The 461,373-nt window shown below is 70.5% G+C and carries 411 protein-coding genes, 9 tRNA genes, 1 other RNA gene, 21 pseudogenes and 1 riboswitch (2 of these 443 only partly in view); of the genes and pseudogenes, 219 read left to right on the forward strand and 223 right to left on the reverse strand.

What is annotated here, in order from left to right:
• Together OG900_19950 and OG900_19955 are read left to right on the forward strand one after the other, a co-directional pair.
• Positions 1–1,256: the final stretch of a SpoIIE family protein phosphatase gene (locus tag OG900_19950; protein ID WUH92158.1), read on the forward strand. Its footprint begins 1,711 nt before the window's first position; 1,256 of the gene's 2,967 nt are visible here — the last part of the coding sequence; its start codon lies off the left edge, out of view; the stop codon is at positions 1,254–1,256.
• An 84-nt stretch (positions 1,257–1,340) separates the two neighbouring features.
• Entirely contained in the window at positions 1,341–1,775 is a 435-nt protein-coding gene (locus OG900_19955; GenBank protein WUH92159.1) for a MarR family transcriptional regulator, read from the forward strand.
• Positions 1,776–1,911: 136 nt separating this feature from the next.
• Here OG900_19955 and OG900_19960 read toward each other — a convergent pair whose 3' ends face one another.
• Together OG900_19960 and OG900_19965 are read right to left on the reverse strand one after the other, a co-directional pair.
• A complete protein-coding gene (locus OG900_19960) occupies positions 1,912–2,487 on the reverse strand; it encodes a TerD family protein (protein WUH92160.1) in 576 nt (191 codons plus the stop codon).
• A gap of 422 nt (positions 2,488–2,909) precedes the next feature.
• Positions 2,910–2,996, reverse strand: a tRNA-Leu gene (locus tag OG900_19965).
• Between the two features lie 412 nt (positions 2,997–3,408).
• Between OG900_19965 and OG900_19970 the strand changes: the two genes are divergently transcribed.
• From OG900_19970 to pknB, 6 genes are all read left to right on the forward strand, one after another.
• Positions 3,409–4,335: a DUF3662 and FHA domain-containing protein gene (locus tag OG900_19970; GenBank protein WUH92161.1), complete on the forward strand. Its 927-nt coding sequence runs from the start codon at positions 3,409–3,411 to the stop codon at positions 4,333–4,335.
• Between the two features lie 10 nt (positions 4,336–4,345).
• Positions 4,346–4,870, forward strand: coding sequence for an FHA domain-containing protein (locus tag OG900_19975; GenBank protein WUH92162.1), 525 nt, complete (start codon positions 4,346–4,348; stop codon positions 4,868–4,870).
• An 87-nt stretch (positions 4,871–4,957) separates the two neighbouring features.
• Positions 4,958–6,496, forward strand: a complete 1,539-nt coding sequence (locus OG900_19980) for a Stp1/IreP family PP2C-type Ser/Thr phosphatase (GenBank protein ID WUH92163.1) — start codon at positions 4,958–4,960, stop codon at positions 6,494–6,496.
• 22 nt (positions 6,497–6,518) lie between these two features.
• Positions 6,519–7,901, forward strand: a complete 1,383-nt coding sequence (locus tag OG900_19985; GenBank protein WUH92164.1) for an FtsW/RodA/SpoVE family cell cycle protein — start codon at positions 6,519–6,521, stop codon at positions 7,899–7,901.
• On the forward strand, positions 7,898–9,358 hold the full coding sequence (locus tag OG900_19990) for a penicillin-binding protein 2 (protein WUH92165.1): 1,461 nt from the start codon (positions 7,898–7,900) through the stop codon (positions 9,356–9,358). Before OG900_19985 ends, OG900_19990 begins: the two co-directional genes overlap by 4 nt.
• A 222-nt stretch (positions 9,359–9,580) precedes the next feature.
• Entirely contained in the window at positions 9,581–11,563 is a 1,983-nt protein-coding gene (gene pknB / locus OG900_19995) for a Stk1 family PASTA domain-containing Ser/Thr kinase (protein ID WUH92166.1), read from the forward strand.
• Between the two features lie 70 nt (positions 11,564–11,633).
• Here pknB and OG900_20000 read toward each other — a convergent pair whose 3' ends face one another.
• The 5 genes from OG900_20000 to OG900_20020 form a co-directional block, all read right to left on the reverse strand.
• Positions 11,634–12,338, reverse strand: coding sequence for a class E sortase (locus OG900_20000; GenBank protein WUH92167.1), 705 nt, complete (start codon positions 12,336–12,338; stop codon positions 11,634–11,636).
• 71 nt (positions 12,339–12,409) lie between these two features.
• Positions 12,410–13,660, reverse strand: coding sequence for a class E sortase (locus tag OG900_20005; GenBank protein WUH92168.1), 1,251 nt, complete (start codon positions 13,658–13,660; stop codon positions 12,410–12,412).
• Positions 13,657–14,295, reverse strand: coding sequence for an aminodeoxychorismate/anthranilate synthase component II (locus OG900_20010; GenBank protein ID WUH92169.1), 639 nt, complete (start codon positions 14,293–14,295; stop codon positions 13,657–13,659). Before OG900_20010 ends, OG900_20005 begins: the two co-directional genes overlap by 4 nt.
• Positions 14,292–14,468 (reverse strand): hypothetical protein, encoded by a 177-nt coding sequence (locus OG900_20015; GenBank protein WUH92170.1) that lies wholly within the window; start codon positions 14,466–14,468, stop codon positions 14,292–14,294. Before OG900_20015 ends, OG900_20010 begins: the two co-directional genes overlap by 4 nt.
• Before the next feature lie 132 nt (positions 14,469–14,600).
• Positions 14,601–15,320, reverse strand: a complete 720-nt coding sequence (locus OG900_20020) for a DUF881 domain-containing protein (GenBank protein WUH95846.1) — start codon at positions 15,318–15,320, stop codon at positions 14,601–14,603.
• A gap of 221 nt (positions 15,321–15,541) precedes the next feature.
• Between OG900_20020 and crgA the strand changes: the two genes are divergently transcribed.
• Positions 15,542–15,796 (forward strand): cell division protein CrgA, encoded by a 255-nt coding sequence (crgA, locus tag OG900_20025; GenBank protein WUH92171.1) that lies wholly within the window; start codon positions 15,542–15,544, stop codon positions 15,794–15,796.
• A 269-nt stretch (positions 15,797–16,065) separates the two neighbouring features.
• Here crgA and OG900_20030 read toward each other — a convergent pair whose 3' ends face one another.
• Both OG900_20030 and OG900_20035 read right to left on the reverse strand, forming a co-directional pair.
• A complete protein-coding gene (locus OG900_20030; GenBank protein WUH92172.1) occupies positions 16,066–16,920 on the reverse strand; it encodes a rhomboid family intramembrane serine protease in 855 nt (284 codons plus the stop codon).
• Positions 16,921–17,011: 91 nt separating this feature from the next.
• Positions 17,012–17,542, reverse strand: a complete 531-nt coding sequence (locus OG900_20035; protein WUH92173.1) for a peptidylprolyl isomerase — start codon at positions 17,540–17,542, stop codon at positions 17,012–17,014.
• A 215-nt stretch (positions 17,543–17,757) separates the two neighbouring features.
• Between OG900_20035 and OG900_20040 the strand changes: the two genes are divergently transcribed.
• Entirely contained in the window at positions 17,758–18,537 is a 780-nt protein-coding gene (locus OG900_20040; GenBank protein WUH92174.1) for a DUF5324 family protein, read from the forward strand.
• A gap of 48 nt (positions 18,538–18,585) precedes the next feature.
• On the opposite strand, the gene OG900_20045 is transcribed toward OG900_20040, so the two are convergent.
• The 3 genes from OG900_20045 to OG900_20055 form a co-directional block, all read right to left on the reverse strand.
• The gene (locus OG900_20045) at positions 18,586–20,172 is read right to left on the reverse strand and encodes an MFS transporter (GenBank protein ID WUH92175.1); all 1,587 of its coding nucleotides are present in this window, start codon (positions 20,170–20,172) and stop codon (positions 18,586–18,588) included.
• A gap of 78 nt (positions 20,173–20,250) precedes the next feature.
• Positions 20,251–23,646 carry a winged helix-turn-helix domain-containing protein gene (locus tag OG900_20050; protein WUH92176.1) on the reverse strand — a complete coding sequence of 1,132 codons (3,396 nt, stop codon included), beginning with the start codon at positions 23,644–23,646 and terminating at the stop codon, positions 20,251–20,253.
• Positions 23,647–23,792: 146 nt separating this feature from the next.
• Positions 23,793–24,299, reverse strand: a complete 507-nt coding sequence (locus OG900_20055) for a MarR family winged helix-turn-helix transcriptional regulator (protein WUH92177.1) — start codon at positions 24,297–24,299, stop codon at positions 23,793–23,795.
• An 84-nt stretch (positions 24,300–24,383) separates the two neighbouring features.
• On the opposite strand from OG900_20055, the gene OG900_20060 reads away from it, so the two are divergent.
• The 4 genes from OG900_20060 (at position 24,384) to OG900_20075 (ending at position 26,556) form a co-directional block, all read left to right on the forward strand.
• Positions 24,384–25,028, forward strand: coding sequence for an NAD(P)H-dependent oxidoreductase (locus OG900_20060; protein ID WUH92178.1), 645 nt, complete (start codon positions 24,384–24,386; stop codon positions 25,026–25,028).
• Positions 25,029–25,133: 105 nt separating this feature from the next.
• The gene (locus OG900_20065; protein WUH92179.1) at positions 25,134–25,439 is read left to right on the forward strand and encodes a hypothetical protein; all 306 of its coding nucleotides are present in this window, start codon (positions 25,134–25,136) and stop codon (positions 25,437–25,439) included.
• Entirely contained in the window at positions 25,436–25,933 is a 498-nt protein-coding gene (locus OG900_20070) for a hypothetical protein (GenBank protein WUH92180.1), read from the forward strand. Before OG900_20065 ends, OG900_20070 begins: the two co-directional genes overlap by 4 nt.
• Before the next feature lie 89 nt (positions 25,934–26,022).
• The gene (locus OG900_20075) at positions 26,023–26,556 is read left to right on the forward strand and encodes a GNAT family N-acetyltransferase (GenBank protein ID WUH95847.1); all 534 of its coding nucleotides are present in this window, start codon (positions 26,023–26,025) and stop codon (positions 26,554–26,556) included.
• A gap of 172 nt (positions 26,557–26,728) precedes the next feature.
• On the opposite strand, the gene OG900_20080 is transcribed toward OG900_20075, so the two are convergent.
• Positions 26,729–26,801, reverse strand: a tRNA-Ala gene (locus OG900_20080).
• Positions 26,802–26,904: 103 nt separating this feature from the next.
• On the opposite strand from OG900_20080, the gene OG900_20085 reads away from it, so the two are divergent.
• Together OG900_20085 and OG900_20090 are read left to right on the forward strand one after the other, a co-directional pair.
• Complete coding sequence (locus OG900_20085) at positions 26,905–27,459, forward strand: DNA-binding protein (GenBank protein WUH92181.1); 555 nt, start codon at positions 26,905–26,907, stop codon at positions 27,457–27,459.
• A 36-nt stretch (positions 27,460–27,495) separates the two neighbouring features.
• Complete coding sequence (locus OG900_20090; GenBank protein WUH92182.1) at positions 27,496–28,764, forward strand: serine/threonine protein kinase; 1,269 nt, start codon at positions 27,496–27,498, stop codon at positions 28,762–28,764.
• Positions 28,765–28,775: 11 nt separating this feature from the next.
• On the opposite strand, the gene OG900_20095 is transcribed toward OG900_20090, so the two are convergent.
• The 14 genes from OG900_20095 to dnaA all read right to left on the reverse strand — a co-directional run bounded on the left by OG900_20095 (position 28,776) and on the right by dnaA (position 45,626).
• Complete coding sequence (locus OG900_20095) at positions 28,776–30,128, reverse strand: hypothetical protein (GenBank protein WUH92183.1); 1,353 nt, start codon at positions 30,126–30,128, stop codon at positions 28,776–28,778.
• A gap of 122 nt (positions 30,129–30,250) precedes the next feature.
• Positions 30,251–32,218 (reverse strand): VWA domain-containing protein, encoded by a 1,968-nt coding sequence (locus OG900_20100; GenBank protein WUH92184.1) that lies wholly within the window; start codon positions 32,216–32,218, stop codon positions 30,251–30,253.
• A 181-nt stretch (positions 32,219–32,399) separates the two neighbouring features.
• On the reverse strand, positions 32,400–32,540 hold the full coding sequence (locus tag OG900_20105) for a DLW-39 family protein (protein ID WUH92185.1): 141 nt from the start codon (positions 32,538–32,540) through the stop codon (positions 32,400–32,402).
• Positions 32,541–32,740: 200 nt separating this feature from the next.
• Positions 32,741–33,031 (reverse strand): hypothetical protein, encoded by a 291-nt coding sequence (locus tag OG900_20110; GenBank protein WUH92186.1) that lies wholly within the window; start codon positions 33,029–33,031, stop codon positions 32,741–32,743.
• The gene (locus tag OG900_20115; GenBank protein WUH92187.1) at positions 33,028–33,225 is read right to left on the reverse strand and encodes a hypothetical protein; all 198 of its coding nucleotides are present in this window, start codon (positions 33,223–33,225) and stop codon (positions 33,028–33,030) included. Before OG900_20115 ends, OG900_20110 begins: the two co-directional genes overlap by 4 nt.
• A gap of 130 nt (positions 33,226–33,355) precedes the next feature.
• Positions 33,356–33,429: transfer RNA gene (locus OG900_20120), tRNA-Ile, on the reverse strand.
• 71 nt (positions 33,430–33,500) lie between these two features.
• A complete protein-coding gene (locus OG900_20125) occupies positions 33,501–34,199 on the reverse strand; it encodes a DUF3566 domain-containing protein (protein WUH92188.1) in 699 nt (232 codons plus the stop codon).
• Between the two features lie 3 nt (positions 34,200–34,202).
• On the reverse strand, positions 34,203–36,743 hold the full coding sequence (gene gyrA, locus OG900_20130; protein ID WUH95848.1) for a DNA gyrase subunit A: 2,541 nt from the start codon (positions 36,741–36,743) through the stop codon (positions 34,203–34,205).
• Between the two features lie 157 nt (positions 36,744–36,900).
• Positions 36,901–38,898 (reverse strand): DNA topoisomerase (ATP-hydrolyzing) subunit B, encoded by a 1,998-nt coding sequence (gene gyrB / locus OG900_20135; protein ID WUH95849.1) that lies wholly within the window; start codon positions 38,896–38,898, stop codon positions 36,901–36,903.
• Between the two features lie 337 nt (positions 38,899–39,235).
• Positions 39,236–39,784 carry a DciA family protein gene (locus tag OG900_20140; GenBank protein ID WUH92189.1) on the reverse strand — a complete coding sequence of 183 codons (549 nt, stop codon included), beginning with the start codon at positions 39,782–39,784 and terminating at the stop codon, positions 39,236–39,238.
• The gene (recF, locus tag OG900_20145) at positions 39,781–40,929 is read right to left on the reverse strand and encodes a DNA replication/repair protein RecF (protein WUH92190.1); all 1,149 of its coding nucleotides are present in this window, start codon (positions 40,927–40,929) and stop codon (positions 39,781–39,783) included. Before recF ends, OG900_20140 begins: the two co-directional genes overlap by 4 nt.
• A gap of 57 nt (positions 40,930–40,986) precedes the next feature.
• Positions 40,987–41,865 (reverse strand): decarboxylating 6-phosphogluconate dehydrogenase, encoded by an 879-nt coding sequence (gene gnd / locus OG900_20150; protein WUH92191.1) that lies wholly within the window; start codon positions 41,863–41,865, stop codon positions 40,987–40,989.
• A 124-nt stretch (positions 41,866–41,989) separates the two neighbouring features.
• Positions 41,990–43,120, reverse strand: a complete 1,131-nt coding sequence (gene dnaN / locus OG900_20155) for a DNA polymerase III subunit beta (GenBank protein WUH92192.1) — start codon at positions 43,118–43,120, stop codon at positions 41,990–41,992.
• 733 nt (positions 43,121–43,853) lie between these two features.
• Complete coding sequence (gene dnaA, locus OG900_20160) at positions 43,854–45,626, reverse strand: chromosomal replication initiator protein DnaA (protein WUH95850.1); 1,773 nt, start codon at positions 45,624–45,626, stop codon at positions 43,854–43,856.
• Positions 45,627–46,075: 449 nt separating this feature from the next.
• On the opposite strand from dnaA, the gene rpmH reads away from it, so the two are divergent.
• The 9 genes from rpmH to OG900_20205 all read left to right on the forward strand — a co-directional run bounded on the left by rpmH (position 46,076) and on the right by OG900_20205 (position 52,740).
• A complete protein-coding gene (gene rpmH, locus OG900_20165) occupies positions 46,076–46,213 on the forward strand; it encodes a 50S ribosomal protein L34 (GenBank protein ID WUH92193.1) in 138 nt (45 codons plus the stop codon).
• A gap of 19 nt (positions 46,214–46,232) precedes the next feature.
• Positions 46,233–46,631 (forward strand): ribonuclease P protein component, encoded by a 399-nt coding sequence (rnpA, locus tag OG900_20170; GenBank protein WUH92194.1) that lies wholly within the window; start codon positions 46,233–46,235, stop codon positions 46,629–46,631.
• Positions 46,628–46,945, forward strand: coding sequence for a membrane protein insertion efficiency factor YidD (gene yidD, locus OG900_20175; GenBank protein ID WUH92195.1), 318 nt, complete (start codon positions 46,628–46,630; stop codon positions 46,943–46,945). The genes rnpA and yidD overlap by 4 nt, the downstream gene beginning before the upstream one ends.
• 2 nt (positions 46,946–46,947) lie before the next feature.
• Positions 46,948–48,210 carry a membrane protein insertase YidC gene (gene yidC / locus OG900_20180; protein ID WUH92196.1) on the forward strand — a complete coding sequence of 421 codons (1,263 nt, stop codon included), beginning with the start codon at positions 46,948–46,950 and terminating at the stop codon, positions 48,208–48,210.
• A gap of 15 nt (positions 48,211–48,225) precedes the next feature.
• On the forward strand, positions 48,226–48,744 hold the full coding sequence (locus tag OG900_20185; protein WUH92197.1) for a single-stranded DNA-binding protein: 519 nt from the start codon (positions 48,226–48,228) through the stop codon (positions 48,742–48,744).
• A gap of 108 nt (positions 48,745–48,852) precedes the next feature.
• Positions 48,853–49,596 carry a 16S rRNA (guanine(527)-N(7))-methyltransferase RsmG gene (rsmG, locus tag OG900_20190; GenBank protein ID WUH92198.1) on the forward strand — a complete coding sequence of 248 codons (744 nt, stop codon included), beginning with the start codon at positions 48,853–48,855 and terminating at the stop codon, positions 49,594–49,596.
• 235 nt (positions 49,597–49,831) lie between these two features.
• Positions 49,832–50,956: an AAA family ATPase gene (locus OG900_20195; protein WUH92199.1), complete on the forward strand. Its 1,125-nt coding sequence runs from the start codon at positions 49,832–49,834 to the stop codon at positions 50,954–50,956.
• Positions 50,953–52,047, forward strand: a complete 1,095-nt coding sequence (locus OG900_20200; GenBank protein WUH92200.1) for a ParB/RepB/Spo0J family partition protein — start codon at positions 50,953–50,955, stop codon at positions 52,045–52,047. Before OG900_20195 ends, OG900_20200 begins: the two co-directional genes overlap by 4 nt.
• Before the next feature lie 75 nt (positions 52,048–52,122).
• The gene (locus tag OG900_20205; GenBank protein WUH92201.1) at positions 52,123–52,740 is read left to right on the forward strand and encodes a GNAT family N-acetyltransferase; all 618 of its coding nucleotides are present in this window, start codon (positions 52,123–52,125) and stop codon (positions 52,738–52,740) included.
• Between the two features lie 66 nt (positions 52,741–52,806).
• On the opposite strand, the gene trxA is transcribed toward OG900_20205, so the two are convergent.
• The 7 genes from trxA to OG900_20240 all read right to left on the reverse strand — a co-directional run bounded on the left by trxA (position 52,807) and on the right by OG900_20240 (position 62,598).
• Entirely contained in the window at positions 52,807–53,136 is a 330-nt protein-coding gene (gene trxA / locus OG900_20210; protein WUH92202.1) for a thioredoxin, read from the reverse strand.
• A 42-nt stretch (positions 53,137–53,178) separates the two neighbouring features.
• Complete coding sequence (trxB, locus tag OG900_20215; protein WUH92203.1) at positions 53,179–54,129, reverse strand: thioredoxin-disulfide reductase; 951 nt, start codon at positions 54,127–54,129, stop codon at positions 53,179–53,181.
• Positions 54,130–54,273: 144 nt separating this feature from the next.
• Positions 54,274–55,164, reverse strand: a complete 891-nt coding sequence (locus OG900_20220; protein WUH92204.1) for a zf-HC2 domain-containing protein — start codon at positions 55,162–55,164, stop codon at positions 54,274–54,276.
• Positions 55,161–55,835: an RNA polymerase sigma factor SigM gene (gene sigM, locus OG900_20225; protein WUH92205.1), complete on the reverse strand. Its 675-nt coding sequence runs from the start codon at positions 55,833–55,835 to the stop codon at positions 55,161–55,163. The genes OG900_20220 and sigM overlap by 4 nt, the downstream gene beginning before the upstream one ends.
• 35 nt (positions 55,836–55,870) lie before the next feature.
• Positions 55,871–57,658 carry a protein kinase family protein gene (locus tag OG900_20230; GenBank protein ID WUH92206.1) on the reverse strand — a complete coding sequence of 596 codons (1,788 nt, stop codon included), beginning with the start codon at positions 57,656–57,658 and terminating at the stop codon, positions 55,871–55,873.
• Positions 57,659–57,799: 141 nt separating this feature from the next.
• Positions 57,800–60,226, reverse strand: a complete 2,427-nt coding sequence (gene murJ, locus OG900_20235) for a murein biosynthesis integral membrane protein MurJ (protein WUH92207.1) — start codon at positions 60,224–60,226, stop codon at positions 57,800–57,802.
• Positions 60,227–60,252: 26 nt separating this feature from the next.
• Entirely contained in the window at positions 60,253–62,598 is a 2,346-nt protein-coding gene (locus OG900_20240) for a DUF6049 family protein (protein ID WUH92208.1), read from the reverse strand.
• A gap of 155 nt (positions 62,599–62,753) precedes the next feature.
• On the opposite strand from OG900_20240, the gene OG900_20245 reads away from it, so the two are divergent.
• The gene (locus OG900_20245) at positions 62,754–64,220 is read left to right on the forward strand and encodes a CCA tRNA nucleotidyltransferase (GenBank protein ID WUH92209.1); all 1,467 of its coding nucleotides are present in this window, start codon (positions 62,754–62,756) and stop codon (positions 64,218–64,220) included.
• A gap of 40 nt (positions 64,221–64,260) precedes the next feature.
• Here the strand turns inward: OG900_20245 and OG900_20250 are convergent, their stop codons facing one another.
• The 3 genes from OG900_20250 to OG900_20260 all read right to left on the reverse strand — a co-directional run bounded on the left by OG900_20250 (position 64,261) and on the right by OG900_20260 (position 67,447).
• Positions 64,261–65,571 carry an MFS transporter gene (locus OG900_20250; GenBank protein WUH92210.1) on the reverse strand — a complete coding sequence of 437 codons (1,311 nt, stop codon included), beginning with the start codon at positions 65,569–65,571 and terminating at the stop codon, positions 64,261–64,263.
• Between the two features lie 125 nt (positions 65,572–65,696).
• The gene (locus OG900_20255; GenBank protein ID WUH92211.1) at positions 65,697–66,779 is read right to left on the reverse strand and encodes an inositol-3-phosphate synthase; all 1,083 of its coding nucleotides are present in this window, start codon (positions 66,777–66,779) and stop codon (positions 65,697–65,699) included.
• Positions 66,780–66,802: 23 nt separating this feature from the next.
• Complete coding sequence (locus OG900_20260) at positions 66,803–67,447, reverse strand: PadR family transcriptional regulator (protein ID WUH92212.1); 645 nt, start codon at positions 67,445–67,447, stop codon at positions 66,803–66,805.
• 341 nt (positions 67,448–67,788) lie between these two features.
• Between OG900_20260 and OG900_20265 the strand changes: the two genes are divergently transcribed.
• Complete coding sequence (locus tag OG900_20265) at positions 67,789–70,557, forward strand: penicillin-binding protein (GenBank protein WUH92213.1); 2,769 nt, start codon at positions 67,789–67,791, stop codon at positions 70,555–70,557.
• A gap of 90 nt (positions 70,558–70,647) precedes the next feature.
• Positions 70,648–72,132 carry a glycosyltransferase 87 family protein gene (locus OG900_20270; protein WUH92214.1) on the forward strand — a complete coding sequence of 495 codons (1,485 nt, stop codon included), beginning with the start codon at positions 70,648–70,650 and terminating at the stop codon, positions 72,130–72,132.
• Here the strand turns inward: OG900_20270 and OG900_20275 are convergent.
• From OG900_20275 to OG900_20285, 3 genes are all read right to left on the reverse strand, one after another.
• On the reverse strand, positions 72,120–73,160 hold the full coding sequence (locus OG900_20275; GenBank protein WUH92215.1) for an alanine racemase: 1,041 nt from the start codon (positions 73,158–73,160) through the stop codon (positions 72,120–72,122). The genes OG900_20270 and OG900_20275 overlap by 13 nt on opposite strands.
• 32 nt (positions 73,161–73,192) lie before the next feature.
• On the reverse strand, positions 73,193–74,332 hold the full coding sequence (locus tag OG900_20280; GenBank protein WUH92216.1) for a peptidoglycan bridge formation glycyltransferase FemA/FemB family protein: 1,140 nt from the start codon (positions 74,330–74,332) through the stop codon (positions 73,193–73,195).
• A gap of 130 nt (positions 74,333–74,462) precedes the next feature.
• Entirely contained in the window at positions 74,463–74,771 is a 309-nt protein-coding gene (locus tag OG900_20285; GenBank protein WUH92217.1) for a hypothetical protein, read from the reverse strand.
• Positions 74,772–75,039: 268 nt separating this feature from the next.
• Between OG900_20285 and rpsF the strand changes: the two genes are divergently transcribed.
• Genes rpsF through rplI form a run of 4 tightly spaced genes read left to right on the forward strand, consistent with a single transcriptional unit; the run spans position 75,040 to position 76,747 of the window.
• Positions 75,040–75,330 (forward strand): 30S ribosomal protein S6, encoded by a 291-nt coding sequence (gene rpsF / locus OG900_20290; GenBank protein ID WUH92218.1) that lies wholly within the window; start codon positions 75,040–75,042, stop codon positions 75,328–75,330.
• Between the two features lie 59 nt (positions 75,331–75,389).
• The gene (locus OG900_20295) at positions 75,390–76,001 is read left to right on the forward strand and encodes a single-stranded DNA-binding protein (GenBank protein WUH92219.1); all 612 of its coding nucleotides are present in this window, start codon (positions 75,390–75,392) and stop codon (positions 75,999–76,001) included.
• Between the two features lie 41 nt (positions 76,002–76,042).
• Positions 76,043–76,279: a 30S ribosomal protein S18 gene (gene rpsR / locus OG900_20300; GenBank protein WUH92220.1), complete on the forward strand. Its 237-nt coding sequence runs from the start codon at positions 76,043–76,045 to the stop codon at positions 76,277–76,279.
• An 18-nt stretch (positions 76,280–76,297) separates the two neighbouring features.
• Positions 76,298–76,747, forward strand: coding sequence for a 50S ribosomal protein L9 (gene rplI, locus OG900_20305; protein ID WUH92221.1), 450 nt, complete (start codon positions 76,298–76,300; stop codon positions 76,745–76,747).
• A gap of 103 nt (positions 76,748–76,850) precedes the next feature.
• Here rplI and OG900_20310 read toward each other — a convergent pair whose 3' ends face one another.
• Positions 76,851–78,182 carry an MATE family efflux transporter gene (locus OG900_20310; protein WUH95851.1) on the reverse strand — a complete coding sequence of 444 codons (1,332 nt, stop codon included), beginning with the start codon at positions 78,180–78,182 and terminating at the stop codon, positions 76,851–76,853.
• A 536-nt stretch (positions 78,183–78,718) separates the two neighbouring features.
• Between OG900_20310 and dnaB the strand changes: the two genes are divergently transcribed.
• Positions 78,719–80,176 (forward strand): replicative DNA helicase, encoded by a 1,458-nt coding sequence (dnaB, locus tag OG900_20315; GenBank protein ID WUH92222.1) that lies wholly within the window; start codon positions 78,719–78,721, stop codon positions 80,174–80,176.
• Positions 80,177–80,273: 97 nt separating this feature from the next.
• On the opposite strand, the gene OG900_20320 is transcribed toward dnaB, so the two are convergent.
• A complete protein-coding gene (locus tag OG900_20320) occupies positions 80,274–80,795 on the reverse strand; it encodes a DinB family protein (protein WUH92223.1) in 522 nt (173 codons plus the stop codon).
• Positions 80,796–80,889: 94 nt separating this feature from the next.
• Positions 80,890–84,621 carry a discoidin domain-containing protein gene (locus OG900_20325; protein ID WUH92224.1) on the reverse strand — a complete coding sequence of 1,244 codons (3,732 nt, stop codon included), beginning with the start codon at positions 84,619–84,621 and terminating at the stop codon, positions 80,890–80,892.
• A gap of 228 nt (positions 84,622–84,849) precedes the next feature.
• Between OG900_20325 and OG900_20330 the strand changes: the two genes are divergently transcribed.
• Both OG900_20330 and OG900_20335 read left to right on the forward strand, forming a co-directional pair.
• A complete protein-coding gene (locus tag OG900_20330; protein WUH92225.1) occupies positions 84,850–85,746 on the forward strand; it encodes a class I SAM-dependent methyltransferase in 897 nt (298 codons plus the stop codon).
• A 40-nt stretch (positions 85,747–85,786) separates the two neighbouring features.
• Positions 85,787–87,208: a beta-lactamase family protein gene (locus OG900_20335; protein ID WUH92226.1), complete on the forward strand. Its 1,422-nt coding sequence runs from the start codon at positions 85,787–85,789 to the stop codon at positions 87,206–87,208.
• On the opposite strand, the gene OG900_20340 is transcribed toward OG900_20335, so the two are convergent.
• The 5 genes from OG900_20340 to OG900_20360 form a co-directional block, all read right to left on the reverse strand.
• Positions 87,147–88,688 carry a DHA2 family efflux MFS transporter permease subunit gene (locus OG900_20340; protein ID WUH92227.1) on the reverse strand — a complete coding sequence of 514 codons (1,542 nt, stop codon included), beginning with the start codon at positions 88,686–88,688 and terminating at the stop codon, positions 87,147–87,149. The genes OG900_20335 and OG900_20340 overlap by 62 nt on opposite strands.
• Before the next feature lie 100 nt (positions 88,689–88,788).
• On the reverse strand, positions 88,789–89,301 hold the full coding sequence (locus OG900_20345) for a MarR family winged helix-turn-helix transcriptional regulator (protein ID WUH92228.1): 513 nt from the start codon (positions 89,299–89,301) through the stop codon (positions 88,789–88,791).
• Positions 89,302–89,416: 115 nt separating this feature from the next.
• Positions 89,417–89,920, reverse strand: a complete 504-nt coding sequence (locus tag OG900_20350) for an NUDIX hydrolase (GenBank protein WUH92229.1) — start codon at positions 89,918–89,920, stop codon at positions 89,417–89,419.
• A gap of 128 nt (positions 89,921–90,048) precedes the next feature.
• Positions 90,049–91,251, reverse strand: coding sequence for a cystathionine gamma-lyase (locus OG900_20355; protein WUH92230.1), 1,203 nt, complete (start codon positions 91,249–91,251; stop codon positions 90,049–90,051).
• Positions 91,248–91,625, reverse strand: a complete 378-nt coding sequence (locus OG900_20360; GenBank protein WUH92231.1) for a phage holin family protein — start codon at positions 91,623–91,625, stop codon at positions 91,248–91,250. The genes OG900_20355 and OG900_20360 overlap by 4 nt, the downstream gene beginning before the upstream one ends.
• Positions 91,626–91,703: 78 nt before the next feature.
• Here OG900_20360 and OG900_20365 point away from each other — a divergent pair, with 78 nt between their 5' ends.
• Both OG900_20365 and OG900_20370 read left to right on the forward strand, forming a co-directional pair.
• The gene (locus OG900_20365) at positions 91,704–92,021 is read left to right on the forward strand and encodes a cupin domain-containing protein (protein ID WUH92232.1); all 318 of its coding nucleotides are present in this window, start codon (positions 91,704–91,706) and stop codon (positions 92,019–92,021) included.
• Positions 92,022–92,150: 129 nt separating this feature from the next.
• The gene (locus OG900_20370) at positions 92,151–92,375 is read left to right on the forward strand and encodes a DUF5326 family protein (protein ID WUH92233.1); all 225 of its coding nucleotides are present in this window, start codon (positions 92,151–92,153) and stop codon (positions 92,373–92,375) included.
• A 127-nt stretch (positions 92,376–92,502) separates the two neighbouring features.
• On the opposite strand, the pseudogene OG900_20375 reads toward OG900_20370, so the two are convergent.
• Positions 92,503–92,846: pseudogene (locus OG900_20375) on the reverse strand (YibE/F family protein).
• 228 nt (positions 92,847–93,074) lie between these two features.
• Positions 93,075–93,214: riboswitch (TPP riboswitch) on the forward strand.
• Here OG900_20375 and thiC point away from each other — a divergent pair.
• Positions 93,207–94,967, forward strand: a complete 1,761-nt coding sequence (gene thiC / locus OG900_20380; protein WUH92234.1) for a phosphomethylpyrimidine synthase ThiC — start codon at positions 93,207–93,209, stop codon at positions 94,965–94,967. (Overlaps the previous riboswitch by 8 nt.)
• An 88-nt stretch (positions 94,968–95,055) precedes the next feature.
• Here thiC and OG900_20385 read toward each other — a convergent pair whose 3' ends face one another.
• The 4 genes from OG900_20385 to OG900_20400 form a co-directional block, all read right to left on the reverse strand.
• Entirely contained in the window at positions 95,056–95,415 is a 360-nt protein-coding gene (locus tag OG900_20385) for a hypothetical protein (GenBank protein WUH92235.1), read from the reverse strand.
• A gap of 105 nt (positions 95,416–95,520) precedes the next feature.
• Positions 95,521–96,399 (reverse strand): hypothetical protein, encoded by an 879-nt coding sequence (locus OG900_20390; protein WUH92236.1) that lies wholly within the window; start codon positions 96,397–96,399, stop codon positions 95,521–95,523.
• 160 nt (positions 96,400–96,559) lie between these two features.
• Positions 96,560–97,519 carry a metallophosphoesterase gene (locus OG900_20395; protein ID WUH95852.1) on the reverse strand — a complete coding sequence of 320 codons (960 nt, stop codon included), beginning with the start codon at positions 97,517–97,519 and terminating at the stop codon, positions 96,560–96,562.
• 552 nt (positions 97,520–98,071) lie between these two features.
• Positions 98,072–99,178, reverse strand: coding sequence for a LacI family transcriptional regulator (locus OG900_20400; protein ID WUH92237.1), 1,107 nt, complete (start codon positions 99,176–99,178; stop codon positions 98,072–98,074).
• Positions 99,179–99,584: 406 nt separating this feature from the next.
• Here OG900_20400 and hisC point away from each other — a divergent pair, with 406 nt between their 5' ends.
• The 7 genes from hisC (at position 99,585) to OG900_20435 (ending at position 109,303) form a co-directional block, all read left to right on the forward strand.
• Positions 99,585–100,667, forward strand: coding sequence for a histidinol-phosphate transaminase (gene hisC / locus OG900_20405; GenBank protein ID WUH92238.1), 1,083 nt, complete (start codon positions 99,585–99,587; stop codon positions 100,665–100,667).
• 150 nt (positions 100,668–100,817) lie between these two features.
• On the forward strand, positions 100,818–102,335 hold the full coding sequence (locus OG900_20410) for a cytochrome ubiquinol oxidase subunit I (protein WUH92239.1): 1,518 nt from the start codon (positions 100,818–100,820) through the stop codon (positions 102,333–102,335).
• A gap of 18 nt (positions 102,336–102,353) precedes the next feature.
• Positions 102,354–103,394, forward strand: coding sequence for a cytochrome d ubiquinol oxidase subunit II (cydB, locus tag OG900_20415; protein ID WUH92240.1), 1,041 nt, complete (start codon positions 102,354–102,356; stop codon positions 103,392–103,394).
• Positions 103,395–103,536: 142 nt separating this feature from the next.
• Positions 103,537–107,028 (forward strand): thiol reductant ABC exporter subunit CydD, encoded by a 3,492-nt coding sequence (gene cydD, locus OG900_20420; protein ID WUH92241.1) that lies wholly within the window; start codon positions 103,537–103,539, stop codon positions 107,026–107,028.
• Positions 107,029–107,126: 98 nt separating this feature from the next.
• The gene (locus tag OG900_20425) at positions 107,127–107,417 is read left to right on the forward strand and encodes a hypothetical protein (GenBank protein WUH92242.1); all 291 of its coding nucleotides are present in this window, start codon (positions 107,127–107,129) and stop codon (positions 107,415–107,417) included.
• Between the two features lie 189 nt (positions 107,418–107,606).
• Complete coding sequence (locus tag OG900_20430) at positions 107,607–108,080, forward strand: DUF6344 domain-containing protein (protein WUH92243.1); 474 nt, start codon at positions 107,607–107,609, stop codon at positions 108,078–108,080.
• Between the two features lie 428 nt (positions 108,081–108,508).
• On the forward strand, positions 108,509–109,303 hold the full coding sequence (locus OG900_20435) for an HAD-IIB family hydrolase (GenBank protein WUH95853.1): 795 nt from the start codon (positions 108,509–108,511) through the stop codon (positions 109,301–109,303).
• 34 nt (positions 109,304–109,337) lie between these two features.
• On the opposite strand, the gene OG900_20440 is transcribed toward OG900_20435, so the two are convergent.
• The 3 genes and pseudogenes from OG900_20440 to OG900_20450 form a co-directional block, all read right to left on the reverse strand.
• Complete coding sequence (locus tag OG900_20440) at positions 109,338–110,123, reverse strand: VOC family protein (GenBank protein ID WUH92244.1); 786 nt, start codon at positions 110,121–110,123, stop codon at positions 109,338–109,340.
• 186 nt (positions 110,124–110,309) lie between these two features.
• On the reverse strand, positions 110,310–111,131 hold the full coding sequence (locus OG900_20445) for an NAD(P)H-binding protein (protein ID WUH92245.1): 822 nt from the start codon (positions 111,129–111,131) through the stop codon (positions 110,310–110,312).
• Between the two features lie 104 nt (positions 111,132–111,235).
• Positions 111,236–111,919, reverse strand: a pseudogene (locus OG900_20450) (LLM class flavin-dependent oxidoreductase).
• Positions 111,920–112,001: 82 nt separating this feature from the next.
• On the opposite strand from OG900_20450, the gene OG900_20455 reads away from it, so the two are divergent.
• The 6 genes from OG900_20455 to OG900_20480 all read left to right on the forward strand — a co-directional run bounded on the left by OG900_20455 (position 112,002) and on the right by OG900_20480 (position 118,930).
• On the forward strand, positions 112,002–113,381 hold the full coding sequence (locus tag OG900_20455; protein ID WUH92246.1) for a recombinase family protein: 1,380 nt from the start codon (positions 112,002–112,004) through the stop codon (positions 113,379–113,381).
• A 413-nt stretch (positions 113,382–113,794) separates the two neighbouring features.
• Complete coding sequence (locus tag OG900_20460; GenBank protein ID WUH92247.1) at positions 113,795–113,983, forward strand: hypothetical protein; 189 nt, start codon at positions 113,795–113,797, stop codon at positions 113,981–113,983.
• 465 nt (positions 113,984–114,448) lie between these two features.
• Complete coding sequence (locus tag OG900_20465; GenBank protein WUH92248.1) at positions 114,449–115,378, forward strand: hypothetical protein; 930 nt, start codon at positions 114,449–114,451, stop codon at positions 115,376–115,378.
• A 165-nt stretch (positions 115,379–115,543) separates the two neighbouring features.
• Positions 115,544–116,464, forward strand: coding sequence for a DUF2637 domain-containing protein (locus OG900_20470; protein WUH92249.1), 921 nt, complete (start codon positions 115,544–115,546; stop codon positions 116,462–116,464).
• 448 nt (positions 116,465–116,912) lie between these two features.
• Positions 116,913–117,212 carry a MobC family plasmid mobilization relaxosome protein gene (locus OG900_20475; GenBank protein WUH92250.1) on the forward strand — a complete coding sequence of 100 codons (300 nt, stop codon included), beginning with the start codon at positions 116,913–116,915 and terminating at the stop codon, positions 117,210–117,212.
• Complete coding sequence (locus tag OG900_20480; GenBank protein ID WUH92251.1) at positions 117,209–118,930, forward strand: mobilization protein; 1,722 nt, start codon at positions 117,209–117,211, stop codon at positions 118,928–118,930. The genes OG900_20475 and OG900_20480 overlap by 4 nt, the downstream gene beginning before the upstream one ends.
• On the opposite strand, the gene OG900_20485 is transcribed toward OG900_20480, so the two are convergent.
• The 5 genes from OG900_20485 to OG900_20505 all read right to left on the reverse strand — a co-directional run bounded on the left by OG900_20485 (position 118,905) and on the right by OG900_20505 (position 122,977).
• A complete protein-coding gene (locus OG900_20485; protein ID WUH92252.1) occupies positions 118,905–119,165 on the reverse strand; it encodes a helix-turn-helix domain-containing protein in 261 nt (86 codons plus the stop codon). The two genes, OG900_20480 and OG900_20485, sit on opposite strands and share 26 nt — an antisense overlap.
• Positions 119,166–119,167: 2 nt before the next feature.
• A complete protein-coding gene (locus tag OG900_20490; GenBank protein WUH92253.1) occupies positions 119,168–119,722 on the reverse strand; it encodes a hypothetical protein in 555 nt (184 codons plus the stop codon).
• A complete protein-coding gene (locus OG900_20495; protein ID WUH92254.1) occupies positions 119,719–120,378 on the reverse strand; it encodes a hypothetical protein in 660 nt (219 codons plus the stop codon). Before OG900_20495 ends, OG900_20490 begins: the two co-directional genes overlap by 4 nt.
• 152 nt (positions 120,379–120,530) lie before the next feature.
• On the reverse strand, positions 120,531–121,751 hold the full coding sequence (locus OG900_20500) for a helix-turn-helix domain-containing protein (GenBank protein WUH95854.1): 1,221 nt from the start codon (positions 121,749–121,751) through the stop codon (positions 120,531–120,533).
• 89 nt (positions 121,752–121,840) lie between these two features.
• Positions 121,841–122,977: a helix-turn-helix domain-containing protein gene (locus tag OG900_20505; GenBank protein WUH92255.1), complete on the reverse strand. Its 1,137-nt coding sequence runs from the start codon at positions 122,975–122,977 to the stop codon at positions 121,841–121,843.
• Between the two features lie 358 nt (positions 122,978–123,335).
• Between OG900_20505 and fxlM the strand changes: the two genes are divergently transcribed.
• The 10 genes from fxlM to OG900_20555 all read left to right on the forward strand — a co-directional run bounded on the left by fxlM (position 123,336) and on the right by OG900_20555 (position 138,988).
• On the forward strand, positions 123,336–124,631 hold the full coding sequence (fxlM, locus tag OG900_20510) for a methyltransferase, FxLD system (protein ID WUH92256.1): 1,296 nt from the start codon (positions 123,336–123,338) through the stop codon (positions 124,629–124,631).
• Positions 124,632–124,636: 5 nt separating this feature from the next.
• Positions 124,637–124,807 (forward strand): FxLD family lanthipeptide, encoded by a 171-nt coding sequence (locus OG900_20515; GenBank protein ID WUH92257.1) that lies wholly within the window; start codon positions 124,637–124,639, stop codon positions 124,805–124,807.
• Positions 124,808–125,004: 197 nt separating this feature from the next.
• Entirely contained in the window at positions 125,005–128,049 is a 3,045-nt protein-coding gene (locus OG900_20520; GenBank protein WUH92258.1) for a lantibiotic dehydratase, read from the forward strand.
• Positions 128,046–129,320, forward strand: coding sequence for a lanthionine synthetase C family protein (locus OG900_20525; GenBank protein ID WUH92259.1), 1,275 nt, complete (start codon positions 128,046–128,048; stop codon positions 129,318–129,320). The genes OG900_20520 and OG900_20525 overlap by 4 nt, the downstream gene beginning before the upstream one ends.
• Before the next feature lie 33 nt (positions 129,321–129,353).
• Positions 129,354–130,352: a thiopeptide-type bacteriocin biosynthesis protein gene (locus OG900_20530; GenBank protein ID WUH92260.1), complete on the forward strand. Its 999-nt coding sequence runs from the start codon at positions 129,354–129,356 to the stop codon at positions 130,350–130,352.
• Positions 130,352–131,200, forward strand: coding sequence for a hypothetical protein (locus tag OG900_20535; protein ID WUH92261.1), 849 nt, complete (start codon positions 130,352–130,354; stop codon positions 131,198–131,200). Before OG900_20530 ends, OG900_20535 begins: the two co-directional genes overlap by 1 nt.
• 114 nt (positions 131,201–131,314) lie before the next feature.
• Positions 131,315–134,980 carry a DEAD/DEAH box helicase family protein gene (locus tag OG900_20540; protein WUH92262.1) on the forward strand — a complete coding sequence of 1,222 codons (3,666 nt, stop codon included), beginning with the start codon at positions 131,315–131,317 and terminating at the stop codon, positions 134,978–134,980.
• Entirely contained in the window at positions 134,977–136,464 is a 1,488-nt protein-coding gene (locus tag OG900_20545) for a restriction endonuclease subunit S (GenBank protein WUH92263.1), read from the forward strand. Before OG900_20540 ends, OG900_20545 begins: the two co-directional genes overlap by 4 nt.
• The gene (locus tag OG900_20550; protein ID WUH92264.1) at positions 136,461–138,008 is read left to right on the forward strand and encodes a type I restriction-modification system subunit M; all 1,548 of its coding nucleotides are present in this window, start codon (positions 136,461–136,463) and stop codon (positions 138,006–138,008) included. Before OG900_20545 ends, OG900_20550 begins: the two co-directional genes overlap by 4 nt.
• 74 nt (positions 138,009–138,082) lie before the next feature.
• Positions 138,083–138,988 carry an LLM class flavin-dependent oxidoreductase gene (locus tag OG900_20555; GenBank protein WUH92265.1) on the forward strand — a complete coding sequence of 302 codons (906 nt, stop codon included), beginning with the start codon at positions 138,083–138,085 and terminating at the stop codon, positions 138,986–138,988.
• Positions 138,989–139,021: 33 nt separating this feature from the next.
• On the opposite strand, the gene OG900_20560 is transcribed toward OG900_20555, so the two are convergent.
• Both OG900_20560 and OG900_20565 read right to left on the reverse strand, forming a co-directional pair.
• A complete protein-coding gene (locus OG900_20560; GenBank protein ID WUH92266.1) occupies positions 139,022–140,629 on the reverse strand; it encodes a UvrD-helicase domain-containing protein in 1,608 nt (535 codons plus the stop codon).
• Between the two features lie 14 nt (positions 140,630–140,643).
• Positions 140,644–142,647, reverse strand: a complete 2,004-nt coding sequence (locus OG900_20565) for an AAA family ATPase (protein WUH92267.1) — start codon at positions 142,645–142,647, stop codon at positions 140,644–140,646.
• A gap of 429 nt (positions 142,648–143,076) precedes the next feature.
• Between OG900_20565 and OG900_20570 the strand changes: the two genes are divergently transcribed.
• A complete protein-coding gene (locus OG900_20570; protein WUH92268.1) occupies positions 143,077–148,317 on the forward strand; it encodes a DUF3883 domain-containing protein in 5,241 nt (1,746 codons plus the stop codon).
• Positions 148,318–148,561: 244 nt separating this feature from the next.
• Here the strand turns inward: OG900_20570 and OG900_20575 are convergent.
• From OG900_20575 to OG900_20585, 3 genes and pseudogenes are all read right to left on the reverse strand, one after another.
• Positions 148,562–148,786 (reverse strand): annotated as a pseudogene (locus tag OG900_20575) (LLM class flavin-dependent oxidoreductase).
• A 128-nt stretch (positions 148,787–148,914) separates the two neighbouring features.
• The gene (locus OG900_20580; protein ID WUH92269.1) at positions 148,915–149,982 is read right to left on the reverse strand and encodes a CBS domain-containing protein; all 1,068 of its coding nucleotides are present in this window, start codon (positions 149,980–149,982) and stop codon (positions 148,915–148,917) included.
• A gap of 100 nt (positions 149,983–150,082) precedes the next feature.
• Positions 150,083–151,921, reverse strand: a complete 1,839-nt coding sequence (locus OG900_20585; GenBank protein ID WUH92270.1) for a DUF262 domain-containing protein — start codon at positions 151,919–151,921, stop codon at positions 150,083–150,085.
• 123 nt (positions 151,922–152,044) lie between these two features.
• Between OG900_20585 and OG900_20590 the strand changes: the two genes are divergently transcribed.
• The 3 genes from OG900_20590 to OG900_20600 all read left to right on the forward strand — a co-directional run bounded on the left by OG900_20590 (position 152,045) and on the right by OG900_20600 (position 153,835).
• Positions 152,045–152,998: an IS481 family transposase gene (locus OG900_20590; GenBank protein WUH92271.1), complete on the forward strand. Its 954-nt coding sequence runs from the start codon at positions 152,045–152,047 to the stop codon at positions 152,996–152,998.
• A gap of 148 nt (positions 152,999–153,146) precedes the next feature.
• The gene (locus OG900_20595; protein WUH92272.1) at positions 153,147–153,446 is read left to right on the forward strand and encodes a hypothetical protein; all 300 of its coding nucleotides are present in this window, start codon (positions 153,147–153,149) and stop codon (positions 153,444–153,446) included.
• A complete protein-coding gene (locus OG900_20600; protein WUH92273.1) occupies positions 153,443–153,835 on the forward strand; it encodes a DNA-binding protein in 393 nt (130 codons plus the stop codon). Before OG900_20595 ends, OG900_20600 begins: the two co-directional genes overlap by 4 nt.
• Before the next feature lie 69 nt (positions 153,836–153,904).
• On the opposite strand, the pseudogene OG900_20605 reads toward OG900_20600, so the two are convergent.
• A pseudogene (locus tag OG900_20605) lies at positions 153,905–154,123 on the reverse strand (LLM class flavin-dependent oxidoreductase).
• A 74-nt stretch (positions 154,124–154,197) separates the two neighbouring features.
• On the opposite strand from OG900_20605, the gene OG900_20610 reads away from it, so the two are divergent.
• Together OG900_20610 and OG900_20615 are read left to right on the forward strand one after the other, a co-directional pair.
• Positions 154,198–154,479 (forward strand): hypothetical protein, encoded by a 282-nt coding sequence (locus OG900_20610; GenBank protein ID WUH92274.1) that lies wholly within the window; start codon positions 154,198–154,200, stop codon positions 154,477–154,479.
• The gene (locus OG900_20615; GenBank protein WUH92275.1) at positions 154,476–154,868 is read left to right on the forward strand and encodes a DNA-binding protein; all 393 of its coding nucleotides are present in this window, start codon (positions 154,476–154,478) and stop codon (positions 154,866–154,868) included. Before OG900_20610 ends, OG900_20615 begins: the two co-directional genes overlap by 4 nt.
• A gap of 43 nt (positions 154,869–154,911) precedes the next feature.
• On the opposite strand, the gene OG900_20620 is transcribed toward OG900_20615, so the two are convergent.
• The 4 genes from OG900_20620 to OG900_20635 form a co-directional block, all read right to left on the reverse strand.
• Complete coding sequence (locus OG900_20620; GenBank protein ID WUH92276.1) at positions 154,912–155,184, reverse strand: LLM class flavin-dependent oxidoreductase; 273 nt, start codon at positions 155,182–155,184, stop codon at positions 154,912–154,914.
• A 55-nt stretch (positions 155,185–155,239) separates the two neighbouring features.
• A complete protein-coding gene (locus OG900_20625) occupies positions 155,240–156,064 on the reverse strand; it encodes an ABC transporter permease (protein ID WUH92277.1) in 825 nt (274 codons plus the stop codon).
• A complete protein-coding gene (locus OG900_20630; GenBank protein ID WUH92278.1) occupies positions 156,061–156,987 on the reverse strand; it encodes an ATP-binding cassette domain-containing protein in 927 nt (308 codons plus the stop codon). Before OG900_20630 ends, OG900_20625 begins: the two co-directional genes overlap by 4 nt.
• 116 nt (positions 156,988–157,103) lie before the next feature.
• A complete protein-coding gene (locus OG900_20635; protein WUH92279.1) occupies positions 157,104–157,907 on the reverse strand; it encodes a methyltransferase in 804 nt (267 codons plus the stop codon).
• A 130-nt stretch (positions 157,908–158,037) separates the two neighbouring features.
• On the opposite strand from OG900_20635, the gene OG900_20640 reads away from it, so the two are divergent.
• From OG900_20640 to OG900_20655, 4 genes are all read left to right on the forward strand, one after another.
• Positions 158,038–159,204 carry a histidine kinase gene (locus tag OG900_20640; GenBank protein WUH92280.1) on the forward strand — a complete coding sequence of 389 codons (1,167 nt, stop codon included), beginning with the start codon at positions 158,038–158,040 and terminating at the stop codon, positions 159,202–159,204.
• Complete coding sequence (locus OG900_20645) at positions 159,201–159,851, forward strand: response regulator transcription factor (protein ID WUH92281.1); 651 nt, start codon at positions 159,201–159,203, stop codon at positions 159,849–159,851. The genes OG900_20640 and OG900_20645 overlap by 4 nt, the downstream gene beginning before the upstream one ends.
• A 226-nt stretch (positions 159,852–160,077) precedes the next feature.
• On the forward strand, positions 160,078–160,359 hold the full coding sequence (locus OG900_20650; protein ID WUH92282.1) for a hypothetical protein: 282 nt from the start codon (positions 160,078–160,080) through the stop codon (positions 160,357–160,359).
• Positions 160,356–160,748, forward strand: a complete 393-nt coding sequence (locus OG900_20655; GenBank protein ID WUH92283.1) for a DNA-binding protein — start codon at positions 160,356–160,358, stop codon at positions 160,746–160,748. Before OG900_20650 ends, OG900_20655 begins: the two co-directional genes overlap by 4 nt.
• A 66-nt stretch (positions 160,749–160,814) precedes the next feature.
• Here the strand turns inward: OG900_20655 and OG900_20660 are convergent.
• Positions 160,815–161,039, reverse strand: a pseudogene (locus OG900_20660) (LLM class flavin-dependent oxidoreductase).
• A gap of 106 nt (positions 161,040–161,145) precedes the next feature.
• Between OG900_20660 and OG900_20665 the strand changes: the two are divergent.
• The 4 genes from OG900_20665 to OG900_20680 all read left to right on the forward strand — a co-directional run bounded on the left by OG900_20665 (position 161,146) and on the right by OG900_20680 (position 163,405).
• A complete protein-coding gene (locus tag OG900_20665) occupies positions 161,146–161,451 on the forward strand; it encodes a hypothetical protein (protein ID WUH95855.1) in 306 nt (101 codons plus the stop codon).
• A 44-nt stretch (positions 161,452–161,495) separates the two neighbouring features.
• Entirely contained in the window at positions 161,496–162,674 is a 1,179-nt protein-coding gene (locus tag OG900_20670) for a hypothetical protein (protein ID WUH92284.1), read from the forward strand.
• Positions 162,675–162,758: 84 nt separating this feature from the next.
• Positions 162,759–163,007 carry a type II toxin-antitoxin system CcdA family antitoxin gene (locus OG900_20675; protein WUH92285.1) on the forward strand — a complete coding sequence of 83 codons (249 nt, stop codon included), beginning with the start codon at positions 162,759–162,761 and terminating at the stop codon, positions 163,005–163,007.
• Positions 163,004–163,405, forward strand: coding sequence for a PIN domain-containing protein (locus OG900_20680; GenBank protein WUH92286.1), 402 nt, complete (start codon positions 163,004–163,006; stop codon positions 163,403–163,405). Before OG900_20675 ends, OG900_20680 begins: the two co-directional genes overlap by 4 nt.
• 46 nt (positions 163,406–163,451) lie before the next feature.
• On the opposite strand, the pseudogene OG900_20685 reads toward OG900_20680, so the two are convergent.
• The 4 genes and pseudogenes from OG900_20685 to OG900_20700 form a co-directional block, all read right to left on the reverse strand.
• Positions 163,452–163,655, reverse strand: a pseudogene (locus OG900_20685) (LLM class flavin-dependent oxidoreductase).
• A gap of 138 nt (positions 163,656–163,793) precedes the next feature.
• Entirely contained in the window at positions 163,794–164,747 is a 954-nt protein-coding gene (locus tag OG900_20690; GenBank protein ID WUH92287.1) for a MerR family transcriptional regulator, read from the reverse strand.
• A gap of 48 nt (positions 164,748–164,795) precedes the next feature.
• Entirely contained in the window at positions 164,796–165,689 is an 894-nt protein-coding gene (locus OG900_20695) for a metal-dependent hydrolase (protein WUH92288.1), read from the reverse strand.
• Between the two features lie 60 nt (positions 165,690–165,749).
• Positions 165,750–167,603 carry an SDR family oxidoreductase gene (locus tag OG900_20700; GenBank protein ID WUH92289.1) on the reverse strand — a complete coding sequence of 618 codons (1,854 nt, stop codon included), beginning with the start codon at positions 167,601–167,603 and terminating at the stop codon, positions 165,750–165,752.
• A 211-nt stretch (positions 167,604–167,814) separates the two neighbouring features.
• On the opposite strand from OG900_20700, the gene OG900_20705 reads away from it, so the two are divergent.
• The 5 genes from OG900_20705 to OG900_20725 all read left to right on the forward strand — a co-directional run bounded on the left by OG900_20705 (position 167,815) and on the right by OG900_20725 (position 172,332).
• Positions 167,815–168,798, forward strand: a complete 984-nt coding sequence (locus OG900_20705) for an ABC transporter ATP-binding protein (GenBank protein WUH92290.1) — start codon at positions 167,815–167,817, stop codon at positions 168,796–168,798.
• Between the two features lie 67 nt (positions 168,799–168,865).
• The gene (locus tag OG900_20710; protein WUH95856.1) at positions 168,866–169,732 is read left to right on the forward strand and encodes an ABC transporter permease subunit; all 867 of its coding nucleotides are present in this window, start codon (positions 168,866–168,868) and stop codon (positions 169,730–169,732) included.
• Positions 169,729–170,646 carry an ABC transporter ATP-binding protein gene (locus tag OG900_20715; protein WUH92291.1) on the forward strand — a complete coding sequence of 306 codons (918 nt, stop codon included), beginning with the start codon at positions 169,729–169,731 and terminating at the stop codon, positions 170,644–170,646. The genes OG900_20710 and OG900_20715 overlap by 4 nt, the downstream gene beginning before the upstream one ends.
• Positions 170,647–170,722: 76 nt before the next feature.
• Complete coding sequence (locus tag OG900_20720) at positions 170,723–171,442, forward strand: ABC transporter permease subunit (GenBank protein WUH95857.1); 720 nt, start codon at positions 170,723–170,725, stop codon at positions 171,440–171,442.
• 92 nt (positions 171,443–171,534) lie between these two features.
• On the forward strand, positions 171,535–172,332 hold the full coding sequence (locus tag OG900_20725) for a hypothetical protein (GenBank protein ID WUH92292.1): 798 nt from the start codon (positions 171,535–171,537) through the stop codon (positions 172,330–172,332).
• On the opposite strand, the gene OG900_20730 is transcribed toward OG900_20725, so the two are convergent.
• From OG900_20730 to OG900_20770, 9 genes are all read right to left on the reverse strand, one after another.
• On the reverse strand, positions 172,307–173,104 hold the full coding sequence (locus tag OG900_20730; GenBank protein ID WUH95858.1) for a Cof-type HAD-IIB family hydrolase: 798 nt from the start codon (positions 173,102–173,104) through the stop codon (positions 172,307–172,309). The two genes, OG900_20725 and OG900_20730, sit on opposite strands and share 26 nt — an antisense overlap.
• 56 nt (positions 173,105–173,160) lie before the next feature.
• Positions 173,161–174,468 (reverse strand): serine--tRNA ligase, encoded by a 1,308-nt coding sequence (serS, locus tag OG900_20735; GenBank protein ID WUH92293.1) that lies wholly within the window; start codon positions 174,466–174,468, stop codon positions 173,161–173,163.
• 556 nt (positions 174,469–175,024) lie between these two features.
• Positions 175,025–175,954: a prephenate dehydratase gene (gene pheA / locus OG900_20740; GenBank protein ID WUH92294.1), complete on the reverse strand. Its 930-nt coding sequence runs from the start codon at positions 175,952–175,954 to the stop codon at positions 175,025–175,027.
• 266 nt (positions 175,955–176,220) lie between these two features.
• A complete protein-coding gene (efeB, locus tag OG900_20745) occupies positions 176,221–177,510 on the reverse strand; it encodes an iron uptake transporter deferrochelatase/peroxidase subunit (protein WUH95859.1) in 1,290 nt (429 codons plus the stop codon).
• A gap of 118 nt (positions 177,511–177,628) precedes the next feature.
• The gene (locus OG900_20750) at positions 177,629–179,671 is read right to left on the reverse strand and encodes a copper resistance protein CopC (GenBank protein ID WUH92295.1); all 2,043 of its coding nucleotides are present in this window, start codon (positions 179,669–179,671) and stop codon (positions 177,629–177,631) included.
• 154 nt (positions 179,672–179,825) lie between these two features.
• A complete protein-coding gene (locus tag OG900_20755; protein ID WUH92296.1) occupies positions 179,826–180,314 on the reverse strand; it encodes a copper chaperone PCu(A)C in 489 nt (162 codons plus the stop codon).
• The gene (locus tag OG900_20760; GenBank protein WUH92297.1) at positions 180,311–180,979 is read right to left on the reverse strand and encodes an SCO family protein; all 669 of its coding nucleotides are present in this window, start codon (positions 180,977–180,979) and stop codon (positions 180,311–180,313) included. The genes OG900_20755 and OG900_20760 overlap by 4 nt, the downstream gene beginning before the upstream one ends.
• 105 nt (positions 180,980–181,084) lie before the next feature.
• A complete protein-coding gene (locus OG900_20765) occupies positions 181,085–181,861 on the reverse strand; it encodes a YcnI family protein (protein WUH92298.1) in 777 nt (258 codons plus the stop codon).
• 242 nt (positions 181,862–182,103) lie between these two features.
• On the reverse strand, positions 182,104–182,916 hold the full coding sequence (locus OG900_20770) for a hypothetical protein (GenBank protein ID WUH92299.1): 813 nt from the start codon (positions 182,914–182,916) through the stop codon (positions 182,104–182,106).
• 204 nt (positions 182,917–183,120) lie between these two features.
• On the opposite strand from OG900_20770, the gene OG900_20775 reads away from it, so the two are divergent.
• Positions 183,121–183,612 carry an ATP-binding protein gene (locus OG900_20775; protein ID WUH92300.1) on the forward strand — a complete coding sequence of 164 codons (492 nt, stop codon included), beginning with the start codon at positions 183,121–183,123 and terminating at the stop codon, positions 183,610–183,612.
• A gap of 85 nt (positions 183,613–183,697) precedes the next feature.
• Here OG900_20775 and OG900_20780 read toward each other — a convergent pair whose 3' ends face one another.
• A complete protein-coding gene (locus OG900_20780) occupies positions 183,698–185,149 on the reverse strand; it encodes an aminopeptidase P family protein (GenBank protein ID WUH95860.1) in 1,452 nt (483 codons plus the stop codon).
• 115 nt (positions 185,150–185,264) lie between these two features.
• Positions 185,265–186,956: a serine/threonine-protein phosphatase gene (locus tag OG900_20785; GenBank protein WUH92301.1), complete on the reverse strand. Its 1,692-nt coding sequence runs from the start codon at positions 186,954–186,956 to the stop codon at positions 185,265–185,267.
• Positions 186,957–187,533: 577 nt separating this feature from the next.
• On the opposite strand from OG900_20785, the gene OG900_20790 reads away from it, so the two are divergent.
• Positions 187,534–188,226, forward strand: coding sequence for a bifunctional DNA primase/polymerase (locus OG900_20790; GenBank protein ID WUH92302.1), 693 nt, complete (start codon positions 187,534–187,536; stop codon positions 188,224–188,226).
• 332 nt (positions 188,227–188,558) lie between these two features.
• Positions 188,559–188,771: a hypothetical protein gene (locus tag OG900_20795; GenBank protein ID WUH92303.1), complete on the forward strand. Its 213-nt coding sequence runs from the start codon at positions 188,559–188,561 to the stop codon at positions 188,769–188,771.
• A 421-nt stretch (positions 188,772–189,192) separates the two neighbouring features.
• Here OG900_20795 and OG900_20800 read toward each other — a convergent pair whose 3' ends face one another.
• From OG900_20800 to OG900_20810, 3 genes are all read right to left on the reverse strand, one after another.
• Positions 189,193–190,176: an SEC-C domain-containing protein gene (locus OG900_20800; GenBank protein ID WUH92304.1), complete on the reverse strand. Its 984-nt coding sequence runs from the start codon at positions 190,174–190,176 to the stop codon at positions 189,193–189,195.
• A 278-nt stretch (positions 190,177–190,454) separates the two neighbouring features.
• Positions 190,455–191,090, reverse strand: coding sequence for an ATP-binding protein (locus tag OG900_20805; GenBank protein ID WUH92305.1), 636 nt, complete (start codon positions 191,088–191,090; stop codon positions 190,455–190,457).
• Positions 191,091–191,256: 166 nt separating this feature from the next.
• A complete protein-coding gene (locus tag OG900_20810) occupies positions 191,257–192,111 on the reverse strand; it encodes a glycerophosphodiester phosphodiesterase (protein WUH92306.1) in 855 nt (284 codons plus the stop codon).
• Between the two features lie 155 nt (positions 192,112–192,266).
• Between OG900_20810 and OG900_20815 the strand changes: the two genes are divergently transcribed.
• The 3 genes from OG900_20815 (at position 192,267) to OG900_20825 (ending at position 194,762) form a co-directional block, all read left to right on the forward strand.
• Positions 192,267–194,048: a trypsin-like peptidase domain-containing protein gene (locus OG900_20815; GenBank protein ID WUH92307.1), complete on the forward strand. Its 1,782-nt coding sequence runs from the start codon at positions 192,267–192,269 to the stop codon at positions 194,046–194,048.
• Positions 194,049–194,094: 46 nt separating this feature from the next.
• A tRNA-Ser gene (locus OG900_20820) sits at positions 194,095–194,181 on the forward strand.
• Between the two features lie 221 nt (positions 194,182–194,402).
• Entirely contained in the window at positions 194,403–194,762 is a 360-nt protein-coding gene (locus tag OG900_20825) for a hypothetical protein (GenBank protein ID WUH92308.1), read from the forward strand.
• A 181-nt stretch (positions 194,763–194,943) separates the two neighbouring features.
• On the opposite strand, the gene OG900_20830 is transcribed toward OG900_20825, so the two are convergent.
• From OG900_20830 to OG900_20880, 11 genes are all read right to left on the reverse strand, one after another.
• Positions 194,944–196,353 carry a site-specific integrase gene (locus OG900_20830; GenBank protein WUH92309.1) on the reverse strand — a complete coding sequence of 470 codons (1,410 nt, stop codon included), beginning with the start codon at positions 196,351–196,353 and terminating at the stop codon, positions 194,944–194,946.
• Between the two features lie 66 nt (positions 196,354–196,419).
• Positions 196,420–196,644 carry a helix-turn-helix domain-containing protein gene (locus OG900_20835; protein WUH92310.1) on the reverse strand — a complete coding sequence of 75 codons (225 nt, stop codon included), beginning with the start codon at positions 196,642–196,644 and terminating at the stop codon, positions 196,420–196,422.
• Positions 196,641–196,949 carry a hypothetical protein gene (locus OG900_20840; GenBank protein ID WUH92311.1) on the reverse strand — a complete coding sequence of 103 codons (309 nt, stop codon included), beginning with the start codon at positions 196,947–196,949 and terminating at the stop codon, positions 196,641–196,643. Before OG900_20840 ends, OG900_20835 begins: the two co-directional genes overlap by 4 nt.
• 128 nt (positions 196,950–197,077) lie before the next feature.
• The gene (locus OG900_20845) at positions 197,078–197,374 is read right to left on the reverse strand and encodes a DUF6303 family protein (protein WUH92312.1); all 297 of its coding nucleotides are present in this window, start codon (positions 197,372–197,374) and stop codon (positions 197,078–197,080) included.
• A gap of 3 nt (positions 197,375–197,377) precedes the next feature.
• A complete protein-coding gene (locus OG900_20850; protein ID WUH92313.1) occupies positions 197,378–197,965 on the reverse strand; it encodes a hypothetical protein in 588 nt (195 codons plus the stop codon).
• Between the two features lie 28 nt (positions 197,966–197,993).
• Positions 197,994–198,194: a hypothetical protein gene (locus tag OG900_20855; GenBank protein WUH92314.1), complete on the reverse strand. Its 201-nt coding sequence runs from the start codon at positions 198,192–198,194 to the stop codon at positions 197,994–197,996.
• 17 nt (positions 198,195–198,211) lie between these two features.
• A complete protein-coding gene (locus tag OG900_20860) occupies positions 198,212–198,406 on the reverse strand; it encodes a hypothetical protein (GenBank protein ID WUH92315.1) in 195 nt (64 codons plus the stop codon).
• Positions 198,407–198,427: 21 nt separating this feature from the next.
• Positions 198,428–198,679 (reverse strand): hypothetical protein, encoded by a 252-nt coding sequence (locus OG900_20865; GenBank protein WUH92316.1) that lies wholly within the window; start codon positions 198,677–198,679, stop codon positions 198,428–198,430.
• Between the two features lie 131 nt (positions 198,680–198,810).
• Positions 198,811–200,751: a cell division protein FtsK gene (locus OG900_20870; GenBank protein WUH92317.1), complete on the reverse strand. Its 1,941-nt coding sequence runs from the start codon at positions 200,749–200,751 to the stop codon at positions 198,811–198,813.
• A gap of 223 nt (positions 200,752–200,974) precedes the next feature.
• Entirely contained in the window at positions 200,975–202,036 is a 1,062-nt protein-coding gene (locus tag OG900_20875) for a hypothetical protein (GenBank protein ID WUH95861.1), read from the reverse strand.
• Between the two features lie 59 nt (positions 202,037–202,095).
• The gene (locus tag OG900_20880) at positions 202,096–202,362 is read right to left on the reverse strand and encodes a hypothetical protein (GenBank protein WUH92318.1); all 267 of its coding nucleotides are present in this window, start codon (positions 202,360–202,362) and stop codon (positions 202,096–202,098) included.
• A gap of 235 nt (positions 202,363–202,597) precedes the next feature.
• Here OG900_20880 and OG900_20885 point away from each other — a divergent pair, with 235 nt between their 5' ends.
• Both OG900_20885 and OG900_20890 read left to right on the forward strand, forming a co-directional pair.
• The gene (locus OG900_20885; GenBank protein ID WUH92319.1) at positions 202,598–203,386 is read left to right on the forward strand and encodes a GntR family transcriptional regulator; all 789 of its coding nucleotides are present in this window, start codon (positions 202,598–202,600) and stop codon (positions 203,384–203,386) included.
• A complete protein-coding gene (locus OG900_20890; protein ID WUH95862.1) occupies positions 203,383–204,141 on the forward strand; it encodes a glycosyltransferase in 759 nt (252 codons plus the stop codon). Before OG900_20885 ends, OG900_20890 begins: the two co-directional genes overlap by 4 nt.
• A 20-nt stretch (positions 204,142–204,161) precedes the next feature.
• Here OG900_20890 and OG900_20895 read toward each other — a convergent pair whose 3' ends face one another.
• Together OG900_20895 and OG900_20900 are read right to left on the reverse strand one after the other, a co-directional pair.
• Positions 204,162–204,920 (reverse strand): hypothetical protein, encoded by a 759-nt coding sequence (locus tag OG900_20895; GenBank protein ID WUH92320.1) that lies wholly within the window; start codon positions 204,918–204,920, stop codon positions 204,162–204,164.
• A gap of 107 nt (positions 204,921–205,027) precedes the next feature.
• Complete coding sequence (locus tag OG900_20900) at positions 205,028–205,783, reverse strand: GntR family transcriptional regulator (protein ID WUH92321.1); 756 nt, start codon at positions 205,781–205,783, stop codon at positions 205,028–205,030.
• A 79-nt stretch (positions 205,784–205,862) separates the two neighbouring features.
• On the opposite strand from OG900_20900, the gene OG900_20905 reads away from it, so the two are divergent.
• The 4 genes from OG900_20905 to OG900_20920 all read left to right on the forward strand — a co-directional run bounded on the left by OG900_20905 (position 205,863) and on the right by OG900_20920 (position 208,258).
• A complete protein-coding gene (locus tag OG900_20905; GenBank protein ID WUH92322.1) occupies positions 205,863–206,114 on the forward strand; it encodes a hypothetical protein in 252 nt (83 codons plus the stop codon).
• Positions 206,115–206,382: 268 nt separating this feature from the next.
• Positions 206,383–207,069 carry a GntR family transcriptional regulator gene (locus OG900_20910; GenBank protein ID WUH92323.1) on the forward strand — a complete coding sequence of 229 codons (687 nt, stop codon included), beginning with the start codon at positions 206,383–206,385 and terminating at the stop codon, positions 207,067–207,069.
• The gene (locus tag OG900_20915) at positions 207,066–207,836 is read left to right on the forward strand and encodes an ATP-binding protein (GenBank protein WUH92324.1); all 771 of its coding nucleotides are present in this window, start codon (positions 207,066–207,068) and stop codon (positions 207,834–207,836) included. The genes OG900_20910 and OG900_20915 overlap by 4 nt, the downstream gene beginning before the upstream one ends.
• Positions 207,833–208,258, forward strand: a complete 426-nt coding sequence (locus OG900_20920; protein WUH92325.1) for a hypothetical protein — start codon at positions 207,833–207,835, stop codon at positions 208,256–208,258. Before OG900_20915 ends, OG900_20920 begins: the two co-directional genes overlap by 4 nt.
• Positions 208,259–208,330: 72 nt before the next feature.
• On the opposite strand, the gene OG900_20925 is transcribed toward OG900_20920, so the two are convergent.
• Positions 208,331–209,254, reverse strand: coding sequence for an FkbM family methyltransferase (locus tag OG900_20925; protein ID WUH92326.1), 924 nt, complete (start codon positions 209,252–209,254; stop codon positions 208,331–208,333).
• 105 nt (positions 209,255–209,359) lie between these two features.
• Between OG900_20925 and OG900_20930 the strand changes: the two genes are divergently transcribed.
• From OG900_20930 to OG900_20945, 4 genes are all read left to right on the forward strand, one after another.
• A complete protein-coding gene (locus OG900_20930; protein ID WUH92327.1) occupies positions 209,360–209,920 on the forward strand; it encodes a hypothetical protein in 561 nt (186 codons plus the stop codon).
• A gap of 734 nt (positions 209,921–210,654) precedes the next feature.
• On the forward strand, positions 210,655–210,885 hold the full coding sequence (locus OG900_20935) for a hypothetical protein (protein WUH92328.1): 231 nt from the start codon (positions 210,655–210,657) through the stop codon (positions 210,883–210,885).
• Between the two features lie 156 nt (positions 210,886–211,041).
• Positions 211,042–212,877 carry a tetratricopeptide repeat protein gene (locus tag OG900_20940; protein WUH92329.1) on the forward strand — a complete coding sequence of 612 codons (1,836 nt, stop codon included), beginning with the start codon at positions 211,042–211,044 and terminating at the stop codon, positions 212,875–212,877.
• A 144-nt stretch (positions 212,878–213,021) separates the two neighbouring features.
• Positions 213,022–213,858 carry a hypothetical protein gene (locus OG900_20945; GenBank protein WUH92330.1) on the forward strand — a complete coding sequence of 279 codons (837 nt, stop codon included), beginning with the start codon at positions 213,022–213,024 and terminating at the stop codon, positions 213,856–213,858.
• A gap of 265 nt (positions 213,859–214,123) precedes the next feature.
• On the opposite strand, the pseudogene OG900_20950 reads toward OG900_20945, so the two are convergent.
• Positions 214,124–214,219, reverse strand: a pseudogene (locus OG900_20950) (IS5/IS1182 family transposase).
• Here OG900_20950 and OG900_20955 point away from each other — a divergent pair.
• From OG900_20955 to OG900_20970, 4 genes are all read left to right on the forward strand, one after another.
• Positions 214,220–214,945 carry a transposase gene (locus tag OG900_20955; protein WUH92331.1) on the forward strand — a complete coding sequence of 242 codons (726 nt, stop codon included), beginning with the start codon at positions 214,220–214,222 and terminating at the stop codon, positions 214,943–214,945.
• 4 nt (positions 214,946–214,949) lie between these two features.
• Positions 214,950–215,306, forward strand: coding sequence for a hypothetical protein (locus tag OG900_20960; protein WUH92332.1), 357 nt, complete (start codon positions 214,950–214,952; stop codon positions 215,304–215,306).
• 274 nt (positions 215,307–215,580) lie between these two features.
• Positions 215,581–215,662: transfer RNA gene (locus OG900_20965), tRNA-Ser, on the forward strand.
• Between the two features lie 419 nt (positions 215,663–216,081).
• Positions 216,082–217,131 carry a serine/threonine-protein phosphatase gene (locus OG900_20970; protein WUH92333.1) on the forward strand — a complete coding sequence of 350 codons (1,050 nt, stop codon included), beginning with the start codon at positions 216,082–216,084 and terminating at the stop codon, positions 217,129–217,131.
• A gap of 85 nt (positions 217,132–217,216) precedes the next feature.
• Here OG900_20970 and OG900_20975 read toward each other — a convergent pair whose 3' ends face one another.
• From OG900_20975 to OG900_21000, 6 genes are all read right to left on the reverse strand, one after another.
• A complete protein-coding gene (locus tag OG900_20975) occupies positions 217,217–218,209 on the reverse strand; it encodes a GNAT family N-acetyltransferase (protein WUH92334.1) in 993 nt (330 codons plus the stop codon).
• A gap of 160 nt (positions 218,210–218,369) precedes the next feature.
• Complete coding sequence (locus OG900_20980; GenBank protein ID WUH92335.1) at positions 218,370–219,017, reverse strand: response regulator transcription factor; 648 nt, start codon at positions 219,015–219,017, stop codon at positions 218,370–218,372.
• Complete coding sequence (locus OG900_20985) at positions 219,014–220,270, reverse strand: sensor histidine kinase (protein ID WUH92336.1); 1,257 nt, start codon at positions 220,268–220,270, stop codon at positions 219,014–219,016. Before OG900_20985 ends, OG900_20980 begins: the two co-directional genes overlap by 4 nt.
• A gap of 19 nt (positions 220,271–220,289) precedes the next feature.
• Entirely contained in the window at positions 220,290–221,096 is an 807-nt protein-coding gene (locus tag OG900_20990) for an ABC transporter permease (protein WUH92337.1), read from the reverse strand.
• 53 nt (positions 221,097–221,149) lie between these two features.
• A complete protein-coding gene (locus OG900_20995) occupies positions 221,150–222,130 on the reverse strand; it encodes an ABC transporter ATP-binding protein (protein WUH92338.1) in 981 nt (326 codons plus the stop codon).
• Positions 222,131–222,375: 245 nt separating this feature from the next.
• A complete protein-coding gene (locus OG900_21000; protein ID WUH92339.1) occupies positions 222,376–222,876 on the reverse strand; it encodes an Rrf2 family transcriptional regulator in 501 nt (166 codons plus the stop codon).
• 147 nt (positions 222,877–223,023) lie between these two features.
• Here OG900_21000 and OG900_21005 point away from each other — a divergent pair, with 147 nt between their 5' ends.
• The 5 genes from OG900_21005 to OG900_21025 all read left to right on the forward strand — a co-directional run bounded on the left by OG900_21005 (position 223,024) and on the right by OG900_21025 (position 227,934).
• A complete protein-coding gene (locus OG900_21005) occupies positions 223,024–223,764 on the forward strand; it encodes an NAD(P)H-binding protein (GenBank protein WUH92340.1) in 741 nt (246 codons plus the stop codon).
• A gap of 312 nt (positions 223,765–224,076) precedes the next feature.
• The gene (locus tag OG900_21010) at positions 224,077–224,382 is read left to right on the forward strand and encodes a hypothetical protein (GenBank protein WUH92341.1); all 306 of its coding nucleotides are present in this window, start codon (positions 224,077–224,079) and stop codon (positions 224,380–224,382) included.
• 253 nt (positions 224,383–224,635) lie between these two features.
• Positions 224,636–225,457: a DUF1906 domain-containing protein gene (locus OG900_21015; GenBank protein WUH92342.1), complete on the forward strand. Its 822-nt coding sequence runs from the start codon at positions 224,636–224,638 to the stop codon at positions 225,455–225,457.
• A 158-nt stretch (positions 225,458–225,615) separates the two neighbouring features.
• Positions 225,616–226,140 carry a SigE family RNA polymerase sigma factor gene (locus OG900_21020; protein ID WUH92343.1) on the forward strand — a complete coding sequence of 175 codons (525 nt, stop codon included), beginning with the start codon at positions 225,616–225,618 and terminating at the stop codon, positions 226,138–226,140.
• Between the two features lie 144 nt (positions 226,141–226,284).
• On the forward strand, positions 226,285–227,934 hold the full coding sequence (locus OG900_21025; protein ID WUH92344.1) for a long-chain fatty acid--CoA ligase: 1,650 nt from the start codon (positions 226,285–226,287) through the stop codon (positions 227,932–227,934).
• 69 nt (positions 227,935–228,003) lie between these two features.
• Here OG900_21025 and OG900_21030 read toward each other — a convergent pair whose 3' ends face one another.
• Entirely contained in the window at positions 228,004–229,464 is a 1,461-nt protein-coding gene (locus OG900_21030) for a PLP-dependent aminotransferase family protein (protein ID WUH92345.1), read from the reverse strand.
• Positions 229,465–229,511: 47 nt separating this feature from the next.
• On the opposite strand from OG900_21030, the gene OG900_21035 reads away from it, so the two are divergent.
• A complete protein-coding gene (locus tag OG900_21035) occupies positions 229,512–230,009 on the forward strand; it encodes a carboxymuconolactone decarboxylase family protein (GenBank protein WUH92346.1) in 498 nt (165 codons plus the stop codon).
• Between the two features lie 41 nt (positions 230,010–230,050).
• Here the strand turns inward: OG900_21035 and OG900_21040 are convergent, their stop codons facing one another.
• Together OG900_21040 and OG900_21045 are read right to left on the reverse strand one after the other, a co-directional pair.
• Entirely contained in the window at positions 230,051–233,701 is a 3,651-nt protein-coding gene (locus tag OG900_21040) for a PAS domain-containing protein (GenBank protein WUH92347.1), read from the reverse strand.
• Positions 233,702–234,008: 307 nt separating this feature from the next.
• Positions 234,009–234,515: a subtilase-type protease inhibitor gene (locus OG900_21045; GenBank protein WUH92348.1), complete on the reverse strand. Its 507-nt coding sequence runs from the start codon at positions 234,513–234,515 to the stop codon at positions 234,009–234,011.
• Positions 234,516–234,727: 212 nt separating this feature from the next.
• On the opposite strand from OG900_21045, the gene OG900_21050 reads away from it, so the two are divergent.
• Positions 234,728–234,821: transfer RNA gene (locus OG900_21050), tRNA-Ser, on the forward strand.
• Positions 234,822–234,981: 160 nt separating this feature from the next.
• A tRNA-Arg gene (locus tag OG900_21055) sits at positions 234,982–235,057 on the forward strand.
• A gap of 93 nt (positions 235,058–235,150) precedes the next feature.
• Here the strand turns inward: OG900_21055 and OG900_21060 are convergent.
• The 11 genes from OG900_21060 to OG900_21110 all read right to left on the reverse strand — a co-directional run bounded on the left by OG900_21060 (position 235,151) and on the right by OG900_21110 (position 242,644).
• Positions 235,151–236,377 (reverse strand): site-specific integrase, encoded by a 1,227-nt coding sequence (locus OG900_21060; GenBank protein ID WUH92349.1) that lies wholly within the window; start codon positions 236,375–236,377, stop codon positions 235,151–235,153.
• Complete coding sequence (locus OG900_21065; GenBank protein WUH92350.1) at positions 236,374–236,589, reverse strand: excisionase family DNA-binding protein; 216 nt, start codon at positions 236,587–236,589, stop codon at positions 236,374–236,376. Before OG900_21065 ends, OG900_21060 begins: the two co-directional genes overlap by 4 nt.
• Positions 236,586–237,887 carry a replication initiation protein gene (locus OG900_21070; protein ID WUH95863.1) on the reverse strand — a complete coding sequence of 434 codons (1,302 nt, stop codon included), beginning with the start codon at positions 237,885–237,887 and terminating at the stop codon, positions 236,586–236,588. The genes OG900_21065 and OG900_21070 overlap by 4 nt, the downstream gene beginning before the upstream one ends.
• Positions 237,888–238,010: 123 nt before the next feature.
• Positions 238,011–238,274, reverse strand: coding sequence for a hypothetical protein (locus OG900_21075; protein ID WUH92351.1), 264 nt, complete (start codon positions 238,272–238,274; stop codon positions 238,011–238,013).
• 24 nt (positions 238,275–238,298) lie between these two features.
• The gene (locus OG900_21080; GenBank protein ID WUH92352.1) at positions 238,299–238,493 is read right to left on the reverse strand and encodes a hypothetical protein; all 195 of its coding nucleotides are present in this window, start codon (positions 238,491–238,493) and stop codon (positions 238,299–238,301) included.
• Between the two features lie 16 nt (positions 238,494–238,509).
• Positions 238,510–238,701, reverse strand: a complete 192-nt coding sequence (locus tag OG900_21085; protein ID WUH92353.1) for a Mobile element transfer — start codon at positions 238,699–238,701, stop codon at positions 238,510–238,512.
• 339 nt (positions 238,702–239,040) lie between these two features.
• On the reverse strand, positions 239,041–239,634 hold the full coding sequence (locus tag OG900_21090; GenBank protein ID WUH92354.1) for a DUF2637 domain-containing protein: 594 nt from the start codon (positions 239,632–239,634) through the stop codon (positions 239,041–239,043).
• Positions 239,635–239,660: 26 nt separating this feature from the next.
• A complete protein-coding gene (locus OG900_21095) occupies positions 239,661–239,870 on the reverse strand; it encodes a hypothetical protein (protein ID WUH92355.1) in 210 nt (69 codons plus the stop codon).
• 65 nt (positions 239,871–239,935) lie between these two features.
• A complete protein-coding gene (locus OG900_21100) occupies positions 239,936–241,312 on the reverse strand; it encodes an FtsK/SpoIIIE domain-containing protein (GenBank protein WUH92356.1) in 1,377 nt (458 codons plus the stop codon).
• 5 nt (positions 241,313–241,317) lie between these two features.
• Positions 241,318–241,668, reverse strand: coding sequence for a hypothetical protein (locus OG900_21105; GenBank protein ID WUH92357.1), 351 nt, complete (start codon positions 241,666–241,668; stop codon positions 241,318–241,320).
• Positions 241,669–241,855: 187 nt separating this feature from the next.
• Positions 241,856–242,644, reverse strand: a complete 789-nt coding sequence (locus OG900_21110) for a GntR family transcriptional regulator (GenBank protein ID WUH92358.1) — start codon at positions 242,642–242,644, stop codon at positions 241,856–241,858.
• Between the two features lie 106 nt (positions 242,645–242,750).
• Between OG900_21110 and OG900_21115 the strand changes: the two genes are divergently transcribed.
• The 4 genes from OG900_21115 to OG900_21130 are packed head-to-tail and all read left to right on the forward strand — an operon-like array spanning position 242,751 to position 244,326.
• Entirely contained in the window at positions 242,751–243,158 is a 408-nt protein-coding gene (locus OG900_21115) for an NUDIX hydrolase (GenBank protein ID WUH95864.1), read from the forward strand.
• 46 nt (positions 243,159–243,204) lie between these two features.
• Positions 243,205–243,633 (forward strand): ATP-binding protein, encoded by a 429-nt coding sequence (locus OG900_21120; GenBank protein WUH92359.1) that lies wholly within the window; start codon positions 243,205–243,207, stop codon positions 243,631–243,633.
• Positions 243,630–243,986, forward strand: a complete 357-nt coding sequence (locus OG900_21125; protein WUH92360.1) for a hypothetical protein — start codon at positions 243,630–243,632, stop codon at positions 243,984–243,986. Before OG900_21120 ends, OG900_21125 begins: the two co-directional genes overlap by 4 nt.
• A complete protein-coding gene (locus OG900_21130) occupies positions 243,970–244,326 on the forward strand; it encodes a helix-turn-helix transcriptional regulator (GenBank protein WUH92361.1) in 357 nt (118 codons plus the stop codon). Before OG900_21125 ends, OG900_21130 begins: the two co-directional genes overlap by 17 nt.
• Positions 244,327–244,860: 534 nt before the next feature.
• On the opposite strand, the gene OG900_21135 is transcribed toward OG900_21130, so the two are convergent.
• The 3 genes from OG900_21135 to OG900_21145 form a co-directional block, all read right to left on the reverse strand.
• Positions 244,861–245,400: an RloB family protein gene (locus OG900_21135; GenBank protein WUH92362.1), complete on the reverse strand. Its 540-nt coding sequence runs from the start codon at positions 245,398–245,400 to the stop codon at positions 244,861–244,863.
• 77 nt (positions 245,401–245,477) lie between these two features.
• The gene (locus tag OG900_21140; GenBank protein WUH92363.1) at positions 245,478–246,812 is read right to left on the reverse strand and encodes an ATP-binding protein; all 1,335 of its coding nucleotides are present in this window, start codon (positions 246,810–246,812) and stop codon (positions 245,478–245,480) included.
• A 725-nt stretch (positions 246,813–247,537) separates the two neighbouring features.
• Positions 247,538–247,708, reverse strand: a complete 171-nt coding sequence (locus OG900_21145; protein WUH92364.1) for a hypothetical protein — start codon at positions 247,706–247,708, stop codon at positions 247,538–247,540.
• Positions 247,709–247,902: 194 nt separating this feature from the next.
• Here OG900_21145 and OG900_21150 point away from each other — a divergent pair, with 194 nt between their 5' ends.
• Positions 247,903–248,115: a hypothetical protein gene (locus tag OG900_21150; GenBank protein ID WUH92365.1), complete on the forward strand. Its 213-nt coding sequence runs from the start codon at positions 247,903–247,905 to the stop codon at positions 248,113–248,115.
• A gap of 479 nt (positions 248,116–248,594) precedes the next feature.
• Here the strand turns inward: OG900_21150 and OG900_21155 are convergent, their stop codons facing one another.
• Positions 248,595–249,371, reverse strand: a complete 777-nt coding sequence (locus tag OG900_21155; protein WUH92366.1) for a helix-turn-helix domain-containing protein — start codon at positions 249,369–249,371, stop codon at positions 248,595–248,597.
• A 228-nt stretch (positions 249,372–249,599) separates the two neighbouring features.
• Between OG900_21155 and OG900_21160 the strand changes: the two genes are divergently transcribed.
• From OG900_21160 to OG900_21180, 5 genes are all read left to right on the forward strand, one after another.
• Positions 249,600–250,853: a helix-turn-helix domain-containing protein gene (locus OG900_21160; GenBank protein WUH92367.1), complete on the forward strand. Its 1,254-nt coding sequence runs from the start codon at positions 249,600–249,602 to the stop codon at positions 250,851–250,853.
• Between the two features lie 623 nt (positions 250,854–251,476).
• Positions 251,477–251,842, forward strand: a complete 366-nt coding sequence (locus OG900_21165; GenBank protein ID WUH92368.1) for a hypothetical protein — start codon at positions 251,477–251,479, stop codon at positions 251,840–251,842.
• Positions 251,843–252,137: 295 nt separating this feature from the next.
• Positions 252,138–252,413, forward strand: a complete 276-nt coding sequence (locus OG900_21170; GenBank protein WUH92369.1) for a hypothetical protein — start codon at positions 252,138–252,140, stop codon at positions 252,411–252,413.
• 324 nt (positions 252,414–252,737) lie between these two features.
• A complete protein-coding gene (locus OG900_21175; protein ID WUH92370.1) occupies positions 252,738–253,010 on the forward strand; it encodes a hypothetical protein in 273 nt (90 codons plus the stop codon).
• A gap of 123 nt (positions 253,011–253,133) precedes the next feature.
• Positions 253,134–253,478 carry a hypothetical protein gene (locus OG900_21180; GenBank protein WUH92371.1) on the forward strand — a complete coding sequence of 115 codons (345 nt, stop codon included), beginning with the start codon at positions 253,134–253,136 and terminating at the stop codon, positions 253,476–253,478.
• A gap of 366 nt (positions 253,479–253,844) precedes the next feature.
• On the opposite strand, the gene OG900_21185 is transcribed toward OG900_21180, so the two are convergent.
• Complete coding sequence (locus OG900_21185; GenBank protein ID WUH92372.1) at positions 253,845–254,837, reverse strand: alpha/beta hydrolase; 993 nt, start codon at positions 254,835–254,837, stop codon at positions 253,845–253,847.
• 312 nt (positions 254,838–255,149) lie between these two features.
• Between OG900_21185 and OG900_21190 the strand changes: the two genes are divergently transcribed.
• Entirely contained in the window at positions 255,150–255,314 is a 165-nt protein-coding gene (locus tag OG900_21190; GenBank protein WUH92373.1) for a hypothetical protein, read from the forward strand.
• On the opposite strand, the gene OG900_21195 is transcribed toward OG900_21190, so the two are convergent.
• Positions 255,301–256,392: an alpha/beta hydrolase gene (locus OG900_21195; GenBank protein WUH92374.1), complete on the reverse strand. Its 1,092-nt coding sequence runs from the start codon at positions 256,390–256,392 to the stop codon at positions 255,301–255,303. The two genes, OG900_21190 and OG900_21195, sit on opposite strands and share 14 nt — an antisense overlap.
• 36 nt (positions 256,393–256,428) lie before the next feature.
• A complete protein-coding gene (locus OG900_21200) occupies positions 256,429–256,815 on the reverse strand; it encodes a hypothetical protein (protein WUH92375.1) in 387 nt (128 codons plus the stop codon).
• Between the two features lie 220 nt (positions 256,816–257,035).
• Here OG900_21200 and OG900_21205 point away from each other — a divergent pair, with 220 nt between their 5' ends.
• The 5 genes from OG900_21205 to OG900_21225 all read left to right on the forward strand — a co-directional run bounded on the left by OG900_21205 (position 257,036) and on the right by OG900_21225 (position 260,985).
• Entirely contained in the window at positions 257,036–258,016 is a 981-nt protein-coding gene (locus OG900_21205; protein WUH92376.1) for an alpha/beta hydrolase, read from the forward strand.
• Positions 258,017–258,046: 30 nt separating this feature from the next.
• Positions 258,047–258,694, forward strand: coding sequence for a histone deacetylase (locus tag OG900_21210; GenBank protein WUH92377.1), 648 nt, complete (start codon positions 258,047–258,049; stop codon positions 258,692–258,694).
• 20 nt (positions 258,695–258,714) lie between these two features.
• Entirely contained in the window at positions 258,715–259,560 is an 846-nt protein-coding gene (locus OG900_21215) for a PhzF family phenazine biosynthesis isomerase (protein ID WUH92378.1), read from the forward strand.
• 55 nt (positions 259,561–259,615) lie between these two features.
• Positions 259,616–260,131, forward strand: coding sequence for a GNAT family N-acetyltransferase (locus OG900_21220; protein ID WUH92379.1), 516 nt, complete (start codon positions 259,616–259,618; stop codon positions 260,129–260,131).
• A 107-nt stretch (positions 260,132–260,238) separates the two neighbouring features.
• A complete protein-coding gene (locus OG900_21225) occupies positions 260,239–260,985 on the forward strand; it encodes an aminoglycoside 3'-phosphotransferase (GenBank protein ID WUH92380.1) in 747 nt (248 codons plus the stop codon).
• 15 nt (positions 260,986–261,000) lie between these two features.
• On the opposite strand, the gene OG900_21230 is transcribed toward OG900_21225, so the two are convergent.
• Positions 261,001–262,002: a DJ-1/PfpI family protein gene (locus OG900_21230; protein WUH92381.1), complete on the reverse strand. Its 1,002-nt coding sequence runs from the start codon at positions 262,000–262,002 to the stop codon at positions 261,001–261,003.
• Positions 262,003–262,102: 100 nt separating this feature from the next.
• Between OG900_21230 and OG900_21235 the strand changes: the two genes are divergently transcribed.
• The 6 genes from OG900_21235 (at position 262,103) to OG900_21260 (ending at position 269,825) form a co-directional block, all read left to right on the forward strand.
• Positions 262,103–263,032 (forward strand): NAD-dependent epimerase/dehydratase family protein, encoded by a 930-nt coding sequence (locus OG900_21235; GenBank protein WUH92382.1) that lies wholly within the window; start codon positions 262,103–262,105, stop codon positions 263,030–263,032.
• A gap of 85 nt (positions 263,033–263,117) precedes the next feature.
• Complete coding sequence (locus tag OG900_21240) at positions 263,118–263,780, forward strand: HAD-IA family hydrolase (protein ID WUH92383.1); 663 nt, start codon at positions 263,118–263,120, stop codon at positions 263,778–263,780.
• 370 nt (positions 263,781–264,150) lie between these two features.
• Positions 264,151–264,861, forward strand: a complete 711-nt coding sequence (locus OG900_21245; GenBank protein WUH95865.1) for a response regulator transcription factor — start codon at positions 264,151–264,153, stop codon at positions 264,859–264,861.
• Positions 264,862–264,863: 2 nt separating this feature from the next.
• Positions 264,864–266,441, forward strand: a complete 1,578-nt coding sequence (locus tag OG900_21250) for a HAMP domain-containing histidine kinase (protein ID WUH95866.1) — start codon at positions 264,864–264,866, stop codon at positions 266,439–266,441.
• Positions 266,442–266,466: 25 nt separating this feature from the next.
• Positions 266,467–267,762 carry a bifunctional glycosyltransferase family 2/GtrA family protein gene (locus tag OG900_21255; GenBank protein WUH92384.1) on the forward strand — a complete coding sequence of 432 codons (1,296 nt, stop codon included), beginning with the start codon at positions 266,467–266,469 and terminating at the stop codon, positions 267,760–267,762.
• Positions 267,759–269,825, forward strand: coding sequence for a glycosyltransferase family 39 protein (locus tag OG900_21260; GenBank protein ID WUH92385.1), 2,067 nt, complete (start codon positions 267,759–267,761; stop codon positions 269,823–269,825). The genes OG900_21255 and OG900_21260 overlap by 4 nt, the downstream gene beginning before the upstream one ends.
• A gap of 163 nt (positions 269,826–269,988) precedes the next feature.
• Here the strand turns inward: OG900_21260 and OG900_21265 are convergent, their stop codons facing one another.
• A complete protein-coding gene (locus tag OG900_21265) occupies positions 269,989–270,450 on the reverse strand; it encodes a PPOX class F420-dependent oxidoreductase (GenBank protein ID WUH92386.1) in 462 nt (153 codons plus the stop codon).
• Positions 270,451–270,701: 251 nt separating this feature from the next.
• Complete coding sequence (locus OG900_21270; GenBank protein WUH92387.1) at positions 270,702–272,291, reverse strand: MFS transporter; 1,590 nt, start codon at positions 272,289–272,291, stop codon at positions 270,702–270,704.
• A gap of 217 nt (positions 272,292–272,508) precedes the next feature.
• On the opposite strand from OG900_21270, the gene OG900_21275 reads away from it, so the two are divergent.
• On the forward strand, positions 272,509–272,697 hold the full coding sequence (locus OG900_21275; protein ID WUH92388.1) for a hypothetical protein: 189 nt from the start codon (positions 272,509–272,511) through the stop codon (positions 272,695–272,697).
• Between the two features lie 25 nt (positions 272,698–272,722).
• Here the strand turns inward: OG900_21275 and OG900_21280 are convergent, their stop codons facing one another.
• The 9 genes from OG900_21280 to OG900_21320 all read right to left on the reverse strand — a co-directional run bounded on the left by OG900_21280 (position 272,723) and on the right by OG900_21320 (position 278,154).
• The gene (locus tag OG900_21280) at positions 272,723–273,559 is read right to left on the reverse strand and encodes an RNA polymerase sigma factor SigF (GenBank protein ID WUH92389.1); all 837 of its coding nucleotides are present in this window, start codon (positions 273,557–273,559) and stop codon (positions 272,723–272,725) included.
• 166 nt (positions 273,560–273,725) lie between these two features.
• Positions 273,726–274,553, reverse strand: coding sequence for an RNA polymerase sigma factor SigF (locus tag OG900_21285; protein WUH92390.1), 828 nt, complete (start codon positions 274,551–274,553; stop codon positions 273,726–273,728).
• A 173-nt stretch (positions 274,554–274,726) separates the two neighbouring features.
• Positions 274,727–275,020, reverse strand: coding sequence for a Dabb family protein (locus OG900_21290; protein WUH92391.1), 294 nt, complete (start codon positions 275,018–275,020; stop codon positions 274,727–274,729).
• 35 nt (positions 275,021–275,055) lie between these two features.
• Positions 275,056–275,220 carry a hypothetical protein gene (locus tag OG900_21295; GenBank protein WUH92392.1) on the reverse strand — a complete coding sequence of 55 codons (165 nt, stop codon included), beginning with the start codon at positions 275,218–275,220 and terminating at the stop codon, positions 275,056–275,058.
• Between the two features lie 155 nt (positions 275,221–275,375).
• A complete protein-coding gene (locus OG900_21300; GenBank protein ID WUH92393.1) occupies positions 275,376–276,242 on the reverse strand; it encodes an alpha/beta hydrolase in 867 nt (288 codons plus the stop codon).
• A gap of 296 nt (positions 276,243–276,538) precedes the next feature.
• Positions 276,539–276,625 (reverse strand) — tRNA-Ser (locus OG900_21305).
• 41 nt (positions 276,626–276,666) lie between these two features.
• Positions 276,667–277,104: a nucleoside deaminase gene (locus OG900_21310; GenBank protein WUH92394.1), complete on the reverse strand. Its 438-nt coding sequence runs from the start codon at positions 277,102–277,104 to the stop codon at positions 276,667–276,669.
• A gap of 92 nt (positions 277,105–277,196) precedes the next feature.
• A complete protein-coding gene (locus OG900_21315; protein ID WUH92395.1) occupies positions 277,197–277,736 on the reverse strand; it encodes a hypothetical protein in 540 nt (179 codons plus the stop codon).
• Between the two features lie 253 nt (positions 277,737–277,989).
• Positions 277,990–278,154, reverse strand: coding sequence for a hypothetical protein (locus OG900_21320; protein WUH92396.1), 165 nt, complete (start codon positions 278,152–278,154; stop codon positions 277,990–277,992).
• A 158-nt stretch (positions 278,155–278,312) separates the two neighbouring features.
• On the opposite strand from OG900_21320, the gene upp reads away from it, so the two are divergent.
• Entirely contained in the window at positions 278,313–278,948 is a 636-nt protein-coding gene (gene upp, locus OG900_21325) for a uracil phosphoribosyltransferase (GenBank protein WUH92397.1), read from the forward strand.
• Positions 278,949–278,981: 33 nt separating this feature from the next.
• Here the strand turns inward: upp and OG900_21330 are convergent, their stop codons facing one another.
• The 3 genes from OG900_21330 to OG900_21340 all read right to left on the reverse strand — a co-directional run bounded on the left by OG900_21330 (position 278,982) and on the right by OG900_21340 (position 281,008).
• On the reverse strand, positions 278,982–279,647 hold the full coding sequence (locus OG900_21330; GenBank protein WUH92398.1) for a LytR C-terminal domain-containing protein: 666 nt from the start codon (positions 279,645–279,647) through the stop codon (positions 278,982–278,984).
• Positions 279,648–279,668: 21 nt separating this feature from the next.
• On the reverse strand, positions 279,669–279,965 hold the full coding sequence (locus OG900_21335) for a type II toxin-antitoxin system VapB family antitoxin (GenBank protein ID WUH92399.1): 297 nt from the start codon (positions 279,963–279,965) through the stop codon (positions 279,669–279,671).
• 140 nt (positions 279,966–280,105) lie between these two features.
• Entirely contained in the window at positions 280,106–281,008 is a 903-nt protein-coding gene (locus tag OG900_21340; GenBank protein WUH92400.1) for a LysR family transcriptional regulator, read from the reverse strand.
• Between the two features lie 149 nt (positions 281,009–281,157).
• Here OG900_21340 and OG900_21345 point away from each other — a divergent pair, with 149 nt between their 5' ends.
• The 4 genes from OG900_21345 to OG900_21360 all read left to right on the forward strand — a co-directional run bounded on the left by OG900_21345 (position 281,158) and on the right by OG900_21360 (position 286,101).
• Positions 281,158–282,564 carry an MFS transporter gene (locus OG900_21345; protein ID WUH92401.1) on the forward strand — a complete coding sequence of 469 codons (1,407 nt, stop codon included), beginning with the start codon at positions 281,158–281,160 and terminating at the stop codon, positions 282,562–282,564.
• 674 nt (positions 282,565–283,238) lie between these two features.
• Positions 283,239–284,945, forward strand: coding sequence for a SpoIIE family protein phosphatase (locus OG900_21350; GenBank protein WUH92402.1), 1,707 nt, complete (start codon positions 283,239–283,241; stop codon positions 284,943–284,945).
• Positions 284,946–285,003: 58 nt separating this feature from the next.
• On the forward strand, positions 285,004–285,507 hold the full coding sequence (locus OG900_21355) for a DUF1992 domain-containing protein (protein ID WUH92403.1): 504 nt from the start codon (positions 285,004–285,006) through the stop codon (positions 285,505–285,507).
• A 12-nt stretch (positions 285,508–285,519) separates the two neighbouring features.
• Positions 285,520–286,101 (forward strand): hypothetical protein, encoded by a 582-nt coding sequence (locus OG900_21360; protein ID WUH92404.1) that lies wholly within the window; start codon positions 285,520–285,522, stop codon positions 286,099–286,101.
• A gap of 11 nt (positions 286,102–286,112) precedes the next feature.
• On the opposite strand, the gene OG900_21365 is transcribed toward OG900_21360, so the two are convergent.
• Entirely contained in the window at positions 286,113–287,201 is a 1,089-nt protein-coding gene (locus OG900_21365) for a hypothetical protein (GenBank protein WUH92405.1), read from the reverse strand.
• 271 nt (positions 287,202–287,472) lie between these two features.
• On the opposite strand from OG900_21365, the gene crcB (OG900_21370) reads away from it, so the two are divergent.
• Genes crcB (OG900_21370) through OG900_21385 form a run of 4 tightly spaced genes read left to right on the forward strand, consistent with a single transcriptional unit; the run spans position 287,473 to position 289,011 of the window.
• The gene (gene crcB, locus OG900_21370) at positions 287,473–287,901 is read left to right on the forward strand and encodes a fluoride efflux transporter CrcB (GenBank protein WUH92406.1); all 429 of its coding nucleotides are present in this window, start codon (positions 287,473–287,475) and stop codon (positions 287,899–287,901) included.
• A 39-nt stretch (positions 287,902–287,940) separates the two neighbouring features.
• Positions 287,941–288,330, forward strand: coding sequence for a DUF190 domain-containing protein (locus tag OG900_21375; GenBank protein ID WUH92407.1), 390 nt, complete (start codon positions 287,941–287,943; stop codon positions 288,328–288,330).
• Positions 288,327–288,701: a fluoride efflux transporter CrcB gene (gene crcB / locus OG900_21380; GenBank protein ID WUH92408.1), complete on the forward strand. Its 375-nt coding sequence runs from the start codon at positions 288,327–288,329 to the stop codon at positions 288,699–288,701. The genes OG900_21375 and crcB (OG900_21380) overlap by 4 nt, the downstream gene beginning before the upstream one ends.
• Before the next feature lie 40 nt (positions 288,702–288,741).
• Positions 288,742–289,011 (forward strand): hypothetical protein, encoded by a 270-nt coding sequence (locus OG900_21385; protein WUH92409.1) that lies wholly within the window; start codon positions 288,742–288,744, stop codon positions 289,009–289,011.
• A gap of 63 nt (positions 289,012–289,074) precedes the next feature.
• Here OG900_21385 and OG900_21390 read toward each other — a convergent pair whose 3' ends face one another.
• Positions 289,075–289,578: a DUF5949 family protein gene (locus tag OG900_21390; GenBank protein WUH92410.1), complete on the reverse strand. Its 504-nt coding sequence runs from the start codon at positions 289,576–289,578 to the stop codon at positions 289,075–289,077.
• A 179-nt stretch (positions 289,579–289,757) separates the two neighbouring features.
• On the opposite strand from OG900_21390, the gene OG900_21395 reads away from it, so the two are divergent.
• On the forward strand, positions 289,758–289,991 hold the full coding sequence (locus OG900_21395) for a chaplin (protein ID WUH92411.1): 234 nt from the start codon (positions 289,758–289,760) through the stop codon (positions 289,989–289,991).
• Positions 289,992–290,092: 101 nt separating this feature from the next.
• Here the strand turns inward: OG900_21395 and OG900_21400 are convergent, their stop codons facing one another.
• Positions 290,093–290,962, reverse strand: coding sequence for a tyrosinase family protein (locus OG900_21400; protein WUH92412.1), 870 nt, complete (start codon positions 290,960–290,962; stop codon positions 290,093–290,095).
• Between the two features lie 15 nt (positions 290,963–290,977).
• Complete coding sequence (locus OG900_21405) at positions 290,978–291,445, reverse strand: tyrosinase cofactor (GenBank protein ID WUH92413.1); 468 nt, start codon at positions 291,443–291,445, stop codon at positions 290,978–290,980.
• Between the two features lie 350 nt (positions 291,446–291,795).
• Between OG900_21405 and OG900_21410 the strand changes: the two genes are divergently transcribed.
• Positions 291,796–293,199: a glycosyl hydrolase gene (locus OG900_21410; GenBank protein ID WUH92414.1), complete on the forward strand. Its 1,404-nt coding sequence runs from the start codon at positions 291,796–291,798 to the stop codon at positions 293,197–293,199.
• 16 nt (positions 293,200–293,215) lie between these two features.
• Here OG900_21410 and OG900_21415 read toward each other — a convergent pair whose 3' ends face one another.
• The 8 genes from OG900_21415 to OG900_21450 form a co-directional block, all read right to left on the reverse strand.
• On the reverse strand, positions 293,216–294,391 hold the full coding sequence (locus OG900_21415) for a GNAT family N-acetyltransferase (GenBank protein ID WUH92415.1): 1,176 nt from the start codon (positions 294,389–294,391) through the stop codon (positions 293,216–293,218).
• Positions 294,388–294,987, reverse strand: a complete 600-nt coding sequence (locus OG900_21420) for a lipopolysaccharide biosynthesis protein (protein ID WUH92416.1) — start codon at positions 294,985–294,987, stop codon at positions 294,388–294,390. Before OG900_21420 ends, OG900_21415 begins: the two co-directional genes overlap by 4 nt.
• Positions 294,988–294,995: 8 nt before the next feature.
• Positions 294,996–296,108, reverse strand: a complete 1,113-nt coding sequence (locus tag OG900_21425; protein ID WUH92417.1) for a glycosyltransferase — start codon at positions 296,106–296,108, stop codon at positions 294,996–294,998.
• Between the two features lie 588 nt (positions 296,109–296,696).
• Positions 296,697–297,437 carry a polysaccharide deacetylase family protein gene (locus OG900_21430; GenBank protein ID WUH92418.1) on the reverse strand — a complete coding sequence of 247 codons (741 nt, stop codon included), beginning with the start codon at positions 297,435–297,437 and terminating at the stop codon, positions 296,697–296,699.
• Positions 297,427–299,046, reverse strand: a complete 1,620-nt coding sequence (locus OG900_21435; protein ID WUH95867.1) for a virulence factor MviN — start codon at positions 299,044–299,046, stop codon at positions 297,427–297,429. The genes OG900_21430 and OG900_21435 overlap by 11 nt, the downstream gene beginning before the upstream one ends.
• A gap of 44 nt (positions 299,047–299,090) precedes the next feature.
• Positions 299,091–300,428 (reverse strand): O-antigen ligase family protein, encoded by a 1,338-nt coding sequence (locus OG900_21440; protein ID WUH92419.1) that lies wholly within the window; start codon positions 300,426–300,428, stop codon positions 299,091–299,093.
• A 7-nt stretch (positions 300,429–300,435) separates the two neighbouring features.
• Positions 300,436–301,728 (reverse strand): exopolysaccharide biosynthesis polyprenyl glycosylphosphotransferase, encoded by a 1,293-nt coding sequence (locus tag OG900_21445; protein ID WUH95868.1) that lies wholly within the window; start codon positions 301,726–301,728, stop codon positions 300,436–300,438.
• Positions 301,729–302,147: 419 nt separating this feature from the next.
• Positions 302,148–303,368, reverse strand: a complete 1,221-nt coding sequence (locus tag OG900_21450; GenBank protein ID WUH92420.1) for a glycosyltransferase — start codon at positions 303,366–303,368, stop codon at positions 302,148–302,150.
• A gap of 375 nt (positions 303,369–303,743) precedes the next feature.
• On the opposite strand from OG900_21450, the gene OG900_21455 reads away from it, so the two are divergent.
• The 7 genes and pseudogenes from OG900_21455 to OG900_21485 all read left to right on the forward strand — a co-directional run bounded on the left by OG900_21455 (position 303,744) and on the right by OG900_21485 (position 310,846).
• Positions 303,744–304,154, forward strand: a complete 411-nt coding sequence (locus OG900_21455) for a rodlin (protein WUH92421.1) — start codon at positions 303,744–303,746, stop codon at positions 304,152–304,154.
• 276 nt (positions 304,155–304,430) lie between these two features.
• The gene (locus tag OG900_21460) at positions 304,431–304,670 is read left to right on the forward strand and encodes a chaplin (protein WUH92422.1); all 240 of its coding nucleotides are present in this window, start codon (positions 304,431–304,433) and stop codon (positions 304,668–304,670) included.
• A gap of 130 nt (positions 304,671–304,800) precedes the next feature.
• A complete protein-coding gene (locus OG900_21465; GenBank protein WUH92423.1) occupies positions 304,801–305,343 on the forward strand; it encodes a chaplin in 543 nt (180 codons plus the stop codon).
• Positions 305,344–305,540: 197 nt separating this feature from the next.
• The gene (locus OG900_21470; GenBank protein WUH92424.1) at positions 305,541–305,864 is read left to right on the forward strand and encodes a hypothetical protein; all 324 of its coding nucleotides are present in this window, start codon (positions 305,541–305,543) and stop codon (positions 305,862–305,864) included.
• Between the two features lie 70 nt (positions 305,865–305,934).
• Positions 305,935–306,009 (forward strand): annotated as a pseudogene (locus OG900_21475) (RdlA protein).
• 170 nt (positions 306,010–306,179) lie between these two features.
• Positions 306,180–306,644, forward strand: a pseudogene (locus tag OG900_21480) (DJ-1/PfpI family protein).
• 164 nt (positions 306,645–306,808) lie between these two features.
• The gene (locus tag OG900_21485) at positions 306,809–310,846 is read left to right on the forward strand and encodes a molybdopterin-dependent oxidoreductase (GenBank protein ID WUH92425.1); all 4,038 of its coding nucleotides are present in this window, start codon (positions 306,809–306,811) and stop codon (positions 310,844–310,846) included.
• Between the two features lie 111 nt (positions 310,847–310,957).
• Here OG900_21485 and OG900_21490 read toward each other — a convergent pair whose 3' ends face one another.
• Positions 310,958–312,409 carry a DUF2252 domain-containing protein gene (locus OG900_21490; GenBank protein WUH92426.1) on the reverse strand — a complete coding sequence of 484 codons (1,452 nt, stop codon included), beginning with the start codon at positions 312,407–312,409 and terminating at the stop codon, positions 310,958–310,960.
• A gap of 174 nt (positions 312,410–312,583) precedes the next feature.
• Here OG900_21490 and OG900_21495 point away from each other — a divergent pair, with 174 nt between their 5' ends.
• From OG900_21495 to OG900_21510, 4 genes are all read left to right on the forward strand, one after another.
• Complete coding sequence (locus OG900_21495) at positions 312,584–313,435, forward strand: ABC transporter ATP-binding protein (protein WUH92427.1); 852 nt, start codon at positions 312,584–312,586, stop codon at positions 313,433–313,435.
• A gap of 98 nt (positions 313,436–313,533) precedes the next feature.
• A complete protein-coding gene (locus OG900_21500) occupies positions 313,534–314,292 on the forward strand; it encodes an ABC transporter permease (GenBank protein ID WUH95869.1) in 759 nt (252 codons plus the stop codon).
• Positions 314,250–315,533 carry a sensor histidine kinase gene (locus OG900_21505; protein ID WUH92428.1) on the forward strand — a complete coding sequence of 428 codons (1,284 nt, stop codon included), beginning with the start codon at positions 314,250–314,252 and terminating at the stop codon, positions 315,531–315,533. Before OG900_21500 ends, OG900_21505 begins: the two co-directional genes overlap by 43 nt.
• Positions 315,530–316,150 (forward strand): response regulator transcription factor, encoded by a 621-nt coding sequence (locus OG900_21510; GenBank protein WUH92429.1) that lies wholly within the window; start codon positions 315,530–315,532, stop codon positions 316,148–316,150. Before OG900_21505 ends, OG900_21510 begins: the two co-directional genes overlap by 4 nt.
• A gap of 236 nt (positions 316,151–316,386) precedes the next feature.
• Here OG900_21510 and OG900_21515 read toward each other — a convergent pair whose 3' ends face one another.
• Positions 316,387–317,229 carry an NAD(P)H-binding protein gene (locus tag OG900_21515; GenBank protein WUH92430.1) on the reverse strand — a complete coding sequence of 281 codons (843 nt, stop codon included), beginning with the start codon at positions 317,227–317,229 and terminating at the stop codon, positions 316,387–316,389.
• Between the two features lie 133 nt (positions 317,230–317,362).
• On the opposite strand from OG900_21515, the gene OG900_21520 reads away from it, so the two are divergent.
• Entirely contained in the window at positions 317,363–318,307 is a 945-nt protein-coding gene (locus OG900_21520; protein ID WUH92431.1) for an AraC family transcriptional regulator, read from the forward strand.
• 73 nt (positions 318,308–318,380) lie between these two features.
• On the opposite strand, the gene OG900_21525 is transcribed toward OG900_21520, so the two are convergent.
• Together OG900_21525 and OG900_21530 are read right to left on the reverse strand one after the other, a co-directional pair.
• Positions 318,381–319,604: a S8 family peptidase gene (locus tag OG900_21525; protein WUH92432.1), complete on the reverse strand. Its 1,224-nt coding sequence runs from the start codon at positions 319,602–319,604 to the stop codon at positions 318,381–318,383.
• Between the two features lie 263 nt (positions 319,605–319,867).
• Positions 319,868–320,884, reverse strand: coding sequence for a winged helix-turn-helix domain-containing protein (locus OG900_21530; protein WUH92433.1), 1,017 nt, complete (start codon positions 320,882–320,884; stop codon positions 319,868–319,870).
• Between the two features lie 163 nt (positions 320,885–321,047).
• Here OG900_21530 and OG900_21535 point away from each other — a divergent pair, with 163 nt between their 5' ends.
• Positions 321,048–321,698: a hypothetical protein gene (locus OG900_21535; GenBank protein ID WUH92434.1), complete on the forward strand. Its 651-nt coding sequence runs from the start codon at positions 321,048–321,050 to the stop codon at positions 321,696–321,698.
• Positions 321,699–321,800: 102 nt separating this feature from the next.
• Here the strand turns inward: OG900_21535 and OG900_21540 are convergent, their stop codons facing one another.
• Both OG900_21540 and OG900_21545 read right to left on the reverse strand, forming a co-directional pair.
• The gene (locus tag OG900_21540; protein WUH92435.1) at positions 321,801–322,406 is read right to left on the reverse strand and encodes a GNAT family N-acetyltransferase; all 606 of its coding nucleotides are present in this window, start codon (positions 322,404–322,406) and stop codon (positions 321,801–321,803) included.
• A gap of 62 nt (positions 322,407–322,468) precedes the next feature.
• Positions 322,469–323,374 carry an NAD(P)-dependent oxidoreductase gene (locus OG900_21545; GenBank protein ID WUH92436.1) on the reverse strand — a complete coding sequence of 302 codons (906 nt, stop codon included), beginning with the start codon at positions 323,372–323,374 and terminating at the stop codon, positions 322,469–322,471.
• 73 nt (positions 323,375–323,447) lie between these two features.
• Between OG900_21545 and OG900_21550 the strand changes: the two genes are divergently transcribed.
• The 4 genes from OG900_21550 to OG900_21565 all read left to right on the forward strand — a co-directional run bounded on the left by OG900_21550 (position 323,448) and on the right by OG900_21565 (position 327,130).
• Positions 323,448–323,981, forward strand: coding sequence for a GNAT family N-acetyltransferase (locus OG900_21550; GenBank protein WUH92437.1), 534 nt, complete (start codon positions 323,448–323,450; stop codon positions 323,979–323,981).
• 11 nt (positions 323,982–323,992) lie between these two features.
• Positions 323,993–324,589 (forward strand): TetR/AcrR family transcriptional regulator, encoded by a 597-nt coding sequence (locus tag OG900_21555; GenBank protein WUH92438.1) that lies wholly within the window; start codon positions 323,993–323,995, stop codon positions 324,587–324,589.
• 92 nt (positions 324,590–324,681) lie between these two features.
• On the forward strand, positions 324,682–325,137 hold the full coding sequence (locus OG900_21560; protein ID WUH92439.1) for a universal stress protein: 456 nt from the start codon (positions 324,682–324,684) through the stop codon (positions 325,135–325,137).
• A gap of 88 nt (positions 325,138–325,225) precedes the next feature.
• The gene (locus OG900_21565; protein WUH92440.1) at positions 325,226–327,130 is read left to right on the forward strand and encodes a prolyl oligopeptidase family serine peptidase; all 1,905 of its coding nucleotides are present in this window, start codon (positions 325,226–325,228) and stop codon (positions 327,128–327,130) included.
• Here OG900_21565 and OG900_21570 read toward each other — a convergent pair.
• The 9 genes from OG900_21570 to ffs all read right to left on the reverse strand — a co-directional run bounded on the left by OG900_21570 (position 327,110) and on the right by ffs (position 336,051).
• A complete protein-coding gene (locus OG900_21570; GenBank protein ID WUH92441.1) occupies positions 327,110–327,979 on the reverse strand; it encodes an SURF1 family protein in 870 nt (289 codons plus the stop codon). The genes OG900_21565 and OG900_21570 overlap by 21 nt on opposite strands.
• Positions 327,980–328,054: 75 nt before the next feature.
• Entirely contained in the window at positions 328,055–329,224 is a 1,170-nt protein-coding gene (locus tag OG900_21575; protein WUH92442.1) for a hypothetical protein, read from the reverse strand.
• Positions 329,221–329,868, reverse strand: a complete 648-nt coding sequence (locus OG900_21580; protein WUH95870.1) for a SigE family RNA polymerase sigma factor — start codon at positions 329,866–329,868, stop codon at positions 329,221–329,223. Before OG900_21580 ends, OG900_21575 begins: the two co-directional genes overlap by 4 nt.
• 407 nt (positions 329,869–330,275) lie before the next feature.
• Positions 330,276–331,622: an aspartate kinase gene (locus OG900_21585; GenBank protein ID WUH92443.1), complete on the reverse strand. Its 1,347-nt coding sequence runs from the start codon at positions 331,620–331,622 to the stop codon at positions 330,276–330,278.
• A 177-nt stretch (positions 331,623–331,799) separates the two neighbouring features.
• Positions 331,800–332,501 (reverse strand): DUF5063 domain-containing protein, encoded by a 702-nt coding sequence (locus OG900_21590; protein WUH92444.1) that lies wholly within the window; start codon positions 332,499–332,501, stop codon positions 331,800–331,802.
• Positions 332,494–333,093 (reverse strand): recombination mediator RecR, encoded by a 600-nt coding sequence (gene recR, locus OG900_21595; protein WUH92445.1) that lies wholly within the window; start codon positions 333,091–333,093, stop codon positions 332,494–332,496. Before recR ends, OG900_21590 begins: the two co-directional genes overlap by 8 nt.
• 36 nt (positions 333,094–333,129) lie before the next feature.
• Positions 333,130–333,465 (reverse strand): YbaB/EbfC family nucleoid-associated protein, encoded by a 336-nt coding sequence (locus OG900_21600; GenBank protein ID WUH92446.1) that lies wholly within the window; start codon positions 333,463–333,465, stop codon positions 333,130–333,132.
• Between the two features lie 243 nt (positions 333,466–333,708).
• Positions 333,709–335,913: a DNA polymerase III subunit gamma and tau gene (locus tag OG900_21605; GenBank protein ID WUH92447.1), complete on the reverse strand. Its 2,205-nt coding sequence runs from the start codon at positions 335,911–335,913 to the stop codon at positions 333,709–333,711.
• A 47-nt stretch (positions 335,914–335,960) separates the two neighbouring features.
• An RNA gene (gene ffs / locus OG900_21610) (signal recognition particle sRNA small type) lies at positions 335,961–336,051 on the reverse strand.
• A 75-nt stretch (positions 336,052–336,126) separates the two neighbouring features.
• On the opposite strand from ffs, the gene OG900_21615 reads away from it, so the two are divergent.
• The 3 genes from OG900_21615 (at position 336,127) to OG900_21625 (ending at position 338,834) form a co-directional block, all read left to right on the forward strand.
• Positions 336,127–336,214: transfer RNA gene (locus OG900_21615), tRNA-Ser, on the forward strand.
• 214 nt (positions 336,215–336,428) lie between these two features.
• Entirely contained in the window at positions 336,429–338,099 is a 1,671-nt protein-coding gene (locus tag OG900_21620) for an Eco57I restriction-modification methylase domain-containing protein (GenBank protein ID WUH95871.1), read from the forward strand.
• Positions 338,100–338,108: 9 nt separating this feature from the next.
• Entirely contained in the window at positions 338,109–338,834 is a 726-nt protein-coding gene (locus OG900_21625; protein ID WUH92448.1) for a PaeR7I family type II restriction endonuclease, read from the forward strand.
• Positions 338,835–338,903: 69 nt separating this feature from the next.
• Here the strand turns inward: OG900_21625 and OG900_21630 are convergent, their stop codons facing one another.
• The 3 genes from OG900_21630 to OG900_21640 form a co-directional block, all read right to left on the reverse strand.
• Positions 338,904–340,136, reverse strand: a complete 1,233-nt coding sequence (locus OG900_21630) for a site-specific integrase (protein ID WUH92449.1) — start codon at positions 340,134–340,136, stop codon at positions 338,904–338,906.
• Between the two features lie 11 nt (positions 340,137–340,147).
• Positions 340,148–340,450, reverse strand: a complete 303-nt coding sequence (locus tag OG900_21635) for a helix-turn-helix domain-containing protein (protein ID WUH92450.1) — start codon at positions 340,448–340,450, stop codon at positions 340,148–340,150.
• Positions 340,451–340,606: 156 nt separating this feature from the next.
• Complete coding sequence (locus OG900_21640) at positions 340,607–341,146, reverse strand: helix-turn-helix domain-containing protein (GenBank protein WUH92451.1); 540 nt, start codon at positions 341,144–341,146, stop codon at positions 340,607–340,609.
• Between the two features lie 373 nt (positions 341,147–341,519).
• Between OG900_21640 and OG900_21645 the strand changes: the two are divergent.
• The 7 genes and pseudogenes from OG900_21645 to OG900_21675 all read left to right on the forward strand — a co-directional run bounded on the left by OG900_21645 (position 341,520) and on the right by OG900_21675 (position 352,356).
• A pseudogene (locus OG900_21645) lies at positions 341,520–342,956 on the forward strand (AAA family ATPase).
• 254 nt (positions 342,957–343,210) lie between these two features.
• Positions 343,211–343,917: pseudogene (locus OG900_21650) on the forward strand (DUF2637 domain-containing protein).
• A gap of 358 nt (positions 343,918–344,275) precedes the next feature.
• Positions 344,276–344,803, forward strand: a complete 528-nt coding sequence (locus OG900_21655; protein WUH92452.1) for a MobC family plasmid mobilization relaxosome protein — start codon at positions 344,276–344,278, stop codon at positions 344,801–344,803.
• A 5-nt stretch (positions 344,804–344,808) separates the two neighbouring features.
• Positions 344,809–346,530, forward strand: a pseudogene (locus tag OG900_21660) (relaxase/mobilization nuclease domain-containing protein).
• Positions 346,531–346,779: 249 nt separating this feature from the next.
• Complete coding sequence (locus tag OG900_21665) at positions 346,780–348,018, forward strand: IS256 family transposase (GenBank protein WUH92453.1); 1,239 nt, start codon at positions 346,780–346,782, stop codon at positions 348,016–348,018.
• 291 nt (positions 348,019–348,309) lie between these two features.
• Positions 348,310–349,242, forward strand: a complete 933-nt coding sequence (locus OG900_21670) for a hypothetical protein (protein WUH92454.1) — start codon at positions 348,310–348,312, stop codon at positions 349,240–349,242.
• Between the two features lie 474 nt (positions 349,243–349,716).
• The gene (locus OG900_21675; GenBank protein ID WUH92455.1) at positions 349,717–352,356 is read left to right on the forward strand and encodes a valine--tRNA ligase; all 2,640 of its coding nucleotides are present in this window, start codon (positions 349,717–349,719) and stop codon (positions 352,354–352,356) included.
• Positions 352,357–352,425: 69 nt separating this feature from the next.
• On the opposite strand, the gene OG900_21680 is transcribed toward OG900_21675, so the two are convergent.
• The 7 genes from OG900_21680 to OG900_21710 form a co-directional block, all read right to left on the reverse strand.
• The gene (locus OG900_21680; GenBank protein ID WUH92456.1) at positions 352,426–353,349 is read right to left on the reverse strand and encodes a glycosyltransferase family 2 protein; all 924 of its coding nucleotides are present in this window, start codon (positions 353,347–353,349) and stop codon (positions 352,426–352,428) included.
• 20 nt (positions 353,350–353,369) lie between these two features.
• The gene (locus OG900_21685; protein ID WUH92457.1) at positions 353,370–354,044 is read right to left on the reverse strand and encodes a class I SAM-dependent methyltransferase; all 675 of its coding nucleotides are present in this window, start codon (positions 354,042–354,044) and stop codon (positions 353,370–353,372) included.
• 41 nt (positions 354,045–354,085) lie between these two features.
• The gene (locus OG900_21690; GenBank protein ID WUH92458.1) at positions 354,086–355,447 is read right to left on the reverse strand and encodes a hypothetical protein; all 1,362 of its coding nucleotides are present in this window, start codon (positions 355,445–355,447) and stop codon (positions 354,086–354,088) included.
• Positions 355,448–355,864: 417 nt separating this feature from the next.
• Positions 355,865–357,232, reverse strand: a complete 1,368-nt coding sequence (locus OG900_21695) for a glutamine synthetase family protein (protein WUH92459.1) — start codon at positions 357,230–357,232, stop codon at positions 355,865–355,867.
• Entirely contained in the window at positions 357,232–358,761 is a 1,530-nt protein-coding gene (locus OG900_21700) for an amino acid permease (GenBank protein WUH92460.1), read from the reverse strand. The genes OG900_21695 and OG900_21700 overlap by 1 nt, the downstream gene beginning before the upstream one ends.
• A gap of 60 nt (positions 358,762–358,821) precedes the next feature.
• Positions 358,822–359,859, reverse strand: a complete 1,038-nt coding sequence (locus tag OG900_21705; GenBank protein WUH92461.1) for a hypothetical protein — start codon at positions 359,857–359,859, stop codon at positions 358,822–358,824.
• A gap of 76 nt (positions 359,860–359,935) precedes the next feature.
• Complete coding sequence (locus OG900_21710; protein WUH92462.1) at positions 359,936–360,343, reverse strand: hypothetical protein; 408 nt, start codon at positions 360,341–360,343, stop codon at positions 359,936–359,938.
• 194 nt (positions 360,344–360,537) lie between these two features.
• Here OG900_21710 and OG900_21715 point away from each other — a divergent pair, with 194 nt between their 5' ends.
• Positions 360,538–361,812, forward strand: a complete 1,275-nt coding sequence (locus OG900_21715; GenBank protein WUH92463.1) for a transcriptional regulator — start codon at positions 360,538–360,540, stop codon at positions 361,810–361,812.
• Here the strand turns inward: OG900_21715 and OG900_21720 are convergent.
• Complete coding sequence (locus OG900_21720) at positions 361,793–362,452, reverse strand: HAD family hydrolase (protein WUH92464.1); 660 nt, start codon at positions 362,450–362,452, stop codon at positions 361,793–361,795. The two genes, OG900_21715 and OG900_21720, sit on opposite strands and share 20 nt — an antisense overlap.
• A gap of 45 nt (positions 362,453–362,497) precedes the next feature.
• On the opposite strand from OG900_21720, the pseudogene OG900_21725 reads away from it, so the two are divergent.
• A pseudogene (locus tag OG900_21725) lies at positions 362,498–362,920 on the forward strand (formylglycine-generating enzyme family protein).
• 11 nt (positions 362,921–362,931) lie between these two features.
• On the opposite strand, the gene OG900_21730 reads toward OG900_21725, so the two are convergent.
• Entirely contained in the window at positions 362,932–363,075 is a 144-nt protein-coding gene (locus OG900_21730) for a hypothetical protein (GenBank protein WUH96093.1), read from the reverse strand.
• Between the two features lie 108 nt (positions 363,076–363,183).
• Between OG900_21730 and OG900_21735 the strand changes: the two genes are divergently transcribed.
• Both OG900_21735 and OG900_21740 read left to right on the forward strand, forming a co-directional pair.
• Entirely contained in the window at positions 363,184–364,032 is an 849-nt protein-coding gene (locus OG900_21735; GenBank protein ID WUH92465.1) for a hypothetical protein, read from the forward strand.
• Positions 364,033–364,102: 70 nt separating this feature from the next.
• Positions 364,103–364,486 carry a hypothetical protein gene (locus tag OG900_21740; protein ID WUH92466.1) on the forward strand — a complete coding sequence of 128 codons (384 nt, stop codon included), beginning with the start codon at positions 364,103–364,105 and terminating at the stop codon, positions 364,484–364,486.
• A gap of 19 nt (positions 364,487–364,505) precedes the next feature.
• Here OG900_21740 and OG900_21745 read toward each other — a convergent pair whose 3' ends face one another.
• The 6 genes from OG900_21745 to OG900_21770 all read right to left on the reverse strand — a co-directional run bounded on the left by OG900_21745 (position 364,506) and on the right by OG900_21770 (position 372,113).
• Positions 364,506–365,639, reverse strand: coding sequence for an IS630 family transposase (locus OG900_21745; GenBank protein ID WUH92467.1), 1,134 nt, complete (start codon positions 365,637–365,639; stop codon positions 364,506–364,508).
• 144 nt (positions 365,640–365,783) lie between these two features.
• On the reverse strand, positions 365,784–366,086 hold the full coding sequence (locus OG900_21750) for a hypothetical protein (GenBank protein WUH92468.1): 303 nt from the start codon (positions 366,084–366,086) through the stop codon (positions 365,784–365,786).
• Positions 366,074–366,709, reverse strand: a complete 636-nt coding sequence (locus OG900_21755) for a transposase (protein ID WUH92469.1) — start codon at positions 366,707–366,709, stop codon at positions 366,074–366,076. Before OG900_21755 ends, OG900_21750 begins: the two co-directional genes overlap by 13 nt.
• Positions 366,710–366,720: 11 nt before the next feature.
• The gene (locus OG900_21760) at positions 366,721–367,215 is read right to left on the reverse strand and encodes a winged helix-turn-helix domain-containing protein (GenBank protein WUH92470.1); all 495 of its coding nucleotides are present in this window, start codon (positions 367,213–367,215) and stop codon (positions 366,721–366,723) included.
• A gap of 73 nt (positions 367,216–367,288) precedes the next feature.
• Entirely contained in the window at positions 367,289–368,698 is a 1,410-nt protein-coding gene (locus OG900_21765; protein ID WUH92471.1) for a hypothetical protein, read from the reverse strand.
• Entirely contained in the window at positions 368,685–372,113 is a 3,429-nt protein-coding gene (locus tag OG900_21770; protein ID WUH92472.1) for an AAA domain-containing protein, read from the reverse strand. Before OG900_21770 ends, OG900_21765 begins: the two co-directional genes overlap by 14 nt.
• Before the next feature lie 581 nt (positions 372,114–372,694).
• On the opposite strand from OG900_21770, the gene OG900_21775 reads away from it, so the two are divergent.
• The 5 genes and pseudogenes from OG900_21775 (at position 372,695) to OG900_21795 (ending at position 376,967) form a co-directional block, all read left to right on the forward strand.
• Entirely contained in the window at positions 372,695–373,135 is a 441-nt protein-coding gene (locus OG900_21775; GenBank protein WUH92473.1) for a hypothetical protein, read from the forward strand.
• A 151-nt stretch (positions 373,136–373,286) separates the two neighbouring features.
• Positions 373,287–373,751: a hypothetical protein gene (locus tag OG900_21780; protein ID WUH92474.1), complete on the forward strand. Its 465-nt coding sequence runs from the start codon at positions 373,287–373,289 to the stop codon at positions 373,749–373,751.
• 442 nt (positions 373,752–374,193) lie between these two features.
• Positions 374,194–374,703: pseudogene (locus tag OG900_21785) on the forward strand (hypothetical protein).
• Positions 374,704–374,753: 50 nt separating this feature from the next.
• Positions 374,754–375,008, forward strand: a complete 255-nt coding sequence (locus OG900_21790) for a hypothetical protein (protein ID WUH92475.1) — start codon at positions 374,754–374,756, stop codon at positions 375,006–375,008.
• Between the two features lie 339 nt (positions 375,009–375,347).
• Entirely contained in the window at positions 375,348–376,967 is a 1,620-nt protein-coding gene (locus tag OG900_21795) for a hypothetical protein (protein ID WUH92476.1), read from the forward strand.
• A gap of 369 nt (positions 376,968–377,336) precedes the next feature.
• Here the strand turns inward: OG900_21795 and OG900_21800 are convergent, their stop codons facing one another.
• Positions 377,337–378,317 (reverse strand): transcriptional regulator, encoded by a 981-nt coding sequence (locus tag OG900_21800; GenBank protein ID WUH92477.1) that lies wholly within the window; start codon positions 378,315–378,317, stop codon positions 377,337–377,339.
• A gap of 25 nt (positions 378,318–378,342) precedes the next feature.
• On the opposite strand from OG900_21800, the gene OG900_21805 reads away from it, so the two are divergent.
• Complete coding sequence (locus OG900_21805) at positions 378,343–378,537, forward strand: hypothetical protein (protein ID WUH92478.1); 195 nt, start codon at positions 378,343–378,345, stop codon at positions 378,535–378,537.
• A 97-nt stretch (positions 378,538–378,634) separates the two neighbouring features.
• Here OG900_21805 and OG900_21810 read toward each other — a convergent pair whose 3' ends face one another.
• Positions 378,635–379,108, reverse strand: a complete 474-nt coding sequence (locus OG900_21810; GenBank protein ID WUH92479.1) for a MarR family transcriptional regulator — start codon at positions 379,106–379,108, stop codon at positions 378,635–378,637.
• 235 nt (positions 379,109–379,343) lie between these two features.
• Here OG900_21810 and OG900_21815 point away from each other — a divergent pair, with 235 nt between their 5' ends.
• Both OG900_21815 and OG900_21820 read left to right on the forward strand, forming a co-directional pair.
• Positions 379,344–380,144 carry a dioxygenase gene (locus OG900_21815; protein WUH92480.1) on the forward strand — a complete coding sequence of 267 codons (801 nt, stop codon included), beginning with the start codon at positions 379,344–379,346 and terminating at the stop codon, positions 380,142–380,144.
• 93 nt (positions 380,145–380,237) lie between these two features.
• Complete coding sequence (locus OG900_21820) at positions 380,238–381,173, forward strand: NADP-dependent oxidoreductase (GenBank protein ID WUH92481.1); 936 nt, start codon at positions 380,238–380,240, stop codon at positions 381,171–381,173.
• Positions 381,174–381,269: 96 nt separating this feature from the next.
• Here OG900_21820 and OG900_21825 read toward each other — a convergent pair.
• Together OG900_21825 and OG900_21830 are read right to left on the reverse strand one after the other, a co-directional pair.
• Positions 381,270–381,524: pseudogene (locus OG900_21825) on the reverse strand (helix-turn-helix domain-containing protein).
• Between the two features lie 417 nt (positions 381,525–381,941).
• The gene (locus tag OG900_21830; GenBank protein ID WUH92482.1) at positions 381,942–383,048 is read right to left on the reverse strand and encodes an endonuclease NucS; all 1,107 of its coding nucleotides are present in this window, start codon (positions 383,046–383,048) and stop codon (positions 381,942–381,944) included.
• 734 nt (positions 383,049–383,782) lie between these two features.
• Between OG900_21830 and OG900_21835 the strand changes: the two genes are divergently transcribed.
• The 7 genes from OG900_21835 to OG900_21865 all read left to right on the forward strand — a co-directional run bounded on the left by OG900_21835 (position 383,783) and on the right by OG900_21865 (position 392,809).
• Complete coding sequence (locus OG900_21835; protein ID WUH92483.1) at positions 383,783–386,005, forward strand: SpoIIE family protein phosphatase; 2,223 nt, start codon at positions 383,783–383,785, stop codon at positions 386,003–386,005.
• 59 nt (positions 386,006–386,064) lie between these two features.
• Positions 386,065–386,484, forward strand: a complete 420-nt coding sequence (locus tag OG900_21840; protein ID WUH92484.1) for a hypothetical protein — start codon at positions 386,065–386,067, stop codon at positions 386,482–386,484.
• A 1,331-nt stretch (positions 386,485–387,815) separates the two neighbouring features.
• Entirely contained in the window at positions 387,816–388,148 is a 333-nt protein-coding gene (locus OG900_21845; GenBank protein ID WUH92485.1) for a YciI family protein, read from the forward strand.
• 5 nt (positions 388,149–388,153) lie between these two features.
• A complete protein-coding gene (locus tag OG900_21850) occupies positions 388,154–389,422 on the forward strand; it encodes a sigma-70 family RNA polymerase sigma factor (protein ID WUH92486.1) in 1,269 nt (422 codons plus the stop codon).
• Between the two features lie 82 nt (positions 389,423–389,504).
• Positions 389,505–391,019, forward strand: a complete 1,515-nt coding sequence (locus OG900_21855; protein ID WUH92487.1) for an MFS transporter — start codon at positions 389,505–389,507, stop codon at positions 391,017–391,019.
• 61 nt (positions 391,020–391,080) lie between these two features.
• Positions 391,081–391,614 carry a dihydrofolate reductase family protein gene (locus tag OG900_21860; GenBank protein WUH92488.1) on the forward strand — a complete coding sequence of 178 codons (534 nt, stop codon included), beginning with the start codon at positions 391,081–391,083 and terminating at the stop codon, positions 391,612–391,614.
• Between the two features lie 685 nt (positions 391,615–392,299).
• Positions 392,300–392,809 (forward strand): HAD domain-containing protein, encoded by a 510-nt coding sequence (locus OG900_21865; protein WUH92489.1) that lies wholly within the window; start codon positions 392,300–392,302, stop codon positions 392,807–392,809.
• Positions 392,810–392,953: 144 nt separating this feature from the next.
• Here the strand turns inward: OG900_21865 and OG900_21870 are convergent.
• A pseudogene (locus tag OG900_21870) lies at positions 392,954–393,082 on the reverse strand (type II toxin-antitoxin system RelE/ParE family toxin).
• A 4-nt stretch (positions 393,083–393,086) separates the two neighbouring features.
• Here OG900_21870 and OG900_21875 point away from each other — a divergent pair.
• The 10 genes and pseudogenes from OG900_21875 to OG900_21920 all read left to right on the forward strand — a co-directional run bounded on the left by OG900_21875 (position 393,087) and on the right by OG900_21920 (position 404,318).
• A complete protein-coding gene (locus tag OG900_21875; GenBank protein ID WUH96094.1) occupies positions 393,087–393,221 on the forward strand; it encodes a hypothetical protein in 135 nt (44 codons plus the stop codon).
• Complete coding sequence (locus tag OG900_21880; protein WUH92490.1) at positions 393,218–393,550, forward strand: helix-turn-helix transcriptional regulator; 333 nt, start codon at positions 393,218–393,220, stop codon at positions 393,548–393,550. The genes OG900_21875 and OG900_21880 overlap by 4 nt, the downstream gene beginning before the upstream one ends.
• A 605-nt stretch (positions 393,551–394,155) precedes the next feature.
• The gene (locus OG900_21885; GenBank protein WUH92491.1) at positions 394,156–394,737 is read left to right on the forward strand and encodes a TIGR03086 family metal-binding protein; all 582 of its coding nucleotides are present in this window, start codon (positions 394,156–394,158) and stop codon (positions 394,735–394,737) included.
• 75 nt (positions 394,738–394,812) lie between these two features.
• Complete coding sequence (locus tag OG900_21890; GenBank protein WUH92492.1) at positions 394,813–395,802, forward strand: sigma-70 family RNA polymerase sigma factor; 990 nt, start codon at positions 394,813–394,815, stop codon at positions 395,800–395,802.
• A 776-nt stretch (positions 395,803–396,578) separates the two neighbouring features.
• Positions 396,579–398,000: an ATP-binding protein gene (locus tag OG900_21895; GenBank protein WUH92493.1), complete on the forward strand. Its 1,422-nt coding sequence runs from the start codon at positions 396,579–396,581 to the stop codon at positions 397,998–398,000.
• Between the two features lie 86 nt (positions 398,001–398,086).
• Positions 398,087–398,419: a helix-turn-helix transcriptional regulator gene (locus OG900_21900; protein ID WUH92494.1), complete on the forward strand. Its 333-nt coding sequence runs from the start codon at positions 398,087–398,089 to the stop codon at positions 398,417–398,419.
• Between the two features lie 238 nt (positions 398,420–398,657).
• On the forward strand, positions 398,658–399,170 hold the full coding sequence (locus OG900_21905) for a hypothetical protein (protein ID WUH92495.1): 513 nt from the start codon (positions 398,658–398,660) through the stop codon (positions 399,168–399,170).
• Between the two features lie 276 nt (positions 399,171–399,446).
• Complete coding sequence (locus OG900_21910) at positions 399,447–401,153, forward strand: VCBS repeat-containing protein (GenBank protein ID WUH92496.1); 1,707 nt, start codon at positions 399,447–399,449, stop codon at positions 401,151–401,153.
• 133 nt (positions 401,154–401,286) lie between these two features.
• A pseudogene (locus OG900_21915) lies at positions 401,287–401,562 on the forward strand (transposase family protein).
• 302 nt (positions 401,563–401,864) lie between these two features.
• On the forward strand, positions 401,865–404,318 hold the full coding sequence (locus OG900_21920; GenBank protein WUH92497.1) for a helicase-associated domain-containing protein: 2,454 nt from the start codon (positions 401,865–401,867) through the stop codon (positions 404,316–404,318).
• 62 nt (positions 404,319–404,380) lie between these two features.
• Here OG900_21920 and OG900_21925 read toward each other — a convergent pair whose 3' ends face one another.
• Entirely contained in the window at positions 404,381–404,929 is a 549-nt protein-coding gene (locus tag OG900_21925; GenBank protein ID WUH92498.1) for a GNAT family N-acetyltransferase, read from the reverse strand.
• 297 nt (positions 404,930–405,226) lie between these two features.
• On the opposite strand from OG900_21925, the gene OG900_21930 reads away from it, so the two are divergent.
• On the forward strand, positions 405,227–405,619 hold the full coding sequence (locus tag OG900_21930) for a hypothetical protein (protein WUH92499.1): 393 nt from the start codon (positions 405,227–405,229) through the stop codon (positions 405,617–405,619).
• Positions 405,620–406,454: 835 nt separating this feature from the next.
• Here OG900_21930 and OG900_21935 read toward each other — a convergent pair.
• A complete protein-coding gene (locus OG900_21935) occupies positions 406,455–406,676 on the reverse strand; it encodes a cold shock domain-containing protein (protein WUH92500.1) in 222 nt (73 codons plus the stop codon).
• A 15-nt stretch (positions 406,677–406,691) separates the two neighbouring features.
• Positions 406,692–407,270: a hypothetical protein gene (locus OG900_21940; protein ID WUH92501.1), complete on the reverse strand. Its 579-nt coding sequence runs from the start codon at positions 407,268–407,270 to the stop codon at positions 406,692–406,694.
• A 412-nt stretch (positions 407,271–407,682) separates the two neighbouring features.
• Between OG900_21940 and OG900_21945 the strand changes: the two genes are divergently transcribed.
• Positions 407,683–407,901: a hypothetical protein gene (locus tag OG900_21945; GenBank protein ID WUH92502.1), complete on the forward strand. Its 219-nt coding sequence runs from the start codon at positions 407,683–407,685 to the stop codon at positions 407,899–407,901.
• A 399-nt stretch (positions 407,902–408,300) separates the two neighbouring features.
• Here OG900_21945 and OG900_21950 read toward each other — a convergent pair whose 3' ends face one another.
• The gene (locus tag OG900_21950) at positions 408,301–409,794 is read right to left on the reverse strand and encodes an FAD-binding oxidoreductase (GenBank protein ID WUH92503.1); all 1,494 of its coding nucleotides are present in this window, start codon (positions 409,792–409,794) and stop codon (positions 408,301–408,303) included.
• Positions 409,795–410,703: 909 nt separating this feature from the next.
• Here OG900_21950 and OG900_21955 point away from each other — a divergent pair.
• Positions 410,704–410,877 carry a holin gene (locus OG900_21955; protein WUH92504.1) on the forward strand — a complete coding sequence of 58 codons (174 nt, stop codon included), beginning with the start codon at positions 410,704–410,706 and terminating at the stop codon, positions 410,875–410,877.
• A gap of 281 nt (positions 410,878–411,158) precedes the next feature.
• Positions 411,159–412,775, forward strand: coding sequence for a metallophosphoesterase family protein (locus OG900_21960; GenBank protein WUH92505.1), 1,617 nt, complete (start codon positions 411,159–411,161; stop codon positions 412,773–412,775).
• Positions 412,776–412,872: 97 nt separating this feature from the next.
• Here OG900_21960 and OG900_21965 read toward each other — a convergent pair whose 3' ends face one another.
• Positions 412,873–415,638, reverse strand: a complete 2,766-nt coding sequence (locus OG900_21965; protein WUH92506.1) for a hypothetical protein — start codon at positions 415,636–415,638, stop codon at positions 412,873–412,875.
• A 522-nt stretch (positions 415,639–416,160) separates the two neighbouring features.
• Here OG900_21965 and OG900_21970 point away from each other — a divergent pair.
• Together OG900_21970 and OG900_21975 are read left to right on the forward strand one after the other, a co-directional pair.
• A pseudogene (locus OG900_21970) lies at positions 416,161–416,340 on the forward strand (VapC toxin family PIN domain ribonuclease).
• A gap of 460 nt (positions 416,341–416,800) precedes the next feature.
• The gene (locus OG900_21975) at positions 416,801–417,634 is read left to right on the forward strand and encodes a PIG-L family deacetylase (protein ID WUH92507.1); all 834 of its coding nucleotides are present in this window, start codon (positions 416,801–416,803) and stop codon (positions 417,632–417,634) included.
• A gap of 115 nt (positions 417,635–417,749) precedes the next feature.
• Here the strand turns inward: OG900_21975 and OG900_21980 are convergent, their stop codons facing one another.
• Positions 417,750–418,598: a LysR family transcriptional regulator gene (locus OG900_21980; protein WUH92508.1), complete on the reverse strand. Its 849-nt coding sequence runs from the start codon at positions 418,596–418,598 to the stop codon at positions 417,750–417,752.
• Between the two features lie 134 nt (positions 418,599–418,732).
• Here OG900_21980 and OG900_21985 point away from each other — a divergent pair, with 134 nt between their 5' ends.
• A complete protein-coding gene (locus OG900_21985; protein WUH92509.1) occupies positions 418,733–419,458 on the forward strand; it encodes an SDR family oxidoreductase in 726 nt (241 codons plus the stop codon).
• A gap of 66 nt (positions 419,459–419,524) precedes the next feature.
• On the opposite strand, the gene OG900_21990 is transcribed toward OG900_21985, so the two are convergent.
• Positions 419,525–420,592: an Lrp/AsnC family transcriptional regulator gene (locus OG900_21990; protein WUH92510.1), complete on the reverse strand. Its 1,068-nt coding sequence runs from the start codon at positions 420,590–420,592 to the stop codon at positions 419,525–419,527.
• Between the two features lie 176 nt (positions 420,593–420,768).
• Here OG900_21990 and OG900_21995 point away from each other — a divergent pair, with 176 nt between their 5' ends.
• The 3 genes and pseudogenes from OG900_21995 (at position 420,769) to OG900_22005 (ending at position 423,769) form a co-directional block, all read left to right on the forward strand.
• On the forward strand, positions 420,769–421,965 hold the full coding sequence (locus OG900_21995; GenBank protein WUH92511.1) for an amidohydrolase family protein: 1,197 nt from the start codon (positions 420,769–420,771) through the stop codon (positions 421,963–421,965).
• Between the two features lie 9 nt (positions 421,966–421,974).
• On the forward strand, positions 421,975–423,297 hold the full coding sequence (locus tag OG900_22000) for a DUF3100 domain-containing protein (GenBank protein ID WUH92512.1): 1,323 nt from the start codon (positions 421,975–421,977) through the stop codon (positions 423,295–423,297).
• Between the two features lie 244 nt (positions 423,298–423,541).
• Positions 423,542–423,769 (forward strand): annotated as a pseudogene (locus OG900_22005) (hypothetical protein).
• Between the two features lie 43 nt (positions 423,770–423,812).
• Here OG900_22005 and OG900_22010 read toward each other — a convergent pair.
• The 3 genes and pseudogenes from OG900_22010 to OG900_22020 all read right to left on the reverse strand — a co-directional run bounded on the left by OG900_22010 (position 423,813) and on the right by OG900_22020 (position 425,142).
• Complete coding sequence (locus tag OG900_22010; protein WUH92513.1) at positions 423,813–424,265, reverse strand: hypothetical protein; 453 nt, start codon at positions 424,263–424,265, stop codon at positions 423,813–423,815.
• Positions 424,262–424,696, reverse strand: a complete 435-nt coding sequence (locus OG900_22015; protein WUH92514.1) for a MarR family transcriptional regulator — start codon at positions 424,694–424,696, stop codon at positions 424,262–424,264. The genes OG900_22010 and OG900_22015 overlap by 4 nt, the downstream gene beginning before the upstream one ends.
• Positions 424,697–424,881: 185 nt before the next feature.
• Positions 424,882–425,142 (reverse strand): annotated as a pseudogene (locus OG900_22020) (TetR/AcrR family transcriptional regulator).
• Positions 425,143–425,384: 242 nt separating this feature from the next.
• Here OG900_22020 and OG900_22025 point away from each other — a divergent pair.
• Entirely contained in the window at positions 425,385–426,569 is a 1,185-nt protein-coding gene (locus OG900_22025; GenBank protein ID WUH92515.1) for an FG-GAP-like repeat-containing protein, read from the forward strand.
• Between the two features lie 123 nt (positions 426,570–426,692).
• Positions 426,693–427,787 (forward strand): MerR family transcriptional regulator, encoded by a 1,095-nt coding sequence (locus OG900_22030; GenBank protein WUH92516.1) that lies wholly within the window; start codon positions 426,693–426,695, stop codon positions 427,785–427,787.
• A gap of 72 nt (positions 427,788–427,859) precedes the next feature.
• Here the strand turns inward: OG900_22030 and OG900_22035 are convergent, their stop codons facing one another.
• On the reverse strand, positions 427,860–428,015 hold the full coding sequence (locus OG900_22035) for a hypothetical protein (protein WUH92517.1): 156 nt from the start codon (positions 428,013–428,015) through the stop codon (positions 427,860–427,862).
• Between the two features lie 415 nt (positions 428,016–428,430).
• Between OG900_22035 and OG900_22040 the strand changes: the two genes are divergently transcribed.
• Both OG900_22040 and OG900_22045 read left to right on the forward strand, forming a co-directional pair.
• Complete coding sequence (locus OG900_22040) at positions 428,431–429,150, forward strand: alpha/beta hydrolase (protein ID WUH92518.1); 720 nt, start codon at positions 428,431–428,433, stop codon at positions 429,148–429,150.
• 676 nt (positions 429,151–429,826) lie between these two features.
• Positions 429,827–431,230 (forward strand): DUF4041 domain-containing protein, encoded by a 1,404-nt coding sequence (locus tag OG900_22045; GenBank protein ID WUH92519.1) that lies wholly within the window; start codon positions 429,827–429,829, stop codon positions 431,228–431,230.
• A 180-nt stretch (positions 431,231–431,410) separates the two neighbouring features.
• Here the strand turns inward: OG900_22045 and OG900_22050 are convergent, their stop codons facing one another.
• From OG900_22050 to OG900_22075, 6 genes and pseudogenes are all read right to left on the reverse strand, one after another.
• Positions 431,411–433,606: a hypothetical protein gene (locus tag OG900_22050; GenBank protein ID WUH92520.1), complete on the reverse strand. Its 2,196-nt coding sequence runs from the start codon at positions 433,604–433,606 to the stop codon at positions 431,411–431,413.
• A 74-nt stretch (positions 433,607–433,680) separates the two neighbouring features.
• The gene (locus OG900_22055) at positions 433,681–434,373 is read right to left on the reverse strand and encodes a DUF4291 domain-containing protein (protein ID WUH92521.1); all 693 of its coding nucleotides are present in this window, start codon (positions 434,371–434,373) and stop codon (positions 433,681–433,683) included.
• 88 nt (positions 434,374–434,461) lie between these two features.
• Positions 434,462–435,289, reverse strand: a complete 828-nt coding sequence (locus OG900_22060; GenBank protein WUH92522.1) for a DUF1906 domain-containing protein — start codon at positions 435,287–435,289, stop codon at positions 434,462–434,464.
• A gap of 488 nt (positions 435,290–435,777) precedes the next feature.
• Positions 435,778–436,335 (reverse strand): annotated as a pseudogene (locus tag OG900_22065) (hypothetical protein).
• Between the two features lie 92 nt (positions 436,336–436,427).
• On the reverse strand, positions 436,428–437,324 hold the full coding sequence (locus OG900_22070; GenBank protein ID WUH92523.1) for an SRPBCC family protein: 897 nt from the start codon (positions 437,322–437,324) through the stop codon (positions 436,428–436,430).
• Positions 437,325–437,330: 6 nt separating this feature from the next.
• Positions 437,331–438,023, reverse strand: coding sequence for a hypothetical protein (locus OG900_22075; GenBank protein ID WUH92524.1), 693 nt, complete (start codon positions 438,021–438,023; stop codon positions 437,331–437,333).
• A 528-nt stretch (positions 438,024–438,551) separates the two neighbouring features.
• Between OG900_22075 and OG900_22080 the strand changes: the two genes are divergently transcribed.
• On the forward strand, positions 438,552–438,773 hold the full coding sequence (locus OG900_22080) for a hypothetical protein (GenBank protein ID WUH92525.1): 222 nt from the start codon (positions 438,552–438,554) through the stop codon (positions 438,771–438,773).
• Positions 438,774–439,218: 445 nt separating this feature from the next.
• Here OG900_22080 and OG900_22085 read toward each other — a convergent pair whose 3' ends face one another.
• Positions 439,219–439,839, reverse strand: a complete 621-nt coding sequence (locus OG900_22085; GenBank protein WUH92526.1) for a hypothetical protein — start codon at positions 439,837–439,839, stop codon at positions 439,219–439,221.
• 12 nt (positions 439,840–439,851) lie between these two features.
• On the opposite strand from OG900_22085, the gene OG900_22090 reads away from it, so the two are divergent.
• Positions 439,852–440,274 carry a hypothetical protein gene (locus OG900_22090; protein WUH92527.1) on the forward strand — a complete coding sequence of 141 codons (423 nt, stop codon included), beginning with the start codon at positions 439,852–439,854 and terminating at the stop codon, positions 440,272–440,274.
• Between the two features lie 51 nt (positions 440,275–440,325).
• Here the strand turns inward: OG900_22090 and OG900_22095 are convergent, their stop codons facing one another.
• Positions 440,326–443,997 (reverse strand): hypothetical protein, encoded by a 3,672-nt coding sequence (locus OG900_22095; protein WUH92528.1) that lies wholly within the window; start codon positions 443,995–443,997, stop codon positions 440,326–440,328.
• Positions 443,998–444,252: 255 nt separating this feature from the next.
• Between OG900_22095 and OG900_22100 the strand changes: the two genes are divergently transcribed.
• Positions 444,253–444,399 (forward strand): hypothetical protein, encoded by a 147-nt coding sequence (locus OG900_22100; protein WUH92529.1) that lies wholly within the window; start codon positions 444,253–444,255, stop codon positions 444,397–444,399.
• 4 nt (positions 444,400–444,403) lie between these two features.
• On the opposite strand, the gene OG900_22105 is transcribed toward OG900_22100, so the two are convergent.
• On the reverse strand, positions 444,404–445,816 hold the full coding sequence (locus OG900_22105; protein WUH92530.1) for a condensation domain-containing protein: 1,413 nt from the start codon (positions 445,814–445,816) through the stop codon (positions 444,404–444,406).
• 172 nt (positions 445,817–445,988) lie between these two features.
• Positions 445,989–446,591: a snapalysin family zinc-dependent metalloprotease gene (locus OG900_22110; GenBank protein WUH92531.1), complete on the reverse strand. Its 603-nt coding sequence runs from the start codon at positions 446,589–446,591 to the stop codon at positions 445,989–445,991.
• Positions 446,592–447,034: 443 nt separating this feature from the next.
• Here OG900_22110 and OG900_22115 point away from each other — a divergent pair, with 443 nt between their 5' ends.
• Both OG900_22115 and OG900_22120 read left to right on the forward strand, forming a co-directional pair.
• Positions 447,035–448,219 carry a metallophosphoesterase gene (locus OG900_22115; GenBank protein WUH95872.1) on the forward strand — a complete coding sequence of 395 codons (1,185 nt, stop codon included), beginning with the start codon at positions 447,035–447,037 and terminating at the stop codon, positions 448,217–448,219.
• Between the two features lie 259 nt (positions 448,220–448,478).
• Positions 448,479–450,107 (forward strand): adenosine deaminase, encoded by a 1,629-nt coding sequence (locus OG900_22120; GenBank protein WUH92532.1) that lies wholly within the window; start codon positions 448,479–448,481, stop codon positions 450,105–450,107.
• A gap of 55 nt (positions 450,108–450,162) precedes the next feature.
• On the opposite strand, the gene OG900_22125 is transcribed toward OG900_22120, so the two are convergent.
• The 4 genes from OG900_22125 to OG900_22140 form a co-directional block, all read right to left on the reverse strand.
• Positions 450,163–450,705 (reverse strand): GNAT family N-acetyltransferase, encoded by a 543-nt coding sequence (locus tag OG900_22125; GenBank protein ID WUH92533.1) that lies wholly within the window; start codon positions 450,703–450,705, stop codon positions 450,163–450,165.
• Positions 450,706–450,720: 15 nt separating this feature from the next.
• Entirely contained in the window at positions 450,721–451,173 is a 453-nt protein-coding gene (locus tag OG900_22130; GenBank protein WUH92534.1) for a MarR family winged helix-turn-helix transcriptional regulator, read from the reverse strand.
• A gap of 417 nt (positions 451,174–451,590) precedes the next feature.
• A complete protein-coding gene (locus OG900_22135; protein ID WUH92535.1) occupies positions 451,591–452,580 on the reverse strand; it encodes a hypothetical protein in 990 nt (329 codons plus the stop codon).
• 362 nt (positions 452,581–452,942) lie between these two features.
• Complete coding sequence (locus OG900_22140) at positions 452,943–454,295, reverse strand: cation:proton antiporter (GenBank protein ID WUH92536.1); 1,353 nt, start codon at positions 454,293–454,295, stop codon at positions 452,943–452,945.
• 567 nt (positions 454,296–454,862) lie between these two features.
• On the opposite strand from OG900_22140, the gene OG900_22145 reads away from it, so the two are divergent.
• Both OG900_22145 and OG900_22150 read left to right on the forward strand, forming a co-directional pair.
• Positions 454,863–460,016, forward strand: a complete 5,154-nt coding sequence (locus OG900_22145) for a caspase family protein (GenBank protein ID WUH92537.1) — start codon at positions 454,863–454,865, stop codon at positions 460,014–460,016.
• A 207-nt stretch (positions 460,017–460,223) separates the two neighbouring features.
• The gene (locus OG900_22150; protein ID WUH92538.1) at positions 460,224–460,736 is read left to right on the forward strand and encodes an O-acetyl-ADP-ribose deacetylase; all 513 of its coding nucleotides are present in this window, start codon (positions 460,224–460,226) and stop codon (positions 460,734–460,736) included.
• Positions 460,737–460,751: 15 nt separating this feature from the next.
• On the opposite strand, the gene OG900_22155 is transcribed toward OG900_22150, so the two are convergent.
• Positions 460,752–461,373, reverse strand: partial view of an MFS transporter gene (locus tag OG900_22155; protein ID WUH92539.1) — the final stretch only. It continues 851 nt past the right edge of the window; 622 of the gene's 1,473 nt are visible here — the last part of the coding sequence; its start codon lies beyond the right edge, outside the window; its stop codon occupies positions 460,752–460,754.

The raw sequence follows: 461,373 nt of genomic DNA on the forward strand, positions 1-461,373 counted from the left end.
CCGGCCATTCGCTGATCCTGGCGCCGCTCACCGCGCGCGGCACGGTGCTGGGCCGGGTCTGCTTCGTCCGCGGCCCGGGGCGCCGCCCCTTCGACGCGCGCGACGCCGTGACCGCTGCCGAGGTCGCCGCCCGCGGCGCGGTCCACCTGGACAACGCGCGGCTGCACCGCCTGGAGTCGCGCGCCGCCGCCACGCTCCAGCGCTCGATGATGCCGACCCGGCCGCCGCGCATCCCGGGCGTGCGGATCGCGCACCACTACATGCCGGGGGACCGGCAGGCGCAGGTCGGCGGCGACTGGTTCGACGCGATCCAGCTGCCCGGCGGCCGCGTCGCGCTGATCGTCGGCGACGTGATGGGGCACGGGCTCCAGGCGGCCGCCGTGATGGGCCAGTTCCGCACGTCGGTCATCACCATGGCCGCGCTCGACCTGCCGCCCGCCCAGCTGCTGCGCCACCTGGACAACCTGGCCCAGCGGCTCGGCACCGACCACCTCGCCACCTGCGTCTACGCGGTCTACGACCCGATCAACCGCACCCTGACCCTCGCCAACGCCGGCCATATCCCGCCGGTTCTGGCCGGCCATGACGGGCGGGGCGAGCTGCTGCAGATTCCCGGCGGCGCACCGATCGGCGTCGGCGGGGTGCCGTTCGAGACGGTGGAGATCCCGGCTCCTGACGGCAGTTGGCTGGTGCTGTGCACCGACGGCCTGGTGGAGGTGCGCGGCCAGGGCATAGACGCCGGACTCGCCGCCCTGTGCGCGCATGTGATCGAGCCTCAGCAGACCCCCGAGGACGTGTGCGCGCAGATCCTCAGCCGGGTGCACTCCGAGGACCGGCGTGACGACGTGGCCCTGCTGGTCGCGCGCTTCGACGGCATCGCGCCGCAGGACGTGGCCCAGTGGCGCCTGCGGGTGGACGACTGCGAGGTGGCGCGGGCCCGCGACCTGACCCGGAGCCAGCTCGCCGCCTGGGGTCTCGACCGGCTCAGCGACACCACGGAGCTGCTGGTCAGCGAGCTGGTCACCAATGCGATCCGGGCCGCCTCCTACGAGGTGGAGCTGCGGATGATGCGGGTCGGCAAACTGCTGGTCGAGGTCAGCGACGACAACCACAACCTGCCGCAGTTGCAGCGCGCGGAAACCGATGACGCCCGCGGACGCGGTCTCGCGCTGGTGTCGCACATGTCGCGGCGCTGGGGGACCAGCCGCCAGGCGGTGGGCAAGGTGGTGTGGTTCGAACTTCCGCTGCCCAGCTGATATCGTTGCACTCTACAACACAAGGTTTCCGCAGGTGCTCGTCGGCCCAGGGCCGACCGGGAACCGGTGTGAGGAGTGGCAGCCATGAGCGTACGGGAGTCGTCCCTGGACACCGTCCAGCGGGAACTGACCGCGTTCGCCCGCCGGGCGCGAGCCACCGCGGCCCGTATGCACCCCGAACTGTCGCTGGTGGCCTACACGATCCTCGCGCACCTGGAGGAGCAGCAGGGCTGCCGCGCGACCGACCTGGCGGCGCACTACCTGCTGGACAAGTCCACGGTCAGCCGGCAGGTGGCCTCGCTGGAGAAGCTCGGCTTCATCGAGCGCCGGGTGGACGAGTCGGACCACCGGGTGCAGGTGCTGCACCTGGCGCCGGGCGGGATCGAGATCCTGGCCGCGGCCAGGGCCCGGCGGCAGGAGTCCATCCAGGCACGGCTGTCCGACTGGGACCCGGAGGACCTGGAGCGATTCGCCCGCTATCTGGTCCGCTACAACGCGGACGCCGCGGCCCACCCGTAAGGGCGACCCGCCTGGAAAACTCAGGTCGCGGGCCTTCGAGCGCCGGCCCGCCCGTGAGCCCCGCCCGCCGGGTGCACGGTGGCGGACGGGGACCGACGGACGCGGACTTCTCCTACGTCAGAGGACTTCTCCTACGTCAGAGGTTGACGCCGAAGTCCTGTGCGATGCCGCGCAGGCCGGACGCGTAGCCCTGGCCGACGGCCCGGAACTTCCACTCCGCACCGTTGCGGTACAGCTCGCCGAAGACCATGGCGGTCTCAGTCGACGCGTCCTCGGTCAGGTCGTAGCGGGCGATCTCGGTGCCGCCCGCCTGGTTGACCACCCGGATGAACGCGTTGCGCACCTGGCCGAAGCTCTGCTGGCGGGTCTCGCCGTCGTAGATGGAGACCGGGAAGACGATCTTGTCCACCTCGACGGGCACTCCGGCCAGATTCACCTTGATGGCCTCGTCGTCACCCTCGCCCTCACCGGTGAGGTTGTCACCAGTGTGTTCGACGGAGCCGTCGGGGCTCTTGAGGTTGTTGAAGAAGACGAAGTGCTTGTCCGAGACGACCTTGCCCGTGGCGTCGAGCAGCAGCGCGCTCGCGTCCAGGTCGAAGTCCGTGCCGGTGGTCGTGCGGACGTCCCAGCCCAGGCCGACGGTGACCGCCGTCAGTCCGGGGGCCTCCTTCGTCAGTGAGACATTGCCGCCCTTGGAGAGGCTGACACCCATGGTGGATCTCCCTGCTCAATTCGGCGCGGGCCGCGCCACTTGACGATTCCTTTGCCCAATGGCTCCAACGGACACCACCCTGCCCCGGTTCCCGGGCGGCTGCCACCCTTCGCGGCCGGCCGCCGCGGCCTCGGGCCGGCTCGCCGACCCGGTCCAGGGCCCGGCTCGCATGTTCCCCCTGCTTCGACACTCAGGCAGGTGACCGACTCCACCGGAGTGAGGACGCCGCGGAAGGAGACCCTCGGACACCTCGATCAGGCCGGACCCGGCCACCGCGCCACGACCGTGACAACCGCCGCTTCGACCGCCCGGCCCGCCAACACGCGCGGGCGGCAACGCGAGAACCCCCGCTCCGGAGATCCGGAGCGGGGGTTCTCGAAGCCGGCCGGGCAGCTGATCGCTCTGCCGCTATCGCCTGCTCTTGGTGCGCGAGGGGGGAGTTGAACCCCCACGCCCTTTCGGGCACTGGAACCTGAATCCAGCGCGTCTGCCTATTCCGCCACCCGCGCATGGGTGCTGCCGTTCGATTCTCACACATCCGGTGGACTGTTCGGTCCGGTGAGGTGGGAGTGCCTTCCGACATGCAGAAGATTAGCACGGGGCACGGGGTGGAATCACATCTGTTTGGCCTGAGCGGGACGAGGGCGGGAAGCAGGTGGGAGGGACGGCGAAACGGCAGGCGGACGGGATGCGGGGAGTCGGCGCGGGTGGCCCCGGCGGTGCGCGACACTGGGAGCACCGGGCACGGGGTCGCATCTACCATCGCTGTGGGCAGGGGGAGGGAAAGCGCGGCCGGTGTGAGGGTAGACACTGGCCTGTCCAGGGCGATCGGGGAACCACAGGTTTTTCCCGCGCGTGGATACGATCAGTAAGCAGTATCGGATTCGACTCGGAGGAAGGCCCCGAGGAGGGAGGTGCCCCGTGGGAGTACTGAAGCGCTTTGAGCAGCGGCTGGAAGGCATGGTGAACGGCACCTTCGCCAAGGTGTTCAAGAGCGAGGTGCAACCCGTCGAGATCGCAGGCGCGCTGCAGCGCGAGTGCGACAACAACGCCACGATCTGGAACAGGGACCGCACGGTGGTGCCGAACGACTTCATCGTCGAGCTGAGCACCCCCGACTTCGAGCGGCTGAGCCCTTACGCGGTGCAGTTGGGCGACGAGCTGGCCGGGATGGTCCGCGACTACGCCAAGCAGCAGCGCTACACGTTCATGGGCACCATCAAGGTGCACCTGGAGCGGGCCGACGACCTCGACACCGGCCTGTACCGGGTGCGCAGCCGCACCCTCGCGTCCAGCGAGTCCCAGCACCAGTTCCCGCAGGGCCAGCAGCAAGGGCAGCAGGGCCAGTACGGCCAGCCGGCCCAGCGCCCCCCGCAAGGGCCGCCGTATCCGCAGGCGGCGCAGGACCGGCAGCCGCAGGGCTACCAGCAGCCGCCCCGCGCCCCCTTCCCCGAGGCCGGCGGGCGCCCGGCGACCCCGCCGCCGATGCCCCCGGTCCCGCCGCCCGCAGGTGGCGGACGCCCGCCGGCGCCGGTCACCCGGCTGCCCGGCACCGGCGCGCCGGCCGGCACCCGGCACTGGGTCGAGATCAACGGGACCCGGCACCAGATCACCAGGGGCTCCCTGGTCCTCGGCCGCTCCACCGAGGCGGACGTCCGGGTGGACGACCCGGGCGTATCACGCAAACACTGCGAGATCCGGGTCGGCACACCGTCCCTGGTGCAGGACCTCGGATCGACAAACGGCATCGTGGTGGACGGGCAGCACACCCAGCGCGCTACGCTCCGCGACGGCTCCCGCATTGTCGTGGGGAGCACCACCATCGTCTACCGGCAAGCCGAAGGGTGAAGCGGGGCCAATGTCAGAGCTGACCCTCACGGTCATGCGGTTGGGTTTCCTCGCCGTTCTGTGGCTGTTCGTGATCGTCGCGGTGCAGGTCATCCGCAGCGACCTCTTCGGGACCCGGGTGACCCAGCGCTCCGGGCGCCGCGGTGAGACCGCGGCCCGCCCGCCGCAGCAGCGCCAGCAGGCCGCCGCGCAGGACCGGCGTGCCCAGCAACCCGCGCAGAACAGTCGGCAGCGCCGGGGCGCCCCCACCAAGCTGGTGGTCGCCGAGGGTTCGCTCGCGGGCACCACGGTGGCACTGCAGGGCCAGACCATCACGCTCGGCCGGGCACATGACTCGACGATTGTGCTCGATGACGACTACGCGTCCAGCCGGCATGCCAGGATCTACCCGGACCGCGACGGCCAGTGGATCGTCGAGGACCTCGGATCCACGAACGGCACCTATCTCGACCGGAACCGGCTGACCACGCCGACCCCGGTCCCGCTGGGTGCGCCGATCCGCATCGGCAAGACCGTCATCGAGCTGCGGAAGTAGTCGCACAATGGGCGAGCGGAGCCACGACGCGCGAGCGAGAGGGTGGGCAGCGTGCGGATGTACCCGGAGCCGACGGGGGAGGTTCGCATGTCTCTGAGCCTGCGTTTCGCCGCCGGTTCGCACAAGGGCATGATCCGCGAGGGGAACGAGGACTCCGGCTACGCCGGCCCCCGTCTGCTCGCGATCGCCGACGGCATGGGCGGCCAGGCCGCCGGCGAGGTCGCCTCCTCAGAGGTGATCTCCACCATTGTCACGCTTGACGACGACATTCCCGGTTCCGACATCCTCACGTCGCTGGGTACGGCCGTGCAGCGCGCCAACGACCAGCTGCTGCAGATGGTCCAGGAGGACCCGCAGCTGGAGGGCATGGGCACCACGCTGACCGCGCTGCTGTGGACCGGCCAGCGCCTCGGCCTGGTGCATGTCGGCGACTCGCGCGCGTATCTGCTGCGCGACGGCGTCCTCACCCAGATCACCCAGGACCACACCTGGGTGCAGCGGCTGGTGGACGAGGGCCGGATCACCGAGGAGGAGGCCACCACCCACCCGCAGCGCTCCCTGCTGATGCGCGCGCTGGGCAGTGGCGAACGGGTCGAGCCCGACCTGTCCATCCGCGAGGTCCGGGTCGGCGACCGGTATCTGATCTGCTCCGACGGCCTGTCGGGGGTGGTCAGCCACCAGACCCTGGAAGACACCCTGGCCGGCTACCAGGCGCCGCACGAGACCGTGCAGGAGCTGATCCAGCTCGCGCTGCGCGGCGGCGGCCCCGACAACATCACCTGCATCGTCGCCGACGTCCTGGACACCGACGACGGCGACACGCTGGCCGCGCAGCTCAACGACACCCCGGTGGTGGTCGGCGCGGTCGCCGACACCCAGCTGCCGCTCAGCGACGCCCGCCACCTCCAGACCCCGGCCGGCCGCGCGGCCGAGCTGGGCCGCACCCCGCATCAGGCGGGTCCGGCCGGCGCCTTCGGTCCGCCTGGCAGCGGCGACCCGGTGCCGGGCGCCCTCAGCGCCCCGCTGGGCAGCTTCGGCGGCCACGACGACTCCGACTTCGACAAGGACCGCGGCCGCAAGTGGCCCAAGCGCACGCTGGTCGGCGTGGCCGTGCTGGCCGTGCTGGCCGGCGGCCTGTACGCCGGCTACGCCTGGACGCAGACGCAGTATTACGTCGGGGCCAAGGACGACCATGTCGCCGTCTACCAGGGCATCGACCAGAAGCTGGCCTGGATCAACCTGTCGAAGGTGCACAAGGACCGCGCCGATATCGAACTCAAGTACCTTCCGGCGTATCAGCGCGACCAGGTCAGGAGCACCATCGCGCTGAGCAGTCTCGGCCAGGCCGACGACAAGGCCGACGAGCTGGCCAGGCAGGCCTCCGCGTGCAAGGAGGTCGCCGACGCGGCGAAGAAGGTCCAGCAGCAGCTGCCGAAGCCGACCGGCAAGACCGGCGGTTCGGCCACCGCCCCTGTGGGCGGCGCGGCCGCCGACACCACCGCCACGCCGACCAAGTCCCCCCTGCCCACGACCGCCCCGACCACCGCCCCGACCACCGCTCCGACGTCGACGCCGATGTCGGACGAGCAGAAGCTGCGCCAGAACTGCACGACGGGCCAGCCGTAACACCAGGAGGGGTCGGCTCGAAATGAGCGCCAGCAACACCACCACCATCACGTCGATCGGCGCTCCCAACCGCCGCAACACCGAGCTCGCCCTGCTCGTCTTCGCCGTCGCCATCCCGGTCTTCGCCTATGCGAACGTCGGCCTGGCCAAGAACGGCTCGGTCCCGGCGGGCCTGCTCGGCTACGGCGTCGGCCTCGGTCTGCTGGCGACGGTGACCCACCTGCTGGTGCGCAAGTTCGCGCCGTACGCCGACCCGCTGATGCTGCCGATCGCCACCCTGCTCAACGGCCTCGGCCTGGTGCTGATCTGGCGGCTGGACCAGGAGCCGAGCCTGGGTGCCGCGATGGCGCCCAAGCAGCTGATGTGGTCGACCTTCGGCGTCGTGCTCTTCGTGCTGGTGCTGGTCTTCATCAAGGACCACCGCATCCTCCAGCGCTACACCTACATCTCGATGGTGCTGGCGCTGGTCCTGCTGGTGCTGCCGGTGTTCTTCCCGCCCGTCTACGGCGCGCGGATCTGGATCACCCTGCCCGGCATCGGCTCCCTCCAGCCGGGCGAGTTCGCGAAGATCATCATCACGGTCTTCTTCGCCGGCTACCTGATGGTCAAGCGGGACGCCCTGGCGCTCGCCAGCCGCCGGGTGATGGGCCTGTATCTGCCGCGCGGCCGCGACCTCGGGCCGATCCTGGTGATCTGGGCGGTCAGCCTGCTGATCCTGGTCTTCGAGACCGACCTGGGCACCTCGCTGCTCTTCTTCGGCCTGTTCGTGATCATGCTGTACGTGGCGACCGAGCGCACCAGCTGGATCGTCTTCGGCCTGCTGCTCAGCTCGGCCGGCGCGGTCGCGGTCGCGTCCTCGGAACCGCATGTGAAGACCCGTGTCCAGGACTGGCTGCACCCGCTCGCCCTGCAGAACGGCGCGGTGACCGAGACCGCGCAGGCGCGGTACGCCTTCGGCTCCGGCGGCCTGTTCGGCTCCGGGCTCGGGCAGGGCTACTCGCGGCTGATCCACGGCATCGCCCCCAAGAGCGACTACATCCTCGCCACCGTCGGCGAGGAGCTGGGCCTGGCCGGCCTGATGGCGGTGCTGCTGCTCTACGGGCTGCTGATCGAGCGCGGCATACGCACCGCGCTCGCGGCCCGCGACCCGTTCGGCAAGCTGCTGGCGATCGGCCTGTCCGGCGGTTTCGCGCTCCAGGTCTTCGTGGTCGCCGGCGGTGTGACCGGGCTCATCCCGCTGACCGGTATGACCATGCCCTTCATGGCCCAGGGCGGTTCCTCGGTGATCGCCAACTGGGCCCTGGTCGCGATCCTGCTCAGGATCAGCGACACCGCGCGGCGGCCGGCCCCGAGCCCCGCCCCCTCCCCCGACGCCGAAGCGACCCAGGTGGTGCGTAACCAGTGAACAAGCCGCTACGACGGGTCGCGGTCTTCTGCGGTCTTCTCGTCCTCGCCCTGCTGGTACGTGTCAACTACGTGCAGTTCGTGCAGGCCGACCAGCTCTCCAACGACCCGCACAACCGCCGGGTCGCCATCAACCAGTACGCCCAGCCGCGCGGCGACATCATCGTCGACGGCAAGGCCGTCACCGGCCACGCCGAGACCAACGGCAGCGATTTCAAGTACAAGCGCACCTACACCGACGGCCCGATGTGGGCGCCGGTGACCGGCCACGCCTCGCAGGTGTACGGCACCACCATGCTGGAGGGCGTCGAGGACGAGTTCCTCACCGGCGACGACGACCGGCTGTTCTTCAACCGCACCATCGACCTGCTGACCGGCAAGCAGCGGCAGGGCGGCAATGTGGTGACCACGCTGAACGCCAAGGCGCAGAAGGCCGCCTTCGACGGCCTGGGCAACAAGAAGGGCGCGGTCGTCGCGCTCGACCCGCGCACCGGCGCCATTCTCGCCATGGCGAGCACCCCGTCGTACGACCCCTCGGGCATCGCGGGCTACTCGACCACCGACGAGAAGAACTGGATCGCGCTCGACAAGAAGAACGATCCGAACGACCCGTCGCTGAACCGGGCGCTGCGCCAGACCTACCCGCCGGGATCGACGTTCAAGCTGGTCACGGCCGCGGCGGCGCTGGAGTCGGGGAAGGTCACCGACATCGACGGCAAGACGACGTCGCCCGACCCGTACACCCTGCCCGGCACCACGGTCCCGCTGAAGAACGAGGGCCACATCCAGTGCAAGGACACCAGCCTGCGCAATGCGCTGCGGCAGTCCTGCAACACCGTCTTCGGCAAGCTCGGCGCCGACATCGGCCTCCAGGGCATGGTCGACGAGGCCGAGAAGTTCGGCTTCAACGAGAAGCAGTTCGTCCCGGTCCGTGCAGACGCGAGCAACTTCGACACCAAGATGAGCCCCGACCAGGTCGCCCAATCCTCCATCGGCCAGTTCGACACCGCGGCGACCCCGCTGCAGATGGCCATGGTCGCCTCGGCGATCGCCAACAACGGCGTGCTGATGCAGCCCTACGAGGTCGAGAAGCTGGAGGCGCCCAACCTGAGCACCATCTCGCAGACCGACCCCAAGCCGATGAGCAAACCGCTGACGCCGGAGAACGCGCAGAAGCTCCAGTCGATGATGGAGACGGTCGTCACAGAGGGCACCGGCAAGAACGCGAAGATCCCCGGGGTCAGGGTCGGCGGCAAGACGGGTACCGCGCAGCACGGCATCAACAACGACAAGGCGCCCTACGCCTGGTTCGTCTCCTACGCCATGACCGACCAGGGCTCGCCGGTCGCGGTGGCCGTGGTCGTCGAGGACGGCTCGGCGAACCGCGACGACATCAGCGGCGGCGGTCTGGCGGCGCCGATCGCCAAGAGCGTGATGGAGGCGGTCCTCAACAAGTGACCGCCACAGGGTCGCGCGGTGAAGCCCCGACGAGACGAACGTCACGCGCGTCCCGACGCCCGTCCACATACCGGTCAGGTATCGGCGGACGGCCGGGGCACGGATGGGCCGGGAACGCCCGGTACCGTATCTCCGTGCAGGCGCAGGGGATGGGTTAACGGGATTCGGGTCGTGATTCGGGTCGTGAACGTCAAAATACGGGTTTGAGGAGAGGGCAAAGCTATGGAAGAGCCGCGTCGCCTCGGCGGCCGGTACGAGCTGGGCTCGGTGCTCGGTCGCGGTGGCATGGCCGAGGTGTACCTCGCGCACGACACCCGCCTCGGCCGTACCGTCGCTGTGAAGACGCTGCGGGTGGATCTTGCCCGCGATCCGTCCTTCCAAGCCCGCTTCCGCCGGGAGGCCCAGTCGGCCGCCTCGCTCAACCACCCCTCGATCGTCGCCGTCTACGACACCGGCGAGGACTACGTCGACGGCATCTCGATCCCGTACATCGTGATGGAGTACGTCGACGGCTCGACCCTTCGTGAGCTGCTGCACTCCGGGCGCAAGCTACTGCCCGAGCGGGCCATGGAGATGACCGTCGGCATCCTCCAGGCGCTGGAGTACAGCCACCGGGCGGGCATCGTCCACCGCGACATCAAGCCGGCCAACGTGATGCTGACCCGTACCGGCCAGGTCAAGGTCATGGACTTCGGCATCGCCCGCGCCATGGGCGACTCCGGCATGACCATGACGCAGACCGCGGCCGTCATCGGCACCGCGCAGTACCTGTCGCCCGAGCAGGCCAAGGGCGAGCAGGTCGACGCCCGGTCCGACCTGTACAGCACCGGCTGCCTGCTCTACGAGCTGCTGACCGTGCGGCCGCCCTTCGTCGGCGACTCGCCGGTCGCGGTGGCCTACCAGCACGTGCGCGAGGACCCGCAGCCGCCGTCGGTCTTCGACCCCGAGGTCACCCCGGCGATGGACGCGATCGTCCTCAAGGCGCTGACCAAGGACCCCGACTACCGCTACCAGTCGGCCGACGAGATGCGCGCCGACATCGAGGCGGCGCTCGACGGCCAGCCGGTCGCCGCGGCCGTCGCCATGGGCGCGGCCGGCTACGGCTACCCGCACGGCTACGGCGACAGCGCCGCCACCACCGCGCTGCCGCAGCAGGTCGACGCACACACCTCGATGCTGCCGCCGTCCCGCGACGACGACGGCGGCTACGGCTACGACGACCGCCCGGACCGCCGCAGGCAGAAGAAGGGCGGCAGCGCGTCCACCGTGCTGCTGGTCATCGCCGGTGTCCTGGTGCTGATCGGTGCGATCTTCCTGGGCAAGGCGATCTTCACCGGCCACGGCGCCGACACCGACGCCAAGGTGCCGAACTTCGTCGGCAAGACCTTCGACGACGCCTCGACGACGGCGAAGAACATCGACCTCACGCTGACCAAGGGCGCACCCGAATTCTGCCCGGGCGTGGACAAGGACCTGATCTGCAAGCAGAGCGTGCCCGCCGAGAGCGCGCTCCCCTCCGACAAGACGGTCAACGTCATCCTGTCGAAGGGCGAGGCGCCCATCCCGGTGCCCGACGTGAAGAACGACATCTTCGACGACGCGCAGACGCAGCTGATCAACGCCGGCTTCACCGTCAAGCGGGTGGACCAGGTCACCACGACCAAGGACGAGAACACCGTCCTGGGCCAGACCCCGGCGGCCGGCACCAAGCAGCCCAAGGGCACGCTGATCACCCTGAAGGTCGCGGTCCAGCCCGAGCAGCTCGACGTGCCCGACCTGAAGCGCTACCCCGAGCAGGGTGCGAAGGACCAGCTCAAGACGGCCGGCTTCACCAACGTCCACACGTCCAAGCAGTCCTCCGACGACCCGAACTTCCCGTCGGGCACCGTCATCAGCCAGACCCCGCCCGGGGGCAGCAAGGCCGCCAAGGACGACTCGATCAACCTGGTCATCTCCACCGGCCCCGACCAGACGACCCCGCCGCAGGGGCAGACGATGCCGAACGTGCAGTTCCACCGGCTCGGCGAGGTGCAGGACCAGCTCAACGGGATGAACCTGGGCCTGAGCATCGTCGTGGTCAACGGCGGTCCCGAGGACCGCAACGCCCTGGTCATCGGCAGCACCCCCGGCCAGGGGCAGCCGCTGGCCCCGAACCAGCAGATCCAGTTGCAGACCGCCAACGCGCCGGGCGGGAACGGCCGCTAGCCCGACCCGGGGGGCGGCCGGCAGCCCGGCCGCCCCGCCCGCCGACCCGCCGAGAACGCCGCCGCCCGGACTACCGCAGTTCGGGCGGCGGCGTTCGCTGCGGGTCGACCTTCTGGGTGCGGACCAGCTCGCCCCACACGATGTAGCGGTAGCGCGAGGTGTAGACCGGGGTGCAGGTCGTCAGGGTGATGTAGCGGCCCGGCTTGTTCTTGCCGGACTCCTTGGGGACCTGGTCGGTCACGGCGATGTTGAACTTCGAGGTCTGGTCGAGCACCTTGTAGACCTTGTAGACGTACCAGGTGTCCTTGGACTCGAAGACGATCGGGTCACCGGTGTGGATCTTGTTTATGTTGTGGAATTTCGCCCCGTGGCCGTCGCGGTGGGCGGCGAGGGTGAAATTCCCGACCGAGTCCCACGGCATGGCCGCGGGGGTGGGGTCGGTGTAGTAGCCGGCGACGCCCTCGTTGAGCACCTTGGTCGAGGTGCCCTTCTTGACCAGCACCTCGTAGTTCCTGCCCATCGCGGGGACGTGCAGGAAGCCGATGCCGTCCAGGGTGTCGAGGCCGCGCGCGGGCGCGCTCGGCGGTGTGCCCGCCCACTCCTGGCGCACCTTGTTGCTCGCCTTGGTCTCGTGCCGGTCGGCCAGCACGTTGGTCCACCACAGCGAGTAGACGACGAAGAGGGCCAGGACCAGCCCCGCGGTGATGAGCAGCTCACCTATGACGCTGATGACGGAGGCGGCCCTGCGCCGCCCGCTGGGCTTGCTGGTCGTCACGCTGTTCTGCTCTCCGTCCGGTGGCACGTCCGGCGGCACCAGTCGCGCCGCCGCGGGTAATGCGGGGTGCGTCAGCCGCCGACCAGCGCGTCCGGCTTGCCCTTGCTGCGCGGCCTCTCCTCGGCCAGCTTGCCCCATACGATCAGCCGGTTGGTGCTGGTGAATTCGGGGGTGCAGGTGGTGAGGGTGAGGTAGCGGCCGGGCGCGGTGAAGCCCGAGCCGACCGGGATCGGCTTGAGCACGCTGATGTTGGCCGGCGGGGTGGAGGCCAGCGAGCTGGTGATCACGTACGTGTAGTACTCGGTCGCCGTCTCGACCACCACCTTGTCGCCGGGCTCCAGGTGGTTGATGTAGCGGAAGGGCTCGCCGTGGGTGTTGCGGTGGGCGGCGACCGCGAAATTCCCGGACTTGTCCCAGGGCATCGCCGTGTTCAGGCTGCCGTCGTAGTGGCCGATCATGCCCTTGTCGAGCACGTCGTGCTTGGAGATGCCCTGCGCGATGGGCGCCTTGACGTCCAGCTTGGGGATGTACATGATCGCGAAGCCCTGGCCGGGCGAGAAGGTGCCGGGCACCCGGTTGGGGTCGGCGGAGGCGCTGTCCCACTGGTGCTGGAGGTTGTTGGCGGCGCCGTTGGCCTGCTGGTGGGCGCGTACGTTCGTCCACCACAGCTGGTAGGTGACGAACAGCAGCATCAGGACGCCGATGGTGATGAACAGCTCGCCGGCGATCCGGCTCGCGACGACCGCGGGGCTGTCCTTGGCGGCCCTGGCGGCCCGCCGGGCCTCCACCCGGCTCAGCGGCGCCGAGGCGGCCTCCTGGGCCGTCCCAGGGCCCTGCGTGGCGCCGCCCTGGCCGCGCCCGCCCGCCCGGTGGCCGCCGCTCTGCCGGGCAGCCTTGCGCCTGGCGGCCCGACCGCCGTCCGACGGCGCCGGCGGCGGCATAGGCGGGGGTGGCGGTGCGAGCAGCGGTACGTCCTCGGGCCCGCCGTCCTCCGCGGGAGCGGGCGGCTCCGCCACCACGGGGATACGCGCGGTCTGGTCCAGGGAGGCCGCCACGACGGGGGGCTCGGCCATGGCGGGCTCGTCGCGCTCAGGGGCGCCGAACCATGGGGAGGCCGCGGGCTCGGCGCGGACCGGCTCGTCATGGACCGGCTCGTCGCGGACCGGCTGCTCCGGATACTCCGGCTCCGGCACCACCGGGGGGCGGCCGGGCAGCGGGTCGTTCAGGGGGTCGTTCAGCTGCTCGACGACAGCTTTGAACTGTCCGGTGTCGTCGTACGACATCGGGCCGTCCGCGGGGCGCTCCGGGCGGAGCGTGGTCACGCCCCCGCCCGCCCGACGACCGGTGCGAGTCCGTGGGAGCGGCCCAAGGCGGCGCGGTCACCGCAGTCGGCGAGCCAGTTCGCCAGCATCTTGTGCCCCCATTCGGTGAGCACCGACTCGGGATGGAACTGCACGCCCTCGACAGCTGCCTCCCGGTGCCTGAGCCCCATGATGATGCCGTTCTCCGTCCACGCGGTGACCTGCAGTTCGTCCGGAAGGGTGCTGCCCTCCACCGCGAGCGAGTGGTACCGCGTGGCGGTGAAGGGTGTCGGCAGTCCGGCGAAGACGCCGACCCCTTCATGGGTCACCTGCGAGGTCTTGCCGTGCAGCAGCTCGGGTGCCCGGTCGACGACTCCGCCGTAGGCGACCGCGATGGACTGCACTCCCAGACAGACGCCGAAGACCGGCACCGCGGTTTCCGCGCAGTGCCGCACCATGTCGATGCACACCCCCGCGTCCTCGGGAGTGCCGGGTCCGGGGGAGAGCAGCACCCCGTCGAAGCCGTCCTGCGCGTGCGCGGGCCGCACCTCGTCGTTGCGCAGCACCTCGCACTCGGCACCGAGCTGGTAGAGGTACTGCACGAGGTTGAAGACGAAGCTGTCGTAGTTGTCGACCACGAGAATGCGTGCGCTCATCGGACGGCGGCCATCCCATTGTCGACAGTGACGTCATTGAACGGCAGCAGCGGCTCCGCCCACGGGAAGACGTACTGGAAGAGGACGTAGACGACGATCAGGGCCAGCACGAGGGAGATCAGCGCCCTCACCCATGCGTTGCCCGGCAGGTGCCGCCAGATCCAGCCGTACATTACGGTCCCTTCCTTCCGGCTTCCCGGAACAGACTAAGGGGAGATCGCAGGGAGTGGGTTGGTAGCCGGACAAAGCTTCGCCATGGCTTCACCTGGGCGTCCGTCAGGTCCCGGCCGCCGCCCGGCCGTCTCTCAGGGCCGGCTCACAGGCTGTGCGTACTGAAGGGCCGTCGAGCCGGTGTAACCGGGCAGCGCCGTCTTCTTCGCCGCGGTGACCTTCCAGCCCAGGCCGTAGGCGGCCACATATTGCAGGTAGTTCTGGATCGGCGGGCTGTCGTTCAGCGCCTTGCGCAGTTTCGCCTGGTCACCCACAGCGGTGATGCGGTAGGGCGGTGAGTAGACGCGGCCCTGGAGGATCAGGGTGTTGCCGACGCAGCGGACCGCGCTGGTGGAGATCAGCCGCTGGTCCATCACCTGGATTCCCTGGGCCCCGCCCTGCCACAGCGCGTTCACCACGGCCTGCAGGTCCTGCTGGTGGATGACCAGGTCGTTGGGCTGCGGGTCGGGGACGCCGGGGACCAGGGCGGTGGCATTCGGCGGGGCGTCGTTGAGCGTCACCTCGATCGAGGGACCGGTGAGCGGGTCGCTGCCCGCGGACCTGGCCAGCGCGTCGATCCTGGCCTGCTCGGCGGCGCTGAGGCCGCTGCCTTGCCGGGTCAGCCGGTCGACGTCGTCGCGGACGCCGGCGAGCTGGTTCTCCAGCCGGCCATTGCGGGTGTTCTTGGTGCGAATGGTGTCGGACAGCTTCGGCAGCGGGTCGTCACTGCGGATGTCCACGCCCTTGGCGGTGTCGAAACTCATCCAGAAGATCAGCCCGGCCAGCGCGAAGACTCCCGCACTGAGCACTCGCAGCGCTACCGTGCGGGAGACAGCACGGCGGGAGGGGGTGGGTGCGCTACCACCGGAATCCGTCGCCACCGTACGCTGTCTCCTTACAACCTGAGGAAGCACTACGCTAACGGACGCCCGGCGGCGGCAGAGCCCCTCGCCGGCAGCCGATTGCCACCCCATACCCGCCAGGACCGCCCCGCACATCCGCGCGGTTACGCAGCGCATCGACAGGAGACTCCCTCGTGCCGAAGTCACGGATCCGCAAGAAGGCCGACTTCACCCCGCCCCCCGCGAAGGCCGCCACCGCCATAAAGCTCGGCGGCCGCAACTGGGTGGCCCCGCTGATGCTGGCGTTCTTCATCGTCGGCCTCGCCTGGATCGTGCTGTTCTACGTCACCCAGGGCAGCCTGCCGGTGGACGCGTTCGGCAACTGGAACATCGTGGTGGGCTTCGGCTTCATCGCCGGCGGGTTCGTCGTCTCGACCCAGTGGAAGTAGTTGTCCACACGGTTATCCACAGTGGGGAAAAGGTCGGAAGATCTGTGGATAACCTCTACGAGGTTGACGCCGGTACGACCGGTGGCCAAGATCGACGGCCACCGGTCGTTTGCTGTCCGGACGCCGAACTGTACTGATCCTGCCGGGAATACCGGGACAAATCGGATGAACGACCGGCCGCACAGCCGGCCGTACCGGCTGTGCACAACTTGCACAGGCTTCCCTACCCGCTGTGGATAACGTGTGATCAACGCCAGCGGACACGGCCCTCAGGACGTGACCTGCACCACAGCGATCGCCGTCAGCACCATCGTCAGCACCAGCACGCCGGCCGCCGTTCCCCACTGCACGGCATTGCGCCGCTCCCGTGGCGCGTACGCCATCGCTATGGCCACCGCGGTGCCCGCCACCAGGCCGCCCAGGTGGGCCTGCCAGCTGACGTTCGGCCACGTGAAGCTGAAGATCACGTTGAGCACCAGCAGGATCAGGATCGGCCGCATGTCATAGCGCAGCCGCCGCACGAAGACCGCGGTCGCGCCGAACAGCCCGAAGATCGCGCCGGAGGCACCGAGCGTCAGCGTGTCCGGTGTGATCAGCAGCACGGCGGCGCTGCCGGCCAGCGCGGAGATCAGATAGATGGCGATGTAGCGGCTGCGGCCGAGCAGCCGCTCCAGCGGTGCGCCGATCCACCACAGCGACAGCATGTTGAAGCCGATGTGGGCGAAATTACTGCGGTCGTGCAGGAAGGCCGAGGTGATCACCCGGTACCACTCGCCGTCGGCGACCCCGATGCACTGCTGGGGCGTGAACTGCGGGGGGCTGCAGACCGCGTAGAGGCCCAGGTCGTTCACGATCCGGTTGCCGACCGCCAGCTCCAGGGCGAAGACCGCGACATTCAGCGCGATGAGGATCTTGGTGATCAGGAAGGGGTCGTGCGCCACCACCCCGCCGGCCACCGTCCGCTGCCGGGGCGTGTGGCCCGAGCTCTGCCGGACGCAGTCCGGGCACTGGAAGCCGACCGAGGCACTGACCATGCAGTCCGGGCAGATCGGCTTGTCGCACCGGGTGCAACGTATGCCGGTCTCCCGGTCCGGATGCCGGTAGCAGCAGACCGCCTGGTCCATCAACGTACTCCCCTGTTGCCGCGCCCTGACGCGCTGAACGCCCCGCCCACTTTGACGTGCGGGCGGGGCGCGGTGTTCCCGAAAGGCTACGTCAGCCGCGCTTCTCCACGACGACCGACTGGATGACGACGTCCTCCAGCGGGCGGTCGGTGCGCGGGTTGGCGGGGCTGTTGATGATCCCGTCCACCACCTTCTTGCTCGCCTCGTCCGCGACCTCGCCGAAGATGGTGTGCTTGCGGGTCAGCCAGGTGGTGGGGGCGACCGTGATGAAGAACTGCGAGCCGTTGGTGGCGGGGCCCGCGTTGGCCATCGCCAGCAGATAGGGCTTGTCGAAGGCCAGGTCGGGGTGGAATTCGTCGGCGAACTCGTAGCCGGGGCCGCCGGTACCGTTCCCCAGCGGGTCGCCGCCCTGGATCATGAAGCCGGAGATGACCCGGTGGAAGACCGTACCGTCGTACAGCTTGTCGTGAGACGCCTTGCCGGTCCGCGGGTCGGTCCACTCGCGGGTGCCCTCGGCGAGCCCGACGAAGTTGGCCACCGTCTTGGGGGCATGGTTCGGCAGCAGCCGGATCACGATGTCGCCGTGGGTGGTCTTCAGGGTGGCGTAGAGCTGCTCGGCCACGGTCTACCTTCCATAGTCTTCGCTGACAGGCACAAATCCTTGCACGGCCGGGCCCCCCGCGCGGGCTTCCCCCCTTCTCCGTCCGGCCGGACTCCGCAGCAACCGGGCCGACTGACCCGTATGCCCGTCCGCACATGCCGTACGACGCCCAGCCGGGCATGATTTCAAACCGGGTGGACAGGCGAGAACCGTACGCCACCGAGGAGGAGGTTCCTGTGACCCGCATCGACAGCGTGCGCAACGCGGCCGACATCACGAAGGACAGCGTGCGGCACGCGGCGGAGGTGGCTGCGCCGTACGCGAGCACCGCCAAGGACGAGGCAGCGCGATACGCACAACAGGCCGGTACGTACGCGCAGCAGGCCGGCGCGCTCGCCAGGCAGACCTACGACGCGAAGCTCGCCGCACAGGTGCGGCAGGCCCGTGAACAGGCATGGGCGGCAGTGCCGCCGAAGACCGCGGTCGCCGTGGAGACCGCCGCCCGGCGCACGAAGGAGACCGCCAAGACGGCGGCCGACTACACCGTGCCGAAGGTGGGCTCCGCGGTCGCGGCCACCCGGGCCGTCGCGGTGCCCGTGACCAACGAGGCGCTGGTGCGCGGCGCCGCCGCCCTGCACGCGCTGCGCGGGCAGGTGACCGCCACCGAGATCGACCGGCTGGTCCGTCGGCGGGTCCGCCGGGAGCGTGCCGGCCGGACCTTCCGCGGCCTCGTGCTGGCCGGTGTCGTCGGGGGCGCCGCCTTCGCGGCCTGGCGCTGGTGGAGCAAGCAGGCCAACCCGGACTGGCTGGTGGAGCCGACCGAGCCGACGGAGCCGGACGAGGCCACCGACCGGATCAGCGGCACCAGCACCCTGACCGTGGTCGAGCCGCTCGACGGCTCCCCCGCGTCGGTCAACGGCTCGGGCGCCCATGTCGACCGGGTCGACGGCTCGCTCGACCCCGAGGCCGAGCCCGCACCGTCCGACGACGACAACCCGCGCCGGGACGGCGCCTGACCCCCACGCCCCTGGAAGGGGCGCGGGGCCGTGCCCCGACTCCGTCCGTCAGCCCGCCACCGGCGCGGGCACCGGCTCGGGGTCGGGGTCGTTCAGCACCGCGGGCACATCCTTGAGGGAGATCAGCGCGGCCACCGCGCCGAGCAGCAGCAGGCTCCCGCCGATCAGGGTCGTGGTGTGCATGCTGTCGGTGAACGCCTGCCTGGCGGCCTCGACCACCTGCCGCCCGAGGGCGCCGGGCAGTTGCCGGCCGGTCTCGACGCCACTGGTGACCGACTCGTGCGCCGTGCCGCTCTGCCGCGCCGTCAGCCCGGCCGGCAGCTTGAGATCGCTGCGGTAGTAGGCGCTGAGCACCGAGCCCAGAACCGCGATGCCCAGCGCGCCGCCCAACTCCATCCCGGTCTCCGAGATCGCCGCGGCGGCGCCCGTCCTCGTGCTGGGCGCGCTCGCCAGGATCGTGTCGGCTGTCACGGCGAAGATGAGCATCAGCCCGGCGCCGTTGACGACCACCACCGGCAGCAGCTCCCAGTAGGCGGTGTGCGGGGTGGACAGGCCGAGCCCCGCGGTGGTGACGCCCATCAGGAACAGCCCGGCCGCGACCGTACGCGCCCGGCCGATCAGCGGGATGAGCGAGGCGGCGGCCGGCGCGGTGAAGGCGGCCGCCAGCGGCCCCGGCAGCACCGCGAGTCCCGCGGTCAGCGGCGACCAGCCGCGGATCACCTGGAAGTACAGCGAGAAGCCCAGCGACAGCACGGACGCGGCGAACATCGTCACGACGTTCGCGCCGATCGCGCCGGAGAAGGCGCGGTTGCGGAAGAGCCGCAGGTCGAGCAGCGGATGCGCCAGGGTGGTCTGGCGGTGCAGGAAGACGCCCAGCAGGACGGCGCCGAGTCCGGCGGTGATCCACACCGACGGCTCCGCGACCCCGTCGCGCGCCACCGTCTTGATCGCGTAGATCACCCCGAACAGCCCGACCACCGACAGCGGCACGCCGGCCCAGTCCAGCGGGCCCGGCTGCGGGTTGCGCGACTCGGGCAGGACGACCGCACCCGCCACCAGCAGGACCGCCATCACCGGCACGTTGACCAGGAAGACCGAGCCCCACCAGAAGTGGTCGAGCAGCAGCCCGCCGACCACCGGGCCGAGCGCGAAGCTGCCGGCCGCGACCCCGCCGCTGACACCGACGGCGGTGGTCCGCTCCTTGGGGTCGGTGAAGGAGGCCCGCACCAGGGAGAGCGTGGACGGCATGATGGTCGCGCCGGCCACGCCGAGCACCGCCCGTGCGGCGATCAGGGTGGCGGGGCTGTTCGCGTAGGCGCTGACCCCGGAGGCGACACCGAAGCAGGCCACGCCGATCAGCAGCAGCTTCTTGCGCCCGATCCGGTCCCCGAGATTCCCCGCCACGATCAGCAGGGCGCCGAGCGCGAAGCCGTAGACGTCCACGATCCACAGCAGTTGGGTGGCGGACGGGGCGAGCTGCGCGGACAGCGAGGGCACGGCGTAGTTCAGGACGCTGGCGTCGATGCCCAGCATCGCGGAGGCGACGCAGCAGAGGGCGAGTACGGTCCAGCGCCGCGCGCTCTGCGGGGCCGCCGCCCCGCCGGTCGTGTCGTGCTTGGTTGTCGTCGTCGTCATGTCAGGCAGAGTGCGCGGCACCGCTGACCACCCGCGCACCGCACGCTGACCGCCCGCGCACCGGCTGTCAGGTCAGGCTCAGGTGTCCTCGCTGATGTTCTGGGTGACGCCCCCGGTGTCGTCCTCGGTGACGTACGAGGTCAGGATGTCGAGGGCCGCGGGGCGGTCCAGGGCCGCGGTCACGGCGACGGCCGCCGCGTATGCGGTGTCGCCCAGCGCGACGCGGGCGGCGGCCGCGGTGGCGGCGGCGTCCGGGCCGGTCAGGGGGCTGCCCCGAAGCGCTTCCGCGACGCCGAGCAGCGCGGCTGCCCGCCGCGGGTCGCCGTCCAGGAGGGCGAGCGCGGCGGCCGCGCCGGCGATGTGGGCGGCGTTCATCAACAGCAGCACATCGGTGTCGAAGGTGGCGGCGGCCCGCAAGTGGCCGCGGGCCGCGGCGGCGTCGCCCGCAGCCACGGCGACCAGCCCCAGCGAGGTCAGCACCACGGACTGCGTGGTGTTGCTGGAGAACCAGCCGGTGGGGCATTCGGCGAGCGCCTGCTCGGCCAGCGCGCGGGCATGGGGGAGGTCGCCGCGCAGCCGGGCGGCGTCGGCGAGGCAGCGGTGCGCCATCGCCAGCGTCTCGGGCGCCCCGGCCCGCCGGGAGAGCGTCACCGCCCGCTCGCAGGAGGCGCCGGCGGCGTCGAGATCACCGGCCCGCAGGCTGAAGACCGCCCGGTTGGTGAGCAGCTCGGCCACGTCGAGCACCGAGTCCAGCTCCTCGGCGAGCACCAGCGCCTGGTCGATGAAGTCGAGCGCCTCCTGGAAGTCGCCGCGGTGGTCGGCGAGGTCGGCGAGCACGTTGAGGCAGGTGATCAGGCCCCAGCGGTCGCCCTGGTCGCGGAAGCCGGCCAGCGACCGCTCGCACTCGCGCTGCGCGACCTCGGTGTCGCCCCGCACCATCCAGGACTGGAAGCCGAAGCCGAGGTGCAGCAGGGCGTCGTACCAGGGGTCGCCCCGCCCGGCGAGCATGGCGTTGATGCCCTCCAGGGTGCCCATGGCGCCCTGTGGCACTCCGGCGAAGGGCGCCCACAGCAAAGTGAGCACCGGGAAGCGCCGGGCGATCCGGTCCATGCCCTCGACGATCTCGGTCGCCGCCGCCACATGCGCGGTGTAGCCGGCCGGGTCGGACAGCGCGCTGACCACCGCGAGCACGCACAGCGCGTACTCCTCCTCCAGCCCCTCCGGCGGTGTGGACCCGACCGCCGCGAGCACCTGCCGGGCGGGCCCGACGCCCTCGTAGCGCACTCCGCGCAGCAGCCAGTAGGAGGACAGCGCGGCGATCAGCCGCATGGCGCCGTGGATGTCGCCCGCGTCGAGCGAGCGGTGCAGGGCCGCCTGGAGGTTGTCCCGCTCGTCGGACAGCAACCGCAGCCAGTCCAGTTGCTCGGCCCTGCGCAGATGCGGGTCGGCGGTCAGCGCGAAGTCCAGGAAGTACGCGGCGTGCACGCCGTGGGTGCGCTCGGCCTCGCCCGCCTCGGCCAGCCGCTCGGCGCCGTAGGCCCGGATGGATTCGAGCATCCGGTAGCGGACCGGGCCGGTGCCCTCGGTGTGCTGGGCGACCACCAGGGACTTCTCGACCAGCGCGGCCATCAGGTCGAGGACGTCGTCCGCCTCGATGGTGTCGCCGTCCGCGCACACCGCCTCGGCGGCGGCCTGGGTCCAGCCGCCGGCGAAGACCGCCGCCCGGCGCAGCACCGCCCGTTCGTCGTCCGGCAGCAGGTCCCAGCTCCAGTCGACGACCCCGCGCAGCGTCCGCTGCCGCGGCTGGGCGGTCCTGCTGCCCCGGGACAGCAGCCGGAAGAGCGCGTCGGGGCGTACGCCGAGGCTGTACGAGAGGTCGTCGGCCGGCAGTGCGCCGAGCCGGGCGGCGATCTCGGTGACGGACAGCGAACGCAGCCGGGCGGCGGCCAGTTCGATGGCCAGCGGCAGCCCGTCGAGGACGGAGCACAGCCGCAGCACGGTGTCCGCGGTGGCGCTGTCGGCCGCCGGGTCGAAGCCGGGGCTGACGGCGGCGGCCCGGTCGGTGAACAGCCTCACGGCGGGGGAGGCGAGCACCTGGTCGGGGTCGGTGCCGGGCTGCGGCATGCCGAGGGTGGCCACCGGGCACAGCGCCTCACCGGTGATGCCGAGTGCCTCCCGGCTGGTGGCGAGGATCCGCAACTGCGGGCAGCCGACGAGCAGTCGCTCGGCGAAGACCGCGGCGTCGGCCACCACGTGCTCGCAGTTGTCCAGCACCAGCAGCAGCGGGCGCTCGATGAGCGCCGCGGTGATACGGGCCACCGGATCGGGCACCGCCGCAGTGGCGCCGGCCGAGCCGTGGCCGGCCGCGGGCAGCAGGCCGCCGCCGCGCAGGCCGAGCGCCCCGAGCACGGCCTGCGGGATCTCGGCGCCGCCGGTCACCCCGGCCAGTTCGACGAAGCAGGCGTCCTGCGGATGGTGCCGGGCGGCCTCCACCGCGAGCCGGGTCTTGCCCGCACCGCCCGGTCCGATCAGGGTCACCAGCCGCTGCCGCGCCAATCGGTCACTGATGAGGGCGAGTTCGTCCGCCCGACCGACGAAGCTGGTGAGCTGGGCGGGCAGTTCATGCCGCACGGAGGCTGGGGTCGTGTCCTCGGCCGGTGCGTCCGGCCCCCCACGTGACGATGTTTCACGTGGAACATCCCCGCCGGGTCCGGTTTCACGTGAAACATCCCGCGGTACCGCCGTCGGCTCACCCCGCAGTACGGCCAGGTGGACGGCGGCCAGTTCGGGGCCCGGGTCGGCGCCGAGCGAGTCGGCCAGTTCACGCCGGGCGTCCTCGTACGCCGCCAGGGCCTCGCTCTGCCGCCCGCTGCCGTACAGCGCCCGCATCAGCTGGCCGCGCAGACGCTCCCGCAGCGGGTGCGCCGCGACCAGCTCGCCGAGTTCGGCGACCAGGGAGCGGTGCCGGCCCAGGGCGAGTTCCGCCTCGATGCGGTCCTCGACGGCTCCGGTCCGCAGCTCCTCCAGCCGTACGACCTGGGCGGCGGCGAAGGGCGCGTCACCGACGTCGACCAGTGCGGGCCCGCGCCACAACGCGAGAGCCTCGCGCAACAGCCGTGCGGCGAGCGCCGGTTCACCGGAAGCCAGCGCCTCCCGGCCCTGGGCGCTGAGCCGTTGGAAGCGGTGGGCGTCGACCTCGTCGGGGTCGACGGCGAGGCGGTAGCCCGCGGGCAGCCCCTCGATCGGCACGGGCAGCACCTGGCGCAGCCGGGATATCTGCGACTGAACGGCATTGCCCACCCCGGCCGGCGGGTCCTCCCCGTACAGCCCGTCGACCAGTCGCTCACCGCTGACGGGCCAGCCGGCGTCCAGCAGCAGCAGTGCGAGCAGCGCACGCCGTCGCGGGCCGCCCAGCGCCACATCGGCGCCGTCCGTGCCCTGGGCCCGCGTCGCACCGAGGATGCCGAACTTCACGCCTCGATTGTGTCGCACCGGGCGTCGGACGGGCGTGCCCCAAGATCAGCTCATCGGACGCCCCTGCGAGGCGGCGGCCACGCGGGCATAAGCGACCGCGTCGGCGTCCCTCAGCACGCTCACCGCGGTCAGCACGCTCACCACGCTCAGCACGACGAATCCGGCGCGGCCGCCGCCGGGCCGCACTCCTCGGCCGCCGCGGCGCCGCAGTCCTCCACCGGCCCGGAGGCCGCGAGCAGCAGCAGTTCGTAGAGGGTGGCCCGCTGCGTGGTGTCCAGCGCCGACAGCACCTCGTCCTCCACGCCCGCCAGTGCGAACTCCGCCCTCGCGAGTCGCCTGGCGCCGCGGTCGGTCAGCTGCACCATGTGCCGCCTGCGGTCCTCGGGCGAGCGCCGGCGCTCGATCAGGGCGTCGGCCTCCAGATCGTTGAGCAGCCCCACCACTGTGGCCCGATCCATCATCAGCGTCGACGCGAGCGCCTGCTGCGTGCTCCCATCGCGGTCCCGCAGCACGGTCAGCGCCACCAGATGCCGCGGGCGCAGCCCCAGCGGCTCAAGGACCGACTCGGCGTGCAGACGCATCCGCCGGGCCAGGTTGTCGAGCAGAGCGCCCGACCGCCGTGGCGGCTGGTTCAGCACGGGCAGAGAGGCCATCCCAGAAGTCTATCCGGCCGGCGGGAATCGTGACGTGGTATAAATCGTTGGCACTACACAAACCAATTATGAAGGGTCAATGAGATGCCTCACCTGCTGCACATAGACTCCAGCATCCAGGGCGCCAACTCGGTCAGCCGCCGGCTCACCGCCCGCGCCGCCGCGGCCTGGCGTGCCGCCAACCCGGACGGCACCGTCACCTACCGCGACCTGGGCGAAGACCCGCTGCCGCACCTCGTCCCGAGCACCGCCCACTCCGGAGCCGTACCGGCCGCCGACCGCACCCCCGAGCAGGCCGCCTCCTGGGCGCTGAGCGAGCAGGTCGTCGCCGAGGTCCGGGCCGCCGACACCGTGCTGCTCGGCATGCCCGTCTACAACTACGGCGCCCCCAGCAGCGTGAAGTCCTGGGTCGACCACCTGGTCGTGGTGGGCCTGTCCGTCGACCCGGAGACCTACGAGGGCCTGCTCGGCGGCCGCGACCTCGTCGTCCTCGCCGCCCGCGGCGGCGGCTACGCCCCCGGCACCCCCCGCGAGGGCTGGGACCACGCGGAGCAGTGGCTCCCCCACGGCGTCTCGCTCACCGGTCTGACCCCCCGCTTCATCACCGCGGAACTGACCCTGGCCAAGGTCAACCCGACCATGTCCGAGCTGATCCCCCTGGCCGAGAAGAGCCTCGCGGCCGCCGAACAGTCCATCGACGCCCTCTGGCCCGCCACCACCCTCGCCTGACCCGCCCCAGCGGAAGCCGCACACGCGAAGAGCCCCTCCCATTACGGTGCGGAGGGGCTCCCCAGCTCTCGCCGTCGGTTGGGAGGAGCCACTATCGTCACCACGGTGATCACCGAGGACGACGTGAATCCGGCGACGCTCGTGGCCGGGACGCTGCGGCCGCCCTGGCGTCACGACCTCTACCGGGCGCTGGACTCCTCGGACCACACCACAGCACTGTGGCGCGCGGTAGGCCGTGCGGCGGCCGGCACCGGTCCGCGCAGCCTGCTGAAGCGCATGTGCGAGGTCCACCGGCACCCGGAGGCGGTCCTGACCCTGGGACTGGAGCTCTACCGCGATCCCGCCGCCCCGCCCGGCGAGTTCGCCGCTTTGGTCCATACATGTCCGAAGGGCCGACCGCGACGGACATGAGCACGTGGACCATCGATCAGTACGAGGCCCGCACGGCCGCCATGCGAGGTCGCGCGCTGGAAGGTGTCCGGTTCGCCGCACAATCCCACGCATACGACTCCGACGAGCCCCGGCACGTCCGCCTGCGCTGGGCCGCCGTGTCGCTGGACGCCAATCGGAGGGGGCATGGCGACGACCCCTGGGATCAGGCCCGGATGCACGGCCAGGACTTCATGCTCCGCACATGGATCATCGAGCACCTCGGAGCCGGCGCGGAGCCGGCCTGGAACCCCGACGTCCTGGCCGCCGACACACTCGCCGCGCTCACCCTCGACCCCGCCGAGGCCATGGCCCTGTCCTCGGGCTGGGGCAGTCTTCCGATCGAGCAGCTCGGTCACCTTCGCCGGCACAGGGGTCTGACTGCCCACCTCGACCGACTCATCGGCCACCTGGAGCCCGGACCGGCCAGGGACCTGCTCGCGGCCTGGATCGAGGTCAGGAAGCATCTGCCCTGAGTCCCGCGCGGAGAGACCGCATGACCGGCGGCATGACGGCGCACCCATCGATTACCGCTGAGGTCCTCGTCCTCGGCAGGATGGGCGCCATGACCGAGATCCACACCCCTCGCCTCATCCTCCGTCGCTGGCATGACGACGACCTTGTTCCTATGGCAGAGATCAACGCGGACCCGGAGGTCATGCGCTGGATCGGAGACGGCTCCGTCCGTGACCTGGAGCAGACGGCGGAGAGTATCGAGCGGTGGGAGGAGGAGTGGGACGACGAGGGCTTCGGTCTCTTCGCCGTCGAGCTGATGGCCTCGGGCGAGCTGGCCGGCTTCGCGGGTCTGTCCGTCCCCCGGTTCCTGCCGGAGGTGCTGCCCGCCGTCGAGATCGGCTGGCGGCTCGGCCGGCAATACTGGGGACAGGGCTACGCGTCAGAAGCAGCCCATGCCGCGCTGGAGTTCGCGGTCCAGGACCGTGGCCTCGATCGCGTCATCAGCATCAGCGCGGTGGGCAACGACGCCTCGGAGAACGTGATGCGGAAGCTCGGCATGGTGCTGGATCGCGAGACGACGCATCCGGCGTACGGACATCCGCTGCGTGTTCACACCATCGATCTCACCGAGTTCCACGCCTGAACCGACCACCGCCACCGCAGGCCGGCCGTCTCTCCCGCCGCCAGATCCTGTCCGGCCGGCAGTGATCCGAGCACGCACGCCGCGGCCTGACGCGTTCAGAATGCGTACCGCACACCAACGGCCCCCTCACCCGAACCGGGCGAAGGGGCCGCTGACCTACGTAAACACACTGTGGAGCCTAGGAGATTCGAACTCCTGACATCTGCCTTGCAAAGGCAGCGCTCTACCAACTGAGCTAAGGCCCCGCGTCGGAAAACAGCGTACCGGGTCGGGCGGGGTGGGCCGTACAGGTATTGGTGGCGCCTAGGATGGTTTGCGGATTCGCAGGCGCAAATGTGGGGGGCGGGTATGGACGGCTCGGGGCAGGGTGGGGCGGGCCGGGCTGTGGAGGCCAGGGAGCTGCAGCGGGGGTGGTACGGGGAGCCGTTGGGGGAGTTGTTCCAGCGGCTGATCGGGGATCTGGGGCTCAACCAGTCGCGGCTGGCCGCGGTGCTCGGGTTGTCGGCGCCGATGCTGTCGCAGCTCAAGAGCGGGCAGCGGGCCAAGATCGGGAATCCGGCGGTGGTGCAGCGCCTCCAAGCGCTGCAGGAGCTGGCCTGGCAGGTGGCGGAGGGGCGGACCGGGGCGCTGGAGGCGGCGGCCAGGATGGACGAGATCCGCGAGTCCGCGGGCTCCTCCGTGCTCGGCACGACGTCGCATTCGGTGGCCGCGGAGGCTGCCGCGCCCCGGCAGATCGTGCGCGGCATCCAGGAAGTGCTGCGGGCGGTGGCGTCCGCCGAGGAGATCGAACAGGCCGCCCACTCCCTCGCGCACACCCATCCCGGCCTGGCAGAGTTCCTCCGTGTGTACGGCGCCGGGCGGACCAGTGAGGCCGTCGCCCATTACGAGGCGCACAGGGACTGACGGCGGGCACGGCAAGCAGGGGGAGAGCGGTACGCCATGGGTGAGGTCTTCGCAGGCCGTTACGAGCTGGTGGACCCGATCGGGCGCGGTGGAGCGGGCGCGGTCTGGCGGGCCTGGGACCAGCGGCGGCGCCGCTATGTGGCGGCGAAGGTGCTCCAGCAGAGCGACGCCCACGCGCTGCTGCGCTTCGTCCGCGAGCAGGCGATGCGCATCGACCACCCGCATGTGCTGGCGCCGGCGAGCTGGGCGGCCGACGACGACAAGGTCCTGTTCACCATGGATCTGGTGCACGGCGGCTCGCTGTCGCACCTGATCGGCGACTACGGGCCGCTGCCGCCGCACTATGTGTGCGTGCTGATCGACCAGTTGCTGTCCGGGCTGCACGCGGTGCACTCCGAGGGGGTCATCCACCGCGACATCAAGCCGGCGAACATCCTGCTGGAGGCGACCGGCACCGGCACCCCGCATGTGCGGCTGTCCGACTTCGGCATCGCCATGCGCAAGGGTGAGCCGCGGCTGACCGACGCCGACTTCGTGGTCGGCACACCGGGGTATTTCGCCCCTGAGCAGATGATGGGCGCGGAGCCTGACGTGCCCGCCGACCTCTACGCGGTCGGCCTGGTCTCCCTCTACCTGCTGAGCGGGCAGCGGCCGGACGCGCGCGCCATCGCGGAGCGCTTCCTCGCCGGCGGGGTGCCGTCGGCGCCGATCGGCGTGCCCGAGGGGCTGTGGCAGGTCATCGGTGCGCTGCTGCAACCGGATCCGCGGGCCAGGTTCCGTACCGCCACCGGGGCGCGCAAGGCCCTCGCGGGCGCCGTCGAGCTGCTTCCCGAACCGCCGCCGGGGGAGGAGCCGGTCGAGATCTTCGACCAGATCGGGCCGCTGCCCGAGGGCTTCGGCCCGGACGGGCCCCTTCTCGCGGCTCCGAGAACGGCCGGAGCCGCGGCCGTACGCCCCGAGGCACCGCCGGCCGTCGTACGCCCCCAGGCACCGCCCGCACCGCCGCGGAAGGCGCCGGAAGCCGCCTACGTGTCGCCGACAGCCGGCTATCCGCTGGCGGCCCCCGCGCACCCGCCGACCAGGACCGACGTACCGGCCCCCGCGTCCCCCGCGGTCCCCCGGCCGCCCGCGCCGATGCCGATGCCGCAGGCGGCTGCCCCGCAATCGGCCCTGCCGGACACCGCAGGGACGGCGCCGCCGGCCCGTACGCGCAGACCGGGACCACCGCCCACCGTGGTGATCCCGGTTCTCGTACTGGCCGCGATCTGCTTCGCGGTCGGCATCTACGCGCTGGCCTCAGGCTGACGCCGGAGTCATCACCAGGACGGCGGCGGCCCGAAGCCGGACTGCGGCGGCAAGGGCTGCGTCACGGTGTCCGGCATGGCCGCCGCCCGGCGCCGGGCGGTCAGGATCCACACCGCGAGCGCCAGCAGCAGCACCGTGCCCGCGCCGAGCGCGGCGAAGCCCAGGAAGCGCTTCGCGGACTCGCCGGACGCCGACGAGGACCCGGCTGACTGCGGCGCCCCGTCCGCCGCCGACACGTCGTGCGCGTCGACGCCGATCCCGGCGGCCTTCGGGTCCCCGTCGTAGTCGGGCGCGGCCTGGGCGGTGCCCGAGACGTCGATCCGCAGCGTCACGGGCACGGCGCCGCCGGTCTCCTTGGCCACGTCCGGGTGGACGGAGACCGCGAAGTAATACCAGCCCGCGTAGCGGACCCGCGACACGTCGCTGTCATCGGCCGCGCGGTTGGCGTACGAGACCGGGGCCAGCTGCTCGTGCAGGGAGGTCGGGGTGCCCTGGTAGGAGTGCTCCTGGTCGTCGATCAGCTCGCGCACGGGGCTGTACGCGGTCAGCCGCACCCCGGAGATCACGTAGCCGGCGCTGTCGGAGGTCTGGACGCTGGAGAAGTCCGAGAAGACGGTGGCCTGCTGGCCCCAGTCCACCGGGACCTTGTAGAAGCGGGTCTCGCCGGGCAGCACCTTGTCCTTCCAGATGCCGGTCTTGACGGCGGCCGCGGTCTCGAACGACGTGCCGCCACCGGCCTGTCGCGGGGTGCCGCTGGTCAGCGGGGTCGGCGAGGCGGTGCCGGTGCCCTCAGGCGCGTGGCCCGCGGCCGCACCGGACTTGAGCGGCGGTTCGAGGACGTAGCGCAGCTCCAGCGGCCATACGCCCGGGTCGGAGGCGCCGTCGCTGGTGCGGTGCACGGACAGGTTGTACTGGTTGGCCTCCTGGCAGGAGGAGTCGACGCCGATCAGCCGGGACACCGCGCTGCCCACCGGGCGCACGGCGCCGTCGTCCCTGAAGTGCGCGTCGGCGCTGTCGCAGGTGTCGCCGCCGGCGCTGATCAGCTTCAGCTCGATGCCGTCGCCGTAGGCCACCCGGGTGCCGGGCGCGGGAAGGGCGAAGGCGGAGGCGTAGGCGGAGGACTTGGTGTCCAGGGTGATGCCGTAGATGCGGGTCTCGCCGACCTTGATGCTGTCGCGGTAGGTGACGCCCGGCTGCATGGCGGGCGCGTCGGCGGTGGTGGCCGCCCCGGCGATGGCCTGTCCCTGCGGCTGCCAGGTCGCGGGCACCCCCGGTCCGGGCGGAGTGCTGTCCGCGGCGGCCGGGCCGCCCTGGAAGCCCTGGAGCGCGGTCAGCGCCAGCAGTGCGGTGACCGCGGTGTACATGCCGCGCCTGGTCGCCGTCGTGAAGGTGCGGCGCGTCGTGGCCCGCGTCCTCGGCTCGGTACATATACCGGGCTTTTGCGTCGCCGCGGTATGTGCGCCGTGCTTCGTCGAACCGTCCCGTCTCATGCCCCACCCCTTGTCGTACGGCTCCGCGTGCGGTGGGCCAGGGCCACCGCTCCTATTCCGGCGAGCGCGACGGCGCCGCCCGTACCCGCTGCCACCAGGTCCATGCCTTTGAGGCCGCCGCCGGAAGCCGTCTCCCCGGCCGCCGTGGCGGAAGCGCCCTTGCCGTCGCCATGTGCGCCGGCTTGGCCATGTGCGCCGGCTTGGCCATTTACGTCGCCCTGTGCCTTGCCGTCGGCAGCCAGCGCGGGGGCCTGATACTGCGGTCCTGCCAGTTCCGTACCGGTGACGTCGACCCGCAGGATGACCCCGACCGCCGTGTTCTTCGCGAGCCGTGCGGCGTCCGGGCCGAGGCCGACCGCGATCCAGTAGTCGCCCGCACTGTGGACGGGGGTGGCGTCGCCCTCGCTCACCCAGCGGTTGGTCCAGGTGACCGGCACTGTGCCGAGCCCGACCGACACCGGCGTTCCGCTGTAGGAGCGGTTGCCCCGCGCGTCGGAGGCGTCCTCGACGGGCAGCCGGCCCGGTGCGTAGGCGGTGGTCGCCACGAAGGTCGACGCGCTGGACGAGGCGCCGTCGAGCAGCGGCTCGTTGGCGAATTCGGCCGCATAGGTGAGCTGCTGGCCCCAGCCGAGGTGCACCTTGTAGTAACGGGTCTGGCCGGGCAGCAGCCGGTCCCGCCAGACGCCCTTGGTGACCGCTGTGGCGTCGTTGAAGCCCGTGCCGCCGACCAGGTCCTTCGGGGTGCCTGCCAGCGGCGTGGGCGGCGTGCCGTAGTCGGTCCTGGCGGCCGCGGCGACCGTGCCCGCGGGCAGCGGCGTCTCGTTGTCGAAGCGCAGCTCGACCGGCCAGCGGCTGCGGTCCGAGGCCACCGCGGTGGTGCGGTGGACCGAGAAGAGATAACGCCCGGCCGTGTCGCAGCCGTCCTTGCCGTCCCGGCTCGGCACCCGGCTCACGGCTCCGGTCAGCGTCATCGCGCCCTCGTCCTGGCCGAAGTGCGTGGAGTCCGAGTCGCACGTGTAGCCGTACGCGCCGCTCCCCGCGAGCTTCAGCTCTATACCGTCGCCGTAGTCGACCGGCACACCCGGCTGCGGGACCGCCGTCGCGGACAGGTCGGCGGTGCTCGCGGCGTCCAGGGTCGCGGCATACCACCGGGTCTCGCCGGGGCCGATGGTGTCGGTGTACTGCCCGGGGCCTATTGCCGCGGCTTTCGCCGGGCTCGCCCCGCCGGTCACCGGCTCGCCCGCCATGCGGTAGGCGTCGGCGCTCAGCTGCGAGGCGCGGACCACCTGACGGGCGAGGGCGGCGGCGTCCGGGGCGTCGTAGTAGGCGCCGTGGCCGGCCTTGGCGATGCATTCCAGCTCGTCGCGTGCCGCGCCCTTGACCTGGAAGCCGACCGTGTCGATCCGCAGGTCCAGGCCGTCGCCCGCGAGGCTTGCCGCCACCTCGCAGGGCTTGGGGGCGCCGCAGTTGGACTCGCCGTCGGAGATGAGCAGGACGGTCCGCCGCCCGTGCGCGGGCAGGTCGGCCGCGGCCCTGGTGAGGGCGAGCGCGGTGGGGGTGTCGCCCTTGGGCTGCACGGCGTCCACCGCCCGCTTCATGGCGGCCCGGTCGAGTGCGGTGACCGGCTGGGCCAGCGAGGTGTCGTCGCAGCCGTGGGTCTTGCCTGCGCCGTAGACCCGCAGCCCGGTCGGGTAGCCGTCGGGCAGCCCGTCCACGACCGAGCCGACGGCGGTGCGGGCCGACTCGATCCTGGTGTGCCCCGAGCCGTCGGCGCCCGCCATGGAGCCGGAGGAGTCCAGCACCATGATCAGGCTGCCGTCCTGGCTCCCCGCCGCGGGCGGCGCCGCCGACGCCGCTGTGGCGGGGAGCAGGCCCACCCCCGTGAGCCCCGTGACTCCCGCGAGCAGCAGCCCCGCGGCCGGCCGCAACAGCACCCGCCGCCTCGGCGGTGGTCGTCGTCTCATGGCGCCACATCCCCCTCGTTTCCGCACGACACACCTCGTCGTTTGCTCAAGCAAAGTAATTCATTTGCTGACGCAAACTCAAGCGGCTGCGGTCACGGTCCTGCAACAACGAAGGCCCCGGCCGCAGTATGCGGCCGGGACCCGGGGCGGTCGCGGCACCTCGTGGCGCCGCACCGCCGTCTCACACGTTCGCGCCGGAACCCGCCGGAACAGCGTCAGTGGCTTCCGTCCACAGGTCCTGCTCGGCGCGGTCCGCCTGAATCTGTCGGTACACGAACAGCCCGGCGACGGCGGCCAGTGCGACCAGGAGAAACTTCTTCATCGCGTGACCTCCTCCTTCATGGGTGGGGACAGCATCTGACGCGCCCGACTATACACAGCAGCCGATACCGAACGGTGACCTGATGTCGGCATAACCGGCCGCAACCGCAGAAGCCGCGCCGACACGAACGCCGATACGGACGCGGTGGCGGCGGACACGGAAGGGGCCCTTGACCTACTCAATTGAGTAGGTCAAGGGCCTCACGCGGTGGGGTTGGCGGCGAGCCAGTCCTGGAGTTCCCGGTGCCGGAATTGATAGGCGATCCCGGAGACTCGGAGCAGTCCGGCGCCATACGACCAGTTCAGGAACGCCCCCAGCCGCCAGGGGAGCAGACGGCCCCGGCAACACGCCAGGAACATCAGATATCGCCGGCCGGCAGAGGTGAGGAGGTAAAAGCCAGCCGCCAGCCCCACCGCAAGCCCGCCGTTGAGCCCGAACGTCGGCGCGTTCGACAGAGCGCCGACCAGTCCACCCGCCACCGCGATCGTCACGGTGACCGCCGTTCCGATGGTGAGGTCATCGCGGACGGGACGGCCCAGCGCGCCGGGGTGATGGCGCGGCCGGTGAGATGGATACCGGCCTGGACCGCGTCGACGGGAAGGATCCGGACCCGGGCGACGTCCCGCATCCGCACATCCGCGGTCGCCTTCACCGCCCCCGCCACCGCCCGCACACCGATCGACACTCCGGTACCCGACCGTGACGAAACCCCCGCTGAAGGGCGGGTCCGGTCTCCGGACTGATTCCGGACCGCGGATGTCATCCGTGGATGTCAAAGACCCCCGACCGGTACCGGTCGGGGGTCTTTGCGCAAGTGGGGCTACCAGGACTTGAACCTGGGGCCTCTTCCTTATCAGGGAAGCGCTCTAACCGTCTGAGCTATAGCCCCGCGCTGCATCGAAAGATTAGCGCACGGCAGGCCATGTCCCAAAATCGGTATCGCGCGGCACGCCCTCGGGCCTACTCGTCCTCGGCCAGCGTCAGCTCGACGCCGCCCACGAAGCCGGCCGACAGGTTGTAGATGAAGGCGCCCAGCGTGGCCAGCGCGGTGGCCAGCACCACGTCGATGACCGCGATCACCGTGGTGAAGAGCATCACGCGGTTCAGCGACAGGAACGACACCAGGTCGAAGCCGCCCTTGCCGCCCTGATCCGAGGTGGTGGCCTCGCTGATCGTGGAGCCGACGGTGCTGAAGACGCCGATGGTGTCCAGCACCATCCACAGCACGGCCACCGCCACGATCGTGCAGATGCCCAGCGCGATGGACAGCAGGAAGCTGACCTTCATCACCGACCACGGATCGGCCTTGGCGATCCGCAGCCGCGCCTTGCGGGTGCGCGGCGCCGTCCTGGCGGCAGGGCGCGGCCGGCGCACCCCGGCCGCGGACGGCGAGCCGTGCCCGCCTGACGTGCCGCCCTGCTTGCCCTGGCCGCGCCCGCCGTGCCCGGTGGGCGTGGGCGTAGGTGCGGCTGTCGGCGGCGTCGGCGGCGCACCGGGCGGCGGCGGTGGCGCGTACGCCTGCGGCGGCTGGTGCGGCTGGGCCGGCTGACGGGTGCCCGTCACGGCGTATCCCCCCTCGTCCGGGCCGTTGAGGTTGGCGGAGCCACGGGCACCCCCGGACCTCCCGGCCCCACCCGCGGCGCCCGTGGCTCCACTCACGGCTTACTCCTCCGGTTCACCGGCCGCGGGCTGGTCGCCCTCGGCCGCAACGTCGTGCTCGCTGCTGCGCTCACTGTCGTTCACGGTGTCATCATCCTCGACGCCGGCAGCACCGGCCGTCTCCGGATCATCCTCCGCCTCGGCATTGCGCGCGATGCCGACCACGGCATCCCGCTTCCCGAGGTTGATCAGCTGGACGCCCATGGTGTCACGGCCCGTCTCCCTGACCTCGTTGACCCGCGTGCGGATCACCCCGCCGCTCAGCGTGATGGCGAGGATCTCATCGGTCTCCTCGACCACCAGCGCCCCGACCAGCGAGCCCCGGTCCTCCACGATCTTGGCCGCCTTGATCCCCAGTCCGCCGCGGCCTTGCACGCGATACTCGTCCACCGCGGTGCGTTTCGCATAACCGCCGTCGGTGGCGGTGAAGACGAACGTACCGGTCCTGACGACATTCATCGAGAGGAGTTCGTCACCCTCGCGGAAACTCATGCCCTTCACGCCGGACGTGGCACGGCCCATCGGCCGCAGCGCGTCGTCCGACGCGGTGAACCTGATGCATTGGGCCTTGCGGCTGACCAGCAGCAGATCGTCCTCCGCCGAGACCAGCTCGGCGCCGATCAGCTCGTCGAAGCCGCCCTCGACATCGGCCTCCCGCAGGTTGATGGCGATCACGCCACCGGAGCGCGGGGAGTCGTAGTCCTTGAGCGCGGTCTTCTTCACCAGGCCCGACTTGGTGGCCAGCACCAGATACGGCGCCGCCTGGTAGTCCTTGATGGCCAGGATCTGGGCGATCCGCTCGTCCGGCTGGAAGGCCAGCAGGTTCGCCACGTGCTGGCCGCGCGCGTCCCGGCCGGCGTCCGGCAGCTCGTAGGCCTTGGCGCGGTAGACCCGGCCCTTGTTGGTGAAGAACAGCAGCCACTGGTGGGTGGTGGTCACGAAGAAGTGGTCGACGATGTCGTCCTGCTTGAGCTTCGTGCCGCGTACGCCCTTGCCGCCGCGCTTCTGCGACCGGTAGTCCTCGGTCTTGGTGCGCTTGACGTAGCCGCCGCGGCTGATCGTGACGACGATGTCCTCTTCGGCGATCAGGTCCTCGATGGACATGTCGCCGTCGAAGGGCACCAGCTTGCTGCGCCGGTCGTCGCCGAACTTGTCGACGATGGCCTGCAGCTCCTCGCTGATGATCTGCCGCTGCTTCTCCGGCGAGGCGAGGATCGCGTTGTACTCGTTGATCTTCGCCTGCAGCTCGTCGTGCTCGGCGATGATCTTCTGCCGCTCCAGGGCGGCCAGCCGGCGCAGCTGCATCTCCAGGATCGCGTTGGCCTGGATCTCGTCGATGGCCAGCAGGCCCATCAGGCCCTCGCGGGCGACCTCGACGGTGTCGCTGCGCCGGATCAGCGCGATGACCTCGTCGATCGCGTCGAGCGCCTTGAGCAGGCCGCGCAGGATGTGCGCGCGCTCCTCGGCCTTGCGCAGCCGGAAGCGGGTGCGCCGGACGATGACCTCGACCTGGTGGTTCACCCAGTTGCGGATGAAGGCGTCCAGCGACAGGGTGCGCGGCACACCGTCGACCAGGGCCAGCATGTTGGCGCCGAAGTTGGTCTGCAGGTCGGTGTGCTTGTAGAGGTTGTTCAGCACCACCTTGGCGACCGCGTCCCGCTTCAGCACGATCACCAGCCGCTGGCCGGTGCGCGAGGAGGTCTCGTCGCGGACGTCCGCGATGCCGCCGATCTTGCCGTCCTTGACCAGGTCGGCGATCTTCTGCGCCAGGTTGTCCGGGTTGGTCTGGTACGGCAGCTCGGTCACGACCAGGCACTGCCGGTTCTGGATCTCCTCGACCGCGACGATCGCCCGCATGGTGATCGAGCCGCGCCCGGTGCGGTAGGCGTCCTCGATGCCCCTGCGGCCGACGACCAGGGCGCCGGTCGGGAAGTCGGGGCCCTTGATGCGCTCCATGAGCGCTTCGAGCAGCTCCTCGGAGGTGGCCTCGGGGTTGGCCAGGCACCACTGGGCGCCGTCGGCGACCTCGCGCAGGTTGTGCGGCGGGATGTTGGTGGCCATACCGACCGCGATGCCCGCCGAGCCGTTGATCAGCAGGTTCGGGAAGCGGGACGGCAGGACCGTCGGCTCCTGGTTGCGGCCGTCGTAGTTGTCCTGGAGGTCGACGGTCTCCTCGTCGATGTCCCTGACCATCTCCATGGACAGCGGCATCATCTTGCACTCGGTGTACCGCATGGCGGCGGCCGGGTCGTTGCCCGGTGAACCGAAGTTGCCGTTGGAGTCCACCAGCGGCATCCGCATCGACCACGGCTGCGCGAGACGGACCAGCGCGTCGTAGATCGAGGAGTCGCCGTGCGGGTGGTAGGTGCCCATGACGTCGCCGACGACGCGGGCGCACTTGTAGAAGCCCTTCTCGGGCCGGTAGCCGCCGTCGTACATCGCGTACAGCACCCGGCGGTGCACCGGCTTGAGGCCGTCGCGCACGTCCGGCAGCGCGCGCGAGACGATGACGGACATCGCGTAGTCGAGGTAGCTGCGCTGCATCTCGGTCTCGAGCCCGACGGGCTCGACGCGCAGCCCGCCGGCCTCGTTGCGCAGTTCCCGCTCGGACGCCGGGACGTCGGGCACGGGTGGGATGTTGGGGGTCTCGTCGGCCATCGCTGTCAGATTGTCCTTTCACACGGCCAAAGTGGGGGCCGACTCAGATGTCCAGGAACCGGACGTCCTTGGCATTGCGCTGGATGAACGAGCGGCGTGCTTCCACGTCCTCGCCCATCAGCACCGAGAACAGGTCGTCGGCCTGGGCCGCGTCGTCCAGCGTGACCTGGCCGAGCACCCGGTGGTCGATGTCCATCGTGGTGACCCGCAGCTCCTCCGCGTTCATCTCGCCGAGGCCCTTGAAGCGCTGGATCGAGTCCTCGCGGATCCGCTTGCCGCCGCTCTTGCCCAGCGCCACCAGCGCGTCGCGCTCGCGGTCGGAGTAGGCGTACTCGAAGTCGTCCCGGCCCCACTTGATCTTGTACAGCGGCGGGCGGGACAGGTAGACGTGTCCGGCCTCGACCAGCGGGCGCATGAAGCGGAAGAGGAAGGTCAGCAGCAGCGTGTTGATGTGCTGGCCGTCGACGTCGGCGTCCGCCATCAGGATGATCTTGTGATAACGCAGCTTGGCGATGTCGAAGTCCTCGTGGACCCCGGTGCCGAAGGCCGAGATCAGCGCCTGGATCTCGGTGTTCTGCAGGATCTTGTCGATCCTGGCCTTCTCCACGTTCAGGATCTTGCCGCGGATCGGCAGGATCGCCTGATACTGCGGATTGCGGCCGGACTTCGCCGAGCCGCCGGCCGAGTCGCCCTCGACGATGAAGATCTCGCACTTCGTCGGGTCGTTGGACTGGCAGTCGCTGAGCTTGCCCGGCAGCGACGCCGACTCCAGCAGGCCCTTGCGGCGGGTCAGGTCGCGCGCCTTGCGGGCCGCGACCCGGGCGGTGGCCGCCTGGATCGACTTGCGGATGATGTCCGCGGCCTCGGTGGGGTTGCGGTCCAGCCAGTCGGTCAGGTGCTCGTGCACGACCTTCTGCACGAAGGTCTTCGCCTCGGTATTGCCCAGCTTGGTCTTCGTCTGGCCCTCGAACTGCGGCTCGCCGAGCTTGACCGAGATGATCGCGGTCAGGCCCTCGCGGATGTCCTCGCCGTTGAGGTTGTCGTCCTTCTCACGGAGCAGCTTCTTCTCCCGCGCGTACTTGTTGACCAGGCTGGTCAGCGCCGCGCGGAAGCCCTCCTCGTGAGTGCCGCCCTCGTGGGTGTGGATGGTGTTGGCGAAGCTGTAGACGCCCTCGCTGTACTGGCTGTTCCACTGCATCGCGACCTCGACGGAGAGCAGCCGCTCCTTGTCCTCCGCCTCGATGTCGATGACGGTGGGGTGGATCAGCTCACCCTTGCGCGAGTTGAGATATGTCACATAGTCGACCAGGCCGCCCTCGTAGTAATACGAGACGCTGAGCGGCCTGCCCTCCTCGTCCACGTGGTCGGCGCGCTCGTCGGTCAGCGCGATCCGCAGGCCCTTGTTGAGGAACGCCATCTCCTGGAAGCGCCGCGACAGCGTCTCGAAGGAGTAGTCGGTGGTCTCGAAGATGTCCGGGTCGGCCCAGAAGGTGACCGAGGTGCCGGTCTCGTCGACCGGCTCGTTCTTCGCCAGCGGGGCGGTCGGCACCCCCAGCTTGTAGTCCTGCGTCCAGCGGTGCCCCTCGGTGCGGACCTCGACCGCGACGCGCGTGGACAGCGCGTTGACCACGGAGACGCCGACGCCGTGCAGACCGCCGGAGACCGCGTAGCCGCCGCCGCCGAACTTGCCGCCCGCGTGCAGCACGGTCAGCACCACCTCGACGGCCGGCTTGCCCTCGGAGGCGACCATGCCGACGGGGATGCCGCGGCCGTTGTCCACCACCCGCACGCCGCCGTCCGCGAGGATCGTCACATCGATGGTGTCCGCGTGACCGGCCATCGCCTCGTCGACCGAGTTGTCGACCACCTCTTGCACGAGGTGGTGCAGGCCGCGTTCACCGGTCGAGCCGATGTACATGCCGGGGCGCTTGCGCACCGCGTCGAGGCCTTCGAGCACGGTGATCGCGCTGGCGTCGTAGGACTTGCTGGAATTCTCGTTGGGGTTGCCGGAATCGGCCACGAAGCGCCCTTTCTGGCACAGCACGAGCCGGGTCCCGCAGGGCGGGATCGGCTGCGTCTTCGACAAGTTCCGCTGGGGTACCCCTGCCGCGATGCCAGGGGAGGGCGGTGTGTCCACCAGTCTACCGGTAGCGCCGACATGAATGGGGCTTTGCCGGTACCTCCCTTCGCATGTGCCGCCCAAAACGGCTGCCGCCCGACTCCCTACACGCGGCCCCGGTTCCAAAACCGCTCACACGGGCGTCCAGGGCTTCCGGCTGTCAAGGCCCGGCTACGCTGAGCAGGGACCCGCCCCGGCGGGCGTACATCTGTACGCCAGGGCCCCGCGCCAGGCCGCTCACCTGCGCGGAACGGGTCGCTCAGCCGTACGTGTCGCCGGGTCCGCGGCTGCCGGGCGCCCGCAGCCGGCCGTAGGAGCGGGTCGGGGCCGCCGGGCCGAGCACTTTGAGCAGCTTGACCGTGCCGTGGCCGAGGTCGGCGTTGAGCCGCGCGACCAGGGTCGGCGCCAGCAGCCGCAGCTGGGTCGCCCACGCCGTGGAGTCGCACTGCACGGTCAGCACCCGCGCGTCCTCGTCGTAGCGGTCCGGCGAGCAGTGCTGGGCGACCTCCGGGCCGACCAGTTGGGGCCAGCGGCCCATCACCCCGCCGACCGCGGCCGGCGCCTCCCAGCCGCGCTCGGTGATCAGCCGGTTGATGGCCGCGCCCAGCGGCAGCGGATCCCTGCCGTCCGCCCTGGCACCACTGCGCAGCCCGCCCCGCCTGGCCTGTTTCTTCTGTACGGCCGCGGCGCCCCTGGCCCTTGCCTGCTCCTTGGCCGCCCGCAGCGCCACCCGCGCCAGGTCCACGCCCGACGCCTCGGGGGGCGCGGGCTGCTGGGGCACGTCGCCGGTCCCCGCCGTCTCGCTCACTGCCGAACCACCGTCCCGTCCTCCACCGAGAAGCGCGCACCGCGCAGCACTCCCGGCACGTCGTCGTCCACCGCCGCGGTGACCAGCACCTGCTCGCCCCGCGCCACCAGCTCGGCCAGCCGCTCCCTGCGCCTCGCGTCCAGCTCGGCGAAGACGTCGTCCAGCACCAGCACCGGTTCGCCGCCGTCCGCGCAGAGCAGCTCGTAGGAGGCCAGCCGCAGCGCCAGCGCGTACGACCAGGACTCACCGTGGCTGGCGTAGCCCTTGGCGGGCATCGGGCCGAGCCTGAGCAGCAGGTCGTCCCGGTGCGGGCCGACCAGGGTCACCCCGCGTTCGATCTCCTGCCGCCGGGCCGCGCCCAGTGCCTCGAGCAGCCGCTGGAAGAGCTCCTCGCGGCCGGCCGCGCCCGCCAGCGCCTCGTCGCCCATCGAGCTGCGGTAGTCCAGGCCCACCGGGCCGCCGCCCGGCGCCAGCTGCTCGTAGGCCTTGTCGGTCAGCGGTTGCAGCGCCGCCACCAGGTCGAGCCGGTGGGCCAGCAACTCGGCGCCGACCGTGGCCAGGTGCTGGTCCCACACGTCGAGGGTGGACAGGTCGGCGCCCTTGCCGCCGTGCCTGCGGGCCATCGCGGCGGTTTTCAGCAGCGTATTGCGCTGCTTCAGCACTCTTTCGAAGTCGCTGCGAACGCCCGCCAGGCGCGGCGCGCGGGCGGTGATCAGCTCGTCGAGGAAGCGGCGGCGCTCCCCCGGGTCGCCCTTGACCAGCGCCAGGTCCTCCGGCGCGAACAGCACGCTGCGGACTATGCCGAGCAGATCGCGCGGCCGGACCTGGGTGGAGCGGTTGATCCTGGCCCGGTTGGCGCGGCCCGGGTTGATCTCCAGCTCCAGCAGCTGGCGGCGCTCCCCCTCGGCGGGCGAGCCCTGCACGACCTGGGCCCGTACGACAGCGCGCTCGGCGCCGACCCGGACCAGCGGGGCGTCGGAGGCGACCCGGTGGCTGCCCAGCGTCGCCAGATAGCCGACCGCCTCGACCAGGTTGGTCTTGCCCTGCCCGTTGGGGCCCACGAAAGCCGTGACGCCCGGGTCGAGAGGGACCTCGGCCCGGGCGTAGGAGCGGAAGTCGGCGAGCGACAGGTGCGCTACGTGCATCGCGTGCTTGGCGCGTCTCCGCGCCGACCTCCCATGCTTGCTTGTGGTGCGGGCCGCCTACTCGGCGGCGGTGACCGCGTGGCCGCCGAATTCGTTGCGGAGCGCGGCGATCATCTTCATCTGCGGCGAGTCGTCCTGGCGGGACGAGAAGCGCGCGAAGAGCGAGGCGGTGATCGCCGGCAGCGGCACCGCGTTGTCGATCGCGGCCTCCACCGTCCAGCGTCCCTCGCCCGAGTCGTCGGCGTGACCGCGCAGGCCGCCCAGGTGCTCGTCCTTGTCCAGGGCGTCCACGGCCAGGTCGAGCAGCCAGGAGCGGATGACCGTACCGGACTTCCAGGAGCGGAAGACCTCGCGGACGTCGGTGACCGAGTCCACCGCTTCGAGCAGCTCCCAGCCCTCGGCGTAGGCCTGCATCATCGCGTACTCGATGCCGTTGTGGACCATCTTCGCGAAGTGTCCGGCGCCGACCCGGCCGGCGTGGACCGCTCCGGCGTCGCCCTCGGGCTTGAGCGCGTCGAAGATCGGCTGCGCCTTGGCGACGTCCTCGTCCTTGCCGCCGTACATCAGGGCGTAGCCGTTGGCCAGGCCCCACACGCCGCCGGAGACACCGCAGTCGACGAAGCCGATGCCCTTGGCCGCCAGCTGCTCGGCGTGCTTCTCGTCGTCCGTCCAGCGGCTGTTGCCGCCGTCGACCACCAGGTCGCCGGGGGAGAGCAGCTCGCCCAGCTCGTCGATGGTGGACTGGGTCGCGGCGCCGGCCGGGACCATCACCCACACCACGCGCGGGCCCTGCAGGCTGTCCACAAGCTCCTTGAGGCTGTGGACATCGGCGAGATCGGGGTTGCGGTCGAACCCGACGACGGTGTGGCCCGCGCGGCGGATGCGCTCACGCATGTTGCCGCCCATCTTGCCGAGACCGATGAGACCGAGCTGCATGACAAATCCTTCGTTTCGAAGCGTCGCGCGCGCCCGTGGTGTGCGGGGACGCCGGCTGCTGGCTGACCGTGAACCTGACCTGAGGACGAGCCTACGTCCGTCGCGGCGGCGGCCGCGGGCGGGCTCAGCCGGACAGCCGCACCGGCATGATCAGGTACTTGTACGCCTCGTCGGGCTCGGCGTCGACGGCCGCCCGGCCGCTGAGCAGCGCCGGCTTGGTGGAGGTGGTGAACGACAGCTGGGCCGCGGGGGAGTCGATCGCGCTCAGGCCGTCCAGCAGGAAGGTCGGGTTGAAGGCGATCGAGATGTCGTCGCCCTCCAGCTTGGCGTCGACCCTTTCCACAGCCTGTGCGTCGTCGCTGGAGCCGGCCTCCAGGGTGAGCACACCCTGCTCGAAGCTCAGCCGCACCGGGGTGTTGCGCTCGGCGACCAGGGCGACGCGCTTGACGGCCTCGACGAAGGGCGCCGTCTCGATCACCGCGACGGAGGCGAACTCCGTCGGGAAGAGCGTGCGGTACTTCGGCAGGTCGCCTTCGAGCAGCCGGGTCGTCGTACGCCGCCCGGCGCCCTCGAAGCCGATCAGGCCCTCACCGGCGCCGGACCCGGCCAGCGCGATGGACACCGTGTCGCCGCTCGTGAGCGACTTGGCGGTGTCCTGCAGCGTCTTGGCGGGCACCAGGGCGACGGCCGAGATGTCGGCCTGCTCCGGCTTCCACAGGAACTCGCGGACCGCGAAGCGGTAGCGGTCGGTGGCGGCCAGCGTCACCGTGTCGCCCTCGATCTCGATCCGCACACCGGTCAGCACCGGCAGGGTGTCGTCACGGCCGGCCGCGATGGCGACCTGGCTGGCGGCGGCGGCGAAGACCTCACCGGGGACGGTGCCGGACGCCACCGGCATCGCGGGCAGCGCCGGATACTCCTCGACCGGCAGGGTGTGCAGCGTGAAGCGGGAACTGCCGCAGACGACGGTGACGCGGACCCCGTCGGTGGAAATCTCCACGGGGCGGTTGGGCAGTGCGCGGGAGATGTCGGCGAGCAGCCGGCCTGACACCAGGACGGTGCCCTCCTCCTCGACCTCGGCCTCGACCGCGACCCGGGCCGAGACCTCGTAGTCGAAGCCGGACAGGCTCAGATGGCCGTCCTCGGCCTTCAGCAGCAGTCCGGCGAGCACCGGCACCGGAGGGCGGGCCGGAAGGCTGCGGGCTGCCCAAGCCACTGCCTCGGCTAGTACGTCGCGCTCCACCCGGATCTTCACCGGAACCGCCTCCTGCTTGTTGCCAGCTGTCGGGGAACAGTCTGACGCACAGGACTGTCACTCGGAGCGGCTTGGCGTCAAGCGGCTCCACGGTCTGCCGGGCGGCGAGGTCCGAGTTGTGCACAGGACCCGCTTCGAAGCAGTTTCCCCCTTCTCTACGTGTAGTCGTAGTAGTAGGGGTTGTGGATACCGTGGATAACCGGTTCCTGCGCAGGTCAGACCCTGTTTTTTATCCCCAGGGCCTGTGGGTGGGACCGGTGGACAACCGGGGGGTCCTGTGGACGCCGGAAAGTTGTGCACACCCCGTACACAGGCGCCCTGGGGTTGTCCCCAGGTCTGTCCCCAGAAATACCCAGGTTCTCCCCAGGCCAACCCACCACCTTGGTGTGACGGCTTTCACTCTTCCGGGGGACAGAGTGCCTTTCGTTGCCGAACAGTGGACAAACATGTGGAGAAGTGGCCCGGAGCTGTGCACAACCGGCCCCAACCTGTGGGCGAGCGGTGGACAACCGGTCAGGGGGCCCTGTGGACGCCCGCTCCGTCCACAGTCTGTGGACGCCGGTTACCCACATATCCACACCCCGTTGAGCAGCCCGGACACCGTGGCGGCCGGTCCGCCTGTGGAGAGTATCTGGACAACTCCGGTGTCCCCAGGGTGTGGACAGACAAATCGCCGCGATCCTGTGGACAACAGGACCGCGGCGACGGGTAATCGAACGGAGTGCGGCGCGCGTCAGCTCTTGATGCGGTTCGTCAGCTCGGTCACCTGGTTGTAGATGGACCGCCGCTCGGCCATCAGCGAGCGGATCTTCCGGTCGGCGTGCATCACCGTGGTGTGGTCGCGGCCGCCGAAGAGGGCGCCGATCTTGGGCAGCGACAGGTCGGTCAGCTCCCGGCACAGATACATGGCGATCTGCCGCGCGGTGACCAGCACCCGGCTGCGCGAGGAGCCGGACAGGTCGTCCACCGCCAGCCCGAAGTAGGCCGCGGTCTCCGCCATGATCGCGGTGCCGCTGATCTCGGGCACCGAGTCCTCGCCGCCCGGGATCAGGTCCTTCAGCACGATCTCGGTGAGCTGCAGGTCCACCGGCTGCCGGTTGAGGCTCGCGAAGGCGGTGACCCGGATCAGCGCGCCCTCCAGCTCCCGGATGTTGCGGGAGATCCGCGAGGCGATGAATTCCAGCACCTCGGGCGGCGCGTTCAGCTGCTCCTGGACCGCCTTCTTGCGCAGGATCGCGATCCGGGTCTCCAGCTCGGGCGGCTGGACGTCGGTGATCAGGCCCCACTCGAAGCGGTTGCGCAGCCGGTCCTCCAGGGTGACCAGCTGCTTGGGCGGCCGGTCGGAGGACAGCACGATCTGCTTGTTGGCGTTGTGCAGGGTGTTGAAGGTGTGGAAGAACTCCTCCTGCGTCGACTCCTTGCTCGCCAGGAACTGGATGTCGTCGACCAGCAGGATGTCCATGTCGCGGTAGCGCTTGCGGAAGGCGTCCGCCTTGCCGTCCCTGATGGAGTTGATGAACTCGTTGGTGAACTCCTCCGAGCTGACGTACCTGACCCGGGTGCCCGGGTAGAGGCTCCGCGCGTAGTGCCCGATCGCGTGCAGGAGGTGCGTCTTGCCGAGTCCGGACTCGCCGTAGATGAACAGCGGGTTGTACGCCTTGGCCGGCGCCTCGGCCACCGCGACCGCCGCGGCGTGCGCGAAGCGGTTGGAGGCACCGATCACGAAGGTGTCGAAGAGGTACTTCGGGTTGAGGCGGGCGGTGGGCTCCACGGCCCCGCCGCCGCTTCCGCCGCCCCCTCCCGCGCCACTGCTGCCGCCGGGGGGCGGCGGGACCGCCGAGGACCGCTCGGGGCGGGAGGCGGGCGACTGCGGCCCCTGCGGCGGGTAGCCGCCGGGGCCGGGCCCGTACGGGCGGTCGGCGGGGTGCGCCTGGTGCGGTACGGCCGGGTAGCCGCCGTCGAGGCGGTCGGGCCGGTAGCGGTCCCGGTCGCCTCGGGTGTCGCGATGGTCACGGTCGTCGTGGCGGCCGCGCGGGTCCCTGGGGTCGCGGTGGTCGCGCCCGTCGAGCCGGTCCCGCTGGTCGCGCGGGTCCCTGAGGTCGCGGTCGTCCCGGTCGCCGCGCGGATCGCGGTCGCCGCGGCCGTCCCGGGCGTCGGAGTACGCGTCCGGCCTGCGGTCCTGGAAACCGCCGCCCGCCGGCGCCCCCCAGTTCCCCAGGCCCGGCTGCTGCCACTCGTCCTCGGGTGTGCGCGGCGGCCAGTCGTCCGTACCGCCGTCCGGCTGGTCCTGCTCGCCGCCGGACGCGACCGCGATGGCGATCCCCACCGTGTGACCGAACTCATGGCTGAGCACATCCGTGATCAGCTGCTTGAGCTGCTGGCCCTCGAGGATCTTCTTGGCGTATTCGTTCGGCGCCGACAGCACGGCGGTGCCGGCGACGAGCGCCAGCGGCTGGATGCGCCGGAGCCATTCCGCGTGCGTCGGCTTCAGGTCCTCGCTGTCCACCAGCAGTTTCCGGAGCACTTGTGGCCAGACTGCGGCAAGATCGGCGGATACGTCAGCCACAGGGCACGCTCTCTCGGTTGCTTAGTTGCGTAGGTGGTGCAGCGAACTCCCGCAGACGTGTGGACCTCGGCAGGGGCGGGAAGAGTACGGAGTTCAGCCACGGTAATCAGCGCGGCATGCGTGGTTCAAGTCGTTGTCCACAGGCTGTGTACAAATGGCGGGGGCGCGCCGCCGGGTTTGACCGGATGGCCTAGCCGCACGTACCGTATCGAGGTCGAGTTGTCGATGGCTGCTGCCGCCTGCCTACCGATGGGCGAGGATCTTCCGACGCGTTAACGCTGCCGGGTGATCGTCAAGCGGTGCACCCGTTTGGTCCGCGAGCTTTTCGTGGGCGCACGGTGACAGCCAGGCGACGCCCCGCCGGACACGATCTCTCCTGGAGCCCCCGAGTGAGCAAGCGCACCTTCCAGCCGAACAACCGCCGTCGCGCCAAGACCCACGGCTTCCGCCTGCGGATGCGTACGCGTGCGGGTCGCGCGATCCTCGCTACCCGCCGTGGCAAGGGCCGCGCGCGCCTGTCCGCCTGATTGCCTCAGGTCTGATGCCGTGCTGCCCACCGAGAATCGGCTGAGGCGGCGCCAGGACTTCGCGACGGCGGTTCGCCGTGGACGCCGGGCGGGCCGCCCGCTGCTGGTCGTCCATCTGCGTCGAGACGCCACGGACCCGCACGTGCCGGGGGAGAGCACTCCCCCGGCACGTGCGGGTTTCGTCGTGAGCAAGGCAGTCGGCGGCGCGGTACAACGGAATCGGGTAAAGCGCAAACTGCGTCATCTCGTCCGGGCGCGTCTGTCCCTGCTGCCCCCCGGTAGCCTGGTAGTGGTACGCGCGCTTCCCGACGCGGGGAACGCGGACCAAGCACAGCTGGCCCTCGACCTGGACGCCGCACTGGAGCGGCTGCTGGGCCGTGACACCCATGGCGACGCCGAGGGGAGGGTGGCTCAATGAAATACCCACTGCTGGCACTGATCAAGCTGTACCAGTGGACGATCAGTCCACTGCTCGGCCCGGTGTGCCGGTATTACCCGTCGTGTTCCCACTACGGGTACACCGCCATCGACCGGCATGGCGCGGTCAAGGGCACCGCCCTTACCGCGTGGCGCATCCTCCGGTGCAACCCTTGGTCGCCAGGCGGAGTGGACCATGTCCCGCCGCGTAAGCGGCCGCCATGGCACGAACTGCTGCGCCGCACACTGCGGGGCGGCTCCGACGGGCCCGTCACGCCCGAGCCCACCGGACCCTCTCACGCCCAAGGAGCCTGACCGTGGGGATCCTGAACCCCCTATACGACGCAGTGTCGTGGATCATCGTCCAGTTCCACGCGTTCTACAGCCTGATCTTCGACAAGGACAGCGGTTGGGCGTGGGGTCTGTCCATCGTCTCGCTGGTGGTCCTGATCCGGATCTGCCTGATCCCGCTGTTCGTCAAGCAGATCAAGTCCACGCGGAACATGCAGGCGCTCCAGCCCAAGATGAAGGCGATCCAGGAGCGCTACAAGAACGACCGCCAGAAGCAGTCCGAAGAGATGATGAAGCTGTACAAGGAGACGGGTACCAACCCGCTCTCCTCGTGCCTGCCGATTCTGGCGCAGTCCCCGTTCTTCTTCGCGCTCTACCACGTGCTCAGCAACGTCGCGAAGGGCAACGAGGTCGGTGTCATCCACCTCAACCTCGTCCACAGCGCGCAGAAGGCCCACATCATCGGAGCCCCGCTGGCGGCGAAGTTCACCGACGGCGCCGCGAAGGTCCACGTGCTCGGCGCGACCCTGACCGATGTGCGGCTTGTCACCATTGTGATGATCCTCATGATGTCGGCCTCGCAGTTCTACACGCAGCGCCAGCTGATGACGAAGAACGTCGACATGACGGTGAAGACCCCGTTCATGCAGCAGCAGAAGATGCTGATGTACGTCTTCCCGGTGATCTTCGCCGTGATGGGTATCAACTTCCCCGTCGGTGTCCTCATCTACTGGCTGACCACCAACGTGTGGACCATGGGCCAGCAGATGTTCGTGATCTACCGCAACCCCACTCCCGGCAGCCTGGCCTTCCAGCAGCGCCAGGAGCGGCTGCGGGCCAAGGGCAAGCTGGTCGAGGCGCCCGAGGAGGTCGCCGCCAAGGAGGCGGTCGAGGTCGCGCGTGCCAACCGCACCCAGCCCAAGCGGCAGCCGAAGGCCAAGCGCCAGACCGGAGCCGCCCCCGGCGGTCCCGGAGCGCCCCGGGCGGGCAGCTCGGCGGGCACTTCCGTCGGCGACGCCGACAGCTCCGGCAGCTCCGGTAGCGATACCGGGGCTGACGCACCCGGCCCGGAGAAGTCCGCGGCCGGCGGTGCGAAGGAAGGCGGCCCGAAGTCGGGCGGCGCCCCCAAGAGCGGTGCTCCCAGGTCCGGTGGCGGCAAGGGCAGCGGCGGCGCACCGCGCGCCGGTGCTCCGAGGGCGGGCGGTCAGAAGCAGGGCGGCGGCACGCCGGGTAAGCAGCCCGGCGGGGCCAAGGCCAAGCCGACCAACCTGTCGTCGAAGAAGAAGTAAGAGGAGAGTCCAGGCGTGAGCGACGTCAACACCACCACGGCACCCGACAGCGGCTCGTCCGCGACTCTGACCCGGCTGGAGCAGGAGGGTGAGATCGCGGCGGACTACCTGGAGGGGCTGCTGGACATCGCCGACCTCGACGGTGACATCGACATGGATGTCGAGGGCGAGCGTGCGTCGGTGTCGATCATCGGCGACACCTCCACCCGCGAGCTGACCAAGCTCGTCGGGCGGGACGGCGAGGTGCTGGAGGCGCTGCAGGAGCTGACCCGGCTCGCGGTGCACCGGGAGACCGGCGAGCGCAGCAGGCTGATGCTGGACATCGCCGGTTTCCGGGCCCGCAAGCGCGCCGAGCTGGCACAGCTGGGTGCCGAGGCCGCAGCCGAGGCCAAGGAGACCGGTCAGCCGGTGAAGCTGGACCCGATGACGCCCTTCGAGCGCAAGGTCGTGCACGACGCGGTCGCCGCGGCGGGTCTGCGCAGCGAGTCCGAGGGCGAGGAGCCCCAGCGCAGGGTGGTCGTCCTGCCGGTCTGACCGGCTGTTCGCCCCGATCGATCGGCCCCGTCTGCTCGCAGGCGGGGCCGAAGCTTGTCAGCCTGGAAATGAACGAACGCGTGCGAGAACCGAGGAAAGGACAGTCCCGTGACGGAGGCAGCAGCGGAGCTTCCCGCGCCGCCCGAGCAGGCCGGGGTGGTGTTCGGCGAGCGGTTCGCCGATGCGCTGCGCTATGCCGAGCTGCTGGCGGATGCCGGGGTGCAACGCGGTCTGATCGGTCCGCGCGAGGTGCCCCGGTTGTGGGAGCGGCATCTGCTGAACTGTGCGGTGCTCTCCGAGGTGATCGACGAGGACGTGTCGGTCTGCGATGTGGGCTCGGGTGCCGGCCTGCCCGGCATTCCGCTGGCCCTGGCCCGCCCGGACCTGGAGATCACCCTCCTGGAGCCGCTGCTGCGCCGTACGACCTTCCTGGAGGAGGTGGTACGGCTGCTGGGGCTGGCCAATGTGACGGTGGTTCGCGGCCGGGCCGAGGAGATGGTGGGCAAGCTGCCGCCGGTGGACGTGGTGACCGCTCGCGCGGTCGCGCCGCTGGAGCGGCTGGCCGGCTGGGGCCTGCCGCTGCTGCGCCCGCACGGTGAGATGGCGGTACTGAAGGGCGACACCGCCGAGGAGGAGCTGAAGGCGGCCAGGGCGGCGCTCGGCCGGCTGGGCGCGGTGAGCGCCTCGGTGACCCAGGTCGGCGCCGGCGTGGTCGATCCGTTGTCCACAGTCGTCCGGGTCCTGGTGGGGGAAAGTCCCGGCGGAGTGCGGGCGGCCACCCGGCGGGCGAAGGCTGCCCGTGCCAGCAGGACACCGCGCCCCGGCGGCACCTCGGGGCGCCGACGCCGCTGAGCGGCTGGCTGCAAACGGCCAAAACAGCACAATCCGGAGTGTCTGCCGGGATACCGGCATGGCGCGGCGCATCGTGTTCCACGTGAAACGTCGCTCACTGCTTCCAGGAGTCCTCAGCCGCGGTCGCGCCGCGGCTGAGGCGCGCGCCAACAAACCGTCCAAGGCCAATTCGGCTGTGGATAACCGGGATTTATCCACAGCCGGACGGGGCTCGCTGGTTCAGCACCCCTCGGGCATGGCAGGCTCTCCTCATAGCGAGCCTGAAGTCGAGGAGTGTGAGTCCTTGCGGTCCGACGCCAACATCGCGGGGCCGATGGCCGACCCGGTCCCCGGTCCCCGCTCAGCTGAATCAGCGGGGGGACCACTTTCCGTGCCCCCGGGGTTCGGGAGCGGTGTTTCACGTGAAACATTGCCTCCTATGGATGACACCCCGATCGGCCGCGCTGCCCAGATGGCCGTCGAGGCACTGAACCGCACCGGTGAGGGGCTGCCCAGACCGCCGCAGACCCGGGTGATGGTGGTCGCCAACCAGAAGGGCGGGGTCGGCAAGACCACGACCACGGTGAATCTGGCGGCCTCCCTTGCCCTGCACGGCGCCCGGGTGCTGGTGATCGACCTCGACCCACAGGGCAATGCCTCCACGGCGCTGGGGATCGACCACCACGCCGAGGTGCCGTCCATCTACGACGTGTTGGTGGAGAGCAAGCCACTGTCCGACGTCGTGCTGCCGGTGGCCGACGTCGAGGGGCTCTTCTGTGCCCCCGCCACGATCGACCTGGCCGGCGCCGAGATCGAACTGGTCTCGCTGGTGGCGCGGGAGAGCCGGCTGCAGCGGGCGATCGAGGCGTACGAGCAACCGCTGGACTATGTCCTCATCGACTGCCCGCCCTCACTCGGCCTGCTCACCGTCAACGCCCTGGTGGCCGGAGCCGAAGTCGTCATCCCGATCCAGTGCGAGTACTACGCGCTGGAGGGCCTGGGGCAGCTGTTGAAGAACGTGGACCTGGTCCGCGCTCATCTCAACCCCAAGCTCCATGTCTCCACCATCCTGCTGACGATGTACGACGGCAGGACGCGGTTGGCCTCCCAGGTGGCGGAGGAGGTGCGCACCCACTTCGGCAAGGAGGTGCTGCGCACCAGCATCCCCCGGTCGGTACGCATCTCCGAGGCGCCCAGCTACGGCCAGACCGTCCTGACCTACGACCCGGGCTCCAGTGGCGCGCTGTCGTATCTGGAGGCCGCCCGGGAGATGGCGCTGCGCGGCATGCCGGGTGAGGTGGCCGTCGAGTACGACCCGCAGCCGCAGGGCGAACAGCACAACGAGCAGCACCCGCACAGCATGTCGGAGGGGATCCAGTGAGTGATCGACGCAGAGGGCTCGGCCGTGGTCTCGGCGCGCTGATCCCAGCCGCGCCGCAGGCGACCAGCCCAACGTCCGGGACCATGCCGGTCCTGGTGCCGGACCGCGGGGTCGCGGCGGCCAAGGTGGCGGGTCTGGTGGACCGCCGGCCGCCGGAGTCCGCGCCGCCGTCGGTGGAGATCCCTGTTTCACGTGAAACAGAGCCGGACCTCTCGGCGTCGCGAGTGCCGGTCGCCGGCGCCTACTTCGCCGAGTTGGACCTCGACTCGATCACCCCCAACCCGCGGCAGCCGCGTGAGGTGTTCGACGAGGACGCGCTCAACGAGCTGATCACCTCCATCAAGGAGGTAGGTCTGCTCCAGCCGGTCGTCGTACGGCAGATCAGCGCGGACCGCTTTGAGCTGATCATGGGCGAGCGGCGCTGGCGGGCCTGCAGGGAGGCCGGCCTGGAGCGGATTCCGGCGATCGTCCGGGCCACCGACGACGAGAAGCTCCTCCTGGACGCCCTGCTGGAGAACCTGCACCGGGCGCAGCTGAACCCGCTGGAGGAGGCGGCGGCCTACGACCAGCTGCTGCGGGACTTCTCCTGCACGCACGAGCAGCTGGCCGACCGGATCGGCCGGTCCCGCTCGCAGGTCTCCAACACCCTGCGGCTGCTGAAGCTGCCGGCGCCGGTGCAGCGCCGGGTGGCGGCCGGGGTGATCTCCTTCGGGCACGCCCGCGCGCTGCTCGCACTGGACGACTCCGAGGCCCAGGACAAGCTGGCGCTCCGGATCGTCGCGGAGGAACTGTCAGTCCGCACGGTCGAGGAGATCGTGAAGCTGATGAACAGCGAGCCGAAGTCCGCCAAGAAGTCGGCGGCACCGCGGGCCGGCCGTCGAGTCTCCCCGGCGCTCACTCATCTGGCCACCCGGCTCTCCGATCGCTTCGACACCCGGGTGAAGGTGGATCTGGGTCAGAAGCGGGGAAAGATCGTGGTGGAGTTCGCCTCGATAGAGGATCTGGAGCGCATCCTCGGCGCGATGGCACCGGGCGAGGGCAACGTCCTGGAGAACCGGCTGGACGACGAGGCCGAGGACGACGACGAGTGACACCGTGGCACCCCGGTCCTGAGTATCGGGGTGCCACCGCAGTTCGGTCAGCGACAGGAATGGGGTCCTTGCCAGATGGGCCGTCGGCTTGAACCGCTCACGCTCGACAATCTTCCCGACCTCCCCAAGCCCTGCCGGCGCTGCGTCTTCTGGGAGCTGGACCCGGTGAGCGGCGAGGCCGCGATCCAGGCGGGCAAGCCCGAGCTGGAGAAGGAAGCCTGGATCTCCGCGGTGCTGCTGGAGTGGGGTTCCTGCGGCCGGGTGGTCTACGTGGACGAGGTCCCGGCAGGGTTCGTGCTCTACGCCCCCGCCGCCTACGTGCCGCGTTCGCTGGCCTTCCCGACCAGCCCGGTGTCCGCTGACGCCGTTCAGCTCATCACGGCCCGCATCCTGCCGGGCTATCAGGGCCAGGGCATCGGCCGGGTGCTGGTGCAGACCGTGGCGAAGGACTTGGTGCGGCGGAACTTCAAGGCGATCGAGGCCTTCGGCGACGCGAAGTGGTCAGCGCCGTCCTGCGTGCTCCCGGCCGATCATCTGCTGGCGGTCGGCTTCAAGACGGTCCGCCCGCATCCGCGCTTTCCCCGGCTGCGTTTGGAACTGCGCTCCACGATCTCCTGGAAGGAGGACGTCGAGATGGCTATCGACCGTCTGCTGGGCGCCGTCCAGAAGGAACCGGTCCTGCACCCGCTGTGACGCAGAAGGGCCGGCTCCCGCAGCGGGAGCCGGCCCTTTCGATGTTCCACGTGGAACAGTGCGCGTTCAGCCGATGAAGTCGGACAGGTCGCGGACGAGCGCGGCCTTCGGCTTGGCGCCCACGATCGTCTTCACGACCTCGCCGCCCTTGTAGACGTTGAGGGTCGGGATGGACATCACGCCGTACTTCGCGGCGGTGACGGGGTTCTCGTCGATGTTGAGCTTGACGATGGTGATGTCGTCAGGGTGCTCCGCCGCGATGGCCTCCAGGGACGGGGCGATCTGGCGGCAGGGGCCGCACCATTCGGCCCAGAAGTCGACCAGCACAGGCTTGTCGCTGGCCAGGACCTCCTCGGCGAAGGTGGCGTCGGTCACGGTCTTGGGCTTGCCGGCCACGGCAGTCTCCTCAGGTTCGATTCGAGCGGGTGGGGATGGGGATCAGACGGCCTTCTCGGCGTCGGCGAGCGACGCCAGGTAGCGCTCGGCGTCCAGGGCGGCGGAACAGCCGGTGCCGGCCGCGGTGATCGCCTGGCGGTAGGTGTGGTCCACGACGTCTCCGGCGGCGAAGACACCGGGGAGACTGGTGCGGGTACTCGGCGCCTGGACAGTGAGGTAGCCCTCCGCGTCGAGGTCGAGCACACCCTTGAAGAGCTCGGTCCGCGGGTCGTGGCCGATTGCGATGAACAGCCCGGTGACGGGCAGCTCCGAAGTCTCGCCGTTCTTGGTGTTGCGCAGGGTCAGACTGGAGAGCTTGCCGTCGCCGTGGATCTCGGCGACCTCGCTGTCCCAGACGAAGGAGATCTTCGGGTCGGCGAACGCGCGGTCCTGCATCGCCTTGGACGCCCGCAGGCTGTCCCGGCGGTGCACGATCTTCACGGACTTGGCGAACCGGGAGAGGAACGTCGCCTCCTCCATCGCGGTGTCGCCGCCGCCGATCACCGCGATGTCGTGCTCGCGGAAGAAGAAGCCGTCACAGGTGGCGCACCAGGAGACGCCACGGCCGGAGAGCTGGTCCTCGTTGGGCAGGTTGAGCTTCCGGTGCTGCGACCCGGTGGCGACGATGACGGCCTTCGCCCGGTGGACCACGCCCGCCGAGTCGGTGACGGTCTTGATGTCGCCGCTGAGGTCGACCGCGACCACGTCGTCAGGGATCAGCTCGGCGCCGAACCGCTCGGCTTGGGCGCGCATGTTGTCCATCAGGTCCGGGCCGATGATGCCCTCCCGGAAGCCGGGGAAGTTCTCGACCTCGGTGGTGTTCATCAGCGCGCCGCCCGCGGTGACCGAGCCTTCGAAGACCAGCGGGCTGAGGGATGCGCGTGCCGTGTACAGCGCCGCGGTGTAGCCCGCGGGTCCCGAGCCGATGATGATCACGTTACGGACGTCGCTCACGGGTCTTTTCCTCGTCTCTGCGGACTGCTGTGGGGGTCCGGCCCTGGCTGGACTCTCGTCGTGCCTAACGGATCCTACGGGGCTGGCATTCCCCCGGTCGCGCACCGCCCCACGCCCACCACGGTGAGCCTGGGGGACGCCTGGTCAGCTCCGTGGATAGCTGTTCTGGAAGAGCACTCTGCCGGGGGTGTCGGCCGTGCAGGAGGCGGTCACCACGAACGCGTCGACCAGGGTGTCGTCAGCAGGGTCCGGCAGCACTACGAGGAAGGAGTCGACACCCTGGTAGGGCTCCCGGTCGGCGGCCAGCGGCTGCTGGGCCCGCCGGGTGGCCTGGAGCACGCAGCCGGGCACGGCGGTGACGGTGCCGTCGGGCGCGGTGACCCTGGTGTCCCCGTCGGTGTGCAGCATCGGCGAGGTGATCCCGCCGTTGCTGGTCTTACTGCCCTGGGCCCCGCGGAGTAGTCGTGCCACTTCGTCGCCCACCGCACCGGAGGCGCCCTGGTGGTCCTGGGCGCTGGTCTTGCGCTGCGCGCTGCTGTCGGCGCTCACGCTGTTCTGGCCGCTGTGGGATGCCAGCTCGTAGACCACGCCGCCCAGCGCGAGGACGGCGGCGGCCGAGGCCGCACCGATCAGCAGGCCGCGCCGCAGTCGGCGGCCGCGACCGGGTCCGGTGGGCCCGGAGGGACGGCCGGCCGGTGCGGATGTTCCACGTGGAACATTCCCCGGACCGGAGGCGTCCTGGGCAGGGAGCGATGTTTCACGTGGAACATGCGGCAGGGCGGCGTCGAGTCGGGCTTCGTCGGCAAGTGCCGCGTCGATGCGTGCGGCCACCTCGGCGGGCATCGGCTCCGGCTCCGGCAGTTCGCCGAGCAGGTCCTGGATCTCCCGGAGTGACGCCAGTACCTCGCCGCACTCCGCGCAGGACTCCACATGGGCGCGGACCTCTGCCGCCTGCTCAGGCGGCAGGATGCCCTCGGCCAGGTCGGAGATCGCCATGACGTCGGGATGCGGGTCCTGGTCCGTGGTCGATGTCATCGGTGGTCACCTCCGCCCTGTTCCGTTCCTGCCGGTGGGACGGATGTCCCCTCCGTCCGGTTCCTTCCGCTGCCGGGACCGGCCCGGTCCGCTCCGCCGCCCGCCCGCAGATGGGTGAGCAGCGGCAGCAGCCGGGCGCGGCCGCGGGCGCACCGGCTTTTCACCGTGCCCTCCGCCACGGCGAGCACCGCGGCCGCCTCCGCGACCGGATAGCCCTGCATGTCCACCAGCACCAGAGCCGCCCGTTGCTCGACGGGCAGTGTCGCCAGCGCCGCGAGGAGCTCGCGGTGCAGTTCGTCGCGCTCGGCGGGTGCCTCGGCGGACTCGTGCGGTTCGAGGAGCGATTCGAAGTTGTCCTCGTCGGCGACCGGTGCGGTGCGGCGCGAGGCGGCCCGCCGGGCCCGGTCCAGGCAGGCGTTCACCGTGATCCGGTGCAGCCAGGTCGTGACGGCTGACTGGCCGCGGAAGGTATGGGCGGCCCGGAAAGCCGACACCAGGGCGTCCTGCACGGCGTCAGCGGCCTCCTCGCGGTCGCCCAGCGTCCGCAGGGCGACCGCCCAGAGGCGGTCGCGATGCCTGCGGACCAGCTCGCCGAAGGCATCGGCCTCGCCCGCCACATGGCGGGCCAGCAGATCGGAGTCGTCGGCTTCGCCGAGCGGTATGCGCTCCAAGGCCAGACTCCCCCGTCCGCTTCCGTCGGGCCGGTTCAGCCCGTCACGCTGATCTCCGAGATCCTGCCACGGAATGTGCCGTCCGATTCCTTCGGGAGCTGGGTCAGCCACACCAGGAGATAGCGGCTGGTGACCTGCGTGCCGGGCTTGAGCGTCACCTGCTGCGAGCCGGAGCCGCCGGTCACCTTCTGGAAGCCGTCGAGCCGGGTCGGCCGGGAGTCGGTGCCGGAAGGTGCCGCCCACAGCTCCAGGTCGGTCTCGCCGCCCTTCAGGTTCACCGTCACACCGCTGACCCGGTGGTCGGCGCCGAGGTCCAGGATCACCCCGACACCGTCCTTGAGTCCCCCGAGGTCGGCCGTCGCGTACCAGCTGGTCTCCCAGTAGGTGTTCGGGTCGTGGTCCGTGAGCCGGCCGATCTCGGACGGGGTCTCGCTGCCGTTGCCCTTCGGCGGCGGGTCGAAGTCCTTGGCGCCGACGATCGTCAGCGGTGCGGCGGGCGGCGGCGCCGGGTGCTGGTTCGCCTGCGGCGAGGTGGTCGGAGTGCGCGGGCTGTCGTTCTCGCGGGACTTCATGGCGTCGGCGAGCTGCCAGCTGCCGAGCCCGATCGCCACGATCAGCAGCGCGGAGACGGCCCACTTCAGCGCGCTGCCGGTACGTCCGGGCAGCGCGGGCGGCGGAGCCGCGGGAGGAGCTGCCGGACCCGCGGTCGCGTAGCGGGTCGCGCCGGCCGGCGGCTGCGGGGGCTGCTGGAAGGCGGCCGGCTGGTAGACCGGAGCAGGGTGCTCGGGCGGCCGGATCCGCGGAATGCCCGCGATGGCCTTGGCCAGCTCCTCCGGGGTCGCGCAGGGGGACTCCTCGCGGGACGCGGTCGCCCCGTCGTTGACCAGAGCGCGCATCGCCACGTCCGACATGCCGCGGTGGATGCCCGCGCGCAGCTGGTCGGGCGCGACCAGGCCGACGCCCTTGGGCAGCCCCGCCAGGCCGTGCGCGTCCTCCTCGTAGGGCCAGCGCTGGGTGAGCGAGGCATAGAGCAGCGCGCCGATCGCCTCGGTGTCCTGCCGTTGCGGTCGCTCGGAGCTGAGCCCGCGCAGCGCGGCGGCGACGGCCAGCCCGCGGATGCGGTACTGCCCGGAGCTGGTCCGCAGAACCGCACCGGGGTCCAGCCGGAGATGGGCCAGCCCCTCGCGGTGGGCCGCGGCCATGCCCTGGGAGACCTGGCTGGCCATCTGGTAGGCCTCGTGGGGCTCCAGCGGGCCCGCGGCCAGCAGGTCGGAGAGCGAGCCGGCGTCGGGCAGCCACTCGTGGATCACGTAGACCAGGTCGTCCTCCTCGACCGCGTCGAGGACCTGGACGAACCGGGGGTCGCCGAGCAGCGCGGCCGAGCGGGCGGCGGCCAGCACCTGGCGTGCCCGCGGGTGGTCGGCGGGCAGCAGGTGGATGCCGACGGCCCTGCGCAGCTTCTCGTCGACCGCGCGCCAGCTGCTGAAGCCGTCCACTCGCGTGACGCACTCCGCGAGCTGGTAGCGCCGGGCCAGCCGGTGACCGCTGTGCAGCTCGGGCGCGGTGGTTCTGGGCTTGGGGCGGGGCTGGGCCGGCGGAGGCTCCGCGGTGACGTCGGGGGCCTCTTCGGTCTTCTCCGCGTCGTCCTGGGTCTTCTCGATGCCCTCTGCCGTGTCCTTGGGTGGGGTGCCGTCACCGGCGGTGCCGCTGTCCTGGTCGTCCGTCGTCGTACCGTCGGGTGTGGCGTCGTCCTGCCGGGCTGCGGGCGGTGCCTCGCCGCCCTCATCAGCCACTCCGACGGCCGCCGTGCTCCGATCCGCCACCGTCGTTCCTGCCTCCCCATCCATGAGCGCGATCCCACGTCGAGCCGATGACAATTGTGCCCACAGTCCGGCTGTATGCACGACACGCGGAGGGCCGTGATGGTTGCGCGGCGGCGGCAAGGCCGAGGGGCGGACGTCGAATCAGCGGCCGAGCCGTCCCCGGACCATGCCGATCATGCCGTTCAGCTCCTGGATCCGCATCCGCTTCGCGATCACCAGGAAGATCCCGCCCAGCAGGACGGCGCCGACCACCAGTGAGGCCAGCGATCCGGTCGGGCCGCCGCCCAGCTTCCCGCTGATGACGTAGGCCGCGATGCCGGCCACAGCGGCGGCCGGGATGCAGGCGCCGACCAGTCGGGCGTAGGTGCGGATCACCCGGCGGCCGTCCAGGTCGCCGCCGAGGCGGGCCCCCAGCCGCTTGACGGCCACCCCGACGCCGACCGCGTAGGCCAGGCCGTAGGAGAAGGCCATGCCGACCACGGCCCAGCGGGCGGGCAGCGCCACGAAGCAGAGGGCCGAGGCCGCGGCATTGACGGCGGCCACGATCACCGTGTTGTAGAAGGGGGTGCGGGTGTCCTCGAAGGCGTAGAAGCCGCGCAGCACGACGTACTGCACGGAGTAGGGGATCAGGCCGCCGCCGAAGGCCATCAGGATGAAGCCGATGTTGCGGGCGGAGCCCTCGTTGGTGCCGGCGTAGAGCAGCCCGCACATCGGCACACCGAGGGCGAGGAAGGCGAAGGCGGCCGGCACGATCGCGACCGCCGAGGTGCGCAGGCCGTAGGAGATGTCGTCGCGGACCGCGGTGATGTCACCGTCGGCGGCGGCGCGGGAGATCCGCGGCAGCACCGCGGCCATCACCGAGACGGTGATGATCGCCTGCGGCATCTGCCAGAGCAGCAGCGCGTAGTTGTAGCCGGTGATGCCGGTGCCCTGGTAGCCGCTCTTGTCGGCGTTGGCGCCCGCCCAGGTGGCCAGCTGGGTGACGACGATCAGGCCGGCCTGGTTGGCCAGGACGAACAGGAACGTCCACTTGGCCAGCTTGGCGGCCTTGCCCAGGCCGTGCCCGCGCCAGTCGAAGCGCGGCCGGAATTTGAATCCCGCGTCCCGCAGGTAGGGCAGCATCGCCAGCGACTGCACGACCAGGCCGAGCAGGGTGCCGATGCCGAGCAGCCGGACGCCGTCGGGGGTGATCGTGGTGGCGTCCATCCGGGTGGAGCCGTAGGAGCCGTAGACCCAGATGAACATGCCGAAGGTGAAGATCACCACGATGTTGTTCAGGACCGGCGTCCACATCATCGCGCCGAACTTGCCGCGGGCGTTGAGCACCTGGCCCATGACCACGTGGACACCCATGAAGAAGATGGTGGGCATGCAGTAGCGGGCGAAGGCGATGGCCACGCTGTACGTGTCCGGGTTGTCGGCGATCTTCGCGGACATCAGCTTGACCAGCAGCGGTGCGCCGAGCACGGTCACTGTCACGATGCCGCCGAGCGCCACCATCACCACGGTCAGCAGCCGGTTGGCGTAGGCGCTGCCCCCGTCGTCGTCGTCCTTCATCGCGCGCACCAGCTGGGGCACGAAGACCGAGTTGAGGCCGCCGCCGATGGTGAGGATGTAGATCATCGTCGGCAGCACGTTCGCGACCTGGTAGGAGTCGCCGAGGGTGGCCACACCGATCGCCGCGGCGATCACCAGGGTGCGGACGAAGCCGGTGACGCGGGACACCAGTGTGCCGGCCGCCATCAGGGCGCTGGACTTCAGGATGCCGCCGGACCGGGTGGCGGGCGCGGCGCCGACGGTCGGTGCGGCCGCGGTGGCGCCCGCGCCGGCCATTGCCGGCCGGAGCGGCCCCGTGGCGCCCGTGACGGGCTGCTGGGCGCCCTGCGGCGGCTGTCCGGGCTGCTGGTAGCCCTGCGCCGGGTACGGCTCCTGGTAGGGCTGCTGCTGCGGTTGCTGGTACTGCTCCTGGTAGGGCTGCTGGTACGGGTAGCCGTAGCGCGGGTCGGCATAGCGCGGGTCGACGTACTGGGAGTCGGCGTAGTGCGGGTCCGCGTACGGCTCGCCCTGGTAGAAGTCCTGGCCGTATCCCGGGTCCTGGTAGACGGGGATCGAGAAGCCCGTCGTCTCGTTCGCCGACGGCATGTGCGGATAGGGCGCCGGATAGCCGCTCTGGGCCTGGTAGCCGCCGTGCTGCTGATAACCGCCGCCCTGGTAGCCGCCCTGCTGCTGGTACGGCTCCTGGTAGGGCTGCTGCTGCGGTTGCTGGTACGGCTCCTGATAGGGCTGCTGCTGGGGATACTGCTGCTGGTCCTGGTAGCCGGCCTGCTGCTGACCGCCGCCCTGGGGCTGCTGGTCGCGGAAGAGGTGCGCGAAGGCGTCGTAGTCCTCGCCCTGCGGCTGCTCCTGATAGCCGGGCTGGGGCTGCTGCTGCCACTGTGCCTGATCCTGCTGGTACGGATCGTAGGCATACGTGTTCTGCAGATAGGGGTCGGCCGGCGCCGGACGCTGCTCGGGCGATGGAGGCATCTGGCCCGCAGAGTCGCGATCACCGTCATACGGCGCGTTCATCAGTGCCCCACCTTATTGTCCGCCGGCTACCCGTCCACTTTCTCACCTGTCGGGGACGGCTCCAGGCTTTCCTGCCCGGTGTCAGCGGCAGGGTCACCCGGCTGCCCGGGATCCGTGCCGCCCTCCTCGTCATCGTCGGCGTCGCCGTCGTCGTCCGAACCACTGTCTCCGGCCGTCTGTCGCTTCCGCTGTCGGTAGATCCGTACCCCGGCCAGCACCAGCAGGAGCAGCCCGGCCCCGATGATCAGCATCACCAGGTCGGTGACCTTGTTGATGTGCACCTCGAACGGGACGGCGTTGCCGTACAGCCGGCCGTTGGCGGTGTAGAGATGCGCGGTGATCCCGACCGTGCCGTTCGCGCTGGCGGTGGTCTGGAACTTCAGGGTACGGGTGTGGCCGCCCTCGATGGTGATCTGCTGGTCGGCTTCCTTGATCTCCAGTCGGATGTTGGCGCTGGACTTGAGCCGCAGCACCAGGCCCTTCACCGGCTGGCCCAGCTCGTTCTTGACCGTGACCGGGATGGTGCCGCTGCGGCCCGACAGGGTCAGCGTCGTCTTCGGGATGATGTGCACCGCGCCGATCAGATCCTGCAGATACAGGCCGATCGAGTCCCGATAGGCCTTCGCGCCCGCGGGGACCCCGCGCCAGCTGTTGGACATCGAGCGCAGCACCGCGTTCCTGAACGGAACGGTGACCCGGTTCTGCTGGGTGAGGATGACCACGAAGTCGTTGAGGTTGCCCTGGGTGTACTGGATCCACTGGAAGGTGTTCGTGGACAGCTCCTGCTTGCGCAGGCTGTTCGGGTAGGCCTTGGCCGACGGCACCTTGCGATTGGCGTGTGCGTCCGGGTGCGCCTTGGCCACGTCGTCGAAGTCGACCGGCGAGATCCAGGGCGCGGTGATGGTGTCGTGGATCGCCTGGGCCATCGCCTGCGCCTGCGGGACGGTGGGCATGCGCTGCGGGGCGACCAGCACGTCGCGCTGCTTCTCCGGCGCCTCCATGGTGATCAGCAGCGTCTGCGCGACGAAGCTCTGCACGGCGAGGTTGGTCTGCTGCTCGTTGGTCAGGGTGCCGGTGAAGGCGGTGGACAGCGTCGCGTCGGCGACCACCGCGGTGGTGCCGCCACCGATCGGCCGGGCGGCGTTCGGGGTGTAGTGGAGGTTGTCGCCCTCGCTGAAGGTGTCACTGCGGGCGATGATCCGCTTGGCGCCGCCCGCGCGTGCCACGGCGACCACCGACGGGTCGATGGCGCCGTCGACGGGCCAGGCCACATCCGCGGTCTGGGTGCCGCCGAAGATGGTCTCCGTGGTGGTCAGCCCGAGCGCGACGCCGGTCTTCAGGTGGGTGAGGGCGCCGGACACGCTCTGGCCGTGGTGCGCGAGCGAGGCGATGTCGGTGTCACCGAAGGGCAGCGCGATCACCTGCTCGCCGGCCACCGCGGTCTTGAGGTCGTTCAGCCACTGCCTGGCGACGGTTCCGCCGGTGCCCTGCGTGGTCTTGGCGACGTCGCCGCCGGGACCCGCCACGCGGTAGCCCTTGGTCATGAACTCGACGGTGGCGAGCAGGTCGGGGTCGACGACCCAGGTCACCGGGAGATTCCTGGCCAGGTCGATCATCTGCCGCAGCCGGCCGCCCGGAGCCAGCTCCGTGGCCAGGTCGTCGTCCAGGAAGATCGGGCTGACCTGGGAGTCGGTGTCGCCGCGCGGTGCGATGTGCGACCGGTCGGTGAGCGGCCACAGGTAGTTGATCCTGGTCTGCTTGACGGTGCTGGTGACCGCGTCGCCGTACCAGGGCAGGAAGGTCCGCTTGATGCCGAGCACGTGCGGGGTCGGGTCGGCCTTGGTCTGGCCGTCCAGCGCCACACCCAGCTGGTAGACCCCGGGATCCGACAGGTCGAGTGCGGAGACCGGGACGGTGAGGGTGAAGGACACGCGCCCGCCGGCGGGGATGTCCGGCACCGTGCTGGTCTGGTCGGGGATCTCGTCGCCGTCCTCGGCGTTGCTGTAGCCGGTCCGCGAGGTGGCGCTCTTGATGGAGCTGCGGGTGCTCAGCACACCGCCCCAGGGCATCCGGAGGCCGACGTGGGCGTCCGTGATGGCGGACTTCCCGTCGTTGGAGAGCTGGCCGGAGATGGTGAGGGACTCGCCCTTGACCGGGATCCGCGGTGTGAGGACGTTCACGGAGACCGAGGCCGTACGGGAGCCGCTGGCGGCCGCTTGCGAGGGCGCTGCTCCGACGGCCTGCAGCAGCCCGGTGAGCAGCGTCGTACCCGCCACCAGCGCGACGACCCGTGCTGCCCGGCGCCTCGCCGAGGACGGGGGTTTCCCGGGTGACTGTGCCGCCTCGCCCACGCGTTCGCCCGTCCTCGTCATATGTGTCGCTGATCGTCTGTCGCCGGTGGTCCATCGGATGTGCGTGCTGGCATGTTAACGATCCGCGCTGTGTCGAAGTGCTGCGGACTGCTCCTTGGTACAAGCCGCGAAACCTGTGCGCGGGCGACGCCCGCGGACCCGTACCCTTTTACGTTGTGCCGAATGCCAACAATGCCGCTCAGACTCCGCAGCCCCCGCGAGCCGGGCAGGCCCCTCACCGGGTCGAGCCGGTCGCCGAGGAGCTGGGCCACCGCTTCCGTGCCGCCGGGTTCGACCTCGCCCTGGTCGGCGGATCCGTGCGGGACATCCTGCTGGGCAGGCTCGGCAATGATCTGGACTTCACCACCGATGCCCGCCCCGAACAGGTACTGAGGATCCTGCGCCCGTGGGCGGACTCGGTGTGGGACGTCGGGATCGCCTTCGGCACGGTCGGCGGCATGAAGAAGGCCCACGACACGGAGGGCGTGGCCCGCGGCTTCCAGATCGAGGTGACCACCTACCGCAGCGAGGCCTACGACCGGACCTCGCGCAAGCCGGAGGTCTCCTACGGCGACACCATCGAGGAGGACCTGGTCCGCCGTGACTTCACGGTGAACTCGATGGCGGTGGGACTGCCGGAGAAGGACTTCATCGACCCCTACGGCGGCCTGGACGACCTCGCGGCCCGGCTGCTGCGCACTCCGGGGTCCCCCGAGTCGTCCTTCTCCGACGACCCGCTGCGGATGCTGCGCGCCGCCCGCTTCGCCGCCCAGCTGGACTTCGAGGTCGCCCCCGAGGTGGTCGAGGCGATGACCGCGATGGCCGACCGGATCGACATCGTCTCGGCCGAGCGGGTGCGCGACGAGCTGAACAAGCTGGTCCTGTCCGACCACCCGCGCAAGGGGCTGCGGCTGCTGGTCGACACCGGACTCGCCGACCGGGTGCTGCCCGAGCTGTCCGCGCTGCGTCTGGAGCGCGACGAGCACTTCCGGCACAAGGACGTCTACGAGCACACCCTGACGGTGCTGGAGCAGGCCATCGACCTGGAGACCGAGGGTCCCGACCTGGTGCTGCGGCTGTCCGCGCTGCTGCACGACATCGGCAAGCCGAAGACCCGGCGCTTCGAGTCGGACGGACGGGTCTCCTTCCACCACCATGAGATGGTCGGCGCCAAGCTGACCAAGGCGCGAATGCTGCAGCTGAAGTACCCCAACGAGCTGGTGAAGGAGGTCTCCCGGCTGGTCGAGCTGCATCTGCGCTTCCACGGCTACGGCAGCGGCGAGTGGACCGACTCGGCGGTGCGCCGCTACGTACGGGACGCCGGGCCGCTGCTGGAGCGGCTGCACAAGCTGACCCGGTCGGACTGCACGACCCGCAACAAGCGCAAGGCGGCGGCGCTGTCCCGGACCTACGACGGCTTGGAGCAGCGGATCGCCGAGCTGCAGGAGCAGGAGGAGCTGGACTCGATCCGGCCCGACCTGGACGGCAACCAGATCATGACGGTGCTGGGGATCGCCCCGGGGCCGGTGGTCGGCAAGGCCTATCAGTACCTGCTGGAGCTGCGGCTGGAGAACGGTCCGCTGGGCGAGGAGGCCGCGACCACGGCCCTGCGCGAGTGGTGGGCCGGCCAGTCCGCCGAGTGATGTTCCACGTGGAACATCGCATCCGCGGGATGCGCCGCCGTCATCGGGTCTGGGTGCCCGCGTGCGATGTTCCACGTGAAACATCGCGCTCCCGCAGTATCCCGACCGCAGTGGCCGCGTAGATCAGCCCCAGCGCCACGACCAGCCCGGCCGAGCGTCCGTCGGCGGGCAGGACGAGCGCCGCGAGCGCCGCGGCGCCGACGAACGCCACATTGAAGACGACGTCGTAGAGCGAGAAGACCCGGCCGCGGTAGGCGTCGTCCACCTGGGCCTGGACGACCGTGTCGGTGGCGATCTTGGCACCCTGGGTGGTGACCCCCAGGGCGAAGGCGGCCAGCATCATCGGGGCGCGGGTGAAGGACAGCGCCAGCGGCGGCAGCAGCAGCGCCGAGGCCGCCGAGCAGGCGGTGATCCAGCCCGCGGTGCCGATCCGGGCGGTGGCCCACGGCGTGATGAGCGCCGCGACGAAGAAGCCGGCCGCCGACAGGCCCACTGCCACGCCCAGCAGGGCCAGACCCGCGTCGGTGTCGGACGGGTCGGACCATGCGTAGCGGCACAGCATCAGCAGCGTCACGGTGAGCGCGCCGAAGCAGAAGCGCATCGCGGTCATCGCGGTCATCGCGCGGGCGGCCGCGGGGCGGCGGCGCAGATGCCGCAGTCCGGCACGCAGCCCCTGGGCGGTGCCGGCGAGCGCCGCCATGACCTGTGGGCGGACCCGGTCGGGGTCGGGGCCCAACAGGTCCCGGCCCAGGGTCAGCGCGGACAGCCCCGCGCACAGGTAGAGCAGGGCGCCGAGCAGCACGGTGGCGGCGTTGGCCCCGTCCCCGTCGGCTGCGAAGAAGAGGTGCACCACGAAGGCGACGCCGCCGCCCACGGTCGCCGCCAGGGTGCCCGCGGTCGGCGAGAGGGCGTTGGCCGTCACCAGCCGGTCCTCGTCGACCACCCGCGGCAGCGCCGCGGACAGCCCGGCCAGCACGAAGCGGTTGACCGCGGTCACCGACAGGGCGGACAGATAGAACAGCCAGTCCGGCACACCCAGCAGGATCAGCCCGGCGGTGCCGCAGCACAGCACGGCACGCAGCAGGTTGCAGTAGAGCAGCACCTGGCGGCGCCGCCAGCGGTCGAGCAGCACCCCGGTGAAGGGGCCGATCAGCGAGTAGGGCAGCAGCAGGACGGCCATCGCGGACGCGACCGCGCCCGGTGAGGCCTGCTTCTCGGGCGAGAAGACCACATAGGCGGCGAGCGCGACCTGGAAGACGCCGTCGGAGAGCTGTGACAGCAGGCGTACGCCCAGCAGCCGGCGGAAGTCCGGCAGCCGCAGCAGGACGCGAAGATCGCGCAGAAGGCCCATGCGCACAGCCTCACACGGCCGAGAAGGCCCCGGGCATGCGACCCGGGGCCTTCTCGGTAATACGTGCGTCAGTGCTTCGGTTGTCGGCGGCTCAGCGCCTCAGCACCGCACAGCCGGTCGGCGATTCAGCGCTCGACCTCGCCGCGGATGAACTTCTCCACGTTCTCGCGGGCCTCGTCGTCGAAGAACTGCACCGGCGGGGACTTCATGAAGTACGAGGAGGCCGACAGGATCGGGCCACCGATGCCGCGGTCCTTGGCGATCTTCGCGGCACGCACCGCGTCGATGATGACGCCGGCGGAGTTCGGGGAGTCCCAGACCTCCAGCTTGTACTCCAGGTTCAGCGGGACGTCGCCGAAGGCGCGGCCCTCGAGGCGGACGTACGCCCACTTGCGGTCGTCGAGCCACTGGACGTAGTCGGACGGGCCGATGTGGACGTTCTTGGCGCCCAGGTCGCGGTCCGGGATCTGCGAGGTGACGGCCTGCGTCTTGGAGATCTTCTTGGACTCCAGGCGCTCGCGCTCGAGCATGTTCTTGAAGTCCATGTTGCCGCCGACGTTCAGCTGCATGGTGCGCTCCAGGACGACACCGCGGTCCTCGAAGAGCTTGGCCATCACGCGGTGCGTGATGGTGGCGCCCACCTGGGACTTGATGTCGTCACCGACGATCGGCACACCGGCCTCGGTGAACTTGTCGGCCCACTCCTTGGTGCCGGCGATGAAGACCGGGAGGGCGTTGACGAAGGCGACCTTGGCGTCGATGGCGCACTGGGCGTAGAACTTCGCCGCGGCCTCGGAGCCGACGGGCAGGTAGCAGACCAGCACGTCGACCTGACGGTCCTTGAGGATCTGGACGATGTCGACCGGGGCCTCGTCGGACTCCTCGATGGTCTCGCGGTAGTACTTGCCGAGGCCGTCGAGGGTGTGGCCGCGCTGGACGGTCACGCCGGTCTGCGGCACGTCGCAGATCTTGATGGTGTTGTTCTCGCTGGCGCCGATGGCGTCCGCGACGTCGAGGCCGACCTTCTTCGCGTCGACGTCGAAGGCGGCCACGAACTCGACGTCACGCACGTGGTAGTCGCCGAACTGGACGTGCATCAGGCCGGGCACCCGGGAGTCCGGGTCCGCGTCCTTGTAGTACTCGACACCCTGAACCAGCGACGTGGCGCAGTTGCCCACACCCACGATGGCTACGCGAACCGAACCCATACCCGTTGCTCCCTGTGTAATCGTCACGCGGTTCCCCGGGCTTCGGGTCGGCCGCCGTTCTCTTGGTTGGTGTTGTCGTTGTCGTCCCGCTCGTCGACCGGCCGCTCGACGCGTCCGGCCCGCTCGGTCTCGATCAGCTCGTTGAGCCAGCGGACCTCGCGCTCCACCGACTCCATGCCATGGCGTTGCAGCTCCAGCGTGTAGTCGTCGAGCCGTTCGCGGGTGCGGACCAGTGAGGCGCGCATCTTCTCCAGGCGCTCCTCCAGGCGGCTGCGCCGCCCTTCGAGCACCCGCATCCTGACGTCCTTGGACGTCTGGCCGAAGAAGGCGAAACGAGCGGCGAAGTGCTCGTCCTCCCAGGCGTCGGGGCCCGAGTGCGCCAGCAGCTCCTCGAAGTGCTCCTTGCCCGCGGCGGTCAGCCGGTAGACGATCTTCGCCCGGCGGCCGGCGAGGGGCGCGGCGGGCGGACCGCTGTCCACCGCCGGTTCCTCGATCAACCACCCCAGGGTGACCAGCGTCTTCAGGCAGGGATACAGGCTCCCGTAGCTGAAGGCGCGGAACACCCCGAGCGAGGTGTTGAGCCGCTTGCGCAGCTCGTACCCATGCATCGGTGACTCGCGCAGCAGACCGAGAACCGCGAATTCGAGGATTCCGGAGCGCTTGCTCAATCCCTCGTCCCCTCGTTCACGCTTCTTCCGATCCGATGTATCGAGTCGATACATCGTGACGATAGAACGGTGCGAGACATCGTGCAAGGCAGCAGGTGGTGACCGGCGTCACATCCTCAAACCTGTGAGCTGCCAACTGCCCGTTATGTGATGAACGTTCGCATCATGTGTCTTTTGGCCGTGCGTACTCTGTTCGCCATGCAGAGCACCGGGAACCCCGCGCCGTCGGCGCGCGTCTTGATCCTGGGTGCGGTGCGGCCTGACACAGCCGCATGCAGGGGGACCAACCGGATTGTCACCGATGCCTTCAGGCGATCCCGCCTGTCGAGGAGTAGCTGTTCATGAGCGAGCACCGTCGCAAGCCGCCGCCGCAGTCGCCTGCCGGCGGCCGTGCTGCCGCCCGGCGCGGGGGACAGCAGCCGACGCCCCCGCCGCCCGGCGGCCGCCGTGCCGCCGGCGATCCCCCAGCCGGCGCACGTAGCGGACGCGATACACCGGCCGGTTCGCCCAGCGCCGCCCACAGCGGTCCCCCTGCGGCGCCCACCGGGTCCGGCGGCGGTGAGCCGTACCAGGGCAGAGCCGCGGCACGCCGCGCCGCCCAGGGCCGGTCGGGCGGCGGTCGGCGCAGAGGCGGCGGCGGTGGCGCCGGCGGACCCGGTGGGCCCGGCACCGGCGGCCCCGCGGGCCGCAGCGGCCGCGGCCCGGGACGGCGCCCCACCAAGAAGCGCTTCATCGACTACCCGCGCTTCGGCAAGGAGGGCTGGCGCCACTGGGTGCCCTCGTGGCGCCAGGTCACCGCGGTCTGCGTCGGCTTCTTCGGCGTTCTCGTCGGCATCGTCGGCATCGCCTACGCGATGGTCGACGTCCCGAACGAGAACCAGGCGTCCAAGGCCCAGAACAACGTCTACTACTGGGCCGACGGCACCCGCATGGTGACCGGCGGCGGCAGCATCAACCGGCAGAACATCCCGTACGAGAAGATCCCCAAGGCGATGCGCTTCGCGGTGATCTCCGCGGAGAACAAGACCTTCGAGACCGACTCCGGCGTCGACCCGATGGGTATCGCCCGCGCGCTGCTCAACATGGCCAAGGGCGGCGAGACGCAGGGCGGCTCGACGATCACCCAGCAGTACGTCAAGAACACGATGCTCGACCAGTCGCAGACGGTCAGCCGCAAGTTCAAAGAGCTGTTCATCTCCATAAAGGTCGGCGCCAAGGTCAGCAAGAACGAGATCATCACCGGCTACCTGAACACCTCCTACTTCGGCCGCAACGCCTACGGCATCCAGGCGGCCGCGCAGACGTACTACGGCGTCGACGCGGAGAAGCTGAACCCCAGCCAGTGCGCCATGCTCGCCGCACTGCTCAAGGGGCCGACGTACTACGACCCGAACGGCAACACGGACATCGACTCGTCCGCGACCCCCGAGGCGAACCTGGCGCGCGTCACCCAGCGCTGGGGCTCGATCCTCGACAACGAGGTCAGGTTCGGCCACATGTCCGCGGCCGACCGGGCCCAGTTCACGAAGTTCCCGATGCCGCAGGGCCTCAAGGTGCAGGCCGGGATGAACGGCCAGATCGGCTACCTCGTCGACACCGCGAACAACTACGTCATCCAGCATTCCAAACCGAAGATCACCAAGGCCGAACTCGACCGCGGCGGATATCAGATCTACACGACCTTCGAGAAGGACAAGGTCAACGAGCTGAAGACCGCCGTCGAGAAGGTCAGGGCGCAGAAGATCAAGCCGGGCGCCGGCCACGAGTACACCGGCGACCAGCAGAAGGAGTTCGGCGGCGACGCCGACACCAACGTCCAGTTCGGCGCCGCGTCGGTCGTACCGGGCGACGGGAAGATGGTCGCGATCTACGGCGGCGCGGGATACGAGCACGGCGAGTTCACCAACAACGCCGACACCAAGGGTGTCCCGGTCGGTTCGACGTTCAAACCGTTCGTGCTCGCCGCCGCGATGACCCACGGCACCAACTACAGCGACGGCAAGCCGCTGACGCCGGACAGCAAGTACAACGCCAACGACCTGATCCCGATCAGGGACCACAACGGCAAGATGGTCCTCAACAAGGACAACAGCGTCTTCAAGCAGAAGAACGAGTCCGGCACCAAATGGGGCTACATCAGCTTGAACAAGGCGATGGAGCAGTCCATCAACACGCCGTTCGTGCAGCTCGGCGAGGACGTCGGCCTGCAGACGGTCGAGGACACGGCCATCAAGGCCGGGCTGCTCAAGGACTACATGGGAGACCTGGTCGCGTCGTACTCCATCGGCACCGCGACACCCAGCGCGATCCGGATGGCGAACGCGTACGGCACCTTCGCCGACTCCGGCATCGCGGTGGAGCCCTACTCGGTGACCAGGGTCGTCCACGACGGCGACGACAGCTCGGCCTTCCAGAAGCCGCAGCACAAGAGGAGCCAGGCGCTGAAGCCCGACGTCGCGAACACCGTGACCAAGGTGCTGCAGAACGTGGTGAAGAAGGGCACCGGTACGAAGGCGCTGGAGCTGGGCCGCACCGCGGCCGGCAAGACCGGCACCACCGACACCCCCGGCGGCACCCGGTCCGCGTGGTTCGTGGGCTACACCCAGCAGCTGTCCACGTCCGTGGTGATGTTCCGGCAGGACACCAAGGCCAAGAGGCTGCTGCCGATGGCCGGCACCGGCGGTCCCGGCTCCACCACCCACGGTGGTGACATCCCGGCGACCATGTGGACCGACTACATGAAGGCGGCCCTCGGCAACGCGGAGGACCCCGGCTTCCCGACCCCGGGCAAGATCGGTGACGGCAAGACGATCGACGAGGCGGGCGCCCCGACACCGACCCCGTCCAACACGCCGCCGACGCCGAGCACGCCCGCGACGCCGCCCACCAGCGCTCCGCCCACCTTCACCCCGCCCACGAACACCCCGACGTGGACGCCGCCGCCGAGCGCCAGCAACTCGCCCACGCCGCCGCAGTGCGGGCTGTTCAATCCCAACTGCCACGACACGACCCCGCCGGCGACACCGACGACCCCGTCGACGAGCAGCCCACCGGGCCGTAGCAACGGCGGAACCAACGGGGGACCCAACGGAGGACCCAACGGCGGCTGAGCCGCACAGGACCCCGTGGCGGACGGCAGCTTTCAGCGCGACCGCCACGGGGTCTGCTGTACCCACAGGCCGGTACGGCAGGATGTCGGTATGACGAGCGTGCGTGATCGCGAAGAGGACGGCCGGCAGGAGCTTCCGGTGCGCCCCACCGACGAGGACTCACTGGCCGCCACGGCGAGCGAACTCATCGGCGGTCCGGCCGGCAAACACGCCGAGGCCGGCGGCCACCGCTGGTGGAGCGCCCTGCGGGTGATGGTGCTGATCGTCATCGGGATGTTCGCGCTCGGCATGGTGCAGAAGGTGCCCTGCTACAACGGCGCCTGGTTCCAGGGCGGCGACCCGCAGTACATCCATGCCTGCTACTCCGACATCCCGCACCTTTACCACGACCGCGGATTCGCCACCGACGTGGTGCCGTACTTCGACAGCATCCCCGGGTCGCTCTCCGGCAGCGGCTTCCACCATCTGGAGTACCCGGTCCTCACCGGGCTCTTCATGGAGGTCGCCTCCTGGCTGACGCCGCACAGCGGCAGCATGGACCACCGGTCCCAGGTCTTCTGGATCGTGAACTCCGGCATGCTGCTGATCTGCGCGGTCGTCCTGGTGGTGTTGGTCTCCCGCACCAACCGGCGGCGTCCCTGGGACGGGCTCTTCATCGCGCTGTCCCCCGCGCTCGCGCTGTCCGCGACGATCAACTGGGACCTCTTCGCCGTGGCGCTGGCCTCCGCGGGCCTGCTGCTGTGGTCCCGCAGCCGGCCGCTGGCCGCCGGTGTGCTGATCGGCCTGGCCGCCGCGGCCAAGCTCTACCCCGTCCTGCTGCTGCTCGCGCTGGGCCTGCTCTGCCTGCGGGCCGGCCGGATGCGGGCCTTCGGCGCGGCGGTGGCCGGCGCGGTGGGCGCCTGGCTGGTGGTCAACCTGCCGGTGATCCTGCTGGCCAGGTCCGGCTGGTCGGAGTTCTACCACTACAGCCGCACCAGAGGGGTCGACTACGGCTCGGTGTGGCTGATCGTCATGCAGCGCACCGGCAATCCGCTCAGCGGCGTCAGCGCGTACGTCGCCGCCCTGCTGATCCTGCTGTGCGCGGGCATCGCCGCCCTGACCTTCTACGCGCCCCGCCGGCCGCGGCTCGGCCAGGTCGCCTTCCTGGTGGTGGCCGCGCTCATCGTCAGCAACAAGGTCTACTCGCCGCAGTACGTCCTGTGGCTGCTGCCGCTGGCCGTGCTCGCCCGGCCGCGCTGGCGCGACCTGCTGATCTGGCAGGGCGCCGAGGTGATGTACTACGTCGCGATCTGGATGCAGCTGGCCTGGGTGACCGGTGGCACCAAGCACCACGGCCTGCCCGCCGACGGCTACCACCTGGCCATCGGCCTGCACCTGGCCGGTGTGCTCTACCTGTGCGGGATGGTGGTCAGGGACATGGTGCTGCCGCAGCACGACGTCCTGCGGCAGAACGGCGAGGACGACCCCGCGGGCGGGGTGCTCGACGGAGCCGGGGACACCTTCGTCCTCGGCCTCCTCCCGGAGGAGGACGCGGCGAAGCCCTACCCGCCGGAGGACGCGGCCTACGAGGCCTGACGGTCCACTGTCCGGTCGAACTGGGTCGTGGTGTGCCGCAGGTGCGCCACCAGCTCGTCACCGACCGCGGGCGGTGCCACGTCGCCCGGCAGGAAGAGGATCGAGACCTGCATGTGCGGCGGCTCGGCGAACCACCGCTGCTTGCCCGCCCACACGAACGGCGACAGGTTGCGGTTGACGGTGGCCAGGCCCGCCCTGGCCACGCCCTTGGCGCGCGGCATCAGGCCGTGCAGCGCCTTGGGCGCCTCCAGGCCCACTCCGTGCGAGGTGCCGCCGGCCACGACCACCAGGTGGCCGTTGTCCGCGGCCTTCTCCTGCCGGTAGCCGTACCGCTCGCCCTTGGCGATCCGGGTCACGTCCAGGACCGCGCCGCGGTATTCGGTCGCGTCGTGGTCGCCGAGCCACATCCGGGTGCCGATCCTGGCGCGGAATCTGGTCTGCGGGAACTGCTGCTGGAGCGCGGCCTGCTCGGTCGCCTTGAGGTGGCTGACGAACATCGTGTGCAGCGGCAGCCGGGCGGCCCGCAGCCGCTCCATCCAGCCGAAGACCTCCTCCACCGCGTCGCTGCCGTCGGTGCGGTCCAGCGGCAGGTGGATCGCGAAGCCCTCGAGGCGCACGTCGTCGATCGCGGTGTGCAGCTTGCCCAGGTCCTCCTCGGCCACGCCGTGCCGCCGCATCGAGCTCATCACCTCGATGACCACCCGGGCGCCCACCAGCCCGCGCACCCCCTCCACCGAGGACACCGAGCGGATCGCCCGGTCCGGCAGCGGCACCGGCTCCTCACCGAGCCGGTAGGGGGTCAGCACGAGGATGTCGCCGCCGAAGTAGTCCTTTATCCGGGCCGCTTCATAGGTCGTGCCCACGGCGAGCATGTCGGCGCGCAGCCGGGTCGCCTCGTCGGCCAGCCGCTCGTGGCCGAAGCCGTAGCCGTTCCCCTTGCAGACCGGGACGAGGCCGGGGAACTGGTCAGCGACCTGCTGCTGGTGGGCACGCCAGCGTGCGGTGTCGACATACAGGGTGAGCGCCATGGCCTGGAGGACCTTCCTTGTGCGTCGGCCGGTCAGCGGCGCGACATGTAGATGTCGAGTGCCTTGTGGAGCAGCTTGTTGAGCGGGAAATCCCACTCGCCCAAGTATTCGGCAGCCTGCCCGCCCGTGCCCACCTTGAACTGGATAAGGCCGAACAGGTGGTCGGTCTCGTCGAGCGAGTCGCTGATGCCGCGCAGATCGTAGACGCTGGCGCCCATGGCGTACGCGTCCCGCAGCATCCGCCACTGCATCGCGTTGGACGGCCGGACCTCGCGCTTGTGGTTGGCGGAGGCACCGTACGAATACCAGACGTGCCGGCCGACGGTCAGCATGGTGGCCGCGGCGACCGGCTCGCCCTCGTGTACGGCCAGGTAGAGCCGCATGCGGTTGGCGTCCTCGGCGTTGAGCTTCGTCCACATGCGCTGGAAGTACGACAGCGGGCGGGGCCGGAACTGGTCGCGCACCGCGGTGATCTCGTACAGCTGCTGCCAGGCCGGGAGGTCGTCGTAGCCGCCCTGGATGACCTGGACGCCGGCCTTCTCGGCCTTCTTGATGTTGCGGCGCCACAGCTGGTTGAAATTCTTCAGGATGTCGTCGAGGGAGCGGTTCTCCAGCGGCACCTGGTAGACGTAGCGCGGCTGCACGTCACCGAAGCCGGCGCCGCCGTCCTCGCCCTGCTGCCAGCCCATCCGGCGCAGCCGCTCGGCCACCTCGAAGGCGCGCGGCTCGATGAAGTCGGCCTCGACGTCCCGCAGCCGCTTGATGTCGGGGTCGGCGATGCCCGCCTTGATCGTGTTGGCGTCCCACCGGCGGATTATCACCGGCGGGCCCATCTTCACGGTGAAGGCGCCCTGCTGCTTGAGGTGCCGCAGCATCGGCTGCAGCCACTCGTCCAGGTTGGGCGCGTACCAGTTGATGACCGGGCCCTCGGGGAGATACGCCAGATACCGCTTGACCTTGGGCAGCTGCCGGTAGAGGACCAGGGCCACACCGACCAGCTGGCCGCCCTTGGACAGCTGGCCGGGCTGCTCGTCGAACCAGCCGAGGCTCTCCGACCGCCACTCGGACTTCACGTCGGCCCATGCGGGGACCTGGCAGTGGCTCGCCGCGGGCAGGCTCTGGATGTAGGCCAGGTGCTGCTCTCGGCTGATGGTCCTCAGGGTCAGGCTCATGCGGGGCGCTCCCCATGCTCACGACTGCGGGCTTATCTGGCCCGAAGCCTACTGTGCAGGGGGAGCCCTCCCACCAGCCCTGTGGACAACGGCGCGGCTTTCCACAGGGCACCGCCCGAGTGCCGCGCGGCTACCAGAGCCCGCCGGTCAGGCCGCCGTGGGCCACCCCGATGTAGAAGCCCACCGCGGACATGCCGAGGCCGAGGATCAGGACGAAGCGCTCGGTCGTGGTAGCCGAGATGAACTGGCCGTAGCCGCCGGTGAAGATGCCGACCAGGCCGGTCCAGGAGCTGAGCAGGTGCAGGCTGTTGAAGATCGACGAGATGACCGCGATGCCGCCGAGGACGAAGGTGATCATCGCGAGGGCGTTGACCAGCGGATGCGGCCGGCCGTCGGTGTTGAACGTGAAGTGGTGGGTCCGTTCCGCGTGCTGTGCCATGGGGCACCTCCGTGACGGAGAAGTGGCGGGCTGTAGCGCCCGCACACCCGATGTGTACAGATTGCGGGCATAAGGGGGCGGATTTCAACCCGGGGGACCGAGGCGGGTAGTCTGTACGGTCTGCACCGGTGTCTGCGCTGGGCCAGACCGGGCGATCGCGGGTTTTCCCTCGACTGTCAGTGGCCCGCGTTACCGTTGCGACGCAGATACAAACCCTCCTGCCACGGAAATGCCGTGGCCGCTGAGTCCAAAGGAGGTGGGTTCCACTATGCGTCACTACGAGCTGATGCTCATTCTCGACCCCGATCTTGAGGAGCGCGCTGTCTCCCCGCTGATCGAGTCCTTCCTGTCCGTCGTCCGCAATGGCGGCGGCAGCGTGGAGAAGGTCGACACCTGGGGCCGTCGTCGTCTCGCCTATGAGATCAACAAGAAGCCCGAGGGCATCTACTCGGTCGTCGACCTCAAGGCCTCGCCTGATGTCGTCAAGGAGCTGGACCGTCAGCTCAACCTGAACGAGTCGGTGCTGCGGACCAAGGTCCTCCGTCCGGAACTGCACTAGTACCGGACTTCGAGTAGCAGTCAGTCAGCACTGCCCAAAGCCAGTCGAGAGGTCATCCCATGGCAGGCGAGACCGTCATCACGGTTGTCGGCAATCTTGTCGACGACCCCGAGCTGCGCTTCACCCCGTCCGGTGCGGCGGTCGCGAAGTTCCGCGTCGCGTCCACTCCCCGCACCTTCGACCGGCAGACCAATGAGTGGAAGGACGGCGAGAGCCTGTTCCTGACCTGCTCGGTCTGGCGGCAGGCGGCGGAGAACGTCGCCGAGTCGCTTCAGCGCGGCATGCGCGTCATCGTGCAGGGCCGGCTCAAGCAGCGGTCCTACGAGGACCGCGAGGGCGTCAAGCGGACGGTCTACGAACTGGACGTCGAAGAAGTCGGCGCCAGCCTCAGGAGCGCCACGGCCAAGGTCACCAAGACCAGCGGCGGTGGCGGTCGGGGCGGCCAGCCGGGCGGTTTCGGCGGCCAGGGCGGCGGCCAGGGTGGCGGCGGCTGGGGCGGCGGCTCCGGCGGCCAGCAGGGCGGCGGCGGTGCTCCCGCCGACGACCCCTGGGCCACCAGCGCACCGGCCGGCGGCGGCCAGCCGGGCGCGGGCGGCGGGCAGGGTGGCGGCGGCTGGGGCGGCGGCTCCGGCTCGTCCGGCGGCGGCTACTCGGACGAGCCGCCCTTCTAGGGCGGACCTCACACACTTCTTGATCGCATAGGAGAAACACCATGGCGAAGCCGCCTCCGCGCAAGCCGAAGAAGAAGGTCTGCGCGTTCTGCAAGGACAAGACCGTTTACGTGGACTACAAGGACACGAACATGCTGCGGAAGTTCATTTCCGACCGCGGCAAGATCCGTGCCCGCCGCGTCACCGGCAACTGCACGCAGCACCAGCGTGACGTCGCCACGGCCGTCAAGAACAGCCGTGAGATGGCGTTGCTGCCGTACACGTCGACCGCTCGATAAGGGAAGGGTGACCAGATAATGTCGAAGATCATCCTTACCAACGAGGTCAGCGGCCTGGGTGCCGCCGGCGACATCGTGGACGTCAAGCCGGGCTACGCCCGCAACTACCTGATCCCGCGTGGCTTCGCCATCGCGTGGACCAAGGGTGGCGAGAAGGACGTCGAGCAGATTCGCCGTGCCCGTCGCATCCGCGAGATCCACTCGCTGGATGACGCGAACGTGGTGAAGGCCCAGCTCCAGGCCGTCAAGGTCAAGCTGAGCACCCGCGCCGGTGACACGGGCCGGCTCTTCGGCTCCATCACCCCGGCCGACATCGCCGCGGCGATCAAGGCCGCCGGTGGTCCCGTCGTGGACAAGCGCCGGGTCGAGGTCGGTTCGCCGATCAAGACGCTCGGTGCGCACAAGGTGTCGGTGCGTCTGCACGCCGAGGTCGAGGCTGTCCTCGACCTGGAGGTCGTGGCGGCGTAGCGCCCCTTTTGCTCGGCATGTTCCACGTGGAACACCAGGGCCGGGTGCCCCCTTCGGGGGTGCCCGGCCCTGTCGCGTGCCCCCGTGTGCCGCCGTGTACGGCTCAGCGGGCCGCGCCGGTGACGATCCAGCGGCCGGAGCGGGCGCGCAGCCACAGGGCGGCGAGCCGGGTGAGCATCATGAGCGTCATGGCCCACCACAGGGCGGTCAGGCCCGCCCCCAGGGCCGGCACGGCGAAGGCGACCGGAGCGAAGACCGCCAGCGTGACCAGCATCGACCAGGCGAGATACGGGCCGTCCCCGGCGCCCATCAGCACCCCGTCGAGGACGAAGACCACCCCTGAGACCGGCTGCGAGACCGCGACCACCAGCAGCGCGGACATCAGCGCGTCCCGCACGGCCGGGTCGGAGCTGAACAGCGGCCCGATCAGCGGCCGGGCCAGCGCCACCAGCAGCCCCAGGACGACACCGCAGGCCACACCCCACTCGATCATCCGCCGGCAGGCGGCACGGGCGCCGTCCGCGTCCTCGGCGCCCAGGTAGCGGCCGATGATGGCCTGGCCGGCGATGGCGATGGCGTCCAGCGCGAAGGCCAGCAGCGACCAGACGGTGAGGGTGATCTGGTGCGCGGCGATCTCGGTGTCCCCGAGCCGGGCGGCCACCGCGGTGGCGATCAGCAGCACGGCCCGCAGGCTGACCGTACGGACCAGCAGTGGCAGCCCGGCGCGGGCGCACGCGCGGATCCCGGCGGGGTCCGGGCGCAGCGCCGCCCACCAGCCGCCGGTGCCCCCGCTGTGGCCGCCGGAGCCGCTGCCGCCCGTCTGGCGGCGGATGCCGCGGACCACGACCCACAGGTAGACCGCCGCCATGCCGTTCTGCGCGATGACGGTGCCCCAGGCGGAGCCCGCGATGCCGAGGCCTGCGCCGTAGACGAGGGTGGCGTTCAGCCCGGCGTTGGCGGTGAAGCCGCCGACGGCGACCACCAGCGGGGTGCGGGTGTCCTGCAGGCCGCGCAGCACACCGGCGGCGGCCAGCACCATCAGCATCGCGGGGATGCCGAGCGAGCTGATCCGCAGGTAGCTGGTGGCATAGGGCGCCGCCGTCCCCGAGGCGCCGAAGAGGTCGACCAGTGCCGGCGCGGCCGGCAGCACGGCGGCGATCACCAGGGCGCCGAGCAGCAGGGCCAGCCAGATGCCGTCCACGCCCTGCCGCAGCGCGGCGGGGAGGTCGCCGGCGCCGACCCGGCGGGCGACCGCGGCGGTGGTGGCGTAGGCGAGGAAGACGAAGATGTTGACGGCGGTGGTGAGCAGCGCGGCGGCCACGCCGAGCCCGGCGAGCTGCGCGGTGCCGAGGTGGCCGACGACCGCGCTGTCCACCATCACGAAGAGCGGTTCGGCGACGAGCGCGCCGAAGGCGGGCAGCGCCAGGGCGACGATCTCCCGGTCGTGACGGCGCCGCCCGGCGGGACGGCGGTCGCGGTCGGGCCCCGGGCTGCGGGCCCCGGGCTCCTGCTTGTGTGGCGGCTCGGCGACGGGATTCACAAGCACAGCTTAATCGTCCACAAGTAAGAGGTGAAGTGCGCCAATGACTATTACGTATGACTGCGTAGAGTGATCTCCTCCGCGTTGTTTGTGGCGATCTTGGTCGACCGGGAAAAGTTTTTCTCCTGCACAGGCTATGGATGAAGAAAGTGCAGGTCAGGAGGTGTCCACGGGATGACCTTGCAGGTTGTCCACAGCACTGTCCCAAGGCCTGTACACAGGTTGGAGGCAGTTCTCCACAGGTATGCCGCCGTCATCCACACCCCCTGTGGATAACCGCCTTGGTCCAGGCCGCCGCTGGCCCTACCGTGGAGCCTCCGTCCGGCATGCGTGAGCGCAGCCGGGCGGATCGAGGATCGGAGCGGTGCCGTGAAAGAGTGGCACGCACGCGGGGTCCGGCCGGACCGGTCGGACGGGAGGAGGTGGCGGGGGTGACCCAGCCCGAACCCGCCGACGACCACTGGCCCGACCCGCCGGACGACCGCCCCGGACCGCCGCCCGGAGTCAGCCCCTTCCGCAAGAAGACCGCCTCCGACGACAACCGCTACTCCGAGGGCGGCGGCGGCTTCGAGCGTGTCCCCCCGCAGGACCTCGACGCCGAGCAGTCCGTGCTCGGCGGCATGCTGCTCTCCAAGGACGCCATCGCCGACGTCGTCGAGGTGATCAAGGGCGCCGACTTCTACCGGCCCGCCCACGAGACCATCTACACGGCGATCCTCGACCTCTACGCCCGCGGTGAGCCCGCAGACCCCATCACCACCGCCGCCGAGCTGACCAAGCGCGGCGAGATCGCCCGCGTCGGCGGCGCCCCCTACCTGCACACCCTGGTCAACGCCGTCCCCACCGCGGCCAACGCCGAGTATTACGCCGAGATCGTCCACGAGCGGGCGGTGCTGCGCCGGCTGGTCGAGGCAGGCACCCGTATCACCCAGATGGGATACGCGGCCGACGGCGACGTGGACGAGATCGTCAACAACGCGCAGGCCGAGATCTACGCCGTCACCGAGCAGCGCACCTCGGAGGACTACCTCCCGCTCGGCGACATCATGGAGGGCGCCCTCGACGAGATCGAGGCGATCGGCTCCCGCAGCGGCCAGATGTCCGGTGTCCCCACCGGCTTCACCGACCTGGACTCCCTCACCAACGGCCTGCACCCGGGCCAGATGATCGTCATCGCGGCCCGCCCCGCGATGGGCAAGTCGACGCTCGCGCTGGACTTCGCCCGGACGTGCTCCATCGCGAACAAGATGCCCAGCGTGATCTTCTCCCTCGAGATGGGCCGCAACGAGATCGCCATGCGCCTGCTGTCCGCCGAGGCCAGGGTCGCTCTGCACCACATGCGCTCGGGCACGATGACCGACGACGACTGGACCAAGGTCGCCCGCCGGATGTCCGACGTCACCGAGGCACCGCTGTACATCGACGACTCGCCCAACCTGTCGATGATGGAGATCCGCGCCAAGTGCCGCCGCCTCAAGCAGCGCAACGACCTGCGGCTGGTCGTCATCGACTACCTCCAGCTGATGCAGTCCGGCGGTTCCCGCCGCCCCGAGAGCCGCCAGCAGGAGGTCTCGGACATGTCCCGGAATCTCAAGCTGCTGGCCAAGGAGCTGGAAGTCCCGGTCATCGCCCTCTCGCAGCTCAACCGTGGCCCAGAGCAGCGCACCGACAAGAAGCCGATGGTCTCCGACCTGCGCGAATCCGGCTCGATCGAGCAGGACGCCGACATGGTGATCCTGCTGCACCGCGAAGACGCCTACGAGAAGGAGTCCCCGCGCGCCGGCGAGGCCGACCTGATCGTCGCCAAGCACCGCAACGGCCCCACGGCCACCATCACCGTGGCCTTCCAGGGCCACTACTCCCGCTTCGTGGACATGGCCCAGACCTGACCGCCCGGCTTGGAGAACCGCGCGAACAGGTCGGGGATGCGGAAGAATGCAGGCCTCGCGCTCGTCCGAGGTCGCGCTCGGCGCGCGGTCCGGCGGATCAGTCGGTCAGGACCAGCCGCTGGCGGCCGTCGATGAGTTCGCGGACCGCGTCGAGGTGGCCGGTGTGGCAGGCGGTCTCGGTGATGACGTGCAGCAGGATCTCGCGGTGGCTGTGCAGGTTCTGTTCGCCGAAGAGTTCGGTCGGCCACCAGGCGGGGGCGGTGTCCGGGGGCGTGGCGGTGATGATCGCGTCGGCGAGTGAGGTCTCACGGCGGTAGAGGTCCAGTATCGCGGCGGCCGGGACTTCGGGGTCCAGCAGCCAGGCGTTGGGCTCCTCGTCCAGGGCCGCGATGACGGCCGGGTCTCCCGCGAGGACCGCGCCGAACCAGAAGCGCTCGACGTCCAGCGCGAGATGGCGGACCAGGCCCAGGCAGCTCCAGCCGGACGGCAGGACCGGGCGGCGCAGGTCCGCCTCGCCGAGTCCGTCCAGGATGCCCAGCACATGCCTGCGCTGGCCGGTCAGGCAGTCCAGCAGCGTCGCGATCTCGGGACCGGGCTGCTCCGCGGTCGGCTCCGTCATGGGCACACCGTACAAGCCGCCCCGAGCGGACAACCCGCACCCCCGGAACCGCGGGACGCGGCTCCGGGGCTGTCCTTCCCGGGGAGGGGAAGGGTCAGGTGGTGGTCCACACGAAGGTCGCGGAACCGGCGGCGCCGTCCTGGTCCTTCGCGGTGACCGTGACGGTGTAGCTGCCGGTCCGGGTCGCCGCGCCGGTGAAGGTGCCGCTCGCGCTGAGCGAGATGCCGGGCGGCAGGCCGGACGCGGTGTAGGCGCGGTGTGCCGCGGCCGGGTCGAAGGCCCAGTCGACGGCGGAGTGCACCGGGCTGCTCATGCCGTGCGGGTTGGGCACGGACAGCGCGGCGGCGGTGGCGGGCGCCGCGGAGTCTGCGGTGGCCGACTTCGGGGCGAGGGCGGCGGCGATGGCGCCGTTGACCGTGGTCGGCACGGTGAGCGTGCCGGTCTGCGGCAGGTTGCGGGAGGAGTCGCCCACCAGGATCTGGTAGGTGCCCGCGGCTGTGGTCCAGTTGTTGCTGCCGGTGTTCCAGTAGGCCAGATCGTGGGTGCTGACCGTGAAGGTCAGCGTCTGCGACTGGCCCGGGTTGAGGGTGACGCGCTGGTAGCCGCGCAGCTGGTGCACCGGCTCCCCGGTGGGCGCCGGGTCGCCGACGTAGAGCTGGGCGACGTCCGTGCCCGCCCGCGACCCGGTGTTGGTCACCGTGACGTGGACCGTGGCATTGCCGCCGTTGAGCGCGCCGACCTGCAGGTTGCTGTAGCCGAAGGTGGTGTAGGACAGGCCGAAGCCGAACGGGAAGAGCGGCTCGATGTTCCTGGCGTCGTACCAGCGGTAGCCGACATCCAGGCCCTCGCTGTACTGCACCTGCCCGTTGGTGCCGGGCCACTGGGCCGCGGTGTCGGCGGGCACGTCGGCCAGCGACTTGGGGAAGGTCACCGGCAGCTTGCCGGACGGGTTGACGTCGCCGAAGATCAGCGCCGCCATCGCCGTGCCGGTCTGCTGGCCCGGGTAGAAGCCCTCGAAGACGCCCGCGACCTGGTTCAGCCACGGCATGTTGATGGCCGAGTTGTTGTTGAGCACCACGATCGTGTGCGGGTTCGCCGCGGCGACCTGGGCGATCATGTCGTTCTGCTTGACCTGGCTGCCGCCGTTGTCGGGCAGGTCGAGGGTGGTGGTGTCGTGCTCCTCGTTGCCGTAGTTGTCGCTGGCGTAGACGATCGCGACGTCGGAGGAACGGGCCAGGGTGACCGCGGAGGCCAGGTTCGTCGCGTCGTCGTACTGCACGGTGGTGCCGGTGCCGGCGACCCAGTTCTGGATGCCGGTGATCGGCCAGACCGTGCCGGAGCTGGTCACGGTGGCGCTGCCGCCGCCGATGGACTGCACTCCGGCTCCGCCGTCCCAGCCGATCACGGCGATCGAGTGGGTGGTGGCGGTGGACAGCGGCAGGATGCCGTTGTTCTTGAGCAGGACCGTGCCCTCCTCCGCGCCCTGGAGCGCGACCTGCACATGTGCGGGAGTGGTCACGGTGGCGTCCCGCGAACCGCTCGGCGCCTTGTCGAACAGGCCGAAGGTGAAGAACTGCGTGAGCAGCCGGCTGACCATGGTGTTGAGCGTGGTCTGGCTGACCGTGCCGTTGGCGACGGCCTGGGCCAGGAAGTCGGCGAAGAAGTAGCCGTTGGGCATCTCCACCGTCAGGCCCGCGTTGGCGGACTCCACGGTCGAGTGGGTGCCGCCCCAGTCGCTGGTGATGAAACCGCCGAAGTTCGCCTGGCTGTACAGCCCGGTGTTCATCAGGTCCGGGTTCTGGCAGGCCGGGACGTTGTTGACGATGCTGTACGCGCACATCGCCGCGGCCGGCGAGCCCTGCTGCACCGCCGCCTGGAAGGCGGGCAGATACAGCTCCTGCATGGTCCGCTTGTCGACGATGACCGTGCCCGCCGGGTTCTCGATGTTGTAGACGGCCACATGCTTCATCTCGGCCATCACACCCTGGCTCTGGATGCCTTTGATGTCGGCCGTGGCCATCTGCCCGTTGAGGTACGGGTCCTCGCTGAAGGTCTCGAACGAGCGGCCCCAGCGCGGGTCGCGGACGATGTTCAGTGTCGGGCCGAGCGCCACCTGCACGCCCTTGCCGGCGAACTCCGCGCCGATCGCGGCGCCGTACTGCTGCTCCAGCGCGTTGTCGAAGGTCGCCGCGGACGCGTTGGCGGACGGCATCTGGGTCACTCCGCCGAGTCCGTCGCCGACGCCGTGCGGGCCGTCCTGCAGACTGATGTTCGGGATGCACAGCGACGGGATGCCGGTGATGTTGCCGATGTACGGCGAGGAGTTGTTGTTGCCGTGCAGGATCGACACCTTCTGCGCGGTGGTCATCTGCGCCATGACCTGCGAGACGCGGGTGGAGACCGGAGCGGTGGACCCGACCCACGGGCAGCTGCCGTCACCGCCGCCGGGCGGCGGGGTGGTGGTGCCGCCACCGGCGGTCAGCAGGGTGAACTCCCACAGCGAGTAGCCGTACTGGGTCGCGCGGACCGTGCCGTACATCCGCACGTAGCGGCCGGTGGCGTTGAAGGAGAGGTTCTCCACCCCGCCCGTGCCGTTGGTCGTGGAGTAGGCGGTGTTCCACGTGGAACCGTTGTCGGAGACCTGGATCTGGTACGCCTTCGCGTAGGCCGTCTCCCAGCTCAACTGAGCCCCGCAGAGCGCCTGCGAGGAGCCGAGGTCGACCTGGACCCACTGCGGGTCGGACGCCGCGCTGGACCAGCGGGTGCCCGCATTGCCGTCGAAGGCGGCCGAGGCGGGGGTCCCGGCGTTCTCGGTCGAGGACGCCGTGGCGGGCTTGCCGAGCGCGGCCGTGGTCGTACCGCAGGTGGCGGGCGGGGTGCCGCCGCCGGAGCCGCCGTAGACCTGGAACTCCCACAGGGAGTAGCCCCACTGGGTGCCGCGTGCTGTGCCGTACATCCGCACGTAGCGGCCGGTGGCGTTGAAGGAGAGGTTCTCCACCCCGCCCGTGCCGTTGGCCGTGGAGTAGGCGGTGTTCCACGTGGAACCGTTGTCGGAGACCTGGATCTGGTACGCCTTCGCGTAGGCCGTCTCCCAGCTCAACTGAGCCCCGCAGAGCGCCTGCGAGGAGCCGAGGTCGACCTGGACCCACTGCGGGTCGGACGCCGCGCTGGACCAGCGGGTGCCCGCATTGCCGTCGAAGGCGGCCGAGGCGGGGGTCCCGGCGTTCTCGGTCGAGGACGCCGTGGCGGGCTTGCCGAGCGCGGCCGTGGTCGTACCGCAGGTGGCGGGCGGGGTGCCGCCGCCGGAGCCGCCGTAGACCTGGAACTCCCACAGGGAGTAGCCCCACTGGGTGCCGCGTGCTGTGCCGTACATCCGCACGTAGCGGCCGGTGCCGGTGACGTTCAGGGTCTGGACGCCGCCGGTGCCGGTGGCCGTGGAGTAGACGCTGTTCCATGTGGAAGCGTTGTCCGACACCTGGATCTGGAAGGACTTGCCGTAGGCGGTCTCCCAGTTCAGCACCACCTGGGTGATCGGCTGGCTGGAGCCGAGGTCGACCTGGAGCCATTGCGGGTCGGACGCGGCGCTTGACCAGCGGGTGCCGGTGTCGCCGTCGACCGCCGCGCCCGCGGTGAAGGCGTCCTGCACGGACGAGGCCGTGGCGGGCTTGCCCTGGGAGAGCAGGACCGGCGTGGCGGCGCGGGACGAGGTCGCCACGATCGACAGATAGGCCGAGGCGATCATGACCAGTACGAGCAGGACGATGGCCTGCGGTGACTGTCGGAAACGTTTACGGGAAATGGAGAGCCCTTGTGGGGTGACCCTCATGTGTCTGCTCCTACGTGTCGGAATGCAACAGCGGGTGTGGGGGGTGGTAGGAGGAACCGCCAGCGGGCTGAGAGCGCTCTCTGGCAGAGGTGATATCTACGCCCGGCCCTGGGGGGTGTCAACCTTTCTGACACGTAGCGGCGGGTGAAAACGCTTGCTTTGACGGTGAGTTGACCTGGGAGCGCTCCCGTCCCGCACTCCGGCCCGCCCGGATGGGAACCTGGGGGAATGGACGAGGACAGGCAAGCGAACAAGCGCCAGGACAGGGAACCGGGCCGGATCACGGTCGAGTTGGAGGGCGTCCCCGAGACGCTGCTGTGGAATCTCTACCAGCGGTCGGTGGAGGCCGCCCGCCCCGGCAAGCGGGTGCTCGACGACCCGCGCTCGGTGGAGCTGGTCGAGCGGATCGACTACCCCTTCGAGCGCTTCGGCGGCGACGGCATGTCCCAGTGGCACGCGCTGCGGGTCGCCTGCCTCGACGGGGAGGTGCGGCGCTTCCTCGCCGCCCATCCGGGCGGCACGGTGGTGGCGCTCGGCGAGGGCCTGGAGACGCAGTTCTGGCGGGTGGACGACGGCCGGGTGCACTGGCTGACGGTGGACCTGCCCGAGACGGTGGAGGTACGGGGGAAGCTGCTGCCCGACGACCCGCCGCGGCGCCGAACGGTGGCCTGCTCGGCGCTCGACCTGCGCTGGATGGACGAGGTCGGCGACGACACCCCGCCGCAGGATGTGCTGGTGACCGCGCAGGGCCTGCTGATGTACCTGCCGCCGCGCGACGTCAAGCGGCTGATCGCGGCCTGCGCGGAGCGCTTCCCGGGCGGTTCGTTCCTCTTCGACGCGCTGCCGCGGGGGATGGTGGCCCGCAACCAGGCCGCCGGCACGGAACCCGCCGGGGGCTACCGCGCCCCGCGCTGGCAGTGGGGCATGGACACCAAGGAATATCCGAAGGTGGCCACCGCCTCGCCGCGGATCGCCGACGTCCGCAGCCTGCCGCTGCCGCGCGGCCGCGGCGTCTACGCGATCGCCCCGGTCTCGCACCTGCTGCCCGGGGTGCGGTCGATGCGGATGTCGATCGTGTCGGTGCGCTTCGGCCCCGCCGACTACCGTAATGACGCGCGGGCCTGACGCCCGCTCGGCCAGCGACGGCGGAAGGACGTGACGGCGGGTGACCGTGGACGGCGGATCGGGAATCGGAGCGAGTGGCGGCGGGGAGCTGCTTCCCGCCACCCGGCGGGCCCTGCTGCACCGGGTGGCGGTGGGCCAGAGCGAAGGGCGTACTCCCTCACTGGTCGGGGCGGTCGTGCGAGAAGGGGCGATGGTCTGGTCCGGCTCGCGCAGCATGATCGAGGGCCACGCGCCTGACGCCGACACCCAGTACCGCATCGGCTCGATCACCAAGTCCTTCGTCGCTGTGCTGGTCATGCGGCTGCGGGACGAGGGGCTGCTGGAGCTGACCGACCCGCTGAGCCGCCATCTGCCGGAAACGGCGGTGGAAGCGGGCGCGGGCGGGCCGGCCACGGCCGGGCGGCTGACGGTGGGCCAGCTGCTCAGCCACACCTCGGGCATCGCCTCCGAGACGCCGGGGCCCTGGTGGGAGCGCACCCCGGGGACGCTGCGGCCCGAGCTGGCGGATGTGCTCGGCGCCGACCCGGTCAAGCACCCGGCGGGGCGCCGCTACCACTACTCCAACCCCGGCTTCGCCCTGCTCGGCGCCCTGGTGGAGCAGGTGCGCGGGGTGCCGTGGGGCGAGGCGCTGCAGGCCGAGGTGCTCGATCCGCTGGGCATGGCGCGGACGACGTTGCTGCCGCAGGCTCCCGCTGCCGGCGGCTTCGCCGTCCACCCGTGGGCGGATGTGATGCGGCCCGAGGCCGTACAGGACACCGGGCGGATGGCGCCTGCCGGGCAGTTGTGGTCGACGGCCGGTGATCTGGCGCGCTGGGCGGCCTTCCTGATGGCGGGGCGGGAGGGGGTGCTGGGCGCGGCGACGCTGGAGGAGATGCGGCAGCCCGCCGCGCCGCCCGAGGCCGCGGACATGGACAGCGGCTACGGGCTCGGCCTGCAGCTGGCCCGGCGCGGCGGCCGCCTGCTGGCCGGCCACACCGGTTCGATGCCCGGCTTCCTGGCAACGGTCTGGGTGAGCGTCGAGGACGGTGTCGGCGCGGTCGCGCTGACCAACGCGACCTCGGGGCCGCAGATCGGCGCCATCGCCGCCGACCTGCTGGCGATCACCGCCGACGCCGAGCCGGGACTGCCCGCCGCCTGGCGCCCCGCCGACACGCTCGCCCCGGACGTGCTGGAGCTGGCTGGCCCCTGGTATTGGGGCACCCAGGGCTTCTCGCTGCGGATCGACGCCGACGGCGGGCCGAGCCTCAAGCCGCTGACCGGCCAGGGCCGCGCCACGCGGTTCCACGTGGAACATGACGGGACCTGGACCGGTCGCGAGGGCTACTACGCGGGCGAGACGCTGCGGGCGGTCCGCGCGGCGGACGGCTCGGTCAGCCATCTCGACCTCGGCTCCTTCGTCTTCACGCGCGAGCCCTACGAGCCGTCGGCTCCGCTGCCCGGCGGTTTTCCCGGCTGGCACTGACCTCGTCGGAGGCGGCGGCCGGCATGCCCGCCGCGCCGCCGCGTACCGGCGCCCTGAGCAGCAGGGCGGCGGCCACGGTCGCCACCGCGAGCAGGCCGGCGGCGACCAGGAAGGCCAGGTGGTAGCCGCCGGTCAGGGCCGCGGCCTGCGAGTGGCCCGCGGCGGTCAGGTGGTCGGTGCGGGCGCTGGCCAGCGCGGCGAGCACGGCCAGGCCCAGCGCGGCGCCGATCTGCTGGGCGGTGTTGAAGACGCCCGAGATCAGACCGGAGTCGGCGGGCGTGGCGTCGGACATGCCGAGTGTCATCAGGGCCGGCATCGCAAGGCCGAAGGCGGTCCCGAAGACCAGCGTCGCCGGGAGGACGTCCGTGACGTACGAGGCGTGGCCCGCGGGCACCCGGGCCAGCAGCAGGAAGCCGCCGGCGAAGAGCGCGAGGCTGGGCAGCAGCACCGCCCGCTCGCCGAAGCGGGCGCCCAGCCTGGCCGACAGCACGAGCGACATCACGCCGATGACGAGCCCGGTGGGCGCGATGGCCAGGCCGATCCGCAGCGGGTCGTAGCCCAGCACGCGCTGGAGGTAGAGGGTGACCATGAACTGGAAGCCGAAGCCGCCGGCCACCATCAGCGCCTGCACGACGTTGGCGCCGGTCACCAGCCGGGAGCGGAAGAGCCGCAGCGGCATCAGCGGCTGCGGCGCCTTGGCCTGCCGGACCAGGAAGCCGGCCAGCAGCGCCAGCGAGACCGCGCCGAAGGCGAGGGTGGACGCGGACGTCCAGCCGTGGTCGGCGGTGCCGACGATGGTGTAGACGCCCAGCATCAGGGCGGCGGTGACCAGCAGGGCGCCGGGTGCGTCGGCGCCGCGCACCGGGCTGCCCGGCTCCCCGGCGGACCCGCTGACGGACCTGCCGGCCGGCCGGTCGTCCGGCAGCAGGCGCAGGCTGAGCACGGCAGCGGCCGCGCCGATCGGCAGGTTGACGAAGAAGATCCAGTGCCAGTTCACGGCCTGGGTGAGGATGCCGCCGGCCAGCAATCCGAGCACACCGCCCGCCGACTGGACGAAGCTGTAGACGCCCATGGCCCGCCCGCGCCCGCTCGGCTCCGGATAGAGGGCGATCACCATGCCCAGGCTGACCGCGGAGACCATCGCACCGGCGGCGCCCTGGACGAAGCGGGCGGTGATCAGCAGGCCGGCAGAGTCGGCGAGGCCGCAGGCCAGCGATGCGGCGGTGAACGCGGCCAGCCCGCCGACCAGGATGCGGCGGCGCCCGATGAGGTCGCCGAGCCTGCCGGACAGCAGCAGCAGGCCGCCGAAGGCGATGAGGTAGGCGTTCACCACCCAGGCCAGGGCGGACTGGGAAAAGCCCAGGTCGCGCTGGATTGACGGCAGCGCGACGGTCACGATCGTGCCGTCCAGGATGATCATGAGGGTGCCCGCGCTGAGTACGGCGAGGGCTGCGCCGCGGGAACGGGAAGACAGTGGCATGAGGTCGCCTCCTGGCGGATGGATTGCCAGGACTGACCGTAGCAGAAGGTTTTGTTGAAGACTATCTATTACGGGCTTACGCAGTCCGTCCCTGTGCCGCTCACTGCCGGGCCTGCCGCGGGCGGCGCACCCCCTGGACGCCTTCCGGGGAGTCGGCCGGCGCCGCGAGATGCCCGGTGGCCAGCCGGTTCAGCGCCGAGACGAAGGCCGAGCGCTCCGGCTCGGGCAGCGCGCCCAGGACGTCTTCGTGCACCCGGTCGACGATCTCCTGCCCTGCTGCCGCCACGTCCGCGCCCGCCGCGGTCACCCGGATGATGCGCGCCCTGCGGTCGGTCGCCGACGGCACCCGCTGGGCGAGACCGGCCCGCTCCAACTGGTCGACGGTCACCACCATCGTCGTCTTGTCCAGGTCGGACAGCTCGGCGAGCTGCGCCTGCGTCCGCTCGGTCTGCGCGGCATGTGCCAGCACGCAGTGCGCCCGCGGCGACATGCCGATCTCGGCGAGGGCGGCCGTCATCTGCGTGGTCAGCACGTGGGCGGTGTGCTGGAGCAGGAACGACAGGTCGGCGGAGCCGGCGTCCTGCGAGGGTGCGAGGGCGGAATCCGTGGTCATGCGTCGAGGGTAGCAAGATAGGTCCGCTACGGGACGATCCCGTAGCGGACCTCATACGCGCGGTCGCGGGGCTCGGCGCGCGCCCGGGACCTCGCGCGCCGCATTCGCCCGCCGCTCAGCCCAGCTCGGGCCCGAGCAGTCCGAGCACGCCCTCGATATTGGCGTCCAGGTAGTGCCGCAGGGTCAGCGGCACGATGCCCACCGAGGCGATGCCCATCCTGCTGAACGGCACCCGCACCACCTCGTAGTCCCCGCAGGGGTCGTCCACCTCGGGACCGTGCCGCCGGTCGAGATCCATCGACTCCAGCCGGCAGGCGAAGAAGAACTGCACCTTCACGCCGTGCGAACCGTCGTCCGAGATGTGCTCGACGGTGTCGACGAAGGCGGGCACCACGTCGGTGATCTTGGCGCCCAGCTCCTCGTCGATCTCGCGGTGCAGGGCGGCGACGACACCGGCGTCGTCGTCCTCGACGCCACCGCCGGGCGTGACCCAGTAGGGCGCCATGCCGGGCTTGGTGCGCTTGATCAGGACGAGCTGGTCACCGTCGAAGACCAGGGCTCGGGCGGTGCGCTTGACCACCGGGCGGGTGGCGGGGCTGGGCTGTGGATCCGGGGGCATGCCAGACATCTGCCGCGGTCGGCCCGGGGGCAAACGTGCCCGCGGCCGTCAATCGAAGCGCGGGACCGGGCTGTGCGCGCCCTGTGAGCACGCACGCCCGGCCCGTGTCCGTAAGGCGCCCGCGGCCGTCACCGCGTCGCCGCCGCGTCCAGCGCGCCCAGCACGTCGGCCACGATGTCGTCGGGGTCCTCGATGCCCACCGAGAAGCGGACGAAGCCCGGCGGCACGGCGTCGCCGCCCCAGCGGGCCCGGCGCTCCGCGGTGCTCTGGATGCTGCCGAAGCTGGTGGCCTCCGACGTCATCCGCAGCGCGGCCAGGAAGCGCTCGGCGTGCGCCCGGTCGGGCAGGGTGAAGGACACCACACACCCGAAGCGGCGCATCTGCCGGGTGGCCACCTCGTGCGAGGGGTCGGTCGGCAGCCCCGGGTGCCGCAGATCACTCACTTCGGGGCGTTTGAGCAATGCCGTGGCAAGAGCCACGGCATTCGTCGACTGCCGGTCCACGCGCAGAGCGAAGGTCGCGATCGACCGGTGCGCGAGCCAGGCCTCCATCGGCCCGGGAATGGCGCCGACCGTCTTGCGCCAGTACCGCACGCCTGCGGCCAGATCCGGGTCCCTGGTGCTGACATAGCCGAGCAGCAGGTCGCCGTGGCCGCTGAGCGCCTTGGTGCCGCTGGCCACCGAGAAGTCCGCGCCCAGCGAGAGCGGCCGCTGTCCCAGCGGAGTGGCAAGGGTGTTGTCGACGGCGACCAGCGCGCCCGTCGCATGGGCGGCGTCCGCCAGCCGCCGGATGTCGCACACGTCGAGCCCGGGATTGGAGGGCGTCTCCAGCCACACCAGCGAGACGCCCTCCATCGCGGCCAGCTGGGCGTCGCCCGCGGTCGGCGCGAGCCGCACGGTCACGCCGTACGACTCCAGGCGCTCGCGCAGCGCGCGCGTCGTCTGGTAGCTGTCCGACGGCAGCAGGACCGTCTGCCCGGCCTTCACCTGCGACAGCAGCACCGCGGCGACGGCCGCCATGCCCGAGGCGAAGACCGCGGTGCCGACCTCGGGGTCGCCCGGCGCCTCCAGCTCCGAGATCGCCTGCTCCAGGCGCTCCCAGGTCGGATTGTCGTCCCGGCCGTAGACGTAGGGCCCGGTCGGTTCACCGGGCAGGTGGTAATGCGAGACGAAGACCGGTCCGGGCAGCGACGGCTCGTACGCCGTCGACGGCGGCCGGCCCGCGTGCACGCTGCGCGTACTGTCGCCGGGACCGCCGTCCGCGGTCCCGCCGTGCTGCTCGCTGCCCCCCGGTCCCCCGGGAGATTCCGTGCCCCCCTGAGCGCCGGTCACTCGTCGTCCGGCAGGACGACGTGCAGGGCCCAGGACACGACGCTGACGATCAGGCCGCCGACCACCGCGGTCCAGAAGCCGTGCACATGGAAGTCCAGGTCCAGCTTGCCCGCCAGCCACGACGTCAGGAGCAGCATCAGGGCGTTCACCACCAGCGTGATCAGCCCCAGGGTGAGGATGAACAGCGGGAAGGACAGCACCTTGACGATCGGCTTCACCAGCCAGTTCACGACGCCGAAGACCAGGGCGACCAATATCAGGCTCAGCACCTTGCGCGACGTGGAGTCGCCGGTGAGGGTGATGTCCTTGATCACCCAGGTGGCGACGCCGAGGGCCCCGGCGTTCGCCAGCGTTTTGACGATGAAATTCTTCATGGTGTGATCGTCGCAGACCTGATCAGCAGAACAAGAGACCGAACAGAACCGTAGCCCGACCGCAGCGGAGGAGTGGCCATGAAGGTGTTCCGGCTGGACGACCTGGACGCGGAACGGGCCGCGAACCAGGGCGCTTACCTGCGCTTTCTCAAGGAACGCACCATGTCGGCCGGGCTTTACGCGCTCAAGGCGGGCGAGAGCGACCCGCAGCAGCCGCACGCCCAGGACGAGGTCTACCTCGTCGTCAGCGGCCGGGCCGCGATCACCGTGGGTGAGGAGACGACGACCGTCGCGCGCGGCAGCGTGGTCTACGTGCCGGCCGGCACCGCGCACCGCTTCCACCACGTCACCGAGGATCTCAGGGTCATGGTGGTCTTCTCCCCGCCGGAGCCCTAGGGGTGCCTTCAGGGTCGTATCCGGCGTCCGGGGCCTCCGCTCGGGGCAGGAGTGGCCCTACAGTCGAAGTATCGGCGGAAGAACCGCCGGACCGACCCGGGTGCGGGGACGAAGGAGAGTCAAGGCGTCATGGACAAGCTGCTGAAGGGCCTGCCGTGGTGGGTCAAGTGGGTCGCCGTCCCGGTGATCGCGCTGGTGGTCTTCGGTTCTCTGGTCGCGGCCCTGGTGAGCTTCGTGATCGGCCTGCTGTTCAAGGTGGTCGTGTTCGTGATCCTGGTCGGGGCGCTGGTCCTGGTCGTGAAGCGCGTCACGTCGGGCGGGTCGTCCTCGAAGTCGTCGAAGCGCGATTGGTGAGGGCCGCCGCGCCCCCCGCCCGTTCACTTCCCTCGCCGCCGGTGGCCCCCGCCACCGGCGGCGACTGCACGTGCGGGGCCGCCGCGTGCCGGTCCCGCGGCGGGCGCGGAATCCGCGGGCCGCTGCCGGCCCCGTAGAGCTTGCGCCGGCTCGCGCCCGGGTCGGCGTCCTTGAGCTCCCACACCGCGGCGACCCGGGTGACCGTCACGTCGTCCAGCACACCGAGTGAGCCGATGATCACACCGGCGAGCAGGACGCCCTTAATCCGGATCCCCCCGCCGGCAGCGCCGGCGGGAAGCCGCGCTGCACATCGGTGACCGAATAGCGCAGGCCGGGCGGCGCCGTGGGCGCGTAGGCCAGGACGACGCCCTCGCCCGCCGTGTAGCGGCGGGTCTGGTCGGGCTGCACGACCTCGGTGGAGGCCGTGCCCTTGTCGGGCCCCGAGGCCACCTCGATCGTCGCCTTCTGGCACGCGTCACCTGCCGGCGTCCCCGCCGCGCCGGTGTGCGTGGCCGTGTGCGCCGGCGTGGCCATGTGCGTCGGCTCGGCCATATACGCCGCCGTTGCCTGCGCCGGCCTGGTGCGGGATGTCGCCGCCGGTCGGCGGGCGGTGCGCGTGCTCATGGGGGGAGTCCGCGGGCCGATCATCGCAAGGGCCCCTGGTGCCTGTATGTACCCAACCGCTACCGTTGGGGCCACCTTTGCAAACGCGGGAGCTCGGAGCACCGGGCTGAGAGGGCGCTGAAAGCGGAAGCGGCATCACGCCGACGCGACAGCTGCGCCGACCGACGAACCTGTTACCGGGTAATGCCGGCGTAGGGAGTAGGTCTCATGACCACGCAGGACGCACGCACGCGCGAAATCGGCTGGCACAAGGCGTATCTCACCGGCTCACGGCCGGACGTGTCGGTCCCGGTCCGCCAGGTGCACCTCACCAACGGGCGCGATGTGACGCTGTACGACACATCGGGCCCCTACACCGACCCGTCGGTGCAGACCGACGTCCGGCGGGGCCTCGCCCCGGTCCGGGAGAACTGGATCATCGGCCGCGGCGACACCGAGGAGTACGCGGGCCGCCCGGTGCGCCCCGAGGACGACGGCATGAAGCGCACCGCCCCCGGCGGCCTGCGCAATCTGGACGCCGTCTTCCCCGGCCGCCCGCGGCTCCCCCGGCGGGCCCGCGACGGGCAGCCGGCCACCCAGCTCGCCTACGCCAGGCGCGGCGAGATCACCCCGGAAATGGAATACGCCGCCCTGCGCGAGAACGTCCCGCCGCAGACCGTGCGTGACGAGATCGCCGCCGGGCGGGCCGTGCTGCCGGCGAACGTCAACCACCCGGAGAGCGAGCCGATGATCATCGGCAAGCGCTTCCTGGTGAAGGTCAACGCGAACATCGGCAATTCCGCGGTCACCTCCTCCATCGAGGAGGAGGTGGAGAAGATGACGTGGGCCACCCGCTGGGGCGCCGACACGGTCATGGACCTGTCCACCGGGCGCAACATCCACACCACCCGCGAGTGGGTGCTGCGCAACTCCCCCGTCCCCATCGGCACCGTCCCGCTCTACCAGGCCCTGGAGAAGGTCGACGGCCGCGCCGAGGAACTGACCTGGGACATCTACAAGGACACCGTCATCGAGCAGGCGGAACAGGGCGTCGACTACATGACCGTGCACGCCGGCGTCCTGCTGCGCTACGTGCCGCTCACCGCCCGCCGCAAGACCGGCATCGTCTCCCGCGGCGGCTCGATCATGGCGGCCTGGTGCCTGGCCCACCACAAGGAGAACTTCCTCTACGAGAATTTCGCCGAGCTGTGCGACATCCTCGCCGCCTACGACGTCACCTACTCGCTCGGCGACGGCCTGCGCCCCGGCTCCATCGCCGACGCCAACGACGAGGCGCAGTTCGCCGAGCTGCGCACCCTCGGCGAGCTGAACACCATCGCCAAGCGCCACCAGGTGCAGACCATGATCGAGGGCCCGGGCCATGTCCCGATGCACAAGATCAAGGAGAACATCGACCTCCAGCAGGAGATCTGCGAGGAGGCGCCCTTCTACACCCTGGGCCCGCTGACCACCGACATCGCCCCGGCCTACGACCACATCACCTCCGGCATCGGCGCCGCGATGATCGCCTGGTGGGGCACCGCGATGCTCTGCTACGTCACCCCCAAGGAACACCTCGGCCTGCCCGACCGCGACGACGTCAAGACCGGCGTGATCACCTACAAGATCGCCGCCCATGCCGCCGACCTCGCCAAGGGCCACCCCGACGCCCAGGCCTGGGACGACGCCCTGTCCGACGCCCGCTTCGAATTCCGCTGGGAGGACCAGTTCAACCTGGCCCTCGACCCGGACACCGCCCGCGCCTTCCACGACGAGACGCTGCCGGCGGAACCGGCGAAGACGGCGCACTTCTGCTCGATGTGCGGCCCGAAATTCTGCTCGATGAAGATCAGCAGGAGCATCACGGAGCAGTTCGCCCCCGACCTGGCCGCGCCGTCGTCCGACGCCGACATCGAGGCCGGCATGCTGGAGAAGTCCCGGGAGTTCGCCGCCGCGGGCAACCGCGTCTACCTGCCGCTGGCGGACTGACCGCCCGCACGTTCGCCGCTGCCCGGGGAAGCGCACGCGGGCTTCCCCGGGCGGCGGCCTCAATGCCGCTGAGCGGCCGTCAGGGACGTCAGTTGGGGGAGACCGGCGAGGGCCAGCCGACCGTGGAGAAGCTCCGCCACAGGCCCAGCGAGACGACCGCGCTGGCGGAGTAGGTCGACACCAGGTAGGAACTGGGGCGGCCGACCGGGTCGGTGCAGCCCGTGCCCTTGTGCAGGACGATGTCGATGCCGAGGTTGTTGCTGACCCGGTCCACGCCGCGCGGGGCGAAGGAGTGGCATTTGCCGTGGATCGGGTTGCTGATGGTCTGGGCGAAGGCCAGGCCGCGGGTGGCGGTGATCCGGCCCGCCGAGGTGTCCGAGCAGCCGGTGGCCGCCCAGACCAGCGGGACGATCGTGCACAGGGCGGCGAGCGTGCGGCGGACGCGCATGGGCTTCTCCCGTCTGACCAGGTACGGGATGAGTCAAACAACGTCCCGCGCCGGCCGCGACCGGGGTCGGCCAACCGGGGCACTCACGGCGTCGCGGCCGCGGTGTCATTCCGGCGCGTGGTCCGGTCCGCCGAAGTCCGGGCTGCCGAAGTCGGGGCTGCTGAAATCCGGGCTGCTGAAATCCGGGCTGCTGAAGCGCGGCGCGGTCGGCCGCGGGTCCTGCGGCGAGGAGAAGTCGGGGCGCGAATAGCCCAGCCGCGGCATCCGCGGCGCGGAGGGCGCCTGGGCCGGCGCGGCGGGGGCCGGGGTCTCGCTCAGCGCGTCGTCGAGGAAGGGCAGCAGACCGCGGTCCAGCAGCGCCTGATGCCACGTCTCGCGGGCCCGCGCCACCTCGGGGGGCATCCCGTCGGGCGAGTCGTGGATGGCGCCGGAGCCGTCCCGCAGCGCGGTCAGCAGCAGCCCGATGCCGCCGAGCAGGATCGCCGCGGCGGTGACCGCGGCGAAGAACCAGCCCGCCGTGCGCAGCGGCGAGGCGATCGCGGGCTGCGGGTGCACCGCGGCCATGGAGTAGCCGATGAGCAGGAAGATCACCGCCGCGGCTCCGGCGAGCAGCGGCGTCAGGACGGCGATGACGGCGGCGAGGCCGGCGCCCGATCCGGCGCCGTCCGCGACGCCCATGGCGGCGTAGCCGAAGGCCCGGCTGTCCCGGGTCCGCGCCGTCTCGCGCGCTGCCTCGCGCGTGTCGGCGCGGAGCGTGCGGTAGGCGTCGTATTCCGCGGCGGCCTGCCCGCTGATCTGCTCGGCGGCGGCCAGGGCAAGCGTGCGCAACTGCTCGGCATTCAGCGGCAGGCCGCCGCCCGCGGCGCCGTCCGGCCGTCCCGGGCCCTGCGCGTCGTCCTCGTCCAGAACGATGCGCAGGGCTTCGCCCAGTACGTGCTCGAAATCGGGGCGGTCTTCGTTGAGCAGGTGTGGAGCGGTGGTCATGTGCGTCCCCCGATGCTCCGACTCCCCGAGCGAGGCCGGTGTTCCGTCAACGGAACGGGCTCGGCCGGCCGGATGCGCGGAGAGCGGTGTGCCTACGGATAAAGCGATGGTAGAGCGGGGAGGTCAGACCGTGACAGGGTGCAACCAGGAAATGTGGAGGCTAGCCAATCAGCGGGAGTTGGGCAACCAGCAGGCGTCCTTCCATCGTGACTCCGCCGTCCATCGCCACGGCGAGACTGTCCGCGTAGATCATCGGACCGCTCACCGCGTAGCCGCGCTCCTCGCCGTCCTGCGGCACTTCGCCGCCGGCTTCGCCGAGCAGGTAGGGGATCGGGCTGTGCCCGTGCACCACCCGCCGGCCGCCGTAGATGCCGAGGATCTCGCGGGCGGCGTCCGGGCCGTCCTCGCCGCGGAAGGCGAAGCGCTTGGTGAGCTTGCGGAAGAGGTCCCAGCACTCGTCGGCGTCGTTGCGCTGCAGGACGCCGGTGATCGCGTCGTTCATCTCCTCGATGCTGCTGCCGTAGTCCAGGTACGCGGTGGTGTCGGAGTGCACCAGCAGGTGGCCGTCGGTGAGGTGGGCGGCGTCCAGCCGGGAGATCCAGGTCAGATGCCGGTCCTCAAGCCGCTCCATGTCGGAGGGCTGGCCGCCGTTGAGCCGCCAGGCGGCGAGGAAGGATGCGGTGCCGCCCGGGGAGTTGACGGGCGTGTCGCCGAAGCGGTGGGCGCCGAGCAGCAGCAGTTCGTGGTTGCCCATCAGGGCGCGGCAGTATCCGCCGGCCGCGGCGGCCTCCGCGGACAGCTGCATGACCAGCTCGATCACGCCGATGCCGTCAGGGCCGCGGTCGGTGAAGTCGCCGAGGAACCACAGCCGGGCGCTGCCCGCCGACCAGTGGCCCTCGCTGTCCACGAGCCCGCGCTCGCCGAGCGCGGCCAGCAACTCGTCGAGATAGCCGTGCACATCGCCGACGACGTAGAGCGGCCCGGGGCGCTCCGGCCGGTCGCCGACCGTCTCCGAGGGGTCGCCGAGCACCGGCAGGTCGCGGACGGTGGGGGTGTACTCGGCGGGGGCCGGCTGCGTGTCGGGCTCGGTCGGGTCGTACGGCCGGGGCGGCGCGGGCACCGTCGGGAGGTGCGCGGGCGCGGGGGGCGCGCTGTCGAAGGACGGGGCGCCGTCGAAGGCCGGCGCGGGCGCCGGGTAGCCGCCGGCCGCGCTCTCCTGCCCGTGGCCGTAGCCCGCCGCGGACCCGTGCTCACGGCCGAAGTCCGCGGCCGCCTCGTGGCCGTAGCCGCCGGCCGGCTCGTGCGCGTGCTCGTAGGCGCCGCCCGCCGGTTGCTCCTGCCCGTGCTCGTAGGCGACGCTCGCGGGCTGCTCGTACGCGGGCGCGGGTGGGGCGCCCAACGCGTGCTCGTAGCCTGCCGCGCGTTCAAAAGCCGCCTCGGGACGCCAGCTCTCCGCGGTCCCGGGCTCGGCCCCCTGACCTGCCCCCTGAGTCATCGACCCCTCCACGATCGCGCCGCCATCCGCCCATCATAGGAATGACGCTGTCGCGTTGTGACATACCCGGGCAGCTGGATTTCGCAGGGTGCAGACAAAACACCCCGTAGTCACCGCTGGAATACGAAGCCTTGACGAAGGACGGCGCCGCGCGGCGGCTCCGTCCGGACGTCGTTTCTAACCCTCCCCCCGGGCGGGGGCGCGCGGCGGGCTGACGGTGCTGCGGTGCGGGCGGCGCTGGGAGGATGTGCGGATGATCAGCTCGGTCGGCATCACCTGCTGCACGGGGTGGGCCGGTCCCACGCCCTCGATGGCGTCGATGAGCAGCTGCACCACGGCGGTGCCGATTCTGCGCGGTTTCAGCGACAGGGTGGTGATCGGCGGCTCTGTGGCGGCGTAGCCGGTGCTCTCGCTGCAGCAGACCAGCAGCAGGTCGTCGGGCACCCGCAGGCCGTAGCGGCGGGCGGCGGCGAGCAGGTCGGTGCCGTTGGGGTCGAAGAGCCCGTAGACGGCGTCGGGGCGGTCCGGGCGGGCGAGTAAGCGGTCCGCGGCAACGGCGCCGGCACACGGGTCGTGCGCCGGATAGGCCTCGTAGACCGGCTCCTGGCCGATGCGCTCGCACCATTCCAGATACGCGGTGGTCGACAGCCGGGTGTACGTGTCGGTGCTCGTGCCGGTGAGCAGGCCGATCCGGCGGGCGCCGGCGGCCGCGAGGTGGTCGAGGATGCCGAGCACGGCCTCCTCGTGGTCGTTGTCGACCCAGGCGTGCACGGGCAGGCTGCCGGCCGGGCGGCCGTCGCTGACCACCGGCACGCCCTGCCGGACGAGTTCGGTGACCACCGGGTCCTGGTCGGAGGGGTCGACGACGACCGTGCCGTCCAGCGCCACGTTGCCCCACACGTCGTGCCGTGAGGAGGCGGGCAGGATGACCAGGGCGTAGCCGCGGGCCAGCGCGGCGGAGGTGGCGGCTCGTGCCATCTCCGCGAAGTACGCGAATTCGGTGAAGGTGAACGGTTCTTCGCCGTATGTCGTCACCGTCAGGCCGATCAGGCCCGACCTGCCGGTGCGCAGTGTGCGGGCGGCGGCGGAGGGGCGGTAGCCCAGCCGGTCGGCGACCTCACGGACATGGCGTCGGGTGGCGTCGGGCAGTCGGCCCTTGCCGTTGAGCGCGTCGGAGACAGTCGTGATCGAGACGCCGGCGGCAGCGGCGACATCCCTGATCCCCGCTCGTTCCAGCCGGCGTCCGACGGGCCGGCTCGCCTGGTGATTCCCTGCTGCTGTCATGGCGTTGCCGATAGTAGGGCGGCCTTGGTCCGCTCGGCCGCCATCCTGTCGGACACTCAGAAGGAAGGTTTCTGCATGATCGAATTCGTTATGCAATGTGGAATATGCAGGCGGCAGACCGTGAGTTGAGGCGATACGGGCGCGAGCGCGGCGATCTGTGGGCCATTGGCCCAAGAGAAGCCTTCGCGGCAACTCACTCCTACGGGGGATGCGCGCCACCCCGCGCGCCACCGGAGCATGGGGTGGCGCACGGCCGTCGCGCAAGAACGCGCGACCGGCCGGGGTGGCGCGAAGCGGCCGCCCGGCGCCACCCCCGGCTGGGGTCCGCCACGGCGCCCAGGGGCGCCGCAGAAGCCTGTGGCGCACCGCACTCCCCAGGTCGGCGCGGTCCTCGTAGGGTGTGGCCATGAGCCCCGAGACCCCCAAGCTGCGCGCGGAACTGGACGGTATCCCCACTTACAAGCCGGGCCGGCCGCCGGCGGCCGCGGAGGGTGTGCCGGCCTTCAAGCTGTCCTCGAACGAGAACCCGTACCCGCCGCTGCCCGGTGTCCTGGAGGCGGCCACCGCCGCCGCGGCGTCCTTCAATCGTTATCCGGACCTCGCGTGTTCGGCGCTCACCGGCGAGCTGGCGGAGCGTTTCGGGGTGCCGGCCGAGCATGTGGCGACCGGGACGGGTTCGGTGGGGGTGGCGCAGCAACTGCTGCAGGCGACCTCGGGTCCGGGCGACGAGGTGGTCTACGCCTGGCGGTCCTTCGAGGCCTATCCGATCATCACCCGGATCAGCGGCGCCCGGCCGGTGCAGGTGCCGCTGGACGCGGCCGAGCGGCACGACCTGGACGCGATGGCCGACGCGGTCACCGACCGGACCCGGCTGATCTTCGTCTGCAATCCCAACAATCCCACCGGCACCGTGGTGCGCAGGGCGGAACTGGAGCGCTTCCTCGACCGGGTGCCGGGCGATGTGCTGGTGGTGCTCGACGAGGCCTACCGCGAGTTCATCACCGACCCCGAGGTGCCCGACGGCACGGACCTCTACCGGGAGCGGCCGAACGTGGCGGTGCTGCGGACCTTCTCCAAGGCGTACGGCCTGGCGGGGCTGCGGATCGGTTTCGCCATCGCGCACGAGCCGGTGGCGGAGGCGCTGCGCAAGACCGCGGTGCCCTTCGGGGTGAGCCAGCTCGCCCAGGACGCGGCGGTGGCGAGCCTGCGGGCCGAGCCCGCGCTGCTGGAGCGGGTCGCGGGCCTGGTCGCCGAGCGGGCCCGGGTGGTCGACGAGCTGGCCGCGCAGGGCTGGACGGTGCCGGAGACCCAGGCCAACTTCGTCTGGCTGCGGCTGGGGGAGCGCACGGAGGACTTCGCGGCGGTGTGCGAGCGGGCCGGAACGACGGTCCGGCCCTTCGCGGGCGAGGGAGTGAGGATCACCGTCGGCGAGACGGCGGCGAACGACCTGCTGCTGCGTACCGCCGAGGCGTTCCGCAAGGAGCTCTGACTCCGGCGCCGTCCCACAGCCCCTGCGCGGCGGCTCTGACCTGCACTTTCGCCCCCTGACCACCCCCCGGTGGCAGGGGGCGAACGCATGTGCGTGATACTGCTTGTGAATGAGTTCACGTTCACAAGCGCGACGCAAAGGAGACGTATCGTGCAGCTCGCACTGGAGCCACTGAACGTCGCCAGGTGGCAGTTCGGCGTGACGACCGTCTACCACTTCCTCTTCGTCCCCCTGACGATCTCGCTCTCCGCGCTCACCGCGGGCCTGCAGACCGCCTGGGTGCGTACCTCCAAGGACAAGTACCTCAGAGCCACCAAATTCTGGGGCAAACTCTTCCTGATCAACATCGCTATGGGCGTCGTGACGGGCATCGTCCAGGAGTTCCAGTTCGGCATGAACTGGTCGGACTACTCGCGCTTCGTGGGCGACGTCTTCGGTGCCCCGCTCGCCTTCGAGGCACTGATCGCGTTCTTCTTCGAGTCGACCTTCGTCGGCCTGTGGATCTTCGGCTGGGACAAGCTGCCGAAGAGGATCCACCTGGCCTGCATATGGATGGTCTCGATCGGGACGATCCTTTCCACGTACTTCATCCTGGCCGCCAACTCCTGGATGCAGCACCCGGTCGGCTACCGCTACAACCCGAAGACCAAGCGGGCGGAGCTGACGGACTTCTGGGCCGTGCTGACGCAGAACACCGCGCTCGCGCAGTTCTTCCACACCATGTCCGCGACCTTCCTGACCGGCGCCGCCTTCATGATCGGCATAGCCGCCTACCACCTGGCGCGCAAGCGGCACATCGCGGTGATGCGCTCCTCGCTGCGGCTGGCGCTGGTGGTCGCGGTGGTGGCCGGCGCGCTCACCGCGATCAGCGGCGACACGCTCGGCAAGGTGATGTTCAAGCAGCAGCCGATGAAGATGGCTGCGGCCGAGGCGCTGTGGGACGGCCAGAAGGGCGCGCCTTTCTCGATATTCGCCGTCGGCGACGTCAACAAGGGCCACAACGAGGTCGCGATCGACGTCCCCAACCTGCTGTCCTTCCTCGCCACCGACAACTTCACCTCCTACGTCGGCGGCATCAACGACGTGAACAAGGCCGAGCAGCAGAAGTTCGGCCCCGGCGACTACCGGCCGAACATCCCGGTCGAATACTGGGGCTTCCGCTGGATGATCGGCTTCGGCGTCGTCTCGATCGGGGTCGGCGCGGCCGGGCTGTGGCTCACCCGGCGCAGGCTGTGGGTGGCGCCCGAGCACCGGACCGGTGAGGACGAGGTGCCGAACCTGATGCTCACCAGAGGCACCCGCTTCGGGCCGGCCCTGTCCCGCTGGTATTGGCGGCTGGCGCTGCTGACCATGGTCTTCCCGCTGATCGCCAACTCCTGGGGGTGGATCTTCACCGAGACCGGCCGCCAGCCCTGGGTCGTCTACGGCGTACTGCGCACCCGCGACGCCGTCTCCCCCGGGGTGTCCACCGGCGAGGTGCTGACCTCGCTGATCGTCTTCACCAGCCTCTACGCCGTCCTCGCCGTCATCGAGATCCGGCTGATGCTGAAGTACGCCAAGGCGGGCCCGCCGGAACTGACCGACGCGGACCGGCAGACCCCCACCCGTATCGGCGGCGGAAACGACGGCGCGGACGCCGACGACCGCCCGATGGCCTTCTCGTACTGAGCGGCAGGAGGAAAGATCATGCATCTGCACGACGTCTGGTTCGTCCTGATCGCCGTTCTGTGGACCGGCTACTTCTTCCTGGAGGGCTTCGACTTCGGGATCGGCGTCCTGACCAAGCTGCTGGCCCGCGACCGCACCGAGCGGCGCGTGCTGATCAACACCATCGGCCCGGTCTGGGACGGCAACGAGGTCTGGCTGCTCACCGCGGCCGGCGCGACCTTCGCGGCCTTCCCCGACTGGTACGCCACCCTCTTCTCCGGCTTCTACCTTCCGCTGCTGGTGATCCTGGTCTGCCTGATCGTGCGCGGGGTCGCCTTCGAATACCGCGCCAAGCGGGACGACGAGCGCTGGCAGCGCAACTGGGAGCACGCGATCTTCTGGACGTCGCTGCTGCCGGCCTTCCTGTGGGGCGTCGCCTTCGCCAACATCGTGCACGGCGTGAAGATCGATGCCGACAAGGAATACGTCGGCGGCTTCTGGGACCTGCTGCACGGCTACGCCCTGCTCGGCGGCCTGGTGACGCTGGCGCTGTTCACCTTCCACGGTGCCGTCTTCGCCTCGCTCAAGACGGTCGGGCCGATCCGCGAGCGGGCGCGGGCGGCCGCCACCAGGATCGGCGCGGTCGCGGCGGTGCTGGCCATGGCTTTCCTGATCTGGACCCAGGCGGACAGCGGCAACGGCCGCAGCCTGGTCGCGCTGGTCGTGACCGCGGTCGCCCTCGCGCTCGCGCTGGGCGCCAATGCCGCGGGGCGGGAGGGCTGGTCGTTCGCCTTCTCCGGGGTGACCATCGCGGCGACCGTCGCGCTGTTCTTCCTGAGCCTGTTCCCCGACGTCATGCCCTCGTCGCTCGACAGCGCCTGGAGCCTGACGGTCAGCAACGCCTCGGCGACCCCGTACACGCTGCGGATCATGACGTGGTGCGCCGTGATCGCCACTCCGCTGGTGCTGCTCTACCAGGGGTGGACGTACTGGGTGTTCCGCAAGCGGATCGGCACGCAGCACATCGCGACCGCCGCCGCCGGTCAGCCGGCGGGGCGCCCGGTGGAAGGCGCGCGCTGATGTTCCACGTGGAACACGTCCGGCGTGTTCGTGGTGGTCGTGGCGCTCCTCGCGTTCGCCGTGATCGCCGTGATCGCCGTGATCGCCGTGATCGCGGTGTCCGCCCTGTCTGCCCTCTTCGTCGCGAAAGGGGATGTTCCACGTGAAACCTGTCGATCCGCGACTACTGCGGTACGCGCGCACCACCCGGGTCTTCCTGGCCGGCACGGTGGCGCTCGGTCTGGTGGGCGCCGGTCTGATCGTGGCGCAGGCGACGCTGATCGCCGACCTGGTCGTCGGCGGCTTCCAGCACGGCGACGGGACCGGCGCCCTGGGCGGCGACCTGCTGTGGCTGGCGGCCGTCTCGGTGGGCCGGGCGCTGGTGGCCTGGCTGACGGAGCTGTGCGCGCACCGGGCCGGGGCCGCGGTCACCTCGCAGTTGCGCAACCGGCTGCTGATACGTGCGACCGCGCTCGGCCCGGGGTGGCTGACCGGCCGTCGCAGCGGTGAACTGACCACCCTCGCGACCCGCGGCATCGACGCGCTGGACGACTACTTCGCCCGCTATCTGCCGCAGTTGGGGCTCGCCGCGGTCGTCCCCGCGGTCGTGCTGGCCCGCATTCTCCTCGCCGACTGGATATCGGCGCTCACCATCGTGCTCACCCTGCCGCTGATCCCGCTGTTCATGGTGCTGGTGGGCTGGGCGACCAGGGACCGGATGGACCGGCAGTGGCGGCTGCTCGGCCGGCTCTCCGGGCACTTCCTCGACGTGGTCGCCGGACTGCCGACACTCAAGGTCTTCGGGCGGGCCAAGGCACAGGCCGACAACATCCGGACCATCACCGGCGACTACCGCAAGGCCACCCTGAAGACGCTGCGGATCGCCTTCCTCTCGTCCTTCGTGCTGGAACTGCTGGCCACCATCTCGGTCGCCCTGGTCGCCGTCGACATCGGCATGCGTCTGGTGCACGGCGAGCTGTCGCTGCGCACCGGCTTGCTGGTGCTGGTCCTGGCCCCCGAGGCGTATCTGCCGCTGCGGCAGGTCGGAGCGCAATACCACGCGGCGGCGGAAGGGCTGGCCGCCGCCGAGCAGGTCTTCGAGGTGCTGGAGACCGAGCCCGCCACGGCGCCCGGCCGCACCCCCGCGCCCGATCTGCGGACCGCCACGGTCCGGGTCGAGGGCCTCGCGGTACGGACCGAGGGCGCGCTGGCACCGACCTCCTTCACCCTCGCGCCCGGCGAGACGCTGGCGGTGACCGGCCCGAGCGGGGTCGGCAAGACCACGATGCTCAGCGCGCTGCTCGGCTTCGCGCCGGCCGCGCGGGGCCGCATCCTGGCCGACGGCGTCGACCTCGGCACCATCGACCAGGCGTCCTGGCACCGCCAGATCGCCTGGGTGCCGCAGCACCCGCACCTCTTCGCCGGCACGATCGCCGACAACGTCCGGCTGGCCCGGCCCGACGCCGCCGACGCCGACCTGCACGCCGCGCTGGCCGCCGCCGGCGCGCTCGGCTTCGCCGCCCCCGACGACGTCATCGGCGAGGACGGCGCCGGGCTGTCCGCCGGCCAGCGGCAGCGCATCGCGCTGGCCCGCGCCTTCCTCGCCGACCGGCCGCTGCTGCTGCTCGACGAGCCGACCGCCAACCTCGACGGCGACACCGAGGGTGCACTCATCGCGACCCTGCGGGAGCTGTGCCGGGGCCGGACGACGATCCTGGTCGCCCACCGCCCCGCGCTGCTGCCGCTCGCCGACCGGGTGCTCGCCCTGACGCCGGGGGCGGGCGACTCACCCGCACCGGGCTCGCCCGCGTACGACTCCTTGCCTTCGTACGACCGCTCGCCTGCGCCGGACCGGCTGCCCGAGCCGGATCACGCACAGGTGCCGGACCGGTCCAGCACGGGGGGTGTACGCGGGTTGCTCGCCGCGGGGCGAATACGCGGCTTCCGCGGGCGCTTCGCCGCGGCCTGCGGGCTGGGCGCGCTGGCGCTGCTGTCCGCGGTCGGGCTGATGGCGACCTCGGGGTGGCTGATCAGCCGGGCCTCGCAGCAGCCGCCGGTGCTGTATCTGATGGTGGCCGTCACCGCGACCAGGGCCTTCGGTATCGGGCGGGCCGTCTTCCGCTACGGGGAGCGGCTGGTCGCGCACGACGCGGTCTTCCGCGCGCTGGCCGGCGTAAGGGTCGCGGTCTACCGGCGGCTGGAAGGCCTGGCGCCCGCCGGCCTGCGCGAGCGGCAGCGCGGCGACCTGCTGTCCCGGCTGGTCGCGGATGTGGACGCGGTCCAGGACCACTACCTGCGGTGGCTGCAGCCCGCGATCACCGCCGGGCTCGTGGCGCTGGTGTCCGCGGCCTTCGCCGGATGGCTGCTGCCGGCCGCGGGAGTCGCCCTCGGGGCCGGGCTGCTGGTCGCCGGCGTCGCCGTGCCGCTGCTGGCCGCGGCCGTCGCACGCCGTACCGAAGCGCGGCTCGCCCCGGCCCGCGGCGAGCTGTCGTCCAGGGTGCTGGCCCTCTTCACCGGCACCGCCGAGCTGACGGTCGCCGGCGCGCTGGACCGCCGGCGTGACGAAGCCGCGGAGGCCGACCGTACGCTCACCGCGGTCGCCGCCAGGTCCGCCGCGGTCACCGCGCTGGGAGCCGGGCTGACCACGCTGGTCTGCGGTCTCACCGTGACAGCGTGCGGCTGGGTCGGGGTGGGTGCGGTGGCAGCGCGCGACCTGCCGGGTGTGGCGCTCGCGGTGCTGCTGCTCGCCCCGCTCGCCGCCTTCGAGGCCGTCAACGGCCTGCCGCTCGCCGCACAGCAGCGGCAGCGCAGCCGCCGGGCGGCGGAAAGGGTGAACGACGTGCTCGACTCGCCGCTGCCGGTGAGCGAGCCCGCCCACCCGGCGGCGCCGCCCGCCTCGCCCTTCCCCCTGGTGGTGAGCGACCTGACCGCCCGCCACCCGGGACGGCCCTCCCCCGCGCTCGACGGCGTTGGCCTTACCCTCACCCAGGGTCGCCGGGTCGCGGTCGTCGGCCCGTCGGGCGCCGGCAAGACGACGCTGGCGCACGTACTGCTGCGCTTCCTGGACGCCGAGTCCGGCACCTATACCCTGGGCGGTCGGCCCGCGGACGAGTGCGACGGCGACGACGTACGCCGGCTGGTCGGCATGTGCGCTCAGGACGCGCATGTCTTCGACAGCAGCGTCAGGGAGAATCTGCGGCTCGCCCGTCCCGGTGCCGGCGACGACGACCTGCGCGCCGCCCTCGCCGCCGCCCGGCTCGACCTCGACCTGGATCTGGCCGTCGGCGAGCACGGGGCCAGGCTGTCCGGCGGGATGCGGCAGCGGCTCGCGCTGGCCCGCGCGCTGCTGGCCGGCTTCCCCGTACTGATCCTGGACGAGCCCGCCGAGCACCTGGACATCGCCACCGCCGACGCCCTGACCGCCGACCTGCTGGCCGCCACCCGCGGCCGCGACCGTACGACGCTGCTGATCACGCACCGGCTGGCCGGGCTCGCGGGCGACGCCGTCGACGAGATCGTCGTACTCGACGCGGGCCGCGTCGTCCAACGCGGCACCTACCGCGAGCTCGCCGCCGCCGACGGACCCTTCCGGAGCACTTTGGAGCGCGAGCAGCTCGCCGACGCGTTCGGGGCGCGGCACCCGGTTGCGGCGTGATGAAGCCGGGAGGAGGGTGGGAAGCGAGGCGCGACCGGGCTTTCCCGTGCGTGCGCAGGGCGCAGAGCGCCGGCCACGCTGCGGAGAGGATGAGAGCCATGCGGATGATGCTCACCGCGCGAATGGACACCGCGACGGCGAACCAGGCCGTCAACGACGGCACCATGTCAAAAATGGTGCAGGAAATGGTCGAGGAACTACGCCCGGAATCCGCCTACTTCACCACCACGGCGGGCGACCGGTGCTGCTACATGGTCTTCGAGATGAACAAGAGCTCGCAGATGCCGTCGGCCCTCGAACCCTTCTTCCACGCCGGTGCGAAAGTCGATGTGCGGCCGGTCATGACCATGGACGACCTGCAGACCGGGCTGGCCGGCCTCGGCCGCTGACCTGCTTATACCGCCTGCTCCCCGAGCCTGCCAGCGGTACCGGAAAGAGCCGCCGCCGGGTCGGAATTGGGCCGGACGGGTGGCGTTGGTCTGAAAATCCCCGGACTCGGGGTGCGGTTCCGGAAAATCCGTGCTCGTTTCCTCATCATCGGATTAGTCACTTCGACCGACAAGGAAACGAGAGAGGCCATGGCCGCTACCACTCCCCGTGCCACCGCGTTCTGGGGCGCATTCCTGAACGTGCTCATCAAGTGCATCGCCGCGCTGGGCTTCGCGACCCCGGCCCGTATGAAGGGCGCGGCGTCCGGGCACGCGGTGGGCCACGCCACCGTACCGGCGCAGGCCGTCGCCGCCCCGGTGATCGCGGCCGCCGCGCCGAGGGGCGGAAATACGGCGCGCGGACATGCCGCGCCAGCGCATTGCGCCGACCGGGTGATGGTGCCCGCGCCGCGGTCGTCGGGCCGCGGGCGTTCGCTGCCGCCGACGATGAAGCAGCGGATCAGGGCCGAGGCGCACGGCACGTCACCCAGCTCCCGCAGCATCGCCGTCCCGGTCGACGGCCTCGGCGACGCGGCGGCCGCGGCGGCTGCCATTGTCGGCGCCGCCGACCAGGACGCCGCCGACCGCGCCGGCCGCCGCCGCGACCGTGCGCTGTGCGGCTGACACCGCCGGGTTTTCGGCGCTCCACCGCGCCCGCACGGCCCGAGCACCACAGGTCGGCGTACGCCACCGCGTCACCACGGCGCCTTTCCGCGGCGACGACGACCGTCCCAGAACGTGATCCGCGACGTATTCCGTAACGACGTCCGTAACGGGGTCAGCAACGCGACCCGCAACGCGGCCCACGGAGCGGCCGCGAGCGTATCCGCAACGTGACCCGAGACAACCAGAGCGTCACACCGAGGTCGTGACGCCCCCCACCATCCGGCTCGGCTGAGCACATATCCGCACTTTTGTGCGGGCAAGCTCGGCGGATACGGGAGGATGGAAGGGTGACCTCAGCCATCGGTGCCCCCGGCGGGCCCTCCCCTTCGCCCGACGCGCACCCGCAGCCTTACGCACACGACGACTTCGCCGTCACCTCGCCGCGGCTGATCGCCACCGACCTGGACGGAACGTTGCTGCGCAACGACCGCTCCGTGTCGCCGCGCACGATCGCCGCGCTGGCCGCCGCAGAAGCGGCTGGCATCGAGGTCTTCTTCGTCACCGGGCGCCCCGCACGGTGGATGGGCGTGGTCGCCGAACACCTCGCAGGACACGGAATGGCGATCGTCGCCAACGGTGCCGCGGTCTACGACCTGCGTGCGCACCGGCTGATCGAGGCCTTTCCGCTGCCCGAGGACGACGCGCTCGCGGTCGCGCACGCGCTGCGCGCCGAGCTGCCCGGCACCAGTTTCGCGGTCGAGCGCGCCGGGAGCTTCCGGCGCGAACCCGCGTACGGCGCCATCGAGCCCGACCTCGGGCCGCCGGCCGCCGTCGACGTGCTGCTGGCCGAGGACCGCGCGCTACCGGTGCTGAAACTGCTGGCCAAGCACCCCTCGATGGACCCCGACGACTTCCTGGCGGCGGCGCTCGCGGTCGCGGGCGGGCACGGCGAGATCACCCGTTCGAGCGAGACCGCCCTGCTGGAGGTCAGCGGCAAGGGCGTCAGCAAGGCCACCACGCTGGCGCGCTGCTGCGCGGAGCGCGGGGTCACGGCAGCCGAGGTGGTCGCGTTCGGCGACATGCCGAACGACCTGGCGATGCTCGGCTGGGCCGGTACGTCCTACGCCGTCGCCAACGCGCACCCCGACGTCCTGGCCGCCACCAATCGCCGGACGGCGGCGAACGAGGACGACGGGGTGGCGCGGGTGATCGAGCGGATCGTCGCGGCCCGCCGCAACTGAGCGGCCGGGCCGCACGGACCCCGTACCGCTGCGGTCAGCTCTGGCCCTCGCTCGCCACGACGGAGAAGACCGCGCCCTGCGGGTCCTGGACGACGGCCATCCGGCCGACCTTGTCCATGTCGAAAGGCGGCGTGATCACCGATCCGCCGGCCCGCACGAGCGCGTCGACGACGCTGTCGGCGTCGTCCACCGCGAAGTTGACCATCCAGTGCGGCGGGGTGCCGTCGGGCAGGCTGTCCAGGCCCATGACACCGCCGATGGTGTGGCCCTTGACCTGGAAGCCGTCGAATTCCGGCATCTCCGGCATCGGGCCCGCGGTCAGGCCGAGGACCGCGGAGTAGAAGGCGCCGGCTCCTGCGGGGTCGGGGCTGTGCAGCTGGTTCCAGACCAGCGCCCCGTGCTCGTTGACGATCTCGGCGCCCTTGAAGTCCCGCGGCTGCCACGCACCGAAGACGGCGCCGTACGGGTCGGCGGCGACGAACATCCGGCCCAGGGTCATGACGTCGGAGGTCGGCATGATGACCGTGCCGCCGTTGGCCTTGACCGCGGCCTCGGTCGCGTCGGCGTCGGCCACCGAGAAGTAGGTGGTCCACGCGGTCGGCGGGGCGGGCTGGTCGCCCATCGCCATGGCTTTCATCAGACCGGCGACCGGCTTGCCCTTCTGCGTACAGACCGAATAGCCGCCGTATTCGTCCGGGCCGATCTCGCCCTGCCAGCCGAACAGGTCACGGTAGAAGTCCAGGCCGGCTTGCTGGTCGGGCACCATCAGGTCGATCCAGCACGGTGTGCCGGGCTCGTAGGGGCCGGTGACTTCGGACATCTGGCGCCTCCATGAGTGGTCCGGGGTGCCGCGGGGGCCCCGGTACGGAATGCCGCCACCCCGGCCGGACGACCGGGTGGCCACGCCCCCGATAGACCACCCTCCCCGCCGCCCGGCACTCCCGCTACCCGAACGCGCCGGCGCCGAACGCGCGCTCGCGGGGTGCGGACCCTCGGCGCGGGCGCCTTACGCGAAGGCGGCGGCGTGCCGGGCCGCCCAGGCGGCGAAGGTCCCGGCCGGCCGGCCCAGCACCCGCTCGACGTCGGAGGTCACCGCCTGCTCGGCCGGCAGCGGCTCGCCGAGGATGCCGAGGGTTGCGTCCGCGACGGGCTCCGGCATGAAGCCCAGCATCTGCTCCCTGGCCTCGGCCCTGCTCTGCTCCACGAAGTCCACCGGCTCGCCCAGCGCCGCGCCGATCGCCCGTGCCCGCTCGCGCGGCGAGAGGGCGGCGGGCCCGGTGAGTTCGTACGTACGCCCCACGTGGCCCTCCTCGCGCAGCACGGCGGCCGCGACCTGCGCGATGTCGGCCGGGTCGATCGCCGGCAGCGCCACATCGCCGAACGGTGCGAAGACCGTCCGCCGGGTGCGTACGGTCTCGGCCCAGGCGAAGGCGTTGGACGCGAAACCGCCCGGCCGCAGCACGGTCCAGTCCAGGCCCGAGCCCCGTACGGCCGCCTCGAAGCGGGCCGGGTGCGCGTACGCCTGCGGCCGGGTCCCCGCGCCCTGCGAGGACAGCAGCACCACCCGGCGGACGCCGCCGGCCTTCGCCGCGTCCAGCACGGCGTGCGGGTCGTCGCCCGCGACCAGCAGGAAGAGCGTGTCGGCGCCGTCGAAGGCGGGGCGGAGGCTGTCCGGCGCCGCCAGGTCGCCCTGCCGGTGGGTGACGCCGGTCGGCGTCGCCGGCGCCGCTTGACGCGACATGGCGACGACCTCCTCGCCGCCTGCCGCGGCGAGTGCGCTGACGACCTGCTGCCCGACGTTTCCGGTTGCTCCGGTCACCACGATCATGATCACTCCCAGGTCCGATGTCCCGTTGACCCGATGAAGCTAACATCGTGGAGATAGTAGGTACCTAGAGGATAGTAATGGCTTTTCCTGGTGCCGCCGCTTGCTCAGCCGGCCAGTTGCGCCAGGCCTTCCGTCGCGATGCGCTCGAAGACCTCCGGGTCGGCGGCGAAGTCCGAGTCCGGGATCGGGTGGTGCAGCACGATCTCGGTGATGCCCAGCTCGGCGTGCCGCCCGGCGAAGTCCACGAAGGCGTCCACCGAGTCCAGCGGGGCGTTCCTGTCCGGCGTGAAACCGGTGAGCATGATCCGCTCCAGCTCGCCCGGGTCCCGACCGGCGGCCGCACAGGCCTCGCCCAACCGCTCGACCTGCCCGCGGATCGCCGCCCGCGACTGCGCCGGCGTACCGGCCTCGAAGAGCGCCGGGTCCCCCGTGGTCACCCAGGCCTGCCCGTAGCGCGCCGCCAGGGCGAGCCCGCGCGGCCCGGTCGCCGCCACGGCGAAGGGCAGCCTCGGCTGCTGCACGCACCCGGGGATATTCCGCGCCTCCTCGGCCGCGTAGTACGTCCCCCGCTCGGTGACCGCGCCCTGCGTCAGCAGCCGGTCGAGCAGCCCGACGAACTCCCCGAACCGGTCCGCACGCTCCCGCGCCGTCCACGGCTCCTGCCCGAGCACGGTCGCGTCGAAGCCGGTGCCACCCGACCCGATACCCAGCACGACCCGCCCGGCGGAGACGTCGTCGAGCGACATCAGGTCCTTGGCGAGCGTGACGGGATGCCGGAAGTTCGGCGAGCCCAAGCCTCGTTCATACAATCGGTCCATGCGGCGACATGAGACACAGGAGACGACAATAACCCCAGGTGAACCAGCGGCTTTGTACTGCCGGATATCCCAGGCGGACGACGACGACCAGACCGGCGTCGACCGCCAGGAGCGCATCTGCCGGGAGATAGCCGAGCGCCGGGGTCTGGTCATAGACCCCAGCCACGTCTTCGTGGACAACAGCCGCTCGGCCTGGCGCCGTAACCGCAAGCGGCCGGGCTGGGACCAGCTCCTCGAAAGCGCCCACCGCCGGGAGTTCCGGCACATCATCGCCTACCACCCCGACCGTCTGATGCGGCAGCCGCGAGACCTCGAAGAACTGCTCCAGGTCTCGGACGACCACCAGATCCTGCTCCACGGCGAAGCCAACCGGCGGAACCTCTCCGACCCCGACGACCGCTTCATCCTGCGCATCGAGGTCGCCCACGCCTGCCGCTCCTCGGACGACACCTCCCGCCGCTTGAAGTCGGCCCTGAAGGAGCGGGCCGAGATCGGCCTTCCGCATTCCGGCAAGCGCCGCTTCGGATACGAGCCCGACGGAATGACCATCCGGGAGGACGAGGCCGAGATCGTCCGCGAGGTCTTCGACCGCTACCTGAAGGGCCAGAGCCCGAGCGCCATCGCGCTCCTGCTCCACAAGCGCGGCGTCAAGACCGTCTACGGCAAGGAGTGGTCCCAGGGCACCGTCCGCGCCCTCCTCGATTCGCGTCACGTTGCCGCCATACGCATGCACCAGGGAGAGGAGGTCGGTCCGGGCAAGTGGCCGGCGATCATCGAGCCGGGCATCTGGCAGGAGACCCGCACCCGACGGGAGTACCGGTCCGCCATCCACCAGACCAACCTGGAGCTGCGCCGCTTCTACTTGCTCCGAGGCCTGGTGATGTGCGGGCGCTGCGGCACGCTCATGTCCGGCACGAAGGTGGGCTCCGCGCCGTCGTACCTGTGCACTCGCCACAGCCGGAACGGCGACAAGAAGTGCGTACGGCGCATCGCGGCAGTGAAGTTGGAGGGGTTCGTCACCGACGCTGCCATCGACCTCCTGCGCAGGCTCACGGTCACCGGGCAGCTCGCCTCCACTTCCTTGCCCGATGCCGCCTCTCGATCCGTGGAAGCAGATCAGCAGCAGCTCGACGAGCTGAATCAGATGTGGACGGCGAAGGAGATCACGACAGCGGAATACCGCGGGATGCGCAAGGAGATCACCGAGCGCATCGCCAAGGCGCAGCGACGCCTCGTCGTCCGGCCGATGAAGCTGCTGGAAGGGCTCACCGGTCCCGGAGCTGCGAAGGCGTGGGAAGCCGAGGACATGACGGATGAGCGGCGCAATGCGGTGATGCGTTTCCTCTTCGCCGGAATCGTCATTGACGCGTCGACCAAGCCCAGCGGCGTCTTCGACTGGGACCGGATCAGCATCGAGCAGAACAACCTGTAGGGCGGCTGTCGTCTTCTATCACGGATTTCCGGCCTGACCCAGCTCAGGATCGCGTGGGACTGTCGGCTCCAGCGCGGGAGCCCGAGGACCGGGTTTCTCCTGCTGAACAGTCCTATCCGATGGCGCACGAGGGAGCGTGAAGTCGATGCGGGAGACGGTGGAGTCATGGAGAGGGCGAGCCGAAGCTGCAGTGTCCCGGTCTGCTCTATAACCCGGAAAGTACCGTCAGGCAAAACGCGTTTTCTGCGGATCCTTGTTGTCATCCGCCGCACGGAGTTCGCCAGACCTCCGGCCGACGGCTGCCCGGCCCAGTGGTGTTGGAGCGCCACCCGCCGGAGCGCATGACGACCGCCCGCCCGCTCAACCCCACGGCACACGGCCTGCCAGCCTCGTGCCGTTCCGAGGACACACCTATGCCCGAACCCCAGCCGCGGCCTGCCGCGATCCAGCCCACTGCTTCCGACTGCCGTCCGGTGACGGACGAGGCACGGGAGGCCGCGCTGCAACGCGTCTGCGCCGGCTTCGTCACGACGATCAGTCCGCGCAGCGCCGCCCGGCTTGCTGACCTGCTCTCCAGTACGACTTACGTCCAGGCAGCCTGACCTGGCCTGGATGCGGGAGCGGCCCTTGGTGTTGGAGCACCAAGGGCCGAGAGGACTCCCGGACGACCGCCCAAACGATCTACCCCGGTGCCGAAGGCCTGCCAGCCGATGCGGCGCCCGAGTGAGGAAGCACTGTGTACCAGCCTACGTCCCGACCGCCGCGTGCCGCGCCCTCGCGCTCTCCTTGCGCCGAGCGGCCGACGCTCTCCGGACTTCCCATCCACTCCCGCCGTGATCGCGCTGCTGATCACGCCTTTCCGCTGGCCCTTTCCGGCGCCTGCGTTCGGTGCAGGCGGGAGCTGGACCCGGCCGATCGCTACCGTCTGATGCGTGATCAATTGCTTTCGCGAACAGGGCGATTGGGCCTGCTTTGCGTGGTACGTTCTGTCATCGAAGAACTCAATAAGGTGACCCCGGCAGCGCTACCAACGCTCCGGGGTCCGGCACAAGGAGCGGTAACTCCTCATGCAGATTCATCGTAGCCGCCATGCGCGCGGCTTCACGGTCCTGCCCAACACTCTGCTGCAAGACCGTCGGCTGTCCTACACCGCCCGCGGCCTTCTCGCCGACCTCCTCTCCCGTCCCGACGGGTGGTCGGAGGACGGTAGGCGGATGGCCGACACCAGCCCCCAGGGCCGCCACGCCGTTGCGAAGGCGCTGCGGGAACTGACCGCCCTCGGCTACTACCGCGTCGACCGGGTCCGACGCAGCGACGGAACGTTCGTCAGCGAGGCCCACGTCTACGACACCCCGCACGCCGCTCCGGGTCTCACCCGTCCGGGATCCGGTACGGCGGCAGCCGAAGACCAGGTCACCAACCCCGTAAAGGACCGTGGGAAAGAACCCACCCTCCCCGTCCGGCGGTCGAACGCCGCCATGGCGGGCAAGGACCGCACGGGCATCGGGGAGGCTGGGGGGACGAAGCCCCCGGCAACCGATCCTGCGTCGGACGGCCCCACCGGTGAGGCAGTCGCCACGCTGTTCCGGGTACTCCGGCCCGAGCCCCGCCTGCGGCTCGGCACGGTCGAGGCCCTCGCGCTCGCACCCCTGGTGAGTACGTGGCTGGAGCGGGGCTACGGCCACCGCGACCTGTCCGAAGCACTCCTCGGCGGGCTGCCCGCCCAGGTCCACAGCGCGGCGGCGATCCTCCGCGACCGCCTCACCCGCAAGCTCCCCCCAGCCCCGGAGCCGGTCGTCCCGGCCAAGCCGCGCTGGGCGGGGGAGTGCGCCACGTGCGCCCGCCCGATCCCGCACGAGGGGATCTGCCGCGCCTGCGCGGGCCTGGCCGACAAGCCCGACGAGACCGCCGCACGCGCGAGCGTCGCCGCTCGCGGCAGGGCCAGGGTCCGCGCCGCCCTCCAGGCCGACGCCGGTCGGCTCCCGGCCAGAGCCTGACCCCCACCACGCCGCGCCGTACGCCCGCCTGAGGGCTGCGCCCCGCGTAAGGCCGCCGCCCCCTCTCATCCGCGCTGACGCACCCACGTGCACCCTTACCGCCGCGCGCTTCTCCGGCATGCCCGGAGCACCCCGCTTGTCAGCCCGTCCCTGACTGGAGTCTTCATGCCCGCCACCGCACGTCCGCGCCCCGCCCTGCAAGCCCCGCCCCACCGCGAGCCCACCTCCGGCCGTCGCGGGTCCTGGTGGGATCCGCTCGCGCTGATCCTGCTCGGCCTGGCCGGCGGAGCCCTGTCGTACGACTCCCTGCGGCAGATGGCCGTCGCCGTCCACATCCGCCCGCACCTGGCCTACCTCTTCCCGCTGGTCATCGACGGATTCATCGCCTACGGCGTCCGCGCCCTCCTCGTCCTGCGCGACGCGCCCTGGCCCGCACGCGCCTACGCCTGGACCCTCTTCGGCACCGCCACCACCGCCAGCCTGTGGGCGAACGCCCTGCACGCCGTACGCCTCAACCAGCCCGGCGCCCACACCCTCCTGCTCGGCGACCACACGGTCGCCGTCCTGTCGGCGATAGCTCCCCTCGCCCTGGCCGGAGCCACCCACATGCACATCCTCATCGGCCGCCACAGCCACACGACGGCCGCCGGAACTCCCACCATGATTCCGGCGGCCCCGGCCGCGATTCCGGCCGCACGGGGAACAGCGGCTCCGAGGGACGAGCCCGCAGGCGGAGCAGACACAGCGGCCGGAACCGAACCCGCAACAGCCCCGGAGACGGAAGGCATCACCGGCCACGACGACACAGCTGCTCGGGCAGACGCTGAAAGGGCTGGCCAGAAGCCGAAGGGCACTTCCGGCCGGCGTTCGCAGACGGGGCGCAGCGGGCGCAAGGCCGAAGCGACGATCGGGCAGCTCGCCGACATCATCCGCCGTGCCCACCCGGATTCCGGCCAGGTCACCCGCGCCATGGCCCGTGAGGCCATCGAAGCCCAAGGAATCAGCGCAGGCAACGAGCGCATAGCCGAAGCCCTCAAGTCCCTCCAGCCCGGCGACGAAGCCCGCGCCCACCCCAGTACCGAGTGAACGGCCGCGCGGGGCGGCCGAACGGGCCGCCCCGCTGCCACCCACCACGAAGTGCACTCCTACGGGCCCACGGCATCTCCGTTTGTGGCTCGACCCAGCCCTGGAGAACCGCATGCCGTACTTCCACGATGCCAACCGTCGCGGCAACGAAGTCCCCGACTCGTTGCCTGCCCCGATCCGCAACGGAACCAATCCGCCCCAGCCGAAAAGCGCAGCAAGTTGTGCGCTGGGACACTCCCCCGCCGGGGGAGCGTCCTGCACGCGTTCCTGCGCCCCGGGGGTGGCGCAGGACACCGGCCGCCGGGGGGCGACCGGTGCGGGGCCCGGGGTTGAGGGCGCCCCGAAGACCGGCCCAGCGCCCGCACACTCGCAGCGACGTACCCGCACCCGCCAGAACAAGCAGCGCCCCGCCGTCAGCGTCCGCCTCAGCACGGGCGAGCGTGCCTCGGTGAAAGCCGCCGCTGATCACGTCGGTGCGAGCCTGGCGAAGTTCATCGCTCAGGCCGCACTCGCGGCGGCCGAGGACATCAACCGGATAGCGGCGAATCTGCTGGACCTGCGCGGCACCATCCGCGAACTCATCGCCGCCCGCACCGACCTGGCCCGCATCGGCAACAACATCAATCAGATCGCCCGCGCCTTCAACTCCGGCGGCGACCCGGTCGGCGCCGAAGCCGCCCTGGCCGATGTTCGCCGTGTAGCCGCCCGGCTGGAGGCCGCCGCCCAGAAGCTGGCCGAACGCGCATGATCCCATCCATCCATAAACCCGGCTCGAACACCGCTGGCGCCATCGGCTACCTCTACAGCACAGGCCGGGGCCACGAAGCCCATACCGACCCCCACCTCGTCGCTTCCGGTGACGGCCTTGCCCCCGACCCCGCTCGCGACCCGCAGGCCACCTTCAAGCAGCTCACCGCCTACCTCGACCTGCCCGTCCAAGCCATCGACCCCGCCGAACGCCCCGCCCAGCACGTCTGGCACTGCTCGGTCCGGAGCGCACCGGAAGACCCGCTCCTCATCGACCAGCAGTGGGCCGACATCGCCCGCCGCATCGTCGCCGCCACTGGCATCGCGCCAGAGGGCGACGACGCCGCTTGCCGGTGGATCGCCGTGCGTCATGCCGACGACCACATCCACATCCTGGCCACCAAGGTCCGCCAGGACGGCACCAAGCCCCGCGACTCCTTCTCCTACAAACGCGCCCAAGTCGAGGCCCGCCGGATCGAGATCGATTACGGCCTCCGCCGCGTCACACCCGGCGACGGCACCTCCGCCAAACGCCCCACCCGCGCGGAGACGGAGAAGGCCCACCGGAGGGGCAGTTCGCGGACCCCACGAGAGCAGCTCCGGATGATTGCCCGCACGGTCGTCGCCGTGTCCACCAGTCCCGAGGAGTACTTGCACCTGCTGGCCGGCAGCGGCGTGCAGGTCGACTTGCTGCGCTTCCCGTCCGGAGACATCCGCGGTTACAAAGTCGCCCTCGACGACGACACCAACGCCGAAGGCCAGCCCATCTGGTTCTCCGGCTCCACCCTCGCCCCCGACCTGTCCTACCCGCAGATCCGCGACCGCCTCACCACCACCGGCCCTGCCCCGGTGGCCGACCCGCCCCGGCCCAACCCGTGGCACCAGGCCACCGCTGCCGTCGAGCGCATCCCGCACCACCTCGACCAGAACGACGACCCGGCCTCCCAGGCCCACATCACCGCGTTCGCCGAAGCCCTCGACGTTCTCCCCCTCAAGGCACCTCAGGAGATCCGGCACCATCTCCGGCAGGCAGCCAGCGACTTCGAACGCGCCAGCCGCTCGCGTATACGCGCCGACCATCAACATGCCCAAGCTCTCCGCAACGCCGTCCGCGCCATCGCCCGTCAACCCGCCACCGGCGACGGTGCCGCACTGGCAATGTTCCTCGACGCCGCCGTCCTCGCCCTCATCGCAATCCAGCGCTGGCAGACCGCCCGCCACCAAGGCCAGCAGGTCGAAGCCGCCCGCCGCACGCTCAACCACCTTCAGGCTGCATACGACCAGGTCGTGGCCACGCCACTCGCCGCCCTCACCCACCGCACCCCATCGCAGTCGGATGCCGACCGTCATGCCCAGCGGATACGCCTTACCGTCCCCGCCCATGCCGAGCAGATCCTTCACGACTCCCACTGGCCGGCCCTCGCCACCGCTCTCACCGACGCCGAAACCGCCGGCCACGACCCCACCCGCCTCCTTCAGCAGGCAGCCGACCAACGCGCCCTCACCGACGCCCACTCACCCGCCCAGATCCTGATCTGGCGCCTCCAACGCCTGGCAGCACACCCTGCCCCCAGCCCCCGCGCACGCGCCGCCCAAGCCCGCAGCACCGTCGCCACACGCCGAACTCCACCTCCACCTACAGGCCAGCAGGCGGGTCGCAAGTCCGAACAAGCCCCTGCCAGCACGACCGAGGTCAGCCACCAACGTCGGCACCGTTGACGCGGCGCTTGCGTTCCAGGACGACGATCGGGCAGTTCAGCGCTTCCGCGATCTTGATCAGATTGGCGGGCGTGGCACTGCGCCAGCCCGATTCGATCTCTCCCATGAGCTGTTCGGAGATCCCGACCAGGTCCGCGAGCGCTCGCTTCGTCAGGCCCGCCTTCTCGCGAGCCCACGCGACAGCCTCTGGCTCTTGGCAGAGCCTTCTGGGCCGAGTCCGGGTATGTGCTGGCATCCCTACTCCGTAAGCGGTGTCGAGGAGTTTTCGGCCCAGTCCCGGCGGGCCTCGGCGAGGGCCGGACGCACTTGGTTGTCCAGCACGTCCGCCTGCTCCCGCAGCACGGCGGCCAGTTCGGCGACACCGTCCGGGTCGAGCGCCGTCACGCGGTAGTCGTCGACGAGGCAGAAGTTGAAGACCGGGACCCGCCACTCCGATGCCGGTGCGTAGGGGTCGCAGTCGATGGCACCGCAAAAGACCGGCACCTGCTCACCGGTACGCATGGGCTCGCCGTCACGAGCCGGTACCTCCACGGCCAGGAACCGGCCGGAGACGTCCCGATGATGGTTGATGTCGCTCAGCACGACACCGAGGCGTTCCAGAGGCACCTCGCTCTCGCTCGGGTCTCCCTCGTCCCAGTAAGGCAGATGCCCGCTGACGGCGATCCCGCTGTCCGTCGTGACGGTCCACGTCCGGCGGCCGACCGAGTGCCCTGGGGCTTCGACAGCAACGGGGGCAACAGCGCCCGGCGCGGTAAGGCACGGCGGCGTCGTCTCGTTCGGATACGTGGTCATTGCGAACCCCCTACGCCTGTGGTCCCGCTTTCCAGGTCCACCACCGTGAACTCGGTCAGGCGCGTGATCAACTGGCCGGCGCGCATCCAGGGCATGCGCGGATCACCGAAGGGGAGGCTGACGGCGTTGACGGCCCGGGGCGGGCCGGTAGTGGGCCTGTACAAGGCGCCGTGAACTCCGTAAGGGCTGAAAGCGCGGACGCGGAGGACCGTGAAGGAACGCCGGAGGTGGGGGCACGCGGAGGTCGAGCGGACGGCGCAGGGCATGCAGACCGGGGGGTGGGCGGTGCGTTCCTGGCCGTTCCAAAGTGTGGGGTCGTCCGGGTCGGCGTCGAGCAGCCACAGCACGCCGTCGGCACTGCGGTCGGCGGGGCCTCCGCAGATCTGGCAGCGCAGTCCACTCATCGCCAGCCGCTGGCGCAGGAGGTGGACGCTGCCGTACTGCGGGCGGCCCCGCCCCGGCTGCGAGGGCGTCCTGGCCCAGAGCACGCCGTGCTCGTCCCGGTCGAAGGACCGCTCATCGGTGTACGCGATGCCGGTGCCCCTTCGCCGGTAGGTCATCGGCATCGGGCTGTTCGTCTCACCACTCCAGCGGGTGATGTAGGGCACGCCGGGCGCCGCGGGCCGATGCTGTGGCCCGGACCGTGGGCGGCTCAAGCCGTCCACCTTCGTATGGGGCATGGCTGGGCTCGATTCTTCGCAGGCAGGTGGCTCGTCCACCTGGCGTGCGACAGGACGCTACGAGCCAGTCCCGGCTGCAGTGTTCACGTTCGTGAACCCTCGCGCGGGGGACGGCGAAACCGATCTCCTCAGCCCTGGATGCCGATGCGGTAAGCCAGCGCTCGCACGTCGCGAGCGGTCCGGGAGGGCAATTGGCGGTCCAGGAGCGCGGAGACCGTGTCACGGACCATCGGGTTCGCGTGGATGCGCTGGGGGGCGGTGCGTTCGGCTGTGAGGAGTTCCGCCACGGCGTCGGTGTCCCGGCCGCGCAGGTGGGCGAGTGACCGGCCGAGGTCGGCGTGGAAGGCGGCGTCACGACCCGGTGCGCCGAGAATTTGAGGCCGCACTCCTCGCGAGGCGGCGACAGCGTGACCGTGGCGGCCGAGATCGGTGTTCAGGCTGACGTGGTGAATACCGACGTTCGTAGGTCCGAAGTTGAGGTGCCAGGCTTTGGTCTCACCGGTACGGGCGGCCAAGTCGCCGGCTTCGGCCAGGTGCGCGTTGACCTCGCTGGTGCGGTTGGCGCCCGAGCGGCGGACGTCCTGGGTGAGGCAGGTCGCTCGGATCAGGTGCAGCTCGCCGAGGAGAGCGTGTGCGTCGGGGCTGGCGAGGTGGTGTTCCACCGTGTCGGCGGCCGAGTCGGCTTGGCCCAGCGCCAGGTCGGGGCTGCCGGCTGACATCAGCACGTGGGCGTGGAAGAAGCCGGAGAGGGCGTCGCGCAGTGGATCATCGAGTTCGGCGGTGGCCTCGTCGGCCCGAGTGACGGCGATGTAGGCCAGATCCGGATAACCGAGGTACTTGAGCAGCATCGTGCACGCCGGGTGATAGGCGTCTGCCAACAGTCTGAGCAACCTTGGGCGTTGATCCGGCGAGCCGCCCTCGACGGCGGCGTGCAGGTCCCCCAGTAGCGACGGCAGTTTGCGGGCGAGGACACCGTACTCGCAGCGGTGGTAGAGCCGGTTGGCCTGCGCCACCCTGGCTGCCAGCGGGCCGCGTGAGCCCGCTGCGGGCCGGTGATGGACGCCCATCAACGCCAGCCGGAGTGCCGGGATCGCTTCGTGGGCCGATGCGGTGGCGGGGTCGGTCGGTGCGAGCACCTGCCCGGTCAGCTCCGTCGGGGCAATCTGAAGGGCGTCGGCCAAGGCGGTGATGTGCCCCGTGCGGTCCAGGTGCCGCTGCCCGTTCTCGACCATCGACAGGAACCCGGTGGACAGCCCTGAGAGGCCGGCCAACGTACGCAGTGACATTCCGCGTTGACGCCGGGCGGACCGCAATCTCACCCCGATGTCGTGTGCCCGCTCGTCGCTCATCGCCGTCATCCATCGTCCGTAAAAAGTACGGCCCTCAGCGTAGGCGTTCCGTAACAGCGCGTCGATGCCGCCTCGGAATCGGCGTCGGGCTACAGCAGTCCGGCCCGGCGCGCGACCGCGCGGACAGCCTCGGCCTGATCGTGGTCGGCGAGGCGGGGTGGCAATGCCACCATCAGTTCCCTCGCGAACGGGTCGAGCCGGAAGCGCAACGGTGCCGTCGTCTCGGCCACTAGCAGATGGTCGGCGGCTCGTGTGAATGCGCTTCCGCGAGCGGCTGACGCGGCCAAGCACACCAGCGACGCGACACGGTCCGCCGGGGCGAGTTCGTTCAGGTCGAGGAGGGCGGCGTACCCGCTCGCCGCGTCGATGTCGGCTGCTTCCAGCGCGACGGTCACCCGCGCAGCTGTCACGGCCGCGCGCGAGCCAGGGTTTCGGGCAACACTGCCAGCGGCATCCAGCTCGATATCCGCCCGATCCGGCCGGCCGGTCACGGCGTGAGCGAACGCTGCAAGGACCGACATCTCAACGCTGCCACGGGCGTGCCCACTTCGCTCCGCACAGCCCAGTGCCTGTTCCGGCAGACCAAGATCCAGCAGCAGCCGTATCTCCTCGGCCACGAGACACCTCGCAGCCTCGACCCCCTGGCGGTCGGTCGCCCGCGCCCGGTGCAGCACCAGCCACGCCAGATCGCGGTAGCCCAGCCGTCGCAGCAGACCCGCCACGACGGCGTGTCCCTGTGACCGCAGATCAACTGCTCGTTCCCGCGCCGCGCCTCTCGCTTCCCGCACAGCGCGCTCGGCTGTGCAGATCAACTCCGGTGCCAGGGCAGCCAGGCCGTGATCGTTCCCTGCGCGATCAGCAGCCACAGCCGACGTCAGAAGGCGTTCCCGCTCCTCCATCAACCCTGGAGCACGTTCCGAAGACTGCTGAGGTACCGCGGCCAGCACCCTCCGTAGACGATGTGCGACGGCCCGCACCTCCCCGTGCTCGGAACCCGTCGGCGGAAACGGCTGACCGGTCAACTCGCCGGAGTCCACGCCCAGCGCAGCGGCGAGGGAGGCCCAGACCCGTCGCTGGTCCACCCACGTGCGGCCCGCCTCCAAGTCATCCACGATTTCGAGGGGGAGGTCGGACCGTGCCGCCAGTTCCACCGGGCTAAGCCCGCGCCGCACGCGCCACGCCGCCACCGCCGCGCCGATCGGACTGACGACAGCGGCGGCACTCATATCCGTACCGGTCGCACACACCAGGCCTGCCACCTCCACCCGTCGCCGATCGTGATGTCTTCCGGACATGACACTGCCCCGGCGGCCATCCTGTCTGGTGCGCCCCTGCCCGATGCGCGACACCCTAACCGTGCCTCCGCGGACTGCACGACATGCCTCTGACCTCCCAGTTCGGGTATCGCTCATCTGTGACGGCCGCGTACTCCGACGTGCGCGGAAGCGCGTAGTGAGGGCCGGATCTCGCCCCTGTCCGGGCGGTCGCGGCTATGTTCACGACGGTGAACACCCCAGGGCGACAGCGCCGATACGTTGTGTCACGGAATTCCGCCGTGCACCTTCTGAGAAGGGAATGCCGCACGTGACTGAAGCGACCGCCGAGTCAACCCGCGCCGCCGAACTGCGGGGCAAGCTCGTGACGGAGTTGGTGGCCGCCGGCTCGATCGTGTCGAAGGAGGTCGAGGCGGCGTTCCGCACGGTGCCCAGGCATACCTTCGCGCCTGGCGCCACCCTGGAAGAGGCGTACTCCGCCTTCCGCGTCGTGGTCGCCAAGAAGGACGAACACGGGACCACGATCAGCTCGGTGTCCGCGCCTTCTGTTCAGGCGGTGATGCTGGAGCAGGCTGAACTCCAGCCCGGTTTGCGCTGCCTGGAGATCGGTTCCGGCGGTTACAACGCCGCGCTGATGGCGGAGCTGGTCGGCACGGAGGGCGAGGTCACGACGCTCGACATCGACCCGGACATCACCGACCGCGCCCGCGCCTGCCTCGCGGAAGCCGGCTACGCCGACCAGGTGAGCGTTGTCCTGGGTGACGGCGAAGACGGCTGCCCCGAACACGCCCCGTACGACCGGACGATCGTGACCGTCGGCGCCTGGGACATCCCGCCGGCCTGGACCGCCCAACTCGCAGGCAACGGCACCCTCACCGTTCCGCTGCGGATGCGCGGCCTGACGCGCTCGATCACCTTCGCCCGCGAGGGCGACCATCTCGTCAGCAGGTCGGCGAAGATCTGCGGCTTCGTGACGATGCAGGGCGCCGGGGCGCATCGCGAACGCCTGCTCCTCCTGCGCGGTGAGGAGATCGGCCTGCGGTTCGACGAGGATCTGTCGGCCGATCCGGGCGCCCTGAACGGCGCGCTGAACACGCCGAGGAGCGAGGTCTGGACGGGTGTGACGGTCGGACGCGCTGTCCCGTTCGACACGCTTCAGATGTGGCTGGCCACCGCTCTCGACGGCTTCTGCCTGCTGTCGGTGGACCCGAAGCTGGACACGGGCCTGGTCGCGCCGCAGAACCGCATGGCCTGCCCCGCAGTGGTCGAAGGCGGCTCGTTCGCCTACCTCGCGCTGCGGAAGCTCGACGAGGGCCAGGACGAACCGGACCGGACGACGACATTCGAGTTCGGCGCGCACGGCTTCGGGCCGGAGGCCGCCGTCCTCGCCGAGTCGCTGGCCGCGCAGATCCGCGTCTGGGACCGCGACCACCGGGCCGGCCCCGGCCCGCGCATCACCGCTCACCCGGTGGGCAACGCCGACGGGCGTCTGCCGGAGGGGCGGCTCATCCCCAAGCGGCATGTCCGCATCGTCATCTCCTGGCCTCCTGCGGCCCTGCCGTCAGCCGGCCAGGCCAGCGAGCAACACCCCGACGAAAAGGAGTGACCCTCATGGCAGAAGTTCCCACGGGCGCCACGGCGTTCGACATGGAGTTCGAGCTCGACGTACGCGTCATCGAGGCCGGCCTGCCGGTCCGCGACCTGATGCGCGACACCAGCGACAACTGCGGCTCGACATGCTCGGGCACCGCCTGCACCTCGTACGTGGGCGATCCGGCCTGACGCGTTGAGCCGTTGCCGTCGCGTCGGTCCTCGTGACCCGGCGCGACGGCAGCCCCGATGTCCCCGGCGGGCGGCGTCGGCGAGAACCCCGGCACGCCGACTACTTCGACGGAGGGATCGTGGTGGGCAAGAGGGACCGGCCGCTGTACCGGCACGCCGACGTACTCCTCATACGGGCGACGACTTGTCCGGAGGGGGTGCCGTTCCCGGCGGACCCCGATCTGGAGGGCGCTCCCGAAGAGGTGCTGGCGCGGGCTTCCCAGTGGCTGGATGAGGTGTGGCGGCTGGACGCGTTCCGATGCGCGGTCGAGATGTCCAGTCCGGTCCTGTCGGTGGCGGTCCGCGAGGCCGCAGCCGGCCGCCTGATGGACGCCCGCCAGGCTCGCCGCCTCGTCCACTCCGTGGCCTCGTACCTCCTGCGCTGGCAGGGCCGGCCCACCCCGTTCGGTCTCTTCGCGGGCGTGGCAGCGGCCCGGATCGGCGGCGAGCCGAAGGCACGCTGGGGGAGCGATCATCAGGTGGTGGCCCGGACGGACGCGGAGTGGTTGGGCAGCGTCATCGATCGGCTGGAGCGCTGCCCCGAGCTACTGCAACGGCTTCCGGTGGTCGCGAATGCCTCCGCGTTCCCGCGCGGTGGCAGGCTCGTTGTTCCCGGTCGAGCCGCCGGAAGCCGATCTGGGGAGCCGGACCCGTCGGAAGTGTCGATCCGTCGCACCGGACCGGTTCGCGGCGTGGTCGACCTGGCCCGCAAACCCCTTCCCTACGCCCTGCTGAGGAAGCGGCTGACGGCCGAATACCCAGAGGCGTCCGCCGCTCAGCTCGACACCTTGCTCACGCAGCTCGTCACCGAAGGATTCCTGCTCACCAGCCTTCGTGCCCCGATGACCGTTCCCGACTCCTTGGGCCATCTGTGCGGCGAGTTGGCTGCTGTCCACGCGGACGAACTGCCGAGCGTCGCAGGCACGGTGGGCGAACTGCACGCACTCCGGGACGCGATGGGCCACCACCACAGGGCATCGCCCACCGAAGCCGCAGGGATCCGCACAGCGATGACCGAGCGCATGACGGCCCTCTCCGACGCAGCGGTGCAGCCGCTCGTCGCCGACACGGGCCTCGACTGCGACATCACCGTGCCCGAAGCGGTGGTCCGCGAGGCGGAGATAGCAGCCTCCGCACTCCTGCGCCTGACTCCGTACCCGTTCGGTCACCCCCGGTGGAAGGACTTCCACGTCCGCTTCCGGCAGCGCTACGGCGTCGGCGCTGTCGTTCCCGTGGTCGATCTGGTGGCCGACAGCGGGCTCGGCCTGCCCGCCGACTATCTCGGTTCCGCGCTGAAAACGCCCCCACGCCCGCTTACCTCGCGCGACGAGGCACTCCTCTCTCTGGTCCAGCAGGTCGCGTTCGACGGTGCCGAGGAGATCGTGCTGACCGAGGCGACGATTCGGGAACTCGCAGTCGGGGATCCGACGGAGATCCTGCCGCCCCCGCGAGTTGAGCTCGCCTTCCAGCTTCACGCGGAGTCGGATGACGCCCTACGGCGCGGGGCCTTCCGACTGCTGGTCACGGGGGTCCCACGGGCTGCGAGCAGCATGGCCGGACGGTTCGCCGAGGTGCTGCCGGAAGCCGACCGCAGACGCCTGAGCCGCACCTACGCCGCGGTGACTACCGACGACCCCGGTACGGTCGCGGCCCAGCTGTCGTTCGCCCCGAGACGACGACGCAGCGGGAACGTGGCACGTACGCCGCAGTTGCTGCCGCTGACGATCCCCTTGGCCGAACACCGCGACCCCGACCACTCCGACCACATCGCCTTGGACGACCTCGCGGTCAGCGCGGACGCCCGCCAGCTCCACCTGGTCCAGCTCTCGACCGGCCGGTTCGTCGAGCCGCGCGTCCTGCACGCGCTGGAGGCTGGAGCCGCGACGCCGCCTCTGGCTCGCTTCCTCTCCGAGATCACCACGGCACGCTGCGCCAACTACCAGACGTTCGACTGGGGCGCCGCGTCTCGCCTGCCGTATCTGCCTCGCCTGCGCCACGGCCGAGCCGTCCTCTCCCCGGCCCGCTGGCTCCTGAACGCCACCGACCTTGCTCCGCGTACTGCGTCGGCGTCCGTTTGGGACGCCTCGCTGGCGGCTTGGCGCAGCCGACTGCGTGCGCCGGCCGCCGTCGTCCTGTGCGAGGTCGACCTCCGACTGCCCCTCGACCTCGACCGTCCCCTGCATCGAGCGCTGCTGCGGTCCCGCCTCGACCGCACGGGCGGCGTCGAGTTGCGCGAAGCCCCGTCGTCCGCCGACCTCGCCTGGGTCGGTCGTGCGCACGAGTTCCTTCTGCCGTTGCGCCTCGCCCGTCCCCGGGGCGCTGCCGGTCGTCCCCGCCCGGTATCCAATCCGGTCAGGCGTGATGCCGAGCATCTGCCCAGCGCCTCCCCGTGGCTCCACGTACGCATCCACGGGCACCCTGACCGCCAGAACGACATCCTGACCGGCTACCTGCCCCGACTGTTCGCCGGGTGGGACGAACCGCCGCTGTGGTGGTTCACCAGGCACCGCGACACCACCCGGCCCGACAGCGCGCAACACCTCGCTTTGTACGTGCCGTTGGCGTCGCCCGGACACTACGGCGCTGCCGCAGACCGGGTAGGCGCATGGGCTGCCGACCTGCGTGCCGACGGCCTGGTGCCCGGCATTGAGTTAGCCGGCTATCGCCCCCAGACCGGTCGCTACGGGCATGGCACGGCGATGACGGCCGCCGAGAGCGTGTTCGCCGCCGACTCCACCGCCGCCCTCACCCAGATCGAGCTGGCCGTGCGCACCGGTATACCTGCCGAGGCCGTCACCGCAGCGGGACTCGTCGACCTGGCGTCCTCCTACGCCGCGACGAGCGCGGAAGGCCTGCGTCTACTGACCACCGAGCTGCCGCAGGAGCACGGCCGAGTTGACACCGCCCTGCGGGACGCGACATTTCGGCTCGCAGACCCGAGCGGCGAGTGGGCGGCCCTGCGGAGTCAACCTGGCGGGGAGCGAGTCCTGCTGGCCTGGGAGCGACGGAACACCGCTCTGACTGCCTATCGCGAGCAACTCGCTTCTCAATGGGACGATCCGCTCTCCGTCCTGAGGTCACTCCTCCACCTGCACCATGTCCGCGCCCTGGTCGCCGATCCTGAGCGCGAACGCGTCACCAACCGACTCGCCCGCGCCGCCGCGTCACGCCTGATCGCCCGTAGCCTCCGGACTTCCCCGTGATCGCCCCGAGCCCTTCCGCTGCCGCCGCCGCGCAGGCTCTTGCCAGCCGTCTGGCCACGCCTCCGACGCTGTCGGCCGACCGCGCATGGCTCGCGCAGTCCCTCCACCAGGGCGCCGCCGGGACAGCGCTCGTGCACATCGAACGCGCGCACCGTGGCACCGGCAGTTGGCAGTCCGCGCATGCCTGGGTGACCGCCTCAGCTCGCGACGGAGTCAGCGCCGCCGACGACAGCGGCCTCCACTTCGGCGCCCCGGCTGTCGCGTACGGCCTCCAAGCGGCACAGGCCGACGGCATCGCCCGTTACGGGAGTGCCTTGGCCGCCCTCGACCGTCATGTCAGCAAGCTCGTTCACCGCCGCGTCGATGCCGCCCTCGCCCGCATCGACAGAAGTGCGTTCGCCGACTTCGCCGAGTACGACCTGCTGCACGGCCTGACCGGCATTGGCGTGCAGCTGCTACAACGCGACCCCGGTGGCGATGCGCTGGGACGCGTCCTTCGATACCTGGTCGCTCTGACCACACCCTTGCGGGTCGACAGAACCGTGCTGCCCGGCTGGTGGGTCGGCCATGATCCGTACCGAAGGCACTGCTCCCCGGACTTCGCCGGTGGCCACGCCAACCTGGGCATCGCGCACGGCGTTACGGGACCGCTCGCGCTGCTCGCTCAAGCCCTACGCCGGGGAATCACCGTGAACGGGCAGCGCGAAGCCATCGCAACCATCTGCGCCTGGCTGGACACCTGGCGGCAGGACGCCGACACCGGACCGTGGTGGCCGCAGTGGGTGAGCCGCGACGAGCTGTGTGCCGGACGTCCGCGGCAGCGCGGCCCGCTCCGGCCGAGCTGGTGCTACGGGACTCCCGGCATCACCCGAGCCCAGCAGCTCGCCGCGATCGCCACCCATGACGTCGCCCGCCAGGAGATTGCCGAGTCCGCGCTCGCCCGGTGCCTGTCCGACCCGGCACAACTCGCCCGCATCACGGACGGCGGCCTCTGCCACGGCTGGGCCGGCGTCTACCAGACGGCTTGGCGTGCCGCCCAGGACGCTCGTACGCCCGAGCTCCGCAGGTGCTTGCCGCGGTTGGCGGACCACCTCGTTTCGTGCGTCCGAACTGAACCATACGAGCGGGTCGGGCGGGACGGCCGAGGCGCAAGGACCGCTGAGCCCGACGGGCTTTTGGAGGGCACCGCCGGCCTTGCCCTCGCCCTCCAGACGGCCGCTCGCGGCGGGCCGCCGATCGCGTCGTGGGATGCGTGCCTCCTGATCAACTGACCTTCCTCCAGACCGAATGAGGAGCTGACGCTCGTGGATGCACTCGCCTCGCCGAACGCAGCGGTGGAAGGCGTGCTGGCTGTGCTGGCCGGTGCACCTCTTGAGCGGGCAGCCGCCCGTTTCGGCATGGTCGCCGCCGACCTGGCCGACGCCGTCGAGGTGTACCAAGCAGCCGGAGCGGCAGCTCTCGACGCCCAGGCGCCGGGCGCCTGTTGTTACCAGGTGCACATCGAGTTCCCCGACTGGGCTGCCGCCGAGCGGACCGGCGCCGACCACCTCGGCCCACACCTGCACCAGCTCGCCCCTGCGGTCGGGTCCTGGTGGTTCATCCGCAAGGCCCCGTGCTGGCGGCTTCGTTGTCGCCCCACTCCCGGAACTGCTCTCGCCGATACAAGGGCCGCTGTCACCGAGACCCTGGACAGCCTCACCGCGGCGGGGCGAGTGAGCCGATGGTGGGAGACCCTCTACGAACCGGAAGCCCTCGCGTTCGGCGGACTCCAAGGCATGGAGACTGCCCACGCTCTCTTCGCCGCCGACAGCAGCGCTGTCCTCGACTACGTGCGCGAGCAGAGCGGCGCGGCTGGAACTGGTCCCGCGATCGGTCGCCGCGAGCTGTCGGTGCTGCTGTGCAGTGCGCTGTTCCACGGCGCCGGGCAGGAGTGGCACGAGCAGGGCGATGTCTGGCACCGGGTGGCCCGGCTGCGCCCTCTCCCCGCGGACACGCCCATCGACCGACTGCACGAGCTGGCCGCGAGCCTCCGCCGTCTGATGACCGCGGACACCAGCCTCGCCAGCCCGATCTTCGCCGGCAGCCACCCTCTGCTCTTCGCGGCGCCGTGGACAACCGCCTTCACCACCGCCGGCCAGGCCCTCGGCCGCGCCGCTCACGACGGCACCCTGGAACGCGGCCTGCGAGATGTCCTCGCGCACCACGTGATCTTCCACTGGAACCGCCTCGGTCTCCCCGGCCGAACCCAGGCCATCCTCGCGCGAGCCGCCCGCGACACGGTGATGCACTCTTCGGATTCGTGATGTATGCGCAGCCTGACGACCCGGCCGTGATCGAGCGCATGCGCACCGCCCACGGGAGCGCCTGCACCGCCTTGGACGTCCGCCCCGACTCGGCTTCTTCCTCGCCGGAGGTGTGGGGCTGGCAGGGCCGTACGTACAGCCGCGCGGTGACTGCTTCCGACGGCCGGGCCTGGCTTCGTCTTGCCGGCTCGCTGACCGAGCGGGTCAACGCCACCTTCTGGAACGGCTCACTCGAAGCCGAGAGATCCCTGCCGTTGTCCGTACCGCGCCCCCGCCTACGCGACACCCACGACTGGACCGACGGCCCGTGGAGCTACCGCGCCGAGCTCTACGACCACGAGCCGGAGCAACCCGTCTCACCCACCCCTACCCTGATGACGGCACCCGACCTCCCGCCCACGTGGTGGACGACGCTGGCCGCCGCCCTCACCCACATCGCGGCAGTCCCGACGAGACGCCTCTCCGTCCACCAGCCGTTCCTCGACCGCGCGATGCCCCGCTACCTGGGCACCCCCGTCACCACAGAGGCGCCCTCCTGGTCCACCGCCCACGGGGATCTCCACTTCGCCAACCTCTGCGCCCCCACCCTCCGCATCCTCGACTGGGAAGGCTGGGGCCTCGCCCCCACGGGCTACGACGCCGCGGTCCTCCACACCCACAGCCTCCTGGTCCCACCCGTGACCGCTCGTATCCGCCACGAATTCGCCCACCTCCTCGCCACCTCCGCTGGCCGCCACGCGGAGCTGGTCGTGATCACACAACTCCTCCACACCAGCGCGGACTTACGCCTCCGCCACGCCCTCCGCACCCGCGCCGCCCACGTGCTGGGCCGTCCACTCCCTCCCTGACCGGCCTGCGACAGGCATGGGCAGATCATGAGGGGCCGAAGCGCGCGATGGAATGGGGCAACTTTCGGAAACCTGCCCCAGCAAGCCTGGAAGCATCTGCCTCAACACAGTCCCTTGCGCATTGGATCCCTCCATGAAAGCCTGCAAGGCTTTGCTCATCGAATGAGGTGCTGGGGGAACAGCATGGTGACGTCGTCGGCCAACTTCGGACAGGGTGACGAAGGAGAGAAGGTCGCCTCGTTGGCGGCGGGCTCAGCCAACTTCGGCTGCCTCATCGAGCACGATCCTCTGCTGGTGACGCTGGGCTGCGCGGCGGAGTCGTACATCCACACCGACCCGCACGCGGCCATGATGAAGTCCCGCCTCTTCGGCGAGGTCATGGCCCGCCACCTGCTCACGCTGGTCAACGTCACCGTGCCCAGCAACAAGCAGTACGACCGACTCAACGCCCTGACCAGCGCCGGCGTTCTCGTGCCTCAGGTACGCGCCTGGTTCGAGGCGATCCGGACCACGGGCAACCGGGCAGTGCACGAGTACTACGCGAACGTTCGCGCTGCACTCCAAGCCGTGGAGGCTTGCTTCCGGCTCGGCGACTGGCTGCACCGTTCCCTCACCCCGTCGGACACCACGCACCGGGTTTTCCTGGCTCCCGCGCCGCCCTCCGCCGCACCCGTACCCGTCACCGCCGCCGATCAGCAGGAGCTGGAACAGCTCCGGACCGAACTCGACGCCTACCGTCGGCGTCTGGAGGAGGCGCGGCTCAACTACGACGGCCGGCAGAGCAGGCTGGAGCGTGAGCAGGCGGCCCGGGTACAGGCTGAGGCCGAACTCGCAAAGGCGGAAGCGGAGCGCGCCGCCCTGCACGACGTGGTCGCCGAACTAAGCGACCAGATCACCGAGCTGACAGCTCCAGCTCTTGAATACCGAACAGTTGCCGAGCCGCTGGGCGGGGCCTCGCAGCGGGACGAGTTCATCGCGCACGCCCAGAAGGCCGCCCGCCCGCCCATGAGCGAGGCCCAGGTGCGCACGGAACTCGATCGGATCATGGAGAAGGCGGGCTGGATCGTCCAGGACGACAGCGCCAAGAACCTCTTCGCTGGTCGGGGCGTCGCAGTCCGCGAGGTGTCCACCGCCGCTGGCCGCGCCGACTACCTCCTTTACGTCGACCAGCGACTGGCGGGCGTTATAGAGGCGAAGCGGGAGGGTGCCGACCTGGAGGCCGCCATGCATCAGGCCGCCCGGTACGCCACCGGTCTCACGCGCAGCCAGCAGCTCAGCGCGTGGCGGGCCAGCCTGCCCTTCCGCTATGTCGCCGACGGCAACACCGTCCGTTTCCACAACGCGCTCGACCCCACTCCGCGCACGCGGGACGTCTTCGCAGTGCACCGTCCGGACACGATCGCGCGCTGGATCGAGGAAGCCGAAGGCGATCCCACCGCACCCACCCTGCGCGCGCGGATGCGTCGTCTGCCGCAGACCTTCCTCGATCCCGGTCCACTGCGACCGGCACAGGGGAAGGCGATCGTCGGCCTGGAACGCTCGCTGGCCAAGGATGACCCGCGCGCCCTGATCCAGATGGCGACCGGCGCCGGCAAGACATACACGGTGGTCAGCGAGAGCTACCGGCTCCTCAAGCACGCTGGTGCCAAGCGAGTGCTGTTCCTCGTGGACCGCAACAACCTCGGGACCCAGGCCGTCACGGAGTACGACAACTACGACACCCCTGACGACGGTCGCAAGTTCACTGAGCTGTACGTCGTACAGCGACTCGGAGGAGACACCGTCCTCGGCTCCGCACACGTGGTGGTCTCCACCGTGCAACGGATGTGGCTCGCCCTGACCGGTCGCCCCGTGCCGAGCGCCGACGACAACACAGAAGCCCTGGACCGCTACGACCTCGTCAAAGAACCGGTGGAGGTCGGCTACAACCCGGACCTGCCGCCAGAGTCCTTCGACATGATCGTCATCGACGAATGCCACCGCTCCATTTACGGCAAGTGGCGCGCGGTACTGGAGTACTTCGACGCCCACCTCGTCGGGCTGACCGCCACTCCCGTCGCGCAGACCTTTGGTTTCTTCTTCCAGAACCTGGTCAGCGAGTACCCGTACGAGGAAGCCGTCGCCGACGGTGTCAACGTGGACTTCGACGTCTTCCGCATCCGTACGGAGCTCGGTGAGAACGGCGGCACGATCCCCGCGGAGACGGTCGTGCCCATGCGCGAGCGGAAGACGCGGCGGGAGCGCTACCAGGAACTGGAGGAGGACCTGGAGTGGAAGGCGTCCCAGCTGGGCCGACAGGTGATCAGCAAGGGGCAGCTGAAATCCGTCATCGAGACCTTCCGCAAGCATTTGTTCACGGACATCTTCCCGCCGCTGGGCGAGGGAGACGCGCAGCGTGCCCGTACTCACGTACCCAAGACGCTGATCTTCGCCGTGGACGACAACCACGCCGACGAGATCGTCCAGATGGTGCGGCTGGTCTTCGGCGAGAGCGGAGGCGACGACTTCTGTACGAAGATCACACATGCGGCGAAGCGACCGGCCGAGCTGATCAAGGCATTCCGCAACAGCCCCGAACTGCGCATCGCCGTGACAGTGGACATGATCGCCACAGGGACGGACATCCCGCCGCTGGAGTGCGTCTTTTTCCTGCGCGACGTGAAGAGCTGGGCCTACTTCGAGCAAATGAAGGGCCGCGGTTCGCGGACCATCGACGCAGCGGAGTTCCAGGCGGTCACTCCTGATGCCGAAGTGAAGGAACGGTTTGTGATCGTCGACGCGGTCGGCGTCACGGACTCGCCCCGCGTGGACGCGCGCCCACTCAACCGCATTTCGGAGCGGAAGATCCCGTTGGACCGGCTGATGGCCAAGACCGCTGGCCTCGCCCTGACCGAGGACGAGGTCGCCACGCTGGCGGGCCGCCTGGCCCGGCTCGACCGCCAGCTCAGTACCGATGAGCGCACGGAGATCGAAGAACTCGCCGGCCAGCCACTACAGGAGATCGTCGGCGGCCTGGTGCGCTCGGTCGACCCGGACCAGCAGGAGCGGGCCCGCCGCATCGGCGGCCAGGAACAGGTCCGCCAGGACATGCTCGAAGCCCTGAAGCCGGTCGCGTCCAACAGCGAACTGCGCGACCGACTGATGTCGATGCGTCGCGCGCACGACATCGTCATCGACGAGGTGAGCGTGGACGACGTACTGGAGGCCCGCGGCATCACGGCCGATGAATTGGCCATCCGCCGCGTGACGTCCTGGCAGCAGTACTTGAAGGACCACCAGGACGAGATCGCCGCCTTCAATATCGCCTTCAGCGAGCGTCGCGACCCCAAAGAGGTCTACCGCCGCCTCCGCGACCTCGCCCGCCGCATCGAGCGTCCCCCGTTCCAGTGGACACCGTCACGGCTGTACGACGCGTACGTGCAGCTAGGCAAGGCGAGCGCGCGGCCGAGGGGCACGGCCGGCGTGGTCGACCTGATCGGGCTGCTGCGGTACGAACTGGGGCTCGACCAGGAAGTACGTCCCTACCGCACCCTCGTGGAGGAACGGTATGTGGCTTGGCGAGCCCAACAGGAACAGGCGGGCGCATCCTTCACTCCGGACCAGGCGTGGTGGCTAGACCGGATCGTGGACGTGATTGCGACGGACGCGGCGATCGAGCCGGACCACCTCAAGGACGTACCCTTCATCGAGCGCGGCGGCGTGGACGGCTTCCTGCGGGACTTCGGAGCCGAGCGCGCCGCTGAGATCTTGGATGAGATGGGACGGGAGTTGGGTGCGTGAGTGCGGGTGGAATTCCTTCGGAACTGCCGAAGGGGTGGGCGCGTGTCCGGCTCGGCGATCTTTTCGCCAGGATCGAGGCAGGTAAGTCCTACACCTGTGAACCCCGTCCGGCTTTGTCTGACGAGTGGGGTGTTATCAAGGTCAGTGCGATGACATGGGGCGAATTCGATGAGGCCGAGAATAAGGCCGTTCCCATAGGATTCGCATTCAATCCCGATTATGAGATCCAGCCCGGGGATATTCTGCTAAGTCGAGCCAACACCGCGGCTTACGTGGGAGCTTCCGTGCTCGTGCGCAAATGTCGACCGCGACTGCTTCTTAGTGACAAGAGCCTTCGGCTTATCCCAGCCAAAGGGATCGATCGAGAATGGTTGGCGTATCTTCTTTCGTCTCCCGTAATTCGGTCTCAGATTTCCAAGCAGGCCACCGGGACGAAGGACTCTATGCGGAATATCTCACAGCGGGTCCTCGGTGAATTGAATTGCCTGCTGCCGCCGTTGGAAGAACAGCGGCGCATCGTTGCCGCCCTCGAAGAACAACTCTCGCGGCTTGATGCGGCCATCGGCAATGCCGCTAGAGTCGTGCGGACCGCGGGCACACTGATTCATGCAGTGAAGGCTCGCGCGGTCCGAGATTTGTCAGACCGATACCCTAGTACTACGCTCGGCGAGGAGATCGGAGAACCTTTGCGCAACGGCCACTCCGCGCGAGCTGCAGCTGAGGGCACTGTGCGCATTCTTACTCTTACGGCCGTTACCAAGGGAGTTTTTAATAATTCCTACACAAAGCTAACCGCTGCCGACCCGAAGCGCATCTCCAGTCTTTGGCTGAGATCGGGAGACGTCCTCGTTCAGCGTTCCAACACGCCGGATCTGGTGGGAACTTCTGCTCTCTATGAGGGGTCAGACAACTGGGCCATTTTTCCCGACTTGCTGATCCGGGTAAGAACTTCTGATCGTCTTGACCCTCATTTCGCTCAGCTTGTACTGAGCGCACCCCAGGCTCGTCAATATTTTCGGTCCGAGGCTAAAGGATTGGCCGGATCGATGCCGAAAATCGATCAAGAAACAATTCTCAACACCCCCCTCCCACTTCCTGATCTGGAGATCCAGCGGCAGACGGTCCGAGCTGTTTCCCAAGTGGTTGAGCAGGCTACGCACGCAGCCGCGACCGCCGGCGCATACCAGGCGAAATCCACAACCCTCCGCCGCTCACTCCTCGCCGAAGCCTTCGCCGGCCGCCTCGTCCCCCAGGACCCCGCCGACGAGCCAGCCGAGGTGCTGCTCGCGCGTATCCGGGCCGCGCAGGAGACTGCGAGGGAAACGCGCAAGTCGCAGCACGGAAGCCCCCGCCGCACGCCCGCTCAGCGCAGTAATGCATCGGGCACGGCCGCATCTCCGGCCGCGCACCCTCCACCCCCAACCGGCCGCCCGCCCTTGACCGTCGCCACCCAGCCCACCCTTGACCTGGAGATCACCTCGTGACCACGACCGAGGCCCGTCGGCTTGTCGACAAGCTCTGGAGCTACTGCCACGTCCTGCGAGACGACGGTGTCTCCACGATCGACTACGTCGAGCAGCTGACGCTCCTCGTGTTCCTGAAGATGACCCACGAGGCGCAGTCCCGTCCGCCGATGTTCCGCGAGCAGATCATGCCCGAGGGTCCGGTGTGGGAGAACCGCGGCTGGCCCGAGCTGCTAAAGAACAATGGCGCTGCTCTCGAAACAGCGTACGCAGAACTTCTGGAAGATCTTGGCAACCAGCGTAAGGACACCACCTTCCACCTGATCTTCAACGGAGCCCGGAACCGCATCCACGACCCCGCCAAGCTCAAGCGCCTGGTCAAGGACTTGATCGACAAGGAGGAGTGGTCCGGCCAGAAGACTGACATCAAGGGCGACGCCTACGAGGAGCTGCTGTCCCGAGGCGCGGAGGACGTCAAGTCAGGTGCGGGCCAGTACTTCACACCTCGCCCGCTGATCCAGGCGATCATCGACTGCGTACGTCCTGCACCGGACGACACGATCACCGACCCCGCCTGCGGTACCGGCGGCTTCCTCCTCGCTGCCGCCGAGTACATCTTCCAGGAGTACGGCAACCGGCTTACCCCAGAACAGCGTAAGCACCTCAGCAGTCGCGGCATCTGGGGCACCGAACTCGTCCGTAACACCGCACGCCTCGCCGCGATGAATCTCTTCCTGCACGGCATCGGCCACCCCACCGGACCTGCCCTGGTCCGCACCCGGGACGCCCTCGCCGCGCCACCGGACAAGCGGGCGAGCCTGATCCTGGCCAATCCGCCCTTCGGCAAGAAGTCGTCCATCACCGTGTACGGGGATGACGGCTCTGCCGCCCGCGAGGCGATTGCCTACGAGCGACGCGACTTCTGGGTCACCACGACCAACAAGCAGCTCAACTTCGTCCAACACATCGCGTCTCTATTGGAGATCCACGGCCGCGCCGCAGTCGTCGTCCCCGACAACGTGCTCTTCGAGGGAGGTGCGGGGGAGACCATCCGCCGGCGCCTGCTCAACGAGTACGACGTGCACACGCTGCTCCGCCTGCCTACCGGCATCTTCTACGCGGGCGGCGTCAAGGCGAATGTGCTGTTCTTCGAGCGCAAGCCGGCCCGTCCCAACCAGCCGTGGACTGAGAAACTGTGGGTTTACGACTTCCGTACCGCCCAACACTTCACTCTCAAGCAGACCCCTCTCACCCGGGCCCACCTTGAGGACTTCGTGCAGTGCTACCGCCCTGACGACGACCGCTCCAAGCGTGTGGAGACCGAGCGGTTCAAGGCGTACACGTACGACGAGCTGATCGCCCGCGACAAGGCGAACCTCGACATCACATGGCTCCGCGACCCGAGCCTCGATGACGCCGACAACCTCCCCGCGCCCGAGGTCCTGGCCGCCGAAATCGTCGAAGACCTCCAGGCCGCGCTAGATGAATTCGCCGCCATCGCCGAGACACTTCAGCGGGCGAGGGCTGGACACACCGAAGAAGCGGCGTCGTCCATCGACGAGTGATAGCTCTTCCAACCGAGGGAAGCCACGCGCAAATGCACGGCCAGGCAGCTCCAGACAGCCGTAAGCTCCCGGGCATGAGTCTGCGTCTGAGCACCGTGATCCTGCCGATCTACCCCTGGGCCGAGGGGCGGAAGGTGTGGCAGGGAGCCGAAGAGTTGGGCTTCCACGCCGCCTACACCTACGACCACCTGTCCTGGCGGGTGCCTTTCCGGGACCGGACATGGTTCGGAGCGATTCCGACACTGACCGCCGCCGCCGGCGTGACCGACAGCATCCGGCTGGGGACCCTCGTTACGTCACCTAACTTCCGGCACCCTGTTCCGCTGGCCAAGGAGCTGATGACGCTCGACGACGTCAGCGGAGGCCGGGTGACGCTCGGAATCGGGGCCGGAGGCACCGGGTTCGACGCCACAGTGCTCGGGCAACAGCCCTGGACGCCGAAGGAGAGGGCCGATCGCTTCGCCGAGTTCGTGGAACTCCTCGACGGGTTGTTGAGCCAGGGCGACATCACCTTCAACGGCAGCTACTACTCCGCCGTCGAGGCCCGCAACATCCCCGGCTGCGTGCAGACCCCGCGCCTACCATTCGCCGTGGCCGCGACCGGTCCGCGCGGCATGCGGCTCGCCGCCCGCTACGGCCGAGCCTGGGTGACTACCGGCGACCCCGCCCTATACGAGAGCGGCACCCCCGAGGAGTCACTGGCTGCCATCCGCGGCCAAGTTGAGCGCCTTTCGGCCGCCCTCCGTGACGCCACCCGGGCACCCGACAGCGTCCCCAAGATCCTCCTCACCGGTTTCACCCCCGACCGCGCCACGCCCTTCGAGTCCCTGGACGCATTCGTCGACTTCGCCGGCCGACACGCCGAGGCTGGCATCACCGAGATCGTCATGCACTGGCCCATCCCGGACTCCGACTTCGCCTACGACCACGCCACCTTCGAACGCATCGCCATCGAAGCCCCTGAGCAACTGGGCATCTAACCTTGGCCGACGTTGTTCATGGGCCAGCGCGTCTCACAGGTGGACGGTCCCTGAAGCGAACCAGGCACGAAGCGTGGGTTCCGCTCCTTCCGGGAGACCGCTGACGAATACGACGGCGAGGCCGCGCTTGGCCCGTGAGCAGCACACGTAGAACAGGTTGCGTGACCGTTCGGCGCGGTCAGCCTTGTCGGTGCCAGCGAGCAACTTGCCGATGCTGTATCTCGTCCAGGCGCTGTCGTCGATCACGACGAGGACGTTCTCGAACTCGTCACCCTTGACCCCGTGTTGGGTCGAGAAGGGGGTGAGTTCGTCGATGAAATGAGTGACGCTAATGACCTCCCGGTAGGACACGTTGCGCAGGTTGTTCGAGAAGTCCGCGCGCCGCTGGTCGCGCTCATTAAGTTCGGTTGCGGTCCGCTGGCGCTCGAGGTCCTTGAGTTTTCGTGGCATAGCCAGTAGGTGGCCGTCGGCCATTAAGTCAAGGACATCGCCGATGGTACCGGTCATGCGTATGGCGTCGAGCGTGCGGATTGCCTCGCTGATGGTGCGTTTGTGCGCGTGCCGGGTGACCCGTGTCCTTCCCCCGTCAAGTAACCTCGTCAGCTCCGCGAAGTCCTTGGCTTGGAATGCCACGGACAGAGTCTCCACGCGTGTTAGGTACTGGATGTAGGGCTCGTTGCGTGCCATGAGATCGTCAGGGCCATAGCGGCTCAGACTCCTGTACTGCTCCAAGAGGTTGGCGTACTCCAGGGTGCCGGCAATACCGCGGTGGGTGAGGAAGAGGTATTTGGAGTTCTCCCGCGTCCAGCCGTGCTGAGCAAGCGTGGCTTCAGCCGTGGCCAGTCGCTGGTGGCCCGCAGGGATCGCAGTGTTGAGAAAGAGGTGGACCTCACCGGTTTGTTGCATGCCCACGGCTTCCTGGATGAGCTCGGGACGTATCAGATTGAGAACTTCGACGACTGGAGGTGAGCACCGATAGTTCTCGTGTTTGGTGATCTTGGTGAGGTCGGGGCGTTCCACCGATCCAACGCCGGAAGGGTAGATCTTCTGCATAGAGTCGCCGAAGAGGCCAATCACGCATTTCTCGCGGCCCGCGCCCGCCAGGTGGTCCAACAGCAGCTCGATCGTCTTGGGCGAAGTGTCTTGATACTCGTCGACGAAGACGACCGGGTACTGGCTGGCAATGATGCGTATGAGTTTGGGATGCGCTCCGGCGAGGCGAAGCGACAGCGCGATGACGTCGTCGTGGGAGATGCGTCCCTCGCTGAGTCTGCGCCCGCGGTCGGAGTACTCGATGACAGGGAGAGCGGTGACATCATCGAGGTCTTCGGGCTTGGCTAGAGCCTTGTTGTATTCGAGGATCTGTTGCCAGAGTTCGCGTTGATAGGGCTGGATGGCATTCCAGAGGAATTCATGGATGGTGCCGACGTCGACGAGGGGGTCCGCAGCGATGCGTTGAAGGATTTTGTCTTTGGCAACGTTCGTGTAAGTGATGCAGGCGATCCGCCGGCCGTGTTTCTCCATGCCTGCGCGATGACTGACCAGAAGGTGTCGAAGGGCGTTGACTAGGGTAGTTGTCTTGCCAGCGCCAGCCCCAGCTTCGACGAGGAAGCTACGTCGGGCCTCGAGTTCTGTGGTCACCGCTTCGAGGGTGTCTAGGCGAGCCACTGCAGTCCTTCGGCTATGTAACGTGGAACGGTCCAGTCCTCCAGGAGCATGACGTCGAAGGCGAAGTCGGTCTTGTGGTCGCTGAGATGCTGGGCTATGTCGTAGGCCCTGACTTCGATGTCGTCGGCGGTGGGGTCGGCCCCGACCTCCTTGACGAAGGCCGACTTCAAAGCAAGCTGGCGGAAGTCGCGGGCGAGGGGCTCTGCGTTGGCGATGATGAAGGCGTCCTCGAAGCTTCGAGCGCATGCTCCCGAGTCTCTTTCGGGAATCTGGTAGGCAACTCGGACGTGGCCCTGCTGTTTTTCGGCTGGGTCCGTGGCGAGTAGTTCGGTGATTGTGGACTTTTCGGGCAGCCAGTTCTTGAGCGTCGAGTTGGCAGTGACGGTCTGCCCGTGGCCGGGAGGACAGGCCGCGCGGTGCCTGGGACACACGGAGTCGATATCGGTGATCACGAGTGTCTTGACGTTCAGGAATGCGAGCAATTCGCGGAAGCGGAGGGCGTAGGCGTCGCCGACCTCGATGACCGACACGTACTGGTGCAGAAGTTCCTTCGCGCACCGCCTTGCCATCTCCGGTAGGAGCAAGCGTTCCGTAGTGCCCTCGATGAGGATCACCTTGTCGGCGAAGAACATGTCGCACCGGTGCAAGACCATGTACTGCCGCAGGAAGCGTAGGGTCTCGTCACCTTGCGGAGTGGCCTTGACGTTGGCCTGGAAGGTCGACAGGTCCTTGACGGTGAGCTGCGGCTCGGAACGGTCGAAGTAGCGGACGGTGTGGAATCCGCTGCTGGCGACGATATGGGAGGAGTGCGTGGTGATGATCACCTGCACTTTCCATCCCGTCTTGCGGTCGATGAAGTCCTGGATGTTCTTGATGAACGTCTCTTGCATCTGAGGATGCAGATGGGCTTCCGGTTCCTCAATGAACAGCACTTGCAGCGCTGGCTTGGGCGTCGTGCGTTCGTAGGTTTGGTGGAAGCTGATCACCTGGAGGATCGTGAAGATCAGTTTGCTGTAGCCAAGCCCATTGTGGCCTTCGGGAAGGTGGAATCCGTCATCGCCGGACGGGTACTGGATCCGTGTACTGTCGCGCAGGATTCCTGAGGCCTCAATTAGGGAGACGATGCGCGGTTTCTGGACGGGAGTGATGGTGCCCACTCCGAAGGTGCGCAGATCCTCGAAGATCGGATTGAACAGCGTGGCGTAGTTTTCATCGAGCTGCTTGGAGGCGGATGCCAGAGCGGTCTCGATCTGCTCAATGCTCTGGTGGCGATCTTCATTACCGCTGTTGACCTTGTAGTAGGCCTCGAAAGTCTTCGACAGGGTACGGGTCTTGTCGCCCGGCGTGTCGTCCACCTTGGTCTGCGCGTAGACGAACTTGACCGACAGGATGGACGCCGCGGTGCCGCGCTTGACGTCCTTGCGGATGCTCCCGTCGAGGGGGCTGACCGCGCGATAGGCCGGGGTGAAGTAGTCCGAGAAGCTCTTGCGGAGCCACTTGACGCGGTCGAACGGCTCCCGTTGGCTGGCCGACCAGAAGTCTCTGAGAAAGTCGTGGGGACGGGCAGCCTCCAGCGCCGCCTCGATCTTGACCTCGAAGCAGGTGTCGTCCAGGTCGAGGATTACAGCCGTGAGAGGTGCGAGGTCCTCCTCCTCTGTGTACTCGATTGTGAGGACCAATCGGATGGAGGGAACGAGATCGTACGCCTTGGCCAATAGGTCCTCACTCGTCCCCGTGTCGCCGCGGGCCGCGTGTGCCTGGGCCTCACCGAAGATCTGCCGTGCCTGCTCGATGTCGGCGATACGGCAGGTGGAGAAGTCCTCCAGGACGAACCTTGTGTCTTCCTCGCCGAAGAACTTCTCGAAGAGATTGACGAACGACGTCTTGCCGCTGTTGTTGCGCCCGACGATGAGGGTGGCCTTCGGGTCAACCCGGACATCCACGCTCTCCAACGCACGGAAGTTGATCATCTTGGCATGGGTCAGCTGCATCGCACTCCCGACATCGTTCCCAACCCCCGGGGCGACATCAGCGTGCGACTACCGAGAGCCAGAGCAGTATCTGACATGGGACGGGCGGAGATCCCCACTTGGCTCAAGGTGGGCAATGATGTAACAGATTAAGTCAACTCGGATCGCAACTGATCAAGTTCGGTCATTGATCCGACGTAGCGTGTCTCTACGCGCGCGGTAAAGGCGGCGGGGACGGGACTGCGCTGGCTGGACTTCAAGCGGAATGGTTCTGGTAGGCGGAGGCGGGAGACCCTGACTGACCGGCATGTTCCGGATTGTGCGTCCGGACGTCAGTGATCACCCCTATCGTCGGTACATTCAGGGGCTGGGGGGGGGACAGTGACCGACGCACAATGGCGGCCGAGGCGGTCGACGGGTGCTGGCGGCTCGGCCAGGCGGAAGCAGATCGTGGCGACGGCGGTCATGGAGGCCGAGGGGTGCCTCGCGGACCTTAAGCGCGGACGCCGTGCTGCCCTCGAGATCAAACAGGTCACCGAGCGGATGCTCTCGCCCGAGTACAAGGGGCGCGTGCTCGTGGAGCTGCTTCAGAACGCCCACGACGCGCACCCCGCCCGGGACGGCGTCGGCCGCGTCGAGATCGTGCTCGATGAAGACGAGGGCGAACACGGCGTCCTGTACGTGGCGAACGGCGGCAGACCCCTCGGGTACAAGAACTTCGAAGCGCTGTGCAGCATCGGCTTGTCAAGCAAGCGCCCCGATGAGGGCATCGGCCACAAGGGAGTCGGCTTCAAGAGCGTCCTGCAACTCACGGCCGCCCCAGAGCTATACAGCGTCGTGGGGGCAACGTCGAAAGCATTTGACGGATTCTGCTTCCGTTTCGCCCGAGACGAGGACTTCGACTGGCTGGCGGACCAGGTTGCGCCCGGCAGTCCGGAGGCCGCCGACCAGCTGCGCGCGAACCTGTCGTCGTTGAAGGTCCCGGTGCCGGTTGACGACGTCCCGTCCGCAGTGGCGGCCTTCCGACGACGGGGACTGATGACCGTGGTCCGGCTCCCGCTGCGGAACGTCGAAGCTCGGCAGGAGGCGCTACGCCAGTTGAACGAGCTGACCGACGACGGGGTGCCTTTCGAACTCTTCCTGGACCGGCTCGGCAGGGTGTCCGTGACGCACCGGGTGGGCGGCCGGGGGCGCCCGAGCGTCTACACACGCAAGGTGGACCTTCTCTTCACCTCGCCCGACTTGAAGATCCAGCAGGTCACACTGCGCCGTCGTACCCGCCTGATCATGGTGACGGCTGCCGTGGACCCTGAGCGCGCACATGAGGCCATCGCCGCCGGCCTCGAATCCGGACCGCTGACAGACGACTGGCACGCCCTGGGCGACTCGGCCGTGGTCAGTGTGGCGGTGCCCGCGGGCGAGCCGCTGGAACGCGGCAGGCTGTACACGTTCCTGCCCATGGGCGCGCGGCCAACCTGTCCGGTCCGCGGGTTCCTTAACGCTCCGTTCCACACCGACGTGAGTCGGCGCACCATGACGGAGTCCACACAGTGGAACGACCTGCTGCTCGACACTGCGGCTGAGGCCTGCGCGCAGGCGGCCGTTCTGGTCGACGAGGAACGCGTCACGATGCCCGCGGGTGCCCTCATCGACCTGATGTGCTGGGAGCACGACCAGATCCGGCGCCTCGAGTCGGCGTTCAAGGCACAGAACCGTGAGCTCGGCGACGTGCCATTCATGCCGGTACTGCATCCCGCGGGCGCCCGAGCCTGTTTGCGGCACGGCAAGTTGTGGCTCCGCCAGGACCAGGCCCGCGTGTTCACTCCGCATGCCGTGGCTGCTGCGGGAACCGAGCACGTCGTCGATCCCCTCCTCCACTCCTGGCGGATCGACCGGCTGGTCGCGCTGGGCGCGGCCCGGGGCACGGGGCTGGCCCCGTCAGCAGCCGTACTCGCAGGCTGGGCCGAGGAACTCGCGGCGGCCATGGACCAAGTGGACGTTGATGGTGGGAGTTGGGCGGACTATTACCACGACCTCTCCCTCTGTTTCCCTCGCGCCGAGGAGGTGCTGAAGGGCAGGAAGATCGTCCTCACCGCCAGCGGGAGACTCGTCCCGGCCGGGGAGCCCGGGGTGTTCTTCCGCCCGGAAGGGGCCACGGACGTCGTGTCCGCTCTTCCGCTGGGCCTCACCGACAGCATCTTCTTCGTCCATGGCGGGATCGCCTGGGGGACCCGAAAGGGCGCACGGCGGGCGCGCGGCCGGGGCTGGTTGGAGGAGCAGCGGCTGGTGCGGGACTACCGGCCCGAGGCTGTCTTGGACGTGCTGGGCGAGGCCATGCGTAAGGACCGTGCGGACGGGGAGGCATTGCGGGAGTACCTTCTGTTCGCCTGCGCCCTGTGGGCGTCGTCGTCCCCGGAACGCGGCGGCAGACGCCCCGTGATCAAGGGGCTGCTGGTGCCAGTACGCAATGGCTGGGTGCCGGCCGCCGAGGCCATGTTCGGCGAGGGTTGGGCGGGCGAGCAAAGCCGGACCGACCTTACGCTGGCCCAGTTCCTCGCCCGTACCGAGGGGGTCTCCCGGGCACTGGCCACCGCCGCGGACCGGCTCGTCGCGCCGGCTCGTGAGATCTGCGCCGGTACCCAGACCGACTCGCAGACGCTGCGGCGCTTCTTCGAACACCACCATGTCAGCCACGGCCTGGCAATCACGTACGTCGACTCCTACCAGACAGTGAAGGGACGGCTTCTCAACCACCCGTCCATCTTTCCCGCACTCGGAGCGCTGGAGCCGAACTCGGTCGAACGCGTTCAATGGCGCTCCGCCGCTGAGCGATGGCCCAACCGACGCGCCGTCCTCTACCAGACCGTCGAGTACCGCCCGACGCACAGGAAGGTGGCCATCCTCCCCGGACAGAGGGAGTACGCCGCCTTCGACGACGAGAGCCGCCGCCAGTATGCGGAGCTTATCGTCCACGGCCTAGACACTTGGCCCGACGACGCCCTTGAGTTCCGCTTCGCGGGCGGCACCGACCGTCAGGGCACAATGTGGCCGACTCCACTGGCGGCTTTCCTCAGCGGAGCGCCGTGGATTCCCCAGTCGGGCGACGACGAGAGCGCCGAGGCCTTCGCTACGGCCGGCAGCGTGTGGTGGTGGTCGGGCAGGGAGGAGCCGCCTCGGTACCTCACTGTCGCATCAGCCGCGCTGCGTAGTAGGCAGTCGGACGGCGTGCTCAAACGCCTGGAGCTGCTCGGCGTGCGCCGCTGGGACGACCCCGAGACCGCCGCGGACCGGCTTCGTCACCTGCCTGCCCTACTGCGCCGCATGCCCCGGCTACGGCAGGGACGCCTCGGACACCTGCTGCGCAGGGCCTACGAACAGGCATGGGCGGACCTTCTGCCTCCGGATGGGCTCGGCACCGGATGGCGGTCCGGGATCCTGCCCGAACTCTTGGTAAGCCGAGCCGAGACGCTCGATGTCCTCGCAGCCGAGTCCGAGCCTGAGCTGGTCTATGTGGCCGACGTGCAAGGAACCCAGCAGCGGAGGCTGCTCGGTCAGACACCGTTGCCCGTCCTCCCGGTCGACGACCGGGCTCTGGGCCAGCGCGTCCACGCCTACCTAGAGGCGCGGGGCCGTTTCGCCGTCCGGCGGACTAGCCAGGCGGAGCTTGACATCCGGGTCGACCAGCTGCCCATTACCCACGCGCCCCAGGTACCGCTGCTCGCCCTGGCCGGTCCTTGGCTGGAGACCCTCATGGCCGCGCTGGTGGAGTTCGACGACGAACGGTCCTTCCGAGCCAAGACTCCCTCCGCGCGTCGCGTCCCGCAACGGCTCCGGGCCTGTGGCGTCGTCGTGGCACGGACCGCGGTCACCCACATCGCCGGACTCGCCCTCGGTGATCCCGGCGACGACCGCTCCCTCCTGCACGATGATCCGGACGAACCGCGCCTCGTCGTTGTCTGCCCGCGGCAACGCTCCGACTGGCATGTGCTGGAGACCGCCGCGACCGGCCTGAGTACGCTGATCGGCGCGCCATACATGGGCACATCTCTACGACTGGCGTTCATCGAACTGGAGCGTTCGGGCCGGGCCGTTGCGGAAGTCTCCGAGGCGGACATTGCCTCCGTGCTTGGCATTCCGATGCAGCGCTTGGAGGCCGTGCTCGCCGACCGCGCCTCGATCCGCTCGGGCAGCGGCCGACTTGTCCCGGTACTCGCCTGTATCGACCTCGTCCTCGCGGAGGAACTTCAACGAGGGCAGGAGGCCCTGCACGATCGTGGCGAACTCCATGACTGGCTCGTCACCCGGCTCGATCTCGACCGCGCCGACCAATTGCTGGCTCTCGTGGACGAGAACGACTGGCAGCGCAAGCTGTCTGCGCTGGGAGTGCCCCTGGCCGAGGCAAATCGTGCCTGGCAGACACTGGGCTTGCCGACCGTCAACAACTCGGAGGCCCACCAACGACAGTTCCAGGCCTGGTTACAGCAGAACCGGGCCCGACTAGCCGACAGAATTCGTGACGTGTACGCGGCCACCCACAAGGCGGGCAGCCGCCTCACAGATTACGTCCGGCTGCGATCGCTCCCCGGACTCGAGCCAGACCCCCAGTGGGGACTCGCCTACTGGGTCCTCCCCACCGACCTACTCGACGCCCACGCCGAGGCCTGGGCTGCCTCCCACCTGCCTCCGGCGCCGGCCGGGCAGCACCCGCCACGTTCAGTCGCCGAGGCACACGAGGGTGGTGTTGACAACGTACACACGCTCCTTCCCCGCCTGCGCGCCCGGATGGAGGCTTGGCTCAACCGCCAGGGCCGTGAGGGTCCCTCGCTGCCATCGGCCACCGAGGTCGCGTCGGCGATGGACGCCGAGGGCCTGCTCGACTTTGAGCCGATCGGCGTCCGCACGCTGATCTCCTGGCTCCAGACGCACGGCAATTGGCCCGAGGGCATGCCCGCCACGGACCGGGCGGCTGACCTTGGTCTCAACGACCCCACACCCCTCACGCCGATCCCATCGGGCGGCAGCACCCCGTTCCGCACCACCACGGGCCCATCGCTCCACCTCAACGGCCGCGCAATCCCTATCGGCCCGGACCAACTGCGTGATCTCGCACGACAGATCGCCGCCGACCTCACCCCCGACCAACTCGCCCCCTCTCCGCAGCCTGGCGCACGGTTGGCGCCTGTACTCCCGAGGCAACGAACCACCTCCGCAGTCACCAGTCGCGCCGGGGGATACCGGGTCGTCCCCCGGGACACCCAGAAGGACAGGGCTGTCGGACTCGCAGGAGAGGTGGCAGCGGCCGCCTGGCTGGAGCGGCAGTACGGGGTCGCCCGCGAGGAATCTTGGAAGTCGGGGCTACGCCAATACGTCTTCGCCGACGGCACAGGCGATGACAGCCTCGGCTACGACTTCCTCATCCATGACGGAGATCGCACCCTTCTGTACGAAGTCAAGGCCTCGACCGGGGACCGGGGCGAGTTTGAACTCGGCGAGTCCGAAGTCGAACGAGCAAGTCATCTCCGTCCGGGAGAGACGTACACCATTGTCTACGTTTCCCATGTTCTCGACAGCACCAACCGACGCATAACCCCTCTCCCCAACCCGTTCAGCGCCCCTGGTCTCGCCGGGTACAGCCTCGTCGGCACGGCCATGCGCCTGCGGTTCGAACTACCGCCCACACCCGGAACCTGAGCCTGCGCGGCTTTGACGGACACCGTTGGTGTGGTGGTCAGACCGCTGGCACGTTCTCGTGCTCCGCGGGAGTGCGGTAGCCGAGGCGGCTGTGCAGCCTGCGCACGTTGTACCAGCCCTCGGTCCACTCGAAGATCGCGGAGCAGGCCGCTGCTCGGCTGGGCCATGGCCGGGTTGAGGTAAAGCTAGCTGCTCCGACGCACGTCTCCGCAGGTCAGACCATGATGCATGAACGAGGCTTGACCGACGTCACGAGCGTGCCGAGCCGGATGCGTTCCGTCGTGGCCGCCGCGGCCGTGAGCGTCGGGACGGCCCCGAACCACGGACCGTCCCGGAAGGTCCGCCACGACAGGTGGTCGTAGGTGTAGGCGGCGTGGAAGCCCAGCTCCTCGGCCCGCTGCCACACCTCCCGGCCCTGCTCGTGCCAGCGGTAGATCGGGAGAATCACAGTGCTCAGACGGAGGCTCATACCTTCGAGACTACGGTCCGGGCTCCGACGAAGCGGCCGGAGGCTCATTGGCCGCCCGCACCCCGTGACGAGCGCCCAGCCGCGCGCGTTCGCCCGGCATTCCGCCGGCGAGGCGCTACGGCACGGAGTCACCAGGGGCTGCGGTCGGGGTCGTAACTGCGGAGGATGCCCACGAACCGGTCCAGCATGGCCAGCTGGTCATCATGGAGAGGGCCACCGTTGAAGTGCATCACTGTGTTCCGGACATTTTTCACATGCCGCAGGAGACCGACGAAGTGAGTACGGTCCACGCCGGGCCAGTTGAGCTTCTTCCAGCGCAGTTCGTCATCGAGCAGCCGGATGTACTCACCGAACATCAGCTGGTCGACGCTGCGACGACGGCGGTCCTTGTGTACCTGCCGGACGTCTTCCTCGCCGTAGACACGTCCCAGGCAGCGGCGGAGTCGGCGCTCGATCTCACCGAGGGTGAAGAAGGGACCGGCGACAGACACGAACTCGGACGCGAGATCGGCGGTGGTGACGATACCGATCAGCTCGCCTGCACGATTGCGGACGAGGACGAATCCATGTGCCTGGATGAATGGCAGCGCGGACAGCAGATGCGTCGCGGCGTCCACGACGTGGAATTCGCTGGTGAGTGCGTTCGGGACGCTTGGCGTCCGACCGGTGGCGTGCATGTGGGCGATCGAAGCCCATGTGACCACACCCTGGAGTTTGCCGATCGAGTCCAGCACCGGCAGTTGCGAGTACCCGAGCTCGGCCATGGCACCCATGGCTCGTGCCAGTGAGTCCTCCGGCATCACCGAGGAAACCCCTTGCCCAGCACTGGGAATGGCGCCGACCCGCATCGCTGACTGCGGCAACAGACCGAGGGGGTCTTCACCTTGTCCGTATTCCGGTGGAACGGATACGCCGTCGTCCACCTCACCGGCATCGCTGTGAGCGTTGGCCGAGGCCGAAGCGGACGGCTCCGGCGACGGTGCCGCCGAGGAGGACGAAGGCACCGACGTCGTTGCAGGATTCTCGGACGCCTCGGCAGCGTGGTCGTCCTGCTTCCCGATCGGTGGCGCGTCCGGGACGCTGGGCGCAGTGGGCATCCCGTCACGTAGCGGTACCACTCGGATCTCGTCGTCGAGCGGCCCCTTCGCAAAGTCCGGCTCTGTCGTCAGTCCCGCGTTGGCCAGGTCGAGGCTCACTCGTGAGACCACCACATGGTTGCGGAATCGGACATCCCAGAGCGCCAGGAGCTGACGTCGGCTCAGTGTGGAGCCTGCCAGGCCTGCCGGGATCCTCGCGTCACTCACGGCCGCTGTCCGACCCTTCACGGACAACGGCCTTGCCCATTGCTCTCTCCACCAGGCCCAGCAGGCGCTCGGCGCGGTCGCGATAGAACGTGTCGAAGTCGTCCGTGCGCAGGGTCCTTGGGTCGATGTGATGGGTTCCGACCACGTCGTCGAGCCAGTCGCCGCTGGTGCCGGCCTCCTTCTCCAGAGCCGCGAGGTAAACGGAAGGAGAGTTGGCGCCGATGGTCTGGTACGCCCGGTAGGAGAGCGCGGTCTTGTTGACGATGCTCGTCATTCGGGTGGGGTCCGGCGCGGTGCGCTCGAACCACGCCTTCGGGAAGATCTGCCGAATGTCGACAGACCATCCGGTCAGGTTCTGTTCGCTGATCTCTTCCTCCTGGAAGGCCCAGTCCACTGCGCCTTCCTTCATCAGCAGCGCGTGCACGCCCTTGTAGGCGGCGCTGTTGCGTGAGGTGAGCCGGTGAAGGCGTTGTTCCTGGAAGGACGCCTCAGAGATGGTGTCCGGCTCGGGACCGCCTTCCGTCAGCCATGGGATCACCTGTTCCACGTCGCGGACGAACCGGGTGTCCGTGACTCCGCCGTAGAGTTCGCCGAGGACGCCGCACCAATACCAGCGCGCCAGCCCTTCCTGGACCTTTGGCTCTCGTCGCGCGTTCCCCAAGAGCGCCGCGATGGCGGCGAGCGGGACCAGCTGCGACCCGTAGGGCAGATCGCGCTCACGGAAGATGTGCTGCGACGCCAGGAAGTGGCCGGCCCAGGCGAAGGCGCTGGTGACCTCGGGAGCTAGCGCAGTGTAGTCGGACAGCGGTAGGTGAAGCAGGTCGCGGCGCTTGCAGCTGACTGCCGGCGGGCTGGCAGCGCCGGGGTTGGCCGCCAAGTACTGCTGCTTGCGCTGCCAGGTCTGTGTGAGCGCCATCGCCTGAAGGAAATCCAGACTTGTAAGCCCGGTCTCCTGCCTGCTGTCCCGGTCGATGGAGCCGAAGACCGGAAACGCGGCACTGAGCATGGACTTGGTCGTCAGCCATTCCTGGCTGAGACTGAAGTCCTTTCCGTGTTCCCGGGTGTAGCCGGCATCCCCGGCATAGGTTGCCGTGAGGAGCTCGAACACGTTGAGTACGACACCCCCGGTGTTCACTCGCTCGAAGACCGAGCACACCGCGTCCTTCCGCGTCTCCTTGGGCAGGCGGATCAGCGGCACTTTGAAGCCCTTGACGGTGTCGATGACCTTTGCCTGGAAGGCCGACCAGATGTCCCACCGGTCCTCGGCTGCGCTGACGTAGGTGCGCTGCCACTTGCCGGTGCCGTCGGCATCGAAGATCAGGTTCAGGGGGAAGAAGCCCTGCGCGCACTCCGCGTCCCGGCTCCTCAGATCGAGCAGCGTCCGGCCGAAGGGGCCTCGTACCAGGCGGTCTTCGGGGATCGAGCGGATAGCCTCGTCCCGGTCGGTTCCTTCTCCGACGGCCATGGAGATGTCGATGTAGTACCAACGGCGCACGGGCTTGTTGCGGGCATCGCTCGTCTCCACAGCCTGGCCCGACCGCAGGGCCTGGAAGAGTGAGGTCAGACGCTGCTGCCCGTCGAGCAGGAGCTGTTCCGGGACGGTTCCCGGGGAGACCGGGGTGCCGTGCAGCGGCCTCGCTTTGAACTGGGACTCCCCGCCGGTCTCGAGCGTCATGGCCACACCGAGCGGGTAGTCGAGTGTCACGGTGGCCAGCAGGGCACTGATGCGATCATCGTCCCACTTCCACTGACGTTGAAAGTCCGGTAATTGGATCTTTCCGACAGCAACGTCATCGAGCATCTTGCCCAGGCTCGGGCCGTCCAGTGCCACCACTAGTTGTTCTGTCCATGGAGGTTGGTGACAGTGATCACGACTGGGGGATCTTGAACGAGTGAGGGCCTTCCGGGTTCGGTGTGGATTGCGACATCGCCACCGAACGATCAGAAGGCCCTCATGCCCCACCGTAATGCACCCCTGACCGAGACTGGTCGCCTGCGTCTGGCCCGCTGCGTCGTGGACGACGGCTGGCCCCTGCGCCGCGCGGCTGAGCGCTTCCAGGTCTCGCCCACAACAGCTCACCGGTGGGCGTCCCGCTACCGTGAGCTCGGCGAGGCCGGGATGTCCGACCGCCCATCGCGCCCGCACCACAGCCCGACCCGGACGCCGACCCGGACCGAGCGGCGGATCATCAAGGTCCGTGTCCTGCGCCGGTGGGGACCGGCCCGTATCGCCTATCTGCTGGGGCTGAACCCGGCCACCGTGCACCGCGTCCTGACCCGCTTCGGCCTCGCCCGCCTGGCCCACCTGGACCGCGCCACCAGCCAGGTGATCCGGCGCTATGAGCACGCCGCCCCCGGCGACCTTGTGCACGTCGACATCAAGAAACTCGGCAACATCCCGGACGGCGGCGGCCACAGGGCCCTGGGCCGGCAGGCAGGCCGCAAGAACCGGGCCAAGGCCGGGATGAGCTTCCTGCACAACGCCGTCGATGACCACTCCCGCCTGGCCTACAGCGAGATCCTCACCGACGAGAGGAAAGAGACCGCCGCCGGGTTCTGGCAGCGCGCCCACACCTACTTCGCCGAAGCCGGGATCACCGTCCAGCGCGTCTTGACCGACAACGGCGCCTGCTACAAGTCCCACCTGTGGCGCGACACCCTGGCAGCGGCTGGGATCACTCACAAGCGCACCCGCCCCTACCGGCCACAGACCAACGGGAAGGTCGAGCGGTTCAACCGGACCCTGCTGGACGAGTGGGCCTACGCCAAGCCATACCGGACCGAGACCGAACGACGCGAGGCATACCCCCTCTGGCTCCACACCTACAATCACCACCGCGGACACACCGCACTCAAAGGCCAACCACCCGCCAGCCGCATCCCCAACCTCACGGGTCAGTACAACTAGTGCTCCCCGGCTCCACATCCACGCCATCACGCGCCACCCTCCACCGGCTAGGTAGCTGACGGACGCCTCACGCACGATCCTCCCGAATGCTGACCGTTCCCGAGGGTGTTTTCTTTTAGAAAGCAACCTTTTCGTAGCTTCACACATCGTGTACTACAATGGTGTCACGGATGCTTCCCGCCCCGGCAAGACCCGGGTCACCAGTGTTTCGCTGCGTGCCGAGACCCTGGAGGCGATTCGCTCGCGTGCGGGCAAGCAGGGCGTTTCCTCCTACATCGAGGAAGCCGTTCAGCGTCAGCTCCAGCGTGAGGCCGTAGATGACTACATCGCAGAGTACGAGGCCGAGCATGGTCCCGTTGACCAGGCCGAGGTAGCGGCGCGGGCGGAGAAGATTAGGGCACACCAAGCTGCACACCGTGCGGACGTCTCGCCGGCGGACGCTGCGTGAGCGGCACTCTCGTCCTGGACAGCGAGGCTTTGTCGAAGCTGTCGAGGCGGCACCGCGACATGACGGTGTGGCTGGACGTCGCCCGAACCCTCGATCTGCTGATCGTGACCAGCGCGGCAACGCTGGTCGAGGCGCGCGATCCCAAGGTCGCCCAGGAGGCATTCGACTTCGCGGTCTCCCTCACCAAGGTGCGACCGATCACGGAAGAGACCGCCCGCTCCGCGAGCAAGCTTCTGGTCGCCGAGGGACTTCATGATCACAAATACGCTATTGACGCGATGCTGGCGGTTACCGCCCATGCGGAACACGGTGATGTGACGGTCGTGACCAGCGACGTGGGCGACCTGCGCCGGCTCTGCCATCCGCGCATCGCAATCGAGCCGATCTGAGGTCTTCAGACAGGTGACGGCTGCTGCGATTCCCGCAGGTCAGGTCGTGATGCGTGAACGAGGCTTGACTGACGTCACGAGGGTTCCCAACCGGATCCGCTCAGTGACGGTCGCGGCGGCGGTCAGCGTCGGCACGGCCCCGAACCACGGCTCGTCCCTGAAGGTCCGCCACGACAGGTGGTCGTAGGTGTAGGCGGCGTGGAGACCGAGAGCCTCGGCGCGCTGCCACACCTCCCTGCCCTGCTCGTGCCAGCGGTAGATCGGCAGGATCACAGTGCTCAGACGCATGCGGCGAGCCTATGGGAGAGGCGGCATTAGGTCAGCGAAGTGCGTGTTCACATGTTATGTATTACACTGGGTCCATGAACACCCCCCGCCCAGGCAAGACCCGGGTCACCAGCGTTTCCCTGCGCGCCGAGACCTTGGAGGCGATTCGCTCGCGTGCCGGCAAGCAGGGCGTGTCCTCGTACATCGAGGAAGCTGTCCGGCGTCAGCTCCAGCGTGAGGCCGTGGACGACTACATCGCGGAGTACGAGGCCGAGCACGGTCCTGTTGATCAGGCCGAGGTGGCGGCACGCGCCGAGAGAATCCGGACACACCACGCCGCGCACCGTGGCGGCGCCTCACCGGCGGACGCTGCGTGAGCGGCACTCTTGTCCTGGACAGCGAAGCCCTCTCGAAGCTGTCCCGGCGGCACCATGACATGACGGTGTGGCTGGACGTCGCTCGAACCCTCGATCTGCTGATCGTGACCAGTGCGGCAACCCTGGTCGAGGCGCGCGATCCCAAGGTCGTACAAGCGGCGTTCGACGTCGCCGTCTCCCTCACCAAGGTGCGACCGATCACCGAAGAGACCGCCCGCGCCGCGAGCAAGCTTCTGGCCGCGGAGGGGCTTCACGGCCACAAGTACGCCATCGACGCGATGCTGGCTGCCACCGCACACGCGGAACACGGCGAGGTGACCATCGTGACCAGCGACGTGGATGACCTGCGCCGACTGTGCCATCCGCGAATCGCGATCGAGCCGATCTGAGATATCCAGGCCTGGTGACGCCGCTTACCGCGATTCCCGCAGGTCAGCCCGCGGTAGGTGAACGCGGCTTGACTGACGTCACCAGCGTCCCGAGCCGCATCCGCTCGGTGACCGCCGCAGCGGCGGTCAGCGTCGGCACCGCTCCGAACCAGGGCCCGTCCCGAAAGGGCACCCGCCACGACAAGTGGTCGTAGGTGTACGCGGCGTGAAACCCGAGAGCCTCGGCCCGCTGCCACACCTCCCGCCCCTCGGCGGCCCAACGGTAAATCGGCAGAATCACGACCTTCGAAACGCCCCCAGCGTGCCTCCTGATCATGTTGACGCACCGCCAGACGCCGAGATCCCCGACCGGGTCGAGCTCAGCGTTCCACTCAGGCGTCGCGGAGGCGCAGTGAGGTAGCCCCCACGACGATGGCGGCGCCGGTCCACGCACAGAGCACAAGCGCACCGACCCCGGGTGATAGGTGCGGAGAGTCGGGCTCGGTGACGATGAATGCGGCTCCCGCCTGTGACGGCAGGAACTGCGCGACGTGCCTGCCCGCCGATCCGAACAGGTCCAACACAGGCAGGACGAACACCAGGGCGAAGTAGCTGACCAGAGCGCCAGGGGTCGAGCGCACGATCCAGCCGATCATTCCTCCGATGACTCCGGCCAGCACCATGTACAGGGCCGTGCCCAGCACGACCCGCCACACCCCTGGATCGGACAGCGAGAACCCCGTGCGGTATTGGCCGATCACCGCTTGCGAGACAATAAAAGTGGCAATGGTGGTCGTCGTCATTACCATTGCGGCGACCACGAAGAACACCGTCAACTTGGCCCAGAGCACCGGAAGACGTTTGGGGACCGCGGTGAATGTCGAGCGAATCATGCCCGTGCTGAATTCACTGGAAACGAACAGCACACCCAGCGCCCCGATCAGGAGCTGCCCCAGGTAATAACCTTTCAGCGTCGCCGACGGCGTCAGGTCGGCGACGTCTTGAACGGCGGCGGGATTGCGGGTGTTATAGGCGATGATCAATCCAACGGCCGGCATGCTGAGCACGGCCGCGCCCAGCACCGCCCAGCTCGATCGCAGACTGCGCAACTTGATCCATTCGGACTTCACCGTCCGCGCGAGGGTTACCGGTTGGCTGTCTACGCCGGCCCCGGCGCTCCGGCGGGCGGCGGAGGTATCGATCGTGGCGGTGCTCATGCGGCGTCCTTGGTATTCTCGATGGTGGAGCGGTAGTCGATCGAGTCGTCGGTCAGGGCCATGTACGCCTCTTCCAGAGAAGCAGCGTGAGTGGCCAACTCCAGGAGGGTGATTCCAGCCTCTGCGGCAGTCACGCCAATGCGGTCGCTGGTGAGGCCCTGCACTTCCAGCGTCTGCTCCGCGATGTTGCGTACGGTGAAGCCGACGCCGGCCAGTAGGGCAGCGAGCCGAGCAGCTTGTGGGGACCGGACTGTGACGACATCGGATGACGCCGTCGCGATGAAGTCCGCCATTGACTGATCCCGCAGCAACTTGCCCTTTCCCACCAGGATGACGTGATCGGCAGTCAGCGCCATCTCGCTCATCAGGTGGGACGACAGGAACACGGTGCGGCCCTCGTCGGCCAGCCCCTTGAGCAGGTTGCGGATCCATCGCACGCCGTCCGGGTCCAGCCCATTGACCGGCTCGTCAAGAATCAGAGTCTGCGGGTCGGCCAGCAGTGCCGAGGCGATACCCAGCCGCTGCCCCATACCCAGTGAGAAGGCGCCGGCGCGGCGACCGGCGACATCACCGAGCCCGACCATCCCGATCACCTCGTCGACCCGTTTGACTCCGATCCCCGCCGTAGCCGCCATCGCCAGCAGATGGTTGCGCGCCGAACGGCCGGTGTGCACCGCCCGGGCTTCCAAGAGCGCTCCGACCTCCGCCAACGGACTCTGGTGCTCAGCGAACGGTTTCCCGTTCACGGTAACTGATCCGGACGTCGGGGAGTCCAGCCCCAGAATCATCCGCATCGTCGTCGACTTTCCGGCGCCATTGGGACCGAGGAACCCGGTGACAACACCCGGCTTGACGGTGAACGTCAATCCGTCGACGGCCAACTTGTCCCTATAGCGTTTGGTCAGACTCTCGGCCTTGATCATGCGTCCTCCAATTGGTTTCTTCTTACCGTTTCCGCCGGAAAGCCGGTACAGTCAGCGTGTACTCCCCCGATGTGTCCTGTTGGCTTATCCGGTCCCCCGCTCGGATGACCCGGTCGTCACGCCCGGTCTGATACGTCGACCTCGGCCTTCGGAGTGCCACCGGGGCCGGATCTGACGTCGACGCCCTTGCGGTCGGAGCCGGCGGCAGTGGCGACGGTGGCGGCAGCACGCAGATGCCAGACGCGGGCCGGTGGCAGGTTGGCCCAGACCGTGCGGGAGTCGACGGCATCGTGGGACTGCCGCCAGTGGGCGAGGGTGTCGAGGACCGCGCGCCGCCGGTCAGCCGCGCGCCGGGCGGGGACCAGGGCGCGGGCGCGGCTGGTTCCCCGGTAGGCGAAGTAGGTGAGGTGGCCGCCGGGCTTGAGCGCTACGCGGTAGAAGGCGAGCGCCTCGGCGACCTCGTGGGGCAGGAAGTTGGCGAAAGGCAGGCCAGAGACGATCACGTCGTAGCGGCCGCTGCCGAGGCCGTTTCCGAGGCCACCATGCGCCAACTCGCCGACCGGTTGCTCGATCAGCCGGATCCGTTCCCCGTCGACTTCCAGCCGCCGGTCGGCGCGGAGCCGATTGGCGAAGCGGGGGTTCGCCTCGACCAGGTCCAGGGTGTCGCCTGGGCGGAGCCGGTTGGCGAGTACGCGCGAGACCGCGCCGGTTCCGGCTCCCACCTCCAGTACTGCCAGGGGTTGCCGGCCAGGACGGGGAGTCAGGAGCGGGGCCGCCAGGGCGCGGGAGAGACGACGGCTGCTCGGGGCGACGGCTCCGGTGGTGTGGAAAGTACGGGCTGTCTCGGTGAGAAAGAGCGCGGCGTCTGCCACGCTGCGGGACCATGCCCCTGCCGGCGCGGGAAAGCTCGATCGGTTCATCCGTTCAGGCTCGTGCGCCGGTGGCTCCCGGGAATCGGCTGATGTATGAGCCGGGACCCCTACGAAAGTCGGGGTCAGGTACGGCTGGTGGGCGATGCGGGTACGGCCGGCGGGTGCCTACGATCGGCCGGTGCACGCAGACGCAGGCCCCGGCCTCGAATTCCGGCACCGTTGGCGGCCGCTGTGGACCGAGTATGTGCTGATCTGCACAGCTCTCGCCCTCGTGGTCCAGCAGGCGTACGCGACCCGGGGTGGCGCCGCGCTGCCGCTGAGGGCGTCGGTCGCGTTCGGTGCGGCGCTGGCGCTGACCGCCCGTGAGCGGTTCCCGCTGTCGGTCGGCGTACCCGCGCTGGCGGCCATGGTGGCGCAGAACCAGATGGCGCCGATGACGGTACTGCTGTTCCATCTGGCCGCACGAGGCCGCACGAGAGCCGCCGCCGCTTACGGGAGCCTCGCCGCCCTGGCGCCGTGGCTGTGGCGCCCGCCGATCCACGGCCCGGTCGAGCCCAGGTACTCTCCGGGGCTGGTGTTCGCGCTTGCCATCACCGCCGGACTGTGGACGGCAAGCCGGCGCCGTCTGGCCGCCAGTCGGGCCGTCGAGGCCGAACTGCACGCTGAGCAGGCCCGATTGGCAGAGCGGGCCCGCATCTCCGCCGAGATGCACGACGTACTCGCCCACCGGCTGAGCCTGCTCGCCCTGCACGCCGGCGTCCTGGCGATGCAGACCGAGACGCTGCCGCCCCCGGCCCTCGAGCGGATTGCGCTGCTCCGCGCCACTGCGGCACAGGCCCTGGCAGACCTGCGCGATCTGCTGGGAGCGCTGCGAACGGACCTGCCCGGCGACCCCCGGAAGGAGCGCGGCCCAGCGGTGCAGGACCTCTCCGCGCTGCTGGCCGAGGCCGACGCCGCCGGGCAGCGGATCGAAGCGGAGATCGGCGGGGAAGCCGGATCCGCCCCGGCCAGTCACCGGCTCGCTGTGCACCGACTGGTCCAGGAGGGGCTCACCAACGCCCGCAAGCACGCCGGCGGCGCACCGGTGCGGCTGCATGTGCACTACGGCAGCCCGGCCACATCCGTGGAACTCGTCAACGGTCCGGGCCGTCCGCCGTACCCACCTTCCGCGACCATCGGCTACGGCCTGGTCGGCCTGTCCGAACGGGTCAGCGGCCTCAGCGGACATCTCCATCACGGGCCTTCGCCGGACGGCGGTTGGCGGCTCTCGGCCCGCCTCCCTCTGTCCCCGGATCCCGCAAGCTCCCTGCAGCGGCAGCCGATTCCCGGATCGGAGACCTCGTGATCAACGTACTGGTCGTCGACGACGACGCCCTGGTCCGGCTGGGCCTGGCCGACCTGATCGGCACGGACCCGGCCCTGCTGCTCGTGGCCGAGGCGGTCGACGGCCTGGAAGCGGTCGAACAGGCCACTCGCCACCGGATCGACGTGGCCCTGGTCGATGTCCGGATGCCCCGTATGGACGGCATCGCCGCCGTCCGCCGACTGCGTACCCTTCCCGCTCCGCCGCGCATCGTCATGCTGACCACGTTCGACATCGACGAGTACGTCTACGACGCTCTCGCCGCCGGCGCCGACGGCTTCCTGCTCAAGGACACCGAGCCCGCAGACATCCTTCGCGCCATCCACGTGGTCGCGGCCGGCAACGGCATGCTCCACCCCTCCGCAGCCCGCCACCTGATCGACCGCTTCCACCACACCGCCCGCCCCGACGCCCGTGCCGCCCGCAGACGACTGGCTCGGCTCACCCCCCGTGAAACCCAGGTCCTCAGCCGCCTCACCGAAGGCGATACCAATGCCGAGATCGCCGCTGTTCTCGGCATGCGCGAAAGCACCGTCAAGGCACACGTCAGCCGCATCCTCACCACCCTCGAAGCCAGCAACCGCGTTCAGGCCGCCCTCCTCGCGCGCGACGCCGGCCTTCCCCGCTGAGCCCTCCGACCGCGCGCACGCGCTCGACGGCGTCCGGCGAAGGCCCGGTGAAGGAGAAGCGGAACGGCACGGAATTCACTCCGGAACGGGGTGGGGCCACAGCAACCCGACAAGGATCCATGGCCCGGCGAGCCGGAGCCGCATCAGCCGTCCTGCCCGGCACTGAGGTCGAACCCGTGATGACGAACCCCTCGCCCGTTCACACACCGTGTACTACAATGTGTCGATGGATACTCCTCGCCCCGGCAAGACACGAGTCACCAGCGTTTCTCTGCGCGCCGAGACCCTGGAGGCGATTCGCTCGCGTGCCGGCAAGCAGGGCGTGTCCTCGTACATCGAGGAAGCCGTGCAGCGTCAGCTTCAGCGTGAGGCCGTAGATGAGTACATCGCGGAGTACGAGGCCGAGCACGGTCCTGTTGATCAGGCCGAGGTGGCGGCACGCGCCGAGAGGATCCGGGCGCACCACACGGCCCACCGTGGCGGCGCCTCGCCGGCGGACGCTGCGTGAGCGGCACTCTTGTCCTGGACAGCGAAGCCTTGTCCGAACTGTCCCGGCGGCACCGTGACATGACGGTGTGGCTGGACGTCGCTCGAACCCTCGATCTGCTGATCGTGACCAGTGCGGCAACCCTGGTCGAGGCACGTGATCCCAAGGTCGTACAAGCGGCGTTCGACGTCGCGGTCTCCCTCACCAAGGTGCGACCGATTACGGAAGAGACCGCCCGCTCGGCGGCCAAGCTTCTGGCCGCCGAGGGACTACATGGTCACAAGTACGCCATTGACGCCATGTTGGCGGCCACCGCACATGCGGAACACGGCGAGGTGACCGTCGTGACCAGCGACGTGGACGACCTGCGTCGACTGTGCCATCCGCGTATCGCGGTCGAGCCGATCTGAGATCTTCAGGCAGGTGACGGCGACTGCTGCGATTCCCGCAGGTCAGCCCGTGATGCATGAACGAGGCTTGACCGACGTCACCAGCGTCCCGAGCCTGATCCGCTCGGTCGCGGCCGCCGCCGCTGTGAGCGTCGGCACCGCCCCGAACCACGGCTCGTCCCTGAAGGTCCGCCACGACAGGTGGTCGTAGGTGTAGGCGGCATGGAACCCGAGAGCCTCGGCCCGCCGCCACACCTCCCGACCCTGCTCGTGCCAGCGGTAGATCGGCAGGATCACGGTGCTCAGACGCATGAGGACGACCTTACGGGCGCAGGCGCCGCACCGGCGAAAGGCCACCATTGGGGGAAGCAGACCACGGAACGCGCACCTGCTCGCTACCGTGGTGAAGGTGAGCACAATGAGCGTCGCCGAACTGGACGCGCTGATCGAGGAAGCAACGGTTGACACGTACGACGAGATCGAAGCGGTCAACGGCTTCCTGGCCGTCATCGACGAACACTTGGCGCTTCCGTTCTCCACGACCGTCCTGGGCGTCGAGGTGACCGTGGTCGAGGTCTACCTCACGAACGACCACCGGGTGAACGCTCGTTGCATGCGGGAGGGGTTCCGGCAGGACATCGGCTTGGCTGAACTGCCCCTGCCGGAGCCGCCTCCGGACGGGACGCACTGGGTCGAGGCGTACCGGCGCTGGGCCGGATGCTGAGAAAAGCGGACCCGGACGAGAGCCGAAGCACATCGGAGCACGACATGAACACCTTCCCAGATCTCGTCCATGCCCTGCGGCGTAGCGCTGAGCTGAAGGAAGAGCTCGTCGCGTTCGGGGAGGGCCGCGCGTTCGAGCGGTTCCTCGACCCGCTCTTGGCCGAGGCCGGCGGCCCTGAAGGCGCGTTGGACGAGGCGACCGCGATCAACGTCATCGACCACTTCCTGCTCCAGTACCGCCTGCCTGATGGCAGCACGGTCGCCGACCGCTTCGTCACTCGGCGAACGGCTCTGTCCGAAGCCGACCGGCAGATGGTCCTGGCCTGGCGCGACCCGGTCGAAGGGCTTTTCGAGGTGCGGGGCAAGGACCGCGACTGCCTGCTCCTGCTCAACCTGCTGGACGACCTGGAGTATCGGACGTACGCCAGCGCCGGGCCGTCGGCCTTCCGCGGAGTCGCCAAGGGAGGCTTCCTCGGCGCCCGACTGGTCGGCCTGGCGAACGTACCCGGCGCATGGTTCGTCTCCGGTGTGATGTCCTCCTACCCCCGGACCGCCGCTTCGGAGATCGCCAGCGCGGCCCTCGACCTGGCCACCGTGCGGCCCGACCTCGTCTTCCGCAATCCGGAGAAGGTCGAGCAAGGATGGCGCTCAATGCGTGAGGACCGGGCTGCGTTCGCCGAGTTCTGCGGCAGCGACGAACTGGTCCTCACGCCAGAGGAGGCCGAGGACCGTATCAACGCCTTCTACCGCCACCGCCAGGAGATCGCCGCCGAGCGACGTCCCGGCCCCGCTCGGGGCGCGCGGCGGCCCGCCCCGGGCCTGCCCCTCTTCACGTTGCCGCCCGAACTGGCGGACTCGGACACTGTGGGCGTCATCTACGACCGGGTCGACGGGCTCAACTTCTACGCGGACTACGGGTCGCTGCTGGACCTGTTCGCGAACCCCGACCTCGCGGGCCGCAAGCACCATCAGGACCTGCTCCGCACGTACTTGCGAGAGGAGACGATCACGCCGCTGCCCATCCGCCGTCTGGCCGCCGCACACCCGCAGAACGTCGACACGGTGTTCCGCAGACTCCTGCGGCAGCCCGGATTCACCTGGAGCGAGCACGGCGACGCCTTGCTGCGCCGACGCAAACCCTGGTACTACGAGAGCGAGCCGCGCCCGGGAGTCTCCGTGATCGGTGACCGGCTCAGTGAGCTGCTCCGCGTCCGGCCGCGCTGAGCGCATGCCGGTAGCTTCACAGACTGCACACCCGGCGACCGAGAAGAAGGGGCGTTTACGTGCATACTGCGGTATGCTCGCCATATGGCTGACACGACCCGGATCACGGTCACGCTGCCGACCGAGCAGGTGGCGGAGCTGAAGAAGCTCACGGACAACGTCTCCGGCTATGTGGCCGAGGCAGTCGCCCGTCAGATCAGGCACCAACTGCTCGGGGCCGACCTGCGGAGCTACGAGGACGAGCACGGATCCTTCAGCGAAGAGGAGCTGGCCGAGGCCCGAGCGCGTATCACGGGAGCGACGCAGACCACGGGCGGCGCGAGCGCCGCGTGAGTCAGCACGTCGAATCCGTGGTCCTGGACAGCGAGGGCCTGTCCGCCTGGGTCGCCCAGGACCGGAAGATCCTCGGCCTGCTGAAGCTGTTTCACGAGATGGGCGCGGATCTCATCATCAGCGCGAACACCATCGTGGAGGTCAGCCACTCCCGCGTGAACATGCCGCGACTCCAGTGGACCCTGTCCCGGGTCAAGGTGGAGCCGGTCACCGAGCAGACCGCCAAGGAAGCGGCGAGGCTGCTCAAGACGGCCGGCCTGCACGGTCACAAGTACGCCATCGACGCGACCGTCGCGGAAGCGGCCCTGCGGCAGGCCGGGCCCGTGGTCATCCTGACGTCGGACATCGACGACATGGCCCGGCTGTGCGGCAAGCGGATCGGGCTCATCAGCCTCTGAGCCGCAGAACCGCAGGTCAGCCCCTGATGCGTGAACGCGGCTTGACCGACGTCACCAGCGTCCCCAACCGAATGGTCGACGTCACGCCGGCGGCAGCAGTCAGCGTCGGGATCGCCCCGTGCGAGGGGCCGTCCCGGAACGTCCGCCACGACAGGTGGTCGTAGGTGTAGGCCGCGTGGAACCCCAGTTCCTCGGCCCGCCGCCAGACGTCCCGTCCCTGCTCGTGCCAGCGGTGGATCGGAAGAATCACGGTCTCAGTCGCATGCCCTCGACCATACGAGAGACCGATGCCCACAGGTCACCGGCGAGCCTGGGGACACTGGAATCACGACCCGTGATGGACACCGCCGACGTCCCGCGCAGTTCGCCCGGCCCGCGGCAAGGAGGGTCAGGTGTCGGTGCCGGAGGTGAGGGCGTCCATACGGCGGGCGGCGACCTCGCGGTCGGTCGCGGCGGCGACGAAGGCCGGGACGCCGGATGGGCCGACCAGTGAGCGGACCGCGGCGACCGTGGCCGCGGGCAGCGGGACCTGCACCGGCACGTCGTCCCGCGGGGCAGGCGGGGGCGGCTCCGCGGGCTCGGTCGGCGGGAGGGCGTCGCCGAGGTGGCGGCGTACGTGCTCGGTGGCCCGCAGCCGCATCGCGCGGGCCAGCTCCGCGTCGACGGTGTGCTGGGCCAGCGGCCGCAACCGGCGGACCAGGTCGGCGGCCTCGGCCGCCTCGGCGTCGTTGGGCGGGTGCTGCAGGAAGCGGGGGAAGACGTATTCGGTGGTGAATTCGAGGAAGCGCTCCGAGATGTACTCCACCTGTCCGCGCAATTCCCGCAGATGGCCGGTGATCGCGCCCAGCGGCACACCGGCGGCGTGCAGCTCCACCGCGACGGCCAGCTCCCGGGGGCTGGGCACCTCGAACTCGTCGACTGTGCCCGGCACCGCCTCGAGCACCCCGAGCTGCAGCGCCTCCTCCACCGCCGACAGGTCGGCCACCCCGCCGAAGGCGGCGATCAGCTCCCGCAGGCCCATCCGCACCGGCTGCTCGTCGGACCACGGCCGGTCCACCTCGTCGACCAGGCCGAGCACTCCGCCGAGCCCGGTGCCCGCGTCCCACGCGGCCAGCAGCTCCTTGATGCTGGCCAGGGTGTAGCCGCGCTCCAGCAGATCGGCGATCTGCCGCAGCCGGTCCAGGTGCGCGTCGTCGTACACGTTGGCCCGGCCGAGCCGCTCCGGCTTCGGCAGCAGCCCGCGGTCGGTGTACGCGCGGATGGTGCGGACCGTGGTCCCGCTGAGCCGGGACAGGTCCTCGATCCGGTACGCGCCCTGCCCGGTGCCGGCGGGCGTGCTCACCTGGCGGCCCTCACTCGCTCTCACCCACGTGCTCTCGTCCCTCGGTCGTCATGAGGCCGCCGCGTGTCCGGTCGGCCCGGTGGCGGCCCGGGTCGCGGGGGAGGCGGCCAGATATTCGACCGCCTTGCTCAGCGAACCCTCCTGCGACGGATGGTACGACCGGCGCAGATAGCGCGGCATGGCGGCGTGGAGCGACGCCCAGGAGGGCAGCAGCCCGCGGCGGGCCGCGGCGCGGTGGTCCCTGAACCGGTAGCAGCCCCGCACCAGGCGCCGGTCGTGCCGCAGCAGGTGGCGGGCGCCGACCGTCCAGAGGTAGAACAGCGCAGGCCAGGCCAGCGCCATCCCCTCCACCCGGCGCAGATAGCGCAGCGCGCCGCCACCGCCCGTGTGCTGGTACATGTCGAACGCCACCGCCCGGTGCTCGACCTCCTCCGCGCCGTGCCAGCGCAGCAGGTCCAGCATGACCTCGTCGGCGCCCGCGCCGTCCAGCGCCTCCGCGGCCAGGATCCAGTCTCCGAGCACCGCGGTGAAGTGCTCGATCGCCGCTACGAGCGACAGCCGGAAGCGCAGCCACTCCCGCCTCGGTATGGGTGCGCCCCACGGCGGCATCTCGCCGAGCAGCACGTCGAACATCCACTCCACGTGGCGGGTGTAGGCGGCGGTGTCGAGCTGCTGCTCGGCCAGGTGCTCCAGCACGTACGCGTGCTGCATGCTGTGGGTGGCCTCCTGGCCCATGAAGCCCTTGACGTCCTTGAGCAGCTGCTCGTCGGTGACCAGCGGCAGCGCCTCCTTGAACACTTTCACGAACCACCGCTCCCCGGCCGGCAGCAGCAGATGCAGCACGTTGATGACATGCGTCGCGGTCGGCTCGTCCGGAATCCAGTGCAGAGGAGTCTGCTTCCAGTCGAACGTGACCCGGCGCGGCTTGATCGGGTGATTCACGGGCGCGGCCTCCTTACCGGTGGCTCGGGTGGGGTGGGTCGACGGGACCGGAACGGCCGGTCACAGCGGCGGGTCGACCCGGGCGAGCGCCCGCAGTGCGCCGGGCGACAGCCGGGACAGCAGCCGGGCCCCACGGGCCTCCGGGGTGACCGGGACCACGGCGGTGTCCCGCATCACCGCCCTGACGACCGCTGCGGCGACCTTCTCCGGCGGGTAGTTGCGCAGCCGGTAGAGCCGGGCGCTCCGCGCGCGGCGGCGTGCCTGCTCCTCGTCGCTGACCCCGGTGTGCCGGGCGCTGGCGGTGATCGGGGTGTTCACCGGGCCGGGGCATATCGCGCTCACCCCGATGCCGTGCGGCGCCAGCTCTGCCCGCAGGCATTCGCTGAGCATCAGCACCGCCGCTTTCGAGGTGCTGTACGCGGGCAGCACGCGGGACGGCAGGAAGGCCGCGGCCGAGGCGGTGTTGACGATGTGGCCGCCCTCCCCGCGCTCGACAAGTTGCCGCCCGTAGATCCGGCAGCCGTGGATGACACCCCACAGGTTGACGTCGAGGACCTGCTTCCAGTCCTCGGGTGTGGTGTCGAGGAAGGAGCCCGCGAGGCCGATTCCCGCGTTGTTGACGACCACGTCGGGCACGCCGTAGCTGTCGAGGGTCCGGGCGGCGAGCGCTTCCATCGCCGCGGCGTCGGACACGTCCACCGTCTCGGGCCAGGCGTCGGGTGCGCCGATCCGCCGGGCCAGCTCGGCGGTGTCCGCCGCGCCCCCGGTGTCCCGGTCGACCGCCACCACCCGGGCTCCGGCCTCGGCGAAGGCGAGCGCGGTGGCCTTGCCGATCCCGCTGGCCGCGCCGGTGACCAGCACCAGCTGGCCGCCGAACCGCTCCTTGGCCGCCGGGAGCGCCCTGCCCAGCGCGGACCTCGGCAGCATCTCCGGCCTCCCCGCCCGCACGACGCCCGCTCCCGCCGCCGCACCCGTGTCCGCCCCGGCCACCGGACGGCCGCCGGCGCCGCCGGTGTCTTCGACCGCGGTGACGAAGTCGGTGATCCAGCGGGCCAGCTGCTGCGGCCGGGAGCGCGGCACCCAGTGCTTGGCGGGCAGTGTGTGCCGGGTCAGCCGGGGCACCCAGTGCTCTAGGTCGTCGTAGAGCCGCTCCGACAGGAAGGCGTCACCGGTCGGGGTGATCAGCTGCACCGGCACGTGCGCGTACGCGTCGGGCCGCGGCCGGCCGAGCCGCCGCCGCACGTTGTCGCGGTAGAGCCAGGCGCCGTGCGCGGCGTCCTGGGGGAGCGAGGCGGTCGGATAGCCGTCGGAGGGCAGCTTCTCCACCCGGGCCAGCAGCCTGGGCCACTGCTTGCCGAGGACACCGCGCCAGGCCAGCTCGGGCAGCACGGGGGTGTGCAGCGCGTAGACATACCAGGACTTGACGCCCTGTCCGAGCACCTGCGCGGCCCTGCGGGGGGTGGGGCGGCGGACCCGGTGCCTGATCCAGTGGCCGAAGTGGTCCAGGCACGGCCCGGAGACGGAGGTGAACGACGCCAGCCGCCCTGCCGTGCCGGGCACGGTGGCGAATTCCCAGCCCTGCACCGAGCCCCAGTCGTGGCCGACCAGGTGCACGGGGCCGTCCGGACTCACCGCGCGGGCGACCGCGAGGAAGTCCTCGGTCAGCTTCTCCAGTGTGAAGCCGCCCCTGAGCGGCTCAGGGACGCCGGAGCGCCCGTGCCCGCGCACGTCGTAGAGGACCACATGGAAGCGGTCGGCGAGCAGCGCCGCCACGGCGGACCAGACTTCCTTGCTGTCCGGATAGCCGTGCAGCAGCACCACAGTCGGCAGCGCCGCGTCACCGTATTCGGCCACGCACAACCGGACCCCGTCGGCACCGGTCACGAACCGCTCCGCGCCCGTCGATCCGCCCATCCCGCTCACCGCCCCTCTCCGCACGCCGGCAGCACCGGCCGAAGCTGACACTGATGACTGTGACATCGCTCGATGGCACGGTCAAGACCCGTCCCCACCCTGTGGAAAACTCTCCGTCTCCACCCGATGGCAGCCTGTGGTGGTAGCGACCCCTACGGGTGGTCAGCCCCCAGGACTACACAGATCCGGCACCCCGGGCTGACGTCAGAGTGTGGCGCGGGCCACTACGGTCAGGCATGTGACTGTGATCGCTACCGAAAGCCTGAGTAAGCGGTACCCGAGGGTGACCGCTCTTGACCGGCTGTCCGTGGACGTCACCCCCGGTGTGACCGGGCTGGTGGGGGCCAACGGGGCCGGGAAGTCGACCCTGATCAAGATCCTGCTGGGGCTGTCCCCGGCCACCGAGGGTCGTGCCGCCGTGCTCGGACTCGACGTGGCCACCGAGGGGCCGCAGATCCGCAGCCTGGTCGGCTACATGCCCGAGCACGACTGCCTGCCGCCCGACGTGTCGGCGACCGAGTTCGTCGTCCACATGGCCAGGATGTCCGGGCTGCCGCCCACCTCCGCGCGCGAGCGCACCGCGGACACCCTGCGGCACGTCGGCCTGTACGAAGAGCGGTACCGCCCGATGGGCGGTTACTCGACGGGCATGAAACAGCGGGTCAAGCTCGCCCAGGCGCTGGTGCACGACCCGAAGCTGGTGCTGCTCGACGAGCCGACCAACGGCCTCGACCCCACCGGCCGGGACGAGATGCTGGGCCTGATCCGCCGGGTGCACACCGACTTCGGGATCTCGGTGCTCGTCACCTCCCATCTGCTCGGCGAGCTGGAGCGCACCAGCGACCACATCGTCGTCATCGACGGCGGCAAGCTGCTGCGGGCCTCCTCCACCAGCGACTTCACCCAGGCCACCGCGTCCCTCGCGGTCGAGGTCACCGACCGGGAGAGCGAGCTGCTCGGCCTGCTGACCGACGCGGGACTCACCGCGCAGGCCAACGGGCATCTGCTGCTGGTCGACATCGCCGGCGACGACACCTACGACACGGTGCGCGACGCCGTCGCCGGTCTCGGTGTCGGCCTGGTGCGGATGGAGCAGCGCAGGCACCGGATAGCCGAGCTGTTCATCGACGAAGACACCACCCCCACCGGGGAAGACGCCCCGAGCAAGGAAGGAGACGGCCGTGACGCAGCCTGACGTCGCCGCCCCCGGCGGCCCAGCGGGCCCCGCCGCGGGCGCCGCTGCCGGTTCACCCCCCGATGTCATCCACAACATCGGGTACCGCAACTACACCGGTCCCCGGCTCGGCCGCGGCTATGCCCGGCTGGCGCTGTTCTCGCAGAGCCTGCGCGGCGCCTACGGGCTCGGCCGCAGCGCCAAGTCCAAGGTGCTGCCGATGATCCTGCTCGGCGCGATGTGCGCGCCCGCGCTGATCATGGTCGCGGTGGCGATCTTCACCGACCGCCCCGACCTGCCGGTCGCCTACACCCGCTACGCGATCATCATGCAGGCGGTCATCACTCTCTTCGTCGCCGCCCAGGCCCCGCAGTCGGTCAGCCGCGACCTGCGCTTCAAGACCACCCCGCTGTATTTCTCCCGCCCCATCGAGCGGGTCGACTACGTGGCGGCCAAATACGCGGCTCTCACCGTGGCGCTCTTCCTGCTGACCGCGATACCGCTCGTCATCCTCTACGTCGGCGCGCTGCTGGCGAAGCTGAGCTTCGCGCACCAGACCGCCGGGTTTGCGAAGGGCCTGGTGTCCGTAGTCCTGCTCTCCCTGCTGTTCGCCGGGATCGGCCTGGTCATCGCCGCGGTCACACCGCGCCGCGGTTTCGGGGTCGCGGCGGTCATCGCGCTGTTCGTGGTCAGCTACGCGGCCGTCTCCGCCGTTCAGGGGGTCGCCGACTCCCAGGAGAAGTACCACGTCATCGGCTGGCTCGGGCTGTTCTCGCCGGTCACCCTGATCGACGGCTTCCAGACCTGGTTCCTCGGCGCGGGCTCCGCCTTCCCGCACGCGGCGGGACCGGCGAACGCCGGGATCGGCATGCTCTACCTGCTGGTGCTCCTGGCGGTCATCGCCGGCACCTTCGGCCTGCTGATGAACCGCTACCGGAAGGTGGGCCTGTCGTGACCACGATCAGCATCGACAACGTCTCGCGCTGGTTCGGCAATGTGGTGGCGGTCAACGACGTCACCATGACCATCGGGCCCGGCGTGACCGGCCTGCTCGGCCCCAACGGCGCGGGCAAGTCCACCCTGATCAACATGATGGCCGGCTTCCTCGCGCCCTCCAACGGCACGGTCACCCTGGACGGCAACGCCATCTGGCGCAATGAGCAGGCCTACCGCGAGATCGGCATCGTGCCCGAGCGCGAGTCGATGTACGACTTCCTCACCGCACGGGAGTTCGTCGTCGCCAATGCCGAGCTGCACGGCCTGCCCGACCCGGCGGCCGCGGCTCAGCGGGCGCTGGCCACCGTCGAGATGGAATACGCGCAGGACCGGCGGATCGAGACGTACAGCAAGGGCATGCGGCAGCGCGCGAAGATGGCGTCCGCGCTCGTCCACGAGCCGTCCGTGCTGCTGCTCGACGAGCCCTTCAACGGCATGGACCCCCGGCAGCGGCTCCAGCTGATGGACCTGCTGCGGCGGATGGGCGCCGCGGGCCGCACCGTGCTGTTCTCCTCGCACATCCTGGAGGAGGTCGAGCAGCTCGCACACCACATCGAGGTGGTGGTGGCCGGACGGCACGCCGCGTCGGGCGACTTCCGCAAGATCCGCCGCCTGATGACCGACCGCCCGCACCGCTATCTCGTCCGGTCCAGCGACGACCGGCGGCTGGCGTCCGCGCTGATCGCCCACGCGTCCACCGCGGCGATCGAGCTGGACCTGCGGGAGGACGCCCTGCGCATCCAGGCGGTCGACTTCGCCGGCTTCACTGAATTCCTGCCCCGGATCGCCCGCGACCACGGCATCCGGCTCTTCACGGTCTCGCCTTCCGACGAGTCCCTGGAGAGCGTCTTCTCCTACCTGGTCACGGCGTAAGGAGCCGACCGACATGTCCGTCACCACCGCCCCGGCCGGCCGCGGCGCCATGCAGCCGCCGGCCACCGGCCCCAAGCTGTACCACCCGACCGTGGCACGGCTCACCTACCGGGCGCTGCTCGGCCGCCGCCGCGCCCTGCTGCTGTTCCTGCTCCCGCTGCTGCTGCTGGTCATCGTCAGCGCGGTCCGCGGGCTGGCAGGCGCCGACGACTCCACCGCCAACAACGTGCTCCAGGGCTTCGCGCTCAGCGCGATGGTGCCGCTGGTCGGCGTCATCGCCGGCACCGGCGCCATCGGCCCGGAGATCGATGACGGCGCGATCGTCTACCTGCTGGCCAAGCCGATCAGACGCGGCACGATCATCTTCACCAAACTGCTGGTCGCGATCGGCGTGACCATGGCCTTCTCCGCCATCCCGACCCTGCTGGCCGGCTACATACTCAACGGTAACGGGCAGAACATCGCGGTCGCCTTCACCGTCGGCGCGGCCATCGCGTCCATCGCCTACGCCGCGATCTTCCTGCTGCTCGGCGTGCTCACCCGGCACGCGGTGGTGGTCGGCCTGGTCTACGCGCTGGTGTGGGAAGGCGTGGTCGGCAATGTGGTGCCGGGGGCGCGCACTCTGAGCGTCCAGCAGTGGGCGCTGGCAGTGGCGCAGAAGCTGGCCCACGGCGACGTGGTCAGCTCCGACGTCGGCCTGACCACGAGCATCGTGCTGCTGGCCGCGGTCACGGCCGCGGCCACCTGGTTCGCCGGGCGCAAGCTGCGCAGCCTCAAGCTCGCCGGGGACGAGTGACATCGGCCGGCGCTGAGCCGTAGGGGATGACGGGCGGGAGCGGCCGTCACGTCGGCGGGCAGCGCACAGCGCCCCGGTGAAGACTGAGGGCAATGGCCCAGCAGACCACGCAGGCGGCGCGGACCGTACCCACCCGGATCCGCGCCGCGGCGCACCGGCTCCGCCGCGTCACCCCGCGCGGCGCGCGGCGCTTCGCCGCGCACTGGGTGCGATCGTCGCCGGGCACCCACACCTGGCTGGCGATACTGGCGGTCACCAGTACGGTCATGGCGCTCGCCCCACCGGACGTGCGCTCGTATCTGCTGCACCGCTTCAGCACCAACCTGGTCGAGCTGCACAGTCACCCGATCCGCGTACTGATCGGCAGCGCCTTCTGGATCGAGACGCCGTCCGGCTTCGTCTTCTACGCGCCGCTGTTCGAGTTGGTGCACGCGTCGGCGGAGCGCTGGCTGGGCACCTGGCACTGGCTGTTCACCGCGGCCAGCGCGCATGTCGGCGCGACACTGCTCAGCCAGAAGGCGGTCTTCTTCGGGATACGGGACGACCGGCTGCCGCACTCACTGGCGCACACTGTGGACATTGGGGTGAGCTACGGCCTGGCCGGGGTGGTCGGGGTGCTCGCCTACCGGGTGCCGCGGCCGTGGCGCTGGGCGTATCTGGCCGTGATCCTGGGCTTCTTCGCCTATCCGGTGCTGACCGACGCCGACGCCACCTACACCGACCTCGGCCATCTGACCGCCGCGCTGATCGGGCTGTGCTGCCACGCGGTCACACCGGTCACGGTCGCGGCCCCGCACCGCTCGGAAGCACCGACGACCGGCGGCGCAGACGGCGATGAGGCCGGGGATGCCGGGGAGGGAGAGGTCAGAACGGGCCGAAAAGCCGGGTGAGGACCGGCACGATGCCGTCCTCGTCGTTCGACGCCGTCACCTCGTCGGCGGCCCGCTTCAGCTCCGGGTGCGCATTGGCCATGGCCACGCCGTAGCCGGCCCAGCCGAACATCGGCAGGTCGTTGGGCATGTCGCCGAAGGCGATGGTCTCGGCTGCCGTCACCCCGAGCCGCCGCGCGGCCAGCGAGAGGCCGGTCGCCTTGGTGAGCCCGAGCGGCAGCAGCTCCACGATGCCCGCCCCCGCCATGGTGGCGCTGACCAGGTCGCCGGCCACGTCCTCGGCCACCTGGGTCAGCTCGTCGTCGGACAATTCCGGGTGCTGTATGTAGAGCTTGTTGATCGGCTCCGCCCACAGCTCGTCGGTGCCGCTGATGCGGATGACCGGCAGCTCGGGGTTGTAGACGTACCCCGGGCCGATCAGCACGTCGCCGGCGAGCCCGTCCCTGCTGGCGGCGACCGCCAGCGGTCCGACCTCGGCCTCGATCTTGGCCAGCGACAGGGCGGCGATCTGCCGGTCGAGTGTGACCGAGGTCAGCAGCCGCCCGGCCGCCGCGTCGTAGACCTGTGCGCCCTGGCCGCAGACGGCGAGGCCCTCGTAGCCCAGGTCGTCCAGCACATGGCGGGTCCACGGCACCGAGCGGCCGGTGACGACGATGTGCGCGGCCCCCTTCGCGGCGACCGCGGCGAGCACGTCACGCGAGCCCCGCGAGACGGTGGCGTCGCTGCGCAGCAGCGTCCCGTCCAGGTCGGTGGCGATCAGCCGGTAGGGCAGCGCGCCGGGTCCTGGCGCCGCCGGTGAGGACGAGTCGGGCCCGGCTGCGGCGCCGCTCACTCGGCTGCGGCGGAGAAGGCGGCGGCGGCGGAGGCGACGGGCTCCAGCACGTCGCGGCCGCCCAGATACGGTCGCAGCACCTCGGGGACCCGCACCGAGCCGTCCGGCAGCTGGTGATTCTCCAGGATCGCCACGATCGTCCGCGTCACCGCGCACAGCGTGCCGTTGAGCGTGGCCAGCGGCCGGGTGCCGTCGCTGTCCCGCATCCGCACGCCGAGCCGCCTGGCCTGGAATTCCAGGGTGTTCGAGGTGGACGTCAGCTCGCGGTATTTACCCTGGGTCGGGATCCAGGCCTCGCAGTCGAACTTGCGCGAGGCCGAGGCGCCCAGGTCGCCGGAGGCCAGCTCGATCACCTGGAAGGGCAGTTCGAGCGAGGTCAGCCACTGCTTCTCCCAGGCCAGCAGCCGCTGGTGCTCGGCCTCGGCCTCCTCGGGAGCGGTGAAGACGAACATCTCCACCTTGTCGAACTGGTGCACCCGGAAGATGCCGCGGGTGTCCTTGCCGTACGAGCCGGCCTCGCGCCGGTAGCACGACGAGAACCCGGCATAGCGCAGCGGCAGCCGGGACGCGTCGATGATCTCGTCCATGTGGTACGCGGCCAGCGGGACCTCGGAGGTGCCGACCAGGTAGAGGTCGTCCTTGTCGAGGTGGTAGACGTCGTCCTCGACCTGGCCCAGGTAGCCGGTGCCCGCCATGGCGGCGGGCTTGACCAGGTTCGGCGTCAGCATCGGGGTGAAGCCGGCCGCGGTGGCCTGCGTGATCGCCGCGTTGACCAGGGCCAGCTCCAGCAGGGCGCCGACGCCGGTGAGGTAGTAGAAGCGTGAGCCCGACACCTTGGCGCCGCGCTCGGTGTCGATGGCGCCGAGCAGCTCGCCCAGCTCCAGGTGGTCGCGGGGGGTGAAGCCCTCGGCGGCGAAGTCGCGCGGGGCGCCGTGCTGCTCCAGGACGACGAAGTCCTCCTCGCCGCCGATCGGGGCGTCGGGATGGACCAGGTTGCCCAGTTCGAGCAGGAGCCGCTGGGCCTCCTCGGCCGCCTCGTGCTGCTCGGCGTCGGCGGCCTTGACCGCGGCCGACAGCTCGCCGGCGCGGCGCAGCAGCTCGGCCTTCTCGTCGCCCTGGGCCTTGGGGATCAGCTTGCCCAGCTGCTTCTGCTCGGAGCGCAGCCCGTCGAACCGGGTCCCGGACGCCCTGCGCCGCTCGTCGGCGGAGAGGAGGGAGTCGACAAGCGCGACGTCCTCTCCACGGGCGCGCTGCGAGGCGCGCACACGGTCGGGGTCCTCACGAAGCAGGCGAAGGTCGATCACGGCTACAGGCTACCGGGGCGAGGCAGCCGTACGCGACAAGTTAGGGGCTTTATGCCCGTTATGAGTGTTTCACTCCGAAAGCTGGAGAAATCTATATAGCGGGCGGAAAAATGGCCCGTCAACCTTATTGCGGGTGTCCCTCCGACGGGGCATCCCGCTTGTGGAGAAACGGAGTTGATCATCGCTTCGGGGCCGAGTTATCCACAGGGGGCCCAGGATCTCCACGACTTGTCCACAGGGTGTGGGGAAGATCTGTGGAGGAGGAGCGAGATCATTCCGGGGGCCGGATGTTCGGCCATGGATTCCCCGTCAAAACCCGCTCCACACTCACTTTCGAGTGAGAAATACTCCCTCGGACGAGTGGGTCGGACGAATTGGGGTGACGAGGCGTGTCCTGCGTCACTCTGTGACGTCCTGGTGTCTGTGTACCAATTTGTCGACTAGGTCGGCTTTCTCTGTCGACTTGTCCCCAGTTACCCACAGGCCGCGGAAGCTGCCTGTGGATAACTCGTCAGTAGCTGTGCACAACCTGCGGAACGCTTCTTCGACCCGCTTGTCAGCCGCGCCCGTCGAGGGCACGGTTCAGCCAGTCCGAGGCGTCGGTGAATTCCGCGTCCCCGGTGCCGCGGGCCACCGTCCCCGCCACCTCGTCGGCGCGCGGGTACGAGCCGAGGAAGCGTACGTTCAGACACCGCCGCCGCAGACCCATCAGCGCCTCGCCGACCCGCCGGTCGGTCAGATGGCCCTCGGCGTCCACCGAGAAGCAGTACTGCCCGAGGCCCTGGCCGGTCGGCCGGGATTCGATGCGCATCAGGTTGACCCCGCGGATCGCGAACTCCTGCAGCAGTTCGAGCAGCGCGCCGGGGTGGTCGTCGCGCAGCCAGAAGACCGCGGAGGTCTTGTCGGCCCCGGTCGGCGCCGCCAGCCGCGCCGGGCGGCCGACCAGCACGAAGCGCGTCGTCGCGTTCTGCGCGTCGTGGATCTCGGTGGCCAGCGCTTCCAGGCCGTAGGTCGGCGCGGCGAATTCCCCCGCGAAGGCACCGTCGAAACGGCCCTCCTGCACCAGCCTGGCCCCGTCCGCGTTGGACGCCGCCGACTCCCACACCGCGTCGGGCAGGTGCTCGGCCAGCCACTGCCGCACCTGGATCTGCGCTGCCGGGTGCCCGGTCACCGTCTTGACCGCGGCCAGGTCGGTGCCGGGGCGCACGAGCAGCGCGAACGCGATCGGCAGCAGCACCTCGCGGTAGATCATCAGCGGCTCGCCGAAGGCCAGCTCGTCCAGGGTGGCGGTGATGCCGCCCTCCACCGAGTTCTCGATCGGCACCAGCGCGCCGCCCGCGTCGCCGCCGCGCACCGCGTCCAGCGCGGCGGGCACCGACACCATCGGCACCAGCTCACGGGTCGCGGCCTCCGGCAGCGAACGCAGTGCCGCCTCCGTGAAGGTCCCTTCGGGACCGAGATACGTGTAGCGGCTCGCTGGGGACATGCCGTCAGCCTAACGGCCCCCACGCCCGCGCCGTACGGCTCACGACGGGCTCCCCCTCGGCCGACCACTCCGGGAAGTCGCGTGTCAGCCCTGCTGCCTTTGTCGGCCGGTCTTCCTTCTCGTTCCTTTCGCGGGCAGCCTCGTTCCTCGGCCGACCACTCCGGGAAGTCGCGTGTCAGCCCTGCTGCCTTTGTCGGCCGGTCTTCCTTCTCGTTCCCTTCGCGGGCAGCCTCGTTCCTCGGCCGACCACTCCGGGAACTCGCGCGTCAGTCCTCCAGCAGACGCTGGCCCACGTACTCCCCCGGGCCTGCCCCACCCGGGACCGCGAAGAGGCCGCTCGACTCGTGGCGCAGGAAGCGGGACAGGCCGTCGCCGCCGTCGAGCTTGCGCTGCACCGGCACGAAGCCCTTCAGCGGATCGGCCTGCCAGGCCACGAAGAGCAGCCCGGCGTCCGGGGTGCCGTCGGCGCCGATGCCGTCGTGGTACGAGAAGGCCCGCCGCAGCATGGCCGCGCCTTGGTTGGACGCGGCCGCCGCGACCCGGATGTGCGCGTCGCCCGCGATGGCGACCGAGCCGTCGGCATTGACTTTGGCCAGGTCGACCGGGGTGAATTCGGTGCCGCCCGACAGCGGCGCCCCGTCGGACTTGCGCCGCCCGATCACTTTCTCCTGGCGTGCCACGGGCAGGTGGTCCCAGTCGTCGAGCAGCATCCGGATCCGGCGCACCACCGCGTAGGACCCGCCCGCCATCCAACCCGGCGACCCCTTGGCCGGTACGAAGACCCGCTGCTCGAAGTCCGGGTCGGAGGGCTTCGGATTGTTCGTGCCGTCGATCTGACCCATCAGGTTGCGACCGGTCATCGGGTGCGCGGTCGCGCCCGGTGTGCGGTTGAAGCCGTTCATCTGCCAGCGCACCGACGCCGTGTCACGGGCCGCCTTCTGCAGCACCCGCAGCGCGTGGAAGGCGACCAGGGCGTCGTCGGCGCCGATCTGCACCCAGAGGTCGCCGTTGCTGCGGGCGGGGTCCAGCCGGTCACCCGCGAAGTCAGGCAGCGGCGCCAGTGCCTCCGGCAGTGCGGCGCCGAGACCGGTCCGCCCGAAGAAGCCGCGGCCGAAGCCGAAGGTGACCGTCAGCGAGGAGGGGCCGGCGTCGTACGCGACCTGGTCGTCGTACGCCGCCGGCGCCGCCGGCCTGCCGGCCGCCGTCATCGTGCGCACGGCGTCCGACCAGCGCCGCATCAGGCCGGCCGCGGCCCTGCGGTCGGCCCCCGGCACCAGGTCGAAGGCCACCAGGTGGCCGCGGGCCTGCGCGGGCTGCACGATGCCCGCCTGCCGGACGCCCTCGAAGGGGATGTGCGCCGAGCCGACCGTGGCCAGCGCGGTCGGCTCCGCCTCCACCGCCGCCGCCACGCCCGCCCCGGCCGCGCCGCCGGCGATCAGACCGGCCGCGCCGGCCGCGCCGGCCGCGCCCGCGGTGCCGAGCAGCCGCCGCCGGCTGATCGGCGCGGACCCTTGCCGAGCCGGGGCGGCGCCGCCAATTCCCACGGCGTCGCCCATTGCCGAGCCGTCCGCTTCCCGCGCGTCCATTGCCGAGCGGTCCGCTTCCCGGCCGTCCATTGCCGAGCCGCCCCGGCGCCCCGCGGTCCTTGCTGCCTTGCTCATGCCTGCCGCTCGCTCACGATGTGATCTGCACGTTCCTTGTCACCGTCACCTCGTCGATGTCGGAGGTGCGGACGGTCAACGCGACCTGCCAGTTGCCGGCCAGCGGCAGCGTCACGTTCGACGCGATCCAGTGTCCTGCGCCGAAGGGGCTGACCTTCGCCGGGAGCGGGCCGAGGTTCTTGGCGGGAAGGGTGAAGGCCAGCCGCACCTCCGGCGCCTTCACCGGCAGTCCGGCGGCGTCGGTCAGCTCCAGATGCACCGAGGCGGCGGTGCCCGCCCGCGCCGGCGACAGGATCAGGTCCGCGGTGCCCTTGCCGCCGGGGCCGCCGGTGTCGAAGGGGATGCGCAGGTCGGCGTCCTGCGACGCGCCGGTCGCCGGGGCGGACGCGCCCGGGGCGGCGGGCGCGGGCGCCAGCGCCTTCTGCTCCTCCGCGGCCCGGCCCGGCTGGCTGCCGGTCAGCATCGTGGTGATGGTGAGCAGGACCACGGCGACCCCGACCTCGGCCAGCACCGAGCGGCGCAGGGCGACCCTGGCCGGGTCGGAGTCCCTGACCTTCTTCTCCCGGGCGGCCGTGCGGGCGTCCTGCTGCCTGCGAAGCTGCGCCATCCGCCGCGGATCACCCGCGGCGCGCTCCGTACCGGAGGCCGCGCCCGTATCCGAGGCCGGGTCGTCCGAGGACGGCCCCGGGTCCCCTGCGGTGTCCGGATCGCCTGCGCCGCCCTTGCCCCGCTCCTGAGCGCCGCCCGCACCGTCTGCCGCGTCCGACCCGCCCGCGGCCGCCCTGACGGCCTGCCGGGGTGCCTGACGGGCCGTCTGCCGGCCGACCTTCCCGGCCGTCGCCGCGGGGTCGCCGATGGACTGCGTCCACTTGCGCGAGAACCAGGCGACGCACACCAGCGTGCACACCAGCCCGATCTTGATCAGCAGCAGCCGGCCGTAGGAGGTGTCGGTGAAGGCGCGCCAGGTGCCGATCTGCCGCCATGCCTGGTAGGTGCCGGTGCAGACCAGCGTGGTGACCGCGGTCAGGCCGATGGTGGAGAAGCGGCGTACGGCGGCGCGTTCGACCGTGCCGGCGGTGGACGGCGCGCTGAGCGCCGTCAGCAGGGTGATGAGCCCGCCGAGCCAGACCGCCATGGACAGCAGATGGACCACGTCGATCGGCATCGCCAGTCTGCGCTGGATACCGACCGAGGCGTGCTCGGCCATGGCCCAGGTCGCCGCGATGCCGACGGCGACGACGGTGCCGCCGATGCCCAGGCCCCATGCAAGGTCGGCGCGTTCCTCCGGGTCCTCCCGTTTGGCGTAGCTGCCGAAGAGCACGGCGAGGAAGACCGCCGCGGCGGCGAGCAGCAGCAGCCGGGAGACCAGGGCGGCGCCTGGACGGGTCTCCAGCTGGGTGCGGATCAGGCTCAGGTCGAAGGCGTCGCCGAGCCCGCTGCCGTTGACGTAGGGGCCGCGCAGCATGATCAGCGCGATGGTCGCCGCGACCAGGGTGGCCCAGCCGCCGGCGACGAGCCGCTGGAGGGGCCGCAGCAGGGCGCCGCGCGGCCAGCACACGGACAGGAAGACGCAGCCGCCGACCAGCAGCGCGAAGCCGCCGTAGGCGAAGTAGCGGGCGACGCCGTAGAGGGTGCCCGCTGTGCCGCCGCCGAGCGCGGCCTGGTCGGAGAGGTCGACGGTGGTCTGCGAGGGCGCGCCGACCGAGAAGGTGAAGGCGCCGGCGACCGGATGGCTGTCCTGGGAGACGGCCTTCCAGGCGACGGTGTACGTGCCATTGCCGAGCCCGGCGCGCAGCGCGACCGTCGCCGTGGACCCGGAGTCCTTGCCGGCGGCGTGGCCGGGCACACCCGTGGCCACGTTCGCACCGGCCGGGTCGAGCACCCGCAGCGAGTCGGCCGACAGCAGCACACCCTCGGAGAAGGTGAGCACCACCTGCTGCGGCGCGGTCTGCACCACGGAGCCGTCGGCCGGGTCGGTACGGATCAGCGCCGCGTGGGCGGACGCGGGCGCGGCCGTGGCCAGCAGCACCGCGAACAGCGCGCAGCAGGCCGCCACGACCGCCGCCAGCCTGCGGACAGGGCCACGCCTCGGCCGTCGCGGACCACCGACCCGCACGGGAGGCGCGGACCTTGCCGCGGACGTCGCTGCTGACACCGCCGCGGACGCCGGCTCGCGCGTCGGCACGTACAACCGTCTGTTCATCCTTCGCTCAGCCCCTCGGGTGATACGTCGTCGGCCGCACGGGCACGGTGATCGTGACCGTGGCGGGCGTGGCGTGGGTGAAGTGGAGCCGTAGGGTGATCCGCTCGCCCACCGAGGGCATGTGGGTGAGTGTTTCGAGCATCAGGTGGTCGCCGCCGGTGCCGAGGGTGAGCCGCCCGCCCGCGGGCACGGTCAGCGCGGTCACCTGGCGCATGGTGGTGCCGGTTGTGGTGTGCAGGGTGACGTGAGCGGCCAGCGGTGTGCTCACCGACGTCAATTGTGCGTCCGTACCACCGCTGTTGGTAACCGTCACATAGGCGGCGGCTTCGTCGGTCAGCAAAGGACGCGGTATGTACCCGCCGCTCACCGCCAGCCTGGCCGGGCCCCCGGAGCCGGCGCCCGAGCCGTGCCCGGCGAGACCCGCGGCGGCGCCGCTCGCCGCGGCCACCGCCACGGCTCCGCCCAGTGCGCCCAGCAGTGCGCGCCGGCGCCTCACGGCGCCTCACTCCTGATGATCTTCGGCAGGTCGTGGGCGAACTGCTCGGCCGTGGTCCCGGACATGTACAGCACGTGCGCCTTGTCGTCCTTGGGCCAGAAGGCCAGCACCTCGGCGCCGTGGGTGACGGTGATGCTGCCGTCCTTCTCCTTGACCGGCGCCTCGATGCCGACGCCCACCGACCTGGCCGCGGCCTGGATGGCGGTGAAGTCGCCGGTCAGGCCGATGAAGCTCTTGTCCATCGCGCCGAGCCACTCGGTCAGCCGTGCGGGGGTGTCCCGCTCGGGGTCGGAGCTGACGAAGACGACCCGCAGCTTGTCCTGGTCGGCCTTGGGCAGCTTGGCCTTGGCCAGCGCGAGGTCGCTCATGGTGGTCGGGCAGACGTCGGGGCAGTGGGTGTAGCCGAAGAAGAGCAGCGTGGGATGTCCGGCGGTCTGCTTGACCAGGTCGAAGGGCTTGCCGTGGTTGTCGGTGAGCTGGAGCCGCGGCTTGGCGAAGGGCGTGTCGAGCACCGTGCCCGGCTGGTCGCTGCCCCCCTTCACCTCCGCCAGGGTGCCGGCGGCCGAGGTGCCGTCCGAGCCGCCGGAGGAGCTGCCGCAGCCGGTGAGTACGAGGGCGCAGGCGGCGGCGAGCGCGACAGCGCCGGCCTTGATGGTGGTACGCATGAAGGTGGTCCTCAAGAGTGCGGTGAGAGTGGGCCGGGCGGCCGCGGAGCGCGGGTCCGCTGACCGCGGCCGCCCGGCGTGAGGGCCCGTGCTGGGCCGGTGCCGTCAGGCAGCGCTGCCGCCGCCGCCCGTGCCTGCGCTGCTGCGGCGCCGCCCGGCGAAGATCCCGAAGCCGACGCCTGCCGCGCCGACGACGATCCCGACGACGCCCAGGGCGCGCGCGGTGCCGTCGCTGTCGCTGCCGCCCGAGGCGGCCTGAGCGGTGCCCTTGCTGTCCGCGGCGGGGGCCGGCGCGGGAGTGCCCGTGGCCGTCGCGGTGGCCGCGCCGTCGTCGGCGGCCGCGGTCAGCTTCAGGGTCGGCGCGGGATTCTGCGGCTCCGCCTGCCCGGCCTGGGGGACCTCGATCCAGCGCACGACCTCGCCGTTGCTGTACGTCTGCAGCGTCTTGAACGACAGCGAGTCCGCGTCGGAGGGCAGCGGCCCGAAGGAGACGGGGAACTGCTGGAATTGCCCCGGCTCGATCTTCCCGCCGGTCCAGGTGATCTTCGAAACGGCCTGGTCGACGGTGCCGTCGTCGGTCTTCATCGGGGTGGCCAGCTTCGACGTCGTCACCTGCGCGGTCCAGCCCGGGACCGGCTGCAGCGACACCGACGCGATCGGGTGGTCGGTCGGTACGTTGACCTCGATCTTGACGGTCGACGCGCTGTCCCGCTCGTTGGGCACCTTGAAGGAGACCGTGGTGTAGCCGCCCTTGGCGGCGGTGTTCGGCTGGACGGTGACGTGGGCGAAGGCGGGCACGGCGGCCAGCAGGACGGTGGCACCGGCGAGCGCGGCGACGGCGGCGGCGCGGCCGCGCAGGCGGGACATACGTGAACTGCTCATGGCAGGGGTTCTCCACGGTGAGAGGTGCGGACGGTGGCATGGTGCGGGCCGCGCCGCCTGCACATGGGTGCGGTCGTGGGACACGCGTACGCATGCGGTGGTCTCCGCCGCGGCGATGTGCGACGGGATTCCGTACGGGTACGCGGGTACGCCACAGGGTGCACTCCTGTGCCGGTCGCGGCGGGAGCGACCCGCGCGACCGTCCCCGACTCACCCCGGTGCACGGGGGAGCGGACGCCGCGTCAGGCCGCCAGTGCCACCGGCGGGCCGCGCCTGGCCAGGGAGTGCCGCAGCAGGACCGCGCGGTAGCCGGGGCCGCCCGAATCACCCGTACGCCGTACGCGGCGCGGCCGGGCGGCGGGCACCGCGGCGGCGAGCGCGGACAGCAGCGCGTGGGCGCGGAGCAGGACCGCGGGGCTCAGCACGGCCAGGCCCGCCGCGCCCCGTACCGACAGCCGGGTCAGCCGCCACAGCGCGGCCTCGCCGCGCCGCAGCAGCCAGCCCGCCACCACGGCGGCCAGCAGGTGGCCGAGCACCATCGGCAGCGAGCACATCGGCAGGGACGACATCGCGAGGTGCGTGCCGCCGCCGGGCTGGGACGCCATGCCGGGCATGTCCGGCATCGGCAGCGGGCCGTTCGGGTCGATGCCCGCGTTGATCACCGTCTGCCGGGCCGTCTGCGCGGTGAGCCGCGGACCGGGGCTGCCGCACACCAGCCGGGCGGCGATCGCCAACAGCCCGCCGCCGGGGTCACTCGAAGGAGTGAGTGACTGTGTGGCGCACATCTGGCCCGCGCCGAAGACCGTGTGCAGGACGAGCTGCCCCGCCGCGAGGACGGCGGCGATGCCCGGCAGCGTCCGCTCCCGGCCCGCCAGCGGTGCCACGACGGCGAAGACCGCCACCCATCCCAGCGCCAGCGACCACACCGGCACCGTGGCGCCCGAGGCCAGCGTGTGCCCGGCCGCGGCCAGCACGACGCAGACCGCGGTGAACACCGCGGCCCGCAGCAGTCTCATACCGGCGCCTGCGCGCGCGGCGGTGGCGGGGGAAGCCATGGCGGCCGTCATCCTCTCACCGCGGGCACGGGCGCGGAACAGGGGGTGTCCGGCTCACAGGAGTGTGTCCGGCTGATTCCTTACACCCGTACGCCGGGCGCACGCATCGGCCGAATGAGCGGGATCACGTCAACCCCACGCTTACGGAGTGCTCTTCGCGGCAATACGTATCCGTATGTCGAGCCGCAGCCAGGAGGCTGGAGCATGAGCATCTGGTGGTCCCTCCATTTGCGGCGCGAGGCTGCGAGCGTCCCGCTCGCCCGGAGACTTCTGCTGGGGACCATGGAGACCGCCGGGGTGGACCCCGACATCTCCTTCGATCTCTCGGTGGCCCTGTCCGAGGCGTGCGCGAACGCCGTGGAACACGCCGGATCGGCGACCGGCTACTGCGTCACCGCCCTGATCGACGGTGACTGCTGCCGGATCGAGGTCGCCGACTCCGGGCCGGGTTCATCCCGCGACCGCACACCCGAGTTCGACCGCACATCCGAATTCGACAGAAAACCCGACTGGGTCCTGCACCCGGCCCGGCCGCTGACCCACCGGGGCCAGTACGCCGAGCACGGGCGCGGACTCTTCCTGATCGAGGCGCTGGTGGACCATGTGCGCTTCCACGACCGGCCGGGGCACGGCACGGTCGTGTCCTTCGACAAGGTGCTCAAGTGGCGTGACGACGCGCTGCTGAAAGCGTCCTGACGCCCGCGAGGGCGCGTGGCCGCGGAGCATTGCCGCGGCGAAGGGCCGCGGAGCGACGTCCCGCGGCGGCGGGCCCCGCGGAGGGCTAGCCCCGCAGGCCCGCCATCCACGCCTCGATCTCGTCCGCGCCGCGCGGCAGTGCCCCGGACAGATTGCGGCTGCCGTCGGCCGTCACGAGGATGTCGTCCTCGATGCGGACCCCGATGCCGCGGTATTGCTCCGGCACGGTCAGGTCGTCGGCCTGGAAGTACAGTCCGGGCTCGACGGTGAGCACCATGCCGGGCTCCAGGGTGCAGTCCACGTACGCCTCGGTCCGCGCGTGTGCGCAGTCGTGCACGTCGAGGCCGAGCATGTGCCCGGTGCCGTGCAGGGTCCAGCGGCGCTGCAGCCCCAGTTCGAGCACCCGCTCGACGGGCCCGTCGATCAGGCCCCACTCGACCAGGCGCTCGGCCAGGACGCGCTGGGCGGCCTCGTGGAAGTCGCGGTAGGCCGCGCCCGGCTTGACCGCGTCGATGCCCGCCTGCTGCGCCGCGTGGACGGCGTCGTAGACCTGCCGCTGAAGGGGCGTGAAGCGCCCGCTGACCGGCAGCGTACGGGTGACGTCCGCGGTGTAGAGGGAGCGGGTCTCGACGCCCGCGTCGAGCAGCAGCAGGTCGCCGGAGCGGACCGGGCCGTCGTTGCGCACCCAGTGCAGGGTGGTGGCGTGCGGCCCCGACGCGCAGATCGAGCCGTAGCCGACGTCATTGCCCTCGACCCGGGCGCGCAGGAAGAACGTGCCTTCGATGTAGCGCTCGGAGGTGGCCTCGGCCTTGTCCAGCACCTTGACGACGTCCTCGAAGCCGCGCGCGGTCGACGCGCAGGCCTGCTCCAGCTCGCCGATCTCGAAGTCGTCCTTGACCGCCCGCAGCTCGGAGAGGAAGGCGGTCAGCTCCGCGTCCCGCTCGGCCGTCACCTTGTCGGTGAGGGCCGCCTCGATGCCCGCGTCATGGCCGCGGACGACCCGGACCGGGCCGGTGGCCTCGCGCAGGTCCGCCTGCGCCTTGCGCACGTCGCGGCACGGCAGCCCGAGCAGCTGCTCGGCCTCGGCCAGGCTGTGCCGGCGGCCGACCCACAGCTCGCCCTGGCCGTCGAGCCAGAACTCGCCGTTCCCCCGGTCCGAGCGCGGCAGCAGATACGCCGTCGCCTCGTGGCCGCCCTCCGCCAGCGGTTCGAGCACCAGGACCGCGTCCTGCGTCTGGTCGCCGGTCAGGTGCACGTATTCGGTGCCGGCCCTGAAGGGATACTCCGTGTCGTTGGACCGCGTCCGCAGCTTGCCGGCGGGGACGACGATCCGCTCGCCGGGGAAGCGCGCGGAGACCGCGGCGCGGCGGGCCGCGGTGTGGCCGGCCTGCGCGATGGGCGTCAGGCCGTGCATCTCGGTGTCCGCCCAGCCGGTCTTCATAGAGGCGGCCAGCTCGTCGGACACCGCCGGGTAGAGGCCGTTCTTGCGCTGCTTGATCGGCTTGTCCTGGGCGGCGCCCTGCGCGTCCTCCGCCACCCTGTCCTGCGCCTCGCGCTGCTCGTCCCCGGTCGCGCCCTGCTGCTGGTCGGCCTGCGCCACTTCCCTGCCTCCTCCTGATGAACCCGTTCGTCCATCGTAGGCGGGCCGGGAGTCAGTCGAAACGGGCCACCAGCAGCACCAGGTCCTCCTCGCCCCCGGTCGTGTCCAGCCCGCCGGGCAGCGTGGTGTGCAGCAGGTGGTCGGCCAGCAGCCCCGGGTCCTCGCGTACGGACCTGGGCGCGTTCTGTACGGCCGCGTGGACCCGGGCGAGGGCCCGGTCGGCGGACTCTCCGGTGCGGTGCAGCAGCCCGTCGGTGTAGAGCACCAGGCTCTCGCCGGGCCGTACGTGCAGCTCGACGCTGGGCGCCTCCCAGCAGCTGAGCATGTTCAGCGGCGCGGACAGCGAGGTCTCGACGTATTCGCAGCGGTGGTCGCCGACCAGCAGCGGCGGGCAGTGCCCGGCGCCCGCCAGCGTCACCTTGCGCCCGCCGGTCGGCAGCGGCGCGCACACGTGGCCGAAGAGCGCGGTCGCGGAGCGGGCCGGCTCGGTCAGCCTGAGCAGCAGTTCGAGGTCGGAGAGCACCGCGACCGGGTCCTCGCCCTCCATCACCGCGTAAGCCCGCAGGGACGCCCGCAGCCGGCTCATCGCGGCCACCGCGCCGGGGCCCGCGCCGGTCACCCCGCCCACGGCGAGGCCGAGCGCGCCCTCGGGCAGCGGCAGGGCGTCGTACCAGTCGCCGCCGCCGAGCGGACCGGTGCGGTGGCGTACGGCCATCCGCACGCCGGGGACGCGCGGCAGCCGGGCGGGCAGCGTCTCCGCGGCCAGCTCGGCGCTCGCCCGGCGCACCCGGGCCAGCTCCAGGCCGCGGGCGATGTGCTCACCGGCGAACCGCAGGTACAGACCGGTCAGCCGGCGCTGCCGGTCAGTGGGTTCCGCGGCCTCGTCGTAGAACCAGACGACGCTGCCGAGCCGGCTCACGGCGGCGGTGGAGGAACCGCCGGGGGGTGCGAAGGAGCCGCGGAAGTCTGCGGAGGCGGCGGGGAAGGCTGTGGAGGACTCAGGGAAATCTGTGGAGGACTCAGGGAAATCTGCGGGGGAGTCAGGAAAGTGTGCGGAGGAGTCAGGAAGGTTTGTGGGAAAGCCGTCCGGGCCGGCGGAGTAGGCGGCGCCGTGTGTGGAGGAGTTGTCGACGCGAGGTGAGAATCCGGTGCCGTTCGCGGTGAGCGCGAGGCCGTACGCGGCGCCCAGGCCGAGTCGCGCGGCGACCTCGCGCTGCCGGGTCTCCTGCCGCTCGCCGTGCCGCAGATCGGCGTACACGGCCTCGTCGGCGCCGACCGGGCCGCGGCCGAAGGCCACCGTCTCCAACGCGCCAAGATCCCCGTGGCCGAGACCGAGCCCCACCGTGGTGTCAGGGCCGAGGCCGTCGGCGGGGGCGAGCGCGATCAGGCCGCGCTGGGCCCCGACGAGGGTGGCTCCGGCCTGCACGACCTCACGCAGCGTGTCGTCGAGCAGCGCCGTACGGGCCAGCCGCTCGGTCAGTTCGTGCAGCAGGGACAGGTCGCAGACCCAGGACGCCAGGCGGTCCTGTACGGCCGGCGAATGCTCGGGCGAGCCGCGCCGCGGCAGCGCCGGAGCCGATACGGCCGCCGGTACGGGTGGGGCCACCGGGACCGCTGGGGAAGGTGCGGCCGCGACAGCGGCAGCGGATGAGGGCGCGGTCGTGACAGGCGCAGCTGGAGTATGCGCCGCAGCAGGCCTGATTGGCTCGCTTCCGGCCACTTTTCTGACGTGGGCCGGGTTCATGGCCGGGAACTTCCGGCCAGCGGCCTGCGGGTGGGGCAATCAGCGCTTTTCGTTCGCAGTGCGCGGAGCACCTGCATGATTAGCATCGCAAACCCCCATGTGTGCTGCGCCGCTATCAAGGAACCCACTTCTACACGCCGCATCGTGGGCATGTCCAGGATTGTCCTGGTACAAGGAGTGGTGTCGGACTGCTTGCGGTGGACACCCCTCGCGCAATACGTTGGCTGAAAACAGCTACCCCCGTCCTATGCGCGCTGTCGACTGATCCCAGCCAACAGCGCGTCATATTGCGGGCGATGGGTAGGAACCCGAAGTCTGGCTCAAGCGTCGTAAGTACGTAATCAGTTGACGGCCGACCCAACCCCGAGTGGCGAGGGGTGCTGGGCCCGACGTGCACCACGAACAGTGGGTCACGATCAGGGCACCATGAACAGACAAGCGCCATATGCGCGCTACCCTCCGCTACGTTCCACGCTCGGCTGGCGGCGTGATGCGCTGCCTCGTAAGCGGTGTGCTCGACAAGTTACGTTCTGTAATGGGCAGATCCCTGGGCGTTAACGGAAAGGAACGAGCGCTGATGCGCGAGATCCTCGGAAGGCGACGCAAGCTCTCTCTCCAGCGAAAGGAGCGGACCGCGTTGCTCAACGCGGCGCTCACTTACGCCGAACAGTGGCATTGGCGGGTCGTACCCGGAGTCGGGTTCGACAGCCGCGGCAGTTGGCGGGCGGCAGGAGCTCAGCCGTGCGCCTGCGGGCGCCCCAACTGCCCGGTGCCCGGGGCGCACCCGCTCGACCCCGAGCTGCTGGCCGCGACCCGCGACCCGCGGATGGTGCGCTCCTGGTGGACCCGCAGGCCCGACGCGCCGGTGGTGCTCGCCACCGGTGACCGGGTGTCGGCCGCGAGCCTGCCCGCGGTCGCGGGCGCGCGCGCACTGGAGGCGATGGAAGGCCTCGGGGTGCGGCTCGGCCCCGTGGTCGCCACCCCCACGCGCTATCTCCTGCTGGTCGCTCCCTACTCACTCGCCGAACTCGGCGAACTGCTCGACAGTCACGAATGGGTGCCCACGTCACTGCGTTACCACGGCGACGGCGGCTATGTGGTGCTGCCGCCGTCGAGCAGCAGCGCCGGGCAGTTGCGCTGGGTGCGGCCGCCGGTGCCGGACGAGCGGAACGGCAGCCAGGCACCCTGGCTGCCACCGATCGGCAGCCTGGTGGACGCGCTGGTCCGGGCCGGCCTCACGGCGCCGGACGGCGATCGTCTGACGTACTGACCGGTCCCGGTGGCGGCGGGGTCGTATGGCGTGGCAATTTGCCACGCCATACGACCCCGCCGCCGCTTTCTGTGCCGCCTGCGACGCATGTGCGCGCGTGGGCTTACGTGTGACGCACGCGGTGCGGCGTACGGTCGAGGCGTGCCCATACGGACAGGCGTGCACCACACACTCACTCGTTCGGGTAGCCGTCGTCCGCGAGCGGCCGCCGGAGCGGGAGGGGTGGGCTGAGTGGACGGAATGGCATGAATCAGGCCGCTATGTTCGGTTCAGTGCATTCCGTCGTTGAGCACACGATCGAACGCGGCATCGAACACGCAGGGGAGCGGCATATGGCATCGCAGGAGCCGGCGCAGGAGGCCGGCGACCGGTTGCGCCTGATCGCCGCCGCCAGTGTCGCGGCGCTCGCCGTGGTCCTCCCGCTCGCCGCGGCGACCGCGGGCCCGCACGACAGCGCCCAGCGCGGCAATGCGGGCCACAGCGCGTCGCACCGCACGCCCGACGTGGACCCGGAAGACCCGTCCGGCCCGGTCGACGGCGACTGAGCCGGCCGGTCGCCGGGGCCTGGACGGGGTGATCGGACGCGGCGTCCGGACAGGGAAAAACCCGGTCGCTGACGACGGGGGATGCATCAGCGACCGGGCTGAATAAACGGTAACAAGACTTCGTCCGATCGCAAATTTCCCGGCTGGAGCGGCTTGTCGAATCGCCACGATTCCAAGGGAGTTGTGACCGGAATCACTGACCGACCGCTCAGTCGGATCTTGCCGACCGGGTGAACTGCCTGCTGCGGAGGCGCGACCGGGGCCGCGGGCCGTCTGCCGCAGTTGCCCGGCCGCGGTTGTCCGGGCCGCGGTTGTCCGGCCGCGGGTCCCGGGCGGACGGGCCCGCGGCCCGGTCGCCCAGCCTGCGGGTCCCGGGCCGGCGTCGCCCGGCCCGAGGCCCCAGGATCCCGGCCGCGGATGCTCAGCTGAGCGTGATCTGCCGGTTCGTGAAGCCGCTCCTGGCCCGCCGCTCCTCCGCGGTCAGCGGCTCGCCGCGGCCGAGCGTCTCGGCCAGCCGCTCGCCGAACGCCGCCGCAGGCTTCTCGACCTCGTCCGCGCCCATGCCCACCGGCAGGTCCCACACCGGCACCGTCAGCCCGTGCGCGCGGAAGGAGCCGACCAGCCGCGTCCCCTCGCCGAGCGAGGACGCACCGGCCGCGTGCAGCCGCGCCATCGCGTCCAGCAGCGCCTCCTCCGGGTGCGGCATGACCCACCGCAGGTGGTTCTTCTCCGGCGTCTCGCACCAGTAGGCCGCGTCCACCCCGGTCAGCCGCACCGTCGGGATGGCGGCCTGGTTGGCGCGCTCCAGCGACGCCGCCACCTCGCCGGTCGCGGTCTCGGCGTCCTCCAGCCAGTATTCGAAGCCGCTGTGCACCTCGGGCACGAAGGGCGCGTCCAGGTCGAGCAGGTCCTGCAGCCGCGGCCCGTCGGGCGCGGGCCTGCGCCCCTCCACCGGATTGCCCGGCTCGGCAACGAGCGCCCGGGTCAGGGTGTCGGCGAGGTCGCGGCTGATGTCGCCGGAGGCGGTGTCGCTCTGCAAGCCGAGCAGGACCGCGCCCGTGTCGCGGCGCAGACCGGGCCAGGCCATCGGCAGGACGGTGCCGAGGGTGACCGAGGGCACTCCCTCGGGCAGCTGCTCCTTCAGGGTGAGCGCCACGGTCGCGGCCGGCACCAGTTCGCGCAGCGCCACCCAGTCGCACTCGCTCGGCAGCCCCTCGAAGGGGCGACGGACCAGCTCGGTCACGGCGTGCGCCGCCTCACGGCCGTGGCAGGCCTTGTAGCGGCGGCCCGAGCCGCACGGGCAGGGCTCGCGCGCACCGACCACCGGCACGGCCGCTCCCTCCGCGGTCCTGGCGGCCTGTGCGGCCCCCTTGCTCCTGGTGGCGGTCGCGCGCTTCTTGGCCATGGCTCGGTCTCTCCCGTTGCGGCGGTATTCCGGTCCGCGAGCCTAGCGCCCGGCGGGGCCACCGCCCGACCACGACGGGCGGGGGCGGGCATACGGCCTGCGACCGTATCCGCGACCGGCTCGCTCGACGACCCGCCCGCTCGCCCCCGGCCGCCGATGCCTGCGGTCGACTCGGTGCGGCCTGCGTACATTGCCGGTGCGCGTCGCCGACTCCCGCGGCCGCGTACATTGCCGCGCCCGGTGCGTCCGGTGCGCCCCGTCCTCCCGGCCGTCCGGGCTCAGCTCAGGTCGTCCAGCGACTCGGCCAGGTCCAGCGGAAGGTCCAGCGGGATGCCGCGCGGCAGGCCGATGCCCGTACCCCCGGTGCCGAGGTCGTCGCGGCGGGCGTGCCGGCCGCGGACCGCCAGCAGCGCCCAGACGGTGACCTCGCCGGGCGCGTCGTCCCGTACACCCCAGCGCAGCGCCAGATTGCCCACGATGCCGAGCCCCCGGCCGCCGTGCGCGGTCAGCGAGGGGCTGGAGGGGCGCGGCCTGGTGGGGCCGCCGCCGTCGGTGACCTCGACCTTGAGCAGTCCGTCCGTCCCGATGGCCCAGCCGGCCCGCATGCCGCACTCCTGCCGGGGGGACCGCGGGCCCGAGCCGCCCGGACCTGCCGTGCCGGGCACGGCTTCGTACATTGCGCCGGACAAGGTCTCGCCCCCGTCGCCCGGGTCGCCGAGCGGGCGGGCGTGCCGGCAGGAGTTGCTGAGCAGCTCGGAGAGGATCAGCACCGCGTCGTCGATCACCGTTTCCGGGACGTCCTGCGCGTGCAGGTCGCTGCGCATTCGCCTGCGTGCTTCCGCGACGCCGGTCGGACCATGGGGCAGGGCCATGGTCGAGGACGTCGGCACCTCTTGTGCGACCACCAACGACACCCCCGTGACCTCCTTCACCCCACGCCACGGGATGGATGCCCTCTGGAACTCGACCGGAAACAGACCAACCACGATCTCTTGACGCACTCCATACGCGCGCCGGTCGCCCCCACGTCATATACGCATGCCATGGGCACGCGACGCCCGCTCACGCCCCGCGGCAATGTCAGCGGCCTGACCCGTCCAGGCTGCTCAGCTGGGCCAGCACCTGCCGCGGCCGGTTGGTGATGATCGCGTCCACCCCGAGCCGTGCGCACAACTCCACGTCGGCCGGGTCGTCCACCGTCCACACATGAACGCGATTTCCGGCCCGATGCAAACGCGCCACATAGCCGGGATTCGCCCGCACAATGCGCATGCTCGGTCCGGCGACCCGCACTCCGGCGGGCAACCGCCCGTCCCGGTGCCGCGGCGACACGTACTGCATCAGATAGACGGTCGGCAGCGCCGGCGCCGCCAGCCGTACCCGGCGCAGCGAGCGTGACGAGAAGCTCATCACCCGCACCTGGGAGGCCTCACCGGGCGGCGCGGGCCGGTCGAGCCCGAAGCGGTGCAGCAGGTCGATCAGCCGCTCCTCCACCTGCCCCGCCCAGCGCGTCGGGTGCTTGGTCTCGATCGCCAGCTCCACCCGCCGGTCGGTGTCCGCGACCAGTTCGAGCAGCCGCCGCAAGGTGAGGACCCGGCTCCGCTCGGCCAGGTCGTGGCGCTCGGGCGTCTCGGGGTCGGCGTGCTGGCCCTTCCACGAGCCGAAGTCGAGCGCCGCGAGGTCGGCCAGCTCCAGCGAGGAGACGGCGCCGCGGCCGTTGGACGTACGGTTCACCCGCCAGTCGTGCACGCAGACCAGCTCACCGTCCGCGGTCAGCCGGATGTCGCACTCCAGGGCGTCGGCGCCGTCCTCGATGGCTTTCCGGTACGCCGCGAGCGTATGTTCTGGTACATCCTCGGAAGCACCCCGATGGGCGACGACCTGGACAGGTCGCCCGACTGGGTACGCCTCCGGGACCGCGCGCGCATGTGTCATCGGTTCATGGTGCCACCGCCTCGCCGGCGGCCACGCGAACCAGCCCCTGTGCACGCGCCACGGACATGCACAGCTACCGCTTACGGCGGTCCGACACGCCGTGGGAAATGCTGTGTTCGGCCCACCACCCTGTCCTGACCCCGAGGAGAAACGCTGTGAGCACCGAGAACGAAGCCGGATCCGTCCCGGCTGCGGAGTCGGCAGCGACCGCGCCCGACGGTTCCGGGCCCGACGGTGCCTCGGCGGCACAGGCCCCCGTTCCTCCGGCCGCCCCGCCGGCGCCCGCGGCGCCTGCCGCATACGACACGCCTGCCGCGCCGGCCGCCGACGCGCCCCGGACCGAGGTCCTTCCCGCGCAGGCGCCCCCGCCGGTCGGCCCGCCGTCGCCGTACGGCCCGCCCCCTGCCGCGCTCACCCAGCAGCTCCCGTCGCCCGCGCAGCAGCCGTCGGCGCCGCCGGTGCCGACCGCCGCGCCGTACGGGCAGAGCGGGTACGAGGCGCCGAAGCCGGCCGCGTACGACCCCCCCGCGGCCCCCCGGCAGCCCGTCCACGACGCCGCTCCGCAGGCCGCGCCCGCGCCCGTCGTACCGGCCCAGGCGCAGCCGTACGCGCAGCAGCCGGCATACGGCGCCGAGCAGCCCTCCCCGTACGGCGGCCACGGCCAGGAGCAGGCCCCGCAGGACCCCTACGCCGTACCGGCCACCCCGGCGTACGCCGCCGGCGGCCAGCACCCGCAGACCCAGCCCGGCTACGGCGGCGGCGGCCCCGAGGGCCCGGTCTGGGGCGCACCCGTGCCCACGCCGCCGGAAGGCGGCCCCAAGCGCCGCGGGATCGGCGGCCTGGTCGCCGCGGTCCTGGTGGCGGCACTCGTCGCCGGCGGCGTCGGCGGCGGCATCGGCTACTGGGCGGCCGAGCACAACGACGACAACAACGCCACGTCGTCCACCACCGTCTCCGACTCCAGCAGCCAGAAGGCGCTCAACCGTGCGCCCACCTCGGTCGCCGGCATCGCCAGCAAGGCGCTGCCCCGCGTCGTCACCATCAAGGCCAGCGGCAGCCAGGAGAGCGGCACCGGCACCGGCTTCGTCTACGACACCCAGGGCCACATCCTCACCAACAACCACGTCGTCGCCCCCGCCGCCGACGGCGGCAAGCTCACCGTCACCTTCTCCAACGGCAAGACCTACGACGCCTCGGTAGTGGGCCGCGCCCAGGGCTACGACGTGGCAGTGGTCAAGCTGAAGAACGCCTCCGGCGTCACGCTCACCCCGCTGCCGCTCGGCAATTCCGACCAGGCCGCGGTCGGCGACGCCACCATCGCCATCGGCGCCCCCTTCGGCCTGTCCGGCACCGTGACCACCGGCATCGTCAGCGCCGTCCACCGCCCGGTCGCCTCCAGCGACGGCCAGGGCGCCGCGGCCTCCTACATGAGCGCCATCCAGACCGACGCCTCCATCAACCCGGGCAATTCCGGCGGCCCGCTGCTGAACGCCAACGGCGCCGTCATCGGCATCAACTCCGCCATCCAGCCCGGCGGCACCGCCCAGCCCGGCACCCAGGGCGGCAGCGTCGGCCTCGGCTTCGCCATCCCGATCAACCAGGCCAAGCGCGTCGCCGACGAGCTGATCAGGACCGGCCAGCCGGTCTACCCCGTCATGCAGGTCAGCCTCGACGGCCAGTACCAGGGCGACGGCGCCAAGATCGGCGGCACGAGCGACGCCGTCACCGCCGGCGGCCCCGGCGCCGCGGCGGGCCTCAAGCCCGGCGACGTGATCACCGAGTTCGACCACACGATCATCGACAGCGACGAGACCCTGATCGGCGAGATCTGGCAGCACCAGCCCAAGGACAAGGTCACGATCACCTACACCCGCAACGGCACGTCCCACACCGCCACCGTCACCCTCGGCTCCCGAGTAGGCGACACCCCCCAGTAAGCTGTCCCCGCACGCCGAGGCCCCCACCCGGGCCCCGGCACTGCGTGGAGGCTTGCCCGAGCGGCCGAAGGGAACGGTCTTGAAAACCGTCGTGGCAGCGATGTCACCGTGGGTTCAAATCCCACAGCCTCCGCAGAGGTAGACGTACGAGCAGGTCAGAGCGGGTGCCCCGAGCTTCGGGGCACCCGCTCTGCCTGTTGCCGTCCCACCTTGGCCCGCGTATGGCCCATGGTCGACCAGTGCGTGTGGACCAGGCGTGGACCGGATTCGGGGGTCTACGCGGGTCCGCCCCCTCAAGCCAGTCCGGCTGTGGTGGTCCGGCAATGTCGCCGATAATCGGCCGACGAATCGACGGTGGTGGAGCAAGGTCGACATGAGATCATCTGGCTCAATCAATCCTGGGGGGATGAGATGGACCACGCCTATGTGGCCGCGCAGACGTACTCCACGACAAAATACTTCGAGACCGCAGCCCTCGCGATGCTGGTCGCGGTGGGCTCCCTCTGGTGGGGACGCAACATGCGCCGCACCGGACGCAGCCCGCTGGCCGCACCCGGGAGTGTCGTTGCCGACGGTTCCCTGTCGGGCCTGCGGCCATCACGTCCAAGTACCTCCGCCCGCCTGACGGGCTGGGCGCTTGAGGTCATCGGTTGGTTCGCGGCCGTGGGGTTCGTGGTCAACCTCGGCGAAGCGATCTTGCAAGCGCTCGACTGAGCTTGACTCGGCCAGGGACCTTGGTGTTTCCCGGTGCGGTAGCGCGGCCAGCGGGCAAGCTCGGGACGGTTCGAGGGTCGAGTAGTTGTCGAGATGTCTGTTGTCGCTGCACCCCTTTCCGGCGAGCAGGTTCCGTCTTTGACCGGGCAGATCGCGCGGGCGGGCAACCGGAAGATCGGTCCTACCCGGCCAGTGCCCGCGAGATGCGCTCGTTGTCCTGGTCCTGGCGGCCCTTGATGACCTTCGCGTAGAAGCGGAAGAGGACGGCGACGCTATGCCCGGCACGGCGGGCGACCTCGGTCGGCTCCACGCCCGAGCTGAGCCAGAGGGAGACGCCGGCGTGGCGGAGGGAGTACGGCACCTCGGCGAGCGGGGTCTCGGCGTCCTCGGGGGTGAGCGCCTTCTGCCGAGCTGCCTTCCAGATGTCGGTGTACTCGGTGGAGCGGACGCGCCCGCCGCCCGCGGCACGGAAGAGGCGCCCATCGGCAGCCAGGCCTTGCCGCTTCTTGTGCTCGCGGAGCATTCCGACCAGGACGGGCGGGATCGGTACCGTGCGCGTCGCCTTCCGGGCTCGGCGCTTCAGACCCCGGGTCTCGTACGAGAGCCGGTCGTCGGTCCAACCCGAACCGACCTCGGGGCGGCTCTCCGAGAGGATAAGTTCGCCCCACTGCGTTTCCGGGGCGCCATGCTTCGGCGCCGGGGGGAGTCGGCAGGCTTGGTCGCTCAGGGCGGCGGCCTCGGCGGGGCGCATCGCGGCGTAGTACAGGCAGCCGAAGAACGCCTCAAGGTGCTCGCCGCGTTGGCCCTGCTCGCGTGCGGCGGAGATCAGGCTCCGCGCCTGCTGGGGGTTCGGAACGTAGCGGAAATCGATCTCGTCGTCGGTCTCCGGCGGCTGCCAGTCGACTTTGCCGAGCGGGAACGAGGTCAGAACCTCGCGCTCCACCGCGTAGCGCAGAGCGTTGCTGAACACCGTGTACTTACGGTGGACGGTGGTTTCCGCGGCCTTCGCTCCGTCCAGCCTGAGCGAGATCGCGTCGAGCGCCACGCGTAAGAGGGCCGGCTTGTCGAGTTCGCTCGCGTCAATCGACTTGCGGCCGATCCACTCCAGAGCCTCGGCGATTTCCGTTGGGGGCTCCTCCGTGTCGAAGCGCGGCTTCAATTCCTTGCTGCCCTCGACGCGTTGGAAGCGAAACGCCCATCCATACAGGGCCGCCCTCAGGACGTCGCGCGATGGTGCGCCGCGTACGTCCCGGACAAGGGCAGGCGTGATGGTCGCAAGAGCGTCGGCGATCCCCGCCCTGTGCTTGGCCGACGCGTTCGGCCACTTCATACGCGCGTAGGCGCAGGCATGCGCGTACCAAGTCGGCGACTGGAGGAGCCGGAACTCCGACGCCGGCAGCCCTGTCGTCACGTCGAACTGTTCGCGGTTCCGAAGGGCGGACAGGAGTTCCGCGCGACGACCGTCGGCCTGCTCCTTCACCTGGAAGCTCTTGGAGTGCGGCTGTATGCCGACTCGCCACCGCAGTTGGAAGGGCTTCGCGCGGTTGGTGCGCTTGCGGATGCCCCAGATCTGTACGTCGTAGGTGAGCATGTCCCTCTCCCCTAGCGGGGGTGCGCGTCACGGGAACGCGCACCCCGGGCGGTCAGGTCGTCGGTCTCAGATGCCGGATTCCTCGTACTGCGCAAGCCAGGCGTCGAGGTCGCTGCGGCGGATACGGATCTGCCCGTTCGGCAGCTTGATGCACTTCGGCGCCTTGCCGCGGGCACGCAGCCGGTAGAAGGCGGTGCGCGACATGGCGAGTTCACTCAGGACCTCGGGGAGCCTCAGCGTCCGACGAGCGGGCGCGGGGCGGCCGGGGCCGGGCCGCGACGTCGCTCTCATGCCGTCCTCCGCGAGTCGTCGCGGGCGGCGGGGAAGATGGCGTAGACGCGTATGGTCGCGGTGCCGACGTCGGCGGACATTTCGAGTTCCTGCCTGCCTGGGTCGGGAAACCTCTTCGGCTCGATGGCGCAGGTGGGCAGGTTGAGGGCTTCGCGCCAGGCTTCTAGGCCGCTCGGGCTGTCGAGTTGCACGTCGACCCGTTGCGGTATGAAGCAGTGGGACACGATGTACGCGCCCGGGAGGTGGGGGTGGGCGTCGATGAGGCGGAGCAGCGTGCCGAGCGCGTTCGCTTGGCTGGCGGCCAACTCCGTTGGTGTGTGCGGCGGTAATGCGGCGTGCTGGGCCATGCTGGTGGTTCCTCCTGTGCCTTAGGTGGGACGGAGGGCCGGAGCAGCGGGCGTCCTTGGCCGGTTGGCCATTGCTCCGGGCGGGGTCAGACAGGCGGGTCGGTCTCGGGTGCCACGGTGGTCGTCGCGACCAGGGAAACGACGCCGTCGGGGTCGCCTTCGAAGACGGTTTCCATCCATTCCCAGGTCTGTTCGGCGCCGAGGGGCGTGAAGCCGAGGGAGTGGAGTGCGGCGGCGCGGGCGTTGAGGGTCGGGATGCCGTCGGTGATGGGGAACGGGACGTGCGGCCAGCGGGCTTCGTCGGGTAAGGCGACGAAGACTTGCCATTCGGTGCCGCCCCAGGAGTGGATCATGTGGGCGCGCAGCGGGGCTTGTTGTGTCATGGGTCAGCTCGCGTGCAGGAAGCCGTGGGCTTCGGCGTGGCGGATGAGGTGGTGGAGGGCGGCCTCGGCGCATTCGCCGTACGCGTAGGCGGCGTTGGCGACGGCGGCGGTGTCGTCGGCCTGGGCGTGGGCCAGGAGCCGGGTGCGGAGGCCGGCGAGTTCGCGGGTGCCAGCCGTGGTGGTGAGGGACTGGTTCAGGTCCGGGAGGTCGGCGGGGTCGAGGACGTAGTGGCCGTTGCGGTCGCGGGGGAGGTCGACGTGGCGGGGGCGGTCGTTGCGTAGGACGGCACGAAGCGCGGTGGCGGTGCCGTGGGCGTAGCCGAGGGCGGCGTTCTCGTACAGCTCGGCGGTGTGGTGTTCGAGGACCATGTAGAGGTCGCTGAGCTGCCAGAGGGCTTCGTCGTGCGGGCGTACGGGCTCGGCGCCGGGGGTGGTGACGTGGCCGGGCACGGGCATGATGCGGGCCGGGTCGGTGGCACGGGCGGTGAGCTGGGCGTGCTGGTGGGCGGCGCGGAGTTCGCGGGCGGCGGCGCCGAGGGCGTAGACGCTGGCGGTGAGGCTGAGGTGCCAGGCCTGGGCGGTGTCGGGCATGGGGGGTCCTCCGTCGGGTCGGTGGCCGTCAGGCCAGGCTTCGCAGGGCGGCGGGGAGGTCGCCGTCGAGGGCGGCGAGGCGTTGTTCGATGGCTTGCCACGATTCGGCGTCGATAGCCATCAACCCGGCTATGGCGGTGGCTCGTTGGCCGAGTTGGAGTGCGGTGAGGATGTCGCGGACCTCTGCGGCGGCCATGAGGGAGATCCGGGGCGGCGGGGTGGTGGGCATGGTGGCTCCCGTCGGGGTCAGTTGCCGGAGGTGGGGAGGGCGTCGCGCAGCGCAGACATGATCTGGTCGATGGACGGGGCGGCGCTGGTGCGGGCGAGGTAGAAGCCGAAGAGCAGGGCGACGATCGCGGCTCCGGCGCCGAGGGCGCGGTAGCGCATGAGCAGGGCCAGGAGGGCGCCGAAGAGGACGATCGCGGAGATGCTGAATGCCATGGCGTTGCCTTTCCGGACGGTTCAGCGGGTGCCCTCGCGGTGGAGGCGGGTGGCGGCGTTGTAGAGGTGCCGGCCGACGCGGACGCGCTGGCCGTACCCCTTGCAGCGGCGGCACTCCCGGCCGCGGACGATCCGGCCGCGCCGGTTCTGCCGGACCTTGAAGCCGAAGCCGCCGCACCTGCGGCAGACGCCGAGTGGGCTGACCGCGCAGAGGGCCGCGTAACAGAGCGTCGCCAAGACGGCGAGGGTTATAGCGGAGACGAGCGGGGACATGGAGACCTCTTCCAGAGCGGAAAAAGGGTGTGCGAAATGAGCGGCGCTAGTGGCTAGTTGGCCGCTCAGAGCGGCTGTTGGCCGCTAGCGGGGGTGCTAGGTCTAGCGGGTGCCGGCGCTAGGCCGGACAGCTACGCGGCGGCGGTGCCGTCGTCACGGCGAGCGATGGCAGCGAGGACATCGGCCCGGCGCACACCGCGGCGGTTGGCGCCCTTGCCGTCCTCCGTCGTGCCCCAGACCTGGACGGTGCGGATGCCGTACGGCTTGAGCGCGGCGGCCAGTTGCTCAGGGCTCCACTGGCCGTAGACGTCCGGGCGGAGTTCGGCGAGGCGGGCGACGATGTCCTCGCTCCACGCCTTCGCCTTGCCGGACGGCAGCGCCGCGCCGACATCGGCGAGGAGGTCGTACGACGCGGACGCGTCCGCCTCGGGCTGCTCGCCGACGGCGTGACCGGTGAGCCTGCCGGCTTGCTGGCGCAGGGCGCGGATGCGCAGGGCCAGGGCCTCGGCGGTGGGGGCGTTGACCTCGACGCAGCGCACGATGCGGGCGTCGGCACCCTCGCCGACGAACCACGCGATGCCCTTGTCCCCCCAGGCCAGGGTGTTGGCGCGGATGCCGCGCTTGTAGGAGCCGGTCCCGAGCACCATGTCGTTCTCGATCTGGCCCATGACCTTGAGGCACCAACGGACCGTGGCGTTTGCGGAGATGCCGGTCGGCAGCGACTTCGAGTCCGGCCGTTGCGTGGCCAGGAGGAGCGTGATGCCCAGCGCCGGGCCGCGCTTGACCAGGTCGGTGCAGTGCTCCTCGAACTCGGCGCCGTACTTGGGGTGTTCGAACCACTTCTGGCACTCGTCCACGCCGACGACGATCGGGTGCAGTCCGAGTCTGCGCATGTCGGCGAGGGCGGAGGTGACCTTCGACTCCGGGCAGAGGTCCTTGGGCAGTTCGCGGATGACCTTCGCCCGCCGCCGCAACTCGGCGCGCAGCTCGCGCAGATCGGCGAGGGCGTAGGCGATGTCCTCGTCCTCTTCGCCCGCCCGGTAGCGGTGGGCGACGTGGGCGAGTGCGGACAGGTCGCCGGTGCCCTTGAGGTCGTACGCGTGGATCTCGGCGCGCAGGTCCATGCAGGCGATGAGCAGGACGAGCCGGAGCAGGAACGTCTTGCCCATCCGCGGCACCGCTCCGACGATCCCGGACACGTACATCAGCGACTGCGCCACCCAGCGGCCGCGCTGGTCCGTGGCGAACGGCTGCGCTTTGAAGAGGTCCAGCGGCTTGGCCGCCAGCAGCGGCCATTTGGGCTGCGTGGTCTGGGACATGTCCTGGTCGCCGACCCACAGGCGCAGCCGCCCGGTGTGCTCGTCGGGTACGGCCTCCGGCCATACGCAGCCGAGCGGGCGCCGAAGCCCGGAAGCCAGCCGTTCGCGGCGGTCGATCACGTCGGCGACGGTGACGCCGTACGGGAGGTCGCCCTCCGCGAGCCAGCCGGGGCCGTCGCGGGTGATGGGCGCGGTGAAGGCGAAGCCGGGGCCGCCCTTGGACTGCGCCTGGTTGATCGCGGGGATGCCGAGGGCGCCGAGTGCGCGTAGGACGATATCGCTGGTGAGCTTGGTGGCGCGGGGGATCTCCACAGCCCTGTGGATAACCGGATCGTCGGCCGGCTGCCCGAGCCTGCCGAGCGCCATGACCGCCACGGCGGCGACTACGGCGAGCGTCCAGACAGGGGCGAGGACGTACGCCGCCAGCGCGGCGACCGGGCCGAGGACGGAGGCGACGATGCCGACGACGGTGCGCCAGCGCACCCGCCGGTCCCGTTGCCGCGAGAGCTTGAGGTACTCCTCGATGTCCTCGTGCGTGGCCGCCGCCTGCCGCAGCGGCTCCCCCTCGGCGTCGACCAGCCACCGCAGCACCCCACCGACGAAGCGGGCGGCGCCGCGGGGCGCGCGGAGGGCCAGGCGCAGGGCGTACCAGGGCGCGCGGGCCACGTGATACGCGCTGACGTGCCCGGCATACGCGGTGACGCCCTTCGCGGCGGCCTCGAACTCCTGCCGCGACCGCGCCCACGCCGGCACGACCGGCCGCCGCTTCGCGCCGCGAACCCGATCCAGCAGCCTCGGTCCGGGCGGGACGGAGACGGGCTTGTCGACTACGAGCGGGGTCTCCGTGTCGATTGATACCTCCTCCGGGTGCGGTAACGGACCGCGCCCGGGGTCGTCTTGCCTGTCGTGTTTCACTGGCAGTCCCTTCCTTCGCAGGAGGTGTGCCGGGGCCTGGCCCTACCCGCCAAAGCAGCGGTCAGGCCCCGGTGTTGTTGGAGCGAGCGGTGTTCACCGGACGCGGGCCGCGTTCGGTGTCGAGCCGTACGAACACGCTGTGGACGTAGCTCGGCGCGCGGGTCGCCCGCCGGGCCGTTTCGCGGACGGTGAGACCGTCGGCCCAGCCGGCTTCGATCGCGGCGAGGGCGTCGGTGGTGCTGAGCTTGGGTCGAGGCTGTTCAGATGATCGGGCGGTGTCGTTCACCGGCGGGAGGTCGGTGAACAGCAGCCGTGGGTACGAGCGGATCGTCGCTGTCGCCCGGTGCATCTCGTCCCGGGCCTGGCCCGCCAGCGCGGACGCGGCGGGGTCTCGGGCCAACTCAGCCCACGGCGAGGGAAGATCGATGACCGCCAGCGCGGCGGCATTGCGACGGGCGGAGAGTTGGCCCAGCAGCTTGCGGCGCTGCTCGCGGTCGTCGCCGACAGAGGCTCTGGCGACGGCTGCGGACAGTCGGCGGGTGATGCGCCGCCCACGTCGCTTGCCCCTGTCGGCGGGACCGATCTCGGCGAGGCGCGCGGCCAGCGCAACGGCTCGTACGGTCGCTCGGTCGCGGGTGATCTGGGCTGCGTCGCGGTGGCGTTCGGCGATGCCGAGCCGGGAGAGCAGGCGTTCGTGCAACTCCCGTGCCAGCAGCGCCCCGAAGCCGCGCGAGGCCGCATCCGGCTTGCGGTGGCGTAGCTCGATGCCCATGGCGAGGTGCCAGAGCATCGCGGCCATGACCGGTCCGACGAAGGCGCGTACGGTGCCGCCGACCGGCCCCGACTCGGCGTACGCCGGGATGATCTGGACCGACGTGATCGCCCAGACCAGCACCCCTGGGACGCCGGGCGCGGCGTTCGGCCCGTTGAGGTTCTGCCGGGCCATGAGGGCGGTCGCGAAGAGCGCAAGTTCGGCAGCACCGAACATCGCGGCGCGTTCAGCCGTACCGGCCATGTCGAGGAAGTCGGCGGCGAAGCGCCAGGACGTATCGGCGCTGTAGGCCGTGCAGCCGACTGCCGCGAGGGCGGCGACCCGGATAGCGGGGGTGCCGCGCCTCAGCAGCTTTACGGCGTAAAGAACGAGACAGGCGGCGGCGGCCGCGGCGACGACGTACAACGGGTTCACGATGCCGCCCCCGCCTTGCGGTCGCCCCGGAACAGCGCGGCTCCGCCAAGTCGTACGGCGTGCAACGCGTCCTCCATGGCGAAGTCGTCGCGCTCGCCCTCTTCCAGCAGCTCGGCGAGGACGTCGCGGGCGGCGGTCAGGCGGGCGGTGCGGTGCTCGGCGGACTCGCAGGGCCAGCCGAGGAAGAGGTCGCGGAAGTCCTCCGGGACCTCGGGTAAGCCGTGGCCGTCGGATGCGCGGCGGCCACCGGTAGGTGGAGGCATGGCCTCTCCTGAGTCCTGGGTGGATGGGTGATCCGGCAGGCGCGTGGGCCGCCGGATGGTGCGTTTCAGGCGCGCTATGGAGTTCTCAAGCAGCAAGAGCTGTCCCTCTTCAAGAGATCCTGTCCTCAGGTCCTCTTTAGGAGTAACGAAGACTATGGCGCACTCGCTCTGACTCGTCAAGACCTCTTGAGGACTTGTATGCTGAAGCCGCCCGACGATCAGGACGGTGGCGCACATGGCCAAGGCATACGAGCGGATCGCTGACGATCTCCGTGATCGCATCCGCGCAGGTGAGTTGGCTCCAGGCGACCAACTACCCTCCGAGACCGCTCTCGTGGACAAGTACGGGAAGAGCCTTCCGACGGTCCGCCAGGCGCTGGGGTTGCTCCAAGCCGAAGGGCTGATCGAAAAGCAGCACGGCCGCGGCAACTTCGTCCGGCGGCCACGTACGCCCGTGTTGCGGACGAACCTCCGCCACCAGTGGGAGAAGGACCGCGCTCGCGAGCCTGAACAGGAACGCAAGCAGACGGGCGCCACCGAGCACGACACAGGACTCGACATAGGCGACCTGGTGTTCCATGCGGCATACGACCAGGTCGAAGCGGGCGAGGAAGTGGCCGGGATCTTCGGCGTACCCGTCGGCACGGTCATGGTGGAGCGCACCTACCGCACCCGCTACCGGGCTGAGCAATACCCGTTCAGCCTGGTCGACTCCTACCTCGTGCGCGACATGGTCGGCGCGAACCCGGAACTCCTGGACGCCGCTAGCGAGCCGTGGCCCGGCGGTACGCAGAGCCAGCTCCACACGGTCGGCATCGAACTGGACCGGATCGAGGAACGCGTCCTGGCCCGCCCGCCCGCCGCGGACGAGGCCGAAGAACTGGGCCTGCCGCCGGGCACATCGCTGATCGTCCTCGGTAAAACGTCGTACGACACCACCGGCCGCGTAGTGGAGCACTCCTTCGTCCGACTGCCGGGCGACCGCACGGCACTGTCATTCACCACCAACCTGGAAAGGTGGTGACCGGCGTGCCGGTCCGCCGCATCGACGTCATCACGGCCGTTCACACGCCCTCGGCGCCTTTCCTCGCGGACGCGTACAAGTCGCTGTGCGCGCAGGAGCTGCCGGACGGCTGGGAGTGGCACTGGGTCATCCAGGAAGACGGCTTCGGCGACGCTGTACGGCCGCATGTCCCCGACGATCCGCGCGTCACCTTCCACCAGGGTCGGCCCGGTGGCCCCGGCGTGGCCCGCACGATGGCGTTGGCGTACGTATCAGGCCCGTACGTGAAAGTCCTCGACGCCGACGACCAGTTGACCCTGGGCGCCCTGGCCCGCGACCTGGCCCTCCTGGAAGCCGACCCGGCCCTCGGCTGGGCGACCTCCCGCGTCCTGGACCTGCTCCCCGACGGCTCGACGGCCGGCTTCGACGCGGACCCGGAAGACGGTCCCCTCGCGAGGGGCGTCGTCTTCGACTTCTGGAAGGCCAACGGCTACCGCGCCCAGGTCCACCCGGCGACCCTCTTCATCCGCCGCGACCTCCTGCTCGCCCTCGGCGGCTGGATGGCCCTCCCGGCATCCGAGGACACCGGCCTCCTCCTGGCCCTCAACGCCGTGAGTCCCGGCTACTTCACCCGCGAGTACGGCCTGCTCTACCGCAAGTGGGAGGGCCAGGCCACGGCCCAAAGTACCCACACCGAAACTGCGGAACGCGATGCACGCCTATCTGTCGTTCGGGCCAGAGCCCAAACGCTTGCCGACTCCGACTGGGCCCGCTGAACATAGAATTCTCCTGCTTTTCAGCTTGAGTTGGGGTGGTCGGCGACGAATGCCATCCGAGAATGTGGGAATCGCTCGGACCGGGGGTCGAGAAGGTCGATGAGTGAGATCAAGTTCTGTTGAACTTCTGCTAGCCGGGACACCGCAGCGCCTGTGTTCGCGGCCAGAAGGTCGACGTCCGAGAGAAGGCGGCGGAACCAGTCGAGGAACTGGTCGTCCGTGTCGAGCCTCGACGAGAACTCGGCGAAGCCGAGACATCGGCGCTGGCCTGGACCGCCGTCCGGATGGATCATCATCTCGCCTATTGCCCGTTGCTCCACGCGGAACAGGCGCAGCGCGTTACTACCCTGGGAGATGTTGTTCAGCGCGGAGCTGACCTCGGATATCTTGCTCATGATGCTGTGGTTTGTGCGTGATGTTCCTAGATTAAGAAATTGAACATCCCGGCGCATGATCTCTACCCAGCCGAGATACTCGGCAAGTACGAATACGGTGCTGCGGCGCGCGAACTCAGCTTCTCCGGCTGTTCCGTTGGTCAAGAATGAGGTGAGATATCCGCTGCCTCGGTTTGGATCAAGATCGACAGTATGACCGCGGAGAATGTTGAATAATCTGGCCTGTAGGTCGTACGCGGCCCAAGCCAGCGACCCACCGTATGTTTCCATCAGACTGCGTTTTTCCATTGTGCGCAGGCGTCGTTGAGTCCAGTAGCCCAGAAAGGCTGTTGCTGCTGCACTGGTCAGAGCGAGGACTGCGGACACGAACGTAATAGCGTCCATGATGACTTTCCCCCAACGAAGGCTCGCGGGAGTGCGCGGTGGCTTCCCGTCCTAGCGTGTGCGCGGTGTGGTGTCTCCCCACATCTGTTGCATGAACTGGCTGTTCGCTACGGGTTGACGGGGACCTCGTACACGACCTCGCACGCGGTTGTCGGCACGATGATGTCGGCCGTCTCCACTGGACGGCCGTCGTCGCTGTAGTACGTGCGCTGGATATGCGTGACCAGCGTGCCCTTCTGGACGCCCAGCAGCGTGGCCTCCTCTGGGCTGGCCTGGCGCGGCTCAGGCCGTTCCACCGCCCGGCTGACCGTGATGCCGATCTCCGCCATGCGGCGGACGACGCCGATCCCCGCGTGTGGGCCGGCCTCCGGGAGGACGACGAGGGTGCCGGCCGTCAGGGCGTAGGGCTCCCAACTGGTCGAGAGCTGCACCGGCTTGCCGTCGGCGAGAAATTCGTAGGCCGTGCGCACGCACAAGTCGCCCTCGGTGATGCCGAGTCGGGCGGCGATGTCGGCCGGGGCCGGCACCTTGGCGTCGGTGCGGCTCTCCCACGTCCCGCGGCGCCCGAGCGCCGCCATGTCCGCGGCGAAGGGCGAACCGCCTGCCTGCTCGCGATAGATGGACCGCACCATCCGCAGCCGTTCGCGCGGCTCAGCGACGTACGTACCTGACCCGGCCCGGCCCTCCAGGGTGCCCAGGGAGATCAGTAGCTCCTGCGCCCGCCGGATGACGTTCTCGCCGACCCCGTACTCCTGGCCCAGCTCGGCGCGAGATGGCAGCCGGTCCCCCGGCGACCACTCGTGGCTCGCGATGCGCGCGCGCAGCACGTCGGCGATGCGGAGATACGGCGGCTGATCAGGCATGTGGACAATCTAGTCCACTAGCTCTAATCTAGTTAACTAGCATCACTGAGGGTGCTCACTTGGCAACGGAGGACGCCTTGTGCCGCCACGCGACGCCCGCATCGCGGACCTCTTCGCGCGCCTTACCGCCGCAGGTCTGGCGCCTGAGCAGAAGGAGTACGCCGATCGCACGCTTATCGGGGCCCGAGTCGCCGACGACTTTCCGGCGGAGGCATGGCCCGAGGTGCTTGCCGCGCTGGAGACAGCCGATTCGTTCGGCTCCGCTGACCGCGCCGGGGGAGACCGCCACCTCTGGGCCGCCTTCCGCCGCACCAACCGCCATAGGAGATGACCACCGTGCTCCACCTCGTCCGCACAGTTGCCGCCTGGCTCGCCCGGCAACTGCTCCCCGCGAGAAGATCCCACCCCCAACGCCCGGTCACGGTAGGGCCGTCTAGCTCACCGGTCAGCACCCAGGCCCGGCGGCCGTTACGGTCCCACGCGCCGACGCCACACGGTTGGACTGACGGCGGTCCGTTGCTCCGCCCGTACGTCCTGAGCACCGAGGAATGGACGCGTCGCCGACGCGAGGGCTGGCCGAGGGCGGTGAGCCGCTCCTCATGACTGCCCGGCACGAGCAAGTTGCCGACGACCTACGCCGCTTGATCGTGGCAGGCACGCTTGCGGTCGGTGACCGCCTTCCCCCCGAGACCCGCCTCGCCGTTCAGTACGGCGTCAGCACGCCCACCCTCCGCGAGGCTCTTGAAGTCCTCCGCGCGGAAGGGCTGATCGCCAAGTACCAGGGACGTGGCAACTTCGTCAGACGACCGTCCGAACGATTCACGTACCCGGGCCCTGCCAAAGCCGAGCACCTGACGGTCAGTTCCGCCGACGCCACAGCAACGGGAGCCCTCGCAGTTCGCCTTGGCCTACCGGAGGGCGCACCGCTCACCGCGTACGTCTGCCTCAGCCACTGCGAGGACTCGCGACAGAGCCTCACCCACGTCTACGTCCCGCGTACCGCAACGCCGTTGACCGCCGCCTCCCCCTGGGGAGACGACCTGGTCGCCGCCACTGCCGACGTACCCGTGGCGACGAGCAACGACCAGGTCACCGCCCGATTCCCCACCACGGCGGAAGCACAGTCGCTGCGCATCGGCACCCGTACGCCCGTCCTCGCGATCGAGCGCACCTTCATCACCACCAACGGCCGGCCCGTCGCGTACGCGCTCCTCGTACTGCCCGGCGACCGCGCGGAAGTCGTCCTCATCACCCGACTCGACACCGACCAGGAAGTTCAGCAATGACCGAAGTCCCGAAGAGCCGACCCCTCGCCCCGCCCGAACGACGAACCGCGCCGGTCGTGGCCCTGCGCCTGCTGCCTTGGCAAGGTCCCGAAGGGCGCCCCGCCACCCTGAACGGCGCGGGCGGATACCTCTCCCGCCTCGCCGACGAGATCGAGGATCTGCAACTCGACTCGGCGCGCGTTGTGTTCGACCTCGCCCCTGCCGTTCTGGACAACCCCGACACGTGCCCACACGAGGTGCGCTTCGCGGCGCGACGGCTCCGCGAATCCCTCGGCGACGTGCTGAAGATCGCGGAGAGCCGACGCCTGCCCGGTACCGTCCCGGTCCGAGAGGTCGCGTCGCCGCACGTGAAACGCTGGACGTACGAAGCCCGTTGCGTCGGCGAGGCTCGCCATGAGCTGCGCCGGGTCCTGAGCGTATGGGGCCTGGACGACCTCGCCGACCGCGCGGAACTCGTCCTCTCCGAACTGCTCACCAACGCCGTCCGGCACACCGAGCGCCCACCGGACTGCGAGATCGAGACGCGCTATGAGCTGCTGCCGGCGGGCGTACGCATCGAGGTGCACGATGCCGACGACGCCCGGCCGAAGGCGCAAAGCCCGTCTGCGGACGAGGAGACCGGACGCGGGCTCGCCCTTGTCGACGCCCTGACGGAGGCGTGCTGGGGAGTCAGCGACCGGGTCGGCATCGGAAAGCTGGTGTGGGCGGTGCTGGAGCGGGACGACGAAGACGTGCCCTCGGTAGGCGTGGGGGAGGTCGGCCCATGAACTGGACCATCGCCACGACGGCCGGTCGCGAAGTCACCGGCCATCTTCCGGCCTGGGCCGACAGCGACCCGACCGCCACGAACGTACCCCTCGACCAACTCCCCGTCGCACTGGCGGACATCAGCCACCGGTCCTACTTCGACGGCCAACTCGTTCGCGTCCACAACGCCGCATCCTCGGCAACGGACGAACGCCTCCTGTGGGGCGTCCTCGTCTGCGCCCCCTACGCCGAAGATCCGCACCCGCGCGTGCCGGTCGTCAACGTGGCCATCGTGGACGACTACTGGATCACCCACCTCGACCCTGACGGGCTCACGAAACTCGCCGCCAAGCTCCGCGCCCAAGCGGACCGTCTGGACCAGGAGATACGGCCCCAACTCGTCGCCGCCCGGGAAAACTGGGCCGCCCACCAAAACGCCTGAACGCACCGCTCCCTCCGCCCGCCGCGTACCGTACGCGACGTCGGAGGGTGCAGTGCGTTCAGACGACAGGCCTTACGGCAGTCGCTCGGCGTCGACCCGCGAGAAGATGAGGTCGCTCTCGCCATCGACCGGCCCGCGCCACCGGATCGGCACCGCGGCCGGTCCACGCAGGGCCGTGGGGTACGTCGCCGCCGCGTACTCGTTCGCCAGCCGGTAGACGTGGAAGCCGTGGTCGCGCATGGTGTCCAGCAGCTCATCGACGGAGTCGCCGAGCTGGGCCATGCGGTCGGGCGTCACCTCGACGGTGACCTCGGCGTCGGGCCGTAGTCGGTCCAGGAGCGCGGCCATGCCGCGTACGACGCTGCCCTCGGCGCCCTCGACGTCCACCTTGATGACGCGGGCCTTGGCGATCTCGTCGGCTTCGAGAACGTCCGGCAGCGGGAAGGCCTCTATATCGAACGTGGACTCCACAGGGCCGTCCCACGGGACGATGCTGTTCGCGCCCATGTTCGCGGAGCTGGAGAGGATGAAGGTGAGCGTCTGCTGCTTGTCGGAGACGGCGGTCTGGGCGACACGGATGTTCTCGCAGCCGTTGAGCCGCGCGTTCTGGGCCAGGCGCTGCGTGAAGTCCTGCGATGCCTCGATGGCGACGACCCGCCCTTGAGGGCCGACCAGGCCTGAGGCAAGCACGCTGAAGTAGCCGATGTTGGCGCCGACGTCCACGAAGGTGTCGCCGGGCTTGAGCCGGCGCTGGAGCCACCGCGTCATCCGCGGTTCCCACACCCCGAAGAGGTAGAGGTACCGCTGGATGAGGTCCTGCGTGTCGACGGCGAAGCTCGCCCCGATCGCGGTCTCGGTCACCCGCTTCCGCGGCTCGTCCCGCAGATGCGGATTGAGGTAGCGGCCGGCCAGCGCTCCTGCGCCGACCCCGTTGGGCGCATGGCGGACGTACCACCTCCCCATCGTGACCAGGGCCTCTGATGTGGGGCTGCTCATCCGATCGCCTCTCCGCCGCCTACCTCGCCGCACGGTAGCACCGCGCCCCCGGAGCCCCTCTAAAATCCTCAAGACGTCTTTACGACTCGTCGGTGGGGGATGGCCTTGGACTCGTCCGATCAGCTCTTAACAATCCTGGCCGTGCTCCTGGGCGCCATGACCACGTACGTGACGAACTACTGGACCGAGCGCCAGCGCATCCGCCGGGAGCTGGTGACCCGCTGGGACGGCAAGAAGCTCGACGCCTACGAGAACTACGTCGACCGCGTTCGTGCCGCCGTCTTCCTGGCCGTCGAGCTGTACGAGCATCGCGAGGGCATCCGCCCTTGCGACGAGCCGGAGCCGCAGCTCCGCGCCCAGCTCATCGACGCCATCCGCCTACAGGGCCGCGCCTTCGAGCGCATCATGCTCCTGGCCGGCGACGAGGTGATCGAGGCCGCCCACGACCTCAACGCGGCCTCCCGCGCCGTCGACTGGCAGGCCACCGGCAAGACCCCCGGCACGCTGGACGACTGGCGCGACCGCAACCGCGAGGTCTTCGCGGCGATCAACACCTTCCACGAGGCGGCCCGCACGAACCTGGGCGTAAGTGGCTCGGTGATGGGGGAATCTCATGCCAACCGGGACTTGCTCCTCCCGCCCGCGCGTCAAACCGATGACCATTGAGGCGCAGGGCGAGGTGGCCAAGATAGTAGGGAGGCGGCAACAGGCTCAGGTGAAATTCTCTCAGGGAGCTACTACGGGATGAACTCGGTATCAGCTTCGGATTGAAAGCGATAGCGCAGATCGCGAATTGCGTTCACCGGTTATCGTTCATCTGGCCACCGTGCATACCTCGGCTTCGGGCAGCTCGAAAACTACAGAGTGCCAGGCCTACCTCAGGCGACGAAATGTATGTCGAACGAATTGCACTAAAGAATATCAAGGGCTTCGCCGAAGCCAAATTGGATTTTTCTGGCGCTGATGGTGAGCACGCCAGATAGTCGATCATATCAGCTGAAAACGGTTTCGGTAAGCCCGCCCCCTCGCCGAGGACCTCCGTCGACCGTGGGAGAGCCCCATCGTTCTCGGCAGGCCCACCCCGGCGCGGGGCCGCCGAGGGTTTAGGAGCATCCGCGCTCACCTCGCCTGCCCGGCCCGAGTTCCAAAGCCCACAGGCGCCGGCCCCGGGACGGCCACCCGGCGCCAAGAGCACACACCCGGCACCCTGCTACGACGTCGGGAAACCGTGAAACGTCCCGAGACCCTCAAGGCCGTCGGCAGGCCTGGAGGATATTGATAGACAAAGAACAAGTTCGGTCTGTGTTTGTAAATCGCCGACCACGGGTAGCCTAAAACCGGAATCGATGGACATTAGAAAATAATCGTCGCCATGTCTAATCTCCCCAGAAGGATGTTGCATGAGCCTCTTCAAGCCGCCTGCCATCGCCGGAGTCATCGCGGCGTCGGTTGCGTCGGCCGTGGGTGCCGTCTACGCCACGCCTGCAGCCGCAACAGCAATGGAAGCTCCGCACGCCACGAGCGTCACATTGAGTGAGACGACGGCCTCCGCCAGCGCCGATGCCCTGGCGCTGGAAGTCCCCGAGCACGGTCACCCCGCGGTTGTCACCACCCCGCTTTGCGTTATCTGACCTCCGTAAGGAGGATCCACGTCAATGTGGTGCAGGCCTGATCGCCGGGCCTGCACCACGTCACTGCCCAGGAGGCAATTGTTGCCCGCCCCCCAAACGGTTACCGTTGACTGCCACGCCTTCGGGATCTACCCCTACGTGGGTTGCAATGACCTGATGCGCCAACTGTTCCCCGACATCAGTCGAGACCGTCCTGATCTCGTGCGAGAGTTCGCCCGCAGTCTCGTCATCCTGGCGCCGGACACTCACACCGAAGTACTCGGTCTTTGCCCCAACCTGGTCAACATCCTGGGGGAGCCGGGCACGATTCCCTTCACATCGGGGGAGCGCGACGAAGGGCTGCACTCTCTTGACCACACCATGTGGCTGGCACACGGAGTGGTCAGTCTCATCTTGCGCTGGCGGTCTGAGCTGGCCGACGCCCCGGTACTGAGGCTGGTCTTCACTAACCTGGCGTCCGCAGATCCACTGCAAGTCGAGTTCTTGGACATCTTGACACGGCGTGCGGATCGCGCCGTGCTTCAGGTTGTGCGGGAAAACGAGGACGGGATTGCGGAATCCCACACCCATCAGGGAGCAACACGGCTGTCGCCGGAGGAGCACCTTCTCCAGGCCGCAGAATTGATGGCTCGGAAGCAACGCTCCCTCGACCTAAGCAGCGTGCTGTACCACCTAGAGCACAGTACGGCATCCAGGAACGTCGTTTATCGCGCATTCATTGGCGCGGCCGAACACTACTTGGCGATGGGGTTCTACGAGGCATCGCTGCACACCGCGCGCATCGCCGCTCGATATGCCCCGGCTGATGACGCTGCCGCAGCACGCACACTCTGCGCGGTAACTGTCAACTCTCTGATGCTGCTCGGGCGCCTCGACGAGGCCGAGGCGTTATGCGCCGTTCAGCTGTCGACCGTCTCTGACCCGTATATAGGGATGGCCTGCAGCTACGTCCAGGCCGTCATCCAGGCCCGGCTGCGACCTCGGGGCCAGCGGAATTTAGAGAAGGCCAGGGAATACATGGAGCACGCCATCGAATATGTGGATAGCGCGCCGCAGGGTCCCTGGGAAATCGGTAGCCGCATCTTTCTGGACAAAAATTTCCGGGCACTGCTCGCCTTACGCGCTGGGCGTACAGATGAGGCCCTGCGACTGGAGACGGAAGGACTGGCCGACATCCGACGGCTTTGTCCGGATCGCCGTCAGATCGAAAGTCCAGTCATCCTGCAGAATTTGGCCAGGGTGCACATGGCATTGAATCAAGCTGACCTTGCTGTTGCCGCCTACACCGAAGCAATTTTCCTGAAGCCATTCATCGCGGAGATGCACTTGGAGCGCGGCAATGCCCACCGCGCACTCGGCGACCAGCGTGCAGCTCTGACGGACTATCGCCTGGCGCTTAAGGCTGGTCCGCCCCGCCCGGAAATTCACTTCAATGCCGGGCTGGCTTGTGCGGCCATGGACGACGTGAAGCAGGCACTGCGCGAATACACTTTCGCTTTGGAACTGGATCCTGGGTACACGTCCGCTAGGCTGAACCGGGCGGCGCTAAACTATCGGGCTGGCCGGCTGGATGAGGCTGGCCGGGATGCTGACACGGGGCTGCGTACGAGCCCCGAGGACCCCGATCTGCTCTGTGTACGGGGGCTGGTGAGGTTGGCGTCGGGTGACTTGGAGGCCGCCTTGACGGACTTCTCCGAGGTGCTGATGCACGACCCATCGCACCGTGCTGCGCTGAAGAATCGCAGCAGTACGCTGCTTGCCATGGGGAACCTGACCGACGCAATCCACGACGCCGACCGGTGCCTGGCTACCCGGGCCGACGCGGCCGCGTTCTTCAACCGCGGGTATCTGCACCAGTGCCGCGGCTCATGGCGTCAGGCCCTCGCTGACTACCAGCAGGCGGCCCGCTATGGCGAAGTAGATCGTGCCGAGCTGGCCCGCCGTCGCTCAGCATGCATCCGCGGCCTTGTTGAAGAGACCACACTCCGATAAGCGTCCCATGGCGCACTGTCCGGCGGTCTCTAGGTAGCTCAATACTGTGAAGTCCGTTAACTGATACCCGAGTTCCTATGGCTACGGGGCGGCGCAAGTGCAGAGCTTGTCCGCTTCGGGCGCCCGATCGTGATGGGAAATCGAATGCCGCACCAGGCTGAACTGGAAATTCTCACACAGTTCGAGAAAAAAGGGTACGCGAGCCTGAGCATCGGAAGCACGGGCACTGCCTGCCTGGTGGAACTCGTGTCGGCAGCGCAGACCTATTTTGACTGCAAAGAGGAGGTGAAATTTCGTAATTCTGTCAAAAATAGGAACAACGGTTATCGACCTGTCGGTTCAGCTCACGCCGGAAATCCGGACGAGTTTGACTTAAACGACTCCTTCCTCTACTGGAATCCAGAGCGGAGTCGGATTATACCTGGCCATCGCGAAATAGCGACAATGCTGAACAGGCTTGAAATTTATCGTAAGACGGTAGCGATATACGCAATGAGCAGAGTGGTTGATGAACTTCGACTTAGCTATGATTATAACAAAAAATTAGATTTCGAGAGCGCATCCCTGCTGCAGGTGAATTCGTTCGCCAGTCCGTCGAATCGAGAACTATTGCAAACACGCCACGAAGATGGGGTTGTAGCTACTATCCTCTGGACCGACGCTTCAGGACTCGAAGGCTGCAACGAGGAGAAGTTAACATCGCTCCAGCCTGGTCCGGATGAAGTACTTATCATGCCTGGTGGGATTCTGAGCGCGATGACAGGCGGCGGCATAAGGCCCTTCTATCATCAAGTTCGCAACTGCGGCATTTTGGGCCGCAAATCAGTCATGTACTTCAGTTGTTTCGATGTCAACCGAGGGCCTATTGCGCCGTTTGTCGTCAATGCCTCTAATCGACACACCGATATTCGTAGACTGATACTCAGCAGTACTGACATGTTCGGGCTGGCAGAGAATTTTGTCGTGGCGTCCGACGAGTAACTCAGATAGTGATGATTCGGCCTTCGGCTTGAATCAACTGCCCTTCAAGCTCACTGCGGCCTGGAATAATCAGAGCTTTCTGATCGTCCAGGGTTAGGAATTTTTATCGAATCGGCAGATACTGAAACCAAGCATTCGGTGCAGGTAAATTGGAACGAATTCGACACTACGGCATACATGAAGGATAATTACGCTAGCGGAATTCATTTAGAAGACATGCAGATTATGGATTTTGCGATAGCTGAAACATCGTTGCGGTTCCACTGGTCAAGATGACGGCCAATTGAATTCCCAGACCGTCGGTGATCAGGTGGCGTTTCGAGCCCGGCCGCCTGCCCCGATCGGAAGGCAAGGGGCCCGTGTGGAGCTCGCTTTCAACGTCCCGCAACCCTTCCACGAGGCGGTCCGCACCGACCTCGGCGTAAGTGGCTCGGTCACCGGGAACTCACCTCGAGGCCAGACCCCGGTCGTGAAGGTGAGGGACCGAGGCTCCGGGCGGGTGTCGATGGCCGGCATGGCCTGCTACAAGCCCGGCGAGCGGTCCCGGCTGATCTCTGCGATCCGCGAGTACCGCGGCCGCAGAGACGAACCGAAGGGCTGCGGCTGGCGCGACTTCCGCGACCTGATCGTCCGCGCCCGCATCCAACTCGGCGGGCCGATCGTGCTCGTCTGGGACAACGTCCGCCTGCACCTCACGGCCGGCATGCGGGAGTTCATCGATGCGAACGCCGAGTGGCTCACCGTGTTCCAGCTGGCCTCCTATGCACCTGACCTCAATCCACAGGAAGGTGTCTGGTCGCTGGTCAAACGCGACATCGGCAACCTCGCCGCGGCCGACCTCGGCCAGATCACCCGGGCCGTGAAGCGCCGGCTCAAGCAGATCCAATACCGGCCGCACGTGGTCGACGGCTGCCTCGCCGGCGCGGGCCTGGCCTACGGCACGGACGACCTAGGGAACCACAATCAGCGGCCACCCCGCCGCCCCCCCCGGACGAGCGCGCCACTGGTAGCGATCAGTTTGCTGCGCTTGTATAGGCGCCGTGAGCCCAGAACCCACCTTCGAAGATGTAGCCAATCCAACGCCTGAGGAGATGACCGCCTGGGCCTACGCGCCGGAAGCGCAGCCCCCGGTCTCCCAGGACTGGGACATCATCGCCACACGCCCAGCCTTCGGCTCACTATTCCTGACCCTCGCTGCCGACAGGCAGTGCCCTCACCGCCGCTTCTTCCTCGGCTGCCTGTACCTCCTAGCTGGCGACGCCGTGCGCACGCGCTTCCAGACGATGCCTGAAGTGAGCCTGCGCGCGCTGACTGACGAGGCAATGTCGGCCGGAGAAGCCTGGGTCAGCACTTGGGCGGCACGCACCCGAGGCATGGTTCGTACCCCCGAGTCTTTCGACTACGAGGACTGGTGCGACCCGCGCGGTCTGGCCAGCACACCAACGTGATCAACCCGGAGCCGACATCACCGGTTCAACCTCAGTAGCGAGGGACCGCGGATCTGCGATGGCTGAAATGTCCGATTCTCGCGAAAAGCGCTTGACCAGTTAGTGTCCTCCCCGCTCCCGCGGAGTTGGTCCCAGGATCGGGCCGGTGGCCCAAGGCGACCAACTGTGCTCCGGCCACTCCTGCGGGGCTGTTTCACACCGCCCGCCGGTGTGGTCAACCCGTGGCCCGCGGTCCTGTCGGGGCGGCGGGCGTACGGCCGTTTCGCCAGGTCAAAGGCAAGGTATGGGCGAAGCGCCAAGCGGTCTTGAAAACCGTCGTGGCAGCGATGTCACCGTGGGTTCAAATCCCACAGCCTCCGCGGTAGCAGGAAACACGCGGGTGAGGGCGGGTCTCGGTTCTCCGAGACCCGCCCTCACCCGTTGTGCTGTCCCGCCTGTGTGCCCCTGCATCCCCCTGTTGGCCAGTGCGTGTGGCCAACCTGTGGCCAGGTTCGGGAAGCGGTGGTCGAGTTGCCGTCTGCTATCCCCGCTGGACCTGGCCCCCGGCTGGGCGGCCTCGCGCGTCGTGGACCTCATCCCTGAGGGCTCGGCGGCCGGCTTCGGCGCCGGCCGCGGCGGGCTGTGCCGCGTCGCTCTCGGGGTGTGCCGGCCGGGTCCGGAGTGGATCACCGCATCTGCCTCTGCCGTGGCCCGGTGGGATAATTGTGCTGTGGGAGGCTGGCGTGCGGAGTGGGACCACGTTGTTGCGAGGCCGTCGGGCCGCGCGACAGTACTGGTGCCGCTTGCGATAATCGCGGTCATCAGCGTGTGGGACCTGATGTCCTCGACGGCCGTCCACCTCGGGCCGCTCGTGGCGCTGGCACCGGCCGTGACCGCAGCCTTCGCGGGGCCGTGGATGACGGCGCTCGTCGGGCTCGTGGCGATTGGCGCCCAGGAATTCGTCGACGGATACGACGGCGAGAACATGACCAACCACATAGCGCAGTTCGCCGCCCTGGCGGGGCTCTGCGCTGCGATGGTTGCGACGAGCTATGTGCGGGAGCACCGGAACTGGCAGCTGACCCGTTTGCGGTCGGTGGCCGACGCGGCACAGAGATGCGTCTTGCGGCCTCCACCGAGGCACATCGGTCCGCTGCGGCTGGGATGGCTGTATCTGGCGGCCGAGGACGAGGCCCAGATCGGCGGCGACCTCTTCGCCACTGCCCGGGGCGCCGAGCCGTGCACCCGGGTGATCATGGGAGACGTCCGGGGCAAAGGGGTGGCCGCCATAGGAGAGGTGTCGGTCGTTCTCGGCGCCTTCAGGGAGGGCGCGCACCGCTGTCCCAGCCTGCGTGATCTTGTGACGACGCTGGAGGAGAGTGTCAGCCGGAATATCGAGGAGGTCGCCGACGTCGAGGCCGATCTCGGTGAGCACTTCATCACCGCGCTCATGCTGGAGATCCCCGATCAGGGTGAGACCGCTGATCTGCTGAACTGCGGGCACCCGCCGCCCCTGCTGATCCACCGGAGCCGCGTCACCACCCTCGACTTCGAGCACTCCTCGCCCCCACTGGGCATGGGCGGGCTGGCGGGTATGGGCCAGCGCATCGACTCGATCGCCTTCGAAGCGGGCGACATGCTGCTGCTCTACACCGACGGCGTCATCGAGGCCCGTTCGCCGAGCGGGCAGTTCTACCCCCTCGCCGAGCGTCTGCGTTCCTTCTCCGGGTCCACCCCCGACGCCCTGCTGCGGGAGATCCAAGGCGACCTGTTCGGCCACGTGGGAAGGGAACCCGGCGATGACGTCGCCCTCCTGGCGATCCAGCGCCTCCCGGCCAAGGCGTAGCGCTCCTGGACTTGGCTGTTGCTGACGGCCACCTCGTAGCGCGCCGACCAGGACGGGGAGCGTCGTCGTGGTTCGCTGCGAGCCCTCAAGCGGCCAATACCACGGCCAGCATCGCCAGCCAGCCCAGCGAGACAAAGGCGGGAAGCAACACCATCACCAGCCCGGTCGGTGACGATTGCAGCCACGCTGTTCCCGGCTCGGTGATCTGCCGCCCCACGATCCGCTGGCCGCCGTGCCAGGCCATGTGTTCTTCCAGTTCCACGACCGTGCTCTTGCGGGACTGCAAATACAGCCGCCCGTAACGCAGCATGACGGCGAACGCCAGGCCCGACACAAAACCGATCACCGTGATGACCGCCCCGATGCCCTGCGCCACGCCCTGTGACTGTGCGCCCTCTTTGCCGAGGGTGAATGCCAGTGTGGCTGCCAGGCCTGCCGTGATGTAGAGGAAGTTATTGAGTTTGTTCCAGTTGATGATGTCCTCGTGTTTGTACAGGTCCACGGCGATCCCGTACTGCGTCTGCAGCATCGACTCGCGCGGCTTCCGCGACACCCACACCACGCGTAGCCGGCCGTCCGGTGGTCGCAACCGTGTCAGTTCCTCAAAGCCCATCTTTCGGTGAAACTGCGTCGACGCCTCGTTCTGTGGCTCGCTGACCACCGCCGCGATCACCGGGTTGGACGTCCACTGCTCCAGTACGTGGTGGTACAGCCGCGATGCAACGCCCTGTCGCGCCGCGGCGCGGGCCACGCACACCTGTTTGATCACCAAAAAGCTGCCGAGGGTGGTCTTTATCCGGTGGTTCAGCCACTCATCAGGTTCGATCTGCTCGTCGCTGTACGCCAGCAGGAATCCCAGGACGTCGGTTCCCTTCACGGCCACGTAGAAGTGCTCCGCGCTCGCCAGTCGGCTCCGGTAGACCTCGTCTGTGTACTCCGACACCAGGAAACCGTCCCGGCCGGCGACAACGGGGTCAATTCCCTCCAGGCTCCTGGACTGCGCTAATTCGAAGATCATCGGGACGTGCTCCGGGGTCGCCCGCATGATCTCGATCTTCGCTTGAGCAGGCGTCGCCACGCCCTCACCTCCAACTGAACCAATACACCAGGCCCTCATCAGAAGCCTGTCCTGACGGTCCATCGGACGCAAGGGCGTGTCCACTCAGGCCGCGGGGTGGTCAAGCGTGGGGTGGTCAGGCGCGGGTTGGTCAGGCGCGGGTTGGTCAGGCGTGGGTTGGTCAGGCGTGGGGCGGGGTGCGGGGGGTGAGGAGGGCGCGGTTGAAGGCTTCGGCCACCGCGGCCGCGCGGTCGCTGACGTTGAGTTTGGCGTAGACGTTCAGCAGGTGGGTCTTCACCGTGGCCTCGCTGATCAGGAGGCGGGTCGCCACTTCGCGGTTGGTGGCTCCGGCCGCCACCCATTCGAGGACCTCGTGTTCGCGGGGGCTGAGCAGGGTGGGGGCGGGGGTGCGGACGTGGTTCATCAGGCGGGCCGCCACCGAGGGGGAGAGGACCGCTTCGTGGTTGGCGGCGGACTGGACGGCTCGGAGCAGTTCGGAGCGGGGGGCGTCCTTGAGGAGGTAGCCGGTCGCTCCCGCCTCGATGGCGGGGAGGACGTAGGTGTCGGAGTCGTACGTGGTCAGGACCAGGATCCGGGCGGGGTTGCCTGACCTGGCCAGTGCGGTGATCGCGGTCACGCCGTCCATCGTGGGCATGCGGAGGTCCATCAGGATGACGTCCGGGGCGAGGTCGGCGGCCAGCCGGACGGCCTCGGCGCCGTCGGACGCCTCGCCGACCACTTCGAAGGCCGGGTCGGTGGCGAACATGCCGCTCAGGCCGTCACGGACGACGGGGTGGTCGTCGGCGATCAGCAGGCGGATGGGGCTCATGCGGTGGCCTCGGCTGTTTCGTGCGGTACGCGGGCGGAGACGGTGGTGCCGGAACCCGGTCGGGACTGGACCCGCAGGGTGCCCGACAGCGCCTCTACGCGCTGGCGCATCGCCTGCAGGCCGAAGCCGCCGCCGGCCGGGGTCGGGTCGAAGCCGCGCCCGTCGTCGTGGACGTCCAGGGTGACCTCGTCGTCCTGGTAGGTGAGGGTCAGGGCGACGGCGGTGGCGCGGGCGTGCCGCGCCACGTTGGCCAGGGCTTCCTGGGCCGCGCGGAGCAGGGCCAGTTCGGCTTCCGGGCGCATGGGCCGGGACTTCCCCGTGGTGGTGACCTGGGCGGTCACGCCGTTCAGCGCCGACCAGCGGTCGGTGACGCCTGCGAGGGCCTCGCCGAGACCGGCGGTCTCCAGCGGCTGCGGCCGCAGCGCGTCCACGGAGCGCCGGGCCTCGGTCAGGCTCTCCCTGGCCAGACCGGTCGCCGCCGTGAAGTGCCGCCGCCACCTGTCCGGGTCGGCGCCGGCCTGCTCGGCGGCCTGCAACTGTGTGACGATCCCGGTCAGGCCCTGCGCCAGGGTGTCGTGGATCTCCCGCGCCATCCGCCGGCGTTCGTCGAGGACCCCGGCTTCGCGGGCCTGGACCAGCAGCTGCCGGTGCAGCCCGGCGTTCTCGGCGAGCGTCGCCTGGAGCCGGCGGTTCGCCTCCCGTACCTGCTCCAGGGCCGCCTCCCTTTCCACGTTGTGCTGCTCGATGCCGTGCTCCCACCAGGCCGTACCGCACATGCAGACCACGTTGACGGCCAGCACCGCGGCGAAGGCGGTCAGGCCGACGGCGCTGTCCGTGGGGACGCCGGAGGCCTGGGCGCTCCCCGATTCCACGGCGACCGCGGCGATCGCGGGGAGTCGCCAGGGCCAGGGCACGATGCCGAAGGCGTAGAAGTAGCAGGCGGGTGTGAAGAGGCCGAACCACGGGTCCCGGACGACGAGGACGCCGGTGAGCACGACCACCCCGGCGAAGAACAGGCCCATCACCGCGGGCCGTTCCCACCAGCCGGGGTGCAGGGTGAACATGCACAGCATCCACAGGGCGGTCGCCGCGCACAGGCCGAGGTCGACGATCAGGGAACCGCCGGCCCGGTGCTCGATGATCACGGTCACGAGGGCGAGGGCGGCCAGGAGCGGATAGGGCACGACCGTCACCAGCGGAAGCAGCCGCTCGTCCTGGCCGCGGGTCGGGGCGGGTGGTTCCGGCCTGCTCATGGGTGCCTCCTGCCTGAAGTCACTCCCAGCGGAACGATCTCACGGCGGCGGCGCCGAAGACCACGGCGTACGCGGCGAGGGTGAGCAGCTGGAGGGGGTGGGGCGAGTGGCCCTCGGTCGCGTCGGTCAGCGCCTGCACGGCGGCGCCGAGGGGGGCGGCCCGGCTGATGTGCCGCAGGAGCGCGGGCATGGCGGCGATCGGCAGGAACAGCCCGGCGAAGAACATCATGACGTAGAAGAGGGTCGCGCCCGCGGCGTTGGCGATCCGGCCGTTGGGCGAGGCCGCGGCGACGAACAGGCCGATCGCGAGGAGGGCGAGCGCGGTCAGGGCGATGCTGATCAGGTATCCGCCGGGCCGGCGGGGCAGCGCCACCCCGAAGGCGAACCGGGCCACCAGGAGCAGCGCGGCCACCGAGACGGCCGCGGTGGCCAGGTTGACCAGCAGCTGGGCGGCCAGCACCCGGGCCGGGCCGACCGGGGTCGTCCGCAGGCGGCGCAGCACCCCCTTCTCCCGGTAGCCGGCCAGCACTTGGGGCATGACGCTGAAGGACAGCATGGCCAGGACGAAGGCGGACAGGATCGGGACGTAGACGTCGAGCAGGGTGTAGCCGTCGAGGTTCGCGCGGTGTTCGTTGTAGAAGGGCAGGTTGCCGAAGACGACCAGCAGCGCCAGCGGCAGCCCGATGGCGAAGGCCGGGCCCACCCGCTCCCGTACGAAGAGCTTCAACTCGGTGAGGGCGAGGCGGCCCAGGACGGAGCCCCGGTCGGTGGCGGGCGGGACGGGCGCGACGGGCGGCGCGGGCGCGGTTGAGGGGCTGACGGGCATGGCGTGCTCCTGCTGCTCGATCGGCTAGCGCTGGGACCTATGCGGTCACAGCACTAGCTCTGGGCGGCGCGGGCCTCGGCGCCGCTCTGTCCGGTGGCGCCGGGAGCACCGGCGCCCGGCTCGGCGCCTGCGGCGTGCTTGCCGGTCAGCGCGACGAACGCGTCCTCCAGGCTGGGCTGGTCCACCCGGAGGTGCTCGGCCACGATGCTGTGGCGGGCCAGTACGGAGGTGACCGCGTTGAGGGCGTTGGCGGTGCCGGTGACCACGACGTGGTCGCCCTTGCGAGTGAGGCCGGTGACGTCCGGCAGGCCGGTCAGCAGGGCGTCCTCGAACGGTACGGACGGCCGGAAGCGGATCCGCTGGCCGTCCTGGAGCCCCTCGGTCAGGCCCGCCGGGCTGTCCACGGCGACGACGCGGCCCCGGTCGATCACCGCGACCCGGTCGCAGAGCCGCTCGGCTTCCTCCATGAAGTGGGTGACCAGCATGATCGTCACCCCTCGGGAGCGGACGTCCTGGATCAGGCTCCAGGTGTCGCGCCGGGCCTGCGGGTCAAGGCCGGTGGTCAGCTCGTCCAGGACGGCCACCTCCGGGCTCCCGATCAGCGCGAGGGCGATCGAGAGCCGCTGCTGCTGGCCGCCGGACAGCTTGGCGTACGGGGTGTCCCGCTTGCCGGCCAGGCCGAGTGCGTCCATCAGGTCCCGCCGGTCGGCGGGCCTGCGGTAGAACGATCCGTACAGCCGCAGCGCCTCACCGACCGTCAGCCGGTCGGGCAGCCGGCCGTCCTGGAGCTGTACGCCGAGCCGCTGCGTCAACTCGGCGCGATCGCGCGAGGGGTCGAGCCCGAGGACGCCGATCTCGCCCCGGTCGGCGGTCCGCAGGCCCTCGACGCATTCCACCGTGGTCGTCTTGCCCGCGCCGTTCGGGCCGAGGATCCCGAAAATCTCGCCCTCCTCGACGGTGAAGGAGACGTCGTCGACGGCCACGGTGGATCCGTAGGCCTTGTGCAGGTGCCGCACCTCGATGACCGCCGGCATACGGGCGTCCTTCCGTCCGGTTCCGGAGGGCCTCCGGTCGCTGATGCCAGCGTGGCAGCGGGGCTGCCCCGGCCACATCGACCGCCCGGTCCTCCTCCGCCGACACCGGCTGGTCGGCCGGACGGTTGAGCGTCATCAGCCGATCAGCTGATACGGCCGGTCCGGCGACCCGGAGTGGGGCAGGCGGCCGGTCCGGCGACCCGGAGTGGGGCAGGCGGTCGGGCCGGACGGTGCCGCGGGGTCGGTCAGGCGGTCGGGTCGGACAGGGCCGCCGGGTCGGTCAGCCAGGTCCTGATGGTCGCCATCGTGCCGGGACCGTTGTCGTCGGTGACGCTCGCGGCGAGGTCGGCGACGGATATCTCCGCGAGGGCCGCGCGCCAGGCGGCGTCGGCGGTCGCCATCGCGCGGGAGATGGCGCAGGGGCGGGTGCAGGCCTCGGCGGGCGCCGCCAGGGGGCCGCGCCGGCGGATCTCGGTGCAGACGAACGCCGGCTGGGGGCCGTCGAGGGCCGTGACGACGTCGAGGACGGTGATCTGCGCGGGGGGCCTGGTCAGGACGTAGCCGCCCGCCTTGCCCTGGACGGAGCGCACGAGGTCGGCGCGGGAGAGCGCCTGGAGCTGTTTGGCCAGGTAGCTGCCGGAGACGTCGTGCAGCTCCGCGAGGCGGGCCGCGGGGACCGGCTCCGTCGCGGCGGTCAGGACGACGCAGCAGTGCAGCGCCCACTCGACCCCGCCGGACAACTTCATGGGCTCGCGCTCCCTCCGCTTGACTCGGACAAAGACTATCCGACTATTATCCCGGATAAGAAGTGTCCGAGTTAGGGAGCGCCTCCTCCCCGTGCGTCCTCCCTCGATCACGGGCGTGCCCTACGGCGTGCCCGAAAGGCGGCAGTCATGAAGTTCACCGTTGTCGGCGGTACGGGTCTGATCGGTTCCCGGGTGGTCGGGCTGCTGACCGACGCCGGGCACGAGGCCGTGCCCGTGGCGCTGTCCACCGGAGTGGACCTGATCACCGGGAAGGGCCTGGACGAGGCGCTCCAGGGCGCCGACGTCGTGGTCAACCTGACGAATTCGCCCACCTTCGACGAGGCGTCCCTGGACTTCTTCCGCACCACGATGGGCAACCTGCTCGCCGCGGGCGGGAGGGCCGGGGTCGGGCACCAGGTCATCCTGTCGATCGTCGGCGTGGACCAGGTACCCGCGCTGGACTACTACCGGGCCAAGGCGCTCCAGGAGGAACTGCTCCGGCAGGGGCCGACGCCGTATTCGATCGTGCGTGCCACGCAGTTCTTCGAATTCATGGACGCGGCCCTGTCGTGGACCTCGGACGAGCGGACCGTGCGGCTGCCCGCGACCCCGATCCAGCCGATGGCCGCCGCGGATGTGGCAGCGGCGGTCGCCGAGGTCGCCGCCGGCTCGCCGCTGATGGGGATCCGCGACGTCGCCGGGCCCGACGTCTTCCGGCTGGACGCGCTGGGCAAGATCACGCTGGCCGCGAAGGGGGACGACCGGACCGTCGTCACGGACGACCAGGCCGGGATGTTCGCGGCCGTCGACGGCGACGTCCTCATCGCGGGACCCGACGCCCACCTGGCGCCCACGCATTACCAGGACTGGCTCGAGCAGGCCCGCTGACCGGGGCGGGCCGTCCGAAGTCGGGGCCGGGCCGGGACCGAGTAGGTGCCGGGTCGGGGCTGCTGGGCCCAGGCGGGCGCGCGGGGCGCACACCGACATGCCGGATGCCTCCAAAAGGGTCATCAAGGAGGTTTGTCGACAGACCGTCACGCGTGCGAGGGAAACGGATCAAGTCGGCGCGTTCGGCGCGGGGGTGATGGGCAAGTCTGGGTTCGGCGACGCCGTCGGAAGGACAGGTGGAGCGGTCGGCCGGCCGCTCCACCGCAGACAGCAGGTCCGAGTTCGGAATTCTGTCCCCTTGGAGGGAACACCATGGCAAGCATCCGTATCGTCCGTGTCCTGGCCGCCGTGGCCGCACTGCCCGTCGCGGCGTTGCTGTTCGCCGGCACCGCCGTGGCCGACGACGGCGCTTTCGCGGGTGGCAACTCGAACGCGACGGTGGTGAGCAATTCCGGCGGCAATGTCGGCGGCGGCAACCTCGGCAATGTGACGACGACGCAGCAGGCCGCCACCGGCGCCGGCGCGTCGAACCAGAACAACACGGCGAGCGTGGCCGGCTCCGGATTCACCGCCATCGAACAGAACACCGCCAACATCCACTTCTCACCGCTCTGGTGACCCTCCGGGGGCTCCGGCGCCCGCGCGCCGAGGAAGCGCCGGCCGGCTGAACCCAGTCAGGGCGCGCGACGGTATCCCCGTGCCGTCGCGCGCCCGCCGTTGTTTGTCCACAGGCTGTGGACAGTCGCGGAGGCTGCTCCGGAAGGCCTCCGCAGACGGGTGGGCGGCGGCGTGTCTGCGCAATACGGGCGCGCTCGCCACGTTCACTCACGGAATGACCGAAAAAAATACTCTTATCCTTTTTGCGCGTCGGTTGCTGGTCGGCACCCTCACCCTGACCGGTCTGCTCCTCCCCACCGCGAGTGCCACCGCCGAGCCCGGCGCCGGAGCCGCGAACCGCGGGGACACCGCACCCCGTATTTTCCAGGGCAGCGGGTTCGACACCTGCCAGGCCCCCGATCTGGCGACGATGCGGGCATGGCGGGAGTCCTCCACCTACCGCGCCGTCGGCATCTACTTCGGCGGGCGGGCCCGTGCCTGCAAGAGCCAGGCCAATCTGACCGCCGACTGGGTGCGGCAGACCACCGACGCGGGATGGAGCCTGCTGCCGATCTACGTCGGTTCGCAGAGCCCCTGCGTCGGCGGCTCCAACAAGAACCCCTACCGCATCGACCCCGAACAGGCGGCGACCCAGGGCGGCACCGAGGGCGAGGACGCGGTCGGCAGCGCCGAGGGGCTGGGCCTGGACGAGGGCAGCGCGCTCTACCTCGACATGGAGGCGTACGACATCGGCGATCCGGACTGCGCCGCCGCGACCCTGACCTTCCTGCGGGGCTGGGACCGCCAGGTACGGGCCGCGGGCTACCTGGCCGGCTTCTACAGCAGCGCCGACTCCGGCATCAAGCACATCGAGACCGCCCGCAGGGCCGGCGTCACCGACCTGCCGGACGTCGTCTGGTACGCCCGCTGGGGCGTCAGCGCGACGCTGGCCGACGAGCCCGCCCTGAGCCCCGACGCGTGGGCCTCGCACGCCCGCATCCACCAGTACACCGGCAGCGTCACCGAGTCGCACGGCGGCAAGAAGCTCTCGATCGACCGCGACCTGATCGACGCTCCGGTCGCCGTGGTCGGCTGAGGCCGGCGTACGCCCTCAGGTGCATCCCCTGCGGGTCGCGGGCGCGCGGCTCCCCCCTCGGGGGGTGGGGAGAGCCCCCGCCCTACGACCTGAGAGTGATCCGCTTTCGGCACCTGCGGCCGATCCGCGAAGGGCCCCGCGCCTCCTAGCGTGGAGCCATGACCACGCCTGTGTGCACCAGCGCCAGCACGACGCAGTTCACGGCCTACGTACGCACCAAGGGCCCGACGCTGCTGCGCACCGCGCGCTCCCTGACCCCGAATCCCGCCGACGCGGAGGACCTGCTGCAGACCGCGCTGACCAAGACGTATCTCGCCTGGGACCGGATCGACGACCACCGGGCCGTCGACGGGTACGTCCGGCGCACCCTGGTCAACACCAGGACGTCGCAGTGGCGCAAGCGCAAGGTCGACGAGTTCAGCACCGACGAGCTGCCCGAGCCCACGGCCGGCGGCGCCCCCGACCTCACCGAGCAGCAGGCGCAGCGCGACGCCCTGCTGCGCGCGATAGCCCGGCTCCCCCCGCGCCAGCGCGCCATGGTGGTGCTCCGCTACTACGAGGACATGAGCGAGGCGCAGACCGCCGAGGCGATGGGCGTCTCGGTAGGCACCGTCAAGAGCGCGGTCTCGCGCGCGCTCGGCAAGCTGCGCGACGATCCCGAGCTGGAGCTGTGCGTGGCCTGAGCGCACCCGTGCGCGGCCCGAGCCCACCGCGGACCGGCGGGGTCGGGGCGGCCGGCGCGCGAGGTAGTGACATACCACCTGGTATGCCAGCACAATCGCGGGATACCCCCCTCGCCGACCTCATGTAGCCGCCGGAGGCCCGCTGTGCTGAGCACCATGCAGGACGTACCGCTGACCGTGACCCGCATCCTCGTGCACGGGACCGTGGTGCACGGCAGGTCGCGGGTGACGACCTGGACCGGTGACGGCGAACCGCACCGCCGCAGCTTCCGCGAGGTGGGCGTCCGGGCGGTGCGGTTGGCGAACGCGCTGCGCGACGGGCTCGGGGTGTCCGAGGGCGACCGGATCGCCACCCTCATGTGGAACAACGCGGAGCACATGGAGGCCTACCTGGCCATCCCCTCCATGGGCTCGGTGCTGCACACCCTCAACCTGCGGCTGCCCGCCGACCAGTTGGTGTGGATCGTCAACCACGCCGCGGACCGCGTCGTCCTGGTCAACGGCTCCCTGCTGCCGCTGCTCGCCCCGCTGCTGCCGCGCATGGAACCGCTGGAGCACATCGTCGTCGTCGGCCCCGGCGACCGCGGCCTGCTGGCGGGCTGCCGCCCCGCGGTGCACGACTACGAGGAGCTGCTGGCCGGCCGCCCCACCACCTACCCCTGGCCCGAGCTGGACGAACGCACCGCCGCGGCCATGTGCTACACCTCGGGCACCACCGGCGACCCGAAGGGCGTGGTCTACTCCCACCGCTCGATCTACCTGCACTCGTTGCAGGTCGGCAGCGCCGAGTCGATGGGCCTGACCGACCACGACACCAGCCTGCCCGTCGTGCCGATGTTCCACGTGAACGCGTGGGGACTGCCGCACGCCGCCTTCATGAGCGGCGTCAACCTGCTGATGCCGGACCGCTTCCTGCAGCCCGCCCCGCTCGCCGAGATGATCGAGAGCGAGCGGCCCACCCACGCCGCCGCCGTGCCCACCATCTGGCAGGGCCTGCTGGCCGAGCTGACCGCGAAGCCGCGCGACGTCAGCTCGCTCAAACGGGTGACCATCGGCGGGTCCGCCTGCCCGCCCGCGCTGATGAAGGCCTTCGACGAGCAGCTGGGCGTGCAGCTCTGCCACGCCTGGGGCATGACGGAGACCTCCCCGCTGGGCACGGTGGCGCTGCCGCCGGCCGGGGTCGACGGCGAGGAGGAGTGGGCGTACCGCATCACGCAGGGCCGCTTCCCGGCCTCCGTCGAGGCCCGGCTGGTCGGCCCGGACGGTGCGGTGATGCCGTGGGACAGCGAGTCGGCGGGCGAGCTTGAGGTCCGCGGGCCCTGGATCGCCGGAGCGTACTACGGCGGTGCGGGCGCCGAGCCGCTGCGCCCCGAGGACAAGTTCAGCCCGGACGGCTGGCTGCGTACGGGCGACGTCGGCGTCATCTCGCCTGACGGCTACCTCACCCTCACCGACCGGGCCAAGGACGTCATCAAGTCGGGCGGCGAGTGGATCTCCTCGGTCGCGCTGGAGAACGAGCTGATGGCCCACCCCGACGTCGCCGAGGCCGCGGTCGTCGCCGTCCCCGACGAGCGGTGGGGCGAGCGCCCGCTGGCCACGGTGGTGCTGGTCGAGGGCGCGACCACGGGATATGCCGAGCTGCGCGACTTCCTCGCCACCCGGATCGCCCACTGGCAGGTCCCCGAGCGGTGGGCGTTCATCCCGACGGTGCCGAAGACCAGCGTCGGCAAATTCGACAAGAAGGTGATCCGCAAGTCCTACGCGGACGGCGAGCTGGACGTCACGAAGCTCTAGCTAGGACCTGTCGTTCGGATCTCCGTGGAGGAAGGAGCGGTGTCCGGCACGCACATCTGCCGCGTACGGTCACGGCTCCGGCAGCACCCGGCACAGTGCCCCCAGGGCGGCCGTGAAGACGTTGTCCGGCGGCGCCGCGTAACCCACCACCAGGCCGTCCCGCCCGGTGTCGGGCGGCGCGTCCGGGTGCCGGAAGTCCGACAGCGCCTCGACGGCGAGCCCGTGGAAGGCCGCGGCCCGAGCCACCGCGGCCTCCGTGCCCGGCGGCAGGCGCAGCACGGCGTGCAGCCCCGCCGCGATGCCGGTCACCTCGACGCGCGGGGCCTTTTCCGCCAGCGCCGCGGCCAGCTGGTCGCGGCGCCGCCGGTAGCGCTGCCGCATCCCGCGCAGGTGCCGGTCGTAGCCGCCCGACTCGATGAAGTCGGCCAGCGTCAGCTGGTCGAGCGCGCTCACCGTCGGCTCCCGCTCGCCCTTGGCGGCCACGACGGCGTCCACCAGGTGCGCGGGCAGTGCCGTCCAGCCGAGCCGCAGCGCGGGAGACAGGCTCTTGCTCACCGAGCCCAGATACGCGACCCGCTCCGGGTCGAGCCCCTGCACCGCGCCCACCGGCTGCCGGTCGTAGCGGAATTCGCCGTCGTAGTCGTCCTCCAGGACCAGCCCGCCGCCCGCCCGCGCCCAGCCGACCGCCGCCGCCCGCCGGTCGGGGTGCAGGGCGACCCCGGTCGGGAACTGGTGCGCGGGTGTGAGCAGGACGCTCGCCGCGCCGCCCGCCGCGAGCCCCGCCGGGTCGGCGCCGCGCCCGTCGACGGCCAGCGGGAGCGTACGCAGGCCCGCCGCCGTCAGGATGCGGCGGTGGTGCGGCAGCCCGTACGCCTCCACCGCGACCGGAGCGGAGCGCACCTGCGGGACCGTCGCCAGCAGCCGCAGAGCGCCCGCGACGCCCGAGCACACCACGATCCGCTCGGGCGAGGTCCGCACCCCGCGCGCCCTGGCCAGGTAGCCGGCCAGCGCCCGCCGCAGCTCGATCCGGCCGCGCGGGTCGCCGGGCCCGAAGGCGTCGTTCGGCGCGGCGGTCAGCGCCCGCCGGGAGGCGGCAAGCCAGCTCGTCCGGGGGAAGGACCCGGTGTGCGGCACGCCCTGCCGCAGGTCGTAGGCGGGCCGGGGGGCGGGCGCCGGCGCCGGGTCGGGGGCGGGCGCGGGCGCCGCCCGTTCGGCGACCCGGGTGCCCGAGCCCTGCCGGGCGGTCAGCCAGCCCTCGGCGACGAGTTCGGCGTAGGCGTCCGCGACCGCGTTCCTGGCCATGCCGAGGTCGGCGGCCAGCGAGCGGTAGGGCGGCAGCGGGGTGCCGGGCGGCAGCCGCCCGGAGCTGACCGCGTCCCGCAGCGCCCTGGCCAGCACGGCCCGCCTGCCGCCCCGGCCGGCGCCGTCGTCCGCGGCCAGCTCCAGGTGCAGGTCCCGGCCGAGGCCCGCGGCCGCCTCCGCCCATGCCGCGCGCTCGGGCTCGGGTGAATTGACCCGTCGTTCCTTCATGGAATTGCACTCTACGCCCGGTCACCGCCGCTTCTAGGCTGATGATCATGACAACGACGACGCAGACCGCGACGGCCACCACCCCGGGCCGTATCGACATCGCCACCGCCGCGCCCGCGGTCTTCAAGGCCCTCATCGGCTTCGACGCCGCCTCCCGGGCAGGCCTCGACCCGACCCTGGTCGAACTCGTGCAGACCCGCGCCTCCCAGATCAACGGCTGCGCCTACTGCCTCCACATGCACACCAAGGACGCGCGCGGGCGCGGCGAGACCGAGGAGCGGCTGTACCTGCTGCCGGCCTGGCGCGAGGCGCGGCACTTCTACACCGCCAAGGAGCAGGCCGCGCTGGCCTTCACCGAGGCCGTCACCCTGGTCCCGCGGGCCGGGGTCCCCGACGACGTCTACGCCGAGGCCGCCGCGCACTTCGACGACGAGGAGCTGGCACGGCTGCTCGGCCTCGTCCTCACCATCAACGCCTGGAATCGCATCGCGCTCACCAGCGGCCGGAGGGCCGGCACGGACGCGCGGGGCGCGGCGCACAGTTGAGCCGCGCAACCGCTCGCGTCAGCGTGGCCGCTGTCGGCGGCTCAGGTGCCGATCTTGCCGAGCAGGTCCACGATCCTGGACTGCACGTCCGCGCTCGTGGAGCGCTCGGCGAGGAAGAGCACCGTCTCGCCGGACGCCAGCCTGGGCAGCTCGGCGGGGTCGATGTCCGCCGAGGTGTAGACGACCAGCGGGGTGTTGTTCAGCCGCGAGTGGCCGCGCAGCCAGTCCACGATGCCCTGCCTGCGGCGGCGGATCAGCATCAGGTCCATCACCACCAGATTCGGGTGGACCTGCGCGGCCTTCGTCATCGCCTCGGCCTCGGAGCCGGCGTGCGCGACCTGCATCCCGCGCCGCTCCAGCGTCGCCGCGAAGGCCTGCGCGATCGGCTCGTGGCCCTCCACCAGCAGCACCCGCGGCGGGTGCTGCTCGCTGTCCCGGGGCGCCAGCGCCTTGAGCAGCACGGCGGGGTCGGCGCCGTAGGCCGCCTCCCTGGTCGCCTGGCCGAGCCCGGCCGTCACCAGCACCGGTACGTCCGCCGCCGCGGCGGCCTGCCGCAGCGCCTGGAGCGCGGTCCGGGTGATCGGGCCGGTCAGCGGGTCCACGAACAGCGCGGCCGGCGGCTCCGCGACCTGCGCGTCGACCTCCTCGCGCGACCGTACGATCACCGGACGATAGCCCCGGTCGGTCAGCGCCTGCCGGGTCGACACGTCGGGCTCCGGCCACACCAGCAGCCGGCGCGGCTCGTCCAGCGGCTCCTCGATGCGGTCGTCGGCCACATCGGTGACGTCCACGGCGCCGTTCGGCCCGTCCAGCGGCTCGGGGCCCTCGTCGGCGCCTGCCGCGGGAGCGCCTATCGCGTACGACCTGCCGGGGGCCTGCGGCTGCGGGGGCGCGGGCGGCACCGGGCGCAGCAGGGCCGTCTCCTCCTCGGGGGCGGCCGGCGCCTCCGGGCGCTTCACCGGCAACTGGCCGCTGTCCGGGTCCGCCTGCGGGTGCTGGCGGGCCTGCGTCTCGCCGCCAGGGCCGTGCTGCGGCTGGCTCGGCACCTGCTGGATCAGGCTGCGGCTCGACGGCTCGCTGTCGAGGGCCGCCCGGTCCGGGTTGAGCCTGCGGCGGCGCCCGGAACCGCCCGCCGCGACCTGCGCGGGCAGGCCCTGCGGGCTGTGCGCCTCGACCGACTGCGTCTGGGTCTGCGGGTCCTGCGAGCCGTCGGGCCGGTGCGAATACGGCACGCTCTGGCCGAGGGTGCGGACGCTTATGGCACGGCCGTACGCGCTGTGGTCCTGGTGCGGGGCGGCCGGGGGCGCGGTGGCCGTCGGGATCGCCGGGGCGGGCGGCGGTGGCGGCGGGGCCGGGCGGGTGCCCTGGGCCGCGGGCCAGTTGGTGGCCGGCGGGAGCGCGGCGCGCGCGGGGCCCGCGCCCGGGTCGGCGTCGGGCGGGGTCGGCGCCTGGGCAGGGGCCGCGGGCTGCGGCTGCGCCTGGGCTTGCGGCGGCTGTGCCGCGGACGCGTCAGGCCAGGACTGCGGGGTGGGCGGCGCCGTACGCCCGGCGTCCGGCCAGGACTGCGGCGCCGGCTGGGGCTGCGGCGGTACGGGGGCGGCCGGCGGCTCGACGGCGCGGCGGGCCGCACGGCGTCCGGTGCCCTCGGGGGCGACGGCGTCGGCGCCGCCCTGGCCGGCCGGCGGCAGGGCGTTGGGGATCGGTACGGCGGGCAGCTCGGCCCGCTCCGGTGACGGTGACGGCGACGCTTGCGCTTGCGGGGAGGGCGAGGGGGACGGGGGCTGGACCGGGGCCGGAGCCGGAATCTGCGTGTGCGCCTGGGAGGGGATCCGCGCCTGGCCCTGCGTCTCGTCGCTGCGGGCCCGGCGGCGGCCGGTCGGCTGCTGCGGCTCAGGCTGCGGCGCCGCGGGCGCGGCCTCCACCGGCGCGGGCCGGCCCTCGGGCCTGCGCAGCGCACGGCGACGCCCGGTCGGCGCTCCGCCGTCCGGCGGGTTCTGGTCCGCGACCGGCACCGACCAGGCGGCGCCGTCACCGTCCGGCTTGTGGCCGCCGGGCGACTGCGGGCCCTGCGTCCCGCGGGCGGGCTCGGACGGCAGCGGCATCACGGTGGTGTCGGACTCGCGCGGCCGGTCGCCGTCGTCGGCCGTACGGGGACCGCCGCCCGTATGCGTAGCGCCCTGGTCGGCGGAGCCGTCGTCGTCGCGTGCCTGCCGCGTACCGCCGCCGCCCGCGCCATTGCCCTTGCCGGCCGGCACTTCGAGCACGTAGGCGCTGCCCTGGCCGGGCACTTCGTGGGTCTGCAGCACACCGCCGTGCCGCTCCACGATGCCGCGGGCCAGCGGCAGGTGCACCGGGTCGCCGCCGGCGTGCGGGCCGCGGACGTCGATCCGTATCACGTCGCCGCGCTGGGCCGCGGCGACCACGATCGTGGAGTCGCCGGTGTAGGCGATGGCATTGCCGGCCGAGTCGATGCCCGCGACGTCCGCGACGAGGTGGGCGAGGGCCTGTGCCATCCGCTCGCCGTCCACCGCCGCCTCGATCGGCGGCGCGTGCACCGCGAACTGCGCCCGGCCGGGGCCGATCAGCTCGGTCGCGCCGTCGATGGCCGCCGCGATCACCTGGTCGAGGCCGATGTCCTCGCGGCGCAGCTTGTCCTCGCCGCGGTCGAGCCGCTGGAAGGCCAGCACATTGTCGATGAGGGTGGTGATACGGGCGTAGCCGGCCGCCAGGTGGTGCAGGATCTGGTTGGCCTCCGGCCACAGCTGCCCCGCAGGGTCGGCGGCCAGCCCCGTCAGCTCGCCGCGCAGCTCGGCCAGCGGCCCGCGCAGCGAGGTGTCGAGCAGCGCGCTCAGCTGGCTGCTGCGCGCGGCCAGCGCGTCGTAGGCCGAGCGGTCGGTGAAGGTCATCACCGCGCCGACCAGCTGGTCGCCGTCCCGCACCGGCGCCGTCGTCAGGTCGACCGGCACCGGCCTGCCGTCCTTGCGCCACAGCGCCTGCCCGCGCACCCGGTGCTTGCGGCCGCTGCGCAGGGTGTCGGCGAGCGGGGTCTCCTCGTACGCCAGCGGGCTGCCGTCCGGGCGCGAGTGGTGCACCAGGGGGTGCAGCTCCTTGCCGCCCAGATCGGTGGCCCGATAGCCGAGGATCTGCGCCGCCGACGGATTGACCAGCACCACCTTGCCGGCCGTGTCGACGCCGACCACGCCCTCGGCGGCGGCCCGCAGGATCATCTCGGTCTGCCGCTGCTGGCGGGCCAGTTCGGCCTCGGTGTCCATCGTCCCCGTGAGGTCCCGGACCACCAGCATGAGCAGCTCGTCGCCGGTGTAGTGCGGCACGCCGTCGCCGTACTCGGCATAGGGGGTGCGGCCGTTCTCCAGGTTGGCGCTGGTCACCTCGACGGGGAAGTCCGTGCCGTCGGTGCGCCGCGCCACCATCCTGGTCGGCTTCGTCCGGGTGTCCTCGGCCGCCTCGCGCGGGCTGCGCATCGAGCCGGGGATGCGCTTGGAGTCGAACGACGGCAGCAGGTCGAGCAGACCCCGCCCCACCAGGGCGGTCCCCGGCGACTCGAAGGTCTCCAGCGCTATCGCGTTGGCATTCACCACGGTGCCGTTGACGTCGACCAGCAGGAGGGCGTCGGGAAGGGCGTCCAGTATGGAGGCGAGGCGAGCAGCGCCTCTGGATGGCCTGCTGCTCACGAGACGCGTCCTCTCTGGTTTCCGCTTCTGTTCTCGTCCTGGGTGGCTTGCCGCGCGCGGCGAACTCCCGCCGGCGTCGTCGGCTGTCTTTACGGGCGGCCCATCTTGCCGCCACCCCCGGGACATGTCACTAGACCGAGTGTACGGGTCGGGCCCCCGCGCGTTGCTGCGGATGCCCATGTGGGGCTGTGCGTATAGAGGTTCGGATCTGTGGGGGGTTTGTGTGGTGTGCGTCACGGGCAGGACGGGGGCGCGCGCCGGCCCGGGTCGCTCGCGCCCCCGGGTCCCCCGCGGTCCCGCGGGTCACTCAGGCCATCAGCAGCCGCGGGCCGTCGTCCATGCCGTCCATGCCGTTCGCGGGCGAGGGGAGCGCGGGCACCATCTGGTTCCAGCGGGAGACCTCGCAGCCGTCGGTCCTGCGGTAGGTCTCGTCGACGGGCATGCCGCCCCACACGCCCGTGACGCGGGCGGTCTGCGGACCGCCGTAGATCATCGAGCACATCTGCCCGGCCGGCACCGGCGCCAGCGGCCCGCCCAGCTCGTCCAGCCGGCGGCAGGCGTCCTGCCCCTCGGCGGTCGCGGCGTCGCCGCAGGTCAGCGTATGCGTGACGATACGGCCGCCGCCGTCGTCGTACGCGACGGTGAGCCGGTCCCCGAGGCCGGCGACGCCCGGCCGGGGCAGCCCCACGGCACCGGCCGGCTGGCCCACCGCGAACAGCGTCCCGACGGCCGCGGCGGCGAGGGCGTAACGGACGAGGCGGGGGCGGATCCGGGAGCCTGCCCGGGGACTGACACGCGTACTGGTCTGAGGCATGCCCCTCCTTATCGCGTCGGAACCCCGCAAGCCGCCCATTCCACGCGTACGTGGGCGTGTCGCCCCCCATCCGCCCGCACTTGCGACGCCCCGCCGGGCCCAACCCCTTTGCCCTGCCGACCGGCGGCCTTGTACCGTAGTCTGCGATTGGTCGCGGCCCACGGGGCTGTGTCATCATCTGCACACGCGCCCGCTCACACGGGTCGCACCCAGGAGGCGTCGCCTAGTCCGGTCTATGGCGCCGCACTGCTAATGCGGTTTGGGCTTTACCGTCCATCGAGGGTTCAAATCCCTCCGCCTCCGCCACCACCCAGGAACCCCGCTCGTCCCCCCGGACGGCGGGGTTTCGCCGTTCCCGGCCCCCCTCTCCGCGCCCGCCCCCTTTACCGATTTCACCTCCCGCCCCACCTCATGTAATGTTGTCACCGCAGCCGCCGACCGGCCCAAAACGCCGCGAAGCAGGCAAGCACTCGTAGCTCAACGGATAGAGCATCTGACTACGGATCAGAAGGTTGCAGGTTCGAATCCTGCCGAGTGCACCACAGGTCAGAGCCCCGCCCGGGTCACCCGGAGCGGGGCTCTTTCGTGCCGTACAGCAGCGAAGTACAGCAACGGCTGATGTCAGCCGACTGATGTCACCCGGCACTGCCCATCGCTTCGGAGAGCTGCCGCAGCGCGGCGCGCACCTCTTCCTCGCTCGCCTCGGCGTAGACCTCCATCGTCATGGCGATCTGCGAGTGACGAAGGATGCGCTGGGCCACTTTCGGGTGGACCTTGAGCGCCACCAGGAGCGAACTGCACGTGTGCCGGGTGTTCCGCAGCGGGATCACGCGCAGGGCCGCGCGCCGGGCGCGGAGGGCGAACATCCGGGTGAGATTGCCCGGCTCGATCGGGGTGCCGTACTTGGTGGTGAACACCAAGCCGTGGGCGTCCTGCCAGAGTTCCCCGGCCGCCTTCCGGTCGCCGTCCTGCTGGACCCTGCGCATGCGGAGTGCCCTCAGGCACAGTTCGGGCAGCGGCAGGAAGTCGTCCGACTCCTCCGTCTTGGTCTCGCGGTGCAGGATCTGCTTCCCCGCCCGCTGGATCTGGTGGTCCACGTACAACTCGCCGGAGTCGAAGTCGACGGACTTCCAGGTCAGGCCCAGTACTTCTCCGCGCCGCAGGCCGAGGCAGAGCACCAGCACCCAGGCGGCGAAGAGCGGATCTTCCCGGGTGAGCCCATCGGCGAGGAACCGGCCGGCCTCGGCGACGGACCACGGCTTGATCCGGCGGCGGCGCGGCTTGGGGACCTTCACGAGCGAGGCGACGTTCTTGCCGATCTCCTCCTCGGTGACCGCGTGCGTGAGCGCCGCACGAAGGGCATCCCGAGCCGCCTGGATCACCCGGCGCGACGGATACGACTCGCAGCACTCCCCCGCCGCGCAGCACCGCCTACGGGCGTTGAGGCGTTTGGCGTCCTTGCCCTGAGCGCAGCACTGGCAGATGGTCGCCAGCTTGGTCAGCCACTCGCGGACGTCCCGCACGGTGAGCTTGTCGAGTCGCTTGGTGCCGAGGTGCGGTGCGATGTAGAGCCGCACCGATCCCTCGTAGGACACGTACGTCAGCGGCGCCAGGTTGGGTCTGACGATCGACTCCAACCAGTAGGACAGGAAGGCGTCGAGAGTGCGGTGCCGGGTGGCTACGGGACCTTTGCGTGCCTCCGTGTGAAGCTTGATCCACTTCTCGTGGACCTCCTCCCGGGTCTTGCCGTACACGTACTTCCGCATGCGCCTGCCATCCGGGGTGTCCACCCAGGCGTACGCCGCATAGCCGTTCTTGTACGGGTAGATGGACCCTTCGCCGTTGCCCCGCTTGCCGCTCACGCCGACCGCCTCTCGGGACCGACGGCGGTGACCGCCTGGACGTACTCGTCCACCCAGGCCGGGAGGATGCGCCGGTTGCGGCCGACCTTCACCGACCGGATCTCTCCGGTCAGGACCAGCATCTTGGTCTTGGACAGCCCGAAGCCCAGCATTACAGCGACTTCGGCGACGGTGTGCCACTTGCGTTCGATGACGGTGGTCGTGGCTTTCATCGGGTGGGTTCTCCTTTCGTTCCGGGGGCGGGTTCGAGTGATGCGGTGAGCCAGGCTTCGGCGGGCGTGAGTCCGGTGCCGGCGAAGACCCAGTGGGAGAGGACGTACGTCGTCTCTTCCGGGGTCTGTGGGGCCTGAGCGCGGCGGTACTCGGCGCGGGCGTCGCGGAGGGCGCCGAGGGTGGTGGAGTAGCGGCGGGTCTTGGTCGAGAAGTGGCCGCGGAAGCCGAGCATGTGCGCCCAGGCGCGCAGGCGGAGGTGTTCGAGGTCCTTGCGGGAGCCGAGGGTCCATGCGGTGCGGATCATGCGGTCGGCGTGGCCGGAGAGTTGGACGTGGGCGAGTTCGGCCAGGAAGCGGAGGGGGCGGTCGAGGGTGCCGGTGGCCGTCTCGGCGCCCTTGGTCGCGTATTTGGCGATGTACGCGGCCACCGCGCGGTCGGTGAGGTCCGGGCCGTGGAAGTCGTCGCTGCGGATTGTGCGGACGTCGAGTTGGCGGCCGAACACGAAGGTGTGAGCGCGACCGTCGACCACGGGTCCGGTGACGCGTGCAGTGGAGGCGGCGGCGCGGATGGCGTCGGTGAGCAGGTCGGCTGTGGCCCAGGCGGGCGGCGGGGTGCTGCCGCCTTCGGGGCCGTCGAGGCGGATGACGGCGTGGAAGTGGACGGCCCCGCGTCGCTGGTACTCGGCGACCTTGGCGAAGGAGACGCGGGCGTACTGGCGGAAGGCCCGTTGGCTGAGTCCGGCCCGCTTGGCGATCTCGCGGCGCAGGTAGATGGTGAACCGCCGCCACAGGGAACCGGCGTGGGCGTTCCAGAGCACGGCGGCTTCGTAGTCGTACGTGTCCGGGTTGAGCGGGGTGCCGAGTTCGGGGGAGTCGGCCGGGTGGGCGGTGCCGCAGCGGCAGTGGCCGGAGTCGGGGCGGTTGTGGACGGGGCCGAAGCCGGGTGCGGTGAAGGTGGCGAAGACGCGCGGGTGGTGGGCGACGTCCTCCGGGGTGCCCTTGCCGCCGCGCAGTCCGGCGGTGATGAGGTGGAAGGTGTCGCGGCGGTAGGTCTCGGCGCAGGCCGGGCAGCGGGTCGTACGGCGGTTGTTGCACCGTACGAGCAGGTGGCCGGCGGGCAGGGCCTCAGAGGTGAGGCGGTGGATGGCCGGGCCGATCTCGCCCGTTGTGGTGTCGAGGGTGTGTTCGGTGCGGTGGCCGTCGAGGCGGATCGGGTGGGTGCAGCCGCCGAGGCCGGAGAGCTGGCGGAAGAGCGCGGGCGTCGTGCCCAGAGCGGCCAGGGTGGCGAGTTCGGGCAGTGGAGGCGGGGTGGCGCGGGTAATGATGAGGCTCCTTCACGGGCTGCGGTTCGTGGAGTTGGGCTGCCGGGGCGGTGGGTGCTTGGCGGTATCGGTGCCGCCCCGGCAGTTCGGTGGAAGCGGTCAGGGCTGGCGCGGAGGCGTGAGCAGCGAGCGCAGGACCACGGCGACGACGGCGACCGAGACGGCCGCGACGGTGACGGCGACCAGGAGCGCGGTCAGGACAACGCCGACGGTGACGACGGCGGCCGAGCCCCCGGCTATCACGGCGACGGTCGGGGCGGTGCGGCGTGCGGGAGTGGTCGGCTGGCAGTGGCAGGCGGGCGGGTGAGGGGCGTACGGCTCCGGGACGGCCGGGGCCTGCGGGTACTTGGGGGTCAGGGACACGGCGAACCTCTCTTGACTACTCGTCTAGGTGTGTGTGCCGTTGACGATCTCGACGCCGTTGCGCGTGCTGTCGTCGATGGCGGGCGCGAGGAAGGTGTGGGCGAGGTAGAAGCCGAACAGGGCGATGACGACGGCGACCCAGAGGCGGATGCCGAGGAACTTGATCGCGGCCCAGGCGATGATGCCGAGGACGGCGACGAGGGGCAGGCTGACGGTCACGGGCGAGCGGGTCCTTTCAGCGGGCGGGGCATTGGTGGGTGCGGGCGGCCAGTTCGGCGGCGGCTCGGGAGTCGTAGTCGGCGGAGAAGCCACAGCGCGGGGCGGTGCAGGCGGCGGTGTGCTTCTCGCGGCCGCGGGTGTCGTTGTAGGTGCCGACCTGGACGGGTCCGATGCGGACCAGATCGCGGAAGCGGCGGTTGGCGGACACGATGAACTCTCCTTTTCCTGGGCTTGATTGCCCGGTGGGGGCGAGGGCTGGAAAGTAGATGGCGTGCCTGAGAACGTCCGGGGATGGCCCGGACGCTCGAACGGCCGGGGGGCTGGGATGAGCGCGCGAGTGCGCCTGTTGCTGACGGTTGTCTTCTGGGGCGTGTGTGCCGCTCTCGGCATGGCGGCCTTCCACTGGTGGGGACACGCGGCGTGGCGTCAGGTGGCGCCCCTCCCTGTCGTCATGGTGTTGGCCGGGTTCTTCACGGAGCTGAGGTACCAGCGGCGGGAGAAGCGTTCGGTACCGCTGCCGCCGCCTCCACCTTTGTGAGTTCTCCTCTCAGAGCTGGGCCGCGATGGCGTCGGCGAGGGGCCCCGGGACGCCAAGGCGTGCGCGGAGAGTTGGGGCGTCGATCGGTGTGCCGGTACGGGTGCGGTGTTCGGCGGCGACCTTGCGGGCGTGCACGAGCAGGGCCGCCGGGACAGCGGGCTGAGCGGGCACGAGTAGGGCTTCGGGCACGGCGCCTGGTTCGACGGTGACCGCAACGGAGGAGAGTTCCCGCGCCTGTGGCTCCGCTCCGTGCGCGAGGAGCGTCCCGCCGAGGAAAGCCAATGCTGGCCATCCGGCTACGAGGATGCGCAGCCACCCGGGTACGGAGGCGACGGTGAGGAGTCCGGCGGTGGCGACGTTGGCGCCGAGCGAGGCGACCAGCGCCACGACGAACCAGCACCAGGCCGCCGCCTTCCCCGAACCGGAGCGCAGCCGCCGCCACGCCGCGACCAACAGCAGGTCGACGGAGATCGGGTAGGCCCACGCCTTCCACCCTTGCTGTCCTGCGGCGTCGGCGACGTCGTGCAGGTGGGCGAAGGACAGCGACGCGGCAATGAGCGCTTGCACGAGCACTGCGTCGACGCGAGCCAGGCGAGCACGCATGGGGTTCGTCTCCTTCCGGCCTGATCTCAGCCCGCGGCCTTCAGGTCGTTGGCGCGGGCACGGGCGAGAGTGGCGGTCTGGGCCGCTTCCTCGTCGCCGGGCATGTCGGCGGCGATGCGTTCGAGGAGATCGGCCTTCCGGTTTATCAACGCGGCGTAGTCACCGCCCCCGCCCGTACGGAACGCGGCCAGGTCGGAGAGGAAGTCGGAGAGTTCACCAGCAGTGGGGCGGGACATGGGCCTGCCTTTTGGTTTCGGGCATGACGGGGTAGGGACGTGGCGCTGCACAGCAGGGGAGCGGGTCAGCCGCTGACGGGCCGCGGCTTGGTCAGAGGAACGGGCGTACCGGCAGGAAGCGCCGGGACGGCGGGCCGGAAAGGTGCGAGGGCCGGCAGGTCGGGTACGCAATCGGCGTTCGCGTCGCAGGTGGCTGCAGCGTCGGCGAGGGACAGATACGGCGTGCGGATGCGGGACCAGCCACCTGAGGTGTCCCCCGCGACGGCGAGGCCCGGTCGTTCGGGTGCGATGGCGCAGGCGGCGCCCACGGCTTCCGGGGCGATGTCGCCGAGCGCCATCTTGGCGGAGGCTTCGTCGTTGACCCGATGGCATACGCGCCCGGTGAGTTGAGCCCGGAGCATGGTCGCGCCCTTGCCGAGTTCGGCGCCGAAGCGCTGGCCGCAGACTTCCAGGTAGATGCCGGCGGCGCGTCCGAGCTGGGCGAGCCGGATGAGGTGGGTGACCATCTCGTCGCGCCTCTCCTCGTCCTTCTTGGACGCGACAAGGAAGAGTTCGGCCACCTCATCCACGAACAGGACGACAGGCACGGGTCTTTCGGCGTCGGGCAGGCCCCAGATGTCGGAGGTGATCTCCTCATCGGGGGTCGAGCGGGCGATGCCCTGCCGGGCCTTGATCAGGTCGTAGCGCTCCTCCATCAGCCCGACCAGGACGGGCAGCAGTGACGCCGCCTGCTCGGGGTTGGTGGCCAGGGCGGAGAGCCGGGCCGCGAACGGCGCCAGTTCCACGCCCCGCTTGCAGTCGATCCCGACCAGCGCGACAGGTTGAGGGGCGAGTCCCGCGATCAGGTGCCGCAGGTACATGGACTTGCCCGACAGGGTGGCGCCCAGGGTGAGTTGGTGGGGTATCGCGCGGTAGTCCCGTACGAACGCGGTCGCGTCCTCCCTCATCGCCACCGGGACCTTGAGGAAGCCGCCGGACGTCTTGCGGGGCATGCGGACCTTGCGCAGTACGTCGAAGCCGACGAGCCGCAGTTCGACCACGCCCGGCTTGACCACGGAGACGTACACGGCGTGAACGTCCCACGCGTGCCGGAGCCGTTCGGCCGAGGCGGCAATGTCGGCCGGCTCCTGGCCCGGGGCGAGCCGCAGCCGTATCCGCATGCCCGTCGAGGTCGGGCGGATGATCCCCCGCCGTGGAGGAACTGGCCGCACCTCCCGCCGAGTCGTCGCCCGCACCGCCAACGCCCGGAAGCGCGACGGAGCCACGGTCAACCCGCAGGCGCCCATGACCGACCCGTAAGAACCGAGCAGGCGGGCGGTCGAGAGGGGCAGGCCGACCATGGACCAGTACGCGGCCGGTTGCTCGGCCCGGAGGTAGGCAGCTCCACCGCCAACCGCAGCGACGGGGCCACCCACCTCCATCAACGTCGTCAGGTCCGGCATCGGGGTCAGGCCCCCGCCTGGACCGGGAAGGCGGCCGGGGTGACGGCGGCGGCGCGGAAGGCGATCCCGTGCCGCTGCTGCCCGTTGAAGGTGCTCTCCCACGGGCGGGCCACCAGCCCCGGCAGGGCGACCGGGCCGCCGAGGGTCAGACCTTCGCTGACTCCGCTCTGCGGCACGGTGACCTTGAGGAGCGAGGACTCTCCGTCCTCGATGTGGACCACGCCGAGGGTCATCAGCGGTTCGCCGCTGACGGTGTCGGTGGCGATCTCGCCGGTCTGCCGGTCCTTGATCTTCGTTTCCGGAGCCTCGGTCAGCAGGATCGTCGCCGACGAGGTCTCCACGCGGATGGAACGCAACGCTTTCTCCTTCACACATGACAGCTAGTCATCTAGACAAGTGTCGTCCTGTGCACCCGAAGAACCGGGTACGTGAACCACTGTGCCACAGTACCCAGCTACTCGTCTATACGAGTTTGCCCGTGAAGGCTTACGAGTCAAGGGAGTTGGCCTGCCGCCGCCCGTGTCGCGACACCATCCCCCCAGGTCACGTGGCCGGAAGCTGATACGCGAGGACGTACGCGTCTGCGGCCATCACCGTGTCGCAGACCTCGACGGCACGCCCCTCGGTGTCGAAGGCGGTGCGGACAAGGTGGATCACGGGCACACCGGACGCCAGTTGGAGCGTCTTGACCTCACTCGGTGCGGGCATGCGGGCGCGGATCTCCTCCTCGAAGTGGTCGAGGCGGTGACCCAGTTCCTCCAGCCGGGCGTAGATGCCGCCAGGCCCCGGGTTCGGTTCGGCGATCGGTGTCCCGCGGGCCAGATCCAGCGGGAGGTAGGAGGTGGCGAACTCGACTGGGCGCCCGTCGAGGAGGTAGCGGCGGTGCCGGGCCAGTACGCGGCGCGGGCCGCCCAGGCGGGTGGCGATGTCCTGGCTCGGCCGCTCTTCCTTGATCTCCAGGTTGTCGACGGTGGGGTGGCTGCCTGCCGCGTCGGCCTCCACAGTGAACGCGGACTTGCCCTGCTCGCGGTGCCGGCGGGCGAAGCGATCCGATGCCAGGCGCCGCACGGGCGGCCGGGGCCGTACGAAGACGCCCTTGCCGTGCTCGGAGACGACCAGGCCCTCGCCCTGGAGGAGGGACAGGGAGTTGCGTACGGTCATCCGCGAGACGCCGTAGTGCTCGACCAGCTCCGTCTCGGAGGGCAGCTTGTCGCCCTCGGCGAACTTGCCCTTGTCGATCGCTTCGCGCAGCTGGTCGGCGATCTGGCGGAACACCGCTCGGTCGCTCGTCGGGTCCAGCGCCCCCAGGACGCCGGAGGGAAGAACGGGCATACGTACTCCTTTGGATATCTAGACGAGTGGCCGACCTTTGTTGCTACGGTGGGCAGCCTAGCCACCCGAGAGGACCAGGCACGTGCCGATCGAGCGCCCGCACTCCGTGAGCGTCGCCGGAGTCATCGTCGATGACGCCGGCCGCGCCCTGCTGATCAGGCGCCGAGACAACGGCCACTGGGAACCGCCCGGCGGAGTCCTGGAGGCGGGGGAGACCATCCCCGACGCACTCCAGCGCGAAGTCCTGGAGGAGACCGGCGTCAAGATCACTGCCCCTGCCACTCTCACGGGTGTCTACAAGAACATGACCGGCCTGATCGTCTCCCTCGTCTTCCGCTGCGACGCGATCGACGGCCAGCCCTCCACCGGCACCGAGACCAGCGCCCTGCGCTGGGCCACCCGCGATGAAGTCTCCGAACTCGCGGACGAGGCGTACGCGATCCGCGTACTCGACGCCCTTGACGCAATGTCCCCGCCCGCCGTGCGCGCGCACGACGGCGTCAAACTCGTCTAGCACCCACCATCGGTCCATGGCCGCCCACCAGCAGAAAGTAACTTGTATGCACGAGTATACGAGTAGTCCACGAGTCTGGGGACTCAGTTGCCCAGGTTCACCCGAAGAAGTTGGCCGCGTACGCCGCTGGACCCGCGATGTCCTGCGCGATTCCCCATGTGCGGACGACGCCGCCCTGATCGTCACGGAGCTGAGCGCGAACGCCGTGCTGCACACGACAAGCGGCGACGGGTGCGGTGCCGGGGGAGCGTTCCACGTCAGCCTCGCCGTCTCCGGCGTGGTCGTGTCCATCTCGGTGACCGACTCCGGCGGCACGAAGACCGCACCGACCGTCGAACACCCCGCCGACGAGGCCACCCACGGCCGCGGCCTGGCCATGGTCACCGCACTGGCCCACCACGTCGAGAGCCACGGCGACCAGCACGGCCACACCGTGACAGCCCACCTCACCCACGGCACCAAGGACCCGTCATGAACCCCCACTCGGCAACCACGCCACCCGTCGGTCAGGCCGTCCCGTGGACGATTGTCCGCATCCAGAACACCCTCACCAACGAGACGCTGATCCGCCGCTTCCTTTTGGACCTCACCCACGCCCCTGCATCCCGGGTGATGGAGGTCTTCACGGCCTGGCAGAAGGTCGCCGCAACGATCGAGGCCCATGCGGCACAGCAGGTCCCTGCCGCAATGGCCGGCTTACCCGACAACCCACAGAAAGGCCCCGCACCGAGCATCGGCCAGAGCGATGGGACGCCATCGCAAGGTGCCGACTGCCTGCAGGTTGGAAACCACGAGACCGCCGGGACAGACGATGACTCCCCCCTCTGAGCGCGGACTACCGGCGGACGGCAGTCGCCGCAGGCGCGTACAGACCCTGCACCACGAACCGGAAGCGGTGACCTGGGCACGGACAAAGGCCGGCCTGACGAAGCGTGCCCTGGCCCAGCAGATCGGGATATCCGAAGCACTGATGGGCGAGATCGAAAGCGGCTGGCGCAACGCCACACCCGCCAACCTGCTCAAGATCGCCGCCGCGCTCAACTGCCCCGTGGTCTTCCTCGAACGCAAACGCTCCTCAGAACACCGCCGCCATCAGCCCCGGGAGTCTCCACCGGGCAGCACCACCAGGACGGCGACATCACCACGAAGCGACGCCGAGGCTGAGTAACAACCTTCTCTACGAGTTCAAGGCACCCGGCTGCGCTCCGCTCCGCCGGGCGCGCGTCCGGCGCTTGGCCGCGCCGTCGCTCCTGTCTCCGCCCCGCTCGGCACGGCCCGCGCCGCGCGCGCCCGCGAAGGGGGAGGCCTGCGGCATGAGGTGATACCGCACGGTCGAGGTCAAGACGATGCCTCCGGCGGGGGCGCTCCGGCTCCGCGATGGCCCCAACTCGCCAGCGTCTGCGCGCTCGTCGTGGTGAGCGGGGGTGCTCCCATCCCACCTGCCATCGACCCGGGCAAGCCGAGCAGTCGCGGCCCAGGGCGTCAAGGTCGTTCGTACAGTGGCGCGCTCCACCTTGACGCCCTGAACCACGCCCGCTCCACAAGAGTGCGGGCCGACGGCAGACGGGATGGGAGAAGCGGGTGGGTGTTCAAAAGTGGTTTCCCCAAGGGATGCAGGAGCCGGTTGCTAATTTTTGAGCGGGCGGGCGCACGCGTTTCAAGCCTCATAGCTAACACTGAGACAAGTTGGCTAACCGATCCGCTAAATTTTACGTTTGCAGGCATCGGCTAGAACACCCACAAGCGATGAGACTGAACTACTAGGATTAGGCGGCTTATGCTTCAATCGGATTTCAGTGCACTTCTCAGCGCGGAGCATGGCGCTTGAGTATTTATCGTACGGAAAAGTTAAGGGAAGATTCTTGCCATTGACGCCAAACTTCTTCAATTTTACAGCGAGGGCTTCCGTCGATATCCAGGATGCATGATCTTGAAAATGCCAAAGCAGCCAAACCTCGAAACACGGGCTGCTGACAGCTACGTCTAGATCGCTGCGCTTAGCGCGGAGACATGCATTCTCCAGTGTTGCGTGCTGATCAACGTCTACAACGCACCACACTGAGTCGTAAGGGTCGCCGTTTGACTCTTCTGTTTTCCGGCGGCTGAGGGCTTCCTCAACCACCCGAAGTGGATCACGCCCCAGCCCGATAGACCTCAGCGAAAGAACTTGCACGGCTTGTGCGTTCAAATGAGCGGCGAGCCCCTCGAAGTACTGGGGCTCGGTTTTTTCACCCTCAGCCACGATCAGAATCTTCGCAGCTTCCCGCCTTACGCCCTGGGATTTTTTGATCTTCTGCGACCCTCTGATTTGCCGTCGACTCACTCATGAACTCCAGCCACCAAGGATGCCCGTAGATCTTCCCAAGAGACGGCTGGTACAGCTCCATAGCGGCCACTGAGGTAGCGGCGCTCCAGGTTGTGGTCAGCCTTCACCGGGAAGTCAGTGAGAGGATAGTACTCGGAAGCCCCATCTGCAGCCTTTTCTGCAAACCACACGTCCTCCTTCTCCAGAGCACCACCGCCGAGGTGCCCCATGAGGGAGGTGTCGTGAGAGGCAAAGATCAGCTGGGCTCCCAGGAGGTTAATTTCCGGATCCTTGAATAGGGAAATGAACGCACTCGTCAGTCGCGGATGAAGGCTCGCGTCAATCTCGTCTACGACGAATATTGAACCATTGTCTATCGCGCGCATCGCAGGGAGGGCCAAAGAAAGCCAGGCGACGGTTCCACTACTCTCATTTTCGATTTCGAGGACGTACTCGTCTTTTGTGCCGTCCCCGGTGTGCCAGAATTTAATATGTAGCCTCTGGCGCTCTGCGATCTCTTCGGCCAACTCGTCTGCGCTCTTTGTGTTGTTAGCCCCAGGCACGCTGTCGGCAACAGCCTTCGCGACACTCGCAATGATTCTGAGATTTTCCTCATCCATCGGCACATCCTCGACGGACAGTCGGGAAATGCCAAGGTCCGCGAATTTGAGAAGGCTCCCAGCTCGCTGCCTTACCTTATCAGTTTCCATCCAGCCCTTAATGGCTTGGATGCGATTTTGCTGCTGCGATTCAGAGTAGGCCGCATACTCGATGTGCTTGGTGAGGTAGTGCTGAACCCGACCGAGTTCCCTGTGGCCCGATTTCGCCGCGAGTGAGATATACAGGTTCATCGCCCCCATGCGGCGGGCAATCCTCATGTTCTCACCCTTTAGGGTGCGGCCAAACGTAATGCCGTCGACAGTCGAATCATTTCTTTCGAAGAGGACGCGCTTACGCCCTTCCGGAAATGAATTTAGCCATTCACTTTGAACTCCGGCTGAGTTGCTTTCGAAGCCGTAAATGTATCGTGTGCCTGACGCGATGAAGTCGAACTCATATGCTGAAGTCTCGGACGCCGAGCGGCCGTCAAGGATGAACGGACGGAAGGGGAAATTTTCTCGATCATCCCAATTCGCCGAGGAGTTAATCGCATTGATTGCAAAACTCATAGCATTGAGAAGATTCGTCTTTCCTGAGGCATTTGATCCGAAGATACCGACTACCCGATTCGTCACGGATTTCCAGTTGCCGTCGACAGGCCGGATCCCCTCGAATGACGACTTGGCCAACACGAGCTCAACCGTGTCTCGGATGGATCGGTGGTTGGTCACGCGGAAGCGTAGCAGCATGATCACATCACCTAGGACGTCGTTTCAGTGGCTGTGAGGTTGGTTCTCACCCCAGAGGCTACTCAAACTGTACCCTCACATACACCAAAGTGAACCGATTGACGCGGACGCACGCGGCATGTTCACTCGTGGCGGACTGGCTGGCTCTCACGCTCATGCGTCCGTCCACTGCCGGCAGCTACGAGCCGTGCAGGGAAGCTACGGGGGGATACGCCGATAGATCGAACTGGCTTCCACGCGCCTGGACGGCTGTCCGTCGCTCTGGCTTCGCCCACTCGCCCATCACGAGCGTTCGCTCGCCGAAGACACCGTTCGGGATGAGACGGCCACCGCGCAATCGGCTTGGAGTTGGGGTAGCGACGGCCGTAGGGTCGCGGGGTCCTGACGACAGGTACCCGGGAGCGCCCGAGACGGACGCCAAACCGGTGGAAGTAAGAGGCGGCTCATGGGGCGGCCGCACGAGCGTGACGCGCGATCGGCGTCCTGAGTAGTCGCTGCCGGACCCCGGGCAGTACAGCAGGGAAGTACAGCAACCCCAGCAGCCGACCACGACCCTTAGCGTCGCCCTACCCCTCAGGGGCGACCTGTATGACCGCCTCCGACCGTTCCGGCTTGAGCTACGGATCAGAAGGTTGCAGGTTCGAATCCTGCCGAGTGCACAGCAGGTCAGAGTCCCTGTCGGAGATCACCGACAGGGACTTTTTCATGTCGCTGACAGCAACCGCCTAGACCGCCGCGAGCACCCCCGCCGTGGTCTCGTCCGCATCCGGCCGGTTGCTGTCATCCGCCGCCAGAGCCTCGCCGACCCGGTCGAAGGCGGCGCGCTGCGTGTCCAGCCGCACGAAGGTGTAGATGTCCATCGTCACGCGGATCGAGCTGTGCCCCAGCACTTCCATGATCGTCCGGGCATCCGCGCCCTACTCGTGGAGCAACGAGGCGCACGTCTGCCCCGGAGGTCATGGAAGCGCACCTTCCTGATGCCCGCCCGGCGGCTCAACGCCTCGAAAGCCCGGTTGAGGTTCCGGGGTTCGGTCGGAGTGCCATTGCGGGTGGTGAAGACCAGATATGACGCCTTACAGCGACCGCGCGCATGCCGGTCGGGGACGAAGTCGCCGACTTGGACGCGCCCACCGGGACCGCCGTTGTCGAGGCCAGGCGGATCATGGTCGACGCTCGCGGCCACGCCCTGGAACTCACCACTGTCACAGCGCCCGCCGACCGCTTCGAGGCGGCCAGCGCACCCGGGTGGTTCTCCACCGCGCAGGCCACGGTGGGCAATTCGGCCGCCGTTCTGCGGCTGTAGGTCCCGCAGGGTTTCTTTACAAGATCAAGGGCGCGCCTGCGGCGTCTGCCGGGCGGCTTGGCCGCCCTCCTGCCGGGCATGCGGCCTTCGGCCGGTCCCGTCCGGAGCGGCAGCCGCCCGGCACCACGAGCGGCCCAGAGCTGATGGCTTTGGGAACCTTCATAGCGTGGCGGGCCGGAGTGTTGTGGCTGGGGGCGGACGGCCTACGGTTCTTGAGCCATCTCCCCGGGCGGGGACACCTCGCCGGGGAAGCCCAGGGGGCCACTCGGACACATCGCGGGCAGGCTCAACGACCTGCCCGGGTTTGCAGCGAGCATACGGCCCCCTGGTCCTGCCCGGCCCCACCCGGGCAGGACACCGGCCCAACGCCTTCCGGCCGGCCGCAAGCCCACACTGCACCCGGACACTGGGCAGACCCCGCCCGCCCGACCTGGGACAGGCGGAACGTAGGCCGCGTACCTGGGGGCGCAAGCGGGGCGTCAGGGCGAAGGCTGGCTGTGGGCAGCTGTGCCACTTGGGCGCTTGCGTTCCAGGACCACGATCGGGCAGTTCAACGCTTCGGCGATCTTCGCCAGATTCGCAGGAGTGGCGCTGCGCCAGCCGGACTCGACCTCCCCCATCAACTGCTCCGAGATGCCCACCAGCTCGGCGAGCCGCCGCTTCGTCAGACCGCTCTTCTCTCGCGCCCAGGTCACGGCTTCCGGCTCCTGGTGCAGCCTGCTCGGACGCTCCCGCCGACGCCCGCCCCTCACCTCAGCGGCTATCTCCCCGCGGCCGTTGTCTGCCCCGCATTCGGCCCACAAGAGTTTCCCGACCCCCTCACGGGCGCTCGCCCCCCAGCGGCCACCGGTGAGCGCGTCCACCAAGGCCAAGCCACGTCCCGACTCGGCGTCCGCAGACAGCTGACGAAGCTCCGGCTTGTTCTCGTTCGCGTCGTGCACTTCGATGCGCAGATCACCACCCGGCAGCCGCTCGAACCGCGTCTCGACAAGGGCATCTTCCGGTCCGTGGGCATGCTGCACGGCGTTGGTGACCAGCTCCGAGACCACCAGTTCGGCCACGCCGGCCAGCCCCTTCATGTCCCACGCGTCGAGGTGCCACACCAACAGCCGCCGCGCCCTGACCACGATGCTCGGGTCACGGCGCCACCGATACACCAGGGTCGACGGCAAGCCGCTCCCAGCCGCCTCAAGGCAGTCGGGCTCAAGGTCGTCGGCCAGGCCCGACAGAAATGAGTCTCCGCCATCGGTGCTCAAGTAGCAGGGCCTACCGCCCTCGCCTGTCCATGGAAGCAACCGCATCAGCCCACCACCCACATGGGTGAACGGTCGATAAACTTGCGCATGCGCGACGCTCCTATTCAGCGTTGGGCCATGCCCCCGGACCGTTCACGCGGTCGCGGGGGTCCTTGTCACCAAGACCTTTGCGTCGGCTACTCACCGTTTCCATCCCGTGGCGCTATGGGAGCGTCCTATATTTGAGCTATGGGGGAAACTCCCGAGATCCTTTGGACCCACCCGCAGTTGGCCGCAGCAGTCGCCCGTCGTGACTGGGCCACCGTCTTCCGTACGTACCGCAAGCTCGCCGGGCTGAGTCAAACCAAGCTGGGCGAACAAATCGGTCTTGTGCAGCCCGACGTTTCCGACATCGAGCGGGGCCGTCGTCGCGTCACCTCCGTCGAGGTACAGCAACGCATCATCGCGGGACTCGGCGTCCCTCGCGCGCTCCAGGAAGCCGGAGCCGTCACCGCGGCGGGCCAAGCTCCGGTCTCGGGCCTTGCTCTGCCCGGTGCTATGCCGGACGGCGACTTGATGCTGCGTGTGGCGGGCGCGGTGGACAGCTCGCGCCGCGTGGATACCGCCACCCTCGATTGGCTCGACCGCTTACTCGCCGAACACCGCCGAGCCGAAGACCAGATCGGCTCGCGCCCGCTGGTCAGCGTGATGCGCCAGCAGCTTGACACGGTCGTGGACCTGTACGCCGGAGCGCGCGGACCACTTGCCGACCGGGTCGTACGGCTGGCCGCAGAGCACGCACAGTTCCTCGCGTGGATGGCGCAGGACCAGGACGACACGGCCTCAGCCCTGGCCTGGTACGACCGCTCCCACGAATGGGCGCTGGAGGCCGGAGATGCCAACATGGCCGCCACCACGCTCAACATGAAGGCCCACATGGCGTGGTCCAAAGGCCGCGCCGACCGGTGCGTACGGCTCGCCGAAGCGGCGCGCTGGTCAGCCCCAGGCGCATCACTCGGCGTCCAAGGTCATGCCGTGCAGATGGCAGCCCGCGGCCACGCGTTGGGCCGAGAGGGCGACGACGCCCGCCGCCTGCTCGATGAAGCGCAGGACATCATCAGCCGCGCCGCCGAGCACCCCGAGGACGAACCCGTCTGGATGTACTTCTACGACGAGACGTGGTTCACCCTGCAACGCGGCATGGCCGCGATGCACCTCCGCGACTGGCAGACAGCCGTCGACCACCTCACGGTCGGACTCGACGCACTGCCGGACGACTACCGCCGCGACAAGACCTGGTACCGCACCTGCCTCGCCCACGCCCTCGCCGCGTCCGGTGAGTCGGCACGCGCCGCAGCGGTGGCCGTGGCAAGCGTCCCCGACGCAGCAGACATCGGACGCCCGCACTCCTGGAACGAACTCCACACCGCCGCCGCCGTGCTCATGCGCCAAGGAGCCAAGGAAGGCCGACTGCTGGTCGCCCTTCTCAAGGACCACGACTGAGCCCCGCCGAACCAGCCCCGCAGGAGTACCGCGAACGCCCCTGCCTGGGGTGAATTTGACAGCAACCGTGACAGCAACCGCCCCGCACAACCGCCACCGCCAGCGCGCCCCAGCGCACGCGCCAGCAGGCCAGGAAGGCCCCCAGCAGGGGTCTGCCCGAACTTACGGATCAGAAGGTTGCAGGTTCGAATCCTGCCGAGTGCACAGCAGGCCAGAGGCCCCTCGGGATCATCCCGAGGGGCCTCTGGCTTTGGCCTTGCCGCAGCGTCCGACGGCAACGTCCCCCCCCGCAACTTCCGGCGCCGCAGGGGCGATCAGGTTGTCGTCAACGTCCGCGTCCCCGGTGTGAAAGCTCGCGGCGCCCCTCCTGGAACCGTCGTCGCAGGGGCAACGGCAGCCTGGCCGCGACCCGTTCGCCGTGTGTGTCGGAAGGCCCGACGCGGCAGGTCAGGAGGCGTTGCGCCGCAGCCACTTCAGCCGTGAACCGCGGATCGGAGCCCCCGGGTGGGCCGGACCATACGGGGAGCAAAGGCACGGAATCCGGAAGTGGGGCTACTGTTAGCATTCAGCCACTCACGGTAGGTAACAGACCTCCGTTCGTAGACTGAAGGATCGAAGTCAACATGCGCAAGCTCCAGCAACTGGCAGTTGTGGCCATGGCGGTCGGCGGCCTCTCCGCCATCAGCGCGGGCGTCAGCTTCGCGGACGCACCGGCTGCCCCCCCGCAGGGCCAGTCGCAGGCTCCGGAGGGGACGGAGATCTCTCCGCAGGTGTCGCCGTCGGTCACTCTCCCGCAGGCTCCGCCGCTCGGGTCCGTCCTGCAGGCTCCTCAGACGGCGCCGGAGGTGCAGAACAACCTCTTCCGCCCTTACCAGGAGTGCAGCCCGCAGACGGTGCTCCAGGCCAACCTCCCGATCGCCGTCCTCGGCGGCGAGTCCAAGACCGCGGGTGACACCTGCACCCAGATCAACAACGCCTTCGAAGACTAGAAAGAGACCGGACGGATGCGCCCGCCATGCCCCCGGGGTGTTGTCGCCCCCGGGGGCATGCTGCTTCCCATTGGTCCGAACGGGTTGCTTTCCGGAGCGTCTTCGGCGTCGGGCGCACGGACCCGGAACCCCTTGCGGCGTGGGGTTTCAGGGGCCACACCAGCCACATGGCCCCTTTCGCACCGAGTTGCTAATGTGCGCGGCGTTTCTGGAGACACGCGCTGGCTTGAGTACATTTAGCCATGCCTGGGACTCTCTGTCACAGATGCAACTGATTCACCAACCGGAGGATGAAATGCGCAAGATGCAGAAGGTGGCCCTCGTGGCGGCCATGCTCGGCAGCATCGGCTTCGCGGGCGCGGGCACTGCCTTCGCCGGGGAGCACGGCGGCGACTCGTTCCAGGTGTCGCAGAGCACCTCGTGCAAGTCGCACGACCTGAACGTCGACGTTCTGGGCGAGGTCGGCATCCTGAACGGCCTGCTGGGCAACGCGCTCAACGGCGAGGGCAACCCCGGTGCCCAGGCCACCAGCCTCGGCTCCACCATGGGCTGCAACAACAGCGCCTTCTGAGCGCTGACGGTCAGTAACTGACCTCGGGGACCACCGCGGCGAGCCGCTTCATCGCGGCCTGCGTCTCGATGGTCCCCGTCCGCCCTTCCGGTGCCGCCCGGGTCCCCGGGCGGCACGGCGGGCGAGCGGAAGCCGATCGGGTGTGGGTGACAGACCGGTCGCCCCGGAGACCACCGATTACGGGTCTCGCGGGAGACCGACACGGACGCCCGCGAGCGGCCCCCGCCACCACGAGCATCACGCGCACCCAGTCGCGGAACGGCCAGAGATCCATTCGACGGGACTGGTGCGCGCATCGCGTCACACTCAATCAGCGGAGGAAAAATGAACAAGTTCTACAAGGCCGCGGCCGTTGCCGCCATGCTCGGCAGCATCGGCTTCATCGGCATGGGCACCGCTTCCGCCAGCGACGGCGGCAGTGACTTCGCGGTGTCGCAGAGCACCTCGTGCAAGTCGCACGACCTGAACCTCGACGTGCTCGGCGAGGTCGGCGTCCTCAACGGCGTCCTGGGCGGCGCGCTCAACGGTGAGGGCAACCCGGGTGCCCAGGCCACGCACCTGGGCTCGGACATGGGTTGTAGCAACAGCGCCTTCTGAGCTGACTACGGCCGCAGTTAGTACGGGGACGGGTCCCGGATCCATGCCGCACGCCGGCGCCGGGGCCTGTCTTCAGGGAATCCGTCAGGTCCGAGTCCGGCACCGACCGCGAAAGAACGGCACATGCTCACCACGAAGAAGATCGTCACCGTTTCCTGGATCCTGGGCGGCCTGTCCATGGCCGGCGTAGGCATCGGCCACGCCTACGCGTCAGCACCCATGGACTGCACGCGCGACGCCCAGGGCGGCGTCACCTGCGTCTCCAAGACCGAGAAGGACTACACCACCGACGACGGCCGCTACCACCTGGAGCAGAGCCAGGAGTGCACCCATGACGGGCGGGACGTGGTGGACACGCCCCAGACCGGGACGGGACTGCCGGGGACCACGAAGATCGGGCCTGCCGTGGGCTGCTCCAACACCGCGCCGGCGCCGGAGGGCTTCACGGCGCCCGACATCTCGCGCTGAGCCGCGCCGCCGTCAGTGCGGTCCGGGCCACCACGGGCGATCCGGGCCGGCGAACAGGGTCAGCCACAGCCCCGGCCGACAGCGGGTCGGACCCGAGTCGCCCGGGGCTCGCGATCTCCTGTGCGGCGCCGGAACACCGCCCGCGCCGGTGCCCTCGCATGGCGGGGTCCACCCCATTCAGCCGGTCCCACGGGATCGGCCTTCACCCGTTCCCGTGGCCGATCGGCCCGTGCCCCCACACGCCCGGCAGTCGAGGGGCGTTGCCGACGTACGGAGCACGGACCGCTCCGGACCGTCGGCCCTGTCGCCACCTCGGAACCATCCCCCCGGCCCCGCCCTCCAGGCCCGCCCTCCCGGCGGCCCCGGTCACTCCGCGCCGACGAAGCTGCCTTGTGTCTCCGGGCGCCGGGCAGTGCCCATCCACTCGACCGGGTTGGTGTACGGCAGGTCGGTGAGCGGCTCACCGGTGCAGAACCGGGTGATCAAGTCGCAGAACTCCGGCATCCGTTCGACCGGGCTCAGGTGGTCGGCGTGCTTGATGGTCGTGAAGGCGGCAGCCGGAAGCACGGCGGCGACGTCGCGGCCCATCGCGGGCGTGCAGAGCGTGTCGTACTCACCTGTGAAGACCACCGAGGGCACGGCGGGCACCGGTAGGTCCCTGTACCAGTCGTGGCTCATCAGGCGGGCGTTGTGCTCCAGCGACTTCATGATGTCGCTCTCGGACTGCGCCATGAACTGCCCGTACAGCAGCCGGGAGACGACCTCGTGCTTGTGGACCAGGCCGGTACCGGCGGGAGACATGAACCGCTGGACGAGCTCGGACGCGATCTGCGCACGGTCGCCGAGTTCGAGCATCCGGGCCCAGCGCGGTACCGCTGCGGCGTAGTCGTCGGGGATGACCTTCGTCATTCCCACCAGGCCCAACTTCGCCACATAGCCGGGGTGGTGCTGGGCGAAGCGCAAGGCGATGGCCCCGCCGAAGCAGCTGCCCACGAGGTTGGCCCGGGACACGCCCAGCTCATCCAGCATGTGGCGCACATTGGCGGAGAGGAAGTCCAGGTCGTGGACGGCGGGGAGGAAGTCCGCCTCGCCGTAGCCGGGAAGGTCGACGGTGATCATCGTGGCGTGCGCGGCCAGCCACTTCTGGTGCCGCAGCCACGCGTAGCGGTTCTGCGAGGAGCCGCCCAGGAGCACCAGCGGCTCGGTCCGAGGACTCTCCTGGCGCACCACGCGGCAGTGGTAGCCGAACCCCTCGAAGGTGAACCGCCGCTCCTCCACCCGCACTTCGGCCGGGTCCCTTTGGCCGGGGCAGGGCGCCAGCACCGAAGTGTCCTGTGCTGTGCTGATGTCAGAGCGCATAGTGTCTCCGAATGCGTGAGGGAGGTTGGGTAGAATGCCATAATCCTCCCCATAGGTGCATTTGGCCTCTAAATCTGCTCCCGGTGGCGTGTCGGGCATCACTTGTACACGATCGGGGACGCCGGCAGGGCTTTCCGGACGGTCGACGAGCCGTTTGCCGGGCTGGTGGCAGCGGTGGTGGCCGTGGTGGCCTACGCGGGTTGAGCTGACCGAGTACCCCCGACTGCGGCGGCCGGAGAAGCGGCTGCGCCCGGGGGCCGCTCGGTGGGACGATGCGTTGGGATCGTCTCGTAGGGGGAGCCAGTGGTCGCCGTGCGTGTGGTCAAGAATGTCGTCGCCAGCGTGCTCATGGTGGGCGGACTGGTGCTGAGCCGGCGGGAGTGGCGGCGGCGGACGTCGTCGCGCAGCAGGCGTCTGGGGCTCTCCGGGCTGGGGCTGGTCCTGTGCTGGTGCGCTGTCATGGTCAGCCAGTCGTAGCGGTCGGCCGTGTCGTGAGGTGCGCGAAGCGCAGGACGGCGTCGGTCACGGCGTGGAACCGCACGGAGTGGAACTGGTCGAAGCTGTGCTGCGTGCCGGGCAGTTCGGCGTACGCGACCGGCCGGCGGGAGGTCGCGCGGAGTCGGGCGGCGAAGCTCTGGGCGTCCTCGCGCAGGACCAGGGTGTCGAGGGAACCGTGGACGATGAGGAAGGGCGGGGCGTCGGGGTTGGCGCCGGCGTGCGGGGAGGCGGAGTCGGGGCCGGCGTCGCCGTAGTAGCCGTAGAGCCCGATGACGCCGGTGACTTCGGTGCCGGTGAGCGCGGCGGTCGCCGCCAGGTGGGCGCCCGCGGAGCCGCCGACCAGGAAGATGGTGTCGGAACTCCCTCCATAAGCAGGGGCGTTCGCGCGGGCCCAGGCGACGACGGTACGGGCGTCGGCGAGCTGTTCGGCGTAAGGGGTGCGCAGGAGGCGGTAGTCGGCGCTCACGCAGACCCATCCCTCGGCGGCCAGGCGGTAGATCAGGGAGCGGCAGCCGAGCATCTTGCTGCCGGTGCGGAAGCCGCCGCCGTGCAGGTAGACCATGACGGGGGCGTCGGTGCGCTGGGCCCGGCGGGAGACGTAGACGTCGAGGCGGTTGCCGCGCCGGGCGGGGCCGTAGCGCTGGTTGCGTATCCGGCGGACGTCGGGGCGCCAGGAGATGAAGGGCAGCAGCACCGTCCGCCACCATGAAGCCCGGGTGTAGCGGGGGGCCGCGCCGGGCCCGAAGGCGTCTTCGAGTGCGGCCGACAGCACAGGGCGGGCGGTGCGGGCGCGGGAAGCGATCAGGGCGAGTTCGAGCACGGTGAGGGCGCTGAAGGCGGTGGCGAGCCACCACACCGGGCTGCCGAGGTCCGCGTCCGGCAGGACCGTGGCCGTGCGCGACAGCAGCCACCAAAGGAACAGGTAGGGCTGCTCGTTGACGAGGAAGCCGAGGGTGAACTGCGGATTCCACGGTGTGCTGCGGCGTGGCCGCGGCGGGCGCAGCGCGAGCAGTGCGCACAGCGCCAGCAGCAGTGCCGTACTCAGTGCCCCGGCCATGTGGTGCCCCCTCCGTCGTGGGTCTGCGGGCCGCGGTCAGGCCAGGGCGGGCAGGAAGCCGCCGCGGGCGGTGCCGGGGGCCAACAGGGCTGACCAGTCGATGACTTCGGGCAGCCGGTCCATGGAGAGGACGACCGCCCCGCCGGCGCCTTCCGCGTCCGTGCACCAGTCGGCCATCTCCCCGGGCCCGTCGGTGACGTCCAGGACGGGCGCGGCGAGTGCGGGGATGAGGACGCCGTGGTCGCCGGGGCCGTCCACGACGCAGAGGGTGGGCCGGGGCACGATGCTCCACCCTTCGCACAGGGGCACCGTCTCGCCGGGCGCCGCCAGCAGCGGCAGCGCGTCGTGGACCGGCGCGTCGGCCAGGAGCAGCAGCGGTGTGGCGCCGCGGACGAACAGGGTTTTCTCGGAAGCCAGAAGCACAGCGCCACTGTCCCAGGCCGGGGCGGGCGGCGGCGCGCCGGGGCGGAGTTGACGCCACGGCGTCGGGCCGAGGTGCCGGGGCGGCAGTCCGGGGCCGAGCCGCCGACACGGCGGTGTGGGCGCCGAGTTGCCGACACGGCAACAGGAGTCGCCTGCCGTACGCGGCGCGCGGCATGATCGAAGCCGCTCGCCACCCACCGGGAGAACCGTGGAGGGAACCATGCCGCCGTACGCCGCTGATGTCACGCACCGCCTTGTCGCCTCGCCCGCGGGGCGCGTCCACCTGGTCGAGCAGGGCTCGGGGCCCCTGGTGCTGCTCGTCCACGGCTTCCCCGAGTCCTGGTACGCCTGGCGGCACCAGCTGCCGGCGCTGGCCGCGGCCGGCTACCGGGCGGTGGCCGTCGATGTGCGCGGCTACGGGCGGTCCTCGAAGCCCGAGGGCGTCGAGGCCTACCGGATGCGGGAGTTGGTGGCGGACGCCGTCGCAGTGGTGCACGGCCTCCGGGAGCGGGAGGCGGTGGTCGTCGGGCACGACTGGGGTGCGGGCGTGGCCGCGAACTCCGCGCTGCTCAGGCCGGACGTCTTCCGCGCGGTCGGGCTGCTGAGCGTCCCGTACGCGCCGCGCGGCGGGCCGCGGCCCAGCGAGGTCTTCGCGGGGATGGGCGGGGACGAGGAATTCTATGTCTCGTACTTCCAGCGGCCGGGACGGGTCGAGGCGGAGATCGAGCCCGACGTACGCGGCTGGCTCGCGGGCCTGTACGCGTCGCTGTCCGCCGACACGATGCCCGCGCCCGGGGCGCCCGACCCGCATTTCGTCGGCCGGGGCGGCGAGTTGCGCGACCGCTTCCCCGCGGGGACGCTGCCCGGCTGGCTCGGCGAGGACGACCTCGACGTCTACGCCGAGGAGTTCGAGCGGACCGGCCTGAGCGGGGCGCTGGCGCGCTACCGCGCCATGGACCGGGACTGGGAGGACCTCGCCGACGTGGACGGCGCCCCGATCACCCAGCCGTCCCTCTTCGTCGGCGGCGGCCTGGACGCCTCCACGACCTGGATGTCCGACGCGATCAAGGCCTATCCCGTGACGTTGCCCGGCCTGGTCTCCTCGCACATCCTTGAAGGCTGCGGCCACTGGATCCAGCAGGAGCGCCCCGCCGAGATCAACCGGCTGCTGATCGACTGGCTCGGTGCGCTGCCGCGCTGATACGGCGGAGCGTGTCGATACGATCACGCCATGCAGGCAAGCGGGCCGGTCGGCGCCGGGCGGGTCTGGTACGCGGCGTACGGCTCCAACATGGATACGGCACGGTTGCGTTGCTATCTGGCGGGCGGCTGCCCGCCGGGCGGGAACCGTACGTATCCAGGGGCTCGGGACCGCAGCGTGCCGGTGCGGTCGGCGGCCGTCGAACTGCCCGGGGTGGTGTACTTCGCGGACCGGTCGCCGGTGTGGCTGGGCGGGCGCGCCTTCTACGACCCGGACGCGGACGGCACGGTGTGGGCGCGGGCGCATCTGGTGACCGCGGGGCAGTTCTCCGACATCGCCGCCCAGGAGATGTACCGGCCGCCCGGCCAGGACCTCGACTTCGGCGCGGTGCTCGCGGACGGCCGGGCGCGGCTCGGTCCGGGACGCTACGAGACGCTGGTCCATGCGGGCGACCTGGACGGCCTCCCCCTGCTGACGTTCACGGCGCCTTGGCGGCTCGACGACGTGGCATGGACGAAGCCGTCGGCCGCGTACGTACGGCTGATGGCCGCAGGCCTGCTCGGCGCGGGCGCGTGGGAGGCGGGCGCGATCGCCCGCTATGTCGCGTCGCGGCCGGGCGCCGCGGGGCACTGGACGGCCGAGGAGGTCATGCGGCTGCTCGCCGACGCCGCCATCTGACGGGCGTCTACGCTCCCGGCATGGGAATGCGCGAGCCGCTCGTCACGATGGTCCACGCGTGCCGGCGGGACGGGCGCGGCGGCAGCCCGACCGCGGTCCTCGCCGAGACGGGGCTGGGCGACGAGGAGCGGGCGGCGGTGGCCCGGCGGTCCGGCGCCTCGCACGCGGTCTTCGTGGCCGAGGGCGCTGTGGACGGCGAGGGCGCGGCGCTGCGGTTCTTCACCGCCGAGGGCGAACTGCCGTCCTGCGGGCACGGGACGGTGGCGGCGCTGGCGTATCTGGCCGAACGGGCGGGGGGCGGGACGCGGCGGCCCTACGAGGCCACGCTGCGGGCCGGCGGCCGGGACTTCGCCGGGCGCGCGGCACGGGACGGCGGCGCCTACCTGGCCGAATTCCGCACCGGGAAGGTGGACTTGCGGGCGGCGGCGGAGGACGAGGCCGGGCCGGTGCGCGAGGCCTTCCGCCGTACGACAGAGGGCTTCCCGGACGGCGCGCTGATCGCCTCGCTCGGGCGGCCGCGGCTGCTGCTGCCGGTGGCGGACCGGGACGTCCTCGGCGCGCTCGACCCGGACCAGGAGCGGCTGCGCGCCGCCTGCGACCGGCTCGGCCTGCTGGGCTGTTACGCCTATACGCCGCCGGCGGAAGGCGGGCGTCTCGCGGCCCGGATGTTCGCACCGTCCATCGGGGTGCCCGAGGACATCGCCAACGCCAACAGCACGGCCTGCCTGGCCGCTTGGCTCGCCGGGCGGGGCGTGGCCGGTGTGACCGTCGAGACGGGTGACGCGCTGGGCGTGCCGTCCGCGGTCACGGCGGTCGCGGAGCCGGACCTGTCGGTGCGGGTCGGCGGGTGGGCGGCCGTGGGGTGAGCCGGGCCCGTCGGCTGCCAGGGCGGTGTCGGACCCCCGTTCTACGGTGGTGGGTATGAACGACGTGCGCGGGGCAGTGGTGGAGCTGGTCGGCTGGGGGGAGGGGGATTTCTGGCTGCTGGAGCGGGTCAATGCCCCGGAGATGACGGAGCACCTCGGAGGGCCGGAGAGCGCGGAGCAGCTGGAGCGGCGGCACCAGCGGTATCTGGAGCTCGCGGCCGGGAGGATGTTCCGGGTGGTGCTCGCGGAGAGCGGGGAGACCGCGGGCTCCGTCGGGTACTGGGAGCGCGAGTGGCGGGACGGGACGGTGTGGGAGACCGGCTGGGGGGTGCTGCCGGAATTCCAGGGGCGGGGGCTGGCGGTGGCGGCGGCCAGGGCGGTGACCGTGGCGGCGCGTGAGGCGGGGACGCACCGGTATCTGCACGCGTTTCCCGGTGCCGACCACGCGGCGTCGAACGCGGTCTGCCGCAAGGCGGGGTTCGAGCTGCTGGGGGAGGTCGCGTTCGAGTACCCGAAGGGGAGCTGGATGACGTCGAACAACTGGCGGGTGGACCTGGCCGGCGGCGGGTAGGGGCGGGGCGGGCCGCGGCGGTCGGGGGCGGTCGGTGGCCCGTGGTGGGCGGTCGCCCGGGGGGAAATCGGGTCGCCGCGGCCGGCCGGGGCGGGGAGCATGCCCTGATGGACTACTCAGGACCGCCGCAAGGCGAAGTGCCGGTGCCCGCCCCGATCGCCGCTTTCGCGGGCGGGCGGCCGGTGCTGCCGGTGTGGGTCAACAGATCGGGCGGCGTGACCTTCCGGTTGGGGGACGGCGACGGCCGGCTGTTCGCCAAGTGGGCGCCCGCCGGGTCCGGTCTCGACCTCGGCGCGGAGGCGGCGCGGCTGCGCTGGGCCGTGGACTTCACGCCGGTGCCCCGGGTGGTGGGCCACGGCCTGGACGGTGCCGGGGGCGGCGAGTGGCTCGTCACGGAAGGTCTGCCGGGGGAAAGCGCGGTCAGCCCGCGCGGGAAGGCGGACCCGAAGGCCACCGTGCGGGCGCTGGGCGCGGGCCTGCGCGCGCTGCACGACCGGCTGCCGGTCGACGACTGCCCGTTCAGCTGGTCCGTGGAGCGCCGCCGGGCCAAGGCCCTCGCGGCGGGCGAGACCGTCCCGGCCGGGCCGCCGCCCCCGGTCGACCGGCTGGTCGTCTGCCACGGCGACGCGTGCGCCCCCAACACCCTTCTGGACGAGAACGGTTCCTGGTCCGCCCACGTCGACCTCGGCGCGCTCGGTGTCGCCGACCGCTGGGCCGACCTCGCGGTCGGTGCCGGGAATCTGGACTTCAACTTCGGCCCCGGGTGGGAAGGGACGTACTACGACGCCTACGGCATCGCGCCCGACCCGGAGCGCATCGCCTTCTACCGCCTGCTGGGCGGCTTCAGCCGGTGACGTGTCCCGGCGGCTTCAGCTCGTGACGCCCTCGGGCGCCGCCGGCGACCGGTGCCAGGCCGTGCGGTAGGCGGAGGGGGCCAGGCCGGTGCGGCGTGTGAGGTGGTGGCGCAGCGAGTCGGGGGTCGACAGGCCGCTCAGGTCGGCCACCCGGGGGATCGGCAGGTCGGTGGTCTCCAGCAGCTCCTGGGCGCGGTTGACGCGCTGGTGCAGCAGCCATTGCAGCGGGCTCAGGCCGGTCTCGGCGTGGAAGCGGCGGGTCAAGGTCCGCACGCTGGTGCGGGCGTGGGCGGCCAGGTCGGCGCGGGTGAGGGGCCGGTCGAGGCGGGTCAGCGCCCAGGCGCGGGTCGGGGCGAGCGACGTGCCGTTCTCCGGCGGCAGCGGGGTGTCGATGAACTGCGCCTGCCCACCCGGGCGTACGGGCGCGGCCACCACCAGCCGCGCGGTGGCATTCGCCGTCGCGGCGCCGTAGTCCTTGCGGATCAGGTGCAGGCACAGGTCGATCCCGGCGGACAGCCCGGCGGAGGTGAGGATGCCGCCGTCGTCGACGTAGAGCACACCGGGGCGCAGCTCCACCCGGGGGTGACGGGCGCTGAATTCGGCGGACTTCGCCCAGTAGGTGGTCGCGGGGCGGCCGTCGAGCAGGCCCGCCTCGGCCAGCACGAAGGCGCCGGTGCAGATCGACACGACCCGCCGCCCCGCGGCATGGGCGGTGCGCAGCAGGTCGAGCACCCGCGGGTCGACGTCGTCGCGGGCGCCGGTGCCGGTGACGATCACCGTGTCGGCGTCGGCGGCGGCGTCCAGGCCGTGCGCCACGGCGATCTCCAGGCCGCCGCCCGCGGTGACCAGGCGGCCGGGCTCCGCGGTGCAGACCCGCACGTCGTAGCCGGGCCTGCCGCGTACGGCAAGTTCGCCGAGCACCAGGTCGGGGATCGTCAGGTCGAAGGCGGTGACCGGCGGCACCGCGATGACGGCCACCCGGATCGGGGCGGGCCCCTGCGGGGCGGGAACGGTCATGGCCCGAACCTCCGTAGGTTTGGCATCCGGGCCACTACCCTACCGGCGGCCCCTCGCGGAGGGTTGAGGGCGGACCACCCGCCGAGAAGGAGCGAATCCCGTGTCGCAGCACGCCAACACCGCTGTCGTGGTCGGAGCCGGAGCCACCGGCTCAGCCGCCGCCGTCCTGCTCGCCGAGTCCGGCGACCGGGTCCTGCTGGTCACCCGCGGCGGCTCCGGCCCCGGCCACCCCCGTATCGAACGCGTCGCCGCGGACGCGGGCGACCCCGTACGGCTCACCGCCATCGCCGCCGGCGCGGACGTGCTGATCAACTGCGCGATGCCGCCGTACGACCGCTGGCCGGCCGAATTCCCGCCGCTGGCAGCCTCGTTGCTCAGCGCGGCGGAGGCGACCGGCGCCGGGTACGTGATGCTCGGCAACCTCTACGGCTACGGCCCGGTCGACGGGCCCTTCACCGACGACCTGCCGCTCGCGCCGAGCAGCGTCAAGGGCGAGGTGCGGGCCCGGATGTGGCAGGACGCGCTGGCGTCGTACGAGGCGGGGCGGGCACGCGTCACCGAGGTGCGGTCCAGCGACTTCCTCGGCGGCGGCGCCTACTCCCCCTTCACGATCCTGGTCGGCGACCAGGTGCTCGCCGGAAGGCCCGCCGCCTACCCCGGCGACCTCGACGCCCCGCACAGCTGGTGCTACGCCGGCGACGTGGCCCGCACGCTGGTGGCGGCGGCCCGGCACGAGGACTCCTGGGGGCGGGCCTGGCACGTGCCGCCCACCTCGGACCTCCCGGTCCGCGACCTCGCGGCCCGCCTCGCCGCCCGAGCCGGCGCCCCCGCGCCCCGACTTTTCCGCATGACGGCGGCGGAACTCGACGCTGCGGCCCGCGCCGACCCGATCACCGCGGAATTCCCCGAGGTGCTCTACCTGCTCGACCGCCCGCTGCTCCTCGACGCGACCCCGACCACCGAGAAGCTGGGCGTGACGGCGACCCCGCTGGACGAGGTCCTCGACAGCATGGCGACGCGGACGCCCTGAGCCGGGCGGCTGTGGGGGCCGGGCCCGGCGGGAGCTGTGCGAGTGCGATGAAGGGGCGGAGCCCGGCGGGTGCTATGCAGGTGCGGTGACCGAGACCCCGCTGCCGCGCCCCTTCGACGCCGTCCTGTGCGACATCGACAACGTCATCCGCCACTACGACCCGTCCCCGCTCACCGCGCTGGAGCGTGCCGTCGGCCTGGCCGAGGGGACCACGGCGCGGATCGCGTTCGCGCCCGAGGTCGACATGCCGCTGCTGCTGGGGGAGATCACCCCGCGTGAGTGGGTGGAGTCGATCGCGGCGGCCTTCGCCCGGCAGGGGGTGCTCGGCGCGGCGGACGCGCGGCCGCTGGCCGCCACGCTGGCCGCGTCGCCCTTCGCCGCCGACCAGGCGGTCGTCGGGCTGCTGCGCCGGATACGCGGCGAGGCCGGGCTGCCGCTGGTCCTGGTCAGCAACGCGTCCGTCGACCTGGAGGACGACCTCGCGGCGCTGGGGCTCATCGATCTGGCCGACCACGTGGTCAGCAGCGCGCGGGTCGGGGTGGCCAAGCCCGACCCGCGCATATACGCCATCGCCGTGGACCACGCGGGAGTGGCGGCGGAGCGCTGCCTGTTCGTGGACGACTCGCGGGAGAACGTCGACGCGGCCCTCGCCCTGGGCATGAGCGCGCTGCACTACCGCGAGCCCGACGACCTGCGGGACGCGCTCGCACCGGCCTTCACGACCACCCAACTGCGCCCGGCCCCCTGAGTACCCGGCCAGGGGACATCCGCGGGCCCCGCGTATCCGTTTCCGCCGACGTCCCCGGGGTGGAGGGCCCCGCGCACACGTCCCCCGCTCCCGGGGGCAGCCCGGCCCGCGGGTGTCCGCGAGCCCCATGTCCCCGCCGCGCCCCGTAGCGTCGTGCGTCCGCGCCGGACGCGCCCCGCCGCCCGCCGCACCGGGGCCGGGACCTTTTCTGCAAGCCGCGCGCCGCGCTTTCTCAGACGATTCACAGAATCGGCCAAGACTGCTCTCATAGCGCGCGCACAGGCTATTGCGCATGACGACGACACCCATCGCTCCCGCCGCGGCCTACCCCGCCGCGAAGCCCGCCGCGGGCACCGCGCCCGCCGCTGACCTGGCACGTCCCGACGGCTCGCCGGTGCGCGTGCTCGTCGTGGACGACGAGACACCGCTCGCCGACCTGCTGTCGATGGCCCTGCGTTACGAGGGCTGGCAGGTGCACACCGAGGGCGACGGCGCCGGGGCGCTGCGTGCCGCGCGGGAGTCGCGGCCCGACGCGGTCGTGCTCGACGTGATGCTGCCGGACATGGACGGCCTCGAAGTGCTGGCCAGGCTGCGCCGCGAGACGCCGGACGTGCCGGTGCTGTTCCTGACCGCGAAGGACGCCGTCGAGGACCGCATCGCGGGCCTGACGGCGGGCGGCGACGACTACGTCACCAAGCCCTTCAGCCTGGAGGAGGTCGTCGCCCGGCTGCGCGGCCTGCTGCGCCGCTCCGGCGCGGCCGCCGTACGCAACGAGTCGCTGCTGACGGTAGGCGACCTGGTCCTGAACGAGGACAGCCACGAGGTCAGCCGCGGCGGCCTCAACATCCACCTGACCGCGACCGAGTTCGAGCTGCTGCGCTACCTGATGCGCAACCCCCGCCGGGTGTTGAGCAAGGCGCAGATCCTGGACCGCGTGTGGTCGTACGACTTCGGCGGCCAGGCCAACGTCGTCGAGCTGTACATCTCCTACCTCCGCCGCAAGATCGACGTCGGACGCCCGCCGATGATCCACACCCGGCGCGGCGCCGGCTATCTGATCAAGCCGGGCGAACCGGCGTGACGCTGCCGCGCAGGCGGCGGGGGCGCGGCGGACGCACGCGCGGCACATGGTCGCTGCGCCGCCGGCTCGTCGCGTCCTGCGTGGCGCTCGTCGCCGTGGTCTGCACGGTGATCGGCGCGGTCACCATCTTCGCGCTGCACGACTTCCTCTACGGCCAGCTCGACGGCAAGGTGCGCGACCTGGCGGTCCGCGCGTCCGGACCGCACGGCGGCCCCGGCGGGCCCGGCTCCGGCGCACCCCGGGCCGACCGGCCCGACGGCATACCCCTGGCCTTCCTGATCGGCGGCGGGCAGCCCGGCGAGACCGTCGGCGCCGTCGTCAGCGCGTCCGGTCACGTCACGCAGGCCGCGGTCAGCGCCACCGGGTCCACCGGCTCCGGCGGCCTGGTCGCGGAAGGGCTCACCGCGGCCCAGGCCGCCGTCTTCGCGCACGTCCCGCTGGACGGCAGCCCGCACTCCCTCGGCGTGCCGGGCCTCGGCGGCTTCCGGGTGGAGGCCGCGCAGCCCTCCGCCGACGGCAGCACCGTGCTGGTCGGACTGTCCACGAAGGGCACCGAGGACACCCTGTCGACCCTGATGTGGGTCGAGGTGTCGGTGTCGGCGGCCGGCCTGGTCGCCGCGGGGCTCGCGGGCACCGCGCTGATCCGTATCTCCCTGCACCCGCTGCGCCGGGTCGCCGCGACCGCCACCCGTGTCTCCGAACTCCCTCTGGACCGCGGCGAGGTGGCCCTGCACGAGCGGGTGGCCGAGGCCGACACCGACCCGCGCACCGAGGTCGGCCAGGTCGGCGCCGCGCTGAACCGCATGCTGGGGCACGTGAGTTCCGCGCTGCATGCCCGGCAGGAGAGCGAGACCCGGGTGAGGCGCTTCGTCGCCGACGCCAGCCACGAGCTGCGCACCCCGCTCGCCTCGATCCGCGGCTACGCCGAACTCACCCGCCGCGGCCGCGAGTCCGTCGGCCCTGACACCCAACACGCCCTGGGCCGCATCGAGTCCGAGGCCGCCAGGATGACCACCCTGGTCGAGGACCTGCTGCTGCTCGCCCGCCTCGACGCGGGCCGCCCGCTGTCCCCCGTGCCGACCGACCTGTCGCCGCTGGTCGTCGACGCGGTCAGCGACGCGCGCGCGGCCGGCGGCGGCCATGTGTGGCGGCTCGACCTGCCGGACGCCCCGGCCGTCGTGCACGGCGACCCGCAGCGCCTGCACCAGGTGCTGACCAACCTGCTGGCCAACGCCCGTACGCACACCCCGGCCGGCACCACCGTGACCGCCCGGGTCGCCGCGGACCCGGCGGGGGGCGTACGGCTCCAGGTCGAGGACGAAGGCCCCGGCATCCCCGCCGACTTGCAGCCGGTGGTCTTCGAGCGCTTCGCCCGCGGCGACGCCTCCCGCACCCGCAACGCACCCGCGGGCTCGGGCTCCGGCGGCAGTACGGGCCTGGGCCTGGCGATCGTGCAGTCCGTCGTGGCCGCGCACGGCGGCACCGTGGGGCTGGCCAGCCGGCCGGGGCGCACTGTCTTCACCGTCACCCTGCCCTCCGCACACTCACAGGCCTTCCCCAGCCTCAGCACATCGTCATGACAGGGCACTTGCCGAGTGTCGGGGTATGCGAACCCCACTCGGCGATCTGCCCGCCCGGCAGCACCTGCCGGTCGCGGACGCGGCGCCCACGACCGGCACCCCGGTGCTGGACGTCGTCATTCCCGTGTACAACGAGGAGGACGACCTGGGCACTTGCGTCCGCCGCCTGCACGCGCACCTGTCGGGCACCTTCCCGTACCCCTTCCGCATCACCGTCGCGGACAACGCCAGCACCGACCTGACCTCCGCCGTCGCCAAGTCGCTGGCCGACGAGCTGCCCGAGGTGGTCTCCTTCCGGCTGGAGCAGAAGGGCCGCGGACGCGCCCTGCGCACGGTCTGGACGGCCTCGGCGGCGCCCGTACTGGCCTACATGGACGTGGACTTGTCCACCGACCTCAACGCGCTGCTGCCACTGGTCGCCCCGCTCATCTCCGGCCACTCCGACCTGGCGATCGGCTCGCGCCTGGCCCGCTCCTCGCGGGTGGTGCGCGGCGCGAAGCGCGAGTTCATCTCGCGGGCCTACAACCTGATCCTTCGCGGCTCGCTCGCCGCCCGCTTCTCCGACGCCCAGTGCGGATTCAAGGCGATCCGCGGCGACGTGGCGCAGCGGCTGCTGCCGATGGTCGAGGACACCGGCTGGTTCTTCGACACCGAGATGCTGGTGCTCGCGGAACGCGCGGGCCTGCGCATCCACGAGGTGCCGGTGGACTGGGTCGACGACCCCGACAGCAGCGTCGAGCTGGTGCGTACCGCGAGCGACGACCTGCGGGGCGTCTGGCGGGTCGGACGGGCCCTGGCCACCGGCCAGTTGGCGCTCGACCGGCTGCGCCGCCCCTTCGGCGACGACCCGCGCGACCGCGAGCTGTCCGGTGTGCCCGCGGGACTCGCCCGCCAGCTCGTCGGCTTCTGCGTCGTCGGCGTGCTGAGCACCCTGGTCTACCTCGCGCTCTTCTCGCTCTTCCGGCTCGGCGCCGGCTCCCAGGTCGCCAACGCGCCGGCCCTGCTGCTGTCCGCGCTGGGCAATACCGCGGCCAACCGGCGGCTCACCTTCGGGGTGCGCGGCCGCGACCGCGCCATGCGCCACCAGGCGCAGGGACTGGTGGTCTTCGCCATCGGCCTCGCCCTGACCAGCGGTTCGCTCGCCGCGCTGCACACCGCGACCGCCGAGCCGTCGCACGGCAGCGAGTTGGCGGTGCTGGTCGCGGCCAACCTCGCGGCCACCGTGCTGCGCTTCCTGCTCTTCCGGGCCTGGGTCTTCCCCGAGCCGTCCCCCACCTCTGCCCCTCCGTCCTCCCCCACGTCCGACAGGAGTGCGCGATGACCGCGCCGACCCATCCGGCGGCCGCCCCCGCCGCCCCCATGCCGATCGGGCGGCGCACCTGGCGCGGCCGCCCGGACGACCCCGCCTGGGCGCGGCCGGCCCTGCTGGCCCTGCTGCTCGGCACGCTGGTCCTCTACCTCTACGACCTCGGCGCGTCCGGCTACGCCAACTCCTTCTACTCCGCCGCCGTCCAGGCCGGCAGTGAGAGCTGGAAAGCCTTCTTCTTCGGCTCCTCCGACGCCGCCAACTCCATCACCGTCGACAAGCCCCCGGCCGCGCTGTGGCCGATGGCACTGTCGGTACGGCTGTTCGGCCTCGGCTCCTGGCAGATCCTGGTGCCCGAGGCCCTGATGGGCGCCGGCACGGTCGCGCTGCTCTACGCGGCCGTACGCCGCCGCTTCGGCGCCGCCGCCGGGCTCGTCGCCGGCGCGGTCCTCGCGGTGACACCGGTCGCCGCGCTGATGTTCCGCTTCAACAACCCCGACGCGCTGCTGGCCCTGCTCATGGTCGGGACGATCTACGGCGTGCAGCGCGCCCTGGAGGACGCCCGCACCAAGTGGCTGCTGGCCGCCGGCGGGCTGCTCGGCCTGGCCTTCCTCACCAAGACCCTGCAGGCCTGGCTGATCGTCCCGGCGCTCACCGTCGTCTACGCGGTCTGCGCCCCCACCCGGCTGCGCCGCCGCCTGCTGCAACTCCTCTACGCCGGCGGCGCGATGCTGCTGGCCGGCGGGTGGTGGGTGGCGATCGTCGAGCTGTGGCCCGCGTCCTCCCGCCCCTACATCGGCGGCTCCCAGGACAACAGCTTCCTCGGCCTGACCTTCGGCTACAACGGCTTCGGCCGCATCACCGGCAATGAGACCGGCAGCGTCGGCGGCGGGGGCGGCCCCGGCGGCGGCATGTGGGGCGAGACCGGCATCGGCCGGCTCTTCGACCCGGAGATGGGCGGCCAGATCGCCTGGCTGCTGCCGGCCGCGTTCGCGCTGCTGCTGGCCGGGCTGTGGTTCACCCGCCGCGCCCCGCGCACCGACCTCGAACGCGCCGCGTTCCTGGTCTGGGGCGGTGCGCTGCTCAGCACCTTCGTGACCTTCAGCTTCATGTCCGGGATCTTCCACCAGTACTACAACATCGCCCTGGCGCCCTACGTCGCGGCGGTCACCGGCATGGGCGCGGTGCTGCTCTGGCGCCGCCGCGCCACTCTCCCCGCCGCTGCCGTGCTCGCCGCCACCGCCGCCGGCACCGGGGCGGTCTCCTACGTCCTCCTCGACCGCTCCCCGTCCTGGCACCCCTGGCTGCGCTACGCCGTCCTGACCGCGGGCATCCTCGCCGCCGTCGCCCTGCTGGCGGCGCCCTACGCGCGGTTCGCCGCGCTGACCCGCACGGCGGCCGTCGTCGGCCTCGCCGCATCCCTCGGCGGGCCCGCCGCCTACACGCTCGACACGGTGGCGACCCCGCACCAGGGCTCCATCGTCACGGCCGGGCCGGCTGTCGCCGGCGGCGGCTTCCCGGGTGGCGGTGGCCCGCGCGGCGGCATGGGCGGCGGCATGGGTGGGCCGCCCACCGGTACGTTTCCGGGTGGCCCCGGGGGTGGGGGAGCGCAGGCCCCTGCGCCAGGGCAGGGGCAGCCGGGCCAGGGGCGGGCCCAGGGCGGCTTCCCGGGCGGCCGGGGCGCCGGGGCCGCCGGGGGCGGCGGTATGGGCGGGCTGCTCAACGGCACGCAGGTCAGCTCGGCGATGACGTCCCTGCTCAAGGCCGGTGCCGGCCACTACACGTGGGCCGCCGCCGCGGTCGGCTCCCAGAACCAGGCCAGTTACCAGCTGGCCAGTGGTGTGCCCGTCATGTCCATCGGCGGCTTCAACGGCAGCGATCCGTCTCCGACGCCGGCGCAGTTCAAGCAGTACGTCGCCGACGGGCGCATCCACTACTTCATCGCCTCGGGCGGCGGGGGAATGGGGGGCGGCGGAGGCATGGGCGGCTCCGGGGCCGCCTCCCAGATCAGCTCCTGGGTCGAGTCCACGTACACGGCCAAGGCCGTGGGTTCGACGACCGTCTACGACCTGTCGTAGCCCCGGGGGTTCGGGTGCGGCCACCCGATCCCTCGGCTTGGCAGCGGCGCTCCGCTGTGGCTTGTCGCGCTTCTCCCTGCGGCCCGGTGGGGGAGAACTGCGCGACAAGCCCCCACCGGGGGAAGGTCCCGGGAGCCGGGGACGGGGGGACCCCGGGGGGAGGTCAGGCCAGGCGGGCCGGGAAGCCGCCCGTGGCCAGGGGGCCCCACCGTTCCGGGGTGACCCGGATGAGTGACTTGCCCTGGCGGAGCATCGCTTCGCGATACTCCGCCCAGTCGGGGTGCTCACCGCTGATGGTGCGGAAGTATTCGACCAGCGGCTCGACGGACTCCGGCACGTCGATGACTTCCGCGGTGCCGTCGATCTGGACCCACGGCCCGTCCCACTCGTCCGACAGGACGATGACGCTGACCCGGGGGTCGCGCCGCGCGTTGCGCGTCTTGGCCCGTTCGGGGTAGGTCGAGACGACGACGCGCCCGGCGTCGTCCACGCCGCACGTGAGCGGCGACCCCTGCGGGCGCCCGTCCGCACGGGTGGTGAGGAGGATCGCCCGGTGCCTGGGGCGTACGAAGTCGAGAAGCTCTTCCCGCGATACCGCGGTGTTCGTGGCGATGTTGGGGGCCATGCCCGCACTCTACGTCGCGCGCCCGCGCACCTCCCGCTGGAGCCCGCCGACGGGGCATGCGCGGGGCCCCCGCGTGCGCGCGCCGTCCGGCGGACGGCGTGTGCGGGTCCCGGCGGGCGGCTTCGGCCGTCCCCTGCCTCGGCCGCCGCCGGGACCCAGGACCTGGTGTCCAGGCCCTACCCGCACCTCCGTGCCTGGACCTCTCCGCTGCGGGCACAGGCCGGGTGGACGGGAGTCTCGGTGACCGGCCGTCACTCCTTCGCCGACGCCGTGCCCGGCGCGGTCTGCTGCAAACCGCTGCGGGTGCGCAGGGCCACTTCCTTGACGAAGACGACCAGCAGGAAGGACAGCAGCGCGAAGGGTGCCGCGTAGAGGAAGACGTCGCCGATGCCGTGCCCGTAGGCGCTCTCGACGACGCCGCGGACCGGCGGCGGCAGGGTCGCGACGTCGGGGATGCCGCCGCTGTCGCCGGCCGAGGCCTTGACGTGGAGCGCGGACAGGCCGTCGGAGACGAAGTGGGTGACGCGGTTGCCGAGGACGGCGCCGAGCGCGGTGACGCCGACGGCGCCGCCGAGCGAGCGGAAGAAGGTCACCAGGGAGCTGGCGGCGCCGAGGTCGGCGGCGGAGACCTGGTTCTGCACGGCGAGGACGAGGTTCTGCATCATCATGCCGACGCCGAGGCCGAGCAGCGCCATGTAGACGGCGACCTGCCAGTAGGGGGTGTCGTAGCGGAGCAGGCCGAGGGTCGCGGAGCCGGCGGTGAGCAGCAGGCCGCCGGCGACCAGGAAGGCCTTCCAGCGCCCGGTGCGGGTGATGACCTGGCCGGTGACGGTCGAGGCGGCGAACAGCCCGGCGATCATCGGGATGGTCATGATGCCGGACATCGTGGGGGTGCGGCCGCGGGCCAGCTGGAAGTACTGGCTGAGGAAGACCGTGCCGGCGAACATCGCGACGCCGACGAAGAGGCTGGCCAGCGAGGTGAGGGTGATCGTCTTGTTGCGGAAGAGCCGCAGCGGCACGATCGGCTGCGAGGCCCGCGACTCGACCCGGAGGAAGACGGCGCCGAGCAGGACCGCGGCGGCCACCATGGCGTACGACTGCCAGGACAGCCAGGCGTAGTTCTGGCCGGCCAGCGAGACCCAGACCATCACGAGGGAGACGGCCGCGGTGATGAAGAAGGCGCCGGCCCAGTCGATGGTGACCTTCCGCTTGACCACCGGCAGGTGCAGCGTCTTCTGCAGCACGATCAGCGCGATGACCGCGAAGGGCACGCCGACGTAGAAGCACCAGCGCCAGCCGAGGGCGGAGTCGACGATGACGCCGCCGACCAGCGGGCCGCCGACGGTGGCGACGGCGAAGGTGGCGCCGAGGTAGCCGCTGTAGCGGCCGCGCTCGCGGGGCGAGATCATCGCGGCCATGATCACCTGGGTGAGCGCGGACAGGCCGCCCGCGCCGACGCCCTGGATCAGCCGGCAGCCGATGAGCATCCCGGGGCTGGTGGAGAAGCCGGCCACGACGGAGCCGGCGACGTAGATCACCAGCGCCAGCTGGATCAGCAGCTTCTTGCTGAAGAGGTCGGAGAGCTTGCCCCAGATCGGGGTGGTGGCGGTGACGGCGAGCAGCGAGGCCGTGACGACCCAGGTGTACGCGCTCTGGCCGCCGCCGATGTCGGAGAGGATCCGCGGCAGGGCGTTGGAGACGATGGTGGACGACAGGATCGCCACGAAGAGCCCGAGCAGCAGCCCGGAGAGGGCCTCCATGATCTGCCGGTGCGACATCGGCGCCCCGCCCGGGGTGTCGAGCGGGGTGGTGGTGCGTGCGGTTGTCGACGGGGTCGCCATCAGGCCTCCACTTGATTGCCTGAAGCAACCATAAGAGGAGATGGTTGTATAGGGCAAGTTCTGTGGGCCTGCTGTGGCGTACGCCACGAAGCGTTCACTCACTCGTCACCCACCGCTGCCGGACCGTCGCCGAGGTGCGAAAATTGCCCGATCAGGCGCAGATGAGGGGCCTGCGGGGGGTGCGGGGGATTCCGCCGACACGCTAGGGTCAGGCGGCATGTCGAACAACCCTGAGAACAACTACGATCCGGCCGGCAGCACCCAGATGTTCCGTGCCTTCGTGGACGAGCAGCCGGCCCCCGTCGAGGTGCAGCGGGCGCAGGCCCGACCCCGCACGGGGCTGATCATCGGACTGGTCGTCGCGGTGGTCGTCATTGTCGGAGTGGTCGCACTCGCCATGAAGTGAGGCGCCCGACCACTCCGTCCCGTCCTCACGCCTCCGCGGTCAGGCCCTCGCGCAACTGGGCCAGTGTGCGGGTCAGCAACCGGGAGACGTGCATCTGGGAGATGCCGACCTCCTCGCCGATCTGCGACTGCGTCATGTTCGCGAAGAAGCGCAGCATGATGATCTGGCGCTCGCGCGGCGGCAGCTGGGCGAGCAGCGGCTTGAGCGACTCGCGGTATTCGACGCCTTCGAGCGCGGCGTCCTCGTAGCCGAGGCGGTCGGCCAGTGTGCCCTCGCCGCCGTCGTCCTCGGGCGGCGGGGAGTCCAGCGAGCTGGCCGTGTAGGCGTTGCCGACCGCGAGGCCGTCGACGACGTCCTCCTCGGACACGCCCAGGCACAGGGCGAGTTCCGCCACGGTCGGCGAGCGGTCGAGCCGCTGGGACAGCTCGTCGCTGGCCTTGGTGAGGGCCAGCCGCAGCTCCTGGAGCCGCCGCGGCACCCGCACCGACCAGGAGGTGTCACGGAAGAACCGCTTCACCTCGCCGACGATGGTCGGCATCGCGAACGTGGGGAATTCCACCCCGCGCTCGCAGTCGAAGCGGTCGATCGCCTTGATCAGGCCGATCGTGCCGACCTGGACGATGTCCTCCATCGGCTCGTTGCGGCTGCGGAAGCGGGCCGCCGCGTAACGCACGAGCGGGAGGTTCAGCTCGATCAGCGTGTCGCGTACGTAGGTGCGTTCCGGGCTGTCCACCGGCACTTCCGCAAGGCGCAGGAAGAGCGAGCGGGACAGCGTACGGGTGTCGATGGCCTCGCCGTGAAGAGCATCGTGCGGTGCGTCGGTGGTACGGAGCACCTTGGGACTGCCCACCTGTACGGACATGCCACCCCCTTGAGGTCGCGGACGGGTGTCGCGAGCGACGTTGTTCCTCCACTGGAATACCGGAGGTGCGCTCGCGACAAACGCGGTATCCGCAGAATGTCACATGTCGGCAACACGCTGTAGCGCCAAGTCGACATATCTGTGCAGGTGGCTTAATCCCTTTCGGTTACGCTTCGAGCTGGTTTGCGGACCTCAGCCTGGCGAAGCTGCGGGACAGCAGCCGGGACACGTGCATCTGGGAAACTCCCAGCTCGGCGCTGATCTGGGACTGCGTCAGGTTGCCGAAGTAGCGCAGCAGCAGGATCCGGCGCTCCCGCTCGGGAAGCTGCACCAGAAGATGCCGGACCAGGTCGCGGTGCTCGACGCCGGACAGCGCCGGGTCCTCGTAGCCGAGCCGGTCGAGCAGCCCCGGGGCCCCGTCGCCCTCCTGTGCCGCCTCCAGCGAGGTCGCGTGGTAGGCACGGCCCGCCTCCAGGCAGGCCAGCACCTCGTCCTCCGACAGCTTCAGCCGCTCGGCGATCTCCGCGGTGGTGGGCGACCTGCCGTGCAGCACGGTCAGGTCCTCGATCGCGCCGCTGACCTGCACCCACAGCTCGTGCAGCCGGCGCGGTACGTGCACGGTCCTGACGTTGTCGCGGAAGTAACGTTTGATCTCGCCGACCACGGTCGGCATCGCGAAGGTCGGGAACTGCACCCCGCGCTCCGGGTCGAACCGGTCGATCGCGTTGATCAGCCCGATGGTGCCGACCTGGACCACGTCCTCCATCGGCTCGTTGCGGCTGCGGAAGCGGGCCGCGGCGTAGCGCACCAGCGGCAGGTTGACCTCGATCAGTGCCGCGCGGACCCTGGTGTGCTCGGGTGTGCCGGGATCCAGTGTGCGAATCTGTTCGAACAGCACCTGGGTGAGTGCCCGTGCGTCCGCCGCGTTGGTGCTCGGGGTACGCGTCCTGCCGCGGGGATAGGTCGTTGACGCCGTACGGGCCGGCACCGGCACATCACACCCCACACTGGTCGACTCATCCGGCAAAAGCGGTCATAGCATCACAATTCATGTGCGGGGTGCGCAAGCACCGCATATTGCCGTGTTGTACAACCGCAGTGCGCCCGAGCACGAAGAAGCCCCCCGCCGTACCCGGCGGGGGGCTTGCCGCGGAGATTCCGTGCGGCTCAGATCTCGTAGTCGGCGATCACCCAGGTGGCGAATTCCGCCCAGGGCGCCACCGCGGCCTGGTGCGCAGGGTGCTCGATGTAGCGCGTCAGCGCGTCGCCGTCGGCGACGGAGGAGTTGATCGCGAAGTCGTACGCGACGGGCCGGTCGCTCACGTTCCAGCCGGTCTCCCAGGACGCCACCTCCGGCACCTGCGCCCCCAACTCGGCGAACCCCCGGGCCCCCGCCACGACCCGCGGCTCGTCCCGCGAGACGCCCTCGTTGAGCTTGAACAGCACCAGATGCCGGATCATCCAAATACCTCGCTCGCTACGTGCTGGCTGTCGTGCTAGTTGGCAAGGTCGTGCATGAACTTGCCGATGCTCTTGGCCGCGTTCGATATCCCGACGAAGCCTACTTGCACAAGATCGGCTGCCCTGGCCGGCTGGTTGATGATCGTGTAGAGCACGAAGATCACCAGCACGTACGTGGCGACCTTCCTCGCCTGCGCCATGCTCCTTGCCCTCCCCAGCCGAAGCCCCGCACCAACGGTCACAAGTGTGCAATCAGCGAAGTCTATCCATCACTTGGCGCCACCAGACGCCCGCCCGGCCCTCTGATCCTATGAACGCCATCGGCGTCCGGGTGCGGGCGGGGTCTGCGCCGCCGTCAGGTGAGGACGCGCCCGAGGAAGCCGTGGATGTAGCCGCTGATGGCGTCCAGGTGGGTCTCCAGGGCGAAGTGCCCGGCGGGCAGCAGATGGACCTCCGCGTCCGGCAGGTCGCGGGAGAAGGCCCGTGCGCCGTCCGGCCCGAAGATCTCGTCCCGCTCGCCCCATACCGCGAGCAGCGGCACCTGGCTGGTGCGGAAGTATTCCTGCAGCTGCGGGTATCCGTCGATGTTCGTCGGATAGTCGCGGAAGAGCGCGAGCTGGACCTCGTCATTGCCGGGCCGCTCCAGCAGGAGCTGGTCGAGGGTCCAGGTGTCGGGGCTCACCAGGCTGGTGTCGCTGGCGCCGTTCTCGTACTGCCAGCGGGTCGTGCTGGGGCTGAACTTGGCCCGTGCGCCCGGCTCGGTGTCGCGGCTCGGCTCGGTGGCGTAGGCGAACAGGTCGTCCCAGAAGGGCTTGGCGAAGCCCTCCATGTAGGCGTTGCCGCTCTGCGAGATGATCGCGGTGACGTCGAAGGCCGGGTCGAGCGCCAGGCGCCAGCCGATCGGTGCCCCGTAGTCGTGCACGTAGATGGCGAAGCGCTGGACGTCCAGCTCCCGCAGGAGCCCGGCGGTGACGGCGGCGAGGCTGTCGAAGGTGTAGTCGAACGCGTCGACCTTGGGCATGGCGGAGTGGCCGTATCCGATGTGGTCGGGCGCGATCACGTGGTAATCGTCCGCCAGCGCGGGGACGAGATGGCGGAACATGTGCGAGCTGCTGGGGAATCCGTGCAGCAGCACCACGACGGGTGCGTCACTGGGCCCGGCCTCGCGGTAGAAGACTTCCTGGCCGTTCACGGTCGCTGTCTTGTGTCGCGTGGGTAGCACATCGACCTCCGCGCGCCCCTCGGGGCGCGAACGGCGCCAGATCCGCCTGTGCACAACCGAGTCGAGTCATCGGATGGAGCGGTCGCCGCGAAGGCTGGGGAGTCGTCTCTCCCTGGGCGGCACGGGGCCTCGCGACAAATGACGCCTGCTGCCACTCATTCCACGCTAGACCCGCCCCGCGGACACGGCAAAGGCGCACAGCCGCCGCGCCGCCGCTCCCACCGGGCCGCGCTCCTCCGCCGACGCAGAACGCCCGCCCACTCGACCGAGTGGGCGGGCGCTCTCGCAGTTCAGAGCGGTAGCGGTGGGATTTGAACCCACGGAGGAGTTGCCCCCTCACACGCTTTCGAGGCGTGCTCCTTAGGCCGCTCGGACACGCTACCGAGACAGATCCTAGCCCACCCGGAGGCGTGCTCCGAAATCCTTAAGGGCCTGCTGTCCGGAAGAAGTGGGTCAGCAGGGCGGACGCGGGGGCCGGGAGGACGCCGGCGATGACCTCGGGGCGGTGGTTGAGGCGGCGGTCGCGGATCAGGTCCCACAGGGACCCGGCCGCGCCTGCCTTGGTGTCGGTGGCCGCGTAGACGACCCGGTCGAGGCGGGACTGGACGATGGCACCGGCGCACATCGTGCAGGGTTCGAGGGTGACCACCAGGGTGCAGCCGGTCAGCCGCCACCGGCCGGTGGCCTCGGCGGCGCGGCGGATGGCCAGGATCTCGGCGTGTCCGGTCGGGTCGCCGGTGGCCTCGCGCTCGTTGCGGGCGCGGGCCAGCACGGTCGTACCGTCCGGGGACAGCACGACCGCGCCCACCGGGACGTCGCCGGTGAGCGGGGCCTGTTCCGCCTCCGCCAGGGCCAGCCGCATGGCGGCGGCCCACGGGTCGCGTACCGGGTCGGCCTGGTCGGCCGGATCCGCGGCATTCCCTGGCGGAGGCTCCGGTGGCGGTGGGTGTGCTGTCAGCGGACCGCCTCCAGTACGTCGGCACAGCCGAGCGCCTCGGCGATCTCGCCCAGCGCCTCCCCGGTGAGCGCGCCGTCGCCGCTGAGTGCCAGCAGCTCCTTGGTGCTCATGCCCAGGTCGACCAGCAGGTCGGTCTCCCCGAGCGGGCCGGTCGGCACATGGTCTTCCGAGAGGCCCGCCACGGCGTCCTCGGCATCGTCGGTTTCGCCGTCCTCGGTGCCGTCGAGGTCGACCAGGTCGTCGAGGTCCTCCGGGTCGCGGCCCAGCACCTCGTCCGTGAGCAGGATCTCTCCGTACGAGCTGCGGGCGGCGGCTGCCGCGTCGGACACGTAGATCCTGGGATCCTCTTCACCGTCCACCCGGATGACGCCGAACCAGGCGTCCTCCTGCTCGATGAAGACCAGAACCGTTTCCTCCTCGTCGCCGGCCGCGCGGGCCAGATCGCTCAGATCGGCGAGGGTTTCCACATTGTCGAGATCGGGTTCGCTCGCGTGCCAACCGTCCTCGGTGCGCGCGAGCAGTGCGGCGAAGTACACCGTGACTCTCCCACTGGTCTCAGGCCGTCCGGACCGGGAGGGGCCGCTTTCGACTTCTGTCGGCCCCACCCATCGGCATCGTGGCAGAAACCAGGCCTTTGCGAAGGGTCTTCGGCACTGCGACGTGCCAGGTCTTCGTCACTTCTGCGAGATTCGGCGATCTTGTACGGCCATTGTGGGGGTGCGGAGGTCACCCGGAGCCGGTGAAGCGGTCACGCTGCGCTCACGGGCGCACATCGGAGATCACGGACATTCACCAACGGAAGGTCCGCATCCGCATCTGCTGCCGCATCCGTGCGGCGCGTGCCTTGCGGGGCTGGACCCGCTCGCGCAGCTCCTTCGCCTCGTTGAGCTCCCTGAGGAACGAGGCGCGCTTGCGTCGGCGCTCCAGATCGCGGTCGTCGTCGTGGTCCGCCATCGGCGCCCACCATCCCTGGACTCGGTTCACCCGGGTGACGCACCGGGCGTACAGAGCCAGTTTCCCTCTTACGGGCGGTTTACCCCACCGGCCGCGCACGAGCCGCGGGTGAAGCGGGGCTGGCGGGGGCCCCCGGGGCGGCGGATACAGTCATCCGTATGCGTCTCCACGTTGTCGACCACCCGCTGGTCGCGCACAAGCTCACCACCCTGCGCGACGAGCGCACCGACTCCCCGACCTTCCGGCGGCTCGCCGACGAGCTGGTCACCCTGCTCGCCTACGAGGCAACCCGCGACGTCAGGACCGAGCAGGTCGACATCCGCACGCCTGTCGCGCCCACCACCGGGGTGCGGCTGTCGTATCCGCGGCCCCTGGTGGTGCCGATCCTGCGGGCCGGCCTCGGCATGCTCGACGGCATGGTCCGGCTGCTCCCCACGGCCGAGGTCGGCTTCCTCGGCATGGTCCGCGACGAGCAGACCCTGGAGGCGACGACATACGCCACCCGGATGCCCGACGACCTGTCCGGCCGGCAGGTCTACGTGGTCGACCCGATGCTGGCCACCGGCGGCACCCTGGTCGCCGCGATCAACCTGCTCATCGACCTGGGCGCCGACGACGTCACGGCCCTGTGCCTGCTCGCCGCCCCCGAGGGTGTCGAGCTGATGGAGCGGGAGCTGGCGGGCAAGCCGGTGACCGTGGTCACCGCGGCGGTCGACGACCACCTCAATGACCGCGGCTTCATCGTCCCGGGCCTCGGCGACGCGGGCGACCGCCTCTACGGCACGGTCGGCTAGGACCTCGCGGTGATGCCCGGGAGGGCATCCCCGTCAGTGGCGGACTGCCGCCGCTGACGGGGTCGGGGCGGCGCAGGCGGGCTTGGGCGCGGGCGGGTTGGCGGCCACGATGCGGGCCTTGGTCGCGTCCGCCGGGCTCGCCAGCGCGGTGAAGCCCGCGCCGATCATCAGATCGACACTCTTGTCCTTACGCGTCGGATCGATTTTCACCGACGATCCCGCCACCTGGGTGCCGGCCTCCCGGGCGGCGGCCTCCGCGGCGGGGCCCGCCACGATCAGCGCCGTCTGGGTGACCTTCTTGTCGTAAGGCGCCGGCGCATTGCCGAACTTGTTCACCTTGAAGCCGCGTTTGGCCAGCACGTCGGCGGTGGACTTGGCCAGGCCGCCCCTCGGTGTGGCGTTGTACACATTTATCGTCACGCCGGCGGGCTGCGGCAGCGCCATCGGCTTCAGCGCGGGCACAGGCGTCGCGGTGCAGGGGCGGCTCTGCGGGGCGGCATTCGCCTTGGTGTCGCCATCGTCACCCCTGAAGGCGTGAAAGAGCTGCAGCGCGCCCCAGCCGAACAGGCCCAGCACGACGACCGAGGCGACGAGCGCGGCCACCACACGGCCGCGCTTTCTGGGTCGCCGCATCCGCGGATACGTGTCCCCGGTGACTCGGTACTTCCCGCCCATCCCAGAGGGCGTCAGCATGCTCATGAGCGCAGCGTAAGCGGATTGTCAGTCCATCTCCAGGACCCGGGCGTGGAGCACTTGACGCTGCTGCAGCGCGGCGCGTACCGCCCGGTGCAGGCCGTCTTCCAGATAGAGATCACCCTGCCATTTGACGACATGTGCGAAGAGGTCGCCATAGAAGGTGGAGTCCTCGGCGAGCAGCGTCTCCAGGTCGAGCTGTCCCTTGGTGGTCACCAACTGGTCCAGCCGCACGGGTCGGGGGGCGACGTCCGCCCACTCACGCGTACTCACCCGGCCGTGGTCCGGGTACGGCCGAGTGCTTCCGATGCGCTTGAAGATCACACGGAAAGCCTACCGGTCCGGCTTGCGCGGGCGCAGCAGTGGCGGCGCGGTACGAGGGCGGCAAACGCCGCATATCCGGATGGGACGGGAGCATGTCATGTCGGAAGGTCGACATGACGGGGTGTTCGCCGCCCGGCGGCTCAGGCGCCGGCCGCGTAGAGGAGGGCCCGGGTGGCGGGGTGATCGGGAGTGGAGGGGGGCCAGACGAGGCGGAGGCGGAGGGTGGGGAGCGGGAGCGGCAGGGCGACCAGTGTGCCGGCGGCGAGGTCGGGGGTCACCGCGAAGGCCGGCAGCAGGGCCATTCCCACGCCCTGCCTGGCCCAGGCCCGCATGACGGCGACACTGCCGGCCTGGACGCGCTCGACCGCCGGCCCGAAGAGCCGGGCCGCGGCGAGCGCGAAGGAGCAGGACGACGCCGTGTTGACCAGCAGCCGCTGCCCGTCGAAGTCCGCCGGGGCCAGGCCGCGGGCCCCGGCGTGCGGATGGGCGGGGGAGCCGACCAGCACCAGCGGGACCGGGTCGAGGTCGAGGAAGTCCAGCGGGCCGGCGGCGGGCACCGGAAAGCCCAGGGTGCCCAGGGCCTCCCCGGTGTCGAGCACCAGCGCCGCGTCCAGCTCCCCGGCGACCACCGCGGAGAGCAGCGCGTCGCGCGACGGCTCGGAGCGCACCTCCACCCGCAGCCCGGGGCGCCGGGCGGCGAGCCTGGCCAGGATCGCCGGGACCAGTTCGGCGGCGATCGACTCCAGCGCGCCGAGCCGCACACTCGTCACCTCCCTCGCCGCGGCGTCCGCGGCGACCACCTCGCGGCGGGCCTGCTCGGCCTGGTCGAGCAGCCGGCCGGCCCAGGCCAGCAGCCGCTCACCCGCGGCGGTGGCGCGCATGCCGCGCGGGTCGCGGACGAAGAGCTGGACGCCCAGGGACCGCTCCAGGGCGCGTACGGCCTGCGACACCGAGGAAGGCGCCAGGCCGAGCGCGACGGCCGCGTCCGTGACGCTGCCCTCGCGTACGACGGCCTCGAAGGTCCGCAGCTGACGCAGTTCCATCGCGCACTTCCCTTTCCCGTGCGGTCGGCTTCCGGTGCGTTCGGCGCGGCCGAATGCCGTGTGCGGCCGCGCCGGTGGAGGCGGTGTGCGGCCCGGCCGCACCCTGGCAGGCGTTCGAGACCGCAACGACTGGAATGGTGATGCCTGGCATGTCCCCCGACCGGAAACCGTACGCGCTGATCGGTATCGCCCTCGGCTACTTCATGGTGCTCCTCGACATGACCGTGCTGTCGGTCGCGGAGCCCGACCTGTCGCGCTCGCTGGGCGGCTCGGTGGCCGGCCTGCAATGGGCGGTGACCGGCTACACGGTCGCCTTCGGCGCGCTCCTGCTGTCCGCGGGGGCCGCCGCCGACCGCTTCGGCGCGCACCGGCTCTACCGCGGCGGCGTGGCCGTCTTCGGCGCCGGGTCACTGCTGTGCGCCGCGGCCCCCGGGCTGTGGACGCTGGTCGCGCTGCGCGGCGTGCTCGGCGCCGCCGCGGCGGCCTGCGTGCCCAGCTCGATGGCGCTGATCACCCGGCTCTACCCGGAGCCCGCCAGGCGGGCCCGTGCGGTCGCGGTATGGGCCGCGGTCAGCGGTGCGGCGCTCGCCGCCGGGCCGATCGCGGGCGGCCTGCTCGTCGGACTCGCCGGCTGGCGGGCCGTCTTCCTCGTCAACGTGCCGTTCGCCGCGCTCACCCTCGCCCTGGTGGCGGGAGACGCCGTACGCTGCCCCGCCGCGCCCGACCGGCGCATCGACCGTACGGGGCAGGCACTCGCCTGCGCCGCCCTCGCCCTGGGCACGGACGCGCTGATCGCGCTGGGCGGGCGGCACTGGGCGCACACCGGGTGGTCCCTCGGCGCGGCAATTGCCGCGGGCGGGCTCTTCGCGGCACGCGAGCGCCGCAGCACCTCGCCCGTGCTGGCCAGGGCGGTGCTGCGGGCGCCCGGCATGGCCGCGATGCTGCTGGCGGGGGCGGCGGTCGGCTTCGCCCTCACCGGCGCGCTGTTCGTCCTCCCGCTGCTGCTCCAGCAGCGCCTCGGCTACAGCGCGGTCGGCACCGGCCTGGCTTTCCTGCCCATGACGCTGCCGACCGCCTTCAACCCGCTGCTCACCGGCCGCCTCGTCGCCCGCGCAGGCCCGCGCGGCCCGGTCCTGGCCGGGCTGTGCCTGCTCACCGCGGGTGCCGCGGGCATGGGCGCCACCGTCTGGGCCGGGGCACCCTACGCCTTCCTCGCGGCCGGGCTGGCCGCGGCCGGCTTCGGCGTCTCCTTCGCCCTCCCCGCGCTCACCACCGCGGTCATCACCCTCGCGCCCGAGGGCGCGGCCGGGGCCGCGGGCGGCCTCTTCAACGCGGTGCGCCAGCTCGGGGCCACGATGGGGGTCGCGGTCCTCGGCGCCTTCACCACGGTCGCCCCGCACCCTGGCGCGTCCCGCGCCGACCACGGCGTCGGCGCCGCGCTCCTCCTGGCCGCCGCGGTCTGCGCCGCCGCAGCCATCGCCTCGCCGGCCGGCCACCACTCCCCCCGTCCGACCCCGTCCGGCCCTCTGGCGCCGGCCCGCCAGCGCCTCCCCTGAACATCCCGGCGGTCCTGCCCCCGTCCACGGTGCCGCTGCGTGGGTGGCTGGTCGCGCAGTTCCCCGCGCCCCTCGGGGGTTGCCCCTCGCGGTGGGCGGTCACCTTTCCCACCGCCGTGGTTGCGCGCGCAGTTCCCCGCGCCCCTGGGGTGGCAGCCCCGTCCTGTTGCGTTCACAGTGGCGGCGCCGCTGTGGCTGGGCGCGCAGTTCCCCGCGCCCCTGAAAAACGCGTGCCCTCTGCGGCAGAAGGGTGAGCCCTCCCAGGAACAAACGCTGTCCGGCGGAGGACGCGGGCCAAAAGGGGCGCGGGGAACTGCGCGCCCAGCCACGAGGGCAGCCGCAGGCAAGCACCGCGCCGCAAGGGGCACCCACCCAGGGGCGCGGGGAACGGCGCGCCCAGCCACGAGGGCGGGAAAGGTGACGGCCCACCGCGAGGGGCACCCACCGAGGGGCGCGGGGAACTGCGCGCGCAACCACGACGGCGGGAAAGGTGACCGCCCACCGCGAGGGGCACCCACCCAGGGGCGCGGGGAACGGCGCGACAAGCCCCCACGCAGCCGCACCGTGGAGTCGTATCAAAAGCCCCCCGCAGGGCGTGGTGTCGCCGATCCCCCGCGCGGCGCGCATCGTGGACGTAGGTGAGGGACGGCCGGAACGGGCAGGAAGGGACGGGGATGTGGGACGACCTTCCGGCGGACGCCGGTGCTTGGGCGTGGCGGGGGCTGCTGGACGGCACCACGGCCGGAGTGGCGGTGCTGGACACCGACCTGCGCTTTGTGTATGTCAACCCGGCACTGGCGGCCATGAACGGGCTGGACGCGGCCGCGCACATCGGGCGGACGATCGCCGAGATCGTCCCCGGGGTGGACGCAGGGGTCGAGACCTTGCGCCAGGTCCTCCGGGACGGCCGCACCCGCGAGATCGAGTCGAGCGGGCAGACCCGCGCGCGGTCGAGGCACCCGCTGCGGGTGTGGCGCGGCAGTTACCACCGGCTGGAGGACGCGCAGGGCCGGGTGCGGGGGCTGGGCGCGGTGCTTTTCGAGGTGAGCGCGGAGCGCGAGGTGCAGGCGGAGCTGGAGCGGACCAGGGAGCGGCTGCAGCTGCTGGACGCGGCGGCTGTGCGCATCGGCCGCACGCTGGAGATGGACCGCACCTGCCAGGAGCTGTGCGACCTGCTGGTCGAGGTGATCGCGGACGTGGCGACCGTGGAGGTGCTGGCGATGAGCGGCGCGGAGGGCCGCCGCCCGCCGCCGGGCGGGATGCTGCGGCTGCGCCGGGCGGCGATGGCGGCGGTGCCGTGGCTGGGCGAGTCGGTGCAGCAGTTCGGGGTGCCGGGCGAGCACGTGGACTACCAGCCGGGCTCGGCGATCCCGCACTGCCTGGCGACGGGCCGCCCGATGGCGTACAACGTGCCCTCGGACGCCGACCTGCGCAGGTCGGCGCCCAATCCGGAGCGGGTGGACGCCTACCGTGCGGCGGGCATCCATTCGGGGCTGGTGGTGCCGCTGGCGGCGCGCGGGGAGCAGCTGGGCACGGTCTCGCTGATCAGGGCGGGTTCGTCGCCCGCTTTCAGCAACGAGGACATGGCGGTGGCGCACGCGCTCGCCGACCGGGCGGCGATCAGCATGGACAATGCCCGCCGCTACAGCCGCGAGCACGGTATCGCCGTGGAATTGCAGCGGGCGCTGCTGGCCGCGCCCGGCGTCCCGCACCCGCAGATCGATGTCGCCACCCGCTATCTGCCGGCCGGGGCGACGGATCTGGTGGGCGGCGACTGGTTCGACACCCTGGCGCTGCCGTCGGGGATCACGCTGCTGGCGATGGGCGACGTGATGGGGCACGGCGTGCAGGCGGCGGTGGAGATGAGCCACTACCGCTCGATGCTGCGGGTCGTCGCGGGCGAGGGCGATCCGCCGGACCGGATCCTGCGCCGGATGGATGCGCTGCTGGCCGCGGCGGGCACGGAGCGGCCTGCGACGTGCCTGCTGGCGCTGGCCGACCCGGTGCGCGGCGGCTGCTGGTTCGCGAACGCCGGCCATCTGCCGCCCGCGGTGGTCTCCCCTGACGGCCGTGTGCGGCTGCTTGACGTCCCGCCGGGCCCGCCGCTCGGTGCGGATCTGGGAGGGCGCTACAAGGCCGTCCACGTACGCTGGCGGGCCGGCGACACGCTGCTGCTGTACACCGACGGCCTGGTGGAGCGCCGCAACGAGGACATCGACGTGTCGCTGGCCAGGCTGGCCGGGATGGAGCTGCCGCACGCGGCGGGTCCGCTGGACGCGCTGCTGGCCCGTATCGTGCACCGGCTGGCGCCGTCCGTGGTGGAGGACGACGTGGCGCTGCTCGCCGCCCGCGCCCGGCCGCCTTCCGCGGGCCGCTTGTAGCCTGGAGGTGGCGCGTCGTGTGCCGGGGCGCCCCGTGCGGGAGCGGGAGGAGTGCGGCATGACCGAACGCAAGCCGCCCGGTGTCTCCTTCGAGACCTGGGCCGACAAGCAGATCCGCGACGCCGAGCGCCGCGGGGACTTCGCGGCGCTGCCGGGTGCGGGCAAACCGCTGCCGTCGCTGGACGCGCCCTATGACGAGCTGTGGTGGATCCGCGGCAAGATGCAGCGCGAGGGCCTGTCCGCGCTGCCGCCGTCACTGGTGCTGCGCAAGGAGGCTGAGGACGCGATGGAGGCCGTCGCGCGGGCGGCCACCGAGGCGCAGGTGCGGCGGATCGTCGGGGAGATCAACGACAAGCTGCGGGAGGCGCTGCGCCGGCCGCCCGAGGGGCCGCCGCTGGGCCGCGGGCTCTTCGACGTCGAGCAGGTCGTCGCCGACTGGCGGGCCGCGAGGGAGCCGGCCGAGGCCGCGCGGGAGCCCTCACCGCCGCCGGGCCCGTCGGTGGGCGGGGCTGCCGCGCGGGGCGGCCGGGGCCGGCTGTTCCGCAGGCGCCGTTCTGCCTGATATGCAAGGCGGATGCGCTTCGAAGCCGTTCCCATGCCGGAGTCCGTCGGTGCCAGGCCGCGTGACGTACGCGGCTATCCCGTCCCCGCGATCACGCCGTGGGAAGAGGACCGGCCGCAGTTCGCGCTGACCGACTACGAGCGCAGTGCGAAGTGCGCCCGGGAGCGGCTGTGCTCGGTGTGCAATGTGCTGATGCCGCGCGGCCCGGTGTGGCGGGTGGTGGGCGGTCCGGAGAGCGCGGCGATAGGCGAGGCGCTGGCTGCCGGGCGCCCGTACCGCAACATGGCGGCGACCCTCGAAGGACCGGGGCATCGGGCGTGCATGCTCTACGCCTCGATGGTGTGCCCGTATCTGGCCAGGCCCAACGCCCGCCGCGGCACCAGCGCGACCACCCCGGACGACATGACGGCTCATGTGGTCCGGGGTGCGGTGCGCGGTTCGATGGGGGCGGTGGTCGGCTTCGCGGACTACGAGTTCGCGGTGACGCCCTCGCAGGTGCTCTTCCGCTTCGTGGACGTGGTGGAATTCCTGCCGCACGATGCCGCCGACGCTCATCTGGACGAGCTGCGGGCGGAGTTGGCCAAGGGCCGCTGACCGGTGGCGGATCAGCTGCGGTAGGCGGGCAGGCCCACGTAACCGGACACCTTGACCGGGGCCTTGGAGCCGTCGGCGGGCAGGGTCACGATGCCGCCGGGGGTGCGGGCGGCGATGGTCCTGCCGTCGGGGGAGAAGGTCGGCTCGGTGTAGTCGGTGGTGGCGTTCGGCGTGAGGTCCTTGAAGGTCGGGCCGTTCGCGCCGGGGGTCTCCCGGAAGAGGTGGTCGTGGCCGCCCACGGAGCGGACGAAGACGATGCCGTCGTCTTCCGAGGGCGCGGCCGCGGGCTCGGAGCCCTTGGTCATGGCGTAGCCCTGCTGCCGCAGGTAGTCGTCGCGGATGTAGACCTTCCCGTCGGCGCTGTTGGAGTAGACGGAGCCGCCGTACGTGCCGCCGCCGCTGGGCCACACATTGCCGGTCTGCGGCAGCTCCTGGGCGTCCGCGCCGGACTCGTGGCCCAGGCGCAGCACGGTGGGCGTGGCATTGTGCCCGGTGGCCGGGACGCCGTAGAGCTTGGACACGCCGTCCTTGCGGCCGGCGAAGAGCAGGTTGTCCAGCTTCGGCAGCCCGGTGGCGGTGCTCGCCTTCCGCACCTGCCAGGTCGGGTGGGACCAGTTCTGGCCGCCCGGGTTCTTCGCGACGACCGTACGTCCGCTGCCGTCGGGGTTGCTGACGACCAGGTCGCCGTCGCCGTCCACGAAGGCCGCCTTGCTGCCGTCGGGGGACCAGGCCAGGTCGCGCACGGCGGTGCCGAAGTCGACCCGGGTGCCGTTCATCACCACGAAGCGGGTGCCGTCGCTGATCGTCAGGCCGTTGTGGGCGGTGCCGTTGACCGGCGGCTGCGCCTTGGGCGCGGTGTTGGCGGCCGGCTTGGCGGAGGCCGCGGCATTGGCGGCCGGCTTGGCGGAAGCCGCGGTGCCGCCCGTGCCGGCGGACTTTCCGCTCGCGGTGCTCGTCGCCGTCACCGACGGGTTGGCGCCGTCGGCGCCGGTGGCGTCCTCGGGGCCGCAGCCCGTCAGTACGAGGCCGAGGCCGGCGGTGATGCCCGCGGTGAGGGCGATGGCGATGGCGGTACTGCGGCGCTTGGCGCGAGCGGACATGGTGGTTCCCCCCAAGGAATTCACGTCGGTTGGTGCAGCGGCTCTTTCGTTCGGCCCCTGCGATGAGGTAAATCCTGCCGGGCCAACGTCCATCTCCTGTCCGCCGGTTGTCACGCGCGTGCAACAGGGGGAAGGCCTTGTGTAACCACCCCTTTCCGGCGCTCTCCGCGCATGGCGGAGCCCCGCGGGCCGACGCCGCGATGTGCCGCGGACAGGCGCACTACGCTGGCCGTCCCGACGATCGGATCCGAGCAGCAGGAGACGCCCGACCATGCAGGCGCAGCACAGGCCAGGCCTCATACACCACCAGTGGCCGGTCGTCGGCGCGGTGGCGGTCGGCGGCGCCGCCGGGGCGTGCGCCCGCTACGGCGCGGTCCTGCTGTGGCCGCAGACGCCCGGCACATTCCCATGGACGACTTTCTGGGTGAACATCTCCGGTTGCGCGGTCATCGGCGTCTTCATGGTGGTGATCACCGAGGTGCTGACGCCGCACCGCCTGGTGCGGCCGTTCTTCGGCACCGGGGTGCTCGGCGGTTACACCACCTTCTCCACCTACGCCGTCGAGATCCGCCGCCTGGCCGACGCCCACCAGGCCGCCACCGCCTTCGGCTACGCCGCCGCGACGCTCGTGGCGGCGCTCACCGCGGTGTGGAGTGCGGCGTGGGCGACCCGCCTCCTCCTGGCCAGGAGGGCACGATGAGACACGACCAGCGAGGTCACGAGGGGACAGGTGACGACCATGGCGACCGGTGAACCGGACGGCGGGGGCGCAGGGACGCGGCGGCTCTCGGGCGCCGCGCTGCGGCTGACGGTACTGCTCGGCGAGAGCGCCCGGTGGCACCACAAGCCGGTCTACACCGAGATCGTGCACCGGGCGCAGCGCGCGGGCCTGGCCGGCGCCAGCGTCTTCCACGGCATCGAGGGCTTCGGCTCGTCGTCGCTGATCCACACCGCCCGGCTGCTCTCGCTCAGCGAGGACCTGCCGGTCGCCGTGGTCGTCGTGGACACCGAGGAGCGCGTCCGCGCCTTCCTGCCCGAGCTGGACGAACTCGTCGACTCCGGCCTCGTGCTGCTGGACGCCTGCGAGGTCGTCAGGCACACCGCGCGCACCGGCGGCGCCGCCTCGTGAACTGGCTGCTGGTCATCGCGGGCGCGGTCGTCGGGGCGCCGATGAGGTACCTGACCGACCGGGCGGTCCAGTCCCGGCACGACTCGCTCTTCCCCTGGGGCACCTTCACCGTCAACGTCGTCGGCTGCCTGGTCCTCGGCGTCCTGACCGGCGCCGCCGTCGAGGGCGCCGCGTCCTCGCACCTGCAACTGCTCGTCGGCACCGGGCTGTGCGGCGCGCTGACGACGTATTCGACCTTCTCGTACGAGACGCTGCGGCTCGCGGAGAGCGGCGCGAAGGCGTACGCGGCCGGGAATGCCCTGCTCAGCCTGGCGGCCGGGCTCGGTGCCGCCTTCGGCGGGGTGACGCTGGGCACCACCGTGTGGGGGTGAGCCGGCGTGCCCTGGCGGGCGGTGACTCGTTGCACGGACCATGAACGCACGCCGATTCCTCAGCAAGGCGGCGGCAGGCTCGGTCCTGCTCGTCGCCGCCACGTCCGCGACGGCGGCCCAGGCCGCCGACCTCGGCAGCGCCCTCGGCACGACGGCGGTGACCGCCAAGGCGGCGGGCCGGCAGGCCACCACGGCGACGCGGGGAGTGCTCACGCAGTCCGGTGTCGGCCGGAAGGTGACCGCCGTCAAGAAGGCCGTCCAGGCCGGCTCGGACGCCGTCAGCGCCGGCAACGAGCTGGTGAACCCGTAGGCCACCGGCGTCGCGTGTCCCCGCGCGCGGCCGGCCGCGTGGGGACGGTGTCCGCGGTGGCCGTCAGGACCTGACCGAGCCCACCGGCACCAGGCAGTGCGCGGCCGTGCCCAGGACGGCCTCGTCCGCCGCGAAGGCCTGGAGGGCGGCCTCGGTGACCGCCCTTCCCGGTACGGCCTCGGGCCAGGGCCTGCTGGCGAGGATGACGTAGACCGTCCCGCGGTCGCGCGCGGCCGTGACCCACTGCTCGGGGACGGGGCAGGCTACATGCAGATACGGCATCGTCAGGACCGCCTTGCCGCCCTCGACCAGCACCTTCACCGGGGACTTCGGCACCCGGGCGACATCGAGAACGGCCCCGCCGACCGGCAGCCCCGCCTCCTTCGCGACCGTCAGAGCGGCTTCCTCCGAACCCTCGCGGCCCGCCACGCCGTCGCCGAGGGTGTAGGCCATCAGGAACGCCGTGTCGCGGTCGTCGTCCTGGTTCCCGCCCGCCCACGGGATCACCACGAGGGTGCCGAGGCGGCTCATCAGCGACGTGCCTGACGTGGCATTGGTCTGGGTCATGCGCCGGACCCTAACCGCAGGAAGCGGCGGGCCGCCGCATATGTCACTCCATCGGAGGAACCCGATATCGAATCACTTGTTCAGCTCAACCTGCGTGACTATTCATGATCCCCCACGTTGCACACTGCGTCAAAGCCGCAGCGTTTTGCGGCTGCTTTTTCGTACCAGGGAGATGCTTGATGTCGCGTATCGCAAAGGCTGCGGCTGTCACCGCCGCCGCGGGTGCCGTTCTGGCCGCAGGCGCCGGAATGGCCGCTGCCGACTCCGGTGCCCAGGGCGCTGCGGTCGGTTCCCCGGGTGTGCTGTCCGGCAACCTGGCCCAGGTCCCGGTGCACGTCCCGGTCGACGTCTGCGGCGACTCCGTGAACGTGATCGGCCTGCTGAACCCGGTGTTCGGCAGCCAGTGCGCGTGAACAGCTCGGAGACGCACCTGCACGACGACGGCGGCCAGTGGTAATTCCGCGTCAGTACGGCCTCCCGTCACCCTGTGTACGGGAGGCCGTTTCGCGTGCCCTCAGCCCTCTTCGTACGTGTAGAACTGCCGGTGGTCGAAGACTGCCGACGGCTTCACACCGAAGGGCGGCATCGGTTCGTCCCCGCTGACCACCCGGCCGTGCTCGGGGTCGTCCGCGGCCAGCGGCGCGGCCGGCAGGTACGGCGAGGCCGGGTGCAGGCGCTGCCAGCGCACCCAGATCAGGTCGATGAAGGAGTGGTGCAGCCAGAAGACCGGATCGTTCGGCGAGGCGGCGCCGACCATGTGGCCGCCGACCCACTGGTGCACGCGGTTGTGCAGGTAGCCGCCGAGGGTCTCGCTGACCGTCCAGCCCTCGATGCTGTTGCGGAAGCCCTGCGTGTCCGGCGCGGAATTCCACGGAGCCGTGTCGTACGTCGCGATCGACAGCGCGCCGTTCAGCTCCGCCTGGGTGGGCAGCGCGATCGGGCGGTCGGGCCGGCCCATGTTGCGGGTCAGGTATTTCTCGTCGGTGACGCCGAAGGTGATCGGCCAGTCGCCCGTCCCGTACGCGAACGGCCCGGTCGTCACCTGCCCGTCGCTGTCCCGCCCGTCGCCGCCCATGAAGTCCGCCGCCCACAGCGCGGACGTCGCCTCGTCGTCGACGGTCCAGTCCCAGTACGGGATGGTGATCTCGGCGTCGATCGTCCGCAGTTCGCGCTCGAACAGCAGCAGGAACTGCCGGTGCCAGGGGAAGAACGTCGGCGCCATGTGCGCCATCCGCAGCCCGCTCTCGCCGTCGGCCGCGAAGTACTCGGCGTGCAGCCGCACGTACTTGTCGTAGCCGCCGGAGCGCTTGAGCTCGACGACCGCCTCGACGAAGCGGGTGCGCTGGCTGCTGGTCAGATTCCGCTGGTTCATACGGGTGTACACCGGTGACGGCCCCGATCAGTGGTGGTGCTCGGTGGTCATGGACAGCTCGGCGCGCCCGATGACGTCGACCGCGCCCCTGGCGGTGGCCAACGGCGTCAGATAGGGCTGGTAGTGGTTGGCCGCGCTGATCCAGCTGCCGTCGACCCGCCGCATGACCTGCAGCGGCATCCCGTCGACCTTGATGGCCACACCGTCCTCGCCGGGGTCGGGGAAGCCCTGGATGCGGCGGCCCCGGTAGACCTCGTCGAAGACCGCGGGCAGCGCCCCAGGCGCGAGCGGCGCCCGCGGTGCGCCGCCGGGCCCCGTGCCGGCGCCGGGGACGCCGTCGGCCGGCTGCTGATGCGACGTCAGCATCGGCCGCAGCGCCGCCGCGGTCCCCGACACCGCGGCGGCGGTCGCGACGCCGGTGATCACCCGTCTGCGGGTCACGGATGAGCGCGGAGATTTCCCGCGGCTTTTCTCCGTGGCATCGGATTCGCCCATGGCCGACTCCTCTCGTCCGTTTGTGACCGTTCGACTGCCGGGCCATCATGCAGCCGTAGGGGTGGGCAACTGCGGATTATCGGTGAGCGGCGACCGGAAATTCATCCGCCCGAGTGATTCCCGCATCGGCTTCCTGCCGGTATGGATCGGCGGTATTGACGATACGTCGGAGGACGGCCCCGGTCCGTATTCCTTCATACGTACGGAGCTTGACGACGCGTATGGCCCATGTCCGGGCGCACATTGATTCCTCCTACGTTATGACTGGCGGTGAGGAGGCACGCTCACCCCAGCCGTGCCTGTGAGGGCGTGCGTCCCCGGCGCCCGCGCCCGACGAGCAAGGAGTGACCATGGCCAACGGACGCCACTGGATGGCGGGCACGGGTGTCGGAGTCGCCACCGCCGCACTGCTGATGACCGGCACGGCGCCCGCCGCACTCGGCTCCGCCTTCACCGGCACGTCTCCCGGCCCGGCGCGGCTGAACGCCCCGTATGTGGGCGCCTTCACCGACTCCGGCGGCGAGGGCGTCCAGAACCTCGCCGACCTGGAGGACTGGCTCGGCGGCACACCGGTGCGGGTCGGCCACACCTACCTGCCCGGCGACACCTGGGACGCCGTCGAGGGCGACCAGGACCTGCTGCAGCCGTGGGCGGACTGGCGGCGGGCCGACCCGAGCAGGCTCTTCGTGCTCAATGTGCCGATGCAGGAGCGCAACGAGGACCACCTCGGCGACCACGAGGTCCGCTCGCTGATCCGGCAGGGTGCCGAGGGCGACTTCGACGAGCACTTCACCCGGCTGGCGCGGCACCTGGTGGAGCTGGGTGTGCCCGACACCGTGATCGTGCTCGGCTGGGAGATGAACGGCACCACGTACGCGCACCGCTGCGGCCCCGACCCGGAGGACTGGAAGACCTACTGGAACCGCATCGTCACCGCGATGCGGGCAGTGCCCGGCCAGAACTTCCGCTTCGACTTCGCGCCCAGCCGCGGCACCGACGACATCCCGTGGACCGAGTGCTACCCCGGCGACGACACCGTCGACATCATCGGCATGGACTCCTACGACCAGCCGCCCGGCGAGTCCTTCGACGAGCAGGTCACCCAGCCCTACGGGCTCCAGGCGCAGGTCGACTTCGCCTCCCTGCACGGCAAGGAGGTCTCCTACCCCGAGTGGGGCCTGTTCAGGAACGGCGACGACCCGGTCTACGTCAAGCACATGTTGCGCTGGATGAGCGACCACAAGGCGCTCTACCAGACCGTCACCGACTACTGCCCGCACGGGGTGTGGCGGTGCAGGGAGAACCCGAAGTCCTCGAAGGTCTTCCGTGCGATGCTCTCCGCCGCCGACACCCGGCCGGAACCGCTGCCGTCCGCGACGCCCACGGCGACCCCGAAGCCCATTGCCACGCCTTCCGTGACGCCGAAACCCTCCGTGACGCCGAAACCCTCCGTGACGCCGAAACCCTCCGTGCGGCCGACCATGGCTGTGACGCCGAAGCCCTCCGTGACGCCCACGCCTTCCGTGACGCCGAGACCGGTCCCCGCCGTGCCGACGCCCGCGCCGACCGCGACCGGCACCCCCGCGGTGCCGCCAGGGGCCGCGCCCGTACCGAAGCCGTCGCGCATCGTCGAGGGGTGCCTGCCCCTTGAGCTGAGCGACGAGATGAAGAAGAAGTACGAGAGCGGCGAGGTCTGCTTCCACCTCACCAAGAAGGTGCCCAAGGCGAAGGGGGCCCCGAAGAAGACCGCGTGAGGCACCGGCCGCCGCGTCACACCCGCCGTGCCCGCAGGTCGTTCAGGCGGGCCCGCCAGGCCCGGAGCGCGGGCAGCCGGGACGCGGCGGCGCGGGCCAGCCGGGTGCGGGCGGCGGCCAGCGCGTGGCGGGCGTGGAGGACCGGCGCGAGCGGGCGGTTGGCGAGCAGCAGCCGCTCGTTGGCCAGGTGCTCGGGCCGCCAGTGGAATTTGTGCGGCTCCGCGCCCCGCAGCAGCGTCAGCACCGGCCGCCCGGCGCCTGCCGTGTGGCGTACGCCGTGCCGCATCAGCAGCGTCGTCACGTCGACCTTGGTACGGCGCAGGTCGGGGTGGGCGCCGTAGAGATAGCCGCCGGCCAGGGCGGGCGACAGCACGGTCAGGTTCGCCGCGACCACCGTGCCGCCGACGCTGAACTCGGTGACCACCGCCTCGCCCGCCGCCACCATCGCGGACGCCGCCCGCGCCAGGTGCTCGGCGAACCGCGGCCGCACGTGTTCCGGGGTCACCCCGCGGCCCTGCCACTGCATATGGTGCAGCCGCAGCATCGTGGCGACCGCGTCCCGCACCTCGTGCGCGGCGACATCGCGCTCCGCCACCCCCGCCGCGTCCAGCTTGCGCAGATCGGACCTGATGCGCTGGCCGCGCGAACTGCCGACCCGTGCGATGAGCCCGTCCATGGGCAGCCCCGGCAGTTCCAGGCACACGGAGTCGGCCGCTCGGCGCTTGGGCCCGCGCCACGCCTCGTACAGCGCCAGGGCCGCGCCGCCCGGCCGGACCTCGCGCAGATCGACCACCGCCCCCCGCGCGGCCCGCCGCAGCCCGGCGGCGAGGGCGGCGGTCACCTGCGCGTCGGGCGGGCCGTCCTGCGGGGCCGGGGCGTCGGCCGCGACCAGGAAGTCGGCGTAGTCCGTGATCCCGCCGCCGAGCGGCAGCAGCACCGGCAGCGGCCGGTACGTGCGCAGCAGCGGCGCGGCGCCCACCAGGACGCCCTGACGGCGCACCAGCACCACCCGGAGGCGGTCGCGGCGGGTGGCGTAGGACAGCCACCAGGAATGCAGCCAGGCGTGGCTCTGGAAGGGCGTCGCCCGCGGGCAGCGCCGGTGCAGGGCGGTCCACTCGCCGCCGAGCGCGGCGAATTCCCGCGGGTCGCGGCAGATGGCGACGGCAAGTCCGCCCGCGGGGGCGGGCGTCACACGCTCTCCCGCGCCGCGCGGGCGTGCGCCGGTGCCGGTACGGCCGCCGCGCCGTCCGCGTCCTCGCGCCGCGGGGCCGGGCGTACCAGCAGCGCCAGCGCGCCCAGCAGCCCGCCCGCGCTCGCGCCCACGGCCGCGGAGAGTGTCGCCGACGGCGAGGCGGGCGAGGCGGGAGCGGAGGCGGGCGAGAAGACCAGCAGGCGCACACCCGTACTCGGCGCGCTGCGGTTGCCGGTCGAGGTCAGGGCCCGCGCCACGGCGTTGGAGTAACGCGCCGCGGCCGCGCCGCTCGACGCCGTCCCGGTCACCGAGATCATCGGCGCGTCCGGGGACACCTGCGCCTGTACGTGCCCGCGCAGGCTGTCGGCGGGCGCACCGGCGGCGGCCTGCGCCCCCGCGAGCACGGCGGAGCCGGTCACCACCCGGCCGTATGCCTGGGCGAAGCCGAGTGCCGTCGGCGAGTCGGCGTGGTCGGGTACGACCATCACATAGCTGGTCGCGGCATATTGCGGCGCCGCGGCCAGCCCGTAGCCGAGACCGCCGAGCAGGCCGACGCCGATGCCCAGTGGGAGCGGAAGCCAGCGGGGTGCCTTCATGGGCGTGCTCATTTCTTCCTGGCGGACGCGAGGGCCGAGGCGTACAGGGCCAGGACGCGGTCCGCGGTGTGGGCGATGTGGTAGTGCTCGGCGGCCGCCGGCACCGCGAGCCGCACCGGGCCGGCCCGGCGCTGCCGGCCGATCGCCGCGGCCAATTGCCCCGGGTCGCCGCTGATCCGGCTCGCGCCGGGCGCGTCGTGAGGCGGCAGGTCCTCGATCGCCGGGCAGGCCGCGTAGAGCACCGGCAGCCCGGCCGCCAGCGCCTCCACCACGGCCAGCCCGAAGGCCTCCTCGGGGCTCGGCGACACGAAGAGGTCCGCCGCGGCCAGCACGCCGGGCACATCGGGCCCGCCGTCCTCTGAGCTGACCACCATGACGCGGTCCGCGGCCCCGAGGCCCGCGGCCAGCCGCAGCAGACTGCCGCGCTCCGGGCCCGTTCCCGCGATCAGCAGGAAGGTGGCGGGGTTCGCGGCGGCCGCGCGGACCAGCAGGTCGAAGCGCTTGGCCGGCACGAGGCGGCCGACGCCGGCCACGGCGTAGTCCGCGCGCGACAGGCCGAGCCGTCCGCGCACCGCCGCGCGCAGGGCGGGGTCGTGGCGGAAGCGTGCCGGTTCGATGCCGTTGGGCACCAGGCGGATCCTGTCGTCCGCGACGCCCCAGCCGCGCAGCCGCTGCGCGACGGTCGCGGACACCGCGGCGGTGCCCGCGCCCATCCGCTCCGTCACGCGGTAGAGCGCCCGGGTGCCCGCGCTCAGCGGCCGCCCCTCGATCTGCGAGTCCCCGAGCGAATGCTCGGTCGCCACCGCCCGCACCCCTGCCAAGCGGGCGGCGACCCTGCCATATACGCAGGCGCGGTAGAGATGCGTGTGCACCAGGTCGAATCCCCCCGCCCTGATCACCCGCACCAGCCGCGGCACCGCCCCCAGATCCCGGTTCCCCCGCATCCCCAGGTGCGTGACCCCCGTCCCGTCCGCCCTGATCCCCTCAGCGACGACCCCGGGATTCGTCAACGTCACGACATGGCACTCCGCCTTCTCCACCGGCAAATACCGCAACAACAACCGCAACTGCTGCTCGGCCCCCCCGACCCCGAGCCCCGTGATGACATGCAAGACCTTCACACCCCCTCCCCCTTACCGCGCCCAGCGGCGAAGGCGCGCCCGCACCTGACGGCCCGTCGTGGCCGGCCGCGCAGTTCCCCGTGCCCGTGAGGCGGCCGTGGTGCGTCCGTACCTGACGGCCTGTTGTGGCTGGTCGCGCAGTTCCCCGCGCCCCTGGAAGGCACCCTCTTCCGCAGGGCACCCCTGAAGGGCCGCGAGGAGCGCCACGCGCAACCGGCCCCCAGGGGTGCGGGAAACTGCGCGCCCGGCCGCAGCGAACCGTCGTGTGCATGCGGTGGGCGACCACTTTCAGGGGTGCGGGGAACTGCGCGGTCAGCCTCAGCGGGCCGTCGTGTGGAAACGGTCGGCACGCACCCCAGGGGCGCGGGGAACTGCGCGCCCGGCCCCGGCGAACCGTCGTGTGCAAACGGCCAGCAACCCCCTTCAGGGGCGCGGGGAACTGCGCGACCAGCCACACTGGACCGTCGCGTGGAAACAGCGAGCACCCACCCCAGGGGCGCGGGGAACTGTGCGACCGGCCCCAGCGAACCGTCGTGTGAAAACGGCCAGCAATCAGCAGGGGTGCCCACCCGCCCGCCGCGGCAGCGGCTAGGCATGGAGGTCCCGCACGAGCGAAAGCGGCGCCCGCGCCGCGGGAAAGGCGTGCAGCATCCGCTTCACGCGCAGACGCGCGGCCGAGTCCCGGTCACCGACATATGTGCGGGCCAGAGCGAAGTCCCCGGCAAGCGCCCCGGGCGCGACACCGCACGCATAGGTGTAACCCGCGGAGCGCACCGCGTGGACGGCCCGTGCGTCCACCGCGCCGTAGGGGTAGCAGAAGCCCTCGGGCACGTGCCCGGTGAGTTCGGCGAGCAGCGTGCGGCTGTCGGACGCCTCGGCGGCGAGCCGCACGTCGTCCGCCGCCGTGAGGTCCGTGTGGGCGAGCCCGTGCGACCCGATTTCCATCCCGGCGGACCCGGCCTGCCGGATTCCCTCGGCGGTGAGCAGCGGTTTCCGCGGCCCGTCCGCGTCCCACGCGTTGGTGCCGCCGAGGCGTCCGGGCAGGACGAAGACGGTGGCGCGGTGGCCGTGTTGCAGCAGCAGCGGCACCGCCGTGGTGAGGAAGTCGGCGTAACCGTCGTCGAAGGTGAGCCCGACGAGCCCGCGCCCGCGGCCTTCCGCCCGGGCCCGCAGGAGTTCGCCGACGCCGACGCCGGTGAGGCCGCACCGCCTCAGCCAGGCGAGCTGTTCGGCGAGGCGCCGCGGGCTGACGGTGACGAGGTAGGGGTCGTCGCGGCAATCTGCCACGGAGTGGTACATGAGGACCCAGGGGGCGGTTTCAGGCGGCATGGGGGAGGCTCCGTACGGGTGCGCCCACCGCCGCGGCCGCGGCGGCGAAGGCGAGCGGGACGGTGAGACAGCAGGCGGCCGCGGCGAGCGCGGCGGGGGCCCCGGGCAGCAGCCGGGTGGTGCACCACCCGGCACCGGTGGCCGCGGCGGCGGCGAGCACGTAGCGGGACATCGCCGCGGTGAGGGCGGGCACCCGGACGGGCACCGCGCGGGCGGGCAGCCCGCGCAGCAGGACGACGGCGGTGAGGCTGATCCCCGCGGCATTGCCGGCGGCGATGCCGTACGCGCCCCACGCGGCGACGGCGGCGCCGTCGACGAGGACGGTGAGGCCCAGGCCCGCGGCCATGGCGGCGACGGGATACCAGGTGGGCCGGGCGGCGGAGAAGTACGGCCTGATGAGCGCGCCGACGAGGCTCTGCCCGAGCAGCCCGAGCGCGTAGACCCGCATGACGGCGGCCGTCGCGGCGGTGTCGCCCGTGTCGAAGGCCCCGCGCTGGAAGAGCGTCGAGACGATCTGCGGGGCGCAGGCGACGACATACGCGGTGCCGAGCAGGACGACGACGCAGGCGAGCGTGAGGTCCCGCTCGACGCGCTGCCTGGCGCGCTCACGGTCGCCCTCGGCGAGGGCGCGCGCGACGACGGGGAAGGTGACGGTGCAGACCATGAGCGACAGCACCATGGGCAGTTGTGCGACCTTCTGCGCGTAGTTGAGATGCGAGATCGCTCCCGCGGGCAGCCCGGCGGCGAAGAACCGCTCGACGAGCACCTGCGCCTGCCGTGCGACGGCGAAGACCACGACGGGCACGACGAGCGCCATCCCGAGCCGCACCCGCCCCCCGGCGCCGAGGTCGCCGGGACCGGACGCGGGCGGCTCCCCGGGCCGAGGGTGGGTGTCGTCGCCCGCTTCTGCTCGCGCCCGCGCCCCGGCACGGGCGTCGCTCCGGCCCGGCACCGGTGCCGGGCCTTGCGCTCCCGGAGCCCCCGACCGCAGCACCCGGACGAAGGAGGGCAGTTGGACCAGGACCATGAGCGCACCGCCGGCCGCCACACCGGCGGCCGCCGAGCGCACGCCCCAGCGGCCGTGGAGGGCCAGCAGGGTGCCGACGATGCCGGTGTTGTAGGCGACGTAGACGGCGGCCGGGGGGAGGAAGCGGCGGTGGGCGCGCAGGGCGGCGCTGAGGTAGCCGGCCAGGCCGAAGGTGAGGATCGTGGCGGCGGTCAGGCGGGTGCAGGTGACGGCGAGGCGGGGGTCGGCGAGGCCGGGGGCGAGGAGGCGGACGACAAGGGGGGCGGCGGCGAGGAGCGCGGCGGTGGCCGCGGCGAGGAGGGCGGCGAGGCGCGGCAATGTGCCGCGGACAAGCGGCCCGGCGCCGCCCTTGGCGAGGGCCGCGCTGAAGGCCGGGACGAGCAGCAGGGCCATCGCGTCCTCGATGAGCACGGTCGCGGCCAGTTCGGGGACCGTCCACGCGACCAGGAAGGCGTCGCTGTCCGCGCCCGCGCCGAAGAACCGTGCGATGACCTGGTCGCGTACCAGCCCGAGCACGGAGCCCGCCGCGCTCAGCCCGGCCGTCACCGCGGCGGCGCGCGCCACGAAGCCGGGCGGTGGCACCGCATGCCGGGGGCCAGGCCGCGGCCTGGCCCGTACGACGTCGGTCACCGCGCTCCGCCGTCCTCCGTGTGCAGCGCCCACCAGGCCGCGAGGCCGAGGAGCAGCGCGGTCAGTACGGTCGAGGGCCCGCCGATGTCGGCGTAGAGGAAGTCGACGCACTGCCAGAGCAGCAGCCCGACCGCGGCCAGTCCTGCCCCGGCCCCGCGGTGCATGGGCCGCCCCGTGAGGAGCCGGCGCAGGCCGAGCACGAGGAAGGCGGCCCAGCCGCCGACCAGCAGGGTGCAGCCGAGCAGGCCCTGCTCGCTCAGCGCGAGCAGGTACATGTTGTGCGGGGAGAGCAGGGGTTCGCGCGTGAACTGCTGCCCGGCGCCCGAGGTGTCGCTCGCCGACGACAGCGCGAGGCCTGCGTGGCCGTCGCGCTCGGCGGGGAAGTTCTTGAGGCCGACGCCGGTGACGGGGTGTTCGCGCCACATGCCGAGGGCGGCGGACCAGAGGGTGTAGCGGTCGGTGACGGAGGAGTCGGGGGCGTCGGTGACCTGGGTGATGCTGGCGGCGCGCGCGCCGATCATCTGGGACCCGGCGCCGAGGCCGCCGACGATGACGACGGTGCTCGCGGCGAGCGCGGCCAGGACGCGTACGGCCTGGCGGCGGCCCGCGAGCAGGATCATCGCCGTGCAGGTGACGGCGGTGGCGATCCACGTACCGCGGCTGAAGGACACCGCGAGCGGGACGACGAGCAGCGCGGCGCAGCACATTGCCGCGGGCCGCAGCCATTGCGGGGCGCCGGGAGCCGGCGCCGCGAGCGCGTAGCCGACCGCGATCACCAGCCCGTACGCCACGACCGTCGCCATGCCCATCACGTCGGAGGGGCCGAAGGTGCCGACCGCGCGGATGTCCTCGCCCATGTACGAAGCGCCGCTCGCCGTGGCGTATTGCCACGTGCCGATCGCGCCCTGCACAAGGGCGAGCAGCACGATCGCGGCGGCGACCACGCCGAAGTCGCGGCGGTCGCGCAGCAGGAGGACCACGGCGGCGGGCACGGCCACGAAGACCTGCGCATAGCGCAGGAATCCGGCGAGCCCCGTGCCCGGGTCGAGCGAGGTGACGGCGGCCGCGGCGAAGCCGAGCGCGGGGGCGCCGAGCACGGCCGCCGCGGAAGGCGTCAGCGGGCGGGCGCGGTCGCGCAGCAGCCGGACCGCCGCGGTCGCGACGAGCACCGCGGAGGCGGCGTCGGCCGGGGTGACCTTCCCCGAGCTGCTGACGTCGCCGGTGGCGACCGGGGCGGCCAGCAGCAGCACGGTGGCCAGCGCCGGCAGCAGCGGCGCGTACCGCCGCAGGCGGCGCGGGGTGAGCGGCGGGAAGGCCGCTGTCGCAAGGGCCATGGGCTGGTCAGCTCCCGCCGTGGCGGAACAGCGTGGCGGCGGTCCGCAGCATGATCGACACGTCCTGCCACAGCGTCCAGCTGTCGATGTAGTGGTTGTCGAAGCGCGCGCGGTCGGCGATCGAGGTGTCGCCGCGCAGCCCGTGCACCTGGGCGAGGCCGGTGATGCCGGCGGGCATCCGGTGCCGGTCGGCGTAGCCGGGCAGGGTCTGGCTGAACTGCGTGACGAAGAAGGGGCGTTCCGGGCGCGGCCCGACCAGGCTCATGTCGCCCCGCAGCACATTCCACAGCTGCGGCAGCTCGTCGAGCGAGGTGCGCCGCAGCAGGCGTCCCGCGCGGCTCATCCGGTCGTCGTCGGCGACGCTCCACAGCGTCGCCGACTCGTGCTCGTCCGCAGGGCGCAGCGTGCGGAACTTCAGCAGCGTGAACGGCCGCCCGTGCAGCCCGATCCGCTCCTGCCGGAAGATCACGCCGGGGCCGTCGGCCAGCCGCATGGCGAGCGCGCACGCGGCGAGCACCGGTGCCAGGCAGAGCAGCGCGGTGCCGGCCAGAACCGCGTCCAGCAGCCGCTTGCCGCCGCGGGCGACGCGGCCCGCGGGCGGCGGGTACGGTTCGAGCCTGCGGCACGGATGGCCCCACAGGTGGCCGGCGCCGCCGCCCTTGCCGGGCCTTTCGCCGTTCACCTGCCACAGCCGGCAGCCCTGTGCGGCGAGCAGCCGTACGGTCGCGGTGGTCCTGGCGTCCGTCGTCGCGGGTCCCGCGACGACGGCGTCCCGTACGGCGTTCTGGATCACCGCCCGGGTCACGTCGCCGGGCGACGGCAGCACGGGCAGCACCGGCGGCGGTACGTACGGCGCCGGGTGCGCGGCCTGCGGGCCGCCTCGGGGCGGCGGTTCTGGCGGCGCGGGGCGTACGGGGGCCGGCGCGGCGAGGCCCACCGGGCGCATCCCGTACTCGGGGCGGGCGTGCAGGACCGCGGCGATCCGGGCGGCGGACGCCGCGTCGGCGCCGACGACCAGCGTCGAGGACGGGCGCCTGCGGGCCAGCCTGCGGCGCGTCGCGTAGACCGCGGCCCGCAGCCCGCCCGCGACGCAGACGGTCACCGCCACCGCCGCGGGCAGTGCCCCCGGTCCGGGAGCGCCGGCCCCCGCCACGACCGCGAGCAGGCCCCACGCCAGCACCGTGCGCCAGGCCAGGCCGGGCAGTTCCGCGAAGGCCCCTGGCGCGAAACCGGGCCGGTAGAGCCCGGCCCTGTGCTGCGTGAGCAGCAGGCACCCGGCGACCAGGCACCCGGCGAGCACCCCGCGCGGCACCACGGCCGCGACCCCGGCGACCGCCCCCGCGCAGTCCGCGACGGCCAGCACTCCCCCGACCCGCTCCCGCGCCGCCCGATGCCGCGGCTGCCCTGCGCCCCGCCGCCCGGGTACGCGGGAAGGCGCGGGCACGGGCGCACCGCGGGCGACGCGGTAGGCCGGGGTGCCGGCCTCGTACGGCCGCCTACCGGCGCCGGTGGCGCTCTCGCCGGTGTCGTGCGTCCGCTTGACGGCGGGTGTGTCGGCGTCGTCCGTGCGCCTGCCAGGACCCGTGGCGCCCGCACCCACGCGGCGCGGGCCGCCGGGTCGTTCCGTATCCGGGCGGCCGGGTTCGTACGTCCGCGGTGCCGTCACCCGTTCGGCGTCGGGGCGGGTCGGGTCGCAGGTGCGGGGGGTGGGCTCGGGGGTCACCGGGGGAGCCGCCGGGAGTGGGCGGGGTGGGGGAGGGCCAGGACGTCGCCGTAGACCGCCGCGATGTCGGCCGCGGCTCTTGCCACGTCGTGCCGGTCGCGGGCCCGGGTGAGGGCGCGCAGGGACGCGGCGGTGCGCACGGGCCGGTCGGTGAGCAGCCGCAGCAGTGCCGCCGACAGGGCGGCGGCGTCCCCGACCGGGACGACGCAGTCGGCGGCGTCGACCGGGTGGAGGCCTTCGCGGGCACCGCTGACGTCGGTGGCCACCACCGGGCGACCGCAGGCCATCGCCTCCAGCGGCGCCAGCGCCATGCCTTCCCAGCGGGAGGGCAGCACGACGACGTCCGCGGCCTGGTACCACGGCACCGTGTCGCGGGCGGCGCCCGCGAGCAGGACGCCCGGGGGCGCGCCGAGCAGCAGTCGCCGGTGGTCGGGCCCGTCGCCGACCAGGACGAGGCGGGCCGCGGGAAGTGCCGCAGCGACCGCGGGCCAGGCGCGCAGAAGCACGTCCTGCCCCTTCTGCGGGCACAGCCGCCCGACGCACACCACCAGCGGCGTGTCCGGCCCGACGTCGGACAGCGCGGGCAGTGCGGCCCTGACGGCGTCGCGGTCGGCGGTGGGGGTGAAGCGGGCGAGGTCGACGCCGTTGCGCACCATGGCCCAGCGGGCGCGTACGCCGGCCCGCCGCCCCGCGCGGCACTCCGCGTCGCTGACGCACAGCACCCGGTCCGCCCAGCGCGCGGCGTACCGCTCCCAGGCCCGCGCGGCCGCGGCGGTGGCGCCGTCGACCGCGTCGAAGGACCAGGCGTGCGGCTGGAAGACGGTCGGCACCCGGCCGCGTACGGCGAGGCGTACCGCGAGGCCCGCCTTGGCGCTGTGCAGGTGCAGCAGGTCGGGGCGCACCTCGCGCACCAGCCGGGCCGCCGCCGCGATCTCGCGGGGGAGCGCGGGGCCGGGGGCGCGGCGGGCCGGCCAGTGCACGATCCGCGCTCCGGCCCGCTCCGCCGCTGCCGGCAGCAGGTCGGGCGCCGGCATCACCGGATCCCGCGCCCCCGTCCGTCCCCGGGCGACCGGGTCGGGGCAGCCGACGACGACCCGCGCTCCCGCCCGTACCTGCGCGCGGACCAGGTCCGCCACGACGCGGGCCACTCCGCCCTCGACGGGCTGGGCCATGTGCAGCACCGTCAGCCCGGCGAGTCCGTCCTGCTGTTGCGGCATCGCGCGCCGTTCTCCCTCTACGAGCCCGTCAAACCCCGCCACTCGGTCCCGCGGGCGGCTGCGTGGTCTCAACGAACGACGAGTCGGCCAGGTAATCCCGGGAAACAGGAATGCACCGTCGCAGAAGGCGCGTCGAAATTCACGTAAGCCGCGCGAACAGGCAGACCGTTTCAGCTCTTATGACGATCACATCGCAGGGGGAAGTCGTCATGTCAACCTGCCGGTACGCGCTCACTCCTGTGCCTGGTCCAGGCGACGGCCGCGGGTGAAAATATCCGTTCGGGTGAAGCGTCATTACCAAGCTCCCGAATCGGTGTTGGGCAGTTCGACCCATTTTCCGGGGGCGTTCCCCCATCGGTCAGGAAAGGACCCACCGTGATCAAGAAGTTCCACGCCGCGGCCGCGGTGGCCGTCTCCGTCGCAGGCGTCTCGGCGTCGGGCGCTCCGCAGGCGATGGCCATCGGAGACGATCACGAGACGGCGACGGCGAACGGCAACGGTTCCGTGCAGAACTACGGCAACACCTCCACCGGCCGCTACATGAGCCCCTCGTTCGCCCTGGTCCAGGGCTCGCTCAACAAGCCGTGCGTCGCGCTCCCGGCCAAGGCCGACCTCGGCGCGGTCGCCGGCGTCATCCCGGTGCAGGTCCCGGACGTCAACGTGCTCAGCTCGCCGCAGAACCAGCAGTGCACCGAGAACTCCAGCCAGGTCAAGGGCGACGAGCCGCTGTCGCACGTCCTGGACGGCATCCCGGTGCTGTCCGGCGACGGCCCGGCCGACCACTGAGCACACGGCCGCCGCAGGGCCCGCCCAGTCCCGCCGGTCGCGGCTGCGACCGCCGGTGGAAAGTCGGCGGCCGGAGCCGTTCCCCGTCCTGTTGGACAGATTCCCGCCCTCCATTCGAGTGGATAAACGGCCCCGAATGGGGGTTGGGAGTCACCTATCGGCATCAAACGTCGTTGACCGTTCGGCGCGGTGCACATGACCCGCGAACGGGGTCCCGCCGTCACGAAATCCGTGACTGGGGAAGGCCACCGCAGCCGACAATTAAGGAGCAGAACCATGAAGAAGATCACCAGGGCCGCAGCGTTCACCGCCGGAACCGTCATCGCGATGGGCATCGCCACCCCGGCGTTCGCCGGCGCCGACTCGAGCGGCCTCGCCGAGCACTCCCCGGGCGTGGCCTCCGGCAACCTGATCCAGGTGCCGGTGCACGTGCCGGTCGACGCGTGCGGCAACACCGTCGACATCATCGCGCTGCTGAACCCCGCGTTCGGCAGCGCCTGCGTCAACGCCGGCTGACGACCGCAGTCGAACCGGTCGGGCGCCACGCCCTGATCAGGTCCCGCCCGGCCGAGTGCGCGGCACTCCCGGGCGGCCCGTCATCCTCACCATCTTATGTACGAGTTGCACGAGCGGAGAAAATGAGTCGATGCGACGACAGATCCTGAACCGGAGTCTGCTCACCGTTGCTGCCGCGAGCAGTATTCTCGCCGCGACGGGAGGCTATGCGAACGCGGACTCCGACGCACAGGGCGGTCCGAGCGAATCGGGCCGTTCAGCCGCCGTCCACTCGCAGGAGGCCGATTCGCCGAGCGACGGCTATTCGCCCGGGGCAACCGCCCAGGGCACCGCGGAGGGCTCCCCCGGACTGCTTTCCGGAAACAACGTGAGCCTCCCGCTCGATGCGCCGGTGAACGTGTGCGGCAACTCAGCCGACGTCGCCGCGCTGCTCAACGCGGCGAGCGGGAATTCCTGTGCGAACGTCGAGGTGCCCGCCACCCCCGTGGTACCGGGACCGCGCGCCGAGCCGCCGGCCCCGAAGCCCGAAGTGCACACGCAGCTCGCGGAGACCGGCGCGTCGTCCGGCGCGGTGGGCACGGCGGTGGGCGCGGGCGCGGTGCTGCTGATGGGCGGCGCGATGCTCTATCGGCGCTCCACTCGTGCGGCGCGCGTACAGCGTGCGAATTCTTGAGCGATTCCTGAGCGTTTTTCTGCCCGGGTGCGGAAAGTCAAGCCGTTGCCGCACTATCGGATGATTGTCAGGCGACGGGTCCGCGCACAGTTTCTGTTCAAAAACGTGGTCGTTGTCATTCCGGAAGGAACACGGCGCTACGGAAAGGCTGGCAAGTGAAGTTCTCGAAGGCCGCAGTGGTTGTGGTCGGATCCGTCATGGCGGTCGGCGTGGGCGCTCCCGCGTTCGCCGACACTGCGAGCGCCGACAGCGCGAGCACGGTGCCCACCAGCATCAACGGCGGTGTCGTGCAGATTCTCAACGAGCAGCCGCTGCAGAAGGCCGCTGACACCACGCAGGCCGCGCCCACGCTGAGCACTCTCGCCCAGGCCGGCGATCACCTCCGGGGCGACACGTCGGCCGACGCTCTCGTGGGCCGGGCGGCCGTGGTCGCCCAAGGCGTCGCCGAGTCCGGCCTCGTCGGTGCCGTGCCCGGCGCCCTGCTGCTCGGCGGGGTGCCGCTCAGCGGCGTCAGCACCTGACAGCCTGGGCCGTCCGGGCGCTTCCCCCAGAACCACGCGTCGTCGCACCGCAAAAGGACACTCAATGATCAAGGGCGACGAGCCGCTCTCGCACATCCTCAGCGACATCCCGGTCCTGGCCGGCAACGGCGTCCGCAACGGCTGACGTTCCGCCCCGTGCGACCCGCCCCACCCGCATCACCCGCTCCACCCCGGGCCGTCGGCGACCTCGTCGGCGGCCCTGCCCCGTTCCCGGCCTCCCGCCCGCGGCGGCGATGGCGGGAAAGGTGGGAAACCCGTCATTGCCGCCATCCGGCCGCACTGCCAGGCTGAACCGTCCCCGGCGGTCCGGGCGCCGGGCCGGCCCTCGGCGACACGGCGATCATCGAATGGCTCCGTGCCGTCGACGCCGGCACCACCTGGACGACCTCCGTGTGCTCCGGCTCCCTTCTCCTCGCCGCCGCGGGCCTGCTCACGGGGCGGCGAGCCGCCTCGCACTGGATCGCCCTGGAGCACCTGCCCGCTCTCGGCGCGGTCCCGAGCACGGACCGGGTCGTCTTCGACGGCAAATACGCCACCGCCGCGGGTGTCTCCGCGGGCATCGACCTCGCCCTCCACCTGGCCGGCCGCCTCGCCGGCGACGCCGTGGCCGAGGCCATCCAACTTGTCGTCGAATACGCCCCGGCTCCACCGCGTCCGCCCCACCGGACCTGGTCACGGCCCTCCGAGCGAGCGACCTCGTCGTCCTCCCCCGCTAACCCCCTGCGGGGCGCACCTCAGCCCCCACCGGGCCGCACGTAGGGACGTAAACAGCACCCCGCAGGGGGCCGGCTCACACGGAGTGGGCACCCTATGTGCAGAGGGCGTAACCGCGGGCGGCCCGCGGGGTGACCGCCGCGTAATGGCGGGTTCGTAGCGTCGAGCGGGCGCGGCCGCGGGGGCCGCACGGGGGGAGGACCCGCCAAGTGGGGACGACGACGGTGCGGACGGTGTGCTCGTACTGCGGCGTCGGCTGCGGCCTCCTGCTGGACATCGGCGCCGGTCCTGACGGGCGCCGCACCGTCCTGAAGGCCGTCGGCGACAAGTCGCACCCGGCGAACCGCGGGCGGCTGTGCACGAAGGGCGCCACGACCGCGGACATGCTGGCCGCGCCGGGCCGGCTGGAGCGGGCCCTGGTCAGGAGGGAGCGCGGCGCCGAGGCCGCGCAGGCGCCCGCCGCGGAGGCGATCGCGGAGACCGGCCGCCGCCTGCGGGCGGTCCTGGACGAGCACGGGCCCGACGCGGTGGCGCTCTACGTCTCGGGCCAGCTGAGCCTGGAGGCGCAGTATCTGGCGAACAAGCTCGCCAAGGGCTTCATCGGCACCAACCAGATCGAGTCCAACTCCCGCCTGTGCATGGCCAGCGCGGGCAGCGGCTACAAGCTGTCGCTGGGCGCGGACGGCCCGCCCGGGTCGTACCAGGACCTGGACCGCGCCGATGTCTTCCTGGTCATCGGCGCGAACATGGCCGACTGCCATCCGATCCTCTTCCTGCGGATGATGGAGCGGGTCAAGGCCGGCGCCAAGCTGATCGTGGTGGACCCGCGGCGCAATGCGACGGCCGCGAAGGCGGACCTCTTCCTGCAGATCCGCCCGGGAACGGATCTGGCGCTGCTGAACGGCCTGTTGCACCTGCTGCACGCGTCCGGCCGTACGGACCGGGACTTCATCGCCCGCTGGACCGAGGGCTGGGAGGCGATGCCGGACTTCCTCGCCGACTACCCGCCGGCGGCGGTCGCCGACGTCACCGGCATCCCGGAGGCGGACATCCGGCGGGCGGCCGAGCTGATCGGCGGCGCGGCCGAGTGGACGAGCTGCTGGACGATGGGCCTCAACCAGTCGACGCACGGCACCTGGAACACCAACGCGCTGATCAACCTGCATCTGGCGACCGGCGCGATCTGCCGCCCCGGCAGCGGCCCGTTCTCGCTGACCGGCCAGCCGAACGCCATGGGCGGCCGGGAGATGGGCTACATGGGTCCGGGGCTCCCCGGGCAGCGCTCGGTGCTGGTGGCCGAAGACCGGGCGTTCGCGGAGGAGTTGTGGGGGCTGGCGCCGGGCACCGTGCGGGCGGACGGCGTCGGGCGCGGCACCGTGGAGATGTTCCAGCGGATGGCCGACGGCGACATCAAGGCCTGCTGGATCATGTGCACCAACCCGGTCGCCTCGGTCGCGAACCGCCGCACGGTCATCGAGGGCCTGGAGGCGGCCGAATTCGTCGTCACGCAGGACGTCTTCGCCGACACCGAGACCAACGCCTACGCCGACATCGTGCTGCCCGGTGCGATGTGGACGGAGTCCGACGGTGTCCTGATCAACAGCGAGCGCAATCTCACCCTCGCCCGGCAGGCCGTCGACCCGCCGGGCGAGGCGATGCCCGACTGGCGCATCATCGCCGAGGTGGCGCGCGCGATGGGCTACGGGGACGCGTTCGACTACGCGGGGCCCGAGGAGGTCTTCGACGAGATCCGCCGGGCCTGGAATCCCGTCACCGGCTACGACCTGCGGGGCGTGACGTACGAGCGGCTGCGCGAGACCCCCGTGCAGTGGCCCGCGCCCACCGCCGACGGACCCGACCGCAATCCGATCCGCTACGTCGAGGGCGACGGGCTGCGCTTCCCGACCCCCAGCGGCCGGGCCGTCTTCCACGCCAGGCCGCACGTGCCGCCGGCGGAGATGCCCGACGGCGACTTCCCCTTCGTGCTCAACACCGGGCGGCTGCAGCACCAGTGGCACACCCTGACCAAGACCGGCAAGGTCGCCAGGCTCAACAAGCTCAATCCCGGGCCCTTCGTGGAGCTGCACCCGGGCGACGCGGCGGAGTTGGGGATCGCCGAGGGCGACCCGGTGGAGGTCGCCTCGCGGCGCGGCCGGGCGGTGCTGCCCGCGGTGCTCACCGACCGGGTGCTGCCGGGGTGCTGCTTCGCGCCCTTCCACTGGAACGACCTCTTCGGTGAATACCTCAGCGTCAACGCCGTCACCAGCGACGCGATCGACCCGGTCTCCTTCCAGCCGGAGTTCAAGGTCTGCGCGGTGTCGCTGACGAGGGTCGCCGCACCGGCCGCGGGGAAGGCGACTTCCGAGCCGTCCGTCCTGCCGGCCGGGGACAAGGCCGTCGCCGGCGACGTCTTCGGGGTGTCGGACCTGGCGCCGCCCGTGCTCGCCGAGCACGAACGCCGCTATCTGGTGGGCTTCCTGGCGGGCCTCGGCTCCGGCCTGGCGGGTGTGCCGGTGCTGCCGCCCGACGCGCCCTTCGCGCCGGAGCACGCGCTGTGGGTCAACGGGGCCCTCGCGGGCATGTATTCGCGGCTGCCCGCGGCGCCCGCCCCCGTACCGCACGCCGAAGTCCCGCAGGCCGGGCGGGAGGTGGTGGTGCTGTGGGCCTCGCAGACCGGCAAGGCCGAGGAATTCGCCGCCGCCGCGGCGCAGCGCCTCACCGGGACAGGACACCGGGCCACCCTGCTCGGCATGGCCGACGCCTCGCCCGCCGGACTCCCGGCCGCCGCCGACCTGTTGCTGATCACCAGCACCTTCGGCGACGGCGAAGCCCCCGACAACGGCACCGGCTTCTGGGACGCCCTCACCGCGCCCGACACCCCGCGCCTCGACGGCCGCCGCTACGCCGTACTGGCCTTCGGCGACTCCTCCTACGACGACTTCTGCGGCCACGGCCGCCGGCTCGACGAGCGCCTCGGCGAGCTGGGCGGTGTACGCCTGGCGCCGCGCACGGACTGCGAGCCGGACTACGAGCCGTCCGCGCTGGCCTGGCTCGACCAGGTGCTCGGCGCGCTGGCCGGCGCCGTCCCCGCGCCCGCGCCCGCGCCCGCGCCCGCCCGTACCGTACGCCGCCCCGCCGGGGGCACCGCGCGGCTCACCGGCAACCGGCTGCTGGGCCTGCCCGGCGCGGCGAAGGAGGTACGCCGCTTCACCTTCGACACCCGCGACAGCGACGTACCGCTGCCGTACGAAGCGGGCGACGCGCTGGGTGTCCTGCCGGCCAACTCTCCCGCCCTGGTGGACGAATGGCTCGCCGTGGCCGGACTCGACGCGCACACCGGCGTCACCGTCCCCGGCGTCGGCGACGTCCCGCTGGGCGAAGCGCTGCACCGGCACCTGGACATCACCAGGATCACCCCCGACCTGCTGCGCTTCGTCGCCGACCGCACCCACGACCGGGTGCTGAGGAGGCTCCTGCGGCCCGACAACAAGGACGAGCTGGCCAAGTGGTCATGGGGCAGGCAGGCGGTGGACGTCGTCGCCGAATACGCCGTCAAGGCCCGCGCCGGGGAGTGGGCCGGGCTGCTGAAGAAGCTCCAGCCCCGGCTGTACTCCATATCGTCCAGCCCGCTCACCGACCCGGAGCGCATCTCGCTGACCGTCTCCGTCGTCCGCTACGGCAACCCGGAGGGGCGCCCGCGCGGCGGTGTCTGCTCGCCCTTCCTGGCCGACGCCGAGCCGGGGACGACGGTGCCCGTGCACGTCAGGCGCACCCCGGGCTTCCGGCCGCCCGCCGACCCCGCCGCGCCCATGATCATGGTCGGCCCCGGCACCGGCGTCGCCCCCTTCATCGGCTTCCTCGACGAGCGCCGCGCCCGCGGCCACCGCGGCCCCAACTGGCTCTTCTTCGGCGAGCAGCACCGGGCCACCGACTTCTACTACGAGGACGACCTCACCGCCCGCCTCGCCGACGGCACCCTCACCCGCCTCGACACCGCCTTCTCCCGCGACCAGCGCTCCAAGGTCTACGTCCAGGACCGCATGCGCGAACACGGCCCCCTGCTGTGGTCCTGGCTCCAGGACGGCGCCCACCTCTACGTCTGCGGCGACGCCTCCCGTATGGCCAAGGACGTCGACGTCGCCCTCCACACCGTCGCCACCACCCACGGCGGCCTCGCCCCCGACGCGGCGACCGCGTACCTCAAGTCCCTGACCGTCGAGAAGCGCTACGCCCGCGACATCTACTGACCCCCGGCGCACGCGGCGCACGCGGAGGCGGTCTCACCGGAACCCGTGGTCTTCCTGGTGCAGCCGTCGGCCTCCCGCCGCTGGACGGTGTCGCCCATGGTGGTCTCCGGTTCAGCCGGGCGTGACAGGAGCGGCGGGGTCCGGGGAGACGGGGACGCGGCCGTCCGCCGCCGCGGCGGCCAGAGCCCGGTGGTCGAGCTCGTTGCGGTCCGCGTAGGCGTCGGCGAATTCCGCCAGGGCGCGGTCGAGCAGCTCGCCGCCGCCCGCGTAGGCGGCCAGCGCGACGGGGTCGCCGGAGCGGGCGTGCGCGCGGGCCAGGGAGGCGCCGCAGACCCGGGCGAAGAGCCGCAGCATCGTGGGGGTCATGGTGTCGGGCTGAGCGATGCCCTTCCAGTCGCGCAACTGCCGCACGTAGAAGTCCCGTTGCCGGCCGTCGAAGCCGGTCACGCGCTCCCAGCCGAGCAGGATGTCACCGGCGGACTGCATCAACCGCTGCCCGGCGACGACCCGTTGGCCCTGGTTGTCGTAGCGTGCCGCGCCGGCGTAGGGAGTCAGGACCGAGGGCCCCGCCTCCTTGGCCTGGAGCAGCAGCGGGTCCTCGTCGTCGCGGCCGACCGCGAGGATGACCCAGCAGCGGGTGCCGACACTGCCGACGCCGACGACCTTGCGCGCCATGTCCACCACCTGGAAGCGGTCGAGCAGCAGCCGCCGTTCGGCCGGCAGGCTCTGGCTGTAGCGGTGCAGCAGCTCGCGCAGCACCTCTTCCAGCCGCGCCCGCTTGTCGTCGGGCAGCAGGTCGCGCAGCGGGGTGATCAGCGGCGGGTCGGGGGTGATCCTGCGCCGCCCGTCCTCGACGCGGGTGAGCTTGTCGAAGGCCTGCGCGGTGGTTCTGCCGCGGGCCTTGGCGAGTGCCTTGCCGGTCCGCTTGCGCACGCTCGCGCCGGGCTGCTCCTTGGGCAGCAGCGACGCCAACTGGTCGCTGTCGTCCTGCGCGTACCAGATGTCGAGGGTGCCCATCCCGGCGAAGAGCTGCATGCGCTCGCGGTACGCCTCGACGGCGCCGCGGACGATCGCGGCACGCCGCTCGGCGCCGAAACCGCGGGCGCGGGCGGCGATCTCCAGGCTGGTCGCGAGCCGTTTGAGGTCCCATTCGAAGGGGCCGGGCAGTGTCTCGTCGAAGTCGTTGATGTCGAAGACGAGATGCCGCTCGGGGGAGGCGAGCAGGCGGAAGTTCAGCAGGTGCGCGTCCCCGCACAGCTGGGCGGTGAGCCCGGTGTGCGGTGCCGTTCCGAGGTCGGCGGCCATGATGCCGGCGGCGCCGCGGTAGAAGCGGAAGGGCGACTCCAGCATGCGGCTGTAGCGGATCGGCACCAGCTCGGGCAGCCGGTCAGCGGACTGCCGTTCCAGCAGGCCGACCGGGTCGAAGCGCTTCTTGCCGGGGCTGAAGCGGGCCTGCGCCGACCGCGGCACGCGCCGCCGGGCCGCCTTGCCGTACGCGGCACGCTCGGCGGGGCTGCCGCGCGGGACGGCATTGCCAAGAGGGTCCTGGACTTCTTCAGGCATGTGCCCACCGCCCTTCGGTGCATCTATCCTCACCCCGACCCGCGGCCCCCGCCACGCGAGCGCCCCTCACGTACGGTGACGACCTCGTGACGGGACCCGCGTCCACCGATCGGTGGACGGAAGTGGGACCGCCCGGTCGTTCCCGGCGGGGCGCGGGCGCGGGATCGTGGTGCCATGACGGACGACGTGGTGAGGGTGCGGGGGCTTCGCAAGCGGTACGGCGGGGTCGACGCGGTGGACGGGGTGGATCTCGGCATCCGGCGCGGTGAGGTGTTCGGGATCCTGGGGCCCAACGGGGCCGGCAAGAGCACGACCGTGGAGATACTGCAGGGCCACCGGCGCCGCGACAGCGGCGAGGTCGCCGTGCTCGGGCAGGACCCGGACAGCGCCGACCGCCGATGGCGCTCGCGGGTCGGCATCGTGTGGCAGGACCAGTCGGCGGCCGCCGAGCTGACCGTCGCCGAGACCGTACGGCACTTCGCCCGCTACTACCCGCGGCCGCGCGACCCGGCCGAGGTCATCGACCTGGTGGGGCTGACCGACAAGGCGGGCAGCCGCACCAAGGCGCTGTCCGGCGGGCAGCGCAGGCGGCTCGACGTGGCGCTCGGCGTGATCGGCGACCCCGAGCTGCTGCTGCTCGACGAGCCGACGACCGGCTTCGACCCGGTGGCGCGACGGCAGTTCTGGTCGCTGATCCGCAGCCTCGCCGACGAGGGCACCACGATCGTCCTCACCACCCACTACTTGGACGAGGCCGAGGCGCTGACCGACCGGCTCGCGGTCATCGCGGCCGGCAAGGTCGTCGCGGAGGGCGAGGCCGGCTCGCTCGGCGGGCGCGCGCAGGCCAGGGCGACCGTGCACTGGGCGGAGCCGGACGGCACCGCACGCAGCGAGGAGACCGACACCCCGACCCGCACGGTCGCGGAGCTGACCGGCCGCTTCGACGGCGAGATACCCGAACTGCGGGTCACCCGCCCCACGTTGGAGGACATCTACCTGCGGCTCATCGGATCGGAGGACAAGTGACCGCCGGAACCGCCGCCGCGACGGCGCTCGACCCCGTGCGGGACGACCGCACCGCACGGCTGCCCGGGGCCTGGCGCCTGGGCCTGCTGCGCGGGGCGATGGAGATCCGGATGTTCTTCCGGCTGCGCGAGCAGGTGGTCTTCACCTTCGCCTTCCCCATCGTCTTCCTCTTCCTCTTCGCCTCGATCTTCCACGACGACATGGCCGGCACCGGCTCCACCGCGTCGCAGTACTACGTGGCGTCGATGACGGCGGCAGGCATCATGTCCACCAGCTTCCAGTCGCTCGGCATCTCCATCGCGATCGAACGCGACGACAAGGTGCTGCGCAGGCTGCGCGGCACCCCGATGCCGCCGGCCGCGTACTTCCTCGGCAAGATATGGCTGGTGCTGGTCACCGGCCTGCTGGAGACGGCCGCCCTGCTGGTCTTCGGCGCCACCGTCTACGACGTCGACCTGCCGTCCGACGCGTCCGGCTGGCTCACCCTCGGCTGGATCTTCGTGCTCGGCATCACCGGCTGCGCGCTGCTCGGCATCGCGATCAGCAGCGTGCCCAAGTCGGGCAAGAGCGCCACCTCCGTGGTCGTCCTGCCCTTCCTGGTCCTGCAGTTCATCTCCGGGGTGTACATCCTCATCGACACCGTGCCCGACTGGATGCTGACCATCGGGTCGTTCTTCCCGCTGAAGTGGATGTGCCAGGGCCTGCGCGGGGTGTTCCTGCCGGACGCGGCCGCCGCGCTGGAACCGGCGGGCAGTTGGGAATTCGGACGTATCGCGCTGGTGCTGGGCGCCTGGTGCGTCGGAGGATTGGTGCTGTGCATGCTGACCTTCCGCTGGAAGAGCCGGAGCGACGGCTGACCGGGACACCCCGGCCCGCCGCGGAAGGCCCCCGCGGCGGGCACGTCTGGGAGCGCACCTTCCTGCCCTGGGACGTCTACTTCGCGGTCGTGTGGATCGGCACGGTGCTCTTCGCGCTCGCCGCGGAGAGTCCGGGCATCGGCGTACGCGTCGTCGCCGCCTGCCTGTTCTGCCTGCCGGTGCCCTGGTACGCGTGGGTCGGCCGCCCGCTGCTGGTCGCGCAGTCCAGGACCACGGGCACCCGGCCCGCCGTGCGCTACCTCGTCGGCCTGGTGCTGCTCTTCCTGCCCCCCGCGGCGCTCGTCGGCGAGACCCGGCTCGCCACCTTCGCCCTCGTACCGCAGTGCTTCATGCTGCTGCGGGTGCGCGGCGCGCTCACCGCCGTCGCGGTCGTCAACATCACCCCGGTCGCCGCCTGGGCGCTGGTCCGGCGTCCCGACACCCACGACCTCTACTACAACTCCGTCTTCGCCGTCGTCACCCTGGCCTTCTCCGCGGTCGTCGGCAGCTGGATCATCCGCGTCCTGGAGCAGAGCGTCGAACGGGCCGACCTGGTCGCCGAGTTGGACGCCAGCCGCGGCGAGGTCGCCCGGCTGTCCGCGGAACGCGGCGCGCTGGCGGAACGCGAACGGATCTCCCGGGAGATCCACGACACCCTCGCGCAGGGCTTCACCAGCATCCTGATGCTCGTCCAGGCCGTCGAGACCGAACTGGGCGACGACCCCGCGCTGGCCCGCCGCCACCTCGCCCTCATGGCAGGCACCGCTCGGGAGAACCTGGCCGAGGCCCGTGCCCTCGTCGCCGGCAATGCCCCCGCCGGCCTGGACGGCGGCTCACTCCCCGACGCCCTGCGCCGCCTCGCCGCCCGCCACACCGAGCAGACCGGCGCGGCCGCCACCGTCGACATCACCGGACCCGTACGCGCCCTGCCCGCGGCCGTCGAGGTCGTCGCCCTGCGCAGCTGCCAGGAGGCCCTGGCCAACGCCCGCCGCCACGCGGGCCCCGCCGTCCCCGTCGCCCTCGACCTGCGGTACGCCGAGGACACCCTGCGGATCGCCGTACGCGACACCGGCCGCGGCTTCGACACCGCCGGGCCGCCGGGCACCGGCTACGGGCTGCCGGGACTGCGCGCCAGGGCCGCCGAGATGGGCGGCACCGCCGCCGTCGACAGCGCGCCCGGCCGCGGCACCGCGATCACCGTCACCCTGCCGCTCGCGGCCGCATCGAGGAGCACCCCGTGATCCGCATCCTGCTCGCCGACGACCACCCCGTCGTCCGCGAGGGCCTGCGCGCGATGCTCCATGCCGAGGCCGACCTCGACGTCGTCGGCGAGGCCGCCGGCGGCCCGCAGGCCGAGACGCTCGCCGCCGAACTCCTGCCCGACATCGTGCTGATGGACCTGCGCATGCCGGACGGCGGCGGCGTCGAGTCCATCGGCCGCATGACCGCGGCCGGGCTGCCCTGCCGGGTCATCGTGCTCACCACCTACGAGACCGACGGCGACATCCTCCGCGCCGTCGAAGCGGGCGCCGCCGGCTACCTCCTCAAGGACCTCGCCCGCGGCGAACTCGCCGACGCGGTCCGGGCCGCCGCCCGCGGCGAGACCGTCCTCGCCCCCTCGGTCGCCGCCCGCCTCGTCGACCGCCTCCGCGTCCGCCCCGAACGCCCCCACCTGTCCGACCGCGAGACCGCCGTCCTCCGCCTCGTCGCGGACGGCTGCACCAACGCGGAGATCGGCCGCCGGCTCTTCATCGGCGAGTCCACCGTCAAGACCCACCTCCTGCGCACCTTCACGAAACTCGGCGTCACCGACCGCACGGCTGCGGTGACTTCCGCCATGCGGTACGACTTGCTCTGAGCATGAGGGGGCTGCCGCTGCCCCGCCGCCGTGGTCGCGCTCGCAGTTCCCCGAGCCCCCAGGTGATGGCCCCTTGCGGTGCGGTGCTTGCCTGCGGCCCGGCGGGGGAGAAAGCAACGCCACCGCAAGTGGCAACCACCTGGGGGCGCGGGGAACTGCGCGACAAGCCACCCACACAGCGCAAGTGTGGAGTCCGGAACAGCACCCCGCAGGGAGTGGCACCGTATGGCACCCCCTCACGCGCGGAGCGCATACGCGTCGAGGGACCGGGCCGCCCGCCCGGTCACGTCCCGTACGGACGGGGAGACGACCGCATTCCCACCGGCCCGCAGCACGCGGAAGAGGGCCAGCTGCCACTCCACGGCCCGCGCCGGCACCCCGCCCTGCCGGAGCCGCGCCGCGAACGCGGCAGGATCCTGCGCCACGTACCGCAGCTCACCACCCCCAGAGCGCGCGAAGCGCACCCCGCGGCCGAGGACGGCGACAGCCTCGCCGTGCGTGAGCGCGGACGGTCCCGTCAGGTCGTAGACCTGGCCGCCGTGTCCGCCCGACGTGAGGGCGATCGCGGCGACCTCCCCGACATCCCTCGTGTCGACGAAGCTCACCGCCGCGTCCCCCGCGGGCAGCTCCAGCACGCCCCGCTCCCGCAACCCCTCGGCGAAGGCCCCGCCGAAGTTCTGCTGGAACCAGTTGGGCCGCAGCACGGTCCACTCCCGCCCCGACATCCGCACATCGTGCTCCCAGCTCGCCATCGGGACGAGCGAGGGCAACCGGTCGGCGCCCAGCACGGACAGCAGCACCACGCGCCGTATGTCGGCCGCGTCGGCGAGCAGCTGGTGCATGAGCAGCTCGGGCTCGGACTGCCAGACCGGGCCGACGACATAGAGGCCTTCCGCCCCTTCCAGCGCGGGCAGCCAGGTGGAGCGGTCGGACCAGTCGAAGCGGACCGGCTCGACGCCGGCGGCCGTCGCGGCGCCCGGCGTGCGGCTGGCCGCGCGGACCTTCGCGCCCCGCGCGGCAAGCGCGTCCACCACCGGCCTGCCGCTCTTCCCGGTGGCACCGATCACCAGCACGTTCATCACGTCAGCTCCTTCGCGTGTGCCTTGCGACGACGACACTATGTACCGAGCTTCGGATGATGAATGCCGCAGAATCCGGGATTCATGTCCGTGCGTCCTGTGGCGACGGCGCCGCCGCCGTAAAATGCCGCGCATGGACGTACTGGCCGACGCACTCGCCGCCATGCGCACCGGCCGGACGCGGTCGGCAGGCACCGAGGTCCGCGCGCCGTGGGGGCTGCGCTTCCCCGATGTCGGCGGCGCCACTTTCCACGTCGTCCTCGAGGGCGAGTGCTGGCTGCTGCCGCCGGAGGGCGCGGGCAGCGTACGGCTCGGCCCTGGTGACGCCGTTTTCCTGCGGCATGGCAGCCCGATGAGCCTCGCGGACGATCCGGCGACCGCGCTGACGGACTTCGTGCCGAGCGGCTGGGAGCCCGGCCAGACGATCGGCCGGGTGGAGATCGACGGTCCCGGGCCGCGCACGCTGCTGCTGTGCGGGGCCTATCCGCTGGGCCGGGCGCGGCCGCACCCGCTGATGGCCGAGCTGCCCGACCTCCTGCTCCTGCCGTGCAGCCCGCAGGGGCACCCGGCGCTGCACGCGGCGATCGGCCTGCTCGGCGCGGAGCTGGACGAGCCCAGGCCCGGCAGGGACGGCATCGTGCCGGCCCTGGTGGACGCCCTGCTGCTGTACATCCTGCGCGCCTGGCTCGCGGACCGGTCGGCCGAGGAGGCGCGGGGCCCGGGTCGGCAGGGGTGGGCGACGGCGCTGACCGACCCGGTGGTGGGCCCGGCGCTCGAAGCGATCCATGCCGAGCCGGCCCGCGCCTGGACGGTGGAGGAGCTGGGCGCCCGCGGCGGCCTGTCGCGCTCGGCGTTCGCCCGGCGTTTCACCGCCCTGGTGGGCACACCGCCGCTGACGTATCTGACCTGGTGGCGTATGACGGCCGCGGGCCGGCTGCTGCTGTCCGGCGACGCACCGCTGCGGGTGGTGGCGGAACAGGTCGGCTACAGCGCGGAATTCGCCTTCGCCAAGGCTTTCAAACGCGAGTACGGCATCGCGCCCGGCCGCTACCGCAGGTCCGCGGCGGCCGGCGGCTGAAGGGGCCGCGTACGCCGCGAGCCGCCTCGTCGGGACGAGGCGGCTCGCGGAAAGCGCGGGAATGCACCGGCGGCTACAGGCCGCCGGTGTAGAGCAGGCGGTTCGGGGAGCCCGCGCTGACGGTCAGCACATCGGCCGTGGCCTGGCCGGCGACCCAGTTGCGCACGTCCGCCGAGCTGGCCGAGGGGTTCTCCGCCTTGTAGAGCAGCGCGACACCGGCCGCGTGCGGGCTGGCCATCGAGGTGCCGTCCAGCGAGACGCTGCCGCCGCCGAGCTTGGCGGAGACGATGCCCTGGCCGGGCGCGTAGAGGGTCAGGCACTTGCCGAAGTTGCTGAAGCCCGTCTGCTGGTCACCGGAGTCGCTCGCGCCGACGGTCAAGGCGCCCGTGGCACTCGCGGGCGAGACGTCGCAGGCGTCGGCGGAGCTGTTGCCCGCGGCCACCACGGGCAGCACACCCGCGTCGGCCAGCGCGGTGGCGGCGTCGTTGACGGCGGGGGAGAAGGCGCCGCCGAGCGAGGCGTTCAGCACCGCGGGCTGCTTGGCGTTCTGCGTGACCCAGTCGAAGCCCGCGATGACCCCGGCCCAGCTGCCCTTGCCGGTGCAGTCGAGCACCCGGACGCTGACCAGGCTCGCCTGCGGCGCGACACCGTAGGTGGCGCCGCCGACCGTACCGGCGACATGCGTGCCGTGGCCCTGGCAGTCCTGCCCGTCGCGGCCGTCGCCGATCGCGTCGAAGCCGGGCACGGCCCGCCCGCCGAATTCGCTGTGGCCGAAGTCGATGCCGGTGTCCATGATGTACGCGGTCGCGCCGGCGCCCTTGCGCACCGTGGTGAACTGCCGGTCGAGCGGCAGGTCGTGCTGGTCGATCCGGTCCAGGCCCCAGGTGGCGGCCGCGGCCCTGACGCCGCTGTCGTCGACCGCGGGCGCGGAGGCGCCGGTGGTGCCCGCCAGGTCGTAGGCGCTCACCGTGGCGTTCTCCTCGACGCCCTCGACGCCGGGCATCCTGCGGACCGCGTCGAGCTGCGTGGAGTTGAGCGTGATGGCGAAGCCGCGCAGCGCGCTGCTGTAGGTGAAGAAGGGCTTCAGGCCGGTCTTCTGCGCCATCGCCGACGGGTCGAGTGCCTTCTGCACGGTGACGATGTACTGCCCCGCGATGGCGTCGTCGTGGACGCGCAGCGGGGCGAGCGCGGCGGCGGGCGTGGGCAGGGGGATGGCGGCCACGGCGGGGGTGCCGGCCGCGGTCAGCGGTGCGAGGACCAGTGCCGCGGCGGATAGGCCGCGCGCGAGGAAGCGCATGTCGGGCTCCGGGAGGGTGGCGATCGTTGGCGTCCACGCAAGGGCGCGGGCGGACCTACGATCTGACGATCACCCACGGCGTCGGACCCGACACACGTACGAGGCGGGCGGTGTCAGCCGAATGGGCTCGGCATCCGCGTAGAGGGCGGGGCCTTACGGGGTACGGCCCGCGGCGCGGCAATGTGCCGCGGATCCCGGTGTACGGGGGCGCGCACGCGGTTCGGCCCGGCAATGTGCCGCGGGCTTCCGCGCGCAAGGCGGCGTCAGCGCTCGGCGGCCGCGTGCAGCAGCAATTCGGAGCCGAGCGCGGTGAGGGTGTGGTGGCTCGACCGGCCGCTGCGCCGGGTGGCGACGAGACCGGCCCGCCGCAGCACCGAGGCGTGCTCGCTGGCGGAAGCGGGCGACAGGCCGACCCTGCGGGCCAGCTGGCCGGTCGTCACACCGTCGGCGATCACTTCGAGCACCGCCGCCCTGCTGTGCCCGAGCAGCGCGGCCAGGCCGCCGAACGGGCCGCCCAGCGGGGTGAGCAGCCGGTGGCGGTCGCCGCCGGGGGCCGCCTGGTAGTAGAGCGTCGGCTGCTCCTCGTCCGGGTCGCAGGGCACGTACGAGCTGAAGGCGCCCGGCGCCAGCACCAGGCCGCGCCCGGCGAGGTGGTAGTCGTAGTCGATCTCCGCCGTGGTCTGGATCTCGAGCACCGGGGGCCGCCAGCGCACCCCGGGGCCGAGGCTGTCGAGCACCTCCTCGATGCCGGCGTCCCCCAACTGCCGCGTGCGGGCCGCCCGGTCCGCGGCCAGCGTCGAGGCCAGCGCCCGCCAGTACGGCGCCACGGCCACCCGGTGGTAGGCGCGCACGGCCGCCGCCAGCCGGTCCGCCGCGGCCCGGTCGCCGTCGGCCAGGTCCCGCGTCCAGCGGGGCAGCGGGCGGTGCCTGCCGACGTATTCCAGGTCGGCGCGCAGCGCCTGCCGCGGCGTGCTCAGCAGCCGCTCCAGCTCCTCGTCCAGGGTCTGCAGGCCGATGTGCGGGCGCAGGAAGCGCGGGACGGGGTGCGCGGGGTCGCAGGAGGCGAGCTGCGCGAAGTACGGCTCCCGCGGCGGCTCCTGGGCCGCGGCGGGCTCGGGCGCCGCCAGGCCCGCACGCACCAGCCACCGCCAGCCGTCGAGGCCGGGCGGCCCGGCGCGCTGCGTCAGCCGGAAGGCGCTGAAGGTGGTGACCGCCAGCGGGCTCGGGCGGCCCGCTATCCGGGTGCGGGCCAGGTCGGTCAGCGTGAAGTGGATGCGCACGGACTCCCCCATTTGCTTCGACCAGGGCCGAAACGTGTCGCCGTAGTCATTTCTACACGGCACGGTGGATGCGCGGGGCGCCCCCGAGTGCACGGGGGGCGATCGGGGCGCCGCGCCCTGACGGCTGGTCAAGCGGCCGCCGCACGGGACGGGAGGACGCGGGATGAGAGCACGGCAGCAGGTCCAGGAGCGCGGGACGCGGGACATGGCGCGCGCTTCGGTACGGACATCGGTGCGGGCTTCGGTACGGGTCGGCAGCGCGGCCCTGGTGGCGGGCGCGGTCGCGGTCCTGCTCGCGGTGCCGGCCGACGCCAGTGCCGCGGCTCCCGGCGGCGGCGTCCCCGCCCTGCCGGGGGTGCCGGCGAGCGTGGCGGGCCTGAGCGGGCCCGTCGTCACCCACCCGGTGCAGGAGCCGTTCGACTACGCCGCGGGCGCGGTGTGCGCCTTTCCCTCGCACGCCGACTTCCCGGTGAGCGACCTGACCACCAGGACCTGGAGCGACGCCGACGGCAACCCGGTCTTCGCGATCGAGAGCGGCCCGCTCGTCATGAAGGTCACCAACCTGGCCACCGGGAAGTCCGTCGAGCGCGACATCTCCGGCACCGGCGTGATCACGTATCCCGATCCGAATTCGTTCATCCTCAGCGGCAACGACTGGTCGGCCGGCTTCCACACCGGCTCCCAGCCGCACAACCAGTGGATCGTGGCCAGCACCTTCATGTCCGTCAAGATCACCACGGTGGCGGGCAAGACCACCGGCACGCTGCTGGCGCTGGTAGGGCCGTACGAGGACATCTGCAAGACGTTGGCCTGAGGCGCGCGTACCCGCCGGGGGCGCAGACGGGCGGCTCGGCAATGTGCCGCGCCGCACGTCTTCGTCGCCCTGTGCCGTTCTTCGTCGCCCTGTGCCGCGCCGTCAGGCGTCCTGCACCGGCATCGGGTCCCGCCACATCGGCCACATCTGCGGGCCGTCGGGGAGGTCGACGGTGCTGCCGGACCAGACGAAGCCCAGGCGGGCGTAGAGCGCGCGGCTGCGCAGGGAGCTGGCCTCCAGGTAGGCGGCGCGGCCCTCGCGGTCGCAGCGGGCGAGCACCGAGGTGATCAGCTCGGTGCCGCGCCCCTGGCTGCGGGCGGTGGCGTCCACCGCGATCAGCATCAGGTGCTCGTGCGCCCGCTCCCTGGGATGTGCCGCGTCGAGGATCCGGCCGATGGCCTCGACGCGGTCATTGGCCGGGTCGACGGTACGGCGCAGCTCCGCGGGCCCGTTCTCGTCGGCCGGGTGGCCGCCGGCCGGTATGGAGAACCACAGCGCCGCCGCGGAGCCGTCCACCGCCACATCGACGTAGCCCTCGGCAAGGGCGGCGTCCAGGAAGGCACCCATCATCACGCCGTGCTTTTCACGCCGGTCGGCGGGGTCGGGAAAGACCCAGCCGCTGACCGCGTCGTCCCGGAAGACCCGGTCCAGCAGATCGGTCACGGCCGCCCTGTCGTCCTGTCCGGCCCGTCGGATCGCCACACCCATCGCTTGTCCTCCGCCTGTCCGTTGCTCGTATCAACTGATCATTTCCGTAAGGCGGTTGCAGCCTAAGCCCTTCCGGAATGCCCGGCCCCGGCGGTGCGGGCCTCGATCGCGTGCAGCACCGCGACCATGTCGCCGCCGCCGTGGCCGAGCGCCACCGTCTCGCCGAAGAGCGCGTGGCAGGCGTCGAGCAGCGGCGACGCCAGGCCGGCCTCGCGGGCCGCCTCGGCGATGAGCCGGTTGTTCTTGAGCACGTCCAGGGCGGCCGCCTGGACCGCGAAGTCGCGGTCCCGCAGCTTGGGCGCCTTCGCCCGGGACACCGTGCTGGCCATCGGCCCGGCGTCGAGCACGGCCAGGAAGCGGTCGCGGTCGAGCCCCTGCCGGTCGGCGAAGTGGAAGGCCTCGGTGAGCCCGGTGACCATGGTGATCAGGAAGAGGTTCACCGCCAGCTTCGTCAGCAGCGCGTTCGGCACCGGGCCGCAGTCGAAGGCCTCCTGGCACATGGGCGCCAGCAGCGGCCGTACGGCCTCCACCGCCGGCCCCTCACCGGCCAGCATCGCCACCAGCTGCCCGGCCTCCGCCGGCCCGCGCGACCCGGACACCGGCGCCTCCACGTAGTGCCCGCCCGCCGCGCGCACGTCGGCCTCCAGCGAGCGCGAGTAGCCGGGCGAGGTGGTGCCCATGTGCACGAGCGTCCGGCCGGCGACCTGCCCGGCGAAGGCCTCGGTGCCGCGCGCCAGGGCGGCGTCGATCGCGGGGCCGTCGGCCAGCATCAGGAAGACGGCGTCGCTCTCCCGCAGCACCTCGCCGGGCGTCTCCGCGACCCGGGCGCCCGCGTCCCGCAGCGGCTCGCTCCTGGCGGGTGTCCTGTTCCACACGGTCAGCGGGGACCGCCCCGCCATGTGCCGTGCCAGATGGAGGGCCATGGGCTGCCCCATGACGCCGAGTCCGAGGAAGCCGGCTCTGAGCATGGTCGTCGGGTCCTTTCCGCGGGGCCGTGCGTGCGGCTTGCGATCTATGACAGCCGTCATAATACTGACCGTTATGACCAACGTCATAGAGCCCGTCGCCGGGACCCTCCCCTCGGCCGCCGACCCGCGCTGGCAGACCGCGGTCGTCACAGCCGCCGACGCCGACGCCCTGCGCGACCTCTTCGACGCGTGCTCGCAGGACACCGTCCGGCTGCGCTTCTTCGGCCGCCTCCGGGCCTTTCCCGCGGAGTACCTGGACCCCGTCCTGTCCGGCCGCGCCGACGTCCACGACGCGGTGGTCGCCTACGGACACGGCGCGAGCAGGGCGCGGCTGGTCGGCCTGGCCAGCCTCGCCCAGCCTCCGGGAGCGCCTGCCGCGGAACTCGGCGTCATCGTCGGCGACCCCTGGCAGCGGCAGGGCGCGGGCCGCGCCATGGTCGACCTGCTGCTGGCCCGCGCCCGCGCCCGCGGTGTCCGGCGCGTCGGCGCCGCCGTCCTGCCCGGCCGCTCCGCCCTGCTCGCCGCCCTGGGCCGCCGCCTGCCCGCCGAGCGCCTGGCGCACTCCGCGGACGGCCCCAGCGGCGTCTATAAGCTGGACGGACCATGAGGAGGCCGGCGATGACTGCACCCCGCACACACGGCCCGCGGGAACGTATGGTCTTCGCCGCGGCCCAGCTCATCCGCCGCGACGGCGTCGGCGCGACCGGCATGCGCGAGATCGCCGCCCAGGCCGAGGCGCCGCGCGGCTCCCTCCAGCACTACTTCCCCGGCGGCAAGGAACAACTGGTCAACGAGGCCGTCGCCTGGGCCGGCCGCTATGCGGGCAAGCGCATCGCCCGCTATCTCGCCGCCCTCCCCGAACCCACCCCCGGCGCCCTCTTCGCCGCGATGACCCGGCAGTGGATCGACGAGTTCGAGGCCACCGGCTTCGGCACCGGCTGCCCGGTCGCCGCCGCCACCGTCGACTCGACCGCCTCCACCCCCTCGGCCCGCGAGGCCGCGTCCGCCGCCTTCACCACCTGGACCACCCCCCTGGCCACGGCCCTGACCGGCCTCCGGGTCCCCGCCGCCCGCGCACCCGCCCTGGCCACCCTGATGATCTCCACGCTGGAGGGCGCCATCCTCATGGCCCGCGCCCACCAGTCCACCGCTCCTCTCACCACCGTCACCGCGGAGCTGTCCCCCCTCCTCGACGCGGCCGCCGCGGCCGCCTGACGGCGGGCGCTCCGCGCACTGCGGAGAGGCCCTGTTGTGCTTAGGGTGCAGAGGGACGAGCGGCCGCGGCGGCCGGTGAGGAGCGCAGCCCCATGGCGAACGGCGGCACGATCATCGTCGGTGTCGACGGCTCGACCCCCGCGCAGCAGGCCCTGCGCTGGGCCGGCCGCCAGGCGGAACTGACCGGCTCCCGACTCGTCGCGGTGATGGCCTGGGAGCTGCCCGGGGCCTTCGGGTGGGCGGGCCTGCCCGGCCTCCCCGAGGACCTGGACCTGGAAGGCCCCGCCGCCCACGCGCTGGCGGAGGCGGTCAAGGACGCGCTGCCGCCCGCGCGGGCGGCAGCCGTCGAGCAGGTGGTGGTGCTCGGCAACCCGGCCCAGGCCATCCTCGACCGAGCCGAGGAGGAGCAAGCCGACCTCGTCGTGGTCGGCGTCCGCGGCCACGGGACCTTCAGCGCGACGCTCCTCGGCTCGGTGAGCCACACCGTCACACTTCACGCGACCTGCCCGGTCGTCGTGGTGCGTGGGACTACGGAAGTGACGGGATAGCCACAGCTCATCGCGCATTGCCCAGAGTTATCCACAGGCTGTGACGACAGCCGCTCCTCAGGCGTGCTCGGCGGAGCATCATGGGGGCATGAACGAAACGACCGGATCCGCCAGCGGGTCCACGCCCGAATCCGACGCCGTGCCCGCCGTGCCCGCGCCTTCCCCCACCCCGTCGGGCGGCCTGCCCGGCGCCGTCCCGGGCTCCCTCCCCGACTGGGAGAAGAGGTATCGCGCACCCCGGGTCGGACTGCCGGAGTGGGCGGAGGACGCCCCCGACCACAGTCTGTACGTCTCCGACGTGACCGGTACGTACGAGCTGTACGCGTGGAATCGGACGACGGGCGAGCGCCGCCAGGTCACCGACCGGCCGAACGGCACGACGGACGGCACGCTCAGCCGCGACGGCGCCTGGGTGTGGTGGTTCTCCGACACCAACGGCGACGAGTTCGGCGTGTGGATGCGCCAGCCGTTCGGCGGTGGCGATGACATACCGGCCGCTCCCGCACTCGCCCCCTCCTATCCCGCGGGCGTCGCGCTCGGCGTCGGCGGCCTCGCCGTCGTCGGCCGCTCCACCGACGACGAGGGCACGACCGTGCATGTCGTGCCGGCGGACGGCGCCGAGCCGTATGAGATCTACCGGCACGAGGAGTCCGCGGGCGTCGGCGACCTCTCGGAGGACGGCACGCTGGTCGTGATCGAGCACACCGAGCACGGCGACGCGATGCACAGCGCGCTGCGGGTGCTGCGGGTCGCGGACGGCTCGGTGGTGGCCGAGCTGGACGACACCGAGGGCGGCACCCGGGAGCTGGGCCTCGACAGCCTCGGCTTCGCGCCCGTGCCCGGTGACACCCGGCTGCTGGTCGGCCACCAGCGGGCGGACCGCTGGCTGCCGATGATCTGGGACGTCGCGAGCGGCGAGCAGACCGCGCCCGCGATAGACCTGCCGGGCGACGTCCAGGCCGAGTGGTATCCGGACGGCAGCGCGCTGCTGCTGGTGCACGACTTCCGGGCCCGCAGCGAGATGTTCCGGTACGACCTGGCGACGGGCGCGCTGACCGCGCTGGACACCCCGCGGGGTTCGCTGGGCGGCGCCACCGCCAGGCCGGACGGCACGGTGGAGTATCTGTGGTCGTCGGCCGCGCGGCCCCCGGTGGTGCGCTCCACCACCGGCGCGATCGTGCTGGAGGCCCCGGGCCTGCGGGCACCCGACTCGGTCCCGGTGGAGGACGTGTGGGTGGACGGCCCCGGCGGCCGGATCCACGCCCTGGTGCAGCGACCCCCGGCCGGCGCCGCCCGGGGCAAGGGCCCGCTGCCGACGGTCTTCGAGATCCACGGCGGCCCGACCTGGCACGAGTCGGACTCCTTCGCGGCCGGCCCCGCGGCATGGCTGGACCACGGCTTCGCGGTGGTGCGGGTCAACTACCGGGGGTCGACGGGCTATGGCCGCGAATGGACGGACGCGCTCAAGCACCGGGTGGGCCTGATCGAGCTGGAGGACATCGCGGCGGTCCGCGAGTGGGCGGTGTCGTCGGGCCTGGCCGATCCGGCGCGGCTGGTGCTCACCGGCGGCTCCTGGGGCGGCTATCTGACCCTGCTCGGCCTCGGCACCCAGCCGGGGGCGTGGGCGGTGGGCGTCGCGGCGGTCCCGGTCGCCGACTACCCGACCGCGTATACGGATGAGATGGAGGCGCTGAAGTCCCTCGACCGCACCCTCTTCGGCGGCTCGCCCGACGAGGTGCCCGAGCGCTATGCCGCCTCGTCTCCGCTGACCTATGTGGACGAGGTCACCGCCCCGGTCTACATCAGCGCGGGCATGAACGACCCGCGCTGCCCGATACGCCAGATCGACAACTACGTGGAGCGGCTGCGGGCCCTCGACAAGCCGCACGAGGTGTATCGGTACGACGCGGGCCACGGCTCCCTGGTGGTGGAGGAGCGCATCAAGCAGGTCCGGCTCGAACTGGCCTTCGCCCTACGCCACGTGGGCGGCTGACCCGGCCGGCTCGTCGGCGGCGCCCGCCGGGTCCCGGTCGGGGTCCTGGTCCGGCGGGGCGTCGAGGCCGAGCGCGGCGTCGGTCCGTGCCTCGGCCTCCCGGCGGGCCAGCCGGAAGTACATGAAGACGGCGAAGCCGGCGAAGACGAACCACTCACCGGTGTAGCCGAGGTTCTGGAAGGCCTTGAGGTCCAGGCCGCTGCCCGGGGGCGCCACCGGCGGCACCGGCTTCAGGGGCGCGGTGGAGCGGGTGGCGGTGATCCAGCTGCTGTAGACGGGATAGGGGAGGACGTTGACCAGGGTCGCGGCACTGATGATGCCCAGCTGCCCGGTCGGCAGTGCACCGGGGGCGGCCGGCACACCGTTGCTGCCCGCGGCCTCGGGGGATTGCAGCGCGCCGGTCACGGTGACCTCGCCGGCCGGGGCGGCCGGCACCGCGGCCCGCCCGGCGGCGGGCGGGACGTCGCCGGGCAGCCAGCCGCGCACCACGGGCAGCGCGGCACCGCCGTCGAGGCGGAGAGGGGTGAGCACGTAGTAGCCGTCGCGGCCGTCGAGCAGGCGGTCGGGCACGAGCAGCTGACGGGAGGCGTCGAAGCGGCCGGTCGCGGTGACCGGCCGGCCGGAGGCGTCCGAGGGCAGCTGGGCCCTGGTGTCGGGGAGCAGCGAGGCCAGCGGCACCGGTGCCTCGCCCGCGGTCCGCACCTCGGTGTGCTTGGCGTCCTTGTGCGCGTCCACCCGGCTCTGGAAGCGGCTCAGCTGCCAGCTGCCCATGAAGACGCAGAAGGGCACGGCGAGCAGGACGAGCACGCCGACCACCAGCCAGCGCGGTGTGAGCAGGAACCGGTACACGCCACCACGGTACGGGGGCGCCGTCCCCCGCCCGCCACCGGGACCCGTCGCCACCGGCCCCACCCGCGCCGCCTGCTACGACGCCGGTGTGTCCGACACGGCGGGCATGGGCGCGGTCGTGTAGATGGTGCCGGCGCAGGCGCCCTGCAGGGTCGGGCCGAAGACGACCGGGGCGCCGTTGGCCGGGGTGTGGCGGAGCGAGACGTCGGCGGCCTGCCCGGTGGGGGCGCCGTTCGGCAGGTCCATCGCCATCGGGTTCGTGGCGGCGCCCGCGGCGCCCGGGTCCGGCGCGGTGGTGTCCGTCGGGGAGTCGGTCGGGGTCGGGGTGGCCGGCGGCGAGGTGGGCTGCGGACAGCCGCCCGGTCCCGCGTCGGCGGGCACCCAGGCGAAGGCGACCTCGTAGTCCTCGCCGGGGGCGAGTACGAGGGGAGCGCTGTCCGAGGCGGCGGGCAGCTCGGTGGCCGGGTCGTCCGGGGTGTGGCTGACCACGCTGATCTGCGACAGGTCGGCGGTGCCCAGCGCGAAGAGCTGCACCTTGGCGGGGCCCGGCGGCACGGCGCAGGCCGCGGAGGAGACGTTGGCGACGCGGAACCAGCCGTAGGCCCGGCCGTCGGCGTCGAGGGAGGCGGCATTGCTGGTGCCCTGGCCGAGCTGGTCGCCCGAGCACTCGGGGGTGCTGGCGGGCGGCGGCCCACCCGGGCTGGTGACCAGGCTCGACGGGCCGTCGGTGCCGCCCGGGGTGGGGGTCCGGCTGTCCTGGCCGCCGCTGTCCTGCTGGTGGTCGGACTGCCCGGAGTCGCCGGTGGTGCCCCACTCGTTGACGTGCCCGTCCTCGTCCGGCTGGGCGGCGTGCGTGCTGGCCACGTTGGCCGGGGCGGCGGTGGCGTCGCCGCCGGTGTCGGCGGCGTGGATGAGCGCGGGCACCGCGGCGCCGACCAGCAGCACCGCGGCGGCGGTCCCGGCCAGCGCCTGCCGGCGGCGCTGGCGCCGGGCGGGCACGGCCCGCCGCAGGTGCTCCAGCGCGTCGGACGCGGGCCTGAGGTCGCGGACGGCCCCGCGCATGAGGTCGCGCAGCGCCGCTTCCTCCGCGCTCTCGTCCACCGGGGCGTCCAGGTCGGGAGCGTCACCGGGCTCGGGCGAGGCGGATGAGGCGGTCGAGGCGGCGGACTCGGGCGCGGAGTCGTGTCGGGGGGAGTCGTGCGGGTCCATGCCGTGGGCGTTGTCCGGGGCGTCGGGGGTGGTCATGCCGTTGCCTCCATGGCGACCCGCAGGGCGGCGATGCCCCGCGAGCCGTACGCCTTCACCGAGCCGAGCGAGATACCGAGCGTCTCGGCGACCTGGGCCTCGGTCATGTCGGCGAAGTAGCGCAGCACCAGCACCTCGCGCTGCCTGCGCTGCAGCGAGCGCATCGCGGTCTTGAGCTGGTCGCGCTCCAGCAGTTCGTAAGCGCCCTCCTCCGCGCTGGCCATGTCGGGCATCGGCTTGGAGAGCAGTTTCAGGCCGAGGATGCGCCGGCGCAGTGCGGAGCGGGAGAGGTTCACGACGGTCTGGCGGAGGTAGGCGAGGGTCTTCTCGGGGTCGCGGACCCGGCTGCGCGCGGAGTGCACCCGTATGAAGGCCTCCTGGACGACGTCCTCGCAGGAGGCGGTGTCGTCGAGGAGCAGGGCCGCCAGGCCCAGCAGGGCGCGGTAGTGGGCGCGGTAGGTCTCGGTGAGGTGGTCGACCGTGGTGCCGACAGCCATCGCGGGGTCAGTTTCGCCGCGCTCGGCGGTGGCGGGCTGGGCCGGGTTCACCCGTGCCACCGGCCAGGGGGCGATCACCGGGAGCCCCCCGTAGGCCTGCCCGGACCGCGACGGGCGCGGCGGGCGTACCGGACGCACGGGTGCGATCGTCCCCCGTTGCCCGAATGCCGTTTCGATACCCAGTGCCTCCGCCACGTCTGTTGGACACGCGTCCCCCCGTCAGGGTTGTACGCGCAAGGCACACCGCCCGACGGAGCGTCATATATCCCCATGCGCACCAGCTCTTCCTCAGCGCCCCATTTGCACCGACGGCCCCCGTTCACGTTCGGTGTGCAGCACCCCAGGACAGCACCCAGCCAGTGCGCTGACACAAAGACGCTCCCCCGCGGCCGGCGGTTGCAGCCACGAGGGAGCAAATTCTCCATCGGTTGACCAGGCGGTTTCAAGTGGTCCAGACCAAATTGCAGCCAGTTGAGAACGTATTCCGCCTGATTCGCCCGGAATCGGTTCTCGGATTAACGCCCGAAGTCAGCGCTCGGAAGCAACATCCGAGGTCAGCGCCCGGTACCGCCGTAGACGACCGCCTCGTCGTTGTCGCTGTCGAGGCCAAAGGCCGAGTGCACGGCCTGCACCGCCGGATTCACGTCGTCCGCCCGGGTGACGACCGAAATGCGAATTTCCGAGGTCGAGATCAGCTCGATGTTCACCCCGGCATTGGACAGCGCCTCGAAGAACGTCGCCGTGACCCCGGGGTTCGTCTTCATCCCGGCGCCGACCAGCGAGATCTTGCCGATCTGGTCGTCGTAGCGCAGCGAGTCGAAAGCGATCACCGCCTGCGCCCTGGTGAGCGCCTCCATCGCCTTGTGCCCCTCGGACTTCGGCAGCGTGAAGGAGATGTCGGTCAGCGCGGTGGCCGCCGCCGACACGTTCTGCACGATCATGTCGATATTGATCTCGGCGTCCGCGATGGCCCGGAAGATCGTTGCGGCCTCGCCCGGCTTGTCCGGCACCCCGACGACGGTGATCTTCGCCTCGGACGTGTCGTGCGAGACGCCGGAGATGATCGCCTGCTCCACTGGGCTTTCTCCTTGCGATGCGGATTGCGACGCGGTCTGCGATGCGGTGTGCGGCGAGAGCCGCTGTGCGAGCTGCGCCAGGCCTGCCGGCCGCTCGCTGCTGACCCAGGTGCCGGGAAGTCCGGAGAAGGACGAGCGCACGTGGATCGGGATGTTGTAGCGCCGCGCGTATTCCACGCAGCGGTGCAGCAGCACCTTCGAACCGGAGCTGGCCAGCTCCAGCATGTCCTCGAAGGCGATCCAGTCCATCTTGCGGGCCTTCTTCACCACCCGCGGGTCCGCGGTGAAGACCCCGTCGACGTCGGTGTAGATCTCGCACACCTCGGCGTCGAGCGCCGCGGCCAGCGCGACCGCCGTGGTGTCCGAGCCGCCCCGCCCGAGCGTGGTGATGTCCTTCTTGTCCTGCGACACACCCTGGAAGCCGGCCACGATCGCGATGTTGCCCTCGTCGAGCGCGGTACGGATCCGGCCCGGCGTCACATCGATGATCCGCGCCTTGTTGTGCACCGAGTCGGTGATCACACCGGCCTGGCTGCCGGTGAACGACTGCGCCTCGTGGCCGAGGTTCTTGATCGCCATCGCCAGCAGCGCCATGGAGATCCGCTCTCCGGCGGTCAGCAGCATGTCGAACTCGCGACCCGCTGGGATCGGCGAGACCTGCTCCGCGAGATCGATCAGCTCGTCCGTCGTGTCGCCCATCGCCGACACCACGACGACGACCTGGTGGCCGCCCTTCTTGGTGTCCACGATCCTTCGGGCGACGCGCTTGATGCCTTCGGCATCGGCGACGGAGGAGCCGCCGTACTTCTGCACGACAAGGCCCACGTGCGCTCCTCGCTCAGGGGTGAATCGGTCGGCCCAGTTTAACGAGCAGGCACGATCTGCCCGGCACGTATCGCATGGTGAGATACGTCGCTCAAGGAATGATCAGCGGCCGGGAAATCAGCGAGAGGGAAGCGGCGGGCCAGGGGAGAGGGAGCAGGGGCCGTGCGGCCCGGCGCCTCACCGCGCCGGGCGCAGCCCCATCGTCCCCAGCTCGGCCTCCATGACCTTGCCGGCCTCCTCGGCCAGCTCGTCGTCGTCGTCCGGGTCGCCACCGGTGTCCAGCCCGTTCAGCTCGTCCAGCGGGCTGTCCAGCCGTACGTGCGCGACCAGCGACTGCAGCGCCCGCAGGCTCGCGCTCGCCGTCGAGCCCCAGTTGGACAGGTAGGAGAACTGCCACCACCACAGCGCCTCCGACACCCGCCCCGCCGTGAAGTGCGTCATCCCGTGCGTCAGGTCGGCCACCACATCGGCCATGTCGTCCGAGATCCGGCACGCCACCGGCGTCGACCTCGGCACATACGGGTCGAACACCTCGGAGTAGACGTCGATCGGCTCCAGCAGCGCCGCCAGCCGCTGCCGCAGGTCGTCCTCGTCGGGCTCGGGGCCCGCGTCCGGCTCGTAGCGCTCGTCGGGCACGAAGTCCTCGTGCGCGCCGAGCCGCCCGCCGGCCAGCAGCAGCTGCGAGACCTCGAGCAGCAGGTAGGGCACCGCGCTGTCCGGGTCGTCGCCCTTGGCCACCTCGCGGATCGCGACGATGAAGCTCTCGATCTGGTCGGCGATCTGGACGGCGAACTCGTCCGGCTCCTGCGGCACGAACGGCTCGGCCTGCGGCTCTGCCGCGCCGGCTCTCGCGCTCTTCTTCACCACGGTGTCAGACATCGAGCAACCGCCTCCCTTCGAAGGCCCGCCCGAGCGTGACCTCGTCCGCGTATTCCAAGTCGCCACCCACGGGCAGGCCGCTGGCCAGGCGCGTCACGCGCAGTCCCATGGGTTTCACCGTCCGGGCGAGGTACGTCGCTGTGGCCTCGCCCTCCAGATTGGGGTCCGTCGCCAGGATCAGCTCGGTCACGGTGCCGTCGGCCAGCCTGCGGAGCAGCTCCGCGATCCGCAGATCGTCGGGGCCGACACCGTCGATCGGACTGATCGCGCCGCCCAGCACGTGGTATTTCCCGCGGAATTCGCGGGTCCGCTCGATCGCGACCACGTCCTTGGGCTCCTCGACCACGCAGATCACCGCCGGGTCGCGACGCGGATCACGGCACACCCGGCACAGCTCGTCCTGCGCGACATTGCCGCACACCTTGCAGAAGCGGACCTTCGCCTTCACCTCGGCCAGCACATGCGCGAGGCGGCGTACGTCCGCGGGGTCGGCCTGCAGGATGTGGAAGGCGATGCGCTGCGCGCTCTTGGGACCCACGCCGGGCAGCCTGCCCAGTTCGTCGATCAGGTCCTGCACCACGCCTTCGTACACGCCGGCACGCCTTCCAGGAGTGAGAGAGGGGTCAGGTCAGAAAAGGCCCGGCAGACCGCCGCCGAGCCCCTGGGCGAGCGGGCCGAGCTTGCGCTGCTGCAGTTCCTGTGCCGCGTCGGTCGCATTGTGGACGGCGGCGACCACCAGGTCGGCCAGCGTCTCTGTGTCGTCCGGGTCGACGGCCTTCGGGTCGATCACCAGCGCACGCAGCTCGCCCGCGCCGGACACCGTGGCCTTCACCAGGCCACCGCCCGCCGAGCCCTCGACCTCGGTCTCGGCCAGCTCCTGCTGGGCCGCGGCCAGGTCCTGCTGCATCTTCTGCGCCTGCTGGAGCAGTGCCTGCATATTCGGCTGACCACCACCGGGAATCACGGTTCGCTCCTGCCTCGCGTCTGCTTCGTGTACTGCTGCCGCGCCGGCTGTCCCGCCGGCCCTTCCGTCCGTGCCGCGGCCGTCCCGCTCACCGCTTTTTTCACTGACACGCCGAGCCTACGTGCTCGTACGGCGGTGCGCCCTACGCCGTACGGAGGATCGCTGTGGCGCGGACTCCACCCGGAGTAGCGGGCCGGTGGGCCGCAGGGATTAGCCGACCGGGTCCGCCCGCATCATCGCAGGTCAGTCGTGCCTGATCTCCTCGATCACGGTGGCGCCCAGCTCGCGGATGAACAGATCGTGACCGCTGAGCGCCGAATCGACGAGGTCGGGGTCGTCGTCCTCGGGAATGTCGTCCTCGATGGGCGGCGGGGTCTCGTCGGTATACCGCCGCGGCGGGTCGGGCGGCGGTGCGGCGGCGGGCGCGGACCTGGGCCCGGGGGGCATCGTGGCGGTCGCGGTGCCGCTCTGCCCGGTCGAGCCGTACTGGGCGCCCTGGCTGCCTTGCCCGCCCTGGCCGCTCTGCCCGCCGCCGGGCCGGGTCTGCGGGGCGGGCTGGGCCTGGGTCATGACCTGGGTGACGGCCTGCGCGGAGCCGTACGCGTCCGGGCTCGCCGCCCCGCCGCCGTACGCCTGGGGCGCGGCCGGGCCCTGCGGCGGCGCGGGCGGCCGCGAGGACCCGCCTCCGCCGCCTCCGAAGCCGCCGCCACCCGCGCCGCCTCCGCCCCCGGACGGGTCGACGATGGCCTCGATGCGCCACTGCACGCCGAGCGCGTCGTTGATCGCCTGCTTGAGCACGTCCTCGCTGCCGCTGTTGGTGAAGCTGTTGCGGGCGCCGGGATTGTCGAAGCCGACCTGCAGCGTCTCGCCGTCGAAGCCGGAGACCTGGGCGTTGTTGAAGAGCAGCATCCAGGTCAGCCGCCGCCGGTTCTTGACGGCGTCAAGGATCTGCGGCCACATCTGCCGCACCCGCGAGGGGTCACCGCCCCCGCCGGCCGCCCCCTGGGCGGGCGCTGCCTGGGCCTGCACCTGAGCCGGCGCCTGCGGCTGGGCCGGCCCCGCGTTCTGCGGCGCGGCGGTCGGCCAGGCCCCCGGCTTGGCGGGCGCCGGCGGCGATACGGGGTCGGGCGCGCGTACGGGCTCCGGTACGGTCGCGGGCTCGGGGCGTACCGGCTCGGGCGGCGGCGGCGTACGTACCGCGGCCGCGGCTCGGGCGGCGGCGGCCCCGCCCGCGGCGTCACCGCCCGTACCGCCGACGGGAGCGGCGAAGGCACCCCCGCCCGCACCCCCGAAACCGCCCCGCTCCAGCCGTTCCAGCCGGGCCTGGAGCGAACGCTCGTCGTCGTACGCGGCGGGCAGCAGCACCCGGGCGCAGATCAGCTCCAGCTGCAGCCGCGGCGAGGTCGCCCCCCGCATCTCCGTCAGTCCGGTGCTGACGAGGTCGGCCGCGCGGCTCAGCTCGGCGGCCCCGAAGACCGACGCCTGAGCCTGCATCCGCTCCACCACGTCGCGGGGCGCGTCGATCAGGCCCTTGTCCGCGGCGTCCGGCACGGCGGCCAGGATGACCAGGTCGCGGAGCCGCTCCAGCAGGTCGGCCACGAAGCGGCGCGGGTCGTGCCCGCCCTCGATCACCCGGTCCACCATCCCGAAGACAGCGGCGCCGTCCCCGGCCGCGAAGCCGTCCACCACGTCGTCGAGCAGCGCCGCGTCCGTATAACCGAGCAGCGCGGTGGCCATGGCGTACGTCACGCCGTCCGCCGCCGCGCCGGCCAGCAGCTGGTCCATCACCGACATCGAGTCCCGCACCGACCCGGCACCGGCCCGCACCACCAGCGGATACACCCCGTCCTCGACAGGGATGGACTCCCGCTGGCACACCTCCGCGAGGTAGTCGCGCAACGTCCCCGGCGGCACCAGCCGGAAGGGATAGTGGTGCGTGCGCGACCTGATCGTCCCGATGACCTTCTCGGGCTCGGTCGTGGCGAAGATGAACTTCAGATGCTCCGGCGGCTCCTCGACCACCTTGAGCAGGGCATTGAACCCCGCCGAGGTGACCATGTGCGCCTCGTCGATGATGTAGATCTTGTACCGGCTCCCGGCGGGCCCGAAGAAGGCCTTCTCCCTGAGGTCGCGCGCGTCGTCGACGCCACCGTGCGAGGCGGCGTCGATCTCGATCACGTCGATCGACCCCGGCCCGCCCCTGGCCAGGTCCTGGCACGACTGGCACACCCCGCAGGGCGTCGGCGTCGGCCCCTGCTCGCAGTTCAGACAGCGGGCCAGGATCCGCGCACTGGTCGTCTTCCCGCACCCGCGCGGCCCGCTGAACAGGTACGCATGGTTGACCCGGTTGTTCCGCAGCGCCTGCTGCAACGGGTCAGTGACATGCTCCTGCCCGATGACCTCGGCGAAGGTCTCGGGACGATAGCGGCGGTACAGAGCGAGGGACACGCCACCGAGCCTAACCGCGCCCACCGACACCCGGCCCCCACCCACGCAAAGACCCCCCACGCACCCGCCAGAGCCCACCTACCCTTGCTGCCTTCCGGCCCTGGGGGAGTTCAGCGAGATAGCGCCACGTGAGGGGCTGCCGCCCACCTTACCCGATCCCCCCACCCCGAACGAGTTCGCTACCACCCCCCCGCGTCTTGTACTGTTTGCGGCGGAGGATTCGCCTAGTGGCCTAGGGCGCACGCTTGGAAAGCGTGTTGGGGGCAACCCCTCACGAGTTCGAATCTCGTATCCTCCGCCAGTGCCTCACCGGGCACGACGTCGAAGGGCCCCCATCCGCGATGGGGGCCCTTCGACGCGTGTGGTTGCAGTTTTGGTTGCAGTTGAGCCGCCCAGGCCGAGATCGCGACGGAGAGAAGCGGGTCCGTCACGTTGAGGTAGATCCACAGCCGCGCAACCTGCCTGTGGACAACCCTCGTCACCGGAATCTCCCCTTGTAGGGTCGGCTTGTGACCATGCTCCCGTTCGCTGATGCCGACTGGCAGAACCTCTCCGTGCTCCCGACGCAAAACGTCGAGCACGGCGAGGTATTCACGCGACGTTGGGTGGTCGACCTGATCCTCGACCTGCTCGCCTACACGGCCGACAAAGACCTTTGCGACGTCAGGCTTGTCGAGCCGGCTTGCGGCACGGGCGCGTTTCTGGCGGCAGTCGCATCGCGGATCAGCTCCTCCTGCCGTAGGCACAATCGCCCGATCGGCGATGCGATTGCGGCGGTCAGTGCCCTTGATCTACTGGACCGCAACGTGCAGCAGAGCCGTGCGGTGGTCGCAAAGCAGCTGACAGGCGATGGGTGGCAGCCCGACGAAGCCGAAGAGGTCGCGGCGGCCTGGGTGAAACAGGGTGACTACCTTCTTCGGCCGGAATCAGCCCAACGAGCCGACTACGTGGTGGGCAACCCTCCGTACATCCGCCTTGAGGACGTTCCCAATGACCGGATGGCCGCTTATCGGAGCGTCTGCTCGACGATGGGGGGCCGAGCGGACATTTACGTCGGCTTCTACGAGGTCGCGATGCGAAGCCTCGCTCCCAACGGACGGCTTGGCTTCATCTGCGCGGACCGCTGGATGCGGAACCAGTACGGCCGCCAGCTCCGCCAGTTGGTGACCTCTCGCTACAGCATGGACCTGGCCCTCGTCATGCACGACGTTGACGCCTTTGACGATCAGGTCTCGGCCTACCCGGCGATCACGGTCATCTCGAACCGTCCCCAAGGCTCAGCCGTGGCGGCGGACACCACACGGGCGTTCGGAGCCACTCAGGCCGACGACTTTGCGGCCTGGTACGTGAAGAGGGAACCGGAGTCGGTCTCGACCGAGGCGTACCAGGCTGCTCGCATGCCGCACTGGTTCCCTGACGAGGATTCCTGGCCGACCGCCTCCCCCGCCAGGCTCGCAGTCTTGGAAGATCTCACAGAACGCTTCGGTCTCTTGGAGGACGGCAAGACCGGGACTCGGGTCGGCATCGGCATCGCGACCGGCGCCGACAAGGTCTTCCTCACTAATGAAGCCGACCTTGTTGAGAGCGACCGGCTCCTGCCGATGGCTATGGTCCGTGACACCACTACTGGCGCCCTCGACTGGCATGGCACCTTCCTGGTCAACCCGTGGACCACACACGGGGACTTGGTTGACCTCTCCGCCTACCCCCGGCTCGCCGGTCACTTCGAGGAGCACGGAGCCGCCCTGCGCAAGCGCTACGTCGCGGTCAAGCAGCCTCAGCGCTGGTACAAGACGATCGACAAGGTCGACCCTCGCCTGGCCCGGCGTCCCAAGCTGCTCTTTCCGGACATGAAGCTGACGATCCATCCGGTCCTGGATGAGGGCGGCCTGTACCCTCACCACAACCTGTACTTCATCGTCTCGGACGTCTGGGACATGCGTGTACTCGGTGGTCTGCTGCTGTCCAAGGTCGCGGAAGCGTTCGTGGAGGCGTACGCGGTGAAGATGCGAGGGGGAACTCTCCGCTTCCAAGCGCAGTATTTGCGCAAGATCCGCGTGCCGGACCCAGCATCGATCAGCGAGAGCGACCAGGCCGCCCTGGCAGAAGCCTTCGACAAGCGCGACGTCAAGGCGGCGACCGAAGCCGCCCTGCGTGTCTACGGGCTTGCCGAGTTGCCTGATTAGGAGAGCCTCTTGACGGTCACCCGCCAGGACTTCGAGGACGCGATCGCGGCCTACTGGGGCGCCAAGCAGTTGCAGAACGAGCAGTCCGCGATCAAGAACGCGGTCGGTGCCGGCACCGCCGGGGCAGTGCGTGGCGGTAAGCACTTCGACATGATCGCAGCCCTCTTGGCGAAGTTTTTCCTCGAAGCCGGGTACCCGCCCGAGAGCATCCGCGTCAGCAAGTCCCAGGGCCTGGAGCTGCCCGGTTACTACCGGCCGCAGAAGCAGTGGGACCTTGTCGTAGTTCACCAGAACGTGCTTGTCGCGGCCTTCGAGATGAAAGCGCTCGGAGGCCCGTCTTTCGGCAACAACTACAACAACCGGGTCGAAGAAGCACTCGGCAGCGCGGTGGACCTGCGTCGGGCAACCCTCGCCGAGCTGTACCCGAAAGAGAAGCCCTGGCTCGGCTACTTCTTCATAATGCAGGACGGTGAAGGATCCCGAAGGCCAGTCTCGACCGCGAAGGGCGCCTTGCCCGCCGACAAGATCTGGCACGGTACCTCGTATCAGGACCGCTTCGGCATCTTCTGCGAGCGCCTCGTGGCCGAACAGCTCTACGACGCCGCGTGCTACGTCACATCCTCGGCGGAGGCCCCCAGCCCGACCGAACTGGTGGAAAGCCTCGACTGGAGGCACTTCTCGGCAGCGATCAATGCCCGACTCACGTACCTGAGGGACCTCGGCATTCCCGGGTAGGGCGTCGCCCTCATATGGGGAGGGCCTCGACCGGATCAGTCGAGGCCCTGACCCAAGGCGTGCCGGTCGTTAGGGCATGTGCGGTGTCGTTCCCCAGAGCAGGTGGCCGACCTTCGCGGCTGTCTGCTGGAGCACGGGGCCGGTGACGTGCTGGTATCGCTGCCGCATCCGCGCCGACTTCCCGGGCTCCCAGCCCATGATGGCGTCTACCACCGCGTCCGGGACTCCGAGGATGAGCAGTACGGTCGCCGCGGTATGGCGGGCATCGTGGAGGCGGCCGTCGCGGACGTTCGCGGCCTTCAGTAGGTCCTTCCAGCGGTGGTAGTCCGTGTTCGGATTGAGCGGCTCGCCGGTCGGTGACGTGAAGACGTATCCCTTCTCCGTCCAGAGATCCCGGGCGACCGTACGATCGCGGTCCTGATCTGCCCTGTGCTGCCGAAGCAGCTTGACCAATTCCTCCGGCAGCCCAACAGGACGCTTGCCCGCCTTGGACTTCGGAGACTTCGTCTCGCGCCGGGTGTTGACCTTCTGCGGGCAGAAGCCCGCCTTCGCCCGTCCGCAGGTGCCGCCGCAGCCGTGGGCGTACCGGGGCCGCAGCCGTCCCCGCCGTACGCGAATGACGCCCGCTTCGAAGTCGACATCGCCCCACTGGAGCCCAAGGACTTCGCCTTGGCGCAGGCCGAGGGCCAGGGCGATGACCCAGCGGGCGGTGTTGCGGTGCTTGTCAGCTTCGAGGAGCAGGCGCTGGACCTCTTCCAGGGTGTACGGCTCGACCTCTTCCTCGTCGAGTTTCGGGGCCTTGGCGATGGTGGCCGGATTGATGGTGAGGTGGCGGCGATGCACAGCCTCGTTGAGCGCCGTCCGGACGGTGCGGTGGGCCTGGTGCGCGGTGCCTGCGGAACTGCCCGAGTCCTGCATGCGCTTGTAGAAGCGTTCCAGGTGCTCCGGCTCAAGCTTCTCCAGGCGGTGAGCACCGATGCCGGGTACGAGGTGGTGGTAGACGGCCACGCGATAGCCGTCGATGGTGTTCTCCGAGACGTGCGGCGCGGCGATGTTCTCCACCCAGTGGGTGAGCCACGTTTCGACCGTCCAGCGCTGGCCGGCCTTGCGGACGGTACCGGAGTCCCGCAGCTTCTCCAGTTCCCGGACGGCCTTGGTGACCTCGGGCCGCGTCTTGCGGGTGACGTGGCGACGATCCGGCTTGCCGTTGTCCTTGATGCCGACGGTCACGTATCCGTGCCACCGGCCGTCCTTGGCCTGGTAGATGGACGATGCCCCGTTGGGCTGGCGGGTCTTTGCCATGGTCGTCCCCTTCAGGCCGCGGTGGTGTAGCCGGAGGCGTCGCCGGTCTGCCGGGCGAGGAATGCGCCCAGCGCCTCGGCGGGTATGCGGCGGAGGCTGCCGATCTTCACGGAGGGGATCTGGCCGGAGGAGACGTACTCGTACATCTTGGTGCGGCTGATGCCGATGCGGCGGGCGGCTTCGGCGACGGTGAGGGCGACGAGGGTGGGGTCGCCGTGGGAGCCGTCGCGGGCGGCGATGAGTGTGCGCAGATCGTTCTCGGGGACGCCGAGGAGGCGGGCGATCTGGGCGACCGGAAGGTCGTTGGAGTGCAAGGCGGGAACCTCTCTTGGCGAGGTGTCGGGGCGGCAACCCCGGCCTCGCCGGTCTTGATCGTTCGTGGGTACGGGCGGTTGTGCTGCTGTACGGCAGCGGTGGGACATGGCTGATCCGCCGGCGTTCGCAGCACCGGCGGAAGCAGGGTCGTGGGACTACGAGGCCGTGTCCTCGTCGGGGGGGCGGAGCCAGCTCTGCAGTTTGGGGCGGGCGCCGAGGTGGTGGTGGAACTCGCCGTTGGAGGCGACGGCCATCTCGTGGGTGAGCAGGGCCTTGACCATGTCGTCCTGGTCGGGGTGGGCCTCGGTGTAGGCGCGGAGTTCGGCCTGGACGGCGTCCATGGCCTTGCCCAGGGCGCGCCACTGCTTCCACTGCTCGACGTACTCCCCGACGAGTCTGCGGACCTGGGGGTTGGCGATGTGGCCGGGCGCGGCGGTGAGGTCGTCGAGGGTGATGTCGAAGACCTTGCAGAAGCCGAGGGCCTCGTCGAGGTTGACGCGGCGGCGTGGCTTGCCGCTTTCGATGCGCCAGACGGCGGATTGGTTGATCGGGTGGCCGGCCTCGGTCATGCGCTCAGCGAGCGTGACGGTGCTCCATCCCCGGACCTCGCGCTCCATCTTGACGCGCTGGGCGACGTGGTCCTCCGGCAGAGGGCGTTCGGGTCCTGCGGCTCGGGATGCTCCCTCCTCGGTCATCGCGTCCTCCTCCTTCGGTTCGGGCCGTCGGGCGACGGCACGGGCGGGGCCTCAAGTAGTAAAGCCCATTCGGGAGCGAAATGCAAGCTAGTCATACGGCAATGCTGCTGGTATGCTCGTGGGACCCCTGGGGACAGGGGCGAACACGAAGGAGAGAACGAAGAAGCCCCCCGGCGCTACGAACGCCGAGGGGCTGAAGCAGAAACCTCAACAACCGCCCGTACCCACGAACGATCAAGACCGGCTGGCTGGGATTGCCGTCCCGCTGCCTGCCAGGTGAGGAGTTTCCGTGAACCAGCGTACGGCCCCGGGGCCGGATACGCCATCGCGTCCGCCGACCGGCGCCCCGGCCGTGGACGAGCCGCCCAACGACCTGGTCGCCGAGCAGGCGGTTCTCGGCGCGTGCATGTTCCGCCACCAGGCGGTGGACGAGGTTCGGGCGCTGCTGGTGCCGGAGGACTTCTACCGGCCCGCGCACGAGACGATCTACCGGGCGATCCTTGCCCTGCGCGCCGAGGACGCTTCCACCGACCCGATCGTGCTCGCCGACTTCCTTCTGGGCCGGGGCGACCTGAACCGCATCGGCGGGGCTTCGTACCTGCACACGCTGGCCGGCGCACCGCCGACCGTCGCCAACGCCGCGCACTACGCCGAGATCGTCCGCCGCAAAGCAGATCTGCGCCGCCTGCGGGAGAACGGCATCCGCACCGTCCAGCGGGCCACCGAACCGGGCGCCGACCCTGACGCGATTCGCAGCGCCGCCGAGGCCGAGCTGCGCAACGAACGCGACCGCGCCCTCGCCTCCGGCGGCGGCCGACTTTCCCGGTACCTGGTAGACGGCTGGCGCTTCGTCACCGAAACCGGCGCCGACACCGACCCGCTGTGGGGCACCCGTGAGCAGACCGCCTGGTCCTCCGGCGAGAGCCTGATGATCGTCGGACCACCCGGCGTCGGCAAGACGACCCTGGCCCACCAGGTGATCCTCGCCCGCCTCGGCCTGCACGACACCGTCCTGAACATGCCCGTCTCCCCCAGCGAGCGGGTGCTGTACCTGGCCATGGACCGCCCCAAGCAGATCGCGCACGCCATGGCCCGCCGCGTCGCGCCCGAGCACCAGCCGGTCCTGCGCGACCGGCTCGCCGTGTGGTAGGGACCGCTGCCCGCCACCCTCGACAAGGAACCCGACCTCCTCGCCGACCTCGCCGCCGCCCACCAGGCCGACACCATCGTGATCGACAGCCTCAAGGACGCCGTGAGCACCCTGGTCGACGACGCCCTGGCCGTCGCCTTCCACAACGCCCGCATGCGCGCCCTGCGCAACGGCGTCGAGGTCATGGAGCTCCACCACCAGCGCAAGGCCACCGCCGACGCCCCTCGCGGCCAACGCCCCACCCTCGACCGGGTCTACGGCTCCACGTGGATCAGCTCGGGCGCGGGTAGCGTGCTGTTCATCGCCGGGGAGGCGGGCGACCCAGCCGTCACCGTCCACCACCTCAAGACCCCGACCGGCGAGATCGGCCCCCTCCAGGTCATCCACGACCACGAGCGCGGCACCACCACGATCGAGCCCACCTTCGACCCGATCGCCATCCTCCGCGCTCATCCCGGCGGGCTCACCACCCGCGACCTCGCCGCGATCCTCAGCGGGCAGGCCAACCCGGACCGGTCGGCCGTGGAGAAGGCCAGGCGGCACCTGGAACGCCTCGTCAAGAGCGGTCACGCCAGGAAGACCGAAGGAGCGGCAGGCGGCACCGGGGGCGGCCAGCAGGCCCGCTACCAGGTCTCCAATCTGCACATCGCCGTCGGCTGACCGCACGCCTTTCGAGGGGCCCGGACCGTACACGGGGGCGTACACGCGGCCCTGCCCGGCCCATGCCGCACGAAGCGCTCCCAACCGTCCACGGCCGCCGCGAAACCGCAGGTCAGACGATCACGCGACCGTACACGGCGCACACGCGGCGAGGCGTACACGCGCGGACCCCCCTTTAGAAGGGGGTTCGCGTGTACGCCCCCTCGACAGGCCCCCCGCGGTCGCCCCTGAAACCACGCATGGAGAACCCCCGCATGACCAAGCACACCGCCGAGCGATACGCGCTCGTCGCCGCCGGAGCCGTCATCGTCGCCCTCACCGTCGGCGGATTCTGGCTTTCGTACGCCCACCTCGCCGAGGTCGCCGGGCAACACGGGCTGAGGAACTCACCCATCCGCCAATGGATCTGGCCCGCAACGCTGGACGCGTTCATCGTCGCGGGCGAGCTGCTGATGCTCCGCGCGGGCCTGCGCAAGGAACCCGACTGGTGGGCCATCGCCCTGACAGCGACCGGGTCGGTCGGATCCATCGCGCTCAACGTGGCGGCGTCAGCGGAACGGGAAGCACTTCCGCAGCCCCCGTCCTCGACTACGTGGTCGCCGCCGTCCCCCCGACGGCCGCGCTCCTAGCCTTCGGCGTCCTGATGCGGCAGATCCACCAACTCGTGGCCGAGCCCACCACTGCCACAACGCCCGTAACCGCACAGGCGACGGAACCACCGCACGCAGAAACGCCCTCCGCAGACCCCAAGCCCTCGCCGCGCGGAGGCCGCCCGGCGGACGCCCCGCTCGACGAACTCGTCGAGATCGGCCGGGTAGCGATCGCAGAGCACGGACGGCCCTCCCGAGCCGTCGTCCACCAAGCCATACGCGACAAGGGCCTCAAGGTCGGCGGCCAGCGGCTGACCCAGGCGATGAGCGTCCTGCGGGCGGAACTCGGCACGGATCGGGGCGATGACTGACCGCCCCGGTGACCGGAACGGAGCCCGGGGTGGTCGGAACGGTTCCGACCACCTGCCCGCCCGTTGCTTCCGTGCATGGGCGGCGCCGACGCCATCCGGTCGACCGCTCGGCACGACCGCGCCCAGCCGTACGCCCGCACGCGGAGTGATACGACCACCCGCCCCCCATTTCGGAGCATCAGCCGTGACCCACATCCCCTATACCGAAGAACCCGCAGCCGACGTGCCCGTTGAGCAGGTGAAGTCCCGTACGGTTCAGAACCTGTGGAGGCTGGCCTTCGGGAAGACGGCCCCTGGCGGAGCCAGTAGTACCCCGAGTCCGACTCGCGGCCGGATCGGGGGGATCTCCGCCCCAGGGGTGGCGGAGACGGCTCGGCGCGAGGGCGCGCCGAGCCGGGAAGCCGGGGCCGGCCCCGACCCGGACACGCTCCACACTGCCCAGCGAGCCGTCCTCGACCGCGTGTCCGTTACACCCGCCCCGCAGAGCGCGCAGCCCGCCATTCGCCGCTTCAACGGCAACAAACGCGTCGTACGCGTCGGCCCTCTGCGCTTCACCCCCGACGAGCACATCCGCCTCCGCGAAGCCGCCGCGGAGCACGGCTACAAGGGCGAATCAGGCTTTGCCGCCGACATCGTCCTCGCCTTCGTCGCGGGCCGCTTCACCGCCAATCTCCCCCTGTCCGAGGACCGACGCCGTACGCACATGTTCCGCGCCCAGGTCCTGCGCGCCCTCAGCCGTATCGGCAACAACGTCAACCAGATCGCCCGCGCCCTGAACAGCGACTACACCACGCCCGACATCCGCGAACGCCTCGATGAACTGCACCACCTGCTGAGCACGGTCGCGGAAGCCCTGCGCGAGCCCGCCGACCGGGCGGAGGTCTGACGCTCGTGATCGCCGCCATCAAGCCGTCCGGCTCCAACACCCGTGGCCTGCTCGCGTACCTCTACGGCCCCGGCCGCCACGACGAACACCTTGACCCGCACATCGTGGCCGGCTTCGCCATGCTCGGCATGCCCGACCCCGGCCGCCAAGAGGACGCCACCCTGACCGCCCTGGCCCGCCACCTCGACGCGCCCGTCGCTCTCCGCAACAGCGAGTTCGGCAAGCGCGTCACAGACCACGTCTGGCACTGCCCAGTCCGGACCGCCCCCGAGGATCGCTTCCTCTCGGACGCCGAGTGGGGCGAGATCGCCCAGCGCATCGTCAGCGCAGCTGGCATCGCCCCGGAGGGCGACGACCTGGCTTGCCGCTGGATCGCGGTGCGCCACGCGGATGACCACATCCACATCCTCGCCACCACCGTCCGCGAAGACGGCCGCCGCCCCAAACTCCACGACAGCGGCATCCGCGTCGGCAACGAATGCCGCGAGATCGAGAAGGACTACGGCCTGCGCCGGCTGAACAAGGGCGACCGCACCGCCACCCGCGCCCCCTCCCAGGCCGAGATGCACAAGGCCGCCCGCCTCGGCTGGGAACAGACCAGCCGCGCCTGGCTCCAGGACCGCATCCGCGCCGCCATCCCCCACGCCACCACCGCCGAAGAACTTCTCGCCTACCTCGAAGCCGACGGCGTCATGGTCAAACCGCGCCGCGGCCCGTCCGGCGACCTCCTCGGCTACTCCGTCGGCCGCCCCAGCGACCTCAACAAGGACGGCGAGCAGATCTACCACCCCGGCGGGAAGATCGCCCCCGACCTCACCCTGCCCAAGCTGAAAGCCCGCCTGGAAGCCAGCACACCCGAGGAATACCCCACCGCCCGCCGCAACCAGCCCAGCACCCCCTGGCACCGAGCCACCGAAGCCCTCGACACCTTCAGCTACGAGACCAGCAGCACCGGCGACAGCGCTGACACTCGCGGCCAGGCACAGATCGCCGCCCTCGGCGAACTCATCGAAGCCACCGCCCAGGCCGCCCCCGCAGAACTTCGCGCCGAACTCCGAACGGCAGCGCGGGCCTTCGCCCACGCCCAGCGGTCCCGGATCCGCGCTGAACACGACACCGCCACCGGACTGCGAGCCGCTGCACGGGACCTCGTCAACGCAAGCACCGGCAAGGACGGCAGCCCTCTCGCGGTCCTGCTCTCAGCCCTCATCTGGTCCGCCATCCTCGCCGAACGCTGGCACACCGCCCGAAGCCACGCCCAACAGGCCGCCGCCGCCCACCAGTCCGTCCAGCACCTCCAAGCCGCCTACGACCAGGCAGCCGCACCCCAACTCGCAGCCCTCGCCCGACGCCAGCCCAACCCCGACACCCGCGCCACCCTCGCCAACGACCTACGCGCCGCCGTCCCCGACCACGCCGCCCGCATCCTCGCTGACCCCGACTGACCCGTCCTCGCCACCGTCCTCGCCGACGCAGAAGCCGGCGGCCACCAGCCAGCCCACCTCCTGAAAGAAGCCGCCGAGCAACGCGAACTCCACGCCGCCCGCCAAGCCGCCCGCGTCTTGCTCACCCGTATTCAACACACCGCCCGCAATCCGGCCCCGAACCCGCGAGCGGAAGCGGCTCTCATGCGATCTACTCTTCGCTCGACCACGTCGCAGCGCATCAATGAACCGTCGCTGCCTCGCCCCATGCCACCGAACGATCACCAGCGTCGCTACCGGTAGCGAGCGAAGGGCGCAAAGACGCTGGAAGCGTGGGAATCCCCCTGGCCTGCGCATCGTGCCCAACCCAACCGAGTGGAGAAGGCACGACAGGCTGCCGTATGGCTCTGGCACCTGGTTGCGTCCTTGGAAGTGGTGTAGCGGGTTGGACCTGATCCGGGGGTTTGTCCCGGCGTCCGGGTTGGTGCCCGCATAGAGCGACGGCCACCGGCTGATCTTCGAAGTGTCTAAGCCTCGAAGGAGATCAGCACGATGACCGCACATGACAGTCTGCCCCTGCACGCCCTGACCGAGGAGAACTTGGCCTCGGCGAGTCCTGACCTGCTGCGCGCGATGATCAAGACGTTCGCCGACGCGCTGATGTCGGCGGAGGCCGACGCGCTCTGCAACGCCGAGTACGGGCAGGCCAGCGACGAGCGCGTCAACCACCGCAACGGTTATCGCCCGCGGGAGTGGGACACCCGCGCCGGCACCGTCGAACTCGCGATCCCCAAGCTGCGGCAAGGCAGCTACTTCCCGCACTGGCTGCTGGAACGGCGCCGCAGGGCCGAACAAGCCCTCATCTCCGTGGTCGCCACCGCCTACCTCCTCGGCGTCTCAACCCGCCGTGTCGAGAAACTCGCCCAGTCCCTCGGCGTCACCCAGCTGTCGAAATCCCAGGTCAGCGCCATGTCCAAGCACCTGGACGAGCAAGTCACCGCGTTCCGCAACCGGCCCCTGGACGCAGGCCCGTACGCCTTCGTCTGGGTCGACGCCCTCACCCAGAAGGTCCGCGAGCAGGGCCGGACCGTCAACGTCCACGCCCTCGTCGCGGTCGGAGTCAACGCCGACGGGCACCGCGAGATCCTCGGCATCGACGTCGCCACCGCAGAAGACGGCGCCGGCTGGCTGGCGTTCCTGCGCTCGCTGACCGCCCGCGGCCTGAGCGGAGTCCAGCTCGTCGTCTCCGACGCCCACACCGGCCTGGTCAATGCGATCGGGGCGGTCCTGCCCGGCGCGTCCTGGCAGCGCTGCCGCACCCACTACGCCCGCAACCTGCTCTCCCAAGTGCCGAAATCCGCCCAGCCCTGGGTGGCCACCCTGCTGCGGACGGTCTTCGAACAACCCGACACCGATGCGGTGAAAGCCCAGATGACGCACGTGCTGAACGCCTTGGAGGCGAAGTTCCCCAAGGCCGCCGCACACCTGGACACCGCCCAGCATGACCTGCTGGCCTTCACCGCCTTCCCCCGCGAGATCTGGCGGCAGATCTGGTCGAACAACCCGCAGGAGCGCCTGAACAAGGAGATCCGCCGCCGCACCGACGTCGTCGGGATCTTCCCCGACCGCACCGCACTCATCCGCCTGGTCGGCGCAGTCCTGGCCGAGCAGAACGACGAATGGACCGAAGCCCGCCGCTACATGGGGCTCGACCTGCTCGCCAAAGCCCGCCTCCACTCGATCGGGTCAGAAACCGACGAGACCGCCCTGCCCACCGAACTCACCGCATAGCCTCAAAACAAGATCGCCGAGTGGCCGTCGATACACCACTCCAGCGGACGTGACCTGGCACCTCTGCTGTGCAGCCCAAGCCAACGTGGCGCCTGCCCGGTTGATGGGGATCTCTGAAATCGGCCAGGGCCGCTCGTCGCCTCACTCGGTCCGACGTTCAACGGGGTGAAGAACTTCAGCGAGCACCCTCGCGTGTCTCTGGCCGAGGCACCAGGTCGTGGATTGAGGGAGGCGTGTCGGGCTGCCAGGGGGACCACTGGGGCCCATTCAGCAGTCGTCTACGCTCTCGCCATGCAGCGCAGCGATGTCACGAGGGACGACGGCACGTGGATGGGCCTGTCCCTGGACGTACAGGACCGCCACCAGCCGGGGCTGTGCGTGCTCAGTGCCGGGCCGCAACTGCAGGTCTCCCAGCTGTCGCGGTCTGTATTGCTCGCCGTTGTCGACGAGCAACTCCAGGGCGTGGACTTCTGGCGCACCGATGAGTACCGCTCCTTCGTTCCGCCGTTGCGCGCCGATGCCGGGCGTGCCCTGGCTGGCAGCCCGGAACGCTGGGCTCACCGCTTTGCTCAGTACCTCGTCGACTCGCCGGACAGCCCTCTGCATGAGGGCCGGTGGCTGCTCTCGTGCGACAGTCCGCTCCGGCGTTGGCGCCACGCCGAGACCTCACATGCCGATTACTGGAGCTCGATGCTCGTCGAAGGGCATCCGGACGGATACATCGACTGGTTCCTCCATTCTCATTCGTGGGAGGTCCTTCCGCTGCGGCCAATGCCCAATGCTGACGACAGCCGGGTCAAGGCGTACCGCAAGCAGGCCCGTGAAGGGACGGTCCCACCTGTCCTGTTGTGGTGGATAAGTGGCCTTGACTGCCATCTGATCCTGGACGGTCACGCGCGGCTCGCCGCAGCGATCGCCGAATCCGTCGAGCCTCCGCTGCTGCAGTTGCACCGTACGGTGCCGCGCGATGACCTGACCGCACGCATCAATGAGGCCACGGGCTTCTACGAGGACGAACTGGCACGCTTCGCCGAACTCCGCACTGTTCATGGCCCCACCGTTCCAGACGGTGCCGCCGCCGCCGGCCCACAGCTCGTCCGCCTCCTTCACGACCTGAACACCGCGGAACAGCCGACCTGGGCATGGCCCCTGCCTGGGGGAGAGGACCAGTGGCGTCGTATCGCACGCGAGGTGACAGCCGGCCATGACTGGCCCCATATCTGAGCCCTGCTGAAAGTCGCCCACTGACCGCCGCACCTCCAAGAGCACGCGCACCGCGGTGAAGGACCACCACCTCCGAGGTGCGAGCTCTCACGCTTACGCAGACTCTGGCGCAAGCCGCTGCCAGTAGGCGGTCCACAGCCGAGGGCCCCTGCCCCGATCGCCGAATGGCTATCAGGCAATGTGGGGAGATCCACTGAGCAGGTCTGGGGTCGGCGCCGAGCAAGAGGTGGCCGATTTCAAAGAGCACCATCACGGTCTGGGTTTTACGGCTGTATGGCCCCGAGCCCACTCGACGTACGTCCCCTGGTGACTTGCGGATTTGCGATCGCACCAGACCGGAGAGATAAGCTGGAACCGGCCGCACGAGAGTGTTTTCGGTCACACGTAAAGTGCCTTCGTGCGGCCACTTCTCTGTCCCGGCCATGCCACGCCCGCGCGCATAGCCCGGTGGGCCCGGGGCGGCTCGGCCGTAGAATGGCCGTCGTGACTGACGACACCCAGCGCCCCGAAAGCGGGCTGAACAGCGCCCCCGAACTGCCGACCCAATATGCGCCGGCTGAGGTAGAGGGGCCGCTGTACGAGCGCTGGGTAGAACGCGGCTACTTCGAGGCGGACGCCAAGAGCACCAAGCCCGCGTACACCATCGTCATCCCGCCGCCGAACGTCACCGGCTCCCTCCACCTGGGTCACGCTTTCGAGCACACGCTGATCGACGCCCTCACCCGCCGCAAGCGCATGCAGGGCTACGAGACGCTCTGGCAGCCCGGGATGGACCACGCCGGCATCGCCACGCAGAACGTCGTCGAGCGGGAGCTCGCCAAGGAAGGCAAATCCCGTCACGACCTGGGCCGAGAGGCATTCGTCGAACGTGTTTGGCAGTGGAAGGCCGAGTCCGGTGGTCAGATCGCCGGGCAGATGCGGCGCCTGGGCAATGGCGTGGCGTGGAGCCGTGACCGCTTCACCATGGACGAGGGCTTGTCCCGTGCCGTCCAGACGGTCTTCAAGAAGATGTACGACGACGGCCTGATCTACCGTGCCGAGCGGATCATCAACTGGTGCCCGCGCTGCCTGACGGCCATCTCCGACATCGAGGTCGACTACCAGGACGACGACGGAGAGCTCGTCTCTCTGAAGTACGGCGAGGGCGAGGACAGCGTCGTTGTGGCGACCACCCGCGCCGAGACGATGCTCGGCGACACCGCGGTCGCCGTTCATCCGGACGACGAGCGGTACGCGCACCTCGTGGGCAAGCAGATCAAGCTCCCGCTCACCGGACGCACGATTCCCGTCGTTGCCGACACGCACGTCGACCCGGAGTTCGGCACCGGTGCCGTCAAGGTCACGCCCGCCCATGACCCGAACGACTTCGCCATCGGGCAGCGCCACAACCTCGAGTCGATCACGGTCCTCGACGAGCGCGGCGTCATCACCGCCCACGGTCCCTTCGAGGGGCTCGACCGATTCGAGGCGCGCTCCGCGATCGTCGCCGCGCTGCGGGCCGAGGGCCGGATCGTCGCCGAGAAGCGGCCATACGTCCACTCGGTCGGGCACTGCTCGCGGTGCAAGACGACGCTGGAGCCGCGGCTGTCCCTGCAGTGGTGGGTGAAGGTCGAGACGCTCGCCAAGGCCGCGGGAGACGCAGTCCGCGACGGGCGGGTGAACATCCACCCCGCCGACCTGTCCCAGCGCTACTTCGACTGGGTCGACAACCTCAACGACTGGTGTATCTCGCGGCAGTTGTGGTGGGGCCACCGGATTCCCGTCTGGCACGGCCCGAACGGCGAGACCGTGTGCGTCGGCCCTGACGAGCAACCGCCGAGCGGCGAGGGCTGGGAGCAGGACACCGATGTCCTCGACACCTGGTTCTCGTCCGGCCTGTGGCCCTTCTCCACAATGGGCTGGCCGGAGCAGACCGAGGACCTGGCCAAGTTCTATCCGAACTCGGTCCTGGTCACCGGGTACGACCTGATGTTCTTCTGGGTCGCCCGCATGATGATGTTCGGCCTGTACGCGATGGACGGCGCCGTCCCCTTCCGCACCATCGCCTTCCACGGCATGGTCCGTGACGATCACGGCAAGAAGATGTCGAAGTCGTTCGGCAACACCGTCAATCCGATCGACTGGATGGACAAGTACGGCTCCGACGCGCTGCGGTTCACCCTCGCACGGGGCGCCAACCCCGGCACCGATGTGCCGATCGGTGAGGACTGGGTTCAGGCGTCGCGGAACTTCGCCAACAAGGTCTGGAACGCGACACGGTTCGCCCTGATGAACGGGGCCACGGTCGAAGGCGAGCTACCCGCGGCCGAGCGTCTTTCCGCCACCGACCGCTGGATCCTGTCCCGGCTCAACACGGTCGTGGCCGAGGCGGACGCCTACTACGACGACTACCAGTTCGCGAAGCTCGCCGACGCCCTCTACCACTTCGCCTGGGACGAGGTCTTCGACTGGTACGTCGAGCTGTCCAAGACGACGTTCATGGCCGGCGGCGACGCGGCCAAGGTCTCGGCACGCGTCCTGGGCGAGGTCCTCGACGTGACGCTGCGCCTGCTGCACCCCATCGTGCCGTTCGTGACCGAGACCCTGTGGACCACCCTCACCGGCCGCGAATCCGTTGTGATCGCCGACTGGCCGAAGGACAGCGGGTTCCGGGACGCCGCGGCCGAGGCCGAGATCGAGAACCTCCAGCAGGTGATCACCGAGGTTCGTCGCTTCCGCGCCGACCAGGGACTTCAGCCCGGTCAGAAGGTCCCGGCGTGCCTGGACCTGTCCGGCACATCGCTGGCCGCGCACGAGGCCGCCATCCGCCAGCTGCTGCGTCTGCAGCCGGAGGGCGACGGATTCAGCGCCACGGCGACGCTCGCCATCGCCGGCGCCACGGTCGCGCTCGACCTGTCCGGCACCATCGACGTCGCCGCCGAGCGCAAGCGGCTGGCCAAGGACCTCGCTGCCGCCGAGAAGGAGAGGGCCCAGACGAAGGCCAAGCTCGGCAACGAGGCGTTCATGGCGAAGGCGCCGGAGAACGTGGTCGAGAAGATTCGTACCCGCCTAGCGAAGGCGGAAGCGGACATCATCCGCCTGGAGAACCAGATCAGCCGTCTGCCGCAGGCGTAACCACCCGTCCAACGGAGGATGCCCCGGACAGTGCGTCCGGGGCATCCTCCGTTTGACGGGCGAGCTCTTCTAGGGGATCCCAAGATCCTCGAAGGGACTCGACAGAGAGAACTGCCGCTGCCGGGCGACCGCCAGGGCCTGTTCGAGGTCGAACTCGGCCATCCGGATCAGATCGACGAGCCGAGAGGGCTTCGAGGCGAGGACCTCGCGCGCGATGTCCTCAGCGGAGTCGTCGCGGCTGAGGCGATCCCGGAACAGGTCGAGGTTCTTCTCGACCACCAGCAGCGTCATCTGGAACTCGGACACATCGGCGTCGGAGACCCGCCGTGTACGGGAGTGGACTCGGTATTCGTGCATGGGGCCGGCGATGCAGACGATGGTGTTGGCGGCCCCTCTGCGGAAGCGTCCCGCGATGAGGTTGACGGCGAACGCCCAGTCCCCCCACTTGCGTACGCACGGGTCGTAGAGACCACCGCGGATAGCGTCGTCGCGACGGTAGACGATCGAAGTGGGCACGTGGTGCTTGCGCAGGATCAGCTCTTCGCGGCAGGGATACGAGGAGATGGTGAGCCCCTCGAAGTCGCCGATCATCCTCGACATCGTGTGGACGAAGGCCAGGTGCTGGTGCACCCTGAGTAATTTGACGGCCCGGTCCGGGTAGCTTCCGGCCGTCAGCAGTTCGGGCGCGGTGGCGAGTCGGTCGTCGGCGTCGAGTTGCATGATGTAGGCAAAGCTTGCGGCGTCGATGCCGGTGTTCCTGGCGGCATGGTGTCCGCTGTGGTCCTGGCGGACGACGCGTACCCCGGCGCGCTCGGCGCACTGCGAGATGGCGCGTAGCGTGGACTGGTCGTCGGAGCCATCGTCCACGACCACGATCTCGTAGGGGAAGGCGTGGGGCTGCTGCAACAAGGACTCGACGGCCTCGAAGAGGTAGTCGCCGGAGTTGAAGCAGGGGATGACGAAGCTGATCCCCTCGGGCAGGCTCGGTTTCAAGGCGTTCTCCCCGTCCCTGATCAGGCAGCCTGGTTGGCCGCGATGACGGTGGCCCGGGTCGCTTCAAAACAGTTGCGCCCGGTCCGGATGTCCCGTTCCACGTGCTCCGACCAGAGCAGCGTGAGGTCCCAACCCTTGTAGATGCGCTCGATCGCTCGTCGGAAATGGTCCGGGGAGTAGTCGGCCTCTCCTTCGATACGCAGCAGCCGACCGTCCGTGGACGTGCGTGTGATTCCCGTGAAGACTTCGAGGTAATGGCGGTTCCCCCCGCGCGCATTGGCCACCGCGCCCGTAAGGAGGGACTCGACGTCACGCCTTGCGAGGTAATGCAGGACATCCTTGGCGACTAGGACCCCGAAGTCCTCATCTATGGTGAACTCTTCGGCTAGGCATTCTCGTGGTTCGATCCGGCCGGCCCATTCTTCTGCGCCGCCGATGCGACGAAGAAGCAACTTACTGGGGACCTGATCCACGGCTAACACATGAAAACCCACTCGCGCTAAGGCGATCACGTAGGTGCCTGCACCGTACCCCAACTCCAGTGCGGTACGGGGGGTCTCGTCTCCGATGGATTCCAGGAACGCGTTGAACCGTTCTGAAGTGGCGGCCTGCAGGTTCTCGGCGGTGTTCCGGCCGTTCCGGATTGCGTCCGTGTAGAAGGCATACACGGACGCCTTCGAAACAATCTGATTCATGGGTGACTCCTCTATGATCTGTGGGCTGGACCCGTCGGCGCCTAGAAGGGCACCGCCATTGGACGTCCGGGAGCAAGCACCGAAGAGGCAAGTGCTTCAGTGACCTGCATGGGCCGAAGATGGCTCGCAAGAGAACTGCGGTGCTCGCATCCGCGAAGCCAGTTCTCCATGAGCCGGCGGTTGCTGTCGCTGTGGAACAGCCCGCCGAACGACTCTTCGGACACGTACTGCTCGTCGGGCAGAAGGGCGGCATTGGCGCGGGTGGTCACGCGGGCGAATGCGTCAATCCCGTCCGCACTGCGGCCGCGGGGGATGTCGTAGCAGTGGACATGAGTGGAGAACAGCGTCGACAGCTGAGCCTCCAGATCCACGCTCGACGTGCGACCGTTGACGTTGTAGAGGCCGTCCGGCAGCTCGGCCCAGTCGCGGATGGAAGGCGTGGTCTGCTCGAAGGACAAGGTCCCAAGTGAGACGGTCCTCCCCGTGGCTGCGTCCAAGAGGCGGAACGCGGAGGTCACATCCGTCTCGCCGAATCGCAACCCCTCGTCCGAGTCCGCCGGCCACCGTGCCCCGCCGTCCAGAAACCTGCTGGCGATCGGCTGCGAGACGCGCTGGTGTTGATCGATGGGAAAGGCCGCGAAGGAGCTGACCTCCAAGCGGAGTTGCCGCTCAGGGAGCAGGTCCGCGTTGAGCGACAGGATCTGGGTCGCCAGGTCCACGTAGTGGTACGCGCCGTGCATCATCATCCCGTAGCCGTACTTGTACGGATGGTCGTCGCGACTCTCGAACTCGCGCTGGAGGTTCCACACCCCGCCGGCGGCCCGGAGATGGAACGAAGTCAGGGGTGCTTCCCACCGCTCCATCCTCTGCTTGAGCGAAGCGATGACCTTCTGGTTGTAAATCTCGTGGTAGCGGCTCAGCGTCATCACCGAATGTTCTGCAGGGGAGCCGGAAGCAATGCCGATCAGTTCCTCCATGGTCTTCGTGATGTGCGACGGCTTGAACCGGCCATCGACGACGGGAGCCAATACCGGCTTCTCGACCAGCGAGACAATGTGGTTCTGCACGCAGAATCGCAGGTATGCCTCGTGAGCCCGCACCTCGGTGGCGATGTACATCATCGTCGGTAAGCCGGGGACTCGCAGCCGCTGGACTGCCGCCGCTATGAGCTCTCGCGGCGTTTCCTGTACTCGGTCGCCGAAATCCGGCAGATAGACGACACTTCGAGGCTTCATGCTCGCCGCGTCTATGCGCTTGTCGACTTCCTTTTGCTGTGACTCCAGATCGATGATGGAGTAGGAGTCGATGTGGCCAGACGTGATGGCATCGCGAATGCAGGACAGGTACTTACTGACGACGATTTCATCGAAGCCGACGACGATGAGGTGATGGGTCGATGTCACGGGACCGCCTTTCCGGGGAGCCAAAAATGCATCGTTATAGACCGATTCTTGGTGCCGCCGCAGGCCATTATGGCAATGGAGGAGGTTCTCTGAGCGTCGCTTGGAAGAGCTGAGATGCGGGCATAATTAGGCCCGCCGGCCGATTAATACGGCGGCTGCGACATCGCAACCGAAAAGGCCAACGGCGACCGCTTCTACCGCCTTCGGAGTCGCGAGCGCGGCACTCGTGGCACATCCAGACATGAGGGCATCAGGGCAGCGGGTACATGCACCTCACCCGGCTCCTCCAGCAGGCAAGCGTCCAGCCACCAGTCCTTACGCAGCTGCCACGAACTCCCGTGACCTGTCGTTGAAGTCCGCGACCAGCCGGTGCGCCGTACCCATTACGCGGCGCACCAGTTGTGGCAGCAGCAGCTCTTAGGCATCGAAGAAGCCGCGCTCGCGTTCGATGTCGGTCACGCGGGTGGCTGCCACGTCGCATTCGATCTGGGCCGCCGCGCTGTAGTGGCCGACCACGTCCTTGCCGAGGAGCTCCGCCGCAGCGGCGCTGGCTCGGAAGGCGCTCAGAGCCACGTCGAGGGAGGACGGCAGCAGCGGCACGCCGGGGGCGTCGTAGGCGTTGCCAGTGGTGGCCGAAGGCGGCTGAAGCTCGTGTTTGATCCCGTATCGGCAGGCGGCGAGCACGGCCGCGACCGTGAGGTAGGGGTTGGCGTCCGCGCCGGGGATGCGTATTTCCAGGTGTCGCGCGGTGCCGTGTCCGGTCACTCGTACCGCGCAGGTCCGGTTGTCCCAGCCCCAGGCCGCCCGTGTGGGGGCGAAGGACCGGGGGCGGAGGCGCTTGTAAGAGTTGGACGTTGGGAGCAGCAACGGCAGCTGCTGGGGCAGCACCTGGACGAGTCCCGCCACGGCCTGCGCGCCGATGGCCGACAGTCCTCCCTGGTCAGCGGGGAGGACCGGATCGCTTTCGCGGTACAGCGAGAGATGGACGTGCAGGCCGTTGCCGACGTCGGTGACCGGCGCGGCCATGAACGTCGCGCTGTTCTCCGTCCACGGACTGACCGACTTGACGATGTGCTTGAAGGCCACGTGGTTGTCTGCCGCGGTCAGCGGCTCTCCGTACCGGAAGGTGACCTCCACCTGGCCGGGAGCGGCTTCGGGTTTGACCGCTTCCAGCGGCAGTCCGGCGTTCGAGAGGGTTTTCTCGATCTCCTGCACATACTCGCTGACCCCGAGCGGCTGGATCAGCGCGTAGTCGAGGTTGCGGCGGGACAGTGGTTCAAGCTGGCGCGGCATCCGCTCGCCGTTGCCGAGGTAGACGGTGAACTCCGTTTCCAGGCCGACTTTCGCGGTCAGTCCCAGGTCCTCGCCGAGTCGGGCGATCTGCTCGCGTAGGACGTGGCGGGGCGCCACGGACAGCGCCTGTCCGTCGGGTTGCTCGACATCGGCCAGGACCAGGACGCCGCCGCGGTGCCAGGGCAGGCGACGCAAGGTCCGCAGGTCGGGGACCACGCGCACGTCCCCGTACCCGGTCTCCCAGGACGCGATGCCGAATCCGGGCAGCGGGCGCATCTCGACGTCAGTGGCCAGCAGGTAGGCGCAAGCTTCCGCGCCCCCGCCCAGGAGGCGGTCGACGAACAGCCGTGCCTGGTGCCGCTTCCCGACCAGGCGTCCATGCAGGTCCGGGATCGCCAGCGTGATGGTTTCGGCCTCGCCGTCGGCCACGAGCCAACGCAGTTCCTCGGCGGAGATCAGACCGCCCGGCACGGACTCTCCCGTCGCTTCCATTACACGACCCCTTCGGCGAACTGGGCGAGTTCGACGTCCCCTGCCAGCGGGGGTGCTTCGTAGGTACGACGGCCGGCCAGTCGCCACCAGACGGCGGCCAGTACAAGCACCACGACCAACGCGACGGGCGCGTAGTTGAACGAGGCCGCCGTCACCAGGCCGTGCGCGGGTCTGGTCTGCGGCAGGCAGAACAGAACGGTCACCAGCGCGACCCACGCCACGGCCGCCGAGCCCACCGCGACGCTCCACCTGCCGAGGTGCCAGGGGCCGGGTGTGAAGCGGCGTCCTGCTTTCAGCCGCAGGTAGATCGGGATGGCGTAGGCAGGGGTGATGCCGATGACGTTGATCGCGGTAACGGCGCCATAGGCGACTGTGCTGTACAGCGCGGGCAGTGCCAGCAGCGCCGCCACGGCAACGGCCAGCCACACCGCGCGGGTCGGCGTTCCGGTACGGGCCGAGACCCGGCGCCACATCGCCGAACCGGGCAGCGCCCCGTCGCGGGAGAACGCGAAGACCATCCGCGAGCACGCGGCGACTTCGGCATTTCCGCAGAACAGCTGCGCCACGATCACCACCAGCAGCAGGACCTTCGCGCCGCCGGAGCCGAGGGCGTCGAGGAATATCTGCGCTGGTGGCACCCCGGCCGCGCTGTTCTGGGCGCCCGCGTAATCCTGGATCGCGTACGTCAGGCCTGCCAGCAGCACGAACCCGGCGATCCAGGACCAGCCGATCGCGTGCATGATGCCTCGTGGCGCGCTGACCTGGGCCTTGGTCGTCTCCTCGCTCAGGTGCGCGCTGGCGTCGTAACCGGAGAAGGTGTACTGCGCCAGCAGCAGCCCGATCAGCACCACGTACCAGTTCGACGACCACCCGGTGTCGTTGACGAAGGTGGTGAACATGAAGTGCGGGGACTGGTGATGGATCGGTACAAGCACCAAGGCGCCGACAATCACCCCGACTCCCGTCAGATGCCACCACACGCTGACGGAGTTCAGCACGTTGACCAGCCGCACGCCGAACAGGTTCAGCACCGCGTGCAGCAGCAGGATCGCCAGGTAGATCAGCATCGTCCTGCCCGGTGTGGGCACGAAACCCCACTGGAGGTTGGCGAAGGCCCCGGCGAACAGAGCGCATCCGTAGTCGATGCCTGCGATCGCCCCCAGCAGGCCCAACAGGTTGAGCCAGCCGGTGTACCAGCCCCACCTCGGGCCGCCCAACCGGTTCGCCATGTCGAACAGAGCGCCGCTGGTCGGATAGGCCGAGGTCACCTCCGCCAGCGCGGCGCCCACCAACATCACCATGGCACCGACCACCACCCAGCCCCAGAGCATCACCGCCGGACCGCCTGTCGCCAGGCCGAACCCGTACAGCGTCATGCAGCCCGACAGGACCGAGATCACCGAGAAACTGATGGCGAAGTTCCCGAAGCCGTTCATTCTCCGGCTCAGCTCCGGTTCGTACCCCAACTCACGCAGCAAGTGGTCATCGTCCAGCGCCGTTTCCATGGCACCGCGATCCGAATGCGACATCGCACAACCTCCAAGAAGGCAGACAGGACAGAACAGGCGGCTCTGCCGCCGCCGATACGCTCAATGCAGGGGAACCCGCGAGCCCGGTCGCGCCGGGCCGGCGACCGCGAGGCACTGCCTGCGGGCCTTGAGGAATTCCTCCAGCCCGGACTGCGGATCGCGGGGCTCGGCGGCGACCAGGCTCCACGGCTGGGCGGTGGCATGTCGGCCCATGGCGCGGAACACCCGCGCCGCTTCCTCGTGGCGGCGGCCCGCCCACAGGGCGTGGGCCAGATGGTTGAGATCCAGCGCCGAGCGCTCCACCGGGTCCGACAGCTGGAACCACCCCTGCAGAGCGCGCTGGACATCGTCGATCAGCGGCTCGCGAGTCCACTGCGCCCGCCCGATCGCCTCGTACCGGCCGCGCTCCCGCTTGTCGCGGTAGTGCTGGGCGTACGCGTACAACGGCAGCACCAGCAGCGCGGAACCCGACTGCCAGGGCACCCACGACTTCACCGCGTGCGTGAAGTTCAGCGCCGCAGCCGGTCCGCCGACGGGAGCGGCCAGCAAGGCCTGCAGCATCCGGTGATGGGCCTCACGATTGTGCTGGTCGCGCTGCCAGACTTCGCGGAGCAGGCCCCAGGGGCCGGTCGGCAGCATCCGATCCGGGGGAGCTGCCCGATGCTCCCGGACCCTCTTCTCCGGATCGACCTGGGCCAGAGCCAGGCGGCACACCCACGGCACGGGGTCCGCCAGCGCCATCTCAGCCGCAGACGCCGCCGACGCCCGTGCCACATGCGCCAGTTCACCGGCCCCGGCATGTCCGGCGCGATACGCATGCAGGACCCGCTCGGTATCCACCCTGGCCCGCATCATCAGCGCGTCGAGATTTGAAGGCTCCTCGGCCAGCCACTCCCACACCACGTGGGAGCGGGCGGCCACCGACGCCAGCACCTGTGACCGTGACGTCCGCAACCCCCACCGATCGCCCGTGCGGGCCAGCAGATTCCGCATCGGCATCCACCGGCCGACTCGCACCTCTTCCAGTGCGACCCGCAATTCGGCGTCGTGCCCGGCTGGGTGGAACCGGGGCCGGAACTCTGCTGTGCTGCCGGCCATCAGAGGACCTCCGTTGCGGCGCGAGTGGCTAAGCGGGCCACGCGACGAGCCTCGGCGTTGAGATCCACACGTGCGCTCATTGCGTCCCCGTACAGATCCGGCGGTGTGCACTGACCCCGATGGTGAGAGCGCTGCACAACGCCGCGGCGTTGGTGAGCATCACGCGCGCTTCAAGCCCGTTGTGCCAGTGCGGTCCCGGTCCGCGCAGTCGGCCGCGTTCGGGCACAACGAGGTACTGGGCGCGGCCGAGAAGCCGTATCTCCGGGATGTCCCACTCGGCGGTGGCCCCCTGGGCGACGAACCAGTACAGAACCCGCTCGTGAGGGTCTTCGATCACGGCTCCGCTGGACTCGCCCAGGGCTGCCAGAGCCCATTGGCCGATGTTGGACGGAACACGGACCGCGTCCCACTCGTAGCCCGCGGCTTGCAACTGGTAGCCCTCGACGACCCGCAGGGTGGGCGCTCGCGGAAATCCAAAGGACATCGGACTCTGGCTCCTCGACATGGACCGGGCGGTGGAGGTGCCATCGTGACGGCGTTCCGCAGCTCAATCGAGGACTTCTGGTGGCCACTAACAGGGCCTCTGGAGGGCTTAGTTGGGTTCACGCGGCAACTTCGCGCCACAGTAGGACGTCCCATGGCAAGCTCAGGACAGAGCTCTGTCCTCGGAGGTACTCCATGCCGCGTCCAGTTGGAAACAACCGTCTCAAGTCCGCCCGTGTCGCTGCCGGTTACAACTCTCAACAGGCGCTCGCAGACGCCATCACCAACACGGCTCCACGGTTGGGCATCAAACGGCTGACCGTCGGCGCCCGCCAGGTGCGGCGATGGGAATCCGCTGCCCCGCCTTGGCCTCAACCGGACGTCCGACGTGTCCTGTCCCACCTCCTGAGTCAGGAGGCCGAGGAACTCGGCTTCGTTCCGCCCTGGGGTGCCGGCGAGCAGCCACCCGGACCGTCACGACGCCACGTCGTCGCCGGTTCGATAGCCGGGTTCGGCTTGGCCGCCGTCCCCGCTCAGGCCACGGCGGCGACGCAACCTGCCAGCGTCGCCGTGGACTTCCAGGCCGTCACACGCTCACACCGTCATCTGTACTGGTCGGTCTCCCCTGCCGACCTTCACCCGGCGGTCCTGGAACACGCCCGGCTCGGCTGTGCCCTGCTGCCGGCCATAGCGAATCCGGGGCGTCGCAGCCTGGCAGCGGCGCTTGCGGAGTCCTACCTCCTGGCAGGCCGCATCGAGTTCTTCGACGTACGGCAACCCGACCAGGCAGCTGCGACCCTGCTGCGTGCCCTCCAGGCCGCAGGCGAAGCGGACGACCCTCTGCTCGGCTCCGCCATCCTGGCTCACACCGCCTTCGTCCCCGGCTGGGCCGGAGACCGTGATGCGGCCGCGGAACGCATGATCGCCGCCCGCACCTATGCCCGTCGCGGAGCCGCCTCAGCCGAATTCCGGGCCTGGCTGGACGCGGTGGAGGCCGAGTGCGAGACCCGGTGCGGCAACACTCGTGCGGCTCTGGCTCTCATCGGGAACGCCGAGGACGTGTTGGCCGCCGGTTCGCAACACCCGACTCCCGTATGGATGGACTGGTTCAATGCCGCCCGACTTGCCGCCTTCAAGGGCAACACCCAGCTGACAGCCGGCCATCTCCCCCAAGCCCGTACGACCCTTGTGCAGGCGCTGGCGGACCTGCCCGCGGACGACGACAAGCAGCGCAGCGTCCTGCTCGGCGACCTGGCCGCCGTCGAAACGGCCGCCGCCAACCCGCAGCAGGCGTGCGTGTACGCGGTTCAGGCACTGGAGCAGCTCGCTGTCACCTGGTACGCGACCGGGATGGAGCGCGTCCGAGAAGTCCGGCGATCCTTGGCCCCGTGGCAGCACGAGCCCTGCGTCCGCGACCTCGACGACCGGCTCTATGACTGGGGGACCACGGTCAGCGCCCTCCAGCGTTGAACTTCACGATCAGCTCCGGCAGCTCCGCGAGCGAATCGATGCGCATCGTCGTGATCGCGTCCGCATCGGGATCGTCCTGCTGGATAGTGCCCCAGGGGCCCCGCCGGATCAGCGCCGTCAGCAGTCCGGCCTGTACCGCCGGGCGAATGTCGTTGTCGAGCCGGTCACCTACGTACAGAATCTCGCCCGGCTCGGCCGGCGTCGCTTCGACGACATGCTCGAAAAAGGCGACGTCCGGTTTCGATGCCCCCCAGTCGTCGCTGGTCGCGATCAGGTCGGACGGCAGATCCAGCCCACGCAGCAGACCGCCGGCGCGCACGGTCTGGTTCCCCGCGATCCCCACCCACAGCCCCGCCCCGCGCAGCCCGGCCAGCGTCGGCCGGACATCCGGATACAGATCCTCCTCGCCGAACCACTCCGGCTTCCCGGCAGCCGCCCGCAGCTCCCGCTCCTGGGTCAGGTCGAAGCCGGGCCGGAACACCTGGAACGTCTCCCGGTAGTCGCGGCCCCGCGCGATGACGGCGCCGAACACGGCAGCGAAGGTGTGCCGGGGCACCCCCAGCCAGTCCGCCCAGGTGCCGTACTCCCGGGTCTCGTCAATCAGGCACTCGCCGACATCGAACACCACTGCACGAATCATGCGAGGCAGCGTAGTCGGGGGGAAGCTGCGCCCGGAACAGCGACGGTGACTCACCGGGATCACGCCACCCGTAACCTTGCAATATCCCAGCCTCAAGGCGCCGTTCCGGCTCTCCGCCGCGTCGGTCGCGGGCCTCCGCGCCGCCCTGCACGCGATGTCGTTCCGCCGGACCGGAAGGGCGAAGCCGCACGCTCACCCAGGCAACCCGCAATTGCCGGCCTCCGCGTCTGCGCCTCCCGCGGCCCACCACCACCCACGACAGTCAACCGTCCTAACGGGGAGAAGACTGCCCGGGGAGTACGCGGCGACATTTATCCCTGGGGCAACCAGCCCACCCCGGCCAGATGCAACTCCCGCGAGAGCGGCATCGGCTCCACGACCCCCGTCAGCCGATTCCACAGCGGCGTCAGCACCTACGGCGTCTATGACCTGTGCGGCAACACCTGGGAATGGTCCAGCACCCGCACCGAGCCGAATCGCTACGAACTCAAAGCCGGCGCCTTCACCTTCACCAGACCCTTCACCCGGGCCACACCCTCGTCGTTCAACGACGCCGCATCCACGATGCTCGACGACGACACCGGCTTCCGGTGCTGCATCACCGAAGCCGCCTTGCAGGACAAGCTGAGGTTCCACGCGGGATAGGGGCGTCGCCAAATCCAGTGTGCACTCCACCCGACGCCGCTCCTTGGCCGGCATGCCTTGGCTGGCGAGGCGTTAGCATTTTCGCCGTGGTGAGACTGGGCGCGCGGCGAGTCGTCGCGGTGGGGATGGCGGTACTGCTGGCACTGGGCGTCGCCGGCTCGCAGCGCGGGGCGGCCGTGGGAGGGGTGGCGAAGCCTGGCCCGCTTCCCGCCGACCCGTACATGTCCACGTCGCAGGACTACCAGCGGTCCCTGCAGGCGTCGGCGCTGCTGGTCCGGCAGTGCATGGCGGCCCGTGGCCACCCGGACTTCCCGCTCGACCCGCGCGATCCCGTCGACCCCATCACCATCAGTGCCGCCATGGTTGCCACCGACTACGGGGTCCTCGACATGGACAGTGCCCGCCGCTGGGGCTACGGCTGGGACCCCGCGGAGGACGCGGCCCGGCAGCCGAAGGGGCGCCGGATGACCAGCGCCGAGTTCGCGGACTATCCGGCCTGCGAGGCCGAGGCGGGCCGCCGGCTGGTGCGCGGCGTAGACGTCAAGGGGGACTGGTTCTACGCGAGCACCCGGGCCGTCGAGGTCCAGAAGGCGGTCAGGCGTGACCCGCGCCTGCTCGCGGCCTGGAACACGTGGTCCCGCTGCATGGCCGGGCAGGGATTCACGGCCTATCCCGACCCCGTCGCGGCTTACACGGACACTGCCTGGCACCGCGGTAGCGACGGAAACACCCCGCACACGCAGCGGGAGCGGGCCACGGCCGTTGCGGACGTCATCTGCAAGCGCCGCCACCACACGGTCGAGACCTGGCACACGGTAACGGCGCAGAAACAGGCAGCGGACATCGCACAGCACCGCGACGGCTATGCAGGTGGCCTGTGGCAGCTGCGGCTGTACCGGGCCAACATCGACGAGGTGCTCCGGACGCTCGGCTAGTGCCGCATCAGGCAACCTTCGCCCTGGTCTTGCCAGTCGAGTGCGGATTGTGGGCACGTAGTCTCACGGGATGCACTCCCATCTGAGCTTCGAGAACCCTCTCGCGCTGCCCCACGAGGCTGTGATCGAGACGTTGGAACGGGCTCTGCACGATCGCTCGCACGAGTTTGAGGCGGCGAGCGTCCTGGTCGGGAGCGCGTTGAACGACGACGATCAAGAGTTCGTCGAGTACTGGTGCAGGGAGGTCGGAACGCGGGCTGTTTCGGGAAGTCCTCTTCTCGGGCTGGCCGGCCTGTGCCTGGGACACACCGCGCGACGCTTCGGGCGTCTCAGTGATGAGGCTCTCGCGCTGGTGAAGTCGCTGGCGTCGCGTTCCGAGGCCGACCCGACTGACGTGGACGGTCGAGCTCTGGACGGCTATGACGACGTCCGGAGCTTCCTGCATTTGTGGTGAGGGGGTTCGCGGGTGCCGATCATGCGGCGTTTGCCCTGCTCACGATGGCCTTGAGGCGCTTATCCGCGGCGTGCTTGTTCCGCCAGATGATGTAGCGGCGGATCATGCTGCCCTGGGCCTTGTGGCTCGGATGGTCGGTGCCGTCGAGGGCGAAGTAGCGCAGGGCGGTGAACTGGGCCTCGATCCGGTTGAGCCAGGAGCTGTTGGTCGGGGTGTAGGAGATCTCCACGTTGTTTGCCGCGGCCCAGGTCCCGACCCGCTGGCACCGCTTCGTGGTCAGGTGGGGAGAGTAGTTGTCGCAGACGATCGCTATGCGGACGTCCGTCAGATGCAGCGAGCGCAGGTAGCGGCAGAACTCCAGGAACTTGGAGCGGTTCTTGGTCTTCTTGATGTGTCCATAGAGCTGGTCTTTGCCCAGGTCGTAGGCGGCGAACAGGTGCCTCACCCCGTGCGGACGGTTATAGGTCGCCCGTCGGCGCGGCCGCGGTTCACGATCCGGGTCCTTGTGCTTGCCCCCGCGTTCGGCCCACTGGCGACCGGGGTGGGGTTGCAGGTTGAGCGGCCCGAACTCGTCGAGGCAGAAGACGACCTCGGGTTCGCCCGGCTCGGGCAGGATCTCGCCGTCGGCGATGGCGTAGAGGTGCTCGACGCGGGCCTTCTTGACCGCGTAGTCGGGGTCCTTCGAGGTCTTCCACGTCTTTACGCGTTGAAAGGTGACGCCCTCCTCGCGGAGCAAGATGCGTAGACCCTCGTGGCTGATGTCGTCGACCACCCCCTCCGCGACCAGGAAGTCGGCCAGCTTGACCAGGCTCCAGGTCGAGAACGGCACGCCGTGCTCGACTGGTCTGGACTTGGCGATCTTCTTGATCTCACGCCGCTCGGGCAGGGTGAAGGTCCTCGGCCGACCGCCCTTGTACTTCGGGTAGAGCGAAACGAAGCCGTCGGCGTTGAAGTTATGGATCACATCGCGGACGCGGTCCGCGCTGGTGAACGTCACCTCGGCGATCTTGGCTACGTTCATGCCCTGCGCGGACAGCAGCACCATCTGGGCCCGCCGCCAGGTCACCACCGAGCCAGTGCCCCGCCGGACGATCCGCAACAACCGTTGCCCCTCGTCATCGTCGATCTCGCGGACCCGCACACGCTCAGCCACCCGGACAGCATGACGCACAACACCTCGCCCAGATAACCTTCCAGACGTGGCGTCACACGGGGCAAACCTTGCTTGACGCGGCACTACTGAACTTGAACTCGTGATGTCGGCCCAGGGTCGCGCCGTGCTGCCAGGACGGCTGCTCTATGATCCTTTGCTTGCCAGGCGTGAGGCGACGAGCGCCACGAAGTGCTGGAGGACGGCGAACGGCAGCGTTTGCGTTGCGTCGAAGTAGACCTCTGCCGGCTTCTCCTCATCGGGCGCGTAGGCAAGCACCGTCACGGCTGTCGGCCCTGGAGCCGGTGAAGCGGGCATGGAAGAGGCATCGCCCGGAACCATGCGGGCCTCGCTGAGCTCGAAATATGTCATTCGGCCCTCGCCCGCACCCGTCTCGGTGGTGAGGGCGCAGTACAGATCACCGTCGTAGTCCCAGGTCAGCAAAGACATGGCAACGATGCTGCCATACCTGGCGCCGTCAGCGGTCCGGCATTTGCATCACCGCGTCCGTCAGGGGCCGGATCCATGTTCAGGCCGGTGCCAACAAGACAGCCATCGACCACATCAGGGCGGTACTGGATCTGCTTGAGCCGACGTTTCACTGCCTGGGTGATCTGGCCGAGGTCGGCCGCCGCGAGGTTGCCGATGTCGCGCTTGACCAGCGACCAGATGCCCTCCTGCGGGTTGAGGTCGGGGGCGTATGTCGGCAGTTGGAACACAGTGAGCCAGTCGGCGTTGGCCTCGAAGAACTGCCGCAGCGGCGCGACCAGGTGCGTGCGCAAGTTGTCCCACACCAGAACGATCGGGCCGCCGAGTTGTGTGTGGGCGCGGATGACCAGATCGCGGTAGTCCTTCCAGGCGAAGCCCTTCGGTTCGTCCTTGCGTCCCCGGTACTCGCGGATGGCGTAGATCAGATGGGACCGCTCACCGGGCTTGTAGCAGGTCATCCCCGCGATGGAGACGCGGCCCGAGCCACGTCCGCGCACGCGGACGACCGGCGTGTTGCCCTGGCGGCCCCAGGTCCTGGCGCGCGGCGGTGTCATCGACTGGCCGGCCTCGTCCTCGAAGACCACCCAGGCTCCGTTCACCGCCGCGGTGCTCTTACCCGCGGCCAGACCTCGCGCCTCCACAGCTCCACCGCGTCGTCATCGCGTTCGATCGCGCGCCGGGCGGGCTGCTGCCAGGACCAGCCGTGCCGCCGGAGCAACCGCCACGTGCCTTCGACCGTATACGAGACGTGGAACAGGCGGCCGATCATCGTCTTCACCCGGGCCAGCGTCCACCTCTGGTCGGTCCACCCGTGGACCAGTGGGCCGCGCTCCAACTCCCGTTCCAGCCTGGCTATCTGCGCATCGGACAGTCGAGGCCGGCCAGGTGATCCCTTCGACGCCACCCCGGCCAGGCCCTCCTCGCGCCACTGGCGCCGCCAACGTTCCACCGACCGCTCCGAGACCCGCAACGCAACAGCGATCTCCCGGTTCTTCTCGCCGCTCTCGAAGCCAGTCACGGCCTGGAGCCGGACCCGCTCCCGCGCAGCTCTCTCGGCGTCGGTCAAGCCCCCGCCCTGCGGATATCTCACCTCATCAGGACTACCGAAGCCACCTGCCTGCTGTCCGACGAACAGCCCGACTTCACCCGATCAAGTTCAGTAGTCATCGGCGTTGATCGGCAATCAGCTCAAGGTAGCGGGCGTACTGGGTGTCGGCGATCTGGCGGTTGCGGACAAGGCTTCCTTCTTCCATGCGGTAGGTGCGTTCGGGGTCACCCTTGAAGGAAAGCCAGTTGAAGGACGTGGTCACCCAAACATCGTCGTAGACAAGAACCTTGGCATGGGTGCTCTTCAGGCGCGTGAAGCTGAGTTTTTCGCGGTAGCGGTCGGCGAGGTTGGTGAGTTTACGGACGGAGGCCGGGTCGGTCTTGGTGTCGTTCTCCTCGTAGCCGTAGGCAATGTCGACTTTGACTCCTTGTTTGACCCGTCGTTCGAGCTTGCTGAGGAAGTCAGTGGTGATGATTGCGTTCTTGATCCACGGAGAGATGATCAAGAGCCGACTGCGGGCGTTGGTGAGTGCGTCGTCGAGGACATCCGGATGCTCGAAGACGCCGATGGCTCGGATCTCGTCTGCCTGGGGCTGCTGAACTGCTGGCGGACCAGGCGTGGGGACGTGAGCGCCGAGCTGGAATGCGGCCTGTTCTGCACGGTGCTGGGTGACCTCCTGCAGCGGTACGCGGGCCTTTTCAAGGTCGGGGTCCAGAAGCGGGCGTTCGGGGGGTGGCGCGACAGTGATGCCGAGGGCCTTGGCACCACCGTGGCCGATGAGGGCGAGTTCATGAGCCTGACTGAGTTCGCCGTCGACGACGATGCCGACTTCGATGTCGGTACGGTCCGCGTCGGCGTACACCAGGAGTTTGACCGGCAGGACACGACGGGCCGGGGCCTGGGAGATGCCTTTGACCTGGAGGACTTCGCGTTTGTTGTTGCCGTTCTCGCGGAGCAGAGCGGTGATTTCGGCTGCGGTGATGTCTCCGTCGTTGACGGGCCCGGACCTTGCGACGGGCAGCATGATCATGCCGTTATCCTCGGCCTGCCCGCGCGGGATGGTGGTGCGGCGGTCGTAGGGGGCTACTTTCCAAAGCATTTGGTCGTAGACGAGGGGCTGGTTGACCCGCACGGGTGCTACCGCGGCGGCCTTCTGGGCGGTGAGACGGCCCTTGTCTGTGAGCCGCAGGCCGGGGGCCCGGCCTGTGTCTGCGGCGGTTGGGCGGGCCCATTTGAGGTCGTCTGAGCCGAACAGTACGGCGACGGTCCGGTCCACCATGTTTTCAGGCAGGCCGAGTAGGCCGGCGATGCCACGCGAGTTGCTCACGTTGTGGTCGACCAGCCGCAGTACGAATTCCTCCATGAGCGGGAGGTCCTTGCTGTCCTGTGCGAGAACCTCGGCGGTGATCCGGGCGACAGGCAGTGCGGCGTCGGCGATCTGGATGAGTTCGAGTCCGGGACGGGTGTTGTGGAAGCGGAGAGCTAGGAGGCTGTCGTCGCCGAAGGCGGGGCTAGAGGTAGGCATTACGGATCTCGCAGTCTTCCGGGTGGCCGCTCATGTAGTCGAGGACGTCGCGCAGGGCGCCGGGCTTGCTGCGGCAGAAGCCAGCGTCGCCGACGATGATCAAGCCGTAGCGGGCGCGGGAGAGTGCGACGTTGATGCGGCGCCAGTAGGGCTGGCCGAGGAATCCGAAGCGGCCGCTGATGTTGCTGCGGGTCACAGAGAACACGACGAGATCGCATTCGCGGCCTTGTACGGCGTCGACGGAGAGCACTTCTGGAGCGATCTGTTTGAGTTTCAGGGAAGCTAGGCGTTTGGTGAGCTCTTCGACCTGACGGCCGTAGGGGGCGATCAGCAGGACTTCGAGGCGCTTGCCATCGGGAGTCTTGATCACCCCCTTGTCGATGGCCCGGTCGATGACTTCCAGGCGTCGCATCGCGAGCTGGACCTCAAGGCGGTTGGAGATGCTGGTCTGTGCGGCGGACTGCTCGTCCTCGCGACGGTTCGGCAGGGCGCTGGTGTCCAGCCACAGGACGGGTTTGTTGACCGTGCTGTAGCCCGGAAGGACATGGTCGTTCGGCGAGATCAGCTTGTTGCCGTAGAAGCAGCTGCTGATCATGTTGCCGATCGCCGGGGTCATCCGGTATTGCTCGCGCAGCAGGTGCTTGACGGGTGCCTCAGTGGAGTTGGCGAAGTACTGGAACAGGGTGGTCTTCACCAGTTCGGGGATGAGCTGGTGGTCAGCCATAATCTTTTCGTCGCGCAGCAGATCTTCATCGATGGGAGGCAGCTGGTTAGTGTCACCGACCAGCACCCACCGCTTAGCCCGGGCCATTGGCACCAGCGCCTCGGTCGCGGTCGCCTTGGAGGCCTCATCGAAGATACACAGGTCGAATTCGAGATCCCGGGCCGCCGGGTGGCCGAGGAAGCCGAGGGCGGTCCCGCCGATGACGCGCCGGGTGCGCAGGAAGCCCGCGATCAGGTTCTGGTCGGTGCCGATTCGCTGCAGCCATTCGCCCTGGAGGCGCAACAGATGCATCAGTTCCCTGCCGGTCCCGGCCGGGCCGAGGAGCGCCTCGACGACGTCGCGGGCATCTGCGGCGCTCATTTCCTCACGGAGGGTAAGTTCGCCGTCGAGCATGGTCTGCACTTCGGCAAACAGCTCTGCCCGCTGTTCGAGGAGCTGTTCTCGGCGTGCACGGGTGGTGACGACTTCCTCGCCGAGCTCCCTGGCTGAGGTGGTGCGCTCGGGCACAGGCTGGTTCGCCAGCTCGGCGAGGCGGGCCGTCACATGTGCGAGGTCGGCGGCCACAGCGGCGAGTTCTTCCAGCACCAAGGCCGCCTTGAGGTGACTGGGCTGCTGGCCGCTGTTGGCGGCCACGTGCTCCAGATGCCGTTCAGCGCGCGTCCGGACGCCCTGGGTCCACTTCTTGACTTGCCGGTCGAGCAGCAACGGCTGGGCACTTTCGGCGACCCGTGGATCGTCGACGCGGCCAAGGCGGACGAGCCCAGTGATGCCAGCATCTTCAAGGCGCTTGAGGGCGTTGTCGATGGCGATGTGGGTCTGGCTGACGATGAGGATACGGGCAGTGGGATGCCGGCTGAGGGTCTGCTCGACGATCTCGGCGATCACGGTGGTCTTGCCGGTGCCGGGTGGTCCCTCGACGAGCAGTAGGTCCTGGGTGCCCAGGGCGTGGGCGACGACATCTCGTTTGCTCTGGTCGAGATCGGCGCGGACCCAGGTGGTGACCTCGGTGGGCGGGCCGACCTGAACGGCTCCGGGGTTATCGATGATCTGCCGCAGGTCAAGATTGGCGGTCTGGCCGGCGGCGACTGCGGTGAGTGCGTCGCGCTGCCGGTTGATCGCATTCTGGCTGGGCCCAAGGAAGGGCAGCAGTACACCCCGGGCAGGCAGGACAGCTTGGGGACGCGTCATTCGCAGGACGACGGTGTCGTCCGTGCGGTTGGTTATCTCGCCACGGTCGATGGGCCGACTGTAGGGGTACTCCGCGACGGACCATTCTTCGCCAATCTCGGCGGAGGTGTCGGGCGCGGCGAGATGGAAGACCCGGGTGCGCCCGCCACCTTCCGACCGTTCGTACTGGATCGGCTGCCGCCCGTTGGCCGCCGCCTCCTCGCGGGCTTCCAGAACACGGCGCCAGCCGTCGAACAGGTCTCCGAGCTGCTGACGCTTGCCCTCCTTGACCAGGATCTCGCGGGCGTCCAGTTCTGCGTCGAGACCGCCCAGCAGCAGGTTGAGGCCGTCATACGCCGGGTCCTCGCCCGGGTCGTTGAACGTCCAGGTGAGGATGGGGCCGAGTTTGAGGGCGGAGGCGCGACGCTTGGCCATCCATTCCTCTGCTCGCTCCTCCGCCGAGACGATGACGCATCGGTCGGGTTGCTCCTCGTCATTGACCAGGCGCAGGAACAGGCTCTGGCCGAACACCCGCACCGTGCCAGTGTCGACCTCGTCGCTCTGCGCGTTGTAGCCGTAGTCGACGTGAACGATGCCGGAGATGTCCGCCAACACCGTGTTCTTCACCGCATCCCAGTCGATCTCTTCTCCAGCCGAGGCGGTGCTCAGGCTTTCGGCCGCGCGACGGGTCATCTTCAGCCAGAGCGCGTTGCGTTGGCGGGCGTCACGGTTTTCGCAGACCCGCTCAGCCTCCAAGAGCCGGTGTTCCAGCACGATGGCGTTGGCTGGCCGCTTCTTCGGGTCGAGGTCGATGCAAGTACTGAGGACATTGCGGATCTCGGTGTCGAGTTCCAGACCGTCGAGTACCGTCGCCAGATCGTGGTAGTCACGTGCCTGGCTGCGGGAGAGGACCTGAATGGCCAGGACCGCGTAGGCATAAACGTCACGGACGTACGGGACTGTCTCACTCTGCTCGGGTGGCGAGTACAGGGCGGACCGGAAGTCTGCGACCGTCTCGTCAGTCACCGCCGCGGCCTTGGACAGGATCTTGGCGATCCCGAAGTCGGCAAGCTTAACGGTGCCGTCACTGGCCAGCAGGACATTTCCCGGTTTCAGATCACGGTGCTCGATCTCCTTCTCGTGGGCATACGAGAGAGCGGAAGCCAGCGGTCCACCTATACGCGTGAAGTAGGCCGTCCAGTCAAGGGGACGGCCATCTGCCATCTCGTCCTTGAGGCTGCGGTCAATCCACTCCAGGGCGATGAAGTACCTCTCCAACCCTTGATCCCAGCCAGAGTCGAGCATCCGCACGATGTGGGGATGGTTCAGTGCCTTGAGCGCCGAGGTCTCCCGCTCCAGGAAGATCCGGGTGATCGCGTCGTCCTCGCGCTGTTTGAGCAGCTTCACAGCGACGTGGTCACCGCCAGCGCTCTCGATGTCCACGGCCTTGCGGACCTCGGACAAACCCCCTGAGCGGGCCGCCTGATGGAGCAACAGAAACCGGCCGCTAATCGTCGTCCCCACCCATTGCTCCTTGCTCCTTGGCTGCCGCGCAGCCGACCGCAGCTGCCATCTTGCCAGCGGCTTCATGGAGGATCAGCAGTTTGCCCCAAGTGGGTAGGGACTATCCCGGGGCATCGGGGGTTTGCAGGACGGGCGCGGGTCGAATACGCGGCGGCTGGCGGCACGGGAGATCCAGTGGATCCGCTGCCGGGGCGGCAACAGATCGTGTTCGAGGCTTCGCCAGCCGCGGTGAGAATGCGCTGGTAGTCCACCAATAGATCAGCTCCTCCGCTGCAGGCTGCCGGGGTGGGCGGGTAGGCGGGCGGAGCCGACTGCCGACATTGGCACGGTCAGCGTCGTTGGGAGGCTGACCACTACTGCTGGGCTGCCACCAAAAACACAGATCCTACTGCTGGGCAGCGGTTTCGCACGCATGTCTCTCGAACGGGGAGCGACGCCTGGCGACCCGCCGACGGGACGACTAGGACAGCAAGAGAAGGCCCCCGCTGCTCGCAGCCGGCCTCTCGGCAGGGGCATCCGCCCACGCCCCCACGAAGGAGAACGATCATGACCGCCGTACATGCCGAGGACGAGGTGATCGCATGACCACCACCGACCTCGACCTCGACCAGCTTCCTCCGGACACCCTCGTCACCGAGAACGGTCGGATCACGCCGATCGGAGAACTGGTCATCGCGAAACTGGCGAAGGACCTGGCCGACACCTGCCGCGAGGCGGACGACCCGCAGGCAGCTCCCCAGATGATCTTGGACATTCTTCCCAAGCAAATGGCGGAGATCGCCAGCCAGCGCACCACTGTCAACCCCAGCCCTCTCCGCAGCGCCCTCACCGGCCTTGTCGGGTCCCAGTGCATGGAGCGACGTCCCGGCCGGGACCCGCTCACCGGTGATCGGCTGGACGGCCAGCGGGACAACCACGACACCTGGCCTGACCGCCTGCTGTGCACCCAGCAGCATGGCCACAGGGGTGACCACTGTGACGGCCTGAGGCGGAGCTGGCAACGAGGGGAGGTATCGGCATGACGATTCTTACCTGGGAGCGCTTTTTCTCCGTGTCGCTCCACTTGCGCCAAGGGGATGCTCTGGAAGGGAAGGCCATCAGCCTGCGCCGTGACGACGACTGCTTCACCGTCACCTATGACCCCGAGGGGGCCTCTCCCTCGGCACGGCAGCCGTGCTCGCCCGCGCGCTCCTGGCGTCCGAAGGCATCACCGTTTCCGAGGTAGTCCTCGAAGGGCACGCCCCGGACTTGACGGCCTTGTATCGTGACGCCTCGAAGCTGCTCCTGGACGTGGAGATCACCAATGGGCCGAAGATCACGGAACCCATGGTGAAGGTGGTCAGCCAGGACCCGACGCAGGCGGCGTACTTCATTCCCGAGGGATGGGATCTGTCCGACGCCCTTGACAGGCTGCCGGCTGCCTTCGCCGGGGCTCGGCCGAAGGTGGCGCGGAGCCTGAAACGCATCGAGCAGGCGAAGAAGGACTCTGGCGGCGAGGTCGACCACGCCCTCGACGTGGTGGCTGTTCTGGTAATGGAGACCGACGACCCGGAAGGCGTCTTCGAGGAAGTCCTGCGACTGTTCCGTCAGGTCGGCGCAGAGCCGAAGACGGCAGACACGACTGCCTCCGCAGCCTGAGCCTTCCATTCATCACGGTCCGGAACTCAGCCCCGCCTGACCCCCTGCGCCTGACGAGACGGGAGGAGCGCAGGGAGGACGCGTTCCCGAACAGCGCGGAGCCACGAGGAGAGCCTTCTCCGCAGTTGCAGTTCCAGTTGCATTCACCCCCGTTCAACACGGTCCGATCATCAGTTCCCGAGCCTCTCCATGGCAGGCCAGGGCGCTGACGAACCTGTCTGAACCCCAGGACGAACAGTTGGAAAGCGTGTTGGGGGCAACCCCTCACGAGTTCGAATCTCGTATCCTCCGCCAGTGCCTCACCGGGCACGACGTCGATGGCCCCCGCTGCTCGCAGCGGGGGCCATCGACGTTCGGGCTTGCGCCGGCGGGGCGGCCATGTTCGGGCGGGCGGCTGTTCGGCCCGCTTCCGGGGCGGCCTTTCTGCCCGTACGGTGCAGGTGTGATCGTTACCCCGCCGCGGTCCGTCCTCTTCCTTGACGTGGACGGACCGCTGTTCCCTTTCGGGGCGACGCGGGAGCAGTGCCCGGACGGTTATCCGACGTACGTGCCGCAGGGAACTGGCGGGAATCCGTGGCTGGCCAGAGTCGATCCCGCCCTCGGGCCGCGGCGGTTGGCGCTTCCGTGCGATCTGGCGTGAGCCACCACATGGGAGTCCGAGGCCAACGAGTGCCTCGCGCCGCTCCTGGGTCTGCCGCAGCCCCCCGTGGTGACCTGGCCGGAGCCCTCCGGGGAGCCCGAGCCTGCTGGCCTGTATTGGAAGACCCGCACTCTTCTCGGCTGGGCTGCCGGGCGCCCCGTCGCCTGGCTCGACGACGAGATCACCGACGCCGACCGCACCTGGGCCAACGCTCACCACCCCGCCCGAACCCTCCTGCACCGCGTCGACCACCGTCACGGCCTCACCGCCGCGGATTTCGCCGCTCTTGAGAAGTGGCTGCGCGGCGAATAGCGGTGCTCACCGGATCGTCCCCGGTAGGACCGTCGGGACTGAGTCGATCGATGTCGGCCCCCTCCCTGCATCGCCACTGGGATGAAATGCTCTTTCAGGCGCAGGGTGGAATCGCGCCCAGCATGCTGGAAGTGTGGCCGGATGATCTTGAGGTTATGCGCTGGTACGGCTCCGAGGAACTTGAGAAGCTCGCCCACCCCTTGCCGACGATGTTCGGCGACGCAGACGCCGCGAATGCCTACGAACGATCGAAGCCCCGAGTGAATGGAATTCGGCGCGGCACTTGGGAATCCCGTAACGCCTGAGGTTTCTCCGTGGAATCAGGTTGCCGAGGGGGATCGAGGGGTCAGCAGGCTGATTGTTCTGCTGTCGCAGCATCAACGCAGACACTCTTTTCGAACATCATGGGATTATCATCCCCACTTGCTCCGTGGGGAGCTCCTTGCCTCAGGCGGCGACCCGTGAGCTGTAGTTATTGGCCGTTGAGGTATCCAGTCTCGTCGCTGGATGGGAGGGGCGGCTGCGGTACTCGCTGGCCCGAGCCGATCTCCATGGGAGGATGCAAATTTCGCTGGGGAGGGGGGAGTTGCCACTGCTACTATCGCTCGGCTCGCCGCAGAGGCGGGTCTGAGGGAGGGGTATTCATGAAGCAGGTCAAGAGGAGACCCTGGGCGCTGAGGGTACTGGCTGCCGCTGTCGGAGGGCTGCTGTTCAGCGCGTTGGTGGGGGCGCCCGCACAGGCTGAAGAGCAGCGGCGGGCCGGGATCGCATTGACGGCACTGAGCGTCGAGCAGGACACCGTGGACGCCACTTCAGGCAGCGGCACGGTGACGTTCGACTGGACTGTCACGGACGGGAACGACGCAGCGGCCGACATGTTGGGCGCCATCACGATTCAGCAGGTCGATGACGACGGAGGCCTGATCGGGGCACCGCACGACCTGACTTTCTCGTTCCAACCGCAATGGCCGTACCAGGCGAACGCGATCGCGGGCACGATGGCGTCCGCAGAGTACAGCTATGCCTTCGTGATTCCGCAGTATGCGGCCCGGTCCACGGCGCGATGGACTGTCGTGAAGGTTGCGGCGAAGGACGATCAGGGCGGAACTGCCACCGTGGGGCGGCAGAAACTGGCCGATTTCCACGCAGCGTTCACCGCTACGGAACTGGTCGACTCCACGGGACCGACATACGACAGCTTCACACCGGTACTGAACCAGCCGGCGTATCTCTACAACGCCGACGAGTCCGTCACTGTGAGTTACTCCGTGTACATCGACGACGCCGACTCCGGTTTCTTCCGCGGCCAACTCCTCCTCGCAGGCCCGCAGGGCGCGGCGGCCAGTGGATCGATGCAGTTGGTGCCCAGCCCCGACGGCTCAATGGTGTGCGGGGACGGCGAATCGTACGACAACCACGATGTCTTCTGCACGGTCGATGTCACCATCCCCGCTGGGGCTCCCGCCGGGGACTGGTCGCCGTCCCGCCTCAGGCTTTTCGACGCCTCGGGGAACGTCAGCGTCAGCAGGGAGTTGTCCCAGGACCCCGTGCGCGTGACACAGAACAGCACGCTGACGGCATCCGACTTCGCCATCAGCCCTGGGCAGTTCAACAACTGGGACTCCATGGCGCAGTTGACCGTCACGCTGAAGCCGTCCGGTGTCCGGGAAGGGATTGCGTCCGTGACGGTTCTGTCGGACGACTGCAGCGGTTCGGTCACGGAGAACCCGGTGATAGCAGCCGACGGAACGGTCTCTGTGCAAATGTATGCAGCGCCGATCTACACGAGGAAGTGCACCGTCTCGGGAATCGGTCTTACCGACGGCGCCGGTGAGACGGCTGCTTACGGTGCGGCTTTCCACGGACCGGCCCTGAATCTGGTGGCGACCCAGATTCCCGACACCGCGGCCCCGGTGGTGAACGCAGCCTCGCTCGACACGACAACCGTTTCTGCCGACTCCCTGCCGGGCCAGGCCAAACTGACCCTCGATGTGACATCGTTCGTGGGCATCGACCGATTCAGCGTCACCGTCTACGACGCCAACGGCACCTCGGTTGGCGGCCGATCCGGTGGCGTCAGTCCTGTGACGAGCGGCCCACTCATCCTGGCTGTGCCTTTGTACGATGGCCTTGCGCCGGGTGTGTACACGGTCGGCTTCGACCTCACGGATGTCGGCGGGCTGCGCACGCCCTACGGCTACCCCCAAGGCCCCGCCCTGCCTGTGCCGGGTGGACCGCTGCTCATCACTGTGACCGGCGACTGAGTCTTCGCGGCGAGCAGCGGCTGCCTGACCCCGCTACTCGCCGTGCCTTCCACTGGGCTGGGGCGGTGGTGGCATACCCACGGCCACCCTTCATGAGGGTGGCTGGTCTCAGTTCTGGTCTCATTCAGCTACGTCCGGGGCCGTCCACAGCCACCCCGGATAACGGTTCCGTCCCTGGTCAGTTCGCACCCGCTTCCTGGTGTACAGCCTCGTGACCCGTTGGAAAGCGTGTTGGGGGCAACCCCTCACGAGTTCGAATCTCGTATCCTCCGCCAGTGCCTCACCGGGCACGACGTCGATGGCCCCCGCTGCTCGCAGCGGGGGCCATCGACGTTTTGAGCCCAACTGGCGCTGCGGCCCGCCCCGACGTCAGCTCGCCAGTGCCTCGCCGAGCCTGGCGTGCGCGGCGCCGGGGAGTGCCTGGTGCAGGGCTTCGGCCCGTGAGCGGACGAGCCCGTCGCGGTACGCCTGCGGCAGCCGCTCCCAGATGCCGACCGCCTTGTCGGCTGCCGCCACCGGGTCGCCGTCCGCGTTCAGGCAGGTGGCGGCGTCCATCTCCAGTGGCGCCCGCGTCATCACGGAAGGCGATGTGGTGAGGGCCAGCGCCGCCTCCTGCTCGGCGTATGCCTCGCGCGTACGCCCCATGAGGGTGAACGCCTGCGAGAGGTGGACGTGGTGCTTCTGCAGCGGGTAACCGAACCACGTGTCGGCGGACTGGCTCCCGTCAATGCGCCCCGCGATCAGGCGGGCGTCGGCCACAGAACGAAGCGCGCCTTGGTCGTCCCCGGCGGACGCGAGTGCCCGAGCGGTGACGGCCGCGGCGAGGGCGGCAGCCGCTGACGGCGCCTGGCCGGCTTCGGCGCGGGCGCGCGTGGCGAGGTCGGCTGCGGAGCGCGGGGCGCCGTAGTTGAGGGGGACCATCGCGTGCCGGGCCAGTGCCCAGGCGAGCATCTGCCGGTCGCCTGACTCGCGGGCTGCCTGCTCGGCGGTCGCGAACCAGCCGTGCGCGTCGCGCTGGTCGCTGCGGTCGTGCTGGATGATCGCCACCAGTCCGGTGATCCCGGCTGCCGTACGGGCCAGGTCCGCTCGGGTCCCGGTCGCGTGGGGGCAGCTGAGAACGTCCCGCAGCAGGTCGAGGTCACCTCGCATCTCCGCGAGAACGACCGCCGGCGGACGACCGCGGTAGCCCCCGCGGTGACGTTCGAACGCCCCGTCCAGGTAGGCGAGATCACCTGCGTCGGAGCCGGACAGAGCCGCATTGAAGCCCTGCCTGGCCTCCGCGAGACCAGGCAGCGCGACCGCGCCGGTCGCAGCGGCAGCTGCCGCGCCGAGGAAGCGTCGTCGATCCACCTCCGTGCCCTCCTCTCCTTCACCGATGCCGGACCCGGGGAGACGTTGGAGTCTGCGCCGCTGCCTGCGCGACGAAAGCGGCCTGAGCGTGGTCGTCTACAGCGCGCCTCCCGAAACCGCGGCTGAAGACGCCCTGAAGCTGCTCGCCAGCCGGTCTGCCACCATCGAACGGGAGCAGGACGCAGAATCCGCGGGCAATCCGACGATCCGCCAGCCCTGACGGTCGGCGCCGGCCCCTTCCGGGGCCGACTTGGACCGGCAACGCCGCGAGAGACGGACAGCGACGGAGCGGCACAGGATTGCGTCCGAGGCGGTGCTCAGCCGTTCGCGAGTTCCTGGCGCAGTGTGGCGGCGATGCGGGTGAGGGCGGCCGTGAGGTGGCGGCGCTGGGCGGCGCTGAGCGGGTCGAACACGAGCCGTTTGACCTGTGCCACGTGTTCCGGCGCGCTCTCGACGAGCTTCTGCCGGCCGGCGTCGGTCAGGGTGGCGAGGGTGTACCGGCCGTCGCCGGGGTCGGGTCGGCGGGTGACCCAGTCGCGGGTTTCGAAGCGGTCCATGACCTTTGACAGGCGGGGCTGGGTGCTGTCGCAGACCCGGGCCAGGTCGCTGAGCCGCATCGTGGCCTCGTCGGCCATGGACAGCCGGGCCAGCACCCCGTACTCGAAGTTGGAGATGCCCGCGTCTCGCTGCAACTGGCGGTCGAGGGTCGCGGGGAGGGCGATGACGACCGTCAGCAGCGCCTGCCACAGGTCCTGCTGTTCGTCGTCAAGCCAGGGTGACCGCGTGTCCATGAGTCCCATCATACTTGCCCCGGCAACTCGCATCACTTGTTCAGGAAACTCATTGCGGGGTAGCTTCTCACTTGCCCAGGCAACTCAATGCGGGGTACCTTCCACTTGCTCAGGCAAGTTTCTTCATGTGCCTAGGCAAGTAAAGGAGCTGATCTCTGTGACTCCAGCGACCAATCTGACCTCACCTTTTACATCACGCGGGCCAGCCGCGGCGTACGACGACCTCCTCGCCCGGGTGCTGCGACAGGCGCGCGACCAGCGGATATGGGAACCCTCGGACGGGCCCCTACCCAGCCTCTTCGTCAGTCACGGCGCCCCGTTCACCTTCGACGATCCGCAGTGGCTCGACGCCCTCTTCGACTGGGGCCGGTCGTTGCCCAAACCGCGGGCCATCGTCGTCGTCTCGGCCCACTGGGAACAGGCACCGGTCGCAATCTCCGGAGCCGCGGCCGGCACCCCGCTGTACTACGACTTCAGCGGCTTCCACCCCCGCTACAAGACCCTTCCCTACGCGACCCCGGACGCCACCGACCTGGCCCGGCGCCTCACCGGCCTGCTGGGCCCGACGCCGGTGCACCAGTTCGCCGGCCGCGGCCTCGACCACGGCGCCTTCATCCCGCTCATGGCCATGTACCCCGCGGCCGACGTCCCGGTCGTACAGCTGTCCATGCCCAGCCTCGAACCCGCCGCCCTGCTCGCCCTCGGGGCACGGCTGCGGCCCCTGCGCGACGAAGGCATCCTCGTCCTCGGCTCGGGCTTCATGACCCACAGCTTCGCCGTCTTCCACCGACCCGAGCTCGCCTCCGACACCACCGCCTTCGACGCATGGGCCGTCGACGCCCTCGCCCGGGGCGACGCCGACGCCCTCACCGACTACCGCCGCAAGGCGCCCGGCGCCGCCGTCGCCCATCCGACGGCCGACCACTTCGTCCCGCTGCTGTGCAGCGTCGGCGGCGCCGACGACCCCGCCAGCGCGATCAGCGCCATCGACCGCATGGTGATGGGCAACTCGACCCGGTCGCTGCAGCTGACCTGAGCACCTCGACACCTCGTCGACGTGGCTCCCCCTATCCGTCCGATCGCCTCAATCCCGTGGCGACGGCATCAACACACCCTGGAGACAACTGTCATGAAGGCCATGCGCTTCCACGAGTACGGCAGCACCGAGGTCCTGCGCTACGAGGACGTGGACCGGCCGATTCCCGGCACCGGGCAGGTGCTGGTACGGATGGCGGCCACGTCGTTCAACCCGGTCGACGACCACATCCGCGCCGGCCACCTGGCCGAGCTGATGCCGATCACTTTCCCCTATGTGATGGGGATCGACCTGGCGGGCACCGTCGCCGAACTCGGCGTGGGTGTGACAGGCCTGACGGTCGGCGACCCGGTCGTGGCCATGCTGCCCCTGGACTCCGCCGGCGGCGCCGCCGAGTACGCCCTCGTCCCGGCCGAATCCCTGGCCCCGGCACCGAAGACCGTCGAGCTGGCCGACGTCGCCGCGCTGCCCCTGACCGGCCTCGCGGCCTGGCAGCTGGTCTACGAACTGGCCGAGCTGAAGCCCGGCCAGACCGTCCTGGTCAACGGGGCGGGAGGCGCGGTGGGCAGCCTCGTGGTGCAGCTCGCCGTCGACGCGGGAGCGCACGTGACCGCGGTGGACGGCCCGCAGCACGCCGACCGCCTCCGCGGCTACGGTGCGGAGCGGGTCGCCGGCCCCCTCGATCTCGCCGCGGGCCCGGCCGCCGTGGGCGGCCCGTTCCAGGTCGTGGTGAACCACGTGCGCCTCTCCCCGGAAGGGCTCGCGCGGTTGACGGACTACGTCGCCGACGGCGGCACCGCCGCCAGCAGCGCCGGCCCGGTTCCCGAGGACCCCGCCCGCGGAGTGCGCAGCGCGAACCTGTGGGTCCGCCCCGACGGAACCCAGCTGACCGAACTGGCCGCCAAGATCGACGCAGGCAAGCTCCACATCCACGTGGCCGCCCGCCGTCCGGTGACCGACCTCCCCGCCATCCACGAGGACGCCGCCGCCGGGCGACTGCCCGGCAAGACGGTCGTACTCGTCCCCTGACCACACCCTCACGGCCCAACCGGGCCACCTGCCGTCCGGCTCGCCGGCGATCATGCGGCGCACACTCGGCGTCGCCACTGCTCCCCCGCTCCTCGGCGCCGGTGCGTCGTGGCCGGCGATCCGGTACAGGTAGTCGCGCTCGTTGCCCGTCAGCCGCAGCGCCCGGGGGAGAGAGGCCAGCATGTGCTCGCTGGGTTGCGGACAGCACTGCTGCTCCAGCCGCGTGTAGTAGTCGGTCGACATCACGGCGAGGGACGCGACCTCCTCACGCCGCAGACCCCGAGCCCGCCGACGCGCACCTGAGGGAAGGGCGGCGTCCTCCGGCTGAAGCGCCTCGCGGCGGCGGCGCAGGAAGTCGGGGAGGCTGCCCGGCTGTGGGACGTCTCCTGCGACCTGGCCGACGTCACCTTCGCGTGACGACCACGCGCAGGACGAACAGGGACGGCGGCCTGGTCCCGCCGTTCGCTCGGCCAAGGGCCGCCAGGGTTCCTGTGCCGCCAGCGGGCCGGGGGGCCCGGGGGTTGCAGTTCGGGTTGCATTCAGCCGCGTCCGCGGAGGTCCACAAGGAGAGGGGCGAGGCACCCCGCAGCAGGTCAGGACGCTGACGAACCCGACCGGACGCCCGGACGATCAGTTGGAAAGCGTGTTGGGGGCAACCCCTCACGAGTTCGAATCTCGTATCCTCCGCCAGTGCCTCACCGGGCACGACGTCGATGGGCCCCACCGCTCGCGGTGGGGCCCATCGACGTCGTGCCCGGTCGGACGGTGTCAGGCGATGTTGAAGTGGCGGGAGACCTCGTCGATGGTGAAGTGGGCTCGAAGCTTGCACGCGGAGTTCTGGTTGGCGAAGAAGCCCGCCCGCCACAGGGCCTGATCGCGTGGGACAGCCTTCTCCCAGGTGATCGGGACGACCCATTCGCGGCGGTCCTCACCGGATTCCGTTGCCGGAGTGCCGGAGGCGTGTTGGTAGGTTCCCTGGAGAGGGAGCCGGCTCATGGGCACTGCCTCGCCGTCCACGGTGAGAGCCACGCTCTCGAACGGCTGCGCCTCGCTGGAGACGGTCCCGACGCCCACATAGCCGGCCTTGGGGATGTGGGTGAAGACGCGTGCTCCGACGGGCAGGGCACGAAGGGTGCGGGAGAACCAGTCGCCACCGCCGGCGGATACGAAGCCGTAGCGGCGTGCGTCGTCCCAGCTACGGCCGCCGGGTTCCTCGCCGAACGAGATGTACCAGTCCGTGCCGTTCCACGGTTCCCGCTTTCCCCCGGTCGTGATTCCCACGGACGTCTCCGCAGCGTCGACATCGTCGATCAGCCAGGAGCGGGCCAGGTACGAACGGCCCTCATCGACGAAGTAGCGGAAGAAGAGCACATTGATCGGGACTTGGAAGCCCGATGCCAGATAGGTGACGATTCTCTCGGTCGCAGCGTCGACCTCACTCGCGACCACCGTGAGCGTGTGCGCCGCGTTCAGCGCATCCGGCGGGCTGGTCCCGAACCGGAGGGCGAACGCCTCGTCCAGTTCCTCTGCCGCTCCGGTGTCCCGCGCGTAGGCCGCGTAGATATCACGTATGTGCTCGTTGCTCAGATCCTGAACCCAGCTTCCGTAGTCGAGAAGTTGGGCGACGACATCCCGGGGAGTGCGGTCCCGTTTGAGTTCCAGGACGTGCAGGCAGCCCTCGGCGTCCATGCCCAGCAGATCGATGACCTTGCTGTGGCGTGTCAGCAGTTGCCGGCCGATCAGCAGTATCGGCCGACCCAGGATCGCCGGGTCCGCCACGATGAGCTCCTCCAGCCGGGACTCCAGCGGCATCGGCGTCGTGGTGACACGTACTGGTCGGTCGTCCACGCGCCACAACCCGAACTCAAGCGGCACAGCGGTCCCCTCCTCGATCCGATGTCCCCTGCGAGTCAAGGGATATCAGCGCACGGCGAGGTCTGCCGGCATCTCTCCATATGGCCGGACAAGGGATCCACTGCCCCAGCCGCCGAGGTCCTGCTGCCCGTGGACTCCGTCGTGACGATGGCGGCGACGGCCACCGTTGCCGACCCCGATCAGGCCGAGGGGCTGCGGGGCGGGCTGTTCGCCACCTGGTCCGCCTCCTCGACCTGGCCATGAACCTCGATGACGTGATCGCATCCGTCTCCAGCTGACCGGACCACAGATGCCGCCCACATCGGAAGTCTTGGCGCAGGGAGCGGTGAGCGCGCCCTGTGGAGCGCCGATCGACGTCCAAGGGGCGCGTCGTCGCTGTGGTCGCGCGGGCCCCCGCGGGCTCGCGCAAGCCACGACCGGTATTGCTCAGGGGCGCATTACGGTGTGGCGTCAGGGGCTTCCGGCTGGTGTAGATGCCGCAATCCACACCGGCCCCGGAAGGCTCTTACCCGTTCAAGATCCCAAGACGGTGATCATCACCACTGTCCACAACCTCCCAGGACAGGACAGCGGGCGCCGCAGGCCAACCGCGCGCCGGTGGCGGTCGCCCCGATGGTGCGGAACAGACCGCGGGAGGAGGTTCCTCCGGAAGAGTGCTAGCGTCATTAACAGGGGGTAATCCGATGATTTCTCCGGTTTCTCCGTCCCCCTGAGCAAACAGTGAGCAGGGCGAGATGACAGCTGCGAGGACCACCTCAGAGGGCAGCTCCGGTCCGCTGGCTGCGGCGGACCCGGGGGCGTTGTCGGCTGCCCGGCCCGCCTCCCCGGAGGGAGTGCCGCCGGACAGCACCCTGGCCTCGGTATTCGGCCTGGCCCTTCGACAGGCGAAGGTGTGCCTGGGCGGCCTGGTAGCCCTGGCCCACTGGCGTGAGCCCGCAGACGGGCGGTTGCGGATGGTGGCCTCCTACGGGTCCGCCCCGGCCGACGCCGAGGGGTGGGCCCAGCTGCGTGCAGACCAGGACGCGGCGCCCGCACGCGCCGCCCGGCGCGGCGGCTACGTGTGGGTGGAAGGGGACGCCCTGGGGATCGGGGCATCCGGCACCGCCGCGGTGCCGTTCCTCGGCGCCGAAGGACCCATAGGGGCGTTGTCCGTGCTCACGGACGGGGCAGGCGAGCCGGACGAGATGCAGTGGTCCTTCCTGCGCGCGGTAGCGGCATGGACCGCGGCGCACGTGCAGGGTGTGCCACAGCCGTCGGCGCCTGGTTCGGGGTCGGTGGTCGCGCGTTCCGCCCTCATGGGTGAGCTGACGGCCGCGCTCGGCCAGGCCGTGACTGCCCAGGACGTTGCTCAGGCAGTCGCGGACCACGTGATGCCCCCGTTCGGTGCCGACGGGCTCCTGGTCCAGGTGCTCAACGAGGACGACCGGCTGTACGCCGTCGGCTCTGCCGGTTACCCGCAGGAGTTCACCAGGCTGATGGACGGGTTCCCGCTGTCCGACTACGCCACGGTGCACGACGTGGTACGGAGCCGTACCCCCCGGTTCATCGAGTCGAAAGCCGAGTACGACCGGCTCTACCCCTCGATGAGCCGGGTGAGCGTGAAGTCGCCGAAGGAGGCGTGGGCGTTCCTGCCCATGATCGCCTCCGGCCGGACCATCGGCCTGTGCACGGTGTCCTTCAGCGAGCCGCGCCCCTTCAGCGAGGAGGAGCGCACCCTCCTGACGGCCCTGAGCGGCCTGGTCGGACAGGCCCTGGAGCGGGCCCGCCTGTACGACATGGAGCACGCCCGCGCGCGGGAACTGCAGCGCGGTCTCCTGCCCCGTGCACTGCCCCGGCTGCCCGCGGCCTGCGCCGCTGCCCGCTACCTGCCCGCAGCCCAGGGCGAGGGAGTGGGCGGCGACTGGTACGACGTGATCCCGCTGTCCGCAGACCGGGTCGCGATCGTGATCGGCGACGTGATGGGACACGGCATCGCGGAGGCGGCCACCATGGGACGGCTGCGCACCGCCGTGAGCACCCTCGCCGACCTGGACATGCCTCCCGACGAGTTGTTCGAACGGCTCAACGACCTGGTATCCGAGCTGGGCGACGACTCCTACGCCACCTGTCTGTACGCCGTCTTCGACCCGGTCGCCCGGACCTGCTCGTACGCCGTGGCGGGGCACCCCCAACCGGTCGTCGTCCATGGCGACGGCACCGTCGACAGCCCTGTCGTTGCCGCCGACCCGCCACTGGGCGCCGCACAGCCGCCCTTCGAGACACACCAGCTTCAGTTGCCCGACGAGAGCCTGCTCGTCCTGTGCACGGACGGGCTCATCGAGTCGGCCACCCAGGACGTGGAGGAGGGCCGGGCACGCCTCCAGCAGGTCCTCACCCAGGTCGCGTCCTCCACCTCGTACTTCCGGGTCGCGGACGAGGACGACGATGTCCGGCACCTCGAGGGGCTCTGCGACACGGTCGTCTCGGCCCTGCTGCCCGATGCCAGGGCGACCAGCGACGACGCCGGCCTGCTCATCGTCCACACCCGGTGCACCGACCCGTGCGACGTCGTCGGATGCGACCTCGCCGACGATCCCCGGGCGGCCGGTCAGGCCCGCCAGTACGTGCGCGCACGGCTCGCCACGTGGGGGCTGGCCGACCTCGTGCTCACCACGGAACTGCTGGTGAGCGAGCTGGTCGGCAACGCCGTCCGGCATGCCAGCGGCCCGGTCCGGTTGCGTCTCCTGCGTAGCCGGACCCTGATCTGCGAGGTCTACGACGGGAGCCTCAACACTCCCCGCATCCGCCGTGCCGACTCCACCGACGAAGGCGGACGCGGCCTGCAACTCGTCGCAGCCCTCTCCCGGCGTTGGGGTGCCCGGTATCTTCAGGACGGCAAATGCATCTGGGCCGAGCAGCAGCTGCCGACCGGTGAGCCGCCTGGTGCGGTCTCCGACACCGCGCCGCGTGCCGCCTGAGCGCCTAGGTTGCGTGTCAGAGCCGATCCGCAAGTTGGAGCGTCGACCGGTCCGAGGGATTGGAGCAGGTCTGCCGCGACTGGGCGCTGCCTCACGCCGACCCCGACTGGGCGCTCCATCACGCCGACCCCGAACTTCTGCGCGGCCTGCCCGCCCGCGTCGGACAAGGTGTCGTCCACGACCCCAAAGCCCGAACCGGTCATGAGGTCGACGTGGCGGTGATCGGCATCGCGGAAGGCACCAAGCCGCCGTTCCTCGCCCTGGGAGAGGCCAAGTGGAACGACGTCATGGGCGCTGCCCACATCGACCGCCTCCGCCACATCCGCGACCTCGTCACCCTGGCAGGTCGCTACGACACCGCCGGTACGAAGCTCATCTGCTTCAGCGGAGCCGGCTTCAACGACAAGGCACACGCCACAGCAGCAGCCGACCCCGACATTCGACTGATTGACTTGGCGACCCTCTACGGCCAGGTCTGACGTATGCCCACGCATCCGTGACCGGCAGGGCCACAATGGGTGAGCGCCACCCTCGTCAGCGCTGTGGCAGAACATGTGCAGCCCCTCGGAGAGGGAGGTGAAGCGTTGTCGGTTGCTAGGGTGGATACCACTCTGCTCCACCGTGCCGCCCAAGTACTGGGCACCACCGAACACCAAGAAACTGCCGTCGCGGCCCTGTCCGCGGTTACGGCAGGCCGAGGGCAGACCACAGAGCTTGCCCGGCTGCGCGATCACGTGGAGCGCATCGCCGCCATCGCGGAGCAAGCGCTCCACGGAGGGGATTCCTCGCGTACGTGACCGGTTCCTACCGCCTCGCGGTGATCGCCGGCAGCGAGCGCAGGCCGGTCTCATTTCCGGTCTCATTCGCGCCCGTCCAAGATTGTTCGGAGGGCGCTGGCCCAACCACTCCGCCGCAGGTCAGAATCGTTACGACCCCACCCGGACAGTCATGTGACCCATTGGAAAGCGTGTTGAGGGCAACCCCTCACGAGTTCGAATCTCGTATCCTCCGCCAGTGCCTCACCGGGCACGACGTCGTTGGCCCCCACCTCTCGCGGTGGGGGCCATCGACGTGGGTGGTCTCAGTTGGCGCTTCTCCGCAGGCCGACCTGCGTGGCCGGTGCGGAGCAGCCGCAGCACTGCCGTCCACCTTCGTGCTCCCATGCGTCGTTCTGGCCTGCTCGCACGAGACCCGAGGTCTCCGGCATCCGAGCCGACGCAGCCCACCGAGCACCACACCACCCGTGCCCGAGCCGCCACGCCCGCCCCCACCACAACGCACCGCAGACACGACACCGCCTCATGCGCGGGAATACGTCACCCCCTGCATGGGAGAATCGAAGCCTCGCCCAAGGACCTGCCCCTGACCGCATCACCCGCCGCTTCGGGACCGGCCAACGGTCCGGCAGTACGAGGAGAAATCGCCGGAACCCCCGCGCCGACCGCTCGCGGAGACCCTGCTCGACGAGTGCCACATGCGGTGAACCGGGACATTCGTCATCCTTCACACCGAGGACCAGCAGACTCACGCCGGCATTTTCGGCTACTCGGCGGCTCCCCCTCCACGCGATCGCGGGCGACCCCAGCGGAGAGCCGGCCACGATGCGTTGCCGCCCGGTCGGAAGTGGGACTGTTGTGGTCCGGCATCGGCCGATGCTGTGGTATCGCTTTCGAGCTGGACTTGTTGCGGTTGGTGCTGCGTTGGGGCCGGGCCCAGGGGGCCGGTGGGCCCGAGCGTGCCTGGCGGCGGAAACACGGAGGCTGTGATGTCGGAATCTGACGGCGCGGGCCACGTCCCGCGGAGCACATTCATGTTGGTCTTTCGTGGAGGTGCTGTCTCCCGGTCCGACCTGTCGCCATCCGAGCTTCAGGCCCATCTCGAGAAGTGGTATCGCTGGTCGGAGGAGTTGGCCGGACAGGACAGGCGTAACGTCGGGACCGCACTCGATGGACCGGGGGCTACTGTTCGTAGCCGCGAACTGGTCACCGACGGACCGTATGCCGAGTCGAAGGATCTGGTGACCGGCAGCATGATCTTCGAGGCAGCGTCCCTGGAAGACGCCGTCGAGGTCGCGCGCGGGTGCCCGACGTACGAGTTCGGCGGGTCCGTCGAGGTGCGGCCGGTCCAGGACTACCGGATCTGATACCCGTGAACGAAGGGCCCGAGGCGCACGCTTCTGCACAACTGGTGGAGGACCTGTTCCGCAGGGAGTACGTGCACCTGGTCAGCGCGTTGATCCGGGTCCTGGGCCCGACGAACATCCCGCTCGCCGAGGACGTCGTCCATGACGCGCTGGTGAGCGCCATGCAGGCGTGGCGCTTCGGTCTGCCGCGGGACCCGAAGGCATGGATCATCCGGGCAGCTCACAACCGGGCGATCGACATGATCCGCCGGGAACAGCGGCACCGCTCTTTCCTGCCCGAACTGGCAACGACCACCAAGCTGACCGACACCATCGAGGCGGCCCTGGCTCCGGAAGCCGAGGGGACCAGCCAGCTGGCCATGATGTTCGCTGTGTGTGACCCCGGCCTGAGCCGCGAGACGCACGTCACCCTGATCCTTCGGTGGCTGTGCGGCCTGTCACCCAAGGAGATCGGTCAAGCGTTCCTCGTGGACACCCAGACCATCGATCGACGCCTGCACCGCGGTCGCGGACGCCTGCGTGAGCTGGGGCGGTTGCCCGACGTGGACGACCTGCCTGACCTCGACACCCGGCGTGGCTCGGTCCTGCGATCGCTCTATCTGCTGTTCAATGAGGGTTATCACGGCAGCAACCCCCAGACCCCGGTACGTCCGTTTCTGTGCGACGACGCTCTGCATCTCACTGAGTTGCTGCTACAGGCCGAGGCAACCGCGCATCCCGACGTGCACGCTCTGGCCGCCCTGTTCTGCTTCGGCGCTGCCCGCCTGTCCACACGTCTTGACGAGCGAGGCGTCTTCGTCCCCCTGGAGGACCAGGACCGGAGCCGCTGGGATCGGGCGCGTATCGAGCAGGGTCTGGTGCACCTCGGTCACGCGGCCAGCGGGGATCACTTGTCCCGATGGCATCTGGAAGCCGGCATCGCCTGCGAGCACGCGATCGCACCTTCGGTTCAGGAGACTGACTGGGACAGGATCGTCGGCTTCTACCAGTTCCTCGCCGAACAGTCCTGGAGCCCTGTCGTGGCGCTCAACCGTGCGCTGGCGGTGGCCGAACGGGACGGCGTCGACAACGGCCGCCGCGAGCTGATCGCCCTCGCGGAAGAGCCCAAGCTGACGCGATATCCCTTCTACTGGGCGGCCCGTGCCGACCTGGAACGGCGGGCCGACCGACACGCCGCGGCCCGGGAGTACTACGAGCGCGCGATCGCGCTGGCCCGCAGCACCGCCGAGCGTGCCGCCTTCGAGCGGCGGATCGAGAGCCTGGAAACCTCCTGAAAGATTCTTGGAGGCGTGTCCGGTTCTGGCGCGCGCCGTTCGTCTCCCTCCTGAGATCACCCGATGAGACCAGGAGAGACCGATGCCGGAGTCCGTGAACGCGGTAGGTCCGAGCGACGATATCGGCGGCGGCCAGGCCGCGGCGGCCGCATCCGGACAGGTACACAGGTGGCGGGCGTTCTCGCTGCTGGCCGTGGCGTACTTCATCACGGCGGTCGACATGCTGATCGTCAACGTCGCGCTGCCGACGATCGGCAGTGAGCTGCACTTCGCACCGGCGGACCTGCAGTGGGTGGTGACCGCGTACGCGCTCACCTTCGGCGGGTTCCTGCTGCTCGGCGGCCGTGCCGCCGACCTGCTCGGGCGCAGGCGCGTGTTCATGGCCGGACTGGCGTTGTTCACCGCGGCTTCGCTGGCCTGCGCGCTGGCCACCAGTGGCATCTTCCTGATCATCATGCGGAGCCTCCAAGGCCTGGGCGCTGCCATGGTGCTGCCCGCCGCGCTGTCGATCGTGATGAACATGTTCACCGAGGGCGCCGAGCGCAACAAGGCACTCGGCCTGTGGGGCGCGATTGGGGCCAGCGGCGCGACCGTCGGCGTGCTGGCCGGCGGCGCCCTCACCCGATACGCCGGTTGGCCGTACATCTTCTACCTGAACGTGATCATCGGCGGCGCCACGCTGCTGCTGACCCGACGTGTCGTGCCCGAAAGCAGGCTGGCCGCCGCCCGCCGCCGCTACGACCCGCTGGGCGCCATCACGGTGACCGCCGCTCTGGTGCTCATGGCGTACGCCATCTCGCAGGCGCCGACCGCCGGATGGGCCGCCACCCGGACTCTGGCCCTGCTCGCGACGTCGGCGGCCCTGCTGGCGGCGTTCGTGGCCATCGAGGCCAGGGCACAAGCGCCGCTGCTCCCGCTACGGCTTTTCCGGCTGAGCACTCTCGCCGGGTCCAACGCCGTCGGGTTCCTGCTCGGGGCCAGCTTCTACGGCTACATCTTCATCGGCACCCTGTACATGCAGCAGGTACTCGGATACTCCGCAATGAACACCGGCCTGGCCTGGCTGACCGTCGGCCTGACCGGGGTGGTGCTCGCTGGTCCGGCGCAGGTGCTCGTCACCCGCGCGTCGGCCAAGCTGGTGATGGCGGCCGGACTCAGCCTGACCGGTGCCGGGATCCTGTGGGCGACCCGGGCGCCCGTCCACGGCAGCTTCTGGGCGGATCTGGCCGGACCCTTCCTTCTCACCGGCACTGTCACCTGGATCTTCATCCCGGTATCGATCGGGGCCCTGGCCGGCGTCACCGAACGGGACGCGGGAGTCGCCTCCGGACTCATCGACTCATCTCAGCAACTCGGCGGCGCGATCGGGATCGCCATCGCCTCCTCCGTGGCGGCCACACGCACCCGCCACCTCCGCACGCAGGGGCACAACCTCGCAGACGCGCTCACCGGCGGCTTTCACACCGCGTTGTGGGTCTGCGGACTCATCGCCCTGTCCGCCATCCTCATCACCTTCCTCCTCATCAGGCGCACCGACCTCACCCAGGGCACAACCGCCCAGCAACGCCAAGTCCCACAGCCCGCCCCCGTCGACTGACCATTGCGGCCATTGCCGAGGCGGCTGCACGCCTCATCCACTCAGAGCCAGGAGAGCCACTGTGCGCAAACTCATCGAGTCGACGCTCGTCACGCTGGACGGAGTCATCGAAGCCCCTGAGCGCTGGGCGCTCTTCGATGCCGAGTCCTCGGCGTTGTCGCTTGAGCAGCTCGACAACTACGAGGCATTCGTCATGGGCCGGACGACGTACGAGACCTTCTACGCGAACTGGGGCCAGGCCACCGGCAACCCTTACACCGACCGCATCAACGCCATGCCCAAGTACGTCGCGTCCCGATCGCTGGCCGAGACGACATGGAACGCCACCCTGCTGGGTCCCGATCCGTCCAGCGCGATCGCGAGCCTGAAGAGGCAGCCGGGCAAGGACCTCATCAAATACGGCACCACCCGTTTCGACGACACACTCGTTCAAGACCACCTGATCGACGAGTTCCGCTTCTGGTACATGCCCGTCGTGGCCGGCTCAGGGCAACGGCTCTTCGAACACGTGGACACCACAGGACTGGACCTCAGGCTCACCGACGAGAAACGGCTGCAGAACGGGTCGATCATCCTCACCTACGTGCCACGCTGACCCCGTACAACAGCCGGAACCAGCGTGGGTTGGTGGTGCGGCGGCGCGTTCGCCACGCGTGTCGGAGGCGCGTAGCGCGATGGCTCCGGCTGCCAGCGGGTGGCTGGTGCGGCTGGTCGCGACTCCGGTGAACACCTCCAGGCCAAGCGCCGACCCGAGCTGGAAGGAGACGGTGATCAAAGCCGAGGCCACTCCGGCTTGATCCTCCGGTACGCCCGCGTTCGCGGCCGTTTGCACACCGGCGTACATCAGCCCCAGCCCGAGTCTCATGACCACCAGCGGGGCGAGCAGATTGCCGAGACAGGTGCCCGTCCACCGGGATACGGGACAGCCACCAGATGCCACCGGCGGCGAGCAGCGCGACGGCCGCCCGACGCGGGCGGCAGATGACCGTCTCGAAGGGTTGCAGTTCGGGTTGCATTCGCCCCCGTTCACGGACGTCCGAAGAGTACACCGGCCACTGCTGCACCCCAGCTCAGAACGGTGACGAACCCCGGCGTACGGCCGGACGAACAGGTGGAAAGCGTGTTGGGGGCAACCCCTCACGAGTTCGAATCTCGTATCCTCCGCCAGTGCCTCACCGGGCCCTTCGACGCGTGTGGTTGCGCCAGCGGCGTGGCCATGTCCGGGGAGGTGGCCGTCGGCCCGCTCTCGGGTCGGCCTGTGCCGCTCGTACGGTGCAGAGGTGATCGTTTCTCCGCCGCGGCCCGTCCTCTTCCTTGACGTCGATGGACCGCTGATCCCCTTCGGCGGCACGCGGGAGCAGTACCCGGACGGTTATCCGACGTACGTACCGCAGGAAGCCGGCGCGAATCCGCTGCTGGCCAGGGTCGATCCCACGCTCGGGCCACGGCTGTTGGCGTTGCGCTGCGACTTGGTGTGGGCCACCACATGGGAGTCCGAGGCCAACGAGTGCCTCGCGCCGCTCCTGGGTCTGCCGCAGCTCCCTGTGGTGACCTGGCCGGAGACCTCCGGGGAGCCCGAGCCGTCCGGCCTGCACTGGAAGACCCGTACTCTTCTCGGCTGGGCTGCCGACCGCCCCTTCGCCTGGCTCGACGACGAGATCACCGACGCCGACCGCACCTGGGCCAACGCTCACCACCCCGCCCGAACCCTCCTGCACCGGGTCGACCACCGCCACGGCCTCACCGCTGTGGACTTCGCCGTCCTCGACGCGTGGCTACAAGCGGAGTAGTCGTCCTCGGGAGCTTTATGCGCAAGCCGATGATGGCTGGGAGATCGAGATCGAACCGGAAGTCCGGCGCTGGCTGGACACCCTGTCCGATCGCGACTATCTCGTAGCCGAGCATGCGGCCGAACGTCTGCTGGACGCGCCCACCAGCACGATCCGGCGCTCGGGAGCGAGCCAATAGGTCAAACGGACGGCGTTGCCGTCGTGGCCGAGGCTGAATCGCAGTTCCCGTAACCCGTCGCCCAGGTATCGGGCGTAGGGCTCGGAAAGGGTGCTGACCGTGTTCCGCAAGACGCGGATGCGGGAGGATGCGGAAGTGGCTTGCGCCAAGCAGGCCAGGAAGATAAGCGAAGCCGAGCGCCACAGCGCGCACGGCGAGTTCTCTCGCGATGTCACGAAAGGAGAAGGCCCGTGAACCACGCCCAGTGGAAGCTCGCCCGCGAGCGGGAGGCCGCAGAAGGCTACGCCGAACCTCCCGAAGTGGAAGCGACGCGCACGGAGATCCGTATGGCCTTCGACCTTGGGCAAGCGGTGTACGACCGCCGGACCGAACTCGGGATCTCCCAGACCGAACTCGCCGGACGAGCCCGCATGACGCAGCCCCAGGTGTCCAAGCTCGAACTCGGTGGCACCGTCCCTACCTTTCCCCTGCTCGCCCGGCTTGCCGGCGCCCTCGACGCGTCGCTCAACATCGCCCTCGACGGTGACACCTCCTCTGTCGCCTTCATCCCCCACGCCGCGTGAGGGCCACTGGTCTCATTCAGCTCCGTCCGAGGGCGTTCGGAACCCGGACCATCACCTGATTCATCGCATGTCAGACCGGATCTGGCCCGTCGGCTTGTACGTCCCCGACAAGCCGGTCGGCAGGAGGCTTCTCGTCGATCTCGAGTGTTGGTCGATGGTTCCCAGCGACGCCGGCCGAAAGCCCCACCCGCCCGATGTCGAAGGCCCCCGTTGCTTGCAGGGGGCGGCCCGGACATTCGTGGCGTCATCTGGTGTCGGCGACACCTTCCCGGGCGTTTGCCGCTCAGCCGATCGCCGGTCAGTGCATTCGCGACCAGGTCGGCATCCACCGGGTACTGGCCGGACACGGCAAGGCGGCGCAGGGCCATCCCGCAGCCGTGCTGCACGCGCGCAGGCTCCATCGCCCCCGAGGTCGCCGGATTGGCCGACCTCGACCGGGTATGCCGGGGCCGCTGGTTGCATGGGCCGCACCGTGCGGGTGGATGTCACCGCCGCGATTCCTTTTCCGATGCCAGGAGGTCTACCTGTTGTGGGCTGAGGACCTTCCGCGACTGCGGTGGGGTGAGGCCTGATTCGCCAAGAACATGGGAGAGAGGCCGCAACCGGTGGACAGTAAGCAGGCTTTCGCGCCCATCCGGCAGTTGAGCCGGGCCTTCGCCAGCACCCGGGCGGTGCTGGCCAGGGTCGGCCCCGACCGGTTGGATGCCGCGACGCCGTGCGCGTCGTGGGACGTGCGCGCTCTGGTCAACCATTTCGTCGGCTCGGCTCGGTGGGGGGCCTCCGTTGCCATGGGTGCGGGTCATGAGATCAACGACGAGGACGTTGCGGCCGACGACTTCCTCGCCGACTACGACGAGACAACAGAGCGCGCGTTGGCAGCTTTCGGGTCAGCCGGCGTCCTGGAGAAGCGCATCGTGCTGGCGTTCGGTGAGTTCTCCGGTGCCGACCTGATGGGCATGGTTGCCAGGGACCAGTTCACCCACGGCTGGGATCTCGCCCGCGCCATCGGGTACGACACCGACCTGGATCCCGAACTCGCAGAGGAACTCCTCGCCCAGGCCCGGGTCGAGATCCTCGACGCCTACCGTGGACCTGAAGGAGCGGCCATCTTCGGACCCGTCGTCGAGGCACCCGCCGGCGCGTGTCCTGCCGACCGGCTGGCCGCCTTCCTCGGTCGCACCGTGTGACCGTGTGACCGTGTGACCGTGTGACCGGAGGACCGAAGAGCTTTGACCTTGAGTGGATCTGACACGGAACCCGTCGTGCCCGACAGTGAGGCGTTCGTCGGGGCCACCGAGTCGTTCCGGCGAGAACTGCTGGCGCATTGCTACCGCATGCTCGGCTCGGTGGACGACGCCATGGACGTGGTCCAGGAGACGTATCTGCGTGCCTGGCGCTCCTACGGCGCGTTCGAGGGGCGTTCGTCGGTGCGTACCTGGCTCCACCAGATCGCCACCAACGCCTGCCTGACCGCTCTGGCGCACCACAGCCGACGTGTGCTGCCCTCCGGCCTCGGCGGTCCGGAACCGGACCCCGAAGCGGCCCCCGTACCGGCCGAACCAGGTGTCAGCTGGCTGCAGCCCATTCCTGATGTGCTCCTCGACCCGGGCGCGGCCGATCCCGCCTCCATCGTCCTCGCGCGCGAGGACCTGCGGCTGGCGCTTGTCGCCACGTTGCAGTACCTGTCCGCCTCGCAACGGGCCGTGTTCATCCTGCGGGAGGTGCTGTCCTTCCCGGCCGCCGAGGTCGCCGTCATGCTCGGCACCACCACAACGGCAGTCAAGAGCACGCTGCAACGCGCCCGTGCCAGGCTCCGGGAACTGGCCCCCGTGGCTGACGAGATCACCCAGCCCACCGCGCCGGAGGCACACAGGCTTCTCGACCGGTACATCGCGGCCTTCCAGAACGCCGACGCGCCCGCTCTGGAGCGGCTGCTGTGCAGGGACGCCACGCTGGAGGCGACCCCCTTCACCACCTGGTTCGCCGGCAACAAGACCTGCGTGCCCTATCTCCGTACCTGGGTTCTGGGATCGCCCGGTGACTGGCTCATGCTGCCGACGACCGCCAACGGGCAGCCCGCAACGGTGGCTTATACGCGTGATCGGCACGGCACCTACCAGGCGTACGGAATAGTGGTGCTCACCGTCACCAGCACGGGCATCAGCCGGATCTGCTCGTTCCACCAGCCCAGCCTGGTCACCACATTCGGCTTCCCGCCGACAGCCATCCCTCCGGCCGGCGTCAGCCGGTGAAGTGTAGGGGCGAAGCGATCCGGACGGAGCCGACCGGCTGTTCGAACTGCTCGTGGACCGCTCACCAGATGCGTACCTGCATTTCGCCCAGGACTATTACGAGACCTCCCTGGACCGATCCGCAGTGGCAGCCGTGCTCAGCCGTGCTCAGCCGCCAGCCGCTCACCGCCGCACTCGTGACCACCCTGAATCCGGAGACGTCCCTGGCGGACCTGGCTGCGGACCTCGCCGAGACCGGCTATTCCGCCATTACGCAGAGTAATTCGTAGCGCTGACGCGATTGCAGCCGGTCCCCACCGCCGCCCAGGGGGGCAACGATATGAGTGACACATCGAATCTCGTCCTTCGAGTCCGCGAACGCGCGTTCCGGGACGCGGGATCCCTTCCCTCCTGTGCTACCGACCAAGACGTCCGCGCAGCCGAACGCGAACTGGGTTTCTCGCTGCCTCCGCTTCTGAGCCTGCTGTACCGAACGGTGGCCAACGGTGGGTTCGGACCTGAGTACACCCTGCTACCCCTGAGCGGAGGAGGCCGGACGGTGATTTCCGAGTACGAGACCCTGCACCGCGGCTGCCCCGATCAACGCGCGGACAGCGGCTGGACGCCTGTACGCATTCCGGGAAAGCCCCCGTGCAGTCACCCCGTCCTGCCGGGAGACCGGTGCCCCGAGGAAGGCCGAACGGATACCCGCTCCTCCCGCATCGGCAATGCCTGAGGGAAAATGGTATCAATGGCGATAGTATCTGCGTCGATACCATCTCTCGTGGGAGCGTGCTGTGCGTCGTTTCATCGGGCGGGACCGCGAGCTGGACGTACTCGGCAAGGCCCTGCGATCGGTCCAGGATGCCGTCGGGTCGGCGAAGCCCGGTCAGTGCATCCTCATACGCGGACGGAGGCGCGTCGGCAAGTCCAGCCTCGTTGAGGAGTTCCTCCGGCGCACCGAGACTCCGTACCTCTTCTACACCGCGGCGGGTGGCACGGCGCAGGACGAGCTGACGGAGCTGCTCGACGCCGTGGCCAGATCCACCCTGCCCGAGCGCGGACTGTTCTCGGACGAGACACCTGAGCAATGGAATGCGGCGTTCAGGCTGCTTGCCGAGGTGCTGCCGGACGACACCCCCAGCGTCGTCGTCATCGATGAGGTCCCGTATCTGATGGATCGAATCGACGCTTTCGAGGGGGTGCTCCAGCGGGCATGGGACCGCCTGCTCAGCCGAAAGCCGGTAATCCTCCTCCTGGTCGGATCCGACCTGTCGATGATGGAGGCGCTGAACAGCTACGACCGCCCCTTCCACCAGCGCGGTCGGGAAATGGTCGTGGGACCGCTGACCCCGGCCGACATCGGGGAGATGCTCGACCTGCCGCCGGCGGCCGCGTTCGACGCCGCCCTGATCACGGGCGGACTCCCGCTGATCTGCGCGGAGTGGCAGGCAGGAGACGATATCTGGGCTTTCCTCCGCGACTCGCTGGACAACCCGATCTCCGCGCTGCTGGTCTCCGCCGAGCGGTCACTGGCTGCGGAGTTTCCGCCGCAGGCGATGAGCAGGGAAGTCCTGCGGGCCATCGGATCCGGGGAGCGAACGTTCACCAACATCGCGCGCGCCGCAGGCGGCATTGCACACACCACCCTCACCCGGGCCACGGACATCCTGACCGGGAAACGCGTGGTGGCGGCCGAGCTGCCCCTCTCCCTGCGGCCGTCCAAGGAGCGTCGCTACCGGGTGGCCGACCCCTACCTCCGGTTCTGGCTCGCGTTTCTGGATCCGCACATGGCGGAGATCGAGCGGATGCGGGGAGATGTCACGCTGAGCCGGATCAAGGAGCAGTGGACGAGCTGGCGGGGGCGTGCGATCGAGCCCATGGTGCGGGAGTCTCTCGCCCGTCTCCTGCCGGACGGGCGCCTGCCCGGCACCCCGGCGATCGGCGGGTACTGGACCCGCGGCAACGACGTCGAAATCGACCTGGTGGGTGCCGACCGGCAGCCGGTCGCCAAGCAGTTGCTCTTCCTCGGCTCGGTCAAGTGGCTGGAGAATTCCGCGTTCGACAGCCACGATCTTGCCGCGTTGCAGAAACATCGAGGCGCGATCACCGACGAGCCGGTGCCGCTCGTCGCAGTCTCTCGCAGCGGGGTCAGCTGTTCTGGGCTTCAGGCGACGTACGGCCCAGAAGAGTTGCTGCGTGGCTGGCGCAGAGCATGAACGCGGTTGAGCCATGTGGTTGCAGCTCCGGGTGCATTCAATGCCGTTCGGTACCGTCCGGGCAGCGACGCAGAGGGAGAGCACCCGTGAACCACACCAAGTGGAAGCTCGCCCGCGAGCGGGAGGCCGCAGAAGGCTACGCCGAACCTCCCGAAGTGGAAGCGACGCGCACGGAGATCCGTATGGCCTTCGACCTTGGGCAAGCGGTGTACGACCGCCGGACCGAACTCGGGATCTCCCAGGCCGAACTCGCCGGACGAGCCCGCATGACGCAGCCCCAGGTGTCCAAGCTCGAACTCGGTGGCACCGTCCCTACCCTTCCCCTGCTCGCCCGGCTTGCCGGCGCACTCGACGCGTCGCTCAACATCGCCCCCGACGGCGAGACCCCCACCGTCGAGTTCATCGCGCACGCTGCGTGAGAGTCACTGGTCTCAGTCCTGGTCTCACTCGTCGGCGTTCAGGCACGTCCGACTGCCCACCCGTCGACCGTTCCGCCGCAGGTCGGTACACGCGTGTCCGTCTGCGATCGACGACGTGACCCGTGGGAAGGCGTGCCCAGGGCAACCCCTCACGAGTTCGAATCTCGTATCCTCCGCCAGTGCCTCACCGTGCACGACGTCGAAGGAGCTGGTCGGACGCCTGCGCTCGGACCGGGTGATGCTCCGCGACGCCGGCCCCCGCCGCTCCACCCCGGGTGGCGGGCAGCCCCGCAAGCACGGCGGTGTCCTCACCTTCGCCAAGCCCGACTCCTGGCACACCCCCGACCAGGCCACTTCCTGCGACACCACCCGCTACGGGACAGCCGAAGCCCTCGCCTGGGACCGGATGCACCCCCGCATTCACGCACGCGGCCCCTGGCTCGATCACTGCGGCGAACTCCCACTGATCCACGGCACGTTGATCCGCCTGAAGGTCGAGCACCTGCCCGGCGACCGCGACCCGAAACCGGTCTGGTTGTGGTCCTCGCGCACCTCGATGACCGGCACGGACATCGACCTGCGCCGGCAGGCATTCCTGCGGCGCTTCGACCTGGAGCACACCTTCCGGCTGTTCAAGCAGACCCTCGGCTGGACGGTCCCCAAGGTCCGCGACCCGGCGACCGCGGACTTGTCTACGAGCCCGGGAAAACCATCAAACGCGTCGCAACCCTCACCGAACACGTCCGCCTGAAACAGCAACAGGGATAAACGCCAGGCTTGGCCCTGAACGGGGCCCGTACACCGAGCCAATCCGAGGTGAAGGGCGCATATCCCACGGGGACCTCGACGACCTGCGGATCCGACAGGTGCGAGAGGACGCGTCGCCAGCCACCAGGGGATACGCTGTGCAGCTACCGCACAACTGACACATGGTGGGCGATCGCTCCGACAACCACAGTGGAGCGAAACGGCGTCTACCACCCTGGGGGGGGATTTCATGCGGAATCGTTTGCGCCGCGCTGTCGGCATGCTCGTCACTGCGGCCGCCCTGACCGCCGGTCTTGCCGGGGTCTCACCTCCGGCGGGCGCGGCCGCACCGGCGCCCACTTTCGGAGCGACCGTCGACGTCGTGGCACCGGGAGGCCAATGGGCCCCGTACGCGTACGACAACTCCGAGCAGGCCGAGGGGGACGTCGTCTACGCCTTCTCCGCCGTGCAGCTCACGGGTCCGCAGGCCGGTGCCGCAGGACTGCCCGAGGGCATCACGGTGGATTACACCGGCGATTGCACCCCGGTCGCCGGCTACCCGGCCGTCTTCACCTGCCCCGTCGCGCAGGGCGGGGCCAGGAGCAGCCCCTCCTTCGCTGTCGCCGCCGGCACCCCGGACCTGACGACGGCCTACTTCGGTTACGCCTACGTCCCCAGCGGCGGTGACCTGGCGGCCGGTGTGCAGACCGCACTGGCGGCCGGCGCCAATCCCGCGGGGGACACGTACGGGACCGGCAAAGCGACCGTGTTCAGCAGCGAGCACGCCGCCAGGAACACCGTCACCTTCGACACCCCCGACCTGCCGTCCGGCGGTTCCGTCAGGCACACTCTGCACGTACACGCCGCCGACCCCGGTCAACTGTTGTTGCACTTCTGGCAGTTGGACGGCCAGCCGAGGTGGCGCCACGCGGACGTCCTGCACTTCGAGGACCTGTCGACCAGCGCAGGTGTCGTGTGCAACTCCAGCCAGATGATGATGGTCGTCGGTGGGGCCAATCTCGATTGCCGCATCCCTCCGGGCGAGCAGACCATCTCCTACACGCTGACGGCCCCGGCGGGCCTGTCCGGCTATCAGCTCGCGGCGCGCACCTCGTACGACGTCTACACCGGCAGCTACGGCTTCGGCCACGAGGTCGCCGCGCAGGCCCCGTTCGACCTCAAGGGCGGCCCCCTGCGCCTCGACCACCCTCTGCTCACCCGTGACAGCTCAGGAAAGCTGAGCATCTACAACCCCACGGGCGCGTACGCCCCGCCGGGCACCATCGGCGGCGGCTGGCAGACGTACAACGGACTGACCAAGCTGTCCCCGTTCAGCGAGAACCTGCAGTACTGGGACTCCGTACCGTCTGCCTCGCAGCTGAAGGGCCGCGGCGACCTCGTCGGCCGCGACAGCTCGGGGACGCTCTGGTACTACCACCGCCAGTTCGACTCCCGGGCGCCGCTGGCCAACCGCACCAAGGTCGGCGGCGGGTGGAACATCTACACCACGCTCACCGGCGGCGGCGACCTGAACCGCGACGGCAATGCCGACCTGCTCGCCCGCGACACGGCCGGTGTCCTGTGGTTCTACGCGGGAACAGGCAATCCGAAGGCGCCCTTCGCACCCCGCACCCGGATCGGCGGCGGGTGGCAGATATACGGCAAGCTCGCCGGCTCCGCCGACCTGAACGGTGACGGCATCGCCGACCTCACCGCACGCGACAGCGCCGGAGTGCTGTGGCTCTACGCGGGCACGGGCAATGCCAAGGCACCGCTCAAGGCCAGGACCCGGATCTGCGCGGGCTGGTCCGGCTACAACCAGCTCTCCGTCGCCGGCGACGTCAACCGCGACGGCAAGGCGGACCTGGTGGCCCGCGACGCGGCGGGAGTGCTGTGGCTCTACGCCGGCACGGGCAAAGCCACAACGCCCTTCCTGAACCGTACGCGGATCGGCGGCGGGTGGCAGGTATACAACCTGATCCTCTGAGAGCACCGCAGACCGGGCACCCGCAGACAGCGATACGTCCGCGGGTGCCCGGTCCGTTGCGCGGCGGGCCCAACTCCCGTGGGCGCCCGAACGTTGTCCCGTAAGTGCTGGGCGCAGGTGAGATGATCTTGCGGTGGCTGGTGTGATCACGGCGTCGGTGCCCTCGTGGACAGCTCTGTTCAGCGGGCTGGGCCCGCGGCAGTTCGGCAGGCTCGTCACCGCGCTGCGGCGGGAGGGTGCGGACCCGGTGGGCAAAGGCCGTCCCTGGTCGTTGCCACTGGAGGACCGGGTTCTGCCGGTCGCCGCGTACTGGCGGACGAACCTGACTCTGCGGCAGCTCGCCCCGCTGTTCGGCGTCTCGAAGTCGGCCGCCGACCGGATCGTCGACCACCTCGGCCCGTTGCTCGCGCCGGCGCCCGCCAGCCGTGGTCAAGCAATGGAAGCCTGTCGGCTGACCCGTTGAAGGGTTGCAGTCTGGGTTGCGTTCAGCCCTGTTCGCGGGTGTGCAAGTGCTCCGGTATCGACGGCTGCGCCACGGGTCAGGACGGTGATGAACCATCCCGTACGTCCGGACGAGCAGTTCCGGCAAATAGTGCATTTCGTTCCACTCTCTCAGGTGATGCCGTCGCCACCGTCTGATCCGGTCGGCTTGGGTGCGCCAAGCTTGAGCTGTGTCGCACGGGTGCGGCGGCATGTCTTTGCTCGTGCGAGATGAGGTGTGCCGTCATCGGTGAGTCAGATGGGTCGAGGCTGGCGTCGTGGTTGGTGGAGCTGGACGTGCCGCGTTTGGAGCGGGTGCTGGCGGCGCGTTCGGACACGGTGTCGCCCCCGGAGCCGAGGTCGCTGGGGGAACTGGCGGATCGCTTGCAGCGTCCGGGGTCGGTGGCCCTGGCCCTGCCCCGGCTTGCGCGGCCTGCCTTGCAGGCGGCGGAGGCGCTGGCCGCGTCGGGGACGGCCATGACGCGGGATGCGCTCGCGAGCCTGCTGGGCCTGGCGGACGTGGAGGGAGTCCGCGGGCTGGACGTGGCGCTGGAAGTCCTGGCCGATCACGCGCTCGTCTGGCCGGACAGCGGCGGGACGCTGCGTATGGCGTCACCGCTGAGGCAGGCATGGGATGCACCGTTGGGGCTGGACCCGCCGCTGGAGCAGTTGCTGGCGGGAGTGACGTCCGAAGGATTGCGCGGAATGCTGGCCTCCTTGGGCGTCAAGCCGCCCGGCAGCAAGCAGCAGCGGCTCGCGGCTGTGGTGGATCACCACAGCGATGCGAAGCGGGTCGTCGCGGTGGTCGCGCAGGCTCCGGCGGATACCCGCAAGCTGCTTGAACGCCTGGCGAAGTCCGGGTCCCAGGTTCCGCGGTTCGAGGTGTTCGGCTCTCCGGAGCCCACCTCCGGGCGGGCGGCACGGTGGGCGCTGGAGCGGGGACTGCTGGTTCAGGACCAGTACCGGTACGGGCCGACCCGGATGCCCGCCCAGATCGCGATGGCTCTGCGTGGACCCGGTTGGCATGCGCCGTTCGAACCCGTACCTCCCGTCGCGCGGACCCAGCCGGTCACCGCGGAGGAGGTGGAACGGGAAGCGGCGGCCTCGCTCACGGCGTTCGTCTCGCTCACGGCGTCCGTGCTGTCGGTGTGCGCTGCCAAGCCGCCCGCCAGGCTCAAGTCCGGTGGTGTCGGGGCACGCGAACTGTCGCGCCTCGGCAAGGCGGCGCGGTGTGACGAGGCCGTCGTGCGCCTGGTGCTGGAGACGGCGTACGCGGCCGGGCTGCTGGCACGGGACGGGGATCTCGTGCCGTTGACCGAGGCGTACGACGCCTGGTCCGAGTTGGAGCCGGGGGAGCGGGTCCCGCTGCTGCTTCAGGCGTGGTGGGCGATGGTGCTCACCCCCGCCCAGGCCCGCGACGAGGAGGGCAAATCGCTTCCCGCTCTCGCCGGGACACCGCCTTGCGACGGCTGCCGGCAGGCCAGGCAGGGACTGCTCACTGCTGCGGCGGACCTTCCGGCCGGGCAGGGGGTGCGGCGTACCCCCGATCTGGGGTCGCTGGTTGCGTGGCACCGCCCGCTCGCCGATCAACTGCCGCAGGACGAAGCGCCGTTCGCCACCGTCATCCGGGAGGCGGAAATGCTCGGTGTCCTCGCCCGGGGAGCCCTGTCCGGCCTCGGGGCGGCCCTGCTGGCCGGTGATGCGGCAGCCCTGTTGTCCACCGCGTGCCGGCTTCTGCCCGCCGCCACCGGGACGGTGCTCATCGGCGCCGACCTCACGGCCGTCGCCGCCGGGACCCCGGCAGCCGGGCTCACCGAACTCCTCGACTCCGTAGCTGACCGTGAGACCGGCGGTGCCGCATCGATGTGGCGGTTCAGCGCCGGGAGCATCCGCCGGGCCTTGGACGCCGGACGTACCGCCGACGGCATCGCCGAGGGGCTGGCCGCTGTCGCCGCCGGGCCCCTGCCGCAACCGCTGTCGTACCTGATCGCGGACACCGCGCGGCGCCACGGGCGGGTTCGCGTCGCCCAAGCGGCCTGTGTGATCCACAGCGAGGACGCCGCGCTCATGGCCGAGATCGCCGTGCACCGCAAGCTCGCCGAGCTGGGCCTGCGGCGATTGGCCCCGACCGTGTTGATCAGCCGCGCCCCCCTCGCCAAGACCCTCATGGCGCTGCGGGCCGAGGGCTACGCACCCGTCGCCGAGGCCGCCGACGGCGCCGTACGCATCGAAAGAGAGGAACGGCGTCGGGCCGCCCCGCCGGTTCCCGCTCCCCGCCGCGCCCCGAGCAGTGCTGATTCACGGCTCCTGTCCGGCGCCGTCCAGCAGGTGCGCGGGCCCGGCAGCCTGCGGGACCTGGCAGCCAGGCTGTCTGCCGCCCCGCCGTCGAGCCCGGAGCCCGACCCGGACAACGGAGTCCCCTTCGCGACCGACACCGAGGAGATCATCGCCGGGTACGCCGATCGGCTGTCCCTCACCGATGTTCGCCAGCTCGCCCATGTCGTCAACACCGGTCACGCGATCACCATCGAGTACGACGCAGCCTCCGGCGGTCACAGCGTGCGGAGCGTCAGCGAACTGGTCTTGGACCCGCCCTACCTCCGTGCTTGGTGCCATCTCCGAAACGACGAGCGCGTCTTCACGCTGTCCCGCATTGCGAGCGTCATGCCCGCATCGCCCTTGTGAGCACCGGAAAGCTTCCGGCTGGCCGGTGTAGCAGGTTCTGAATTGACGGAGGATCGTGCTGGTCAGTGAGCCGTTGCGTCGAGACGAAGCCGTGCGGGGATGACGGGGCGCTCGCCGGGTCCGAGGTTGCGATTGGCATTCCCTGGGGTCCGGGGCGCTTCGAAGGAGAACCCGAGTTCGGCCAGGAACCCTGTGCCTGGCTGCCAGCCTTCAACTGCAGAAGCAACCACTTGGGTGTAGTCCTGTGCGGCGAGTTCACGGAGGAGGGCGGAGGCCACCAGGCGGCCCAGCCCCTGGCGCCGATATGCAGGGTGGATAAGGAACAGGCCGAGCGAGCAACCGTCTGGCGTCGGATACCGGAGCACGGAGTCGATCACGCCGACGATTCGGCCGTCGACGGTGATGACGATGAGAGCCTTGTCCTGGAAGGCCGCACCCTCAGGCAGGGCGTAGTACAGGCTTTGGACATCGCCGGGCGCGGCAGGTTGGCCCGTGGTGGCCGTGAACCAGTCCTCAGCCCCGTCGAACAGTGCGAGCACGTCCTGCTCGTCAGCCGGTTCCAGATCTCTGATTTGGACTTTTCGGTCACCGAGTGCAAGGTCCAGCAACATGGCGGCAGTCTAATTCCAGCGTCGCCGTCTGCGCTGGGCCCGGTGGCAACAGGAACGGCCACCCCGTGATCATCGGGATGACGGTGTGTCTGTACGGCCGCGCAGGGTCGCTGTGGGTTGATCGTCGGGCGGTCCCGGCAGGGGTCTGAACACCAACCGACGACCGTGGCACGTGCTGAGTGTCGCGCTCTTTGCCGAGGAGTCCCCATTGTGAGACCGACCCTGCGACATGCCACGTTCCCTCGACGTGGCGCGGGAGCCGCGTGTGAGCGGAGACGTCCGGCCAGGCGTGCTGCCGTGCTGCTCGCCACGGTGGCGCTGCCGGCGGCCCGGGTGGTGCCCACGGCCGCGCCCGCCGCGGCGGCGCCCGTGACGCTCACTTTCAACGCGGGCGCCGACCAGCCCTTCACCGTCCCGTTCGGCGTCACCCAACTGACCGTCACCGCCACCGGCGCCGCGGGCCAGAACGGGACCATCGGCGGCGCAGGCGGCAACGGCGCCACCGTCCCCGCCACCCCGGGCGCCACCCTGTTCGTGAATGTCAACACGGGCGGCGGGGGAGGCGGCTCCGGCTTCCCGGCCGGCACCGGCGGAGCCACCTGCTCGCAGTTCCCAACCACCGGCGGCACCAACGGTGCGGCCGGCGACGGGGACACCTCCTCTGTCGCCTTCATCCCCCACGCGGCGTGAGGGCCACTGGTCTCAGTCCTGGTCTCATTCAGCTCCGTCCGACGGCGTTCGGAACCCGGACCACCACCTGGTTCATCGCAGGTCATACCGGCTCTGGCCCGTGGCGCACGCCGACGTGACCCGTGGGAAAGCGTGCCCAGGGCAACCCCTCACGAGTTCGAATCTCGTATCCTCCGCCAGCGCCTCACCGGGCACGACCTCGTAGGGCCCCGCTGCTCGCCCCGGAACTGCTGCCGTTCTCCCGGACAGCAGCTGACGGCTTGGCGTTCCTTCCCCAAGTACGCGTCGGGCGAGCGATCTTGTCCACCGATCGCCGGCGGATACGCGCCCGCGGCCTGGGCGGCACCGGCGACTGGACCGCGTGCCTCGCCAACTGGCGGATGCGGTACGCAGTACCCCGCTTCGTCCACCTCGGCGGTAGCGACCGCCGCCTCCGGCTCGGCCTCGGCCTCCCCGAGCACCAGCGGCTCCCGCACACCTTCCACGGCTCCTTCGGGAAGTGGGCGTCGCCTCGTCGGCGCCGGCCACCCCGATCCGACACCCCCTCCCGGGTTTTCCGCGGGCTTTTTTGGGGCCGCTCGCAGGTGGTCACGCCGGCGGGCGAGCCGATGCCCGGCCCGCAGCCGGGCGCACCCGCGGTCAGGGAGGTCCACCGGGCATGGCATGCCCGAGCAGCCGTCGCCGGCACGTGCCGACGACGGCTGCTGACGCGTGACGCATCCCGTGCATCCCGTGCATCCCGCGAGTCCCCCCCGGTCCGCGTTGCGGGAGAGGCCCCGACGGCCCGCGTGAACGGGTGAGCCGGGGGAAATTCCCGCTGTTATGCGGAATGCGTTTACGGGGTGTCGAGGGTGATGCGTTCGGCGAGGTAGTCGTACCCGTCCTGAGGACCGTCGCCGATGGTCACCCAGACCTGCTGGCCCTCGTGGAGTTTTGCGAATCCTGGCATCTCGATCGCCGCGAAACCGGCCCAGCAGCCGCCGGGAGCGGAAGGGGAATCAATGACTCCCCATCCTTCGTCGTCGTGCCAGAAACGGACGACACCACGCTCGGGCATGAGGAACGTCGCCTTTCAGCAGGAAGTCGGCGAGCAGGGATAGGCGGAAAGCTTGAAGTGCCCATAGTACTGCAGGGTGGCGACGCCTCCGCCGGGAACAGCCCAGGTGATGACGTCGGAATAGGCGATGCTGTTGTTGTCGTGGGCCGGGTTGTAGGTGCCGTGGATGATGTACCGGCAGATGACACCGGGATGCGGGGCCTGCTTGGGCTTGGTGACGCCGTTGAGCGCCCAGATCTGGCCGGCCTCGTTGACGGTTCCCGCCGCGGTCGCGCAGGCCGTCGTGCTGAGGCGGTACGACCAGGAGGCGGTCGTGCCGCCGCACGCGTGCTGGACGGTGTAGGTGCCGTTGGCGTCGACGAAGGTGTTCTGTATGCCGCAGGGCAGCACCTGCCCGGTGGGCTGGCCTGCGGGGATGACCGCGGCGGGGCCGGCCCCGAGGTCGGTCCGCTTCCCGTTGACCGTCAGGACGGAGTGGAAGCCGGAGGCGGTGACCGGTGCGGCCGTCGGGCTGTCCGCGTGGGCTGCGGAGGAGAATCCGATCATCGTTCCCGCGGCGACCATGGCGGACACGAGAATTGCGCGTATTTTCATGGAGAACCCCACCCCTGGATACTATCGTTCCCAAATGACATGGCGTTTTAAACTACCTGTGACGTCCGCGCATGTCAAACACCTTTCCCGGTGGTCGGAACTATCGGATCTTCCGCCGCGGGTGGTTTTACCCGGCATGCTTCCCGTCCGGCAGGAAACGGAATGCATTCTGCGTACCGCGTTCGTGCCGCTGAGGTGGACGCTCTGGTTGGCCCCCGCGCTTTCTGGCCGTCCCGGAGGAACAGGCTCCGGGCGTGTGTGCTGAGAATTCGTCGCCGCGGCGGCTTCGGCCGGCTGCCGGAGCGCAGCGGTTCGGAGGGGCGGGCGGGGGGTGCGGGCCGCGCCAACCGGAGGGGCGGGCCGCGGCTCTCTTCCGGACGGGCGGGCCGCCCGCGGGGGCCGACCCGCCACCGTGGGCCCACCCCGGCGGACGGACCGGCCGATAACGGACGGCGGCGCCGACCCCGACCGCGAACTGCCGGACGGTACGACACCGCTCCTGCGGGCGGTCGACCTCGGCTCGGACGCGATGGTCGTCGACGAGGTCTCCCTCGGTGGGCTGACCGTCCGCGTCGGCACAGCGCCGTCCTCACCTGGCTGGAGGAGAGGTCCGGCGTCGCGCCGCCAGTGAGCGCCAGGACATCGCGCAGGACGCGGAGTTCCTCGCCGCGTGGGCCTTGGACGAGCCGGACGGCATGGTGCTCGCGAGGGTCCGCGAGGGTCTTGGAGGTCCACACCGACGACGGCCACCCCGACCCCGAGGCCATGGGTCTCCGATATGCCGACCATCGGGACCCCGCGTGCGCAGCCAGGTACCCATCCTGATGCGGGGGGAGGGAGACTCCGCCGACCGGGGCCGTCACCCGTACGTTGCGCTCGCGAGTTGGGATCTCGTATCGCGCGGTCCTCCGCGTCCACGGGTTACAGCCGCGGCGGGACCGGGAGTTCACGGCTGCGGCATCCACGAGCTGACGGAGGACATGGCTGAGCCCCCCGCCGGTCGAGTCGGGAGGGGCCCAGTCGCGGTCGGTCAGCAGAACGCGGGCGGGACGCTCTGCTCGTACTGGAAGACGTTGCGGGGGTCGTACTTCGCCTTGATCCTGCGCAGCCGGTCGAAGTTGCCGTCCCAGTAGGCGGTCTCCCAGTCCTGCATACCGATGTTCGGGACGTTGACGTAGGCACCGTGCACGTAGGGCCGCAGCGCCTGGCTGAACTCGGCGATCCACGCCTGGGCCACCGGGGTCAGCTCGTCGCCGCTTCCCGGGACGCCGCGGGTGCCCCAGCCGGCACCCGGCTCGGAGTAGAAGAGCGCGTCACGGTGCGGGAACGACGTGCCGCCGCGGGGGCTCCTCCTGACCGCGCCGCCGAAGGCCTGGGCGAAGAAGTTGCTGTCGTCGGTGGGCGCGTCCCGCATGAACTGGGCAACGATGTCGATCGCCTTGTCCGGGAACGGCTTGTAGGTGAACTGTGAGAAGAACTTCCAGTTGGCGGGTTCGTCTGCGGTCGGGATCTGGAATCCCGCGTACACGTCGCCCCAATTGCCGACCTGGGTCGTGACGTCGGGGCCGCCGATCGAGAGGATCGGCGCCAGCAGCTTCTTCGCCTCCGCCGGCGTCCCCTCCGCGAGAACCGCGAACAGCAGGATCTGGTTCCGGTGGATCTCAAGCTGGGTGCCCAGACGCTTGTCGGTGTGGGGTGCCGTGCGCTGATAGGTGTCGAAGATCCTTTGCAGGTCCCCGATGCCGTCCCACGTCGCCGTCAGATAGGTGACGCTCGCGAGCGGCGCCACCTTGTAGGTGAGTCGGGTGACGATCCCGTAGTTGCCGTTGCCCGCGCCGCGCAGAGCCCACAGCAGGTCTGAGTTGTCCTCCGGGCCCGCGTTGATCACCTTGGCGCATTCGGCGCCCTCCGCCACGACGACCTCCGCGCCGATCAGGCTGTCGCAGGCCATGCCGAGGTACCGGGTGAGGAAGCCGAGTCCGCCGCCGAGCGTCGCGCCGGACAGCCCCACGCTGCCCTCCGTGCCCGTCGTCACCGCGAAGTTCTGCTTGGCGAGCGTGGTCACCGCTTCCAGTTGGTTGAGCCCGGCGCCGACCGACGCCTTACGGGCGTCGGCATCGATCTCCACCGACTTCAGCTCGCTGACGTCGATCACGATGCCGTTGTCGACATTGGACCAGCCCTCAAGACTGTGGCGGCCGCTGCGCACTCGCAACGCGACGTCGTGCTGCCGCGCCCAGGTCAAGGCATTCACTACGTCCTGGGTGTTCTGGGCGTAGACGATGACCAGCGGATAGTGCACGAACAGTTCGTCCCAGCCGATGCTCGCGTCGGCGTAGCCGGGGTCGTTGGGACGCACGATGCGACCGGTCAACTGTGCCGGCGGGCAATTACCGCCCTCGGACACCTCGCTCACGGTGCTCGCGCCCGGTGCCTCCCGGGCCGCGATGCCCGGCACGACGACTGCACCGGCGCCCGCAGCCGCCGTCGCCTTGAGCAACCCGCGACGGGAAAAGTCATCCATGGTCCATGTCCTCTCAATCGCCTGCGGACGCAAATGACCCTTTATTGGGTTATTCAGGCGGATCGGACAGTACCAAGCGGTGGCCACGGTCAACCGCTCCGACACGCTGCGCAACCGCAGTCAGGGCACCGTGCGGGCCTTGGGGGCGATCGGCGGCACCAAAGCCGAACAGGCGCTGCGCGCAGTCGCCGGAGGTGCCGGCCACCCGGCTCCGGTGCGAGGGGAGGCAGCCGTCGAAGTCGGCATCGAGGACGACCTGGGATTCGACGAGGACAAGACGACGGGCCCCCGTGCGGTGGGACACCGAGGGAACCGGCGAAGCAGATCCCGGTGGGCGAGCCGGAGCCGGCGACGGCGGGCCCGATCAGGCTTGATCGCCCGGCCCGCGACGGAACCCTCCTGCCACGGAGTCCGGCGTGGACCGATCCGCCTGCCCTCACGGCAACCAAAGCCGTCCTGGTCTCGGTCTGATTCACCCCTGCCCGGCTGTGCCCGCCTGTCACCCCACCGACGCTCCGGTCGCAGGTCGAGACACTCGACGTCGCCCTCGGCCCCTCCTTCGCCATTTCCCGGAGGAGTCCGCCGACGTGGGCAAACGGCTCGGCGACAGCGTGCCGGTCTGGCGTGCCGACGGCAGCAGAACCTCGCTCACCGTGGTCGGCGTGCTCGGCGACCGTGCCGCCGCGGACGCCTATACGACCCTGGCCCACGCTTTCTCGGCGTTGCCGTCGATCGCATACGTCAAGCTGCGGGCCGGAACATCACCCGCCTGGGCCGAGGCCGTGCTGAGGCAGGCGACCGCGGGTCATAACGCGCACGCCGTGACCAGGGCCGAGTGGACCCGTGATGCCAGAGCCCGCGGCCAGTCGGCCAGCCGCATCGGCCTGCTGGCGGTCCTCGCCATCATCCTTGAGCCTGGCGGGCCTGTGGATCTCCCTGGTCCAGATCACCGGCCCCATGGGCATCAGCCTCCCGTGGCCGACGATCGCCGCGGTGGCGGCAGGCTGCGCGGTCCTCGCGGTGCTGACCTCGGTCGCGTCAGCCATGCTCGCCGACCGCGGCGGTCCGGCCGCCCAGGGCTGACGTGCGGGACGGCCGAGCTCTCCGTCGTGTCTCTACCCGCACGACCGGCGCTCGGCGGCCCGCACCATGGCGGGCGCCTGCGGGGTCGGACCGTCGGGAGTCGCCGTCCGTTGCGGTGACCGCCGTCTGGCGTTCATGCCAGTCCCGCCGCGCCGGTCGTCCGTTCTTCCTAGCGTCCGTGAGTGTGCGCACCACTGGCCTGCCGCAGTCCGCTGTCAGGTTCGAACTGCTGCTGTCCAGCCGGTGTTCGACTGCACCTGAAGACGCGAAAGGCCCCTGGGATGTCCGAAGAATCCAAGCAAACCCGAATCTCTCGTCGCACCACGCTCGGCCTGTTCGGCGCGACGGTGTCCGGCGCCGCCGCCGGGCCACTGGTCCTCGGCGCCGGAACCGCCGAGGCGGCTCCGGCGACGTCGGAGGTCACCGGTCTCACCACCGGCTCGGCCACCACCCCTGTCCAGGGCCTGCACCTGACCTTCGGCGCCGACCCACGCAGCCAGATGGTCGTCTCGTGGGTCACCGACGCGGCAGTGAAGAACCCGCGGGTCGTCTACGGCACGCTGAGTGGCGGCTTCGGCTCCACGGTGCACGCGACGACGAAGACCTACGTGGACGGCACCTCCGGGCGGACGGTCTGGGTCCATCACGCGCTGATCAAGAAGCTCAAGGCCGACACCGACTACCTGTACGCGGCCCAGCACGACGGTGCCACCCCCGACGCCGGCACCTTCCACACGGCGCCGTCCGGCAGGGCTCCGTTCACCTTCACCAGCTTCGGCGACCAGGGTGCGCCCAGTGTGACGTGGAAGACCGGAGCGAACCCGGCCGACGCCTCGGGCCGGGACTTCGAGCCCAACGCCACGCCCGCCGCTGCCGACATCGTCACCGGCGTCGAGAAGGTCGGCCCGCTGTTCCATCTCCTCAACGGTGACCTCTGCTACGCCAACACCGGGCCCGACCGTATCCGCGTCTGGCGCGACTTCCTCGCCAACAACAGCCGCTCGGCGCGATTCCGGCCGTGGATGCCCTGCGCGGGCAACCACGAGATCGAGTTGGGCAACGGCAAGCTCGGTCTCGACGCGTACCAGACCTACTTCGAGCTGCCCTCGACCGAGACCCAGCCCGAGCTCGACAACCTCTGGTACTCCTTCACGGTCGGCTCGGTGAAGGTGATCTCCTTGCAGAACGACGACATCGCCCTGCAGGAGGGCGGTGACATCTACATCAACGGCTACTCCGGCGGCCGGCAGCTGGCCTGGCTGGAGAAGGAGCTCAAGTCGGCACGGGCTTCGAAGGACATCGACTGGATCGTCGTCTGCATGCACCAGGTGATGATCAGCTCCGCGACCGCCGCGAACGGCCCCGATGTCGCGCTGCGTGCGGCGTACGGCCCGCTGTTCGACAAGTACGGCGTCGACCTGGTGGTCTGCGGTCACGAGCACGACTACGAGCGCTCGTTGGCGGTGCGTGGCGTCGTCCCCGGCAGCGTCACCCTCACACCCGACCCGAGTCAGACCGCACTCGACGTGGTCGACAGCGCGCACGGCACGACGCACATGGTCCTCGGCGGTGGCGGCGTGTCCGGCATCACCAACAACAGCTTCACCACCGACGACGCCGACGGTCACGGGCATCACTCCGCATACGTCCAGATGGAGCGCGTCGGCAAGTACAACTCGGTCAAGGAGCAGGAGGCGGCGATCTGGATCGGCGTCCGCGACGCGGAGCATCCGTACGGCTTCGCCGAGTTCAGCGTCGACCCGGGCCGTCACCCCGGTGACATGACGCGCATCTACGTCACCTACTACAACATCATCACGCCCACAGGTGAGCTGTCGGTCTTCGAGAAGTTCACGCTCCAACGGCCTCGTAGCGACGGCGGCAAGGGCCGGCACTGACCCAGCGGTAGTCGTCGACGCCTGGGCCGGGACATCGTCCCGGCCCAGGCGTCGTCAGGGGTGGAGCCCCGGGGGTTGCGAACGGACCGGGGCGGGTTCAGTCGTTGTCGACCTCGATTCCGTCGAAGGTCATGTAGCCGCCGTCGACTTTGGTCAGCACCAGTGTGTGCAGACCGGGGGCCAGGCCGGCCTTCGACCATACGGCGACATTCGATCGACGTTGGCCGTCAGTGGGTACGGTGTCGACGCCGGCCGGCGTGCCCGCGTCGAGGACTGCTGAGAAATGGCCTTCGTCGCTGCTCTGTTCGCCGTAGACCTTGAGACCGGTACCGACGAACGTGTAGCTGATCGTCGAGCCGTTGTCCGACGCGTAGTGGATGTCGTCCTGGTAGTCGCCGAGCCCCCGGCCGCTCTGGTAGCTGAATCCGGCGTACCGGAGGGCCGGGTCGGTGTCGTTGAGCCGGACGGTGGCGGGAGCCTTGCCGACCACGAAGACGGTTGTGGCCGGTGGCGAGGAGACCCCGCGCGAGTTCGACTGTACGGCGACGAGTGTGTGCTGGCCGTCGGCCTCGGTCGCCGTGCACGACCACGCGGAGCCCGTGACCGCGACACGGCACAGGGGGGCGCCGCCGTCTGTCACGGTGACCGTGTCACCCGCGGTCCCGGACCCGTGGACGGTGAACGTGCCGGCCACGCCGGTCGCGCCTGACGCCGGAGCGGAGATATCGGGTGCGGCGACGAGACCGCCGACCGACACCTGCGAAGCGTCCGTACCGGGCGGCAGAGACGCGATCAGGAAGCCGGGTGAGAGCACCCGCACCTTCGGGGCGGCATGGCCGGAGAAGTAGACCGGGGTCCCCGGCACGAACCCCGCGCCACCGATGAGCACTTGCATGGTCGTGGTGCCGTTGGAGAACGTCGCCTGGGCCGGCGAGACGTAGTCGGCCTCGATGTCGGTCGCGTCGGCGAAGCCTCGCACCGAGGTGTCCGGGCCGGCGTTCCGCAGTGCCGTCAGCTGGATGTCGTTCGGTCCCGGCGAGGCGGGGATGGGGGTGTTGCTGCCGACGTGGCTGTCGACCGCGTCGGCGCAGATGTACTGGCCGGCCGACGCGGAGAAGTAGTTGCCCTCGACGAGGAAGTGCCCGGTCGCCGCGCAGCCTCCCTGGGCGTTGGCGCCACTGTTGTGGAACTGCACGTTGCCGACGTAGTGGATCCACTCGGAACCCGCGTCGTCGTAGAAGGACGCGAAGCCGGGCCCCTGGTTGTAGGTGACGTTGCCGATGACCTGCAGTCCGTGCGCCATCGTGGCGTCGAAGTCGATCGTCTTGCCGTCGGCCTTGTAGTGGTAAGGGGCCTGGTGCCCCTCCATGTACACACCGCCCCCGTCGCCGAGCACCTTGAGGTAGTCGTGGATCAGGTTGTAGCTGATCGTGTTGTCGGCGTTGATGTTGAGCGAGTTCGAGGGGTGGTCCGCCGAGTCGACGTGTCCCTGGACGACACCGGCGGTGATGCCGGTGTAGGGCAGGTCGTAGAGCTCGTTCCGGGTGACCAGCGTGTGCCGGGTGTACAGCAGCGTGATGCCGCTTGCCGAGGGGTAGTCGGTGCCGATGCGGTGAACGACGTTGTCGGAGATCGTGTTGCCGGTGGCGATCTCGTTCGTTCCGACGGTGTCGCCGGCCACGGCCGATGGATCCGGGGTGCAGTTGTCCTTGATCGTCTTTGGTGTGTCGGGGTTCGCGGTCAGGTAGTCCGGGAAGTGGACCGGATCGGGGTTGACCGGCGTGGGGTCGGCGGTGCAGCCCAGCAGGATCGAGGTCGACGCGATGTCCGTGAACTCGTTGCCCTGGACGAGGTTGTGTGACGAGCCGTAGGCAAAACTCAGGCCCGCACCGCCGAGTTCTGCGAACCGGTTGCCGGTCAAGGCGATGTGGTCGGCGGCACTGAAGGAGACGTTGGCGTGCGGCTCGGTCAGCAGGCCCCATGGGCAACTGCCGGCCGGGTTGGAGAACGAGCACATGCCCTGGTTGTTCGCTTCCGTGAAGTGCAGATTGCTCTGCACGTCGGCGAAGCCCGCGGGTCCGGAGGGCGCGTTCCACGTGGCGTAGGAGAAGGTGAGCCCGGTGAACGTCAGATCGTGGACGGGATGAGCCAGGCTGCCCGCGCCCTGTACGAGGGTCTCCAGGTGCGGCAGTTCGACATCGAGGCCGTCCGGCTCGGCTCCGTTCAGCGGGTCGAGGTACAGGGTGTGGCCTGACTGGTCGAGGAACCACTGGCCCGGATGCAGGAGGCTCCTCGCGTTCCGGATCGAGGTCGGCATCTGCGAGGGGCTCATCGCGGGCAGTGTGCCGCTGGCCTGGGAGTAGTCGGCGCGGCCGGTGACGTCCTTCCAGCACGGCTCGGCCATTGTCAGCGAAGTGCCGGACAACGACTGCACGCGGCACTCGGAGTCGGTCCACTGCCCGTTCCCGCCCGGGTAGTCGAACTCGACCTGCCGCAACTGGGCCGGCGTCATTGCCGAGAAGAAGGCGAGCCCGGCCGGGTCGCCCGCGAGGTCGTACCCCGTGGCCGAGCCCTTCCAGCCGCCGGCGAAGTGCAGTTGGGACGGTGTGGCCTGCGCGACGGGCGCCTCCGTGCCGTCGACGTAGAGCTGACGGCTGGCGCTTGCGGCCGGAACGGATGTCGACCAGACGCCTGCCGGGGAGGAAGTGGTCCAGTCGCGTACCCGGGTCGCACCGGACAGCACCGGGTGGGCACCGTGTGCCGCCGTCCACACGACCGGATGCCCGGGGCTGCCCGAGTCTGCCGCGTCGAAATCGAGGGGCGCCGCCAGCCGGTAGGTGCCGCCGCCCAGGATCACCTGCACGGCGTCGGTGTGCCCCGCACGAGCGTGACGGACTGCCCCCTGGGCCGTGGTGATCGAGCAGGGCGCCGCGGACGAGCACCGATCGCCGGAGCCGTTGGGTGCTGCGTAGATGGATGTTGCGGAGTCTGCCACCGCGCCGTCCGCAGACACGAGACCTGTCGCGAGAAGAGCTGTCACCGCCGTCCCCGCCAGCAGCAGGACGGAATGTCTGCGTTTAGGCAGCCACACTGTGAGTCTCCTTCAGAGCAGGGGGCGTTCGTCAATAATTCATCCGACCTATACCGCGAAACGTCACGGTAATCTTGAGGTAAGTCCACGTCAAGGATCGAAGCGTCCGATGAATCGCGTTCTCTCGACGCTGAGTCGGACGGTCGCTGAGGGGCGCCGCCCGGCGCGGCGCATCTGACAACCGGCCGCACGGTTGCAGCCCCCAGATCGAGCTCCGCGAGGTGCTGGAGAACCGGCGGCGTGCCCTGGCACTCACTCGGCTGCGGTCAGCTGCGGACGAGGGCGGCTTCGACCTGGCACAGTGCGCGTTCCGCGGAGAACCGGGCTCGCGGCATCGAGGACATGCGCCTGCTCTTCGGCTGGGTGCCCGTCGATGATCGGGCTGACGATCGCGCCTGGCCGGTCCGGGAACTGCTGACCCGCAGAGGGCGGCACGGGGGCGCGGGCGCGGTGGACCTGGTGGTCGCGGCGACAGATACGCTGGATCGAGGCCCGCGTTCTCCTCGGCGAATTCGGACACCTCGGCGGATATCGGAAAGGCGCCGGAGCGAGTCCCGATCCCGGAGGCCGCCAGCGGGCGGCCGGCGGCTTGAGAAGCCGCAGTAGCTCTGCCTTCGACGACACGGACACATTCCTCCACTGGAACGCCGGCTGCTTGGCGACGTCAGCCCAGGCGAAGGGGCCGACCGCCGTGGCGCTGAGACGTGCAGGATCGCGCCAGGGCCTCGTTCGCCGTGCAGCCTGGACGGCCGATCGGCCGTGCCGGGAACAGCCGGTGCGGCCGGCACGGTTGGATTGACCGAGGGGCGGGTGCCGTACGGGCAGGAAGCATGGAGACCGCGGGTCGCCCGTCCCGCCGGTGTCCGGGCCCCGCATCGTGGTAGGCCCGCTACGCACTTCGGATCAAGACGTATATCTGCAGGAGGACTGTTTCATGACTGACCGGCCCTTGACGCTCATGGCAGTACACGCCCACCCCGACGACGAGGCCACCGGAACCGGAGGAATCCTCGCACGGTACGCGGCGGAGGGCATTCGCACGGTTCTCGTGACGTGTACGGACGGTGGTTGCGGTGACGGACCGGAGGGTGTCAAGCCCGGCGATCCCGGGCACGATCCGGCAGCGGTCACCGCGATGCGCCGGCGGGAACTCGAGGCCAGCTGCGACGTCCTGAAGATCAGCGATCTGGAGATGCTCGGCTACGCCGACTCGGGGATGATGGGCTGGGCGAGCAACGACGCCGCTGGGTCCTTCTGGCGGACCCCGGTCGAGGAAGGCGCCGCCCGACTCGCGGAACTCATGCGGCACTACCGGCCTGATGTGGTCGTCACCTACGACGAGTTCGGCTTCTACGGCCACCCCGACCACATCCAGGCCCACCGCGTCACGATGGCGGCGCTGGAGATGACCGAGCTGACACCGAAGGTGTACTGGACCACGGCGCCCCGCTCGATGGTGCATCGGTTCGGCGAGGTCATGCGGGAGTTCGGTGAGGGCACGTCCGAGCCGGATCCTGCCGAGACCGCCGCGATGGCCGAGATCGGCCTCCCCGACGACGAGATCACCACGTGGGTGGACGCCACCGCGTTCAGCGGCCAGAAGTTCGACGCGCTGGCCGCGCACGCCAGTCAGGGCGAGAACATCTTCTTCCTCAAGATGGGCAAGGAGAGGTTCGGCGAGTTGATGGGCGTGGAGACCTTCGTCCGTGTCCGGGACACCACGGGCGCGGCCGTACCCGAGAACGACCTCTTCGCCGGACTGCGCTGATCCGCCCGCCCTGCCTGCGGGGTGTCCGCGCCGCGGTCATGCGATGGACAGCTTCCGGCTGATCGCCAAAGGTCCGCCTCCGTACCCGACGGGACCGCTCCTTCTGCGGGAGTCCTCACAGACGGGTGGCGGTCCGGACAAGGGCGGCGACCGCCCGGGAGCGGCTGTGGGGCGGCCACGCGATCACCGTCGTCACCGTCGGCGCGTCGGCTACGGGGACGGTGACGAGGCCGTCCCTCAACTGGGCGCGTACCGACTCCGGCAGGATCGCCGACGCCCGGCCGAGCGCGATCAGCTGGAGCAGCTGCGTGTGGTTGTGCACCGGCGGGCCGGCGCCGTCCGGGAAGGTGCCGTCGAGGTGCGGCCAGCGGGGCATGGGCAGGCCGGGCAGTGCGGCGACGTCGGACATCCGCACCTGGGCCCGGCCGGTGAGGGGGTGACCGGCCGGAAGGACCACGACCTGCCCCTCCGCGCGCAACTCCTCCGTGTCGAGCCCGGCCGTCGAGTCGAACGGCCGGTGCAGCAGCGCCACATCGGCCCGCCCGTCCCGCAGCAGCCGCTCCTGCTCGCCGATCCCGCACAGCACCACGTCGACGGCGACGGCGCCGGGTTCGGCCGCGTAGGCGTCGAGCAGTTTCGCCAGCAGCTCGCCCGTCGCTCCGGCCTTCGTGACGAGGACCACGCCGGGTCGGCCCGTCGGCGCGAGTGCGGCGCGGCGGGTTCGGCGCTCGGCGGCATCGATCGCGTCGAGGGCCGCCTGCCCTTCCCGCAGCAGCACCGATCCGGCCTCGGTCAGGGTGACACCGCGGCTGCCGCGTTCCAGCAGCGCGGCCCCGAGCCGGCGTTCGAGCTGCTGGATCGCCCGCGACAGCGGAGGCTGGGCGATCCCGAGCCGCTGCGCCGCCCGCCCGAAGTGCAATTCCTCGGCGACGGCGACGAAGTACCGCAGCTCCCTCGTCTCCATGCCGCCAAGCTACCCGACCCCGCCTCGGCGGTGGTTGGAATTGCCGCGGTGAGCTGGTCCGATACCGGGGAGGTATCGCCGCTTACCCAGACGGTGTTGGCCGCGTCGCGGAGCTGCGGGACACGATGGACCGCATGAGCGGACAGACGATCGCGCTGGTCACCGGCGCGAACAAGGGAATCGGGTACGAGATCGCCGCGGGCCTGGGCGCCCTCGGCTGGAGCGTCGGCGTCGGCGCCCGGGACGAGGCGCGCCGGGAAGCCGCCGTACAGAAGCTGCGGGCGGGCGGCGCCGACGCGTTCGGCGTGCCGCTCGACGTGACGGACGACGCGAGCGTGGCGGCCGCCGCCCGGCTGGTGGAGGAGCGCGCCGGCCGCCTCGACGTCCTGGTCAACAACGCCGGAGTGACCGGCGGCATGCCGCAGACGCCCACCACGGTCGATCTCTCGGCCGTACGGACGGCCGTGGAGACCAACGTGATCGGCGTCATCCGCGTCACCAACGCGCTGCTGCCGCTGCTGCGCCTTTCCGCGTCGCCGCGGGTCGTCAACATGTCCAGCAGCGTCGGGTCGCTCACGAAGCAGACCGCTTCCGGCGACGAGACGGGGCCGATCTCCGTGGCGTACGCACCGTCGAAGACGTTCCTCAACGCCGTGACCGTCCAGTACGCCAAGGAGCTGCGGGACACGAACATCCTGATCAACGCCGCCTGCCCCGGCTACTGCGCGACCGACCTCAACGGCCTCCGCGGCGTGCGCACCCCCGAACAGGGCGCGGCGATCGCGATCCGGCTCGCGTCCCTCCCCGACGGTGGCCCGACCGGCGCGTTCTTCGACGAGGACGGGGTGGTGCCGTGGTGACCTCGGCACTGCTCACGGGCTGAGACCGTAGGGCCGGCGCGGACCGGGCGGCTTGCGGCGGGCCCTTCACCGAGGCGTGATGCGGGCGCCTGCCCTCTGCTGCGGGCCGCCGCTCAGGCGGCTGTGCGGTTCGCGGATCACCTGGCCGGCCCGCTTGATCGTCGCCAGGACGTCGAGCACTTCGAAGTCGATGATCCCGTCGAAGGCCCCGAGGGTCTTCGTGAGGAACTCGTACAGGGCCCAGCGCCCGCCGAGGAAGAGGTCGGCGCACAGCTGGTAGTCGCCGGTCACCGCGACGACCATGCGCACCGCGGGGTGCTCGCCCAGCGCCTGTCCGATCCGTTCGAGGTGGGACGGGCCCACCCTCAGCCACAGCAGCGCTTCGGTCGGGAGGCCCAGCAGGGAGCGGTCGACCTCCGCGCGGATCCTGACCACGCCGCGCCGGATCAGGCTGTCGACCTGGCGGGATGCGGTCGCCGGGGCGACGCCGATCCGGGTGGCGAGGGTGCCCACCGGAACGCGGCCGTTCGCGGCGAGGGCGTGGACCACCCGCTCTTCCTCGCCGCTCAGATCCGCGACGTCGTCCACCTTGGCGAACGGGGGCAGGCCTTTGCGCGCCAGGGCGGCCGTCTGCTGCTCGGTCAGTGCCTCCGTGTGCCACTCGTGCGCGGCCCGGAAGAAGCGCAGCGTCGAGTGGGCGTGATGCGCGGCGACAGCGCTTATCCCCGGAAGCCGGTCGAGCAAGAGCTCCCGGAGCCCGTCCTGATGAGGGGGAACGACCTCGACGAAACAGTCCGTCGACCCCTCGGTGAGCATGACCGTCCGCGTCTCGCGGCTGTCGGCGAGGGCCAGGGCCACGTCCCGGCTGGTCCCCGGACGGCAGCGGAGCCGTAGCAGGACCGGCTCTCCCCAGCCGATCCGTTGCGTGTCGACCGTCGCCACCACACGGATCACGCCGCTGTCGAGCAGCGGCTGCGCGCGGCGGGCGACGGTCCGCTCGGAGACGTCGAGGACCTGCGAGATCCGGGCCCAGCTCGCGCGGCCGTTGATCTGCAGGGCACAGGCGATCTGCCGGTCCAGGTCCGAGTACCTGTCACGGTGCTGGTCGGACTTCCTGTCGGATTTCTTCAGCAAAAGAACACCGCCGTACGGATCCGTGCACGTTCAGGTGCATCAGCGCCGGAAGTCGACCTGGGCGCGCATACTACCCGAACTCTGACCTGGACGTTCTGCTCCCGGAGGTCTGCCATGTGTTGTTTATCCTCCCGCCCGCGGCCGACGGCCGACCCGGCCGAATGCGGGGTGCGGCTGTGACGGGTGCCGTCCTGCTGCTGCGGGGCTCGGTCGTCCCCGTCGCCTCGCCGCCGATCGCCGATGGAGCCGTGATCGTGGAGGACGGGCTCGTCAGCTACGTCGGCCCCGTCTCGCGAGCCCCCCGTCTCCCTCGCGACGCCACCGAGGTCGAAGTGGGCGAGGGAACGATCATTCCCGGCCTGATCGACGCGCACGTCCATCTCATCGCGGACGGGGGCCCCGACTTCGCGGGTGAGGTCGCGGGCGCGAGCCCGCAGCACCTCGCGTTCAAGGCGTACGCGAACACCGCACGCGCACTGCTCAACGGCATCGTCGCGGTTCGGGACCTGGGCGCGCCCGCGCACGCGGCCATCGCGGCGGGACGGGAGATCGCCGACGGCCGCCTCGTCGGTGCGGAGGTCGCGGCGGCGGGACGTGCCATCACCGCGCCCGGAGGACACATCTCCTATCTCGGTGTCGAAGCACGGGGCGAGGCGCAGATGGCGGAGGCGGCCCGCCAGGAGTTACGGCAGGGAGCCGCCGGCATCAAGCTCGTCGCCACCGGTGGGGTACTGACCCCCGGGGTCGCCCCGGACGAGGCTCCCTTCGACGAGGCCGAGCTGGCCGCGGCCGCGGCCGTCGCCAGAGCGGCCGGAACGTGGGTCGCCGCGCACGCCATCGGCTCCGAGGGCGCCAAGCGGGCGCTCCGCGCGGGAGCGACCACCATCGAGCACGGGTCCTACCTGGACCGCGAGGCCATCGGCCTCATGGCCTCGACCGGGGCGGTGCTGGTCTCCACCCGGATCGCACAACTCAGGATCCTGCAGAACAAGGAGCACATCGAGGCCTCCGCGGTCCACAGGGCCGAGGAGGTCTACGCGGCCAACATCGAGTCGGTGCAGGCCGCAGCACGCGCCGGCATACCGATCGCCGCCGCGAGCGACGCGGGAACACCCTTCAATCCGCACGGCAGCGTCGCCGAGGAAGGCGCCCTGCTCGTCGACGACATCGGGCTGAGCAACGAGACCGCCCTGCAAGCGGTCACCACGACTGCGGCCCGCTGCCTCTGCCGCCCCGACCTCGGCCACCTCTCGCCGGGCGCAATGGGCCACGTCGTCGTGACGACGGGAAATCCGTTGGACGACATCCGCGCACTCGCGCACGTCAAGACCGTCATCGCAGCCGGACGACCAGTCCGCACGCTGCTGGGCTGAGGAGCTCTCATGACCATCACCCGAAACAGACCCGCGGTCGCGGTCGGCCTCCAGAGGGTCTGGCCCGTCGCCATCGCCGCGTTCGTCATCGCCCTCCTCGCGCAACTCGCCGGCCAGGTGACCTTCGATGTGGGTCCCGGCTCCGTCGTCTTCTTCCCCATGGTCTGGGGCCTCGTCGCCGGCGCGATCGTGTCCGTCCAGCGCGTCCGCAAGGTCAGCCTGGACTTCCAGCGGACCGCCAACGCCTTCGTGGCGGTGGCGGTGCTCTTCCTCGTCGTGCGGCTCGCCTTCACGATCGGCCCCAACATCAAGATCCTGCTGCACGCCGGCACGTCCCTGTTCCTGCAGGAGTTCGGACACCTCCTGGGCACCGTCCTCCTGGCGCTTCCGCTGGCCGTGCTGCTGCGGATGGGCCCCGCCACGATCGGGGCCACGTTCTCCGTCGACCGCGAGCCGGCATTACCGATGGTCAACGAGAAGTACGGCCCGAATTCCGAGCAGTACCGAGGCGTGCTCGCCATGTATGTGTTCGGCACCCTCGTGGGCGCCGTCTACATCACCATGCTGTCGTCGTTCATCGTCTCCTTCGACATCTTCGACCCGCTCGCCCTCGCCATGGGCTCCGGCGTCGGATCCGGCTCGATGATGGCCGCCGCGACCGGGAGCATCGTCGACGCCTACCCCGGCCAGAAGGACCAGATCCTCGCGATGGCCGGCGTCTCCAACCTGATCACGACCATCCTCGGGGTCTACGTGGGAATCTACGTCGCCCTCCCGCTGGCCGACCGCTTCTACCGCTTCCTCACCCGGCGGCACACCCCCGACCCCGAGGCCGCCCCTGTCGACCCGGAGGCGAACCGGGCCTTCCGCGAGGAGGTCGCCGCCTCCACCGCGCCGATCGATCTGCGCCCCTGGGTGTCCATCCCGATCCTGGCCGTCGTCGGCATCACCACCGCGTCGGTGTTCGCGAAGGGCCTGAGCTGGGACATCATCGGCGGTTACGCGATCATGATGGCGCTGCTCGTGCTGGGACTGTCCCTCGCGAAAGTCACCCGCTTCGTCTCCGCGATCATCTGGGTGACCACCATCGGAGCACTCGCATCGAGCACCTACTCACCCATCGGCAGCCGGCTGACCGACACCGTCAGCTCGGTCGACTTCCTCTCCGTCGGCTGCGTCGTCCTCACCTTCGCCGGCCTCAGCCTCGGCAAGGACATGGCGCTGCTGAAGGCGGTGAGCTGGAAGATCGTCCCCGTCGGCCTGCTGGCCATCACCGCGTCCTTCGTACTCGCCACGGTCATCGCCGAATTCTCGCTCGGCTACTGGACCTGACGTCACGGGGGCGTTGCCGCGTGCGACGCGCCGGTGCCCGGAGTCCTGTGCATCCTTGTCCGCAGGGCCGTCTCGATCGCCGCACCGACTCGTCCGATGGTATCGGTGGCGATGGGATCTCCATCGATACCATCTCCACCCCTGCCGGAGCGGGGACTGTTCTCGCAGGAGGCGCCTGAGCAATGGAACGCGGCGTTCAGGCTGCTTGCGGAGGTGCTGCCGGACGACGCCCCCAGCGTCGTCGCGCTGCGACCGGAAGATGACCACCTGGCTCGACCTCGCCGCCCGGGGCGCAGCCGAGGTGGTGACGTCTCCCATGACGCCGGTGGAGGCGTACGACGGCAGGACCACCGAGCAGCGCCGGGACCGGGTGCTCTCTCGGCTCGAGGTCGCCGACGTCGGAAAGGACGAGGCCCGACAGGCCCGCCGCCTGCCGGCCGACGCCAAGCTCCACGGTCGCAAGTACGCGATCGGCGGCGCGGCACCGGGAGGGCTGAGGCAAGGTCCGCGTCGTCTCATTCGGCGGCTTGCCGCCAGGGGAACGGGGCGAGGTCAGGTTCGGCCCAGCCGGTTCTGGCCGGGGTGCTTGCCAGGGTCGAGGGGCGGTAGAAGCGGGTGAGCAGCTTCTTGTCGAGCAGTGCGGGGTTCTCGTCGGCGAACGCGTCGAAGTCGGAGGTGTTCGACCGGCCCGCGTGGTGGCCCACCAGTTCGACCCAGGCCCGGCTGACGGTGGCGTTGTACTTCTGTGGTCTGCCCGCGTAGCGGGCGGTGCGCCGGATGCCGTCGCTGACCAGGCCGACCGCCGCTTCGGTGCCGTAGCGGCGGACGGCCAGCCAGGTCAGGTGGACGTGCTGGCGGTGGCCGAACCGCTCGGCGGCCGCCATCACCTCCCCCATGAGTTCGGTGAAGGGCGAGGGCTCCTCGTTCGCGCCGTGGTCGGAGTGCGGGGCCTGGTCGTGGGGGGTCATGACCCCTCCTTGACCAGTGCGTCCAGGACGGCGTGGAAGCCGGCGACCGCTTCGGCGGGCAGGCCCTCAAGCGCGCGGTTCTCGACGCTGGTCAGGGCCTGGGTGATGACGGCGGCTGCCGCGCGCCCGGAGTCGGTGAGCGCGATGAGCACCGAGCGGCGGTCGCCGGCGAGCGTTGCACGGGTGATGTGGCCGCGGCGTTCGAGCCGGTCCAGCACGCTGGTCAGCGTCGTGGGGCGGGCGCCGACCGCTGATCCCAGTTGGGAGACCGTGCGGCCCTGACCGTCGGCGAGGTTGGCCAGCGCGTTGATCTCGGAGGCGGTGAGGTCGAGGTCGACGAGTTCGGCGGCGATCAGCTGCAAGGTGCCGTGGGTCGCGCGCTGCAAGGCCAGGAGCGCGGACCGGCGCGGTGCTACGGATTCGGACTTCACGCTTTCGGATATTACGATATCGGAGTATCTGCCGCAAGACCGCCGACCGGCGTGCACCGCCTTCCGGCGCGGCCTGGCCGCAGGGGCGGACTCAAGCCGTGTGCCGGTGGGCCGGGTAGGTCAGGTAGCCCGCGTCGCCGCCCTGGTAGTACGTGGACTCGTCGACGGGGGCGAGCGGGTGTCCGGAGGAGGGCCAGGGGGCGGAGCCAGGCGTCCGGGGTGACCGTGGTGAGTGCGGGGACGGCGCGGCCCAGTGCCGCGAGTGCGAAGAGCAGGTCCTCCGTGGTGACGTCCGGGCGGACGGGGCCCTGCTCCTGGCCGCGCCGGAGCAGTTCGCCGACCGTCGCGCGGCTGTGGGCGTGGATCGCCTCCAGGGAGGCGACGCCCCCCAGGTTGGTGGTCATGAGGTCGTCGGTGCCGCGGTCGGCGGCGAGACCCGCGAAGACCACGCTGACGAGCAGCCGCGGCGCATGAGTTGGGACGACCTCGCCATGGCCCGCGCGGTCGCCGACGCCGCGAGCTGGTCCCAACCGCCGCGGCTCGCGGTGGCCAGGGTGCCGCGTACGGCAGCCGAGGGCACGCACGGGACGGCCTCCCCGCTCGATGGCGCGACGAGGCGGTGCGCGGATACGGTCCTCTTTGCGGCACGTGGGGAGAGCCTGTGCGTGCCGCGACAGGGGAGGAACGAATGCGCACGACACTGCTGCGGCGCGCGGCTTCTGCGGCCGTCGCACTGGGGCTTTCCACGCTCGGCCTGGTGGCCGCGGGCGCCGCGCCCGCACAAGCCGCGATCAGCGACTGCCCCTCGGGGTACTTCTGCGCCTGGAAGACCGGCAACGGCACAGGCACGATGTTCAAGACGAACACGAACAAGGCGACGCTGGGCACCTGGAACAACAAGTTCACCACGGTCATCAACCGCTCGTCATCGCTCGCCTGCCTCTACGACGACGCGAACTACGGTCTCGCGCACGGCTACAGCACCTACCAGCCGCGCGAGCCCTGGGCCACGAGCATGAACCCGTACTACAGCTCGCTGAAGTTCGTGCGCACGGTGCGGGAGTGCGAGGGCCCCGCCTACCCCTACTGGTACGCGGAGCCCGCGCCCGAGCTGTCCGGCTTCGGCGACATGAACGCCGACCGGAGGTCGGACCTCCTGGTCCGCGATCCCGTCGGGCGCCTGTGGTTCCTGCCCGGTGACGGCACCGGCCGGCTGGTCGGCTCCGGCGGCTGGAACGCGATGAGCGCCCTGACCCGGCACGGTGACTTCAGCCGCGACGGGCGCGAGGACGTACTCGCCCGTGAGGCGTCCACGGGCAAGCTGTGGCTCTACCCCGGCACCGGCACCGGCGGGTTCGGCGCGCGCAAGCTGATCGGCGTCGGCGGCTGGAACGGCATGACCAAGATCACCGCCTTCGGCGACCTCTCCGGGGACGGCCGGTCCGACCTTGTCGCCGTGGAGAAGTCCACCGGCAAGCTGTGGCTCTACCCCGGCACGAGCGCCGGCGGGCTCGGCGCGCGCAAGCTGATCGGTATCGGCGGCTGGAACGCCATGAACACCCTGGTCGGCGCCGGTGACATGAACGGTGACGGCCACCCCGACCTGGTCGCCCGTGAGGCGTCCACCGGCAAGCTGTGGCTCTACCCCGGCAGGACCGGGTCCGTCGCGCCACGCAAGCTGATCGGCACCGGCGGCTGGAACGCCATGAGCTCTCTCATCGGTGTCGGCGACTGGTCGGCCGACGGCCGCGCCGACCTCCTCGCCACGAGCGGCGACTGGCTGGTCCAATACCGGGGCGTCGGTACGGGCGGTCTGCGCGCCGGCGAGCGGAACAACGCCGACTGGTGGGGCTTGAACAGCGGCGGCTTCTGACCTGCCACGACGGCCCCCGTGCCCGCAGCGGGGGCCGTCGGCGCGTACGGTCCCGCTCCGGCCGGGGTGGGAACAAACCGCCGTGTTGACCCTCGACATGGTGGAGGGCCGAGAGTCCCGGGTGTGGAGAACGAGATGCTCAGCATCGGCGAGATGGCCCGGGACAGCGGCCTCAACGCGAGCGCCCTGCGCTTCTACGACGGCGCGGGCGTGCTCGTCCCCGCCTGGGTGGATCCGCTGAGCGGCTACCGCTGGTACGGCCCCGAGCAGCTCGAAGAGGCGCGGTTGCTGGCCCGGCTGCGCCGGACCGGTATGCCGCTCGCGGACATCCGGCTGGTGCTGGCCGGCTGGTCCAGTGCGGACACCGACCTGGTGCGGAAGCTCTTCCAGGCGCATCTGCACCGTCTCGAACGGGGGTTGGGCGATGCCCGCGCCGACTTCTCCACGGTCCGAGCGCAACTCGAACGCAGGGAGAATCCCATGACCCCGACCCGAACCCCGTCCGCCCGTGCGGCTGTTGCGGGGCCCGAACTGGCCGCCGCGCTGGACGCAGTCCGATTCGCCGCCAGCACCGACCCGGAACTGCCCGTGCTCGGCGGTGTTCTGTTCGACTTCGAGGGCGACACCCTCCATGTCGCGGCCACCGACCGCTACCGGATGGCTGTCGCCCGGACCGTCACCAGCGGCCACGGCGGCCCGCGCGCGCAGGCCGTCGTGCCCTCCCCGCTCGCCGACGCGATGCGGGCGCTGCTCACCGACGGCAGTCCCGCCAGGATCTCCGTGGACGGCGACCGCGTGGCCCTGGAGACCGGGGAACGCGAGGTGTCCGGCCGGTGCCTCGACCACGAATACCCCGACTACCGCCGACTCGTCCACCTGCCCGCGGGAACCCGCGCCCTCGTCGACGTCCCGGATTTCCGGAGGGCGGTGGAGACCGGCCCCACCCGCCTCGGCGAGTCAGCCGAACAGGGCGCCGGGCCCTGCGTTCTCAGCGTCCTCAAGGTGCCCGGCGACGGCACGGTGGCCGTCTGCGAGGACGGCGACGACGACCAGGGCCAGATCGCCCTCAACCGCGACTTCCTGCTCCACGCCCTCACCGCCGGAGCCAGCGACCGGCTGATCCTGGAATTCGGCACCCCTACGGCCCCGGTGGCGATCCGCCGCCCCGACACCGACCACACCTTCTCGATCCTGATGCCGGTCCGCCTGGACAACTGACCACCGGGCTCCCGCCGCACCCGTCCCTGCCCGTCGCCCGACCGACGGGTGCGGCCGTCCCGGCCGCGGCAGCTACACGGAGACCAGGCGTACGCGGTGGCCGCAGAGTTTCGCCATGTCGTCGGTGTCGGAGGTCAGCAGATCGACCAGCGCCTCGTCGACGGTGCCGGACTGTGTGGCGCGAGCGCGCGCGGTCTCCATGAGGTGCCAGAAGGCATCCGTTTCCATGCCCAGGCACTCTGCCATCGCGGTCTGACAGAGCCCCCGCTCACAGCAGTCGAGGACGAGCCGGCTCTCACGCGGCCTTCGCGTCAGTCCGCCTCGCCGGTCGCGGTGCCGGAGAGGCGCCGGCGGACGCCCGTCGCGGAGGCCTGCTCCACCGCGTTGCCGTCAGCGAGGCCCGGTCGGGACGGACCGCGCGGCCCCGCTGCCGGCGGCACCGGTCTCCGCATCCGCCGGCTCCGCCGCGAAAACCTGTTGGCGGACCACGGCGGCGACTGCTACCTTCCCGGAGGCCGTGCGAGAGAACGAGGAGGTGGTACCCGTGAACGCAGTATCGACATGGGTGCTCCCCCCCGGGGCCACGGTCGGGCGGTAGGTCGTCCGGGAGCGCCGTTCAAGCGCACTCCCGAAAGGCACGACCATGCAGTTCACCTCCGAGCAGCGCCACGACGACGGCGTCCTCGAACGCGAATTCACCCTCGGCGAGATCCCCGGCACCCTGTGGACGCCCGGATCCGCACCCGCCCCGCTCATCCTGATGGCCCACAACAACGGCCTGCCCAAGGGGGAACCCCGGCTGGTGGCCCGGGCCCGGCAGTCCGCGGCGAACGGCTACGCGGTGGCCACCATCGACGCCGCCGGGTGCGGTGACCGGCCCCGTTCCGCCGCCGACCAGCAGGCCCGCGCCGACCTGCGCCGGGCCGTGCAGGCCGGCGAACCGGTCGACGACATCTTCGAGTCCTTCGTCGGCCCGCTGGTCGAGAAGGCGGTCCCGGACTGGCGGACCACCCTGGACGCCCTCCTCGCGCTGCCGGAGATCGACGGCCCGGTCGGCTACTCGGGCTGGACCGCCGTCGGCATCCGCCTGGCGGCGGTCGATCCGCGCATCGCGGCCGCCGGCTTCTTCGCCGGGGGCTACGTGCCCCGCGCCCAGCGCGAGGAGGCCCGGCGGGTCACCATCCCGCTGCTCTTCCTGCTGCAGTGGGACGACGAGGGGAACCCCCGGCAGCGCGCCCTGGACCTCTTCGACGCCTTCGGCACCAAGCAGAAGACGCTGCACGCCAACATGGGCGGCCACACCGGCACCCCGTGGTTCGAGGCGGAGGACGGCAACCGCTTCTTCGGCCGCCACCTGAAGTGAGGCCGCGCCGCCAGCCCGGCGGCAGCCGCTAGCCGAGGTCGGCCGGGCCGCGGTCCACCGAGGCCAACTCCCGGCCCTCCTCCACGGCTGCGGCGCCGGGTCCCGCCGACCACGCGGGTACGCGGCGGGGACGACGTCGCCCATCGACACGACCGACGCGACCGGGTCCGCCGGCCCGGTGGCCGGCGTGATCGCGAGCTGGGGGCATAGGGCGCCGCGTGGGCCCTCTTGCCCCGGCAGGCGGTCCACCGGCCCATCACGACAGCGTCACAATAGCCGGACTTTTCAGGCCTTCGCCTGCCGTTCTCCGGCAAGCTGCTTCCTCCGCATCCGTTCCGCGTTCGCCGAGACACGGAGTGTATCGGCACGCGGAAATCATCGAGTAGAGGCACGTCAGCGCGCTGTGAGGCCAGAGGGGCTTGCGATGGAGCAACGTTTCAACCCGCCGCCGGGGTGGCCGGTTCCGGCTGAGGGGTGGATCCCGGAGGCGAGCTGGCGGCCCGATCCCTCCTGGCCGCCTCCTCCGCCAGGCTGGCAGCTCTGGGTCCCCGCGCTCACTCGACCTGGAAGGCCGGGGCCCTCCTGGGCTCGTACGACTCCGGACACCGCCGTGACCGCCGTGGACGCGGCGGAACCCGCGAGGCACGCGAACGGCGCATCGACAGTCGGGGCTTCGGTGAACGACGGACCGGAGAACACCACGCCGACGTCCCTGCCACCGCAGCGTGGAGGGCTGTTCGGCCGCCGGCGCCGAGAAGAGGCCTCCGAAGCCGCCGAGTTACGTGCGTGGATCGCCAGGACGCAGGGTGCGGACGCGGAGCAGGTGGCCGGACTCATCCACCAAGTACGCACTGAGGCGGCGACGTTGCGGTCGCAGGCCGAGGCGGAATCCGAGGGAATCCGCAAGGACGCCCGCGATGTCGCCAAGGACGTCCTGGACGACGCCCGCAAGACGGCGAAGGAGACCCAGCGGCTCCAGAAGGACGCGGAGAAATACCGCCGGGAGGTCTACGAGGCACAGGCCCGCCTCGCCGCGACGCAGGCCAGGATCGTCACCACGGACGAGACGGCACTGCTCCAGGAGGTGGGGATCTACGCCTACCGGCACCAGCTGCACGACGCTGTCGCCTACCGCAGCCGCCTCGACTCCCTGCAGGCGGAGATCAAGAGCCTCGCGCAGACCAACCAGGCGGTGCTCGGTGCGACGGACTGGACCGTCAACGGCTCCAAGCGCGAAGGCCAGAAGATGGTCCGCGACTTCTCCAAGCTCATGCTGCGCGCCTACAACGCCGAAGCCGACTACGCCGTTCGGAGCATGCGGCCGCACCGCCTGAACTCGCTGGTCGACCGTCTCCACAAGAGCCGGGAGACCATTGCGAAGCTCGGCGCGACGATGCACATCCGCATCTCCGACAACTACCACAGCGCCCGGGTGCGGGAGCTGGAGCTGACGTCGGACTTCCTGCAGAAGAAGGACGAGGAGAAGGAAGCCCAGCGCGAACTGCGGGCCCGCGAGAAGGAAGAGGCCGCGGTGCAGCGCGAGCTGGATCGCGAGCGGGAGAAGCTGCGGAAGGAGCAGGGCCACTACGAGGCCGCACTCCAGCGTCTCCGGGAGCGGGGCGACCTGGCGGCGGTCAGCGAGATGGAGGCCAAACTGGCCGAGATCGAGAGCGCGTTGCGCGATGTGGAGAGCAGGGCCGCCAACATCCGGACCGGCTACGTGTACGTCATCTCCAATGTCGGCGCCTTCGGCGACCGGATGGTCAAGATCGGCCTGACCCGTCGGCTCGAACCCCTCGAACGCGTACAGGAACTCAGCGGCGCTGCTGTGCCCTTCCGATTCGACGTCCACGCGCTGATCTTCAGCAAGGACGCCGTCGGCCTCGAAGCGCAACTCCACCAGACATTCGCCGCACGCAGGGTCAACCGCGTCAACGGCCGCAAGGAGTTCTTCTACGTCACCCCCGGCGACGTGCGGGACGCCCTGCAACGCTACGCCGGCCAGCACTTGGTGGAGTTCACCGAGGAACCCGAGGCGCTGGAGTGGCGGGCCAGCAGCGCCACATCGCCCCGTGCATAGGCACTCGTAGTGGCCGGCGCCTCGCCGCTCCCCGCGGCGCGGCGCCGGCGGAGCTGCCGTCGTCGGCCGGCCGGAACCGTCCGAAAGGGTCGAGCCGGGGCGAGGAGAGCGAAGGGGCTGACGTCAGAGTGTGTGAGAAGGAAGCCCGTTCATAGCCTCGCCGTTCGGGAACGCTAGCACCTACTCCGGGATCAGCGCTCGCAGATTCCGCGGGGTGATGACCACCGAGTCCGGGTGCAGGCCCTCCGGGCGCTCCATGCCGATGTACGTGACCGGGTCGGTCGGCAGGCTGCCGCCGTCCCAGAGGGTGCTCACCGTGCCCGGGTCCGCGGTCATCAGGTCGGTGAGCCAGCGCACCGTCAGGTACTCGCGCTCGACCACGCTGCGCAGCAGCGACGACACCGTCACACGGTGGCCCTCGACGCGGTTGCCCGACGGCATGCCCCGCAGGTAGAGGTGCAGCCACTTCGCCTGCCAGGTGCCGTCCCGCCCGCGCTGGAAGGCCAGCGGGAGCGCGACCCGGCCGGGGCCGCGAAGTTCCGACTTCATCCGCACGGTGCGGGGCTCGAACGGCCGCCCCTGCTGCTCCCGTTCACGCAGCATGAAGCCGAAGAAGGACTCCTCGACCTCCTCGAAGCCCTCACCGGAGTAGATGTGCACCTGCGGGACGATGAAGGTGCTGCGCACCGACGCGAGCCGCAGGTTGATGAATTCCGCCGCGCCTTCCGGGGCTTCGGTGATGTCGCCGGAGTGCTCGCCCTCGTACTGTCTGAGTTGGGTGTACGACAGCCACGCCGCCGTCCGGTAGCCGGCGTCGAGCAGTTGCGCGGACAGGTCGAAGTCCGTCGTCTCCTTGGCCTGCCTCCAGTGCACGAAGAACCGCAGCAGGTCCCCTTCGACCGGGGAGACCGAGCCGCGCGGCAGCGTGCCGAAGCCGCCCGCCGCCGCCCTGCCGCTGAGCGGAAGTGCCACGTCCAGCATGGCCGGGTCGATCAGCAGCCGTGCGGGACGCGGCAGCCGCCGCGCGATCTCGGTGTCCAGGGCGTCCGCGACGCGCTGCCGCTCGACCTCGGGTACGGGTCCGCGGGTGTCGGGCGCGACCCAGCCGGCTCCGCGGCGGTTGACGAAGACGCGCGTGCCGGACTGTTCACGGGCGGGCGGACCCGCACGCCCGAGGAGGTGTTCGCGCACCGCGAGCAGCACGCGGCCCGAGGCCCCCGCGGCAGCCTGCTCGGCCGCGGCCGCCACCGCTTCCCGCTCCTGCCGCGTGCCGCAGGACCGCAGCAGCCGGTCCAGCGCGCGCAGCAGCCGCCCCGGCGCCGCGGCCAGCACGTCTGCCGCGCCCACCACATCACCCGCGGCGAGCAGTTCCTCGACGCGGCTGTCGAACGACCGGGCGCGCAACTCGCCCCGCGCGACGGCGAACACCGAGGCGGCGCCGGGCCACTGCGGGTACTCGTGCGGGTGCAGCCGTTCGCCGAGCCGCTTGAACTCCTCGCGATGCGCGCCCACATCGGCCAGCTTCGCCGGGTCGGCGGCGACCACCGCGTCAAGTCCGGCCAGCAGCGCCCGCCGCACCGGCCGGCGCAGCGCCAGGAAGCGCGTCGGCTCCACCAGGCCGGCGTCACCGCCGGACAGCGTGCACGCCAGCCGCAGTACATCGGTCACCGTGTCGAGCAGCAGGCTCGCGTTCGCGGCGAGCCGCGCCCGGTTGATCTCGGCGCGGTTCTCCCGTACCGGAATGCGCTCCGGCTGCGCCCCGGCCACGCAGTGCTCGGCCAGCACCGCCAGGTCGCGGAGCCCTTCCCCGCCGAGCGGGGTGCTGCTGCCCGCCAGCGCCAGATACAGCGCCCGCACCTCGTCCTCCAGGGCCCCGCCGAGATGCAGCACGGTCACCCGGTCACCTGCCGCCGCGACCAACTCGCCGTGCACGGCCAGCATGTCCTCGTACGAGTGCTGGTATCTGCCGTACGCCGGCAGCGTCAGCAGATCGACCACCCCGCTGCTGAGCTGCTCGACCGTACGCTGCCGCACCGCCTCGTCGGCGAGGGCCTCGGCGATGCAGGACCACCAGAACTCCTGGGTGTCGGGGACGTTGGCGGGGAAGTCGACGAAGTAGGCGTTGTGCTGTACGTGGTCGCCGACCATTTCCTTCACGGCCGCCAGCGTCCGTGTCGCGGCGCCGGTGACCGCCGCGGGCTCCAGCCCCGCGAGACGGCGCCGCGCGTCGGCCGAGAGCGTGAAGCCGGCCGACATCAGCGCGGCGTCGAACTGCCTCACCGCGGTATCGCCTTGGCCCGCGACAGATGCCCCGGCAGGCGGCGCGGGAATGCGGAGGGTGTGCCGTACGACCATGCGTTCGAGATCCTGGACCACGCGGCAATGCTCGCAGTACGCAACTGGCCGCGCACGGGGATTTCGCCCGCCTTGGCGAGGGCGCCGCGGGCAAGTCAGCGGCCCCCCTCCGTCACACGGCGGACCACTCGTCCAGGCGGGCGGCCAACGCGGGGTCCCGGAGGCGCGTCCTCGGGCCCCTGGGCAGCCGCGGGTGATGCGGCGATGCGTGATACGAGGGGGCCGGGGAGCGGGTACGGGCGTTCGGTCGGGAGCAGGTGGGCGGCCTGCGTGCGGGAGCCTGTGCGGGTCAGTTCGTGGATCTCGTGGGCCAGTTCGGTGACGTCGTCGATGCCCACGGTCCACTCGTCGGCGTAGCGGTGGGACGCCTCGGCGCGCAGGCCGACTTGCAGGGAGCGGGGCGGCGTCGGGCGCAGGTCCAGGTCACGCTCCGGGTCCCATTGGACGCGCACGGGGCTGTGGCGCATGTCGCGCTTCCAGGCGTCCCGGGAGGCGTGGACGTGGCTGTCGTAGCTCGACAACGCGCTGTGGGCGAGGGCCCATTCGAAGCCGTCCCGGCGGATGCGGATGGCCAGCACCCGCTCCTGGCCCACGGCGGTACCCCAGGAGCTGCGGTACATCATCCAGAGGAAAGAGGGCTTGATCCACGTCATCCGGTCGCGGCTGTACCCGGCGGAGAAACGCCCGCCGGCGGCGGCCGGTTCGGCGACCGCCGGGGAATACGCCTGGTAGACGGTGATCGTCTCGGAGTCGTAGAGGGCGCGTATCTCGCGCGAGGGGACGGACACCCGTACATGCTCGCAACCGATGCCGCCCCGGGCCAGCAGGTTTCCTCCGGAGAGGTCGACGGGCCGGCCCAGGGGCGGGGAAGGTGGATCAGATGGCGGCCACCGGGCCGTCCCAGGCGTCCCGGTCCACCGTGATGGTGTAACCCTTGCGGGTCTCCTTGCTGTTGACGGTGTACTGGTGGCCTCGGCTGTGGCCGGTGAACAGCTTGGGGTCCCAGGGCCAGTCCGTCGTGGTGCTGGCCTTGCCGTCGTACAGCGCGTACCAGAGGTTGCCGGGCAGGTCGGTCTTGTCGGCCGCCGTGGCGATCGCCTTGGCGCTGGAGGTGCTGAAGCCGTAGTAGCCGGCGCGGTAGGTCTTGGCGCGCAGCGTCTTGGTGAAGGAACGCACGTACGCCAGAACGGCGTTGTTGCACGACGTGTTCGTGACCGTGTACGACTCCATGTCGAGGTAGATCGGCGAGCCAGCCTTCATGCCCAGCGCCGCGGCCTTGGCGACCGCGTCCTTGCCGTCGCTCGCGCCGAGCGCGGTGGCGGTGGCGGGGGTGATCTTCTCCGGGCTGGAGCCCGTCTGGCACGGCGGTTGGGCGCCGACGTAGATCGGGATGAGCTTCCACCCCGCGGTGTTGACCGTCTTCACCCACGACGCGGTGAGGTTGGGCTGCGCGCAACCCCGGTTCCTGCCGCCGATGTAGACGGCCGCCCCGCTGTAGTAGCCGTCCGCCTTCCACGCCTTCATCGCGGCCTGCGAAGGAGCCGTGCAGGCGTCGAATGCGCGACCCGTGAAGGTCTTCTGCGCCGGCCAAGTGGTCGCGGCCATCGACGACTGCGCGAGGACGACACCCCCGGCCACCACCGCTGCCCCCGCGGTGGCCCAGGCGATGTACCGCCCCTTCTTGGACAAACGGTGCTTGGACAAGCCCCCACCCTCATTCTTCTGCGGCCCTCGGCCGCTGCCCTTCCCCCGTAACTCGGCTACGCCGAAGGCCTGATCGTAGAGCACCCGGCCGACGCGCCGAGCGCCGCCCGCGGGCGGCGCTATCACGGTCAGCGTGACCGGTGGCGGCGGGCCGCGGCGGTGCTGTGGCGGCGGCCGTGGCGGCGGGGTCGCCCGCGCGAGGAGCCCGCGGTTTCGGGCGCGCGTTCCTGCCGGTCCTGCGGGGCTTCGTCCTCGGCTTCGGTCTCGGCGGGCTCGGCTTCCCCCGGTGCCTCCTCCGCGGATTCGGCGGCCTCGCCGGTGGCCTTCCCGGCCGTTTCCGCCGCGTCCCCGGTGGTCGTCGTCGCGGTCGCGGTGATGTCATCGGCGGCGTCGTTCGCGGTGCCGGCCACGTCCTGTGCGGCCTCGCCCGCGCCCTGGCCGACCTTCTCGGTGGCTTCGCCCGCGCCTGAGCCGACCTTCTCGGTGGCTTCGCCCGCGCCCGAGCCGACCTTCTTGGTGGCTTCGCCCGCGCCCGAGCCGACCTTCTCGGTGGCTTCGCCCGCGCCTGAGCCGACCTCTTCGACCGCCTCGCCCGCGCCCTGGCCGACCTCCTGCACGGCTTCTCCCGCGCCTGAGCCGACCTTCTCCACGGCTTCGCCGGCGCCCGAGCCGACCTCCTCGACGGCCTGGCCCGCGCCCTCGCCCAGTTCGCCGACCGCGCGGCCGGTGCCGTCGGCGACCGACTGGACCGCCTCGCCCACCGGGCGGGTGATCTGTTCGAGGATCTGCGGGTTGTGGTCGATGGTGCGCAGGACGGCGCCGATGATCTCGGCCACATTGTCGAGGCGCACCTTGAGCAGGGCCTGTGCCTGGACGCCCTTGATGTCGAGTTCGACGCGGCCCAGGGCGACGTTCACGCCGACGTCGAGCTTCAGCAGGTCGAGCACTTCCGCGTGGAGCGCCACCCGGGCCTGGAGATCCTCGACTTCGAGGTCGATCTCGTCGACGTGCAGGTCCGGGACGTCGAGCAGGACGTCCGGCTCGCCCTTCGGCTTGCGCGCCTCCCGCGGCAACTCCATCTCGTCCTCGGACACTTCGTACGTCTCTTCGTCCGCTTGCGCGTCACCGTCGTCCACGGTCAGCCGGCCTCTTCCTCTTCGTCGTCCTCGTACTCTTCTTCGTCGTCGTCCTCTTCCTCCTCGGCCTCCTCCGCTTCCATGGCCTCCTCGTGGGTCTGTACGACCTCGCCGTCGCGGATCTCGCCGCGCCAGCCCTCGGCCTCCTCCTCGGCGAAGGTCACGTACCGCTGGAAGTGTTTGAAGTCCAGCCGGGCGCGGCGGCCTTGGGCACGCCAGAGGTTGCCGGTCTTCTCCACGATGCCGGCCGGGTGGTAGACGAGGACGAGGATGATCCGGGTGAGCGTCGGGGTGATCTCGTGGAAGCTGACGGCGCCCTGCGTGCTGCCCAGGGCGCCCTCGGACGTCCAGACGATGCGGTCGTCAGGGAGCTGCTCCTGGACGGTCGCCTTCCATTTCCTGGTCGACGGGCCGATCTTGACCGTCCACTCGCTGGTCGCCTCGTCGCCGCGCTCGGCCTGCCGGACGCCCTTGGTGAAGCCGCTGAAGTTCTCGTACTCGGTCCAGTGGTCGTACGCGGTACGCAGCGGCACCCCGACGTCGATCGTCTCGATGATGGTCGTGGCCTTGGTGTCCTCCGACGTGTCGTCGTCGCCGCCCGAACTGCCGCCGGAGACGGCGTCCTTGATCTTGCCGGTGACGCCGCTCTTGATCTCCTCGCCCTTCTCGGCGGCGATCGCCTTGGCCGGCGACTCACCGTGCAGGACGCGCTTGCCGACCTTCGGCACGGTGCCGCTGTCCTCGTCGACGTCGATGAACTTGTCGGCCGCCTCGGTCAGCCGGCTCCCGGCCTTGCGGGCGACATGCTTCGCTCGGGCGCTGAGGTACTGCCCGAGTTCGTGCTTGAGCAGCTGCATCGGGCCCGGGTCGGCTTCCTTGGTCTTCTGGTCGGTCGCCATCAGCGGTCACCTCTCCTTGCGGGCACGCGGCGTCGTCTTCTTGGCGGGCCGGCTCTTCTTCGCCGTCGTCTTCTGCGCGGGCGACGGCTTCTTCGCGGCCGGTCCCTTGGCCGTCGGCTTCTTGGGTGTGGGCTTCGCGCCAGCCGCGCGCTTCTTGGGCTTGGCCTTGGCGGTCGGCGCGGCCTTCTTGGCGACCCGCTTCGGCTCGGGCGGCTCCGGCGGCTCGTCCTCGTCCGCGTCGTCCTCGTCCTCGTCCTCGTCGGCGTCCTCGGCGTCCTCGGCGTCCCCGGCGTCCTCGGACCCGTCCTCTTCGTCCTCGTCGTCGGCGGGTGCGTCGCCCAGCGCGAGGGTGCGCTTCTGGATGGCGTCGGTGAGCGCCGTGATGCCGCGGCTCGTCACCGAGGAGGCCGCGCCGCGGGCGGCCCGGCTCAGGGCGCCGTGGCGGCCGTCCCCGTCATGGCCGCTGCCGCTGTCGGCCTCCGCGTCGCCTTCGCCCTGCTCGTCCGCGTCGCCGCCCTTGAGGGCCGCCGGTACGCCCGGCATCTTGCGCAGGCCGCCTGCCACCAGTCCGCCCGGCCGCAGGCCCTTGCCGGCCAGCAGTGCCGCGGCGGTGAGCGCCAGCTGCCCTTTCTTGCCGCGGCCGAGCACGTAACCTCCGGCCACGGCCGCCGCCAGGCCGAGGTTCCTCGGTTCGCCCATCACGCTTCGCCTTCTCACTGTCGAATCGGGTGCTCCGAAAGGTGCTCGGAAAGAGTCCCCGCCGCGGAGGAAGCCCCCGCGGGCCTTGCGGGCCGTCGCCCCGGGCCGGCGCGTTCGCGGGCAGCACTCACCCGTCCCCGCCGCCGGACGCAGTTCGCCTGCCTTCCCCGGGGACCGCGTCGGAGCAGCAGCTCCGCCGCCCTACCTGCAAGTCTGGTCCTCTTCCGCGGATCCGCATCTGGGAGAGGCGGCCACGCCTCGTCGCTCCCGCTCCCGGTCCCGGCGACCTGCGACCTGCGACCTGCGACCGGCGGCCGGCACCGGCGGCCGGCTCCCCGCGGCCGCCGCGCGAGGCGGATGGCGCGCGGGCCGCTCCGTCCGACAGCCGTCCCAGCCGGACGGGTGACGGCCCGCGTCACCGATTTCTCCCGCTTCTTCCGCAAAGCTGTCGCTGCCATTCGGGCTGCGCCGAGCATTCGATGGCGACAGCCGCAGCGAAGGGGCTGCGGCAGGCGCACACTAGGAGCAATGACAAAGCCAGCTGCACAGAAGCGCCATCTGCCCACCAGTCCCTTCAATGCCCCGGTCGCGCCGCCTACCAAGCACTTCGCCGCGGGCGACCAGGTCGCCCACGACATCTACGGCCTCGGCCGGGTCACCGAGACCGAAGAGGGCGTCGCGGCGCTCGTGGACTTCGGCTCGGCGCGGATGCGGATCCTGAGCCCTTACACCAAGATGTACAAGCTCTAGGAACCGCGACCGCTCTCCCCGGCCACGGCACACCACCAGGACCCTTCGGGGACCTACGAAGAAAGTCGGACCTCCCATCGATGTGACCTCGCTTTTCTCCGCACTGGAAGAGCAACCCCACCGTTCCGCTTCGTCCTCGCCGCCTCCGACGGCGGATCTTTTCCGGGCCCCGGACTTCGAGGAAGACGAGTCCGGCCTGCTCGAGGACGCACAGGGGCTCGCCTAAGCCGCCCGTGCGGTGGCCATGGCTGTCCACGGCGCTCCGGTGAGGAGTGCGGCCGCCTCGGTCCGTGCCTCGTCCAGCCCGACGCCGCTCGCTCGGAACCCCGCCACGCGGGGGTGACCGAGCGGCGGACGGCGGCGAGGCACGGCAGGCGGTCGTGTGTCTGTACGGGGCCGCGGGAGCCGACCTACCTCGCGGACCCGGCGCGGCGGGCTGCCCGCGTCAAGACGCGAGCCGGTTCAGGGCGGCGGCTGTGATGTCTGCCACGTAAGTGGGGTCGTCACTGGGCTGGCCGGTGAGTTCGACGATGGCGACGTCGTGGCCGCCGCGGATGACCGCGACGCCGCCCGCGACGCTGCCGTCGCCGTTGAAGGTCGGATACCACGTGCCCTTGCCGCCCGTGACGCTGATCGCGTGGCCCTGGCCGTAGTACCAGTGGCCCTCGGGCTCGTCCTGGCAGTCGCGCACCACCGCGTTGAGCTGCTTCTCGTAGGAGGCGGCCGCCGTGTTGGTGGAGCCCTCGGCGGCGGACTCGGCCAGCCGGGTGTCGCTGGTGTCGAAGGCCCAGGTCACATCGGCGAAGGCGGCGGCCTTCCCCTTGGTCAGCGTACGGATCGTCGCCTCGCCGGAGCAGGCCGAGAGGCCCTGCGCCCCGGTCAGGTCCACGGTCGCGCCGACCGGGGACAGGCCCTGCTGGAAGAAGTCGTCGCTCTGGACGAGGTCGTCGGAGCCGAGGCCGGGCTGCGCGAGAGCCGCGGCACGTGTGGTGACCGGTGCGGCGGCCGGTGCCGCGGCCGGGTGGCCCTGCGAGCCGGCGCCCTCGCTGGCAGTGGCGGGGTGCATGCCGATGGCGACGTGGCTGTCTTCCGCGCGCCGCCGCATCGAGCGGGCAGGGCCGATGTCTACGCCCTGGGTGCCGTGGCGTACGAACTGCTCACCGGCCGCAAGCCGTTCGGCTCGGCCGGGCGGGCCATCCTGACGCCGGAGCAGGCGGCGACGTCCTCGCCGCCCGCGCTGCCAGGGGAGTTGGCGGTCCCGGACGGCATCGAGGCACTTCTCCGCGCCGCGTTGGCCGTCGATCCCGACGACCGCCCGCAGACCGCCGGGGCTTTCGCGGACGCGCTGCTGTCACCGGGCGGAAAGCAGTGGGCGCCACCCGGGCCCGAGGGCCGGACGTCCGAGCGCACGACCTCCGCGCGCCCGGCGCCTCCCGCGGTCTGGCTGTCCGCGGTCGTCGTCCTCCTGGTGACGGCCGTGCTGACCTGGCGGCTCGGCTGACGAAGGCCCCGACCGCAGCCGCGGTCGGGGCCTTCGATCATGCGCGCGCCGTCAGGCCGGGTGCGGCCGGTTGTGCAGGAAGGCGGCCAGCCAGGCGGGTTCGGTGGTGAGGGGGGCGGGCCCGCCCCCCTTGGACAGTGCCGCGGTCACCGTGTAGCCGCCCGGCAGGTAGCCGGTGGAGCGGGTGCCCGCGGTGTAGCCGGTGCTGTCGAGGACGACGTCGTAGGTGCCCGGCGCCACGTCCCGCGTGCTGAGCAGGACGGTCAGTGCGGTGCCGTCGGCGCTGACGGAGACGGGGGCCGCCATCAGGTAGTCGCTGGCCCGCTGCCCGTCGTGTGCCAGCGCCACCTCGGTGCCGAGCGTCAGGTTGCTGCCGTGGACCACCACCTGGTTGTCCGCGCCGGTCGGCCCGGAGGCGGGCGCGACCGAGGTCACGTCGGCGGCCTTGCGCGGTGTCGTGCACTGGGAGCTGCACACGCCCTGCATCGTGTACTGCACGGGCGGACTCGTGTTGCCGGGGCTGAGGAGGAAGACCACCTGGGTCGCGGCGGCGCTGCCGCTGATCTGGCAGCCGTAGTGGGAGCCGGCCCCGTTGCCGACGCACTGGTAGGCGTAGTCGTAGCCGGTGCCGTTCCAGCCGGCGCCGCTGTAGAGGCCCAGCGCCGGGGTGCCCGCGGCGTCGCTGTCCGTCATGTAGACGTCGAAGGCCTGCCGCGGCTTGACCTGCATCACCCCGCAGAAGGCTGTGGCGGTCTCGGTCAGGCTCCCGCCGCGCGGTGCGAAGCCGTCGGGGGAGAGGGAGTTGTCCGTGCACTGCGGCACCCAGCCGGACGCGGTGCCCACCCGCCAGGTGTCCACGTGGGCGGGGATCGGCGTGCCCGCGTAGCCGGAGGCGAGGACGGCGACCACGTAGGACGCGGAGCCGCTCACCCGGCAGGAGGCGCCCTGCTGCCAGCACACGATCTCGCCCGTGGCGTCGACGACGAGCAGCACGGTGCCGCCGGTCGCGGCGTCCGGGGTCCTCGCCGCCAGCCACAGCTTGTCCGTGGCGGCGGCCTCGACGCGCAGGCAGCGGGAGTCGAGGGCGGAGGTGAAGGTGTAGCCGGTGGACTGGCCGCCGACGGTCAGCGTCGAGGGGGCGGCGCAGGCGGCCGTGGCCGACACGTCGCGGCGGACCAGGTGGTAGGTGTCGGCGCCGCTCGTGCCGACGAGGACGGCCGTGTAGCCGGTGCCCGCGGTGAACCGGCAGGTCGTCGTGGAGCTGCCGACGGTCGAGCACACCTGGTCGCCCGCGGCGTCGTAGACCCTGACGGACGCGTTGACCCGGTTCGCGGTGTTGGTGTAGTCGAACATCTCCGCCGTGGCGTGGCCGCTCGCGGGAAGGGCCAGGCAGGCGGTCTGCCGGTCGGCGGTCAGCTCGACCTGCGTACCGGTGGAGCCGCCGAAGGGCGACTGCGGCCAGGCGGCGCAGCCCGCGGCGTCACCGGTGCGCTGGACGACCAACCCGTAGACACCGGGGTGGGGCGCCGTCAGCACGACACGGAAGGGGGCGGTGCCGGTCAGCTTGCAGACGGCGAAGCGGTATTCGTTCTCGCACTGGCTCACCCCCTTGGCGTCGTAGACCGTTTCGACCGGGTCCCACCCGCCGTCGGAGGAAGTCGCCGCCAGGTAGAGCCCGTTGCCGGACGCGGTCGGCAGCGTCAGGCAGTCGCGCCGGCCCGCCGCGGTCAGGTCCACGCTGACCGGGCCGCTCCCGAAGCCCGTGTCGGACCCGGCCACGCACCCCGCGGTCTGCGTGGGGGACATGAAGACCGGTGAGAACGCGGTGTCGTCGAGGTAGTCCGGCCGGAAGACCATGGCGTACGTGCCGGCCGCGGGGAAGGTGCAGGAGGCGGCGCCCTTGCGGCAGAACCGCGTGCCGTCCTGGTGGTAGACGCCCGTGCCGCCCACGTCGTACGTGCCGGCCGCGGGCACCTGGAGCAGCCAGCAGGGGTCGGGCGAGCCCGCCGGTGCGGTGCCGTACGCCTGGGGCGCGAGCGGCGTGCAGCCCGCCGGGTCGGACAGCCTGGCGACCCGCAGGGTGTAGGTGCCGGTGTAGCCGGACCCGCTGCGGGTGATCGCCCGGTAGGGGCCGCTGCCGGTCAGGACGCAGCCGTCCTGCTCGGAACCGTCGCCGCTGTCGGTCGAGCAGCTCGGGGCGCCCGAGGGGTCGACGATCGTGGTGGTGACGTCGCCGTAGGAGTCGGTGGTCGCGGTGAGGTCGATACGGTCGCCGGCCGTCCCCGTGAACGGCTGGCAGTCCGTCTGGACAGGGGAGCCGAGGGTGCGGTGCAGCAGCGGCAGGTCGTAGGCCGTGCCGGCGGTGGCCGCGCAGCCGCTCGTGGCGGTCAGCGGGACGAGGGAGAGCACGTAGGGGGTGGCGTCGAAGGTCGAGGTGTTCCCCAGCAGCAGGGTGTAGGTGCCGGCTCCCGGCAGGGTGGTGCAGGTCGCGTTGCGGGTGTCGCCGCAGACCTGGGTGCCCTGTGCGGTGAGCAGCGACCAGGACGCGCTGGTGCTGGTGGACTCGTCGCCGTGCAGGGAGACCAGCACGGGCCCGGCCGGCAGCGCCACGGTGCGGCAGGCCGCACCGCCGAGCGGCACCGTGCCCGACACCACCGCGGAACCCGGGTCGCCGAAGGGCGCGGGGGCGAGCGCCGCGCAACCCGACGGGTGCGACAGCCGGTTCACCGCCACGCTGTAGGTGACGGCCTGCGCGAGGATGTCCCGCAGCAGCATCCGGTAGGGGGCGTCGCCCGTCAGGGCGCAGGTGGAGACGTACCGGTCGAGGCCGCAGACCTCGGTACCGTTCGCGTCGTAGACCGTGCCCTGGAGCTCGTAGGGCAGGCTGCCCAGCCGCAGCAGGTCGCCGCTGCCGGCGCCGTCGCCGAGCGCGTAGCAGGACGAGGCGGCGCCGGCGGCGAGCGAACCGGTCAGCGGCGCGCTGTCGAAGGCCAGGTCGGACGCGGCGAGCGCGGTGCAGGGCGAGGACTTCAGCGAGGACACCGCGAGGGTGTAGCTGCCGGGGGCGAACACGGCGGTGACCACCAGCGTGTAGGTGCCGGCCGGACCCGTCGGGCAGGCCGTGGGCCCCGACGACGGGGAGCACAGCTGGTCGGTGCCGTCGGGGCCGGTGAGCACCCCGTCGATGAAGCCGTCGCCGGTCGAGGCGAGCTGGACGGTCAGTACGTCGCCGGCCGCGGCGGTCGTGACGGTGTACGTGTCGCTGGCGCCGTCCGCGATCGACGCGCAGACCCGCACGGTGTCGAGCGCCAGCGGACCGCCGCAGCTCGTCGCCTGGATGTCCTTCGCGGGAGCCGAGGCGGCGGCACGGGTCGCGGCCGTGGCACGCAGCGCCTTCACCTTGGCCGCGGAGAGGGCGGCGGGCTTCTGCGGCTTCCGGAGCGGCTTCCGGAGAGACTTCTGCGGCGGCTTCTGAGCGGTGGCGCCCGGCTTGGCGGGCGCGGGCCTCTGCTGCGTGGCCGGCGCGGCCGCGGCTGTGTGCGCCGCGGCGGACACGGCACTGGTGGCGGGCTCGGCAGCCCCCGGCCGTGCGGTGGCCTGGGTGGGCCCGGCCCATCCGAGCAGTGCGGCGGCGAGGCTGGTGACCACGACCGTGAAGGCGGCGGTGCCCGATCTTCTTCGGCGGTTTTTCCGGCGCAGGCCGGCGGTCGGCACGTGAGACATGCGGTCCCCCCCTGGAGACACAGCCCCGCCCCCCGTGACAGCCACGGGGGCCACTCAGGGCCCGCGAAGCCTATCGAGCACCTCTGTCACGGCGGTCAGCGAGGTGGGGGCAGCACGTCGCGCGGCCCCCTGCTGAGCGGCGGTTACACCCGCGCGGACAAGCCGCCGGCGGCGGAATACGGCCACCCGGGCACCGACCGAAGGCTCGCGGCGCCGGACGCGACCGCGGCCGGGACCGGCACCGACCGCGACCGCGTGGTGCCGGCGTGGCCGGCCGGCGGGAAGCCGGCCGCCGCGCCGGTCGTCGGCGTCAGCACGGTCGGGCGACTGGACGAGGCGATCGCGGGGGTGTCGCTGGAGCCGACCGCCGAGCAGCGCGAGCGCGTGGACCGCGCGGTGTGAGCCGTCAGGCCGCGGGCGCCGGCCGCACGCCGGTCGGCACGTCGGGGTCGAAGGCCGCGCCCACGACGATCGCCTCCATGTCCCGCATGAGGGCGGCGACTTCGTCGGCGGAGACGTGGTGGGTGTCCACGTGGAATTCCAGCTCGACCGTGTCCAGGGCGGTGCCGACCTGGATCATCAGCTTGTCGAGATACCGCGGGAAGGGCTCGCCCCATTGCAGGGCGCTTTGCCCCCGCAGGGCTTCGAGTGCGTCCCGGGCCGGCACCTCGGGGCCGGGCGGCTCGATGCCGATGCCGAACCTGCGGTCGTTGAACAGGCAGGAGGTCTCCACCACTTCGCCGCGCTCCCGGTCGATCCGGGCGCGCAGCTCCTCCAGTTGGGCCGGGTCGTAGTAGGCGTACTTCGAGCAGAGCGCGGAGGCCCGCCGCGTGCGGTCCACCGCCTCGTCGAAGGAGGCGCCGGCGACGTCGACCGTCAGAAGGCCGTTCACGGAGAGCGGATGGGACACGTCGGCCAGGCCCGGCCGGAAGCGGTTGCCGACCACCACCTGGATCAGCGCCGGGGTGATGCCGGTCAGCCGTGCCACGGCCACCGCGTAAGCGGCCAGCAGCACCGAGGACGTCGAGCTGCCGACCCGGGCCGCCACCGCCTTCGACGCCAGGTGCAGGGCGCGTGAGGTGAAGGTCCCCCGCCGGTAGCGCGGTTCGCCCCGGTCCACGTGCGGGCCGAACCGCCGGGGCCCGGCCGAGCGCAGCAGCCGCTCCCAGTGGCGCAGCGAGAAGTCGTTCTGCCGCCGGGCGGACGGTGTGCGCTGCAAGGCCGCGAGCTCCAGCGGCCCCAGCGCCGACGCCGGGTTCTTCGCCTCGCCGGTGACGGGGTCGCGCTCGCCCAACTCACCGAGCATGACGGCGATTCCGCTGCCGTCGGTGGCGATGTGCGAGATCGTCACGACCACATGGGTGACCGTGCCGCGGCAGCGCACCGCGGCCATCCGGATCGGCCACTCCTCGGCGTGGTCGAACGGCGTCGCCTCCCACCGGTCGGCCAGGTCCCGGGCGATCAGGTCCGGGTCGCCGCCGTCTTCGACGTCGACGATCCCCAGCGCGGCCGTGCCCGAGCCCGCCACCTCCTGGACCGGGCCGCCGTCCGCGCCGGGCCGGATCCGGGCCCGCATCGAGGCGTGGCGGCACATGAAGAACCGCAGCTCCGACGCGAGGTCCCGGACCGTCCTGCCGTCGGCCACGGGCACGGCGCCGCCCATGCTCATCGAGGTGCCGGCCTGCTCCATCAGCGTCCAGACCTTGCGCTGCCCCCAGGTCAACCCGCCGACGCCGCCGCCTGGCCCCTCGAACGGCACGACGACCTGATCCGTCATCTCCGCCCCGCCCACGATCGTCCTCGAAACCGGTTCAGCCATCGACCGCAGTCCCCTCGAAGTCCAGGCTCCCCTGCCCGGCATCATCTTCAGACAGCGGTCCGGGCGCCACAAGACTCTGAGGATATGTGGTAAGAAATGCATTCTTCCGGTCCGGAAGGATGACCGATCCGTGTAAGTGGCCGTCAGTTCGGCCCGTGGGGTCGCCGGTCGGTCACCGCGAGCCGGCGGGGACCGGGTTGGACCAGATGTCGATCACGACCTGGTGGTGGGCCGGGACGGCCGCGGACGTACGGTTCGCGTAGTTCCGGTCGACCCGTGCCGCCTCGGTCGCGTTCGGCTTGGCGTTGAGGCACGAAGTGCCGGGGCCGTGGCCGGACATGATCTCGGAGCACGGGCCGCTGTAGTGGTCGGGCAGCCCGAGGATGTGGCCGGTCTCGTGCGCCATGATCCGGGTCATGTCGTAGCCCTCGGCCACCGCCTCCTGGCCCAGTTGCGACTGCCCCCGGCCGCCCGGGAAGATCGGTCCCAGCGTCGTCTGGGGCCACCCGCTGGTCGCGACGTAGACGAAGTCCGCCGAGCTGGACGAGCTTGCCGGCTGAAGGTGCACGTTGTGCACCGCGGCGTTCCAGTTCTGCACGCCCTGCGCGATCGCGCCCGCCCACTGGCCCGCTCGGCTGGCGTCGTAGGTCAGGGTGACCACTGCCGCCGCACTCGCCGTCGGCGCGGACTGCGCGGCTTGCGCGGAGGCGATACCTGATGTCGTGCCCAGCATGGCGGGGATCAGCGCCGCCACGGCGACTATTCGCTTGATCATGAGACTCGTGCGCCTCCTTGGCATCAGTTGTGCCGGTGAGCAACAAGGGCACCATGCCGTGCGCGGGCTCCACAAGTACCGCGCTGCGAAGAGCTGTTGAGCGGGGATCCGCCTCGGCGGCGGTGGCCGTTTCGACCGGTGATCGAGGAGGAGGGCACCACATGGCGGATGATGGGAGCGACGGGGGAGCAGCGGACGTGAGGGGCGGAGCGGTGGCAGACAGCGAATCCATCCGGTCGGGGTCGGGGTCGGGGTCGGACGTCAGGGCGGCCGAGCCGGTGCCGGTGCCTGCGACGGCACCGGTGCCGAACGCCGAGGCAGCGGCCGGGACGGCGACCGGGTCCGGGACTGCGAATGGCGCCGCCGAGACCGAGACCGCCACCGAGACCGAGGCCGCCGCCGGGGCCCCGAACGCCGCCGGGGCCGCCAAGCCGCGGCGGGCGGTGCGGCGGCGGTTGGGTGGGGCCGTCGTCTTCCTCGTCCTCGTGCTGCTGTTCGCCCTGCCCTGGTGGACGCTGTTCGGGTCCGGCGTGGACTGGCCCCTGCCGGTCTTCCTGGCCGGCACCGTCGTCTTCGCCGTCTGGCTGGTGTCCTTCCCCTTCCTGATGGCCGCGGGCCACGGGCGGCGGCGGGCCGACCGGGCGGCCCGCGTGGCGGACACCAGCCTCGGGATGGTCTGGGTGCTGTTCACCTGGTCGGTGCTCGGCGGCCTGGCGCACCTCGTGCTGATCGGGCTCGGTGTCGGCGGCGCCGACCGGGCCAGGACCGTCGCCGCGGCCGTCGCCGCCATCTCGGCCGTCCTGCTGGCCTGGGGACATCACGAGGCCATGCGCGTGCCCCGCGTGAAGCGGGTGGACGTGCACGTCCCCCGGCTCGGCGGCGGCCTGGACGGGACCCGCGTCGTCGTCCTGGCCGACACCCACTACGGGCCGATCGACCGGGCCGGCTGGTCGGCGCGGGTCACCGAGGCGGTCAACGCGCTCGACGCGGACGTCGTGGTCCACGCGGGCGACATCGCCGACGGCACCCCCGTCCAGCGCCGGGAGCAGTCCGCGCCGCTCGGGGCGATCCGCTCGCGGCTGGCGAAGGTCTACGTCACCGGCAACCACGAATACTTCGGCGAGGCCCAGGGCTGGCTCGACCGCATGGCCGAGCTGGGCTGGGAGCCGCTGCACAACCGCCACGTCGTGGTGGAGCGCGGCGGCGACCAGCTCGTACTCGCCGGGGTGGACGACGTGACCGCCGAGTCCTCCGGCCTGGCAGGGCACCGCGCCAACCTGATCGGCGCGCTGGCGGGCGCGGACCCGGACCGCCCGGTCCTGCTCGTCGCCCACCAGCCCAAGTACGTCTCGCAGGCCGCGGCCGCCGACATCGACCTCCAGGTCTCCGGGCACACCCACGGCGGCCAGATCTGGCCGTTCAACTTCCTCGTCAGGATCGACCAGCCCGTGGTCCACGGCCTGAGCCGGCACGGCGGCCGGACACAGCTCTACACCAGCCGCGGCACCGGCTTCTGGGGCCCGCCCTTCCGGGTCTTCGCACCGAGCGAGATCACCCTGCTCACCCTCCGCTCGGGCGCCGGGCAGCCCCTCGCCGGCCGCGCGGACGCCCCCGGGGCCGGCGCCTGAGGGCTGCGGCCCCGCCGTCCGCGGCGGATCGGAGCGCGGCGCCGGACGCGGTGCGCCGCACGACGGAGGGTCGTCCTGACCCACGGCCCGCGGCGCGCGGCCACCGGTCGTCCGTCCGGTCCGGCTCCGCGGGCGGCCGGCGCCGATCGCCGTCCTCGGGCCGCCCGAACCCGGCTCGGCGTTCACGCGGGAGAGTGGACTCGGGTGGCTCTCCGCCCGGTGCGGGGGATACGGGAGAGGGGGCTGGTGATCATGAGGCGTGATCCTCCAACTCCGTCAGACCCTCCTCCTCCGCCGCGGCCTGCTGCCCGGCGTCGGCTGTCTCGCGCTGCTGTCCCTGCTGCCCGCCGCGGCCGCCACGTCAGCCTCGGCCTCGCCCGCTTCCGCGGCCTCTTCCCCGACCGCCCGGCCGGCTCCCCCCGTAGCCCGGCCGGCCACTCCCGCCGAGCGGCGCACCGCGGCGTACCTGGCCGCGATCCAGCAGCGGCCTGCCGCGCTGGACGCCTTCTTCCGGGCGCTGCCCAAGGGCGGCGACCTGCACAACCACCTGTCCGGTGCTGCGTCGACCGAGTTTCTGATCCAGCTCGCCGGGGAGGACGGCCTGTGCGTCGACACCTCGTCGCTCACCGCGCTGCCACCGCCGTGCGGCGCGGGCACCCGGCCGGCCACCGAGGCCCGTACGGACACCGCCTTCCGTGACGCGATCCTGCGCGCCTGGTCCATGCAGGACTTCCCGGCCGGCGAGTCGGGGCACGACCACTTCTTCGACGCCTTCGGGAAGTTCGGCGAGGTGACCTGGCGAAACCGGGGCAAGCTGCTCGCCGACGTCGCCGACTCCGTCGCGCGGCAGAACCAGTCGTATCTGGAGACCATGATCACCCCGGCCTCCGACGCCGCCAGGGCGCTCGCCCAGGAGGTCGGCTACGACGCCGACTTCGCCCGGATGCACAGCAAGCTGGTCGCCGGCGGCAAGCTGGACAAGCTCGTGGCGACCGCACGGGACGAGGCGGACGCGGGCGACAGGGAATTCCGCGACGCCGAGCACTGCGGCACCGCGGCCGCGGCGCCGGGCTGCCGCGTCACCGTCCGCTGGATCTCGCAGGCCTCCCGCGGCACCGCGCCCGAGCGGGTCTTCACGCAGCTGGCGCTCGGCATGCGGCTGGCCGAGCGCGACCCCCGCTTCGTCGCGGTGAACCTCGTGCAGCCCGAGGACTGGGACAGCTCGCTGCGCGACTACAGCCTGCAGATGCGCATGCTGGACTATCTGCACGGCGTCTACCCCCGGGCCCACATCACCCTGCACGCAGGGGAACTGGTGCCCGGCCTGGTCAAGCCCGAGGACCTGACCTTCCACGTCCGCGAGGCGGTGCTGACCGGCCAGGCCGAGCGCGTCGGCCACGGCGTCGACCTGGTCCACGAGGACGACTGGCAGCAGCTCGCCCGCACCATGGCCGCACGCGGCATCGCGGTGGAGGTGCCCTTCACCAGCAACGCGCAGATCCTCGGCGTCAAGGGCGCCGACCACCCCTTCAACACCTACCGCGCCTACGGCGTACCCGTGGTGCTGGCCACCGACGACCCCGGCGTCTCGCGCATCGACATCAGCCACGAATACGCGTACGCCTCCCGGACCTACGGCCTCGGCTACCCGGTGCTCAAGGACCTGGCGCGGGCCTCCCTGGAGTACGCCTTCCTGCCGGGGCGCAGCCTGTGGGCCGCCCGCGGCCGCTACACGGTGGCCGGCCCCTGCGCCCAGGAACGCCCCGGAGCCGCACGGCCGGGCAGGCCCTGCGCGCGGTTCCTGGCGGGGAGCCGGAAGGCGTCCCTGGAGTGGCAGGAGGAGGGCGCCTTCGCCCGCTTCGAGCAGCAGCACGCGGCGCGTCCGTAGCGCCCCGGCCGCCGTCTCCCGGCGGCCGGCACGCGCGGCCGGCGGGAGGCGGGGCTCAGGGGCGGTTCAGGCCCCAGGTCTGGAGGGCGTAGGGGCGGCCCTTCTCCTCGCCCTCGATCAGCGGGAGGTCGAGGAGGTCGAAGCCCGCCTTGGCGGCCACGGTCACGCTCGCGGTGTTCTCGGCCTCCAGCTCCAGGACCACCTGCTCCGCGCCGAGCTGCTCGAAGGCGTACGCGGCCATCACCCGCACCGCCCGCACCGCGAGGCCCCGGCCGCGGTGGGCGGGGCCGACCGCGTAACCGATCTCGGTGCCCTCGGGGCCGTGCTTCAGCATCACCTCGCCGAGCGGTTCGCCGCCGTCCTCGGTGATGGCGAGCAGCACGGCCGTGCCCTCCGCCCGCAGCTTCCTGGCCCGGTCGAGCCGGGCGCGGGCGGCCGCCGCGTCGAAGGGCGAGACGATCGGCGTCCAGTACGCGATGTCGGGGTGGTCGAACAGGTCCGGCATCGCGCCCGTGTCCGCTTCCGTCCAGTCGCGCAGGACGAGCCCTTCCCCCGCCAGCTCGATCCGGTCGGGGAAGAGTGACGCTGCGCTGTTCATGGTGGACCTCCCGGGTCAGGTGTTCTCTGCGGCCGTCGGCGGACCGTGCGGCCCGGCCAGCCGGTCGAGCAGGCCGGCCAGTGCGGTCCGCTCCGCGGCCGTCAGCTCCGCGGCGAATTCGGCGTCGACGGCGTGGGCGAGGTCGCCGCAGGTCGCGAGGAGTTGGCGGCCGTGTGCGGTGAGGGTCAGGACCTGGCGGCGGCGGTCGCCGGGGTCCCGCACCCGCTGGATCGCGCCGAGCTTCTCCAGGTGGTCGGCCAGGGCCACGACGAGGCTGGGCGCGACGCCCATCACACCGGCGACCTCCAGTTGCGACGACGCCTTCCCGGCGTCGAGCAGGACCATCAACCCGACGTGCTTGGGCTTGAGTTCGTGGGGCTCGATGCGGGCCGCGAAGAGATCGGCCGCGATCGTCCCGAGCACGCCGAGGCGGAATACGACGCTGGAATTCACCTTGCCTTGATCCACGGGCGTCATGCTACATCGCTCAAATTATTCACGATCAGAATGGTTGCTGTGCTGGCTCAGGGGGTTCACCCGCGCGCGGCCCTGCCCGGGACGACGCGCCGGCCCGGGGCAGCCTGGACGCCTCGGTGCCGTGGGTCTCCGAGTGGTACGCCCTGCTCAGGAGCGCGGCGCCGAGCGCTGCCGCGTCGAAGGCCGCGGCGCAGCACGGCGGGCGAGGCGGCCGCGCCGCTCGGCACGTACAGCGGGATCATCGTGCTGCCCGTCGAGGAGCGGCGGCACATGGTGGCCGGGCCGAGGAGTCGCCGCGGGACCGGCTCGGCCTCGACGGCGACGAGGAATCCGACCCGCCCTTCCGCTCCCTGTGCCGGCGCGCGACCCGGTCCGAGGGATGGCAGGCCCCGCGGGGCCGGAAAGGCCCTAGTGCACGAGGCCGGCGGGGTGGGCGTCGTCGTAGGTGACCCAGCCCGCGTCCGCCGAGGCGAAGGGGTTGCCCATCGCGCGGATCGCGTCGTAGTAGTCGTGGCTGTAGGCGGGCCACAGGGCGGTCAGCTGGGTGCGGAGGGTCAGCAGGGAGGCGCTGATCTCCGTGCGGGCGGTGGCCTGGCCGGTGCCGGGGGCGTGCAGGACGTGGAGGTCGGTGAGGAGGTCGCGCAGTTCCTTCGACCAGCGCATGCGCCCCACCGCGACGTCGGTGCCGCTCGGGTGGGCGGCGGCGCCGTTGACGATCTCCGTCAGCGTCGCCGCGTGCGGGGCGCCCGCCGACGCGCGGGTGACCATCCCGTTGATGTACTTCGCCTTGTTGTCCTCGGGGCGGGCCGCCGCGAATTGCAGGATCCGGTTCCGGGTGCCCTCCGCGTCGGTGGTGATCGCGAGTTGTACGGCGGCGCCGATATGGGTCCTGAGGCCCTGCACGTAGCCGCTCCAGGCTTTGCCCTCGCCCACGGTGAGGGCCTTGAGCGCCTCTTTCAGCTTCGCTTCCTCCGGGTAGTCGTCGACGAGCACCGGGCCGTTGCTGTTCCAGTGGATGATGTTCTTCGGCGCTTTGACGGTCACGCCGGTCCTGCCGAGTTTGCGGAATTCCGCGGCAAGGCCTTCCGCGAAGCCGTTGCCGCCGGTGGCCCCCGCCCAGCAGGCGACGAGGACGATCGTGTCGTCGTTCGCGAGCCCGCGGCCCACGAACTCCTGGACGAATTCGTCAGGTCTCCTGCCTTCGACGCTGCCCGGCCCGCCGTGCCCGATGACGTAGTTGACGCCCGGCGAGCGCACCATCGCCCCCGGCTGGGCGAAGGTGGAGGCGGTCCGCCCGGTCAGCGCCTCCAGCGCCGCGACCGTCTCCTGTAACTCCGCCTGGTCGCGGACGCCGCGGTAGTCGTCGGTCTCTTGCCCGTAGCCCTTGTGCAGGATCATGGGAACCCCCCAGGTCAGATCCGCGGAGAGTGTTCTCCGCGGACATCGTGACCGATTCCTCCCTCCTGCGGAGACACATCGGGAATTCCGCCGAATCCACTGATACGTAAGGCCGTTCCGGCCGGACCCAGCCGGCGTAGGAGCCGTAGTACCCGGACGGTCAGACGGCGGCGACCGGGCCTGCGGGGTGGGCGCTTCAGGCGCGGGACCGCCGCGGCACGGGCAGGCGTGCGGGTCCGGCAGGAGGCGGGCGGCAACTGGCGACGCGGACACCGGAGGGACGACACCGGCCGGAGGGCGGGCCGGCGGGTGGTGGCCGCCGGCCCCCCGTCCGCGGCGTGGGGGGATGTCGGGGGAAGCGGTCAGGCCTGGATCTTGGAGTCGGCCGACTCGCCTTCCGTGGGCTTGCCGCCGTCGCCCTCCGGCGGCGGGATGGTCACGGTGGTGCTCGCCATCAGCACACTGCTCTTGGGCAGCAGCGGCCCGGCAAGTGCCGTGGTCACCAGGGCCATGATCACCATCATGGTGAACATCTGGCTGTCCAGGACGCCGAGTTGCACGGCGGTGTTGAGGATGATCAGCTCGGTCAGACCGCGGGTGTTCATCAGCAGGCCGAGTGCCCTCGACTCCACCCAGGACAGCCCGAAGACCCGGGCCGGTGCGATGGCGCCGATCAGCTTGCCCAGGCACGCGACGGCGACGATGGCGACGAGTTCCACGTACTGGCGGGCGCCGAGCCCGTTCACGTCCACGGCCAGGCCGGTCACGATGAAGAAGACCGGCAGCAGGATCGTACTGACGTTGTCGAGCGGCTTGCGCAGGTGCTCGACCAGTTCGCGCGCGGGCTCGCGCGGCATGATGAAGCCGAAGAGGAACGCGCCGAAGATGCTGTGGATGCCGATCCAGGTGGTGGCGTAGGCGGACAGGAAGGTGCCCGAGGCGAGGAGCACGAACAGGCCCCGCCACTGCTGCCGGCCGGCGAAGAGGCCCACCATGCGCGCCAGCAGCGGCCGCACCACCCAGAACATCACCACGACGTAGACGGCGCTCAGCGACAGCACCTGGGCCAGGTCGCGGGCGCTGCCCGAGGTCACCAGCGCCGAGACGTAGGCCAGCATGCACCAGGCGATGATGTCGTCCACGGCCGCGCTCGCCAGCGACAGCGTGCCGACCCGGGTGTGCCCGAGGCGGCTGTCGGTGATGATGCGGGCCAGCACCGGGAAGGCGGTCACCGACATCGCGGCGCCCAGGAACATCGAGAAGGTGAGGAAGGAGATGTGGTGGCCCGCCACGGTGTTGTGGTGCGGGTAGAGGAAGGTCGCCAGGGCGACGCCCAGGCCGAAGGCGCAGGCGACCGACGACAGCGAGACGGCGGCCGCGACCCCGCGGTGCGGGCGCAGGATCCGCTTCTCGAACTCCCAGCCCACCATGAACATGAAGAGGACCAGGCCGACTTGGGAGACCGCGGACAGCAGTGGTCTGGACTCGGCGGGGAAGAGCTTGTGCGTCAGGTCGCCGGGGAACTGCCCGAGCACGCTGGGCCCGAGCGCGATACCGGCCAGCACCTCACCGATGACGGCGGGTTGGCGGAACCGCGGCGCCAGACTGCCCAGTGCCAGACCTACGACCAGCACGAACGCGATGCCCGCGAGCATCTGCGCAACCTGTAAGTCCGCGTGCGGCGCGAGCGATTTGAGGGCGAGCGTTGACGTCATTTGCTGTTCTCCTCACGGGAGGACTGCGGCAGACCGAATCGGGATAGCGCGCGGCGGGACACGTGCAACCTGGGAGTTGCCGGGCAAGCTGATCAGTGGCAAACATCAAGTGTGTCGAACCGGACCGGCTATTCGGACGCGTCGCGCGCAGAACATGGGTTCTCGGCCTTCGCACATTCTGTGGCCAGGCGGTCCGACCTCGCCGGATTGCGTGCCAGTGTAATGAGCACGCGCTGCTCCGTCTACGGAATCCCGGCGCCCCGGCCGTCCCCCGTATTGCCCGCAAAACGTGTCCGCCGCGCATTCGGATCAACGAAATGCCGACGTCAAACGTATAGCGGGAGACGCGGTGTTACGCGGCGGAAACAATTCCGCGCGACCGCACCGGAGTTGTCGGCGGCGAGGTGATGTCCGGCGGGTGTTCCGCGTCCATTACCCGGCACACGGGAGCGGACGGGCGCGGCGGCGGCCTGCCGGACCCCCGCGGCAAGGTCCCCGAAGCCGCTCGGCGGCCTGGACGGCTGGGTATATTGACTGCCATGCCGCCGGACGGTGAAGGGGAGGCCGATGCAGCTGCAGCCCCCTGACAAGGCCACCTCGCGGGCAGTCTTCATCGGCACCACCGAATACCACCCGAGCACCCGGCTCCAGCAGCTGGCGAACGTCGACAGCGGTGTCCGGCGGCTGCGCCACCTGCTGTGCGAACGCGCGGAGGCCGTCTTCGACGGCGAATCGTGCCCCGCCCCGCTGCTCAACCCGGCGCGCGGCCGGGTCGTGCTCGAAGCACTGGGACAGGCCGCCACCGAGGCCGAGGACGTCCTGCTCGTCTATTACGCGGGGCACGCGATCTCGCTGCAGAAGGGGAACGAGGACCGGCTCTACCTCGTCCTCAGCGAGGCCGAGTATCCGCACCCGGACTGGGAGAGCCTCGACTTCGGCGAGGTCAGGGGCATCCTGCGGAAGTCGCGGGCCCGGGTGCGCATCCTGATCCTCGACTGCTGCTTCAGCGGCGTCGCCGCCCAGGGCGTGCTGTCCGGCGACGAGCCGCCGCTGACGGCCGAGCAGCTCCAGGAGCTGACGATGGAGGAGGGCTGGCACATCGTCACCTCGTCGGCCGCCGACCGGACGGCCGACGACAGCGACGGCCACGGCTACACCGCTTTCACCGGCAAGCTCATCGAAGGCCTGGAGCAGGGCGTCGACCGCGCGCCCGACGGTGTCGAGCCCACCCACCTGGGCATGGACAGCCTCTTCTGGTACGCCCGCGCCCGCTTACCCGAGCAGGCCCCGCAGATCCTGCAGAACGGCATGCCCCACGTGGCGCTCGGCCCCAACCCGCGCAGGCTCCCGCTGGAATACGAGCAGTGGACCGACGCCGTCGAGACCTTCCTGCGCGGCTGGGCCCCCGACGCGGCCGAACTGGACGCGACGGTCGAACTGGCGCGCAAGCTGGTCCTGCGGCTCGCCCGGAGCTGCCAGGCCGAACCACGGCTCGCCAACGACCCGTGGCGCTCCACGGGCTTCGCGGTGCGGATGTGCGAGCACCTCACCGACATGGTGAAAAGGGCCTGCGGCCGCGCCGGCGAACCACTGCTCAACCAGGCGGAGGCGCTGCTCGTCGGCCTGATGCCCTTCGTCTGCGCCACCTGGTGGGACGGGGCGCTCGGCGAGTCCCTGAAGTCGACCGACCCGGAAAGGGACCTGCTCGGCGAGCAGCACGCGGCGGCGCACGGATACGACGGGCCGCGGGGCAGCTACCGGGAGTTCCTCGAGCGGCGGCCCGACGCGGTGCGCCGCGCGAGGTCCGCGGTCCGCCGCGGCAACGAGACGGCCGCACGGGCCATCTGCTGGTGGCTCTACCGCCAGTGGGTGCTCAACCGGGCCTTCATCGAGCGCAAGCCCGACCCGTTGCAGGCCGTCGGCGCGCTCCTGGAGGAGGACCACGGGCCGTCCCGCACGATGCTGCGCCGGCTCTTCGGTCTCTACGGCAATCTGACAATCCAACAGGTGCTCGACCCCCTCATGTCGGCGCTGCTGGCCAGCCCCGACCCCCGGCTGAAGGTCGGCAAGCCGACGACCGACACCGACATCAGGGCCGGGCTGATCGTCCGGCTGCTCAGCGTCGCCCAGCAGATGGCCATCGACCCCTTCGCCCTGCCGACCGCCATCGACCACGTCAACGCCGGCAATTCCTTCACCCCCGAGGTGCTCCGCGAGCGCTTCTGGAGCTGGCAGCGGCTGTCCCGCGACGGCTCCGGCACCGTCGGCTACGACCTCGGCGCCGAATGCGCCTCCCCCGAGGTCGCCTCGGTGCTCCGCGCGCACGTCATCGCCATGGACCGCTACGTCCTCCAGGTGACCCACCCGGACAACGGCCTCCCCGAGGCGGCCGCACTCGGCGACGTCATCCCGCTGCGCTACAGCTCCCTCGGCGTGCAACCGGGCCCCGACGACCGGTTCAGCCTCACCGAGATGCGGCTGACCCTGGACGACGACAGCGTCCGCGAGCTGCTCATGGGCCAGCAGATCTACCACCACCCCGAGGCCGCGATCCGCGAGCTGTTCCAGAACGCCCTGGACGCCTGCCGCCACCGGGACCGGCGGCTGGCCTTCCTGCGGTACCAGCGCGGGGAGGCCGAGTCCGGCGGCGACTGGCGCGGGAAGATCACCTTCGTCCGCGGCCACGACGACCGCCGCCCGTACATCGAGTGCCGGGACAACGGCGTGGGCATGGGCGAGCAGGAGCTGGAGAAGCTCTTCGCCCGCGGCGGCAAGCGGTTCACCACCTCGCAGGAGTACCTGGAGGAGCAGGTCGACTGGCGGCGTGCCGGCATCCAGCTGCAGCCGAACAGCATCTTCGGCATCGGCGTCTACTCGTACTTCCTGCTGGCGGACGAGATCCGGGTGGTCACCCGGCGGCTCAACCGGGACGGCGAGCTGGGCCAGGGCCTCCAGATCGACATCTCAGGCCCCGGCGCCCTCTTCCACATCAAGCCCCTGCCGGGCATCGACGCCGGCACCACGGTCCGCCTGTACCTGAAGCAGGACCTGGACCTGCCGCCGCTGCACGACGTGCTCGGGCGGTGGGTCTGGACGAGCGACTACGACCTGGAGGCGTCGGAGGCGGGCACGGACGAGGTCTTCCGGCTGCGCGCGGGCAGGCTGACCGAGCGGGTCGCCCGCCACGGCACGATGTCCCTCGCGACCGGCGGATCGCCGGGCGTCTGGTGGTGCCCCGGCGAAGGCGGAGTGCTCAGGGACGGCATCTGGATCACCCACCCGGTCTTCGGCGCGGTGGTCAACCTCACCGGCACGGCCGCCCCCGACCTGACCATCGACCGCAACCACCCGCGGGACCCCGCCGCGATCGCCGTCGACCCGCTGCTCGCCGACCGCGTCGACGCCCTGGTGCGGGAGGGAGCCGGGATACTGACGCCGTCCTGGCTGAGCGAACTGGCCAAGGAGCGGCCGGGCCTGGCGGACACCGTGCTGCGGGCCGCCGTCGAGCACGGCCTCCCGGGGTGGCAACTGGGCGGGCGGGAGGCGGACATCGCCGTCGTCGGCTGCTTCGTCCCGGAGATCTTCCGGTGGGCCGCGAAGACGGGGGCCAAGGCCGGGGAGCCGTCGGTCAAACCGGCCAAGGACGACGCCGACCGCCGGCTGCTGGCCCAGGCCAACGAGATACTGACGAACTTCCCGCCGTTCGTCGCGGACTGGCGGGCCAGGGCCTGGGCCAAGGCGGGGCTGCTGCCCGGTATCGGCCTGGCGGACGCCGAATCGCCGCCGGTGGCCCTGCCGAGCGACGCCCTGCTGCTCAATCTGCAAAGGGTGGGCGAACGGCAGATCTACGACTACGAGGCCATCCTTCGAGCGCAACTCGCGGTGGGACGGCCCGTGGAGAGGAACCTGGTGGAGGCCGCCGAGCAGTTGGACGTGACCCTTCCGCCGCTGGTGGCCCGGCTCTGCCTCCTCGGCCAGGACGAGCGGGAATTCCGCAGCGTTCCGCACCAGCCGGCCGGCGACGGGCCGGTCGTGGCGCCGCCCGGCGAGGCGCCGGGCGGCTGGCTGCGTACCGATGCCCCCGTTCCCATGGGCTACATCCTGCAGATGGCCCTGTCCGAGGAGTCCCCGCCACGGCAGATCCGGGACCGGCTGGAGCGGGTCGGCTACCGGACCCCCGAGACCCGGTACGTCCCGGGGACGGCGACGGCCAGTCAGGACGACCTGGCCATCCTCAGAGCGGACCAGGGCCGCGCGAACGCCTGGCTCGTACCCGACGACGAGGTCCCGCTCAGCCATGTCCTCGGGGTCGCGGCGGAGCTGGAGACCACCCCGCGGCAGATCGCCGAACGCCTCACCGAACTCGGCCATCACTGGCCCGATCACGCCCCCACCCACCCGGCGTGGCAGACCACCCTGCGCAAGGACGACTGCATTCTGCTGAGCCGGGACTGCGACGGCGCGCCGCCGTGGCTCGACACCACGGACACGCCGCCCGTCGAGCATCTGCTCATCGCGGCGGCCAAGACGGGCTCCACGCCTCGACAGGTCGCGGAACGGCTCACCCGCCTGGGCCTGAGCGTGGCCGCGGACGCCCGCACCCATCCCGCCTGGGAGGTCGTCCTCACGGCGTCCGACCGCATCCTGCTCAGCCGGGAGCTGCGGGATCAGCGGTCGGTCAATGAGGACGGGACCAGGACGTGGATTCCCTCGGGGGCTCGCATCCCGACCGGTCACCTCTTCGCCGCCGCCATGACCGTGAAACGAACAGCCCGGCAGGTCGCGGACCGTTTCACGCGACTGGGTTACGTCACGGACGACGGCGTCGGCGAGTGGCCTCGCTCCGGCAGGCTCTCGGACGACGACCTGACGCTGATCAGCGAGTCCCTCGACGGCGCGAAGCCCTGGCTCGACCCGATGGCCGAGGTGTCGGCCGGGCATGTCCTCGGCGCCGCGAGGGTCACGGCCTACAGCGCACGGGAGGCGGCGGCCCGCCTCCGCCAACTCGGCTACGTCACGGCCGAGGTCGACGCGCAGGTTCTGCGGTCGGCGCGCGGCGCCAGGGATCTGATCATCCTCAGCCGGGACCTCGACAGTGTGTACCCGTGGCTGGACCCCGCCAGTGACGTGCCCCTCGGCCATCTCCTCTCAGCGGCGGCCGCCACCAAGTCCACACCGGAGCAGGTCGCAGAGCGGCTCGCCCTGCTGGGCTACCGGACGGACGAGCCGGCCGTCGGCCTGGCCGCCTGGCGCACGACCCTGGGCAAGGACGACCTGACCCTGCTCGGCGGCGACCCCGACAGCACGAGGCCGTGGCGCGAAGTCGAGGAGGACATCAGCCTGGAGCACCTGGTCGTCGCCGCGGCGACCCTGGAACGCACTCCGCAGTGGGTGGCGGACCGCTACAGAGCGCTCGGCTACGGGATCACGGGCCAGGCCGCCGGCCATCCCGTGTGGCGGACCACCCTGCGCCGGGGTGACCTGGCCCTCCTCGGCGTCACCGGCAACCGCCGGGCCCCCACCCTCGGCTTCGCCACCCCGGTGCCCCTCACCCACATCCTGCAGACGGCGGTCACCGAGGACCAGGAGCCCGGCCAGGTGTGGGCACGCCTCGAACAACTCGGCTTCACGCCTCCCCCGGGCGTCGTCTTCCCCCGCCAGGAGGCGACGGCCGACGGCCGCGTGCCGGGCCGCAAGTCCCGCTCGGCGCCGACCGCCTGAGACGGCAGCCCACGGAAGCGTCGCGGCCTGCGAAGCTGCCGGATTCCGTACGAGCGGGCCGCCGTGCGGCCGGCGCACGGGAGCGGGCCGGGGGACACCTGGGTCGTCGCGGGCGTCGTCTTCGCGCTGCCGGGGCTCTGGCCGGAACCCGGTTGGCGGCGTCGTGGGCGACCGTGCCAGTGCCGCGCTCTACGGCAGCATGGGGTGATGACGACCATCTCGCTCGTGCAGGGCGACATCACCGTGCAGCAGGCCGACGCCCTCGTCAACGCGGCGAATTCGTCGCTTCTCGGCGGTGGCGGGGTCGACGGGGCCATTCATCGGCGGGGTGGGCCCGAGATCCTCGCGGCGTGCAGGGAGCTGCGGGCCTCCCACTACGGGAAGGGCCTCAAGGTCGGGCAGGCCGTGGCCACGACGGCGGGGCGGCTGCGGGCGCGGTGGGTCATCCACACGGTGGGGCCGGTGTGGTCGGCGGACGAGGACCGGTCGGCGCTGCTCGCGTCCTGCTACCGGGAATCGCTGCGGGTCGCCGACGAGCTGGGGGCCGCGTCGGTGGCCTTTCCCGCGGTGTCCACCGGGATCTACGGGTGGCCGCTCGACGACGGGGCCCGTATCGCACTGGAGACGGTGCGCCGCGCGGACACCGCGGTCTCCGACGTGCGGTTCGTGCTCTTCGACGAGACCTCGTACGCGGTGTTCGCGGGGCTGCACCGCGGGTGACGCCCGGGGGTGCGGTCACACGCAGGTGTCGTCGTGCTCCTTGCGCCGGGTGAGGCGGGCGAAGAGGGGCGGGGAGTACCAGCCGGGGCGCTCGCCGCTGAGCCAGTCCTGCACCGAGGGCTCCGGCGGGCGCACCCCGCCGAGGGCGTAGAAGGCGGCGCCGACGACCGCGCCCGCCACCGCGAGGCCGAAGCAGATCCACAGGGCCGTCCGGGTGCCCGAGTCGAGGTTGTCGCCGACGTTGGCGGCGATGTACAGCAGGATCGGGGCGATCAGGAAGGCGGCCACCGCCCGGAGCAGCTCGATGATCGCGAAGACGCGCTGCACGTTGTTCGAGCGCAGCGAGAAGCCGGCGATGAAGAGCGCGGGGACGACGGACGAGCCGACGCCGATGCCGACCAGGCCGGAGCCCACGGCGACGAGCGCGGACGTGGGCGGGGCCGCGGCGTTCATGACCACGATGCCGACGGTCAGGAAGCCCAGGCCGACGAGGACGAAGTAGTGCAGCAGGCGGGTGCGGAAGACCGCGCCGAAGACGAACGCGGTGATCACGGCGCCGCCGAATTCCGGCAGGTAGAGCAGCCCCAGGTGCAGCGGCGAGTAGCGTCCCGCGAGCGAGGTCAGGGTCAGCGAGATC

This window comes from Streptomyces sp. NBC_00433, assembly GCA_036015235.1.
GTDB lineage: Bacteria > Actinomycetota > Actinomycetes > Streptomycetales > Streptomycetaceae > Actinacidiphila.

What these genes read in the sequence shown, in the direction of transcription:
- OG900_21350 (WUH92402.1), top strand. Translation starts at nt 283,239, where the DNA reads ATGTGGGACGACCTTCCGGCGGACGCCGGTGCTTGGGCGTGGCGGGGG.
- OG900_20620 (WUH92276.1), bottom strand. Translation starts at nt 155,184, where the DNA reads ATGATCAGGAGGCACGCTGGGGGCGTTTCGAAGGTCGTGATTCTGCCG.
- OG900_20565 (WUH92267.1), bottom strand. Translation starts at nt 142,647, where the DNA reads ATGCAGCTGACCCATGCCAAGATGATCAACTTCCGTGCGTTGGAGAGC.
- OG900_21280 (WUH92389.1), bottom strand. Translation starts at nt 273,559, where the DNA reads ATGTCCGTACAGGTGGGCAGTCCCAAGGTGCTCCGTACCACCGACGCA.
- OG900_20060 (WUH92178.1), top strand. Translation starts at nt 24,384, where the DNA reads ATGCCTCACCTGCTGCACATAGACTCCAGCATCCAGGGCGCCAACTCG.
- OG900_20385 (WUH92235.1), bottom strand. Translation starts at nt 95,415, where the DNA reads ATGCGCGTCCGCCGCACGCTCGCCGCCCTGTGCACGATCGTCCCGCTG.
- OG900_21590 (WUH92444.1), bottom strand. Translation starts at nt 332,501, where the DNA reads ATGTCTGACACCGTGGTGAAGAAGAGCGCGAGAGCCGGCGCGGCAGAG.
- OG900_19960 (WUH92160.1), bottom strand. Translation starts at nt 2,487, where the DNA reads ATGGGTGTCAGCCTCTCCAAGGGCGGCAATGTCTCACTGACGAAGGAG.
- OG900_20995 (WUH92338.1), bottom strand. Translation starts at nt 222,130, where the DNA reads ATGCCGGCGGTCATCGAGGTGCGGCACCTGCACAAGGCCTACGGATCC.
- OG900_21185 (WUH92372.1), bottom strand. Translation starts at nt 254,837, where the DNA reads ATGCGCTCTGACATCAGCACAGCACAGGACACTTCGGTGCTGGCGCCC.
- OG900_21295 (WUH92392.1), bottom strand. Translation starts at nt 275,220, where the DNA reads ATGGCGCAGGCGAGGAAGGTCGCCACGTACGTGCTGGTGATCTTCGTG.
- OG900_20835 (WUH92310.1), bottom strand. Translation starts at nt 196,644, where the DNA reads ATGAGAGCGACGTCGCGGCCCGGCCCCGGCCGCCCCGCGCCCGCTCGT.
- OG900_21150 (WUH92365.1), top strand. Translation starts at nt 247,903, where the DNA reads ATGCCGGTCGGGGACGAAGTCGCCGACTTGGACGCGCCCACCGGGACC.
- OG900_21720 (WUH92464.1), bottom strand. Translation starts at nt 362,452, where the DNA reads ATGATTCGTGCAGTGGTGTTCGATGTCGGCGAGTGCCTGATTGACGAG.
- OG900_20505 (WUH92255.1), bottom strand. Translation starts at nt 122,977, where the DNA reads ATGAGTGCCGCCGCTGTCGTCAGTCCGATCGGCGCGGCGGTGGCGGCG.
- OG900_22070 (WUH92523.1), bottom strand. Translation starts at nt 437,324, where the DNA reads ATGGCGACCGACCAGAAGACCAAGGAAGCCGACCCGGGCCCGATGCAG.
- OG900_22135 (WUH92535.1), bottom strand. Translation starts at nt 452,580, where the DNA reads ATGATCCTGCACAAGGGCTACGGGCAAGAGACCGACGACTACCGCGGC.
- rpsR (WUH92220.1), top strand. Translation starts at nt 76,043, where the DNA reads ATGGCGAAGCCGCCTCCGCGCAAGCCGAAGAAGAAGGTCTGCGCGTTC.
- OG900_21980 (WUH92508.1), bottom strand. Translation starts at nt 418,598, where the DNA reads ATGGAGACGAGGGAGCTGCGGTACTTCGTCGCCGTCGCCGAGGAATTG.
- OG900_19955 (WUH92159.1), top strand. Translation starts at nt 1,341, where the DNA reads ATGAGCGTACGGGAGTCGTCCCTGGACACCGTCCAGCGGGAACTGACC.
- OG900_20400 (WUH92237.1), bottom strand. Translation starts at nt 99,178, where the DNA reads ATGACAGCAGCAGGGAATCACCAGGCGAGCCGGCCCGTCGGACGCCGG.
- OG900_20920 (WUH92325.1), top strand. Translation starts at nt 207,833, where the DNA reads ATGAACTGGACCATCGCCACGACGGCCGGTCGCGAAGTCACCGGCCAT.
- OG900_20460 (WUH92247.1), top strand. Translation starts at nt 113,795, where the DNA reads ATGCCCGAACCCCAGCCGCGGCCTGCCGCGATCCAGCCCACTGCTTCC.
- OG900_21460 (WUH92422.1), top strand. Translation starts at nt 304,431, where the DNA reads ATGAAGAAGATCACCAGGGCCGCAGCGTTCACCGCCGGAACCGTCATC.
- OG900_21925 (WUH92498.1), bottom strand. Translation starts at nt 404,929, where the DNA reads ATGTTGCTGGACCTTGCACTCGGTGACCGAAAAGTCCAAATCAGAGAT.
- OG900_21140 (WUH92363.1), bottom strand. Translation starts at nt 246,812, where the DNA reads ATGCTGCTACGCTTCCGCGTGACCAACCACCGATCCATCCGAGACACG.
- OG900_21090 (WUH92354.1), bottom strand. Translation starts at nt 239,634, where the DNA reads ATGCGTGCTCGCCTGGCTCGCGTCGACGCAGTGCTCGTGCAAGCGCTC.
- OG900_20860 (WUH92315.1), bottom strand. Translation starts at nt 198,406, where the DNA reads ATGGCATTCAGCATCTCCGCGATCGTCCTCTTCGGCGCCCTCCTGGCC.
- OG900_21360 (WUH92404.1), top strand. Translation starts at nt 285,520, where the DNA reads ATGCGCTTCGAAGCCGTTCCCATGCCGGAGTCCGTCGGTGCCAGGCCG.
- OG900_21835 (WUH92483.1), top strand. Translation starts at nt 383,783, where the DNA reads ATGACAGCTGCGAGGACCACCTCAGAGGGCAGCTCCGGTCCGCTGGCT.
- OG900_20635 (WUH92279.1), bottom strand. Translation starts at nt 157,907, where the DNA reads ATGAACCGATCGAGCTTTCCCGCGCCGGCAGGGGCATGGTCCCGCAGC.
- OG900_21520 (WUH92431.1), top strand. Translation starts at nt 317,363, where the DNA reads ATGGACGTACTGGCCGACGCACTCGCCGCCATGCGCACCGGCCGGACG.
- OG900_20945 (WUH92330.1), top strand. Translation starts at nt 213,022, where the DNA reads ATGCCGCACCAGGCTGAACTGGAAATTCTCACACAGTTCGAGAAAAAA.
- OG900_21940 (WUH92501.1), bottom strand. Translation starts at nt 407,270, where the DNA reads ATGAAAATACGCGCAATTCTCGTGTCCGCCATGGTCGCCGCGGGAACG.
- OG900_21310 (WUH92394.1), bottom strand. Translation starts at nt 277,104, where the DNA reads ATGCGGCTGGCCCTGGCGGAGGCGGAACAGGCCCCGCTCACCGGCGAC.
- OG900_20440 (WUH92244.1), bottom strand. Translation starts at nt 110,123, where the DNA reads ATGTCCGAAGTCACCGGCCCCTACGAGCCCGGCACACCGTGCTGGATC.
- OG900_22075 (WUH92524.1), bottom strand. Translation starts at nt 438,023, where the DNA reads ATGGGCGAACCGAGGAACCTCGGCCTGGCGGCGGCCGTGGCCGGAGGT.
- OG900_21125 (WUH92360.1), top strand. Translation starts at nt 243,630, where the DNA reads ATGAACCCCCACTCGGCAACCACGCCACCCGTCGGTCAGGCCGTCCCG.
- OG900_20085 (WUH92181.1), top strand. Translation starts at nt 26,905, where the DNA reads ATGGACGGCTCGGGGCAGGGTGGGGCGGGCCGGGCTGTGGAGGCCAGG.
- OG900_20665 (WUH95855.1), top strand. Translation starts at nt 161,146, where the DNA reads ATGAGCGTCGCCGAACTGGACGCGCTGATCGAGGAAGCAACGGTTGAC.
- OG900_21120 (WUH92359.1), top strand. Translation starts at nt 243,205, where the DNA reads ATGCACGAGTATACGAGTAGTCCACGAGTCTGGGGACTCAGTTGCCCA.
- OG900_21540 (WUH92435.1), bottom strand. Translation starts at nt 322,406, where the DNA reads ATGGGTGTGGCGATCCGACGGGCCGGACAGGACGACAGGGCGGCCGTG.
- OG900_22145 (WUH92537.1), top strand. Translation starts at nt 454,863, where the DNA reads ATGCAGCTGCAGCCCCCTGACAAGGCCACCTCGCGGGCAGTCTTCATC.
- OG900_20845 (WUH92312.1), bottom strand. Translation starts at nt 197,374, where the DNA reads ATGACACAACAAGCCCCGCTGCGCGCCCACATGATCCACTCCTGGGGC.
- OG900_21440 (WUH92419.1), bottom strand. Translation starts at nt 300,428, where the DNA reads ATGGCCCTTGCGACAGCGGCCTTCCCGCCGCTCACCCCGCGCCGCCTG.
- OG900_21010 (WUH92341.1), top strand. Translation starts at nt 224,077, where the DNA reads ATGGCAAGCATCCGTATCGTCCGTGTCCTGGCCGCCGTGGCCGCACTG.
- OG900_21845 (WUH92485.1), top strand. Translation starts at nt 387,816, where the DNA reads ATGTTGGTCTTTCGTGGAGGTGCTGTCTCCCGGTCCGACCTGTCGCCA.
- OG900_20195 (WUH92199.1), top strand. Translation starts at nt 49,832, where the DNA reads ATGGCAGGCTCTCCTCATAGCGAGCCTGAAGTCGAGGAGTGTGAGTCC.
- OG900_22080 (WUH92525.1), top strand. Translation starts at nt 438,552, where the DNA reads ATGACAAAGCCAGCTGCACAGAAGCGCCATCTGCCCACCAGTCCCTTC.
- OG900_20610 (WUH92274.1), top strand. Translation starts at nt 154,198, where the DNA reads ATGAACACCCCCCGCCCAGGCAAGACCCGGGTCACCAGCGTTTCCCTG.
- OG900_21030 (WUH92345.1), bottom strand. Translation starts at nt 229,464, where the DNA reads ATGAAGGAACGACGGGTCAATTCACCCGAGCCCGAGCGCGCGGCATGG.
- OG900_21385 (WUH92409.1), top strand. Translation starts at nt 288,742, where the DNA reads ATGAACGCACGCCGATTCCTCAGCAAGGCGGCGGCAGGCTCGGTCCTG.
- OG900_20350 (WUH92229.1), bottom strand. Translation starts at nt 89,920, where the DNA reads ATGCCCCCGGATCCACAGCCCAGCCCCGCCACCCGCCCGGTGGTCAAG.
- OG900_21395 (WUH92411.1), top strand. Translation starts at nt 289,758, where the DNA reads ATGTCGCGTATCGCAAAGGCTGCGGCTGTCACCGCCGCCGCGGGTGCC.
- OG900_21790 (WUH92475.1), top strand. Translation starts at nt 374,754, where the DNA reads ATGTCGGCCCCCTCCCTGCATCGCCACTGGGATGAAATGCTCTTTCAG.
- OG900_20500 (WUH95854.1), bottom strand. Translation starts at nt 121,751, where the DNA reads ATGAGCGACGAGCGGGCACACGACATCGGGGTGAGATTGCGGTCCGCC.
- OG900_21465 (WUH92423.1), top strand. Translation starts at nt 304,801, where the DNA reads ATGCGACGACAGATCCTGAACCGGAGTCTGCTCACCGTTGCTGCCGCG.
- OG900_20325 (WUH92224.1), bottom strand. Translation starts at nt 84,621, where the DNA reads ATGAGGGTCACCCCACAAGGGCTCTCCATTTCCCGTAAACGTTTCCGA.
- OG900_22040 (WUH92518.1), top strand. Translation starts at nt 428,431, where the DNA reads ATGCAGTTCACCTCCGAGCAGCGCCACGACGACGGCGTCCTCGAACGC.
- OG900_20985 (WUH92336.1), bottom strand. Translation starts at nt 220,270, where the DNA reads ATGAGCAGGCCGGAACCACCCGCCCCGACCCGCGGCCAGGACGAGCGG.
- OG900_21410 (WUH92414.1), top strand. Translation starts at nt 291,796, where the DNA reads ATGGCCAACGGACGCCACTGGATGGCGGGCACGGGTGTCGGAGTCGCC.
- OG900_20980 (WUH92335.1), bottom strand. Translation starts at nt 219,017, where the DNA reads ATGAGCCCCATCCGCCTGCTGATCGCCGACGACCACCCCGTCGTCCGT.
- OG900_21065 (WUH92350.1), bottom strand. Translation starts at nt 236,589, where the DNA reads ATGAAAGCCACGACCACCGTCATCGAACGCAAGTGGCACACCGTCGCC.
- OG900_21700 (WUH92460.1), bottom strand. Translation starts at nt 358,761, where the DNA reads ATGTCGCATTCGGATCGCGGTGCCATGGAAACGGCGCTGGACGATGAC.
- hisC (WUH92238.1), top strand. Translation starts at nt 99,585, where the DNA reads ATGAGCCCCGAGACCCCCAAGCTGCGCGCGGAACTGGACGGTATCCCC.
- recF (WUH92190.1), bottom strand. Translation starts at nt 40,929, where the DNA reads ATGCACGTAGCGCACCTGTCGCTCGCCGACTTCCGCTCCTACGCCCGG.
- OG900_21215 (WUH92378.1), top strand. Translation starts at nt 258,715, where the DNA reads ATGGGAATGCGCGAGCCGCTCGTCACGATGGTCCACGCGTGCCGGCGG.
- OG900_21290 (WUH92391.1), bottom strand. Translation starts at nt 275,020, where the DNA reads ATGATCCGGCATCTGGTGCTGTTCAAGCTCAACGAGGGCGTCTCGCGG.
- OG900_21695 (WUH92459.1), bottom strand. Translation starts at nt 357,232, where the DNA reads ATGGAAGCGACGGGAGAGTCCGTGCCGGGCGGTCTGATCTCCGCCGAG.
- OG900_20765 (WUH92298.1), bottom strand. Translation starts at nt 181,861, where the DNA reads ATGAGCAGTTCACGTATGTCCCGCCTGCGCGGCCGCGCCGCCGCCGTC.
- OG900_20675 (WUH92285.1), top strand. Translation starts at nt 162,759, where the DNA reads ATGGCTGACACGACCCGGATCACGGTCACGCTGCCGACCGAGCAGGTG.
- OG900_21495 (WUH92427.1), top strand. Translation starts at nt 312,584, where the DNA reads ATGACGGACGACGTGGTGAGGGTGCGGGGGCTTCGCAAGCGGTACGGC.
- OG900_21795 (WUH92476.1), top strand. Translation starts at nt 375,348, where the DNA reads ATGAAGCAGGTCAAGAGGAGACCCTGGGCGCTGAGGGTACTGGCTGCC.
- OG900_20465 (WUH92248.1), top strand. Translation starts at nt 114,449, where the DNA reads ATGCAGATTCATCGTAGCCGCCATGCGCGCGGCTTCACGGTCCTGCCC.
- OG900_20265 (WUH92213.1), top strand. Translation starts at nt 67,789, where the DNA reads ATGAGCGAGCACCGTCGCAAGCCGCCGCCGCAGTCGCCTGCCGGCGGC.
- OG900_21500 (WUH95869.1), top strand. Translation starts at nt 313,534, where the DNA reads ATGGAGATCCGGATGTTCTTCCGGCTGCGCGAGCAGGTGGTCTTCACC.
- OG900_20250 (WUH92210.1), bottom strand. Translation starts at nt 65,571, where the DNA reads ATGGGCCTTCTGCGCGATCTTCGCGTCCTGCTGCGGCTGCCGGACTTC.
- OG900_20220 (WUH92204.1), bottom strand. Translation starts at nt 55,164, where the DNA reads ATGACATCGACCACGGACCAGGACCCGCATCCCGACGTCATGGCGATC.
- OG900_21710 (WUH92462.1), bottom strand. Translation starts at nt 360,343, where the DNA reads ATGTCCTTTGGATTTCCGCGAGCGCCCACCCTGCGGGTCGTCGAGGGC.
- OG900_21810 (WUH92479.1), bottom strand. Translation starts at nt 379,108, where the DNA reads ATGGACACGCGGTCACCCTGGCTTGACGACGAACAGCAGGACCTGTGG.
- OG900_21405 (WUH92413.1), bottom strand. Translation starts at nt 291,445, where the DNA reads ATGGGCGAATCCGATGCCACGGAGAAAAGCCGCGGGAAATCTCCGCGC.
- OG900_20895 (WUH92320.1), bottom strand. Translation starts at nt 204,920, where the DNA reads ATGGACGCTATTACGTTCGTGTCCGCAGTCCTCGCTCTGACCAGTGCA.
- OG900_21260 (WUH92385.1), top strand. Translation starts at nt 267,759, where the DNA reads ATGACCGCGCCGACCCATCCGGCGGCCGCCCCCGCCGCCCCCATGCCG.
- OG900_21225 (WUH92380.1), top strand. Translation starts at nt 260,239, where the DNA reads ATGGACTACTCAGGACCGCCGCAAGGCGAAGTGCCGGTGCCCGCCCCG.
- upp (WUH92397.1), top strand. Translation starts at nt 278,313, where the DNA reads ATGCGTCTCCACGTTGTCGACCACCCGCTGGTCGCGCACAAGCTCACC.
- OG900_20910 (WUH92323.1), top strand. Translation starts at nt 206,383, where the DNA reads ATGACTGCCCGGCACGAGCAAGTTGCCGACGACCTACGCCGCTTGATC.
- OG900_20850 (WUH92313.1), bottom strand. Translation starts at nt 197,965, where the DNA reads ATGCCCGACACCGCCCAGGCCTGGCACCTCAGCCTCACCGCCAGCGTC.
- OG900_20885 (WUH92319.1), top strand. Translation starts at nt 202,598, where the DNA reads ATGGCCAAGGCATACGAGCGGATCGCTGACGATCTCCGTGATCGCATC.
- OG900_20485 (WUH92252.1), bottom strand. Translation starts at nt 119,165, where the DNA reads ATGCCAGCACATACCCGGACTCGGCCCAGAAGGCTCTGCCAAGAGCCA.
- OG900_20670 (WUH92284.1), top strand. Translation starts at nt 161,496, where the DNA reads ATGAACACCTTCCCAGATCTCGTCCATGCCCTGCGGCGTAGCGCTGAG.
- OG900_20275 (WUH92215.1), bottom strand. Translation starts at nt 73,160, where the DNA reads ATGGCGCTCACCCTGTATGTCGACACCGCACGCTGGCGTGCCCACCAG.
- OG900_21935 (WUH92500.1), bottom strand. Translation starts at nt 406,676, where the DNA reads ATGCCCGAGCGTGGTGTCGTCCGTTTCTGGCACGACGACGAAGGATGG.
- OG900_21470 (WUH92424.1), top strand. Translation starts at nt 305,541, where the DNA reads ATGGCGGTCGGCGTGGGCGCTCCCGCGTTCGCCGACACTGCGAGCGCC.
- OG900_22125 (WUH92533.1), bottom strand. Translation starts at nt 450,705, where the DNA reads ATGAACAGCGCAGCGTCACTCTTCCCCGACCGGATCGAGCTGGCGGGG.
- OG900_20365 (WUH92232.1), top strand. Translation starts at nt 91,704, where the DNA reads ATGAAGGTGTTCCGGCTGGACGACCTGGACGCGGAACGGGCCGCGAAC.
- OG900_19980 (WUH92163.1), top strand. Translation starts at nt 4,958, where the DNA reads ATGTCTCTGAGCCTGCGTTTCGCCGCCGGTTCGCACAAGGGCATGATC.
- OG900_20270 (WUH92214.1), top strand. Translation starts at nt 70,648, where the DNA reads ATGACGAGCGTGCGTGATCGCGAAGAGGACGGCCGGCAGGAGCTTCCG.
- OG900_21345 (WUH92401.1), top strand. Translation starts at nt 281,158, where the DNA reads ATGTCCCCCGACCGGAAACCGTACGCGCTGATCGGTATCGCCCTCGGC.
- OG900_20320 (WUH92223.1), bottom strand. Translation starts at nt 80,795, where the DNA reads ATGACGGAGCCGACCGCGGAGCAGCCCGGTCCCGAGATCGCGACGCTG.
- OG900_20855 (WUH92314.1), bottom strand. Translation starts at nt 198,194, where the DNA reads ATGCCCACCACCCCGCCGCCCCGGATCTCCCTCATGGCCGCCGCAGAG.
- OG900_20370 (WUH92233.1), top strand. Translation starts at nt 92,151, where the DNA reads ATGGACAAGCTGCTGAAGGGCCTGCCGTGGTGGGTCAAGTGGGTCGCC.
- OG900_21545 (WUH92436.1), bottom strand. Translation starts at nt 323,374, where the DNA reads ATGCTCAGAGCCGGCTTCCTCGGACTCGGCGTCATGGGGCAGCCCATG.
- OG900_21975 (WUH92507.1), top strand. Translation starts at nt 416,801, where the DNA reads ATGACTGACCGGCCCTTGACGCTCATGGCAGTACACGCCCACCCCGAC.
- OG900_19985 (WUH92164.1), top strand. Translation starts at nt 6,519, where the DNA reads ATGAGCGCCAGCAACACCACCACCATCACGTCGATCGGCGCTCCCAAC.
- OG900_20090 (WUH92182.1), top strand. Translation starts at nt 27,496, where the DNA reads ATGGGTGAGGTCTTCGCAGGCCGTTACGAGCTGGTGGACCCGATCGGG.
- OG900_21375 (WUH92407.1), top strand. Translation starts at nt 287,941, where the DNA reads ATGGCGACCGGTGAACCGGACGGCGGGGGCGCAGGGACGCGGCGGCTC.
- OG900_21670 (WUH92454.1), top strand. Translation starts at nt 348,310, where the DNA reads ATGCAGCGCAGCGATGTCACGAGGGACGACGGCACGTGGATGGGCCTG.
- crcB (WUH92406.1), top strand. Translation starts at nt 287,473, where the DNA reads ATGCAGGCGCAGCACAGGCCAGGCCTCATACACCACCAGTGGCCGGTC.
- OG900_21330 (WUH92398.1), bottom strand. Translation starts at nt 279,647, where the DNA reads ATGAGCATGCTGACGCCCTCTGGGATGGGCGGGAAGTACCGAGTCACC.
- OG900_20725 (WUH92292.1), top strand. Translation starts at nt 171,535, where the DNA reads ATGGCCCAGCAGACCACGCAGGCGGCGCGGACCGTACCCACCCGGATC.
- gyrA (WUH95848.1), bottom strand. Translation starts at nt 36,743, where the DNA reads ATGCAGCGCAGCTACCTCGACTACGCGATGTCCGTCATCGTCTCGCGC.
- OG900_21910 (WUH92496.1), top strand. Translation starts at nt 399,447, where the DNA reads ATGCTCGTCACTGCGGCCGCCCTGACCGCCGGTCTTGCCGGGGTCTCA.
- OG900_21045 (WUH92348.1), bottom strand. Translation starts at nt 234,515, where the DNA reads ATGCCTCAGACCAGTACGCGTGTCAGTCCCCGGGCAGGCTCCCGGATC.
- thiC (WUH92234.1), top strand. Translation starts at nt 93,207, where the DNA reads ATGACCACGCAGGACGCACGCACGCGCGAAATCGGCTGGCACAAGGCG.
- OG900_20785 (WUH92301.1), bottom strand. Translation starts at nt 186,956, where the DNA reads ATGAACCCGGCCCACGTCAGAAAAGTGGCCGGAAGCGAGCCAATCAGG.
- OG900_20445 (WUH92245.1), bottom strand. Translation starts at nt 111,131, where the DNA reads ATGATCGTGGTGACCGGAGCAACCGGAAACGTCGGGCAGCAGGTCGTC.
- OG900_22035 (WUH92517.1), bottom strand. Translation starts at nt 428,015, where the DNA reads ATGGAAACGGATGCCTTCTGGCACCTCATGGAGACCGCGCGCGCTCGC.
- pheA (WUH92294.1), bottom strand. Translation starts at nt 175,954, where the DNA reads ATGTCCCCAGCGAGCCGCTACACGTATCTCGGTCCCGAAGGGACCTTC.
- OG900_21340 (WUH92400.1), bottom strand. Translation starts at nt 281,008, where the DNA reads ATGGAACTGCGTCAGCTGCGGACCTTCGAGGCCGTCGTACGCGAGGGC.
- OG900_21355 (WUH92403.1), top strand. Translation starts at nt 285,004, where the DNA reads ATGACCGAACGCAAGCCGCCCGGTGTCTCCTTCGAGACCTGGGCCGAC.
- OG900_21205 (WUH92376.1), top strand. Translation starts at nt 257,036, where the DNA reads ATGCCGCCGTACGCCGCTGATGTCACGCACCGCCTTGTCGCCTCGCCC.
- OG900_21165 (WUH92368.1), top strand. Translation starts at nt 251,477, where the DNA reads ATGCGCAAGCTCCAGCAACTGGCAGTTGTGGCCATGGCGGTCGGCGGC.
- gnd (WUH92191.1), bottom strand. Translation starts at nt 41,865, where the DNA reads ATGCAGCTCGGTCTCATCGGTCTCGGCAAGATGGGCGGCAACATGCGT.
- OG900_21775 (WUH92473.1), top strand. Translation starts at nt 372,695, where the DNA reads ATGACCACCACCGACCTCGACCTCGACCAGCTTCCTCCGGACACCCTC.
- OG900_20775 (WUH92300.1), top strand. Translation starts at nt 183,121, where the DNA reads ATGAGCATCTGGTGGTCCCTCCATTTGCGGCGCGAGGCTGCGAGCGTC.
- OG900_20760 (WUH92297.1), bottom strand. Translation starts at nt 180,979, where the DNA reads ATGCGTACCACCATCAAGGCCGGCGCTGTCGCGCTCGCCGCCGCCTGC.
- OG900_20390 (WUH92236.1), bottom strand. Translation starts at nt 96,399, where the DNA reads ATGACCACCGCTCCACACCTGCTCAACGAAGACCGCCCCGATTTCGAG.
- OG900_20790 (WUH92302.1), top strand. Translation starts at nt 187,534, where the DNA reads ATGCGCGAGATCCTCGGAAGGCGACGCAAGCTCTCTCTCCAGCGAAAG.
- OG900_21320 (WUH92396.1), bottom strand. Translation starts at nt 278,154, where the DNA reads ATGGCGGACCACGACGACGACCGCGATCTGGAGCGCCGACGCAAGCGC.
- OG900_21195 (WUH92374.1), bottom strand. Translation starts at nt 256,392, where the DNA reads ATGGCCGGGGCACTGAGTACGGCACTGCTGCTGGCGCTGTGCGCACTG.
- OG900_21820 (WUH92481.1), top strand. Translation starts at nt 380,238, where the DNA reads ATGAAGGCCATGCGCTTCCACGAGTACGGCAGCACCGAGGTCCTGCGC.
- OG900_20900 (WUH92321.1), bottom strand. Translation starts at nt 205,783, where the DNA reads ATGCCTGATCAGCCGCCGTATCTCCGCATCGCCGACGTGCTGCGCGCG.
- OG900_20425 (WUH92242.1), top strand. Translation starts at nt 107,127, where the DNA reads ATGCGGATGATGCTCACCGCGCGAATGGACACCGCGACGGCGAACCAG.
- yidD (WUH92195.1), top strand. Translation starts at nt 46,628, where the DNA reads ATGAAATACCCACTGCTGGCACTGATCAAGCTGTACCAGTGGACGATC.
- OG900_20280 (WUH92216.1), bottom strand. Translation starts at nt 74,332, where the DNA reads ATGAGCCTGACCCTGAGGACCATCAGCCGAGAGCAGCACCTGGCCTAC.
- OG900_20345 (WUH92228.1), bottom strand. Translation starts at nt 89,301, where the DNA reads ATGACCACGGATTCCGCCCTCGCACCCTCGCAGGACGCCGGCTCCGCC.
- OG900_21550 (WUH92437.1), top strand. Translation starts at nt 323,448, where the DNA reads ATGACCAACGTCATAGAGCCCGTCGCCGGGACCCTCCCCTCGGCCGCC.
- OG900_20330 (WUH92225.1), top strand. Translation starts at nt 84,850, where the DNA reads ATGGACGAGGACAGGCAAGCGAACAAGCGCCAGGACAGGGAACCGGGC.
- OG900_21020 (WUH92343.1), top strand. Translation starts at nt 225,616, where the DNA reads ATGACCACGCCTGTGTGCACCAGCGCCAGCACGACGCAGTTCACGGCC.
- OG900_20925 (WUH92326.1), bottom strand. Translation starts at nt 209,254, where the DNA reads ATGAGCAGCCCCACATCAGAGGCCCTGGTCACGATGGGGAGGTGGTAC.
- OG900_20255 (WUH92211.1), bottom strand. Translation starts at nt 66,779, where the DNA reads ATGGGTTCGGTTCGCGTAGCCATCGTGGGTGTGGGCAACTGCGCCACG.
- OG900_20430 (WUH92243.1), top strand. Translation starts at nt 107,607, where the DNA reads ATGGCCGCTACCACTCCCCGTGCCACCGCGTTCTGGGGCGCATTCCTG.
- OG900_20490 (WUH92253.1), bottom strand. Translation starts at nt 119,722, where the DNA reads ATGACCACGTATCCGAACGAGACGACGCCGCCGTGCCTTACCGCGCCG.
- OG900_21705 (WUH92461.1), bottom strand. Translation starts at nt 359,859, where the DNA reads ATGGCCGGCAGCACAGCAGAGTTCCGGCCCCGGTTCCACCCAGCCGGG.
- OG900_20515 (WUH92257.1), top strand. Translation starts at nt 124,637, where the DNA reads ATGGCAGAAGTTCCCACGGGCGCCACGGCGTTCGACATGGAGTTCGAG.
- OG900_20625 (WUH92277.1), bottom strand. Translation starts at nt 156,064, where the DNA reads ATGAGCACCGCCACGATCGATACCTCCGCCGCCCGCCGGAGCGCCGGG.
- OG900_21450 (WUH92420.1), bottom strand. Translation starts at nt 303,368, where the DNA reads ATGCCGCAACAGCAGGACGGACTCGCCGGGCTGACGGTGCTGCACATG.
- OG900_21170 (WUH92369.1), top strand. Translation starts at nt 252,138, where the DNA reads ATGCGCAAGATGCAGAAGGTGGCCCTCGTGGCGGCCATGCTCGGCAGC.
- OG900_21740 (WUH92466.1), top strand. Translation starts at nt 364,103, where the DNA reads ATGCACTCCCATCTGAGCTTCGAGAACCCTCTCGCGCTGCCCCACGAG.
- OG900_22010 (WUH92513.1), bottom strand. Translation starts at nt 424,265, where the DNA reads ATGACCCCCCACGACCAGGCCCCGCACTCCGACCACGGCGCGAACGAG.
- rplI (WUH92221.1), top strand. Translation starts at nt 76,298, where the DNA reads ATGTCGAAGATCATCCTTACCAACGAGGTCAGCGGCCTGGGTGCCGCC.
- OG900_22105 (WUH92530.1), bottom strand. Translation starts at nt 445,816, where the DNA reads ATGGCTGAACCGGTTTCGAGGACGATCGTGGGCGGGGCGGAGATGACG.
- OG900_20070 (WUH92180.1), top strand. Translation starts at nt 25,436, where the DNA reads ATGAGCACGTGGACCATCGATCAGTACGAGGCCCGCACGGCCGCCATG.
- OG900_21515 (WUH92430.1), bottom strand. Translation starts at nt 317,229, where the DNA reads ATGAACGTGCTGGTGATCGGTGCCACCGGGAAGAGCGGCAGGCCGGTG.
- OG900_20340 (WUH92227.1), bottom strand. Translation starts at nt 88,688, where the DNA reads ATGCCACTGTCTTCCCGTTCCCGCGGCGCAGCCCTCGCCGTACTCAGC.
- OG900_22150 (WUH92538.1), top strand. Translation starts at nt 460,224, where the DNA reads ATGACGACCATCTCGCTCGTGCAGGGCGACATCACCGTGCAGCAGGCC.
- OG900_21365 (WUH92405.1), bottom strand. Translation starts at nt 287,201, where the DNA reads ATGTCCGCTCGCGCCAAGCGCCGCAGTACCGCCATCGCCATCGCCCTC.
- OG900_21960 (WUH92505.1), top strand. Translation starts at nt 411,159, where the DNA reads ATGTCCGAAGAATCCAAGCAAACCCGAATCTCTCGTCGCACCACGCTC.
- OG900_22140 (WUH92536.1), bottom strand. Translation starts at nt 454,295, where the DNA reads ATGACGTCAACGCTCGCCCTCAAATCGCTCGCGCCGCACGCGGACTTA.
- OG900_22025 (WUH92515.1), top strand. Translation starts at nt 425,385, where the DNA reads ATGCGCACGACACTGCTGCGGCGCGCGGCTTCTGCGGCCGTCGCACTG.
- OG900_21575 (WUH92442.1), bottom strand. Translation starts at nt 329,224, where the DNA reads ATGACCACCCCCGACGCCCCGGACAACGCCCACGGCATGGACCCGCAC.
- OG900_20830 (WUH92309.1), bottom strand. Translation starts at nt 196,353, where the DNA reads ATGCTCACCTACGACGTACAGATCTGGGGCATCCGCAAGCGCACCAAC.
- OG900_21525 (WUH92432.1), bottom strand. Translation starts at nt 319,604, where the DNA reads ATGCGCTTCCTCGCGCGCGGCCTATCCGCCGCGGCACTGGTCCTCGCA.
- OG900_20960 (WUH92332.1), top strand. Translation starts at nt 214,950, where the DNA reads ATGACCGCCTGGGCCTACGCGCCGGAAGCGCAGCCCCCGGTCTCCCAG.
- OG900_21270 (WUH92387.1), bottom strand. Translation starts at nt 272,291, where the DNA reads ATGGCGACCCCGTCGACAACCGCACGCACCACCACCCCGCTCGACACC.
- OG900_21630 (WUH92449.1), bottom strand. Translation starts at nt 340,136, where the DNA reads ATGGCAAAGACCCGCCAGCCCAACGGGGCATCGTCCATCTACCAGGCC.
- OG900_20205 (WUH92201.1), top strand. Translation starts at nt 52,123, where the DNA reads ATGGGCCGTCGGCTTGAACCGCTCACGCTCGACAATCTTCCCGACCTC.
- OG900_21420 (WUH92416.1), bottom strand. Translation starts at nt 294,987, where the DNA reads ATGAAGGCACCCCGCTGGCTTCCGCTCCCACTGGGCATCGGCGTCGGC.
- OG900_21750 (WUH92468.1), bottom strand. Translation starts at nt 366,086, where the DNA reads ATGTCTTTGCTGACCTGGGACTACGACGGTGATCTGTACTGCGCCCTC.
- OG900_21560 (WUH92439.1), top strand. Translation starts at nt 324,682, where the DNA reads ATGGCGAACGGCGGCACGATCATCGTCGGTGTCGACGGCTCGACCCCC.
- OG900_21160 (WUH92367.1), top strand. Translation starts at nt 249,600, where the DNA reads ATGGGGGAAACTCCCGAGATCCTTTGGACCCACCCGCAGTTGGCCGCA.
- OG900_20810 (WUH92306.1), bottom strand. Translation starts at nt 192,111, where the DNA reads ATGACACATGCGCGCGCGGTCCCGGAGGCGTACCCAGTCGGGCGACCT.
- OG900_20480 (WUH92251.1), top strand. Translation starts at nt 117,209, where the DNA reads ATGATCCCATCCATCCATAAACCCGGCTCGAACACCGCTGGCGCCATC.
- cydB (WUH92240.1), top strand. Translation starts at nt 102,354, where the DNA reads ATGCATCTGCACGACGTCTGGTTCGTCCTGATCGCCGTTCTGTGGACC.
- OG900_21765 (WUH92471.1), bottom strand. Translation starts at nt 368,698, where the DNA reads ATGCCTACCTCTAGCCCCGCCTTCGGCGACGACAGCCTCCTAGCTCTC.
- OG900_20700 (WUH92289.1), bottom strand. Translation starts at nt 167,603, where the DNA reads ATGGGCGGATCGACGGGCGCGGAGCGGTTCGTGACCGGTGCCGACGGG.
- OG900_21920 (WUH92497.1), top strand. Translation starts at nt 401,865, where the DNA reads ATGAGGTGTGCCGTCATCGGTGAGTCAGATGGGTCGAGGCTGGCGTCG.
- OG900_20795 (WUH92303.1), top strand. Translation starts at nt 188,559, where the DNA reads ATGGCATCGCAGGAGCCGGCGCAGGAGGCCGGCGACCGGTTGCGCCTG.
- OG900_21390 (WUH92410.1), bottom strand. Translation starts at nt 289,578, where the DNA reads ATGACCCAGACCAATGCCACGTCAGGCACGTCGCTGATGAGCCGCCTC.
- OG900_21855 (WUH92487.1), top strand. Translation starts at nt 389,505, where the DNA reads ATGCCGGAGTCCGTGAACGCGGTAGGTCCGAGCGACGATATCGGCGGC.
- OG900_20865 (WUH92316.1), bottom strand. Translation starts at nt 198,679, where the DNA reads ATGTCCCCGCTCGTCTCCGCTATAACCCTCGCCGTCTTGGCGACGCTC.
- OG900_21035 (WUH92346.1), top strand. Translation starts at nt 229,512, where the DNA reads ATGACAACGACGACGCAGACCGCGACGGCCACCACCCCGGGCCGTATC.
- OG900_21095 (WUH92355.1), bottom strand. Translation starts at nt 239,870, where the DNA reads ATGTCCCGCCCCACTGCTGGTGAACTCTCCGACTTCCTCTCCGACCTG.
- OG900_21110 (WUH92358.1), bottom strand. Translation starts at nt 242,644, where the DNA reads ATGCCCGTTCTTCCCTCCGGCGTCCTGGGGGCGCTGGACCCGACGAGC.
- OG900_22000 (WUH92512.1), top strand. Translation starts at nt 421,975, where the DNA reads ATGACCATCACCCGAAACAGACCCGCGGTCGCGGTCGGCCTCCAGAGG.
- OG900_20940 (WUH92329.1), top strand. Translation starts at nt 211,042, where the DNA reads ATGCGCCAACTGTTCCCCGACATCAGTCGAGACCGTCCTGATCTCGTG.
- OG900_20030 (WUH92172.1), bottom strand. Translation starts at nt 16,920, where the DNA reads ATGGACCAGGCGGTCTGCTGCTACCGGCATCCGGACCGGGAGACCGGC.
- OG900_21950 (WUH92503.1), bottom strand. Translation starts at nt 409,794, where the DNA reads ATGGATGACTTTTCCCGTCGCGGGTTGCTCAAGGCGACGGCGGCTGCG.
- OG900_21430 (WUH92418.1), bottom strand. Translation starts at nt 297,437, where the DNA reads ATGCCGCCTGAAACCGCCCCCTGGGTCCTCATGTACCACTCCGTGGCA.
- OG900_21805 (WUH92478.1), top strand. Translation starts at nt 378,343, where the DNA reads ATGCCGGACCCGGGGAGACGTTGGAGTCTGCGCCGCTGCCTGCGCGAC.
- OG900_20105 (WUH92185.1), bottom strand. Translation starts at nt 32,540, where the DNA reads ATGAAGAAGTTTCTCCTGGTCGCACTGGCCGCCGTCGCCGGGCTGTTC.
- efeB (WUH95859.1), bottom strand. Translation starts at nt 177,510, where the DNA reads ATGGGCGACGCCGTGGGAATTGGCGGCGCCGCCCCGGCTCGGCAAGGG.
- OG900_21255 (WUH92384.1), top strand. Translation starts at nt 266,467, where the DNA reads ATGCGAACCCCACTCGGCGATCTGCCCGCCCGGCAGCACCTGCCGGTC.
- OG900_20650 (WUH92282.1), top strand. Translation starts at nt 160,078, where the DNA reads ATGGATACTCCTCGCCCCGGCAAGACACGAGTCACCAGCGTTTCTCTG.
- OG900_20535 (WUH92261.1), top strand. Translation starts at nt 130,352, where the DNA reads ATGTATGCGCAGCCTGACGACCCGGCCGTGATCGAGCGCATGCGCACC.
- OG900_20295 (WUH92219.1), top strand. Translation starts at nt 75,390, where the DNA reads ATGGCAGGCGAGACCGTCATCACGGTTGTCGGCAATCTTGTCGACGAC.
- OG900_20555 (WUH92265.1), top strand. Translation starts at nt 138,083, where the DNA reads ATGAGTCTGCGTCTGAGCACCGTGATCCTGCCGATCTACCCCTGGGCC.
- OG900_19975 (WUH92162.1), top strand. Translation starts at nt 4,346, where the DNA reads ATGTCAGAGCTGACCCTCACGGTCATGCGGTTGGGTTTCCTCGCCGTT.
- OG900_21275 (WUH92388.1), top strand. Translation starts at nt 272,509, where the DNA reads ATGTCGAACAACCCTGAGAACAACTACGATCCGGCCGGCAGCACCCAG.
- OG900_20285 (WUH92217.1), bottom strand. Translation starts at nt 74,771, where the DNA reads ATGGCACAGCACGCGGAACGGACCCACCACTTCACGTTCAACACCGAC.
- OG900_22110 (WUH92531.1), bottom strand. Translation starts at nt 446,591, where the DNA reads ATGATCAAGCGAATAGTCGCCGTGGCGGCGCTGATCCCCGCCATGCTG.
- OG900_21535 (WUH92434.1), top strand. Translation starts at nt 321,048, where the DNA reads ATGAGAGCACGGCAGCAGGTCCAGGAGCGCGGGACGCGGGACATGGCG.
- OG900_21180 (WUH92371.1), top strand. Translation starts at nt 253,134, where the DNA reads ATGCTCACCACGAAGAAGATCGTCACCGTTTCCTGGATCCTGGGCGGC.
- OG900_20880 (WUH92318.1), bottom strand. Translation starts at nt 202,362, where the DNA reads ATGCCTCCACCTACCGGTGGCCGCCGCGCATCCGACGGCCACGGCTTA.
- OG900_21985 (WUH92509.1), top strand. Translation starts at nt 418,733, where the DNA reads ATGAGCGGACAGACGATCGCGCTGGTCACCGGCGCGAACAAGGGAATC.
- OG900_21620 (WUH95871.1), top strand. Translation starts at nt 336,429, where the DNA reads ATGCTCCCGTTCGCTGATGCCGACTGGCAGAACCTCTCCGTGCTCCCG.
- murJ (WUH92207.1), bottom strand. Translation starts at nt 60,226, where the DNA reads ATGAACGCGCCGTATGACGGTGATCGCGACTCTGCGGGCCAGATGCCT.
- OG900_22085 (WUH92526.1), bottom strand. Translation starts at nt 439,839, where the DNA reads ATGCACCCCGCCACTGCCAGCGAGGGCGCCGGCTCGCAGGGCCACCCG.
- OG900_20770 (WUH92299.1), bottom strand. Translation starts at nt 182,916, where the DNA reads ATGGCTTCCCCCGCCACCGCCGCGCGCGCAGGCGCCGGTATGAGACTG.
- OG900_21145 (WUH92364.1), bottom strand. Translation starts at nt 247,708, where the DNA reads ATGGAAGTGCTGGGGCACAGCTCGATCCGCGTGACGATGGACATCTAC.
- OG900_21220 (WUH92379.1), top strand. Translation starts at nt 259,616, where the DNA reads ATGAACGACGTGCGCGGGGCAGTGGTGGAGCTGGTCGGCTGGGGGGAG.
- OG900_21715 (WUH92463.1), top strand. Translation starts at nt 360,538, where the DNA reads ATGCCGCGTCCAGTTGGAAACAACCGTCTCAAGTCCGCCCGTGTCGCT.
- OG900_20240 (WUH92208.1), bottom strand. Translation starts at nt 62,598, where the DNA reads ATGACGAGGACGGGCGAACGCGTGGGCGAGGCGGCACAGTCACCCGGG.
- OG900_20915 (WUH92324.1), top strand. Translation starts at nt 207,066, where the DNA reads ATGACCGAAGTCCCGAAGAGCCGACCCCTCGCCCCGCCCGAACGACGA.
- OG900_20990 (WUH92337.1), bottom strand. Translation starts at nt 221,096, where the DNA reads ATGCCCGTCAGCCCCTCAACCGCGCCCGCGCCGCCCGTCGCGCCCGTC.
- OG900_20015 (WUH92170.1), bottom strand. Translation starts at nt 14,468, where the DNA reads ATGTACGGCTGGATCTGGCGGCACCTGCCGGGCAACGCATGGGTGAGG.
- OG900_21490 (WUH92426.1), bottom strand. Translation starts at nt 312,409, where the DNA reads ATGCCTGAAGAAGTCCAGGACCCTCTTGGCAATGCCGTCCCGCGCGGC.
- OG900_21905 (WUH92495.1), top strand. Translation starts at nt 398,658, where the DNA reads ATGCTCCGCGACGCCGGCCCCCGCCGCTCCACCCCGGGTGGCGGGCAG.
- OG900_20100 (WUH92184.1), bottom strand. Translation starts at nt 32,218, where the DNA reads ATGAGACGACGACCACCGCCGAGGCGGCGGGTGCTGTTGCGGCCGGCC.
- OG900_20010 (WUH92169.1), bottom strand. Translation starts at nt 14,295, where the DNA reads ATGAGCGCACGCATTCTCGTGGTCGACAACTACGACAGCTTCGTCTTC.
- OG900_21175 (WUH92370.1), top strand. Translation starts at nt 252,738, where the DNA reads ATGAACAAGTTCTACAAGGCCGCGGCCGTTGCCGCCATGCTCGGCAGC.
- OG900_21130 (WUH92361.1), top strand. Translation starts at nt 243,970, where the DNA reads ATGACTCCCCCCTCTGAGCGCGGACTACCGGCGGACGGCAGTCGCCGC.
- rpsF (WUH92218.1), top strand. Translation starts at nt 75,040, where the DNA reads ATGCGTCACTACGAGCTGATGCTCATTCTCGACCCCGATCTTGAGGAG.
- OG900_21005 (WUH92340.1), top strand. Translation starts at nt 223,024, where the DNA reads ATGAAGTTCACCGTTGTCGGCGGTACGGGTCTGATCGGTTCCCGGGTG.
- OG900_20075 (WUH95847.1), top strand. Translation starts at nt 26,023, where the DNA reads ATGACCGAGATCCACACCCCTCGCCTCATCCTCCGTCGCTGGCATGAC.
- OG900_20590 (WUH92271.1), top strand. Translation starts at nt 152,045, where the DNA reads ATGCCCCACCGTAATGCACCCCTGACCGAGACTGGTCGCCTGCGTCTG.
- OG900_21565 (WUH92440.1), top strand. Translation starts at nt 325,226, where the DNA reads ATGAACGAAACGACCGGATCCGCCAGCGGGTCCACGCCCGAATCCGAC.
- OG900_21000 (WUH92339.1), bottom strand. Translation starts at nt 222,876, where the DNA reads ATGAAGTTGTCCGGCGGGGTCGAGTGGGCGCTGCACTGCTGCGTCGTC.
- OG900_20045 (WUH92175.1), bottom strand. Translation starts at nt 20,172, where the DNA reads ATGACGACGACGACAACCAAGCACGACACGACCGGCGGGGCGGCGGCC.
- OG900_21640 (WUH92451.1), bottom strand. Translation starts at nt 341,146, where the DNA reads ATGACCGAGGAGGGAGCATCCCGAGCCGCAGGACCCGAACGCCCTCTG.
- OG900_21210 (WUH92377.1), top strand. Translation starts at nt 258,047, where the DNA reads ATGCAGGCAAGCGGGCCGGTCGGCGCCGGGCGGGTCTGGTACGCGGCG.
- OG900_21665 (WUH92453.1), top strand. Translation starts at nt 346,780, where the DNA reads ATGACCGCACATGACAGTCTGCCCCTGCACGCCCTGACCGAGGAGAAC.
- pknB (WUH92166.1), top strand. Translation starts at nt 9,581, where the DNA reads ATGGAAGAGCCGCGTCGCCTCGGCGGCCGGTACGAGCTGGGCTCGGTG.
- OG900_20935 (WUH92328.1), top strand. Translation starts at nt 210,655, where the DNA reads ATGAGCCTCTTCAAGCCGCCTGCCATCGCCGGAGTCATCGCGGCGTCG.
- OG900_21675 (WUH92455.1), top strand. Translation starts at nt 349,717, where the DNA reads ATGGCCGTCGTGACTGACGACACCCAGCGCCCCGAAAGCGGGCTGAAC.
- OG900_22095 (WUH92528.1), bottom strand. Translation starts at nt 443,997, where the DNA reads ATGTCTCACGTGCCGACCGCCGGCCTGCGCCGGAAAAACCGCCGAAGA.
- OG900_21230 (WUH92381.1), bottom strand. Translation starts at nt 262,002, where the DNA reads ATGACCGTTCCCGCCCCGCAGGGGCCCGCCCCGATCCGGGTGGCCGTC.
- OG900_20470 (WUH92249.1), top strand. Translation starts at nt 115,544, where the DNA reads ATGCCCGCCACCGCACGTCCGCGCCCCGCCCTGCAAGCCCCGCCCCAC.
- OG900_20630 (WUH92278.1), bottom strand. Translation starts at nt 156,987, where the DNA reads ATGATCAAGGCCGAGAGTCTGACCAAACGCTATAGGGACAAGTTGGCC.
- OG900_20800 (WUH92304.1), bottom strand. Translation starts at nt 190,176, where the DNA reads ATGGCCAAGAAGCGCGCGACCGCCACCAGGAGCAAGGGGGCCGCACAG.
- OG900_20095 (WUH92183.1), bottom strand. Translation starts at nt 30,128, where the DNA reads ATGTACACCGCGGTCACCGCACTGCTGGCGCTGACCGCGCTCCAGGGC.
- OG900_20055 (WUH92177.1), bottom strand. Translation starts at nt 24,299, where the DNA reads ATGGCCTCTCTGCCCGTGCTGAACCAGCCGCCACGGCGGTCGGGCGCT.
- OG900_21100 (WUH92356.1), bottom strand. Translation starts at nt 241,312, where the DNA reads ATGCCGGACCTGACGACGTTGATGGAGGTGGGTGGCCCCGTCGCTGCG.
- OG900_20360 (WUH92231.1), bottom strand. Translation starts at nt 91,625, where the DNA reads ATGAAGAATTTCATCGTCAAAACGCTGGCGAACGCCGGGGCCCTCGGC.
- OG900_21265 (WUH92386.1), bottom strand. Translation starts at nt 270,450, where the DNA reads ATGGCCCCCAACATCGCCACGAACACCGCGGTATCGCGGGAAGAGCTT.
- OG900_21555 (WUH92438.1), top strand. Translation starts at nt 323,993, where the DNA reads ATGACTGCACCCCGCACACACGGCCCGCGGGAACGTATGGTCTTCGCC.
- OG900_21685 (WUH92457.1), bottom strand. Translation starts at nt 354,044, where the DNA reads ATGAATCAGATTGTTTCGAAGGCGTCCGTGTATGCCTTCTACACGGAC.